The sequence below is a fragment of the Pseudenhygromyxa sp. WMMC2535 genome (genome assembly GCF_011083025.2).
Genome location: NZ_JABJWV010000001.1, coordinates 7138489 through 7599861, shown reverse-complemented (window position 1 = coordinate 7599861; position 461373 = coordinate 7138489). Strand labels below are relative to the sequence as shown.

At 70.4% G+C, this 461373-nt stretch carries 333 protein-coding genes and 10 tRNA genes (2 of these 343 cut by a window edge); 178 read left to right on the top strand and 165 right to left on the bottom strand.

The features are described 5' to 3' along the window. Positions 1–1031, top strand: partial view of a serine/threonine-protein kinase gene (locus tag G6O69_RS29495; RefSeq protein WP_172306812.1) — the 3' portion only. It extends 967 nt beyond the left edge of the window; the window shows 1031 of its 1998 coding nt (coding positions 968–1998); its start codon lies off the left edge, out of view; it ends in the stop codon at positions 1029–1031. A 62-nt stretch (positions 1032–1093) separates the two neighbouring features. Then, positions 1094–2209: a Holliday junction branch migration DNA helicase RuvB gene (gene ruvB, locus G6O69_RS29490; protein WP_172306811.1), complete on the top strand. Its 1116-nt coding sequence runs from the start codon at positions 1094–1096 to the stop codon at positions 2207–2209. 102 nt (positions 2210–2311) lie between these two features. Here the strand turns inward: ruvB and lipA are convergent, their stop codons facing one another. Together lipA and amrB are read right to left on the bottom strand one after the other, a co-directional pair. Continuing rightward, on the bottom strand, positions 2312–3274 hold the full coding sequence (gene lipA, locus G6O69_RS29485) for a lipoyl synthase (protein WP_172306810.1): 963 nt from the start codon (positions 3272–3274) through the stop codon (positions 2312–2314). 9 nt (positions 3275–3283) lie between these two features. Next, positions 3284–4540 carry an AmmeMemoRadiSam system protein B gene (gene amrB, locus G6O69_RS29480; RefSeq protein WP_217909937.1) on the bottom strand — a complete coding sequence of 419 codons (1257 nt, stop codon included), beginning with the start codon at positions 4538–4540 and terminating at the stop codon, positions 3284–3286. A gap of 46 nt (positions 4541–4586) precedes the next feature. Here amrB and G6O69_RS29475 point away from each other — a divergent pair, with 46 nt between their 5' ends. Continuing rightward, positions 4587–5840: a hypothetical protein gene (locus G6O69_RS29475; protein ID WP_172306808.1), complete on the top strand. Its 1254-nt coding sequence runs from the start codon at positions 4587–4589 to the stop codon at positions 5838–5840. A gap of 239 nt (positions 5841–6079) precedes the next feature. Here G6O69_RS29475 and G6O69_RS29470 read toward each other — a convergent pair whose 3' ends face one another. The 3 genes from G6O69_RS29470 to G6O69_RS29460 form a co-directional block, all read right to left on the bottom strand. After that, a complete protein-coding gene (locus tag G6O69_RS29470; RefSeq protein ID WP_176397149.1) occupies positions 6080–7606 on the bottom strand; it encodes a hypothetical protein in 1527 nt (508 codons plus the stop codon). A 201-nt stretch (positions 7607–7807) separates the two neighbouring features. Further along, positions 7808–8875 carry a hypothetical protein gene (locus G6O69_RS29465; RefSeq protein WP_176397148.1) on the bottom strand — a complete coding sequence of 356 codons (1068 nt, stop codon included), beginning with the start codon at positions 8873–8875 and terminating at the stop codon, positions 7808–7810. A gap of 531 nt (positions 8876–9406) precedes the next feature. Beyond that, positions 9407–11497, bottom strand: coding sequence for a serine/threonine-protein kinase (locus tag G6O69_RS29460; protein WP_172306805.1), 2091 nt, complete (start codon positions 11495–11497; stop codon positions 9407–9409). Between the two features lie 10 nt (positions 11498–11507). Here G6O69_RS29460 and G6O69_RS29455 point away from each other — a divergent pair, with 10 nt between their 5' ends. The 3 genes from G6O69_RS29455 (at position 11508) to G6O69_RS29445 (ending at position 15765) form a co-directional block, all read left to right on the top strand. Then, complete coding sequence (locus G6O69_RS29455) at positions 11508–13508, top strand: hypothetical protein (protein WP_172306804.1); 2001 nt, start codon at positions 11508–11510, stop codon at positions 13506–13508. Positions 13509–13565: 57 nt separating this feature from the next. Further along, complete coding sequence (gene queA / locus G6O69_RS29450) at positions 13566–14666, top strand: tRNA preQ1(34) S-adenosylmethionine ribosyltransferase-isomerase QueA (protein WP_172306803.1); 1101 nt, start codon at positions 13566–13568, stop codon at positions 14664–14666. A 109-nt stretch (positions 14667–14775) separates the two neighbouring features. Continuing rightward, positions 14776–15765 carry an Rpn family recombination-promoting nuclease/putative transposase gene (locus tag G6O69_RS29445; protein WP_172306802.1) on the top strand — a complete coding sequence of 330 codons (990 nt, stop codon included), beginning with the start codon at positions 14776–14778 and terminating at the stop codon, positions 15763–15765. 75 nt (positions 15766–15840) lie between these two features. On the opposite strand, the gene G6O69_RS29440 is transcribed toward G6O69_RS29445, so the two are convergent. After that, positions 15841–17124, bottom strand: a complete 1284-nt coding sequence (locus tag G6O69_RS29440) for an FG-GAP-like repeat-containing protein (RefSeq protein WP_172306801.1) — start codon at positions 17122–17124, stop codon at positions 15841–15843. A gap of 68 nt (positions 17125–17192) precedes the next feature. Between G6O69_RS29440 and G6O69_RS29435 the strand changes: the two genes are divergently transcribed. Next, a complete protein-coding gene (locus G6O69_RS29435) occupies positions 17193–17375 on the top strand; it encodes a hypothetical protein (RefSeq protein ID WP_172306800.1) in 183 nt (60 codons plus the stop codon). Between the two features lie 14 nt (positions 17376–17389). Here the strand turns inward: G6O69_RS29435 and G6O69_RS29430 are convergent, their stop codons facing one another. Beyond that, positions 17390–18100: a hypothetical protein gene (locus tag G6O69_RS29430; RefSeq protein ID WP_172306799.1), complete on the bottom strand. Its 711-nt coding sequence runs from the start codon at positions 18098–18100 to the stop codon at positions 17390–17392. Between the two features lie 78 nt (positions 18101–18178). On the opposite strand from G6O69_RS29430, the gene G6O69_RS29425 reads away from it, so the two are divergent. The 5 genes from G6O69_RS29425 to G6O69_RS42420 all read left to right on the top strand — a co-directional run bounded on the left by G6O69_RS29425 (position 18179) and on the right by G6O69_RS42420 (position 25913). Continuing rightward, positions 18179–19789 carry a hypothetical protein gene (locus G6O69_RS29425; RefSeq protein ID WP_172306798.1) on the top strand — a complete coding sequence of 537 codons (1611 nt, stop codon included), beginning with the start codon at positions 18179–18181 and terminating at the stop codon, positions 19787–19789. 173 nt (positions 19790–19962) lie between these two features. After that, a complete protein-coding gene (locus tag G6O69_RS29420; RefSeq protein ID WP_172306797.1) occupies positions 19963–21276 on the top strand; it encodes a hypothetical protein in 1314 nt (437 codons plus the stop codon). Next, positions 21273–22508: an AAA family ATPase gene (locus G6O69_RS29415; RefSeq protein WP_255215903.1), complete on the top strand. Its 1236-nt coding sequence runs from the start codon at positions 21273–21275 to the stop codon at positions 22506–22508. The genes G6O69_RS29420 and G6O69_RS29415 overlap by 4 nt, the downstream gene beginning before the upstream one ends. A gap of 16 nt (positions 22509–22524) precedes the next feature. After that, positions 22525–24060, top strand: a complete 1536-nt coding sequence (locus G6O69_RS29410) for a vWA domain-containing protein (protein WP_172306796.1) — start codon at positions 22525–22527, stop codon at positions 24058–24060. After that, a complete protein-coding gene (locus G6O69_RS42420; protein WP_172306795.1) occupies positions 24057–25913 on the top strand; it encodes a HEAT repeat domain-containing protein in 1857 nt (618 codons plus the stop codon). The genes G6O69_RS29410 and G6O69_RS42420 overlap by 4 nt, the downstream gene beginning before the upstream one ends. A 201-nt stretch (positions 25914–26114) precedes the next feature. On the opposite strand, the gene G6O69_RS29400 is transcribed toward G6O69_RS42420, so the two are convergent. Next, positions 26115–26891 carry a hypothetical protein gene (locus tag G6O69_RS29400; RefSeq protein WP_172306794.1) on the bottom strand — a complete coding sequence of 259 codons (777 nt, stop codon included), beginning with the start codon at positions 26889–26891 and terminating at the stop codon, positions 26115–26117. An 82-nt stretch (positions 26892–26973) separates the two neighbouring features. Between G6O69_RS29400 and G6O69_RS29395 the strand changes: the two genes are divergently transcribed. Beyond that, positions 26974–27732 carry a TIGR02996 domain-containing protein gene (locus G6O69_RS29395; protein WP_172306793.1) on the top strand — a complete coding sequence of 253 codons (759 nt, stop codon included), beginning with the start codon at positions 26974–26976 and terminating at the stop codon, positions 27730–27732. Here G6O69_RS29395 and G6O69_RS29390 read toward each other — a convergent pair. Both G6O69_RS29390 and G6O69_RS29385 read right to left on the bottom strand, forming a co-directional pair. Beyond that, on the bottom strand, positions 27723–29807 hold the full coding sequence (locus G6O69_RS29390; RefSeq protein WP_172306792.1) for a hypothetical protein: 2085 nt from the start codon (positions 29805–29807) through the stop codon (positions 27723–27725). The genes G6O69_RS29395 and G6O69_RS29390 overlap by 10 nt on opposite strands. A gap of 26 nt (positions 29808–29833) precedes the next feature. Next, positions 29834–30622, bottom strand: coding sequence for a hypothetical protein (locus G6O69_RS29385; RefSeq protein WP_172306791.1), 789 nt, complete (start codon positions 30620–30622; stop codon positions 29834–29836). A 29-nt stretch (positions 30623–30651) separates the two neighbouring features. Between G6O69_RS29385 and G6O69_RS29380 the strand changes: the two genes are divergently transcribed. Beyond that, positions 30652–31323, top strand: coding sequence for a peptidoglycan-binding protein (locus G6O69_RS29380; protein WP_172306790.1), 672 nt, complete (start codon positions 30652–30654; stop codon positions 31321–31323). Between the two features lie 23 nt (positions 31324–31346). Here the strand turns inward: G6O69_RS29380 and G6O69_RS42415 are convergent, their stop codons facing one another. After that, positions 31347–32006 carry a peptidoglycan-binding protein gene (locus tag G6O69_RS42415; protein WP_172306789.1) on the bottom strand — a complete coding sequence of 220 codons (660 nt, stop codon included), beginning with the start codon at positions 32004–32006 and terminating at the stop codon, positions 31347–31349. A 195-nt stretch (positions 32007–32201) separates the two neighbouring features. Here G6O69_RS42415 and tssI point away from each other — a divergent pair, with 195 nt between their 5' ends. Genes tssI through G6O69_RS29340 form a run of 7 tightly spaced genes read left to right on the top strand, consistent with a single transcriptional unit; the run spans position 32202 to position 40985 of the window. Continuing rightward, positions 32202–34472 (top strand): type VI secretion system tip protein TssI/VgrG, encoded by a 2271-nt coding sequence (gene tssI / locus G6O69_RS29370; protein ID WP_172306788.1) that lies wholly within the window; start codon positions 32202–32204, stop codon positions 34470–34472. Positions 34473–34493: 21 nt separating this feature from the next. Continuing rightward, entirely contained in the window at positions 34494–35471 is a 978-nt protein-coding gene (locus G6O69_RS40685; protein ID WP_255215902.1) for a DUF4150 domain-containing protein, read from the top strand. Next, a complete protein-coding gene (locus G6O69_RS29360) occupies positions 35461–36219 on the top strand; it encodes a hypothetical protein (RefSeq protein ID WP_172306787.1) in 759 nt (252 codons plus the stop codon). The genes G6O69_RS40685 and G6O69_RS29360 overlap by 11 nt, the downstream gene beginning before the upstream one ends. Before the next feature lie 15 nt (positions 36220–36234). Beyond that, on the top strand, positions 36235–37035 hold the full coding sequence (locus G6O69_RS29355; protein WP_172306786.1) for a hypothetical protein: 801 nt from the start codon (positions 36235–36237) through the stop codon (positions 37033–37035). A gap of 59 nt (positions 37036–37094) precedes the next feature. Beyond that, entirely contained in the window at positions 37095–37646 is a 552-nt protein-coding gene (locus G6O69_RS29350) for a DUF6484 domain-containing protein (protein ID WP_172306785.1), read from the top strand. 10 nt (positions 37647–37656) lie between these two features. Beyond that, positions 37657–39999: a hypothetical protein gene (locus tag G6O69_RS29345; protein ID WP_172306784.1), complete on the top strand. Its 2343-nt coding sequence runs from the start codon at positions 37657–37659 to the stop codon at positions 39997–39999. Beyond that, positions 39981–40985, top strand: a complete 1005-nt coding sequence (locus tag G6O69_RS29340; RefSeq protein WP_172306783.1) for a DUF2169 domain-containing protein — start codon at positions 39981–39983, stop codon at positions 40983–40985. The genes G6O69_RS29345 and G6O69_RS29340 overlap by 19 nt, the downstream gene beginning before the upstream one ends. 11 nt (positions 40986–40996) lie before the next feature. Here G6O69_RS29340 and G6O69_RS29335 read toward each other — a convergent pair whose 3' ends face one another. Further along, positions 40997–42004, bottom strand: a complete 1008-nt coding sequence (locus G6O69_RS29335) for a hypothetical protein (protein WP_172306782.1) — start codon at positions 42002–42004, stop codon at positions 40997–40999. Positions 42005–42326: 322 nt separating this feature from the next. Between G6O69_RS29335 and G6O69_RS29330 the strand changes: the two genes are divergently transcribed. The 3 genes from G6O69_RS29330 (at position 42327) to G6O69_RS29320 (ending at position 44870) form a co-directional block, all read left to right on the top strand. After that, positions 42327–43082, top strand: a complete 756-nt coding sequence (locus G6O69_RS29330) for an OmpA family protein (protein ID WP_172306781.1) — start codon at positions 42327–42329, stop codon at positions 43080–43082. Then, a complete protein-coding gene (locus tag G6O69_RS29325) occupies positions 43079–43495 on the top strand; it encodes an AgmX/PglI C-terminal domain-containing protein (RefSeq protein WP_172306780.1) in 417 nt (138 codons plus the stop codon). The genes G6O69_RS29330 and G6O69_RS29325 overlap by 4 nt, the downstream gene beginning before the upstream one ends. Before the next feature lie 406 nt (positions 43496–43901). Beyond that, the gene (locus G6O69_RS29320; RefSeq protein WP_172306779.1) at positions 43902–44870 is read left to right on the top strand and encodes a hypothetical protein; all 969 of its coding nucleotides are present in this window, start codon (positions 43902–43904) and stop codon (positions 44868–44870) included. 40 nt (positions 44871–44910) lie between these two features. On the opposite strand, the gene G6O69_RS29315 is transcribed toward G6O69_RS29320, so the two are convergent. Together G6O69_RS29315 and G6O69_RS29310 are read right to left on the bottom strand one after the other, a co-directional pair. Then, the gene (locus G6O69_RS29315; RefSeq protein ID WP_172306778.1) at positions 44911–46131 is read right to left on the bottom strand and encodes a hypothetical protein; all 1221 of its coding nucleotides are present in this window, start codon (positions 46129–46131) and stop codon (positions 44911–44913) included. Beyond that, the gene (locus G6O69_RS29310) at positions 46128–47366 is read right to left on the bottom strand and encodes a hypothetical protein (protein ID WP_172306777.1); all 1239 of its coding nucleotides are present in this window, start codon (positions 47364–47366) and stop codon (positions 46128–46130) included. The genes G6O69_RS29315 and G6O69_RS29310 overlap by 4 nt, the downstream gene beginning before the upstream one ends. Positions 47367–47545: 179 nt before the next feature. Between G6O69_RS29310 and G6O69_RS29305 the strand changes: the two genes are divergently transcribed. Continuing rightward, positions 47546–48841: a hypothetical protein gene (locus tag G6O69_RS29305; RefSeq protein WP_172306776.1), complete on the top strand. Its 1296-nt coding sequence runs from the start codon at positions 47546–47548 to the stop codon at positions 48839–48841. 68 nt (positions 48842–48909) lie between these two features. On the opposite strand, the gene G6O69_RS29300 is transcribed toward G6O69_RS29305, so the two are convergent. The 4 genes from G6O69_RS29300 to G6O69_RS29285 all read right to left on the bottom strand — a co-directional run bounded on the left by G6O69_RS29300 (position 48910) and on the right by G6O69_RS29285 (position 53624). Next, positions 48910–50091, bottom strand: a complete 1182-nt coding sequence (locus tag G6O69_RS29300; protein ID WP_172306775.1) for a cystathionine gamma-synthase — start codon at positions 50089–50091, stop codon at positions 48910–48912. After that, positions 50091–51578, bottom strand: a complete 1488-nt coding sequence (locus tag G6O69_RS29295; RefSeq protein ID WP_255215901.1) for a cystathionine beta-synthase — start codon at positions 51576–51578, stop codon at positions 50091–50093. The genes G6O69_RS29300 and G6O69_RS29295 overlap by 1 nt, the downstream gene beginning before the upstream one ends. A gap of 109 nt (positions 51579–51687) precedes the next feature. Then, on the bottom strand, positions 51688–52575 hold the full coding sequence (locus tag G6O69_RS29290; protein WP_172306774.1) for a hypothetical protein: 888 nt from the start codon (positions 52573–52575) through the stop codon (positions 51688–51690). Positions 52576–52685: 110 nt separating this feature from the next. After that, complete coding sequence (locus G6O69_RS29285) at positions 52686–53624, bottom strand: UbiA-like polyprenyltransferase (RefSeq protein WP_172306773.1); 939 nt, start codon at positions 53622–53624, stop codon at positions 52686–52688. A 360-nt stretch (positions 53625–53984) separates the two neighbouring features. Here G6O69_RS29285 and G6O69_RS29280 point away from each other — a divergent pair, with 360 nt between their 5' ends. Next, on the top strand, positions 53985–54842 hold the full coding sequence (locus G6O69_RS29280) for a class II glutamine amidotransferase (protein WP_172306772.1): 858 nt from the start codon (positions 53985–53987) through the stop codon (positions 54840–54842). A 24-nt stretch (positions 54843–54866) separates the two neighbouring features. Here the strand turns inward: G6O69_RS29280 and G6O69_RS29275 are convergent, their stop codons facing one another. The 5 genes from G6O69_RS29275 to G6O69_RS29255 all read right to left on the bottom strand — a co-directional run bounded on the left by G6O69_RS29275 (position 54867) and on the right by G6O69_RS29255 (position 60120). Then, entirely contained in the window at positions 54867–55154 is a 288-nt protein-coding gene (locus tag G6O69_RS29275; RefSeq protein ID WP_172306771.1) for a hypothetical protein, read from the bottom strand. Positions 55155–55274: 120 nt separating this feature from the next. Next, the gene (locus G6O69_RS29270; RefSeq protein WP_172306770.1) at positions 55275–58226 is read right to left on the bottom strand and encodes a serine/threonine-protein kinase; all 2952 of its coding nucleotides are present in this window, start codon (positions 58224–58226) and stop codon (positions 55275–55277) included. Between the two features lie 57 nt (positions 58227–58283). Further along, positions 58284–58862 (bottom strand): hypothetical protein, encoded by a 579-nt coding sequence (locus tag G6O69_RS29265; RefSeq protein ID WP_172306769.1) that lies wholly within the window; start codon positions 58860–58862, stop codon positions 58284–58286. Further along, complete coding sequence (locus tag G6O69_RS29260) at positions 58862–59413, bottom strand: hypothetical protein (RefSeq protein WP_172306768.1); 552 nt, start codon at positions 59411–59413, stop codon at positions 58862–58864. Before G6O69_RS29260 ends, G6O69_RS29265 begins: the two co-directional genes overlap by 1 nt. Before the next feature lie 80 nt (positions 59414–59493). Then, positions 59494–60120: a sigma-70 family RNA polymerase sigma factor gene (locus tag G6O69_RS29255; protein ID WP_172306767.1), complete on the bottom strand. Its 627-nt coding sequence runs from the start codon at positions 60118–60120 to the stop codon at positions 59494–59496. A 22-nt stretch (positions 60121–60142) separates the two neighbouring features. Here G6O69_RS29255 and G6O69_RS29250 point away from each other — a divergent pair, with 22 nt between their 5' ends. Continuing rightward, positions 60143–60736 (top strand): sigma-70 family RNA polymerase sigma factor, encoded by a 594-nt coding sequence (locus tag G6O69_RS29250; protein WP_346017099.1) that lies wholly within the window; start codon positions 60143–60145, stop codon positions 60734–60736. A gap of 35 nt (positions 60737–60771) precedes the next feature. After that, positions 60772–60851 (top strand) — tRNA-Leu (locus G6O69_RS29245). Between the two features lie 175 nt (positions 60852–61026). On the opposite strand, the gene G6O69_RS29240 is transcribed toward G6O69_RS29245, so the two are convergent. Further along, on the bottom strand, positions 61027–62259 hold the full coding sequence (locus G6O69_RS29240; RefSeq protein ID WP_172306766.1) for a lysophospholipid acyltransferase family protein: 1233 nt from the start codon (positions 62257–62259) through the stop codon (positions 61027–61029). Positions 62260–62354: 95 nt separating this feature from the next. Then, positions 62355–63974, bottom strand: coding sequence for a serine/threonine-protein kinase (locus G6O69_RS29235; protein ID WP_172306765.1), 1620 nt, complete (start codon positions 63972–63974; stop codon positions 62355–62357). 57 nt (positions 63975–64031) lie between these two features. On the opposite strand from G6O69_RS29235, the gene G6O69_RS29230 reads away from it, so the two are divergent. From G6O69_RS29230 to G6O69_RS29220, 3 genes are all read left to right on the top strand, one after another. Further along, on the top strand, positions 64032–64673 hold the full coding sequence (locus G6O69_RS29230) for a glutathione S-transferase family protein (RefSeq protein WP_172306764.1): 642 nt from the start codon (positions 64032–64034) through the stop codon (positions 64671–64673). Between the two features lie 187 nt (positions 64674–64860). Beyond that, positions 64861–66105 carry a hypothetical protein gene (locus G6O69_RS29225; RefSeq protein ID WP_217909936.1) on the top strand — a complete coding sequence of 415 codons (1245 nt, stop codon included), beginning with the start codon at positions 64861–64863 and terminating at the stop codon, positions 66103–66105. Between the two features lie 73 nt (positions 66106–66178). After that, positions 66179–68236 (top strand): methyl-accepting chemotaxis protein, encoded by a 2058-nt coding sequence (locus tag G6O69_RS29220; RefSeq protein WP_172306762.1) that lies wholly within the window; start codon positions 66179–66181, stop codon positions 68234–68236. 13 nt (positions 68237–68249) lie between these two features. Here the strand turns inward: G6O69_RS29220 and G6O69_RS29215 are convergent, their stop codons facing one another. After that, positions 68250–68564 carry a 2Fe-2S iron-sulfur cluster-binding protein gene (locus G6O69_RS29215; protein ID WP_172306761.1) on the bottom strand — a complete coding sequence of 105 codons (315 nt, stop codon included), beginning with the start codon at positions 68562–68564 and terminating at the stop codon, positions 68250–68252. A gap of 51 nt (positions 68565–68615) precedes the next feature. On the opposite strand from G6O69_RS29215, the gene G6O69_RS29210 reads away from it, so the two are divergent. Next, a complete protein-coding gene (locus G6O69_RS29210) occupies positions 68616–69524 on the top strand; it encodes a glycerophosphodiester phosphodiesterase family protein (protein WP_217909935.1) in 909 nt (302 codons plus the stop codon). A 77-nt stretch (positions 69525–69601) separates the two neighbouring features. Here the strand turns inward: G6O69_RS29210 and G6O69_RS29205 are convergent, their stop codons facing one another. The 3 genes from G6O69_RS29205 to G6O69_RS29195 form a co-directional block, all read right to left on the bottom strand. After that, positions 69602–70915, bottom strand: coding sequence for a hypothetical protein (locus G6O69_RS29205; protein WP_172306759.1), 1314 nt, complete (start codon positions 70913–70915; stop codon positions 69602–69604). A 502-nt stretch (positions 70916–71417) separates the two neighbouring features. After that, positions 71418–72212, bottom strand: a complete 795-nt coding sequence (locus G6O69_RS29200; protein WP_172306758.1) for a family 1 encapsulin nanocompartment shell protein — start codon at positions 72210–72212, stop codon at positions 71418–71420. A gap of 20 nt (positions 72213–72232) precedes the next feature. Next, positions 72233–72592, bottom strand: coding sequence for a ferritin-like domain-containing protein (locus G6O69_RS29195; RefSeq protein WP_172306757.1), 360 nt, complete (start codon positions 72590–72592; stop codon positions 72233–72235). 395 nt (positions 72593–72987) lie between these two features. On the opposite strand from G6O69_RS29195, the gene G6O69_RS29190 reads away from it, so the two are divergent. Together G6O69_RS29190 and G6O69_RS29185 are read left to right on the top strand one after the other, a co-directional pair. Next, the gene (locus G6O69_RS29190; RefSeq protein ID WP_172306756.1) at positions 72988–74394 is read left to right on the top strand and encodes an Ig-like domain-containing protein; all 1407 of its coding nucleotides are present in this window, start codon (positions 72988–72990) and stop codon (positions 74392–74394) included. A gap of 356 nt (positions 74395–74750) precedes the next feature. Beyond that, on the top strand, positions 74751–76286 hold the full coding sequence (locus G6O69_RS29185; RefSeq protein ID WP_172306755.1) for an IS66 family transposase: 1536 nt from the start codon (positions 74751–74753) through the stop codon (positions 76284–76286). Between the two features lie 6 nt (positions 76287–76292). On the opposite strand, the gene G6O69_RS29180 is transcribed toward G6O69_RS29185, so the two are convergent. Both G6O69_RS29180 and G6O69_RS29175 read right to left on the bottom strand, forming a co-directional pair. Next, on the bottom strand, positions 76293–76697 hold the full coding sequence (locus G6O69_RS29180) for a winged helix-turn-helix domain-containing protein (RefSeq protein ID WP_172306754.1): 405 nt from the start codon (positions 76695–76697) through the stop codon (positions 76293–76295). A gap of 69 nt (positions 76698–76766) precedes the next feature. After that, complete coding sequence (locus tag G6O69_RS29175; protein WP_172306753.1) at positions 76767–77420, bottom strand: Fic family protein; 654 nt, start codon at positions 77418–77420, stop codon at positions 76767–76769. A 694-nt stretch (positions 77421–78114) separates the two neighbouring features. Between G6O69_RS29175 and G6O69_RS29170 the strand changes: the two genes are divergently transcribed. Next, positions 78115–78188 (top strand) — tRNA-Met (locus G6O69_RS29170). A 14-nt stretch (positions 78189–78202) separates the two neighbouring features. Here G6O69_RS29170 and G6O69_RS29165 read toward each other — a convergent pair. From G6O69_RS29165 to G6O69_RS29155, 3 genes are read right to left on the bottom strand one after another with little or no spacing between them, the layout of a single operon-like run. Beyond that, complete coding sequence (locus tag G6O69_RS29165) at positions 78203–78595, bottom strand: hypothetical protein (protein ID WP_172306752.1); 393 nt, start codon at positions 78593–78595, stop codon at positions 78203–78205. Further along, on the bottom strand, positions 78592–79113 hold the full coding sequence (locus G6O69_RS29160) for a YkgJ family cysteine cluster protein (RefSeq protein WP_172306751.1): 522 nt from the start codon (positions 79111–79113) through the stop codon (positions 78592–78594). The genes G6O69_RS29165 and G6O69_RS29160 overlap by 4 nt, the downstream gene beginning before the upstream one ends. Continuing rightward, positions 79110–80078, bottom strand: a complete 969-nt coding sequence (locus G6O69_RS29155; protein WP_172306750.1) for a hypothetical protein — start codon at positions 80076–80078, stop codon at positions 79110–79112. The genes G6O69_RS29160 and G6O69_RS29155 overlap by 4 nt, the downstream gene beginning before the upstream one ends. A 220-nt stretch (positions 80079–80298) precedes the next feature. On the opposite strand from G6O69_RS29155, the gene G6O69_RS29150 reads away from it, so the two are divergent. From G6O69_RS29150 to G6O69_RS29120, 7 genes are all read left to right on the top strand, one after another. Next, entirely contained in the window at positions 80299–81210 is a 912-nt protein-coding gene (locus G6O69_RS29150; protein WP_176397147.1) for a tetratricopeptide repeat protein, read from the top strand. Positions 81211–81318: 108 nt separating this feature from the next. Further along, entirely contained in the window at positions 81319–81918 is a 600-nt protein-coding gene (locus G6O69_RS29145; RefSeq protein ID WP_217909934.1) for a helix-turn-helix domain-containing protein, read from the top strand. Positions 81919–81967: 49 nt separating this feature from the next. Further along, entirely contained in the window at positions 81968–83323 is a 1356-nt protein-coding gene (gene mgtE / locus G6O69_RS29140; RefSeq protein ID WP_172306747.1) for a magnesium transporter, read from the top strand. After that, positions 83320–84156: a DNA repair protein RecO gene (gene recO, locus G6O69_RS29135; protein WP_172306746.1), complete on the top strand. Its 837-nt coding sequence runs from the start codon at positions 83320–83322 to the stop codon at positions 84154–84156. The genes mgtE and recO overlap by 4 nt, the downstream gene beginning before the upstream one ends. A 14-nt stretch (positions 84157–84170) precedes the next feature. Further along, the gene (locus G6O69_RS29130; RefSeq protein ID WP_172306745.1) at positions 84171–85802 is read left to right on the top strand and encodes a hypothetical protein; all 1632 of its coding nucleotides are present in this window, start codon (positions 84171–84173) and stop codon (positions 85800–85802) included. Next, complete coding sequence (locus tag G6O69_RS29125) at positions 85799–89119, top strand: hypothetical protein (RefSeq protein WP_217909933.1); 3321 nt, start codon at positions 85799–85801, stop codon at positions 89117–89119. The genes G6O69_RS29130 and G6O69_RS29125 overlap by 4 nt, the downstream gene beginning before the upstream one ends. A 172-nt stretch (positions 89120–89291) precedes the next feature. Then, positions 89292–90008, top strand: a complete 717-nt coding sequence (locus G6O69_RS29120) for an FHA domain-containing protein (protein ID WP_172306743.1) — start codon at positions 89292–89294, stop codon at positions 90006–90008. Positions 90009–90012: 4 nt separating this feature from the next. Here G6O69_RS29120 and G6O69_RS29115 read toward each other — a convergent pair whose 3' ends face one another. From G6O69_RS29115 to G6O69_RS29105, 3 genes are read right to left on the bottom strand one after another with little or no spacing between them, the layout of a single operon-like run. Further along, the gene (locus G6O69_RS29115) at positions 90013–91545 is read right to left on the bottom strand and encodes a metallophosphoesterase (protein WP_172306742.1); all 1533 of its coding nucleotides are present in this window, start codon (positions 91543–91545) and stop codon (positions 90013–90015) included. An 18-nt stretch (positions 91546–91563) separates the two neighbouring features. Then, positions 91564–91896: a divalent-cation tolerance protein CutA gene (gene cutA, locus G6O69_RS29110; RefSeq protein WP_172306741.1), complete on the bottom strand. Its 333-nt coding sequence runs from the start codon at positions 91894–91896 to the stop codon at positions 91564–91566. A 50-nt stretch (positions 91897–91946) separates the two neighbouring features. Then, complete coding sequence (locus tag G6O69_RS29105; protein ID WP_172306740.1) at positions 91947–92537, bottom strand: NAD(P)H-dependent oxidoreductase; 591 nt, start codon at positions 92535–92537, stop codon at positions 91947–91949. Positions 92538–92789: 252 nt separating this feature from the next. Here G6O69_RS29105 and G6O69_RS29100 point away from each other — a divergent pair, with 252 nt between their 5' ends. The 7 genes from G6O69_RS29100 to G6O69_RS29070 all read left to right on the top strand — a co-directional run bounded on the left by G6O69_RS29100 (position 92790) and on the right by G6O69_RS29070 (position 100029). Beyond that, positions 92790–94196, top strand: a complete 1407-nt coding sequence (locus G6O69_RS29100; protein ID WP_255215899.1) for a lysine 2,3-aminomutase — start codon at positions 92790–92792, stop codon at positions 94194–94196. Between the two features lie 98 nt (positions 94197–94294). Then, positions 94295–95419, top strand: a complete 1125-nt coding sequence (locus G6O69_RS29095; RefSeq protein ID WP_172306739.1) for a mechanosensitive ion channel family protein — start codon at positions 94295–94297, stop codon at positions 95417–95419. 8 nt (positions 95420–95427) lie between these two features. Continuing rightward, a complete protein-coding gene (gene sigJ, locus G6O69_RS29090; RefSeq protein WP_172306738.1) occupies positions 95428–96357 on the top strand; it encodes an RNA polymerase sigma factor SigJ in 930 nt (309 codons plus the stop codon). Positions 96358–96402: 45 nt separating this feature from the next. Continuing rightward, a complete protein-coding gene (locus G6O69_RS29085; protein ID WP_172306737.1) occupies positions 96403–97104 on the top strand; it encodes a hypothetical protein in 702 nt (233 codons plus the stop codon). Between the two features lie 100 nt (positions 97105–97204). Further along, positions 97205–98620 carry an FAD-binding oxidoreductase gene (locus G6O69_RS29080; RefSeq protein ID WP_172306736.1) on the top strand — a complete coding sequence of 472 codons (1416 nt, stop codon included), beginning with the start codon at positions 97205–97207 and terminating at the stop codon, positions 98618–98620. Positions 98621–98659: 39 nt separating this feature from the next. Then, positions 98660–99400 (top strand): SDR family NAD(P)-dependent oxidoreductase, encoded by a 741-nt coding sequence (locus G6O69_RS29075; protein ID WP_172306735.1) that lies wholly within the window; start codon positions 98660–98662, stop codon positions 99398–99400. A gap of 35 nt (positions 99401–99435) precedes the next feature. Then, the gene (locus G6O69_RS29070) at positions 99436–100029 is read left to right on the top strand and encodes a hypothetical protein (protein WP_172306734.1); all 594 of its coding nucleotides are present in this window, start codon (positions 99436–99438) and stop codon (positions 100027–100029) included. Between the two features lie 360 nt (positions 100030–100389). Here the strand turns inward: G6O69_RS29070 and G6O69_RS29065 are convergent, their stop codons facing one another. Continuing rightward, entirely contained in the window at positions 100390–101574 is a 1185-nt protein-coding gene (locus tag G6O69_RS29065; protein ID WP_172306733.1) for a serine/threonine-protein kinase, read from the bottom strand. Between the two features lie 75 nt (positions 101575–101649). Here G6O69_RS29065 and G6O69_RS29060 point away from each other — a divergent pair, with 75 nt between their 5' ends. Continuing rightward, positions 101650–102273, top strand: coding sequence for a hypothetical protein (locus tag G6O69_RS29060; RefSeq protein WP_172301277.1), 624 nt, complete (start codon positions 101650–101652; stop codon positions 102271–102273). 15 nt (positions 102274–102288) lie between these two features. On the opposite strand, the gene G6O69_RS29055 is transcribed toward G6O69_RS29060, so the two are convergent. The 3 genes from G6O69_RS29055 to G6O69_RS29045 form a co-directional block, all read right to left on the bottom strand. Continuing rightward, the gene (locus G6O69_RS29055) at positions 102289–103293 is read right to left on the bottom strand and encodes a DUF1684 domain-containing protein (RefSeq protein WP_172306732.1); all 1005 of its coding nucleotides are present in this window, start codon (positions 103291–103293) and stop codon (positions 102289–102291) included. Next, positions 103293–103745 (bottom strand): D-aminoacyl-tRNA deacylase, encoded by a 453-nt coding sequence (dtd, locus tag G6O69_RS29050; RefSeq protein WP_172306731.1) that lies wholly within the window; start codon positions 103743–103745, stop codon positions 103293–103295. Before dtd ends, G6O69_RS29055 begins: the two co-directional genes overlap by 1 nt. 229 nt (positions 103746–103974) lie before the next feature. After that, the gene (locus tag G6O69_RS29045; protein ID WP_172306730.1) at positions 103975–104634 is read right to left on the bottom strand and encodes an AAA family ATPase; all 660 of its coding nucleotides are present in this window, start codon (positions 104632–104634) and stop codon (positions 103975–103977) included. 119 nt (positions 104635–104753) lie between these two features. Here G6O69_RS29045 and G6O69_RS29040 point away from each other — a divergent pair, with 119 nt between their 5' ends. The 4 genes from G6O69_RS29040 to G6O69_RS29025 are packed head-to-tail and all read left to right on the top strand — an operon-like array spanning position 104754 to position 109137. After that, on the top strand, positions 104754–106079 hold the full coding sequence (locus tag G6O69_RS29040) for a hypothetical protein (RefSeq protein ID WP_176397146.1): 1326 nt from the start codon (positions 104754–104756) through the stop codon (positions 106077–106079). A 24-nt stretch (positions 106080–106103) separates the two neighbouring features. Then, a complete protein-coding gene (locus G6O69_RS29035; RefSeq protein WP_172306728.1) occupies positions 106104–107003 on the top strand; it encodes a hypothetical protein in 900 nt (299 codons plus the stop codon). A 36-nt stretch (positions 107004–107039) separates the two neighbouring features. Next, positions 107040–108167 (top strand): ribonuclease H-like domain-containing protein, encoded by a 1128-nt coding sequence (locus tag G6O69_RS29030; RefSeq protein WP_172306727.1) that lies wholly within the window; start codon positions 107040–107042, stop codon positions 108165–108167. A gap of 19 nt (positions 108168–108186) precedes the next feature. Next, complete coding sequence (locus tag G6O69_RS29025; RefSeq protein ID WP_346017098.1) at positions 108187–109137, top strand: COX15/CtaA family protein; 951 nt, start codon at positions 108187–108189, stop codon at positions 109135–109137. A 135-nt stretch (positions 109138–109272) separates the two neighbouring features. Here G6O69_RS29025 and G6O69_RS29020 read toward each other — a convergent pair whose 3' ends face one another. Further along, a complete protein-coding gene (locus G6O69_RS29020) occupies positions 109273–109710 on the bottom strand; it encodes a hemerythrin domain-containing protein (protein WP_172306726.1) in 438 nt (145 codons plus the stop codon). A 177-nt stretch (positions 109711–109887) separates the two neighbouring features. Continuing rightward, complete coding sequence (locus tag G6O69_RS29015) at positions 109888–110745, bottom strand: hypothetical protein (RefSeq protein WP_172306725.1); 858 nt, start codon at positions 110743–110745, stop codon at positions 109888–109890. Between the two features lie 30 nt (positions 110746–110775). On the opposite strand from G6O69_RS29015, the gene G6O69_RS29010 reads away from it, so the two are divergent. After that, a complete protein-coding gene (locus G6O69_RS29010) occupies positions 110776–112113 on the top strand; it encodes a hypothetical protein (RefSeq protein WP_346017097.1) in 1338 nt (445 codons plus the stop codon). Positions 112114–112131: 18 nt separating this feature from the next. Here the strand turns inward: G6O69_RS29010 and G6O69_RS29005 are convergent, their stop codons facing one another. The 4 genes from G6O69_RS29005 to G6O69_RS28990 all read right to left on the bottom strand — a co-directional run bounded on the left by G6O69_RS29005 (position 112132) and on the right by G6O69_RS28990 (position 116347). Continuing rightward, complete coding sequence (locus G6O69_RS29005) at positions 112132–113097, bottom strand: hypothetical protein (RefSeq protein ID WP_172306724.1); 966 nt, start codon at positions 113095–113097, stop codon at positions 112132–112134. A 123-nt stretch (positions 113098–113220) separates the two neighbouring features. Continuing rightward, positions 113221–114987: an acetate--CoA ligase family protein gene (locus G6O69_RS29000; RefSeq protein ID WP_172306723.1), complete on the bottom strand. Its 1767-nt coding sequence runs from the start codon at positions 114985–114987 to the stop codon at positions 113221–113223. After that, on the bottom strand, positions 114966–115802 hold the full coding sequence (locus G6O69_RS28995) for a hypothetical protein (protein WP_172306722.1): 837 nt from the start codon (positions 115800–115802) through the stop codon (positions 114966–114968). The genes G6O69_RS29000 and G6O69_RS28995 overlap by 22 nt, the downstream gene beginning before the upstream one ends. Continuing rightward, positions 115802–116347: a DUF507 family protein gene (locus G6O69_RS28990; RefSeq protein ID WP_176397145.1), complete on the bottom strand. Its 546-nt coding sequence runs from the start codon at positions 116345–116347 to the stop codon at positions 115802–115804. The genes G6O69_RS28995 and G6O69_RS28990 overlap by 1 nt, the downstream gene beginning before the upstream one ends. A 29-nt stretch (positions 116348–116376) precedes the next feature. Between G6O69_RS28990 and G6O69_RS28985 the strand changes: the two genes are divergently transcribed. Beyond that, positions 116377–116859, top strand: coding sequence for an NUDIX domain-containing protein (locus G6O69_RS28985; RefSeq protein ID WP_172306720.1), 483 nt, complete (start codon positions 116377–116379; stop codon positions 116857–116859). Positions 116860–116884: 25 nt separating this feature from the next. On the opposite strand, the gene G6O69_RS28980 is transcribed toward G6O69_RS28985, so the two are convergent. Together G6O69_RS28980 and G6O69_RS28975 are read right to left on the bottom strand one after the other, a co-directional pair. After that, entirely contained in the window at positions 116885–117541 is a 657-nt protein-coding gene (locus tag G6O69_RS28980; RefSeq protein ID WP_172306719.1) for a DUF882 domain-containing protein, read from the bottom strand. Positions 117542–117553: 12 nt separating this feature from the next. Next, positions 117554–118606, bottom strand: coding sequence for a DUF1365 family protein (locus tag G6O69_RS28975; RefSeq protein ID WP_172306718.1), 1053 nt, complete (start codon positions 118604–118606; stop codon positions 117554–117556). Between the two features lie 140 nt (positions 118607–118746). Between G6O69_RS28975 and G6O69_RS28970 the strand changes: the two genes are divergently transcribed. The 4 genes from G6O69_RS28970 to G6O69_RS28955 are packed head-to-tail and all read left to right on the top strand — an operon-like array spanning position 118747 to position 125481. Next, positions 118747–122622, top strand: a complete 3876-nt coding sequence (locus G6O69_RS28970) for a serine/threonine-protein kinase (RefSeq protein ID WP_172306717.1) — start codon at positions 118747–118749, stop codon at positions 122620–122622. 8 nt (positions 122623–122630) lie between these two features. Continuing rightward, positions 122631–123395 carry a glutaredoxin domain-containing protein gene (locus G6O69_RS28965; RefSeq protein WP_172306716.1) on the top strand — a complete coding sequence of 255 codons (765 nt, stop codon included), beginning with the start codon at positions 122631–122633 and terminating at the stop codon, positions 123393–123395. After that, positions 123392–124243, top strand: a complete 852-nt coding sequence (locus G6O69_RS28960) for a hypothetical protein (RefSeq protein ID WP_172306715.1) — start codon at positions 123392–123394, stop codon at positions 124241–124243. Before G6O69_RS28965 ends, G6O69_RS28960 begins: the two co-directional genes overlap by 4 nt. A gap of 29 nt (positions 124244–124272) precedes the next feature. Beyond that, on the top strand, positions 124273–125481 hold the full coding sequence (locus G6O69_RS28955) for a hypothetical protein (RefSeq protein WP_172306714.1): 1209 nt from the start codon (positions 124273–124275) through the stop codon (positions 125479–125481). A 91-nt stretch (positions 125482–125572) separates the two neighbouring features. On the opposite strand, the gene G6O69_RS28950 is transcribed toward G6O69_RS28955, so the two are convergent. The 3 genes from G6O69_RS28950 to G6O69_RS28940 form a co-directional block, all read right to left on the bottom strand. Beyond that, positions 125573–126916: a cytochrome c biogenesis protein CcdA gene (locus G6O69_RS28950; protein WP_172306713.1), complete on the bottom strand. Its 1344-nt coding sequence runs from the start codon at positions 126914–126916 to the stop codon at positions 125573–125575. A gap of 119 nt (positions 126917–127035) precedes the next feature. Continuing rightward, on the bottom strand, positions 127036–127326 hold the full coding sequence (locus G6O69_RS28945; RefSeq protein ID WP_176397144.1) for a hypothetical protein: 291 nt from the start codon (positions 127324–127326) through the stop codon (positions 127036–127038). A gap of 16 nt (positions 127327–127342) precedes the next feature. Continuing rightward, a complete protein-coding gene (locus G6O69_RS28940) occupies positions 127343–129160 on the bottom strand; it encodes a TolC family protein (RefSeq protein ID WP_172306712.1) in 1818 nt (605 codons plus the stop codon). A gap of 81 nt (positions 129161–129241) precedes the next feature. Between G6O69_RS28940 and G6O69_RS28935 the strand changes: the two genes are divergently transcribed. Beyond that, on the top strand, positions 129242–130186 hold the full coding sequence (locus tag G6O69_RS28935) for a folate-binding protein YgfZ (RefSeq protein ID WP_172306711.1): 945 nt from the start codon (positions 129242–129244) through the stop codon (positions 130184–130186). Positions 130187–130199: 13 nt separating this feature from the next. On the opposite strand, the gene G6O69_RS28930 is transcribed toward G6O69_RS28935, so the two are convergent. Next, positions 130200–130712, bottom strand: a complete 513-nt coding sequence (locus G6O69_RS28930; protein ID WP_172306710.1) for a hypothetical protein — start codon at positions 130710–130712, stop codon at positions 130200–130202. 345 nt (positions 130713–131057) lie between these two features. Further along, complete coding sequence (locus G6O69_RS28925) at positions 131058–133124, bottom strand: enoyl-CoA hydratase-related protein (protein ID WP_172306709.1); 2067 nt, start codon at positions 133122–133124, stop codon at positions 131058–131060. Between the two features lie 116 nt (positions 133125–133240). On the opposite strand from G6O69_RS28925, the gene G6O69_RS28920 reads away from it, so the two are divergent. The 7 genes from G6O69_RS28920 to G6O69_RS28890 all read left to right on the top strand — a co-directional run bounded on the left by G6O69_RS28920 (position 133241) and on the right by G6O69_RS28890 (position 137496). After that, positions 133241–133783 carry a hypothetical protein gene (locus tag G6O69_RS28920; protein WP_172306708.1) on the top strand — a complete coding sequence of 181 codons (543 nt, stop codon included), beginning with the start codon at positions 133241–133243 and terminating at the stop codon, positions 133781–133783. 501 nt (positions 133784–134284) lie between these two features. Next, positions 134285–134554, top strand: a complete 270-nt coding sequence (locus tag G6O69_RS28915) for a hypothetical protein (protein ID WP_176397143.1) — start codon at positions 134285–134287, stop codon at positions 134552–134554. 82 nt (positions 134555–134636) lie between these two features. After that, a complete protein-coding gene (gene rph, locus G6O69_RS28910) occupies positions 134637–135392 on the top strand; it encodes a ribonuclease PH (protein ID WP_172306707.1) in 756 nt (251 codons plus the stop codon). Further along, positions 135389–136114, top strand: coding sequence for a non-canonical purine NTP pyrophosphatase (locus G6O69_RS28905; protein WP_172306706.1), 726 nt, complete (start codon positions 135389–135391; stop codon positions 136112–136114). Before rph ends, G6O69_RS28905 begins: the two co-directional genes overlap by 4 nt. 162 nt (positions 136115–136276) lie before the next feature. Further along, positions 136277–136350 (top strand) — tRNA-Pro (locus tag G6O69_RS28900). A gap of 36 nt (positions 136351–136386) precedes the next feature. Then, a tRNA-Arg gene (locus tag G6O69_RS28895) sits at positions 136387–136460 on the top strand. An 88-nt stretch (positions 136461–136548) separates the two neighbouring features. Beyond that, a complete protein-coding gene (locus G6O69_RS28890; protein WP_172306705.1) occupies positions 136549–137496 on the top strand; it encodes a hypothetical protein in 948 nt (315 codons plus the stop codon). On the opposite strand, the gene G6O69_RS28885 is transcribed toward G6O69_RS28890, so the two are convergent. After that, positions 137493–138521: a pyridoxal-phosphate dependent enzyme gene (locus tag G6O69_RS28885; protein ID WP_172306704.1), complete on the bottom strand. Its 1029-nt coding sequence runs from the start codon at positions 138519–138521 to the stop codon at positions 137493–137495. The two genes, G6O69_RS28890 and G6O69_RS28885, sit on opposite strands and share 4 nt — an antisense overlap. A 315-nt stretch (positions 138522–138836) precedes the next feature. Here G6O69_RS28885 and G6O69_RS28880 point away from each other — a divergent pair, with 315 nt between their 5' ends. The 9 genes from G6O69_RS28880 to G6O69_RS28840 all read left to right on the top strand — a co-directional run bounded on the left by G6O69_RS28880 (position 138837) and on the right by G6O69_RS28840 (position 149208). Beyond that, complete coding sequence (locus G6O69_RS28880; protein ID WP_172306703.1) at positions 138837–140222, top strand: Na(+)-translocating NADH-quinone reductase subunit A; 1386 nt, start codon at positions 138837–138839, stop codon at positions 140220–140222. After that, on the top strand, positions 140222–141478 hold the full coding sequence (locus G6O69_RS28875) for an NADH:ubiquinone reductase (Na(+)-transporting) subunit B (RefSeq protein WP_172306702.1): 1257 nt from the start codon (positions 140222–140224) through the stop codon (positions 141476–141478). The genes G6O69_RS28880 and G6O69_RS28875 overlap by 1 nt, the downstream gene beginning before the upstream one ends. Beyond that, complete coding sequence (locus G6O69_RS28870; RefSeq protein WP_172306701.1) at positions 141478–142293, top strand: Na(+)-translocating NADH-quinone reductase subunit C; 816 nt, start codon at positions 141478–141480, stop codon at positions 142291–142293. Before G6O69_RS28875 ends, G6O69_RS28870 begins: the two co-directional genes overlap by 1 nt. 15 nt (positions 142294–142308) lie before the next feature. Then, complete coding sequence (locus G6O69_RS28865) at positions 142309–142929, top strand: NADH:ubiquinone reductase (Na(+)-transporting) subunit D (RefSeq protein ID WP_172306700.1); 621 nt, start codon at positions 142309–142311, stop codon at positions 142927–142929. A gap of 3 nt (positions 142930–142932) precedes the next feature. After that, complete coding sequence (nqrE, locus tag G6O69_RS28860) at positions 142933–143529, top strand: NADH:ubiquinone reductase (Na(+)-transporting) subunit E (protein WP_172306699.1); 597 nt, start codon at positions 142933–142935, stop codon at positions 143527–143529. Positions 143530–143606: 77 nt separating this feature from the next. Further along, positions 143607–144824: an NADH:ubiquinone reductase (Na(+)-transporting) subunit F gene (gene nqrF / locus G6O69_RS28855; RefSeq protein WP_346017157.1), complete on the top strand. Its 1218-nt coding sequence runs from the start codon at positions 143607–143609 to the stop codon at positions 144822–144824. A 139-nt stretch (positions 144825–144963) separates the two neighbouring features. Beyond that, the gene (locus tag G6O69_RS28850) at positions 144964–145722 is read left to right on the top strand and encodes an ABC transporter ATP-binding protein (protein ID WP_172306697.1); all 759 of its coding nucleotides are present in this window, start codon (positions 144964–144966) and stop codon (positions 145720–145722) included. 4 nt (positions 145723–145726) lie between these two features. Continuing rightward, on the top strand, positions 145727–148384 hold the full coding sequence (gene bamA / locus G6O69_RS28845) for an outer membrane protein assembly factor BamA (protein WP_176397142.1): 2658 nt from the start codon (positions 145727–145729) through the stop codon (positions 148382–148384). Positions 148385–148467: 83 nt separating this feature from the next. Then, complete coding sequence (locus tag G6O69_RS28840; protein ID WP_172306695.1) at positions 148468–149208, top strand: pyridoxine 5'-phosphate synthase; 741 nt, start codon at positions 148468–148470, stop codon at positions 149206–149208. Positions 149209–149515: 307 nt separating this feature from the next. Here G6O69_RS28840 and G6O69_RS28835 read toward each other — a convergent pair whose 3' ends face one another. The 8 genes from G6O69_RS28835 to G6O69_RS28800 form a co-directional block, all read right to left on the bottom strand. Then, on the bottom strand, positions 149516–149854 hold the full coding sequence (locus tag G6O69_RS28835) for a DUF6188 family protein (RefSeq protein WP_172306694.1): 339 nt from the start codon (positions 149852–149854) through the stop codon (positions 149516–149518). A gap of 91 nt (positions 149855–149945) precedes the next feature. Beyond that, entirely contained in the window at positions 149946–151664 is a 1719-nt protein-coding gene (locus G6O69_RS28830; RefSeq protein WP_172306693.1) for a C45 family peptidase, read from the bottom strand. 80 nt (positions 151665–151744) lie between these two features. Further along, entirely contained in the window at positions 151745–152212 is a 468-nt protein-coding gene (locus G6O69_RS28825; RefSeq protein WP_172306692.1) for a Mov34/MPN/PAD-1 family protein, read from the bottom strand. Next, the gene (locus G6O69_RS28820; RefSeq protein WP_172306691.1) at positions 152202–153260 is read right to left on the bottom strand and encodes a cysteine synthase family protein; all 1059 of its coding nucleotides are present in this window, start codon (positions 153258–153260) and stop codon (positions 152202–152204) included. The genes G6O69_RS28825 and G6O69_RS28820 overlap by 11 nt, the downstream gene beginning before the upstream one ends. A 26-nt stretch (positions 153261–153286) precedes the next feature. Further along, positions 153287–153559 carry a MoaD/ThiS family protein gene (locus G6O69_RS28815; protein WP_172306690.1) on the bottom strand — a complete coding sequence of 91 codons (273 nt, stop codon included), beginning with the start codon at positions 153557–153559 and terminating at the stop codon, positions 153287–153289. 48 nt (positions 153560–153607) lie between these two features. After that, entirely contained in the window at positions 153608–154393 is a 786-nt protein-coding gene (locus G6O69_RS28810) for a ThiF family adenylyltransferase (RefSeq protein ID WP_172306689.1), read from the bottom strand. Positions 154394–154406: 13 nt separating this feature from the next. Continuing rightward, entirely contained in the window at positions 154407–155351 is a 945-nt protein-coding gene (cysK, locus tag G6O69_RS28805) for a cysteine synthase A (protein ID WP_172306688.1), read from the bottom strand. Between the two features lie 20 nt (positions 155352–155371). Then, positions 155372–155782, bottom strand: a complete 411-nt coding sequence (locus G6O69_RS28800) for an Rrf2 family transcriptional regulator (protein WP_172306687.1) — start codon at positions 155780–155782, stop codon at positions 155372–155374. 186 nt (positions 155783–155968) lie between these two features. On the opposite strand from G6O69_RS28800, the gene efp reads away from it, so the two are divergent. The 10 genes from efp to G6O69_RS28750 all read left to right on the top strand — a co-directional run bounded on the left by efp (position 155969) and on the right by G6O69_RS28750 (position 168244). Continuing rightward, positions 155969–156529, top strand: a complete 561-nt coding sequence (gene efp / locus G6O69_RS28795) for an elongation factor P (RefSeq protein WP_172306686.1) — start codon at positions 155969–155971, stop codon at positions 156527–156529. Continuing rightward, positions 156516–157577: an amino acid--tRNA ligase-related protein gene (locus G6O69_RS28790; protein ID WP_172306685.1), complete on the top strand. Its 1062-nt coding sequence runs from the start codon at positions 156516–156518 to the stop codon at positions 157575–157577. The genes efp and G6O69_RS28790 overlap by 14 nt, the downstream gene beginning before the upstream one ends. 96 nt (positions 157578–157673) lie before the next feature. Beyond that, positions 157674–158498, top strand: coding sequence for a TonB family protein (locus G6O69_RS28785; protein WP_172306684.1), 825 nt, complete (start codon positions 157674–157676; stop codon positions 158496–158498). Positions 158499–158698: 200 nt separating this feature from the next. Then, positions 158699–160285 (top strand): hypothetical protein, encoded by a 1587-nt coding sequence (locus G6O69_RS28780; protein WP_172306683.1) that lies wholly within the window; start codon positions 158699–158701, stop codon positions 160283–160285. Between the two features lie 99 nt (positions 160286–160384). Continuing rightward, positions 160385–161185, top strand: coding sequence for a TonB family protein (locus G6O69_RS28775; RefSeq protein WP_172306682.1), 801 nt, complete (start codon positions 160385–160387; stop codon positions 161183–161185). A 72-nt stretch (positions 161186–161257) separates the two neighbouring features. After that, on the top strand, positions 161258–161980 hold the full coding sequence (locus G6O69_RS28770) for a MotA/TolQ/ExbB proton channel family protein (protein ID WP_172306681.1): 723 nt from the start codon (positions 161258–161260) through the stop codon (positions 161978–161980). A 20-nt stretch (positions 161981–162000) separates the two neighbouring features. Beyond that, entirely contained in the window at positions 162001–162489 is a 489-nt protein-coding gene (locus G6O69_RS28765; protein ID WP_172306680.1) for a biopolymer transporter ExbD, read from the top strand. A gap of 240 nt (positions 162490–162729) precedes the next feature. Further along, positions 162730–163176, top strand: coding sequence for a biopolymer transporter ExbD (locus G6O69_RS28760; RefSeq protein WP_172306679.1), 447 nt, complete (start codon positions 162730–162732; stop codon positions 163174–163176). 29 nt (positions 163177–163205) lie between these two features. Further along, positions 163206–167213 carry a thrombospondin type 3 repeat-containing protein gene (locus G6O69_RS28755; protein ID WP_255215897.1) on the top strand — a complete coding sequence of 1336 codons (4008 nt, stop codon included), beginning with the start codon at positions 163206–163208 and terminating at the stop codon, positions 167211–167213. A gap of 122 nt (positions 167214–167335) precedes the next feature. Then, entirely contained in the window at positions 167336–168244 is a 909-nt protein-coding gene (locus G6O69_RS28750) for a sucrase ferredoxin (protein WP_172306678.1), read from the top strand. Between the two features lie 23 nt (positions 168245–168267). Here G6O69_RS28750 and G6O69_RS28745 read toward each other — a convergent pair whose 3' ends face one another. Next, a complete protein-coding gene (locus G6O69_RS28745; RefSeq protein ID WP_172306677.1) occupies positions 168268–169203 on the bottom strand; it encodes a GGDEF domain-containing protein in 936 nt (311 codons plus the stop codon). A gap of 121 nt (positions 169204–169324) precedes the next feature. Between G6O69_RS28745 and G6O69_RS28740 the strand changes: the two genes are divergently transcribed. Next, on the top strand, positions 169325–172414 hold the full coding sequence (locus tag G6O69_RS28740; RefSeq protein ID WP_172306676.1) for a serine/threonine-protein kinase: 3090 nt from the start codon (positions 169325–169327) through the stop codon (positions 172412–172414). A gap of 4 nt (positions 172415–172418) precedes the next feature. Here G6O69_RS28740 and G6O69_RS28735 read toward each other — a convergent pair whose 3' ends face one another. The 7 genes from G6O69_RS28735 to G6O69_RS28705 all read right to left on the bottom strand — a co-directional run bounded on the left by G6O69_RS28735 (position 172419) and on the right by G6O69_RS28705 (position 178670). Then, positions 172419–173405, bottom strand: a complete 987-nt coding sequence (locus G6O69_RS28735) for a helix-turn-helix domain-containing protein (RefSeq protein WP_172306675.1) — start codon at positions 173403–173405, stop codon at positions 172419–172421. A 193-nt stretch (positions 173406–173598) separates the two neighbouring features. Then, a complete protein-coding gene (gene secG, locus G6O69_RS28730; RefSeq protein ID WP_172306674.1) occupies positions 173599–174300 on the bottom strand; it encodes a preprotein translocase subunit SecG in 702 nt (233 codons plus the stop codon). Then, on the bottom strand, positions 174297–175100 hold the full coding sequence (gene tpiA / locus G6O69_RS28725) for a triose-phosphate isomerase (RefSeq protein ID WP_172306673.1): 804 nt from the start codon (positions 175098–175100) through the stop codon (positions 174297–174299). The genes secG and tpiA overlap by 4 nt, the downstream gene beginning before the upstream one ends. A 59-nt stretch (positions 175101–175159) precedes the next feature. Continuing rightward, a complete protein-coding gene (locus G6O69_RS28720; RefSeq protein ID WP_172306672.1) occupies positions 175160–176413 on the bottom strand; it encodes a phosphoglycerate kinase in 1254 nt (417 codons plus the stop codon). Positions 176414–176632: 219 nt separating this feature from the next. Next, positions 176633–176818 carry a hypothetical protein gene (locus G6O69_RS28715; protein ID WP_172306671.1) on the bottom strand — a complete coding sequence of 62 codons (186 nt, stop codon included), beginning with the start codon at positions 176816–176818 and terminating at the stop codon, positions 176633–176635. A gap of 209 nt (positions 176819–177027) precedes the next feature. After that, positions 177028–177756, bottom strand: coding sequence for a hypothetical protein (locus G6O69_RS28710; protein ID WP_172306670.1), 729 nt, complete (start codon positions 177754–177756; stop codon positions 177028–177030). Then, a complete protein-coding gene (locus G6O69_RS28705) occupies positions 177753–178670 on the bottom strand; it encodes a hypothetical protein (protein ID WP_172306669.1) in 918 nt (305 codons plus the stop codon). Before G6O69_RS28705 ends, G6O69_RS28710 begins: the two co-directional genes overlap by 4 nt. Before the next feature lie 97 nt (positions 178671–178767). Between G6O69_RS28705 and G6O69_RS28700 the strand changes: the two genes are divergently transcribed. The 6 genes from G6O69_RS28700 to G6O69_RS28675 all read left to right on the top strand — a co-directional run bounded on the left by G6O69_RS28700 (position 178768) and on the right by G6O69_RS28675 (position 185045). Next, on the top strand, positions 178768–179718 hold the full coding sequence (locus G6O69_RS28700) for an MBL fold metallo-hydrolase (RefSeq protein ID WP_172306668.1): 951 nt from the start codon (positions 178768–178770) through the stop codon (positions 179716–179718). Positions 179719–179797: 79 nt separating this feature from the next. Next, positions 179798–180457 (top strand): hypothetical protein, encoded by a 660-nt coding sequence (locus tag G6O69_RS28695; RefSeq protein ID WP_176397141.1) that lies wholly within the window; start codon positions 179798–179800, stop codon positions 180455–180457. A 24-nt stretch (positions 180458–180481) separates the two neighbouring features. Further along, positions 180482–181261, top strand: a complete 780-nt coding sequence (locus tag G6O69_RS28690) for an ABC transporter permease (RefSeq protein WP_172306666.1) — start codon at positions 180482–180484, stop codon at positions 181259–181261. Next, a complete protein-coding gene (locus tag G6O69_RS28685; protein ID WP_172306665.1) occupies positions 181261–182127 on the top strand; it encodes an ATP-binding cassette domain-containing protein in 867 nt (288 codons plus the stop codon). The genes G6O69_RS28690 and G6O69_RS28685 overlap by 1 nt, the downstream gene beginning before the upstream one ends. Further along, complete coding sequence (locus G6O69_RS28680) at positions 182127–183536, top strand: hypothetical protein (protein ID WP_172306664.1); 1410 nt, start codon at positions 182127–182129, stop codon at positions 183534–183536. Before G6O69_RS28685 ends, G6O69_RS28680 begins: the two co-directional genes overlap by 1 nt. A 9-nt stretch (positions 183537–183545) precedes the next feature. Then, positions 183546–185045, top strand: a complete 1500-nt coding sequence (locus G6O69_RS28675; RefSeq protein ID WP_172306663.1) for a hypothetical protein — start codon at positions 183546–183548, stop codon at positions 185043–185045. 16 nt (positions 185046–185061) lie between these two features. Here G6O69_RS28675 and G6O69_RS28670 read toward each other — a convergent pair whose 3' ends face one another. The 6 genes from G6O69_RS28670 to G6O69_RS28645 form a co-directional block, all read right to left on the bottom strand. Next, entirely contained in the window at positions 185062–186615 is a 1554-nt protein-coding gene (locus G6O69_RS28670) for a hypothetical protein (protein ID WP_172306662.1), read from the bottom strand. Positions 186616–186767: 152 nt separating this feature from the next. Continuing rightward, on the bottom strand, positions 186768–188237 hold the full coding sequence (locus G6O69_RS28665; RefSeq protein ID WP_172306661.1) for an ADP-ribosylation factor-like protein: 1470 nt from the start codon (positions 188235–188237) through the stop codon (positions 186768–186770). Positions 188238–188358: 121 nt separating this feature from the next. Beyond that, complete coding sequence (locus tag G6O69_RS28660; RefSeq protein ID WP_172306660.1) at positions 188359–189495, bottom strand: agmatine deiminase family protein; 1137 nt, start codon at positions 189493–189495, stop codon at positions 188359–188361. Positions 189496–189646: 151 nt separating this feature from the next. Continuing rightward, positions 189647–189720: transfer RNA gene (locus G6O69_RS28655), tRNA-Met, on the bottom strand. Between the two features lie 170 nt (positions 189721–189890). After that, positions 189891–190421, bottom strand: a complete 531-nt coding sequence (locus tag G6O69_RS28650) for a hypothetical protein (protein ID WP_172306659.1) — start codon at positions 190419–190421, stop codon at positions 189891–189893. A 48-nt stretch (positions 190422–190469) separates the two neighbouring features. Then, on the bottom strand, positions 190470–192449 hold the full coding sequence (locus G6O69_RS28645; protein WP_172306658.1) for a hypothetical protein: 1980 nt from the start codon (positions 192447–192449) through the stop codon (positions 190470–190472). A gap of 59 nt (positions 192450–192508) precedes the next feature. Between G6O69_RS28645 and G6O69_RS28640 the strand changes: the two genes are divergently transcribed. Both G6O69_RS28640 and G6O69_RS28635 read left to right on the top strand, forming a co-directional pair. Beyond that, on the top strand, positions 192509–194032 hold the full coding sequence (locus tag G6O69_RS28640; protein ID WP_217909928.1) for a hypothetical protein: 1524 nt from the start codon (positions 192509–192511) through the stop codon (positions 194030–194032). Beyond that, entirely contained in the window at positions 194029–195378 is a 1350-nt protein-coding gene (locus tag G6O69_RS28635) for a cytochrome c3 family protein (protein ID WP_176397140.1), read from the top strand. The genes G6O69_RS28640 and G6O69_RS28635 overlap by 4 nt, the downstream gene beginning before the upstream one ends. 27 nt (positions 195379–195405) lie before the next feature. Here the strand turns inward: G6O69_RS28635 and G6O69_RS28630 are convergent, their stop codons facing one another. The 4 genes from G6O69_RS28630 to G6O69_RS28615 form a co-directional block, all read right to left on the bottom strand. After that, a complete protein-coding gene (locus tag G6O69_RS28630) occupies positions 195406–196314 on the bottom strand; it encodes a hypothetical protein (protein ID WP_172306655.1) in 909 nt (302 codons plus the stop codon). Between the two features lie 26 nt (positions 196315–196340). Further along, entirely contained in the window at positions 196341–197873 is a 1533-nt protein-coding gene (locus G6O69_RS28625; RefSeq protein ID WP_172306654.1) for a hypothetical protein, read from the bottom strand. Between the two features lie 14 nt (positions 197874–197887). Further along, on the bottom strand, positions 197888–199003 hold the full coding sequence (gene purM, locus G6O69_RS28620; protein ID WP_172306653.1) for a phosphoribosylformylglycinamidine cyclo-ligase: 1116 nt from the start codon (positions 199001–199003) through the stop codon (positions 197888–197890). A 157-nt stretch (positions 199004–199160) separates the two neighbouring features. Then, entirely contained in the window at positions 199161–199790 is a 630-nt protein-coding gene (locus tag G6O69_RS28615; protein WP_176397139.1) for a hypothetical protein, read from the bottom strand. A gap of 117 nt (positions 199791–199907) precedes the next feature. Here G6O69_RS28615 and accD point away from each other — a divergent pair, with 117 nt between their 5' ends. The 3 genes from accD to G6O69_RS28600 all read left to right on the top strand — a co-directional run bounded on the left by accD (position 199908) and on the right by G6O69_RS28600 (position 203156). Then, complete coding sequence (accD, locus tag G6O69_RS28610) at positions 199908–200834, top strand: acetyl-CoA carboxylase, carboxyltransferase subunit beta (RefSeq protein WP_172306651.1); 927 nt, start codon at positions 199908–199910, stop codon at positions 200832–200834. Positions 200835–200976: 142 nt separating this feature from the next. Next, on the top strand, positions 200977–202227 hold the full coding sequence (locus G6O69_RS28605; protein ID WP_172306650.1) for a bifunctional folylpolyglutamate synthase/dihydrofolate synthase: 1251 nt from the start codon (positions 200977–200979) through the stop codon (positions 202225–202227). Between the two features lie 50 nt (positions 202228–202277). Then, positions 202278–203156 (top strand): hypothetical protein, encoded by an 879-nt coding sequence (locus tag G6O69_RS28600; RefSeq protein ID WP_172306649.1) that lies wholly within the window; start codon positions 202278–202280, stop codon positions 203154–203156. Positions 203157–203227: 71 nt separating this feature from the next. Here G6O69_RS28600 and G6O69_RS28595 read toward each other — a convergent pair whose 3' ends face one another. Next, a complete protein-coding gene (locus G6O69_RS28595; protein WP_172306648.1) occupies positions 203228–203833 on the bottom strand; it encodes a hypothetical protein in 606 nt (201 codons plus the stop codon). Positions 203834–204253: 420 nt separating this feature from the next. After that, positions 204254–205165 (bottom strand): nucleoside triphosphate pyrophosphohydrolase, encoded by a 912-nt coding sequence (gene mazG / locus G6O69_RS28590; RefSeq protein WP_255215896.1) that lies wholly within the window; start codon positions 205163–205165, stop codon positions 204254–204256. 84 nt (positions 205166–205249) lie between these two features. Between mazG and G6O69_RS28585 the strand changes: the two genes are divergently transcribed. From G6O69_RS28585 to ybeY, 6 genes are all read left to right on the top strand, one after another. Next, a complete protein-coding gene (locus G6O69_RS28585) occupies positions 205250–206263 on the top strand; it encodes a PhoH family protein (protein ID WP_172306647.1) in 1014 nt (337 codons plus the stop codon). Between the two features lie 283 nt (positions 206264–206546). Further along, the gene (locus tag G6O69_RS28580; RefSeq protein WP_172306646.1) at positions 206547–208250 is read left to right on the top strand and encodes a metallopeptidase TldD-related protein; all 1704 of its coding nucleotides are present in this window, start codon (positions 206547–206549) and stop codon (positions 208248–208250) included. Positions 208251–208466: 216 nt separating this feature from the next. Then, the gene (locus tag G6O69_RS28575) at positions 208467–210419 is read left to right on the top strand and encodes an HD family phosphohydrolase (RefSeq protein ID WP_172306645.1); all 1953 of its coding nucleotides are present in this window, start codon (positions 208467–208469) and stop codon (positions 210417–210419) included. Between the two features lie 46 nt (positions 210420–210465). After that, positions 210466–210891 carry an Rrf2 family transcriptional regulator gene (locus G6O69_RS28570; protein WP_172306644.1) on the top strand — a complete coding sequence of 142 codons (426 nt, stop codon included), beginning with the start codon at positions 210466–210468 and terminating at the stop codon, positions 210889–210891. A gap of 87 nt (positions 210892–210978) precedes the next feature. Further along, complete coding sequence (locus tag G6O69_RS28565) at positions 210979–211824, top strand: SDR family oxidoreductase (protein WP_172306643.1); 846 nt, start codon at positions 210979–210981, stop codon at positions 211822–211824. 102 nt (positions 211825–211926) lie between these two features. Beyond that, positions 211927–212439 carry an rRNA maturation RNase YbeY gene (gene ybeY / locus G6O69_RS28560; RefSeq protein ID WP_172306642.1) on the top strand — a complete coding sequence of 171 codons (513 nt, stop codon included), beginning with the start codon at positions 211927–211929 and terminating at the stop codon, positions 212437–212439. A gap of 1061 nt (positions 212440–213500) precedes the next feature. Here ybeY and G6O69_RS28555 read toward each other — a convergent pair. Both G6O69_RS28555 and G6O69_RS42410 read right to left on the bottom strand, forming a co-directional pair. Beyond that, a complete protein-coding gene (locus tag G6O69_RS28555) occupies positions 213501–213824 on the bottom strand; it encodes a BolA family protein (RefSeq protein WP_172306641.1) in 324 nt (107 codons plus the stop codon). Continuing rightward, the gene (locus G6O69_RS42410; protein WP_172306640.1) at positions 213821–216148 is read right to left on the bottom strand and encodes a (Fe-S)-binding protein; all 2328 of its coding nucleotides are present in this window, start codon (positions 216146–216148) and stop codon (positions 213821–213823) included. Before G6O69_RS42410 ends, G6O69_RS28555 begins: the two co-directional genes overlap by 4 nt. Positions 216149–216404: 256 nt before the next feature. Between G6O69_RS42410 and G6O69_RS28545 the strand changes: the two genes are divergently transcribed. From G6O69_RS28545 to G6O69_RS28520, 6 genes are all read left to right on the top strand, one after another. Continuing rightward, the gene (locus G6O69_RS28545) at positions 216405–220376 is read left to right on the top strand and encodes a serine/threonine-protein kinase (RefSeq protein ID WP_176397138.1); all 3972 of its coding nucleotides are present in this window, start codon (positions 216405–216407) and stop codon (positions 220374–220376) included. A 667-nt stretch (positions 220377–221043) separates the two neighbouring features. Further along, the gene (locus tag G6O69_RS28540; protein ID WP_172306638.1) at positions 221044–221562 is read left to right on the top strand and encodes a hypothetical protein; all 519 of its coding nucleotides are present in this window, start codon (positions 221044–221046) and stop codon (positions 221560–221562) included. A gap of 293 nt (positions 221563–221855) precedes the next feature. Beyond that, positions 221856–230906, top strand: a complete 9051-nt coding sequence (locus G6O69_RS28535) for a neuraminidase-like domain-containing protein (RefSeq protein WP_172306637.1) — start codon at positions 221856–221858, stop codon at positions 230904–230906. A gap of 32 nt (positions 230907–230938) precedes the next feature. Then, positions 230939–238549: a SpvB/TcaC N-terminal domain-containing protein gene (locus G6O69_RS28530; protein WP_172306636.1), complete on the top strand. Its 7611-nt coding sequence runs from the start codon at positions 230939–230941 to the stop codon at positions 238547–238549. Positions 238550–238579: 30 nt separating this feature from the next. Continuing rightward, entirely contained in the window at positions 238580–239038 is a 459-nt protein-coding gene (locus G6O69_RS28525) for a hypothetical protein (protein ID WP_172306635.1), read from the top strand. A 27-nt stretch (positions 239039–239065) separates the two neighbouring features. Further along, positions 239066–240058, top strand: a complete 993-nt coding sequence (locus G6O69_RS28520; RefSeq protein WP_172306634.1) for a hypothetical protein — start codon at positions 239066–239068, stop codon at positions 240056–240058. On the opposite strand, the gene G6O69_RS28515 is transcribed toward G6O69_RS28520, so the two are convergent. Together G6O69_RS28515 and G6O69_RS28510 are read right to left on the bottom strand one after the other, a co-directional pair. Further along, positions 240016–240324: a type II toxin-antitoxin system RelE/ParE family toxin gene (locus G6O69_RS28515; RefSeq protein ID WP_172306633.1), complete on the bottom strand. Its 309-nt coding sequence runs from the start codon at positions 240322–240324 to the stop codon at positions 240016–240018. The genes G6O69_RS28520 and G6O69_RS28515 overlap by 43 nt on opposite strands. After that, positions 240321–240557, bottom strand: coding sequence for an addiction module protein (locus G6O69_RS28510; protein WP_172306632.1), 237 nt, complete (start codon positions 240555–240557; stop codon positions 240321–240323). Before G6O69_RS28510 ends, G6O69_RS28515 begins: the two co-directional genes overlap by 4 nt. 269 nt (positions 240558–240826) lie before the next feature. Here G6O69_RS28510 and G6O69_RS28505 point away from each other — a divergent pair, with 269 nt between their 5' ends. From G6O69_RS28505 to G6O69_RS28495, 3 genes are all read left to right on the top strand, one after another. After that, positions 240827–241036, top strand: coding sequence for a hypothetical protein (locus tag G6O69_RS28505; protein ID WP_172306631.1), 210 nt, complete (start codon positions 240827–240829; stop codon positions 241034–241036). A 2-nt stretch (positions 241037–241038) separates the two neighbouring features. Beyond that, on the top strand, positions 241039–241422 hold the full coding sequence (locus G6O69_RS28500) for a hypothetical protein (protein ID WP_172306630.1): 384 nt from the start codon (positions 241039–241041) through the stop codon (positions 241420–241422). Between the two features lie 274 nt (positions 241423–241696). Beyond that, positions 241697–242011 (top strand): hypothetical protein, encoded by a 315-nt coding sequence (locus G6O69_RS28495; protein ID WP_172306629.1) that lies wholly within the window; start codon positions 241697–241699, stop codon positions 242009–242011. 726 nt (positions 242012–242737) lie between these two features. On the opposite strand, the gene istB is transcribed toward G6O69_RS28495, so the two are convergent. Together istB and istA are read right to left on the bottom strand one after the other, a co-directional pair. Further along, positions 242738–243496 (bottom strand): IS21-like element helper ATPase IstB, encoded by a 759-nt coding sequence (gene istB, locus G6O69_RS28490; RefSeq protein WP_172301660.1) that lies wholly within the window; start codon positions 243494–243496, stop codon positions 242738–242740. Next, positions 243493–244938 (bottom strand): IS21 family transposase, encoded by a 1446-nt coding sequence (gene istA, locus G6O69_RS28485; protein WP_172301650.1) that lies wholly within the window; start codon positions 244936–244938, stop codon positions 243493–243495. The genes istB and istA overlap by 4 nt, the downstream gene beginning before the upstream one ends. 293 nt (positions 244939–245231) lie before the next feature. On the opposite strand from istA, the gene G6O69_RS28480 reads away from it, so the two are divergent. The 4 genes from G6O69_RS28480 to G6O69_RS28465 all read left to right on the top strand — a co-directional run bounded on the left by G6O69_RS28480 (position 245232) and on the right by G6O69_RS28465 (position 246886). Beyond that, complete coding sequence (locus G6O69_RS28480; RefSeq protein WP_172306628.1) at positions 245232–246020, top strand: hypothetical protein; 789 nt, start codon at positions 245232–245234, stop codon at positions 246018–246020. 5 nt (positions 246021–246025) lie between these two features. Then, the gene (locus G6O69_RS28475; RefSeq protein WP_172306627.1) at positions 246026–246256 is read left to right on the top strand and encodes a hypothetical protein; all 231 of its coding nucleotides are present in this window, start codon (positions 246026–246028) and stop codon (positions 246254–246256) included. Between the two features lie 93 nt (positions 246257–246349). Further along, positions 246350–246706 carry a hypothetical protein gene (locus tag G6O69_RS28470; RefSeq protein WP_172306626.1) on the top strand — a complete coding sequence of 119 codons (357 nt, stop codon included), beginning with the start codon at positions 246350–246352 and terminating at the stop codon, positions 246704–246706. Positions 246707–246727: 21 nt separating this feature from the next. Further along, positions 246728–246886 carry a hypothetical protein gene (locus tag G6O69_RS28465; protein ID WP_176397137.1) on the top strand — a complete coding sequence of 53 codons (159 nt, stop codon included), beginning with the start codon at positions 246728–246730 and terminating at the stop codon, positions 246884–246886. Here G6O69_RS28465 and G6O69_RS28460 read toward each other — a convergent pair. From G6O69_RS28460 to G6O69_RS28415, 10 genes are all read right to left on the bottom strand, one after another. Next, positions 246858–247481, bottom strand: a complete 624-nt coding sequence (locus tag G6O69_RS28460; RefSeq protein WP_172301966.1) for an IS630 family transposase — start codon at positions 247479–247481, stop codon at positions 246858–246860. The two genes, G6O69_RS28465 and G6O69_RS28460, sit on opposite strands and share 29 nt — an antisense overlap. Then, complete coding sequence (locus G6O69_RS28455; protein WP_172301969.1) at positions 247429–247812, bottom strand: helix-turn-helix domain-containing protein; 384 nt, start codon at positions 247810–247812, stop codon at positions 247429–247431. The genes G6O69_RS28460 and G6O69_RS28455 overlap by 53 nt, the downstream gene beginning before the upstream one ends. A 308-nt stretch (positions 247813–248120) precedes the next feature. After that, positions 248121–250160, bottom strand: coding sequence for a cyclic dehypoxanthinyl futalosine synthase (gene mqnC, locus G6O69_RS28450; protein ID WP_172306625.1), 2040 nt, complete (start codon positions 250158–250160; stop codon positions 248121–248123). Between the two features lie 44 nt (positions 250161–250204). Next, the gene (gene mqnE, locus G6O69_RS28445) at positions 250205–251383 is read right to left on the bottom strand and encodes an aminofutalosine synthase MqnE (RefSeq protein ID WP_172306624.1); all 1179 of its coding nucleotides are present in this window, start codon (positions 251381–251383) and stop codon (positions 250205–250207) included. Further along, on the bottom strand, positions 251380–252114 hold the full coding sequence (locus G6O69_RS28440; RefSeq protein WP_172306623.1) for a hypothetical protein: 735 nt from the start codon (positions 252112–252114) through the stop codon (positions 251380–251382). The genes mqnE and G6O69_RS28440 overlap by 4 nt, the downstream gene beginning before the upstream one ends. Beyond that, on the bottom strand, positions 252111–252707 hold the full coding sequence (locus G6O69_RS28435) for a UbiX family flavin prenyltransferase (RefSeq protein WP_172306622.1): 597 nt from the start codon (positions 252705–252707) through the stop codon (positions 252111–252113). Before G6O69_RS28435 ends, G6O69_RS28440 begins: the two co-directional genes overlap by 4 nt. After that, positions 252704–253495, bottom strand: a complete 792-nt coding sequence (locus G6O69_RS28430) for a ubiquinone/menaquinone biosynthesis methyltransferase (RefSeq protein ID WP_172306621.1) — start codon at positions 253493–253495, stop codon at positions 252704–252706. The genes G6O69_RS28435 and G6O69_RS28430 overlap by 4 nt, the downstream gene beginning before the upstream one ends. After that, positions 253492–254580 carry a polyprenyl synthetase family protein gene (locus tag G6O69_RS28425; protein ID WP_176397136.1) on the bottom strand — a complete coding sequence of 363 codons (1089 nt, stop codon included), beginning with the start codon at positions 254578–254580 and terminating at the stop codon, positions 253492–253494. Before G6O69_RS28425 ends, G6O69_RS28430 begins: the two co-directional genes overlap by 4 nt. Beyond that, on the bottom strand, positions 254577–255206 hold the full coding sequence (locus G6O69_RS28420) for a hypothetical protein (RefSeq protein ID WP_172306619.1): 630 nt from the start codon (positions 255204–255206) through the stop codon (positions 254577–254579). Before G6O69_RS28420 ends, G6O69_RS28425 begins: the two co-directional genes overlap by 4 nt. A gap of 124 nt (positions 255207–255330) precedes the next feature. Next, a complete protein-coding gene (locus G6O69_RS28415; RefSeq protein ID WP_172306618.1) occupies positions 255331–257238 on the bottom strand; it encodes an IgGFc-binding protein in 1908 nt (635 codons plus the stop codon). A gap of 334 nt (positions 257239–257572) precedes the next feature. Between G6O69_RS28415 and G6O69_RS28410 the strand changes: the two genes are divergently transcribed. Continuing rightward, positions 257573–258346, top strand: a complete 774-nt coding sequence (locus G6O69_RS28410; protein ID WP_172306617.1) for a hypothetical protein — start codon at positions 257573–257575, stop codon at positions 258344–258346. Positions 258347–258449: 103 nt separating this feature from the next. Here the strand turns inward: G6O69_RS28410 and G6O69_RS28405 are convergent. Further along, a tRNA-Arg gene (locus tag G6O69_RS28405) sits at positions 258450–258523 on the bottom strand. 66 nt (positions 258524–258589) lie between these two features. Between G6O69_RS28405 and G6O69_RS28400 the strand changes: the two genes are divergently transcribed. The 3 genes from G6O69_RS28400 (at position 258590) to G6O69_RS28390 (ending at position 262493) form a co-directional block, all read left to right on the top strand. After that, positions 258590–259717, top strand: coding sequence for a hypothetical protein (locus tag G6O69_RS28400; RefSeq protein ID WP_172306616.1), 1128 nt, complete (start codon positions 258590–258592; stop codon positions 259715–259717). A gap of 226 nt (positions 259718–259943) precedes the next feature. After that, positions 259944–260573: an ABC transporter substrate-binding protein gene (locus tag G6O69_RS28395; RefSeq protein WP_172306615.1), complete on the top strand. Its 630-nt coding sequence runs from the start codon at positions 259944–259946 to the stop codon at positions 260571–260573. 105 nt (positions 260574–260678) lie between these two features. Then, a complete protein-coding gene (locus tag G6O69_RS28390) occupies positions 260679–262493 on the top strand; it encodes a hypothetical protein (protein WP_172306614.1) in 1815 nt (604 codons plus the stop codon). A 203-nt stretch (positions 262494–262696) separates the two neighbouring features. Here G6O69_RS28390 and G6O69_RS28385 read toward each other — a convergent pair whose 3' ends face one another. The 10 genes from G6O69_RS28385 to G6O69_RS28340 all read right to left on the bottom strand — a co-directional run bounded on the left by G6O69_RS28385 (position 262697) and on the right by G6O69_RS28340 (position 276022). Next, complete coding sequence (locus tag G6O69_RS28385; RefSeq protein ID WP_172306613.1) at positions 262697–263314, bottom strand: YqgE/AlgH family protein; 618 nt, start codon at positions 263312–263314, stop codon at positions 262697–262699. Positions 263315–263379: 65 nt separating this feature from the next. Continuing rightward, positions 263380–264963 carry a glutamine-hydrolyzing GMP synthase gene (gene guaA / locus G6O69_RS28380; RefSeq protein WP_172306612.1) on the bottom strand — a complete coding sequence of 528 codons (1584 nt, stop codon included), beginning with the start codon at positions 264961–264963 and terminating at the stop codon, positions 263380–263382. 5 nt (positions 264964–264968) lie between these two features. Next, positions 264969–266450: an IMP dehydrogenase gene (gene guaB / locus G6O69_RS28375; protein WP_172306611.1), complete on the bottom strand. Its 1482-nt coding sequence runs from the start codon at positions 266448–266450 to the stop codon at positions 264969–264971. Between the two features lie 277 nt (positions 266451–266727). Further along, positions 266728–267927, bottom strand: coding sequence for a tetratricopeptide repeat protein (locus tag G6O69_RS28370; RefSeq protein WP_172306610.1), 1200 nt, complete (start codon positions 267925–267927; stop codon positions 266728–266730). An 88-nt stretch (positions 267928–268015) separates the two neighbouring features. Further along, positions 268016–268543, bottom strand: a complete 528-nt coding sequence (locus G6O69_RS28365) for a hypothetical protein (protein ID WP_172306609.1) — start codon at positions 268541–268543, stop codon at positions 268016–268018. Positions 268544–268570: 27 nt separating this feature from the next. Then, positions 268571–271222, bottom strand: a complete 2652-nt coding sequence (locus G6O69_RS28360; protein WP_172306608.1) for a nucleotidyltransferase domain-containing protein — start codon at positions 271220–271222, stop codon at positions 268571–268573. A gap of 23 nt (positions 271223–271245) precedes the next feature. Next, positions 271246–272115, bottom strand: a complete 870-nt coding sequence (locus G6O69_RS28355) for a poly(ADP-ribose) glycohydrolase domain-containing protein (protein WP_172306607.1) — start codon at positions 272113–272115, stop codon at positions 271246–271248. Positions 272116–272144: 29 nt separating this feature from the next. After that, positions 272145–274190, bottom strand: a complete 2046-nt coding sequence (locus G6O69_RS28350; protein ID WP_172306606.1) for a serine/threonine-protein kinase — start codon at positions 274188–274190, stop codon at positions 272145–272147. 87 nt (positions 274191–274277) lie between these two features. Further along, the gene (locus G6O69_RS28345) at positions 274278–274901 is read right to left on the bottom strand and encodes a sigma-70 family RNA polymerase sigma factor (RefSeq protein ID WP_172306605.1); all 624 of its coding nucleotides are present in this window, start codon (positions 274899–274901) and stop codon (positions 274278–274280) included. A gap of 20 nt (positions 274902–274921) precedes the next feature. After that, positions 274922–276022, bottom strand: a complete 1101-nt coding sequence (locus tag G6O69_RS28340) for a hypothetical protein (RefSeq protein ID WP_172306604.1) — start codon at positions 276020–276022, stop codon at positions 274922–274924. Positions 276023–276173: 151 nt separating this feature from the next. Here G6O69_RS28340 and G6O69_RS28335 point away from each other — a divergent pair, with 151 nt between their 5' ends. The 7 genes from G6O69_RS28335 (at position 276174) to G6O69_RS28305 (ending at position 289849) form a co-directional block, all read left to right on the top strand. After that, positions 276174–277196, top strand: a complete 1023-nt coding sequence (locus G6O69_RS28335; protein ID WP_346017096.1) for an STAS domain-containing protein — start codon at positions 276174–276176, stop codon at positions 277194–277196. A 211-nt stretch (positions 277197–277407) separates the two neighbouring features. Beyond that, a complete protein-coding gene (locus tag G6O69_RS28330; protein WP_172306603.1) occupies positions 277408–285156 on the top strand; it encodes a tetratricopeptide repeat protein in 7749 nt (2582 codons plus the stop codon). Between the two features lie 162 nt (positions 285157–285318). Beyond that, positions 285319–286308 (top strand): DUF4150 domain-containing protein, encoded by a 990-nt coding sequence (locus G6O69_RS28325; RefSeq protein WP_172306602.1) that lies wholly within the window; start codon positions 285319–285321, stop codon positions 286306–286308. 1 nt (position 286309) lies between these two features. After that, a complete protein-coding gene (locus G6O69_RS28320; RefSeq protein ID WP_172306601.1) occupies positions 286310–287002 on the top strand; it encodes a hypothetical protein in 693 nt (230 codons plus the stop codon). Positions 287003–287077: 75 nt separating this feature from the next. Then, positions 287078–287779 (top strand): hypothetical protein, encoded by a 702-nt coding sequence (locus G6O69_RS28315; protein ID WP_172306600.1) that lies wholly within the window; start codon positions 287078–287080, stop codon positions 287777–287779. A gap of 34 nt (positions 287780–287813) precedes the next feature. Further along, entirely contained in the window at positions 287814–288848 is a 1035-nt protein-coding gene (locus G6O69_RS28310) for a DUF2169 domain-containing protein (protein ID WP_172306599.1), read from the top strand. Then, positions 288845–289849: a hypothetical protein gene (locus G6O69_RS28305; protein WP_172306598.1), complete on the top strand. Its 1005-nt coding sequence runs from the start codon at positions 288845–288847 to the stop codon at positions 289847–289849. Before G6O69_RS28310 ends, G6O69_RS28305 begins: the two co-directional genes overlap by 4 nt. Positions 289850–289865: 16 nt before the next feature. Here the strand turns inward: G6O69_RS28305 and G6O69_RS28300 are convergent, their stop codons facing one another. Continuing rightward, positions 289866–290768, bottom strand: coding sequence for a phosphatidylinositol-specific phospholipase C domain-containing protein (locus G6O69_RS28300; protein ID WP_346017156.1), 903 nt, complete (start codon positions 290766–290768; stop codon positions 289866–289868). Positions 290769–290992: 224 nt separating this feature from the next. Then, positions 290993–293488 carry a LuxR C-terminal-related transcriptional regulator gene (locus G6O69_RS42405; protein WP_172306596.1) on the bottom strand — a complete coding sequence of 832 codons (2496 nt, stop codon included), beginning with the start codon at positions 293486–293488 and terminating at the stop codon, positions 290993–290995. An 87-nt stretch (positions 293489–293575) separates the two neighbouring features. On the opposite strand from G6O69_RS42405, the gene G6O69_RS28290 reads away from it, so the two are divergent. Genes G6O69_RS28290 through G6O69_RS28280 form a run of 3 tightly spaced genes read left to right on the top strand, consistent with a single transcriptional unit; the run spans position 293576 to position 296573 of the window. After that, on the top strand, positions 293576–294442 hold the full coding sequence (locus G6O69_RS28290; protein ID WP_172306595.1) for an ABC transporter ATP-binding protein: 867 nt from the start codon (positions 293576–293578) through the stop codon (positions 294440–294442). Further along, positions 294439–295527, top strand: a complete 1089-nt coding sequence (locus tag G6O69_RS28285) for an ABC transporter permease (RefSeq protein WP_172306594.1) — start codon at positions 294439–294441, stop codon at positions 295525–295527. The genes G6O69_RS28290 and G6O69_RS28285 overlap by 4 nt, the downstream gene beginning before the upstream one ends. Next, positions 295527–296573 (top strand): ABC transporter permease, encoded by a 1047-nt coding sequence (locus G6O69_RS28280; RefSeq protein ID WP_172306593.1) that lies wholly within the window; start codon positions 295527–295529, stop codon positions 296571–296573. Before G6O69_RS28285 ends, G6O69_RS28280 begins: the two co-directional genes overlap by 1 nt. Here G6O69_RS28280 and G6O69_RS28275 read toward each other — a convergent pair. The 10 genes from G6O69_RS28275 to lepA all read right to left on the bottom strand — a co-directional run bounded on the left by G6O69_RS28275 (position 296552) and on the right by lepA (position 338113). Next, positions 296552–298339 carry an FAD-dependent monooxygenase gene (locus tag G6O69_RS28275; RefSeq protein WP_172306592.1) on the bottom strand — a complete coding sequence of 596 codons (1788 nt, stop codon included), beginning with the start codon at positions 298337–298339 and terminating at the stop codon, positions 296552–296554. The genes G6O69_RS28280 and G6O69_RS28275 overlap by 22 nt on opposite strands. Then, complete coding sequence (locus G6O69_RS28270) at positions 298336–299121, bottom strand: hypothetical protein (protein WP_172306591.1); 786 nt, start codon at positions 299119–299121, stop codon at positions 298336–298338. The genes G6O69_RS28275 and G6O69_RS28270 overlap by 4 nt, the downstream gene beginning before the upstream one ends. Before the next feature lie 21 nt (positions 299122–299142). Further along, entirely contained in the window at positions 299143–315063 is a 15921-nt protein-coding gene (locus tag G6O69_RS28265) for an SDR family NAD(P)-dependent oxidoreductase (RefSeq protein ID WP_172306590.1), read from the bottom strand. Positions 315064–315154: 91 nt separating this feature from the next. Beyond that, positions 315155–316375 carry a cytochrome P450 gene (locus tag G6O69_RS28260; protein WP_172306589.1) on the bottom strand — a complete coding sequence of 407 codons (1221 nt, stop codon included), beginning with the start codon at positions 316373–316375 and terminating at the stop codon, positions 315155–315157. Positions 316376–316404: 29 nt separating this feature from the next. Continuing rightward, positions 316405–327117 carry an SDR family NAD(P)-dependent oxidoreductase gene (locus G6O69_RS28255; protein ID WP_172306588.1) on the bottom strand — a complete coding sequence of 3571 codons (10713 nt, stop codon included), beginning with the start codon at positions 327115–327117 and terminating at the stop codon, positions 316405–316407. Positions 327118–327132: 15 nt separating this feature from the next. Beyond that, complete coding sequence (fabD, locus tag G6O69_RS28250; protein WP_172306587.1) at positions 327133–329469, bottom strand: ACP S-malonyltransferase; 2337 nt, start codon at positions 329467–329469, stop codon at positions 327133–327135. A 480-nt stretch (positions 329470–329949) separates the two neighbouring features. Then, entirely contained in the window at positions 329950–331938 is a 1989-nt protein-coding gene (locus G6O69_RS28245) for a methyl-accepting chemotaxis protein (RefSeq protein WP_172306586.1), read from the bottom strand. A 229-nt stretch (positions 331939–332167) separates the two neighbouring features. Then, positions 332168–333757: a trypsin-like peptidase domain-containing protein gene (locus G6O69_RS28240; RefSeq protein WP_172306585.1), complete on the bottom strand. Its 1590-nt coding sequence runs from the start codon at positions 333755–333757 to the stop codon at positions 332168–332170. 12 nt (positions 333758–333769) lie between these two features. Next, positions 333770–336253, bottom strand: a complete 2484-nt coding sequence (lepB, locus tag G6O69_RS39460; RefSeq protein ID WP_172306584.1) for a signal peptidase I — start codon at positions 336251–336253, stop codon at positions 333770–333772. An 18-nt stretch (positions 336254–336271) separates the two neighbouring features. After that, positions 336272–338113, bottom strand: a complete 1842-nt coding sequence (lepA, locus tag G6O69_RS28230) for a translation elongation factor 4 (protein ID WP_172306583.1) — start codon at positions 338111–338113, stop codon at positions 336272–336274. 197 nt (positions 338114–338310) lie between these two features. Between lepA and G6O69_RS28225 the strand changes: the two genes are divergently transcribed. Together G6O69_RS28225 and G6O69_RS28220 are read left to right on the top strand one after the other, a co-directional pair. Next, the gene (locus tag G6O69_RS28225) at positions 338311–339222 is read left to right on the top strand and encodes a hypothetical protein (protein ID WP_172306582.1); all 912 of its coding nucleotides are present in this window, start codon (positions 338311–338313) and stop codon (positions 339220–339222) included. Positions 339223–339308: 86 nt separating this feature from the next. Then, positions 339309–339701, top strand: a complete 393-nt coding sequence (locus tag G6O69_RS28220; protein WP_172306581.1) for a hypothetical protein — start codon at positions 339309–339311, stop codon at positions 339699–339701. On the opposite strand, the gene G6O69_RS28215 is transcribed toward G6O69_RS28220, so the two are convergent. Continuing rightward, positions 339677–340825 (bottom strand): anhydro-N-acetylmuramic acid kinase, encoded by a 1149-nt coding sequence (locus G6O69_RS28215; protein ID WP_217909927.1) that lies wholly within the window; start codon positions 340823–340825, stop codon positions 339677–339679. The two genes, G6O69_RS28220 and G6O69_RS28215, sit on opposite strands and share 25 nt — an antisense overlap. Positions 340826–340827: 2 nt before the next feature. After that, positions 340828–341394 (bottom strand): HAD hydrolase family protein, encoded by a 567-nt coding sequence (locus G6O69_RS28210; RefSeq protein ID WP_172306579.1) that lies wholly within the window; start codon positions 341392–341394, stop codon positions 340828–340830. A 194-nt stretch (positions 341395–341588) separates the two neighbouring features. On the opposite strand from G6O69_RS28210, the gene G6O69_RS28205 reads away from it, so the two are divergent. From G6O69_RS28205 to G6O69_RS28195, 3 genes are read left to right on the top strand one after another with little or no spacing between them, the layout of a single operon-like run. Continuing rightward, positions 341589–343949, top strand: coding sequence for an ATP-binding protein (locus tag G6O69_RS28205; RefSeq protein ID WP_172306578.1), 2361 nt, complete (start codon positions 341589–341591; stop codon positions 343947–343949). After that, positions 343946–344641, top strand: a complete 696-nt coding sequence (locus tag G6O69_RS28200) for a histidine kinase dimerization/phosphoacceptor domain -containing protein (protein WP_172306577.1) — start codon at positions 343946–343948, stop codon at positions 344639–344641. Before G6O69_RS28205 ends, G6O69_RS28200 begins: the two co-directional genes overlap by 4 nt. Further along, entirely contained in the window at positions 344638–345342 is a 705-nt protein-coding gene (locus tag G6O69_RS28195) for a response regulator (protein WP_172306576.1), read from the top strand. The genes G6O69_RS28200 and G6O69_RS28195 overlap by 4 nt, the downstream gene beginning before the upstream one ends. 54 nt (positions 345343–345396) lie before the next feature. On the opposite strand, the gene G6O69_RS28190 is transcribed toward G6O69_RS28195, so the two are convergent. The 3 genes from G6O69_RS28190 to G6O69_RS28180 form a co-directional block, all read right to left on the bottom strand. Continuing rightward, positions 345397–345765 (bottom strand): response regulator transcription factor, encoded by a 369-nt coding sequence (locus G6O69_RS28190; protein WP_172306575.1) that lies wholly within the window; start codon positions 345763–345765, stop codon positions 345397–345399. Between the two features lie 45 nt (positions 345766–345810). Next, positions 345811–347256, bottom strand: a complete 1446-nt coding sequence (locus tag G6O69_RS28185; RefSeq protein ID WP_172306574.1) for a metallophosphoesterase — start codon at positions 347254–347256, stop codon at positions 345811–345813. 79 nt (positions 347257–347335) lie between these two features. Beyond that, positions 347336–348013, bottom strand: coding sequence for a hypothetical protein (locus tag G6O69_RS28180; protein WP_172306573.1), 678 nt, complete (start codon positions 348011–348013; stop codon positions 347336–347338). Between G6O69_RS28180 and G6O69_RS28175 the strand changes: the two genes are divergently transcribed. The 6 genes from G6O69_RS28175 (at position 347982) to G6O69_RS28150 (ending at position 355718) form a co-directional block, all read left to right on the top strand. Beyond that, entirely contained in the window at positions 347982–349904 is a 1923-nt protein-coding gene (locus G6O69_RS28175; protein WP_176397135.1) for a hypothetical protein, read from the top strand. The two genes, G6O69_RS28180 and G6O69_RS28175, sit on opposite strands and share 32 nt — an antisense overlap. Before the next feature lie 240 nt (positions 349905–350144). After that, entirely contained in the window at positions 350145–352223 is a 2079-nt protein-coding gene (locus tag G6O69_RS28170) for an AgmX/PglI C-terminal domain-containing protein (protein WP_172306571.1), read from the top strand. Between the two features lie 83 nt (positions 352224–352306). Further along, on the top strand, positions 352307–353224 hold the full coding sequence (locus tag G6O69_RS28165; protein WP_172306570.1) for a hypothetical protein: 918 nt from the start codon (positions 352307–352309) through the stop codon (positions 353222–353224). Between the two features lie 427 nt (positions 353225–353651). Continuing rightward, positions 353652–353924 carry a hypothetical protein gene (locus G6O69_RS28160; RefSeq protein ID WP_172306569.1) on the top strand — a complete coding sequence of 91 codons (273 nt, stop codon included), beginning with the start codon at positions 353652–353654 and terminating at the stop codon, positions 353922–353924. A 181-nt stretch (positions 353925–354105) separates the two neighbouring features. Beyond that, positions 354106–354345 carry a hypothetical protein gene (locus G6O69_RS28155; protein WP_172306568.1) on the top strand — a complete coding sequence of 80 codons (240 nt, stop codon included), beginning with the start codon at positions 354106–354108 and terminating at the stop codon, positions 354343–354345. Between the two features lie 11 nt (positions 354346–354356). Next, a complete protein-coding gene (locus tag G6O69_RS28150; RefSeq protein ID WP_172306567.1) occupies positions 354357–355718 on the top strand; it encodes a zinc ribbon domain-containing protein in 1362 nt (453 codons plus the stop codon). A 57-nt stretch (positions 355719–355775) separates the two neighbouring features. Here G6O69_RS28150 and G6O69_RS28145 read toward each other — a convergent pair whose 3' ends face one another. The 4 genes from G6O69_RS28145 to G6O69_RS28130 all read right to left on the bottom strand — a co-directional run bounded on the left by G6O69_RS28145 (position 355776) and on the right by G6O69_RS28130 (position 361214). Then, on the bottom strand, positions 355776–355979 hold the full coding sequence (locus G6O69_RS28145; protein ID WP_176397134.1) for a hypothetical protein: 204 nt from the start codon (positions 355977–355979) through the stop codon (positions 355776–355778). Positions 355980–355991: 12 nt separating this feature from the next. Next, positions 355992–357413 (bottom strand): reverse transcriptase domain-containing protein, encoded by a 1422-nt coding sequence (locus tag G6O69_RS28140; RefSeq protein ID WP_172306566.1) that lies wholly within the window; start codon positions 357411–357413, stop codon positions 355992–355994. A gap of 289 nt (positions 357414–357702) precedes the next feature. Continuing rightward, on the bottom strand, positions 357703–360765 hold the full coding sequence (locus G6O69_RS28135; RefSeq protein WP_172306565.1) for an aldo/keto reductase: 3063 nt from the start codon (positions 360763–360765) through the stop codon (positions 357703–357705). Between the two features lie 26 nt (positions 360766–360791). Next, positions 360792–361214: a tetratricopeptide repeat protein gene (locus G6O69_RS28130; RefSeq protein WP_172306564.1), complete on the bottom strand. Its 423-nt coding sequence runs from the start codon at positions 361212–361214 to the stop codon at positions 360792–360794. Between G6O69_RS28130 and G6O69_RS41685 the strand changes: the two genes are divergently transcribed. Then, positions 361206–364829 (top strand): DEAD/DEAH box helicase, encoded by a 3624-nt coding sequence (locus tag G6O69_RS41685; RefSeq protein WP_176397133.1) that lies wholly within the window; start codon positions 361206–361208, stop codon positions 364827–364829. The two genes, G6O69_RS28130 and G6O69_RS41685, sit on opposite strands and share 9 nt — an antisense overlap. Before the next feature lie 20 nt (positions 364830–364849). Here the strand turns inward: G6O69_RS41685 and G6O69_RS28120 are convergent, their stop codons facing one another. The 5 genes from G6O69_RS28120 to G6O69_RS28100 all read right to left on the bottom strand — a co-directional run bounded on the left by G6O69_RS28120 (position 364850) and on the right by G6O69_RS28100 (position 371254). Next, positions 364850–366412, bottom strand: coding sequence for a carboxylesterase family protein (locus G6O69_RS28120; RefSeq protein WP_172306562.1), 1563 nt, complete (start codon positions 366410–366412; stop codon positions 364850–364852). Between the two features lie 294 nt (positions 366413–366706). Then, positions 366707–367492 carry a hypothetical protein gene (locus G6O69_RS28115; protein WP_172306561.1) on the bottom strand — a complete coding sequence of 262 codons (786 nt, stop codon included), beginning with the start codon at positions 367490–367492 and terminating at the stop codon, positions 366707–366709. An 89-nt stretch (positions 367493–367581) separates the two neighbouring features. Beyond that, the gene (locus G6O69_RS28110) at positions 367582–369690 is read right to left on the bottom strand and encodes a caspase family protein (RefSeq protein WP_172306560.1); all 2109 of its coding nucleotides are present in this window, start codon (positions 369688–369690) and stop codon (positions 367582–367584) included. Positions 369691–369791: 101 nt separating this feature from the next. Then, the gene (locus tag G6O69_RS28105) at positions 369792–370736 is read right to left on the bottom strand and encodes a hypothetical protein (RefSeq protein ID WP_172306559.1); all 945 of its coding nucleotides are present in this window, start codon (positions 370734–370736) and stop codon (positions 369792–369794) included. Next, entirely contained in the window at positions 370733–371254 is a 522-nt protein-coding gene (locus tag G6O69_RS28100) for a sigma-70 family RNA polymerase sigma factor (protein ID WP_172306558.1), read from the bottom strand. The genes G6O69_RS28105 and G6O69_RS28100 overlap by 4 nt, the downstream gene beginning before the upstream one ends. A 250-nt stretch (positions 371255–371504) precedes the next feature. Here G6O69_RS28100 and G6O69_RS28095 point away from each other — a divergent pair, with 250 nt between their 5' ends. Further along, entirely contained in the window at positions 371505–371867 is a 363-nt protein-coding gene (locus G6O69_RS28095) for a hypothetical protein (protein WP_172306557.1), read from the top strand. 1 nt (position 371868) lies between these two features. Then, positions 371869–373368, top strand: a complete 1500-nt coding sequence (locus G6O69_RS28090; protein ID WP_172306556.1) for a hypothetical protein — start codon at positions 371869–371871, stop codon at positions 373366–373368. 3 nt (positions 373369–373371) lie between these two features. On the opposite strand, the gene G6O69_RS28085 is transcribed toward G6O69_RS28090, so the two are convergent. Both G6O69_RS28085 and G6O69_RS28080 read right to left on the bottom strand, forming a co-directional pair. Further along, positions 373372–373986, bottom strand: a complete 615-nt coding sequence (locus G6O69_RS28085; protein ID WP_172306555.1) for a hypothetical protein — start codon at positions 373984–373986, stop codon at positions 373372–373374. 54 nt (positions 373987–374040) lie between these two features. After that, entirely contained in the window at positions 374041–375264 is a 1224-nt protein-coding gene (locus G6O69_RS28080) for a hypothetical protein (RefSeq protein WP_172306554.1), read from the bottom strand. Positions 375265–375345: 81 nt separating this feature from the next. Here G6O69_RS28080 and G6O69_RS28075 point away from each other — a divergent pair, with 81 nt between their 5' ends. Then, the gene (locus G6O69_RS28075; protein WP_176397132.1) at positions 375346–375855 is read left to right on the top strand and encodes a hypothetical protein; all 510 of its coding nucleotides are present in this window, start codon (positions 375346–375348) and stop codon (positions 375853–375855) included. Then, entirely contained in the window at positions 375842–376537 is a 696-nt protein-coding gene (locus G6O69_RS28070; RefSeq protein WP_172306552.1) for a hypothetical protein, read from the top strand. The genes G6O69_RS28075 and G6O69_RS28070 overlap by 14 nt, the downstream gene beginning before the upstream one ends. A 176-nt stretch (positions 376538–376713) precedes the next feature. Here G6O69_RS28070 and G6O69_RS28065 read toward each other — a convergent pair whose 3' ends face one another. Then, positions 376714–379833, bottom strand: a complete 3120-nt coding sequence (locus G6O69_RS28065) for a hypothetical protein (protein WP_172306551.1) — start codon at positions 379831–379833, stop codon at positions 376714–376716. Between the two features lie 400 nt (positions 379834–380233). On the opposite strand from G6O69_RS28065, the gene G6O69_RS28060 reads away from it, so the two are divergent. Then, entirely contained in the window at positions 380234–382591 is a 2358-nt protein-coding gene (locus tag G6O69_RS28060; RefSeq protein WP_176397131.1) for an OmpA family protein, read from the top strand. A gap of 105 nt (positions 382592–382696) precedes the next feature. Here G6O69_RS28060 and G6O69_RS28055 read toward each other — a convergent pair whose 3' ends face one another. The 4 genes from G6O69_RS28055 to G6O69_RS28040 all read right to left on the bottom strand — a co-directional run bounded on the left by G6O69_RS28055 (position 382697) and on the right by G6O69_RS28040 (position 387701). Further along, positions 382697–384964 (bottom strand): prolyl oligopeptidase family serine peptidase, encoded by a 2268-nt coding sequence (locus G6O69_RS28055; RefSeq protein ID WP_172306549.1) that lies wholly within the window; start codon positions 384962–384964, stop codon positions 382697–382699. 122 nt (positions 384965–385086) lie between these two features. Next, a complete protein-coding gene (locus tag G6O69_RS28050; RefSeq protein WP_172306548.1) occupies positions 385087–386076 on the bottom strand; it encodes a cation diffusion facilitator family transporter in 990 nt (329 codons plus the stop codon). A 117-nt stretch (positions 386077–386193) separates the two neighbouring features. Further along, positions 386194–387129: a tRNA glutamyl-Q(34) synthetase GluQRS gene (gene gluQRS / locus G6O69_RS28045; protein WP_346017095.1), complete on the bottom strand. Its 936-nt coding sequence runs from the start codon at positions 387127–387129 to the stop codon at positions 386194–386196. Positions 387130–387188: 59 nt separating this feature from the next. Next, a complete protein-coding gene (locus G6O69_RS28040) occupies positions 387189–387701 on the bottom strand; it encodes a hypothetical protein (RefSeq protein WP_172306546.1) in 513 nt (170 codons plus the stop codon). 179 nt (positions 387702–387880) lie between these two features. On the opposite strand from G6O69_RS28040, the gene fni reads away from it, so the two are divergent. The 9 genes from fni to hpnE all read left to right on the top strand — a co-directional run bounded on the left by fni (position 387881) and on the right by hpnE (position 399155). Then, positions 387881–388930 carry a type 2 isopentenyl-diphosphate Delta-isomerase gene (gene fni / locus G6O69_RS28035; RefSeq protein ID WP_255215895.1) on the top strand — a complete coding sequence of 350 codons (1050 nt, stop codon included), beginning with the start codon at positions 387881–387883 and terminating at the stop codon, positions 388928–388930. Next, positions 388927–389895 (top strand): mevalonate kinase, encoded by a 969-nt coding sequence (gene mvk / locus G6O69_RS28030; RefSeq protein ID WP_172306544.1) that lies wholly within the window; start codon positions 388927–388929, stop codon positions 389893–389895. Before fni ends, mvk begins: the two co-directional genes overlap by 4 nt. Beyond that, on the top strand, positions 389892–390962 hold the full coding sequence (mvaD, locus tag G6O69_RS28025) for a diphosphomevalonate decarboxylase (RefSeq protein ID WP_172306543.1): 1071 nt from the start codon (positions 389892–389894) through the stop codon (positions 390960–390962). Before mvk ends, mvaD begins: the two co-directional genes overlap by 4 nt. A gap of 76 nt (positions 390963–391038) precedes the next feature. Then, the gene (locus tag G6O69_RS28020) at positions 391039–393345 is read left to right on the top strand and encodes a hydroxymethylglutaryl-CoA reductase, degradative (protein WP_172306542.1); all 2307 of its coding nucleotides are present in this window, start codon (positions 391039–391041) and stop codon (positions 393343–393345) included. 48 nt (positions 393346–393393) lie between these two features. Beyond that, positions 393394–394371 carry a squalene synthase HpnC gene (gene hpnC, locus G6O69_RS28015; protein ID WP_172306541.1) on the top strand — a complete coding sequence of 326 codons (978 nt, stop codon included), beginning with the start codon at positions 393394–393396 and terminating at the stop codon, positions 394369–394371. A 2-nt stretch (positions 394372–394373) separates the two neighbouring features. Further along, entirely contained in the window at positions 394374–395333 is a 960-nt protein-coding gene (locus G6O69_RS28010; protein WP_172306540.1) for a squalene/phytoene synthase family protein, read from the top strand. Positions 395334–395404: 71 nt separating this feature from the next. Then, a complete protein-coding gene (locus G6O69_RS28005; protein WP_172306539.1) occupies positions 395405–396712 on the top strand; it encodes a VCBS repeat-containing protein in 1308 nt (435 codons plus the stop codon). Continuing rightward, positions 396712–397677 carry a hypothetical protein gene (locus tag G6O69_RS28000; protein ID WP_176397130.1) on the top strand — a complete coding sequence of 322 codons (966 nt, stop codon included), beginning with the start codon at positions 396712–396714 and terminating at the stop codon, positions 397675–397677. The genes G6O69_RS28005 and G6O69_RS28000 overlap by 1 nt, the downstream gene beginning before the upstream one ends. Before the next feature lie 113 nt (positions 397678–397790). Beyond that, positions 397791–399155: a hydroxysqualene dehydroxylase HpnE gene (hpnE, locus tag G6O69_RS27995; RefSeq protein WP_172306537.1), complete on the top strand. Its 1365-nt coding sequence runs from the start codon at positions 397791–397793 to the stop codon at positions 399153–399155. A 188-nt stretch (positions 399156–399343) separates the two neighbouring features. Here hpnE and G6O69_RS27990 read toward each other — a convergent pair whose 3' ends face one another. Further along, positions 399344–399895, bottom strand: a complete 552-nt coding sequence (locus G6O69_RS27990; RefSeq protein WP_172306536.1) for an adenine phosphoribosyltransferase — start codon at positions 399893–399895, stop codon at positions 399344–399346. After that, positions 399892–400680, bottom strand: coding sequence for a 5'/3'-nucleotidase SurE (gene surE / locus G6O69_RS27985; RefSeq protein WP_346017094.1), 789 nt, complete (start codon positions 400678–400680; stop codon positions 399892–399894). The genes G6O69_RS27990 and surE overlap by 4 nt, the downstream gene beginning before the upstream one ends. A gap of 90 nt (positions 400681–400770) precedes the next feature. On the opposite strand from surE, the gene G6O69_RS27980 reads away from it, so the two are divergent. Then, positions 400771–400844: transfer RNA gene (locus G6O69_RS27980), tRNA-Pro, on the top strand. A 195-nt stretch (positions 400845–401039) separates the two neighbouring features. Here the strand turns inward: G6O69_RS27980 and G6O69_RS39455 are convergent. From G6O69_RS39455 to G6O69_RS27930, 10 genes are all read right to left on the bottom strand, one after another. After that, positions 401040–401579: a MerR family transcriptional regulator gene (locus G6O69_RS39455; protein WP_217909926.1), complete on the bottom strand. Its 540-nt coding sequence runs from the start codon at positions 401577–401579 to the stop codon at positions 401040–401042. Between the two features lie 20 nt (positions 401580–401599). Beyond that, complete coding sequence (locus G6O69_RS27970; protein WP_172306534.1) at positions 401600–401884, bottom strand: integration host factor subunit alpha; 285 nt, start codon at positions 401882–401884, stop codon at positions 401600–401602. A gap of 115 nt (positions 401885–401999) precedes the next feature. Beyond that, entirely contained in the window at positions 402000–404570 is a 2571-nt protein-coding gene (gene pheT, locus G6O69_RS27965) for a phenylalanine--tRNA ligase subunit beta (protein ID WP_172306533.1), read from the bottom strand. Continuing rightward, complete coding sequence (pheS, locus tag G6O69_RS27960) at positions 404564–405694, bottom strand: phenylalanine--tRNA ligase subunit alpha (protein ID WP_172306532.1); 1131 nt, start codon at positions 405692–405694, stop codon at positions 404564–404566. Before pheS ends, pheT begins: the two co-directional genes overlap by 7 nt. A gap of 103 nt (positions 405695–405797) precedes the next feature. Next, a complete protein-coding gene (gene rplT, locus G6O69_RS27955; RefSeq protein ID WP_172306531.1) occupies positions 405798–406151 on the bottom strand; it encodes a 50S ribosomal protein L20 in 354 nt (117 codons plus the stop codon). A 3-nt stretch (positions 406152–406154) separates the two neighbouring features. Further along, positions 406155–406358 carry a 50S ribosomal protein L35 gene (gene rpmI, locus G6O69_RS27950; RefSeq protein WP_172306530.1) on the bottom strand — a complete coding sequence of 68 codons (204 nt, stop codon included), beginning with the start codon at positions 406356–406358 and terminating at the stop codon, positions 406155–406157. A gap of 184 nt (positions 406359–406542) precedes the next feature. Further along, the gene (gene infC, locus G6O69_RS27945) at positions 406543–407292 is read right to left on the bottom strand and encodes a translation initiation factor IF-3 (RefSeq protein ID WP_172308346.1); all 750 of its coding nucleotides are present in this window, start codon (positions 407290–407292) and stop codon (positions 406543–406545) included. Positions 407293–407683: 391 nt separating this feature from the next. Beyond that, positions 407684–409456 (bottom strand): threonine--tRNA ligase, encoded by a 1773-nt coding sequence (gene thrS, locus G6O69_RS27940; protein WP_172306529.1) that lies wholly within the window; start codon positions 409454–409456, stop codon positions 407684–407686. Between the two features lie 221 nt (positions 409457–409677). Next, a tRNA-Val gene (locus tag G6O69_RS27935) sits at positions 409678–409749 on the bottom strand. 119 nt (positions 409750–409868) lie between these two features. Beyond that, complete coding sequence (locus tag G6O69_RS27930; RefSeq protein ID WP_172306528.1) at positions 409869–411770, bottom strand: long-chain fatty acid--CoA ligase; 1902 nt, start codon at positions 411768–411770, stop codon at positions 409869–409871. 177 nt (positions 411771–411947) lie between these two features. On the opposite strand from G6O69_RS27930, the gene G6O69_RS27925 reads away from it, so the two are divergent. From G6O69_RS27925 to G6O69_RS27885, 9 genes are all read left to right on the top strand, one after another. Continuing rightward, positions 411948–413834 carry a serine/threonine-protein kinase gene (locus G6O69_RS27925; protein ID WP_172306527.1) on the top strand — a complete coding sequence of 629 codons (1887 nt, stop codon included), beginning with the start codon at positions 411948–411950 and terminating at the stop codon, positions 413832–413834. A gap of 234 nt (positions 413835–414068) precedes the next feature. Continuing rightward, a complete protein-coding gene (locus G6O69_RS27920) occupies positions 414069–415343 on the top strand; it encodes a hypothetical protein (protein WP_172306526.1) in 1275 nt (424 codons plus the stop codon). After that, positions 415249–417270, top strand: coding sequence for a sigma 54-interacting transcriptional regulator (locus G6O69_RS27915; protein ID WP_346017093.1), 2022 nt, complete (start codon positions 415249–415251; stop codon positions 417268–417270). Before G6O69_RS27920 ends, G6O69_RS27915 begins: the two co-directional genes overlap by 95 nt. Continuing rightward, positions 417267–418091: a hypothetical protein gene (locus G6O69_RS27910; protein WP_172306524.1), complete on the top strand. Its 825-nt coding sequence runs from the start codon at positions 417267–417269 to the stop codon at positions 418089–418091. The genes G6O69_RS27915 and G6O69_RS27910 overlap by 4 nt, the downstream gene beginning before the upstream one ends. 26 nt (positions 418092–418117) lie before the next feature. Beyond that, the gene (locus tag G6O69_RS27905; protein WP_172306523.1) at positions 418118–420385 is read left to right on the top strand and encodes a hypothetical protein; all 2268 of its coding nucleotides are present in this window, start codon (positions 418118–418120) and stop codon (positions 420383–420385) included. Positions 420386–420678: 293 nt separating this feature from the next. Further along, on the top strand, positions 420679–421041 hold the full coding sequence (locus G6O69_RS27900) for a hypothetical protein (RefSeq protein ID WP_172306522.1): 363 nt from the start codon (positions 420679–420681) through the stop codon (positions 421039–421041). Beyond that, positions 421038–425717, top strand: a complete 4680-nt coding sequence (locus tag G6O69_RS27895; protein WP_172306521.1) for a DEAD/DEAH box helicase — start codon at positions 421038–421040, stop codon at positions 425715–425717. The genes G6O69_RS27900 and G6O69_RS27895 overlap by 4 nt, the downstream gene beginning before the upstream one ends. Before the next feature lie 3 nt (positions 425718–425720). Then, the gene (locus G6O69_RS27890) at positions 425721–426674 is read left to right on the top strand and encodes a M14 family metallopeptidase (RefSeq protein WP_172306520.1); all 954 of its coding nucleotides are present in this window, start codon (positions 425721–425723) and stop codon (positions 426672–426674) included. Positions 426675–426709: 35 nt separating this feature from the next. Then, on the top strand, positions 426710–427606 hold the full coding sequence (locus G6O69_RS27885; RefSeq protein WP_172306519.1) for a hypothetical protein: 897 nt from the start codon (positions 426710–426712) through the stop codon (positions 427604–427606). Here the strand turns inward: G6O69_RS27885 and G6O69_RS27880 are convergent. From G6O69_RS27880 to G6O69_RS27870, 3 genes are all read right to left on the bottom strand, one after another. Further along, positions 427545–429389: an RCC1 domain-containing protein gene (locus G6O69_RS27880; RefSeq protein WP_172306518.1), complete on the bottom strand. Its 1845-nt coding sequence runs from the start codon at positions 429387–429389 to the stop codon at positions 427545–427547. The genes G6O69_RS27885 and G6O69_RS27880 overlap by 62 nt on opposite strands. A 141-nt stretch (positions 429390–429530) precedes the next feature. Then, entirely contained in the window at positions 429531–431414 is a 1884-nt protein-coding gene (locus G6O69_RS27875) for a serine/threonine-protein kinase (RefSeq protein WP_172306517.1), read from the bottom strand. A gap of 150 nt (positions 431415–431564) precedes the next feature. Beyond that, positions 431565–433178, bottom strand: a complete 1614-nt coding sequence (locus G6O69_RS27870) for a serine/threonine-protein kinase (RefSeq protein ID WP_172306516.1) — start codon at positions 433176–433178, stop codon at positions 431565–431567. Positions 433179–433370: 192 nt separating this feature from the next. Here G6O69_RS27870 and hutH point away from each other — a divergent pair, with 192 nt between their 5' ends. Continuing rightward, a complete protein-coding gene (gene hutH, locus G6O69_RS27865; RefSeq protein WP_172306515.1) occupies positions 433371–434936 on the top strand; it encodes a histidine ammonia-lyase in 1566 nt (521 codons plus the stop codon). 104 nt (positions 434937–435040) lie between these two features. Here hutH and G6O69_RS27860 read toward each other — a convergent pair whose 3' ends face one another. Beyond that, entirely contained in the window at positions 435041–436687 is a 1647-nt protein-coding gene (locus G6O69_RS27860) for a hypothetical protein (protein WP_172306514.1), read from the bottom strand. 71 nt (positions 436688–436758) lie between these two features. Here G6O69_RS27860 and G6O69_RS27855 point away from each other — a divergent pair, with 71 nt between their 5' ends. Further along, positions 436759–437856, top strand: a complete 1098-nt coding sequence (locus G6O69_RS27855) for an FAD-dependent oxidoreductase (protein ID WP_172306513.1) — start codon at positions 436759–436761, stop codon at positions 437854–437856. Here the strand turns inward: G6O69_RS27855 and ggt are convergent. Beyond that, positions 437850–439733, bottom strand: a complete 1884-nt coding sequence (ggt, locus tag G6O69_RS27850) for a gamma-glutamyltransferase (protein WP_255215894.1) — start codon at positions 439731–439733, stop codon at positions 437850–437852. The genes G6O69_RS27855 and ggt overlap by 7 nt on opposite strands. 198 nt (positions 439734–439931) lie before the next feature. On the opposite strand from ggt, the gene G6O69_RS27845 reads away from it, so the two are divergent. The 6 genes from G6O69_RS27845 (at position 439932) to G6O69_RS27820 (ending at position 444902) form a co-directional block, all read left to right on the top strand. After that, a tRNA-Gln gene (locus G6O69_RS27845) sits at positions 439932–440002 on the top strand. A 41-nt stretch (positions 440003–440043) separates the two neighbouring features. Further along, positions 440044–440115: transfer RNA gene (locus tag G6O69_RS27840), tRNA-Glu, on the top strand. Between the two features lie 106 nt (positions 440116–440221). After that, on the top strand, positions 440222–441289 hold the full coding sequence (locus G6O69_RS27835) for an N-formylglutamate amidohydrolase (protein WP_172306512.1): 1068 nt from the start codon (positions 440222–440224) through the stop codon (positions 441287–441289). 295 nt (positions 441290–441584) lie between these two features. Then, positions 441585–442247: a hypothetical protein gene (locus G6O69_RS27830; protein ID WP_172306511.1), complete on the top strand. Its 663-nt coding sequence runs from the start codon at positions 441585–441587 to the stop codon at positions 442245–442247. Between the two features lie 40 nt (positions 442248–442287). Then, positions 442288–443301 (top strand): hypothetical protein, encoded by a 1014-nt coding sequence (locus G6O69_RS27825; RefSeq protein ID WP_172306510.1) that lies wholly within the window; start codon positions 442288–442290, stop codon positions 443299–443301. Further along, positions 443301–444902 (top strand): radical SAM protein, encoded by a 1602-nt coding sequence (locus tag G6O69_RS27820; protein ID WP_172306509.1) that lies wholly within the window; start codon positions 443301–443303, stop codon positions 444900–444902. Before G6O69_RS27825 ends, G6O69_RS27820 begins: the two co-directional genes overlap by 1 nt. 599 nt (positions 444903–445501) lie before the next feature. Here G6O69_RS27820 and G6O69_RS27815 read toward each other — a convergent pair. Then, on the bottom strand, positions 445502–448525 hold the full coding sequence (locus G6O69_RS27815) for a TIGR03960 family B12-binding radical SAM protein (RefSeq protein ID WP_176397129.1): 3024 nt from the start codon (positions 448523–448525) through the stop codon (positions 445502–445504). A 125-nt stretch (positions 448526–448650) separates the two neighbouring features. Here G6O69_RS27815 and G6O69_RS27810 point away from each other — a divergent pair, with 125 nt between their 5' ends. Further along, positions 448651–449649, top strand: coding sequence for a J domain-containing protein (locus G6O69_RS27810; protein WP_172306507.1), 999 nt, complete (start codon positions 448651–448653; stop codon positions 449647–449649). 249 nt (positions 449650–449898) lie between these two features. Here G6O69_RS27810 and G6O69_RS27805 read toward each other — a convergent pair whose 3' ends face one another. Genes G6O69_RS27805 through G6O69_RS27790 form a run of 4 tightly spaced genes read right to left on the bottom strand, consistent with a single transcriptional unit; the run spans position 449899 to position 457512 of the window. Beyond that, positions 449899–450918: a mechanosensitive ion channel domain-containing protein gene (locus G6O69_RS27805; protein ID WP_172306506.1), complete on the bottom strand. Its 1020-nt coding sequence runs from the start codon at positions 450916–450918 to the stop codon at positions 449899–449901. Positions 450919–450934: 16 nt separating this feature from the next. Further along, positions 450935–454945 (bottom strand): AAA family ATPase, encoded by a 4011-nt coding sequence (locus G6O69_RS42400; RefSeq protein WP_176397128.1) that lies wholly within the window; start codon positions 454943–454945, stop codon positions 450935–450937. Between the two features lie 42 nt (positions 454946–454987). After that, entirely contained in the window at positions 454988–455998 is a 1011-nt protein-coding gene (locus tag G6O69_RS27795) for a succinylglutamate desuccinylase/aspartoacylase family protein (RefSeq protein WP_255215893.1), read from the bottom strand. Beyond that, entirely contained in the window at positions 455998–457512 is a 1515-nt protein-coding gene (locus G6O69_RS27790; protein WP_217909925.1) for a hypothetical protein, read from the bottom strand. Before G6O69_RS27790 ends, G6O69_RS27795 begins: the two co-directional genes overlap by 1 nt. A gap of 98 nt (positions 457513–457610) precedes the next feature. On the opposite strand from G6O69_RS27790, the gene G6O69_RS27785 reads away from it, so the two are divergent. Further along, a protein-coding gene (locus G6O69_RS27785; protein WP_172306504.1) for a translocation/assembly module TamB domain-containing protein crosses the window boundary here: on the top strand, positions 457611–461373 show its 5' portion. Its footprint extends 2615 nt past the window's final position; the window shows 3763 of its 6378 coding nt (coding positions 1–3763); the start codon lies at positions 457611–457613; its stop codon lies off the right edge, out of view.

The window sequence follows — 461373 nt, the reverse complement described above, 5'->3', positions numbered from 1 at the left end:
GCGTGGCGGCTGCGCCAGGCGTGACGTCACCGCTCCCGGCTCGGGATGTGGTCGCCACCGGGCCACTGCGCACGGGCGGCTTCGCCACCGCGGGGATGAGCGAGCAGGGCAGCGCCGGCGCCCGCTGGGAGCCCGCGGGCTCGGGGCAGGGGGCGACTGGTCCGCTGCTTCCGGGGAGTCCGGAGGCCGACGCCAGCGCGGCGGTGACTCGCCCCGACATGCTCATGCCCCCGAGTGGTTCGGCCACGGGCAGGGTGGCCGAGCCGTCGGCGTCGACGCGGCCCGACATGCAATTTCGCCCCGGCGCCTCGAACCCGGGGATGACCGACCCGGCCGCGCTGACGCGCCCCGACATGTTCTTTCGCGCGAGCGGATCGGGCTCGGGCGGGCAGGTGGATCCGGCCGCGCTGACGCGCCCCGACATGCCGATCGCCGCGCGCTCGTCCACGCCGGGCGCGCCCATGATCGACCTCCACGCGGCCGTGACTCGGCCGGACATGCCGCGCAACCCCGACGCGCCCACGGGCGCCGCCGCCGAGTCCAGCTCCAAGCTGGTCCCGCGCGCGGGCACGGGCGCCGTGATGGTCGCCGGCGATCTCGGCGCGCAGCCGCAGGCGCGCGAGAAAGACCGCCCCTTTCCGGCCTGGCTGCCCTGGGTGTTTGGCGGCGCCGTGTTCATGATGCTCCTCGTGGTGATCCTCGGGGTCCTGGCCGCGGAGGGCCCCGGCGAGGAGCTTGGCGCAGACGAGGCCGGCGAGGAGCTCGAGCAGGGCAGCGAGGACACCGAGGTCTCCGTCTTCGCCGGTGAAGGCGACCTGCCCCTGGCCGAGGTGGGCGGGGAGGAGGGCGGGGGAGATGCGCAGGAGGATCCCGCGTCCTCCGAGTTCGCCTCGCCCGAGTCCGAAGAGGACGCCAAGGCGCGCGAGGAGGCGGCCAAGCACGAGGCGAAGAAGCGCAAGAAGGCCCACAAAAAAGGGCACAAGAAGGACGATAAAAAAGACGACAAGAAGAACGACAAGAAGGGCGGCTGAGGGCGCCGCGCCCGATTGTCGGGCCTCGCTCGGATTTTGCGGGGCTGCTATGGTCCCGACCCATGGCGCGGGTCCGCCACGACGACGACGACGAGATTGACGCGCGGGGCGCGGTCCAACGGGCCTCCGTGGGCCTCGTCGATCGGGGTCAGCGCGACGAGGACCTCGGCGCCAACTTGGCCCTGCGTCCGCGCAGCTTCGACGAGTACATTGGCCAGCGCGCCCTGGTCGGAAAGCTGCGGATCTACGTGCAGGCGGCCAAGCAGCGCGCCGAGCCCCTGGATCACGTGCTGCTCCACGGCCCCCCTGGCCTGGGCAAGACCACCCTCGCGCAGATCATCGCCCACGAGATGGGCGTGGTCCTGCACACCACCTCGGGCCCGGCGATCGAGCACAAGGGCGTGCTCGCCGGGCTGCTCACCGGCCTGGGCGATGGCGAGCTCCTGTTCATCGACGAGGTTCACCGCATGAGCCCGACCGTGGAGGAGAGCCTCTACTCGGCCATGGAAGACCGACGGATCGACATCCCCGTGGGCGAGGGCAGCGCGGCGATCACCCACTCGATCACCCTGGCGCCCTTCACCCTGGTCGGGGCGACCACGCGCACGGCCCTGCTCTCGGCCCCGCTGCGCGATCGCTTCCACATCGTCGAGGGTCTCGACTTCTACGCTGACGAGGACCTCGCGGCGATCGTCGAGCGCAGCGCGGCGCTGCTCGGGCTGCCGGCCAGCCCCGAGGGCGCCCTGGAGATCGGCCGACGCAGCCGCGGGACCCCGCGCATCGCCAACCGCCTCACCCGCCGCGTCCGCGACTTCTCCCAGGTCGAGGGCCACGAGCGCATCTCTCGTGAGGACGCCGCGCGCTTCCTGGGCGCGCTCGAGGTCGACGAGCAGGGCCTCAACGCCGTGGACAGGCGGATCATCGAGACCATGTTCGATCTGTTCGAGGGCGGCCCCGTCGGGGTCGAGGCCCTCGCGGCCAGCGTGGGCATGCCTCGGGACACGATCGAGGACGTCCACGAGCCCTTCTTGCTGCAGCGCGGCTTCTTGGTCCGCACGCCGCGTGGGCGGATGACCACGGCCAAGGCGGCCAAGCACCTCGGGATCGCGGACCCCCACGTCCGGGGGCGCAGGCGCGGGCGCAAGCTCGACGACGAGGGCGGCCCGAGCCTGTTTTGAGGGCGGCCCGAGCAGCTGCGAGCGCGAGCCGAGCAGCCGCGAGAGCAGGTCGGGTCGTCTCGAAGGCCTCGCTGCCGAGGCGAGCTCGAAGCTTGGCCGCGCTCAGCTCAAGCTTGCGAAGCCCACGCGCCCGTAGTCGTCGAGGGCCTGCATGCGCTGGATGAGCTCGGCCTGGCCCTCGGCGTGGTAGCTGCTGCGGACCAGCGGCCCGGCCTCGATGTGGACCACGCCCGCCTCGCGGGCGAACTCGGCGAGGGCCGCGAACTCGTCGGGGTGGACGTAGCGCGCGACGCCGAGGTGCTTCTTGCTGGGCTGGAGGTACTGGCCCAAAGTCAGGATCGTCAGCCCGAGCTCGCCGAGCTGAGAGATGACCTCGCGGACCTCGTCGAGGGTCTCGCCGAGGCCGAGCATCAGCCCGGTCTTGGTCAGGGCACCGGCCGCGCGGGCGTGGCGGAGCACGTCGTAGCTGCGGTCGTAGCGGGCCTGGACGCGGACCTCGCGGCTGAGCCGGGGCACGGTCTCGAGGTTGTGGGCGAAGACGTCGGGGTTGGCGGCGAGGACCGTGTCGACGTCGGCGAGCTTGCCCTTGAAGTCGGGGACGAGCACCTCGATGGTCATCCACGGGGCGAGGCGGTGGCAGGCCTCGAGGGTCGCCGCCCAGACCCCGGCGCCGCCGTCTTTGAGATCGTCACGATCGACGCTGGTGATCACCGTGTGGTTGAGCTCGAGCTCCGCGAGGATCGTGGCCACGCGGTTGGGCTCTTCTTCGTCGACGGGCAGCGGGCGCCCGGTGGCGACGTCGCAGAAGCGACACGAGCGCGTGCAGATGTCGCCGAGGATCATGATCGTCAGCGCCTTGTTGTTCCAACACTCGCCGATGTTGGGGCAGCTGGCGCTCTGGCAGACGGTGTGCAGCTTCAGCTCGCCCACGCGCCGGCGCAGCTCGGCGTAGTCCTTTCCGCCGGGCATGGGCACCCGCAGCCAGTCCGGGTGACGTCGACGACGCGGAGACTCGGCGCTCGCGGGGGCGCCCTCGGCACCGAGGATCGGGAGGCGAGTGGTCACGGGGCCTAGTTAGCACACCTGCTGGGCCCGCACGGCGAGCGCGGCCGCGCCGATCCAGCCTGGGCGGTCCCCTGGCGCCTCGAGGACCTGGTAGTCGATCAAGGACGCGCGGGCGTCGAGGGGCAGGAGCTCGGCCAAGGTGGCGAGGGCCGCGGCGCCGCTGGGCCAGCGCGCCGAGGGGCGCTCCATGCAGCGGCGGACCAGCTCCCCGGGGCGGCCGTCCAGCAAGGGCGCGAGGATCGCTCGATCCTCGGCTTCGACGGCCTCGCGCGCAGGCAGCTCCGGGTGGCCAAAAGCCGGCCCGATGTGGCTGAGCTCCGCCGCCGTCCACCACAGCACCTCGCCGGCTGCGGTCGCCGGGCCGAGCAGGGTCTCCAGCGCGCCGACGAGCTCGTCGGCCTGGTCCCGCCCATCGCGGGTGGTCAGCCGGGTCTGGCCGCAGGCGATCGGCAACACGGGCGGGCAGCGCTCGCCCCACAGCGCGCGCAGCAGCAGGGTCGTCCACTCGAGGGGGTCGCTGGCGCGCAGGCGGATCTGCTCGCGGAGCAGCCAGGGCACGCGCTCGTCGAGGGCCGCGAGCAGCTCGAGGTCGGCCGGCACGAGGCCGAGGGGCGTGACCCAGTCCTTGTCGGCGCTGGCGTAGGGCAGCAGCCCTGGGCTGTGGTCGGTGGCGAGGATCACCACCCGGCGGTAGCGCGCGGGATCTGGGAGCAGGCCGAGCAGGCGACGCAGGCCGTCGGCGACCAGGGGGGGAGGCTGGTGGGGCGTGACGATCGCCAGGGGGGGTGCATCAGCCGAAGCCTCGGCGCTCGGTGCCTCCTGTCCGGGCAAGGCGGGCGCGAGCCAGCGCGCGAGGGCCCCGGGATCCTCGGGGTAGAGCAGCCCCGCGCGCCTGGGCAGGCGCTGCTCCTGATCCAGGAAGTCGTCGTGGGCCACGGACCAGCGCGCCCGGAAGTGCTCGTCGTCGAGCAGCCCGGCCTCGGCGAGGTCCTCGACGAAGAGCTGGAGATCCTCGGCGTCGACCTCGAGCACACCGCGCATCATCAGTGACTGGCGGATCTGCGCCAGGCTCCGCTGGCCGTCGAGGGCGTCGAGCACCGGCGTGAACTCGGCGTCCACGGCAAAGGGCTCGCACAGCTCCAGGGGATCGCGGAGCACGAGCAGCTGCTCGTCGTCACGATCGAGGCGATAGCGCTCGAGGCGGCGCAGCTTGGGCCGGTCCATCCCCATGCCGCCACGATGCCAGGGCCGTCTCGCGGCGTCCACTGGCAGCGGACCCACAGACACAGGCGAGGGCGGGGAGGAACGACGTATGATGTCGCCGGTGCTCGTCGGCCTCGGCACGATCTTGCTCTTCTTCTGGTCGCCGCCGGGAGGGTCCCAGGGATCGGAAACCAACGAGGCGATCGCCGGGCCGATCGCCGTGGAGTGGCGGGGAGCCGAGCCGGTAGATCCTGACCTTCGTGCCGATCTTCGTCAGGCCATCGCGTCGGTCGACGGCCGCCCGCCGGCGGCGGTCTCGGATCAGGCCGTGCGCCGCGCTCGGGTCGCGGTCTCGCGCGAGCTACCCGCGACGGTCCGCGACCGGGCGAGGGCCCTGCGCGAGCGCCTGGATCTCGCCCATGAGGACTATCTGGCGGGGCGCTACGCCGCGGCCCGGGCTGCGCTGGCCGAGGCGCGCGTGGAGGTCGATGCCCACCCGGAGCTCCCCGGCGCGGCCGCCTCGGCCCGGGAGGCCGCGCTGCTCGAGGCCCTGGTCGGGCGGGCGCTGGGCGACGAGGCCCTGGTCGACGCCGGGCTCTCGGCGGCGTTGCGCCTGGATCCACAGGCCCAGCTCTCGTCGCGGCGGGCGCCCCCGGTGATCGTCGAGCGCTACGCGAGCTTGCAGCAGGCGCTGCTCGAGGCCCGGGCGCGAGGCGAGTGGAGCGAGGCCGACGCGGCGCTGGCCGAGGCCGTGGCCAGCCAGGCGATCGAGGTCGAGATCGACGGGGTGGCGGGCCTGCGACCGGTGCCGCCCGGGGAGCACTTCGTGCTCGTGCTCCGCGAGGGTCACGTGCCCGTGGCCGAGCTGCGCGAGCTCGACGCGCCGTGGACCCCCGTGGACTCGCCAGAGCGGGTTTTGGCGAAGGATCCCGAGGGCTTGGGGGAATTCGAGGGGCTGTGCGAGATCCTCGAGCTCTCGCTCTTGGTGGTCGCCGAACAACGCGATGGCCGCGTTGGGCTCCAGGGCTACCGCTGCGGGCAGGGCTTTGGGGCGCGCTGGATCGGGGCGCGGGTGCAGCTCGGCGAGGGCGCGGAGGCGGTGCTGGGCGGGCCCTTCGAGGAGGGGGAGGCGAGCCTGGGGGAGGTCTGGCCGAGCCCGGTGGCGGCGGTGATCGAGGTGCCTGCGCCGGTCGTGCCGGATCAGCCGCAGGAGCCGCGACCGTGGTACCGCAAGGGGTGGATCTGGGGCGCCGGGGTGGGGGCGGCGGCGTTGATCGCTGGAGGGATCGCCGCGGGGGTACTGCTGGGCGGCGCGGGGCGGAGCGGGCCGCCGGTGGAGATCGACGCTGGCGACTTTTTGTGAGCCGCGCGGCCCGGGTTGTCCACATTGGTGGATAGCCGAGGGGGCCAGGGCGGTGGAAGGCCGGGGAATGCGGTTTGGTGGGGTTTTGCGGGGGGATGGCGGGGATTGGGGCTGTGGATAAGCTGGCGTGGGATGGGGAAGGGGTAAAGATGTCCACAGCTGTGGATAGCGAAGCGGCGAGCTGGCGCGGCCTGGGGGCCGGGCGCCTGCTCGCCGCTGGGGGTGCCGGGGCGGGAGGGTTAGTTGGCTACGTCGGCGCCGACGAAGGTGGGCTGGCCGTCGATGTTGACGCGGAGGTCGCCGTCGATGTCGGTGAGCGGGTCGCCGGTGGTCCAGGTGGCGAAGGTGGAGATGGCGTCGAAGACCTCGGTGGGGGTGCCGGTGAGGTGTAGGTCGCCGGTTGTGGTGTTCACGAACCACGTCGAGTCCTCGCCGAAAGCTTCGGGGGCGTTGGCTTCGAGGAAGAGCCCTTCGGTCTCGACGTTGGCGCAGTCGAGTTCGGGGGCGGAACCTTCGGTGAGGATGATGGAGTTGCGGACCGAGCCGGAGGATCCTCCATCACAGTCGATGCCGATGGAGTCGATACTGGGGCCGGTGACGATGGTCGAGTAGCCGATGTCGAGAGTGCCACCGGCGACGTCGATGGCGGAGAGACTTTCATTTTGGCTGACGAAAGTGTTCCGCAGCATGAGGTGACCCTGGTTCGCCAGGATTGCAATGTCACCAGTATTGGAGATGATGGAGTTCGTCACGTAAGCCTCTCCGCTGAGGGCGACGGAGAGCGCAGAGGTCGTCGACGAACGGAAGTCGATGCCGTGGGCATAGACGATGCTGCTGTCGGTCGCCCGCAGAGAGGACGTCGAGGCGTTGCGCCACTCGGGGGTCTCTTCTGGAGCTGCGATGAAGGCGATCCTGGCTCCAGTGTCGATGGTGATTGACTCGTTGTATGGACCTGCCGCGTGCAGGATGACGACTCCCTCGCCGCCACCGAGCTGGTCTGCAGCCTCCTCGAGGGTGCAAAAGGGGGTGTCCTCGCTCCCATCCCCGCTGACACAAGCCGCGTCCCCATCGACATGGAGCGCATCCCCAGCAAAGCACGTCCCCGCGTCGTCCCCCTCGAGCCGACAAGCGCTCCCCGGGCACTGCTCGTGCATGGAGCAGGGCACACAGGTGTTGTCCACGCAGGCAGGGGTGGACTCGTCGCAAGCGCTGGCATCAGCCTCGGTGCACACCATACAAGCCCCGCTGTCGGCATCACAGGCCGGCGTATCGGGGAATTCGTCCGCGCAAGAGCTGGCCTCCGCCACATCGCAAGCCACACAGACACCGTCCTCACAAAAGGGCGTCCCTGCGTCACACTCGCTGCTATCCACGCACGAGGGACCCGTGGTGTCGGTCTCGCCCGTGGTGTCGGTCTCACCAGTGGTGTCGGTCTCACCCGTGGTGTCGGTGTCGGTGTCGGTGTCGTCGTCGCTGGTGGTGTCGTCTTCGCCGTCACACAGGCCGCCGGCCTCGCCCTCGCAGTACCAGCACTCGTTGGGGGGCTGCTCTTGCATGCAGCCATCCTCTTCGGTGACGGTGTCCGCGCAGGAGCCGTCCGTACAAAAGGCGGTCTCCCAGTCGGGGTGCCTGGCCTGGCAAAAGGCGTCGCCGTCGTTGTTGTAGCAGTGGTCCGGGTTGGGCTCGACGCAGCCCGAGGTCGTGCTGGAGAGCATCACCCCGGAGGCAAAACCAAGGCTCAAGATTGCGAGTCTCTGCGGACGCATGGTTCGATTCTCGGCTTAGGTTCGGCGAGCGTCAAGCATTGGCGCGCGCTCGAGGCCGGCCGGGGGGAGGGTTATCGCAGGGTATCGCGGCGTACATGCGGCTGACGGCCAGGTTTGGGGCGTAGGTCACTCGACGGTGCCGTTCCGGGTTTCTTCGGGGGCCGCGTCGAGGGCGATCTTTGCTGTAGGGCCTCGAGGTCGCTAGTCGGCTACGTCGGCGCCGACGAAGGTGGGCTGGCCGTCGACGTTGACGCGGAGGTCGCCGTCGATGTCGGTGAGCGGGTCGCCGGTGGTCCAGGTGGCGAAGGTGGAGATGGCGTCGAAGACCTCGGTGGGGTTGCCGGTGAGGTGTAGGTCGCCGATTGTGGTGTTCACGAACCACGTCGAGTCTTCGCCGAAGGCCTCGGGAGCGTTGGCTTCGAGGAAGAGCCCTTCGGTCTCGACGTTGGCGCAGTCGAGTTCGGGGGCGGAGCCTGCGGTGAGGATGATGGAGTTGCGGACCGAGCCCGAGGACCCTCCATCACAATCGATACCGATGGCGTTGATGCTGAGGCCGGTGACGATGGTCGAGTAGCCGATGTCGAGAGTTCCACCGGCGACGTCGATGGCGGAGAGACTTTCATTTTGGCTGACGAAAGTGTTCCGCAGCATGAGGTGACCCTGGTTCGCCAGGATTGCAATGTCACCAGTATTGGAGATGATGGAGTTCGTCACGTAAGCCTCTCCGCTGAGGGCTGCGGAGAGCGCAGAGGTCGTCGACGAACGGAAGTCGATGCCGTGGGCGTAGACGATGCTGCTGTCGGTCGCCCGAAGAGAGGACGTCGAGGCGTTGCGCCACTCTGGAGCCTCACCAGAAGCCGCGATGAAGGCGATCCTGGCTCCAGTGTCGATGGTGATTGACTCGTTGTATGGACCTGCCGCGTGCAGGATGACGACTCCCTCACCGCCACCGATCTGGTCGGCAGCCTCCTCGAGGGTGCAAAAGGGGGTGTCCTCGCTCCCATCCCCGCTCACACAAGCCGCGTCCCCATCGACATGGAGGGCGTCCCCGGCAAAGCACGTCCCCGTGTCGTCCCCCTCGAGCTGACAGGCGCTCCCCGGGCACTGCTCATGCATGGAACAGGGCACGCAGGTGTTGTCCACGCAGGCAGGCGTCGACCCACCGCAAGCACTTGCATCAGCCTCGGTGCACACCAGACAAGCCCCGCTGTCGGCATCGCAGGCCGGCGTATCGGGGAATTCGTCTGCGCAGGAGCTGGCAACAGCCACATCACAACCCACACAGACACCGTCTTCGCAGAAGGGTGTCCCCACGTCACACCCACTACTATCCACACAAGACGGCCCCGTCTCGCTCTCCTCCGTCTCCGTCTCCACCCCCGTCTCCGTCCCAGTCTCCTCACTACCCCCAACCCCCGTCTCCGTCTCCGTCCCCATCCCCTCCGACTCACAAGACCCATCGAGCCCATCCTCGCAGTACCCACACCCAGCCGGAGGCAGCCCATCCAAGCAACCATCCTCGCTATGCGTGAAGCAAGACCCCTTCAGACAGCGCGCCTGCTCCCAATCGGGATGCTGCGCGCGACAAAACCCATCCCCGCCGCGCTCATCACAGCGAGGGAGCTTGCGATACGAACAGCCCAAGGGCGCGCTCGAAGACAGACCGATGACAAAGCCGAGCGAGAGGAGGGCGACTCTGGGATTGGACATGCGCCCACTCTCCAGCCTCCACACCCGAGGAGCAAGGACCAGAAAAGCCCGCCAGAGCGCGAGAAGGGACGCTCTGGCGGCCCGCAGACGCTACTCGACGACGACCTTGCGCGTCCGCCCGGCCTTGATCAGGACCGTCTGCGAGTACAGCCGGCGCGCCTCCCCGCAGACGTCGGCCAGGCAGCGGACCTCGAGCTTGTGCTTGCCCTCGCGGACGGCCAGATCGCTCAGCGGCGTGGCGCCGAGCTGCTCGCCGTCGACCCAGACCTCGGCCCAGGCCACCCCGGGCGCGAGGACCGTCAGCCGTCCGTCTTCGAGGGGATCGAGGGTCAGGGCGAGGCTGCGCTGCCCCGGATCGAGGGCGTCGAGATCGAGGGAGAAGGTCTCGTCGCGGTAGTCCGCGTGGCGTAGCTCCAGGCGCAGCGCGGGCGCGTCGGGGCGCAGCTGGACCACATAGGGCGGGCCCTCGATGGGGCGGCCGTCGAGCGAGAGCGCCGCGTCCTCGGGGGTGGGCTCGATGCTCAGGTCGATGGCCGCGGGGGCTGCCGTGGGCTCGGGCTCGTCGAGGGGCGCGTCTTCTTCGGCGAAGGGCGCTGTGCTGCGCTCGGGATCCGTGGCTTGCGCGGTGCTGCGCTCGGGCGCGGCGGGATCGACCTTCGTGGGCCGATCACCCGAGCGCAGGGCGAAGGCGAGGGCGATCAGGCCGGCGACGAGGATCGCGACAATGACGAGCGGCGCCTTGGTCTTGCCGCCGGGTGCAGAGCGCCTGGCCGCTGGCGTGGGCGCGCTGTCCTCGAGCGGCCCGGCGGCGTCGAGGACCGCGTCGATGGGCGCCTCGGCGGAGGGCAGCGTGCCCACGGCGGGGAAGGAGCCAGTGGCGACCTCGAGATCCGGCTGCGTCGATCCGCGGCCCTCCGGGGGCTCGGAAAAAGCTCGTGGCGCTGGCCCAGAGAGGGACGTCTTGGAGCTCGCTGCGCGAGATGGCTGACCCGCTTCATCGGATCCGTCGTGGCTGCCGGACTGGGCGCTGCCGGATTGGGCGCTGCCGGACTCGGAGTTGGACTGGGCGCTACCGGACTGAGGGCTATCGGGTTCGGAGCTGTTGGATTGGGCGCTGCCAGATTGGGCGCTTCCGGGCAGGGGCGCGTCTTCTTCGGCGCCAGGCAGCAGGCGCGTGGCGAAGGTCTGGAGCGTCTGCTTGGTCGCCGGCGTGTCTTGCCCGTCGCCCCCGAGCCCCGGCTCGTCCCAGCCATCGGGGAAGCGCTCGCGGAGCATGGCCGCGAGGTCCAAGGTGCCGAAGGCGGGGGCGTGCTCGGCGAGGATCGGCGCGAGCGCCCGCAAGAACGCGCCGGCGTCGGGGAAGCGGTCCTCCGGCGAGAGGGCCAGGGCGCGCTCGATGGCCGCGCGCAGGTCCGCCGGCAGCCCCGGTCGGGCGTCCAGGGTCGGGCGCATCCACACGCCCTCGCTGGGGAAGGCCCGGCGGTTGGTGAGCAGCTCGTAGAGCACGCAGCCCACGCTGAACACGTCGGCCCGGGGATCCACGGCGCCGCCGCGGGCCTGCTCGGGGGCCATGTAGCCCACGGATCCAGCCGCCCCGCGGACCTCGGCGTCGACGGCCTTGGCGATGCCGAAGTCGACGATCTGCACGCGCCCGCTGCGGTCGAGGAGCACGTTGCGCGGGGTGATGTCGCGGTGCACCAGGGGCGCGCGGCCGTGCTCGCGGCTGTGGGCGTAGGCCAGGCCGTCGAGGATCTCGCGGGTGATGTAGAGGGCCGCGCCCAGGCCGAGGAAGTCCCCCGCGCGCAGCATGGCGTCGACGAGGACGGCCACGGACGGCCCGTCGACCCAGCCCATGGCGGTGTAGAGGCTGCCGTCCTCGGCCCGGCCGAGCTCGTAGATCGGCGCGATGTTGGGGTGGCTCAGGGCCACGGCGGTCTTGGCCTCCGCGGCGAAGAGCTCGACGAAGTGGGGATCGTCGGCGAGTTCGCTGCGAATCGTCTTGAGCACCAGGCGCTTTTCGAAGCCCAGCTCCCCCGGCAAGCGCGCGAGGAACACCTCACCCATGCCACCGCGGCCCAACAGCCGGATGAGCTCGTACTTGCCTAGCTGGCGGTCCAGCTGTCGAGGTGGTCGCGTCTGCACCAACCCGGTCATGGAGGCGCCCAGGAGCGATGATACCATGGGGCCTCGGATGCCCCGCCCGCAGGCCGCGCTGCTCTCGCTCCCCGTGATTGCGGCGCTCGTCGTGGCGTTGGCATCATGTGCCGAGGAGCTCCCGGTCCGCGTGCTGGCGCTGCGGGGCTGCGAGCTCGATCAAACCTTCAGCGGGCTCCGAGTCCAGGTCGTGGGCGACTTCCCGGCGGGTGGGGGGCAGGCGCTCCTGCTCGGCCCAGACGAGGCCGGCAGCCTGGCCGAACTGCGGGAGGACGCCCAGGGGCTGACGGTCGAGGGTCTCTTTGGGGCCTCGGTGAGCGCTGTCGGTCGCAGCTACGGCGTGGACGTGGGGCTGGCGCGCGGCCGGGCGGACGCGCTCGAGGACGGGCAGGCGGCCCTGGTCGTCTACTTCTCGCCCCCGGATACGGCCTGCGCTGCCGAGGGCGCGCCCACGGGGCGCAGCGAGGTGGCCATCGCCGAGGGCAGGCGAGGGGACGTCTTGCTCGCCGGCGGTCGGGCGGGGCTCGACGGCCCGGCCATCGACGAGCTGGTGCACGTGGATCTGCTCACCGGCGAGGTCCGCGTGCTCGAGCAGCGCCTGCCGGCCGCGCGTGTGGGCGCGGCTCTGCTCCCCCTCGTTGGCCGGCGCTTCGCGTTGATCAGCGGCGCCGAGTCGGGGGCCGTGTTCTCGTCGTGGACGCCGATCGAGGTCGCGGGCGAGGGGCAGGTGGGCGAGGCGCGGGGGCTGGCGATCCACGGCGAGCCCATGGCCACGGCCTACGCGGCCTCGGCGACGTCTCCGGTGGACGGCCGCACTCTCCTCGTCGGCGGCTGCACCAGCGTGACCGGAGACGATCGCTGCGTGCCCGCGAGCGCGCTGCTCTCGACGGCCTGGGTCGACGTCGAGGACGGCGAGCTCGCCCTCGATCACGGCCCGGCTCTGGCCGCGCCCCGCTTTGGCGCCACGCTGCGCTTCTCGGCCGACGGCGTGGCCTACCTGGTCGGTGGCTACGACGCCGAGGGGGCGCCCGCGCTGGGCCTGGAGCGCGTGGTCCCGGGCGGCGCCTGGGAGACGGTCCACACCCTGCCCGAGGACCTCGAGCCCGAGGGCCTGGCCGTGCTCGCGGGGGAGCTGGTGCTGATCAGCACCCTCGAGGGGACGCTGCGCTACTGGTCGCCTGGGGGATCCGGGGTGCTGTCGAGCGACGCGTGGGCGCCGGCGCTCGGCCCCAGCGTCGCGCCGCGGCCGATGCTCGCGCTGCCTGGAGAGCGGGTGATCGCCGACGGCTGGCTGTTCGCGCCCGGATCGGCCGCCGCGGATCCCAGCGACGAGCGCGTGCGCTTCGAGCTGCCCGGCCGCGCCGACGCGGCGCTGCTGCCTCTGCTGGATGGCAGCGTGCTGATCGCGGGCGGCGTCCATGGATCGGGCGAGGCCGTGGGCGAGGTGGTCGAGCCGAGCTTGCTGCGCCTGCGCCCAGCCCTGGACGGACCCGACGAGGGGCACCCGGATCTCGGCTCGGGCGCGGCCTTCGTGGTCAGTCCGCCGGGCGCGGGGCTCATGGGCGCCGACGGCCTGCGCCTCGACGGCCTGGCCCAGCCCAGCGGCGGCCTGCCCCTGGTCCATGGCCACCTGCGAGGTTTTCGCAGCGCCGGCGTGCGCCTCGATTTTTCGCTCTCCACCGAGGGCGCGGGCACGCGGGCGTGGCTGCTCGTCTCCCAGGGCAGCCTCGCGAGCGTGGGCGTGTCGCTCCTGGGCGAGCTCGTCGTCCGCCAGCGCCTCGCCGACGGCTCCCTGCGGGACCTCGACTGCGCCGCGGCCCAGAGCTCGAGCGCGTCCTCGCTGGTGCTCGAGATCGACGACGAAGGGCGCAGGTTGATCGTCAGCACCGAGGATGGACGAGGCGAGCTCCAGCGCCTGGTCGACTGCGAGCTCGGCGAGGACGCCTGGCCGCAGCCCGAGGCGGGGCTGGCCCTGGGCTTTGGCGCGCAGGGGACGGGGAGCGTGCGCGTCTCGAACCTGCGCTTGGCGCGGCTTTGACGATGCGTGCGCCGCTCGCGGCTTTCGAGCGCCCCCGACGGTTGTAGAGTCCCCCGGATGTTCTCCCCCGAGGACTACGACTTCGAGCTCCCCGCCGCTCAGATCGCCCAAGAGCCCGCCGCGCGCCGCCGCGACGCGCGTCTGCTCGGGCTCACGGACGCGTCGCCTCGGCACCTGCGGATCGATGCGCTGCCCGAGCTCCTGGCCGAGCACGAAGCCGCCGGTCGCGGCCGGCCGCTGGTGGTGATCAACGACTCGCGGGTGGTCCCCGCGCGGGTGCACCTGCGCCGCCTCGTGCCGGCGGACGCCCTCGAGCCGGGGAGGCGCTTCGAGCTGTTGATCGTCGCGCCCGCGCCGATCGGGCCAGGGGGGCGGGTGAGCGCGTGGGTGCGCGGCGCCAAGAAGCTGCGCGTGGATGATCGTCTGGGCCTGAGGGGCGCGGACGGGCAGCCGAGCTTGATCGTGCGCTACCTCGGCCGTGATGAAGACGGCCCGGACTCCCGGGCGTGCCTGTTCGAGGTCGAGGCGGGCGAGCTGATCGCGGCCCTCGAGGACGCGGGGGAGCTGCCTTTGCCGCCCTATATCGCCCGCCCCGAGGGACCCACGCCGGCGGATCGCCAGCGCTACCAGACCGTCTTTGCCCGGGCCAAGGGATCTGTCGCCGCGCCCACGGCTGGGCTGCACCTCGATGAAGCGCTGCTCGCGTCCTTGGACCTCGCGCCGATCACCTTGCACGTGGGCCCGGGGACCTTCCTGCCCATGGACGCCGCCGATGTCCGGGATCACCGGGTTGGCGCCGAGCGCTATGAGATCTCGGCGGCCAGCGCGGCCAAGATCGAGGATGCGCGCGCGCAGGGGCGGCCGATCCTCGCGGTTGGAACCACGGCCACGCGCACCCTCGAGTCCGTGGCTGCGCGCCACGAGGGCAGGATCGTCGCGGAGCAGGGGATTACGCAGCTGGTGATCACGCCTGGTCATCGCTTTGCCGTGGTCGACTTGTTGCTGACGAATTTTCACCTGCCGCGCTCGAGCTTGCTGATGTTGGTGTGCAGCTTTGCGGGTCGCGAGCGGGTGCTCGCGGCCTATGCCGAAGCTGTGGCGCAGGGCTATCGTTTCTATAGCTACGGCGACTGCATGCTGGCCAGTCGGGCCCAGTAACCCTGCGCAGCGCGGAGGCGCTGATCCGCGTGGTGGCCCACTGACGGGCCAAGCCCGCTCTTCGACCGCCCTCGACTGGCCACGGCTGCGCGTGTCAGCTTGGTCGGCGGTGACACGCACGCCCCACGACGCTCTGTTCAAGGCCGCGTTCCAAGACCCCGATCACGCGGCCGGGCTGTTGCAGCGCATGCTCCCTGGGGGCGTCGCGTCGGCGATCTCCTGGCCGTCGCTGAAGCCCGAGGCTGGATCCTTCGTGGACCGGTCCCTCGCAGACAGCCACAGCGATCTGCTCTTCTCCGCGCAGCTTCGAGACGGGGCTCAGGCGCTGCTCTACCTGCTCGTGGAGCACCAGAGCGCCAACGACCCAGACATGCCCCGGCGGATGCTCGGGTACCTGATGCGCATCTGGGAACGCTTTCGTGCGAAGGGATCGAATGACCTACCGGTGACCATCCCCTTCGTGCTCAGCCACGCGCCCGAAGGCTGGACCGCACCGCGTGCGCTGGAGGAGATGTTCACGCCGCGGCCCGACACGATCGCGGACTTGGCAAAACATGTCCCTCGATTGACACTACTGGTCGAGGACCTGCGAGAGATCGATGACGAGTCACTGCACGCGAGGGCGCTGGAGGCTTTCCCCAAGCTCGCGCTGTGGCTGCTGCGAGACGGTCGAGACGCAGAGCGACTCAGGCGGGGGCTGGCGGACTGGGCGGACGCGTTTCGAGAGGCGCTGCGAGCTCCCAGGGGAGTTGAGGCGGTCGCCAAATTATTGCGCTACGTGGCGTTGGTCGCGGGGGACCTCCACCACGATGATTTCCATGCGACGATCGTCGCGCAGATCCCCGAGGCAGAGGAGGTCGTGATGACAGTTGCAGAGCAGTTGCGTGCCGAAGGCCGAGAAGAGGGCAAGGCCGAAGGCCGAGAAGAAGGCAAGGCCGAAGGCCTGACAAAGGCGCTGAATCGGCTACTACGAGAACGCTTCGGCACCGTACCCACTGAATACAGCGAGCGGCTCGATGGTGCGGCGGTGCAACTCTTGGATCGCTACTTCGAGCGAGCCATGAGTGCGCGAACCCTCGATGCGGTGTTCTCAGACTAACTATTGAACGAGGAACGCTGGACTCTCAGTTCATGAGACGGGACACAAAAAGACGCCGAGCCCGGCGCGAGGGCGTCAGCCCCCAGAGAGCCACAGCCCGAGCTCGCCAGGGAGCGAGCCGTGCATCACCGCGAGGTCCGGGCGCCCGTCGCCGTCGAAGTCCCCGCTACCCACGATCCGGCCAGGATCGTCGAGTAGTTCCGTGCTCAGCGCGCTCAGGTCCTCGTTGGGGGTCAGCAGCGCGGCGCTGGGATCCGAGTCGTAGGGCTCGGCGCCGAGGACGAAGGCGAGGGCGCCAGGGGAGCCGAGCTCGAGGACCTCGAGGCGCCGGGGGTAGTCGGCGTAGGTGTGGGCGAGGACCTCCGGTGGATCGGCGAAGGTGCCTCCGCCGGTGTCGCGGATGACATAGACCCCGAGGGTGGTGGGGGTGAGCAGATCGAGATCGCCGTCGGCGTCGACGTCGGCGAAGACCACGTCGGCTCCCTCGAGGACCGGCCCGAGCTCGCCCCAGAGCGACTGCGCGACGTCGAGGGCCCCGCCTTCACCGACGTGGCGGTAGATCGTCAGCGGCAAGAAGTCGGGGACGGCGTTGCAGCTGCCGGTCCCTGCCACGTCGTCGAGGCCGTCGCCGTCGACGTCTGCCACGGCGGTGGCGGAGAAGTAGCAGCCTGCGCCCATGAGGGTGAGCGCTTCGCTGAATTCCCCGGCGCCGGTGGCCACGGCCAGGAGCGCGCCCTCGGAGTGGCCCTGGGGGATGAAGAGGTCGTGCAGCTCGTCGTCGTTGGCGTGCAGGGGGATCACGCCAAAGCCAAAGAAGCCCTCGATGGGGATGATCAGCGGCTCGCCAAAGGCGCCCGCGCCGTCGTTGAGGGTCACCTGAAAGTCGTCGTTCGAGTACTCGTCGAAGACGGCCACGTCGAGGTCGCCGTCGCCGTCGAAGTCGCCTGCGCGCATGAAGTCGGCCGGCCACCCGAGCTCGACGTCGGCGACGGCCTCGAAGCTCCCGGTGCCATCGCCGAGATGGGTGCGACCCGGCCCGCCCAGAGTCTTGGCGAAGACGTCGTCGATGCCGTCGCCGTCGAAGTCGCCAAAGCCGACCCACTCGGCGCTGATGCCCGTGGGCACCCAGGCAAAGCCCAGGGCGCTCAGGCCCGCGGGAGGATCCCCGGTGTCGGAGTCGGTGTCGGAGCCGCCCTCGGTGGCGTCGGAGCCGGTGTCCGAGCTGGAGTCGGTGTCGCCGCCCGTGCTCGAGCCCGAGCCGTCCTCGGTCCCGGTGGCGTCGGTGTCGGCACCGCCGTCCTCGCCGGGCTGGGGACAGGCGAGGAGAGGCAAGAGCAGGGCAGGGGCGAGCTTGCGCATGTGACGCATCGTGCCACGCATGGGCGCGCACGGCCAAACTCCTGCCAAGGGGGTGCTAGCATCGAGTCATGGCCACCGTGGGATTGATGTTCGCCTGGATCGGAATCATCGCGCTCAACGTGGCCGCCGTGCTCGGCCCGCTGGTCGCTGGGCGCATGCTCTCGGAGCGCGAGCGCGAGCTCGAGGAGGAGGAGCGCGAGGCGATCGACGCCGAGGCCTTGGCGCTCCTCGCCGGTCAGCCGCTGCGCTGAGACGCCCGCGGGGATCAGCGCGTGGTCTTGCGGTGGCGATGGAGCGGGACCACGGCCTCTCCCTGCTCGTGGAGCAGGCGCTCCATGTCCTCCCAGGCCACGCGCGCGTCCCCACCTCGACCCCAGCTCGGCCCCCAGGAGTTGTGGAGGACGAAGTAGCGCTCGTCGACGTTGACGGCCTTGCACAAGATCGCGTGGTCGCCCCCGACCTCGCCGGTCACGTGGAGGTAGCCGCAGGAGTGGGCGTCGTCCATGCCCTCGTACCAGGACAGGCCGAGGATCGCCGGGCCCTTGTAGGCCACCGCCATGATCAGGTCGTCGAGGCCGAAGGCCCAGCGATATTCGTCGAAGTAGCCGAGGCGCTGGGCGACCTTGATCCCCTCGATGATCGCCGTCCCGTCGTACTTGGGCTCGGCGCCGGGGTAGGAGCCCCCGGGCCACTCGTCGGCCTCTTGGGCTGCCCAGTAGATCTTCTTGGTGGCGAAGCTCGACCCGAGGCGCGTCGAGGGGGCCGGCGTGGAGAGCAGGCCGTGGGTGATCGAGAAGCCGACGCAGGCTCCCTCCTCGCCCTGGTTGAGGTACTTGGGGCAGGTCCAGGCCCGGTTGCGAGGCTTCTCGGCGCGGATGAGTTCGCGGATCGGGTAGTCCCGGGAGCGCGCGTCGAACTTGCGCATGCGAGCCAGGCGGCGGTCGCGGACCTCGGAGCCGTCTCGGAGCTTGGCCATGCGAGATACGATAGACAGGGTTTGGGCGGCCAGGGGGGACAATCGACGCGCGGCCGCCCAGGGTGTACCTTCCCCGCCATGGCCCGGGCCTTGCTCGAGCCGGTCGCCGCCGGCCAGACACGATTTCGGATGCAGGGGCTCAGCCCCGACGCGCGGGGGATCGCCGTGGGCCGCGAGGCGCTGGTGGTCTTCGAGTCCATCGATCGCCTGGTGTCCTTCCTGGGCGCCTACAGCGAAGAGGGCAGCCTCGACGATCTCCTGCCCAGCACCACCTTGGAGCGGGGTCGCCGGGGCAGCGTGGGCTCGGCGCTGTTGCTGCGCTGCGAGGCCAGCGACGGCTACGCCCTGGATCGCCTGGCCCGGCTGGCGGGGGCGACCCGCAGCCAGCTCTATGTCGGGGCCGGCTCGGTCTTCGCCCGCTACCGCGAGTCCCGGGCGCCCTTCGGCTACGACCTGGCCGTGCCGCTCACCGAGCTCCTCGCCGAGGCGGGGCAGGGGGCCGACCCGCAGCGCGGCACGGGGCTGACCGCCGAGGAGGTCGCCGTCGTCGACGTCGACTTCGTCTCGGTGTTTCGCTCCGTCGACCGGATCGATCCCGTCGACTTGATCCAGCGTCTCGAGCTGCGCAGCGTGGCCTTGCCCCTCGAGGGCATCGCCGTCGACCCGGAGCTGTGTGGCCTGCGCGACATGGCCCTCGTGCTCGTGGCTCCGGGCGTGGCCGATCGCGTGCTCGGCTACCTGTGGCGCAAGAACGTGGCCATGGCCGGGATCCGCGTGACCTTGTCGGAGGACCGCCAGGCCAGCTTGCTGCTGCGCCTGCGCTCGCCCCAGGGGCGGCTCCTCGACGTGCTGCGGCCCATCCCCGGGGTCGAGCTCCTCGCCCCGGTGTCGCCGCGGGCCGCCGTCGAGATCGGCTACGCCCACCCCATCCACCTGGCCTCGGCCAGCTCCTGCCTGCCCGGCGACGAGATGTACCTGTTCCGCGGCCGCGCCGGCCGAGTCGAGCGCATCGACGGGGCGCCGCGCTTCGTCGACGGCCGCTTCTTGGTGCACACCGAGGTCCACCTGCGCGAGGCCGAGTTCGAGGTCGAGGCCGTCGAGCTGCGCGACCCCGGGCGCCTCGAGGTCCAGCTCCAGCTGCGCCCCTCCTCGCGTCCGCGCGAGCCCAGGGCCACGCTCGTGGCCTGGAAGGACGTCGAGCTGCTGCGCAAGCTGATCTATCTGATCCCGCCCAGCGCCCTGGCGGCGGCGCGCCTGGTCCCGCTGAGCGCGGGCTTGCTCGTGCTCGCCGGCGCGGCTCGCCGCGCGGAGGGCAGCTCCCTGGCCGTGGGCACCCTGGTCCCGCTGGGCGCCCGCCTGGTCGAGGTCGCGCCCGGTGTCCTGGTCCCCGACGGCTACGAGCTGTGGCCGCGCCTGCGCCCCAAGCTGATCCGCGAGCTCCTCGAGCTCGGGGGGGAAGATCGCGCGGTCTTCCTGACCCCGGAGGACGACCCCATTCACATCCCCGCCGCCCGCATGACGCCCCTCGACGCGGCCGCCGTGGGCACGCTGGACTCGAGCGAGGCCGAGCTCGTCGAGCCCGCGCAGCCGGCCCTCGAGCCCGGGGTGATCGAAAACCAACGCCTGGGACGCTTCGCGCTGTGGGGCTTTCGCAGCGGGGAAGAGCCCGACCCCCCCGCGCGCTCCTGACCTGCCGCCCTCGTCCTCGGTCCCGCTTCGTCTCGACCCAACCGTCTCGATCTCCCCGTGCTCTCGTCATCAAACGCTCGCCTCGATCCAGCGCTGGCTCGGCGTTTTCAGTCCTTGGCCTCGGCGCCCTGCGACGCACTCGGGACCGCGTCGGGTTCCCCCACGGACTCCTAGTGGACGCGCCGCCCTTCGAGACCACGGCCGGCTTCCTGGCCCGCTTCGTCCGCCCGCTGCTCGGCGGCGGGGTGGTCGAGGTTCACGCGCCGCTGTCCGCCGCCGACCGCGATCGCATGCTCGCCGACGCCTCGGCGCTGCTCGATCCCGAGCTCCTGCACCTGCGCACGCGCGCGGCTCAGCGCCTGGTCGCGGACCCGCTGCTCCCGGACCCCGGCGCCGACGAGCTCTCGCTGTGGCTGGGGCTGCACGACGTCCTGGCCCTCGATCATCCAGACACGGAGCGGGTCTGGACGCGGGACCGGACGTGGCGAAAGGTCGAAAACGAGACCCGGGCGCTGCTGGCCTTCGCCCACCCCTCGGGGATCGCCGAGGCCCTCGCCCGGCACATCGCCGTGGGCGCCTTCTTGGCCCTGTGCCGCGAGGATCACATCGTCTCCGGCCCCGAGGGAGAGCACCGCTTCATCGGCCAGGAGCCGCCGCGGCGCCGCTTCGCGCTCTTTGGCCCCGACCTCCGGGACGTCCGCCGCGAGCGGGTCGCGTGGATCGACCAGACCCACCGCCCGCCGGCCCAGCGCCTGCTCCCGGACATCATGTGGGTCAGCCCGCTGACCTCGCTGCTGCGCCCGGGCTGGTCGCCGCCTGGGTGGTCGCCGCTGATGGCCGCGGGCTTCCTGCGCAGCCGCGGCTACGCCAGGGCGGTCTGTCACACGTGGGCGCGAGAGCGCGAGTGGCTGCGCATTGGCGGGGTGGTCGCCGGTAGCCTGCTGCGCTCCTTGTCCCTGGTCGACGAGATCTTCGGCTCGCGCAAGGATCCGGCCATCCCGGGGACGGCCGCGGCCATGCAGCAGGCCGCGGGCCTCGTCGACCTCGGCGAGGACGAGCTCGACCTCCTCGATGACACCGATGAGGGGGGAGGCGCGAGCGCGGGCTTTGGCTCGGTTCGGGCGAGCTCGGCCGCGATCGCGGCCCTGCCGGCCCCAGCCCTCGAGATCGACCCCCTCGACGTCGGCGCCGTGCTCGGCGCGCTCATCCACCTGCACCTGCTCAAGGTCCTCGAGTTCGACGCGCGCATCGGCATCGGCTTTGGCGCGCGCGACTGGGCCGTGCAGACATTTTTGGCCCTCCCGCTCCTGGTCACGGCCCTCGAGCCGGTCCTGGGCTGGCCGCTGGATGTCGAGGGGCCCGATCGTGCCCTCGGCCGGCGCTGGGAGGAGTATCGCGAGCACCTCGCGGGCCTCGTCCCGCGCCCGGTGGTCGACAACCTGCTGGCGACCCTCGTCCGCCGAGTAGTAGAAAGGCAGCCCGCATGACGCAATCGCCCCTGCTTCCGCCCTCCGCCCCCGCGGGCGCCGGCTCGCGCAAGGCGCCGGCGATCCCCGAGCTCGCCCGTCGCCTGCAAGACGGCGCCCGGGCCCTCGAGGCCCAGTTCCTGGGCAAGGAGGAGATGATCCGGCTGCTCTTCGTGTCCGCCGTGGCCGGCGAGCACATGGTCATGGTCGGCCCGCCCGGCACGGCCAAGAGCGCCCTGGTCCGCGCCTTCGCAGACACCATCGACGCCCACTACTACGACTACCTGCTGACCCGCTTCACGGAGCCCAACGAGATCTTCGGCCCCGTGGACATCCAGGCCTTTCGCCAGGGCTCCTACCGCCGGCGCATCGAGGGCATGCTGCCCGAGGCCGAGATCGCCTTCCTCGACGAGATCTTCAAGGCCAACAGCGCCATCCTCAACAGCCTGCTCGGGGTGCTCAACTCGCGGCGCTTCTCCCACGGCAACACGACCGTCGAGGTGCCGCTGATCTCGCTGTTCGCGGCCAGCAACGAGGTCCCCAACGACGACGCGCTCTCGGCCCTCTTCGACCGCTTCTTGCTCCGGGTCCGCGTCGACTACCTCGACAGCTATCAATTCCGCGGGCTGCTGCAAAAGGGCGCCGCGCTCGAGTCCCGCGCCTTCGAGGGCAGCGCGCACGCCAAGCCCAAGCCGGCGGTCTCCGCCGCAGACCTCGTGGCCGTGCAGCGCGAGTTCGGGCGGCTGCTCGAGACCATGGACGAGGAGTTCCTGGCCACCTACAAGGGCCTGGTCTTCCAGATCCGCTCCGAGGGCATCAACCTCTCGGACCGCCGCGTGGTCAAGCTGCTCAAGCTCTTCGTGGCCTCGGCGGTCTTCGACGGCCGCGAGCGGGTCAACGACGCCGACTTCTTCGTGCTCCGCCACGTGTGGAACACCCCGGAGCAGCAGGACATCCTGCAAGAGATCGTCGGCCCGGTGCTCGACCGCTGGTACGAGCAGCACCCCGACAAGCAGCGCATCGGGGCCACGCCCACCAGCCTGCAGGACCTGCTCGAGGAGCTGCGGATCATCCGCGAGACCCTGGCCGGGGCCGAGGTGCTCTCCGACATGCAGCTGTTCAGCCAGCTGCGCAACCTCGGCGACATCAAGGCCGCGCTACAGCGCATGAAGGACAACCCCGCGGCCGAGCGGATGATCGGCGAGGTCGACAAGCTGCTCGAGACCATGTTCTCGAGCAGCCGCTTCGTCTAGCAGCTGGCAGGAGCCTGTGGCCACGGACACACGAGAGCCGCGCGAGGCCGAGGAGGCCTGGGAGGGCAAGGCGGGGGAGGGGGGCGAGGACCCGCTGGCCCGCGGCCGCGGCGAGATCATGCCGATCCTCGAGCGCCAGGTCGGCAGCCTCGCGCTCAGCGAGCTCGAGGGGGTGGGCTCCATGGCGCTGATGCGCGCGGTCGCCTGGCACAACGTGCTCGCGCGCCTGGGCATCGCCGTGCCCCTGGTCGTGGTCCACGACGTCGGCTGTCTGCTCTGTGGCTTGGGTCGACCGGCGCAGGTCGTGCAGGGGATCGGCGACTCGCGCCTGGGCGAGGCCTGGCGCCAGCTGCTGATCGAGCTCGCCGAGACCGAGCTCGTGCGCCACGCCGCCGCCTGGAAGCACCGCGATCCCATGGTCGGGGTCGTGCTCGCGCGGATCCTCCACAGCGTGGCCCCGCAGCTGCCCGAGGAGGCCCGGGTCGCGCGGCCGCGAGAGCTGCCCGTGGACGTGGTCCAGTACGCCCGCGTCGACCCGCGCTCGGCCTACACGCGCTACGACCAGGAGCTCGCCCTGGCCTGGCTGCGGACGATGTGCACCCATCGCCTGCTGCCCCTGCTGGAGACCGAGCAGATCGACGTCGACGCCCTGCGCCTGCTCGGGCTGTTTCGCAGCGGGGGCACGGGGGTCGCGGGCGTCGACCTGGCCGACCTCTACAACGTGATCTTGTCGCCGCAGCTCGCCGACGTGATCGACTTCTCCCTCGAGCTGCTGCCCTCGCTGCTCGAGGTCCGCCGCGAGATGGGCCAGCAGACCTTTGGCGTCGACGGCTACGCGTCGATCGAGCGCATCGGGCACATCGACAACATGGTGCTCTCCCAGCTCGCCTACGACGACGAGATCTTCGAGCAGAAGTTCGTCGACCGCGAGCTCTTCTACTACACGCACCAAAAGCAGTACGACAACGAGCGCCGCCAGCACTGGGTGCTGGTCGACGGCAGCGCGTCGATGCGCGGGGTCCGTGAGGTCTTCGCCCGCGGCCTGGCCCTGGCGCTGTGCAAGCGCCTGTCGCTGCTCGGCGAGGAGGTCTCGCTGCGCTTCTTCGACAGCCGGCTCTACGAGGGCGTCAAGGTCGGCAACGCCGGCGTCGAGGTGCCCTATGTGTTGCAGTTCCGGGCCGAGCGCGGCCGTGACTACGCCGCGGTGATCCGCCAGCTCAACGCCGAGCTCGCCGCCCCCAGGCGCGAGTCCGTGCAGACCCTCGTCTACCTGCTGACCCACGGCGAGGCCCAGTTCCCCACGGCAGAGGTCCAGCTCCTCGCCAGCCGGGCGCCGATCTACGGCGTCTACATCCTGCCCCGCGGGCCCCTCGAGCTCGGCTATCTCGACGCCCTGCACCGGGTCCACGTGATCGACGACGAGGCCATCGCCTATGGGCGGCGGGCCAGCCGGGCGCGGCAGATCATCTCGCAGGTCGAGAGCGACCTCGACGAGGCGGCGCGCAGCCAGGTGGGCGCGCGCAGTCACCTGGGCGGGGGAGGCAAGCGGTGATCGACACCGCGGTGACCTGGGTGCGGGCGGAGGCCTCGCTTCACGCCGGGCGTTGGCACGACGCCCTCGCGCACCTGCGCAAGCTGATCGAGGTCGTCGATCGCATCGACTTCGAGTACGACGAGTGGCTGCGGGCCATGGCCGAGGCTCTGCGCGCCGTCGGCCAGTATCGTGACGCCGCGGCCTGCTGGGCCTATCTGGGCTCGACCGAGCCGCCGGGAGGGGCCGCCCTCGAGCGGCTGAGGACGGAGCTCGAGGAGGGCGACGAGGACGCGCTCGCGGGCGCGCGGGCCTTTGGCATCTACCTGTCCCGGGCCGGGCACCACCGCGAGGCCGCGATGTGGTTCGAGGCCGCCGGCATGGCGGTGCACCGGGCCATCGAGCTCGAGCGCGCGGGCCTCGACGCCGAGGCGGCCGAGCTGTGGAGCCAGCTGATCAACCGCCAGGGCGCGCGCAGCGACGCGCTGGTCGACCGCCCCTACGAGCAGGCGCTGATCCGCATCAACTACGGCCTGTGCCTGCACCGCATCGAGTCCGAACGCGCCCGCCAGGCCCTGGCCGAGGCGACCACCGCCATCGAGGAGGTCGCCGATCGCTTCGAGACCGAGGGCCTGCGCGAGCGGGCCTTCGACTGCTACCAGCTGCTCGCGCGCATCGGCCTCGAGACCGGCGCGTTCGAGAACGTCGCCGAGGGCTACCTCAACAGCGTCCGCATCCTCCGCGACGACGCCCTCAAGCTCGACGCCCTGCGCCTCTACGAGGCCTTCGTGACCCTCGCGCGCCGCTCCGGGGAGCACCACGCCGTCGCCGGGGTGCTGCGCGAGGCCGCCGACTACTGCGGTCGCGCGGGCCTGCCCTACGGCGACGACCTGCGCCTGCGCGCCGGCGAGGCCTGGGTGCGCGCGGCCGAGGACGCCGCTGCCCACGGCCACCCCACGCAGATCGTCGAGAACGCCTACCTCGCCGCGGCCGAGTGCTACGTGTCCGTGCGGGCCTTTCGTCAGGCCGCCGAGGTCTACCGCCGCGTCGCCGGCCTCGAGATCAAGGGCCGCGAGCGCTACCACCGGCTGCTCACGCGCCTGGGCAAGAACCCCGAGGACGCCCCGCGCCCGGTGCCCGTGCCCGAATTCCTCAAGCGCCTGCCAGACTACGAAGAGGTCTGGTACGTCGATCTGGCCGAGTGGGAGCTCGACGGTGATCCTCAGCTGATCGCCGCCGGGGTCATGGCCGACCGCCGCCACCCCGACTACGTGCGCCGCCACGCGCTGCTCTTGGTCCTCGACCTCGGGCGCTCGGCGGCGGAGGCCCGCGCCAAGCGTGGTCAGAGCGACCCCGACCCCAAGGCGATCGTCGCGCGCCTCCAGGACGTGCGCGCCTATCCGGTGATCGCCGCCCTCGAGCGCATGTACGAGCGCGGCGACGCCCAGGTCCAGGTCCAGGTCGCCAAGGCCCTCGGGGCGCTGCGCTTCAAGCGGAGCTTCTCGACCCTGACCCAGGCCCTGCGCGCCGAGGACCCCGAGGTCCGCCATCGCGCGGCCAAGTCCCTGACCAACCTCTACTTCCCCCACGCCTTCGATCGCCTGCGGCGGATCTTCGAGTCGCGGGACCTCCCCGACGCCGACTCGGCCCGGGTCTCGGTGATCCAGGCGATCGGGCGGATCAACACCGTGGAGGCCCTGGACTTCTTGTGCGACCGCCTGCGCGAGGGCGACCCGCGCTACGTCGACTACGTGATCGCGGCCATCGCCGATCTCACGAATACGGATCTGGGGCCCTATATCCGCCAGCAGATCGACCTCGTCCCGCCGGCCTATCGCTCGGTGCTCGAGGACGCTGCCACGCGCCTGGGCTGAGCGTCGCTCTAGGAGCCCGTGGTGAAGCCCAGCGGGGCTCCTAGTGTGCGCGGCAGAGGACTTGAAGGGTCCCAGGCGCCGGACCGCCAGTTGCTGACGAGGCGCGAGGAGGGAGTTTGTCGGGCACAAATGACTGACGAGCAACGAAGTCAGCGGCTGGTGCTCCAAGCCTGGGGCCCTTCAAGTCCTCTGCCGCGCACACTAGCTCAGGGCAGCGACGACGTCGGCGTCGAGGTCCGGGAAGTAGATCTCGCACTCACCGGACACGCAGCGCTCGACCCGGACCACGCCCTTGCGATCGCTGCGCGCGGCGACCTCGCGGCCATCGGGCATCACGATCCGGCAGCGCTCACCGATGACCGGCTGATCGTCGTCATCGAGGAGCGCGAGCTCGATCCAGTCGTCGTAGGCGACGAGGGGCGCGACGGCGTCGTGGTCGAGGTCCGGGAAGTAGACCTGGCACATGCCGGCGACGGTGGGATCGATGCGGATCAGCCCGTCTCGATCGGTCTGCGTGTAGACCTCGCGCTCGTCGGGCAGCACGACCCGGCAGCGCTCGCCGACCACCGGCTGGTCCTCGTCGTCGAGCAGCTCGATCTCGATCCAGTGCCCGGTGTCCGCGAGCGCGGGCCGCTCGTCGGGGACGCTCGCCGGGGCCACGACCTCGACGGGGTGCGAGGCCATCGGCTCGTAGGCGTGCACGCGCACGCGCAGACGCCCGCGCTCGATCGCGTCGAGCACCCGATCGCACAGGGCGTCGTCGTCGAGCTCCGCGATCGCGGAGAAGCTCGCGAGCTCGCCGAAGCCCGACATCGCGGCCCGCAGCGAGGCGGCGACGCTGGGCTCGTCGGCGATCGCGGCGCGGAGCTCGAAGCGAGTGAGCGTCGGCGCGTCAGCGCTGAACATCCCCGCGGACTCGGGCTCGCCCCAGGCCACCAACTCGAGGGTTCGCCGCCACCCGCGGAGCTTGACCGGCACGCCTCAGGATAACACACACCGGGATCCGGGCGCGCGGTGGGGGAGCCACCCGACCGCACGCTTGTGCTATGACCGATGAACGATGAGCGATGAGCCCACCTTGCGCCAGGCCGTGCTCGATGACCCCGACGCCGACGCTCCGCGCCTCGACTACGCCGACTGGTGCGCCCAGCAGCCCGACCCGGTCACCCAGGCGCGGGCCGAGCTGATCCGCGCCCAGATCCGCCTCACGACGATGTCGATCGGTGCAGCCTCGGGTTTGCTCAGCTCGATCCAGGCCCTGCTCCAGGCCCACGCCGCCGCGTGGGCGGCCCCGATCGCGCCCTTCGTGAGCGCGCATCACTTCGTCCGCGGGTTCATCGAGCACGTCGAGCTCAGCGCCCGCCAGCTCCTCGATCATGGGGCCGCGCTGTTCGCCCACGCGCCGATCCGCCACGTCGATCTGCTCGCCATCCGCGACGTCGACGAGGGTCTGTTCACGTGCCCGCAGCTCGCCAAGGTCCGGACCCTCGGGCTCGACCGGCTCGGGCTCTACGACATCCACCTGAAGCTGCTCGCCGCGAGCGGGCTGTTTGGCGAGCTGCGCTGGCTGTCGGGCGTCGACAACAACTTCGGCTTCGACGCCTACGTCGCCCTGGCGAAGTCGGCCTCGCTGGCCAAGCTCGAGTACGCCGACTTCGGCCGCAACCCGGTCGACCCCGTCGAGACGCTGGGCTTCGACGGGGCCGAGGTCGTCGCGGCCGAGATGCCGAGCGCCGGCCAGGCGCTCGAGCAGCGCTTCGGTCACCTCGAGTGGCTGCACCGCGAGCACAAGCCCGGCGGGCGCTACGCTTACGGGTAGCCGTAGCGGAACACCGCGAACGGGGCCGCGTCTGCGAGCAATAGCGGAGGGTTGAGGGCCGGGACCGGACCGTCGTTGGGCCCTGGCTGCCAGTTCGCCGGCGGGTTGACGGTCAACGGCGGGATCTGGGCCTGGCCCGCGTTGACGACGTTCATCAGCGCGGCGAAGTTCGCGTAGCCGTTGGCGCGGTGGCGGCAGGCGACGATCTGGTGGGCGACGGCCTGGGAATTCGCGGGGTAGTTGGCCAGCGCCGGAAGCATGGCCTGAATCTCATCCACGGTCATCGTGTTGATGTTGATGTTGTGCTTCTGGGCGAAGAACTGGTTGGCGTTCGCGATGTTGATCCCGCTGAGGATGAAGCCGTCCGGGACCGCAGACACGGCGAGCGTCGAGTGGTAGCTCCACATCCGATCGCGCGGGGTGGCCCCTCCACGGTTCCACGACGCGAGCGCGTACTGATTATAGACCTGACAGGCCGCGCCGAGCATGCGCACCCTCTGATCGTTGCTCTGAAGTGCGGCCATGCGACCGTCGGCGAGCGTGAGCGGACCGATCCCCTGGATCTCGGTGAAGCGGATCGGCTGCCCGAGCGCTTGGGAATCTTGCCCGTTGGGGATCACGAGTCGGTCGTAGTTTAGCGACGGCCACCCGGACGCGTGCCCGAGGAGCCGCTCGGCGGCTTGGAGGTAGCCCACGCTGCAATTCAACATGAGCTTGCCCGCCCCGATGTTGAGCAGCAGGTTGAGCGCGTTGGTGGGATCGGGCGGGTCGATGAGTCCGAGGCGCACCCTGGTCGAGTCGATGATCACGGCGTTGCGATTGTCCCCGTCCAGCGAGACCGCGACCATGTTCCCCGCGTTGCCCGCCACGATCTCGAGTTTGTCGAGCTTGAGCTTGCGACCGAAGCGCTGGCGCTGGTCCGGGGGTTCGGGGATGTATCGCGCTCGAGGGTCGTGAAAGGGGGCGACCTGGTCGAGTTCGTAGACCGCCATCGGTCCCCCGTTGGGGGACCTCAAGAACGTGTGGTTGCGCGGGTTGGCGAAGGTGTCGTTGAGCGTGTTGCGGGCGATCCAGTCGAGGAAGCAACGCACGTTGCGGGCCTTCTCTGCGGCGTTGAGCCCGACGCCGCCGCCCGCGGTCACCATGATCCGCTCGTTCGCGTTCCACTGAACCTGATCGACGATCGCGTCGACGCCGTTGAGCACGCGCCGATTTCGCAGATCGGCGCTCCAGGCCTCGGGCGGGAGCCACGGGGCCGTGCGCGCCTCTTCGATCAGCGCCGTCGTCGCGGCGTCTGGGCCTCCGGGCATGAACACGTTGGGTCGGCCCGGCCCCGTGCAAAAGTCGATGTACGCCGCGTACACGGCCCTGAGCTGGGGAATGCGGTTTTGGTTGAGGCCGACGACGATGAGCCGGTAGACGGCCTCGTCGTCGTCCGGCCACTCGTTGCGCGCGTTGAGCAGGTTGATGTAGTTGACGATCGCCGTGTGCAGCTCCGTGCCGCCTTGCCTCTCCGCGTTGAAGTCGGCGAGAGGCGGCGTCACCTGCTGGCGGTCGCGGTGCTGAACCCACGCGACCCAGCCGCGGCACTCCTCGATGTCGTTGCCGTGCGCCCCCTTCAAGGCGGCGAATTGAGCGTTGATCGCGTTGCCAAAGTCGCGGGAGTGGAGGCCACCGTCGATGACCCGGCCGCCGACGTTGGGTTGGACCGCGAACCCGGGCATCGTCAGCAAGAAGGGCACCTGGCCCATGCCGTGCTCGACATACTGCGGCCAGGGGTTGTTGAACCCGATATGCATGACCCTGAGGTTGCCGATCCGCCTCCGGCCAAAGTTCGCGCCGCGCAGCGTCGTGTGGTTCATGACCGCCGCTGGGCCGAAGCCGACGATCACGTAGTAGATTGGCGGCGGGGGAAGGTCGAGGGTGTTGACGCGGGGGTTGTCGCCGCCCCCGCTCGGCGCCACCGACACGCGGGCGACCGCGGCCTTCAGCTGGGCGACCTGGGCCGAGGTGTCGGTCCTCATCAGCTGTGATTCGTCCTCGAGCTTGGCCTGACTGAAGTCGCAACAACCCATGTCCAATCGTCTCCTTCGTCGCGGGCTCAGACGTCGCGATCGATCCGATCGAGGATCAAGAACCGCTCGAGCTCGCGGACCGCGGCTGTGTGCAGCAGGCCGGCGGCGTCGTTCGGGTGTTCGGCGGCCCTGGCGAGCGCGGGGCCGACCCAGGGGTGAAAGGGATCGAGCGCGAACGCGCTGCCGAGCAGCAGCATCAAGCTCGAGTAGACCATGATCCACTCGTTCGTGAGCGGCGCCTGGGCGCCGTCCTCGAAGTGGGCGATCGACCTTGCCCGCGCGTCGGCGAGCAGCTCGGCGACCCCGGCCTCGCCGAGGGCGTCGACCTTTTGCTCCCAGGTCGCGCGGAGCATGGCCTGCAGCCCGGGCTCTCCGCGCTGCGCGTAGTTCACGTAGAGCGCGTCGAAGCGCTTCGAGCGGGCCCACAGCAGGGCGCGCCGGTAGTGCTGGCCCTCGGCCCCGGCGATCGCTCCGAGCTCGACGGCGGCCCGCGAGCTCAGCTCGGCGATCGACTTGCTGTGGCCCAGCTGGGCGGCGACCCAGGGGAGCTGCGGGTCCTCGTCGAAGCGGCTGCCCATGAACAGCATCAGGTTCGCGTAGCTGCGCAGGCCGGCGAGCGAGGTCGAGCCGTGGGCCTGGCCGCGCTCGATGATGTGTTCGACGCAGGCTTTGGCCTGGGCCTCGCCGAGGGTGACGCAGTGCAGCGGGAACGCGGTCCACAAATGGTGCAGCAGGTCGCGGCGCAGCTGGGCCGCGGCCGACTTGCGTTGGGCCGCGCGCCGGCGCATCGCTGGGGTCGGCTTCGTCGGGCTCACGCCGCGACCTCCGGGTGTATATTGGGCGAGTGGCGACTGTGCATGTCGTGAAATCGGGGGACAGCGTGACCAGCTTGGCCGAGCACTACGGGCTCTACGAGCTGACGATCTGGAACGCGCCGGAGAACGCGGCGCTCCGGGCCGCGCGCCCAGACATGAACACCCTGATGCCCGGGGATCAGCTGTTCATCCCCGAGCGGCGCATGAAGCCCGAGCACGTGATGACGGACGCCCGCCACACCTTCCGGCGCAAGGGCGTCCCGGCCAGCTTCCGCCTGCAGCTGTTCGACTTTGGCGAGCCGCGCGCGAACCAGGCCTTCACCCTGATCGTCGACGGCGAGACCACGATCGAGGGCAGCGCCGACGCCGACGGGGTCGTCGAGGTCAAGCTGCCCCCGCGCTCGCGCACCGGCGAGCTGACGATCGGCGAGGACGAGTTCGTGGTCCAGCTGATGTTCGGCCACCTCGATCCGATCGACGAGCTGTCCGGCGTCCAGCAGCGCCTGACCAACCTCGGCTACGACTGCGGCCCCGCCAATGGCACGCTCGGGACCAAGACCCGCGAGGCCCTGCGCGCGTTTCAGCTGTCGCAGCGCCCCGATCTCGAGGTCAGCGGCGAGCTCGACGAGACCACGCGTGCGCGGCTCGCCGAGCTTCACGACGACGTCTCCGACCAGAGCTCGGGCGCGTCGGGCGAGTGAGCGAGCGCGCCGCGCTGCTCCGCTCATGACGCCCCCGTGGGGATCGAGTCGACCACGCCGTCGTGAAGCTCGATGAGCCGCGCGCGCGTGTCGTCGTCGAGCTCGCCGCTGACCTCGAGGTCGTGGGTGCGCTGGAACGCGCGCAACGCCTCCTGGGTCGACTCGCCGAGCTCGCCCGCGGGATCGTGACAGGTGTAGCCGAGGTTGACGAGACGCTGCTGGACGCCCGAGAGCTCGGTCGCGGGATCGAGGTGCCCGAACATCAGGCCGATGCTGTGACCATCCTCGCCGATGACCAGCAGGCCCTCGGTAGCGAGCACGGGGACCTTGACGTCGAGGATCCCCTTGGCGTCGGTCGTGCCTTTGATGACGCGCTCGCCGATCGTCAGCACGAAGTCCTGGCTCGCGCGTGGCTCACCGAAGTCGCAGACCTGCATGCGCAGCGTCGCCAGCGTGCCCTTGACGCGGATCCGGTGCGCGCGCCCGGTCGAGCGCTTGATCGCGGCCGCGCGCTTGTCGGGGATCACGAGCACATCTCCGGGCAACAGCGTGTTCATGTCCTCCCTGCGCTCGCGCAGCTCGCCGTTCTCGGGCGCGTCCCAGATCGTCTCGGGCATGAGCCCGTAGCGTCGCGCCAGGCTCGACACGCTGTCACCAGCCGCGATGCGGTGATGGATCGGCACGGCCGAAACGTATCACGCTGTGGGTGGCGACCGCCGCCGACTCGCGGATGGGGTCGATCGCAGGCGGCTGATGCAGACCTCCGGTCGCGGTCGCTCGGACTGTCGGCGGATCGATGGATCGATGGTTGGTGCTACCGGCTGCCATGATTTTTTTCCGTCAAAGCCGTGGCATGATGACCGGAGATGGCTGACGAGATGTCCGAGGTCCGACTCGAGCCGGTCTTCTATAGGCTTTCTTCAAAAGACGTACCCGCGGTCGACGACTGGCGAATTCAACGCTTTCGCATGCACGAGGCGATCAGCGAGCCCTATCAGATCACGCTCGAGGTCGCGTCCGAGGAGCACGATATCGAGGTCGACGAGCTGCTCGGCGCCAGCGTGGAGATCGCGCTGACCCGAGGCACAGCCCCGGAGACCTCGGTCATGGGCGTGGTCGCAGGCATCGACTGGCTGGGCGTGTCCCTCGATCGCCACACCCGCCTGCGCCTCGACATCCGCCCGGCTTTCGCGCTGCTCGAGCAGCGCGTCCACTCGCGCCTGTGGCAGGACGCGAGCCCGATCCAGATCATCGAGGAGATCCTCGGCGAGCTGTCGGAGTACGGGCGCGAGGTCGCGACCAGTGACGTGGCGCGGGGTCGTGACCTGCGCAGCTACTGCGTGCAGTTTCGCGAGTCGGACTTCGCGTTCGTGTGTCGCCTGCTCGAGGAGGAAGGCATCGGCTACTACTTCGCTCACGACGAGGGCGCGGGCCACGAGATCCTGACGCTGTTCGACAACAACAAGGCCTTGCCCTGGGCGGCCAACGTCGACGCCAGCCCGCAGTTTCCGGTCATCATCCACAACCCCGACGAAGTCGAGGTCGAGTCGGTCCAGGCCGTCGAGTGGCGTCGGCGTCTGCGCAGCACGGGCGCGCTGCGCCGCGACTTCGACTGGATGATGCCCACCAACCTGCTGTCGAGCGAGGTCGGTGAGCCCGACGAGCGCGGGCGTACGCGCCGGGTCTACGTTCACGGCCACCGCCAGCTCGAGACCGACGACGGCGCGACGCGGGCCCAGGATCTGGTCGCGGCCGAGGCAGTCGCGGGCATGCGCGGGCATGGGCGCGGCAACGCGACGGGCTTTCGCGCCGGCCACGTCATCGACATCGAGGGCCACGATCTCATCGAGCTCGACGACGAGCTCGTGCTCGTGCGGGTCGAGCACGAGGGCGAGAACGTTTGGAACGGGTCGAGCCTCGAGGGCGTCGGCTACCGCAACTACTTCGAGTGCGTGCCCCGAACCAAGGACCTGCGCCCCGCCCAGCGCACGCCCAAGCCGCGGGTCCACGGGCCCCAGACCGCGATCGTATGCGGCAGCGAGGGCGAAGAGATCGACGTCGACAAGCACGGGCGCATCCGCGTGCAGTTTTATTGGCAAGAAGACCCGACCTACGACGTGCGCTCGTCGTGCTGGGTCCGCGTAGCCCAATCCTGGGCGGGCCCGGGCTGGGGCGCGCAGTTCATCCCGCGCATCGGCATGGAGGTCGTCGTCGAGTTCCTCGAGGGCAACCCCGACCGCCCCCTGGTCACCGGTTGCGTCTACAACGGCGACAACCCCCCGCCCTTCGCGCTGCCCGGAGACAAGACCCAGTCGGGGATCCGCACGAGCTCGTCGCCGGGCGGGGGCGGCAGCAACGAGCTGCGCTTCGAGGACAGCGCGGGCGCCGAGGAGATCTACCTCCACGCGCAAAAAGACTGGACCATCGAGACCCTCCACGACAAGAACCAGAGCGTCGGCAACGACGAGAGCCACAGCGTCGGCCACGACCGCAGCAAGACCGTCGGCCACGACGAGACCATCAGCGTCGGCAACGACCAGACCATCAGCGTCGGCAAGGACGAGACCGAGACCGTCGGCAACAACCTCACGCTCACGGTCGCCAAGGATCAGAGGGTGACGATCGGCAACAACCAGACGGTGACCATCGCCAGCAACCGCGCGGAGACGATCGGCGCCAGCGCGACCGAGACCGTAGCGATCACCAAGGTCGTCACGGTCGGCGCGGCCATGCAGGTCAGCGTCGGCGCGGCGCTCAACCAATCGGTCGGCGCGGCCTCGGCCGAGGAGGTCGGCGCGATCAAGTCCGTGACTGTCGGCGCGGACCACAAGGACGAGGCCGGAGGCAGCCGGACCATCGAGGCTGGCAAGGACTTCATCGTCAAGGCCGCCAAGAAGGGCACGCTGCAGACGGGCGAGGCTCTGGGTATCATGACCTCGGACAAGCTGTCGATGAACGCCGACAAGGACATGATGATCGGGTCCAACGCCAAGGGTATGTTCGAGTTCAAGGACGAGCTCAGGCTCAAGTGCGGCAAGGCCCAGATCGTCCTGGCCAAGAGCGGCGACGTCACCATCACCGGCGCGACGATCACGGTCAAAGGCTCGAAGAATGTCGTGGTCAAGGGCTCGAAGGTCCAATCCAACTGAGCCCGGTCGAGGACAGAGCCCATGCCCACGGTATTCGCAAACGGTCGCTCGATTCTTCACAAGGGAGACGGCGGCGTGCAGACCTGCCCGATCCCCGACGTGTGCAAGACCCCGTCGCCGGGCGGGCCGGTGCCGATCCCCTACGTCAACGTCGCCAAGGACAGCGACCTGGCCAAGGGCGCCAAGCAGGTCACCTGCGACGGCGAGATGCCGGCGATCAAGGGCGCCGAGCTGTGCATGAGCGCCGGCGACGAGGCTGGCTCGGCTGGCGGCGGCGTCGTGTCGAGCAAGATCAAGGGCAAGCTGACCTGGGCGATGTGCAGCACGGACGTCAAGTTCGAGGCCAAGGGCGTGATCCGCTTCCTCGAGATCTGCCTGCACAACGGCAACAACAGCAACACCGGGGGCAACGCCGCCCTCGGGACCCCGAGCCCCGGCCTCGCCTATGGCGACGACAGCGACTGTCCGCTGTGCGGCAAGCAGGGCGGGCACCCGCTCCCCGCCGTCAAAGAGGGCAAGAAGCGCGCCGACTCCCAGAACAAGGCCAAGGTCGCGTACAGCCACTCGCCCGAGGAACGCAACGGGCGCGGCTACATGATCGGCGTGCTCATGGCCCAGGACAAGCAGGGCCGACGTCGGACCCTGCGCGCGTGCTCGGGTCGACCGCCGACCGGCTTTTTGCCGATCCCCGAGCCCCAGCCGAGCCCAGTCGGCCAGCCGATGCGAACGGTGGGCGGGCGCAAGGTGGTGTTCCGCCCGGCCCCGACCGACAGCACCGCCCCGGGCAACTGCGCTGCGCCCAAGCTGATCCAGGCGGCGATCGCCGAAGGCCTGACCCCGCTGTCGATGACCGAGTTCTGGCGCGGGCCCAAGGCGGGGCCCTATAGTGACGGCAACCACGCGGCCTCGTGCACGACCTGCCAGCGGATCTTGCCCGCGCTGCTGTGCCCCGAGCCGCCCAACTCCAGCAACCCCGATCAGATCCACTATGTCGACTGAGTCATCGCCCCGTGTCGCCGAGGAGCTCGAGCGTGTCCGCGCGCTCCCGGCCGCCCTCGTCGAGCTCGATCCCGAGTTTGAGCCCGAGGGCTGCCCGGCCAAGCTGATCGACAAGCTCGAGCGCGCCCACGCCGAGGCGCTCCCGGGCTGGTACCGCGCCTACCTCGAGACCCTCGGGCGCAGCTTCGCCCAGCTGCGCTGCTACGCCGACATGGACCTGCGGCCCAAGACCCTGATCAAGTGGCTGAAGCAGGTCGCGTGGCGCTCGCCTCGCTACCTGCAGATCGGCCTCGCTGACGCCGACTCGGAGTTTCACCTGTTCGTCGATCGCGGCATCGAGGGCGACGGCGTCGGCCTCGTCTCGTTCGAGTCGCCGCCCGGGCCCGAGGGGGTCGGCTACGTCCGCCCCTTCGCCAGCCGGTTCTCGACCTACCTGCTGTCGGCGCACGCGACCCGGCTGATCGGCGACATGCCGGCGGCGGGGACGATCAGCGCGCGCGGGTCCGAGACGGGCAAGCTCGCGCAGGTCGCCAAGCATCTGCGCCAAGCCGGCGCCGAGCTTCACCCGCTCTCCGGGTCCTGGGACCAGGTGTTCGTCGGTCCGCGGGCGCTCGCGCTGGTCACCGAGCTCGGCGGTCAGGAGTCCGTGGCCGTCTACCTCGGGTGCACGACCCGCGACGAGTGGTGGGCGATCGCCGGCAAGCTCGAGCACGAGGTCGGCCTGAAGATCGGGCGGGGCCCAGCCTAGGCCAGGGGAGCGGCCATGCTCACGATCGCCCAGCTCCTCGAGTCCCTCGAGTCCCTCGAGCCCGGCCTGTGCGGCCGGATCCGCGGGGCCTCGCCCGAGCTCATCGCCAGGCTCGAGCGAGTCGCTGAGCGCCGCCTGCCCGAGGTCCAGCGTCAGCTGCTCGAGCGCATGGGCGAAGACCTCGGGGGGATCTGTGCCGGGTTCGTCGGCGCGGACATGCGCGCGGCGAGCTTGGTCGAGCGCTTCGAGGCCAGGGGCTGGATCCCGCCCGCGCCCTTCGTGCTCGTCGGGGTCGACGACGCAGGCGCGCCGATGGACTCGTTCCTGCGCTGCGCCCCGGACCTCGCCGAGCCCGAGCTCGTGCAGTTCGCGATGCCCGGCGGGGTCCAGGCGCTGGTCGCCTCGGGGCCCGACAACTACCGGGTGATGGCGCCCTCGCTGCCGGCCTGGCTGTTTCGCTGCGCGTTCACAAATTTCGTCGGCGGACGCTACCGCTGGGTCGCGACCGCCGAGGTCTTCGAGGCCCAGCCCGATCACGGGGCGCGCTTCGACGCGCTCTTGAGCGCGCGCGGGTTCTTCCGTCAGCACGGCTCCGATCACATGACCGGGGCCCTCTGGACCCAAGAAGCCGCCGTACTGTGGACCCGCAACGCCCTCGACGATCCGGTGTTCGTGGCGATCTACGCCGACGAGCCCGCGCGGGTCGACGAGCTCGCGTTCACGCTCGCGGGGGTGACGGCGATGAGGCGCTACTCGACGGTGGCGAACGATGCAGATGCAGATGCAGATGAAGATGAGGAGGACGAGCTTGGCTGACCTGCCGAACGACCACACGCTCTCGGGCACCCCCCGTCCCCACGCCGGAGGCCGGGCCCATGCCTGACGGGAGCAAGCGGCTGACTTGGGCCCCCGCGCAGGCGACTGGGCTGCACCCGCGCTTGGGGCGAATCGTCGGGCTCGACGCCCAGGGGCGCGCGCTCGTCGAATTTTCCGGGGCCTCGCCCCGGCCGGCGGCGACCCTCGGGCCCGTGCCTCGGGCCGAGCTCGAGCGCGCTGCTAGCGAGCGGCGCGAGGTCGTGCTCGCGTTCCTCGACGGCCGGGCCGACGCCCCCGTGTTGCTCAGCCTCCACGGCCCGAGCGCGCCCGAGCCCGAGCTACCCGAGGCCGAGCTTTCCGAGCCCGAGCTACCCGAGGCCGAGCTTTCCGAGCCCGAGCTACCCGAGGCCGAGCTTTCCGAGCCCGAACTCGAGATCGAGCTCGACGGCGAGCGCGAGGTCATCGAGGCCAGCCGCGAGCTCGTGCTGCGCTGCGGCGACGCCTCGATCACCCTGCGCAGCGACGGCTCCGTGCAGATCCGCGGCCGCGACGTGACCAGCTGGGCCCGGCGACGCCAGCGGATCCGCGGCGGCTCGGTCAACATCAACTAGTGAGGTCCGGGTGACTCGCCCCTTGCACGTGCTGGCCTGCGGTCTGTGTTCGCCTCTCGGGATCGAGCGCGGCTCGACGATCCTCGAGCTCGCGTCTGGATCCGACGTGTTCGAGGAGACCGGCGAGCTCGACGAGCGCGGGCTGCCGATCCGCGCGAGCCGGCTCGAGCTGCTCCCCCCGCGCATGAGTCGGACCGTGCGCATGGCCGAGCTCGCGGATCAGGCGATCGGCGAGCTGCTCTCCGTCGCCCGCGCGCTCGGGCTCGACCGGCTCCCGATCATGCTCGCGCTCCCGGAGAACGACGGCGGCGGCGACTGGCACCTGGGCCCGCTGTGGGCCCAGCTCGAGCAGCGTGCGGCGCGGACGGGGATCCGCCTCGAGCTCTTGCGCGTGCCCGGAGCGCTCCCCGAGGGGGTCCGACTCAGCGGGGCCGCGGGCTTGTTTCAGCTGATGAGCGTCGCCGATCAGCTGCTCGACGCGGGCCGCGATCCCCTGGTCCTCGGGGCGATCGACTCGCGCTGCGACCCCGCCTCGCTGACCCAGCTCGCCGCGGCCGAGCGGCTGATCGACGGCGGCGTCGAAGGCTACCTCCCCGGCGAGGGCGCGGGCTTCTTGCTCCTGACGAGGACCGGCGCGAGCCGGGACGGGTTTGAGATCATCGCCCACACCCACGACCACGAGCCGCTCGGCTTCGCCCAGGGTCGGCCGAGCGAGGCGAGCGGGCTGACCCGCGCGTTTCGTCGCCTGCGCCTCGGGCCTCCGCAGCTCGGCAGGGTCGACCGCGTGCTCTCGTGCCAGTGGGACGCGGGCTACTGGGGGCGCGAGTTCGTGTCCGCCTACCTGCGCAACGCCGGGCTGTTGCCCGAGCCCCTGCGCGTCGACTTGGTCGCCGAGACCCTCGGCAACCCCGGGGCCGCGGCGCCGATTCTCCAGCTCGCGCACGCGTTCGCAATCGGCGGCGCCGAGGCCCGGGCCGGCCAGCGACGCGCGCGCGTGCTCGTCTACGGCTGCGCCGAAAGCGGGGAGCTCGGCGCTTGCGTGGTCGAGGCCAAGCCCGACAGCCGACTCCTGACCCAGCCCCTGGCCGCGAAATTCTCCCCGCGCACGCGCGAGTTCGACACCGGTCGCCTGCGCGACCACCTCGAGCAGATCGGATCGCTGATGGTCAGCCGCCACGACGACCTGCGCGAGTCGAACTACCCGTGGCCCGAGGTCGCCGAGCTCGATCGCCGGATCTACGATCGCCTGTGGATCGGGGCCGAGCGCGGCCGTCGCCTCGGCGGGGCAGCCGACGAGATGCTCACGCACCCCGACCCGGACGTCGCGCGCGGCTACGCCTACCTGCTGTGCGCGGCCGGCAGCGCGACCCACCGGGCCACGGCCGTCGCGCGCATGCGCGACCTCGCCGACGATCCCGAGGAGCTCTCGCTGTGGGCGAGCGCCCTGACTCACGCGCTCCACGGCCGGGACGCGAGCACGCTGGCCGACGCCCTCGAGGGCGCTCCGGTCCCGCTCGCGGTCGCGCTCCTCGACATGCTCGACGAGCTCGACCATCGCCCGCCAGCCCTCGCCCGCGCCCTGCTCGAGACCCCGGACCTCGACCCCGAGCTGCGCTGGCGTGCGCTCGGGCTCTTGACCCACGCGGGGGCCGAGGCCGCGCTCGCGACCATCGAGGGAGCCTGGCGCGAGGCCCCGGACGACCCGCGGCTGATCGAGCTGATGCTCGACCTCGGGCGCCTCGACGTCCTCGACGAGCTCCGCCTCGCGTGCGTGCAGGGCCGCGAGCTCGGGGCCGCGCACTACGAGGTCTGGGCCCTCGCGCCGGCTGCCCGCGACGCCGGGGTGTTCGCCGAGCTCGCCGAGCGGACCACGCTCGAGCCCGGGCACCTGTGGGCGCTGTCGAGCCACGGCTCGCCGACGGCGGTCCCGGCCTTGATCCGCGCCCTCGACCAGCCCGGACTCGCGCTCGACGCTGGCATCGCGCTCGAGCGGATCCTCGGCCCGGGCTGGATCGAGTCGACCTGGGTCCCGGACCCCGACGCCGCCGACCCCGAGCGCGAGGGCCAGCCTCGCCTGCGGCCCGTGCTCGATGCCCAGCGCTGGCGCGACCTGTGGGCCGCGCGTGGCTCCCAGCTCGCTCTCGGGGGGCGCTACCGTTTTGGCCGCCCCGTCGACAACCACGCGCGCGTCGACGAGATCGCCCGCCCAACCTCGCTGTGGTCCATGCGCGAGCGGGCCCTGCGTGAGCTCGACGCGACCACCGGCGTCCCCCTGTACATCAGCTTCAGCTGGCCCGTCTCCGTGCAACACAACGCGATCGTCAAGCTGCGCGCGTGGCTGGAGGGCGCGTGAGGGTCCGCGGGATCGGCCTCGGGGCCATGGGCATGCCGGGGATCGACCGCGACGGCGGCGACCTGCTGCTGATCTGGGCCGCGCTGCACTTCGAGCTCCCGGCTCCCGGCGCGTCCAGGCCGCTGGTGGCCTGCGCGGACCAGCCCCCGCCGAGCCCGGCCCCGCGCTGGTACGGGGAGTCGGGCCTGTCGAGCGCGCTGTGGGAGGCGCCGATCGCCTACGAGCGCACGACCACGGAGGTCCACGTGCGCGCGGATGCCTGCGCGCCCGCGGGCAAGACCTGCACCGAGCGGGCCGTCGGCGCGCGCGTCGGATCGTGCATTCAGGAGGCCGTGGTCTTCGGGGAGCGGCGCTGGACCAGGCTGCGCGAGATCAGCCGGCCCCTGCCTTTCGATCGCGTCCCGCTGGTCTGGGAGCGCGCCTTCGGGGGCAGCTCGGTCGTCGACCCGCGCGTGATCGAGACGCGCAACCCGATCGGCGCGGGGATCTACGCGAGCGCAGAGGAAGCCGTGGGCCAGCCCCTGCCGCAGATCGAGCACCCCCGCCAGCGGATCACCGGGGTCGGTGATCGCCCCCCGCCCGTCGGCTTCCTGCCCCGGGGCACCGGCTGGGAGCCGCGCGTGCGCTTCGCCGGGACCTACGACGAGGCCTGGGCCGAGACCCGCTGCCCGCTGTGGCCGCGCGACTTCGACGAGCGCTTCTTCCTCGCCGCTCCGCCGGCGCTCGTCGCCACGCGGCGCTTCGTCGGCGGCGAGCCGGTCGCGCTGGTCGGAATGGATCCGCGCGGCGACCTGGCCTTCGCTCTGCCCTCGGCGCGGGTGATCGCCGAGGTCGGGTTTCGTGGCCGCAGCGAGATCCGCGAGCTCGAGCTCGACATCGTCTCGATCGACGTGATCGCGGGCAAGCTCAGCCTGATCTTCCGCGAGACCGTGCCGGCTCACCGCCAGCTCGAGACCCACGTCGAGACCGTCGTGCGCCTCGGCTGATCCCGCGCACACTAGCCAAAGAAGTAGTTCAGCCCCACGGTGAAGCTGTTGACGATCGGGTAGTCCGCCGCGAGCGAGTGGAACAGCCCCTGGTAGCCGATCGTCGCCCCGAAGCCGTGGCGAAAGCGGCGGCGCTCCGAGTCGAAGAAGAGCAGGCCGACGTCGACCTGGGCCTTGGGTCCGTGGGGGGCGGCGTCCGGGGGATCGCTGAGATCCGATCGCGTCGAGCTGATCGGCGCGTAGAAGAAGTTGTAGCCCACGCGGAAGTCGAGGTAGCCGCGGCCGAGCAGGCCGAGGCGGCCCAGGCCGAGGCTCGGCCCGCCGCCGATCAGCATGCCGCCGTACTTGGCGACGCCGTCCTCGCCAAAGGTCAAGTCGCCGGCGAAGAGGGTGGGGCCGATGGCGTAGCCGATGTTGTTCCAGGTCTGGCCAATCTCGGCGTTGATGAAGCCCATGCGCCCGCCGCCGCCGGTCTCGTTGGTGCTGGCCAGGGCGTAGGCGGCTCGGGTCGAGAAGTAGAGCCGCGAGGGGTTGTGGTCGGGGCGGTAGACGGACTTGTAGTAGTTGCGCAGGCGTTCATTACGGTCGACCGTCTTGGGTCGCTCCGAGCTGGAGATGCGCACGCGCGAGGTCTCTTGCTCGTCACTGGCGAGCAGGTTGGACATGTCCTGCTCCTCCGCCTCGGGGGCTGGCTCGCGAGTGGGCTCGGCCGCAGGCTCGACGGCGCTGGCGGGGTCCACCTCGGCCGTCGTGGGGGTCACTTCATCGGGGCTCGCTCCGTTGGGGTCCTGTGCGGCGGCTGCCTCGTCGGCCGTTGTCGGCTCGGTGGTCGGGCTCACCGATGCTGCGTCCGTGTCCTGTTCCGGGGCAGCGGTCGGCGTTTGAACCTCGGGGCCGGTCGCCTCGCCGGTGGCCTCGCCCGGCTGCTGAACCGCGGAGGAGTCCGCGGCCGGGGCCGCAAGCGCGAGGGAGGGGGCGAAGACGGCGGTGAGCAGAGCCGAGGCAGCGCGAAAGGCCATGGCGAAAGGCTACTCTCGATGCCCCAGGGGAGCGAGCGCGGGAGAATTGATGGCTCCAGCGGGGTACCAGCGTTGTGCTGTGGTGTCGGCTTTTCCGCGCTTTTTGTGCCAGGCGGGGCGCGATGCCCCAGGTTCAAAGCTACGAAATCCGCTCTCTACGCGTCAGTCGTGGATGGTGGATCACGAAGCTGGCAAGAGGCCTCGTGAATTGCTGGCAAAGGGGAAAGCGGCCGTTGGGCCAGGCTTGCCAAAGCCGCAGGCGGCTTCGATGATGGCACCCCCGTCGCCGTCGAAGGGCGGTGACCGACGAGGGAGTCCCCCAATGCGACAAAAACGAAGCACCAAGCCACCCGTCGGAATTACGCTGGCTGCGGCGTTGATGGCCCTGCCCATGCTGGCATGCGGCCCAACGATCTTCGCGGACACCAACGCCTTGACCATCGTTGGTGAACCCCCCGCGCCGCCGCCGCCCGAGCCCGAGCCCGAGCCCGAGCCCGAGCCGCCCAAGCGCGTCGAGGTCACCGCTGACGCGATCGTGATCAAAGAGAAGATCATGTTCGAGTACGACAAAGCGGTGATCCGGCCCGAGTCCTTCGACCTGATGAACGAGATCACCTCGGTCGTTCAGGAGAACCCCCGCATCAAGAAGATCTCGATCGAGGGTCACACGGACAGCGACGGCTCGAACAGGTACAACAAGAAGCTCTCGCAAAAGCGCGCTGACTCGGTGAAGGCCTACCTCGTCGAGCACGGCGTCGACGAGGCCCGCCTGGTCGCCGTCGGCCACGGTGAGGACAAGCCGATCGCCGACAACGAGACCGACGAGGGCAAGGAGAAGAACCGCCGCGTCGAGTTCATCATCCTCGAGCAGGACGAGATCACGAACGTGGTCGAGATCGACCCCGAGACCGGCGAGAAGAAGGTCGTCGACAGCAAGAAGACCGGGACGGTCCGCGAGGAGTCCGAGGCCGCCGAGGAGGCCGAGGCCGCCGAAGAGGCCGAGACTGACGGCAAGACCAAGCCCCGCAGCGGCAAGCGCGTCTCGCCCAAGGCCGCCAAGAAGGGAGAAGCCAAGTGAAGTCCATCGCCAAGCTCCTTTTGGTCGCCCCGCTGCTCGTCAGCGCGGGCTGCTCCTTCATGGCCCGCAGCGCCGACGATTACCGTCAGGTCACCCGCGAGCTCGTCGGCACGCGCACGCCGGACATCAAGGACTGCTACGACGTCGCCCTGCAGACCAACGAGACCGTCGGTGGTCAGGTGGTCGTGAACTTCACCGTCGAGAAGAAGACCGGGAAGATCATGAACCCCGCCGTCGACCAGTCGCAGACCACGGCCCCGGCCGAGCTCGGTGAGTGTGTCGTCGACGCGATCGGCGGCCTGCAGCTCGATCCGGCCGACGCCCGCGACGGCGTGGCCTCCTTCACCTGGGACTTCGAAGCAGGCGCCCCGGCTGCCCCCGCCGACGCCGAACTCGAGCCCGCCGAAGGCTGAGCGCATAGCGCATACGTTGGGTCCAAGAGGGAGGCGCTCGAGCGCCTCCCTCTTTCTTTTCCCACCAGACCCACGGGACACGTGGGGTCGATGGTTTCGCGGTCGAGGCGCGTGGGTGATCGCGCCAGCCGAGGGTGGGGGAGTCCACAGGATCATCGCGAAGATTGATCGAGGTATGCAGATTGTTTCGAGGCGGTGGGGCGGGGCGGCGCGCGGGCGACGTGGCTCGCCTCGTAGACCGCAGAAAGTGGCCACAGACCACGATGTGGGGCCCGGGTCAGGCGCGGCGCGATTGCGAGCCGCGTCCCCGGGGCGGAGCTGTGTGTCGACAAAAACCATCCACTTGGGCGCAATAAATGTGGTCTTTTAGAAGAGGCGAGGACACTAACTAGAGTCACTGGAGATCATGATGCGCACATTCGCCCCCCTCGCCATACTCTCACTTTGTCTCTCCCTCACCGCCGGCGGCTATGGAGGCGTCGAGGTCGTCGAGGCCTACGCCCCCGGTGAGCTCCCCGAGGGGGTGGCGGTCAAGCCGATGGGCCCGCACAAGGGCGACATCTACGTCAGCATCGCCTCCACGGGGGAGCTGCGGCGGATCGACGGCAAGACCTACGCAGGGGAGACCCTGGCCAACTTCGACGTCGGGGAGGGCTTCTTGCTCGGCATGGCCTTCGACCGCGACGAGCTCTACGTGGCCCTGGCCTCCTTCGAGGAGGAGACCTCGGGGATCTGGCGGGTCGAGGACGACGGCGAGACCGAGCGGGTCGTCGACATCCAGGGCTTCCCCAACGACCTGACCTTCGACGCCGAGGGCAACATGTTCATCACCGAGTCGATCTCCGGCTCCGTGTATCGCGTCGCGGCGGGCTCGACCACGCCGCAGCTGTGGATCCAAGACCCCCTGCTGGTCGGTGACATCGACATGTCGCCGACGCCCTTCCCGATCGGGGCCAACGGCGTGACCTACGACGACCACACCCACAGCGTGATCGTGGCCAACTCGCAGGTCCCCGCGGTCCTCGAGATCGAGGACCAGGGCGGTCAGGCTGGCGCGATCTCGGTGATCGCCGCCGGGGAGCACCTGCGCGGGGCGGACGGCGTGATCATCGGGCGCAGCGGCGACCTGTTCGTGATCTCGAACTACAACTCCACGCTCAACCGCGTCGATCGCCAGACCGGCGCGGCCACGGTGCTCGCCGACGGCGACGACGGCCTGGTGTTCCCCGCGACCTTGGCCTTTGGCCAGCGCGGCTGCGACAAGCGGGCGGTGTTCGTGACCAACTTCGGCTTTGGCGCGGGCGACGACGCGCCGGTCAGCCTGCTGCGGATCGAGGTCGGCGAGAAGAGCGAGCTCTACCCCGCGGGGACCTGATCCAGACGACGAGGGCCGCTGACGAGGTGGCCCTCGTCGGTCAGCGGCGACCGAGGAGCTTGTCGGTCTGGTAGCGAGTCAGGCCGCGGCCGTTGTGTCGCCAGGCGCGTTGCGCCTTGACGGTGCTGTAGATGGCGAACACGCCGACGGCCATGAAGCACAGCCCGAAAACGCCCAAGAACAGGCTTTCGTGCATCGCACAGGCCGCGAACAAGCTGACGAAGATGGTCCACGTGACGACGACCCCGACCGGGGTCGGCCTGGACTTTTGGTAGACCTCGGGATCGTAGCGCTTGGCGACGTGACCGCTGCCCTCGAGCTGCGCTGCGCATCGGCTGACGGCCGCGCACATGGCATCGAAGCGCTCGTTGCGTAGAAATTTGGCCTGCGAGAGGTCGCGGCGCAGGTCGATCTCGACGACGGCCTCGAAGCCGACGAGCGAGGTCGGGACCGAGAGCTGCTCGACGTGCCAGCCGTTGCACAGCACGTGGAGCACGGGGGTCTTGTAGGCGGTGAGCTTCAGGATCGTCCCGACGCCGATCGTCTGCCCGTCCTCGCCGTGGATCGGCGCCGGCTCGACGAGGGCGAGGCTCTCCCCGTCGACGTCGAGGAAGGCGGCCGCGGGTCCTCGTGAGATGCGCTCGGAGCCGATGTAGATCGGGAAATTCGACCACTCGCAGCGCTGGCGGAGCTGCTCGACGCCAGGCGGGTCCGAGCTGCGCAGCCGCGGGGGGAAGCGGACGCTGATGGTGTTGACGTCGGTGGTCCGCGCCTTCGCGTCGATGCTCCAGCGCTCCTCGCCCTCGTCTTCGCCCGCGTCGATCTTCAGCGCGCGCTCGCTCGGCGGCGAGCGCAGCTCGATCGTCCTCGCGCCGAGGCCGAGCGCGGCCTGGGTGGCGAGGGACAAGATCTGCAGGGCCCGCCGCCGCCGCCGCTCGGTCTCGTCGAGCTCGGCCGGGATGTCGACGAAGGGGGCCTCGCTGAGCCACTCGAGCTCGCTCGCGTCGAAGCCGGCGCCGCCGAAGCGGGCCGTGAGCCCGTCGGGTACGAGCTCGAAGTCGATCCGCTCGGCGCCGGCGAGCACGGCGACCTCGACGAGCAGGCAGGTGTAGAGCGCAGGAACCGACAGGCTGTAGGCGCGGAGCTTCTCGCGCGCGCGCTCGAGGTCGAGGCGAAAGCGGCCTTCGTCGACGAGCTCACCGCCACCGGCGAGCGCGTCGATCAGGGCAGAGGTGGCGTCGGTCTCGGGCGTCTCGGTCATGGCGAAGGGCGTCCGAACACCTCGTGGTATTGATGGCGAGGTAGGCCTGGGGCCTTGGGGGTCTGGTCATGCTTGATCATGGCGCGGGTCGCAAAGACGCCGATTACTACGAATATAAGCCCGAAGATGACGAAGAACGTGGCCTGGTCCAGGTATGCGAAAAATGTGATTATGCAGGCGCCCAGGGTCCAGAGTATGAGGATCAGTATCCCACACCCATTCGAACTCGGCTCGACGTGTGTCTGCGGATTGAAGCGCTCGCCTGCGCGGTCGAGGCTCTCCAGCTCTCGCGCGCAGCGAGTGACGGCCGCGCACATGGCCTCGAAGGCCTCGTCGCGCAAGAAGCTGGCCTGGGCGATGTCACGGCGAAGATCGAGCTCGACGACGGCCTCGAAGCCGACGATCGTGGTTGGCACGGTGAGCCGCTCGACGTACCAACCGTTGCAGAGCACGTGTACCAGCGCGGAGTCGTAGGTGGTGACTCGGATGATCGTTCCTTGGCCGATCTCCTCTCCGCTCTCGGTGGTGATCGGCCGGTGGGATGCGATCACGACGCTCTTCTCGTTGATGTCGAGGAACGCGGCCGCGTGTCCACGAGAGATGCGTTCGTCGCCGATGTAGATCGGGAACTTCGACCACTCACAGCGCCGGCGTAGCTGCTCGACGCCGGGGAGCTCCGCGGCGCGGGTCCGCCAGGGGAAGCCCACGCGCACGCAGTTGAGCCTGCTGGTGACCTCGTGTGTGTCGAGGGCCCAGCGCTCTTCGCCGTCCTCGTCGATGTCGATCTTCAGCGCGCGCTCGGCTGGCGGCGAGCGCAGCTCGATCGTGTGCGCACCGAGTCCGCTCACCGCCTGGATGGCGATCGAGAGCATCTGCAGCGCTCGCCATCGCCGCTGCTCGGCTTCGTCGGCGTCGGCCGCGAGATCGATGAAGAGAGCCTCGCTCAGGTGCTCGAGCTCGGTCGCGTCGAAGCCGGCGCCGCTGAAGCGAGCTTCGAGCTTGCCGCGTTCGAGCGCGAAGTCGATCCGCTCGGCGCCCACGAGCACGGCGACCTCGACGAGCAGGCAGGTGTAGATCTCTGGCTCGGACAGGCGGTAGTCGTGGAGCTTCTCGCGGGCGCGGGCGAGATCGAGCCGAAAACGACCCTCGTCGACGAACTCGCCGCCGCCAGCGAGATCGTCGATCAAGGCCGAGGTGGCGTCGGTCTCGTGTTGGACCTTGGGTGTCTCGTTCATGAGCCGGCGGGGGCGTCCTTTGCGATCAAAGGCAAAGCGCGCAGGTGAGTCAACCGCGAGGATTGCCAGCAGACACCGCGTGAAGCCTCGTTCGAGCAGGCGTGGACCAATTCGGTTCAAAGGAGAAAAATGACCCTGGGTGCGATCGCTTCACCCCTCCCGTGCTACGTGCCTAGAGCATGCGTACGCAGCCCTCGCGTTCTCTCCTCGCTCATGCCTGTGGCGTGCTGCTCCCGCTGGTGTTTGGGCTCTCGGCGTGCGCCGACCCTGGCGCCGAGGAGGACGGCGAGAGCGGCGACGAGACGGAGGAGAGCGGGGGAGAGTGGGACGGTCGCTGCCTGGACGTGGGCTCGCCGCTCGTCGATCGGGCCAAGGAGATCACGCCGCTCAGCGAGGCGACTGCGGAGCTGATGGGGGTGGTCTGCTCGACGGGCTGGGCCAGCGATGCGCCCATGCTGGAGGCGAGCTGGTCCCTGGACCTGGGCCTGATCTCCAGCCCCTATGGCTCGTCGAGCACGCAAATGGCGCTGCACCCCGACGGTGGGGTGGTCGTCTTTGGCGTGGGCGTGCTCGCGCGGGTCGACGCTCAGGGGCAGGCGCTGTGGTCGCGGCCGGAGCTGACGGCGAATGGCTGGATCGCCATGGGCGTGGTCGAGGCCGATGGGACGCTGCTCGTGCCGAGCTACGAGGAGCAGGGCCTGAACCAGAGGGTCTTGCGCCTGGACGCCGAGGGCAACGAGATCGACGAGTTCGTGGTCCCCCTCAACGATCCCAGCGCCGAGATCTCGGCGATGGTCCGCTGGGGGAGCGACGTCGTCATGGGCCTCTATGACCTGAGCGCCAGCGACCAGTGGTTCGAGGCGACCTTCTTGCGGGTCTCGAGCGATGGCGAGGAGCTGCTGCGCAAGTCGAACGAGCAGCTCTTTCAGGCCAACCTGCTCGCTGTCACCGACGCTGGCAACGCGTTCTTCAGCGGGTCGCTGCTGGCGGCCGAAAACGGCGCGGTGCTCGGGACGATCGTGCCCAGCGCTGGAGGCGTGCGCGCCATCGTCGGCGGAGGCCCGGGAGACGACGCCTTCTACGTGGCCGGGAGCTCCGGCGATCTGACCGTGAGCAGCTTCTCCAGCTTCGGCGTCGAGCGCTGGCTGCAGCGCTACGATCGCGCTGGAGGCTCCGACGTCGGGCTGGGCATCGCCTCGACCGGGGACGGTGGGGCGGTGGTCGTCGGCTCCGAGCGCCTCCTCGGATCGCTGAGCGAGGGCGGCTGGTGGTTCTTCGGGCAGCCCACGGTGATCGCCGTCGGCAGCGAGGGCGAGGCGCTGTGGCGCGACCGCATCGCGGCGCTCGGAGAGGCTCACGCCGCGGTCGTCGACGAGTCGGGGGCGGTCTACGTGGCCGGCGTGGCCGAGAGCACGGAGATCGACGACGAAGACTACCCCGAGCGGCTGTACTGGCTGCGTCGCTATGATCCCTGAGCCCCGTCAAAGATTGAAGCCGCGACACCAGCAGGTGCCGCGGCTTCGGTCTTTGGGGCGAGCGGCGCTCAGACCTTGGCCAGGGCCTGGTCGAGGTCGGCGATCAGGTCGTCGACGTGCTCGATGCCCACGCTGGCGCGCACGAAGCCGTCGGTGATCCCGAGCTTCTCGCGGTTCTCCTTGGGCACCGAGGCGTGGGTCATGATCGCTGGGTGCTCGATCAGGCTCTCGACGCCGCCGAGGCTCTCGGCCAGGGTGAACACGCGCACGGCCTCGAGGAAGCGGGCGGCGCCCTGGAGGTCGCTGGCGAGGTGGAAGCTGATCATCCCGCCGAAGCCCTTCATCTGCTTCTTGGCGAGCTCGTGCTGCGGGTGGCTGGCCAGCCCGGGGTAGATGACGCGCTCGACCTTGGCGTGGCCCTCGAGATACTCGGCCACGCGCTGGGCGTTCTCGGCGTGACGTTGCATGCGCAGCGCCAGGGTCTTGAGCCCGCGCAGGGTCAGGTAGCAGTCCTGGGGCCCCGGCACGGCGCCGCAGGAGTTTTGCAGGAAGTGCAGCTGCTCGTGGAGCTCGGCGCTGCGCGTGGCCACGGCCCCGCCGACGACGTCGGAGTGCCCGCCCATGTACTTGGTGGTCGAGTGCACGACCAGGTCCGCGCCGAGCTCGAGCGGGCGCTGGAAGACCGGGGTCATGAAGGTGTTGTCGACGGCCAGCAAGACCCCGCGCTGCTTGCACATCGCGGCGATCGCCTGGATGTCGCCGAGCTTGAGCATGGGGTTGGTCGGGGTCTCGAGCCAGACCAGCTTGGTCTTGGCCTCGAAGGCCGCCTCGACGGCGCCGAGGTCCCGGGGATCGACGAAGGTGAAGCGCTGGCCACGGCGGCGCATGACCTTGTCGAAGAGCCGGAAGGTGCCGCCGTAGATGTCGTCACCGGCGATCACGTGGTCGCCCGCGTCGAGCAGCTGGATGACCGTGGTCGTGGCCGCGCAGCCCGAGGCGAAGGCGAGGCCGTGGCTGCCGCCCTCGAGGGCCGCCACCGCCCGCTCGAGGGCGAAGCGCGTGGGGTTTTGCGTGCGGCTGTACTCGAAGCCGGTGTGCTTGCCGGGCGAGGGCTGGGCGTAGGTCGAGGTCTGGAAGATCGGCGTCATCACGGCCCCGGTCACGGACTCGGGGTGCTGCCCGCCGTGGATCGCCAGGGTCTCGATGTGCGTCGTGTCGACGTGGTCGGACTTGGGATCGTACTCGGCCATCACTGCTCTCCTTCGGGGGTGGTGGGCTTGGCGGACTTGGCGGGCGCAGCCTTGGCGGCGGGCGCAGCCGCGCCGGGGGGAGGCGAGGGGTGCTTGGAGCCCGGGGCCGCGTCGCGGGTCAGGTAGTCGATCAGGTCGATCTTGGTCAGCAGCCCGCGCAGCTGGTCGTTCTCGGTCACGAGCACCAGCTTGGCGTCGTTGAAGATCCGCTTGAGCAAGGTGATGCGCGTGTTCGGGGTGACCGTGGCGTAGTCGCTCTCGGTCAGCTCGTGGACCGGCGTGTCGAGGGCGCCCTCGTGCTCGATCAAGAAGTTGAGCAGGTCGATCTCGGCCACGATGCCGCAGTGCCGGCCCTTGTCGTCGATCACCGGGAGCTGGCTGATGCCGTGCTGCTTGAGGGTCGCCACGGCCTCGCGGATCGTCGCGCTCGCGTTGATGGTGATCAGCTTGTGGGGCTTGCCCTTGAGGATGTGGGCGACGGTGCCCTCGTCGGCGATCTCCTCGAGGAAGCCGTTGCTGCGCATCCAGTCGTCGTTGAAGACCTTCGAGAGGTACTTTTGGGCGTTGTCGGGCAGCAGCACCAAGATCCGCTTGGGCTCGCTGAGGCTGCGCGCGTACTTGATCGCGCCCATGACCGCGGCGCCGCAGGACCCGCCGCAGAAGATGCCCTCACGGCGGACGAGCTCGCGGGTCATGATGAAGCACTCGCGGTCGTCGACCTGGACGACGTCGTCGAGGATGTCGAGGTTCATGGTCGAGGGCAGGAAGTCCTCGCCGATGCCCTCGACGTAGTAGGAGAAGGCCTTGGTCAGGCGCCCGGTCTTGACGTACTCGTAGTAGAGCGAGCCGACCGGGTCGACGCCGACGAGCTGGATGTCGGGGTTCTTCTCCTTGAAGTAGCGCCCGCAGCCCGAGAGCGTGCCGCCGGTGCCCATGCCGGACACGAACACGTCGAACTCGCCTTGGGTCTGCTCCCAGATCTCCGGCGCGGTGCTCAGGTAGTGAGCCTCGGGGTTGGCGGGGTTGTGATACTGGTTGGCGTAGAAGGCACCGGGGGTCTCTTCGACCAGGCGCCGGGCGACCGAGTAGTAGGAGCGAGGATCGCTGGGCTCGACGGCGGTCGGGCAGATCACGACCTTGGCCCCGTAGGCCCGCAGCGCGTCGATCTTCTCTTGCGACATCTTGTCGGGCATCACGAAGATGCACTTGTAGCCACGGATCGCCGCGACCATGGCCAGGCCGGCGCCCGTGTTGCCCGAGGTCGCCTCGATGATGGTGCCGCCGGGGCCGAGCATGCCGCGTTCTTCGGCATCACGGATGATGTTGAGGCCGACGCGGTCTTTCATGGACCCGGCTGGGTTCATGTACTCGACCTTGACGTAGATCTCGGACTCGAGGTCGCCGACGACGGAGTTGAGCTTGACGATGGGGGTGCGCCCGATCGCGTCGACGATCGTGGGCACTGCGCCGTGCATGAGCTTGGCCATGGGCGGGACCATAGACCGCGCAGCACGCCGGGAAAACGGCCGCGTTGCCGCGAAAGCGTGAGCTAGGGCAAGCGCGCGTGGGTGGGCGCTTTACCGCACAGGGCGCGGATCAGCGTCCCTCGGCCGCGGCCTGTTTGCGGGCTTTTTTCTCGCGGCGGATGGTGCCGTCGAAGAAGGCCCCGGCGTGCAGGCCCAGATAGAACCGGAAGCGGTTGTTGGCCTCGTTGAAGTGGGTCAGCTGGGACTTCATCCCGCCCAGGGCCAGGGCGAAGGTCAGCGCCACGCGGTCGACGCGGCTGGTCACCGAGAGCTCGCCCATCACCACATGGTTGCGGCGGATCACCGGCTGGGGGAGGGCGAAGCTCGAGCTGGCGGTGGCGCCGTCGGTGGGCGGGATGGTCCAGTCGAAGCCGTAGCCGAAGGCCGCGCCAAAGAGCTTGCCCTGGTAGCCCGCGTAGGCCTGGGGGAAGACCGAGGCGGGCATGGCGTTGCGGGTGTTGGCCACGTTGCCGCCGAGGCCCACGGCGACGCGGACCATCACGTATTTCAAGAACTGAGCCTGGTAGCCCAGGTCGATGTGCATGGGCGCGTAGTGAAAGCGCTCGGACTCACCGGTGTCGGGGTTTTGGACGCGGGTGAGCCGGACCCAGTGCGACTGGATGGCGAGGCGGAAGCGGTGCGTGCGGGGGCGATCGTGCGTGCGGGGATCGACCTCGCCCATGGAGGTGTCGAAGCTGCGCTCTTTCTTCTCGCGGGCGGCGAGCACCGGCACGGGCAGGCCAAAGCTCGCCGGCAGCGCGGGCAGGGCCGTGAGCGTGGGTTGGGGCAGGGCGGGCGCGAGCATGGGCGCGAGCGCGAGCGGTCGCTCGCTCGTGCCTGCTTCGCTCGCTGGCGAAGACGGCTCGTCGGCCGCGGCGCTCGCTGGCGCGCCCAGCAAGCAGGCGAGGGCGACGATCACGGCGCTCGTCCAGGTCGTGGCCCGATGGCGGCGACTCACCGAACCAGGATCCGGGCGTTCGCGGGCCGTGTCAAACCATCCGCGCGCCTTTCATCCAGGCCCCAGGAAGCGTGAAGGGGAGGGCCCTTCGCGGCCATGCACCAGCCCCCTCAGCGCACCAGCACGTCGACCATCAGCGCCGCGAAGTAGGCGATGCTGATCCAGCCGTTGAGGTCGAAGAAGGCCTTGTCGATGCGGCTGAGGTCGCTGGGCCGGACGATCCAGTGCTCGTAGACCAGGATCGCGGCGACGGCGAGCATCCCCACGAGGTGGGCCCAGCCGAGCCCCGCGAGCAGGTGGACGCTGACCAGCGCGGCGACCGTGATCGCGTGCAGGCTGCCCGAGATCCACAGCGAGCCGCGCACGCCGAAGGCCACGGGGATCGAGTGCAGCCCCTCGCCAACGTCGAACTCGCGGTCTTGCAGGCTGTAGATCACGTCGAAGCCCGCGACCCAGGTGGCGACCGCCACCATCATCGCCAGCGGCAGCCAAAAGCCCTCGAGCCCGCCCGTGATCGCCACCCACGCCCCGCCGGGCCCGAGCGCGAGCGCGACCCCCAAGATCAGGTGCGCCGACCAGGAGAAGCGCTTGAACAGGCTGTACCCGCCGACGATCACCAGGCAGATCGGCGAGAGCAGCAGCGCGACCTCGCCCAGGGCCGCCGCCGCCCCCACGAACACCCCCGCGGCCAGCACGGTCAGCGCCCACGCCGGCGCCAGCCCAATCTTCCCGGCGGGGAGCTCGCGCCCCGCCGTGCGCGGGTTCTTGGCGTCGATCTTGCGGTCGACGATGCGGTTGAAGCCCATCGCCGCCGTCCGGGCCCCGGTGAACGCGAGCACGACCCAGACCAGCTTGATCCAGGTGATGCCCTCGCCATCTCCGAGCCCCGTGGTCGTCGCCGCGCGATGGGCAAGCAACGCCGACGCCAGGGTGAAGGGCAGCCCAAAGATCGTGTGGCTCAGCCGCACCAAGCTGGCGTAGTGAACCAGCGTCATCCACAGCCCCCGCGGGCTGTTCTCGGCGTCGGCGTTGGCGTGGAGCTCGGACATGGGCGCGAGGAGGGTAGCCCATGCAAAGAGCGCCGCCATCGGGCGCTCTCCCCACCGCCGACAGCACCGCCCAAAGCACCGCCCAAAGCACCGCCCCCCCGCAAAAGACCGCCTCCAAACCGATCTCGACCGGAGACCTCCCCGCGAGGACCAGCATGCTCCTCGCCAATGTAGAGCAGGCCGCTCGAGCGGAAGGGGCCCGCGCCGAGCACCGAGCCGGCTAGGTTGTTACGTCATGTTGGTCGCTCGCCACCCGGCGAGAGCGCAGGTGTGGGAAGGCTTCCGCCGAACAGGCCGCGGTGCACCGCCCGAAGCAAAGACCCCCGCAAAAGACTCTCCACGAAGAGATACCCTCCCTCCATGTGCCGCTTCGCTTACTACCTCGGCCCCCCCATCCGCCTCAGCGCCCTGGTCACCGAGCCCGAAAACTCTCTGATCCACCAGAGCTACGACGCCAAGGAGCGCGAAGAGCCGCTCAACGGCGACGGCTTCGGCATCGGCTGGTACGTCCCCGAGCTGCGCAACGAGCCCGCGATCTTCCGCTCGATCAGCCCGGCCTGGAACGACGTCAACCTGCTCAACCTCGCCGCCGTCACCACCAGCCCCTGCATGCTCGCCCACGTGCGCGCGGCCACACCGGGGCTGCCCGTCACCTTGCTCAATTGCCACCCCTTCGCCCGCGGACGCCTGGCCTTCATGCACAACGGCGCCATCGGCAGCTTCGATCGCATGCGTCGGCCGCTACAGGCCGGGCTCAGCGACGCCGGCTTTGCCGCGCTATCGGGCAGCACCGACTCGGAGCTGATCTTCTCGGTGGTCGTCGACGCCTACGCGCAGATCGAGGCCGATCAGCCGCTCGAGCGCATGGCCGACGCGCTGGTGGTGGGGATCGAGCGGGTCGAGGCGCTGCGCAGCGAGCTCGCCATCGACGAGCCTGCCTACCTGAACCTGGTGCTCACTGACGGGGAGCGGGCCGTGGTCAGCCGATATCTCAGCCCAGACGCCGAGCCCGAGCTCGAGGCGCACTCGCTCTATCGCGCGAAGGGGCGGCTGGTCGTCGAGGACGGCCGCGGACACCTTCGCGCTCCCAAAGCGGCCGACGATCCGGCGGTGGTGATCGCTTCGGAGCCGCTGGGCGACCGCGAGCGCTGGGAGGCGATCCCGACCAACCACCTGGCGCTGGTGGAGGACGGCGCCGTGGCGCTGCGGGCGATTTGAGCGTGGATGGGCTGCGCGCGGGGCTCAAGCGCACTCGGCCTCGGCGGTGGTGAAGGGCGCGGCGTCGGGCTCGAAGGCGGGGAGATTGAGGCCCATGGCCAGCCCGCGCAGGGTGGGCGTCCACTGCTGCGCCCGCTCGGACCAGGCGATCAGCTGATCGCCCTCGAGGGCGGCGAGCTCGGCGGCGAGCTGCTCGGGATCGCGCTCACCGACGGTACCCAGCCAAAAGTCGTCAGAGGGGATGTCTGCGCTGCGCAGCTCGATGATCAGGCGAAGCAAGTGCAGGGCGTGGGGCTGTGCGAGTCCGTTCATGGCTGTAGGTTCGAACAGGACTGAGCGTCTGTCCAAAAATCTGCAATTTCGTTCAGACTGTCCGCTTGGATCCTGGACGAAAGGACAAAATGCCCCATTTAATCGCCCAGCGGCCGCTGATCACGGTTTTCGGGGCAGGCCGAGGGCCCTGCGCTCGCCGGGGTCGAGGGCCAGCTCCTCGTACCAGGCCTCGAGCTGGACCGCGGTGAAGGGGGTGGAGGCGAGGGCGGCGTGGACGGCCTCGCGCCGGGCTGGGCTGAGCTCGCCCCGGCGCAGCTCGAGGAGGGCGCGGAGCAGGGCCGCGCTGAGCTCGTGGGCGCCCAGCGAGGGCAGGGCGAGGGCCTCGACGGCGTCCAGGGCCTCTTCGGCGGCGTCCAGGGCCCCCTGGCGCAGCTCGAGCTCGGCCAGGCCCAGGTGGATCGGCAAGGCCGCGGCGGGGGAGAGCGCCGACTCGGCGAGGAGCAGGCGATCGATGGCCGCGGCCTCATCGAGGCGGCCCACGGCCATGAGGTGGGCCGCGCTCTCCGTGCGCAGATGGATCAGCCGGGGATCCGAGGCGGGCACGCTGGGCGCGAGCAGGGCGATGGCGCGCTCGCAGTGAGCCAGGGCCTCGGCGCGACGGGAGCGGACCCCGGCCAAGGTTGCGCGCAGGGTCTCCACGCTGGCGCGCATGGGATCGTCTTCGGGCAGCTCGCGAAGGGCCTGGTCGAGGGCCTCGATCTCCGCCTCGGCCTCTTCGAAGGACCCGGCCCGGAGGGCGAGCTCGAAGCGCATGGACCGGGCGTTGGCGAGGTTTGGGTGGGGGTGCTCGAGGGACTGGGCCCAGATGTCCGCGGCGCGCTCGAGCAGATCTTCGGCGCGCTGAGGGTGGCCGGCGCGGAGCTGCTCGAGCGCGAAGTTGTAGACGTGGGGCGCGGTCTCGGGGTGGCTGGGGCCCCAGATGCGCTCGGCGTCCTCGAGGGCGCGCTCGAGCTCGCTCAGGGCGGCCTCGGGATCGCTGGCGCGCAGGGCCTCGGCCAGCAGCGCGTGGATCGCTGGGCGCTCGAGGGAGTCGCGCTCTTCGAGCTCGGCCAGGGCCTCGCGCAGGTGGAGCGCGGCGGTCTCGGGGTCGTCGAGGGCGACGGCCAGCTGCCCGCGGGCGAAGGCCAGGCGGGCGCGCTCTTCGGGCGGGGCCTCGACGCGCGCCCAGGCGGCGCTGGCACGGCGCAGGTGATCGGCCGCGCGCGCGGGATCCAGGGTCTGGCCGGCGCCCGCGTGCATGGCCATGGAGGTCCACAGCGAGGCGGCCAGGCGATCGTGGCGGCTGGCCTCGGCGAGGTCGACGGCGTCGTGGAGCCGGGCCTGGGCGCGCAGGGGCTCGCCCGCGCTGAACTCGTAGAACGCGAGCTCGGCGGTGGCCTCGGCGCGGGTCGGCGCGTAGCCGAGGGCGTCGGCGCGGGCGAGGGCGGTCGCGATGGTCTCTCGCCCGCGCTCGAGCTGGCCGAGCAGGCGCAGCTCGGTGGCCGCGTCGATCGTCTCGTCGAGGGCGGCGACCTCGTCGGCGATGGCGGCGGGCGGGGGATCGAAGCCCATGGCGACCATGGCCGCGTCACAGCGCGAGGGGGAGGGCAGCTCGGCGGTCGCGACCACGGCCGCCGCGAGCGTGGCGGCCGTGCGATTGGCGGGGTCGAGCAGCTCGTCGACCAGGCCGCCGACGCGGGCGCGCTGGCGCAGCAGGCAGGCCGTGCGCTGGCGGGCAAAGACCTCTGTCTCGACGCGCTGGGCTCGGGCGTCGTGGCAGAGGTCTGTGCGCGCCGCGACCCACTCGTCGGACCAGGCGTCGAGGGCCGCGAGCACGCGCGTGCGGCTGTCGCTGGCGTGGCTGAGGGCCGAGCGCGAGTAGAGCTCGGTGAGCGCCGCCCGCCGCGGCGCGTCCCAGGTCCCGTCGAGCTCGCTGGCGATCTCGGCGCAGGGCTCGATCGCGTCCTCGGGCCACAGCGCGACGGCGCCGACGACGATCCCAAAGCTCGCGGCCAGGCCCGCGCCCATGGCCCAGCGCTGGCGTCGGCGAGGGAGGGCGGCGAGGGCCTCGAGCAGCGCCGCCATGCTCGGCCAGCGGGCCCGAGGATCCCGCGAGAGGCCGCGGCGGACGGCTCGCCACAGGCCCGCGGGCGCCTTCCCCTTGGGCGGCGGGCGTGGGGCGTCGGCCTCGAGGGCCGCGAGGTGCTCGCTGGTCGAGCGCGGTGGAAAGGGCGGCCGCCCCCACAGGCCCTCGTAGAGCGCGACGCAGAAGCTGAACTGATCGCTGCGCGCGTCGACCTCCTCGCCGCGCAGCTGCTCGAGGGGCATGTAGCGGATCGTCCCCACGACGGCCCCGGCGGCGCTGAGCCGGCCGAGCGGCGCCTCGCTCGTCGCCTGCGGGGAGGCCACGGGATCCTGGCCGTCGAGGGGGGCGCGCTCGCTGCCCACGGCCAGGCCAAAGTCGACCACGCGCACGCCCCCGTCCTTGCCGAGGAGCACGTTGTCGGGCTTGAAGTCGCGGTGGATCACCCCGGCGTGGTGGGCGGCCGCGAGCCCGCGGCCGGCGGCCAAGAAGCGGTCGAGGACCGCCCGCCAGCGCCGGCGGCCGCCCTCGAGCGCGTCGAGCCAGCGCGAGAGCGGCTGGCCGTCGATGAACTCCATGGCCAGGTAGGTGCGCCGCTCGTGCTCACCGATCTCGTAGACCTGGACGACGTTGGGGTGGGAGAGCTTGGCCAGCGCCCGGGCCTCTCGGCGCAGGCGCTCCTGGGCGAGGGCGTCGCCGATCTCGGCGCGCACGCGCTTGAGGGCGACCTTGCGCCCGAGCTCGGCGTCGTGGCCGAGGTAGACCTCTCCCATGCCGCCGGCGCCCAGGCGGGCGTCGACGCGGTAGCGCCCGATGTGCAGCTGCGGCCCGCCGCCAAAGAGCCGCGCGCGGGCACTGGCGATGGCCCGGCGATGCTCGAAGCCGGCGACGGGGGGCGCGGGCGGGGGCGTGGCGTCGGTGTCCGCGTCCAAGGTGACGCCGAAGGGGTCCTCGCCCGCGCCCGCGGGCACGGAGTCGATCTCAGTCACCGCGGTCATGGTAGCGCAGGCGGGCGCAGCGAGTCCTGGGCCGGGGCTGCGTCTGGATCAGCCCTTGTTGCCCTTACCCTCGTCGATGGGCCCGTCGGCGGTCCCGGGGCAGGTCGGCACCGGCTGAATCACCACGTCGGGGACCGTGGGCAGGGCCACGCCGGGGGAGGTGTAGAACACCTCGATGGCCGGGAAGTTGCTGTCGTCGGTGGGCGCGGAGAGGGTGAAAGAGACCTCTCCGGTCGGGTTGGTGTCGAGGACCACCCACTCGATGTTGTCGGCCGAGTGATGGATCTTCAGGTGGACCTCCCAGCCAGAGCTGCGCCCGATCAGCCCAAAACTGACCGGCACGCTCTGCACGGTCTCGATGCCGACGCTCAGGTAGTGATCCTCGATCTCGAACCACTCGCCGTTGCGGTTGAGATAGATCGCGCCGGTGGTGGGATCCGTGACCAGGGAGACGGACTCGTCGCAGGTGTCGGCGTCGATGACGACCTCGACGAGGTCGTCTTCCCCGGGGCCCTCGGCGGCGAAGATCGGGCTCGGGGTGAGGGCGAAGGTCGCGGCAAAAGAGGTGGCCGCGGCGAGGGAGAGGGCGCCGAGGCGGCGGCCGAGAGCGCTCGATTGACCAGACATCAGCTCAGATCTCCCGTGTTGGTGACGCCGGTGCTGGGGCAGCCGCTGACCGGCTCGATGACGACATCGGGGACCGTGGGCAGCTCGGTGTCGGGTTGCAGGAAGGACACGTCGACGAGGGCGGCGGCGTCGGCGGGAGGGACGTCGACGGTGAAGCTCGTCATCCGAATCTTGTCGAAGTCGTAGTGCTCGCTGGCGAAGGCGTCATCGACGTAGGTGTCGACGGCCGCGCTCCAGCCCGTGGCGTCCTCGAGGAGTCCGAGCTGGACCTCGATGGATGTCCTCGCTCCGAAGCGAAGGCGCAAAAGGTCATTCACGCTCCACCACGAGCCGTCGTTGTAGATCATCACCGCGCCCGACATGGGATCGTGGACCAGCAAGATGCTGTCCATGCCACAGGCGATATCGGTGGTCAGGCTCTCCATGGTCGCCAGCTCCTCGTCGGTGGGGACGAGGGCCGCGGACGCGTCCATGGGCGAGAGCAGGGCAGACAGGGCGCAGAGCGCCGCGAAGGTGGAGGTGAGCTTGGCGTGCCGGGTTCGGAAGTTCATGGCGGTCTGTCATGGAGGTGACCGCTGCCCGCCGAGGTGTCCAAGCAAAACCAAAGAAAGTCGTCGCTGCGCGCAATCGCTCAGCTGCCACCGAGCTGGCCGCGGAGCTGGGCGGCCCAGCCGTCGAGGCCGTCGACGGTGCTCTCGAGCAGCTCGCGGGACTCGGCGATCTCGGCCATGGCCGCGCGCAGGAGCTCGCGGGCGCGGGTCATGCGGCTGCGCATCGCCGAGTGCGAGATGCCGAGCAGATCCGCGATCTGGTTGGCGTTGAGCCCCTCCCAATAAAACAGCTCGAGGGCGATCTGATGGCTGACGGGGAGGCGGCGCAGGCCCTCGAGGAGCAGGCGGTGCTCCCGACAGCGGCCGACGACGGTGGTCGGCCCCGGCGCGAGGGCGGCCATGGACTCGACCTCGGGGTCGACCTCTCGGCCCCTGGCGAGCTTGCGCAGGTGCTCGCGCAGGATGTTTCGAGCCACGCCGAGCACGAAGGCGCGGACGGCCACGCCCTCGCGGATCCGCGCGCGACCTTCGATCAGCCGCAGGAAGGTCTGCTGGATCAGATCGTCGGTGCCCTCGCGGACCTTGTTTTCGAAGAACCGGGCGACGGCGTCGCTGTGGCGATCGAAGAGCGCGGCGCCAGCCTCGGTGTCCCCGTCGCGCCAAGCCTCCAGCAAGGACGCGTCGACCTGCCAGTCGTCTCGGGTCATGAGGCGTTGATGGTAGCAGCGCGTGGACACTTCATCGCCAGGGCACACCTGGGGATCCGTGATGGATGGTCATGCGTCGAACACCCCGGCCTTCGAGGATCTCTACCGACGCGAGCGCGCCTTCGTGTTGCGGACCTTGGCGCGCTTCGGCATCGACGAGGCGCAGCGCGAGGACGCGGCTCAGGAGGTGTTCCTGGTCGTGCACAGGCGCTGGGGAGATTGGACGCTGGAGCGCGCGCCGGCGCGATCCTGGCTGTACGGAATCGCGCGCCGCGTGGCGGCGACGCGGCGACGAGGCACTCGGCGTCGGGAGCAATACCTGCGCCTGCTCCCGCTCTCCGCCGAGGCCGAGGCGTTCCAGCGCGGGCCGGCGGATCCCGACGAGGCCCTGACCCGGGAGCGGGGCAAGCAGGCGCTGTGCCTGGCCTTCGAGCGCCTCGACGAGGGCAAGCGCGAGGTCTTCGAGCTGGCGACTCTCGACGGGCGCAGCGGCCCAGAGATCGCCGCCAAGCTCGGTCTGGAGGTCAACACCGTGTACTCGCGCCTCCGCCTGGCCCGGGCCCAGCTCGTCGACGAGGCCAGGCGCCTGCATGGGCGGTGTGGCGTCGGCGCTTGACGAAGGTGCGCCGAGGCCGGAAGACTGCCGGTCCTGCCCGGGTGGCGAAATCGGTAGACGCGGGGGACTTAAAATCCCTTTCTTCGGAGTGCGGGTTCGAGTCCCGCCCCGGGCATGGTTCGACTCGAACTAGTGTGCGCGCCAGAGGACTTGAAGGGTCTCAGGCGCCGGACCGCCGGTCGCTGACGAGGCGCGAGGAGGGAGTTTGTCGGGCACAAATGACTGACGAGCAACGAAGTCAGCGGCCGGTGCTCCAAGCCTGGGGCCCTTCAAGTCCTCTGGCGCGCACACTAGCCCTGCGCAGCGCGGCGCTGGGCCGGGGCTGTCCGGAAGTGCCGAAGGTGGCGATCGATGAACAGCTTCCACATGTTCGGCGAGTGCAGCGTCGGCCGGATCTGAAAGTTGTCGTTGGCGGTCCGGACCTGCAGGCGGTTGCCGACCTGCATCTGGACCGTGGCGATCTCGGCGAAGGGGATCTCGACGACCGCCCCCTCGGCGCCGGTGAAGCGCAAGAAGTCGTCGTGGAGCTCGAGCAAGCCGAGGCCGAGGCGCTCGGGCTCGACCTGGCCAAAGTGGATGCGGTCGATCTTGGCCTCGCCCTCGAGGACCACGCCGGTGTCCTGATGGCGCGCGGCCGAGGCCACGGGGAGCTCGCCAAAGTGGTCGAGGACGCGGTTGTAGGCCCGCTCGACGTGCATGTCCTCGGCGCCGGGGCTCTCGCCGCGCAGCCAGCAGGCCAGGTCGACGCGCCACTGGGCGTCGCACTCGCGGCAGCGCACGCGGTCGCCGTCTCCAGGATCGAGCTCGAGGCCGTCGAGGGCGAAGCAGGACGGGCACGACCACAAGAAGTCGGGCAGCCCGTGGGCGAGGCGCGTGCCCCATGAACGCTTGGGGACCTCGATCTGCTCGGGGTCGACGCTGATCCGCGCCTGGATGTACGCGGTGATCTCCTCGACGGTGGCGTCCTCGGAGAACTGCTCGACCTCGACGACGCGCAGGCGGATCGGCACGGCGCGCGGATACTTGGCCCAGCGCGGCCAGTGCAGGTGCCCGGTCTCGACGCGGATCATCGCCACGGGCACGCCCAGGCGCTTGACCATGCGCCCGATCCCCGGCTTGACGGGCAGCGAGCGCCCGGTCCAGCTGCGGTCACCCTCGGCGAAGATCAGCGCGGCGTCGCCGTTGTCGACTCGACGCTGGAGCTCGGCCAGGGCCTCTGGATCCCGCATGCCCTTCTTGAAGGGGATCATCGAGAAGTAGGGCATCATCCACCCGAAGTAGGGCACGCGCAGGAGCTGGTCGGTGCCCAGGTTGTGGACCTGGCGGATGCTCGACCACGGGACCAAGATCGGATCCCAGGGCGAGGGGTGGTTGGCGACCAGCAAGATGCCGCCGCGCCGGGGGACCTTCCCGTAGTTGACCACGCGCGTCCTGGTCATGGGGACGACCACCGTCGTGGCGATGCTCCACAGGACCTTCCAGACCGCTTTGCGGATGTAGTCGTCGCGGGTGAGCTCAGCCATGGCGTCGGGATTTTAACCCCGAGGGCGGACTCAGTTTCCAGGCGCAGGTGCTCTGGCGATCCGTGCGAAGGCTCCGTGAGCGGACGAGGCCGCGATCACTCGCTGGGCTCGAGCTTCAGCTGGAAGCTGCGATCGCGATCGGGGACGGTCTCGAGCGGATGATCCGCGAAACCCTCTGCGCGCAGGATCAGGTGAAGCGCAGCGTCGCTCTGGGGCACGATCAGCTCCCCGTGCGCATCGGTCAGGCCGACGCGCTCGCCCTCGGCGTCGAGCACCTCGATCGGGCCGCCTGCGGGGGTCAAGAAGCGCAACACCACGTGATCGACCTCGACGCTGCTGGTGGGCGCGGTGGCGTCCTCGGCCGCGTCTGGCGGAGGATCAGCGACGAGCTTCGCGGTGGCCGCCGCGTTCGTCGAGGTCGCTGTGGGCGGCGCCGCAGACTCGCGTCGGCGCATGCCATCGATGACCAGCGCGGCGACGATGGCCGCAATGGCCAGGGCCGCGCCGCCGAGGATCATGAGCAGGGCGGGGGAGAGGCCGCGCGAGTCGGGCTCGGCGTCGATGTCGAGGCCCGCGCTGAGCCGAGTCGAGAGGCTCGCGCTGCCCGAGCTCGCGCTGGTCTCGGAGCCCGAGAGCTTGCGCCCGATCAGCGACGACTCCGCGAGCCCGCCGAGCTGCAAGGTGGGGTTCTCGATCAGAACGACGGGGCCCTTGCCCGTGCCCACGTCCTCGATCGCCGCGGCCATCTCGGTCATCGAGGCGAAGCGGTGCGCGGGGTCTTTGGCCAGGGCCCGGAGCACGATCGCGTCGGCCTCCTCGGAGATCGGGAGCACGTCGGTGCGGGCCGAGGGCGGCTGGGGCGGCGTCAGCAGGTGCTTGTTGCGCATGCCCACGAAGCTCTTGGACTTGAAGGGCACCGTCCCGCACAGCAGCTCGTACATCACGATGCCCGCGGAGTAGACGTCGGTGAGGTGGTCCGTGGCGAGGCCGCGGGCCTGCTCCGGGGCCATGTACTCCGGCGTACCGATGACCATGCCCGTCCGGGTCAGGCGCAGGCCACCGCCCTGGAGCTTGGCGAGGCCAAAGTCGAGGACCTTGATGAAGTCCGGGTCGTCGCCGTGGCTCAGGCGCAGGATGTTGTCGGGCTTGATATCGCGGTGGATCACCGCCGCGTCGTGGGCGGCCTGCAGCGCGTCGCAGATCTGGAGCATGATGTGGCGGACCCGCGGCCAGGGCAGGGGCGCCTCGCGCTTGCACAGGGCGGCGAGGGACTCGCCTTGGAGGTGCTCCATGACCAGGAAGGTCGTGCCGTCCTCGAGCCGGCCGAAGTCGGTGATGCTGACGACGTTGGGGTGATCGATGCGCGAGACCGCCTGGGCCTCCTGGATGAAGCGATCCGCGATGTCGCCACGCTCGAGGTAGCGCTCGTTGAGCAGCTTGATGGCGAAGGTCTCGTGGTTGTCGGTGCGCTCGGCCAGGTAGACCGTGCCCATGCCGCCGCGACCGAGCTCGCGCAGCAGGTGGTAGCGGCCCTGGACCAGCTCGCCGCTGCGATCGCCTCGTCGCCCGGAGTGGCTGATCTGCGGCTCGCTGCCGCCGGGCATGGTCGGCGCCGTCCCAAAGAGATCCGCGCTGGGGTCCCCCGAGATGACCTCGGACTCGAGGACCTCGCGCTCCTTGGTGGAGAGGGACCGGTCCTGTGGCTCACTCGCCATGGGCGCGCTCTTTATAGGCCGTGATGGCGGTGGCCGCGAGCGTGATAACGTAGCGCCATGAGCTACGTCATCTACGGGGCCAGGGGCTCGGGTTCGGCCATCGTCGAGCTGGCCTGCGCCGCGATCGGGGTCGAGTACGAGCTGCGCGACCTCGACATGCGTGGCAAAGAGCAGCGCAGCGACGGTTACACGGCGATCAACCCGCGCCAGAAGATCCCGACGCTGGCGCTCGACGCTGGTGAATACATCACCGAGTCCATGGCGATTGTGATCACCCTCGACGAGCGCCACCGCGAGGCCGGGCTGCTGCCTGCGCCGGGCTCGAAGGCGCGGGCCCAGGCGCTGCGCTGGATGGCCGTCATGGCGACGGAGGTCTATCCGATCGTCGAGATCATCGACTACCCGCAGCGCTTCTTGCCCGCGGACGCGGCGAGCGAGGTGGTCACCGCCCTCGGCGGGCGAGCCAAGGAGATCTGGGCACAGCGCTGGTTGACCATCGAGGCCGCGGTGGCGGGGGAGCCCTACCTGCTCGAGGAGGGCTTCTCGGCCGCGGATCTGTACATCGCGGTGCTCAGCCGCTGGGATCTGGAGCCGGCCTGGCGCAGCGAGCATCTGCCCCGGGTCGAGGCGCTGACCGCTGCGTTGCGAGCTCGGCCGGCCCTCGCCGAGACCTGGGCGCGGCACTTTGGCCAGCGATGAGGGGGGAGGCGCTGACTCCGCCTCCTGTCGTGGGCCGTCGCTGATCGTTTCTGCCGCTCACCGTGGGCGGGGGGACTTTTAGCGGGGCGTCATTCGTCGGAAGATGGTGCGCGTGATGTCCACGGGAACCACGGGGAGCGCGACGACGTTGGCGGTCTTGGCGACGGCGTTGGCGACCGCTTGCACGGTGGTACCCGATGCCGAGGGCTTGCCCGAGGGGGAGCTCAGCGAGCAGCCGGTCTACAGCTACCGCGCTGCCCCAGCGGCCCCGAGCGCGGCGCCAAGGCCCGAGGCCGAGGCCGAGGCCGAGCTCGAAGCCGAAGCCGAGTTAGAGCGGGAGCCGGACTCGCCGGATCCCGCTCCAGAGCCCGAAGCCGAGCCCGATCCGGATGACTACGTCGAGGGCGACGAGTACGTCCCAGGTGAGGAGGACGGCCCGCCTGCTGTCCTGCTCTCGGCCAGCAAAGCCAGCGCTGCGCCGATCTGGGCGGCCTCGGATCACCGCCGCCTGTGGGTCGGTCGTGGCGACGCGACGCTGGCCGTCGCGCGCGAGGGCGCGGACGAGATCGTCACCTTGGACGTCGACGCTGCCGGTCAGCTGTGGATCATCGAGGCTGGAGGGCGCGTCCTCGCGGGCACCCCTGCGCTCGCAACGAGCGGCGCGGACACCCTCGAGCTGAAGCTCGAGCCTCGCGGCGAGCTCCCCCTGAAGCACCCGCGGGCCTTCGAGGCCATCGGCGCGGGCGCAGATCTGCGCCTGGTGGTCCTCGGGGTCGCCGAGCAGCCGCTGGGTGAGCACGACTGGTCGCGCAGGGGCCTGGCGATCTCCAGCGATGGGCGCGGCTGGACGCTGCGCGCGACCCCGGACGATGGCAACATGCGCGACGGCTTCAGCGTCAGCCCGGACGGCGTGGTGCAGATCTTCGATGGGCAGGAGTCGGGCTGCGGTGGCGGCTATCAGTCGCGGTGGGTGGTGGACCTCGCCAAGCTCGACACGCCAGAGGGCGCCGCGGCCAAGTGGTCCGAGCTGGCCTGGCCGTTCGACACCCCCTTTGGCCGTCATCCGGGCGTGGGGAGCTGGTCCTACGGCTACGACCACTGCCCGGACTGGGAGGGCGAGGTGCAACTTTGTGCCGTCGACGGGGACGGGCAGGGGCACCCCCTGCCCGTGGGAGCGGGGAAGTATGCCCTGGCCGCGGACCACGGCGCGGTCATGGTCATGACCGCCGCGGGGCTGTGGGAGGTCTCGGGGGCGAAGGGCGAGCGGATCGCCGATGGCCAGGAGGCGCTGCTCGAGCGCGGCTACGAGGCCGTCGCGCTCGATGGCGGGGGGCGGATGCTGCTGCTCGTCGGCGGGCGGCTGCACATTGGATCGAGCGCGGGGTGGACCAGCGTCGGGTTGCCTGGTTTCGACGGCGCCGACCCGGCCTGAGTCCGCACAAGTTGCTCGCGCCAGACACACGCGCGTGGTACCCCCAATTGCGAGGAATGCCTCGATTGGAGTGATGGCGTCGAAAGATCTGACTACGCGCACGATCTCGCGCGTCGGCGGGCACGACCTGCCGATCGCCGTGCTCGCGGTCGTGTTCTTCGGCCCGATCATGGGCGTGGTCGACTGGCGGCTGTTCGCGGTGCTCGTGCTCGTGCGCGCGCTGGTTTGGGTGCTCCACGCGCGGGCGCTGCTGAGCCCCGTGCGGGCCTACGAGCGCGCTGGAGAGCGGCCCGCCGACGCGCTGCTGCTCGCGGCCGACGGCGCGCTCCAGCGCTTTCCTTCGCGCTTCTTGGCGGGCTACGCCGGCGGGTGGGGGGCGAGCGTCGCCCTCGGGCTGATCCTCGGCGCGCAGGGCTTCCCCGAGGCGCTCCAGGTCGGTCGCTCGGAGCGGGCCCTGGGCTGGCTCCTGGTCGGGGTGCTGGTGCTCACCGAGATCGTGGCGACGATGCCGATCATCGTGCGGGTGCACGAGCGCTTTCATACCGAGCTGACCCGCGCGCTGCTCGAGCGCCGGCTTCGGGCGCGCCGCCCCGTGACCAAGGTTTGGCGGCGGCTGCTGGTGGTCTTCGTGGGCTTGATCCTGGCCGTGATGACGCTGGTCGCCGCGATCTTCGGCAAGCGGCAGATCGATGACGAGCGCGTCCGCGTGCTCGAGCGCGAGCAGGCCCTGGTCGCCGGCGCGGCCCTGGTCCTGCGTCGCAGCCCGGGTGAGGGTGAGGGGGAGGGGGAGGCGTCGCAGGCAGCGCTCGAGGCGATGCTCGGGGAGGCCCTCGATCCCTCCTTGCGGGTCGTCTCGGCGGCCGAGCTCGAGCGCCGGCTGGGCGCGGAGCGCTGGCTGAGCGCCGAGGATCATGGGTATGGACTGGCCCTGGGGCCGAGGTCGGAGGAGGCGGTGTCGCGCGAGCAGCTGGCCGTCCTGGACGCGCCCGGCGGCCGCGTGCTCGCGGCGGCCGCCGTCGGCGACGGGCGCTGGGTCCTGGGCGAGGTCGAGCTGGACGAAGACCTCGGGATGCTGCTGATCGTCTTGTTCGGTCTCGGGGGCTTTGCGACGATCCCCGTCACGATCACGCTGCTGCCGCTGATCCGCTCGGTCACCGAGCCGCTGGAGGCGATCGACACGGTCACGCGGCGGGTCGTCGAGGCGGGGGAGCTCGGCACCCTCGAGCGGGTCGTCGCCTTGCGCAACGACGAGGTCGGCCGCCTCGCCGAGGGCTTCAACGGCATGCTCGACGTCCTCGAGGCGCTGACGGCCGCCGCCGTGCGCGTCGCCAAGGGCGATCTGCGCGTGGACTTCGAGCACCCCGGAGAGCTCTATGACGCCTTCCGCGGCATGGTCGAGCGGCTGCGCGAGGTCGTCTCGCAGATCCGCGAGACGGCCCTCGAGCTCGCGTCGGCGGCCGCGGAGATCCAGGCGATCACGCAGGAGCAGGAGGCCGCCGCGGAGCAGCAGTCGACGCGGATGAAGGAGATCAGCGCGACCGTCGATGGCCTGGCCGAGTCCGCCGTCGACATCAGCGAGCGCGCGGCGGGGGTGCTCACCGACGCGGATCAGGCCGCCGGGGCCACGCAGGCCGCCGAGGCCAGGATCGTGGCCCTGGGCGAGCAGGCCGCTGGCATCGGCGAGCTGCTCTTGCGGATCCGCGACATCGCCGACCGCAGCGACCTGCTCGCGCTCAACGGCTCGCTCGAGGCCACGCGCGCCGGCGAGGCCGGGCGGGGCTTCGCCCTCGTCGCCGCCGAGACGCGGCGCCTGGCCGAGCGGGTCTCGGCCACGGTCAACGACGTCCGCGGCATGCTCGGCGACATCGAGGGCGCGAGCGCGGCCGCGGTCACGGCCACGGCCGACAGCCTCAGCCGCTCGCAGAGCACCGCCGATGGGGCGCGCTCGATCTCCGGTGTCACCCAGCAGCAGGGGGAGGACACGCGGACCGTGTCGCGCGCGCTGGTGCGCGTCACCGAGGGGGTCTCGAGCAGCGCGGTGGCGACCTCGCAGACCCGCGCCGCCGCCGAGGGCCTGCGCGCCCAGGCAGAGGCCCTCGAGGCGATCACGCGGCAATTCGAGGTCGACTGAGCGCGCTCGCAGCTCAGCTTGCGAGCGCGAGCTCGTCGGGATCGCCGCCCCAGTGCGGCGTCCACAGGAGCACGCGCCCGGCTCCACGCACGTGGGTCTGGCAGGCCATGCGCCACGGCGCCTCGAGGGCGAAGCGACGCTCGAGCGCGCCGGCCTCGTCGAGGAGCTCGGCGCCAGCGAGCACGAGCACGGCGCAGGCCCGGCACACGCCTCGGGCTCGGCAGGCGTTGCCCAAGGGCGCGCCGGCGCGGGCGGCCGCGGCCATCAAGGTCGTGCCGCGGGGGACCTCGATGGCGCCGAAGTCACGGCCAAAACGGATCTCGGTCACGACCTGGATGATGACTGGTCGCGGGCCATGTGGGGAGGCATCATCGCCGCGATGTCGTCGCCACGCCGACTCGAGGAAGGGGGCCCGTGGGCGCCCGCGCTCGCGCTCCTGGTCGCCCTGACGGCTGCCTGCCACCAGGGCGGCCGCGGCCCCGCGCCGGTGTTCTCTGGTGAGACCATCGACGCCCCCGGCCTCGACGTCGAGGGCCACCGCGGAGACCGCGGGAACCACCCGCCGGGCAACACCTTGCCCGCCTACGCCGCGGGTCTGGCCGTGGGCGTCGACACCATCGAGGCCGACATGCAGATCAGCGCCGATGGCCAGGTGTTCATGGGTCACGACGACGACCTGCACGACACCGGCTGCGCGTGGACGGGGGAGGGCAGGGCCCCGAGCACGCGCATCTCCTCGCTCGCGTCGGCTGACATCGCCCGCTTCGACTGCCACGCCGAGCTCGAGGGCGTCCAGGCCCCGCCGAGTCTGGTCGCCTTCCTCGACGCTTTCTTCGCTGAGGCCGGCCCCGAGGTCGCGCTCAACCTCGAGCTCAAGCGCCCGAGCAGGGCAGACGCCGACCTCTACCTCGAGGCGCTGATCGCCTATGACGCAGGCTGTAGCGGCTGTTTTGGCGAGCGGCTGATCCTCCAGAGCTTCGAGTGGTCGGCCCTGCGGCACGCGCGGGAGCGCTACGGCGATCGCCTCGAGTTTCGCGCGGCGATCCTCGACAAGCGCGGGCGCTACGAAGAGATCGCAAAGGCGCGGGCCTACGCCGAGATCTGGTCGCCCAGGCACCCCCTCGTCGACGCCGAGCGCGTCGAGCAGGTCCACGCCCTCGACATGCAGATCATCCCGTGGACGGTCAACGACGAGGCGCGCATGCGTGCGCTGATCGAGCTGGGGGTCGACGGGATCATCACCGACTACCCGGACCTCCTGCTGCGCCTCGTCGGCCGCCTGCGCTGAGCGGGTCGAGCCCAAAACAAAAAGGGGCAGCCTCGCGGCCGCCCCCTTCGCGTCGAGCGGGGCCCGATCAGGCTGGATCAGGGCAGGACGCCACCTTCGGTGGTGATGTCGTCGACCCACACGGTGTCGGAGTTGCTGCTGACGCTGATGTCCTTGTAGTAGGTCCAGGTCAGGGTGTGCTGACCCGTGGTGATCGGGTAGCTGATCTCGCTCCAGGCGACCACGCCGGACCACTCGTTTTGGAGGGTGCCGTCGATGTAGAAGCGGAGGTAATCGTAGTTGACCTCGGTGCTGACCCGGTACCAGAAGGTCACGTCGCCGTCCTGGGTGAAGTCGAGGGTGACCGCCATGGTCGAGGTCTGGCTGTTGCCGATGTCGCCGTTCTCGCCGGTGTAGGTGCCGTTGTTGGGCGAGGTCGTGCTCGCATACCAGTCGGCGTTGCCGCTGAGCACCCACTCGGCGCTCATGTCGCCCGACTCGAAGTCATAACCCCACCAGCCATCGCCCTCGACGCAGGCGTCGGTCACGAAGGCGTCGCAGGTCTCGTTGCAGGCGAGGTCGCCGCTCTCGAAGCCCTCGGACTCGCAGGTCGCGTCGCCGAGCGCCTCGCCGTCGCAGAGCTCGCCCTCGTCGATCACGCCGTTGCCGCAGGGATCACAGAGCTCGACGTTGAAGGTGCAGTCCTCGTTGCAGCCGAGTTCGCCGCTGCCGTAGCCGGCGTCGACGCAGGTCAGCTCGCCGACGTCGCCGTCGCACTGCTCGTCGCCCTCGATCTCACCGTTGCCACAATCGGCGATGAAGCACTCGGCCTCGTCGTAGGCCGAGCAGTCCTCGGCGCAGGTCAAGGTGCCGCCGGTGTAACCGAGGCTCTCACAGCTGACGTCGCCGAAGTCCTCGAGGTCGCAGGCCTCGAAGCCCGCCTGCATCCCGTCGCCGCAGACCGTCTCGTTGCAGCCCGAGTAGTCGAACATGCAGTCGTCGGCGCAGGCGAGGTCACCGTCCATGAAGCCGACGTCGGCGCAGGTCAGGCCGTTGAAGTCTTCGCCCTCGCACTCCTCGCCGTCCTCGATCACCATGTCGCCGCAGATGGCGGTGGAGCCGGTGTCGGTCTCCTCGGTGCCGGTGTCGGTCTCCTCGGTGCCCGAGTCGGTCTCCTCGGTGGAGCCGGTGTCGGTGTCGGTCCCGTCGGTGTCCGTGGTGCCGACGTCGTCGTCGGTGTCGGTGTCGGTGTCCGTGTCCGTGGTGGTACCGACGTCGTCGTCGGTGCTCGTGTCGCCGCTCTCGTCGATGACGCCGTCATCGCTGGTCGAGTCGTCGCTACAGCCAGTCGAGAGGAGCAAGGAGAGGGAGCAGAGGCCAGTAAAGAGGTGAAGGTTGTATTGCTTCATCATCGAAAAGATCCTCGAAAGGTATGGATACTTTCTCCCTCGCTGGGGCGACTGTCCATGGAAGAAAACCCTGTTCGAGGAGCAAAAGTGCGCGAAGGCCAAGAAAATGGGGTCCCTGGAGAGATCTCAGTATCATAGCGGTTTGCGTGAAATGCGCATACGGTAATTGCGCCTTCTTTCGCCACGCGAGTGACGGTGTGGTCAAAATTCTCGGCGCAGGAGGGGACGACTGGATCCATCCCGCCGGACTCGGTGGTGTCCGTGGACTCGGTCGACTCCGTGTCTTCATGGTTCGTTTTATCCAGAAAAGACAATTGTATGATTTTATGAATCATATCAATCCATTCAAAGGTGCATGGATAAACATGCGAATTCGTGTCTAGATGTAGATTCTTCGTCGAATGTCATGCGCTGGACGTCACGGCAGCTGCGCGAACCAAAAGCAAAGACCCCACCGGCCGTGGCCAGCGGGGTCTCTCGCGGTCGTGGAGGCTGGGAGCGCGGCTCAGCCGAGCTTGACGATGGCCTCGGGCCCGAGCACGCGGAAGGTCAGGGTCTCGGTGATGAACAGCTCGACCGAGTCGCCCTGGTGGCTGCTGTAGCCGATGGACATGTCCTGGCCCAAGGTCAGCTCGAAGTCGCCGCCGCGGGTCGAGAGCAGCAGGCCGACACCGTCGAGCTCCGGCGAGTAGATCGGCGGCTGGCCGAGGAGCTTGGTGAGCTGTTGGCGCAGGGGGTAGGCCGAGTTGTCGCTGAGCACCCGCTCGTAGAGCTTGGGGCCGAGGACCAGGGTGTGCGGCCCGACCACGCCAGCGTCGTGGAAGACCACGAGGCCGCGGGTGACGGCGTCGAGTAGCTCCGCGGGCTCGCCCGCGCCGATGGTCACGGTCTCGTGCTCGCTCGACTCGCGCAGCCCACGGATGTTGGCGCCGGCGAAGCCCTCGTAGATCGCGCGCTCCTCGAAGCGGGCGGCTCGCATGGCGGCCTCGCTGACGGGGCCCAGCTCGACCGGGTCTGCGCCGCGGGCGAGGTTATCGAGCTCGCTGAGCGAGACCGAAAAGGGCACGCGGAGCTCGACGAGGGGCTGGACCTGGCGGACGCCCCAGGACAGGCCGTCGCTGCTCTCCCCCTTGGACAGGCGGCCGAGGTTGATGGCCGAGAGCGACCAGCCCTCGGGTCCGCGCAGGTCGACGACGCGGCGCCCGGACAGGTTGGTGGTGAGGATGGAGCGCGCTTCGTCGTCGATGGCCGCCCAGGCCGAGTCGATCAGGGGCGCGAGTTCTCGTCGCAGGAAGTCCATGGTGCCTCTCCTTTGCCTTTCTACTTGGACTTGGGCTTGCCGATGCCCAGATCGCTGCCCAGATCGCTGCCGCCGGAGGCCTCGCCATCCGCGCCATCTTCGATCTCGGTGATGTCACCCTCGGTGAACAGGTAAGTGCGCAGGTTCTCGTCCCACTTGGGCATGTTGCGCCGCAGCCACTCGAGGGTCATCACCGCGTGCTCGATCTCCTCGTCGCGGTTGTGCTCGAGGATCTTCTTGAGTTGAGGATCCGTGCACATGACCACGCGCTGGTGATACCAGTCGACAGCCTCGACCTCTTCTTTGAGGCTCGTGATCGCTCGATGGATGTCACGCGCCTCCGGAGGGAGGGCTTCCCAAGCTTCGTGGTAGTCGGTCATCTATCGGGAAGTTGACCCATGGGGGAGGATTGTCAACCAAAGCGGCCCGGCTGGACGGTTGGGCGCGGAACGTTGGATTGGGGCGTTCTCCTGCGCACGAGGGAGGTTGAGGGGCGCCGGGGAGCGCCGCGGGGAACACCTGTCTAGTGTCTCGGATCGAGCAGGCTGCCCCTCGCGCGGATCCGTGGCTTCAGGGCGCGTCCGATCTCGGGTGGAACACGGCGAAGGGGGAGAGCCTCGGATCCTCGCCTTTCTCTCGGGCGTGAATACCGGACGTTGATTCGAATTGGACCCACCCCGGAGGGCGGAGATGGATTCGAATTGGACCCTCGATGCGCCGAAACGGTGCGTAGTGGCGTTTCTACGCTGGCATGCCGGTTGCTCATAGGGCGGGCATGAACAACACCAGCATCATCAGCCCCACGCTCTTCTTTGCCCTGGCTGCCTCGATGGCCGTGGCCGTGGCCGGGTGCGCGGGCGAGGGCGAATTCATTGGCGAGGAGACGAGCGAGGAGACCGGCGAAGACACGGGCAGCGAGGACGTCTCGCTCATCTCACTCACGATCAACGGCTCGAGCGAGCGCGTGGTGATCGACGAGGCCATGGTGGTCAGCCTTCAGGCCGAGGTCTCTGGCGCCGTCGAGCGCGTCGACTTCTTCGACCTCGAGGACGGGACGCTGCTCGCCAGCGACATGGAGTCGCCTTACGAGGCGTTCTGGATCGCGGATGGTGAGGACGACAATGGGCTGAGGACCTTCGAGGCCGTGGTCGTGGGCGTGGAGGGCTCGGAGGACTCCGGGACGGTGAGGGCGGAGATCGAGCTTCCAGGCGCAGGAGACCCGCGCTGGACCCTCGATCTCCCCTTGCTCCCGAAGCACTCCGGCCTGGTCACGGTCCCCAGCGGCGCGATCATGTTCGCGGACGAGATGTTGGGGGCCGTCGACACCGACGGGGGGATCACCTGGGAGGTGCTCCCCTTTGAAGGTCAGGCCATCGCCTTCGATGGCTCCTCGGGGGAGGTCCTTGTCATGGGAGCCGATGATGGCGATCTGAACTTCGCGGGGGTCTCGAGCTCTGGAGAGCTGCGCTGGACCTCGACGCTGGATGCGGGCTGGACCGTGGACCTCGAGGGCATGGTGATCCGTGGGCGCCGGATGGCGGTGGTGGCAACTTGGGGAGGCAACGGCAACCCCGTGCTCTTCGTGATCGACCGGGGCGACAACGGGCAGGTCTTCGAGCCGCTGTGGTTCTCCGACCCCGGTGAGAACGGGGACGAGGAGACCACCCTCGGGAACATCGTCTTCCGCGAGGACGGCTCGCTGCTCGTGCCGCTCTTCCAGGACCTCGGCGCGGACGGGGTCAGCAACAAGCTCCTCGCCTACGACGAGGCGGGTGGCATGTCGACGGTCTACGAGAGCACGGACCTGGGCCTTCGCCTCTCCACGGTGGCCGTCGCCGACGGGCAGGTCTTTCTCGGGGGCGAGGAGGATGGCAAGGGGGTGCTGATGCGCCTCGACGCTGACGGCGAGGTGCTCTCGAGCGCCACGGTGGGGGACGAGGTCAGCGGGCTTCGGGCCGACAGGGGAGGGGTGGTCTTTGCCGCGCCCATCATCCAGCCGATCGGGGCCGACCTGTTCGCGGGTCGAGTCGACGACCTCGGCGAGCTCGACTGGGTGAACGCCTTCGTCGACAACGAGATCGAGGGTGAGGTGGTCAGCGCGATCGACGTGAACGACCTCGGCTACACCTACTTGCTGACGCTGGCGGGAGAGGGCCTGCGCCTGCGCAGCATCCACCCCTGAGCTAATGCCGAGAAGAGAGGGGCCGCCTTCGCAGGGGCCCCTCTCGGGGGGGCTGCTCTGACCCGTCCAGAGGGGCGCGGCGCTCGAAGCCTTCTACGAGAGTCGCGGCGCCATAGCGCCATCAAGATCTCGCTGCGTACGTTGGACGCCAACCGACGAAGCGAAGCTGAAGAAAGGCGCGAAGAACCACTCAACGACTGCCCGCATGGCCCGAGAGCTCGGTCGAACCGCACCCCCCCAAGAAGCGCTAGCCTCGTCGCCCCCAACGTAACCGTTCAGACCCCAAAAAAGTCGGTGTGATCGATCTCGCGACCGCAGGGATCGACATGCGACGACGGTCGTGATCAAACGGTCATGTGGGGGCTGATGAGAACGCGGAGCTGCCGGACGCCGAGGTCCGGGACGCAACGCTCTCGGCCGCCGAGTTCGAGACCAAGCTCGCCGAGAAGGACGCCCGGATCGCCGAGCTCGAGGGCGAGGTCGCCCGGATCGCCGAGCTCGAGGGCGAGGTCGCCCGGATCGCCGAGCTCGAGGACAAGGTCGCCAAGCTCGAAGCCAAGATCGAGCAGCTGCTCGAGAAGCTCGGCCAAAACTCGAGCAACTCGCACCTGCCCCCGTCGAGCGACGGCCCCGGGGCCGGCAAGAACGAGCGCAAGCCCAAGTCGAAGGGCAAGCGCAAGCGCGGCGGTCAGAAGGGCCACCGCGGCGCGCACCGGGAGCTGCTGCCGCCCGAGCGCGTCGACGAGGTCATCGACCTGTTCCCCGAGGTCTGTCTGGGCTGCGGTGTGACGCTGCCGCAGCTCGTCGACGACGAGCCGCGCCGTCATCAGCTGCTCGAGCTCGAGCCGAGCGGCCCCCACGTCACCGAGTTTCGTCGGCACGAAGTGGCGTGCAGCCGCTGCGGCGGCCGGACTCGCGTGTCGTGCCGCGAAGCGAAGATCCCCGCGTCGTCGTTCGGGCCGCGCCTGGTCGCCGTCGTGGTGATGCTGACCGGCGTCTACCACCTCGGCCGGCGCAAGGTGCAGCGCTTGCTCGGCGAGCTGTTCCACATTCAGATCTCGCTCGGAGCGTTGAGCGCGATGGAGGCCCGCGCGAGCGCGGCGCTGAAGCCCGCGTTCGACGAAGCCAAGGCCGAGGCCGAGCGCGCCGAGGTCAAGCACACCGACGCCACGCCGTGGATCCGCGCCGGCTCGTTGATGTCGCTGTGGGTCCTCGCGTCGACGCTGGTGACGGTCTATCGCATCCTCGACGACGGGCGCCGGGAGACGATCCGACCGCTCTACGGCCCGCCCAAGGGCATCCTGGTCAGCGACCGCGCGACGGTCTTCTTGTTCTGGGAGATGGCGTCGCGGCAGATCTGCTGGGCCCACCTGCTGCGCAAGTTCGTGTCGTTCTCCGAGCGCGACGGCCCCGTGGGCGCGCGCGGCCGCGAGCTGCTCGAGCGCACGTCGCTGGTCTTCGAGTACTGGCGCGGCTTCGTCGACGGCGCGCTCGACCGCGCGCAGCTCGAGCGCCTGCTCGAGCCGGTGAAGCGACAATTCGAGGCCGTGCTCGCGCGCGCGGTCGCGGACCAAGAAGCGCGGCTGTCGGGGTCGTGCGCGGACATCCTCGCGCACGCCGACGCGCTGTGGACCTTCGTGACTCACGAGGGCGTCGAGCCGACCAACAACCATGCCGAGCGCGAGCTGCGGGCCTTCGTGCTGTGGCGCAAGCGCTCGTTCGGGAGCCAGAGTGAACGCGGCGAGCGCTTCGCCGAGCGGGTGATGACCGTCGCGCACACGGCCCGCAAGCTCGGCAAGGACGTGCTCGACTTCATCGTCGGCTGCGTGCGCGCGCAGCTCGAGGCCACGACGGCGCCGCGGTTGCTCGAGGGCTCCGCGTCCGCGACCTGATCACGCTCACGCGCGAGCGCGACCGGCCTTGCCGTTGACCGCGGGGAAGTAGCGCGTCCAGTTTCGCTGGCCGACGGTGCGGACGCGACCGGCTCGCTTCAACGCCGTCATCGGCCGCTGCAGCTCCCGGACCGAGACGCCGAGCGCGGCGGCGAACACGATCATCGACTCACCGGGCTGCTCGTGGACCAGTGAGCACAACGCGTCGGCGAGCTCGGCGAGCTGTTGCTGCGACCGCCGCTTGCCCGGCGTCCGCGTCGCTTTCTTGCTCGGCTTGGTCGGCGGGCTCGCTGTCGCGCAGAACGCCCGCTCCACGGCCCGCTGCGCCGCCTGGCGGCCCTCATCGACGTATCCGGCGATGAGGGCCTCGATCTGCGTGGCGAGCTCTTGCGTGCTCTTCGGCGTGTCCATCGTCCGCGATTCCCACGCGACGCTCTGGACCTCAACACCCCACGTGAACAGTTACCCCCCAACTGGGGCTCAGGTTGAGCCACCCGCCGCTGCGACAACACTGAGCAACTGCGCGGCGAGGTAACCCTCGAGCAAACTCTCCATCGCGCTCACGTCTAGGCTGTCTTGCTTCCAGCTTGCATCTGCGGCGTCCAGAGCGTCGTAGTACGAGGACTTGTTGTCGGCGATCATCTCCGGGATCGTCTTTTCTCCTGGCAAGACGAACCCTGTCTTGACACACAAGACCAGGTAGGAGGCGACCCGTGACGTCCTGCCGTTTCCGTCCCCCCACGGATGGATCCAGTTGAGCCTCCACATCACGTACGACGCCAAGTGAAGGGCGGTCGCCTCTTCCCAGTGGTCGTTCACGTAGTCACAGAGCTCCTCAAGAAGCTCCTGGACGTCAGATGCTTCGGGAGGCTGGTGCTGTGTGTTCGAGATGGATACTGGGTGGTTTCGAACGTGGCCGGCGCTGGGTTCGAGTCCCTGGACCGCCTCACGATTCAAATTCTGCAGCGTCGACACGCGCAATCTGAACCGACTGCCTTGGAGACCCGCTTCGATTATCTCCATCATCCGGTCGAACTGCCGGACACCGTTCTCCGCCTCCAACTGGGCTCTCTCTTCTGGAGAGAGCTGAGGTAGAGGAGCCGACTGCTCGGGAACGCTCTCACGGTCGCTCATCAGAGAGCCTCTGAGCAGCGTCGTCGATGTGTTCGCGTGTAATGCGCTCGTTCTCGATATGTGTGTTCCCGAACGCAAAACTCCGACGCTGGGACTCGCGCTGAGAGTTGGTCATCGTCACCGCTCGCGCCTTCTGGATGAGCGCCTCAAACTCGGGATTCATAATGTTGGGTTACACCTAACAGAACAGGAACGCAACAGACCTATCAGGACCACTCGCGACCAGCCAGAACCCGCAGAGAGAGCTCCATCAAGAGCCAGTTCCGGCGACTGGCAGAGACGCCCGTGTCGTCCGACCGCGCCGGACCACCCGATCCACAGTTTGGCAGCCGCGATGCTCGGCGTCCCGCTCGACCGACTGAACACGTGGTAGCGAGCCCCAAGTGGTCGTGCAGCGCAGCTTCACCGACGGCCACTTCGGCGCGCCCAAGTCGGGGAAGACGCGCTCGGTTCCGATGACGCCGCGAAGCGCGGCTGCCCTCGAGGCTCTCCCTCGGGGCCTCGGCGTCCCTCTGCCCAGACGATGATCCCCCGCCATGCGAGGGACGAGTTGGAAAATCTGGGTCGCTGTGATGACGCTTAGCCTGCTCCAGGTGGCGATCGCAGGCTAAAACGACATTCGTTGGAAAAAGCCCTTGACCCAATCCGGGCTTGGGCCTACAACCCTGCTCCCCACGGAACTGACCGTGACTGGTGCGGGGTGGAGCAGCCAGGTAGCTCGCCGGGCTCATAACCCGGAGGCCACAGGTTCAAATCCTGTCCCCGCTACTCAAAAACGAGGTTTAAATCCCTCCCACCGCCCGATCTGGCTCACGCCGATCGGGCGGTGGCGCTATGGTGGCGCGACTCTCGTAGAAGGCTTCGAGCGCCGCCACCCCTTCCTCGCGCGCACCGGAAACCAAGTGCATGTACCGCTGCGTCACCCCCAGTGACTGGTGACCGGCGAGTTCCATGAACTCCCTCACTGGTCGCCCCACAGCGGCGAGGCTCGTGACGAAGGTGCCGAAGCTGGTGCACCCGACCGTCGGTCCCAGCCTTCCCGAGGCCGGCAGCGCCCTCGACCCGCGAAACGCGTAGGAGATCGATTTCATGCTGCGATGGATCAACTCCCCCTTCCTCTTGCGCCAGACGACCCACGGCCGCGCTTTCACCTCGATCGCCTGGAAAGAGATCACTTGGCCAGGTCAGAGATCTCCACTCGTGGCGCGCGAGGGGCACGAAGCTCGGCGAGGACCGCGAGCGGGCGGTTGATGGCGTCGAGGACGAGGATGCTCTGTCGCGGGATGTCCGCTCCGGGCTCGCTGAAGTTGAGGGGGCAGTGGTCCAGGCGCAGGGCCTCGGGATCCTGCTCGTCGGCGACGGCGATGGGCAGGCCGTGGGAGCGACAGATCAGCGGGCGCTGCTCGTAGACCGCGCAGCGTCCATCGATGAGCAGGGCGCAGTGGGGGAGGGCCTCGTCCACGGCTTGCGCGCGGATCCGCTGGCGGAGCGCGGGGTCGTGCGCTTCGAGGGTGGTGAGGGCGTCGCGCAGCGGGGCGGCCTCGACCTCGAAGACCGAGAAGCGCTGGTGGCAGCAGCGGTCGCAGCCGAGGCGGCAGGTGAAGGCCTCGGGGCTGCGGTCCACGGCGGCACCAAAGTGCTGGTCGACGCGGGCGCGGAGCTGGACGAGGTGGGGATCGACTGGATGTGTCACGAGCTGGCTCCCAAGGTGGCGGCGATCTCCGCGAGGGCTGCGCGGAGCTGATCCGTGGCGCTCGCGGGGAAGCTGGCCCCGGCGACGTAGGGGTGTCCGCCGCCGCCGTGGCGCTCGCACAGCGCGCCGAGATCGTGGCGTCGCGTGTCGCGGTCGTGCCAGGGGTTGAAGCCCACGGACAGGCGCAGCTCGCCGTCGACGTGGGTGTAGGCGCCCACGCAGTACGAGATCTCGGGGGCAATATAGTAAGGAATGAAGTGGCTCAGCACCCGGGGTGGATCGTCGAGGAGGTCGTAGACGAACACGCCCTCGTGGATGTGGCCGCGGGCGCGGACCAGGGCGATGTCCTCGCGGTGGGCGGCCAGGCGCGGCTCGACCTTGGCGCGGATCGCCTCCGTCTCGGCCAAGGTGGCGAGGGGGGTGGTCAGCAGGGCCTCGATGAAAGCCGCGATCTCGTCGGGGTCGTCGGCGATCTGGATCCACGCGGCGAGGCGCATGGCCGGCTGCTCGTAGAGCACGGCCTCCTCGGGGCTGGCGAAGGCGGCCGAGTCGATGCGCTCGGCCCAGGCGATCAGCTCGGCGTGGGCCGAGAGGTCGACGCCAAAGCGCGCGCGGACGATGCGGGCGAGGTATCCGGTGCAGCTCGGGGCGCTGGGATCGTGAAACTTCTGGCCGCTGCGGTCCGCGTCGAAGTGCGCGCGATCACCTTCGAGCTGAAAGGCTGAGCGGTGATGATCGAAGTACCAGGTCAGGCCCTCGCGCTGGGTGTAGCGGAAGTCGAGGATCGCGGCCTCGTCGGCGCCGGCGAAGTCGGCGTCCTCGAAGGGGTCGCCGCGGCGGTGAGCCTTGGGGAGGTAGCGCAGCTCGATGCCCTCGCCGTGGCGAGCGCGCATGAAGGCCGCGAACAGGGCCGCAGAGGCGGCGCCGTCGAAGCAGCGACCGTGGTGGAGCACGTGGACGCGCATGAGTCGGCGCAGGGTAGGGGGCCCGGGCGGCCGAGGTCCAGCGCGCCGGGGGGTCGTTCGCTCGGGAAAGTTGTATCGTTCCAAGTTGCTGGGATTGCTTGGTTAATTCCTCCGTTGTAAAGGCCGAGTCTCAGGCCTCCCCGGCGGCGCGGGGATCCAGGTACCGACGCCCGCGCGCCGCTTTTTTGGGCTCCTCGGGCAGCGTTGCTATCGCAGGAGCATGCCCGCTTCGCGATCTCGCGCGCCTCGTCTCCTGGGACTCGTGGGGGCCCTCGGCCTGCTGGCCGTGGCGCCGGGGCTGGGCGCTTGCGCCCACGACACGGTCAGCCCCGAGGAGCAACTCGAGTCGGCGGACAACCACTACGACATCGCCCTGGGCTCGGCGCAGGTCGGCGGCTTCGACGACGCGAAGAAGCAGCTCGAGCTGGCCCTGGAGATCGTGCCGGAGCACGCGAACTCCCACTACCTCATGGGGCTGATCTTGCTGCACGAGGGGCGGACCATCGTCGAGTTCATCGAGGCCGAGATGTGCCTGACGGACGCGGCCGCGGACGCCCAGCGCCAGCGCGCCGACGAGCTCCACCGTGCGGCCCACGAGTCGTTCTCGAGCGCCGCGCAGAGCTACCCGGAGAACGATCCTGGCCTCGGCCGGGCGCTCAACTCCATGGCCGTGATCTCGCTGTACTTTCACGACTACGCGCGCGCCCAGGAGGAGCTCGAGCGGGCCCTGGAGACGCGCTTTTACACGGAGAAGTACTCGGCCCTGGCCAACCTCGGCTGGGCCTACTACGAGCAGGGCGATCTGGTCTCGGCGATGACCGAGCTGCGCCAGGCCGTGCTGATGAACCCGGACTTTTGCGTGGCCCGCTATCGCCTGGCGCAGGTCTACCTCGACTATCAGATGACCGAGGAGGCGCTCGAGGAGGCCACGCGCGTGCTCGCGGACGATCGCTGCCCGATCCAGGACGCGCACCGCGTCGCTGGCGTGGCCCAGATGCGCTTGGGCGAGATTGACGCCGCGAGCGGATCCTTCCAGAGCTGTCTGGAGATGGCACCGCGCAGTTGCCTCGCGCGGGACTGTCAGCGCTTCCAATCCCTGGCAGCGGCCGATGCGCTGCCTGGGCGCGATTAGGCCCACTGCCTCGCCTTGGCCAGCCAGCGCCCCGCTGGGCCGCCGTGAGCTCTCCCGACACCGCGCGCCCTTGCCCGCCCCGTGGGGCTGCCTGCACACTTGCGCCCGATGCGAGTCGACACGGGTCGCCTGCGGGTCGTGGCTGCAGAGCCAATCGAGCCCCCCGAGCTGAGCGCAGGCCCCCGAGGGGCCGACGCAGGGATCGAGGATCCCAAGACGCCTGGGGCGTACATCCGCGTGCACCGTCAGCGTCAGGGCATCAGCCTCGATCAGCTGGCCGCGAGCACCAAGATCCCTCGCCGGCAGCTCGAGCTGCTCGAGGCCGATCGCTTCGAGGAGCTCCCGGGGGTGGTGTTCACCAAGGGCTTCTTGCGCTGCTGCGCCCGCGCCTTGGATCTCGATCCCGACGCCGTCATGGCGCTGCTCTACGAGCGCGAGCGCGAGCAGCTGCGGGCGAGGCGGCGCGAGGCCGTTGCCAGCGCGGGGCCTTCGTCGGTCATCCGCCCCGACGACAGCCGCCGGGCGTCCGCGCACCAGCCGAACCTGGCCTATCAGGTCCGCGCGTGGGTGGTCGAGCGTCTCGATCATCTGCCGAGCGCGCGGATCTTGATGTGGCTGGTGGTCGCTATCTTGGTCGCCATCGTGGTGCTCATCGCGTTCACCCTGGCCAGCGGCCAGAGCCAGCAGATCGGCGTCGGCGGCCTCTAATTGAGCTGCGCGGACGCGCTGACGTACCATCGCGCCCCCGAGAGCTCCCTTGGCGCGGACCAACAAGATCGACCTGACCCGACTGGTCCGGCGCGACGAGCCCCGTCGCCTGGCCCGGGCGCTCCAGCGCCTCGACCAGGTGCAGATCGCCGCGCAGGTCGACAACCTGCCTGCGGGCGACCAGGAGCGCATCCTCAAGATGCTCCCGGTCGAGCGTCGGGCGGCGGTCTTTGGTGAGCTGCGCTACGAGACAGCGGCCGAGATCGTCCGCCGCCTGGCCCCCGAGGAGGTCGCGGTGCTCCTCGACGACCTCGAGTCCGACGACCTCGCGGACATCCTCGGGCGCGTCGAAGAGCAGCAGCTGCGCCAGATCCTCCAGCGCCTCGATCCCGAGGACGCCGACGAGGTCGAGCAGCTGCTCGGCTACGACGACGAGAGCGCCGGCGGCATCATGTCGCTGGACTTCATCAAGGTCGACGACAACGTCACCGTCGCCGAGGCCGTGCGCGCGATTCAGGAGGTCGAGGACCCGCCGGATCAGGCTTTTTATGTCTACGTCGTCGACGAGGACGAGCGCCTTGTCGGGGTCGTGTCCCTGCGCAAGCTGCTGACCAGCCGGCGCGACGACCCGATCCGCCAGGTGATGCTCAGCGAGATCCAGTACGTGGACCGCGAGGCCGACCAGGAGGACGTGGTCGAGACGGCCTCGCGCTACGACCTGGTCGCGGTGCCCGTGGTCGACGAGCAGCGCCGACTCGTGGGCGTGGTCACCATCGACGACATCGTCGACGTCATCCGCGAGGAGGCCACGGAGGACATCCTCAAGATGGCCGGCGCCGGCGAGGAGCTGTTCGAGACCCGGGCGTTTTGGTCGAGCTTCAAGGCGCGCATGCCCTGGCTGGCGGCCGCGGCGCTCGGCGGGGTGCTGGTCGCTGCCGCGCTCTCGGGCTTCGAGGTCGCGCTCCAGACCGTCCCTGCGCTGGCCCTGTTCATGCCGGTGATCGCTGGCATGGGCGGAAACGTGGGCACCCAGAGCTCGACCATCGTCGTCCGCGGCCTGGCCGTGGGCTACGTCGAGAGCAGCCAGATCGGCAAGCTGGTGCTGCGCGAGATGGGCCTGGGCATGGCCCTGGGCGGGCTCTACGGCGTGCTGATCGCCGTGGCGGCGCCCCATGTCGGGGCCGAGGTCAGCGATCCGCTGGCCCTCGGCGGCGTGCTGACCCTGGGCATGATGGGCTCGATGACGATCGCGGCCACGGTCGGGACCTCGATCCCCCTGGTCATGCACAGGCTGAAGATCGACCCGGCGGTGTCGACCGGCCCCTTCGTGACCACGGCCGTCGATATCCTCGGGCTGATGTTCTACTTTTGGCTGGCCACGGTGATGCTCGGGGTCTCGCTTTGAGCGGGCGCCGGTCCGAGCCCGGCGACGGCACCCGCGAGCTGACCCCGGCGGTGGTCCTGCGCACCCGCTCCTTGCGCGAGGCCGACCTGGTCGTGATCTTGCTGACCCCCGGCAACGGCAAGCTCGACTGCATCGCCCGCGGGGCCCGGCGCAGCCGCCGACGCTTCCCCGGCGGCCTGCCGGTGGGCGCTCGCGGCGAGGCGGCGCTCGGCCGGGGCAGGGGATCCCTGGTCCCCCTCGAGCACTTCGCCGCGGGCTTCGATCACTCGGGCCTCGGCCGAGATCTCGAGGGCTTCGCCTACGTCAACTACCTATGCGAGCTCACAGATCGCCTGGTCGAGGGCAGCGGCGCAGATCCTGCGAGCTTCGCGTTGCTGTGTGAGGCCATCGAAACCGTGATCAGCGGGGGTGCGTGCGAGGGGGGAGGGAGCACGCGGCCCGCGATCCTCCGGCGCTTCGAACTCGGCCTGCTCGAGGGCCTCGGCCTGCTCCCTGCGCTGGACCGCTGCGGCGTGTGTGGATCGCCGGTGCTCGCGTCGATCGGGGTCGACGGTCGCGGCGTGCCCTTCTCCGTCTCCCGCGGCGGGGCGCTGTGCCTGGCTCACTCGCGCGCCGCAGGGGGGATCCCGGCGCCCGTGCTGGCCCTCGCCAGGGTCTTGCTCCACGAGGACGAGGACGGCCGGCGGGCGGCATACGAGGCCGCCTCTGCGCAGACTCGGCGCGGCTTGCGAGACCTGTGCCGCGAGCTGATTGCTCCACATCTGCGCGCGCCGCTGCGCTCCCTGGCCTTTTTCACCCAGCTCCCACGGTCTGGAATTCCCTCGGGTTCTTGATAGCTTTCGGCTTCATGCCGCTCTCGCTCAGCCAGGCAGCCCGTGGCCTCTCGCGCCGTGCCATGGCGCTCGCGCTGACCTTGGCCCCGCTGACCATGATCAGCTGCGGCGAGGGCAACCCGGGCACGGATCCGCCCGCGGACAGCTTCATCTTCCCCTCGGGGCTGCTCATCGACCCGCGGGTCTCGACCGCGGCCACGGGGACCTGTGAGAGCGACGCCGACTGCGGCGCCGACGAGGCTTGCGGGGCCAACCAGTGCCGGGCCAAGGCGCGCTGGCTGCTGGTCACCAACGCCAACAGCGACCAGCGCTACAACGCCGGCTCGATGCTCCCGGTCGACCTCGACGCCTACTGGGAGGCGGCCTTCGACGACCCCACGGCGATCCTCTCGGCCGGGTCCAGCCTCGACCGCGAGACGCCTTGCCGGCGCATCGCCCAGCGCCCGCAGGCGGTCGAGTGCACCGAGGAGCCCTTCGTCCTCGACGAGGCCACCGTCCACTTTGGCAAGTTCCCCGGGCCCGCGGCGGCCTGGGACGAGGATCCGAGCGACGACGAGGCCATGGTGCTGATCCCCGTGCGCGGAGATCCGAGCATCACCTATGTCGAGCTCTCGGGCGGCCTGAGCGGGGACGACCTGCACCTCGAGTGTGGCCAGGCCAGCGACGAGGACGGGGGGCGCTACTGCGGCGACGCGCACCGGCTCCGCTTCTTGCGCAACGACCCCGACGCCGATCGCATCTCCCGTGAGCCCTTCCGCATCCAGGTCAGCACCGATCCCGAGCCGCTCGCCTTCGTCACGCACCAGGGCGACGCCGACTTGAGCCTGCTGGCCCTCGAGGGCCTCCAGGTCGGCGGCGACGGGCGCCCGGCGATCGTCCACCAGACCAACATGTTCTCGGAGACGGGGACCTACGCCGGGGGCTTTGGCATCGCCCAGCGCCCCTGCGACCCCGAGACCAACGCGCCGGCGAGCACGCTGGAGTGCACGCGCCCGCTGCTCTACGCCTCGCTGCGCTGGCAGGATCCTCTCGCGATCCAGGTGTTCACCGCCGTCGACTTCGAGCCGCTGCCCGAGAGCGAGCAGGTCTGCGTGGGCCCCGACGAGCTCGACACCCCGGGCGGGATCATCTGCGAGCCGCAGTCCGTGCCCCTGCTGCGCTTTGGCGCCGGCGGCCTGTCGACCCTCCAGGTCTCCTCCGCCGCGCTCGCGCGCCTTGCCGACGTGGCCTTCTCGGCCAGCGGCGACGAGCTCTACGTGCTCCAGGTCAACCCGGGGGCGCTGATCCGCGTCGACACCTCCCTGGGCGAGGACCAAAACCCGATCAACTACCCGGTCTCGACCGTCGAGGTGTGCGCTCGGCCCACGACCTTGAGGATCTACGACGACGGGATCAACGACTACGCGCTGGTCTCCTGCTACCGCAGCGCCGAGCTGTTCATCGTCGACCTCAGCAACCTCAGTGTGGCCGGGCTGACCCGCGCGGGCATCGGCCCCGACCAGCTCGAGATCGACTACGCCCGCGAGGCCGTCTACGTCGCCAACAGCCTCGACGCCACGGTCAGCGTGATCGACATGGCCCGCGACAGCGCCACGCGCTTCACCGAGATCGGCCGCATCGGCCTGTCGGAGCCCTACGTGCAATGACCCGACCCCGACCCGGCCCCATGCTCAAGCTCAAGCCCACGCTCACGCTCACGCCCGCGCTGCTGGCCGCGTTCACCCTCGCCGCTTGTAGCGAGGACGAGACCGAGGACACGCCCAACCGCGTGCTCGACCGGCCCACGGACGTGGTGCTGATCTGCGCCGACCGGGTGTGCGAGACCGACGAGGACGACGTCGAGACCTGCGAGGCGGTCATGCAGCCGCTCGAGGTCTGCGACCAGGAGACGGGCTCGTGCACCTCGGACAACCCGCACCTGATCGGCTTCGTCGCCAACTCCGAGCGCAACGAGGTTGCGATGTTCACCACCTGCGGCAACCGCCTGGTGGACATGAGCGCCGAGGTCCCCGGCTACAATTTCATCCCCGCGGGGATCTTGCCCACGGAGCTCACGGCGAGCAGCAACGGCTGCCGGGTGTACTCCGCGAACGTCGGCAGCTGCGATCTCTCGCTCCTCGACGGCGAGGGCCTGTCCTACTACGCGCTACAGATCGACAACCCGGCCATCGAGCAGCCGAGCACCCTGGTCTCGCAGCTGCTGCCCCAGCGCTTCGACGAGGAGGCCGGGGAGTGGCTGGCGATCGGCGCGCGGCCCGGAGAGATCGTCGCCGTCCCCAGCGCGCTGACCACCGCGACGACCTTCGACACGGGCACGCCGCTCGACTCGAGCTGTGATCCGCGGTCCGCGGGCAGCGTCTACGTCAGCTTCCCAACCTGCAACCTGGTCGCCGAGATCGACGCGCAGACCGGGCACGTGCTCCAGAGCCGCCAGTTCGTCAGCGACGGGGAGGGCGGCGTCGACGTCGTGGACACCGGCCTCTCGCCGATCTGTCCGGTCGAGTGCCCCTCGCAGTTCGAGGACGGCCTGCCTTCGGGGCTGCCCGCCGTCGACGCGGATGGACCCTTTCCCCAGGCCCTCGAGCTGCTGACCCCAACCGACGCGCCGGTCGACACCGAGGACACCGACTACGACGAGGCCGACGCGATGGTCGACTCGCGCAGCCTCTTCGTGGGCGGCCTGGGCTCGGACACGCTCTTCGAGCTGCGCATCGCCGAGGACGGCGTGTGGGAGAGCGAGTCCAACGCGCTGACCCTCACGGACGCCGGGGGCATCAAGCGCATCCGCGTGAGCCCGGCGGTCAACGTCGAGTTCGAGGAGTCGAACTTCGCCCAGTTCCTCTACGTGATCGCTGGCGACGGCTCGACCCGGGTGGTCGGCCGCGGCCTGCCCGTGCCCGACGACGAGCTGGGGACGGAGTGCGAGACCCAGCTCGACCCCAACGCGATCCCGGCGGGGGCCAAGCTGGCCTGCGTGCCGGTCAGTCAGGTGCCGGCGGGGACGATCCCGGCGGAGCGCCGCGGCACGGCCCGCGGCCCGGGGATCCGCGCCTCGAGCGGTGGCGAGATCACCGACTGGATGTTCCGCAAGACCTACGGCGAGGAGGAGGGCTCCGCGCCCTTCGACGAGCCCGGGGTGGTCGCCGTCGGCGTGTCCACCGACGCCGAGGCCATCTACGTGGTCATCGACCAGGAGGGCTTCAGCGACGGCACCGCGCAGGTCACCGACTTCAGCGGGGTGCCGGCGGGCTACGACCCCTCCCACGTGATGGACGCGCGGCTCTTCCCGCACGCGCAGTGGCCCGACCCCTCCTACGACGGGCCGTTGGCGCTGCCCTCGGTGGCCGACGAGGACACCACGCGGCTGATCCCCAGCGACGGTGGCCCGACCCGCGACCTCGCCCCGAGCCTGCGCCTGATCGACGGTGCCTACCTCGACAAGACCTACGCCGACAACCTCAACGTCGACACGGACTTCGATCTGCTCGCCTCGCTCGAGCTCGAGAGCTCCGACGGCGAGACCGGCATCCTCTACAGCGAGGACGTCCCCAAGGTCGTGGTCCACGACTACCGCAGCTGGTTCGAGTCGAGCTGGACCCTGGCCTGGGAGGGGACCTTGGTCTCGACAGCCTCGACCGGGCGGATCGCCTGCGACGAGCCCGGCTGGGAGGGGGGCACCTGCCTGATGTCGGAGGCCGGCGTGTCTCGCCTGCACGACGACTCGGCCAGCTTCTGCGACACGGGCGTGCTGCCCGGCGACAAGCTGGTGCTGATCGGCTGCTACGACGACGACGACTGCGGCGACGGGCGCAGCTGCCTGCGCGAGAGCGCCGCGGGCGGCGAGAGCTCGGGCATCTGCATCTCCGAGCAGGCCTACGACGAGCGCGCGGCCGAGCTGCGCCAGGTCTGCGCGGACTTCATCGCCGATCCCTGCGGCGAGGCCCACCGCGAGTTCACGATCACCCGCGCCTTCCAGGACTCCTTGTGGCTTCAGTCCATGGACCGCCGGCCGATGCCCTACGTCAGCGCGGTCGAGGGTGAGGACGGACTGACCATCAGCGAGACCGTCGACCGCTTCGTCTGCGCCGACGAGCAGCCCGGTGACGGCTGCGACAGCGACCAGGAGTGCGTCGACTACCTCACCGAGATCAACGACGGCGTTGCGCCCGAGGAGGACTGGGTCTGCGTCGACCAGCGCTGCCGGCGGCCGTGTGAGAACGAGGACGAGTGCGTGCTCCGGCGCCTGCCTGGGCCGGCCTGCTTCGCCGAGTTCGTGCGCTACCAGATCGACCTCCGTGACGCCTTCTTGCTCTCGGGTCCGATCAACTATCGCGACGAGCTCGTCGACGTGGACCCCGACACCGGTGAGTGCGTGGCGACCACCGACACGCAGATCTCCCGGCTGCTGACCAGCCGGATCCCGCTGCCTGCGACCGACGACCCCGAAGACCCCGACTGGGCAGATTTCCCCATCTGCCCCTCGGACACCGTCGAGCCCAGCGATCCGAACCCCTGCCGGATCGACACTGCACGCAACGCCAGCTCGCCCTTCCACAACCTCACCTATGTCGGTGAGACCGTCAGCGCGATCCGCTTCTCGAACCCGATCTTCAGCCTGATCATCGACCTGACGAGCGTCGACAGCCTCTCGGCGCCGGTGCCCGGCTACGAGGACTACCCCTGGCCGGTCGACTTCGCGGGCTTCCAGCGCGCACGGATCGGCCGCGACTACCAGGAGTCCTTCGACATCGCGTCGGGCTACAGGCCGTTCGCGGACATAGTCACCCTCGGCGGCTACCCGATGACCTACCCGGTGCGGATCATTCCGGCCCCCGAGCTGGACCAGGCCTTCATCGTCGACGGGTCTGGGCCCGGGACGACCTCGTCGATTCGCGGGCAGGTGCTGCAGGTGGAGCTCACCGGGACGGTCGACGCGGTCGAGGAGTTCGACGGGGTGCGCTAGAGCGGCGACCGGTCGCCGCTCTAGGAGCTCCTCGTGTGTCGCTCGGGTCCGCGCGTCACAAACGCGCGCGGCGGCGACGTCCAGGCACTCTCCGTCGCGGCCCCATCCGTGGATTTGCGGTATCGTAGGGCGAGTGGGCACAGAGTACCGACTCAAGATCGGGGGCCGTACCATGAAGCTGCCCCAGGGCACGCTGGACGTCGGGCGCATGGCCGACTGTTGGCTGACCCTCGACGACGATCTGACCAGCCGCTACCACGCCCGCTTTCACGTCGGCGCGGCTGGCGTCGAGCTCGAGGACCTCGGCAGTCGCAACGGGACCTTCGTCAACGGCCAGCAGATCGAGGGCCGGCGGCGCCTCGCCCATGGCGACGAGCTGCGCATCGGCCGAGAGACCATCGCCGTGCTCGGTGACGAGGAGGAGGACGAGGCCAACGGCGCGCTGCGGCGGACCATTGGCCCCGGTGAGGACTCCAAGTTCCCCACGCTGATCGGCCAGCTGGTCGAGAAGAGCCTCAACATGGGCAAGCTCAAGGAGGCCGAGCGCTACGCCCTGGCTCTGACCAACCAGCTGACTACCACCCGGGTGGCGGTGGATCACCCGACCTCGCTCTCGGCCGTGCGCTGTCTGGTCGCCCTCGCCGAGAAGACGGCCTCTGGAGTGTGGATCGATCGCCTGTTCAAGCTCCACGCCGTCAACCGCTGGATCATCCGACCCGAGATCCTCGAGCGCGTGCGTGGAGCCCTCGACCGCATTCCACGGGTGCCCGGCAATGGGATGCAGGACTACGAGGCGGCGCTGCGCCAGATGAGCCGGGAGGGCGAGGACGTCGACGGTCGGCTGACGGCGACCATCGCCGAGCTGACGGACGCCTACACCAAGAACTGAGCCCTCAGCGCGGCTGCACGCCGCCTTGGCGGCGCGGCTCGGCCTGGGGGTTGCGCTCGTCGAGCAAGATCACCGGCGCGGCCGCCTGGCGCCCGGGGCTCCAGTAGAGCAGCTCGGCCTCGTTCTCGCGCATGCGCAGGAAGGTGAACTGGACGCGCTCCCGGGGCATGAGCACGTCGTGGGTGAACACGGCCAGCCAGGTCCCGGTGTTGTAGTACCAGGCCGGCTGCCCCCCGGGGCGCTCGAGCCGCCACAGGACCTCGTCGTGGGTGTGGCCAAAGGCCACCACGGGCACGTCGAGGATGTTGACGATCTTCTGGGCCGCGCGGCGCAGGGGCGAGGAGTTTTGCCGCGGGCTGCGGAACAGGCCCCAGCCGATGCCGAAGATCGCGGCGACCAAGAAGGTGAAGTCGAGGGCCATGAAGAGCATGGCCTTGACCATGAAGCCGCCCTTGAGCTGGGCGATGGCGTGGAAGCCCGCGAACCACAGGCCAAAGACCAGGGCCGCGAGGGCGACGATGCCGAGCAGGGCGGTCAGGACCTGGCGGGTGAGGGTGCTGACCGCCTCGACCACGCTGGCTCCGCGCTCCTTGAGCGCGTCGACTTCGCGCAGCTTGTCACCCAGGGCCCCGGCCGTGGGCAGCTCGGCGAGCTCGTCGAGGGCGCGCTTGTGGGCCTCGCGGTAGGCGGCGCGAGCCCGCGACTGGTTTTGGGCGATGCGCCGGATGGCCTGGGGCCAAAAGCGCAGGTGGCTGATCAGCACGCGCCAGATCAGGTGCGGGGTGTTGCTCAGCAGCCACTTGGCGTAGCGGGTGTGCGCCCGGGTGCTGGGCACGATGAAGGTGATCGCGCCGAAGCCGTTGAAGAGGTAGCGCTGGAAGAAGTTGCCCAGCGGCATGTCGTACTCGGACTCGTGGACCTCCCGCGGGGCCTCGGCCAGAGCGCCGCGCAGCTGGTAGGTGAACGCGTTCTCGGGGTCGTACTGGCAGCCGTGCTCGATCCAGATCCGCCCGGGCTCGTACCAAAACCACGGCGGGAAGCGCAGGCGGTCGCCGGCGTCGGCGACCTCGCGCTCGGCCGTGGCCCGCTCGCGGACGCGGCCGAGCACGTATTTTTCGATCTGCCGGCGGACCGGCGCCCACTGGATCTCGATGTCGTGGTTGCCCGGGAGGATCACGACCTCGTGGCCGGCGACGAGCAGGCGAGCGAGGCCGTCGACGAAGCCGGGGTGGCCGTCGAGGATGTCGGCCATGTCCCGGGCCGCGCGATCGGGGGTCATGAACGGCCCGAACTGGCGCTCGACCATGGTCGCCTCGGGGGTCTGCGGCGGACGATCGATGCGCAGCATGTCGAAGGCGTCGCCGTTGATGATGAAGCGCAAGCTCGCGTTGCGCTTGGTCGCGTCATCGATCAGCCACTGACAAAAGGCGCGGAAGTCCTCGTCGTAGAAGAAGGCCTCGAGCTCGTGGTAGCGGCCCGTGAACGCGTTCTTTCCCCGGCCGAGGTGAAAGTCGCTGACGATGACGAGGTCGTGCATCGGCGGGGGAGAAGCCTATCAGCCCGCGCTGGCCCGCGTCACTGTGCGCAGCCACTCGAGGTAGGGACCGTTGACCGCGTGGGGGTCCAGGCCGAGGATCTTGGGGACCTCGTAGGGGTGGGCCTGCTCGAGGGCCGCGATGGCCTCGGCGGCTCGCTCGCTGGGGGTCTCCATCAGCATCAGGACCTCCTCCTCGTCCTGGAGCTCGCCCTCCCACCAGTACAGGGCGCGCGCGCCGGGGAGCAGGTTCGCGCAGGCGATCAGCCGGGCCTCGAGCAGTTGTCGGGCCAGGGTGGGGGCCACCTCGGCGGGGGCCGTACACAGCAACACTCGCAGGCCGGGCTCGCTCACGCCCCGAGTATGCCCCCGGGGCCGCGCGCGCCCAACAGATCGGCGCGCACTCAATGCAGCCCGGCGAAGCCAGCGGCCACGCCCTCGCGGGAGCGGCCGTCCTCGAAGGCCGCGCGCAGCACCGGCGCGTAGCGGGCCACGTCGTGGCCGATGCGACGGACGCGGTCGATGACCCGGGCGTCGCGGAGCTCTCCGGCCTCGTAGGCGGTCGCGGTCGCGGCCGCGTGGAAGGGGAGCACGAAGCCGTGGCACCACTGAAAGCAGTTCTTGACCGCGGTGATCGACATGTCTCCAGTGCCACCGCCGGTCGAGGCGACCACGCCCGCGAACTTGCCGGCGAGCTCCGGGTAGAGGAAGTCGAACCAGTTCTTGAGCGCGCCGCTCATGCTGCCGTGATACTCGGGCGTGCCGAGGATGAAGCCGTCCGCCCAGGCCGCAGACTCGCGGACCTCGATGACGGCGGGGTCTTTGGCCTGGTCCGCGTCACCCCAGACCATGACGGGCAGGGGGGTGCGTTCGAGGGAGAGCTCGCGGACCTCGGCCCCCGCCTGGCGGGCGGAGTTGGCGGCGAGCGCCGTCAGTTGTTCGAGCTTTCCATCGACGCGGCTCGAACCGCAGACCACGAGGATCTTGGGCGTCATGGACGCTGTTTAGACCGGCTGTGTCGAAGGGGCAACGAAGGCCGTGTCAGCTTGCATGTTCGCGGGAATTCTGGCATAGCCAAAGCACCGTTGAAGCTCGTCGAGGTCGTGACTCATGTCATGGCGCGATGGGTTCCGGGCGCGCTCGCGCTCGCTTTTTGACACTCCAATCCGCGCCGGAAGCCTCACGAGGCCCCGGTGGCGAAGGCCAGACCGCGCGCCCATAGCGTCCACGGTCCCCGTTGTTGAAGCATGCAACATCCTGCCCCCGACGTATTGCCTCGATATCGTGCCATCACCCGCGCCAACGTCCACGAGACCCCACAATGGGCCTGGTTGACGGAGGATCAGCGAGAGGCCCTGCGCGTGGTCTCTACGGTCTTGCCCTTCAAGACCAACCAATACGTGATGCGCGAGCTGATCGACTGGCGGCGCGTCCCGGACGACCCGATCTTTCAGCTGACCTTCGTGCAGCCGGAGATGCTCGACACCGAGGACTACGCGACCATGGCGAGGCTGCTGCGCGCGGGCGCAGACAAGGCGGAGGTCGACGCTGCGGCCAACCAGATCCGGGCGCGGCTCAACCCCCATCCCGCAGGCCAGCTGACCCACAACGTGCCGGTGCTCGACGGCCAGCGCCTCGACGGGATGCAGCACAAGTATCGCGAGACGCTGCTCTTCTTCCCCAGCCAGGGGCAGACCTGCCACGCCTACTGCACCTTTTGCTTCCGCTGGGCGCAGTTCGTGGGGCTCTCGGATCTCAAGTTCGCCTCGCGGGAGACGGGCGCGCTGATCGCCTACCTCCAGGCCCACCCCGAGATCAGTGATCTGCTGGTCACGGGCGGCGACCCCATGGTGATGCGCACCAAGGCGCTGCGTCGGACCCTCGAGCCGCTGCTCGATCCTCGCCTCGAGCTCGAGCACCTCGACAACATCCGCATTGGCACCAAGTCCGTGGCCTACTGGCCGCAGCGCTACGTCCACGACAAGGACGCCGACGACCTGCTGCGCTTCTTCGAGCAGATCGTCGCCTCGGGCCGTCACCTGACGATCATGGCCCACTACAACCACCCGCGGGAGCTGAGCACCGAGGTCGCCCGCAAGGCGATCGCACGGATCCGCAGCACGGGGGCGCAGATCCGCATGCAGTCGCCGCTGATCCGCCGGATCAACGACAGCGCGGACGCCTGGGCCGAGCTGTGGCGCACGGGCGTGAGCTTGGGCTGCGTGCCCTACTACATGTTCATCGAGCGTGACACGGGGCCCAAGGGCTACTTCGAGGTCCCGCTGGTGCGCGCCTGGGAGATCTTCCGTGACGCCTACAGCCAGGTCTCCGGCCTGGCGCGGACCGTCCGTGGCCCGTCCATGTCCGCCTTCCCGGGCAAGGTCGCCATCGACGGCGTGACCGAGGTCGCGGGCGAGAAGGTGTTCGCGCTGCAGTTCCTCCAGGCGCGCGACCCGAGCTGGGTGCGCAGGCCCTTCTTCGCCGCCTACGACCCCGAGGCGTCGTGGCTGGGCGATCTGCGCCCCGCCTTTGGGCGCGAGCGTTTCTTCTTCGAGGAGGAGGGCTTCGAGGAGGAGGGCGACGCGCCCAAGCGCGCGCCCAGGCGCTCCCTGCCCACCCTTCAGAATTTCTCCGAACAGTCGCTGGGGAGCTGAGGCGGGGTTCGAGTCCCGCTTTGGCTGAGAGCCGTGGCCTGGTGGCCACGGCTTTCATTTTGTCAGTGGATGCGATAGGAGCCCGCGAGGGGCGATAGATGAAGAACCTTCTCGACTACGAGCTCTTCGCGGGGACCAACCCCAGCGGTGAGGCCTACATCGTCACGGTGGAGGACCTCGGGATCGCGCTGTTGGTCGTCATCGTCGGCCTGGCGCTGTCCTGGACGATCAAGCGGGTGTTCTCGGCGCTGGCCAAGCGGGCCCGACCCGGGTCCACGCGCGAGGCGGTGTTCAGCGCCTTCGACGGCCCGCTGCGCTGGATCTTCCTCGTCGCGGCCCTGTGGGTCAGCTACCTGCTGGCCACCCACCAGCCGATCCGCGCGGGCCTGCTCTCGCCGATCTTCCTGGCCACCGAGCTGCCCTTCTTGATCTGGTTCGCCAACCAGCTGATCAACAACTTCACGGCGATCTGGGGCGAGAAGGCCGAGAACACCGAGGGGACCTTCGACGACCAGCTCGTCCCGGTGGTCAGCACCCTAGCCAAGGTGCTGATCGTCGTCGTCGGCGTGCTCTTGGTGTTCCAAAACCTCGGCTACCAGGTCGGCTCGCTGCTCGCTGGCCTCGGCCTGGGTGGCGCGGCCATCGCCTTGGCCTCGAAGGACACCATCGCCAACTTGTTCGGCTCGATCGTGATCTTCGTCGACCGCCCGTTTCAGGTCGGCGACTGGGTCGAGATCGGCGAGCACGAGGGGACCATCGAGGAGGTCGGGCTGCGGGTCACGCGGATCCGCACCTTTGCGAACAGCCTGATCACCATCCCCAACTCCACGCTCACGACCACGGCGATCAACAACTGGTCGCGGATGCAAAAGCGGCGCATCAAGCTGACCATCGGCGTGACCTACGACGCCACCCCGGACCAGCTCAAGGCGGCCGTCGACGGCATCCTCGAGGCCCTGCATGGCGATCGGCGCATCGCCCAGGACTTCATGCTGGTCAACTTCACGAACTTCGGGGCGAGCAGCCTCGAGATCTTCGTGTACTGCTTCACGCTGACCACGCGCTGGGACGAGTACATGCAGATCCGCGAAGAGGTGCTGTTCGAGTTCATGCGCCGGCTCCACGACCTCGGCCTGAGCTTCGCCTTCCCGAGCCAGAGCCTGTACATCGAGTCCATGCCGCCGGGGGCGCCCCAGGCCATGGATCGCCAGCTGCCGCACTGACGCGGACCATGAGCGCGAGCACGCCTGATCCCTCGGAGACCTTCGAGGCCCTGCGTCCTCGGCTCTTTGGCGTGGCCTACCGCATGACCGGCTCGGTCGCGGACAGCGAGGACATCCTCCAGGAGGTCTACCTGTCCTGGGCCCAAAAGGCGGGCGCTGGCGTCGAGGTCGACAGGCCGGCGGCCTACCTGACCCGCAGCGTGGTCAACCGCGCCCGGGATCTGGCGCGCTCGGCGGCTCGGCGGCGCGAGCACTATGTCGGCCCATGGCTGCCGGAGCCCTGCACCGAGGCGCGCTGCGTGGGCTGGCCGGGGACAGGGCAGGGGCGCGACGCCGAGGCCGGCTTGGAGCTGGCCGACTCGCTGCGCATGGCCTTCATGCTCGTCCTCGATCGCCTCGAGCCCGACGAGCGCGCGGTGTTCATCCTCAAGGACGTGTTTGGCCAGCCCTTCGCCGAGATCGCCGAGATCGTGGGGAAGAGCGAGGTCGCCTGCCGCAAGATCGCCGAGCGCGCGCGCAAGCGGGTCCGGGCCGAGCGGCCGCAGCTCGATCTCGACCGCGAGCGCACGCAGCGGGCCATGTTCACATTCTTGGCGGCGGTCGAGAGCGGGGAGATTGGGCCGCTCACGGCGATGCTGCGCGAGGACGCGGTCTTCCTCAGCGACAGCGGGGGCAAGGCCTCGGCGGCGCGCAAGCCGGTCCACGGCGGGGAGAACATCGCCCGGTTGATGCTCGGCCTGCGCCGCCTGCAGCCCGCCGACGGGCGGGTGGAGCCGGTGTGGATCAACGACGCGCCCGGGCTGATCATGCGCACGCCGGCGGGGATCGAGACCTGCCTGACCGTGGATATCGACGCCCAGGGGCAGATCACCGCGATCTACGCGATCCGCAACCCGGACAAGCTGACCAAGCTCGACGCCGGCCCGACAAAAAAATAGCCGCGGCTGTCACGAAGCGCGGCGGCGCCTCGTCGTGGTGGCGAGATGCCAAAGGACACGACTGACGCTCGCGCGCGCGCCAAGCTGCTGCGCGCGCTGATCCGCCTCCAGGCCGGGAGCGGCCTGGTCTTCACCCTCTTTTTGGCCGCGCACCTGCTGATGGCGGTCTCGGCCGTGTTCGGGCAGGGGCCCTTCGACGCGATCCTCGGGGGGATGCGCGCGGTCTACGATCTCCCGGTGGTCGGTCTCGGCCTGCTGGCCACGCTCGCGGTCCACGTGCTCGCGGGGTGGTGGCGCTGGGCGGCCTTCGGGCGCAGCAAGCCCAAGCCCAAGCAGGAGGTCACCCGCGCGCACCGGCTGGTGGGGCGGGTGCTCTCCTTCGTGGTCGTCGGCCACATCCTGGGCGCCCGCGGGCCGGTGTGGTTCGGAGGCCTCGAGACCGACATGTCCTTGGTGACCTACACCCTCGATCACGCGGGATGGTTCTATTATCCCTACTATGCGGCGCTCTTCGCCGCCGGGGCCTTTCACATGATCCGCGGGGTGCAGGTCGCCGGGGGCTCGCTGCGCCTGGGTCTGCCCGCCAAGGCCCTGCGCATGTCTCAGACGAGCTGGCGGCGCCTGGCCGTGGTCACCCTGGGCCTCGGCGCGCTGATCACGGTGGCGATCGGCGGGAGCTACTACGCCGTCGATCGCTCGAGCTACGCGGCGCTGACCGCCTACATGGAAAAAATCACCCCTTGGTGAGCAGCACCCCAGCTGGGGGCTGTGCAGGGCGGGAGGATTTTTCGTGCAGGTGGGCCAGGGCGCTTGGCGAGGGCCGCTCGGGCCGCCTAGGCTCCACGCCATGAGCGAGCAGGCCGAGCATCAGCCGGGCGGGGTGGTCGCCCTGCGTGACCCCGAGACGACCCTGGTGCCGGGCCCCACGCTGGCCGCGGGCGAGGTGCCCACGCTGGCCGGCTGGGGCGGCCTGGCGCGCCCCGGGGTCGAGGTCCGCGGCGAGGACCTCGAGCGGCTCACGGCCGGGCGGGTGCTCTCTCGCGGCCTCGGCCGGGCCTACGGCGACTCGGCCCTGCCGCCGCCGGGGGTGCTCGAGGTCGCCAGCACGGTCCTCGCCGATCGCATCTTGGCCTTCGACCCGGCCACGGGGCTGCTCCGCGCCGAGGCCGGGCTGAGCCTCTTCGCCCTCAACCGGATCATGCTGCCCCAGGGCTTCTTCCCACCGGTCACCCCGGGCACGCAGTTCGTGACCCTCGGCGGGGCCGTGGCCTCGGACGTCCACGGCAAGAACCACCACGTCTCGGGCTGCTTTGGCGAGCACGTCACCCGCCTGCGCATGCGCGTGGCCGACGGCCGGGTGCTGTGGTGCTCGCGGGAGGCGCACGCCGATCTCTTCTGGGCGACGATCGGCGGCATGGGCCTCACGGGCCACATCCTCGAGGTCGAGGTCCGCCTCGAGCGGGTGCCGAGCTCGTGGATCTGGCAGCAGGCGTTTCGGATCCCCGACATCGACGCCTTCGTCGAGCGGCTCACGGGCTCGGCCAGCGAGTGGCCGATGACCGTGGGCTGGATCGACTGCGTGTCGCGCGGGCGCGAGCTCGGGCGGGGGACCTTGTTTTGCGGGCGCTGGGCCACGGCCGCGGAGGCGCCCGATCGCTTCGCCAAGCCCAAGCCGCGGATCTTCGTGCCCTTTCGCCTGCCGAGCTGGACCCTCAACCAGCTCACGGTCAAGGCCGCGAACACGGTGCTCTACTACAAGCAGCCCAAGCGCAGCGAGGGCGTCGTCCACTGGGAGAGCTACTTCTACCCGCTCGACATGATCCGCCACTGGAACCGGATCTACGGCAAGGCCGGGTTCACCCAGTACCAGTGCGTGCTGCCGCGCTCGGCGGGCAATGGCGCGGCGCGGCGCTTCCTCGAGGTGTTGAGCAAGCAAAGCGGGGGGACCTCGTTTTTGTGCGTGATCAAGGACTGCGGGCCGCAGAGCCAGGCGATGCTGTCCTTCCCGATGCCGGGGATCTCCATCGCCCTGGACATCCCGGTGCGCAAGGACACCCAGGCGCTGATCGACGCCCTCGATCGCCAGACCCTCGAGGAGGGCGGGCGCATCTACCTGACCAAGGACGCCTTCACCCGCGCCGAGCACTTTCGGGCCATGGACGGCGAGCGCCTCGACGCCTTCATGGCCGTGCGCCGACGCTGGGACCCCCAGCTGCGCCTGCGCAGCGCGCAGTCCGTGCGCCTGCTCGGGGATCCCGCCTGAGCTGGCTGGCTGTGGCCAAACGCGCTAACAACCCCGGCCATGCACGTCGCCATCATGGGGGCCACCAAGGGCATGGGCCGCGCGCTGGCGCGGCTGATGGCGGCGCGGGGCGATCAGCTCGCGCTGCTCGGCCGTGACCCGGAGGCGCTCGACGGCTCGGCCCGCGACCTCGAGGTCCGCGGCGGGGGCAAGCATCAGGTCCACACGCTCGCCTGCGACCTCGGGGATCCGGCGAGCTTCGGCCCGGCGCTGGCGGCCGCCGAGCAGGCCTTGGGCAAGCTCGACTGCGTGGTCGTGACCGCCGGGATGTTCGCCACCCAGGAGGCCCTCGAGGCCGATCCCGAGCAGGCCCTGAAGCTCGTGACCCTCGACTTCGCCAACACCGTGGGCTTTTGCGAGCACGCCCGGGCCCGGCTGCTGGCCGGGGGCGGGGGCAAGCTGTGCGTGTTCAGTTCGGTCGCCGGGGATCGTGGGCGCAAGCCCGTGGTCATCTATGGCGCCGCCAAGGCGGGGCTCTCGGCCTACCTCGAGGGCCTCGACCACAAGTACCGCGCGCAGGGGCTGGAGACGATCTGCGTCAAGCCGGGCTTCGTGAAGACCGGGATGACCGCCAACTTGAAGCCGCCGCCCTTCGCCGGCGAGCCCGAGGGCGTGGCCAGGCGGGTGCTGGCGGCCATCGATCGCGGCAAGCCGGTGGTCTACGCGCCGTGGATCTGGCGCTACATCATGCTGGTGATCCGCTGGCTGCCGCGCTTCGTGATGCGCCGGATCGGGTTTTGAGCGCCGCCGCGCGCGGCCTTGTATGATGGTGGCCCATGCGTCCCTTGCTTCGCCAGCGCTGCCGCGCCTGCGGCTCGGAGGTGCTCGAGGGGCTGTTCTCGGGGATGCAGGCCTGGGAGTGTCGCAACTGCGGCCTGGGCGGGGGGCGTGAGCTGGCCGCGGCGCGCTGGCGCCAGCTCGAGGAGCAGGCGAGCGCCTCGCAGGTCGACGCGGTGACGATGAGCGCCGAGGCCAAGCGGGCGGCCGACGCGATGCGCTGGAAGACCGCCCTCAACGCTCTGCGCCGGGCCCAGATGTTGCTCTTGATGCTGCGCTGGGGCCTGGACCTCCAGGCGGACGACGACCCGCGGATCGGGCACGTCCGCCTGAGCGTGCTGGTGTGGAGCAGCAAGTGCCTGCGCGAGGCCGGGCGCCTGGTCGGCGGGTGGCTCTACGTGTCCGCCGACGAGCGCTGGGACCTGTTCGAGTTCGAGGCCAGCCTCGACCGAGACCTGCGGGTGCTGACCGGCGAGGTCACCAACGTGTTCGCCTCGAACGCGAGCTTCCTCGAGGCCCTGGTCGAGCGCCACCTGTCGAGCATGCAGCTGCTGGTGGATCGCAGCGAGCATCTCGACGTGGCTATCACTTGAAAGGGGGCTTTCACAAAGCCCCCTCACTGCGGACGGCAAGCCGCCCTCCGTTCACCCCAAACGCTCGCCTCTTGGCGAGTGGCTGGTTTTGAAAGGGGGCTTTCACAAAGCCCCCTCACTGCGGACGGCAAGCCGCCCTCCGTTCACCCCAAACGCTCGCCTCTTGGCGAGTGGCTGGTTTTGAAAGGGGGCTTTCACAAAGCCCCCTCACTGCGGACGGCAAGCCGCCCTCCGTTCACCCCAAACGCTCGCCTCTTGGCGAGTGGCTGGTTTTGAAAGGGGCTTTCACAAAGCCCCCTCACTGCGGACGGCAAGCCGCCCTCCGTTCACCCCAAACGCTCGCCTCTTGGCGAGTGCGATCTAGTGGCGGTCGCGGGGATCGGGGGGCAGGGCCGGCGGGTCGTCGCGCATCGGCGAGGTCGAGTGCAGCACGTGCTGCATCAGCAGGCGGTTGCGGCTCATGTTGCGGCGCATGGCCTTGAGCGAGCTGATGTTGGCCTCGTCGTGGTCGGCGGTCCGGCCCTTGCGGCGCTTGTCGTCGGCCACGGCGCGCATGACCAGATAGATGATCGGTAAGAGCGCGTACTCGAACACCAGCAGGCCCAAGGTCCCCGCGAGGGCGCCGAGCCACACGAGGATCGACATGGGCTTGGGGACCTCGGCGAGCTCCTGAACGAACTCGGGGACGGCCAGGGCGGCGCCGGTGCTCGGCTGGGCGCCGGTGTTCGCGTGCGCGCCGGTGCTTCGATGGGCGCCGGTGCGAGGGTTGGCGCGGCCTGCGATGAGCGCCCGGGCCTCGGCGACGCTCTGGGGACGGTCGCGGGGGTCGGGCTGAAGCAGGGCCTCGAGCACCTCGCGCAGGCTCGCGGGCACGCTGAGCGCGTCGAGGTCGATGGCCAGGCCCTGGTGGGGGAGCTCGTCGGCGGGGCGCCCGGCCGCGAGGGCGGTGACCGTGGCCCCGAGGGCGTAGAGGTCGACGGCGGGGCCAGCGTCGCCGTGGAGCTGCTCCGGGGCCATGTAGCCGAAGGTGCCGATCATCGTCGAGCCGCCCTCGGGACGGATCGCCACGCGCACGCCGCCAAAGTCGACCAGGTGCAGCTGACCGTCGGCGCTGCGCAGCAAGTTGGCGGGCTTGATGTCGCGGTGGATCACCGGGGGGCTGCGCGAGTGCAGGTAGTCGAGGATGTCCAGGGTGTCGAGGAGCACGCGGCGCAGGTCGGCCGCCTCGAAGCTGCCCGGCTTCTTCATCAGCTCGGCCAGGGTCTGGCCCTCGACCAGCTCCATGACCAGGAAGTAGTCGCCGCTCTGCTCGCTGGCGAAGCTGTCACGAAAACGCGGGATGCCGCGGTGTTTCAGCGAGCGGAGCACCTCGACCTCGCGCTCGAACAGCTCGAAGGCCTTCCAGTCGTGCTGGCCGCCGAGGGTGAACACCTTGACGGCGACCTCGTCCCCGCGCGAACGATCGATGGCGCGGTAGGTGTGCCCTTGGCTGCCGCCACCGAGCAGGTCCATGATCTGGTAGCGCTGGAGACCTTCGAGGGCCACGGGTCACTTTCGATACTGCGCGGCTCAAATGCAAGCGCGCTGGTCGAGAGGGGAGGATCGGGCGAGAATCAGGTCATGCGCGGAAACAGTGGACTGACTTTGATCTTGGCGCTCGGTCTCGTGGGCTCGGCTTGCGGTGACGACTCCGGTGACGGCGCGGCAGACGAACTCGGCTCGGAGAGCACCGAGGAGACGGAGAGCACCGGGGAGACGGAGAGCACCGGGGAGACGGAGAGCACCGGGGAGACGGAGAGCACCGGGGAGACGGAGAGCACCGGGGAGACGGAGAGCACCGGGGAGACGGAGAGCACCGGGGAGACGGAGAGCACCGGGGAGACGGAGAGCACCGGGGAGACGGAGAGCACCGGGGAGACGGAGAGCGCCGAGGAGACGGAGACCGGCGGCGAGGCCTGCGAGGACGCGAGCTTCGTGGGCGTGGGCGCGTCCACGGACGACTGGGGCGTCGGAGACCTCTGTGACGCAGTCTGGGTGTGTGCGAGCGCCGAGCAGGCCGAGTCGTTCGAGGAGTCGCTCGGCCTGAACTGCGCGCCTGGGGGCAGCCTCGGGGACACCTGCCCGGATCAGGCCTGCTACGTCGTCGAGAGCACGACCTTCATCGATGACGAGGACATGGCGCTCGTGTGCGCCGCCCTGGCCGAACCCGGGGTCGACGCGGCCATTTGCCTGGTCCTCGCCTGATCCGAGTCGAGCGCGTCAGTGTGCCGGCGCCCTGGCGCCGGCCAAGACGGGGATCGCCAGGGCGTTGAAGCGCGGTGGGAAGGGGCAGTTGTAGTGCTCGCTGTAGGCACAAAGCGGGTTGGTGGCGCGGTTGAAGTCCAGCAGCGTGGTCTGGCCCGCGGGGGTGAGCAGTTCGATGTAGCGGCCCGCGGCGTAGCTCTGCCGGCCGGTGGTCGCGTCGGTGAAGGGGAGCAGCAGCGGCTCGCCGGGGCCGGTGGCCTCGGCGGCGAAGGCGAAGGCTGTGAGCGCGAGTTCGCCGGGGTGATCGGGGAGCTCGAAGCGCAGGATCACGGCGGCGTAGAGGGTCTTGGTCTCGCCGCGGGAGGTCTGGAGCACCCGTGGCGAGCGATCCTGGACATGCTCGACGCGGGCCGTGACGGCCAGCTGGGGGTCGATGGGGAACCAGTCGACGCCGACGAAGTCGCGACGGCGCGGGGCGTCGCGGTCGTGGATCAGCACCCGCCACTGATCCCCTTGGCGGCCGAGCTCGACGCGCCAGCGGGGATCGTCGCCGACCTGCGCCTCGCCCTCGGGGGCGGGGAGGGCAATTTCGACGTGCTCGGTGATCGTCTGCGTCTGTCCGCCGAGGATCAGGCTCAGGCTGTCGGTGGCAGCCTCGATGTGCACGGTGTTGGGAGAGGGGGAATCGGGCGAGTTCGCGGCGCTGTCTCGCGCCCGCCAGGCGTCTGTCTCGGCGTCGCGCTCGAGGTCCAAGCTGGCGCCTGGGTCGAGGTAGTGGGCGGCGACGGCGGTGAGCACGGAGCTCGTATCGTCGCGGAGCTCCGCGTCGTAGCGGCGCTGGAATTCGGCGGCGGCGGCCTGGCGCTGGCCTGGGTCGAGGGCGGCCGTGCTCGCGCCCGACTCGGGCGTTGGCTGGGAAAGCCCAGCTGTCTGACTGTGGGTCTGGGTTTGAGTCTGGCCGCAGCCGAGGCCCGGGAGCAGGGCGAGGCCGCAGGCGAGCAGCCCGATCGCGCGGCTCATCAGAGGATGACCCCACCCTCGCTGAAGATCATCAAGGTCACCGGCCCGTCGTTGATCAGCTCCACGTCCATGTGCGCGCCAAAGCGGCCGGTCTGCGTGGGCAGGCCGCGGCTGCGCAGCTCCTCGACCACGGCCATGTAGAGCGGCTCGGCGCGGGCCGGGTCCTCGGCGCGATCGAAGCTCGGCCGCCGGCCCTTGCGGATGTTGCCGGCGAGGGTGAACTGGCTGATCACCAGCACGCCGCCCTCGACGTCGGCGAGCGTGCGATCCATGGGCTTTTGACCGGGGAAGATGCGCAGCCCGGCGATCTTGCGCGCGGTCATGTGGGCGTCGGCGATCCCGTCTCCACGCTCGACCCCGACCAGGGCCAAGATACCGCGACCGATCTCGCCGACGACCTCTCCGTCGACGCGAACGCTCGCCCGGCTGACTCGCTGAATGACCGTCTTCATGGCTCGCCTCCAGACATAGCGCGAAGGCTCGCGCAGGTCGAAGCGGCGGACAGCTGGCGAAGCTGGTCGGGCCCCCGAGCGGAGCGCTCTGGCCCGAGCGGAGCGCTCTGCCCCGAGCGGAGCGCTCTGCCCCGAGCGGAGCGATCTGGCCCGAGCGGAGCGCTCTGCCCCGAGCGGAGCGCTCTGCCCCGAGCGGAGCGCTCTGCCCCGAGCGGAGCGCTCTGGCAGCTCAGTGGTAGAGCCGAGCCGTGGTGCAGTGGGCCTGGAGGGCCTCCACGGCGTCGAAGAGCTCGGCCACGTCCTGGCCGGCGGCGCTGCCTGGGGCGTCGAGGCTGGCCGTGCTGCCGTGGGCCATGGCCTCGGCGTGGGCGACGCGACGGGCGATGGCGACGTCGAGCACCGGCAGGCCCATGGTCCGCAGATCTCGGGGCAGGGCCGCGCTCAAGGTGGTGCGCGCGTCCACGGCGTTCGGGACCATCGCAAACTGCAGGCGCGGGTTGAGGCGCCGGGCGTCGAGGCAGGCCTGGGCGACGTCGACGGCGGCCCAGACGTCGAGGGGGCTGGGCCGACAGGGGATCAGGGCGAGCTCGGCGACCTCGAGCACGGCGGCGAGGATCTCCGGGTCGCTGGGCGTGTCGACCACGGTCAGGTCATGGCCAAAGGAGAGGGCGCGCAGGCGCTCGGCCTGACCCGGGGCGGAGCCGGGCAGAGCCAGGGCCGGCGGGGTCGGGTTCTCGGCGGCCGAACGCGACCACGCGTGGGCGTCGCCACGAGGGTCGAGATCGACGAGTAGGGTCCGGCGACCTCGCGCGTGGGCCTCTGCGGCGAGGGCCACGGCCAAGGTCGTGCGTCCGGTCCCACCCTTTAGGCCTGCGAGCGCGAGCAGCATGAAGGCACGTTAGCGGGGCGAGCGGTGCAGTCCATTTTCTTGCGTATTCGAGGCACGACTGCAACGACTTCCAACAAAGGGGGATCGCGTCGCGGCGAGCCTGCGCTACGATCGCCAACATGGCTCAGGGACCGACTGACGCGCCAGCCAAGGGCCGATCATCGTCCGCGCTCGCAGACGCTGCGAGCGGCGATGTGATCGGCGAAGTGCACAAAGGCGTGGATCGTTCGCGCGATCCCTCGGGCGATCCCGATTCTTCGCCAGGAGCCAGGCTCGACGCTCTGCGTGGGCGAAATACGGATCTCTCGAGGGATCTACCGTGGCCTGCACAGCGAGGGCAGGAGCAGGATCTCGAGGGCGATCTGCGAGGCGATCACGAGGGCGAGCGAGGGGGGGAAGAGGACGAGGTGTGGTTCGAGGCCGATGCCCTCGCCGCGGCCTCGCAGGTGGAGCTCGGCGACGTCCCCTCTGGGCCGGACGCTGAATCCGGAGCAGGGCCAGGGCGAGCCGCGGGCCTCGACGCGCTGCGGCGCTCGGTGTCACGGCGAGGTGTCTCGCTGGCCGAGCTGCCGGGGTGGCCGGGCTCCGCGGCCACCGGCCAGGGCCTCGGCGCGGGCGTGGACGCGCTCTTGGGCACGCTGCACCCCGGGGACCTCGGGCTGATCACGGCGGGGCGGCGGGGGGCAGGGCGGACGAGCTTGCTGGCGCAGCTGGCCGACGGCCTGGCTCTGCGCGGGGGCGAGGGCGGGGGTAGGGGCGAGGGCGAGGGCCAGGGTCAGACGAAGGGAGACGAGCTCGCCGCTCCGCTCACGCCGGTGCTCGTCGTCTCCGACGAGGCGCCCGCGCTGTGGCGAGCGCGGAGCTTGGCGCGTTGGTCCGGGCGGGACGTCCGACACTTCACGGGGGCGCGGGCACACCCCGAGGCCGCGTCGACCCTCGAAGACTTCGCTCGCGGGGCGTGGGCGGCCCTCGACGCGCGCCAGCGCTTCATCGCGCCGGGTGAGCTGGCTGCGGCGCAGGCCCGGAGCGAGCTGCTCGAGAGCCTGCGACGCTGGCAGAGGCAGCTGGCCGCGGCCAGCGAGCGCGCGCCGGAGCAGGTCTGGCCGGTGCTCATCCTCGATCCTCTCGAGGCCCTGGCCCCCGATCTGCACGAGACCCTCGCGTGGCTGTCTCGCGTGGCCGAGGACGAGTCCCTGGTGATCCTCGCCAGCGCCGACGCGCCGGCGAGCGAGGACATGGCGACGAGCCGGGCGCTCGATCGCCACCTGAGCGCCCGGCTGCACCTCTCGGGCGCCGGCGAGCTCGGGGAGGGCGAGCTCGGGGAGGGCGAGGGCGCGCGCCTCGAGCTCAGCTTGCGTCACCGTCGCCTCGGCCCCCGAGGTCGCGCCCACCTGCGCTGGGACCCGTCCTGCGGGCGCTTCGAGGCGCTCGCGCTGGACGAGTGAGCCAAGCGGGCGAATACTGAGTCGGTGCGCCGCGAACTCGTCCTGGCCGTGGCTGCTCTCTTGCTCGCCCCGGCCTGCAAGCGCGAGCGCAGCCGGTCCCCCGAGGGCGCAGCTGGACGCGAGGCGGGGTCGGGGGCCGGACCCACGGGGCTACAGGAGCCGGGCTCGGGCGCCGACGAGTACGTCCTGCCCTACGGCGAGCGCAGGGTCTACGCCTACGCCGACCCAGGCCTCGCCGGAGAGATCGATCGCCTGTTCTTGCTGCTCGAGGACCTGCGCGCCGAGTCCGTGGAGATCAGCGCACGCACGCACCTGCCGATCGGCTGGACGACGCTGACCTTCAGCGTCGAGGGCTCCCACGGCGAGCGGCTGATCGTCCACGAGCCCGACTACGACGCCAACCCGGAGGCCCAGACGCGCACGGACATCTCGGTCTCGCTGGCGACCTTGGCTCGCCAGCGTCGGGTGCTCGAGGAGGTCGGCGTCGCGGGGGAGGCCATCGACTTCGACGAGCACGTGCTGGCCATCGCCGGCGCGATCGATCTCGACGACGTGCTGCTGCTGCGGGTGGCCAGCCCCGGGGGGCGGATGACCGGCTGGCGGCTGGTCCCGGCCGCGGGCATCGCCGAGGCCGACGAGCTCGAGTCTTTGCCGGTCCACGAGATCCTCCTGCGGCGGCCGGCCCTGCTCGACGCGATGCTCCTGCCCTCGGGCTACATGGTCTACTACTCGGGTGAGGCGATCACGGCGGTGGTCAACGAGCGCGACGAGCTGGTCTGGGACGGAGCGGGTGAGGCCCGTCGAGACACGCGCGGCCTCGATGATCAGCTCGGCCGCGCGCTCGAGGCCGCCGGCCAAAGCGATCGCGCGCCCCCCGAGCCAGGTGATGGCGCGCTGCTGCCACCCCTGCGCGGCGAGGAGTGAGCGCCCCGGGGAGAAAGCTGGTATCCACGGCCTCCGATGGTCTCGCCCCCGCCTCGACTCGCGCGCCTCGCTGAGGTCCACGACCTGCCGATCGGCACCGCCTGTACCGCCCACGCTGCGATCCGTCAGCTCCGCCACGGCCTCGATCGCAACGGCGAGGGCTACTACGACCTCGTCGTCGGTGACGCCAGCGCCCGGATCCCCGCGAAGATCTGGGGAGACTCGCGGGCCTACGGCGAGCTCGCCCGCTCGGGCCTCGAGACCGGCGCCGTGGTCAAGCTGATGTTCAGCGTGGGGGAGTACCGCGACGCGATCCAGCTGACCGTCAGCCGGATCCGCGGCGTGGTCGAGGGCGACGAGTGGTCCTCCGAGGCGATCTGGGGCCGGGGTTGGGAGCTGATCCAGGACCTGCGCTGCAAGACCTTGGTGTTCGACATCGAGACCGTCCCCGGCGTGGTCCTCGACGCCGAGGACACGCCCGAGTCCGTGCGCAAGGCCGTGGCCCGGGCCGCCGAGCGCAGCGCCGGCGAGCTCGACGCCCTCGAGGCTCAGACCAAGGCCATGAGCCTCTCGCCCTACTTCGGCAAGATCGTCTCGCTCGCCGTCGGCGAGGGGGAGCTCGATGAAGATGAAGATGAAGATGACGATGGGGATGAGGGCGAGGGGAGGGAGGGCGCGGTCACGGCGCTGGTCGTCCCGCCGCCGGGGCGCGAGGACGAAGAGTACCCGCCGTGGATCCGCCCGATGAGCGAGGCCGATCTCCTGCGCTGCTTTTGGCACCTGGCCGACGCCGCGGAGCTCGTCGTCTCCTACAACGGCCGCGGCTTCGACGTGCCCTTCTTGCAGGCCCGCAGCCTGATCCACGGCGTCCCGGCCCGGGTCGACCTGCTCTCGAGCCCCTACTCGCTGCGCCCCCACCTCGACCTCTTCCGCCTGCTCTCCCCGGGCCGCGGGGGCACCGCGTCGACCTCCCTCGACGTGATCTGCTGGTCCCTGGGCATCACCAGCCCCAAGGGCGAGATGGACGGCTCGCTGGTCGCGCCAACCTACGCGCGCGGCGAGATCGAGACCATCGCCGAGTACAACGTCGGCGACGTGCGGGCGACCGCGCGGGTCTATCGCCACCTGCGCGAGCACCTGCTGCCCTTTCGCAACGACTGGTAGTTGGTAGTACCTTCCGGGCGTGTCCGAGACGCAGCGCTCCGATCGCTTCACGCCCTTCGCCTGGGGGGTGCTGGCCTTCACCTTCATGGTGATCGTATTCGGCGCCTGGGTGCGCATCACCGGCTCGGGGGCGGGCTGCGGCCAGCACTGGCCGACCTGTCACGGCGAGGTCATCCACCGCCCGCAGAGCGTCGAGACGGTGATCGAGCTGACCCACCGGGTGACCTCGGGGCTGAGCATGCTCTTGGCGGTCGCGCTCCTGGTCTGGGGGATGGTCCGCTTCGAACGCGGCCACCCGGCGCGGCGCGGCGTCGCCCTGGCCATGCTCTTCATGATCTTCGAGGCGCTGCTCGGCGCGGGCTTGGTCTTGCTCGAGCTCGTCGGGCGCAACGACTCGATCTCGCGGGCCGTGATGATGGCGATCCACCTGTCGAACACCTGTCTGCTGACCGGGGCGATGGCCGCGGCGGCCTGGTGCGCGCGCCCGGATCGCCGGCCGCGGACCCGCTGGCGCGACGCCGGGCGCGGGCCGTGGCTGCTCGTCGCGGGGCTCTTCGCGGTGATCTTGGTGTCGATGAGCGGGGCCGTCACGGCCCTGGGCGACACGCTCTATCCGGTGGTCGAGGCCGGCAGCGTGGGCGATCGGCTGGCGGCGGATCAGGGCGTGACGGCGCACTTCCTCCAGCGCATGCGGGTCGTGCATCCGCTGCTCGCGGTGCTCGTGGGGCTCTATCTGCTGTGGCTGTCGATCTCGCTCCCGGGGCTCGACGGGCATGGGGCCGTGCGGAGCCTGGGGAACGTGGTGGCTGGGCTGGTGCTGGCGCAGCTTTGTGCTGGGGTCGTCAACATCATGCTCTCGGCGCCTGGGTGGATGCAGTTGGTGCACCTCGGGCTTGCGACGGGGCTCTGGGTTGGGCTGGTCTTGTTGGCTCTGGCGGCGCTTCGGGCGGATGCTGAGCTTCAATTGTGAAAGCCCCGACCGAGGGACGGTCGGGGCTTTGGCGTCGGCATCACAGGCTCGTGCGTGATGCATGAGCATGGACGGGGTTTCAGGGGATGGAGCGTCGGTCTGAGCTCCGTCCGTGCTCATCTATCGGGTTGCTAGCTAGCCTTCGCCGTGGAGTCCGAGGGTCGGGGTGGGGTGCTCGTGGCCGGTGTGCGCGAGCCAGGGGAGGAAGCTCGTGCGCTCGTGGCTGTCGTGCTCGCGCATGCGCAGCTCGATGGCGCCGACGGCCTCGTAGTCGAGCTCGCGGCGGCGGAGGCCAGCGAGGAGGCGGCCGACGGCGCGGCGGATGCGAGTGTGCTCGAGGAGGAACTCTTCGACTTCGACGGCGGCGATCTCCGAGCGGGCTGCGTAGCGAGGGAAGTAGATGTTCTCTTCGTGGCGCAGGTGGACGTCGAGGGCGATCGCAAAGGTGTCGCTGAACTCGTCGCAGGTGAGCCAGTCACCGGCGTGGGCGGAGCGAACCATGGCTGCGAAGAGCTCATCGAGGGTGTCGTGAGTGGTGGCGTAGAGGGAGACGTTCTCGACTGCTTGCAGCATTGATGGGCACCATAGCGGGCTGACGGATTGGTCACATCAGCAGCTTTTGCGTCGGAACGAGGGTCTAACGGCAAAAACGCCGCAGTTCGCGGCGACGGAAAATCTCGCGGGGCCAATTCGGCCAAATGCGTTTTGCATGCACAGTATTCGCGAACAATAAAAAATAGGGTTCGATTTTTAGCGGAGAAAATAGTGCCAGAGCGTCAGGCCGAGGACGAGAATAGCCAAAGTGGCGTGGAGCCAAGTGAAGCGTCGCTTGGGCCCGTCCATCTGGGGGCCCTCGTCCACGGAGGCGCCGCTGGCAGCTTCGTGGGCCGTGCGGGCATGATCGAAGGCAGCGACGAGCTCGCTGGCGTCACGGGTACCCTGGTCGGGGTCTGCGGTGTCCTCTGCGGTGCTTTGGGCGGCGTCATGGGCGGCGATTAGCCGCTTGGCGAGCTCGAGGTGCTCCGGGTGCTCGGCGGACAGGACCCGAGCGCGCAGCTGGGGGCCGGCGTGGGCCAGCATCGCCACCCGAAAGACCCGCTCGGCCGGGGAGGGCGGGGTGCTGCGCAGGGCCGCGTCTAGGGGGTCGCTGCACGCCAAGAGGGGGCTGGCGTCGGCCTGGGCGCGGGCGCGCTCGCCGAGGGCGACGAGCTCTCCCCAAGCGGCGCCCTCGCGGTCCAGATCGAGCATCCGCTCGCACAGCTCCACGGCCGGGGCGAGGGCGGCCGCGGCCTCGGGGTCCTCATCGATGGCCGCGATGGCCATGCCGAGGGTGGCCGCGCTGGGCTCGGGCAACACGCGGGCGGCCGCGAGGAGCTGCCTGGCGTTGAGCTCGAGCATGTCCACGAGCCCGGCGCGGACTCGCTCGGCGGCGGCGAAGACCTCCGCGGGGTCCTCGACCAGGGGGTGCTCGGCGAGGGCGGCCTCGAGCTGCGCGCGGGTGCGGGGGTCGTCTTGGCTGCGCGCCGCGGCCCATAGTCGCCCGAGCTCGAGCTCGTCGAGGCGATCGAGGGCCGCGTGGGTGTCATCGTCGAGGCTCGCGGTGGACATCGCTGCGACCCCATCTACCATGACCGTCCCGTGAGCGAGCGAGAACAGCGACTGTCGCCGCCTGCCGACCTGGAAGAGGCGCGCGCGCGCATGGCCGCGGCGCCGATCCCTCCCGCGATCATGGCGGTCCTCCAGACCCTCGACAAAGCCGGCTTCCACGGCGTGGTCGTCGGCGGGGCCGTCCGCGACGCGCTCTTGGGCCAGGGCGAGGGCGACTGGGACGTGGCCAGCAACGCGACCCCCGAGGAGGTCACGCAGCTGTTCCCGCGCACCATCCCCACGGGCATCGAGCACGGCACGGTCACCGTGCTCTCCGGCCGCGGCGACGAGCGCCACGCCGTCGAGCTGACCACCTTTCGGGGCGAGGGCGCCTACCACGACGGGCGTCGGCCGAGCGAGGTCCGCTTCCTGCGGGAGCTCACCGAGGACCTCGCCCGCCGCGATCTGACCATCAACGCCTTCGCCTGGGATCCCGTCAAGGGCGTGTTCACGGACGCCTTCGGCGGCCTCGAGGACCTGCGCGCGCGGCTGATCCGGGCCGTCGGCGATCCCGTGCAGCGCTTCGCCGAGGACGGGCTGCGGACCATGCGAGCGGTGCGCTTCGCCGCGAGCATGGGCTTTCGCCTGGCGCCCGAGACCGAGGCCGCCATCGCCGGCGCGCTCGAGGTCTTCGACAAGGTCAGCCGCGAGCGCGTGCGCGTCGAGCTGGTCAAGCTCCTGGCGACGGCGCGCCCCTCCTTGGGCCTGCGACCCATGGCGGTCACGGGCCTGTGGTCGCGGGTCCTCGCGCCGCTGGCCGAGCCGGTCCTCGAGGAGGCCATCGCCGCCGTCGATCGCCTCCCGCGGCGGCCGACGCTGCGCCTGGCTCGGCTGCTGTGGCCGATCCGCGCCGAGCGGGCCGAGGTCGAGGCGATCATCGAGGCGCTCCGGCCCAGCCGCGAGGAGCGGGCGCGGGTGCTCGGGCTGACCGCCGAGGGCGTCGACGAGCTCGCGGCTGCCCTCGATGCGCAGGGCGAGGACGATGCGGGGACCGACGCCGATGCAGATGCAGATGATGGACGCGGCGCGGCGCTGCGCCGGGCGGCGGCCGAGCTCGGGCGTGGGCTCCTCGACGACGCCCAGGACCTGCTCGAGCTCGACGCCGCGGCTCGAGCCGAGCTGGCGGCGGCCCTCGAGGGGGCCGCGCTGAGCCCCAAGGAGCTCGCGCTCAAGGGCCGGGACCTGATCTCGGCGGGCGTCGCCGCGCCGGGGCCGGCCTTGGGGGAGCTGCTCGAGCAGCTCTTCGACTGGGTCCTCGAGGCGCCCGAGCGCAACACGAGCGAGGCGCTGCTCGCTCGCGCGCGGGCGATGATGGCGGGCGAGGGCTGAGGCGAGCCCGCGCGCGGATCAATTGCTGTCAGTGAGGACCGCAGTCCAAGACAGGACGCCGGCCTCGATGTCCGCGCAGGCGTCGGCGTCGGAGCTCAGCTTCCAAGACGGCCAGGCCGCGATCTTGTACTCGAGGTCGTATTGGGCGCTGCTCGTGGAGAGCGTCCCTTGCTCACCGTAGGCTAGATTTTCGCTCTGTCCGTAGAGATCGAAGTCGAGATCGAAAAACTCCCAGGTACCGCAGTCATCGCTGCATTCGTGGTTCTCGTCTGCGAAGGCGACCACCACGCTGTCTTTGTCCGTATCGCCTTCGGTCGACCCCGTGCTGTAGACGATTTTATTGCCGAGCATGGGGTAGGACACGTCCAGCCGGCTGTAGCGACAGGTGTCTTCGGCGATCTCTCGAGTCTCGAATTTGAAGCGATAGCAGCGGTTTTGCTCGAGAACTTCGTCTGGGGTCCAGCCTGATTCGGGCTGGACGATGTCGATCTCCAGGTCTGATGGCCCCATGCAGAGATCGCCGCACTGACACTCCACAAACTCGATATGACCGCCGTTGATACTATTGATCTTGCCCTGAATGTCGTATGTGGTGCACGGATCATCATTGGGCTTTGGATCGGTGAATTCGATGGTCACGGGGAGCTCTCCGTCATGGCAGGCTGGCGTGCCAGTGTCGGACTCGGTCTCCTCACCGGTATCCTCAACATCCGCAGTGTCGGACCCGTCATCGCTGCTCTCCGTGTCCCCAGCGCTCTCCCCCTCGCCACTGTCGGTGGTGCCCTCCTCCGAGCTCCCGGCGCTCTCGCCCTCCGCTCCGCTCGCGCTCTCATCGTCGGCCTCGTCGCTGGCGTTGTCGTCGCCGCCGTCACCGAGGCCGAGGGTGCTGGGGGAACAAGCCGTCAGCGAGATCACAGAGAGAAGCGACGAGATCACCAGCGACAGGCGCGGCGAGAACAGCCCGGAGGAGCGCATCGAGTCCATGGGCGAATCTTAGATCACGTCGCGGCCGGCTTTACCGGAACGACGACCGGGACGGATTTGCGCCAGCTCAGCCGTGCCAGGGCCGTAAAAAACCCCGCCGCGGTGTCTGAATACCAGCGCGCCTCAGAGCCCCTCGAGGTGGGGCCGCTGGACGATCCGCGCATCCAGCGTCACATACTCCCGGTCATCGCCGGGGGTCAGGAGGCGGACGGGGTCGAGGTCGACGAGGAGCAGTCGCTCGCCCGTGTGCCGAAACAGGCTGTCGAGGTGGAGGAGCAGGCGGGCGAGGACGCGGGCGTCGGGGTCGCTGGCCCGGCGGCGCGCGGGCAGGGGGGCGGCCGAGAGCACGCCTTCGGCCATGAGCAGGGCGTCGCGGGCGTCGAGGGGGGAGCGGGCCAGGAGCGGCTCCGTGGGCAGCTCGTGCTGGACCTGGGCGAAGATCGCCACGTCGCCGCTGCGCGTGCGCAGGCCACCGCAGCGCAGGTCGAGGCCGGGGTCGATCATCTCGGCGACCACGACCCCGTCGAGCCGGGCCATGGGCGCGCGCTCCTCGACGTTGGCGACGATCTGGGCGTAGGCCCGCTTGGTCGCCGCCGCGTTGGCGACGTCGAGCTCGATGGCCCCGACCTCGCGCTTGCGCCGGAGGTCGGGGCTGAGGGCTTTGAGGGCCACGGGGTAGCCGATCTTGTCGGCGAAGCTGGCCGCGCCGCTGGCCGAGGTGGCGAAGGCCTGGCGGGTGACCTCGATGCCGTGACCGCGGAGGACCACCTTGCTCTCCTGATCCGAGAGCACCTCGGTCGCGCTCTCGAGCACGACGTCGGCGCGGGCGATCATCTCGGGGTTGCGCGCCTCGAGATCGAGGTCGCCGCTGGGATCGCGGCCAGGGGGGCAGACATCCACGCGGCGACGCAGCTGCGCCAGGGGGCGCTGGGCCAAGAACGCGGCCGTGGGGATGCGCAGGGTCAGGGCGGGATCGGGCCGGGCCATGGCCAGGGTCTCGGCGAAGTGGGGCAGGGCGCGGCGGGCCTGCTGCCACATGGCCAGGTCGGCGGCCTGGGGGGTCTCGTCCGGGCCGCGCTCGTGATCCCCGAGGAGGTTGGCGGTGGCGCGATGCAGGAGGGCGAGGACCCGCGGCGCGGGGTAGACCGGCCCGGTCCAGCGCTCGAGGGCGTGGGCGACCATGGCCTGCTCGAGGCCGGGGCTGCGCGGCTCGAGGGCGGCCTCGGGTGTGCCCAGGGGGATCAGCACCTGCTTGGTCTCGCGCTCCTCGAGCGCGCGCAGCCAGTCGATCCAGGCCAGGGAGAGCGCCTCGGCCGGGACGTAGCCGACGAGGTCGTGGGCGGCGAGCCAGGGGTGGACGAGCCAGCGGTGCAGCCAGGGCGGGGTCGGGGCGATGGCGAGGGCGACGGCGCCCAGGGCCTCGTGCAGGCGGACGAGCTCGTCGAGTTCGGCGGCCACGGCGATCGGCGGCGGGCGGCTCTCCTCGCTAGCGCTAGCGCGAGCGGGAGCGGGCTCGGGGCGGCGCAGGGCGGCGTTGGGCCCGAGCAGGGCCATGGCCCGGCGGGAGCCGGGGTCCTTGCCGACGCGCTCGAGGTCGGCGAGCAGCTCGGGGCTCCCCGCTCCGGTGAGGATCAGCAGGGCCGGGGGCTGATCGAGGATCGCCCGCAGCAGGCTCGGGTCGACCTCGCGGGTGACGACCACACGGGCGCGCTCGCCCAGCTCTCGCAGCGCGCGTCCGAGCTGAGCGCGGCCCACCACGCGCCCGGGCAGCCCCGACCAGCGCGCCTCGTCGTTGGCGACCTCGGCCGAGACCAGGATCGTGTCAGCGAGCGAGCGCTTGGGATCGAGCAGGGCTTCGAGGGCCTCGCTCAGGCGAACATGAGCTTCCATGCCTGCCCGTTGAACTCGCGCACGGTCTGGGCCAGGGGGCCGTGGAGCACGAAGTCGGCCAGGGCCCAGCTGGGGTCGGGGGCGCTGGACAGCTCGCGCTCTCCGGCGAGCAGGATCACGCGCACGCTGGCCTGGCGCTCGGACAGGCTCTGGGGGAGGCCCTCGCCCTTGGCGTCGAGCCACAGCACCGTGGCCGCGTCGACCTCGGCGACCGCGGCGGCGTCGCTGGCGTAGGCGCCGAGGGCCTCGAGGGCGGCCAGGGTCTGGGCGTCGGGGGTCTCGCTGCTCACGTAGAGCAGCGGGGGCTGCTCGACGGTGCGGGTCAGATCGGTGGCGGCCGCGCTCGCGGCGTCGAGCCACTCGGGCAGCTTCACCTGGGTCACGTCGGCCTCGTACTCGGGCTCGACCTGGAGGGGCGTCTGATGCCAGGGCAGGCTGCCTGCGATCACGGCGATGGCGTGGGCGAGGCGGTCGCTGTCGAGCGGGCCGTCGACCCAGCAGGGCGAGAGCGAGCCGGTGAGCTGGCCGAGGAGGGCCTCGGCGTCCGGGGTGAGCGGGGCGAGCACGTGCCGCGGGGCGATGCGACGAAAGAGCTTGTCGATGCCCTCGGGGCCCATGAACACGAGCTGGTCTGCGCCGGCGCGGCTGGCCTCGACGACCACGCGATCGTCGAATGCCCCAGCGTCTCCGAGGCACAGGCCGAGCACCGAGGCGCCGCGCTCGTTGGCGATGTCGCGGGCGAGGCACAGCCCGACCAGGCTGCCGGGGTGGAGCCCGCGGGGCGTTCGCTGGAGGTAGACGACGATGTGGGCCATCAGGTCAGACCGTGCTTGCGCTTCACCATCTCGAGCTGCTTTTGATACTCGATCTCGAAGGTGTCGGTGCCCTGCTGGAGATGCTTGAGGTGGCGCTTGACCTCGCGGTCGAGGTCGTCGTCGTGCTGCATGTTGCGGCGGAGGATGTCCTTGAGCTTGCGCCGCAGGGCCGAGTCCTCGACGTAGATCTCCTCGACCCAGTGCGAGCGCATGAACAGCTCGAGCAGCTGGTTCGAGATCCAGGTGATGGCCTCTTCGCCGATGCCGAAGTCGAGCTGGTCGGCCTGCTGACGGCGGATGCGGTGGAGCTCCGAGTAGGGGAGGCCGCGGGCCTCGAGGATGTCCTTGGAGCGCTCCGTGATCTCGCGGTTCGTCCGCAGGTACTCGCGCAGCACCGACTCGACGTCGCTGGAGAACTCCTCCTTGTTGCTGGTCTCGAGGTCGCCGCTGTCGACGAGGGCGCGGATGACGGAGTCGACGATCGCCGGGATTTTGCTCGCGTAGAGACGCATGGCCTGCGAGCGAGCATAGGCGCTGGCTTGCATCGCGTCTAGGCTGGTGCAAGAACGAGGCGATGCGCGCGAATGGTACGGCCCAAGCGGCCCTGGGCCAGCGTTTGCTGGTCGCCGCGGGGCTCGTCTGGCTGGGGGAGGAGCGGCTCTTGGTCCACCGCCGGCCCGCCACGGCGAGCCACGGCGCGGGGATGCTGGAGCTCCCTGGAGGAAAAGTCGAGCGCGGGGAGGCGCCGCGGGCCGGCCTCGTCCGCGAGCTGCGGGAGGAGTGGGGCCCCGATACGGCGGCCTTTCAGGTGGGGCCGGTGGCCGAGGTCCTGCACCACGTCTACCCCGCGCCGGGGCCAGAGGTCGTGCTCGTCGTCTATCACGTCGACGGCCGGGCCTGGGCGCCGGCGCGCTGGCGCGAGCGCGCCGAGGTCGAGGCGGGCGTCGAGCTCGCGGCCTTCGACACCGCGGCGCTGCCCCTCGCGCAATTCCTGGCCGCCGATCGCCCCTTCCTCGCGGCCCTACAGACAGGCGCGATCCGGGCGCCCTGGATCTGAAGCAGCGCTGGGCGGGCCCGAGCGCTCAGGTCCCTTTCCAGGTCCGCTTGCGGCCGAGATCGACGTGGACGAATTCGCTGATCGGGTAGAAGCCGACGCCGCCCTCGTGCACGTCGAGGAGCCAGTCGTAGAGCGCCCGGATGGGGACGCCAGGCAGGTAGAAGTCGATGGCCATGCCCTCGGTGTGCTGGCTCTTGGCCGCGACCTCGTTGCCCTTCTTGCGCAGCAAGAGGTTGTACTTGGGGTGGCGAAAGCCCGAGATGACGCGGACCTCGCGGACCTCGAAGTGCTCGGCCGCGGAGATCACCCGGGCGACGAGCGCCTCGGGGATCGGCCCGTGCTCGTGAGTGAACCAGCAGCGAAAAAAATCGCTGCGCTCGCGTTGGCTGTCGATCCCCGCCGGCCCGGTGAGCGCGCGAATCTCGTGCGTGCGTAGGTTGTTTGCCCAGACCGGTCGGTCTGCGCGCTGCCCTCGGCGAGCCGGGCGACCGGCGTGGGTCTTGGCGCCAGCCTCGGTCTTGGCCGCGATGTAGGCGTCCTTCTTGGAAGTGGGCGGGGCCGAAGGAGGCGAGGTGGGCGGGGCCGAAGGAGGCGAGGTGGGCGGGGCCGAAGGAGGCGAGGTGGGCGGCGCGGGTTCCTGAGCGAAGGTCAGGGCACACAGGAGCAGGGCGAGGGTCGGCATGGGGCAGTCGGCTCAGGGGGACCAGCCACACTCCGAGTAGCCGCGGTTGGTCCCGCGCTGCGGTGGCTCGGAGAACCACTCGAGGGTGGTGCGGGCCAGCTGACCAAGGCCCCACTCCCACAATTCGAGATTACAGCCCATGCCTTGGGCAATGGCGAATACACGCATCGCGGCTTGGATTTGCACGGTGATCGGCCAAATCACCGGGCCCGGCTGGACGACCTCGTAACTCGCGCTCAGATTCATGTATTCACGGTCACGATCATCTCCGAGGCAAATGGAGATCGAGACCATGCTCGGCTCGGTCCGCGCGCGATTCATGATCAGCTTGCCGCGATAGGTGTTTTCGAGTCGCGCGAAAGGAGTGAAGCGAAAACCCGCGCTTTCGGTGATCAGATAGTCGAGGTCCCGGCCCCAGTAGAGCTTGGCGGGCTCGCCCTGTGCGCTCCCGCTCTCGTAGACATAAAAGCAGGGGATGGTGTCGTCCTCGCGCGTGTAGGCGAGGAACACCGAGATGGGGGAGAATCGATCGAGATCGTAGTGGCGGGCGCCCGTGATCAGATCGACGCGCGCGATCTCGGGGCGGGCGCCAAATGCGGCTGCGTAGCCGTCCGCGATCTCCTGCACGGAGAAGGCGAGGTGATCGGTCTGCTTGACCACGCCCAGGTAGGTCCAGATGGGTTCGGCGTTCTCGGGCGTGGCCGGCAAGCTGACGCGCACCGCCTGGCAGCGGCCGGTCCAGTCGGTGTCGAAGGGCTTGAGGCGATGATGCCTGGCCGTAATCGCATATAGAGTGTGCTTGCCCCGGGCCTCCTCCTGGATGAGGGCGGCCTCCTTCTCGTGCTCGGGGGCTTCGAGGGCGTTGGTGTGCACACGCTCGAGGCCGGGCTCGACCTGCGCGCGGCGGAGCTTGTCGCGCCGTGCCCGGACCTCCTCTTCGGCTGGCGATGAGCCAGGGAAGGCACGATCGAGCATTTTTTTTACGCGCTCGACATCGTCAAAGAGGTTCTCGACGAGATCGCCGAGATCGCCAACTTCCTGGTTCATGTCCCGGTCGTCCGACACGCCGCGGAAAGTAGCACGAACGCAGTCCTGTGGCGTCTGCTGCGCGAGAATGGCGGATTCGGCCAGGTGCTCAATCGCGGCTTGTCCGCGAGGCCGGGGGCAGGCTGGAATTATCTGTCACCGTGCTAATGTCCCGGGCGATGGCGCCTAACAGAGGCCCAGGACCCAGCGAGGGTCCGGACCCGAGCGAGTCGGACGATCCCAACGGTCGGGAGACGCTGACGATTAGTCGCGGTCTGCTCGGCAACAACACCGTGTCCTTCGCGTCGTCGTCGAGCGAGGTGATGGCGACGCTCGCGGCGCCGGGGCTCTCCGATGAACCGGCGCTCAACTCGGGTGACCGCCTGGGTCGCTTCGAGATCGATCGCCAGCTCGGCGTGGGTGGCATGGGGCAGGTGTTCGCGGCTCAGGACCTCGAGTCTGGGGAGGTGGTCGCCCTCAAGTACCTCGAGCGGACCAGCGCCTCGCTGCTCTACCGCTTCAAGCAGGAGTTTCGCGCGCTCGCGGGGGTGACCCACGAGAACCTCGTCGCCCTCGGCGAGCTGGTGGTGCTCCCGGATCAGGCGACCTTCTTCACCATGGAGCTCGTCGACGGGGTGCCCTTCGACGAGTACGTGCGCGGGCGCAGCAAGGAGGGCGTGCTGCCCAACATCGCCCGGCTCAAGCGAGCCCTGCGGCAGCTGGTTTCGGGGGTCCGCCACCTCCACCTCAACGATTGCATCCACCGCGACCTCAAGCCCTCCAACGTGCTGGTCACGCCCGAGGGGCGCGTGGTCGTGCTCGACTTTGGCCTGGTCCAGGACGCCTCGGACGCGGCCCTCGAGGACGAGCCCGACGACCAGATCATGGGGACGCCGGCCTATATGTCGCCGGAGCAGGCGGGGCTCGAGCGCGCCGGGCCGCCGGCCGACTACTACGCCGTCGGCGTGATGCTCTACGAGTGCCTGTGCGGCAAGCGGCCGTTTCGCGGCACCGTCGCGCGCCTGCTCTTCGCCAAGCGCGAGTTCGAGGCCCCCGACGTGCGCGAGCAGGTCGAGGAGGTCCCCGAGGACCTCGCCGAGCTGTGCCGCCGGCTGCTCTCCCGCGACCCCGGCGAGCGCCCCTCCGGCCGCGAGATCCTGACCACCCTCGGCGGCGCCGATGGCTTCATCGACCCGGGCGCCAGCTTGACCGGGAGCACGATCTCCGGGCGCGCGCCCTTCGTGGGCCGTCGCCGCGAGCTCGGGGTGCTCGAGGACGCCTGGCGGGTGATGCTCGCGGGCCGCCCGGTCACGGTCCACGTGCGTGGGCGCAGCGGCTACGGCAAGTCGGCGCTGGTCCGCGAGTTCCTGTCGAGCCTGCGCGAGCAGACCTCCGCGGTGGTCCTGCGCGGGCGCTGCCTCGAGCGCGAGTCGGTGCCCTACAAGGGCCTCGACGCCGTGGTCGACTCGCTCTCGGTCCACCTGCGGGCGCTGCCCCGCGAGCGCCTGATCGAGATCCAGCCCGATCACCCCGCGGCGCTGGTCCGGCTCTTCCCCGTGCTCGGGGATCTGTGGGCCGCCGACCGCACGCGGACCAGCGGCCTCGACGTCTACGAGCTGCGCCAGCGGGCCTTCACCGCGCTGCGTCAGCTCTTCTCGGCCCTCGGTCAGGAGCGCCCGCTGGTCGTGTTCATCGACGACTTTCAGTGGGCCAACGTCGACAGCGCGCGGCTGCTCAACGAGCTTTTGCGCCCGCCCGAGGCCCCGCAGATGCTCTTCGTGGTCGCCTACCGCGACGAGGTCGCGGACAACGAGACGCTGCAGGCGCTGACGGCCGCGGGCGCGCTCGTTCAGCGCGACATCCGTGAGGTCTTCATCGGCCCGCTCTCGCAGGAGGACACCCGCGACCTCGCCCTGGTGCTGATGGAGGAGCGCGACGAGGAGATCGCGGCCACCTACGCCGCCGGGGCCGAGGGCAGCCCCTTCTACGTCGGGCAGATGGTCCGCGGCGCCTCGGCCGAGGGCGCCACGCCGGGCAAGCTCGATCAGCTGGTCGTCCGCCGCATCCTCCAGCTCGACCAGGACAGCCGCCGGCTGCTCGAGGTCGTCGCCGTGGCCGGCGGCCCGGTCAGCCGCCAGGCGGTGATCGAGGCCTCGGGCCTGAGCCAGACCCAGGGGCTGATCTCGCCGCTGCGCGAGGCCGAGCTGCTGCGCGTGCGCGGGAGCAATTCGACCTCGGCCACCCTCGAGGCCGCCCACGACCGCATCCGCGAGGTCACCGTCGGCGAGCTCGCCCCCGACGATCTGCGCGAGACTCACCTGCGCCTCGCCGAGGCCCTCGAGCGCCTGGGCAGCGACCCCGAGTCGCTGGCGGTGCACTACGAGCGCGGCGGCGATCGCTGCAAGGCGGCCGACTACTTCGAGCGCGCGGCCGAGCACGCCGCCAACTCGCTGGCCTTCCAGCGCTCCGTGGCCCTGTTCCGGCGCACCCTCGAGCTCCTCGAGCAGGCCGGCGACGTCGAGCCGGCGCGGTTGATGGACCTGCGCACGGGCCTGGCCGATCAGCTGATCAACGTTGGCCGCGGCCACGAGGCCGCGCAGCTGCTGCTCAGCCTCGCCGAGGACACGGAGCAGGCCGAGGTCGCGCGCAGCCGAGAGTTCCGCCGCCGGGCCGCCGACCAGCTGATCAAGACCGGGCACGTGGACGAGGGCCTGGCCGAGCTCGACGCGCTGCTGCGTAGCGTGGGCATGAGCCTGCCCAAGGGGAAGACGGCCTCGCTCGTCGCGTTGCTGCGCGAACAGGCGCGGCTGAAGCTGCGCGGCTTCGGCTTCACCAAGCGCGACGTCGCGGACATCGATCCCGCGCTCCTCGATCAGGTCGACACCTGCTGGGCCGTGGTCAACGGCCTGTCCACGCAGGAGGTCCTGCTCAGCGTCACCTTCCACCTGCGCAACCTTCGGCTCTCGCTCGGCGCGGGCGAGCCGCGACGGATCGCCCGCGCGATCGCCTATCAGTGCGTCATCGAGGTCGCCGGCCGCGACTGGTCGCGGGTCGACGAGCACCTCCGCATCGCCCGCGAGCTGGCCAGCGAGATCGACGACCCGGGGCTCAACGCCTTCATCGACGTCTGCGAGGCCAGCTTGCACTGGTTCGAGCGCCGCTACACGGTCAGCACGCGCATGCACACCAAGGTGCTCGAGAGCAGCGAGGGCATGCCGGGGACCGCCTGGGAGCTGCGCACCGCCCGGGTCCACCACCTGTGGACCCTGGCCAACAAGGGCAACTTTGGCGAGTTCATGACCCGCGCCCAGGGCACCATCGCCCGGGCCCGCGAGCGCGGCGACATGCAGGAGGTCATCGAGGTCTCCTCCTTCGAGGCGATGGTCCGCGTGCTGACCGGCGACGTCGTCGGGGCCGAGCAGCTCATCGCCCAGGCCCTCGCCGACTGGAACCCCGGCCGCTACCTCTTCGGCGACGTGTGGTGCTACTACGCCAAGGTCCGCATCCTGCTGTGGAATGACGAGCCCGAGCAGGCCGTGGCCCTGTCGAAGGAGACCCAGGCGCAGATGAGCCGGACCTTCCTCGACCAAAACGCCCTGGCTAGCGGCAACGTGCTCGAGATGCTCGCGCGCAGCTACCTGATCGCGGCGATCTTGCGCGACAACCAGGGCTACGCGCGGCGAGCCAAGCGGCTCTCGACAAAGGTCCGGGCGATCAAGAACCCCGTGCTCACGGGCCTCGCCGAGATCATCGACGCCGGCCTCGCCAGCCTCGCGGGCGACCGCCGGCGGGCGCTGAAGGCATGGACCCGGGCCGAGAAGATCTTCTTGGCCAACGAGATGGCCAAGAACGTCGCCGCGGTGCGCATGCGCCAGGCGCAGGTGCTCGGTGACGAGGGCGAGGGTCCGCGCTTGATGGAGGACGCGCAGATCTACCTCGAGAGCGAGGGCATCACCGACCCGGCGGCGGTCGACGGCTTCATGCGCCTGGTCGCGCCGGCCCGCATCGATCGCTTTGGCGGTGGCGGCGGCGAGTCTGGGACGATCCGGCTATAATCGCGGCCATGCGATTGCCCAGGGCTTTGGCCACGGTCTCGGGGGAATCCCGCGGCCAGCGCTCGCAGGCTGTGGTGTTGGCCGCGAGCGCGCTCTCTCTCGCGCTCTTCACCGGCTGCGGCGAGGAGAAGCCGCCTCGCCCCGATACCCGCTCGGGTCCGGCCCAGGCCGCGGAGGTCGCTGGCGACGCGGAAGCAGGGCAGGGCAGGGCGAGCTTCTCGCCGAGCGAGGACCAGTTCGTGCTCACCTACGCCGGTGATCGCGGGGTCTTTGCCGACTGTCAGAGCATCGACGACGTGCCCGAGGCGGCCCGTGGTCTCGTCGGGGTCAACCTCTTTGGCCGCCGGCCTCCGCCTGGCGAGGTCTGGGTCTGCAACCTCGACAAGCCCGGCGCAGACGGCCGCTACGCGCTCCAGACCGTGCCCCGAGCGGACTTTGAAGAGATCGTCCTCGGTCAGGGACGCAGCTCGAGCGTGGCGCTACCGCCTGGCCTCGAGCTGCCCGATGTGCAGCCCGCGGCCAAGGACGGACCGATCATCGTGTACAAGACTGCATGGTGCGGCGTGTGCAAGCAGCTGGAAAACTACCTGAAACGCAAGGGTGTCGAGTACGTGACGAAGGACATCGAGGCCGACCGCGAGGCCGCGGCCGAGCTGGCGGCGAAGGCCAAGCAGGCCGGGGTGCCGATGGGCTCGGTGCCGATGATCGATGTCGGCGGGGAGCTCTTGCGTGGCTTCGATCGCGCTCGCCTCGAGCAGCTGCTGGACGCTTGAGCTGGGCGTGCCTGCGCGCCGCGGCGCCGCTGGCCCTCGCGCTCGTGCTGGGCTCGGCCTGCGTCGACCCTGATCGTCGCGCGGGGCTCTATGTCGAGCACCCAGGCCTGTGGGGCGCCGACATGGTGGCGCTCCACCACGGGACCTTCTCCGACGGCGATCGCAACATCCGCATGCGCACGGAGCTGATCGTCGAGGGAGGGCTGCTCGCGGTGCACCTCGAGTACCCGACCTCGGGCAAGCGAAACCGCGACCTCGAGGGGGTGATCGAGGAGCACGCCGCCTTCATCCAGCGCTACATGCTGCAAAACCCCGCGGCGAAGGTGACCTTGGTGGGCTTCTCGCAAGGGGGCTGTGTCCAGCTGGACATGCTCACCCGCCTGGCGACGCGCGAACCCAGCTTGCTCGCGCGCATGTACGTGGCCCTGATCGCGCCGGCGCGATCGGTGAAGCTCGGCAAGGGCTTGGGCCTGAGCAAGCGCATGAGCACGCGCTGCGCCGAGGCCGAGGCCGCGCTCGAGGCGATGATGGTGGCCGAGCCCGAGGGCGCCGTCGCCGAGCTCTTTGGCGAGCGTGCGGTGCTGACGTGGAGCTGCAACGACAAGGTCGTGGGTCACGACAGCTTCGACACCCTCCAGGCGCGCATTCCCGCGCAGCGGGTGCTCTACCGCCGGCGTCATGGCCACGTCCCCTGGGCCAGCAAGGCGCAGACAGCCAGCGACTCTAGCGCGGCCATCTATGGCGAGTCCGTGGAGCTGGCCTCGGCCATCGCGCGGGCCATGGCCGAGGGACGGGACCCCCGCACCGCGGTCGGGGTCTACGGCGGCTTCGAGGATGGCTGCGGCTGAGCGGGAGCGGTCTACAATCGACCCCCGCCATGACCAAGACGCCACGCCACGAACACGCCGCATTCGCCCTCGCGGGCCTGCTCTCGCTTTGCCTCTCGCCCGCGCTGGGCTGCTCCGACGACGGGGGCTCGAGCGAGGACGAGATCGGTGACAGCGGGACCGCGTCCGAGAGCGAGAGCGAGTCGGCGTCCGAGGACGAGTCGGCGTCCGCGGGCGAGTCGGGCTCGTCGAGCAGCGAGTCGGACTCCGGGGACACGACATCGAGCGGCGAGTCGGACTCCGGGGACACGGCGTCGAGCGGCGAGTCGGACTCCGAGGACACGGCGTCCGGCAGCGAGTCGAGCGGCGAGGGGGAGACGGACTCGGGAGACACGGACTCCAGCAGCGAGACCACCGGCGGCAGCCAAAACCCGCTGTGGAACAGCGCCCACCTCTGGTACTCCATCGACGATCAGCTGATCTACATCGAGATCGATCCCAGCGACGGATCAGTGGTCAACCTGAGCGCGAGCACGATCACCGCCGATCCGCCGCTCGTCCAGGGCCAGAGCGGGATCACGATCCTGCTCGACGATCAGGACGAGATCGACCTCCTGCTCACCCGGGTCAGCGGGAGCAGCGACTCCACGGCCGTGCACCACATCCACGCCCCGCCCACGGACGGATCGCCGGTCGCGGCCAGCTACCTCGGCGACGTGCCCGACGACCTGCTCATCGAGGCGCTCTATACCGACTGTCAGGGCCTGGTCTACCTGATGGACACGGGCCCCGACGTGACCTCCTCCGAGGGCAACCGGCTGATCCGCTTCACCGGCGACTACCTCGGCGGCGACCTGTCCTACGAGGTGATCACCGACCTCGAGAACGCCAGCGTCGCCGACATCGACGACATGGGCCCGGGCATCGACGCCATGGGCGAGATCACCGACGGCCAGGGCTTCGCCATCGACTCGGGCAGCGTCTACGACTTCGACTACAACACCGGCACGGGCAGCTTGCTCGGCCAGGCCGGGACCTACGGCGTCCACGCCCTGGGCGGCCCGCTCTTCGACGATCTCACGGCGCGGCTCTACGTCCTCGACATCGACGGCAACCTCTACGAGGCGGATCCGGTCAGCTTGAGCTTGTCGCCGGTGCTGATCACCGGGCCGAACCCCGACCCCGTTGGTGTCGCGGGCTGGAGCGGTCTGGCGGGGCCGCTGACCGAGTGCGAGACGACGCTGCCCGAGCCCCAGTGAGCCAGTGCTGCTCGATGGACACGAAAAAAAGCGCGGAGCGATCGCTCCGCGCTTTTTTTGAACCGGCTCCTCGCGCTCGAAGGTGCCCCGCTCAGCCGCGGCTACAGATGCTGGCGTTGGCCTGGACCCCGCTGCCCGCCAGGCGCGAGAGGAACTCGTCCGGGGGCACGAAGGTGGTCACGTGGACGCTGGGCTCGGGCAGCGGCTCGCCGGCGCGCAGGGTGTCGACGTGCTCGCTGATCTTGGCGTCGGAGGCGTAGACGACCACGCTGGGCAGCTCCTTGGCGTCGAGGGCGGCCTGCATGGCCTCCTGGTCCTCGCTGGGGTCGCTGACGTCGATCTTGATGAGCTCGTACTTGGCGAGCTCGGCCTCGACCTCGGGGTTGGAGAAGGTCTGGGACTCGAGCTCGTGGCAGGGGTTGCACCAGCTGGCCCCGAAGTCGATGAGGATCGGCTTGCCGGCCTCCTCGGCCCTGGCGATGGCGGCCTCGAGCTCGTCGAGGGTCTCGACCTGCTTCCAGTCGGCGGTGAGCTCGACGTACATGAAGTTGTTGAGCGCCAAGATCGCGCCGAAGCTGGCCACGGCCACGGCCGCGCCCTTGGTCAGCTTCTCGCTCATCGGGCCGTGGAAGCTGCGATGGACGGCGCCGGCGGCCACGCCCACGACGAAGATCCCCACGCCCAGCCACAGGCCCCACTGCGGGTTGATGACGAAGCCGCTGAGCGCCGGGCTGAGCGGGCGCATGAAGTAGAAGGCCATGACGATCAGCGCGATGCCGAACACGCTCTTGATGTGGTCCATCCACGGCCCGGGCTTGAACAAGCTCGCGCCCAGGGCGACGGCGAAGAACAAGGTGCCCATGCCCAGGGCGTAGGTGAAGAGCAGCGAGCCGCCGAAGAAGAGCCCGCCGGGCTGATCGGCCGAGGCCGCGATGAAGGCCAGGAGGTTGAGGAGCACCGGGCCCGTGCACGGGGCGCTGACAAGGCCGCTGACCAGGCCCATCAAGAACGCGCCCATCGGCCCGGCTCCGCCGACGGAGCTGAGCTTGGTCTCGAGGCTGCTGGGCAGCTGGAGTTCGAAGGCCCCGAACATGCTGGCCGCGAGGGCGAGGAGGATCAGCACGAGGGGGACGACCACCACCGGGTTGGCCAGCCAGGTACCGAAGCCGGCGCCGCCAGCGAGCAGGGCCACGCCCAGGCCCAAGCTCGTGTAGAGCGTGGCCATGCCGAGCACGTAGGCCGTGGCCAGGAAGAGCGCCTTGGCCTTGCTGACCCCCTTGGCCCCGAAGATGGCGACGGTGACGGGGATCAGCGGGTAGACGCAGGGGGTGAGGTCGACGAGCACGCCCTGGCCAAAGGCCCAGGCGTAGGTGCCGATGCCGCCGCAGCTAGCGGCGCTCTCGGCGAGGGGCAAGATCGGGGCGGTCCACGTCATCGCTGCGAAGCATACGCTGGTGCATGCGCGAGTGTTAGCCAGCCCGCGCTAGCGGCGCGTACGCATCGCCAGCGCGGGCTGCGAGCCGCGCTCGGGCGGCGAATCCGGGGTCGCAGCGCTCAGCAGTCGTCGTCGACGAGGCGATCGATGAGCTCGAGCATGATCGGCTCGAAGTCCTCGTCGCACACGGAGCGCAGGGGATCGCTGCTCAGCTGTTCGGCGACCTCGCGGATGCGCACCGGCGGGAGCCCTCGGATGGTATCGGAGCCCTCCGCGCGCGCGCAGCCCGGGCCGATGCCCCAGTCGATCTGGAAGTCGGGGTCGGTGGTCCGGATTGCTCCAGAACGTCCTCTCGTCGTCCTGATCGAAGATCGAAGCGGCGTGGCTGGCGTAGGAACAGTCGACCTCATCGCTGACGAGGAGGCCTCAGGGGGCCGTCAGCGGGACACCGACTGCCCGGCTGAGCTCGGCGAGGGCAATGTTGCGGTTCATGACCGCCTCGAAGTGCAGGAACTCGAACTCGGCCCACTTGGTCAGGGCCTTGCGCAGATCCTCGAAGTTGCTGGCGCCGATGCTGCTGCTGGTCTGCTCGGAGATCACCAGCTTCCAGCTCTTGTCGCGGGCGTTGGCAGAAAAACGCATTTGCTGCTCTGCGTCGAGCACCGCGCGGTAGGCCTCCTCGACCTCGAGGGAGAGCATCGCCCGGGCGGCCTCGCGCTGATACTCGGTCTCGCGGCGCTCGGCCCGGGCCTTTTGCAGGGCGAAGGCGTCGTTGTGAAAGTCGAGGTTCCAGCTCAGCGCCAGGCCGAAGTAGATGTTCGAGTAGTTGAGCCGGCCCGTGTAGTAGAGCGTCCGCATGTCGCGGGTGGCCGCGCTGCCGTAGCCGAAGCCCATGCGGACCACGGCGCCGAGGTCGGGCAGGAAGTTGCTGCGCGCGAGCTTCTCTTGGACCTCGCGGGCGCGGACGCCCGCGTCGGCGAGCTTGGCCTCGGGGCGACTTTGCAGGGCCAGAGACTGGTAGTGGTCGAGGTCCGCGAGCCCGCCTTCGATCTCGTCGGGGACCAGGGCCTGCTCGGCGATGTCGAAGCCCTTGGGCGCGGCCGAGCCGGCGATCGCCCACAGCGTGGCCAGGGCCTTGGACTCGATCAGCCGAGCCTCGCGCATGCGCGTGGCCATCTCGATCTCGCCGACCTCGAGGCGGATCAGATCGTCGGGGTCGCGGTCTGGATCGAGCTCGCTGGGGTCGGCGTCGAAGCTCGGCTTGCCGTCGGGCCCGAGGCCGAGCTCGACCTCGATCTTGGCGCGCTCTTGCTCGACGATCCCCCAGGCCTGCTCGAGGATCGCCACGCTCTCGCGGGCGAGGAGCAGGGCGGCGTGGGCCTGATAGATGCGCAGGATCGTCTCCTGGCGCGTGGACAGGCTCTGGAGCTCGGCGAGCTCGACCCCGATGGTGGCCAGGCGGCGGGCGTTGAGGATCTTGCCCGAGGTGGTGATCGGGACGACGAACTCTGCGTCGAGGCGCAGGGAGACGCCGGCGTCGGCGATGCGCTGGAAGTAGCCCTTGACCGTCTGGAGGTCGACGGCGTCGGTGCCGTCCGAGGGGTCCCCGGTGGCCCGGCAGTACTGAAACGAGAACGGCCCGTCTTCGCCCTCGAGCTGGACGTCGTCGCACTCGATGGCCACGCCGGGGGTGATCACCGCGCTTGTCTTGATCACCGGCACCCAGGCGAACTTGGCCCGGCGCAGCGTGGCCTCCATGGACTCGATGTGCTGATCGGCGGCCTTGATATAGGGGTTCTCGAGGCCGTAGCGGACGAGCTGCTCGCGGTCGATGACGGGGACGCCGGCGGGGCGCGGGCCGTAGGCGTCCTCGCGCGAGGCCGGCGACATCTCGAAGAGCGCGCGCACGGGGTCCTCGGCGGTCAGCAGGGCCTCTTGGTTGCCGGTGGCCGTGAACCCGGGGCCGAGGTGGTGGCGCAGCGCGGCCGCGTCGGGGTTGGTCGCGGGCGCCGGACCCTCGAGGCCGTCGAGATCGGGCGCCGGGACCTCTTCTTCGAGGGCCGGATCCGCAGGCGGGATGTCGGCGGGGGCCGGCTCCACGGGCTCGGGCTCGGCGGGGGCCGACTCGGGCGGGGCAGCGTGGGAAGCGTGCGCGAGAGCGACGAGCGAGCCGAGGCCGATCAGACCCGAGGCCAGCACGCGCCACACTCGACGGGGACGTCGGCGCTCTCGCGGCGAATTCATCGAGGCACAGCCCTACACTGGCCCCGGCACAGCGGCAAGCGCCTCGTTGCAGTGTGGCGCACACCTTGCCATGGTGTGGCCGTGACCACGAACGTACGCTGGGTTCACCTCGATGATCTCCCCCACCAGGGGAGGGTTTTGGTCCGTGTCAGCGGCGAGGACGCGACCCGCTTCCTTCAGGGCCTGCTGACGGCGGACGTAGGCGAGCTCACGCCGGGCCAGGCGACCCCCGCGGCCCTGCTCACCGTGAAGGGCAAGATCGTCAGCGAGCTGTGGGTCCTGGCCGTCGACGAGGACGAGCCGTGGCTGGCGATCCCCCAGGAGACCGCGGAGGCGGTGGTCACCTCCCTCGACGATCACGTGATCATGGACGACGTCGAGCTCGAGGTCCTCGAGGACCAGCGCTGCGCGTTGATCTGGGGCGAGGGCGGGGAGGCGCTGCGCTTCGAACCCGAGGATCCGGCGCTCAAAGCCTTCGCCTGCACGCACCCGCTCCCGGGGACCCTGGTCGTGGGGCCGCGGGCGGTGCTCGCGGCGAGGCTGGAGGGGCGAGGGGAGAACGCCGACGCGCAGGCCTTCGATCGTGCCCGCATCGCCCACGCGCGCCCGGCTTGGGGCTACGAGCTCGTCGCCGATCGCTTCCCCCCGGAGGTCGGCTTCGTCGACGCCGTGTCCTACGAGAAGGGCTGCTACATGGGCCAAGAGCCGCTCTCGCGCATCCACAACCGCGGCCAGGTCAACCGGGTGATGGTCCGGCTCGCGGGCGAGGGCGAGGGCTGGGAGCCGCTGCCGCTGACCCTCACCCTCGACGGCGCCGAGGTCGGCCAGTGGACGAGCGCGGCGCGGGCCAGCGGGGACGGCCAGAAGCTGCTGGGGCTGGGGATCATCAAGCGCGCCCACGCCAAGGTCGGCGTCGAGCTCTACGCCGGCACGCAGCGCGTGGAGGTCTGCTCGGGGCCGCTGGGCGACGACCCGGGCATCGGCGGCCGCAAGCAGAGCGCGACGGTCAGTCTCGGCGGACGCTGAGGGCTGGGCGGGATCACGAGCCCATCACCGCCTCGAGGCGCGTGGGCATCAGCTCGTAGCTGGGCTCGTCCTCCTCGGTGTCCACGAAGAGCACGTAGTCGAACTGCGCGGTGATGGCCGCCTCGCCCTGGACGCCGGGCTCGAGGCGGATCGTCAGCTCGCCCTCGGCGCCCTCGTGGCGGTCGTCGATATGCCAGGGGCGGTCGCTGCTGCGCCCACACTGGCCCTGGTAGACGTTGCTCCCGGTCACCCAGCGCAGGGTCAGGCGATCGTCGGGGAGGGTGTAGTGGGCCTCGACGACGCCGCCGTGCGCCGCGAGCTCGGCGGCGAGGCCGTCTTCGATACCCAGGAACAGCGCCTCGGATCCATCGGGGCTCGCCGCGACCACGGTGACGTCGCCGCAGGCGAAGCGCTCGTCGAGGACCTCGAGGTCGAGGGCGCGCAGCTCGTCGTCCTCGAGGTCGCAGCCAAGGGTGGAGAGGCCGGCGAAGAGCGCGAGTCCAAGCAGGGGTAGGCGGGGAGCCATGACCTCAAGCTAACGCGCTCTCGAGTTCGGGCAATTTTGCCGTCGAGGCCGGCGCACGAGGGGGTAGGGCAGGGATGTCAGTGTTCGCCTCGCGCGGCTGTCGTGGTCCCCCAAAGCCCGGGCGAGGGCTCTCGCTGGCCGCTGGGAGGTCAGGACAGGGAAGTCATGGGCTTCGCACACGCCCGCCCACGGCCGAGGTGGAGCCAGCAGATCGGCGCGCGATGGTGGCGGGCGTGCGCAGGTCGCACCGTCTCCGGGGCGCCTCGCTGGGGCCAAACGCAAAGCGGCCGCGCGACCACGGAGGGTCGCCCGGCCGCGGACGCTCGCGTCGTGATCAGCAGGCGATCACAGCGGCTTTTCGAACTGCGGGGGCTTCCCGCGCAGCATGGCTTTGACGCCGATGGCGGCGCTGCTCATGGTCAGGCTCTTGGCGCCGCGCTCGGACTCGAGGGCGGCCGCCTCGGCGTAGGGGAGCATGTTGATCGCCTCGACCGTCGAGGCGATCAGCTCGCGGAGATCGGCGTCCAGGGGCACGCCGGCCGCGTTGGTCGTCGCCACGTCACGCGAGACCTTCAGCGCTTCGGCGGCCGGGCCGTCGCGGAAGGCGGGCTTGTCGATGCTGCCGTCGGCGAGGCCGGCCGCGAAGGCCATGCTCGCCTTGGGGAGCTCGGGGATCGGGACGATCTCGCTGACGTAGCCCCACTCGGCGGCCTCCTCGGCCGAGAAGCTGTGGCCCGTGAGCAACAGCTCGTTGATGCGCGCGTAGGCGGCGGGGTCGCTCGCGCGGTGGATGTGGTGACAGCCGCCGAGGGCAGCGAGCACGCCGACCGTGGGCTCGGGCTGGCCGATCATCGTGCGCGCCCCGGCGACGCGGGCGTGGCAGGCGGAGGCGAGCTCGTTGCTGCCACCGAGCACGCGGCCGACGAGGGCGGCGACGGTCGGCTTTTGGCTGGTCCGCAGCTTGGTGGTGACGCCCTTCCAGCGCTGGATGAGCTCGAGGGCCGCGTCGGCCTTGCCGAGCACGGGCACGAAGCAGTTCGGGTCGGCGCCGTGGCCAAACTCGCGGCTGAGCTGGCCGTCGGGGGCGACGACGATGGCGCGCACGGCCGGGTCGGCGGCCATGGCCGCGTAGGCCGCGTCGAGCTCGGCGATGAACTGATGGTTGATGGTCAGGCGCTTGAGGGAGATCAGGCCGACGCCGCTGTGGACGCTGGTCCCGACGTAGATCTCGCGCAGCATCTCGTCCGTCAGCGCGTCGACGGGGGCGACCTCGTCGGCCTTGGTGATCTTCTGGTTGGCGACGAACTCCGTGATGATCGCCCGGCTGGCCGCGAGGCCGCGCTCGGCCATGAGCGCGGGCACGCCGACGCGGAAGGCGAGGGCGTTCTCGCACAGGAAGTTGAGCTGGTCGGCGCGGCAGACCCCGTGCTCGAGCATGTAGGTGGACAGCGAGAAGAGCATGCCGAGCATGCGCGCCTCGACCACCTTGGCGCCCTCGGGCGGGCAGAGCTGGCCGCGCTCGTAGGGCCACTGCTTGGTGGGCTCCTTGGTGTAGGGCTCCCAGATCTCGGGGATGGCGTAGAGCGTGGAGTCGACCTCCTCGCTCAGCAGCTGCATGCAGTGGGCCGAGAGGTAGTTGGCGCCGGGGATCAGGTTGTGGACGTAGAAGGGCGAGGTGCCCAGGAGCTTGCGGCAGGCGCCGTCGATCTGCGCCGGGCTCAGGCCGGTCTCGGCGTGGATGCGCACGGCCTCGAGCATCATCCCGCAGAAGATCCGGTCGGCCGCGAAGGCCGGGACGTCGGCGGTCTCGAGCAGGTTCATGCCCAGGCCGCCGAGGAACTTGCGGATCAGCTTCAGCGTGTCCTTGGAGGTGGTGCAGCCGCGGGTCGGGACCTCGAAGAGCTTGTTTGTCAGGTGGGGGAAGAAGGGGTGCATGACCCCGGAGCGGTCGGCCCCGGGCAGGCCCTCGAAGAGGTGCCGGGTGGTCAGGCCAGAGGTCGCCGAGAACACGTAGCAGCCGGGGTCGCGGGCGCGGATCGCCTCGTAGAAGGGCCGCTTGATGTCTAGGCGCTCGGGGATGGCTTCGAACACGAAGCCCAGGCCGAGCTCGGCGGGGACGTCGGCCAAGGTGCCCTGGACCACGGTGATGTTGTCGAGGATGGCGTCGACCTGGGCGGCCTCGAAGCGCCCGCCGAAGGCCTTGCGGAGCTTGTCCTCGACGCCCTGGACCGCGTCCGAGAGGTCGAGGGCGATCACCGGGACGCCGTGCTTGGCGAGCAGGCGGCCAAACTGACCGAGCTTACCGAAGCCCACGTTCCCGCAGGCGCCAGCCACCAGCAGGGCCTTGGGTGCCTCGCCCTCGTTGGGCTGGAAGATCGCTCGGACGTTGGGATCGCTGATCGACGTTGGCATGTGCTGGTGATGGTAGGGAAGCACCCCGGGGCTGTTGACAGGCTGGGGAACGCGCAGGATTGAGCTTTTTCACGGTCCCTCGGCGCAGTGTTCGGAAATTGTTAGAGTCCGCGGCGATGACACGCTCCTCGATCGCCGCGCTCATGATGGTTGCTCTGTGCTCCTTCGCCTGTGGGGGCTCCAAGTCCGAGCCCGCGCCGAAAGAGGCCGAAGGGGGGGAGGCCGCCGCGGAGGCTGCGACGCCCGTGGCGAGCGATCCCGCCGCAGAGGCGGGCGCCACCGCAGAGGCGCCCGCGGACGCAGCCGAAGCGGGCGCAGACGCGGCTGAGGCTGGCGCAGACGCGGCTGAGGCTGGCGCAGACGCGGCTGAAGACGATGACGACTCGGGCGAAGCCGCGCCCGCCTTGCCGGCGAGCTTCGAGGCCCTGGGCGTCGAGCTGTGCGACCAGTATGTGGCGGACTACAGCACCTGCATCGAAGACAAGGCCCCCGAGGCCGAGCGCGAGGCCCAGCGGCGGATCATCTTCGAGAACCTCCAGTCCTGGAAGCAGATCAAGGATGGCGGCTCGCCTGCGGCCGAGAAGAGCCTGCAGACGGGCTGCAAGATCGCGCGAGAGCAGGCCAAGCGGGCGACCGCCGACTGGGGCTGCGAGTGGTGACGAGCGATCTCATATCGCGTGTTTGAGTCTTCGCACCCCGTGAAATTTTATTCGCGTGACATTTTTGTCCCGTCGAGAGGGCGCTGGTGACGGCTCGAATTGAGCGTTTTTGGTGGCTGCGCCTCTCTGCGCACCAAGGTGGTCACAGGGGGCTCTCCAGGGTCTCCCAGGCCCTGTCTCAAGTGCTCGAAAACAAAGATGATTTTGATGGCCTGCGCGACCTCCGGGGGCGCGCGAGGGCGCGCGAAGTGTACGCCTCGTCGCGTCGGCTGAAGCTCTCGAAGCGCGCGTCTGTGCGTCAAAACGAGGTTGCGTAGCCGACGCATCCGACCGGGAGTTCAGTCACTGGACGACTGGTAGGGGCTGCGACCGCCGAGAACACGTGGTACTAATCGAAATCCCGGCGCATGCGCCGCTTGCCCCGCGAACGATCGAGCACACGCGCACGACTCACCACGGGGCACCCCAACCGACTCGAACGACACACGGAGAGACCGAAACATGAAGTTCAACAGCACCCTCATGGTCGCCGCCCTCACCGCCCTCACCTTCGTGGCCCCCGCCTGCGACAAGAAGGAAGACAAGGCCGAGGACAAGAAGGAAGACAAGAAGGAAGACAAGAAGGACGACGCGGCCAAGGAAGAGGCCAAGAAGGAAGAGGAGAAGAAGGAAGAGGTCGAGGCTCCCGCCGAGGCCGCTCCTGCTGCCGAGGCTGCCCCCGCCGCCGAGGGCGAGGCCGCTCCGGCTGCCGAGGCTGCTCCCGCCGAGTAATCTCCCCCCTTTCCTCGAAGAAGGTCGGAGCAGCTGCTCCGACCTTCTTTTTTTGTGTTCGCGTTTTGATACCTTCCCGGCCGTGCGTATCGACGGACGCTCCGTGGATGGCCTTCGGCCGCTCTCCCTCACGCCTGGCTTCACCAAGCAGGCGCTCGGATCCGTGCTCATCGCCACTGGCGAGACCCGGGTCCTGTGCACCGCCTCCGTGGAGTCGCGGACGCCCCCGTGGCTTCAGTCGGGCGGGTGGATCACGGCGGAGTACGCGATGCTCCCCGGCGCGACGAGCCCCCGTGGCAACCGCAAGAGCGGCGGCCGAGACAAGGAGATCCAGCGGCTGATCGGGCGCTCGCTCCGGGCCGCGGTCGATCTCGAGCGCCTGGTCGGGCCGGACGGCGGCCTGTCGATCGTCTGCGACTGTGACGTGATCGAGGCCGACGGTGGGACGCGGACGGCGTCGATCACTGGCGCCTGGGTCGCGCTGGAGATCGCCCTGCGCAAGCTGGTCGCGGCTGGGCGGCTGAGCGAGCACCCCGGGATCGCTCCGATCGCGGCGGTCTCCGTGGGCGTGGTCGAGGTCGAGGGCAAGCCCGAGGTGCTCTTGGACCTGTGCTACCAGGAGGACAGCCGGGCCGTGGTCGACCTCAACGTGGTCATGCGCGGCAACGAAGGCGGCGCGGGCCTGGTCGAGATCCAGGGCACGGGCGAGCGCGGAGACTTCAGTCGGCCGACCCTCGACCGCATGCTCGACTTCGCCGAGGCCGGGATCGCGCAGCTGCTCACGGCCCAGCGCGAAGCCCTGGCCGCCGCGCTCGCGGCCGAGGAGCGCCGGGCGTGACGCGTCGCCTGATCATTGCGAGCAACAACGCGCACAAGGTCCGTGAGCTGGCGCAGATGGTGGCCGCCTCGAGCGTGCCGGCCGTCCGCGAGCTCGAGGTCATGCGGGTCGCGGATCTGCCCTACGGTGCCTCGCCGGAGATCGAAGAGAGCGAGCAGAGCTTCGCCGGCAACGCGCTGCTCAAGGTCAACGGCATCGCCGCGTGGCTGCGCATGCACGACGCGCCCAAGGACGATCTCGTGCTCGCCGACGACTCGGGGCTGTGCGTCGACGCCTTCGACGGTGGCCCCGGCGTGCGCTCGGCTCGCTTCGCCATGGACGCCAGGGACGGGGGAGAGCAGGGCGCCGTCGAGGGGGACGCCGCGGCCAACAACGCCAGGCTCGTCCGCGAGCTCGAGGCCCGGGAGCTGGGTGGGTCCGCGGCCGAGTACGTGTGCGTGCTCGCCCTGCGCCGGGTCGGCCAGCGCCCCTTCGACTTCACCTTGCCCGACTCCGGGGCGCTGTTCATGCGCGACGGCTGCCTGTGCATCGAGGGCCGGGCCGTGGGCGAGGTTCGGGTCGCCAGGCGCGGGGAGGGGGGCTTTGGCTACGACCCCCACTTTTGGATCGACGGCGGCTCGCGGACCTACGCGGAGCTGACCATGGTCGAGAAATCGCGGCGATCTCACCGAGGCGCCGCGATGCGGCGGCTGATCGCCGAGCTCCCGCTCGTGCTCGACTGAGTCTGAGCGCTCCGTACTCGACCGAGAGGTCGAGAATGTGGACGCGCTGAGGTCGGGTGTAGGTCCGGGCGAGAACCGGGCGTGACTAGCGCGTGCCACTTTGAACTTGGTTCAATGCGGCGCTGGACCCGGCCGGGGCCCTCGGCTAGCCTCCCTGCTCTTCGGGGCGTGGCGCAGTCTGGTAGCGCGCCTGCTTTGGGTGCAGGAAGCCGAAGGTTCGAATCCTTTCGCCCCGACTCTTCACCCCCTCAACCTGGTCAACCAGCCTTCGGGCGTTCATAGCTCAGGCGGATAGAGCGTCGGCCTTCTAAGCCGAAAGTCCCAGGTTCGAATCCTGGTGGACGCACCGAGACCCCGCGCCGCGGGGTCTTCACTTTGTTGCTGTAAGTGTGGCCTGGCGAGGCGGCGTTGGGAGCCCGTCCACGAGGCCTCCCATGTCCGCAACAACGTCCCGCTTCGACCGCCCCCTCTCGCGCGCCTGTTTTGCCCTCTGCCTGCTCGGGGTCGCGCCCGGCTGCAACAAGGCCCCCGCCGACACGGCGACGCCGCTGGGCACGGGGAGCTCGACCACGGCGCAGCGAAGGGCGCCGGGGCCTCGAGGGACGGCCGACGCCGATACCGGCGCGGGGACGCGCTGGCGGGGGAGCGCCGAGGCGCCGGAGTCGGCCGCGCCCCGCTCGGAGGAGGCCCTGGGTACCGGCTGGGGGGCGGGCGACTTCGAGGCCGATCGCATCGTCGAGCCCGAGCGCCCGGGGTTGGGCACGGCCTACGGTGAGTCGCGGCGCTCGAGCATCCAGAGCGTCGGCTTTCGTCGGGCCGATCCGCTGCGCCCCGAGGTGGTCTTCACCATTCACTACGACGACGCCGCGGGCGTGCGCGCGGCCGCCCGCGGCAGGCGGACGCGGGCCTGGTCCGACGAGGCGATGCAGTCCCACGAGGGCCTGAGCTTCGCGCTCCTCGACGAGCGCGATCGCGTGCTGCCGGCGGCGAGCGTCGACACGCAGCTCTACGCCGTCGGCGCCCCCGGGGCGCGCTACAGCCTGGCCGTGGCCAACGACACCGGCAGCGCCTTCGAGCTGGTCGCCTCCGTGGACGGCCTCGACGTCATCGACGGCGCCCCGGCGAGCTTCGACAAGCGCGGCTACGTCATCGATCCCTTCAGCTCGATGGTCATCGAGGGCTGGCGGACCAGCGAGGACGCGGTCGCGGCCTTTCGCTTCTCTTCGCTCGAGGACAGCTACGCCGAGCGCACGGGGGAAGGGCGCAACGTCGGGGTGATCGGCGCGGCGCTGTTCCGCGAGGCGCCGCGGGCCTGGGAGGAGTGGCGCGCCCCTGACGAGAGCTGGCGCCGGGGCACGGCCGATCCCTTCCCTGGGAACTAGAGCGGCGTGTCGCCGGTGAGCAGGGCGTCGGTCGTTGGCCCGCGCTGGGCGAGCAGCGTGGTGAAGCTGGCGACGTCGATGTTGCTGCCGCAGACGATCAGCGCGACCCGCTGACCCGCGAGGCGCTCCCGCAGCGGGCCGAGGAGGGCGGCCGTGCTCGCGGCCGCGGCCGGCTCGACGGCGAGCTTGGCGTCCTGAAAGAGGGCGGCCATGGCCGCGCGCAGCTGATCGTCGTCGACGTGGACCAGCTCGTCGACGTGGGCGCGGCACAGGTCGAAGCTGTAGGGCGCGGCGTGGGGAGCCCCGAGGCTGTCGGCGATGGAGCGGACCGAGGGGATCGCCTGGGGAGAGCCGGCGGCGAAGCTGAGGTGCATGCTGTCGGCGCCGACTGGCTCGATCCCGAAAATTTTGCAGTCTGGGCGCGCAAGCTTGATCGCAGCCGCTGCGCCAGCGCAGAGCCCTCCACCGCCGATCGGGATGAGCACCGCGTCGAGCGCCCCGTCGAGCTGCTCGCTGAGCTCGAGGCCCAAGGTCGCGGTGGCCAGGGCGATCTGCGGGCCCTCGAAGGGGTGGACGAAGGTCCGCCCTTCGTCCGCGGCGATCTGCTCGACGGCCACGAAGCCCGCGTGGATGTCGTCGACCAGCACGACCTCGGCGCCGTGGCGGCGACAGGCGGCGACCCGACCGGGGTTGGCGCTGCGTGGCATCACGACCTTGGCCGAGGTCCCGAGGGCGCTGGCGGCGTAGGCCACGGCGATGGCGTGGTTGCCCGCGCTGATCGCCGTGACCCCGCGCGAGCGCGCGTCAGCGTCGAGCTGGCGCATGACCGCGAGGGCGCCGCGGGCCTTGAAGCTGCCCGTGCGCTGGAGCAGCTCGAGCTTGAGCCAGACGGCGCCCGGCCGGGCCCAGCCGAGGCGCTCGCGCAGCAGGGGCGTGTCCCAGCGCCAGACCGGGGTCTCGATGATCCACGGCGCGATGGCCTCCCGGGCGGCTCGGATGGCGGAGATCGACTCGGGTCCGTTCACGCGACATGAGTACCTCGGCGCGATCGGATCCACGCTGCCAGGGTGGGAGAGGGCGGTGAGCTTGCTCAACGTCGGCCCCACGGTGATGGCGCGGAGTCGCACGACCTCGCGCTCTCGCCAAATCGAGGGCGAAGCGCCGCGACATCAACTCGGCGCCGCGTAGCCTGCGCTGGTCGCATTCGAGCGCGTCTCGGCGCCCGATCCCGCTTCCGTTGACGCTTGCGAGCGGGTACAAAGCCGGCGCCAGCTGGACCCAGCAGCCCCCACCTTCACCGGGTCCAGCGGTGAGCCTCTTCGAGGGGAGAAGGCCAAAACATGGCCGTACATACCATCAAAAATGGCCTCAACCTGCCCATCACTGGGGCACCGAAGCAGTCCATCGAAGCCGCGCCCGCGGTGACGCGTGTGGCGATCGTCGCCGACGACTACCCCGGCATGAAGCCGCGGTTGCTCGTCAAGGTCGGCGAGCTCGTCAAGCGCGGCCAGGTCCTGTTCGAGGACCGAAAGGCCCCGGGCGTGATGTTCACGGCCCCTGGTGCCGGGACGGTGGTCGCCATCAACCGTGGCGAGTTTCGGGTGCTTCAGAGCGTCGTCATCGAGCTGAGCTCGAGCGAGCGCGAGGGCAAGCCGGCGCCGGACGAGTTCCAGACCTTCGAGCACTACAGCGACACGGACACCGCCAAACTCTCGCGCGAGCAGGTCGTCAACCTGCTGCAAGAGTCTGGGCTGTGGACGGCCCTGCGCGCGCGCCCCTATGGCCGCGTGCCGCAGCCCAGCGCCGACGCGCCGCACTCGATCTTCGTGACGGTGACCGACACCAACCCCCTCGCCGCCGACGTCGAGGTGGCCATGAAGGGCCGCGAGCAGGACTTCCAGCGCGGCCTCGAGGTGGTGTCCAAGCTGACCGAGGGCACCGTCTACGTGTGCAAGGGCGCGGGCACCAAGCTGTCCACCGGCAAGAACGCTCGCCTCCAGGTCGAGGAGTTCCACGGGCCGCACCCCTCGGGCACCGTCGGTGTTCACATCCACACCCTCGACCCGGTCAGCCGGGCCAAGACCGTGTGGCACCTGAACTACCAGGACGTGATCCTGATCGGTCGGCTCTTCGCCACGGGCAAGCTCGACGTCGAGCGCGTCATCAGCCTGGCCGGCCCCACGGTCGAGAAGCCGCGCCTGATGACCACGCGCCTGGGCGCGAGCATCGAGGAGATCGTCGACGGCGAGCTGGCCGCGGACGTCGAGAACCGAGTGATCTCGGGCTCGGTGCTCTCCGGTCGCAAGGCCATGGGCGAGCTCTTCGGCTACCTCGGCCGCTATCACTTGCAGATCTCGGCCCTGCGTGAGGGCCGGGAGCGCGAACTGCTCGGCTGGCTCAAGCCCGGCTTCGACAAGTACTCGACCTCGTCGGCCTTCGCCTCGGCGTTGACCCCGTCGAAGACCTTCGACTTCTCCACCGCGCTCAATGGCTCGCACCGCCACATGGTGCCGATCGGCATGTACGAGCGCGTGTTCCCCTTCGACATCCTCCCCACCTTCTTGCTGCGGGCGATCCTGGTCAAGGACGTCGGCCGCGCGGAGGAGCTCGGTGTGCTCGAGCTCGACGAGGAGGACGTGGCCCTGTGTACGTTCGTGTGCCCGGGCAAGCAGGACTATGGTCCGGTCCTGCGTGAGAACCTCGAGACCATCTGGAAGGAAGGCTGATGGACTTCCTGCGTCAACAGCTCGACAAGATCGCGCCGCTGTTCGAGAAGGGGGGCAAGTACGAGGCCCTCCACCCCCTCTACGAGGCCCCCGACACGATCCTCTACACGCCCGGGACGGTGACCAAGGCCGCCTCGCACGTGCGGGATCAGCTCGACCAAAAGCGCATGATGATCACCGTGGTGCTCGCGCTTTTGCCGATCTGCCTGTTCGCCTGCTGGAACACCGGCCACCAGGCGGCCCTGGCGATCGGCAACGGCGCCGCGCCCCTCGGCAACTGGCAAAGCTGGCTCTTCGAGGCCCTGGGCTTCGGCTATGACGCCGGCAACGTCGTCACCTGCTTCATCTACGGTGCGCTCTACTTCATCCCGGTCTGGCTGACGGTGGGCATCATCGGCGGTCACGCCGAGGTCATCTTCTCCATCGTCCGCGGCCACGAGATCACCGAGGGCTTCCTCGTCACCTGGTTCCTGTTCGCGCTCACGCTGCCCCCCACCATCCCGCTGTGGATGGTCGCCGTCGGCGTCGCCTTCGGCGTGGTCCTCGGCAAGGAGGTCTTCGGCGGCGTCGGCATGAACGTGATGAACCCGGCGCTGGTCTCGCGCGCGTTCTTGTTCTTCGCCTACCCGGCGGCCATGTCTGGCGACGCGGTCTGGGTCGCGGCGGAGAACACGGACAGCTTCACGGGCGCCAGCTGGCTGGCCATCGCCGCCGACAACACCCAGGGCATGACCGCCCTCGAGGCGCAGCCCGACCTGTGGATGGACGCCTTTCTCGGCGTCATCCCCGGGTCCATGGGTGAGACCTCGGCGCTGCTCTGCCTCGTCGGCGCGCTCATCCTGATCGCCACGCAGATCGGCTCGTGGCGGACCATGGCGGGCGTCACCGTCGGCACCGTGCTGATGGCGCTGACCCTCAACGCCATCGGCTCCGAGACCAACTCGATGTTCGCCATGGGCCCGCAGTGGCACATGGTCCTCGGCGGCTGGGCCTTTGGCATGGTGTTCATGGCCACGGACCCCGTGTCCTCGGCCTTCACCGACCTCGGCAAGCTGATCTACGGCTTCTTCATCGGGGTGTTCGTGGTCCTCGTCCGCGTGGTGAACCCCGGCTACCCCGAGGGCATGATGCTGGCGATCTTGTTCATGAACATGTTCGCGCCGCTCATCGACCATTACGTGGTCCAGGCCAACGTCAAGCGTCGCAAGGCGCGCTACGCCGCTGGCCTGCCCAGCGCCGCCGAGGAGGCCCACTGATGGCTGGCAAGAAAGACAGCCCCGTCTACATCGCGGGCTTCGCGGTCGCGGTCTGCCTGGTCTGCTCGCTGGGCGTCTCCGGCGCGGCGATCTTCCTCAAGTCCAGGCAAGAGGAGAACGCCACGGTCGCGCGGCAAAAGAAGGTCCTCGACGTCGCGGGCCTGCTGCGCCCCGGTCAGGAGCTCGGCAACGACGACGTCCAGGCGCTCTTCGAGGAGCGCCTGGTCCCCGCGCTGGTCGACCGTGAGACCGGCGAGCTGGTCGCGGACGTCGACGGTGTCGGCCCTGCGGACTACGAGCCCATGGAGGCCGCCAAGGCCAACAACCTCGTGGCCCCGGCGAACGCCGCCAAGGTCCGCTTCCAGCCCTCCGTCGCCAAGGTCTACTTCCTCATCGACGAGAAGGGCGCGGTCAAGAAGGTCATCCTGCCCATCGAGGGCTACGGCCTGTGGGGCTTCCTCTACGGCTACCTGGCCATGGAGGCCGACGGCGTGACGATCGCCGGCATCACCTACTACGAGCACGCCGAGACCCCCGGTCTCGGCGGCGAGGTCGACAACCCCAACTGGAAGGGCTCCTGGAAGGGCAAGAAGGCCTTCCAGGAGGGCAGCGACGAGGTCGCCATCGAGGTGGTCAAGAACGCCCGCGGTGAGTTCCAGGTCGACGCCCTGACGGGCGCCACCATCACCAGCCGCGGCGTGACCAACATGATGGACTTTTGGCTGGGCCAAAACGGCTACGGTCCCTTCCTGAACAAGATCCGGCAGTCCGGACCGCCGCAGCTCGACGCTGCTCCGGCCGAGGAACAGTCCTGACGAGGAGCTCCGGCAATGGCAAAGAAAAAGGAAGTCCTCTTCGATCCTCTGCTGAACACCAACCCGATCGCGGTTCAGGTGCTCGGCGTGTGCTCGGCGCTGGCAGTGACCAGCAAGCTCGAGACGGCGATCGTCATGTCGATCGCCCTGACCGTGGTCGTGGCCCTGTCCAACTTCTCGGTCAGCCTGATCCGCGAGCGGATCCCCTCGAGCATCCGCATCATCGTTCAGCTGACGATCATCGCCTCACTGGTGATCATCACCGATCAGGTGCTCAAGGCCTTCGTCTACGACGTGGCCACGCAGCTGTCGGTCTACGTCGGCCTGATCATCACCAACTGCATCGTCATGGGCCGGGCCGAGGCCTTCGCCATGGCCAACCCGCCGTGGGAGAGCTTCATCGACGGCGTGGGTAACGGCCTCGGCTACAGCCTGATCCTGATCTCCGTCGGCTTCTTCCGCGAGCTCCTGGGCTCCGGCAAGGTGTTCGGCGTCTCGGTCATGCCCCTGGTCAGCGAGGGCGGCTGGTACACCCCCAACGGCCTCATGGTCCTCGCACCTGCGGCCTTCTTCCTGATCGGCATTGCGATCTGGATCATGCGCACCGCCAACCCCGAGTTGGTCGAGGAGCACTGAGCCATGGAGCACTATCTCAGCCTCTTGGTAAAGGCCACGTTCGTCGAGAACATGGCCCTGGCCTTCTTCTTGGGCATGTGCTCGTTCTTGGCCGTCTCGCAGAAGGTCAAGACGGCGACGGGCCTCGGCGCAGCGGTGGTCTTCGTGCTCACGCTGACCTGCCCGCTCAACTCGGCGCTCTATCACTACGTCCTCAAGGAGGACGCGCTGATCCAGGGCGTCGACCTGTCCTTCCTCAACTTCCTGACCTTCATCGGGACCATCGCCGCCGCCGTGCAGGTGGTCGAGATGGCGCTCGAGAAGTACGCCCCGGACCTGCACGCGGCGCTTGGCGTGTTCCTCCCGCTGATCGCCGTGAACTGCGCCATCCTCGGCGCCTCGCTGTTCATGGTCGACCGCGACTACCACGTCGCGGACTCCCTGGTCTTCGGCTTCGGCTCGGGCCTGGGCTTCGCCCTGGCGATCATCGCCCTGGCCGCGATCCGCGAGAAGATGCGCTACTCCGACGTCCCGCCGGCCCTGCGCGGCCTGGGCATCACCTTCATCGTCACCGGGCTCATGGCCATCGGCTTCATGATGTTCGGCGGCATCTCCTTGTGAGCCACTAGCGAGGAAAAACACAAACCATGCTCGCTACCATGACAACTCTGCTCGCCGCCGAGCTCAGCGAGGTCCAGATGCTGGGCCTCTCGGTCGGCATGTTCGTGGTCATGATCCTGGTCCTGGTCGGGGTCCTGCTGCTCGCGCGCGGGCAGCTGGTCAACACCGCGGACGTGACGATCCTGATCAACGAGGACGCCGACAAGGCCCTCCAGGTCCCGGCCGGCTCCACGCTGCTCAACACCCTCGCCAACAACAAGATCTTCATCCCCTCCGCCTGCGGTGGCATGGGATCTTGTGGCGTCTGCAAGGTCCACGTCCACGAGGGCGGGGGCGCGCCGCTGCCCACCGAAGAAGGCTGGCTCAGCCGCGGTGAGATGCGCGAAGGCTGCCGCCTGGCCTGCCAGGTCAAGGTCAAGCAGGACATGAAGATCGAGGTCGAGCCCGAGGTCTTCAGCGTCCGCAAGTGGCAGTGCAAGGTCCGCAGCAACGACAACGTGGCGACCTTCATCAAGGAGTTCGTGCTCGAGCTCCCCGAGGGGGAGGCCGTGCCGTTCCGGGCTGGCGGCTACATCCAGATCGAGTGTCCGCCGCACACGGTCCACTACAAGGACTTCGTCATCGACAAGGAGTACCGGGAGGACTGGGATCGCTTCGACATGTGGCGCTTCACCTCGGTCGTCGAAGAGGACGTGACCCGGGCCTACTCCATGGCCAACTACCCCGAGGAGTACGGGATCATCATGCTCAACGTGCGCATCGCGTCGCCGCCCCCGCGGCAGCCCGACGTGCCGCCCGGGCAGATGAGCTCGTACATCTTCAGCCTCAAGCCCGGCGACGAGGTCACGATCTCTGGCCCCTACGGCGAGTTCTTCGCCCGCGACACCGACGCGGAGATGATCTTCATCGGTGGTGGCGCCGGCATGGCGCCGATGCGCTCGCACATCTTCGACCAGTTCAAGCGGCTCAAGACCACCCGCAAGGTCTCGTTCTGGTACGGCGCACGGTCTTTGCGCGAGGCCTTCTACGTCGATCACTTCGACTCGATCGCCGAGGAGTTCCCCAACTTCACCTGGACGCTGGCGCTGTCCGATCCGCTCCCGGAGGACAACTGGACTGGGCCCAAGGGCTTCATCCACCAGGTCTGTCGTGAGCTCTACCTGGACAATCACCCTGCGCCAGAGGACTGCGAGTTCTACATCTGTGGGCCACCAATGATGAACCAGGCCGTGATTCGCATGGCCCTGGAGCTCGGCGTGGAGCCCGAGAACGTGATGTTCGACGACTTCGGCTAGGGCTTTTGACCCACGAGAGCAAAAGGGAGGAGCGCCGCTCCTCCCTTTTTCTTTGTCCAGTAAAGCCCCGCAAACACACCCCCACCTCGTTGACAGGCCTCGGGGGCGGTTCTAGGGTTGGCCCGTTTCGCGCCCGCTGATGCCTTCTTCCATTTCAGAAGCTCCCGCGCTCGTGCAGGTCCGCGACATGTGGAAGAGCTTCCGCCACGGATCGCGCAAGCTCGACGTCCTGCGCGGTGTCAACCTCGATCTGCGGGCGGGCGAGATGGTCACGATCATCGGCGCCTCCGGTGCGGGCAAGTCCACGCTGCTGCACTGCCTGGGCACCCTCGACCTGCCAACGAGCGGGGAGATCCTGTTCTACCCGCCCGGCGGCGGCACGCCCACGGACATCACCCGGCTCTCGCCCCCGGACCTCGCGGACTTCCGCAACCGCACCATCGGCTTCGTGTTTCAGTTCCACCACCTGCTGCCCGAGTTCTCCGCCCTCGAGAACGCGATGATGCCCGCGTTGATAGCGCGGATCTCCACGCGCCAGGCCCGGGAGCAGGCCGAGGCGATGCTCGACGCCGTCGGCATGAGCCACCGCCTCGACCACCGCCCGGGTGAGCTCTCGGGCGGCGAGCAGCAGCGGGTGGCGATCGCGCGGGCCCTGGCCATGCAGCCGCGCCTGCTCCTCGCCGACGAGCCCACGGGCAACCTCGACACCAAGACCAGCGAAGAAGTCCACGAGCTGCTCTTTCGCCTCAACGAAGAGCACGACCTCACCATGTTGGTGGTGACCCACAACATGGAGCTCGCCCAGAAGATGCCCCGCGTCGTCCGCATGGCCGACGGTCGCATCCTCGAGCAGGGCCTGGGCTCCAGCGACGACCCCGATCGGGTGCCGGCCGAGTAGCGCCGTGGAGTCACGCAATCGTTCCAGGCGGCCGAAGGGGCCGCGTCGTCGCTCACTGCGAGCCTTCGCCCTGGTCCTCCTGGCCGTGTTCCTGGTCGGCGTCATGGGCCTGGCCCCGAGCTTCGCCGAGGCGGGGCAGCCCGAGCGCCCCGGGGCCAAGAAGCGGCTGATCGCGGGCTTCGGCTCCCCCGAGCTGATCACCCCGCGCTACCGCCCCAACATCTACGAGTTCGCAGGCGTCGAGGACGAGGTCTGGAACGAGCCGATCACCGACATCCGCTTCCAGGGCAACCGCCGCGTCGAGTCCGAGGCCATGTTGCTCGAGCTCGACAGCAACATCGGCGAGCTCGTGACCCGCGAGAAGCTGGCCCGCGACCTCAAGGCCCTGTGGGCCCTCGGCTTCTTCGAGGACGTCTACGTCCAGGGCGAGCTGACCTCGGCCGGCGCGGTCTTGACCTTCGTGGTCGTCGAGCGCCCGACGATCCGCAAGATCATCGTCGAGGGCAACGCCAAGGTGAAGCTCGACGACATCAACGAGATCCTCGACATCCAGGGCAACAGCGTGCTCGACCTCGGCAAGGTCAAGGGCAACGTCGAGAAGATCCAGGCGCTCTACACCGAGAACGGCTTCTTCCTCGCCGAGGTCGACTACGCCGTGCGCCCGGTGGACGACCAGCCCGGCAAGGTCGACGTGGTCTTCGTGATCAACGAGGCCGAAGAGGTCATCGTCCGCAGCATCACCTTCGTCGGGAACTCCGCGATCAGCGACGACGAGCTGCGCAAGGCCATGCTCACCCGGGTGGGCGGCTACATGACGATCATCAGCAAGAAGTCCGGCGGCGTGTTCAACCGCGAGGCCTTCGTCGCTGACTACTCCAACCTCCGCGCCTACTACGCCGACAAGGGCTACTTCGACGCCGACTTCGAGGACGTCGAGCTCGCCCTGAGCCCCGACCGGCGCTTCGTCCACCTGACGATCGCCGTCACCGAGGGCCCCGAGTACGAGATCGGCGCGGTCTCGGCCCGCGAGCTGACCCGCGCCGGCGAGGACGCGCTGCTGCCTCCGGGGCTGCTCGCCGAGTCCATCGACCCCGTGCTCGCCCCCGGCGACGTGGCCAGCGCGGGCAAGCTCCAGCTGATCCAGCAGGACCTCGAGCGCCGCTACAAGGACAAGGGCTACGCCTACGTCAACGTGGTCCCCAACTACCAGCAGGACCGCGAGAAGCTGCTGCTCTACGTCGACTACCAGATCGACAAGGGCCCGCTGGTCTACATCGAGCGCGTCAACATCTTCGGCAACGACCGCACGGCCGACAAGGTCATCCGCCGCGAGATCGTCCTGCGCGAGGGCGACCTCTACTCCGAGAGCGGCAAGGAGGCCACGCGGCTGAGGGTCCTGCGCCTGGGCTACTTCGAGGACGTGCAGGTCTCGACCTCGCGCGGCAGCGCCGACGATCGCATCGTCGTCAACGTCGAGGTCGCCGAGAAGCTGACCGGCACCTTCCAGATCGGCGCCGGGTTCTCGACGATCGAGAACTTCGTCCTCCAGGCGCAGATCCAGTACGACAACTTCCTGGGCCGGGGCACCACGGTCACCCTGGTCGCCCAGCTGTCGAGCCTGCGCCGGCTGTTCAACTTCAGCTACACCACGCGCTACTTCCTCGACAGCAACTGGTGGTTCATCTTCAACGTCTTCAACACGCAAAACGTGTACACGGACTTCACCCGAGCGAGCACGGGCTTCTCGGTGTCGTGGGGGTATCCGATCCCCAAGATCCGTGGGCTGACGGCCTTCGTCGGCTACAACTTGGAGTACGTCCAGGTCCAGCTCGGGGCCGTCGGCGCCCTCGGGGGCATCTTCGCTCCGGGTGCCCAGAGCGCCGTGCCGGAGCAGGCGCTGATCAACAACCTGTTCGCCAACGGCATCACCTCGGCGATCACGGCGCGCCTGGTCTACGACACCCGCGACAACGTGCTCTTCCCGACCTCGGGCATGTACCACCAGATCGCGGGTAAGTTCGCCAGCCGCTACTTCGGCTCGGAGAACGAGTACAACCGCTACACGCTGGACACGCGCTTTTACGTGCCGGTGATCAAGACCGACCGCCCCTTCAGGGCCTGGGTCGTGTTCCGGACAAACTTCCAGATCGGCTTCATCCACAGCCCCACGCGCTCGGGTGTGCCGGTCTACGAGCGCTACTTCCCCGGCGGCATCTACGGCGACGGCTCGATCCGCGGCTACAACCTGCGCTCCTTGGGCCCGCGCATCCTCGTACAGGGCTCGCCGGATCCCTCGTCCACGCTCTCGGCCTTCGTGATCGGCGGCAACCTGCTCACCGCGCTCAACCTCGAGCTCGAGTTCATGCTCGTGCCCCCGGCCAACATCAAGGGCGTGCTCTTCGCCGACTTCGGCAACGCCTTCAACACCGAAAAGCAGTTCTGCTCGGAGCCCAACCCCGACCAGCTGCCCAAGGCCGACCCCTGCGTGCCCTTCAGCTTCGAGGACCTGCGCGTGAGCCTCGGCTTCGGCTTCCGCTGGCAGTCGCCGATCGGCCCGCTACGCTTCGAGTGGGGCATCCCCCTCGACCGCAACGAGGGCACCGACCTGCTCAGCAGCGAGGACCCGGTGGTGTTCGAGTTCAACGTCGGCACCGGCTTCTAGAGCCGGCCTGGTCGACGCCCCGAGGTAGCGCCCGTCGGGCGGGCAGCTGCCCGCCCAGCAGCATTGGAAGGGAGCGAGTGTCGATGGTTCGTCTCAGCGTCAACGTCAACAAGGTTGCGACCCTGCGCAACGCCCGAGGGGGCGCCGTCCCCAGCCTGGTCGATGCTTGCCGGGTCTGCGTCGAGGCCGGCGCGCCGGGCATCACGATCCACCCGCGCGAGGACGAGCGCCACATCACCGCCGCCGACATCGGCGTCGTCCATGAATTCCTCGCGCCATACCGCGATCGCGTCGAGTTCAACATCGAGGGTGACCCTCGCCCCGCGCTCATGGATCGCGTCGTCGAGCTGTGCCCCGATCAGTGCACCTTGGTCCCCGTGCGACCCGGCGAGATCACCAGCGAGGCCGGCTGGCGCCCCCAGCAAGACCGCGATCGCCTCGTGCCAGTGATCGAGCGCCTCGCGGCCGCGGGGATCCGCGTGAGCCTCTTCGTCGAGGCCGAGGTCGCCGCCATCGAGTGGGCCGCGGCGCTCGGGGCCGACCGCGTCGAGCTCTACACCGAGCCCTACGCCCGCGCCTGGGCCCAGGGAGAAGCTGAAGGAAGGCGCAGCTTCGAGGTCTACGCCGCCGCGGCCGAGCGCGCCCACGCCCTCGGCTTGGGCATCAACGCCGGCCACGACCTCGACCTCGACAACCTGCGCCTGTTCGCATCGCTGCCGCACCTCGACGAGGTCTCGATCGGCCACGCGCTGATGTCCCGGGCGCTCTTCGTCGGCCTCGAGACCGTCGTCCACGAGTACCTGGCGCTCCTCCAGGAGTCCTAGCGCCCCCACACGACCCTTCCGAGCTCCCACGGTGTCAGTGAAGGCGTCTTGCGGACGTGCCGAGCTTCGAACTCCCACAACCAAGCACTCGGATCTGGCTCCGACGGCATCGGCGGCACGCAGAAATCAGTCCTCGTCCCCCAACCAGAGGATGCCGACACGCTCATCGTCGGCGGCAAGGATTCCCATGTCGAAGCTGTTGTCTAGCAGGGCCGCGCCGCTGGACGTGTACGTGGCGTTGGTCTGGTTCCTGGATGGACACCTCTGTCGTGAGCCATCGGGAGATCGCCGGCGGGGCTGCCCATTGTCAGACGACGATAGTGCCACCCTTCCAGGAGATGTTGTACGACTCGAACTCCTTGTTCGCGTCTAGCAGAGTCAGCTCCCCGAGACGATCAAACACGAGGCGAACACTCCCGTCGCCGCCATGCTCGTGACTGCGTATCGAGCATCCTACAAAGGGTGACAGCGCTTGTGCTTGCGCGGGCAGGGGAGTCCGAGTGCCGTCAATCTCGCAGTCGCACTCCAATGTGATCTCCACCCCCTCGTCGAAGACGAGACGCATCTGATAGTCGTCCCCCGCAATTGCTTGAAGGTTCCGGCCAACCAGGAAGGCAAGGTCAGTGTCGATACTCAGGCCGTGCATGTTCAGGACTTCATGGCTCCGCGACAAAGCCGGACGGGACCACGGGCTCACGTCGTCGAAGCGATCGAGTGCGTCGGGTGTGTCCGGGTTCTCAGCCCCCGAGCTCTTCGATGATCCCCTTGACCCGCTCCTGGTCGCGCTGGCGCCCAGGCACGAGCTCGAGGTAGCGCCGGTAGTGCACCTTGGCCTCATCGGGGTCGTCGAGTTCGCGCTCGATGTCGCCGAGCAGGCGGTGAAGTTCGCCGACGTCGGGGGCGAGAGCGAGGGCGACCTTGGCCGCGGCCAGGGCCTCGCGCGGGCGGCCGAGGCCGAGGAGCTCACGGGCGTAGTCGATGCCCTCGAGAGCTTCTTCGTAGTCGCGGTACTCCTCGGAGTAGAGCAAGCGATCGGCGCTGAACTCCGCCAGGGCGGCGGGGCGCTTGCCCTGGCGCGCGAGCAGGTGGCGCAGGTCGAAGGCGCGGTAGCGGCCGAGGGTGGAGGGGCCCTCGGCGACCCACAGGACCATGGAGGTCGCGTCGATGACGACCGAGGAGGTGGTGTGCAGGTTCTCGAGGGCGTTGCGGTTGCCGAGGCCGAGCTCGACGTTGTCGAGGCCGCGACGGTCGCGGAGGATGGCGACGGCGTCCTCTGGCTGGAAGTTGCCGGGGCTGGCGAGCAGCTCTCCGAGGCGGTCGAAGCGATAGCCGCTCGAGGTGGTCCTGCGGATGCGCTCGTTGTGGGCGTCGGCCTCGAAGACCTCGCGGATCATGTGATCGGTGGCCCACACGGCCTGCTCGTCGTCGCCGCGCAGGACTCGGGCGTCCTCGGTGCCGGCGCGCGGCCCGGCCTCGAGGATCACGGCCTTGCGCTGGACGCCGTCGCCGATCAGCACGACGCCGGCGGTGCGCAGCTCGGCCTCCTCGATGATCTCGACGGCCTGCTCGAGGGTGTCGGCCTCCTCGAGCACGGTGCGCAGGACCAGGGGCAAGGGCAGGGCGTTGGCCTCGCGGGGATCGTCGGTGCGCGCGGGGTTGGCCGCGACGACGATCCCGCGGGCGTTGATCCCCGTGACCACGCCGATCAGCCCCGCCCAGCCGACCGAGACGAAGGGGTACTTGCCGTCGGGGTAGTAGAAGCTGACGGTGCGATCGACCTCGAAGTCCGGGCCGAAGTCGACGCTCAAGGTCCGCCCGACGATCAGGTTACCGGCCTCGACCCCCGAGGCGCTGGCCCGCGGGGTGACGGCGAACATGCTGCCCTCGATGAACACGTCTTGCAGGCGCTGGGTGAGGTCGAAGAAGCACTGGTAGAGCAGCAGGCGGTGGTAGGGCTCGAGCTCGCCGGTGTCGTCGCTGGGCAGGGCCGCGGCCAGGGCCGAGAGCTCGTGGCGCGCGGGGGAGGGCAGGGCCGCGTCGGCGCCGCGATAGTCCCAGCGCAGCAGCATCAGCTCGGCCCAGCTCTCGATCACGCCGCGGTAGCGCCCGTCGAGGGTCGCGTCGACGCGGCGATCGATGTTGCGAAACAGGCGGCCGGCGAGGCGACCATGAGCGTCGCCGATCTCCTCGGGGGAGCCCTCGAGGTGGAGCACCCACAGGCCGCCGCGGCGCGCCAGCCACGAGCGCCCATAGCTGACCTGGCGCCCGGTCTCGTCGACCTCGAGGTCGTGCTCGCGGACGTCGAGCTCGAGGGGATCGAGGTCCGTGTAGCCGACGTAGCCCGAGTAGAGCAGGGCCAGGAGCACGGCGAAGGTCCCGCCGACGATCGCCAGCACGCGAAAGAGCGCGAACACGCTGCGGGCTTCTCGCTCCTGGCTGTGATAGAGCCGAGGCACGGCGCAAAGGTATACAGCAGCCGAGCGCCAGCGCCCACGGCCCAGTCATCACCCCAGAGCTCATCGCTGCCCGGCGCGTGTCAGTCGCCGGAGAAGCGGGCGATCTGCTGGAATTGATCGCCGACGCGGCGAAAGAGCAGGGCCTCGACCACGCGATCGTCCTGGGCGTCGACCACGAGGTAGTCCACGGGCCAGCCGGCGCTGAGCGCCGCGCGGGCGTCCTCGTCGGAGAAGTAGGCGCCGACGCGCGGGTGCGAGTGGTAGACGATGGTCGTCGGCCGCGGCGAGTCGAAGCTCTCGGCCATGCGGCGCAGGTCCTTGCCGCCAAAGGTGTAGGCGGTCTCGGCGGTGCGCGGGTAGGTCTCGGGATCGACGCCGTGGTAGCGGTCCTGCCAGTTCTCGCAGGCGACGAGCTGTGTGTCCTCGCCCTGGCCGATCAAGAAGCCGCAGCACTCCTTGGGGAACTCGTCCCGGGCCTGGCGATAGATCGCCTCGAGGATGGCCCGGGGGATCTCGACCTCGGCAGACTCGGCGGACTCACCAGACATAATGCTTCTCCCACTCCAGCGGCACGAAGTAGCGGTCGCCGCGGTCACACAGCGTGGTGACCACGACCCCGGGCTCGCCGGCCTCGGCGAGCTGCTTGCCCACGCGCAAGGCCGCGGCGACGTTGCCCCCGGAGGAGTGACCGACGAACAGGCCCTCGACCTCGGCGAGGCGCTCGGCCATGTCCCAGCCCTCCTCGGTGGGCATCCAGATCGTCTCGTCGAGCACCGACGCGTCGTAGATCTCGGGGACCAGGCTGCTCGGCAGGTGCTTGAGGCCCTCGAGGCCGTGCATGCCGTCGTCGGGTTGCATGGCGATGCAGCGCACGGGCTGACCGTTGGTCGCGTTGGGGCCGACGCTGCGCAGGCGCCTGGAGGTGCCGACGACGGTGCCGCTGGTCCCGATGCCGGTCACGAAGTGCGTGATGCGGCCCTGGGTCTGCTTCCAGATCTCGACCCCCGTGCCGTGAAAGTGCGCCGCCGGGTTGCTGAGGTTCGCGTACTGGTTTGGGTAGTAGTAGCGATCGGGATCGGCCTCGACGAGCTCGCGGGCGAGGACGATCGCGCCGTCGCTGCCCTCCATGGGATCCGAGAAGATCAGCTCCGTGCCGTAGGCCCGGGTGATCTGCTTGCGCGGGGCCGAGACGTTCTCGGGCATCACCAAGGTCACCGGCACCCCGAGGGCGGCGCCGACCATGGAGTAGGCGATGCCGGTGTTCCCGCTGGTGCTGTCGATCAGCCGCTTGCCCGCGAGGTCACCGCGGGCGAGGGCGTCACGGATGATCCGCAAGGCGGGGCGATCCTTGACGGAGCCGGCCGGGTTGCAAAACTCGCACTTGGCCCACAGCTCGACGCCGGGGCAGTCGCGCTCGATGTGGTGCAGCCGGACCAGCGGCGTGTTGCCGACGAGATCGGTGATCTGGTCGACACGCGTGGGTCGCTCGCCGAGCGCGAGGCTCAGCTGCTCGTCTGCGCGCGGGCCTGATTCGCTCGCTCCGCCGGCTCCGCCCGAGCCAAGCGCTGCGCCGATTGGTGGTAGCTGCGCCGCCATGCTGATCAGTCTTGGCTCGATCAGGCTCAGCCGCCAGCGATCGCCGGGATGATGCTGATCTCGTCCGAGTCTTTGACCGCGGTGTCGAGGCCCTGAAGGAAGCGGATGTCCTCGTCGGCGACGAAGATGTTGACGAAGCGGCGGACCTCGCCCTTGTCGTCGCGGATGCGCTCGCCGATGCCGCTGTGGGCCGCGTCGAGGTTGTCGAGGAGCTCGCGGACGTTCGCGCCGGCGATCGCTACCTCCTCCTTGCCCTCGGTGTACTTGCGTAGGGGAGTGGGAATGCGGACGGTTGCCATGGTTGCTGATGTCTCCTGAGTGTGGGGTCGAGCGGGTTGTGGAGCCGACTACGACGGTCTGCGCTGCGGCGTTGCGGCCTTGCAGCCAGGGCAGTCGTCGCGCGCCTCGGGAGCGAGGCGGCGCACGCGGCCGGTGAGAAGGTCGAGATCATGCAGGGCGCCGGCGGGGCTGTCTCCTGCCTCATCGAGCAGGCCGACGGCCAGGCTGGCCATGAGGTGACCGATGGCCCCCGCGGCGGCGCCGATCACCCCGACCGTGGCGCAGGCCGGGGCCAGCTCGCGGGGCGGCGGCGCTTCGAAGAGGCAGCGGTAGCAGGCCCGGCCGCCCGCGCCTGTGGTGCGGGGATCCACGGCCATGGCCTGGCCGCGCCAGGCGATCACCCCGCCGATCACCACGGGCAGCTGGGCGGCGAGGCAGGCGTCGTGGACGGCGAACTTGAGGGCGGGGCTGTCGCTGCACTCGAGCACCACGGCGCGCTCGCTGGCGATGGCCTCGGCCACGGGTTGGTTGGCGGTGTTCGGGCTCGGCTCGCCCGCAGCGGCCGCGCGCAGCTGGGCGCGCAGGCGCTGGGGATCGCTGGGATCGAGGCGCGCGCGCCAGCCCACGAAGTCTTCGCGGCTCGCGGACGCGCCCGCGGCCCAGCGCGCGGCGTCGACCTTGGCCACGCCGAGATCGGGGACGCCGTAGAGGACCTGGCGCTGGAGGTTGCTGAGCTCGACGAGGTCGTGATCGATCACCGTCAGCCGGCGAGCTCCGGCCGCGCGCAGACCGAGCAGGGCAGGGCAGCCGAGGCCACCCGCACCGACGATCACGAAGCGCACGTCCTCGAGCATCTCAGCGGCCCTCTCAGGGATCTTCGAAGTAGGCGTCGAGGCTGAAGTAGCGCTCGCCGGTGTCGCAGAGCACCGTGACCACGTTCTTGCCGGGCCCGAGCTCGCGCGCGAGTTCGACCGCCGCGCACATCGAGGCGCCGGCGGAGATGCCGACGAGCAGCCCCTCTTCTTGGGCGAGGCGCTGGCGCATCACCCAGGCGTCGCGGTCGTAGATCCGCGCCACGCGATCGAAGATCTCGGTGTCGAGGACCTTGGGCACGAAGCCCGCGCCGATGCCCTGGATCTTGTGCGGGCCGGGGTCTTCACCGGAGAGCACGGCGCTCGAGTCGGGCTCGACGGCGACGATGGTGATCTCGGGGTTGTACTCGCGCAGGACCTTGCCCACGCCGGAGACCGTGCCGCCGGTGCCGACCCCGGCGACGAAGCCGTCGATGCTCAGCCCGGCCATCTGCTCGAGGATCTCGGGCCCGGTGCTGGCCACGTGGGTCGCGGGGTTGGCCGGGTTCTCGAACTGCTGAAGCATGAAGTGGTCTGGCTTGCGACACAGCTCGCGGGCCAGGGACACCGCGCCCTCCATGGTCCGATCTTCGGGGGTCAGCACGATCTCGGCGCCGTAGGCCTTGAGCAGGTTGCGGCGCTCGAGGCTCATGCTCTCGGGCATGGTCAGGAGCAGGCGGTAGCCCTTGACCGCGCACACGAGGGCGAGGCCGATGCCCGTGTTGCCGGAGGTGGGCTCGACGAGGGTGCTGCGTCCAGGGATGATCGTGCCCGCGCGCTCGGCCGCCTCGATCATCGCCAGGGCGATGCGGTCCTTGACCGAGCCGCCGGGGTTCATCATTTCGCACTTCCCCCAGATCGCCGCAGCGCGCTCGCGGTCGGGGGCGACGCGGTTGATGCGGACCAGCGGGGTCTTGCCGATCAGTCCGAGGATGTCGTCGACGAGGTGGGGGCGCTGCATGGTGGGACGGTAGCCGAAGCTCAGATCACATAGTCGGCGGCTTGCCGGCGGTAGCGCTCACGCGCCTCGCCGATCAGCTGCTCCAGGTTGAGCGCGCCGACTGCGGATTCGAAGCGCTTGTCCACGGAGCGCTCGACCAGACGCGTGATCTCGTCACGGGGTTCCCCCGTGTTGCTGTTGTTGGTCGTGGACAAGACGTCGATGACATCGGCGATGGCGATCTCTTCTGCGGGCTTTGCGAGCCTGTAGCCGCCTCGCGGCCCCCTTTTCCCCACGACGAACCCGGCTTTTCGGAGCTCACCAATTATTTCTTCGAGATATCGCGAAGGAATTGCCTGCTGCTCGGCGATCACGTGGGCACTCGCATAGCCCCTGTACGCTACATGACACAGTGCTCGCAGGCCATATCGGACTTTCGTGGATAGACGCATCTTTACCCGGCCACCTTCGCTAGAAAGATAGCCAGACCATGCCACGAGACTGGGTCGATTGCGACACTTTTTGACCGTTACGGCCAAAAAAATCCTGTTCCGCCCAGAAAAATGCATGGAGGCGCAGGGGGCGTGAGGATCGACCGCTTGACACCCCTTGGGGGCGAGGGATACGAGCGGGCGCCGATGGACGTCTCCGACCTCAAGAAGAACGTCAAGCTGGAGATCGACGGTCAGCCCTGGGTGGTGACCGAGTACCAGTTCGTCAAACCCGGTAAGGGCCAGGGCCTCTACAAGTGCAAGATCAAGAACATGATCACCGGCGCCGTGGTCGATCGGACCTGGCGCTCTGGTGAGAAGCTCGAGTCGGCCAACGTCGAGTCTCGCACTTACCAGTACCTGTACCCCGCCGCGGACGCCTTCACCTTCATGGACAGCGCGACCTACGAGCAGGTCGAGCTCCAGGCTGACCTGGTGGGAGACGACGCCCGCTTTTTGATGGACAACCTCGAGGTCGACATCCTGTTTTACAACGGGCGGCCCGTGGGCGTGACCCTGCCGAGCCACGTGGTCATGGAAGTCGCGGCGTGCGAGCCCGGGGTCAAGGGCGACACCGCGACTGGCGCGACCAAGGGCGCGACCATGCAGACCGGCTACGAGGTCCAGGTCCCGCTCTTCATCAAGGTTGGCGACACGCTCAAGATCGACACGCGCACCGGCGCCTACGTCGAGCGTGTCAACCAGTAGCCAGACCGCTGGTGACGACCCGCGCGCGCTGCCCTGGGCGCTGCGGGTCGCGCTCTGGGACGCGGCCCTGGCGGCCGTGCGTACCCAGCTCCGGGGGGGAGGGCTGCTCGAGGTGAGCACGCCCTGTCGCGTGCGCGCCGTCGCCCTCGAGCCGTGGATCGAGCCGATCCCGGCGGGGCGCGACGCACGGGGTGGACAGCGCTGGTTGGCGACGAGCCCCGAGCTGTCGATGAAGCAGCTCCTCGCTCGCGGGGCGCCCTCGATCTTTCAGATCGCCCACGTGTTCCGGGCGGCCGAGGTTGGAGCGCGCCACAGCGAAGAGTTCCATCTGATCGAGTGGTACCGGGTGTCCGCCGATCTCCCGGCGATCATGGCCGATGTCGAGGCCGTGGTCGCTGCGGTGTTTGCGGCCGTCGAGCCGATCCTGGCGCGCGCAGGCCTCGCGCCGGGGCTCGCTCCCAAACGCTGGCGCGAGGTCAGCCTGGTCGAGCGCATGGGGGAGTCCCTCGGCTGCCAGCTGCGCGGCGACGAAGCTGCGGAGGCTCTCCTCCCGCACCTGCGCCGTGTAAGGGCTGACCTGGGTATGCGGTTGGCCGAGGGTGACGGCGCTCCTGGCGATGACGAACTCGGCCCCCTCGAGGCTTGGACGGAGCTGTTCAGCCTGTTGTCGGCCCGCGACCTCGATCCTTGGCTGGCGCAGCTCGGCGCGCAGGGGGAGGGCGTCCATGTCGTCGCGTTCCCGGCGGCGCTCGCGGCTTTGTCGGAGCGAGAGGGGGCGACGGCCGCTCGTTTCGAAAGCCACGCCTTGGGCGTGGAGCTGGCCAATGGCTACCGCGAGCTACGCGAGGCCGGAGAGCAGCGCCGGCGCTTCGAGGCCGTCGCCGAGCTCCGGGCGCGCCACGATCTCGCGCCGCTCCCGATGCCAGAGGCCTTCCTCGCCGAGGTCGACGCGCTCCCGCCCTGCGCAGGGGTGGCCTTGGGCCTCGATCGTCTGCTCGCCCTCGCGTGCGGGCGAGCTCGCCTCGATCAGGTCTCGATCTCGAGCTGATCAGGCTCGAGCTGATCGGGCTCGAGCTGATCGGGCCGCTCGTCACCTTCGGCCTGCTCGCCGCGCTCGCGTGGTCACGCTTGGGAGGGCGCGCTGATGTTCGCCGCGAACCTCGACCTCGACGCTGGGGCCAGGGAACGAGCGCAGCGCTTGGTGCTCTCGGGTCTGGCCGTCGTCGCAGCGAGCATGGGGACGCTCGCGGGGATCTGGAGCCTCGAGCAGCTCGCCATCGATCGCGTGGGTCCGCCCGAGCGGCGCATCGAGATCGCGCAGCTCAGCTTCTTGCCGCCGCCCCCGACGAAGGAGGCGCCAGCTGCCCCCGCGCACGAGCCCCGAGCCGACACCCCGGCGCCCGCAGCTGCCCCCGCGCCGCGTCGGGTCGATGAGGAGGAACCTCGCAGCGAACCCGTGGCCAGCGACTCGACTGCGGCGCTCGGCGCCTCTTCGCCAGAGGCGGAGCGATCTTCGGGGATCCCCGACGCTCTCGGCGGCGTGGGGCAGGGTTGTCCAGGGGGCGTTTGTTCACCGATCGATCGCGGGATCTCGCCGCCGAGGGGCACCTGCGTGGGCCCCAACTGCGCGCGAGCGCCAGGGGGGGAGCGCAAGGGTCCAGGCGCGCCCCTGGCCGTGGGCTTTTCGGCCCTGAACTGTCTCAGCTGCCCCGATCCGAGCGAGTCGGCGCTACGCAAGACCGCCGCAGGTGTTCGGCGCCGAGGGGGGCGGATCGTCACGCACTTTTGCGTCGATCCGCGTGGGCGAGTGGAGCCCGAGAGCGTGCGGATCGAGCGGAGCTTCGGGGAGGACGAGGTCGATCGCATCGTCACGAAGACGGTCTCTGGCTGGCGTTTTTCTCCAATGCGCGTCGATGCAGCGCCGCGGCGCGCGTGCAGCGAGACCACCTTCGAGATCCGTTTTCGATGACCAAGGTGACGTCGATTCGACCAAGGCGGGCTGCGAAGGCGCCCGCACGGACGGCGCCCCGCGCCTCGCAAAGCCGCAGCTTTCTCCAGTGGATCGCGTCCCTAGGCTATCTGGAGCCGATCTGTCGGGTGAGGCAGGGTAGTCTCGGGGCGCAGGTTCGTCTTGATTCCTGGGGCCATACCGGTACACTGGCGCCCTCCATGCGTCGCCAGCTCGCTCTCCTCGCCGCGATCTCCATGGCCCTGGGCCTGACCGCGTGTACGAAGATCAAGTCGCGCGATCTCATCCGCGAGGGCAACCAGCTGTATCGGGACGCCCAGTTCGAGGACGCCATCGCCAAATACAACGAGTCTCTCGAGCTCGAGCCCGGCGGGGTCACGGTTCAATGGAACCGGGCGATGGCCGCCGAGAGCATCGTCCTCGCGCTCAAGGACGCCACCAACGAAGAGGCCATCGCCAAGCGCAAGGAGTACGCAACCTTGGCGCTCGAGGCCCTCGACGCGTGGAACGAGACCCGCGACAAGCCGGTCGGCGTCGATGAGCAGCCGGCCTGCGCCAAGCCCAAGGTCGAAGAAGAAGAGGCGCCCGCCGAGGGTGAGGACGCCGAGGGTGAGGCCGCCGAAGGCGAGGCCGAGAAGCCCAATACCGACCCCGAAGCCGCCGCCTACCGTGAGCACCGCCTGGCGCTCCTGGGCGCCGACGCGCGCTGCGACGATCTGATCGAGCACTGGCGCCAGATGCATCTGGCCTGCCCGCAAAACGAAGATCTGTACATGACGATCGCGCAGACCTTCGACGACATCTGCGGCAAGCCAGAGAAGGCCGAGGAGTGGTACGTCAAGCGCACCGAGGACTTCCCGGAGAGCGCGAAGGCCTGGTACACCCTCGCAACACGGCGCTTCTCGCCGCTCTTTCCGGACGCCGAGTCGGGCATGCCCTTCAACGCGGCCGTCGACGCCGACAGGCGCATCGAGATCGCCGACGAGGTCATCAAGATGCTCGAGAAGGCCACGGCCCTCGAGCCCAAGTACCGCGACCCCTACGTGTGGCGGTCCATGGCCTACACGCAGAAGTCTCTCGCGCGCGAGTACATCGAGCCGCCCGAGACCACCGAGGACGCGATCCTGGCGATCCTCGCCCGCCGTGATCTGATGCTCGCGTGGCGCGAGACCAAGGCGGTCTGCGACATCGACAAGATCCCCGAGTGCCCGGCGAACCCCGAACCCGGCGCGCTCTTCCAGGAGCTCGAGGCGGATCCGACCTCGTGGATGGAACGCGAGCTCACGATCATCGGCCACGTGATCGACGAGACCGTCAAAGAGGTCGACGCCGACAACCACGTCTGGGACCTCGACATCGAGGTCGAGTACGAGCCGCCGCTTCCCGATGGCGAGGAGCCGCCGCCTCCTCCTCCGACCGAGGTCGAGGGCGAAGAGCCCCCGCCGCTCCCCAAGAAGATCGTCTCCATCCGCTACACCTTCCTCAAGCCCGCCGTGGCCGAAGGGGAGGAGGCCCCGGACATCAGCGAGGCCGTACTCGCGCAGGTCGATCTGTGGAAGCGCATGAAGTACACGACCTTCACGGGCTTCATCAGCGTCGACGGTGATGATCTCGTGTTGAAGTCGGACCAGAAGCAGGTGGTTGCCTGCTGTCCTGAGGCGCCGCTGACGCCTGAGGCGGAGAAGTCCGACGCAGATCACCTCGAGGAGCTCTACGCCCAGAAGAAGGCCGAGGAGGACGCCGCGTCCGCCGAGGGCGACAAGGGCAAGAAGGGGAAGCGCAAGTGAAGGTGACCGGACTTCACGCGCCGTGCGGAGTGAAAGCCGCTGCCCGCGCTCAGTCGTTGCTCACCGTGCACGGCTGAGCCGCAGCGAAAGGACTTACCGATGGCGTTCGAGCACTACCTGTCGACAACCGAGATCAACCCACGGCGCATCAAGCTGCTCATGGCTGCGGCAGTCGTGGCAGTCACGGGCACCTTCGCCATGATCTTCTTCATGTGGGTCGCGGGGAAGATGAGCATCGCCCGGGTCGATCCGCCGACCATCGATTTCATCATCGTCCAGATGACGGCCGAAGAGCCGCCTCCGCCACCTCCTCCTCCGCCGCCCCCCGCTGGCAACCAGATGGAAGATGACGTGGAAGAGGAAGAGGACATCCCCGAGGAGGAAGAGGTCCTCGAGGAGATCGTCCAGCCGGACGACAAGCCCAAGGACATCCCCGACAAGAAAACGGGTGGGGGAGGCGTGCCCAAGGGCGTGCCCGGCGGTGTCCCTGGCGGCGTGCCCGGCGGTGTCCCTGGTGGCGTGCCCGGTGGTGTCCCCGGCGGAATCCCCGGCGGCGCGGGCATCTCGACCAAGCCGACCGAGAGCAAGTCGGTCGCCAAGAAGCCTCTGGCTGCGGTCATGTCGCAGGCGGTTTACTCGCCCGACCCCGACCAAAAGCAGCTCCAGCAGACCAAGGCCGCGCGCTTCGACAAGCGCGATGGCACCAACAAGACTTCGTTTTGCGTCGACACCTCAGGCAAGGTCGTGGACGTCAAGACCAAGAAAAAATTCCCCGGTGACCCTCAGGTCGACCAGATCATCCGCGACACCATCAAGAAGTGGCGCTTCAAGCCCTTCGTTGTCGGTGGTAAGCCGGTGAAGACCTGCACCGAGCGTACCTTCAGCATCAAGTTCAAGTGATCGGCGAGGGGCCGTCGCCAAGCGACGAGCCCCTGCCTTGAACAACCGGAACGAACCCCGAGAGAGACCCCGATGGAAACCCTGCTCCTGCTCGCCGAAGAGGCCCCGACCTTCACCCTGTCCGGCATGTGGGCCCAGATGGGCATATTCGCCAAGCTGGTCCTGATCTTCTTGTTGGTCCAGTTTGTCATCACGTCGATCATGGCCGTCGAACGGGGCGTCGTGTTCGCCATCGCCAAGCGCCAGAGCATCAACTACATCATGTTGCTGCGGAACTTCCTCAACGAGCGCAAGCTCGATGACTCGGTCGCGGCGGTCAAGCAACACCACTACAGCCCCATCGCCAAGGTCGTGGGATCGGGCATGGACGAGTACCTCCAGGGTCTCGAGGCGCTCCAGGAAGAGGGCCCCGACGACGTCGGCGACTTCGACCTCGTCGACGCCGTCAACCGTCAGATGGAGCGCTCCAAGGAGCGCGAGACGGCCAACCTCAAGCGCGGGTTGGCGCTGATCGCCACCACGGGTTCGACCGCCCCCTTCGTCGGCCTCCTCGGCACCGTCGTCGGTATCATCAACTCCTTCCAGGGCTTGTCCTCCGATGGCGGCGGCGGGCTCTCCTCGGTCGCCGGCGGCATCTCCGAGGCCCTCGTGGCCACGGCGGTCGGCCTCCTGGTCGCCATCCCCGCGGTCATGGCCTTCAACTACTTCAACGCGCGGGTCGAGGGCTTCCAGATCGACATGAACGATGTCGCCAGCGAAGTCATCAACTACGTGCTCAAGGAAGGCCGGTACTGAGCTAATCGCTGGGTGAACTCATGAGTACCCAAGCCCACACCGGCCGGCGGACCCGCCGGATCCCGTACAAGAGCGACCACGGGGGCGTCCACGCCTCCGGGCCCCAGAGCAGCATCAACGTCACCCCGCTGGTCGACGTCTGTCTGGTGCTGCTGATCATCTTCATGGTCGTCACGCCGATGCTGGGCCGCGGAAAAGACGTTCAGCTCCCGACGCTGGTCGAGGCGGACCAGCACAAGGAAGGCGACCAGGTCTTCATCTCGGTCGACGACGAGGGTGTCTGGGTCAACCAAGACCCCTACACGCAGCGCAAGGACTTCATCGAGGCCCTGCAAAGCGAGATCTCGATGGCCGAGGGCAAGGCCGCGGCCAGCGGCTACACTGGCCCGATCCTGTTCCTGAAGGGCGACAAGAGCACGAACTACGGTCGTGTGAGGGTCGTCATGGAGTGGATTCAGGAGGCCAACGTCCAGAACATCGCCCTCGTGGTCGATGTTGGCGAGGGCTGAGCTTCGGCCTCGAAGTCCAGCCCCATCGTTCCAGTCCTCGAACGGCGCCGCGGGGGTCCTCGGCGCCGTTTACGTAAAAAATCGAGCACCCACCCCGGGACCAGGCCGGGCGCGCTCGGGACCCCATCCAAGCACCCCACCTCGGGGCTCGTAAGCCTGGCCGAATTCCGTTATTCTGCGCCCTCGAATCGGGCGTAAGCTCAGCACCCACGGCGCGTTGCGCCTCAGGAGACCAAGCCAATGGGCATGGACGCAGGCGGGTCGAAAGGCGGCCCAAGCAGTGAAATCAACGTGACCCCACTGGTCGACGTTTGCCTGGTGTTGCTCATCATCTTCATGGTGATGACGCCGAAGACCGTGCCAGAGATCTCCGTGCGGGTGCCGCCGGAGAGCAAGAAGAAGCAGCCCAAGTCGAACAACAAGGACACCTTGGTGATCGGCCTGGACACGAACGGTGCGCTGTCACTCAACGGCACCCAGATCAACAGCGAAGACGAGCTCGGTGACTTGATCTCCAGCCGCCTCCAGGGGCGGGAGGAGAAGGTCGTCTTCATCGACTTCAACGACGACGCCAACTACGGCAAGGCGGTCGAGATCCTCGACCTCGCCAAGCGCAACGGCGCCGTCGTCCTTGGCATCATGAAAAAGAGGAACCAGCCAATCCCGGATACCCTGATCGGGATCTGAGATCGGCTGGTCATAGAGGAATGCAGAACATGTCCAACCTCGAATCGCGCAAGCTCGTGAACGCCCCCATTGGCTCGCTCGCATCTACAGCGGCCCTGGGCGCCGTGGTTGCCGCCGCGTTGATGTCGACCGGGTGCATCTCGGACACCGACTGTGGCATCTGCGATCCCGACAAACTGGTGCTCGAGAGCATCAGCGGGGTCAACTACGCCAACACGAAGGTGCACCGCCTCACCGACGGGGTCAGCTCTGGCAAGTACTTCATCGAGGACATCGTCGACTGTCCCGAGACGGAGGAGGCCCAGGAGTCCGACCGCGGCGCGGAGGAGTACTGCAAGATCTCGCCGCTCGTCGCCTGGAGCGGGCTCGAGTTCGTGTTCAACAACCTGCTCGACGCGACCAGCGTCGAGCTGGTGCGCAAGGATCCGAGCAGCCCGCAGCTCTTCGAGGTCTACGACTGGCGCTCGCAGATCGCCCACATCGAGGGGCCGATCACCCGCTACAACGGCGACTACCTGGCGGAGTCCGGTGACGACCCCGACGAGGTCAACCGGCTGATCAACCTGACCTGCGTCGAGAACCTGCGCGCCCAGGGCACGGACTTCAACCACGAGGTCCTCGACGACGATCCGCTGATCTGCAACGGCTTCCAGGACGTCGGCGGCGAGACCTTGCCCCTGCGCATGCAGGCCGAGGGCATCACCAAGTCCTACACCGGCGAGACCGACTGGCGCACGGCCAGCTGCGCGGCCCCGGACGAAGGCCCCGACACCTGCTGCACCGTCTGCGACTACGAGCTCTCGGTCAACGTCGCCAAGTACGGCGTCGACGCCAACGGCTCGAAGCTGACCCCGGTCAACGCGCTGACCTGCGACCCCAGCGGCAACATCTACGAGGAGTGCGCGGGCTTCGTCACCGACGTCAACCGCGACATGGAGCCGCTGCGCTACCTCTACGACTTCGGCGGTGAGATCATCGAGCGGCGCCTGCCGCTGGCCGACAAGGTCCGCGAGACGCACCCGGACCTCCGCCCCGCGGGCATCGAGCCCGATGGGCTGCCCTGTCAGAGCAACTCCGACTGCGAGGGCAGCACCGGCATCGGCGACGACCCGGGCGCGGTCTGCATCGGCACCAACGCCGAGGGCAACTCCTGTGACGCCGACACCGCTGGCTGCATGGATCTGCACTGCAAGTCCGAGTGGTTCGTGACCTGCAACGCCGAGGATAACCTCGGCGGGGGCGGGTACTGCGTCGACAAGCGCTTCAAGGACAAGGGCGCCGGCGCGTGCTACCGCGCCACCGCGCCCTTCCTGTCTTGCGACCCCGAGGACGGCAGCTGCGTCGAGTGGGGCGCTGGCGACCGCCTCGCCCAGTGCGACGCCGGCGAGAACCCCAACGGGACGCTGACCGCGGAAGAGTGCTGCCAGGAGAGCCTGGGGAGCACCGACGGCGGCCCCTGTGACCCGCTCTTCCAGCCCAACGTCACGCCCATCGGTCGCTTCGACCGTGACCGCACGCTGCCCGAGGAGACCCGCAGCTGCTACTGCGGCGACCCGGCCGGCCAGGCCGACTACTGCGCCGACCAGATCGAGCAGTTCTGCACCGCGCCCTGGGGCAACCTGACGCGCCACGACGGGACCAGCAACGAGGACGCCTACATCACGCGCTTCGTGACCAAGGCCGGCGGCGTGGTCTACGACCCCGCGCTCAAGGGCGTGCTCTACCTCCCCGCGGACCGCGGCAACCAGACCCGCGCGCTCGTCGAGGAGTGCGCGGACACGGCGAGCAGCCCCAACCTGATCGGCGGGCTCAACGTCCAGGACGGCTGGCGCATGCACGACGGCCGCTTCAACGAGACCTACGAGAACTTCGACCGCGGCATGTGCTCCGGCTCGGAGTACCGCGTGGTGTTCTCCTCCGAGGGCCAGCGTCTGCGCGACAAGGTCGGCAACTACCTCGCCGACGACAAGCTCAGCTACGTGTTCGAGACGCCGGAGTTCCACGTCATCCCGGGCACCGGCTTCCCCACGGACAACCTGCGCATCGGCGCCTGCGACGACTTCGAGATCCAGCTCTCGAACAAGTACGACCTCTCGCCCGAGAACACGCAGAAGATCGCGCTGGTCCAGATCGGTCGCAAGGCCGGCGGCGAGGACTCCGTGGGTGAGTCCTGCGAGACCAGCATGCTCCCCGAGTGCTGGGAGGAGCAGCACGTCGTGGCTGGTGGCCCCAACTGCACCACCGATCCGCTCGAGGTCGACGAGTCCACGCCGCCGTGCATGGAGGTCGACGTCAGCGAGCAGCGCCAAGGTGAGGTCCGGGTCGTCGTCGACTCGGTCCGCTTCGGCACCCAGCTGGTCTCGACGGACACCGAGTTCGACTCGCTCGGCCGCGAGGCGACCGGGCGCTACCGCTTCAGGGTCCCCGGCCTCGAGGACGTCGAGCGCTTCGAGGATCTCGACCTCAGCAACCCCGAGGATCTGGCCAAGTACAACGCGGCCTTCCACGACGTCTGCGGCATGCCGCTGATCACCTCCGGTGGTCAGGGCTACACGGACTTCTACTACGACTTCAACATCGACCCTCCCAAGTGCAAGGAGGACACCGATGGTGACGGGGTCCAGCTGTCCTGCGACAACGCGCGGGACTTCTACAACCCCTACCAGGAGGACCAGGACCTCGACGGCTTCGGCGACGTCATGGACCTGTGCCCGCTGACCTCGGGCTCGAGCAACACCTCCGACTCCGACAAGGACGGCGTCGGCAACAACTGCGACACCTGTCGTCAGACGTCCGACAAGTACAACCTGGAGTCGGCGATGGTCGACGATCCGCGGCTGTGGGTGCGCAACATCCCCTCGCAGGCGGACTTCGACCAGGACGGCATCGGCGACGTCTGCGACAACTGCATCGTCGACGCCAACTGTGGCGTGTTCGGCCCCGAGAACCCGCACAGCGTGGGTGTCGAGACCGAGTGGGAGAACTCCAGCGTCTGCCAGCAGGACGCCAACTCCGACATGATCGGTGACTCCTGCGTCAACCCGGACGACCCCGACGGCAAGTTCTTCGAGCACGCGGCCGGCCCCGTCGGCTTCGCGCCCGAGGACGACTTCGACCAGGACGGCCTCGCCAACGTGGACGACTTCTGTCCGCGTCAGCCGGTCTCGGCCACGCCCACGGCGTGCACCGACGACACCGAGTGTGGTGACGGCTCGACCTGCGCCGACTCTGGCTACTGCAACCACGTCGACTCCGACGGCGACCAGGTCGGTGACATCTGCGACACCTGCCCCTTCGACGCCAATCCCATGCAGGTGACCGACGGCGGCATGCAGGTCGACGACGAGGACGGCGACTTCGTCGGTGCCTCCTGTGAGACCAACAGCGCCTGTGAAGACCTCAAGGACCCGCGGCCCTTCGCTTTCATGGAGGTCTCGGTCAACGGTCTGTGCTGCGTCAACGCCTACCCCGGCGATGGCCAGTACGTGATGGGCGAGGACGGCAGCTGGGACTGCGAGGGTCTGTGTGACCCCGACGGCTTCCCGGTTCAGATCGACTGCGCCGACGAGGCGGAGATCGGCGAGGACGTCCCCGACGGGAGCAAGTGCCGCTCGCTGCCCAACGCCGTGGCTTCGGAGCCCGGCATCGTGGACCTCCCCCCCGGCTGCGAGGACGCGCTCGCCGACGCTGGGCTGTGCGCCCCGCAGGGCGAGGATGACCCCAACTGCACGCCCGACATGGCCAACCAGCGCCTGGGCCTGACCGACATCGACGACCCGGACGAGCTGTGGGGCAAGATGTGCTTCTTGCCGCAGTGGGACCAGGACTTCGACGGTATCGGCGACGCCTGCGACCTGTGCCCCTTCAACTACGACCCCTTCAACGAGACCTACGTGGACGAGAACACGGGCAAGCGCTGGGATAACGTTGGCAAGTACTGCGCCGGCGTCTACGCCCCCGACGCTGTCTGCGCGGCCGAGGAAGAGGAAGAGTCGACGGACACCGGCACGGACACCGGCGACACCACGGACGGCTGAGCGACGCGCCCCGAGGGGCACGCTCACCTCCGAGAGGCCCGCCCTGGCTCGCGCCAGCGGCGGGCTTCTTCTTTTGGGGGCGCTTGCTTGCGTCCGGCGAGGGGTCTCGACATGCTGCCCCCATGACGCGAGCGCTCCCCTTGGCCGAACAGGGCTACTGCCGGAACCTCGCCCTCGACGAGGCGCTGGCCGGGACGGCGCCAGCGGGCGTCCGGCGGTGGATCCTGATCGAGGATGGGCGCCCCTGGGGGGCCCGCCCGCCGGCCGACAGCCAGCTCCCTGCGGCGGTGCAGGCGTGGATCCTCGAGCGCAGCGCGCGTCCGGGGACCCGCGTGGTGTTGATCCGCAAGCCCGGCCAGAGCACGGGCGCGCGGCGCAAGGTCTTCCTTGTCGAGGCTGGGGAGGACCCCGCCGCGCGCAGCCTCCTGAGCGCCGAGCTCGAGCTCGGCGAGCTGGCCAGCCTCGACGACGAGCAGCTGCTCGCGCGCATGCGCCCTCTAGACGGCCTGCTGTGGCTGGTCTGCACCCACGGCGCGCGCGATCGCTGCTGCGCCAAGTGGGGGCTGCCGCTGTGGTCGGCCATGGCCGCCCAGGATCCCGAAAATGTCTGGCAAAGCGCCCACCTCGGCGGCCACCGCTTCGCGCCCATGGCCCTCGCGCTGCCCTTGGGGGCGCTATGGGGACGACTCGAGCTCGACGAGGTCCCGGGCCTGATGGCTGGCGTGGCCGCGGGATCCCTGGCCCCGCTCGAGCGGCTCCGGGGACGCTGCGTGCACTCGACCCCCGCCCAGGCTGCGGAGTGCCTGCTGCGTCTCGCCGAGGGCCTGGATGGAGACGCGCAGCTGCGTCTGCGCGAGCAGCTCGCGGCCGACGAGGACGGCCGACACCTGGTCCGCTTCAGCGACGCGAGCGGTGCGGAGCGCTCGATCCGTATCGTCCAGCGCGAGGATCCGACGCTCGTCACCCCAGGTAGCTGCGGCGACGAGCCAGCGATCCGCTCGCGCTGGATTGTCGACTCGTGCGCGATGTAGTCGCGCGAGAGCGGCTGCCGAGCTCACTCGGCGACGATCTGATTGCGCCCGGCGTGCTTGGCTCGATACAGGCGCTGGTCCGCGAGCTCGATCAGCTGAGCAGGCGACTGCATCGCAGGATCCCAATAGGCCACCCCAGCGGAGATCGTCACGGGGATGTGGTGGCCCTCGAATTCGAAGCGCTGGGCCTGGATCACGCCGCGCAGGTGCTCGGCGAAGCGAGCCGGCCCGGGCGGGGAGAGCCGGCGGATGATCAGCGCGAACTCTTCGCCGCCATAGCGGGCGACGAAGTCCCCATCGCGGAGGTTGTCGCCGAGCACGGTGCCGACCTGCTTGAGCACGTAGTCCCCGGCTCGGTGGCCATAGGTGTCGTTGCAGCGCTTGAAGTGGTCGATGTCGAGGAGCATCAACGCGAGCGGCTCCGCGACCCGGGCGGCCTTGGCGATCGACGAGGAGATCGAGCTGTCGAAGGTCGGCCGGTTGTGGACGCCGGTCAGGGCGTCGAAGTGGGTCATCGAGTAGAGGTGCTCGTGGTAGACGGCCTCGATGTTGTCGCGGCTGATGAACTTGAACAGCGTGTTGCCGATGGCGATCTTGTCGCCATCGTCGAGATACTTGCTGGTGACGGCGCTGTCGTTGACGAAGGTCCCGTTGGTCGAGCAGAGATCGAAGATCCGCACACCGGCGCCGTCGGGGCTGATCTTGGCGTGGCTGCGCGAGACCAGGCCGTCGTCGAGGAACACGCCCGCCTGAGGGTCTCGGCCGACGATCAGCTCCTGTTCGAGATCGAACTTGTGCCCGAAGAGCGGGCCCTTGATGACGACCAGGCAAGCCGCCCGCGCCCGCATCGGCGCGATGGCTCCGTCGCCGGCGTCGGGCACCGTCTTGTTGAGGCTGGGGGCGGTGGTGCGGTGCCCTGGATCGCGCTTGTCGAGCGAGTCTGGTGGACCGCCACTCATCGCGGCAACAGTACCAGGATGGCCACCTCGCGCGTGCACAGGCCCTCGAGAATTCACCACGAAGGCGGCAGGGGTGCCGTGCCACGCGCTCGCGCGGTGCCCGTGCTACCGTCGGCCGGCGATGGCCGACGAGTCCAGCGAGGCCACCTGGCCGGGCGGGCAGGCAAAGGGGCGCGTTCCGCCGGCGAACTCGCTAGCCCTCGACCAGACTCGGGCGGCAGGGGAGGCCTCGCACCTCGCGGATCCGCTGGGCGCGACGCAAGACTCGGAGGCGGGACGAGGGATCGGGGGGATCGGGGAGGTTCGTGAGGGCAGGGGCGGCGCGCTCGGGGAGGAGCGGCCGGGCGACTTGAGCCTGAGCATCCCGCCGAAGATCGGTCGTTACGTGATCCTGCGCCGGCTGGGCGCGGGGGCCATGGGGGTGGTGCTCGTCGCCTACGACCCCGAGCTCGACCGCAAGCTGGCGATCAAGCTGATCCACCCCAAGGTCTCGAGCCGCGAGCAGGCCCGCGTCCGCATGCTCCGCGAGGCCAAGGGGCTGGCCCGGGTCTCGCACCCCAACGTGGTCCAGGTCTACGACGCAGGCACGGTGGACGGCCAGCTCTTCATCGCCATGGAGCTCATCGACGGCCGGCCGCTCTCGCGCTGGCAGGCCGCTGACGGCCGCAGCGTCGACGAGCTCCTCGCGGCCTACATCGAGGCGGGGGAGGGCCTCGTGGCGGCCCACGCCGCGGGCCTGGTCCACCGTGACTTCAAGCCGGACAATGTGCTGATCGACGGCCAGGGGCGCGCGCGCGTCCTCGACTTTGGCCTGGTCCGGGCGATCGGCAAGCTGATCGAGGGGGCCCCGCCAGGCGCCGAGCCGAGCATCGAGCTCGACCTCGAGGGCGTCGGTCTCGAGCTCGCTCTCGATACTCCGCGGGGCGGAGCGGCGCAGGGCGACGCGCTGACCGTGGACTCCGCGCTCACGCACGGCGGGGCGATCATGGGGACGCCCGCCTACATGTCTCCCGAGCAGTGGCGCGGCGAGGAGGTCGACGCGCGCAGCGATCAGTTCAGCTTCTGCGTCGCCCTGTGGGAGGCGCTCTTTGGCGAGCGGCCCTTTGCTGGGCGCGGCCCCATGGAGCTGGCCACGGCGGTCTGCACCGGACAGCGCCGGGATCCGGTCGACGCCCGGCAGGTCCCGCGAGCGCTGCGGGCGGCCCTCGAGCGCGGGCTGAGCGTCGATCCGGGAGAGCGCTTCTCGAGCATGGATGCGCTCATCGCCGCGCTCTCCCGCGACGACTGGACCAAGCGCAGCACGCCCCTGGCGATCGCCGCCGTGTTGGTCTTTGGCCTGCTGGCCTGGGGGCGGAGCGGGGGATCGGCCACGATGGGGGTGCAAGCGCCGATCTGCCCCGACGCCGGGGCCAGCGTCGGGGTGGTCTGGGGCGCGAGTCAGCGCGAGGCGGTGCGCGAGCGCTTCGCCGCCAGCGGCCTGCCCAACGCGGCCCCGGCCGGCGCGCGGGTCGAGGCTGGCCTCGACGACTACGCGCAGCGCTGGCGGGCCGCGGCCGAGGAGGCCTGCGCGGCCACGCGGATCCGCGGCGAGCAGTCGGAGGAGATCTACGCCGCGCAGTGGCGCTGCCTCCAGCACAGGCGCATGGAGCTGGGCGCGCTCGCCGAGGCGCTCGGACATGCCCAGACCGAGGGCGCGCAGGGCCTCGAGCGGGCGCTCTCGGCGGTCGAGGGCCTGCCGAGCTTGCAGACCTGCGACGCAGAGCAGGTCCTCGATGGCGGCCTCTCGGTGCCTGACGACGAGGCCCTCGCGCACCGCGTCGAGGCTGCCAGGGCCGAGCTCGCGCGGGCCCGAGCCTTGCTCGACACGGGTCGCTACGCCGAGGCCGAGGCCAAGCTCGAGGCCCTGCGCACCGAGCTCGAGGCCCTCGGCTTCGCGCCTGCGCTCGTCGAGGTCGAGGTCGTTCATGGCCTGCTGCAGCTGCGCCTGGATCACCTCGACGACGCCGATCTCGAGCTGCGCGAGGTCTTCTTCACCGCGCTCGCCCTCGGCGAGGACATCCAGGCCCTGCGCGCCGCGGTCTCGCTGGCGAAGCTCGAGGGCAGCCGCGGGCGCCCCGAGTTCGCCGAGCTGTGGGCGGAGCAGGCCAGGTCGCTGCTCGAGCGTCATGGCCAGCACGATGGTGGCCTGGCTGCGGACATCGCCGACATCATGAGCTGGAACGCCTTCGTCCGTCGGGACTTCGCGGGCGCCGAGGTCCTGGCGACGCGCGGCCTCGCGGAGCTCGACGCGGCGGGCCTCGACGCGCCCATGCGGCGCCTGGATCTCCACCTCGACGTCGGCGTGGCGGCCTACGAGCGCGGCGACCTCGGCCTGGCCGAGCGCAGCTTCGAGCGCGCCCTCGAGCTGGCCAGCGAGACCGTCGGCCGCGACAACGCCAGGGCGACGGGCCCGATGAACAACCTGGCCTTCACCCGCCTGGCCCAAGGCGAGGCCGAGCGCGCCCGAGACCTGCTGCGCGAGGCCGTGGGCGCCCGTGAGCGGGAGCTCGGCCCACGCCACGCGCTCGTCGGCATCGCGCTGAGCAACCTCGCCGACGTGGAGATCGAGCTGGGGGAGGGGGAGGCGGCCCTGTCGGCGGCGGCTCGCGGCGCGCGGATCCTCGCCGAGAGCCGCGGGCCGGACAGCGACGTCGCCTTGCTCGCGCGCCAGCGCGTCGGCCAGGCTCAGGGCCTGATCGGCGCCCACGCCGAGGCCGCGGTGACCTTGCTCGAGGTCCGCGAGCGGACCGGCCTCGACCCCGCGGCCGATCCCGCGCTGATCGCCGAGCTCGACGCCCTGCTGGCGGTGAGCTTCGCCAACGCGGGGGAGCAGGCGCGCTCGCAGGCCGCCCTGGCGCGGGCCCTCTCGGCCTGTGGGGCGCGGGAGCTCGGCCTCGTCGCTGGCTACGCCAGGCAGGCCGGGCAGCCCGAGCTCGCCGAGGCCCTGCTCGCCCGCCTCGAAGCGCTCGTCGTGACTCCCGAGGGCGCGCCCGAGGACAACTTCTCGCGCCGCCGCCTGGCTCGCGCCCGCATGCTCCACGCCGAGCTGATCGCCAGCCGCGATCCTGCGGCCGCGCGCGCCCTCCTGGACGCCGTCGACGCGGCCGACTTCGCCGGGGCCCCGGCGCTCTCGCGCGACCTCGAGCGGCTGCGCGCGAGCGTCCGAGACTGAGCGCTCAGCTGGCGCGTAGATCCGTGAGCCCGAACTTCTCGAGCTTGCGGCGCAGGGCGTGGCGGGTGATGCCGAGCAGCTCGGCCGCGCGGACGACTCGGCCCTCGGACAGGGCCAGGGCCATGCGCAGCGCCTCGATCTCGATCTCGCGCAGCGAGGAGCCGGGCAGGCGGACGACGAGCTCGCCCTTGCGGGCCTCGCTGATCGGGCTCGCGCTGTGCAGCGAGGGGAAGTCCGCGGCCGTGACCCAGTCTCCGCTGGCGCGGAGCACCGCCTGCTCGACGAGCAGCCCGAGCTCGCGGACGTTGCCCGGGAAGTCGTGCTCTTCGAGCTTCGACAGCGCCTGGCTGGACAGACCGCGGATCCCCTTGTCGTAGCGACGCGAGGCCTCGGCCGCGAACTCGCGGGCGAGGGCGGCGATGTCGTCCCCGCGCACGCGCAGGGGAGGGACCTGGAGCGTGGCCGAGGCCGCGCGGCCGAGGAGCTTGGCGTGGCCAGGGGAGCTGCCGCGCAGCTCCTCCGGCGTGCGTCGGCTGATGAGGATCAGCGCGCAGACCAGCTCGATGCCCTGGGCCGCGAGCAGCTCCGTGAGCACCTCGAGGGTCGCCGCGTCAGCGCGCTCGGCGTGGCGCAGCACGATCGTCCCGGGGATCGTCGCCCGCGGCTCCCGCTCGCGCAGGGCAGCGCGGACGACCTCGAGCTGCGCGCCGACGCGGGCGTCGAGGGCGTCGAGAACGAGCAAAGGCCGGCCGGAGCGCGCGCCGCACTCGTGCATCCAGCGGGCCAGGCGGAGGCGCCCGGTCCCCGTCTCTCCGTGGATCAAGGCGACAGCCGCTCCCTCGTGGCCGAGCCGAGTCGCCCGCGCGCGCAGGCGATCGATGGCAGCCGAGCGGCCGGTGAACCAGTCTTTGGCCGCTTCATTCGAAGGCTCGCCACGGACCGGCTGGAAAGCCGTGGATTCGAATTCAATCTGCGCTAGCTCAATACTCATGTCCTTGCCTCCTCCCGCGCGGTGGCAGGTCTATATTCGTATCAATAAATCATGACCAAAGTACGGCGAATTTGGGCAATGTAGCCCGATTGATCCAATGAACATATTTGGGTGCTTCGAAACGCGAGAGGGGACGGCCCAAAGACCGTCCCCTCTCGCGTTTCGATGCCCGTTTGGGGCACCTTTTGATCGATCAGCCAGTGACCTCGGCAGGCGAGTCCTCGGCGTCCTCATCGACCTTTTCTGGAGTATTCTTTAGGCTTGAATCGCCACCTTGGGGCGAATCACCACGATCGGATTCGGGAGAATCGCCACGCGAAGCCGGCTCGCCGGCTTCCTCGCTGGCGGGCGTGGGCGCGGGGGCGTCCATGGCCGGGTCGAGATCGCCTGCCTGCTCGGCGGGGGCCTCCCCCTCGACCGCCTCGGCGCCCTCGACCGCGTCGGCTTGCTCGACGGCCGCCGCACCCTCGACCGCCTCGACCGCTGCGGGGTCGAGCTCGCTCTGGGCGGGGACCGACACGCTCGCGGCGGCTTGGAGCTGACGGCCCTCCTCCGGTGTGGGGAGCGAGAGGGGGGACGGCCCGAGGCGCTCGGGATCGATCTCCTGGTCGTCCTCGAAGGCGCCCTCGCTGCCCTGGTCCTCCCCCTCGAGGAAGTCCGAGCCGGCGTGGGCGCTGTCGTAGGCCAGGTACATCGCGGTGATCATGAAGGCCGCCGCGAAGCCCTGGGTGGCCTTGGCCATGAAGTCGGCCCCGCCACCGCCACCGAAGACGCCCTGGCTGGCGCCGCCACCGAGGGCCGAGCCGAGCCCGCCGCCCTTGCCGGACTGCAGGAGGATCGACAGCACCATGACGAGTGCGACGATCACGAAGATGATGGTGATGAAAGTGGTCATGAGCCGGAGTTCGCCGCAGCATGCGCTGCAGCGGCGGAGACGATATCCAGGAGGGAGCGCGCGTCAAGCGAGGCGCCCCCGACGAGGAAGCCGTCGATGTCGCCAGCGGCGAGCAGATCGGCGGCGTTGTTGGGCTTGACGCTACCACCGTAGAGCACGGACCTGTCAGCGCCGAGGCCGGCCGAGGCCAGCCAGGAGCGGATGACGCCGTGCATCGCGCTGGCCTGCTCGGGGGTGGCGGTGCGGCCGGTGCCGATGGCCCAGATGGGCTCGTAGGCGACGACGACGCGGGCGCGCATGGCGGGGTCCTGGATGCCCCCGAGCGCGGCAGAAAGCTGTGAAATTACAACGGCTTCATGCTCACCTTCGTCGCGCTGGGCGAGGGTTTCGCCGACGCACAGGACGACGTCGAGGTCGCCCGCGAGGGCCGCGTGGACCTTGGCGGCGACCAGCGTATCGTGATCGCCGAAATGGGCGCGGCGCTCGGAGTGACCGATGATCGCGGCGCGGACCCCGGCCTCACGGAGCATGGCCGGGCCGACCTCGCCGGTGAACGCGCCGCTCTCCTGGGCGGCCACGTCCTGGGCGAGCAGGCGCAGCTGGATGGCGGCCTCGCCGGTGTAGGGGGCGACCGTGTCGAGGGTCAAAAAGGTCGGCGCGACGCCCACGCGCAGGCGCTCGTCCTGAACCTCCCCGCGGGCCGCGCTCAGCCCCTCGGCGATCGCCGCCGCGAGGTTGCGCGCCGGCTCGCGCAGCAGGTTTTGCTTCCAGTTTCCCAACACCCAGGTCGTTCGTGCCATCGCGTCTCGTCTCGCTTTTCGTCTGTCTCGTGGAGTCTCGTCTTGGTGGTCGCCGGCGCTCAGTCGGCGTCGGGATCGAAGTCGGGATCGAAGTCGGGATCCGGCTCGGGCTCCGGCTCGTCGATCAGGGCGACCACGCCGGGGAGCTCGCGGCCCTCCACGAACTCCAGCGAGGCCCCGCCGCCGGTCGACACGTGATCGATGTCGGCCTCGCGGCCCGAGGCGTTGAGGGCCGCGACCGAGTCTCCGCCGCCGACCACGGTGAAGCCCGGGCAGGCGGCGACGGCCTCGGCCACCGCCATCGTGCCCTCGGCGAAGGCCTCGTTCTCGAACACGCCCATCGGCCCGTTCCAAAACAGGGTCTTGGCCGCGGCGATCGCCGAGGCGAAGGCCGCCGCGCTGCGCGGGCCGATGTCGAGGGCGAGCTGACCCTCGGCGACCCCCTCTTCGGCGTCGACGATCGTGGCCTTGGTCGCGTCGAGGCTGGCGGCGCAGCGCAGATCCACGGGCAGGAGCACGCGGACGTCGCGGGCCGCGGCCTTGTCGATCACGCGCTTGCAGTCGTTGATGCGCTCGCGCTCGACGAGCGAGGCTCCCAGCTCTCCGCCGCGGGCGAGCAGGAAGGTGTTGGCCATGGCCCCGCCGATGATCACGGCGTCGCCCGCCTGGAGGCGCTCGGTCAGGGCGACGAGCACGCCGAGCTTGTCGCTGACCTTGGCGCCGCCGACGACGGCCACGAAGGGGCGCTCGGGCTGGTCGACGAGGCGGCGCAAGGCGTTGAGCTCGCGGCCCATGAGCAGCCCGGGGGCGTGGGCGCGGACGAGGCCGGGCACGCCGACGACCGAGGCGTGGGCGCGGTGCGAAGCCCCGAAGGCGTCGTTGACGTAGGCGTCGCAGAGCTTGGCCAGGGCGCGGGCGAAGTCGAGGTCGTTGCTCTCCTCGCCCGGATGAAAGCGCAGGTTCTCGAGCAGCACGACCTCGCCGGCGCGGCTGTCGTTGACCAGCTTGGTGACCCCGTCACCGACGACCTCGTCGGGCAGCGAGACCGGGCGCTTCAAGAGCTCGGCGAGGCGGGCCGCGACGGGCTCGAGGGAGAGCTTGGGGACGAACTTGCCCTTGGGTCGACCGAGGTGGGAGCAGACGATCAGCCGCGCGCCGCGGCGGATGAGCGCCTCGAGGGTGGGCAGCGCGGCGACGATGCGGGTGTCGTCCGCGACCTGCACGCGGCCGTCTTCTTCGCGCAGGGGCACGTTGAAGTCGACACGGACGAGGACGCGGCGGTTGTCGACGTCGAGGGTCTCGAAGCTGGGCATCGGCGGACCCATAGCGCATTTCGAGCGCGACTAGAATGCGCGAGCCCCCGCTGGCTGCTGCCTGGCGGGGGCTCGTCTCCTGCGAGCGCTCACTTTGTCGGGAAGTCGTCGAGAAGTGGGGGCTCGCTGGTGCCGCGTCGGATCTGCTCGAATGCAGGCAGATCTTGGCGCGCTGTGTCTGATCTTCGACTCGTGAAGAAACTCGCGCGTCGAATTGGCTCAGTCGACCTGGCGGGGCACCTCTTCGCCCTCGATGTCGTTGTGGAGCAGGCTGAGGAGCTCCGTGGACACGCCGATGATCTGCTCGCGGGTGTAGCCCTGGTCCTGCAAGTGCCGGAAGAGCGTGCGGGTGAACAGGGGCACCCGGCGGGCGTCGTGATTGGAGGTCTGTTGCAGCGCAGTCATTTGCGGTCTCCGCAGCGGACGAAGTGCAACCCATGGGCCGTCGCCACGGCTGTCTCCGAGGCGGCGTGAAAATCGGCCTGATTTCCAGCGCTTGGATCGACGCTGGCACGCCACAGCGGCGCTAAAACCGCCTCTTTGGCTAGGAAAAGGCGCAGTCCTCTGCACACTTTTTGGGCGATCTTCTGCGCAGACAGCTGCACATTTTGGGATCATCGACGCGCCCCCTGGGCGGAGGGATCGCGATCGAAGTCGAGCCCCGTGAGCGCCGAGAGCAGCCCCTCGAGCTCGCGCAGGCGAAGCGCGATCTCCATGGCGGTCTGGAGATCTCCAGGAGCGGCCAGCGAACGCTCGAGCAGCAGCCGCTGGCGCTCGAAGTAGAGCTTGGTGACCTCGACGAGCACCCGGGTGCGCCAGTCGTCGAGATCGAGGGCCGAGCGCGCGACCCGGAGCTCGTCGGGGGAGTAGATCAGGCGGTCCAGCTCCCATGTCGCACGGGCCCTGACGACGCTCTGATACTCGCCATCGTTGCGCAGCGCGTCTGCGCTGCCCGCCTCCTGGTCCAGGGTCCAGCCCTGGCCGAGGCGGTGGTCGTACTGGAGGGTGAGCGTGGGCAGGGCCGCGGCCGCGCGGACGCGTCGGCGCCAGCGGATCGGCGCGGCAGCGTCGACGCCGGCCGATCGCAAGGCCGCGCGCTGGACCTCGGCGAGGGTAGGGGTGCTCGGGAGGGCGGCCAGGGCGGCCTCGAGGGCGGCCAAGTCGGGGGCCGGTGCGGGGTCGGGTGTGGGCTCGGGATCGGCTGGTGACGCCTGGCCAGGGTCCGCGCCTGCTGTGGTGGCTGGCGCTTCGGGAGGGCTCGCCTGGCTGGGGGGCGCGTCGAGGTGCGGCGCGCGGGCGAAGGCGAGGCTGAGGGCGAGGCGCATCACGGTCGCGGTGCTCATCGTCCGATCTCCAGGCAGCGCAGCTCGGCGAGGGCCGCAGCCTCGGCGGCGGCGAGCGGCCCGGAGGCGACGCTCGGGCTGGCGATGACCCGCGGCCTGTGCCCGGCCTGGGCGAGGCGAGCGGCCCTCGCCCGCACCCCCGGCTCGACGCCGAGCTCGACGATGAAGAGCAGCTCGTGGCCGCCGGCCGTCCGCAGCCCGTCCGGGCCTGCGTGGACGCCCGCGCCTCGCCACCCGATCGAGCGAGCGAACTCGACGCCCGCGCGCAGGGTCAGCCCCGTCGGTCGCCGCTGCCTGACGCGCCGCGACCCCGGGCAGGCCAGGCGCAGGGCCGCGTGCGCGCAAGTTGGCGAGGACCGCCAGGCGGGGCGGCCATCCACGATCGCAGGGATCGACGCGTGCGGGCTGCAGCTGGGCAGGCGAGGGCGCTCGAGGGGGACCGTGGCTTGGGCGTCGACGAGGCGGGCGCGGGTTCGGCCGCGCTCGACTCGCCAGCGTCGCGCGTCGGCGTCCGTGCCCGCGTCGAGCTCGATCCACAGCGTGCGCTCGTCGGCGAAGGCCATGCGCAGCCCGGCGTGGTCCGCCGTGGGATCCGCAGCGCGCTCGCTGACGAGGGCGGAGCTGCCGAGCTCGAGGGCCTCGAGGCCGAGGCTGTCGAGCTCGTCATCGGCCGTGAGCGCGCTCGAGGCCGAGGGCCGCTCGAGCTCGACGCGGCGCCAGCAGTCGGCCGCGGCCGACCAGCACACCCACAGCTCGCCGGCGTGGAGCAGCGCCCAGGCCCGGGGCGCTCGCGGACCGCCCGAGAGCGCTGGCGTGGCGACGCGCGAGCCGACCGCGAGCTCGGCAGGCGGGGCGCTGGCGAGGGCCTGGGTGAACGCGAGGGGGATGAGAAGGAGCGAAAGCGGTGGGCTCATGACCTGGCTTCGGCCCGGGCCGCCGACGCGTGCATGTTTTTTTTCAGCTCGGGTCGAACTTCGTGCACGCGCGGACCGTGGCGGCCGAAGACCAGGCATGAACACCGCCATCACAACCTTCGCCCTCGCATCGGGGCTCGCCTCGGGTCTCCTCGCCAACCTCGCCCAGGTCGACGCGCCCCCGGGGCCGGGCCTGCACTTCGTCGACGTCGGCCAGGGCTCGGCCGTGGTCATTCACGGCTCGGGCGGCGAGGTCGTGATCGTCGACTCCGGCCCCCCCGCCGGGGCGGAGGCGCTGCGCGCTGCCCTCGAGCGCCGCGCCATCGATCGCGTCTCGCTGTGGATCCACAGCCACTACGACGCCGATCACCTCGGCGGCTTCCCGGCGGTCGTGGCTGGCCGCGATCGCCTGTGGCCGTCGGAGGACGACCTCGTCGTCGAGGCCCTGTGGGATCGAGGCCTCGACGCCCCGCTGCCGGAGACCGACGCGATGTCGCTCTACCTCGAGCTCGCCGGTGATCGCCGGGCTCGACCCGCGCCGGGGGCCGTGTTCTCGGCGCCCGGCTTGCGCGTCGAGGCGCTCGCTGCCGATCCGCCCGCCGTCGACGCCGAGGAGAACGCCCGCGGCCTGACGATCTGTCTCGAGCTCGAGGGCCTGCGCGTGCTGCTCCCGGGGGATCAGCCGGCGGCCGCGGTGGAGGCGGCCGCCGCCGCCTGCGGACCGGTGGATCTCTTGTGGCTGAGCCATCACGGCGCCCTGGGTGGGACTTCGGTCGCCGCGCTGGCCATGGCGGATCCCCGCGCGGTGGTGATCTCGGCCGGCCACGAGAACGGCTACTGCCACCCCGCGACGCCCGTCCTCGCGCGACTCGGGGAGATCCCGACGTGGATCCTGGATGGAGCGGGGATCGATCCCAGAGGCTCTTGCGAACCAATGGCCGCGTCACTGGCGGCGTCACAGCGACTGATCGGGGGGGATCTCTGGGTTGGGCCGGGGCTCGAGGCTTGGATCGCCCTCCCAGGCGCGGGCTTCGTGCCTTCGTCCTGAGCCGACCACAGCCCACGATCGCGCAGCTTCGGGCCGATGACGGGCCCTGGCTCCCCAACACTGTTAGACTCCCGGCCCAGTGACCTCCCAACACCAGGAGCAGGCCCGCCGGACAGGTCGAGACCCAGGCCGGAGTTCGGGTCGGCGTTCAGGCCGGATCTGGATCTCGGCCCTCGGCTTGTCCGCCTCGCTCGCGCTCCTCACGGCCTGCCCCGACCGCGTCGGTCAGGGGCTCTACGTCGCCAAGTGGGAGCCAGGCTGGACGCAGTCCAAGGAGGCGACCTACCGCTTTGGCCTGCCAGGCCCGGCCTGGGAGCAGCTCGTCCAAAAGGACACGCAGGTCGCGTGGCACCACTCCACGGACCCCGCCGTCATTCAGATCTACAGTGAGTGTGGTGACCACGGCGACAGCGACCTCGAAGACTTCACGGATCACCAGCGCATCGACTACGCGACCTGGGAGATCCTCGAAGAGCCCACGGGAGAGCTCGACGCCGAGGGTCAGCCGCGCATGCGCAGCAAGCAGTACTACACGACGATCGCCGAGCGAGAGGCCCTGCGGACCACGGTCCAGGCCAACCTCGACGGCGTCGACGTGTTGATCGAGTACGTCGTCCTCAAGAAGAACGGCTGCCTCTTCGACCTCACCTACATCGCCATGCCCGAGATCTTCGACGCCCACGCCCCGGAATTTCAGCGCGTCATCGACGGCTTCCGCTTCCCCGTGCGTCGGCGCTGAGCGCCGCGAAGAAAGCCCACGATCGTGTTTCGAGACTGGACGGAGAACATCGGCAAGACCATCACCTCGGTGGTCTCGTGGAGCGGTGGAATGGCCGCGATGTTTGGCCAGGCGATGATCCGCGGGCCACGGCGGCCCTTTGGGCTGTTCGACATCTCGTACCAGATCGTCCAGCTCGGGATCCGCTCGATCCCGGTGACCACGATGATGTCCGTGTTCGTGGGCATGATCTTGGCCTGGCAGTTCGGCGAGGCCCTGGCCGACTTCGGAGCGACAAACTCGATCGGCTACGTGACCTCGCTGGCCCTGGTCCGCGAGCTCGTGCCCACGCTGCTCGCGGTCACCGTGGGCACCAAGATGGCCACGGGCATGACCGCCGAGCTCGGCTCGATGAAGGTCACCGAGCAGATCGACGCGATCGCCGCTCTGGGTGCAGACCCGATCAAGAAGCTGGTCTGGCCGCGCCTCGTCGCCGCCTCGGTCGCCATGCCCCTGCTCGTGGCCTGGGGCAACGTGATCGCCATGTTCGGCGGCATGGTCATCTCGGACGTCGTCTTCGACATCCCGGCCGGCTACTTCTACAACACCTATATCGACGAGCTCGAGCCCATCCACTACATCATGAGCCAGACCAAGGCCCTGGTGTTCGGAGCGCTGGCCGGGATCATCGGCTGCTACCAGGGCTTCTCGACCAAATTCGGCACGGAGGCCGTGGGCATGTCGACGACCGAGACCGTGATCGCCGTCTCGGTCATGGTCCTGCTCGCGGACTTTGCCCTCACGGCGCTGTTCATCCCGATCTGATGGGGGGCAAGCGCAAGCACGGGAAGGACGCGGCGCCGAAGATCTCGGCCTCGGGGATCCGCGCGGCTCTCGGCACGACGATCGGCGAGTTCCACGGCGAAAGCTGTGCTCCCGGTGACGTGTTGATCTCCTTCGAGGGCGTCCACAAATCATTCGGCGACAACACGGTCTACGAGGACATGAACCTCGACGTCCGCCTGGGCGAGACCCTGACGATCATCGGCGGCAGCGGCCAGGGCAAGAGCGTGTGCCTCAAGCTGATGATCGGCCTGCTGCGCGCCGACGCCGGGCGCGTGCTCTACTACGGCCACGACGTCGCCGACATGGGCGCCGAGCAGCTCCGCGAGCTGCGGACCCGCGTGTCGATGGTGTTTCAGGGCGGGGCGCTCTTCGACTCGATGAACATCGGCCAAAATGTCGGCTACGCCCTGCGCGAGCACACCGACATGAGCGACGACGAGATCGAGCAGCGCTCGATCGAGAGCCTCGAGCTCGTCGGCCTGGGCCCCTCGACCCACTCGGGCATTATGGAACAATTCCCCGCGGCCTTGTCCGGCGGGATGGTCAAGCGTGTCGCTTTGGCACGCTCGATCGCGCTGCGGCCCGAGGTTATCCTCTACGACGAGCCGACCACCGGGCTCGACCCCAGCAACTGCAACCGTATCGCCCGCATGATCCGCAAGCTCCAAGGAGAACTCGGCGTGACCAGCATCGTCGTCACCCATGACATGACGACGGCGTGGTACGTCGCCGACCGCGTGGCGATGCTCTACGAGCGCAACTTCCCCTTCGTCGACGAGGTCGAGGCCTTCCGCGAGATCGAGAACCCCGCGGTCCGTGACTTCATCGAAGGGCGGACCTCCTGATGGCCGACAAAAAGAAGAAGCAGCGCCGCGACGAGCAGAGGACAAACTTCGTCGTCGGCTTGTTCGTGATCGGCTTCGGCGGCCTGCTGATCGCCTCGTTGCTGCTGATCGCCATCAGCGAGGGCGTGCTCACCGAGAAGACCACGCTGCGCGCCCACTTCCGCACGGTCTCGGGCCTGACCAAGAGCTCCAAGGTCCAGCTCGCCGGCAAGGAGATCGGCGTGGTCGAGGAGGTCTCGTTCATCTCGCCGACCTACGCCTGCAACCCGGTCAGCGAGGACCTCGGGCGCTTCGGCGAGACTCGCAGCGACGACTGCGAGCCCTCGCTCTTTTGCGCGCCGATGCCCGGCGGCGGGGGACTTTGCGCCGAGCTCGAAGACTTCAATGGCGACAGCACCAGCTACGCAGGTTGTGCCGACGACAGCTCCTGCACCGAGGGCCAGGTCTGCGTGACCCGGCAATTTCGCATGCGCTACAAGCGCTTGCGCTGGGAGGGGAGCGAGGGTGTGTGCGTGCCCTTCGACACCGAGCATCGCCGGGTCGAGGTCTCGATGCGCATCGACGCCGACAAGCTCGAGTACCTGCGCGCCGACAGCCGGGCCACGGTCGCCAGCAACGGCGTCCTCGGTGACCAGCTGATCAACATCAGCGTCGGGACCAGCGAGCTGCGCATCGAGCCCGGGGGGCGCGTCCAGTCCACGCCCTCGCTCATGGAGGAGCTCAACACCTTCAAGGACCAGATCGGCGGGATCATCGACAAGGTCGACACCAGCCTCGCCGGGATCTCGGGCCTGTTCACCTCGCTCAACAACGAGAACACCAAGCGCGACCTCCAGGGGATCTTGGCCAACACCAACGAGATCACCCGCCAGGTGGCGGACGGCGAGGGCCTCGTCGGCGCGCTCTTCAGCGAGCCCGAGTACAAGGACGACTTCGGTCGCACGCTCAAGTCCGTGCGCCACAGCGCCGGCCAGCTCGACCAGACCCTGTCGACGATCAACAGCGAGGCCGGCCCGGCCCTGCGCAACGTCTCACGGGCGGCCGACAACGTCAGCGGAATCCTCGAGGATCTCGAGAACCCAGACAACAAGTCGGTCCTCGGCCGCGCCCTGCACGACCCGCAGATGGGTCAGGACGCCGCCGACGCCGTCAAGAACGCAGCCGACGCTGCCGGCTCGGCCCGCGAGGCCATCGACGATCTCCAGGTCGTCGTCGCCGAGGTCCGCCACTCGGTCACCGCCGGCGAGGGCACCATCGGCAAGCTGCTCAAGGACCCCAAGGCCTACGACGACCTCGTCAAGCTGCTCGGCAACATCGAGCGGGTCAACGTGGTCAAGAAGCTCGTCCGCTTCGTCATCGAGCAAGAAGAGGCCAAGGACACGGCGCGGCCTACGGCCTCCACGGACTGACAGGCAGCCATGGCCACGCGCGAGCAGCAGCGCCGCGTCAACGCGATGGTCGCGCTCTTCCTCCTCAGCTTTGGGGGGTTGATGGTCTTCTCGCTGATCTACATTGCGATCAGCGAGGGCCTGCTCGTGCCCAAGAGCACGATCGCGGCCGACTTCCGCGACGTGGGCAGCATCGGCGAGGGCAGCGAGGTCCAGCTCGCGGGCACGCTGATCGGCAAGGTGGTCGAGGTCCAGTTCGTGACCGAGCGCTACGCTTGCAACCCGGAGACCGAGGACTTTGGCCGCAACGCTCGCAGCGACGACTGCGAGCCGTGGATGTTCTGCGCCCAGACCGGCGAGGACCCCAGCGTGGGCAGCTGCGCCGAGCTCGAAGAGTTCAGCGGCTACGACTCGGACTACGAGGGCTGCCAGGGCCCCGGGACCTGCGAGGCCGCCGAGCACGTGTGCGTGACCCGGTCCTTTCGCCAGCGCTACCGCGGGGTGCGGTGGTGGGGCCAGGCCGGCTGGTGCGTGCGCTACGACGTCGACAGCCAGCGGATCCGCGTGTCCATGGAGGTCGACGAGGACTCGCTCGAGTCCATGCGCGAGGACAGCCGGGCGAGCATCGTGCTCAACGGCCCGCTGAGCAGCCCGCGGGTCAATGTCTCCGTGGGCAGCCAGGGCGCGTACATCCAAGACGGGGATCGCCTACAGACGGCCAGCTCCCTGATCGAGGACGCGCTCGCGCTCAAAGAAGAGATCGATCGCATCGCCGTCGAGGTCGAGCGCGGGCTGATCGGCCTGACGGCGCTGACCGACGCGCTCAGCGACGAGAAGGCCAAGCTCGACATCGACGGGATCGCGGAGAACGTCGCGGCGATCAAGAGCCAGCTGCGCGGGGCCCAGGGCCTGATCGGCGCGGTGCTCAACGACCCCGACACCCGCTCGGACCTCAGCAAGACCCTGCGTGACGTCCGGCGCGAGGTCGGGGACGCCCAGGCCGAGTACGCCACCCTCGAGCGCCGGGTCAAGCGCACCCTTCGGGACGTGGAGAGGGCGGCCGATGGCGTGGAGACCCTCGTCGATGGGGTCCTCGATCCGCAAAAGACCAGCTTGGCCTCCGTGCTCACCAACGAAGAGCACGGCCTCGAGCGTGCGGGCAACCGCCTGGCGGAGAACACCGAGGAGGCGATCGGATCCGGGCGAGAGGCGATCGCCGATGTCGACGCGGCCCTGGCCGAGGTCATGCGCTCCCTCGAGGCCCGCCAGGGCACCCTGGGCAGGCTGTTCTACGATCCCAAGCCGCTCTATCACCTCAAGAGCCCCGCCGCGATGAGCCGGGTGAACACGGTCAAGCGGCTGGTCCGCTGGGTCACCATGGACGAGGCCGGGCACGCTCGTGAGCCCGAAGACGAAAAAGAGGGCGAGGAGAGTGCGGGGGCGGGCGAGAGCGAAAAAGAAAATGCCGAGTCTGACGAGGACTCGTCAGACTCGGCTGCCCCGGCCACAGAGCGCGCCGCGGGCGAGTAGCGCGGACCTTCGCGGGTCAGAATATCGAGACAGGGTCCACGTCCACGGGGAGCTCGTCGTCGCCGATGGTGTCGGTGTGGCCGAGGCCGAGCTCGCCGGAGGCGTTGGCGCCCCAACAGCGCACGTCCTGGTCCTCGAGCAGGGCGCAGGTGTGATAGGCGCCAGCCGCGATGGCGATCGCGCTCCCGCCGAGTTCGACGAGGCCTCCGTCCGTGGGGAGTTCATCGTCGCCAATGGTGTCGGTGTGGCCGAGGCCGAGCTGGCCGGAGTCATTTCGGCCCCAGCACATGAGTTCTCCACCGGTGAGCAGGGCGCAGGTGTGCCCGGTGCCCAGCGCGAGCTGCTCGACGGCGCCAGGCAAGCTCAGAGCGGGCTGGGTCGAGGGGAGCTCGTCGTCGCCGATGGTGTCGGTGTGGCCGAGACCGAGCTGGCCATCGTCATTGCTGCCCCAGCACATGACACCGCCGTCGCTGAGCAGGGCGCAGGAGTGGGCGTAGCCGAGTTCGAGGTCGACGACCTCGGTGTCAGGCGGCAACGCCAGCGAGACGGGGTCCACGTCCACGGGGAGCTCGTCGTCGCCGATGTCGTTGGTGTGGCCGAGACCGAGCTCGCCGGAGGCGTTGGCGCCCCAACAGCGCAGGTCGTGGTTCTCGAGCAAGACGCAGGCGTGGCGTTCACCGGCGGCGAGCTCGACTGCCGCCCCTCCGAGCGAAAGGCTCCCTCCGGGCGAGGTGAGCTTGGTGGCGTTGCCGTAGCCGAGCTGGCCGCGGAGGTTGGCGCCCCAGCAGCTCACCGTGCCATCCTCGAGCAAGGCGCAGGTGTAGAAGTCGCCCAGCTGGACATCAATGACCGAGGAGAGGCCGAGGCCCTCCAGGTCGGCGAGGGTCTCGTCATCGCCATAGCTGTCGGTGCCGCCGTTTCCGAGTTGGCCGTTGTGGTTGTGGCCCCAGCAACCCACGTCGCTGCTGTCGAGCATGGCACAAGCATGGGCCCCGCCGAGGCTGATGGCCGTTGGGGGCCCTGGGAGCAGCAGGTCACCAGCATCGCTGGGGAGTTCGTCGTCTCCGATGTCGCTGGTGTGGCCGAGGCCGAGCTGGCCTGCGTTGTTGGATCCCCAGCAGCGCACGCGGCCGCCCTCAATCAGCGCACAGGCCTGTGACCCGCCGAGGCGGAGCGCGGAAAGGGTGGTGAAGGTGCAGTCGTTGTCGCAGCCGTCGCCATCGATGGCGTTGCCGTCGTCGCACGCTTCACCATCCTGGACCTCGCCGTCGCCGCAGACCAACGGAGGCCCGGTGTCCTCTTCGCCGGTCTCTTCAGTGCTCGTGTCTCCCTCGCTCTCGGTGGTTTCGGTGCTCGTCTCGGTCTCGTCGGCGCCCGTGGACTCGGCGCCATCTGTCCCGATCTCATCCTCTGCGCCATCCGTCCCCGTCCCGCTCTCATCCTCGGCGACGCACTGGTCAGGCATCGCCTCGCAGGGGTCCTCCCCCGAGCACGCCAGCGACGGCGCGCCGAGGGCCGCGAGCAGAAGAGGGAGGCCGAGCTGGGCCGCCTGGTTCTTGCGTGGTTTCATTGCGCCATCCTGCCCCGAGCGATCGCAGCGGCGAGCAACAATCCGCGCTGCGCGTTGCACCCATGCGGCACCAAGCGACTCGAGCGATGGGGACGCTGTGGTCGCCGCCCTCGGGAACGCGCCCGCAAGCGGCTGCCGTGGCAAGGCGGGGATCAGTCGACCTGCACGGCAGGGCGCGCGAGGATCGAGCGAGCGGCTTCACCGATGCGCGCCGCTTGCTTACCTGCGACGGCGGGGGCAGCGAAGGCCTCGCGCAGGGCCGCGCGAGCCTCCTCGCCGAGGGGAGCGTGGCGCAGGCCGATGCACAGGGTCTCGACGAAGTCCGCGAGCGCGCCCTCGTCCTCGCCAAAGCGCGCGACGATGGCGAACACGGCCGCGCTGACGGCCTGGGGATCGTCGCCCGAGCCGAGCGCGTCGCCGATGTAGCGGGTCGTCGCGCGGTCGCCTTCCTGGATGGCGAAGTGCTCGGGCTCGAGGTCCACGCGCAGCTGCTCGCGCTCAGCGAGGGCCGCCGCGCCCACGCAGGCCTCGGCGTAGCGGGCGATCGCGGCCCGGCGCAGGTCGGGGTCGCGGCTGGTCAGGGCCTGCTCGAGGCTGTCGAGGCTCGGCGCGATGTGCCACAGCCACGCCCCGCGGCCGCCTGCGTCGGGCTGAAGGGCGAGGGCGCTGGGCTCGGGCAGCCATGACCCGAGCGCGGTCTTGCGTCGGGTCAGCTGGGTCATCGCTGCGCGGGCCGTGGCCTCGTCCTCGAAGTAGAGCGCGGCGCGGGTCGCCACGCGCCAGCCCGAGCCGACGAGCACGAGCTCGTCGAGCTTGGCGGGGTCCGAGACGCGGCTGAGCTCGGCCCGCGCGATGCGGGCGAGGAGCTCGCGGGCGCTGGCCGGCGGCCACAGGTTCTCCGAAGGCAGGGAGGCGGTTGGAAGGGTCGGCCGAGGTGGGCGCTCGAGGCCCTTGGCCTTGGCGTCGTCGAGCTGCTCGAGGGCGGCGAGGGTGCTGCGGGCGTCGCCGATCGCATCGCGGTCGTCGTCGACGCGCTCCCAGTCGCCGCGCAGCTGCTTGGAGGCGAGGCGCAGGGCCTGGCTGAGGGTCTGCTTCACGCCCTTGTCGGTGCTCGCCACGGCCGCGCGCACGTGGTCGGGCTTGCGCAGGTCGGCGCACACGAGACGGACGAGCCTGGCCGGGGAGAGGGCGCCGGGGAGGTCTTGCTTGTTGGCCTGGAAGATCAGCGGCACGGGCACCGCCGCGGCCGCGAGCTGCTCGCAAAGCTCGGCGTAGAAGCTGCGCGCCTCGTCGACGGACTCGGGCTGGCTGTCGGCGACGAAGACCACCGCGTCGGCGCGCTCGAGCACGAACATCCGCCGGAGGGTCAGCTCGCGCTGGCCGGGGACCGTGAGCAGCTGAGCGCGGATCGGGTAGCCGCGCAGCAGCCCGCCGTCGACCTCGAGCCAGTCGAAGTACTGCGTGCGCTCGCCGAGGGTGTTGGGCGAGACCATCTCGCTGCGGCGCCAAGACGCGAAGCTCTTGCACAGCCGCCGCAAGTTGGTGGTCTTCCCGGCGAAGCCGGGGCCGTCATAGACCACGCGGATGACGACGCGCTTGCGTTCGGAGTCGAAGATGGCCATGTCCGCTGGTGGATCCTACATCCACAGGCAGGCGCGGGTCGACGCCCGCCTGTGCTCTTGGCCCGCCTGTGCTCTTGGAGAGAGGCGAGCGAGCGGGCGCGGATGGACGCGCGCTGGTGCTTCAGTTCAGGAACACGCCCAGCGCCAGGCAGTGCAGGGCCCCGCCCGAGTCCAGGGGGAGGCTGGCGTCGACGCTGACGACGGGCTTGTCTCCGCCGAGGGCGCTGGCGATCACCGACGCGGCGGCGGACTCGCGCGCCGCGTCGACCTTGGTGTAGCTGGGCATGAGGTAGCGATCGCCCAGGTGCAGGCCGTTGACGAAGCTGAACACCGGCCCGTCGACGCTCGCGGGCGTGGGCACGCGGACAATCTCGAGATCCATGTCCAGGCGCTGGGCCGCGAGGGCGATGCCGCGGGCGGCCGTGTCCAGGCGCAGGGACTCCTCCCAGCTGCCTTCGATGTCGTCATCGGCCTCGATCTGCGCGACGAGCACCCGGGTGGGGCTGATGAACTGCGCGATCATGTCCGCGTGCTTGGTGTCCTCCATCGGCAAGGTGGGGACCACAGCCGTCGCACGGCAGCCGAGGTTTGCGAGCATCTGCTGGAGGTCGTCGTCCTCGCTGCAGATCCCCTCGAGCTCGAGGTACTCGAGGGTCATCACGCACAGCCCCGCGCCGTTGCTGATGAACGCGCCGCCGTCGAGCGGCCAGTCGAAGGCGCGGACCTCGGCGCCGAGCTGCTCGCCCATGGCCGCGGGCGCGACATCGTCCCGGACGCGCTCGTCGTCGTCGTAGCCTGCGTCGAGCCACAGCGGGCGGTGGGGGCTGCTGAGCTGGAGCGGGCCCCAGTCCCGGACCCAGGCGCTGTCGACCTCGATGGGCAGCTGCTCGACGCGCTCCCCGTGGGTCCGGGCGAGGGTCTGGAAGACCTTGGCGGTGTCGCGCCGGGGGGTCTCGAACTCCGAGAGCAAGGTGACCTTCGTCCCGCTCTGGAGCACCTGATCCGCGAGGGCCATGGTCGTCCGCGGCCAGAACTCGTTGACGACCAGGACCACGCGATCCGGGGTCTCCCAGTCGCCGCGCAAGATCCGCCCGTCCGCGGGCAGGCTCTCGACGATCAGCGGGCGGGGGACCAGCTCGGGGATCTCGTCTGCGGCTGCCCAGGGGTCGAATTGCGGCGTTCGCTCCGCCAGGAAGGGGTCTTCGGCGACGCCCGAGAGGGCGAGGGCGGGGAGCAGCAGGCTCGCAGCGAAGCTCACGGGCGCTTGGAGCCACGCGCCGGGGAAAGGGTGCAGTCTCGAGGCGAGGATCGGAAAGTGCGATCGATAGGACGCACTTTCCGGGTCGAGATCCCGCGCGGACTCGAAACCACGAAAAGAGCCGCCAGGGGGGTCCTGGCGGCTCTCGATGTGCCGGGGGGCAGACTTGAACTGCCGACCTGAGGGTTATGAATCCTCCGCTCTAACCAGCTGAGCTACCTCGGCACGAGGCCCGTCGTCGTGGACGGGGCGCGTTTCTTAAGCCAGTTGCGGAGGCACGTCAAGCTCGGATCGCGGCGGGGTGGTCTGGCACTCTGGGCGCCCCGGAGGGCCTCGCTGGGGACGATTGCCTCAGCCTCGAGGTGCGCGCGGAGGGTGCGCGTGAGCAGCCTCGCTCACTGGTGACGGGATCCCCAGCTCAGCCACCGCCGCAGCCGTGACCACCATGACCTCTTCTGTGGAAGGGGGGCGGCCGGCGTGGGGGCGATCTCGGATCCGCCCGAGGGACGAATCACCAGGAGGCTGACGAGCAGGTCGGCCGCACGGGCGACGCTGCGCTCCGCGGCCTGCTCGTTGCGCGAGGACAGCTCGATGCCCAGGGCGAGCTGACCGGCGATGGCGGCCGCAGACTCGGCCAGTTCAGCGTTCTGACGGTCGTGCTTGGCCCACGCGCTGGCGGCCGATAGCAGGGCCGCGTCGCGGACGACCTTGAGCCGGATCAGCAGCTCCATGTCGTCGACGTTGGGCTTGAGCAGTAAGTGGACGCAGCGGCTGGCGACCCCGACCCGACGCAGGAGCATGGGCAGCCAGCGATGCGCGAGCTGCCGGAGCTTGGCGCTCGGGGCGTCCTTGGGGGTGGAAGCGGGGATATCGCGGATCGCCGAGCCGGGCATTGATAGCTGGGAGTGCAAAGCCAATGCCGACATTGCGGGCGAAGTATTACGAATTGTCCCGCCTGATGTACTTGGAAAAGATCACTCTTTGGCGGTCAAACGAAGGGTAATCCCACTCTCATCTGGGGTCTGGGAGAGGTGGAAACCGAGCAGCCGGTCTTGGGCGCAGGCCTCGAGGTGTTCGATTTGTGAGGCGCGATTACGCGCCAGCCGAGCGTCTCGCCGCGGGAGCTGAAGTTCGACCGTTGCCAATTGGCCGGCTTCGAAGTGGAGATTGAGGGGGAGGCCGCCGGCTGGGAGCGCGGCCTCGAGCTCCGGGACACAGGCGAGGGTCGCGTCGGCGGCTTGCTCCACCCGGGCGAGGTCGTCTGCGGGGAGGCCGTCCGGGGCCTCGATGGCGATCTCGAGCCTGGCGCGACCGAGGGCCGCGCGGCTGTCGAGCAGGGCGTCGGCCTCGGGCTGCTGCGCGGCGATCGTCGGCTGCGCCGGGACGTCGGGCGTCCAGCCGACCGCGAGGAAAGCCGGACTGACGCCGCCGCTGAGCGCGGCGAGGAGATCGACGAGCTGCCGCGGCTGGACGTCGCCGGCGAGGGACAGGCTCAGGGCGCGCTCGCGGGGGTAGGCCGCGCGCAGCGTCTGGGCCAGGGCCTCGATGTCGCTGGGCAGGGGCGAGCTGGCCGAGAGCCAGCGCCCGTCGATGGCGAAGCGAGGGCCGCGGCCGCTGAGCTGGACGTGGATCCGGCTCTCACGCAGGGCCCGGACGCCGCGGGCGAGATCGTCCGGGCGGGCGACGTGGAGGGGGAGGGCGACGACCACGGGCTCGGCCCCCTCGCCGATGCGCGGCTCGTGGACGGCGAGCTCGATCGTGCTCGTTCGCGCCTCGGCGAGGGCGCTGAGGGCCGCCTCGAGCTCCGGCGCGGGCAGCTGGGGATCGGCGGCGAAGAGCAGCACCCCCCGGCCGTCCCGGGCCAGCAGCCCCTCGAGGCCGGCGCGCAGGGCCTCGGGATCTTCTGCGGATGCAGACGCGGGCAGGCTGCGCGGCTCGACGCCGCTGGGCTCGAGCACGAGCTCGCCGGGGCGAGCGAGGACGACGGGCGCCAGGCTCTCGCGCACGCCCGTCCCCTGGGGAAGCTCGGGCAGGACCCAGGCGGGATCGCGGGGCTGGGGCAGCAGGGCCAGGGTCGTCTCGCGCAGCTCGGCCTCGGCGGCGGCCCGCGACGCGACCACGCCCTGCCAGCGGGGGATCTCGGCCAGGGCGTCGCGGTGGCGCGCGAGCACGGTCCACAGCGCGGCGGGCTCGGGCAGGGGCGGCTGGGCGTGGGGGGCTCGATCCTCGAGCCAGGCCGAGATGTCCTCGCGCTCGGCGTAGAGCGCGTGCACGGCGATCTCGTCGCGCAGCTGCGGGCCGATGTCCACGGCGCCCTCGAGCACCCCGCGGACGTGGTCGTAGAGGCGCCAGTGGGCGTTGTCGGCGATCCGGGGGTGGCCCTGCTCCGTGAGTACGCGGTAGGCCAGGGTCTGGGTGATCAGCGCCTCGGCCGAGTCCGGCAAGAACATGTCGGTGCTCAGCAGCATGATCGCGTCGGCGACGAAGCTGCGGGCGTCATCGTCGAGGGCCGCGGGGTCGCTCGCGGCGAGGTCGTCGAGGCGGTAGGCCTCGTCGAGCAGGCGGAGCACGACCTCGCGGCTGGCGTCGATGCCCCGGGTGCTGGTGTTGCCGCCCAGGGCGATCCACAGGCTCTCGCGGGCCTCGCGGTCCTCGGCGAAGCGGGCGGCGTCGTAGAGATCCAAGAGCCGATCCAGGCGAATGACGCGGCCCTGGGGCCCGGCCTCGGCCAGCGCCGCGAGGCGATCCGGGTCGGCGAGGGTCGCCTCGCCCATGGTCGATGCGTCGATCCACCCGTCCGCGACCAGCTTCGCTCCAGGGACCTCGCTGCGGCCTCCGCCGCGGACGCAGCCGGCCGTGGCCGCCGCGAGCGTGGTGGTGGTGGCCAAGAGCGAGGCGAGCAGGGAGACGCGGACACGCAGGCGGCGGGGCACGGGGGTAGGTGACAGAGCCATGTCGTCGAGGTTCCCGCGCCGAAGCGGGCGCTAACCAGCTAGCATGGCGGCCGCGGATGATGCCACTCGCGCCACGGCTCGCGCAGCCACGGACCCGCCGCCGCGCCTGGCCGGCGCTGGTCTGCGCGGGCGCGTTCGGCCTGTGCGGGCGCGCCGAGGCCTCGGAGGTGCGGGTCGGCGCCCGGACCATCGGCGAGGCCTACGTGATCGTGGCCCCGGGGACCGACGAGCCCCGGCTGCTGCGCCGCCGTCGCTTGGTGCAGTACGTCAACCTGGGCGTCTACGAGCTGCTCCCGCCCAAGCAGGCCGACCAGTGGACCCGCGAGCCCGAGGACGGGCAGCTCGAGCTGGTCGCGTCGATGCGCCTGCGCCACGACTTCGGCGACTACCGTAGCGGCGCGGGCAGCGACTCCTCGGCGCTCCTCGAGAGCGTCGATGGTCGGCAGATCGATGTGCTCTACGGATACCTCCAGGGCCGGCAGATCGGCGGCTTCGTCGATTTTCGGGTCGGGCGGCAGTTCGAGACCAGCGGCCTGGACTGGTACGCCTTCGACGGCGGATGGATCCGCGCGGACACGCCGGCCCACCTGGCCATCGAGGTCTTCGGCGGGCTCCAGGTCAACGGCAACCAGCTCTTTGGCTGGCCGACCGTGACCCTCGACGGCACCTCGGGGAGCGACGCCGACGACCAAGCGACCTCGCCGATGGTCGGCGCGGCGCTCTCGCTCTCGGGGATCCAGTGGGCCCACGCGCGCGTGGCCTACCGGCGGACCTTCACCCCCGCGGCCCTCAACACCAAGCTCGTCGAGTCCACGGGCCTGAGCGACGGCTCGACCCAGTCCCTGGCTTCGGGCGTGGATCAGGAGCTGATCTCCGCGACCGTGGACTTCAACTTCTTCGACGGCGTGTTCGTGCCCTCCGCCGCCATGCGCTTCAACCTGGGGACCTTGCGCGTCGACGACCTCTCGGTGAGCGCGGCCCTGGCCGTGTCGGACCAGCACCTGATCCGCGCCCAGTACCTGCGCACGCAGCCGAGCTTCGACCTCGACTCGATCTTCAACCTGTTCACGATCCAGCCGCTCGAGGACCTGCGCCTGAGCTACCAGGTCCGCGCCGGGAGCGACTGGACGCTGCTCGGGCGCGGGAGCCTGCGGATCTTTCGCAACGAGCAGACCGAGCGCCTCGGGGTCGAGCCGGAGAGCCCGCTGGCCTTTGGCTGGGGGGCCGCGTTCGCGGCGCTGTGGCAGCGCCATCGCTTTGCCCTGCGCAGCGACGCCTTCGTCCAGGGGGGCGAGGGCGGGACCCAGGCGGGGGGCGGCCTCGACGGCCAGGTCCGCGTGGCCTGGGATCGCGTGGGCATCGATCTGCGCAGCTACTTCACCTCCTACGAGGACGACCAGGTCGAAGACCGCCGCGGCTACGGTCTGAGCCTCCAGGCCGGGACCGACGTGCAGCTGTGGAAGGGCATCCACCTGACCTTGCTCGCCGAGGAGCTGTTCACCTCCTACCTGGTCCACGCCTTTCGCGGGCTGGCGATCTTCAGCGCGGACTGGAGCTTTCGCGCGGGGAGGCGGGGCTCGTGAGGCAGGTGAGGCAGGGCAGGGCAGGACAGCAGGCGGCGCAGCGCTGGGCGCAGCGCTGGGCGCCGCGTTGGGCCCCGTGTTGGGCGGTGGCGACGCTGTTCTCGGTGGTGTTCGTGGCGGGGCTGCTGAGCCCGCTCTTTGGCGCAGCCCCGGCGATCGTGACAGCGGCCGTGGCCGCGCCCGAGCGCCCGCTGAGCGAGCCGCCCGCGACCCTGGCCCGCGCCGAGGGGCCCAAGCGCCCCGGCGGCCCGGTCTATCCGCCCCAGGAGCTGCGCGTGCGCATGGATCACGGCCTCCACCTGCGCGAGGGCGTGCAGTGCAAGCAGTGCCACCAGCGCATCGAGACCAGCGCGCTCTCCTCTCAAAACGACCTCCCGACCGGCGAGGCCTGCGACACCTGCCACGGGGATCAGCACCCGTGGACGGCGCAGACCGAGGGTCCGGCACACTGCGCCGACTGCCACACCCACGTCGACGGCCAGCGCGTCACGGCGACCTCGATCATCCCCAAGCCGCGGCTGCTCTTCTCGCACGAGGCCCACATCGCCCGCGGCAGCGACTGCGCGACCTGTCACGGCGACATGAAGAAGGTCGGCCTGGCGACCCTGGCCCAGCTCCCCAAAGAGGCGGACTGCCTCGGCTGTCACGACGGCCAGCAGGCCAGCGATCGCTGCTCGACCTGCCATCCCAGCGGCAAGGACGGGCGCCTGCTGACCACCGTGGGCGACGACGCGACGGCGCCCAAGCTCCTGCCGCGGGGCAAGGGCGCCCGCGGAGCCGAGCACGATCTGGCCTTCGTCCAGGATCACGCGGCCGTGGCCAAGGCCAACTCGGAGCTGTGCGCGGCCTGCCACGACGACGAGTTTTGTATGGACTGCCACGCCGGGCCGATCCGTCCGATGCGCCTGCACGCCGCGGACTATCTGACCAGCCACGCCGTCGACGCGCGCGCGGCCACCCAGGATTGCTCGTCTTGCCACCGCGCCCAGACCGAGTGCCGCGGCTGCCACCTGCGCGCGGGCGTGACGGACAGCAGCGAAGAGGGGCAATTCGGCGTGGGCTCGCCGCTGAGCTTCCACCCGAGCGGCTGGAGCGGCCCGCCGGGGACGCCCCAGGGCCACGCGCTCCCGGCTCAGCGCAACATCTCGACCTGCGTCAGCTGCCACGGCGAGGACACCTGCCTGGCTTGCCACGCGACCACCGACGCCGCGAGCCCGGGCCTCGACGTCAGCCCGCACGGGGGCGGCTTCGCCAACTCGAAGCGCTGCACCTCCCTCGAGGCCCGCAACCGTCGGGTCTGTCTCAAGTGCCACGCGCCGGGGGACATGGCGCTGGACTGCCTGTGATGGGGTTCACCACGGCCGCACCCAGCTTTACTGGGCGGTGGCCGGCGCCTTGGCGTCGCTGGGTTCGGGCTTGCCGGGTGAGGACGTCTCGCTCTCGCCCGTCTCGCTCCCGTCCGTCCCGGTGTCCTCGTCACCGGTCGGTTCGGGGGCCGCGTTGAGGGCGAGCTCCGCGGAGCGGCGGTCTTCGAAGCGCTGCGCCGGCAGGGCGCGGGCCTTCTCGTCCAGCCACAGGCCATCTGCGAGCAGGGTGAGCGTGTGGCCGTCGATCTCCCACGCGTCGCGCCCGGGGACGCAGCGCTCGGCATCGACGACGTTCTCGCGCCAGATCCCGAGCATCTCGTTGTGGTCGACGCACTCGCCGGTGGGCTTGCGCTCGTAGACATGGTGTCCGACGCAGGCGAGCACGCCCTGCGCCTCGCCTTCGCCCGTGGTGATGGCCACGGCCCCGCCAGCGCTGACGTAGAGCTGATCACCGTCGGCGGCGATCAACCGCGAGGAGGTGCGCCCATACTCGTCGGTGACGCGCAGCGTGCAGGGGGTCATGGCGACCAGGCCGTTGATCCGCTCGCGCCCGTGGCGATCGACGATGAGCAGCTTCTCGTCGCTCGAGTCGAAGATCCACAGCTCGCGCTGGCCGGGGATGTCACTGGCCACGACCCAGTGCCCGTCGAGCTTGCTGAGGTCCGGCTGCGTGAAGCGAGCCATGCTCGCGGGCGTCCGCGCGGGGCCGCGCCGCCACAGCTCGGGATCGGGCGGGGGCGGCGGCTCCTTTTGGAGCAGCTCGCGGTCGCCCTCGTCGTGGACCCGCTGGGGGGTGCTGTCGTCGCTGATCTTGCCGCAGCCTTCGAGGGCGCCGAGCCCCAGCCCGGCGGCGATCCCGATCCCGAGGAGACGAAAGGCGGCGACGGCCGCGGTGCGCTCGAGCGAGGTCACCATGGCCGGGAGGATAACGAAGCGCAGGCTCAGCCGCGACCCAGGAAGAGGTTGCGCCCGAGGCCCGAGCGACCGGCCCCCGCGACCGCGCCGGCGGCCGCCCAGCCCGCGATGAGCTCGCCCTCGAGGCCGAGGCCCGGATAGGTCAGGCGCGAGGCGAAGGTCAGGTTCTTGATCCCCGAGGAGTGGGGCATCAGCCCGACACCGAGGCTCGGCTCGCCACCTCGCAGTGTCACCAGGGGATCGAGGCGCAGCTGCATGGCCGAGTCCTGGCCGACCCCTTCGACCGGGCGACCGCGGCCGTCGCTGGCCTCGCGGCCGTCGTGGGGCGAGTGCATCATGGTGATCCAGTCGCGGGCGAAGGGCAGCACGCCGCGGCGCTCGAGCTCGTCGAGGAGCTGCTCGCGCTGGTCGGCGAGGGGCTCCTCGGGGCCCACGATGCGCACGAGGGTCAGCTTGCGAACACCGGCCTCGGACGGGCCGAGGCGCAGGTAGGTGGAGCCCACGCCCTCGCGGGCCAAGAAGGTGCTGGTGTGGCCCGGCGACTCGGGCAGGCACAAGGTCATGCCGTCGAGGGCCGGGCTGAGGCCGCGCTCGTCGATCTCGATGTGCAGCAGGTAGCGGCGGGCCGCGTCGACGACGTTGCTCAAGCTGACGAGCAGGGGCTTTGGCAAGGTGTCGGGCAGCAGGGTGCCGTCGCCCAGCAGGCGGGGATCGGAGGCGACGAGGAGGTGCTCGCAGCCGTAGCGGTCGCGCTTGCCGAGCAGGCTGATGCCGGTCACCCGCCCGCGCTTGATGAGGATCTCGGCCACGCGGAGGTTGGGCTTGACCTCGCCGGACTTGAGCTCGATGCGCTGGACCAGCTGCTCGCGCAGGCTGCCGAGGCCGCCGGCGCGGTCGCGGGGGCCCCGGGCCCACAGCCCGGCGATGCGCAGGCTCGCCGCCTTGCCGAGGGCGCTGGGGGCCAGGTGCTGCACCCAGGGCTCCGCGGCGCGGGCTCGGGCGCGCATGGGGTGGCCGCCCACGAGGGGCTCGAGGTCGTCGAGCTCGGCGCTCGGCAGCCTGTTGGACACGCGATTGAGGAAGCGCCGGCCCCAGAAGCCGTCGGTGCTCAGGGCGTTGTCCGAGGCCAGGAGCTCGTCGAGGAGCTCGTCCGTGGCCGTGGTCCAGCGCTGGCGCAGCTCCCAGGCCTCGGCGACCGGATCCTCGGGCCACTCGCGGCCGACCTCGCGGGCGAAGTTGCGGCCGTCGGGCTCCTCGTCGAGGCGGTTTTGGGGCAGGACCCAGTGCACCGGCTCCTCGAGCAGGCGATGCTCCCGACGGATCTGCGTCCACAGCCCGAGCTCTTCGAACACCTTGCGGCCCGCAGGGCAGTCCAGGTGGATCAGCGGCGCGCTGTCGAGGGCGAGGTTGCGCCGGCCGAGGCGGTAGGTGCCATCGATGGCGCCCTGGGGGACGAGCAGGACCCGCTTGCCTCGGCGCGCGGCCAGGGCAGCAGCGACCAGGCCGGCGACGTCGGTGCCGAGCACGATCAGGTCGTAGTGGTTGGTCGTGCTCGCCACGTGTCTCGACGATCCTACAGCCCCAGGGCCCGGTCCACGCCCCGCACACGGACCGCGGGATCTTCGGCGCTCGCGCGCTCGACGAGCTCGCCGACGGGGGTGGCGGGCTGGCCCGCCGCGTCGCAGGCGGCGCAGACCTCATCGGCGCGCTCGCGCGGGACGAAGAGGAGCATGCCCACGCCGCAGTTGAAGGTCCGCAGCATCTCGGCCTGGGGGACGCCGCAAGCGGCGACGGCGCGAATGATCGCCGGCACCTCGAGGGCGCCGAGATCGATCTCGGCGGCCAGCGACGAGTCATAGGCGCGGGGCGGGTTCTCGATCAGCCCGCCGCCGGTGATGTGCGCGGCGGCGTGGACGGGATCGCCGTCGAGAGCTCGCAGCGCGGCGAAGGCAGGCTCGTAGATCCGCGTGGGCTCGAGCAGGGCCTCGCCCACGCTCTGGGGGGTCGCCCGCGCGCCGGGTAGGGGATCGCCGAGATCGAGCCCGGCGTGCTCGGGCGAGAGCAGGGCCTTGCGGGCGAGGGAGTAGCCGTTGCTGTGCAGGCCCGAAGACTGGAGGGCGAGCACGCGGTCTCCCGCGCGGCTGCGCTGCGCGCCCCAGATCGAGGCGCGCTCGACCACGCCCACGGCCGTGGCCGCGAGGTCGTAGTGGCCGTCGGCGTACATGCCCGGGAGCTCGGCGGTCTCGCCCCCGAGCAGGGCGCAGCTGGCCTGGCGGCAGCCCGCGACCACGCCGGCGACGATCTGCTCGATCTTGCCGGGCTCGAGGCGGCCGGTGGCCACGTAGTCGAGGACGAAGAGCGGCCGCGCGCCGGTGCACAGCAGATCGTTGACGTTCATCGCCACGAGGTCGACGCCGACGCTGTCGTGGCGGTCCATGGCGATGGCGACGAGCAGCTTGGTGCCCACGCCGTCGGTGCACGAGACCAGCACCGGCTCGCGCATGCCCGTGGGTAGGGCCATCAGCCCGGCGAAGCCACCGAGACCCTCGAGGCCCTGCTGCTCGGGCTGGCGCGTGGTCCCGACCATGGCGGTGATGCGGCGCACGGCCTCGTTGCCGGCCGCGATGTCCACTCCCGCGCTCGCATAGGTGAGCGCTGCGCCTGGATCGGCGGGCTGGTCTCGCTTCATGGCCGCCGGCCATACCAGCTGGACCCCCCCGCGGGCAATCGCGCCAGGGGAGAGTCGCCCCTGCCAGGCCAAATGGGGCGGGTGAGCCGCGAGCTCACGCCGCATGTTCACGCTGGGCGGGGGGGAGCCCGTGAGTCAGCTTTCAACCGGCCAGAGATCAGCCAAAGAGGTGCTCGAGCACCGCCAACATGCCGCGCCGAGCGGGCAGGGGGCAGTCACTGGCCAGCCAGCGCTCGAAGGTCTCCATCAGCTCGATGGTGATCGAGGGGCGATCGACGAGCTCGTCGTCGACCTTGCCGCCGCGGGCGGCCTCGAGGATGGGGCGCAGGCGCTCGGCGTACTCCTCGAGCAGGCCCATGTACTCGCGCTTGAGGTGGCTGAGCAGCTGCTGGCGCGCCCAGTGGGCCACGCTCGTGAGGATCCGATCGACGAGGGCGTCGACGTCCGCCGGGGGCACCTGCATGTAGGTGGTGCTCGGCAGCATGGCGAAGTCGTGCATCAGCCGGCTGGCGAGCTCGAGGGCGTTGCGGTCTTCGCTGCGCATCGCTGGCCAGGCGGTGCGCTCGCGGATCACCATGACCGCGACGTAGAGCCCGTCCACGCCGTACTCGTCGGCGGTGCCCACGGTCCGGCGCATGACCGTCCCGCTGTAGCGCTCGAGGATGTTCTGAAACGCGCGGGCCACGGAGGCGAGGTCGTCCTCGGGTACCGCCCAGCGCCCGCACGAGTCCTCTGCGCGGCCCGCCGGCCACGCACGCTCCTGCCTTTGATTGCTGGCTACACTCACCGGGCTTCACCGCGCGCCACCCGAACGGGTGCGCTTCACCGGACGCCCTTGCCAGCAAGGTGCGTCCGGTGGAATCATAGCGCGCCTCGACGGGGGAAAGGACCCCAATTACAGCCCATGGCCTGGTGGCGACGCAAAAAACCCGCACTCGAGCAGCCCAACAAACCTGGCACCAAGACCTCGGTCCCGCCCGGCCTGTGGAGTAAGTGCGAGTCCTGTGGCGAAATTACCTACACGGAGGAGCTCGTTCAGAACCTCCGCGTGTGTCCGGTCTGCGCGCATCACCACGTGATGCCCACCGACGAGCGCATCGCCTCGCTCATCGACGAGGACAGCTGGACCGAGCACGACATCGATCTGACCTCGGGTGACCCCCTGGGCTTCGAGGACTCCAAGCGCTACAGCGACCGGATCGCGGCCGCCAAGCACAAGAGCGGCCGCCTCGACGCCTTCGTCTCGGGGACCGGGACCATCGACGGCGTGCCCGTGTCCGCGGGCTTCTTCGCCTTCGAGTTCATGGGCGGCTCCATGGGCTCGGTCGTCGGTGAAAAGTGCGCCCGAGTGTTCGAGCGCGCCGTCGAGCAAAACCGCGCCGCGCTGGTGTTCTCGGCCTCCGGCGGCGCCCGCATGCAAGAGGGCATCTTGTCGCTGATGCAGATGGCCAAGACCTCGGCGGCCCGCGCCCGCCTCCGCGAGGCGGGGCTGCCCTATATCTCGGTGCTGCTCCACCCCACGACCGGCGGTGTGGCGGCGAGCTTCGCCTTCTTGGGTGACCTGATCCTCGCCGAGCCCAGGGCGCTGATCGGCTTCGCCGGCCCGCGGGTGATCCAGCAGACCATCGGTCAGGAGCTGCCCGAGGGCTTCCAGCGCAGCGAGTTTCTGATCGAGCACGGGATGATCGACCGCATCGTCAGCCGCCTCGAGATGCGCGAGCAGCTGGCCGCGCTGCTGCGTCTGCTCGGCTCCCCCGGAGCTGGCGACGCCGCCCCTCAGCCACGGACGAGCCCAGCGACGAGCGGGGTGTTCCGCGGTGTCGGCAACTGAGCGCGACACCTCGCGCCACTACTGTGCGCCACGAGTGTGCACCACGAGTGCACACCACGAGCTCGCGTCATGAGTCCCCTCGCGTTGGCTTCGACGCGAGCGCTCGCTCGGACTCCACGCGACCTGTGACACAGTGACGCCGATGCGCACCGACTGGCGCGACACGCTCTTCGCCAAGCGCAAGCTCGGGATCCGCTTCGACCTGGCCTACCTCGGGCAGGTGCTCGATGCGATGCGCCCAGGTCTGCGCGCGCGCCCCCCCTTCGTCGTCGCGCAGGTCGTGGGCACCAACGGCAAGGGCTCGACCTCGGCGATGCTGGCCCACGGCCTGCGCGGACGAGTCGAGGGCCGCGTCGGGCTGTTCACCAGCCCGCACCTGCACCGCGTCGGTGAGCGCGTGCGCGTCGATGGGCGGGCCGTGGACGACGAGGCGATCCGCCTCGGCATCGAGCGAGTCGCCGTGGCCGAGGCCGACGCCGGCGTATCCCTGAGCTTCTTCGAGATCCTCACCGCCGTCGCCCTCGAGCGCTTCGTGGACGCGGGCTGCTCCCACGTCGTGCTCGAGGCCGGCCTCGGCGGGCGCCTCGACGCGACCTCGGTGCTCCCGGCCGCGCTCACGCTGATCACCCGCATCGGCCTCGATCACCAGGAGCTCCTCGGCCCGGACATCGCCTCCATCGCCGCGGAGAAGGCCGCGGTGATCCGTCCGGGCGTGCCGGTGTTCAGCGTCGAGCAGCGCCCGGCAGCCGCGGCCGTGATCGCAGCCTTCGCGGCCGAGAGAGGGGCGCCCCTGCACATCGTCGAGCCGCTCGCGCGCGCCCCCGCAGGGCTGCCGGGAGCACACCAGCGCCACAACGCAGGGCTAGCCTGGGCTGGCCTCGAGTGGTTGCTGGCCGCGGGGGGGGGATCCCCGGCCGAGCTCTCGCCGCGCTACTTCGACGAGCTGCGCTGGCCGGGGCGGCTCGAGCTCGTCGACGCGCTGATCTTCGACGTCGCGCACAACATCGACGGTGTCGATGCGCTGGTAGCGGCGATGCTCGCGCTCGAGCTCAGGCCGCACGCGATCGTGTTTGGTACGCAGATCGGCAAGGCGACGGCACAGATGGCCGCGCGGCTGCGGACGCTCGCGCCGCTGTGGCACGTCCCGCCAGCGGGGCAGGGGATGACCGCGGCGGACAATGAGTTCGGCGCGCAGCGAGCTGGCGAGCGCAAATTTTCCGGCGTCGATGACCCCGAGCTGCTCGCGGCCGTGGCCGCGGCCCGGGAGCGCGGCCAAAAGCTGCTGATCTGCGGCTCCCACTCCCTCGTCGGCCCGCTGCGCGCCTGGGCGCTGGGCCTCGATCCGGCGGGCCAGGACGCCCCAGAGCTCTCGGATCCCCGCGTGCGCGGGTAAAAGGGTCACGAACTTGGAAAACTGGGCCCAGCCTGGCTAGGATCCCGGAGATGGACCGTCGACGCCTCGTGGTCACCTCCGGCAGCGTCGCCCTGATGTTGGCCTCGGCCACCGCCTGGGCCAGCCCGCCTCCGCCCCCTCCGCCCCAGCGGGGCGACAGCGCGAGCGCCAGCACGGGCAGCAGCGGCAGCTCGGCCGCGAGCACCCGCGCCAGCAGCGGGTCGACGACCCTGCGGAGCAGCAGCGCCCCGCCGCCCCCGAGCGCCAACACCGACAGCGGGGGCGTGTCCGATCCTCTGACCATCGATCAGCGCACGCCGGACACGGACCTCACGGGGACGTGGACGTTCAGCCGCGGCGCCGTGTCTCGCTCGCCCAACTACATCGCCAGCGTCGACGAAGATCCATTCTTCACCGTCAACCCCGTCGGCTACTACCAGGGCGTGAGCCTCGACGGCGGCAACACGCCGCCCTTCGCTCCCACCGAGGTCGGCGGTCAGTCGGCGGTCTTGACCTGGACGGGCTTCGAGCGCGGCGAGGCCAGCTCGCGGGTGTTCTTCCAGCTCAGCACCGGTGTCGAGCCCGAGGTCGTCGTCGAGGACGGGCGCGTGCGCGTCAAGCTGCCGCGGACCTCCGTCACCGTCCGCAACAACCGGCGCAAGCTGATCACGCGCTACTTCAACACCCCCGTCGAAGAGGTGCTGGTCTCGCGCAAGGGCAAGGATCTTCAGGTCGACCTCGTCTTGCGTTGGGCCGCCACGCCGACCTGGGACACCAAGCCCGGACCCAACGGTTATCAGCTGCTGGTCTTCGAGTTCCCCGACACCTTGGACGCACCGCTGCCGCCGAGCGCGACCACCCCGACCACGCCGAGTGGGGGGGAGTCGGCCTCCGATGATGGCGGGGACGCGTTCTTGCCCACGGACTGAGGCGCGGGCACACACACGAAGAAGGGGACCCTGCGGGGCCCCCTTTTTTTGATCCGACTTTGATCCGACGATCAGGCGGGGAGCACGGGCGGCGCCGCCCCGCGGGCGAGCTCGACACCAGCCATGATCGCGCTGGCGAGGGCGAGCAGGAACAGGCCAAAGCCCAGGGCAGGGGCGAGGACGCTGCACAAGGCCGCGCCCACGAGCCACTTGAAGCGCATCGCTCGGTCGAGGCGGGCCTGGGCGTTGAGGTTGCCGACCACCGCCGCGAGCTGGGCCTCGTCCTCGGGGGTCAGCGGCTGGGCCTGACGCTGGGCTGGGAGCACGCTGTGGTTGTGCCACAGCAGCGTGGTGGCGAGCTCGTGGAGGCGGAGGAGCTCGCGGTCGATCTCGCGCTCGCCGGTGGTGACGACGCTGACCGTGTAGGTGCGGACCCCCGGGACGAACACGCGGGCGCGGGCCAGGCTGGTCACGGCCTCCGCGAGCAGCCGGCGGGCCGTCGCAGCGCGGGCCTGCTTGGCCTCTCGGTGCTCGTCTTCGGAGCCATCGAGGGTCAGCAGGGCCATGTTGAGGGCGTCGTCGGCGTTGTGCAGGTGATGGCGCGCGGCATCGACCTGGGCAGGATCGAGGTGCCTGTAGCTGCGCTGCAGGGCCAAGCTAGTGGGGGTCGACGCCATCTCGATGCTCCTTCGATCATGGACCGGGGCCTGCCGGTCGGCCAGTGTTCCGCTCGTCCGCTGGCAAACTTTGCAAGCCAGAGGCCACGCGCGCCGGGGGAGGTTCCAGCGTGGCCCCCCATGTCGGGCAGGAGGGGCAGGTGGGGCAGGCCGGGCTCGTCCGACGTCGCATGTGGGCCAGGCCTTCACACGCACGAGCGCGCGAGCGAACTCGCCCCTGCGCGCGATGGTGCTCCAGGAGCGGCATCGCGCCGCGACATCGCAGGCCTGCGCCGTCGTGCCGCACGACTGCGGCGTCGCGCCCGGACACGCGCGGGGGCGAGCACCACCCCGGTTTTGCGCCGAGTCAGCGGTTGATCTGGGCGCGGATCTGCGTGTTGAATTGACCGCTGATCCGCGTGTCGCGGTCGGGCCCAGCTGTCACGCCCCCGAGCCGCGCTCGATCGCCTTGGCCTCGTCCCAAAACCCATCGAGGACCTCGAGGCCTGCGGCCTGCGGATCCAGGCCCTGCTCGTGGCAGCGCGCCATGACGTGGGCGAAGCGGCGCTCGAATTTTTCGTTGGTCCGGCGCAGCGCGGTCTCGGCCTCGACGCCGAGCTTTTGACCGAGGCGGACGAGGACGAACAGGAGATCTCCAAACTCCTCCTCGATGTGGTCGAGCTCGCCAGCCTCGATGGCCGCGTCGAGCTCGGCCAGCTCCTCGCGGACCTTGGCGCGGGGACCCTCGAGATCGGGCCAGTCGAAGCCGACGCCGGCGGCCTTGTTCTGGAGCCGCCAGGCGCGCTGGAGCCCGGGGAGCGAGCGGGGGACGCCGGCCAGGGGGTTGGCGGCCACGCGCTCGGGCGCGCCGCGGGCAGCCTTGGCCCGGTGCCGGGCCTGGCGCTCGGCCTCCTTGATCTGGGCCCAGTTGGCGTCGACCTCCTCGGCGCTGACCCTCGGCGCCGCGCCCCCTGGGCCGAACACGTGGGGGTGGCGGCGGATCATCTTGGAGCGGATCGCCTCGACCACGCCGTCGAGATCGAAGTGCCCTTCGCGCTCGCGCAGCGCCGACTGAAACACGATCTGAAACAGTAGATCCCCGAGCTCCCGGCGGTGCTCCTCGGGGTCGTCGCCGTCGAGGGCCTCGAGGACCTCGTGGGCCTCCTCGATCAGGTAGGGCCGCAGGCTGTCGAGGGTCTGGACGCGGTCCCAGGGGCAGCCCTGGTCACCGAGGAGGCGGTTCATCAGATCGCGCATGCCCGCGAGGCCATCGCGCAGCCCGTGGACATGGTGGTCGATGACCTCGTCTGGGCCATGCTCGAGGGGCAGGGGAGGATCGTGTTCGTCGCTCATGGGACTCGCGGACGTTGACCATGGACCGAGCCGTGGTAGCTTCCGGCCTCCGCGCCCCTGCCATACCACCATTTCGACCCCGCAGTGTCCGCCACCCGAAAGCTCGCCTTCAACGATCAGCGCGCGCTCCAGCTCGTGCTGGGCTCGCCGCGCGACGCCAAGCGCGTGGCGGTGGAGCTCGAGCGGGCCACGGGCGTCAGCCTGCACGTGCGCGGCAGCGAGCTGACCCTCGAGGGCGACGAGGACCACTTCGACCTCGTCCAGCGCCTGCTCGAGCAGATGTTTCGCCTCGCGCGCAAGGGCCGGCCGATGATCCCCTCGGACGTCGCCCGCGGCCTCGAGATCCTGCGCGAGGACCCCGAGGCCGAGCTCGACGCCGTCTACGAAGACGTCGTCATCACCAAGAGCAGCGGCAAGACCATCGCGCCGCGCAGCCTCGCGCAAAAGCGCTACGTCGAGGCCATGCGCCGCAACCACCTGGTCTTTGGCGTGGGCCCCGCTGGCACCGGCAAGACCTTCCTCGCGGTCGCCATGGCCGTGCGCCGCCTCCAGGACAAGCAGGTCCGGCGGATCATCCTCAGCCGCCCGGCGATCGAGGCCGGCGAGAACCTCGGCTTCTTGCCGGGGACGCTCGAGGAGAAGGTCAGCCCCTACATGCGCCCGCTCTACGACGGGCTCTACGACATGCTCGACGGGCCCAAGGTCCAGCGCATGATGGAGCAGGGCGTGATCGAGGTCGCGCCCCTGGCCTACATGCGCGGGCGGACGCTCAACGACGCCTTCGTGATCCTCGACGAGGCCCAAAACACCACCCGCGAGCAGATGAAGATGATGCTCACGCGCATCGGCATGGGCACGTGGACCGTGGTCACGGGGGACCCCTCGCAGCGGGACCTCGGCGGGCGCGAGAAGAGCGGCCTCAACCACGCGCTGCGCGTGCTCTCGGGTGTGCCCTCGATCAGCGTGTGTCGGTTCACGGGCAACGACGTGATGCGTCACCCCCTGGTCCAGGACATCGTCCGGGCCTACGAGCACGACGAGCGCGAGCGAGCCGAGCGCCGCGAGGAGCGGCGCAACGACGACCGCCGCTCGCACTAGTGTGCGCGGCAGAGGACTTGAAGGGTCCCAGGCGCCGGACCGCCGGTTGCTGACGAGGCGCGAGGAGGGAGTTTGTCGGGCACAAATGACTGACGAGCAACGAAGTCAGCGGCCGGTGCTCCAAGCCTGGGGCCCTTCAAGTTCTCTGCCGCGCACACTAGCCCCAGGTCCGCCCCCCAGACCCGGGCCCCCAGCGGCCTCCGCTCTAGCAGCCTGTGGCGAAAGCTCGCCCGGCCTGCTAAGGCCGTCCGTCCTTCGTGCCCTCAGCGGCCAGCGGCGATACATGACCCGAGACCCCGATCCGATCCTCGACGCCCTGCGGGCGGAGCAGCGCCGCTCCCTCGAGGGCCTGCGCGTGCCCGGCAGCCCCCGGCCTTACTACGTCCTCTACGCCCTGCGACGCCGGCGACAGCTGCTCTTGCAGGCCGCCCACGGCTCGTTGCTGCGTCGGCGCGAGCGCAGCAGCAACGACCTCTTCGTCGACGTCCGCGTGGGCTCCCACGAGTTCGACAACGTCATGGACGGCGGCCTCGACCCGGAGGCCGCCGCCGAGGAGCGCGAGAGCGCCGACTGGCTGACGGCCCCCGACGACCTCGACCCCACGGGCCTGCGCTGCGCGCTGTGGAAGCTGACCCAGCTCAAGTTCGACGAGGCCCTGTCGGACTACTACGACCACCGCAAGGCCATGGTCGCGGAGTTCCTGCGCGACGAGGTCGCCAGCTTCACCCGCGAGCGCGCCGTGGTCCACCTCGAGGACATCGACGACGCCCCGCTGCCGGTCTCGGACTGGTCCGACACCCTGGTCGAGCTCTCGCGGGTGTTCTTGGAGCACCCCGAGGTCTACGACCCCGCGCTGACGATCCGCGGCGAGCGTCTGCACCGCTGGCAGGTCGACAGCGAGGGCGCGCGGATCAGGACCTCCGACCTCTGGCTCGAGTTCGAGGTCTCGGGCTGGGTGCTCACGGAGGACGGCGTCTACGTCGAGGCGACCCGCTCGATCCCCGGCCGGCGCCCCGAAGAGCTCCCCGACGCCGAGCAGATGCGCGCGCTGCTCGACGAGGTCCTCGCCGAGCTCGCCGAGCTGCGCGCGGCCGAGAGCCCGGGCGCCTTCATCGGGCCGGCGCTGCTCTCTGGCCAGGCCGCGAGCACGATCTTTCACGAGGCCCTGGGCCACCGCCTCGAGGGCAACCGCCTGGTCGCCCGCGGCGAGACCAGGACCTTCGCGCACATGCTCGGCGAGCGCGTGCTCCCCCGCGGGCTGCACGTCTACGACGACCCCTCGCTCGAGCAATTCGAGGGCCGCTCGCTGTGGGGGAGCTACCGCGTCGACGACGAGGGCGTCGCGGCCCAGCGCGCGGCGTTGATCCGCGACGGTGAGCTGGTCGGCTTCCTGCGCAGCCGCGCGGCCCTGCCCAGCGATCACCCCCAGCGCTCCAACGGCCACGGCCGCAGCGCGGGGCTCGAGCGGCCGATGGCGCGCATGGGCAACCTCGTGGTCGAGGCCGAGCCCGAGGCGGCGATGGACGCCGCGGCCCTCGAGGCCGAGCTCCTGCGCCTGGCCAAGGCCGCCGGGCGCCGCGAAGTCGCGGTGATCCACCACATCCGCGCCGGCGAGACCTCGACCGACAGCTACGACTTTCAGGTCTTCAAGGGCGAGCTGGCCCACGTCGAGCTGATCGACGTCGAGACCGGCGCGCGCCGGCGGGTCCGCGACCTCGAGCTGATCGGCACGCCCCTGTCCGCGCTCCAGAAGATCGTGGCCTTTGGTGGGCGCGCGGGGGTCGACCACGGCCACTGCTGGGCCGAGAGCGGCTCGCTCCCCGTGGCCGGCGTCGCCCCGCAGATGCTGCTCGGCGAGGTCGAGCTCCAGCAGGCCAGCCGCACCGGCTACCACGAGCCCCTGTTGCCGCCGCCCTTCGCCGACGACGGCTCGCGCGGGCGACGGGGCAAGCTGCGCGAGCGAGGGCGCCGTCGCAAGCGGGGCTGAGGCCGCGCTGGGCCACCCGCGGCCGGCGTTGGAGGCCTGTCGAAGTCGACACCCCGCGAGCGGCGGGTGACCGCGCCGTCCTTGGTCGCCGTCATTCGTTGAACGCAGCTCGAACCATGGGCTCCTGGGGCCAGGGCCGCGATGGCACCGCGTGCGCGGCCCCATGACGCGGCGTCGAGCCCCGGCGCACGCCCAGCCTTATACTCAGCGCAGCTCATGTCGAAGCACCAACCCGAGGCCGAGAGCGCCGTCGCCGACTTTGCGGGGGTCGTCGCTCGCGTCGAGGCGGGCTTCGACCCGGCGCAGCTCGAGCGCGTCTCTCATGGCTGCCTGATCGTCCGCGATCGCGGCGCCGAGCTGGCCGTGCTCGAGGCGGGGGCCCGGCCGCCGATCGGCTTCGACGTCGCGTTGATCGCCGGCGCCGGCGAGGAGCTGGCCCAGGCCCTCTCGCGCCTCGACGGCGAGCGCCTGCGCCTGCTCCCGCTGCCCATCGACCCCGCGGTGGTCGACGCGGCCCTGCACGCGGCCCTCGACAACGCCCGCCTGCGCCACCGCGCGCAGATGGCCGACGAGCTCCTCGACGTCGGCGTGGCCCTGGTCGCCGAGCGCGATCCCAGCCGAGTGCTGGAGCTGATCTTGAGCAAGGCCCGGCAGCTCTCGGGCGCCGACGCCGGCTCGATCTACGTGGTCGAGGGCCCGAGCGGGGCGGCCCTCGAGGACAAGAACCTGCGCTTTCGCTTCGCCGAGAACGCGTCGATCGAGGCCGACTTCGCCGAGTTCAACCTGCCGATCACCGAGGGCTCGGTGGTCGGCGCCTGCGTGCTCTATGGCACGCCGATCAACCTCGCGGACCTCTACAGCAACGACGAGAGCTCGCGCAGCGGTCGCGGCCGGATCTTCACCCACGACCGCAGCTTCGACGAGCGCTTTGGCTACCAGACCCGCTCGATGCTGACCGTGCCCATGCGCCCCCCGGACGGCGAGGTGCTCGGGGTCATCCAGCTGATCAACGCGCGCCGCGACGTCCACGACATCCGAGCGCTGCGCGAGCCCGAGGACTTCGAGCAGCGCGTCGTGCCCTTCGACGACGACGCCCGGCGCCTGTGCGAGGCGCTCGCGGCCCAGGGCGCGGTCGCGCTCGAGAACGCCCGGCTCTACGCCGAGATCGAGGCGCTCTTCGAGGGCTTCGTGCGTGCCAGCGTCAAGGCCATCGAGCAGCGCGACCCGACGACCAGCGGCCACAGCGAGCGCGTCGCCGATCTCACCGTCGGCCTGGCCGAGGTCGTCGATCGTGCCCACGCGGGCGTGCTCTCCGGCGTCCACTTCAGCCGCGCGGAGCTGCGCGAGCTCGAGTACGCCGCGCTGCTCCACGACTTTGGCAAGGTCGGCGTGCGCGAGCAGGTCCTGGTCAAGGCCAAGAAGCTCTACCCCAACCAGTACGAGCGGATCATGGGCCGCTTCGCCCACATGCGCACGGCCGTGCGTCTGCAGGCCCTCGAGCGCATGCTGCACAGCGAAGACTCGGAGGTCGTGGCCATCAACCGCGAGGAGCTGGCCGAGGAGATCAACCGCAAGCTCGCCGAGGTCGACGCCCTCCAGGAGCTGGTCGAGCTCGCCAACGAGCCCTCGGTGCTCGGCGAAGACCGCTCGGCCTCGCTGCGGATCCTCGCCGAGGAGAGCTTCATCGACGGGACGGGCGCGCGGATCAAGCTGCTGGACGCCGCGGACTTCGAGTCCCTGCGCATCCCTCGGGGCAGCCTCACCGCCGAAGATCGCCGGCAGATCCAGGACCACGTCGAGAACACCTGGATCTTCTTGCGCCAGATCCCCTGGGGCCGCGAGCTCTCCCAGGTCCCCGAGATCGCCCTCAAGCACCACCGCTACCTCAACGGCAGCGGCTACCCGGAGCGGGTCTGCTTTGGCGCCGAGACCCCGCGCACCCTGTCCGACGAGCCGATCCCGGTGCAGGCGCAGATCATGACCATCGCCGATATCTTCGACGCGCTGACCGCCGCGGACCGGCCCTACAAAAAGGCCGTGCCCCTCGACCGCGCCCTGGCGATCCTCGAGATGGAGGTGCGCGCGGGCAAGCTCGACGGCGAGCTCTTCTCCGCCTTCGTCGAGGGCCGGGTCTACGAGCGCATCGAGCTCGCGCGCGACAAGCCCTAGGAGCCCGGTTGGACGCGCCCGGTTTACGTGACTAAGATGGTTACAGATGAACACGCAGCTGGCGGTCGCGGTGCACATCCTGACCCTGCTCGACGCGCAGGCGGGTGAGCCGACCTCGTCGGAGTGGATCGCGGGCAGCGTCAACACCAACCCCGCGCTGATCCGCCGGCTGCTCTCGCGCCTCAACAAGGCCGGGCTGACCCGCTCCCAGCGCGGGGCAGGGGGGGGCTCCTCGCTGGCCCGGCCGGCCGCGGAGATCAGCCTGGCCGACGTCTACGCCGCCGTCGCGGACGACGCCGAGGTCATCCCCATGCACGGCGCGACCAACCCCAAGTGCCCCGTGGGCCACCACATCCAAGGCGTGCTCCAGCGCCGCTTCGACGCCGCCGAGCAGGCCCTGCGCGACGCCCTCGGCCAGACCTCCATCGCCGACCTCACCCGGGACATCGGCACGCAGGCGGCCAGCGGCTGAGGCCCGTGGACGCCACGATATTTTTTTGCAGATAAATGTAACTGCATCAGTTTCAGTTCGAACGATAGGCCCACGAGGACAACCCACATGACCATCGCCATCGCAGGATCCACAGGCCAGCTCGGCCGCATCGTCGTTTCCAAGCTCGTCGAGAAGATCGGCCCCGACGACGTCATCGCCCTCGCGCGCACCCCCGAGAAGGCCAGCGACCTCGGCGTGACCGTGCGCGAGGCCGACTATGATCGCCCCGACACGCTGCCCACCGCGCTCGCCGGCGTGGACACGCTCTTGCTGATCTCGGCCAACGACTTCGCCAAGCGCGCCCAGCAGCACCGCGACGTGATCGCGGCCGCCAAACAGGCCGGGGTCGGGCGCATCGTCTACACGAGCTTGCTGCGCGCCGACAGCTCGCCGATGAGCCTCGCCGTCGACCACCGGGCGACCGAGGAGGCGCTGCGCGAGTCCGGCGTCTCGATCACGGTGCTGCGCAACGGCTGGTACATCGAGAACCACACCATGTCGATGGCCGCCATCCTCGAGCACGGCGCCGTATTTGGCAGCGCCAAGCAGGGCCGCTTCTCTGCGGCCACGCGCGAGGACTTTGCCGAGGCCGCGGTCGCCGTGCTCACGGGCGAGGGCCACGCGGGCAAGACCTACGAGCTCTCGGGCGACCAGGCCTACACCCTGACGGACTTCGCGGCCGAGGTCGCGCGCCAGACCGGGAAAGACATCCACTACGTCGACCTCTCGGCGGAGGACTACACCGCCGCGCTCGAGAAGGCCGGTCTGCCCGCTGGCGTGGCCGGATCGCTCGCGTCGTGGGACGTCGACGCCGCGGGGGGCTCGCTCTACGACGGGGGCACCGCGCTCTCCCAGCTGATCGGGCGGCCGACGACCCCGCTGTCCGAGGCCGTGAAGGCCAGCCTCGGCTGAGCGCCTGATCGCTCGGGTGCGCGCGCCTGGCAGCCCGTTGACAGGTCGATCGCCGAGCTGTCATCGTCGCGCGAGCCCGCTTCGAGCGGCTCGCGTGACGCCATGCCCCTGTATCCGACCCCCCAGATCCTCGTCAGCGAGCCAATCGCGGCCCGCGTCTCCTCGCGCTGCGTCCGCGAGCTCGGTCGCCGCGTCCGCGCGGCCGCCCGGCGCATGGGGATCGAGCCCGAGGCCCTGGCCAGCTTGGCGCTGCGCATCGTCAACGACGAGGAGATGGCCGCGCTGCACCTGCGCTTCATGGGTGAGGCGGGGCCGACCGACGTGCTCTCATTCGAGAGCGCTGGGGGCTTTGGCGCGGGCCTGGGAGACCTGGCCATCGACTGGCAGGCCGTCGAGCGCCAGGCCGCCGGGTCCTCGGAGCGGGCGCTGTTCGACGAGGCCACGGTGCTCGCCGTTCACGGCCTGGCCCACCTGCTGGGCCACGATCACCGCGAGCGCGCCGAAGGCCGGCGGATGCATCGGCTCGAGCGCCGCGGGCTGCGGGCCGTCGCGGTCGCCGATCCGCCGCGCCCCTACGTGCCCAGGCTGATCGCGCCTGCGATTGACGACGAATGACATGACACCAACGCGTTCGTTGGTGCCACTCGTCGTCATGTGACGCGCTGTTCGGGACAATGCCGAGCTTTGCGCCCCTCGGCGCCGTGGGCGAGAATTCGCTGGAAACACGCGAAGAACACGCCAATTGACCAATCTGTATTTTCGCCCAACAAATATGGTCGTATTTATGAGCCCTGGCCCACTTCGAGGAACACTTGATGACGTGGCTACTCATGTTGCCGGAATCCGCATCGCGCACACCCACGAGCACCGGGAGGTCAGGGTGAACCGGCGCAGCTCTGGCGGTGCTCCCGCGCTTGGCGCCATCGCGTGGTCTCCGGTCGGCCGCGTGGGAGAGATGACCGTCCGCGAGGGGCGGGGGGAGTCTGGCCTCAACTATCGACTGGTGCGACGGCGAGGGTGGCAGGTGGTCGTGTTGGGGGGGAGCCGGCAGGTGATCGAGGTGGGGAGCGCGAGGATGCAGGACCACGCCATGGCGTTGGCGGCGATGTGGGAGCAGGGGGTGCTTTCGGGGCGGATCGATGTTTCTTGAGGGGCTTTGTAGATTGGGGAGACCGCTTGGTTTTTGGACGAGGTGTTCGTGCTCGACGGACACGCGCACGGGACAGCAGGGGACCCTCTGCGCTCGGACAGGCTTGCTGACTCCGACGGGAGGCTCGTTGGAGTCATGGTGTCCTTCTCGTGGGTGATCGCTCCGAAGGTCCGCTTCGTACGCAAAACTCGCTCAGAGGGTCCCCTGCTGTCCCTTTTGTGCGCGTCTTTGGCGAGGGGGGTCTCCGTCGCCAACAACGATGAGGTGGTCTTTTGTGGGGAGCTTTGCTTCGAGGGTAGTGAGCGACCAACAAAGCGCAGGCCGCTCGAGCGGAAGGGGCCCGCGTCGAGCACCGAGCCGGCGATGCTGCGTCCTTCATTTGCGAAGAGAATGCTGGTCCTCGCGGGCAGGTTTGCTTCGGGAGTCTGCCTGAAGATTTAACGAGAGCGCGCCGCGCCCAGGGACCGCGAGCTTGGCTCGGCGGGGCTGGGGCGGCGCTTTGTGAGGGTGAGCGCTGGAGGGAGGCTCAGCCGGCTTTTGAGCCGCCCAGGCAGGGCGGAGAGGCGGGGATCTGGCCGCCGCGGGATGCCCACTGATCTGGCGTCAGGGCCTGGATCGACAGGGCGTGGAGGCCCGCGGCGAGCTCGGCTCCCAGGGCTCGGTTGACGGCGCGGTGGCGGGCGACGAGGCCCTGGCCGTCGAAGCTTGCGGCGACGACGACGACCTTGAAGTGGGTCTCGGAGCCGGGCGGGACGCTGTGGTTGCCCGACTCGTTGATCACCTCGAGGACGCTGGGCGCGAAGCTGCGAACCAGGGCGTCGTGGATCGCCTGCTCCCGGGGGCCGCTCACTCGGCGCTCGCTTCCTCCGAGGCGGGGGCAGGGGCTTCGGGCAGGGTCGAGGCGATGACCTGGGCGATGTCGAGGACCTCGATGTCCTCGTCCTTGTCGAAGTGCTTCATGCCGTCGGAGATCATCGTCTTGCAGAAGGGACAGCCGACGGCGACGGCGTCGACGCCCGCCTCGACGATCTCCTGAGAGCGGTTGACGTTGACCCGCTTCTCTTTTTCCTCCTCGACCCACATGCGGCCACCGCCGGCGCCACAGCAAAAGCCGTGCTCGCGGTTGCGGTCGAGCTCGACGAAGCGCCCCTTGGCGCCCAGGGCCCCCTCGATGGAGGCGCGCGGGCCGTCGTAGACCTTGTTCCAGCGCCCGAGGTAGCAGCTGTCGTGGTAGGTCATGGTCTTGCTCAGGGGGTTCTCGACCTTGAGCTTGCCCTCCTGCAGGAGCCTGGCGATCAGGTCGGCGTGGTGGACGACCTCGTAGTCCCCGCCGAACTGCGGGTACTCGTTTTTGATCACGTGGAAGCAGTGCGGGCAGGTGGCGATCACCTTGGTGACGCCGTGCTCGTTGAAGGTCTCGACCTGCTCGGCGGCGAGCTCCTGGAACTTGTCCTCGGCGCCGAGGCGGCGCAGCGTGTCGCCGGTGCACTTCTCCTGCTTGCCGAGCACGGCGAAGTCGACGCCGGCGGCATGGAGCACGCGGACCAGGGCCTGACTGGTCTTCTTGGCCCCGTCGTCGAGGGCGCCGGCGCAGCCGACGAAGAGCAGCCACTCGGCGTTGGGCTTGTCCTCGATGGTCGGGACCTCGAGGCCCTCGGCCCAGGCCATGCGGTCGCTGTTGTCGTTCCAGGGGTTGCCCTGGCCGTCGGCGATGTTGCCGATCACGCGGGTGACGTCACCGGGGGTCCGCCCCTCCTCGTCGTTGAGGACGATGCGCGTGCGCATCTGGAGGATCTTCAGGGGGTGCTCGATGAACACCGGGCAGACCTCCTGGCAGGCGCCGCAGGTGGTGCAGGCCCACAGGGTCTCGTCCTTCACGCGGCCGCCGACGAGGGGCGGGAGCTCCTCGAGCATCTGCTTGATCTGCGTGATCTTGTCCTTGTTGGCGTCGGCCGGGAGCTCGCGGTGGGCGGGGGAGTCCTCGTCGAAGTCCTCCGGGAAGCCCTCGACGCCGGTGTCGGGCTCGTACATGGGCAGGTTGCCCTTGGCCTCCTCGAGCTCGACCAGCAGGGCACCGCGCGCCTTCATCTCGTCCTTGAGGTCGTGGATGAGGTGCATCGGCGAGAGCGGCTTTTGCGTGGCAAAGGCCGGGCAGTAGCTGGTGCAGCGCGCGCACTCGGTGCAGGCGTAGTTGTCGACCAGCGACTTCCAGTCGAAGTCCTCGATGCGTCCGACGCCCCAGTTTTGCCAGGGGATCGGCGGCTCCTCCTCTTCCTCGTCCTCGTCGATCTCGGCGTCCTCGTCGGGCTCCGGCGGCATCAGCTGGAGCTTGGGCATGATCCCGCGCTGGCCCTGGCGACGCAGCAAGATGTTGGGACCCGAGCCGAGCACGTGGATGTGCTTGGAGAAGGGCAGGTAATTGAGGAAGGCCAGGACCACGCACATGTGGCCCCACCAGTGGATCTCCGCGATCGTGTGGGCGGTGTGGCGGTCGACGTCGACGAGCAGCCCGCTGCTGCCGCCGCCGGGGAAGGACGCCGCCCACTCGGGGCCGGAGTACATGCCCAGCCACGAGCCAAAGGCGTAGGAGACCATCACGCCGTCCTCCATCTGACCCGAGTAGACCATCTCGAACATGTGATGGCCGAAGTGGGTGAGCACGATCAGCGAGATCGCGCTGAGGATCAGCATCGCGTCGAGGTTGACCGGCACGAAGGTCGGGCGGATGACGATGCGGCGGAAGAAGGCGTAGATCAGGGCCACGGCGACGACCGCGTTGCCCCAGTCGACGAAGAACTTGAGCCAGGCGTGGCCGGTGTCGCCCAGGATCGTGCCCAGGGTGAAGCCGAACTTGCCGAACAGGCCGGTGATCAGCATGTCGAGCAGGCCGACCTGCAAGATCAAAAAGCCCCAGTAGAGCGCGAGGTGGTGCCAGCTACGCTTCTCCTCGACGACCTTTCGCTGGCCGAAGAAGAAGGTCATCAAGCTGGCGATGCGCTCGCCCCAGGTCTCTTCGAGATTCGCTGGGCGACCGAGGGCCGCGATCTTGACGAATTTGGACAGGTTCTTGATGAACAGGCCGACGGCGAGGGCGACGACGACCACGAAGGCGAAGAGCTTGATCATCTCGGGCTCCGAAAGGGGGGTGGTGGCCCCGCTGACGCGGGGGGTCACGACAGCGCGCTATACCACAGCGAGCGGGAGGATCCGCCATGCTATGCCGCCAAAACACTGTTATTCGCGCTGGATCACGATGTCAAGTTCGGCTTTGGGCGGCGAATTGGGGATCGCTTCGGGCGTGCGCGAGCGCGGGCGGGGGAGCACGCGCGACAGCGGGCTCGAGGGAGAGACGACCCACCCGTCGTCTCCCAGGCGCTGGCTCTCCCGCGCCATATTGACCAGATTGGCCCAGTGAAGGGCTGGTCGACTCGTGTTGATCGGAACAGTCGCTCGCGGGAACATCGCTACAGCGGTGGAGGAGGACATCGATCTGCACGCCGACACCGTGTCGGTGAACGTCCCAGGTGGTCAGGCCGAGCCCGAAGCTCGCGCCGTCAAGAATCGCCAGGGCATGCAGGTCGGCGGCTACGCGCTCGAGCGCTTGCTGGGCGCGGGCGGTATGGGCGAAGTCTGGGCAGTGAGCGCCATTGGCGGGGGCCCGCCGCTGGCGCTCAAGCTCCTCAGCGGGACCTCGCCGACGCGGCTCTATCGCTTCAAGCGCGAATTTCGAGCCCTCGCGGACGTCGAGCACCCCAACCTCATCCGCCTGCACGAGCTCGTGGTCCCGGCCGACGGCCAGCCCTACTTCACCATGGAGCTCGTCGACGGCGAGAGCTTCGTGGCCTGGATCCGCGGCGGCGCGCCCGAGGGCAGCCTCCCGGATCTCGAGCGCCTCAGCGCCGCCTTCACCCAGCTCGTCGCCGCCCTCGACAGCCTCCACCGCCAGGGCTTCGTGCACCGCGACGTCAAGCCCTCCAACGTCCTGGTCGACGAGAGCGGGCGCGTCGTCGTGCTCGACTTTGGCCTGGTCTTCGATCTCGACGAGCCCGAGCACGGCTTCACCCGCGACGGACAGCTGCTGGGCACGCCGGCTTATATGGCCCCCGAGCAGGTCGAGGGCGAGCGCGCCGGGCCGGCGGCGGACCTCTACGCCGTCGGGGTGATGCTCTTCGAGTCCCTGACCGGCCGCGCGCCCTTCGAGGGCTCGGTCCTCGCCATGCTCGCGCACAAGTCCGGCGACCATGTGCCCGATCCGAGCGCCATCGTCCCCGACATCCCCGCGCGCCTGCGCTACCTGTGCCTCGGCCTGCTCGCCTCGCACGGTGACGACCGGCCCTCGGCGCGGACCGTGCTCGCGCAGCTGGCAGGAGAGGGCGACGCGCTCGGCCTCGAGGTCTCACCGCGCAGCCCCAAGCCGCGGACGATCGAGCGCGTCGACTCGGGCCTGCGCGCGACGGGCCCCTTCATCGGCCGCGCGCGCGAGCTCGAGGTCCTGCGCGAGGCCCTCGACGCGTCCTTCGCCGAGCAGCGCCTGAGCCTGGTCCACCTGCTCGGCGCAAGCGGTCTGGGCAAGACGGCGCTGATGCGGCGCCTGCGAGCCAAGCTCGACGAGACCGTCATGGTCCTGCACGGGCGCTGCCGCGAGCGCGAGTCGATGCCCTACAAGGGGGTCGACGCGGTCATCGACGCGCTCTCGGCTCAGCTGCGCCGCCTCGAGCCCGCGCGCATCGAAGCGCTCACGCCCCCAGATCTCGACGCCCTCGTCCGCGTCTTCCCCGTGCTCGCCGAGCTGTGGCCCGAGCCCCCGATGCAGATCCTCGATCTCGGTGAGCTGCGCAGCTTGGCCTGGAACGCCCTGCGCTCGCTGCTCGTCGAGCTCGGGACGCAGCAGCCCGTGCTCGTGCACATCGACGACTTTCAGTGGACCGACGCCGACAGCGTGGAGCTGCTGCGCGCGCTGATCCGCGGCCCGCAGCAGCCCGCCATGACCCTCGTGCTCGGCTACCGCGGCGACGCCTCCGGGCGGATCACCAGCTTGCGACCCGAGTCGGGCGAGTCGAGCGCGACCTTCGATCTGGTGCTCGGGCCGCTGCTCGACGACGAGGCCCTCTCGCTCGCGCGCTCGCTCCTCCTCGAGCGCGGCGAGCAATCGGCGACCCTCGAGCGCCGCGCGCAAGCCCTGGCCCTGCGCGCGGGCGGCAACCCGCTGTTCATCTCGCAGATGGTGCTCGCCGACGATCACGGGGAGGATCAGCTCGATCTCGACGCGCTCTTGACCCGACGCCTCGACGCCCTCGCGCCGGCGGCCCGTGAGGCCGTCGAGGTCGTCGCCCTCGCCGGCGCGCCGGTGTCTCGCAAGGCCGTCTTGGCGCTCAGCCATCCCGACGCCGCCGCCGAGCTCGACGGCCTCGTGCGCGCAGAGCTGCTCGTTGGCCAGGGCGTCCTCGAGCTCGCCCACGAGCGCCTGCGTGGGCTGCTCCTCGACGGGCTCCCGGCGTCGCGGCGGGCGGCCTTGCACCGCGCCTATGGAGAACGCCTGCTCGCCGAGCACGGCCCCGACGCCCCGGGCGAGCTGCTGTTCTCGATCGTCGATCACCTCGACGAAGGCGAGGGCCTCGGCCAGAGCCCGACTCGGCACGGCGCGGAGGACCCCCCCGAGGACACACAAAGCGGCGCAGGCCTCGAGCCTGGAGAGGTCCCGGGGGAGCGCGAGAGCGTGGGCCAGCGCAGCTCGGGGCGGTGGGCCGTGGCCCTCGACGCGCTCGAGCCCGCGCGCCGCCTGGAGCTCGCGCGCCTCAACTGTCACGCGGGAGAGCGCGCCCTCTCGGCCACCGCCTGGGACGCCGCCAAGCGCTACTTTGGCTACGCCCTGGCCCTCGCCGAGCCGTGGCTGGACGCCGCCAGGCAGGGCGCCGGGGATGCGCGCGAGCTGTGCTTCGAGATCAGCTTGGGCCACGCGCAAGCCTGGGCCATGTGCGCAGGGGCGGCCGCCGACGGGGCCTTCGACGCCCTCGCAGCCTGGGCGCTGTCATCGGCCGAATTTGGCGAGGTCGCGGCGCGGCGCCTGGCCATGCTCTCCTTGCAGGATCGACCCGTCGAGCTGATCGCCCAGGCCCGGGCGGCGCTCGGGCGCTTGGGGATCCCGATCCCCGAGCGCCCGCGGCTGAAGGTCGCCAAGCGCGAGGTCTCGCGGGCCTGGCGGGTCCTCGGCCGCGCCTCCCTCGAAGAGCTGCGGGCGCTCCAGCCCGTCGAAGACGCCCACGTCAAGGCGCAGATGGACCTCCTGGCCCTCGCCTTGCCGGTCGCGGTGCTCGTCAGCCGCGAGCTCTACATGGTGCTCGCCGCTCGATACGTGCAGCTGCTCGCCCGCCACGGCCTGCACGAGCGCGCCACCTACGTGTTGATGGCGCTGGCCTACTGCGTGTGCGTCCTCGGCCGGGCGCGGGACGCCGGCGGCCTCTCCGACCGCGCCCTGGCCCTCGCCGACCACGGCCTCGCCCCGGCCGAGTCGCTGTTCTCCGCCAAGGTCGTCGACCTGCTCTTCGTCCACCCGCGCTGCCGACCCCTGCGCGACTCCCTGGCCCACTTCGCGCCGACCCACGCCCGGGCCTGCGAGCTCGGTCAGTGGCGCGCGGCCAGCTACCTCGCCGTGGTCGGGACGGGCTTCTTGCTCGACGTCGGCGACTCCCTGGACGCGGGCCTGGCCTACCTCGACCACGCCCAGGCGCGCCAGCCCGAGCTCGGCGGCGAGGAGTACCGCAAGATCGCCGTCGTCCACCGCAGCTACGCCCGCAGCCTCCGCGAGGGCGTGCCCGTGATCGAAGCCGAGGTCCTCGACCCGCTCTATCGCCTCACGCAGCTCAACTGCGTGGTCGTCGAGGTCTGCGCGGCGATCTTGCTGGGCGACCTCGAGCGCGCCCACGCCCGCGCGCAGACCATCTACGCCGACTACGACAGCCAGCTGCGCGGGAGCTGGAACCTCCCGCGCTTCGCCATGCTCCACGCGATCTTGCTCGGTGACCGCCTGCGCGCGACCAAGGGCCTCGAGCGCCTGGGGCTCTACCGCGAGCTGCGTCGCTGCCGGTTGATCACCCGCGAATACGAGCGTGACTGCCCCGAGAACTACACGGCGATGCGGGCGATCGTCGACGCGGAGATCGCCGTGGGTCGCGGTCGTGACGACGCCGCCGCGCAGGCCTACGAGCTCGCCCGGAGGCGCGCGGAGGCGCAGTCGATGCACTGCGTCGCCGGGCTCGCCTCGGAGCGGCTCGCGGCGCTCTATCGTCGCCGCGGGCATGGGCTCGCCGAACAGGCGGCGCGAGAGGCTGCGGTTGCGACCTATCGGGGCTGGGGGGCGCTGGCCGTGGTCGCGCGGCTCGAGGGGGAGAGGTCGGTGGGATAATCGTGACGCCAGACGAGGTCAGGCGCATCTCATTCGGAGGGGCGGAGGATGACAAGCTCAAAAATCAGCACAGAAGAGCGCCGTTTCATGTGGGCCGTGCAGGCGCTTGCACGACCGGCCGATGATCAGGAGCAGCTATTTCCGGATTTTACCGTGATCGCAGACGAACTAGCTCTCGAGCACGAAGAGACTCAGGGGCCGTTTCTCGGCGGCTCATGTGGCACTGAACTCTTCTCTGCTCAACGAGAAGCGATCACGGCGCTCGATGCTCAACTCGAGAAGATGAGCTGCCCCGACAATGCTCATCTTTGGACTCCTGAAGCTCTCAGGACGGCATTGGAGTGGGAACGGGTACGAGAGCTTGCAAGTCGAGTTCTATCGAAAATGAACTGGAGAGCCGAGGCCCCTCCCCGTGATCGTGGGGCGATATATGTCGGGCCGCCTGATATGCGTTAGTTGACGCCACACAGACCAAAGACCACGATGTGTGAGCCTGCCCCAGTTTGGAGGACACCCCAGCACCGCCGACTCGAGCGGCTCTTCTTGGTGAACGACGCGGGGAAACGACTTCGAGGGCCTGCCGGTGGCGGAAGAGCTCTAGCTCCCGCTGGATCCAAGCGCGAAAAATGACTGGGCAGGGAGCGCAGATCAGACGACGATCAGCGAGATGGCGACGGCGGCGGCAGTGCTGACAGATCTACTCGTATCTCTGTATGCGATCGTGGACTCCGAGTTATGGGACGCCGAGGCTCTGAGAGCTTGGGCCGACTCTCGAATCTCGGAGCTCGATCGACCCTCCGAATGGATCTTGAACCTGAGCATGTGTGGGTCGGGAGAAGCCGCGCAGGCCAGCTTGAGCGCGGCTCTCGAAGAAACTGGGGTGGTACTGCCGGAGAACTACGGCGATCTTCTCGCCGGGTGCATCATTCTCCGGTCCGAAAGAACTGGCTCCACAAAGCAAGAGCTGCTCGTGCGGCTCTTCGATGCATGTGATGCGTATGCCATCAACGGACTCGAGGTGTCTCGACTTGGAGAACTTGCAAGTGCTGATACGGAAGCTTTGGCGCGCGCTTGGCCAGAACTCGAAGCGTCGATGGCTCCCTTGCTTCGAACCGCGCGAAATGAGGAGGATCGGATCCGCTCTGAAAAATGGGGCGCCTGCGGGGCGACAAGCCTGGCGCAGTGAGAATTTTGCGCTCCTTGGTGTCAGTATCGATGGTGTGCGTCGTGGGCACCAACCTCGGGGAGGAAGCCGACCACACAGACGGGGCCCAGGCCTGCGTGTCGCTCGAGCCTGAAACCGTCATGAAAATTGGATTGCGTTCGCTCATGAAATTTTGTCTTCAAAAAATGTGCATATTAATTTCTTGAACGCCAGTTGGATCCTGATAGCTTCAACCGACATCAATCGAAAATCGTCGTATCTCCGGCTCCGCGGCCGGGACGGCGAGCTTCGCTATCTGGAGAAGAAGAGACACCATGGCCACTTTCACCTTCCAAGGGACCGTCGTCGACACTGCTGGAGAGCCCCAGAGCGGCCGCCTGGTCACGATCTATCGCAAGACCACCCTGCGCGACAATGACGCGCGCCAGCCGACTGCGACGACCGACACCAGAGGAAGCTATACGGTCGGGTTTACCTGGAGTGATGTCGAGAGCGGAGACTTCGAAGTCGTCGTCACCGATGTCTCGACCTCCGAGGAGCTCGGCCGCTCCGTGGTGCTCTTCGAGCTTGGTGAAGGGGAGCACCGCGTGGACATCGTCACGGGCGGCCAGAGCTACCGCGGTCGCTCCGAGTTCCGTAGAGTCGATGTCGCGGTCGAGCCCCTCGCATGGGAGGGGGCTTCGAAGATCGACTATGCAGATCTGGCCCTCGACGATATCGAATACCTGGCCAGCAAGGCGGGCTTCCCTGCCTCGGTCATCGCGCTGTTCATCCACGCCCATCGCCTCGCGGACTTGAGTGAGCGGGCGGTTGGTGCCCAGGCCTTCTACGGCATGCTGCGCGAGGGTCTGTCTCCGACCCTCGCCGAGCTGCTGGCGCAGGGTCCAGAGGTTCAGCGAGCGGCTCTGGAGCGCGCTGTCACCCGCAACCTCATCGATGAGATTGCTGACACCACGCTCGCTGCCTATATCACCGCGCTCGACTCTCTGGCCATCGACGTCGCGGTCTGGACCGATCAGCTGACGGGAGAGAGCTCCAAATTTCGCAAGATGATCGACTCTGCGGGGCGCGAGAGCGCCGAGGGGGCCGAGTCCGTGCAGCGGGCCTTCCTCGCCAAATATGCGGCTCACGATGGAGACCTCGACAGCTTTTGGAGCGCCGTCATCGCCGACCCCGAGCTCGGCCAGGACGTCCACGACACCTACAAGTGGAGCCTCCAGGTCCAGGCGGTCTGCAACGGGCACCAGGAGCTCATCGACGTGCTCCAGGCCAAGCGCAACGACGCCCAGGATCCAATCCTCGAATTCGGGGATCTCGCCACCATCGACGTCGAAGGCTGGAAGACGCTGATCAACGCGGGCGTCGGCGTGCCGACGTCGATCCCCGAGTCCTGGGACGAGAGCGATCGCGTCCAGCGCTACGCGGAGACCATCGCGCGTCTGGTCTCCGACACGGTCCCGACCCGGGTCGTCCACGAGCGGATCAAGCGTGACGCCGCCGAGCTCGGCGGGGCGACGGATCTCGACACCTTCTTCACCCAAAACCCCGACTTCGACCTGCGCGACGCGGTGGTCCAGCGCTACCTCGACGCGAACCCCACGGCCTTCGACGAGGTCCCGACGAGCGACGACCGGCGGGCGGCCTGCCTGGAGAACGTCAAGACGATCCAGCGCCTGAGCTACATGGCGCCCCGCGGCTCGACCTACGACACGCTCAAGCCGCTCTACGTGGCGGGGATCCGCTCGGCAGCCGACGTCGACGCCATGGGTCCGGTGGCCTTCGTGCGTCGCTTCGCCGCGAACTTCGGGGAAGGGGAGCTCGGCAAGATCCGCGCGCGGGCGGTCTACGATCGCGCTTCGCACGTCTACGGCATGACCCTCGCGCTGCTCAGCAAGCACGCGCCGAGCTTCAACGCCGTGAACATCGGGCCGGTGCTCCAGACCAGAGAGCTCCCGTCCTCGGCCCCCGACCTCGAGGCGCTGTTTGGCTCGATGGACTACTGCGGCTGTGAGCACTGCCGTTCGGTGTTCAGCCCGGCGGCCTACATGGTCGATCTCTTACAGTTCCTGCGTCAGCAGCCAGGCACGGGCAGCGACGCGCTCACCGACCTCCAGGCCCGGCGGCCAGACCTGACCAAGATCGATCTCTCCTGCGCCAACGGGTCGACCGCGCTGCCCTACATCGATCTGGTCAACGAGCTGCTCGAGACCCGGGTGTCTCAGGGCGAGGCGCCCGCGGCCAGCCACTGGCAGACCACCTGGACGGCCGAGGAGCTCGCGCTGCGCCCGGAGCACCGCGACGAAGGGGCCTACACCGAGCTGGTCGCCGCGGCCTACCCCTGGAACCTGCCCTTCGATCTCGATCGCACCGAAGCGGACCTCTACCTCGACGAGCTCGGCGTCTCCCGCCACGCGCTGCTCGAGACCTTCGACGTCTCTGCCGATGCCGACGCCCTTTCGCGGGCGCGCCTCGGTCTATCCGCGGCCATGGCAGCCGCGATCACCGGGGGCGAGGGCTTCTCCACCCTCGACTCGTGGAATGGCGAGAGCGCGGCCACTCTGACCAGCGTCGAGGCGGTGCTCGAGACCTCCGGGCAGGACTTCGACGCGCTCGAGGTGCTCCTGGAGACTTCCTTCGTAGGGGAGGGGCTTTCGATGAGCTTCGCGGCCTTCCCCGACGAGTGCGATCTTTCCCAGGCCAGCGTCGACGGGCTCAGCGACGCCCACCTCGAGCGCTGGCATCGCTTCGTTCGACTGCAAGGGGCGCTGGGCTGGACCGCCTACCAGCTCGACGCCGCCTTGCGGGCCTTCGCGCCCACTCCGGGCAGCCTCGATGCGGCCTTCCTCCAGCGCCTGGGCGCGGTCGCGGCGATCGGCGAGCGCCTCGAGCTCGACGGACTCGCGCTCTTCGAGCTGTGGGCGGGGATCGATCTTCGGACGCCGCCAGAGGACAGCGAAGCCCCCTCGCGCTACGCCAGCGCGTTCTTGCGCCGGACCTTGATCGCCGATCCCGAGGGCTCCAACTTCGCCCTCGACGGCGACGAGCTGAGCGCCACGGCGCTGGCGATGTCCGACGACGCGCGCATGAGCGTGGTCGCGGCGGCCCTCGGGGTGTCGAGCGCCGAGATCGGGCAGCTCGTGAGCTGGCTGAGCACTGCGGGCATGCCCGCGGACACGACCACGAACCTGGCGATCCTCTCGGCCGCGCGCCGCCGAGTCACGTTGGCGCGGGCGCTCGGGGTCACGCTGACCGAGCTGCGGCGACTGATCGCCTTGACGGGCATCGATCCTTTTCACGACGACGCAGCGAGCGTGGTCGACATGGCCGGCCTGCAGCGGACCGCCGACTTCCTCGACGCCGCGCAGCTCGTGCTCGACTCGCCCTTCTCGGCCCAGGCGCTCGGCTGGATCCTCCTGCACGAGGCGCCGACCACCGCTGGGATCGAGCCCGACTCGGACGCCACGATCGCCTTGCTGACGCTGCTCGACGAGCAGCTCGCGGGTGTGTCCGAGGGCTACGCCCTGGTCGCCGATCCCAGCGGTGCGCGCCTGCGTGACGCACTCGCCGAGTACCTGGCGCCGAGTGAGCCCGCCGACCTCGCGGCCGACGCGGTGCGCCTCGACGCGCTCATGGCGATCATCGCGGGGACCTCCAGCGAAGACGAGGCGACCCAGACCAGCACGATCGCGGCGGAGCTCGGCGGCTTCCTGGTCGATCTCGCGGCCTCGCAGGCGGCCCTGGTCGGGGCCGGAGAGCTCGACGATCGCAGCGCCCGCTACCAACACGTGCTCGATCAGCTGCTGCCCTGGCTCGAGGCGCGGGCGCGGCGAGCCGTGACCATCCAGACCCTGTCCGATGGCCTGGGCCTGGCCGTCGACCTCGGGGAGCAGCTCCTCGTCACGGTCATGCGAGGCGCCGAAGAGGCTGCCCTGGTCGAGAGCTTCGAGTCTGGGGGCAACGTCGACGCGCAGGGCGAGCCGACGAGCTCGGTGGCCGAAGCCTTCACGCGCCTGTACAAGGCCGGCGCGCTCGTCATGGCGCACGGCTTCGACGCCGATGACCTGACCTACCTCTACGGCGAGGGCGCCCCGGAGCCCTCGCCCTGGTTGCATGTCGACGATCTCGGCGCCAGCCAGGCCACGCAGACGGACTTCGCGGCGTGGTCGCGGATGGCCGCGGTCGCCCGCGCTCGAGCTCGATTCACCGAGATCGGGGACACCCTCGAGCAGCTGCGGGCCATCGCGCTCGTCGACGAGGTCGACGCCCTGCTCGCCGAGTGGGGCGGCTGGCGTACGGATGATGTCAGCGCGCTGCGTCAGCTCTACGGCCTGAGCGCGCCGGAGGACTTCGACGACGAGGCCGCGTTCATGACCCTGCTCGACGCCCTCGAGCTCGTCACTCGGGTGGGCGTGAGCGCGTCGATGATCGTCAGCCTGGCCGCGGGAGAGGCCAGCGCTGGCGAGGCCGACGCCCTGCGCCTGTCGCTGCGGGCGAGTCACGGCGACGCCTCCTGGGCGAGCACGGGCAAGGCCCTGCGTGATCATCTGCGCGAGCGCCAGCGCGACGCCCTGGTCGGCTATCTGCTCGCGCGCGGTGACGAGGGCGTGAGCTTCGCCAACGAGAACGCGCTCTACGCCCACTACTTGCTCGACGTGGAGATGAGCGCGTGCGCGAGCACCAGCCGGATCAAGCTCGCGCTGAGCTCGATCCAGCTGTTCATCCAGCGCGTGTTCCTCAACCTCGAGGCGGGGATCGAATTCGACGCCGACGCCGCCGTGCAGTACCGGTGGATGAAGAACTACCGGGTCTGGGAGGCCAACCGCAAGGTGTTCCTGTACCCCGAGAACTTCGTCGAGCCCGAGCTGCGCAGCGACAAGTCGCCGCTCTACGCAGAGCTCGAGGCGGTCCTGGCCCAGGACGAGCCGAGCGAGAAGCTGACCGAGCGGGCGTTCTTGGGCTACCTCGGGGGGCTGGAGAGCATCGCCAAGCCGGAGGTAATGGGGCTCGTGCGAGAGCGAGACGGCCAGACCGAGCTCGATCGCCTGCACGTCCTCGCGCGCACACGAGGTGAGCCGCATCGCTGGCTCTACCGAACGCGCGAAGACGGACGCGTATGGACGGCCTGGGTGGAGCTCCCCGTTGAGATCGAGGGCGACCACGCGTTGCCGGTGGTGTTCAATGGTCGTCTCTATGTCATGTGGCCAACTTTCCGTCTGACAATGGACGAGATCGAGAGTGTCAGCGAAGATGACCAGACTGCCGGGTCCCGCGGTAAGGGAGTAATGGAGATCTCCCTCAATTGGATGGAGCGCCGCTTCGACGAGTGGAGCGCCCCGCGGAACAGCGGGAGCTTTCGTGTCGCAGATCGGGCCTTCTCCGAGTTTCAAGCTGACGACTATGTGGCAAATGCTCGATTGGCCACTCGCAACGTGATCAACACCGCGACGGGACAGCCAACTCTCGAGGTCTGCGTTCGAAGCTATAAAGCACCTTCGGAAACAGAGTTCGGGATTCTAGAGGGAAACATCTACGCCTCGACTGTGGTGTACGCCGTCATTGGCCGCTTCCTCCTCGACGCGAGCCGAGGCGAGGTCGTGGCTCAAGCGCTCACGGAGATCGAGGAGCCCGAGACTCTGGAGAAGTGGTCCTACGAGTACAATAGCCACCGCAACGCCGCGCAAGCGCTGCGCTCGGCGTCAGACTCTCCCGATAAGCTGCGTCTGGAGACCACGGAGACCAAGTGGCCGTGGCGAACACAGTCGACGACCTTGATGAGTGCGCCGCCCACGGGATATCGGCTCGTCTTCGCACAGGATGATCGAGCCGCGCTCGTCGGTGATACGGGCTTTTTCTACCAAGATCGCTGGCGGAGCTTTTACTTGGAACCTCGGGACATCTACCTCGCGGGGAACTGGACCCTGGGGATGGTGGATCCCGGCGATATCGAGGGGGCGCCTTTCATGGAGCTGGGCGGGTTCAAAACGGAAACACCGAGCCTGAGCCTGGCGAGCAAAGACACGGACCCAAAGTACAGTCTCCTCGCAGCCGACTCGCTGGAGGTTCAGTCGAAATGGAGCGCAGGGTCAGGCCTGTTCTCACCGGACCATGTCGCAAATGGTCTTTGGGTGTCCACGCAACTCGAGGCTGTGACCGTCGTCGAGGATAACTTCGCTGCGGGTGTCTACAACACGCTGGCAACCAAGGAGGCCACAGGGAGCAGCCTTCCCTGGCAAGGTAAATATTTCTCGGCCGTGATGTTCGAACATCCGCACACAGCTCGCTTCATGGGGCAAGTACGTGCCCATGGCGTCGCGGGCTTGCTCTCGCCGACGGAAGATCAAGACCCTTCGGGCACTCTCGGGCGCCAGCTCCTGAGCGATGAGGTGTTCAGCGAGACCTACTACGACCCCAACAAAATCGACACTCCCTGGCCACTGGCAAATGTCGACTTCAGCCCTGGTGGTGCCTACAGCCTCTACAACTGGGAGATCTTCTTTCATGCGCCTTTGCTGCTCGCCAAGCGACTGAGCGCGAGTCAGCGCTTCGAGGAGGCCGACACATGGCTGCGGAGGATCTTTGATCCAACCGCGAGCTCGGGAGATGTGCCCGCCCGCTATTGGCAGATCAAGCCGTTCTTCGAGAGCGCTCAGCCATCGGATATCCACGAACTGCTCTTGCTGCTGCACTACGAGGGGAGCGATCAGGAGATTCTCGCGGCCCGCGAGGCCTTCGAGTATCAGATCTGGCGCTGGCGTCGAAACCCCTTCGACCCCCACCTGATCGCGGGCCTGCGTGATGGCGCCTATCAGCGCGCAGTAGTCATGGCTTACCTCGACAACCTGATAGCATGGGGGGACAGCCTGTTCGCACGGGATAGCATCGAGTCGATCAACGAGGCCACGCAGCTGTACATCATGGCCCAGAACATCCTCGGGCAGCGTCCCGTGCAGGTCGATCCTCAAGGAGGCCCTACCGTCCAAAACTTCGAGGAGCTGGAGTCAGGTAGCCTGGACGCGTTCAGCAATGCGGTGGTCGAACTCGAGAACTACACCCTGGGTTCTCTTGCGCACTCGAGCTCGATGCAGACCGATACAGACGGAGGAAGCGACTCGCTCACCTCCATGGCCCGGCTCCCACACACCTGGTATTTCTGTATTCCGCCAAATGCCGAACTCCTCGGCTACTGGGACACCGTCGACGATCGGCTCGACAAGATCCGTCGCTGTCAGAACCTCCAGGGGATCGAGCGCACGCTCGCGCTCTTCGAGCCGGCCATCGATCCCATGGCGCTGGTCTCCGCGGCTGCGCTCGCGGGGGACTTCAGCTCGGCGCTGTCGTCCTCGTCGGGTCGAGCGCCCACGCATCGCTTCCGGGTCTTGCTGGGCAAAGCGCTGGAGCTCGCGGGGGAGGTTCGCGGCCTCGGCTCGAACCTACTGCAGAACCTCGAGAAGAAGGACGCTGCGGCCCTGGCTCAGCTTCGAGCCGGGCAGGAGCCCGCCTTGCTCGGACGTGTTCGAGCGGTCCGTGAGCTTCAGCTGACTCACGCCGAGCTACTGATCGACGGCCTCGAGCGAGCGATGGCGACACACCAGGCGCGCCTCGATCACTATCAGGGTTTGATCGACAGCGGTGAGCTCGTGGAAGAGGCTTCTCAACGGTTTGCGTCGGGAGCTGCCCTCACCTCGACGAAGGCGGCCTTGAGTCACCTCGAGCTAGCCAAGAAGCTGAGCCTGATCCCTGATCTTCAGATCGGTATCCAAGGCTTTGCGAGCTCGCCCCAGCTGACCACGTCGATCGGCGGGACACTCTTTTCGCGCATGGAGAGCGAAAGCGCGGGGATCCTTCACGCTCAGTCCAGTATCGCCAGCATGGAGGCAGGGATGAGCGCGACGAGTGCGAGCTATATTCGGCGCGCGGAAGACTGGTCACTCCAGATCACCTTGGCCAGCCACGAGCTGGATCAACTCGAGGCCCAAAAGGTCGCCGCCCAGACCCAGGTGGAGGTCGCCAAGGCCGAGCTCGACGCCCATGACCAGCGGATCGCCGACGCCGAAGCCGTCGACGTGTTCATGCGCGGGCGCTACACCAACGACCAGCTCTACGATTGGATGGTCAAGCAGATCAAGCAGGTCTACAAGCAAGCCTACAACCTCGCGTTTCGCATGGCCCTGGGCGCGGAGCAGGCCTACCGCTTCGAGCTTCAGCGCGACGACAGCTTCATCGGCTACCAGTACTGGGATCAGGCCCACGCGGGGCTGCTCGCGGGCGACCTGCTCGTCCAGGATCTGCGGCGGATGGACGCGGCCTACATCGACAACTACGAGCGGGAGTACGAGCTGACCAAGGTCGTCTCGCTGGCCAAGGTCGATCCCTACGCCCTCGCGGTCCTGCGCGAGACGGGCAGCTGCTACTTCACGGTGCCCGAGTGGATCTACGACCTCGACCACCCCGGGCAGATCCGTCGACGGATCAAGTCGGTGAGCGTGGCGATGCCGGCCGTCGCGGGCCCGCACGTGGGCGGAGGCTGCACGCTGACCCTGGAGTCGAGCAGGATGCGCGTCGAGACGGGGGGCGCCTACGCGGAGGTCGAGAACGACAGCCGCTTCGTCTACCGCTACGGCCAAGTCGAGCGCATCGCCACGAGCTCGGGGCGCGACAGCACCGGCTTGTTCGAGCCGAGCTTGGAGGGTCCGCGCTACCTGCCCTTCGAGGGCGCCGGTGCGATCAGCACCTGGCACGTCGAGCTACCGGGAGAATTTCGTCAGTTCGACTACGAGTCGATCGGCGACGTGCTGCTGACGATCCGCTACACCGCCCGCGAGGGTGGATCTGCCCAGGCGCAGGCGGCTCAGGGCAGCCTGGCCACGGTCAGCGCGGCGCAGACCTACCTCGGTCAGCAAAGCGGGGGCGCGGGCGCGGCGATGATGCTGCGGGCCTCGGTCGACTTCGCTGACGCCTGGTACGCGTTCTTGCGCGAGGAGCACGGCGAGGCGACGCGCAGCTTCACCATGAGCCTGGACGCGAGCCGCTTCCCCTATGCCTTCGCCAAGCGCACCAACCTGGAGATCGCCGGACTTCGCCTGGTGCTCGCCACCGACGCGCCCGCGGCCATGCCCGCGAGCTTGACGGTGCCCAGCGCGGGGCAGGCGAGCCTCGGAGGCTTTGCGTCCAGCGCCGAGCTCGACGGCCACATGCTGGCGAGCTGGGACGGGGCCGAGGCGCCGGGGAGCTTCACGCTCTCGATCGACGAGGCCGAGGTCGCCAACGCCGGCCTGGGCGTGAGCTACGGCGACGCGCACACGCGCTTCGACGCGGACAAGGTGCGCGAGCTGGTGGTGGTGGTGTTCTTCCGCGACCAGGCCTGAACCTGCCCTCGAGCCAAGACAGGAGTGACGCAATGAACGATCGAGACGATTTTGGCGTGGGCTTTGGTGCAGGCGCGGGTGCGGGCAAGGGCACGGACGAGGGCAAGGGCGCAAAGGACGAGGAGGCGATCGAGGCGCCGCGGCCGGGCGCTCGCGGGGCGTCGATCCTCGGGGAGGTCGATGCCCCACGGGAGAGCCCCTTCGTGGACAAGAGCAGCTTCGCGCCGGAGCTGGCCGTGCCCAAGGGCGGCGGAGCGATCGCCGGCATGGGCGAGAAATTCTCCGCCGACATGTTCACGGGCTCGGCCGGGATGTCCGTGCCGATCGCCACCAGCCCTGGACGCGGGGGCTCTGGGCCCTCGCTGGCGCTGAGCTACAGCTCTGGGGCGGGCAACGGGCCGTTCGGTCAGGGCTGGACCCTGGGCTTGGCGACGATCACTCGCAAGACCGAGCGGGGCCTGCCGCGCTACGAGGACGACGCGGGCTCGGACGTGTTCATCCTCGCGGGTGCGGAGGACCTCGTGCCCGAGCGCGACGCCAACGGTGACGCCGTGGTGCTCGAGTCGGGGGACTTCGTCGTGCATCGCTATCGCCCGCGCACCGAGGGCGGCTTTCGCCGGATCGAGCGCTGGGTGGATCGGGTGCAAGGGCGCACGCACTGGCGGACGATCTCCCGCGAGAACGTGCACAGCTACTACGGTCGGACGGCGAGCCGCAACAGCACGATCCACGACCCCGAGGCGCCCGCGCACGTGTTTCGCTGGCTGCTCGACGAGACCCGAGACGACCACGGCAACGTGATCGTCTACGAGTACGCGGCCGAGGATCTCGAGGGCGTGGACGCTGGCGCGCCAGCCGAGGCCGAGCGCGAAGCGAGCACCGCCCAGCGCTACATCAAGCGGATCTGCTACGGCAACGGGACGCCCGAGCTCGCGGGGGACTGGCTCTTCGAGGTGGTGTTCGACTACGGCGAGCACGGGGTCGAGGTCGACGGCGAGCTCGACGTCTCCCCGGCGCAGGTGCGCCCGTGGCCAGCGCGGGCGGACGCCTTCTCGAGCTTCCGCGCGGGCTTTGATCTGCGCACGCGTCGGCTGTGTCGGCGGGTGCTGATGTTCCACCGCATCCCCGAGCTCGACGCGGCGCCCTACCTGGTCGCGGCCACGGTGTTTCGCCACGAGCTGGATCCCCGGGCGGCCCGGCTCGAGGGCGTCACCCAGATCGCCTACGAAAAGAGCGGGGAGACCGGCTACTTCGTCCCCGCCGCGATGCCGGAGCTGAGCTTTCGCTACACCGAAGCCGCGGCGGCGAGCGCTCCTAGAGCCCTGGACGCGTCTTCGCGCGAGGGCCTGCCCGCGGGCCTCGACGGCGGAGAGCTGCGCTTCGTGGACCTCCACGGCGAGGGGCTGCCGGGGATCCTCGCCGAGCACGGGGGCGCGTGGTTTTACAAGCGCAACCTCGGCGAGGGCCGCTTCGATCGCCCCGAGGCCGTGACCAAGCCGACGGCGGCGAGCCTGGCAGAGGGCGCGCAGCTGACCAGCCTCGAGGGCGCGGGACCCAAGTGTCTGGTGGTCGAGGCGCTCCCGCTGGCCGGCTTCTTCGATCGTGGCGAGCACGTGCCCGAGCGCGGCGCGGCGGTCTGGGGGCCCTTCGTGCCCTTCGAGCAGGTCCCCACGGTGGATCCCCGCGATCCAGACGCGCAGCGGATCGACCTCGCCGGTGACGGCCTCCCGGATCTCGTGGTCGCGCGGGGGGAGTACCTCGAGTGGTATCGCTCGGCTGGCCGGCGCGGCTTCGAAGCGGGTCGGCGGGTGCACTTGCCCGGCGACGAGCGCGAGAGCCCGCGGCTGATCTTTCGGGACGAGAGCCGGGCCGTGCTCTTCGCAGACATGACGGGGGACGGGCTCTCGGATCTGGTGTGCGTCGGGCGAGCGGGGGTGCACTACTGGCCCAACCGCGGCTACGGCCGCTTTGGGCGGCGGATCCCCATGGCCGGGGTAGGGGTCTTGGACTACCCGGACCAGTTCTCGCCGGCGCGGGTCAAGCTCGCGGACATCGACGGGACGGGGCCTGCGGATCTGCTCTACCTCGGGGCGAGAGGATGCAGCCTGCGTTACAACCAGGCGGGCAACGGCTTTGGGCCCGCGCAGCTGCTCGAGGGCGTGCCGGCGGCCCACGCCCTCGCCAACGTCGACGTCGTGGATCTCGAGGGCCGCGGGACGGCCTGCCTGGTCTGGTCCTCGGCGACCGAGGTCGAGCGCGGGCTACAGCTGCGCTACGTGGATCTGGTCGGCCCGAGCAAGCCCAACTTGCTGGTGGAGGTCGACAACAACCGCGGGCTGGTGACGCGCACGCGCTACGCCTCGTCGACGCGCTTTTACCTGCAAGACCGCCAGGCGGGCCGGCCGTGGGCGACCTGCCTGCCCTATCCAGTGCAGGTGGTGGATCGGGTGGAGAGCCACGACCAGATCAGCAAGCAAAAGGCGGTCCGCTACTACGCCTATCACCACGGCTACCACGACGCGAAGGAGCGGGAGTTTCGTGGCTTTGGGATGGTGGAGACCTGGGACACGGAGTCCTTCGAGGCGTTCTCGGACGCCGAAGGCAGCTTGTTCTCCTTTGCGTATGCGCCCTCGAACAGCGTGGAGGAGAAGCTCCATCAGCCGCCGGTGCATACGAAGACGTGGCTGCACACGGGGGCGTTCTCTGGCTGGGATCGGGTGACGGCGATCTACGCCGACGAGTTCTATGCGGGCGACGAGGAGGCGGTGGCGCTGCCGGATACGGCCTGGCCGGCGGGGCTCGACGGAGAGGCCCTGCGCGAGGCGGCCCGGGCGCTGCGAGGTCGGACCTTGCGCGCGGAGGTCTACGCCCTCGATGGCGATCCTGACAAGCAGGGCCACCCCTACACGGTCAGCGAAGCGAACTTTCAGATCCGGACCGTGCAGGGCGCGGGCCCGGGGGCGCACGACCACCCCGTATTTCTCGTCCACGCGAAGGAGTCGCTGAGCGCGACCTACGAGCGCGATCCGGTCGATCCCCGGGTTGGGCATGACTTCGTGCTGGAGGTCGATGACTACGGGACGGCGCTCTGCTCGGCCTCCCTGGTCTACCCACGGCGAGCCGCCACCTCGCACGTGGAGCAGACGACGCACCACATCCTCGCCAGCGAGGCGGTCGTCGTACACGATGACGAGGATCCAGAGCGCCTGCGGCTCGGCGTCCCGATCGCGTCGAAGTCCTTCGAGGTCAAGGGCGTGGCCCTGCCGGCCGCGGGCTTGTTGGGCTTCGACGCGCTGAAGGCTGCCTACGCGGGCGCGACCGAGGTCGCGTACACGGACGAGGACGCGCCCGCGGCGGGGACGGTCGAAAAGCGGCTGCTCGGGCACGCTCGGGTGCGCTACTACAGCGACGATCTCTCGGGGGTGCTGCCCGAGGGAGAGATCGGCGTTCGGGCGCTGACCTACGACCAACTCACCCGAGCCCTCGACGAGACCCAGCTCGACGCGGTCTTCGGGGGCCTCGCCCACGCGCCGAGCTCGAGCATGCTGCAAAGCGAGGGCGGCTATCTCTACGAGGCCGGCCAGTCGGCGGGGACGGGGAGCTTTTGGCTGCGCTCGGGCCGGGCGGTCCTCGATCCGAGCAGGTTCTACGCCGCGACGAGCTTCATCGATCCCTTTGGCGCGACTTATACGACGAGCTTCGACGCGCACACGCTGCTGACGACGGGGGCGACGGATCCGCTCGGGAACACGGTCAGCGTGGAGAACGACTACCGCGTGCTCGCGGCCTGGGCGGTCAGGGATCCAAACGGGAACCGGACGCAGGTGGCCTTCGACACGCGGGGCGTGGTCGTGAAGTCGGCGGTGATGGGGAAGGAGGGCGCGTCGGAGGGGGACACGCTCGCGGAGCCGACGGCGACCTTCGAGTACGACCCCTTCGCGTTTCGAGATCGCGGCGAGCCCGTGTTCAACCGGGGCCGGGTGCGGGAGACCCACGGCGATCCTGACACGCGCTGGTTCGAGCGTTACAGCTACTTTGGCGGCGCCGGGCAGACGCTGATGGTGAAGGCGCAGGCCGAGCCTGGGCTGGCGCCCCAGCGCGACGAGGCGGGGGCGCTGCTCCTCGACGAGGAGGGCCAGCCGATCCTCGCGGACACCGCCCCGAGCCTGCGCTGGATCGGCAACGGCCGGGTGGTGCGCGACAACAAGGGCAACGCCGTGCGGCAGTACGAGCCCTACTACTCGAGCACCCACGCCTACGAGGACGAGGCGGAGCTCGTCGAGCAGGGAGTGAGCGCGCTGCTGCACTACGATCCCCTGGGCCGGGTCGTGCGGACAGACCTCCCCGACGGGACACTCTCGAAGGTCGCGTTCTCGCCGTGGGCGTCGACGCACTGGGACGCAAACGACACCGTGGCCGACAGCGAGTGGTACGCGGCGCGCTTCGACTACGCGGGGACCGACGCATACTGGCAAAAGGAGCGACGCGCGGCGGAGCTGGCGTACGCGCACCGGGAGACCCCGAGCCAGATGATCTTCGACAGCCTCGGCCGGCCCTTCTTGGGGATCGAGGATCTGGGCGAGGGGACGACGCTCGAGACGAAGGTCGAGCTCGACGTGCGCGGCTTACCGATGCGGATCATCGACGCGCGCGGGAACGTCGCGGAGGCGCGGATCTACGGCCAGCTGGGTCAGCTGCTGGAGACGAAGAGCGTGGACGCGGGGGAGCGCCAGTCGCTGACGACGATCCTCGGGGAGGCGCTGCGCGGCTGGGACGCGAAGGCGCAGTGCTTTCGAGCGAGCTACGACCTGCTGCGCCGGCCCGTAGACGGCTATGTGCAGCCGGCCGTGGGCAGCGAGGTCTTGCTCTCGCGGGTGATCTATGGAGAGTCGCTGGCGAGCCCCGAGGCGACCAATCACCGCGGCCGAGTCTATCGAAGCTACGGCGGAGGCGGGGAGGCGACGACGCCAGCGTACGACTTCAAGGGCTTGCCGGTGGCGGGAGAGCTCAGGCTCCCGCTGGATCCAAGCGCGAAAAACGACTGGACAGGGATCGCAGATCAGACGACGATCGATGGGATGGCGACGGCGGCGGCAGGGATGCTCGAGACGACGGTCTACACGTCGTCGAGCACCCACGACGCCCTGGGCAGGGTGCTGACTGCGGTGTCCCCCGACGGCTCGGAGGTGGCCTACGGCTACGACGAGCGCGGCGGGCTGAAGACGGTGGACTGCAAGCACCGAGGCGCCGCGACGCCGACGCCCGTCGTCGCGCAGATCCGCTACGACGTCCGCGGCCGACGAGAGTCGGTGACCCACGCCGCGAACGCGACGACGACGACCTACGCGTACGACCCGCGCAGCTTCCGGCTGCGCTCGCTGTCGACGACGCGGACGAGCGATGGCAAGCAGCTGCAGGCCCTGCGCTACCACTACGACGCGGCCGGCAACGTCACGGACATCCGCGACGAGGCGCAGCAGACGGTCTACTTTCAAAACAGCGTCGTCGAGGCCGCGAACAGCTACACCTACGACGCGCTCGACCGGCTGGTCGAGGCCACGGGCCGCGAGCACGCGACGGCGGGCACGGACCAGCGCTCATCGACGCAGCTGGTCCCGGACAGCGCCGCGCTGCCGATGGCGAACGACCCGAACGCCCTGCGGCGGTACACGCAGACGTACAGCTACGACGCCGTCGGCAACCTCGAGGCGGTGGTGCACACGCCCTCGAGCGGGACGGGGTGGACGCGGCGCTACCAATACCGGACGGATGGCAACCGGCTGGTGGGCACCAGCGTGTCCGGTGACGCGGCGGGCCCGCTGTACACGGACACGGCGACTTACAGCCACAGTTACCCCCACGACGAGCACGGCAACGTCACGAGCATGCCGCACCTGGCGGCGATGACCTGGGACGAGCTCGACCAGCTGCATCACTGCACGGTGGGCTCGCAGGAGGTGTACTTCCAGTACGGGGCAGGCGTGCGCGTGCGCAAGTACGTGGAGCACTCCGGCGGGACGAGGGAGGAGCGGATCTACCTCGGATCCTTCGAGCTCTACCGCAGGCGAGTCAACGGTGTCCTGAAGGAGGAGTGGGAGTCGCTGCACATCAGCGACGACAGCGGGCGGATCGTGCTGGTGGAGACCCACACGGTCGACGATGGGACGGCGGTGGCGAGCCCGACGGGGATCTGGCGGTTTCAGCTGAGCAACCACCTGGGCTCGGCGACGACGGAGGTGACCGAGACGGGGGCGGTGATCTCCCACGAGGAGTACCACCCCTACGGGACGAGCGCGTACCGGCTGCAGAGCAGCGAGCTGGAGGTGCCAGCGAAGCGCTACCGGTACACGGGGATGGAGCGGGACGAGGAGACGGGGCTTGGGTATCACGGAGCGCGGTACTATGCGCCGTGGCTGGGGCGATGGACGGGGGCGGATCCGATCGGGCTGGGGGATGGGGTCAACCGGTATTCGTATGTCGGCAACAGTCCGACCTCGCTGGTGGATGTCAGCGGAACCCAGGGGGTGGAGGTCATTGAAGGAGGCTACATCGACTCAGAAGGCGATACCGTATATAGCTTTGAGGATGAGAATGTATCTGCAAGGGCACCCACAACACTCGCACCACTCCCCGATGGGCGAGGGGGGCGAACTGAGCAACCCCTATACGAAGGTGATGCAAACTTTGCAGGAACTCAAGCCAACAACGATGCCCGAAACCATCGGGGAGGAGACCTCCTTGCGATAGAGACAACGCCCGAACAAGAAGCCGCGAGGCACGCCAGAGATCTCCGGAATGCAGCTTGGGATCCGGCGAGCATTGACAATGCGATCCGCGAGGGGAAGTCAGCCAAAGCGTCTTTAAAACTCACAGGATTGACGCTTGGAGTCGGCGCTATTGTCGGGGTTGGATCGGTGTTCATAGCGAGCAGTGCCATCGTCGCGGGAGCACTGGAGGCGGGCGGACTTATCTCACTCGGCACCAATGTGAGCATTGGTGCGAGTCTGGGTTTCCTGCAGGGGGCTTCATTCTCGGGCGGATTTGAAATGATTCGTCAGCAGGAGGAGCAAGGCCAGGTTGACTGGAGAAGGACTGGGGGAGCAGCGCTAGAGGGAGGAGAGCAAGGGGCAATTTGGGGGGCGTTGTTTGGTGTTGCAGGCTATACTCTTTCACTCGGTGCGAGGGCTCCGGTGTTGGAGGGAGGGCCAGTTCCTCCTGCCGCAAAGGGGGGAGTTAGCGAGACCGCTGGAGCCGTCACGAATCTCGGCACCCGAACCGCAGCGGAGAACGCGGCAGTGTTCAACGACCCCGCGGTAGAGGGGCTGTCGGGAGCGTTCGACCACACGACCGGCCGGTTCGTACTTCGTCCGAGCACGAGTGCAACCCCCCGTCCCGAAGGCTGGGTAGCGCAGTTCGGTGGCCATCGGCAGGTGCTCAACGACCTTTCAGCAGCGGTGGGCGAGAATGTAGCGGGTGCACCGGGTCGGGTCAGCGGTTTCTACATCGTCAAGCAGCCCGGCGGCGGCGTACGCTTCGGATGGAACTCCGGTCAAATCAACCCCGGTTCGCACGGAGGACGCAGTGTTCCGCCGGGACTTCGGCAAGGCATCATGGATGCCGTGAACGCGGCCCTTGGACTCTGACCACTGCCGCTACAATCCAGAGACGACCGCATGAAATTCCCTCAGCAAGTGCAAGATGTTCTGTCCGCCGGCTCGTGGTCCGACCCCGGGCCGGAGGCGCTCAATAAGCTCCTTGGACTCGAAGAAGGCGATTCGGATCTCGTGCTGTTCGCTTCGCGGGAGATGATGGAGCGGATCAAGGACGACCTCGATGGCGGCGGCTATGTGGACGACCCCGAGTTCTGTATGGTTCGGAACCAGCGCGACCGTGCAGGCTCCGCCGACCCTCGCCTTGTCTACGCGGATACCGTGTTCGTTGGAGGGGCGAAGTTCCCCGGTGATGATGTGTTCTTGGCCATCGATACTTCCAAACCGGAGCACGACCAGCACGTTCTCTGGTTTGACTGGTCCCGCCCAGCTCCCGAACGCTGGACGCCACTCGTGTCGGTCGCCGTGTTTGTGAAGCGCCTTGCTGAGTTGATCGCGGAGAGGCAAGCGCCAAGTCGGTGATCTCCCGATACGTTCTCCCACAACGAGATGCCTCGCCTTTCGCTTGCCAAGCTCGTCGTCGCGTTCCTGACCCGCGACGCGAGGACGACCAGCCTCGACCTTCTCGCCCGCGTCTCGGTCCTCGAAGGCATCGCCGGCGTGAACCCGGGCGCCTGGATGCGCAACGTCGTGCCCGAGAAAGAGATCGTCGAGGTGTTCGGGCCGAGAGTGAAGGCGAACTGGTTGTCGCCCCGGGACTCCGGGTTGGTGACAGCCGTCAGGCGGTCGTTGGAACCGCTGCTCAAGAACACGACGACCACGGCCGACGACATTCTCCAGCCGGCCATCATTGGCCTGGGGGCATCGGGCGAGGTCAGCCGGCTGCCCCTGTTCTACGGCGTCGGCAAAGCGCCTGGGTTCACGGTCGAGAAGGTGGCGGCCGGTTCCCTCGTGCCCCGCGACGTGCTGGCGGTCGCCAATAGTTACGCTCGACGGCGGGCCATCGACGTGCTCCGAGCCCAGGCCCGGAAGCCCGGTATCGTTCGCGTCGATGGCGATGAGGTCGAGCCGATCAGGAAGCACGACGTGATCGACACCATCGTCGCCGTGCTCGCGGACCCGGGCCATCCAAAGCACGGGGTACTCCGCCGCAGCCTGTGGGCGGTGGTCGAACGTGAAGCCCGGCCATCCGACCGACGCATCTTCGAGGCGCTGGTCGGGGGCGCCCACAAGGGCATGAACGACGCCGCGGTGGCCCGTGCCCTGGGCATCAGCCGGGCCGCCGTATCCCAGGCCAAGAAGCGCGACGGCGTTGTCATCCGCGACGCCATCGCTCGGAACCCGAAGCTGATCGAGCCTGTACAGCACCAGCACGAGCTTGATCAGCTTGGCCTTGCACGTCGCGTCCGCCGTCAGGGATCGAACACGTCATCGGCGTCGGCGAGTTCCAGGCGACGACACGGAGAACCAGATCTCGGTCCGCCGCCACTGAGGCCGGGTTACTTCAAGCGGTCGCGCCAGTATCCGGGCTCGCGGTGTTGATGTGCGACCGCATAGACGACCGCCTCGTCGCCGTCGAAGTGGATCATGAGCGAATACCGAAACACCCGCAGGGGGAACGCCCTCAAGTTCACCTGTTCCGGATAACCCGGAACTTGAGCGCCGCTCCCCGGAAAGTCGAGTGCACGCTGGAGAGCGGCAAAGACCTCCGTCTCGAACTTCTCTCCGTAGCCGAGTCGGCGTTCTTCAAGGTGCGCGAGCGCCTCCACGTACTCGACGCGGGCGCCTGGATGGAAGCGCAACTTCATCGTTGGGCCAGAGTGTCGCGGCCAGCCTGACGGACTTCCTCCCACGACTCCAATTGGACCTCGCCGTTGCGGACCTGCTCCATGCGTCGGAGGATTTCGGTTCGCCAAGCCTCGTCGATCTTCGCCTGATCTTTCGCAGACAGGCTGTCGAACAGAGCCTCGGCAAGTTCCAGCCGGTCCCGCTCGGGGAGAGCCAGGGCGTCGTCAAAGACCTTCCTCGCGGCCTCGGTCATGGAATCAGTCTACTTCGGAGCCGCCAGCCCGGCCAATACGCCGTGGAGCCTCGTTTTCGCTCGTTTGAGGCCAGTTGAGTCACCTGCCCAAGGGTTGCGCCGCGACCGCCCCGAGCGCCCCCGCCCGCTCCCCCTAAGCCGCAAAGGGGGGAGGTGGTGGTGGTGTCACGTTCCTCCATGGCTCCGACGTTGCGACGGTCGAGTCGATCGCTGCGCGTGGCATCGATCGCTCTGCGGCGGCCAAGCTGGGCGGGGGCGATGTTTTCTGGATGACCAAGGACATCGCCACGGCGCGCGTGTTTGCACAGGTGAACCCCGCAGGCGGCAAGGCTGCGGTCGTCGGCACCCGGCTCGAGGGCCCAGTTGTGAACTCGCTTGTTGAACGCGGCGTCCTACGCGTGGACAAGGCGACCGGCGCCTGGCAGGTTGTAGGTTGGGAAGAGTTCAACGCGGTAGCGAAGTTCTTCAGGGTGGAGTAGCAATGACGATCAAGTTCCCAGCAAGGCGGGCCGACGGCACGCTCCTCCTGCGCCTCCGATTCCGATCAACGGAAGCGGTGAGTCGCGCGGCCGTCGAACGCTGGCTGGAAGAGTGGTCGGCCGCGAACGCAGTCTGGGAGCGAGAGTGGACCGGCGCGGAAGGTGCCGTCGTAGAGGCGGAGACTCTGAGGTGGAGCGGCGCGTACAGCTCTGCGCCGAAGCTGACCGATTTTGAAGCGAGTTCCTTCGCCATCGAGCTCAACGCGACCACGCGAGCGGAGAACTGGAAGGACTGGATGGCGCGTTTCGTCGACGCCTTGCAGCGGCACTTCCCCTCCGTCGCGTTCGCCGGGGCCGACTCCCATCCGAGGTTTGGGGGAACCTAAACCGCACCTAGACCTCAACGAAAGTGGCCAAAGTGCCCGGCCAGGGTACTTTGGAATCACAACCAACACGCTCTCCCCGTCGGTCGTGGCCATGTGGTCGCGGCCGGCGGGGTCTTGACCGACCATCACTACCAAGGCGACGAACGCCCTCGAAGACAAGATTTGCGTACTGTAGACCGTCAGCTGCTGCGCCGCTGGGTCCGGCGCAGGGAGTTCCCACCACCACGCTCGACATTGTTCGATGGTTGCGGTCGTTGTAGAAGGAGAAAACCGGATGGCGAACGAAACCCTACGCGCTCTGATTGCCAAGGTCCTGGAGAGAGCGGACCTGCCGCTGTCGCTCGCTCCGGCACTTGCAGACCTCTTGAAACTCGACGTGGAGTTCAACGAGGGCTTTCTCCGCCTCAAGGAAACCGCGAACTTGGAGGCTTTCGAGGCATCGCTCGAAGTGGGCGACGCGATCTACAAGGATGTGGCCGACGCGGTTGCAACGATTGAGGAACGGGGCGACTTCTCTGCCCTTGAACGTGCCGTTGCGGTTGCAAACCACAAGTACCAGCGCCTCCAGCGGAGCGAACGCGGCGTCTAGAACCGCACCGTTATCTCCGGCGCGGGACTCCGCGTGCTGCGCCGGGCGGCATCGACCTCGCGTCAATTTCTCGAGGCCGAATCTGAATTGGGTTCTGCATCGGCCTCGACGAGTGCGGCGCCGAGGTTTCGAAGTCCACCCCCAAGTCGAAAAACTGTCCCTGATGTGGCGCTGAATTTTGCGCTGCGCGACCCTCGCAGGAGGAGTGCTGGAAGCGTTAACACCGCGCGCGTTCCGGCTTCTCGCCTGGTAGCCAGTCCAAACTTGAAGGAGGTCGGGCTTATCCAAGGGGGTGGGTCCGTTTCTGAGGCGGAGGTGCTCATCCGCGGCACCATTCGCGGCATCGCGTGGGGAGTCCAATGAAGAAGATCCAGTCTCTAGATGGCGTGCCGACTGGCTCGGCGCTTCTCATCAGGGTGGACCCTGCAACGGGGGTTCTTCTGAACTATGAAGGCGACTGGGCAACCGGCGGCCAAAGGCATTATCTGTGCTTTCCGTCGGAGGCCCTCGCACGAGAACACGCGGCGGAACAACTTGCTCATGTGCCGCTAGCCGAGTGGTGGCTACTTGACGCCTCGGGGGTGATCAGCGTCAATTATTTTTTCCGATTGGCGACGATTATTCCTGCCGGTGCGAGACTTGCGCGTCCCCGTGCACGGCGACCTCGCGCGCGGGGTAGTTGTCGTTCGGGCAGTTGTCGCAGCCCGGTGTAGTTGTCGTCGGGCGTCAGCCCTTCTTGCGCCCCTTGGCCTTCTCGGTCCGGTAGCTGGACACGTTGAATTCCAGGATCACCGAGTGGTGCACGAGCCGGTCGATCGCGGCCGAGGTCGCCATCTTGTTGTTGAAGATCCGGTCCCACTCGCTGAAGACCAGGTTGCTCGTCAGCGCCGTCGAGCGTCGCTCGTAGCGCTCGGCCAGCAGGGTGAAGAGGACCTCGGCCTCCTCGGCCGACTGCTTGACGTAGCCGATGTCGTCGAGGATCACGAGCTCGAAGTTGTCGAGCCGACGCAGCTTCCGGGGCAGCTCCAGATCTCGCTTGGCCGCGAGCAGCTCCTGGATCAGCGAGTAGGTCGGCGTCCACAGCACCGAGCGGCCCTGCTCGACGAGGGCGTGGCCGAGGGCCGCGAGGGCGTGGCTCTTGCCGACGCCGGGCAGGCCGAAGGCCAGCACATTGATCGCCTCGTCGAGGAAGTCGCCGGCTTGCAGCTCGCGGAGCTTGCGGACCACCGGTCGCGGCAGCCGCTTGTCGTCGAGGGTCTCGAAGGTCTTGCCGACGCTGAGCTTCGAGGCCCGGCGCAGGCGAGCGACTCGGCGAGCGTGGCGGGCCTCGGCCTCGAGGTCCAGGACCTCGGCGATCGTCGCCAGCGCTGGCTCGTGGCCGTCGGTGACCAGGCGCGGGACCAGCTCCTCGGCCGCGGTCGTCAGCTTGAAGCTGCGCAGCAGCGTGGTGATCTGCTCGGCGTGGGCGGGGGGTCGAGGGTTCACGCCGCACCTCCGAGCAGCTCGTCGTAGACGCCCAGATCGGGCTCGCCGACCTCGAGCTGCGGGACCTCGGACTCCGTGGGCTGGACCCGCTGCTTGACCGTCGCGTAGTCGAAGGGCGCGCCGGCCTCGAGCAGCTGCGCGAGTTCGGCCTCGACCGTCGACTCCATCGTCATCGCCGCGAGGTGCAAGATCCTCACGTAGTCGACGTGGCCGCGCCCGGGTCGAGCGCGCTCGAGCGCGTCGTAGGCCCGGCGGAAGATCAGCGAGGGGTACAGCTCCTCGCGGAAGCAGTAGTTGGGGAAGGCCCCGGGCTTGCGCACCAAGGAGGCGATCACGTGGCGGTAGTCGATGCGGTGCGCGCCTTCGCCTCGCAGCCGCGGGAAGGTCTCGACCACCTCACCGCCGTAGCGCAGCTCGACCTCGTTGGCGTGCAGCCGGACCTCGACCTGGTGGCCGATCAGCTGCGAAGGCACCGAGTAGATCCGCCCCCGCACCTTGATCGTGCTCCAGCGCCGGACCTTCGGCGTCTCGGTCGTGTAGGTCGGCACCGGCTTGATCGGCAGCGGCCTCAGCAAGGGGCTCTCGAGCTCGAGCTTCGCCGTGACGTGCTGGTTGTGCTCGCGCTCGAGGGTCTGCTGGACGAAGCGCTCGTAATCCTCGACGCTGGCGAAGTCCCGGCTGCCCCGCAAGATCAGCGCCTGCTTCAGCAGCTTTTTGGTTCGCCGATGCCGGACCTCGACCGCGCCGTTTTCGTGCGACTTGCCCACGTTGATGCGCCGGACCGTCTCGATGCCCAGATGCGTGCACGCGTCCGCGAAGCGCTTGTTGAGGCTCCGGCCCCGCGCCTTCTTCAGCTCGTGCGTCGCCGCCGACATGTTGTCGAGGGTCAGCTTCCGCGGCACCCCGCCCAGGGCCCACAGTGCCCGCTGGAGCCCCTCGACCAGCGCCTCGTAGCTCTCCGACAGCGCCACGCAGGCCCAGGTCCACGCGCTCGCGACCAGGACCAGCTCGAAGAGCAGGTGGCGGAAGGGCTCGCCCGCGATCGTCACCTGCAGCTCGTTGCAGTTGGTGAAGTCCAGCGCCGCTTCCTCGCCGGGCGGGTGCTCTTGCTGGAAGTAGACCTCCTTGTCTGGTCCGTGCAGCGCTCGCCAGTCCCGGACCCGCCGCTGCATCGTCCGCAGCTGGCCCTGGTTGAAGCGCTCGGGCTTCTCCTCGATCAGCTGCTTCAGCAGCGTCTTGGCTTCGAGCTCGCCCTCCTTGTCCCGCTCGAGCAGCGGGACGATCTTCTCCTCCCACACCCCCTCGAAGGGATCCTTGCGCGTCCGCCAGTGCCGCGGCTCCTTGGTCTGCGAGGGCAGTGGCCCGCTCTGCCACTTCCGCGCCGACCTCACGCTCATTCCCGCCGCCGCTGCTGCGGCCTGCTGTGTCTTGCCTTGGTTCATCTTGCTCCGTAGCAGCCGTACTTGCTCGTCCGTGACCACGTGGGGGCTCCTGCTCCCCAGCGTCCCACGCGCGTTCTGGCTGGCTCGGACCGGCAGGTTTAGTTGTCGTCGACCGGCAAAAGTTATTGTCGTCGATCAGTCGAAGACCGAAGGAACGATGCCCCCCTCCGACTACCCGCGCGTTCGCGCAGCCTCGCGCCGAAACAGCCGCGACAACGTGACGGCCGACCAGGCCGAGTGTCGGGCGCGAATCTCCTGCTTGTCGCAGTACGCCGCCAACTCGCGCAGACTCCGTGTCCGTCGGAGAGGATCTCAGCGCGGCGGAGCTGGCGTACGCGCACCGGGAGACCCCGAGCCAGATGATCTTCGACAGCCTCGGGCGCCCCTTCTTGGGGATCGAGGATCTGGGCGAGGGGACGACGCTCGAGACGAAGGTCGAGCTCGACGTGCGCGGCTTACCGATGCGGATCATCGACGCGCGCGGGAACGTCGCGGAGGCGCGGATCTACGGCCAGCTGGGTCAGCTGCTGGAGACGAAGAGCGTGGACGCGGGGGAGCGCCAGTCGCTGACGACGATCCTCGGGGAGGCGCTGCGTGGCTGGGACGCGAAGGCGCAGTGCTTTCGAGCGAGCTACGACCTGCTGCGCCGGCCCGTAGACGGCTATGTGCAGCCGGCCGTGGGCAGCGAGGTCTTGCTCTCGCGGGTGATCTATGGAGAGTCGCTGGCGAGCCCCGAGGCGACCAATCACCGTGGCCGAGTCTATCGAAGCTACGGCGGAGGCGGGGAGGCGACGACGCCGGCGTACGACTTCAAGGGCCTGCCGGTGGCGGGAGAGCTCAGGCTCCCGCTGGATCCAAGCGCGAAAAACGACTGGACAGGGATCGCAGATCAGACGACGATCGACGGAATGGCGACGGCGGCGGCAGGGATGCTCGAGACGACGGTCTACACGTCGTCGAGCACCCACGACGCCCTGGGCAGGGTGCTGACAGCGGTGTCTCCCGACGGCTCGGAGGTGGCCTACGGCTACGTTGGTGATAGCTGGGTTGGCCGTTTCGTCGCAGGGGCGGTGTTCCGGTGAACAACATGAAGATTGAGAGCATCCACTATACTGGGGACGGATCGTGTGTGGTCACCGTCCTCGTCGATGGTCGCGCTCGCGAGTTAGTCTGCTCGATTGTGGAGGCAAGGGGGGTCAAGATGATCACGTCCGAGCCGGACGAACTCGATCGACTGGGAGCAGATCCTCGTCCGCTGGTCTCTGCCGTCCTCGCGTTCCTCGAAGCCGCCAAATCCTACAACATCGAGCAGGGCTAGTTCTGAGTCATCGAAGAGGGCGCGGATCGCTGCCTGAGCAGGAGGGCTTCAGGAATTCGGGTTGGTCGCAAGAGAGCTGGGATAGAGGTCGAGGTGCTCACCATCGTGGCCGACACCGAGGGTCGATTCTGCGACCTAGAGATGGTCTTCGACCAGTCGAAGGCGTCGGGCGACATTGCTTTGCACGGGGTCGGAGACGACCTTGAGCGCGGCCGGGCGTTCAGCATCGACACTTCGGCGCCTGTACGATGGCATCTGGATGACACGAGCGGGTACCTACGTATCCAGGTCGGAGACGAGCGTCCGACGAGTTGGTTGCGTGTCGGAGAGAACGACCTCTGGCTCGGCCTCGCACGCAACGACATGCTCGCGGTGATCGTCTACACCACCACGGTGTTGGACCCGGTGGGAGCGGAGGAAGCGCGTTGGCTGGATGAGATCGGCACGTGAACTTGGATCGGAGGCGAGTCCGTGGCGTCGCACCTCAAAAAAGCACAACACCGGAAGGGCTCCAAGACCCTCGCCAACTTCGCTGGCCACACCAACTCGGCCTGGTACAGGCAGTGGGCCGATCGCGGGATCGCTAGTGTACGGATCAGAATCACGGAAGGCGATATCCACAGTACTTGAGCCAGCCGAGTGCGTCCGAGGCTCGGATCCGACGCAGGGACCTACGCATCGCCTTCTTGAGCTCGCTGACGGTCGTGGGCATCGCTCGGCGTATCCAAGCTTTGACCTTCGCCCAAGCGGCCTCGATCGGGTTGAAGTCGGGACTGTACCGGGGCAAGCGGACGACCTTCGCACCCCTCTCGAGCACCGCAGCCACGACCTCTGCATTCTTGTGCATGTTGATGTTATCCCAGCAAACGATGTCGCCCGGCTCGAGCGTGGGAGCCAGGCGCTGTCGGACGAAGCGCAGAAAGTCAGCGGTCTTGACCCCGCCATCGGTCGTCATCAAGGCGCTGATGCCGTCGACGCGCAAGGCCGCGATCATCGAGACGTGGCGACCGCGGGAATAGGGCTCGTGCGGTCCGTAGAGCGGCTCGCCGCGTGGGGACCAGCCCCGGCGCGGACCAATCCCTGGATGCGTGCCCGATTCGTCCACGAAGACGAGACGTCCGATGTCGAGTCGCCGCTGTCGCAACCGAAACTGGGCGCGCTCCTCGGCGACGTCAGGTCGGTCCCGCTGGGGAGCGTAGGGAGTTTTTTTTGAAGCTGAGGCCAAGTTGGTGAAGCGCCCGGAGGATCGTCGAGCGATGGACCCGGTTCTTGGGAAATCGTCGATTGAAGCGCTCCGAGAGGTGGTAGGAGCCGAGGTAGGGGTCCTTCTCCATCTCGCCACGAATCCACAGGAGGTGGCGCTCCTTCAACTTGGGCGTCCGGCCAGGTGGACTCTTCGGCACCAAGCTCTCGCCTTGGCGCAGCTTCCGCGAGATGCGTTCGACGGTGGTGACCGAGACGGAGAAGCGCTCGGCGATGAGGGGCTGACTTTCTTCGCCAGCTTCGATGGCTTCGGCGATCCGGGCGCGGAGGTCGACGGAGATTGGCGTCGTCACCCGGCCAGTAGATCACCATGGGGACTCGATGTCGTTCCCCCTTCCGATCCTCTGGATCGTACACTAGACGAGTTGGTGTGGGGGAGTCCCGGTCCCAAGTATCTCTTCGGAACGAACAATCCTACGCCGGATGGTCAACCGACGCTCTCAGTTGTTGTCGAATACGATGGTGCCGATACGCTCTGGGCAACGAGCCCTTCGGTAGAAAGAGTGCGCTGAGCGAGTTCGGCAGACGCCACACGGGCCAAGTTGCAAGATATCGACGCGCCGGGAGCGACGTGGAGACGGGGACCGCCTCCACGAAGGCCTCACCCCGCCAGCGGCAGCAGCTCGTAGGCCATGGTCCGCCGCCGCGCCTCGAAGCCAGCCAGGCGAATGTGCCGCTCGATCTCCTCAGCCGTCATCATGAAGCGCGCCCCTGCCTGCGAGACCACGTTCTCCTCGATCATCACGGAGCCAAAGTCGTTCGCCCCAAAGCGCAGGGCGATCTCGCCGATCTCCGGGCCCAGCGTAGGCCACGAGACCTGGATGTTGGGGATGTTGTCGAGGTAGAGGCGGGCGAGGGCCTGGATCCGCAGGTAGCGGAAGGCCGAGGTGTCGTCGCGGAGCTTGAGCCGGGTGCCGTCGGCCTGGAACGGCCAGGTGATGAAGGCCGTGAACCCGCCGGTGTCGTCCTGCAAGCTGCGCAGGCGGTCGAGGTGCATGAGCAGGTGCTCGGCGGTCTCCTGGAAGCCAAACACCATGGTCGCGGTGCTGCGCATGCCGAGGCCGTGGGCGGCGCGCATGACCCCGAGCCACTCGTCGGTCGAGTTCTTGAACGGGCTGATCCGGTTGCGGACCTCGTCGTCGAGGATCTCCGCGCCGCCGCCGGGCAGCGAGTCCATGCCCGCGGCCAGCAGGCGCTCGAGCACCTGCGTGTAGCTCATGTCCTCGAGCTGGGCGATGTGGATGATCTCCGTGGGCGAGAGCGCGTGCAGCCGGAGGTCGAAGTTGGCCTTGGTCCAGCGGAACAGGTCTTCGTAGTAGTCGAGGCCCAAGCTGGGGTTGAGGCCGCCCTGGAGCAGGATCTGCACGCCTTCGAGGTCCTCCGTCTCGCGGAACTTGCGGGCGAGCTCGTCCTTGCTCAGCAGGTAGGCGCGGCCGGTCTTGTCCGTGGGCGGGACGTAGAAGTTGCAGAACTTGCAGCGCGTGACGCAGATGTTGGTGTAGTTGACGTTGCGATCGATGATGTAGGTGACGACGCCCTCGGGGTGGAGGGCGGCGCGGCGGCGATCGGCGGCGGCGCCCAGGGCCATGAGCGGGGCGTTGTCGAGCAGGTAGATGCCCTCGGCGAGGTCGAGGCGCTTGCCCTCGGCGGCGGCGCTCAGCAGGGCGGCGACGTCCATGGGCTTGCTGCGTCGGGCTCGCGCGGCGACGAGGCGCTCGGGGGCGGCGGCGCCGGCGAATTTGACGTGGATCGGGTCTTCGGGGTGCAGGCCCGGGATCTCGATCAGCCCGGCGTCACGGCAGCGGGTCAGGTACTCGACCAGGCCCTCGCGCTGCTTGGTCTCGAGGCCGTAGCGGATCGTCTTGCGTAGATAGCGGGCGTAGTGGGCCTCGCTCAGCAGCGGCTCCGCGGAGCCGCCCTCGATCCGCGCCTGGAGCTCCTCGCGGTACTGCTTGGCGATGGCCTCGGCGTACTTGCCGAGGCTGCGCTCGCGGGCGGCCTGGAGCGCGGCGACGTGCTCGGGGCCGACGAGGCCGGGGCGGGCGACCCAAAAGGCGAACACCATGGGCAGGCCCGTGGCCCGAAACCACTCGCCGCCCAGATCCCAGACGTGGGAGAAGCGATCGCGCATGCCAAAGGCGGCGTCGCCGATGATCAGTGCGGCGGCCTTACCCTCGGAGGCCCGGGCCAGGCCCTCGCCGCGGCCGTGCTCGACGCGGACGAGCTCGGGGTCGAGGCCGCGCTCGTGGAGGAGCAGGCGCAAGAGCAGGGCGGAGCTGCGCGAGGCGGCGTCGAGGTAGATGGTCTCGACCGTTTCGATCGGCGCGTTGGCGCAGCAGACCACGGTCTCCACCGGTCCGCGGCAACCGATCCCGATGCCCGGGACGACCTCCCACTCGGGGTGCTCGACGTAGGCGCCGACGGGGGCCAGGGCGAGGTCGCACTCGCCGGCCGCGAGGGCCTTGGCACAGTCCGCGGGCAGGGCCTCCTCGACGCTGAACATCGGGGTGCCGTCGGCGTGGCGCGGCATGTGCTTGGGGTCGACGAGGGTGTGGTAGAGCGGGCGCGCGTTGAGGAAGGTGACCACGCAGGCGCGCAGCGTCCGGGGTGGTGCGCTCGGGCTCGGGCTGGAATCGGTCATGGGGCCTCCTGAGGTCGGCTGATCTCGGCTGAGGGCGGCGCGGGTCAGAGCACGGGCAGGGACACGCGCTCGCGGCTCGAGTAGGGCAAGCTCGCGTCGATGCGCACGCCCTCGAGAGCCTCGCCGGCGTCGACCCAGCGCTCGTTGTAGAGAGTGTCGCGCTCCACGGCCACGCGCCCGGCCTCGCGGATCAGCCGCACGAGGTCGGCGCGGGTCATGGCCTGGGGCGTGTCGGCGCCGGCCATGTGATAAATTTTCTCTTCCTGCACGGTGCCGTCGAGGTCGTCCACGCCGAAGCTGAGGGCGATCTGGGCGGTCTCGAGGCCGATCATCACCCAGTAGGCCTTGATGTGCGGGATGTTGTGGAGCATCAGCCGGCCCACGGCGTAGGTCCGCAGGTGGTCGACGCCCGTGGGCGCGGGCAGCTTGCCGAGGTTGTTGTTCTCGGGGTGGAAGGCCAGGGGGATGAAGGTCTGAAAGCCCCCGGTCTCGGCCTGGAGGTCGCGCAGCCGCAGCATGTGATCGACGCGCTCCTCGAGGGTCTCCACGGTGCCGTAGAGCATGGTGCAGTTGGTCCGGATGCCCAGGCGGTGGGCGGTGCGGTGGACCTCGAGCCACTGATCGGCGTCGGCCTTGCCGCGGCACAGCTTGCGCCGCGCTCGCTCGGCGAAGATCTCGGCGCCGCCGCCCGGCATGCTGTCGAGGCCGGCCTCGCGCAGCTCGACGAGCACCTGCTCGTAGCTCAGGCCGTACTTCTCGGCGAAGTAGTGGATCTCGACGGCGGTGTAGGCCTTGAGGTGGATGTCCGGGCGCAGCTGCTTGAGCGCGCGCAGGCAGTCCTTGTAGTACTCGAAGTCGAGATCGTGGTGCAGGCCGTTGACGATGTGCACCTCGGTGACCGGCTGATCCATGCGCTCGACGAGCTTTTGCCGGACCTCGTCGATGCTCATGGTGAAGGCCGCGGGCGCGTCGGGCTCGAGCCGCGCGAACGAGCAGAACTTGCAGTCCGCGACGCAGACGTTGGTCGGGTTGATGTGGAAGTTGACGTTGAAGAAGGTCTTGTCGCCGTGCAGCGCCTCGCGGCGCTCGTTGGCGAGGGCTCCCACGGCCAGGAGATCGGGGTAGGTGTAGAGGAAGACCCCGTCGTCGAGGTCGAGGGGCTCGCCCTCGCGGACCTTGGCGGCGACGCGGTCGAAGCGGGCGGTGTCCTTGATGCGCTTCATGGCTGGGGATCCTCGCTGGAGGCGACCTGCATGGGTCGGGTGTGGTTCATGGCGTCGAGGCGCCTGGGGCTGCCCTCTTCGTAGAGGGCGCACTCGAGGCCGGCTTGCTCGACGAGGTTGCGCAGGCCAGTGATGCTGGCCTCGGTGGGCCGGGTGACGCCGGCCACGGGCAGCTTGCGCTCGTCGCCGAGCGGGCCCGAGAGGGTGTCTGCGCCGAAGCCGAGGGCGACCTGGGCGAGGCGGATGCCGATCAGGTCGTGGCGGGCCTCGACGCGGATCGCCGGAGGCAGGGCCAGGCGCGCGGCGGCGATCAGCCACAGGCGATGCGTGCCGCCAGCTCGGCGAGAGTAGGGGGCGAGGCCGCAGAGGTCGCCGATGGTCAGCCGCTCCGCGAGGGTGGGGGTCCGGGCCAGGGCGAGCAGCCAGTCGACGTAGCGCCGGGCGCCGGCCTCGTCCTCGGGCTCGAGGGCCAAGAGCATGCGATCCCCGGGCTGCCAGGCGTCGGGATCGGGCCAGTCGCCGAGCACGACGAGCTCCCCACGCCGCAGGACCGCGGCCTGAACCCCGGCAGCCGGGCGGTTGTCGGGGCTCGGGCGCAGCAGCACCCGCGAGCCGAACAGCGCGGCGCGGCGCTGCGCGGCCAGGCGACCCATGCGCGGTGGATCCTTGCGCAGGTCGAGCAAGGTGGCGGCGTCGAGTGGCTCGAGTGAGGGGTCGGACTTCGTGGTCATGCGCTCGCTCCCCATCGTCGCAGGAGCTCGGCGCCGAGGAGTTCGCTGACTCCGGCGCGGTCGAAGACACGGGCGACGACCGTGTCGACGGCCTGCTCGAGGGTGGACACCCCCGCGTAGAAGCTGGGCACGGCCGGCAAGATGATCGCCCCGGCCTCGGTGGCCGCGACCATGTTGCGCAGGTGCACGAGGCTCAAGGGGGTCTCGCGGACCACCAAGATCAACGTCTTGCGCTCCTTGAGCGCGACCTCGCAGGCCCGAGCGATGAGGTCGTCGCCGCCACCGTTGGCGACGCGGGCGAGGTTCGACATCGAGCAGGGCATCAGCACCACAGCATCCGGGGCGCTGGATCCCGAGGCGAAGGGAGCCTCGAAGTCGTGGCGATCCCAGCGCTGGAGGCCGGGGAAGGCGTCAGGGAGGGGCTCTTCGCGCTCGGCTGCCCAGACCTGGCCGGCGGTGGCCGAGGCCACCCAGTCCACGCGCAGGTCCGCGCCCTCGGTGATGGCCGCGGACAGCAGGCTCAGGGCCCGCTGGGCGTAGATCGCCCCGCTCGCGCCGGTCACGGCGAGGACCAGGCGCCGGGCCGTGCTCACGCCGCTCCTTCGTCGAGGCTCAGAGGCTTGCGCGCGCTGATGATCGACGCGACGCCCATGGTCATGGGCTGGATGCGGATCGAGGCGGCCTCGAAGCCGACCTCGGCGAGCAAGGAGGCGTAGTCCTCGGCCGAGCGCATCGCTCCGATGCTGCGCGGGAGGTAGAGGTAGGCGTCGAGGTTGCCGGTGCAGGCCCAGCCGACCACGGGCAGGACCGTGCGGTTGTAGATCGCGTGGAAGAGCCGGGTGGTCCAGGCCGTGGGCCGGAAGAACTCGAGCACGACCAGGCGCGCGCCCGGGGCGAGGACGCGCAGCTGCTCGCTGCTGGCCGCGCGCAGATCCGAGAGGTTACGGACCCCGAAGGCGCAGAAGATCGCGTCGACGCTGGTGTCGGCGAAGGGCAGGTCGTGGGCGTCGAGCTGCTGGGCGCGGATCTGCGTGCGCGGGGCCGGGTCGGCCATGGCCTCGAGGCGGCGCTCGCCGGCGGCGAGCATGCCGGCCGAGAAGTCCCCGCCGACGATCTGGGCCGCGGGGTAGCGGCGGTGGATCTCGAGGCTCGAGTCGAGCGTCCCGGCGCAGAGGTCCAAGATGGTCTTGCCGGCGCCATCGCCCGGCTCGAGCAGCTCGGCGACGGCGCGGCGACGCCAGCGGACGTCTGTGCCGGCGCTCATGATCCGGTTGGCCCGGTCGTAGCCCGGGGCGATGTCGCTGAACATCGCCTGGACGCGTGCCCCGTGCTCGTCGACGGTGGCGATCTCGGCGGCCGAGCCCGGCGCGGAGCTGCTCACGCCGTCCTCCGGACCACGTAGCGCGCGAGCTCCTCGAGGGCGTCGCGGGCAGGGGAGGAGGGGAGGGCGTGGAGGGCCGCGACGGCGGTCTCGACGTGGGCCGAGGCGCGCTCGCGGGCGCCCTCGAGACCCCCGGCGTCGCAGACCCCCTCGAGCAGCTCGGCGAGCTCGTCCTCGTCGGCGGGCGGGCCGGCGCGGAGCATGGCCTCGAGGCGCCCGCGCAGCGCGGCGTCGCGCTCGACGGCCAGGAGCAGGGGCAAGGTGACCTTGCCCTCGCGCAGGTCCTGACCGCGGACCTTGCCCGAGCGCTGGACGTCGAGGCTGTAGTCGATGATGTCGTCGGCGATCTGGAAGGCGTAGCCGAGCTCGCGGCCGTAGCGGGCCAGGGCGTCGGCCTGATCCGCGGGGATCAGCCGGGCCACGGAGGAGCACCAGGCGATCAGCGCCGCGGTCTTGCGGTCGATCACCATGTAGTAGCGCTCGGCGTCGAGGTCCCACTCGCCGGCCACGTAGAGCTGGGCGACCTCGCCCTCGGCCATGCGCGTGACGGCGTCGCCCATGCTCTGGACGGCCTCGCGCTCGCCGAGGTAGGCCACGGCCTGGAGCGCCCGGGCCAGGCAGTAGTCGCCGGTCAGCACGGCCAGGCCGTTGCCGTAGTGCAGGCGCGCGGCCGGGCGCCCGCGACGGTACTCGCCCTCGTCGATCACGTCGTCGTGGAGCAGGGTGGCCGTGTGCAGGAGCTCCGCGGCCGCGGCCACGGTGATGCGCTTGGGCGAGTCGTAGCCGGCGGCCTGGGCGGCCAGCAGGGTGACCATGGGCCGAAAGCGCTTGCCGCCGGCGAAGGTCAGGTGGCCACCGACGCTGGGGATGATCGCCACCGTCGAGTGCAGCAGCTCGCCGAGGGCCTCCTCGACCTCGCCGAGCTCGTCGGCGATCAGCGCCATGGCCGAGGCCACGGGGGTCAGCTGCGTGTCCTCGGGGACGCCCTCGGCGTCGCCCGTGCTGAGCGTGGGCTTCGCTGCCTCGGGGTCTGCGGGGAGCTCGGTGCTCCGGGCGCGCGCGAGTTCTGACATGGTCTGGCTCATGAAGGGATGGCTTCCTGATCGTGCTCGGCGGGCTCGTCTGGGTGCTCCAGACTTCGGCCGGGCAAAGGAGCGGGGCGCAGGCGCGAGGCCCTGCGGGCGAGGCCGTTGACGATGGCGCGGATCGGGCTGCGCTCGACGAAGGCCTCGAGGAAGGACTGGCCCATCTCGAAGAAGCCGAGCATGTGCTCGGCGCGCTGGAGGGCGAAGTCCAGGCGGGGGTCTTCGTGCCGCTCATGGGCGGCGCGGAGCTCGGCGACGATCTCGCGGGCTGCGTTGACTCCAGACTCGACACGGGCCGCCTCGCGCTGGCGAAGCACGGCCGTGATCAGCTGGAAGAAGTTGGTCTCGGACACGTAGAGGCGCCCCTCACGGTGGAGCACTCCCCAGTCCAAGAGGGCGGTCATGGTCGTGCTCGCGGAGCCCGCGCTGATCCCCAGGCGGGTGCGGACCGTGCTCTGATCCATGGCCTCGGGGGACATGTAGAGCAGGCCGAAGATGCGGCCCATGGTCCGGGTGAAGCCCCAGAACTCGGCGATATCGCCCATGACGTCGGACACGCGGTCCTGCGCCGCCTCGAGGGTGGCCTCGGGCGGGTCGGGCTCTTCGCGCTGTGAATTCCGACCCATGGCGCTGTCTGGATCGCAAACTGAGCGCTGTTCACGGTCAGTTGCTCCAGTCTCCTTTCATTTCAATCTGAAATGAAAAGTGACTCCATGCCGGATTTAGCCCGAAGGTTGGTCGCAGTCAAGCTCAGCCGACCGGAACGATGACGTCGTTGATGGTCCCGAGGTTGCCGCCGGCGGGGTAGCCGTAGGAGGCGTAGGCGTCCTGGCCCCAGACGACGATACCGAAGGGCGCGTCGCTCCAGGCGTCCTGCTGACTCTGGGCGCAGTCACCGACGCCGTTGCGGTAGAGCTCGACGTGGGCGACCTCGTAGGTGTCGCCCAGGCCGACGCTCTGCCAGCCCTCGATCGGCCCATAGCAGTCGATCTCGACGGGGGCGAAGCCGTTGGAGCCCTTGGCGCGGACGACCGCCAAGGTGGTGACCCCGTAGGTCGGGTCGACGAAGAAGGCGTAGCGGTTGAGATACTGGGCAGGGGGGACGAGGGTGATCCACTCCTCGTCGCCGAGGCCACAGCCAAAGTCGGGGGTCACGCAGCCACCGAGGCTGTCGCCCGAGAGCACGCCCGCCATGTACTGCGTGAAGGCGAAGGGGTGATCGCCGTCCTGGCTGCTGACGGTGAAGAAGTCGCGGGTCTCGAACTCGACGTACTGGCCGCTGTCGAGCGTGCTCGGGGCACCTGCGGGGGGCGCGGGATCGTACGCGAGGGTGGTCCCATCGACGACGCCGACGATCCGGTACAGGACGCTCTCGTTCGTCAGATCGGCGCGCCGCGTGGGCAAGCCCAGGCCCACGTACTCGCTGGCGAGGGCCTGGACGTGGGGGACCTGCTGGTGAGCGGCGTCTTGACCGCCGCCGTTGGAGTCCGCCGTGGATACGCGCAGGTAGGTGTTGCCGGTGTACACGCCAATCGGCTTGTCCGACGAGATCACCGATCCGGCGATCTCCGTGGTCGCCGACCACTGCACGAATTGTCCGGCATCGAGGGCGTAGTCCGTGGGCGTGTCGATCGCTGGCACGGGGACGTTTCCGCCAGCGATCGTGCCGTTGGTGTTGATGGTCACCGTGGTCCCGTCCTCGCGGGCCACGGCCAGGGCCCAGGTCCGCCCGGTGGCGTAGTGCGGCGTGGGCAGCACGTAGTTGTTGCCCCAGGCCGTGCGCGGGAGGAGCAGCGAAGCCGAGGGCAGGAAGCTCGTGGCGCCGCCGTAGGGCAGGATGTCGTAGAGGGTGATCGGGTGATCCGAGATGAACTCGAAGGCGTCGCCCATGTCCGTGGCGATCGCGGCCTCGTTGCCGACGACCACCGGCTCCACGGGGCAAGCCAGCGAAAACCCGAAGTTTTGCGCGTCGGGCTGGTGCGAGAGGAAGAGAATGGCGACCTCGCCGACGGGGATGCCATCGGCCGGGACGGGGTCGTAGGTGACCGCGTCGCCGATGCCGTTGGGGATCCGCGCGTGCGCCGTGGCGTCGTAGCTCTGGCCCTTGTAGTTGACGGTGATGTTGGCCGGCGCGCCCCAGTTGTTGGCGATCATCAGGGCGTGGCAGCTACCGTCGAAGCTCGTGTCGCCGAGGTGGTTGAGATAGAAGGGCGAGTAGGGCGCCCAGTACTCGCAGCCGATCGATCCCTGGCTCAGGGCCGCGGCCTCGCAGGCCTCGATGCACGCGCCTTCGTAGCAGCCCTCATCGGGCCCGCACTGCTCCACGATTTGCCCCTGATCGTCGACCACGGACTGGAGGTCCGCCGTGCACGCCACGCCAGCCGAGCCAAAGTCGCCCGTTGGATCGATATCGAACTTCACGCCGCCGTCGTCGGCGCTGGTGTCACTCGAGTCATCATCGGTGCCATCGCTCTGCGTGTCGTTGGCACCGTCGCTCGTCGGCGCCTCGGTGTCCGAGCCGTCGACGCTGTCGATGCCGTCGTTGGCCTCATCGGCTCCGTCGTCGCTGGGCCGGCCGCCGTCGTCGGAGCAGCCGGCGGCTGACAGCAGCAAGACGAGTGCGCTCGCGGATGAGGCATGATGCAAGGCGTTCGGCATGGCCGAGACGCTACCAGCCCGGAGGTGGGTCGCTGGTACGGGGGACGCTGGTGCCCACGTGCGGACGCGCCAGATAAAAGACCGATAAGGTATGTTATGTAAAGTTGAGGATGGCAGCCCGTGGATACCCATGGAAGCCCCCTGGAGCTGGCTCCGCTGCGAATCGCGGCGCTCTGGCGGCCCTGGCAGGCGCTCTCGATGCACGCCTGTAAGCCCCGCGGTGCCCGGGCTCGTTGGCGCGGACACCTGCGGGTGCTCCCGGGATAAACTCCGAGGAACCTCTCCCCCGCCGGTGTAGTCAGCCCCGAGCCGACCCAAAGAAGCGAGAACGATCATGAGCAGCGGCCTCCACCTCCCGATCCACGATCCTTGCCACGAAGACTGGGACGCGATGCACGATGAAGGCGCTCGCCGCTTCTGCGACATGTGCAGCAAGCACGTCCACGACCTCTCGTCGATGACCGAGCGTGAAGCACGCGGAGTCCTGGCCGAGGAGAGTCGCAAGGGTCGAGTCTGCGTGCGCTACCGGATGGGCGGCGACGGCCAGATTCGCTTCCGCCGAGAGACAACCGAGGCGCCGAGTTTGTGGCGGATGTCGCTGGCCGCCGCAGGCCTGGCCGTCACGATGCTGACTGGCTGTACAGACTCGCTCCCCACGGAGATCCACGACGACAAGTGCACCTACGAGGTCGGCCCGTGGAGCTTCGAGGCTGCGCGCGGTGAAGGCACCTGTCCCGCCGTCGACGAAGAGCCCGCGTACATGGGCCAGATCGAGATGCCCGCGACCACCGAGCCGCTCGAGCAGATCCAGCAGATCGAGCAAGTCGAGCCACAGGAGCCGGACGAGGTCGTCGAGATGGGCGAAGCCCCGATGGTCGAAGCGCCGCCCGAGCCGGACCACGCCGTCATGGGCAAGCTCGACCGTGGACCGCTCGAGCGTCAGCCCGCGATCGAGACGGCTCCCGAGCCCGTGCTCATGGGCGACGTCGCCATCGACCCCAACATCGGCGACGAAGAGCCCTGCGACGGCGCCAAGACGGGTGTTCAGCCCGAGGCGCAGGTCGGCGAGGCCCCGGCCCCGACCGAGTCCGGGCCCCGGCGGCTCTGATCGGCGACTTGGACACACCGACGCCGCTCCGGCCCGACCTCGAATCCCTCCAGATTCCTCTCGAATGGGACGGGTCGGCCGTGAGCGACGGCTGAGTTGAAAGTGCGCCCGGCAGGATTCGAACCTGCGGCCCCAGGTTTAGGAAACCTGTGCTCTATCCTGCTGAGCTACGAGCGCGGCGTGTGAGCGCCGGGAGTATGCCGGCTCTTCGCGTTGACGCAAGCGTCGACATAGAGTCTCCCGGTGCGCCTCCCCGAACCGGGATCACGACCTGCGGGCCTGCTCGCGCCTGCGCTGGCCGCTGCTGCGTGGTGGGCCGTGCTCGCCAGCGTGGCCGACGAGCCGCTGGCGACACAGCGCAGCATGGTGTTCATCGGCGGCCCCCTGCTGCTCTTGTCCGGGATCCACGCGCGCAGCTTCACCTTCTTGCACGCGCCCGAGCGCCTGCGCCTGCTGCCGCTGCCGATCGCAGCCCAGGCGCACTGGGCCACGGCGCGGCGCAGCCACGCGTGGGCCCTGGCCTGCTCGCTGGTCCTCGGTGGGCTGGCCGTGATCGCGGCCAATCCCCGCGAAAATTGGTCGCTGCTCGGTGAATTCGCCTGCCTCGGGGTGATCGCGTGGCTGCTCGAGCCAGCCCTGGCGGCAGCGGCGGCCCACTTTGGCCGGCGCTTTCCCCAAGACAGCCGCGCAGGAGAGCTCCAGCGCAGCTTTGGCGGCGGCTGGACCACCCCCGAAGCCGTCGTTCATCTCTATGCGCCGGCCCTGGGCATCGGCGCAGCGACGGCCCTGGCCATGCCTGCGCAGCTCAGCCTCGAGCGCTGGGTGGATCGTGGCGGGCTGGAGACCAACCATGTCCTGCTCGCGCTCGCGCCATTGGCGCTCGCGCTCGGAATCCGAGCGATCGCTCGCCCGATCTACTGCGGCGGCATGTGGGAGGCGATCCCCTGGCTCGCGGAGGCGTCTCGAACCGTGGCCGGTCCACCTCAGCCCGAGCCGACGCCCCGCTGGCTGGAGCGCCTCCCGGATCCCTGGCTGCGCCTCCAGGTCGCCCAGTTCCTGCGTCTGACCCCCCTGCCCGCGCTGCGCTTGGCCGCCGTGGCCGCCTGCGCCCTGATCATCGGACTGCGCGAGGCAGATCCCTCGGGGCCGGCCTGGGCGACCGCCTTGGCGCTGTGCGGGCTATGGCTGGCCCCAGCGCAGCGTGTCCGAGGAGATCGCGCCGCCCGAGCGCGAATGGCGGGTGCCCTCCCCCTCGCCCCCAGTCGGCGTCAGGGACGCGCCGGCGCGGCCGCGACCCTCCTACTTTGGTTGCCGGCCGCGCTGCTCTTGGCCGCCACATTTTGCCGCCAGCTCCTCGCCCGAGCCTCATGAGCTGCTTCGCGAGTCAAACACAAGTTCACGAGATCATTTTATTTTATCGTCATCGAGGTGAGCCCCGGCCAACGCCGGCGCCGAGCCCCCGCGCTCGCGCTGTTGCAGACCGCGACGCTCGTCCTCACGACCCCAACCTGGCCCCTGAAGCTGAATACTGGTAGGCGTCGCAGCGTCTGCCGAGCCTCCAGTGACCTCGCGTCGCTGCCACCGCAAAGAACGCACGATGAACCGACTTCGCGCCCGAGTGTTTACCGCCTTCCTGACCGGCCTGGTTGGCGCCGGACTGACCTTCACCACGCTGCTCAGCGCCCCACTCGCGCAGGCGGAAGACAGCGCCATCGAGGCCTTCAAGGCCAAGCACGAGACGGTCGTGAAGCTCGTCAAGGAGCGGGCGAGCGACGACAAGATCCAGGCCAAGGTCGACGGTCTCCTCGACTACGACTGGCTGGCCAAGGCCGCCCTCGGCGGCCCCGACAACTTCAGCAAGGTCTGCGGCGAGCGCTGTGACGAGTTCGAGGAGCTGCTCACCAAGCTGATCCGCGAGAACTACCTGCGGATGATCCGCAAGGCCGAGAAGCACCCCGTCGAGTACGTCGGCCAGGTCGCCGGCCGCAACGGCCTCTACAAGGTCACGACTCGGGTCAAGATCCAAAAGAACGGCCGCGAGCAGACCGTGACCGTGGACTATGTGATGCACAAGGTCGACGGGACCTGGCACGTCCGCGACATCATCACGGACGACGTCAGCCTCGCGCGCACCTACCAGTACGAGTTCAACAAGATCGCCAAGGCCGAGGGGATCGGCGGGATCATCTCCAAGCTCGAAGAGAAGCTGGCCAAGCTCGGCGCCTGATCCCCGCCACCATCGAGCGAGAAAGAGGGACGCCGCGGGCTTCGCGGGGTCCCTCTCGCTTTGGTTCCAGATCCCCTCACTCCTGGCTTCGGCTATGCTGCGCCGGTGCCCCAGCCAGGCAACCCCGAGGCGCCGCGGCCTCGCCGAGTAGGCCGCCCCCGAGGCGCCACGCTCGGCAGGGTGCTCGCGGTGTCGCTGGGCGTGGCGGCGGGCTGCTCCGAGGCCCAGGTCATCGGCGAGGGCCAATTCAGCCGCGCCATCGACCTCGCCTCCTCGGCCAGCGCTCCCCTGCCCCGGCTGGCGTGGTCGCCCGGGGCGGCCTGCCCGGGCACGGAGGGCGGCTGCACCAGCTTCTGCGCCGGGCCGCCCGACAGCTGCGGCGAGGACGAGTGCATGCCCTTGCTGATCGACAGCGGGACGCCGCTCTCGATCCTCCCTGACACGGAGGGCGGCTGGGGCGTGAGCCTCGAGTGCCTCGAGGTCCGGGCCGCGGGCGGCCTCCTCGACAGCCCCGACGACGCCGACACCCTGGCCGCGTCGACGGCGGCCTTTCGCTTTCGGGACGCGCCCATGGTCCGCGCGCCTGGGGACGACGCTGGCGGCTGGACCTGGGACGCAGGCGACGATCTCGATCCGATCACCGTCGGTGGCGTGATCGGCGGCAACATCTTGCGCGACTTCGCCACGGAGTTTCGCCACCGCGTCGGCGAGACCCCGAGCGTGGCCTTCTTCTCCAACTACCCGGGCAGCGAGGCCGTGCTCGCGGATCAGGGCCGGGCCTACCTGCGCTTGCAGTACCCGGGGCGCCTGCTGGGCCGCCTGCTCAACGATCAATGCGAGATCGGGCCGGGCATCGACTGCGCCATCGAGACCTTCACCCTCGACTCGGACAACCGCGATCAGGCCTTCGAGACCTCGCGGGCGCTGCTCGACGCCTGCGTGGCGCCGCCGCCTTGCGCCGCGCTGTGGGACGAGGACGAGGAGAGCTGCCCCCTGTCCCGCGGCGGCCCCGACTTCGCCGCCTGCGACGACGACCTCGGCCAGAGCGCGACCTTGGTGGTCGCCACCGGGGTGCCGGGGCTGGTGCTCTTCGAGGACAGCGCGACGGCGATGTTTGGAGAGATTGCCTCGCTCCCCGAGTGCGCGGCGATCGACGCCGAGAGCGAGAGCGGCGCGTGCATGGAGGACAGCACCGGCAGCTTGAGCCTGCCCGGCTGGCCGACCCTCGAGTCGCTCGCGCGGGTCCGGGTGCGGGCGCTCGGCGTGGTCGAGGGCCTGGAGCAGGCCTCGGGGCGCGCCCCCTGTCAGCGCCTGCGTCGACGCCTCGAGGGTCTACAGCACCAGTGCGAGGGCTTCCTCTACGAGGGCCGTCCCCTGCGACCCAGCCCCGACAGCGACGAGTCCGTGTCCGACTCCGCGCTGCTCATGGGCGAGGTCGCCTGGGACGATGAGCAGAGCGCCCCCGATCCCGACGCGTGGATCGACACCTTGATCGTGCCCGCCGCGGCCGCGCCGGTGATCGCCCTGCGCCGCGAGGTCACCCCCGAAGGTGCGCAGCCCGACGGCCTGATCGGCGGCGCGCTCTTGCGTCAGACCGAGACGGTCCTCGACTACACCGAGTCCACCACGAGCCCCGGGGTGCGCGTGCGTTGCCTCGATCCTGGCGAGAGCTGCCTGGCCGTGCCCGCTTGCAGCGTGGACGAGGGCGCGGCCACGCCCGAGTTCGAGGACGCCTCCGGCGGCCGCACGAGCTGCTGCTTTGGCCTGCCCAGCGACCTGCTCGCGCACGTCGTCTTGTCTGGTGAGGGCAAGCCGACCCCGCGGATCGAGGACGGGTGCTGCTCGGCGCTGTCGCGGGCGGCCCTCGCCGACCTCCAGTCGCCGGGCCTCGATCTATGCACGGGCGTCGACCTACCTTGAGGCTTTGCGAAAGCCCCCTTCTGAAACCAGTCACGAGCCGGAAGGCGAGCGTTTGGGGTGAACGGAGGGGGATCTGCCCCCGCAGTGAGGCTTTGCGAAAGCCCCCTTCTGAAACCAGTCACGAGCCGGAAGGCGAGCGTTTGGGGTGAACGGAGGGGGCTCTGCCCCCGCAGTGAGGGGGCTTTGCGAAAGCCCCCTTCTAACTAGTGCAGGCTGAAGTTGCCCTGCATCCCGACGAGGCGCTGGGGGTCGACGCCGATCGCCTGCAGCGCCTCGGCCCACATGCGCTCCGGGTCGGTCTCGAACAAGAAGTCGACGTTGACGCCCGCGCGGGGGTCGTCGTCTTCGAGCACGGGAACGAGCACCCAGCTGCCCGCGGCGATCTCGGACTCGAGCTGTCCCCCACCCCAGCCGGCGTAGCCGAGCAGGAACAAGAAGCGCGCGTCCTCGCCGCCAAAGCTTGTCTGTTCGTCGCGGAGGATCGACTCGAGCGAAGTCGTCAGCCACAGGCCCGAGAGCAGGCGCTTGGCCTCGGCGTCCCAGCCGGACTGGTCGTGGAGGAACCACCCACGGATCTGCTCCACAGGGCCACCCAAGCGGATCTGCGCGTCGGGATCGCCGTGCCATTCGAGTTCGAGTGACTCGGCGACCTCACCCACCCTGGTGCTCATCGGGCTGTTGAGAACCAGGCCCAGGGCGCCCTGCTCGCCATGGTCGAGCATCAGCACCACCGAGCGGTGAAAGTTTGGATCGAGCAGCTGCGGGACCGCGCACAGCAAGTGCCTGGCCAAGCTGGTCGTCTCTTGCTGCGGCTCGCTCACCCGGGGAGGTTAGCGCAAGCGGGGCACGCCGGCACCCCCGCCGGCGGCCCACGCCCGTGGCTCGCTCACTCCCACTCGATGGTCGCGGGCGGCTTGCTCGAGATGTCGTAGCAGACCCGGTTGATCCCCCGGACCTCGTTGATGACCCGGTTGCTGATGTTCCCCAGCACTTCATAGGGCAGGTGCGCCCAGTCGGCCGTCATCGCGTCCACGCTCTCGACGGCGCGCACCGCCAGGACGTTCTCGTAGGTGCGCGCGTCGCCCATCACCCCGACGGACTGGACCGGCAAGAGCACGCCGAAGACCTGCCACAGATCGCGGTACAGGCCGGCCTTGCGAATCTCCTCGAGGATGATCGCGTCGGCCTCGCGCAGCACGTCACAGCGGGCCTTGGTGACCTCGCCGAGCACGCGCACGGCCAGCCCCGGCCCCGGGAAGGGGTGGCGCCAGACCATCTCCTCGGGCAGGCCGAGGTGTAGGCCGAGGACCCGGACCTCGTCCTTGAAGAGCTCGCGCAGCGGCTCGACCACCCGCATGTTCATCTTCTCGGGCAGGCCGCCCACGTTGTGGTGGGTCTTGATCGTGGCCGAGGGTCCGCGCGCGCTGACCGACTCGATCACGTCGGGGTAGAGCGTGCCCTGGACCAGGAAGTCGGCGCCGCCGAGGGACTTGGCCTCGGCGTCGAAGACGTCGATGAAGGTCGCCCCGATGCGCTTGCGCTTGACCTCGGGGTCGGTGACCTCCGCGAGGCGCTCGAGGAAGAGCTCGCCCGAGTCGGCGACGACCAGGGGGTTGTGCAGGCGGGCGTTGAACATCGCCTCGACCTGCGCGCGCTCGTCTTTTCGCAGCAGGCCGTTGTCGACGAAGATGCAGTGCAGGCGCTCGCCGATGGCCCGCTCGACCAGGGCCGCGGCCACGGAGGAGTCGACCCCACCGGACAGGCCGCAGATCACCCGGCCCTGCGGCCCGACCTGCTCGCGGATGCGCTCGACGGCCTCCTCGACGAAGGCGCCCATGCTCCAGTCGCGGCGAAAGCCGCACAGATCGAGGAAGCGGCCGAGCAGCTGCGTGCCCCGGCGAGTGTGGCTGACCTCGGGGTGGAACTGCACGCCCCACATCCGCCGCGCCTCGCTGGCGATGGCCGCGTGGGCGCAAGAGCGCGAGTGGGCCACGGTCACGAAGCCCTCGGGCAGAGACTCGACCTCGTCGCCGTGGGACATCCACACCGGCTCCTCGTGGCCGCGCTCCGTGGGCCCCTGGGCCGCGATCTCGCCCATGGGTCCGGCGGGCTCGTCGACGATGATCATCGCGTGGCCGTACTCGCGCTCGACGGCCGGGCGGACCTTGCCGCCGAGGCCCGAGACCATGGCGAACATCCCGTAGCAGATGCCGAGCACGGGCAGGCCCTGACCCTCGCACCAGCGCAGCACGGCCGGATCGAGCTGCGGCGCGCCCTCGTCGTAGATCGACGAGGGGCCGCCCGAGAGCACCACGCCCTTGGGCCGCTTGGCGATCAGCTCGTCGAGGGGATGGTCGAAGGGCAGGATCTCCGCGTAGACGCCGAGCTCGCGCACGCGCCGGGCGATCAGCTGGGTGACCTGGGATCCGAAGTCGAGGACGATCAGGGTCTCGTGGGTGCTCACGCTCATCCCGGTTACTCCATGCGGTAGTTGGGGGCTTCTTTGGTGATGATCACGTCGTGGACGTGGCTCTCGCGCAGGCCCTGGCTGGAGATCCGCCGGAACACCGCGCGCTCGGCCAGCTGCGGGATGCTGGCCGCGCCGACATAGCCCATGCCCGAGCGCAGGCCGCCGAGCAGCTGGTAGATGCTGTCGCCGAGGCGCCCGCGGTAGGGCACGCGGCCCTCGATGCCCTCGGGCACGAGCTTGCGCTCCTCCTCGACGCCCGACTGGAAGTAGCGGTCCTTGGAGCCGGACTTCATGGCGCCGATCGAACCCATGCCGCGGTAGACCTTGTAGGAGCGGCCCTGGTAGAGCACGAGCTCGCCGGGGGCCTCGTCCGTGCCCGCGAGCAGGCTGCCGATCATCACGGCGTCGGCGCCCGCGGCGAGGGCCTTGACCACGTCACCCGAGTACTTCACGCCGCCGTCGGCGATGATCGGAGCGCCGTGCTTCTTGGCCGCCGCGGCGACGTCCATGATCGCGCTGATCTGGGGCACGCCGACGCCCGCGACGACGCGGGTCGTGCAGATCGAGCCCGGCCCGATGCCGACCTTGACGCCGTCGGCTCCAGCCGCGACGAGGGCCTCGTAGGCGGCCGGGGTGGCGATGTTGCCGGCGATGATCTGGAGGTCCGGGTGCTCGGCGCGCACGGCCTCGACCACGTCGAGCACGCCCTTGCTGTGGCCGTGGGCGGTGTCGACGACGATCACGTCGACCTCCTGCTCGACCAGGGCCGCGACGCGCTGCATGGTGTCCGCCGAGGTCCCCACGGCCGCGCCCACGCGCAGGCGCCCGTCGGCGTCCTTGTTGGCGTTGGGGTAGCTGTCGGACTTGAGGATGTCCTTGACCGTGATCAGCCCGATCAGGTGGCCGCTCTTGTCGACGACGAGCAGCTTCTCGATCCGGTTTTGGTGGAGGATCAGCCGGGCCTTGCCGGGCGCGATGCCCTGGGGAACGGTGATCACCTGCTTGGTCATGACGTCCTCGACCTTTTGGTCGAAGTTGGTCTCGAAGCGCAGGTCACGGCTGGTCAGGATGCCCAGCGGCTTGCCCGGCTGACCGGGGTTTTGGACGACCGGGAGCCCCGAGAAGCCGTGGGTCTCCATCAGCCGCAGGGCCTCGCGCAGCGTGGCCTCCGGGGCGATCGTCAGCGGATCGGCGACCATGCCGGTCTCCGACTTCTTGACCCGGCGGATCTCCCGGGCCTGGCCGTCGATGCTGAGGTTCTTGTGGACGATGCCGATGCCGCCCATGCGGGCCATGACGATCGCCGTCTCGGCCTCGGTCACCGTGTCCATGGCCGCCGAGATCAGCGGGGACTTGAGGGTGATGCCGCGGGTCAGCCGGGTCGAGATGTCGACGTCCCGCGGGAGCACCTCGGAGTAGCCGGGCTCGAGCAGAACATCGTCAAAGGTGAGGGCTTCGCGGATCTCGTCTCGTGAAAAGCTGGCCATGGTCGCCTCGTCACCCCGACGACCGAGCCGAGACAGCGGCCCCGAGGAATTCCGGGGAGTATAGGGAGCCGCGTGCGGATGCAACAGGGCGCGGGCCCGAGACGGCGCGCGCGCGAAGCCAGGCCCAGGTGGCCGCGCCAGGCTCCCTGCGCCGACGTCACCGACGCGTCACCTCCGCCAGCGCTCGATCTCACCGCGGGCGCGCGAGGGATCACTCGTGAGTCGAATCCCTGCGATCCGGGGGAGCCGAGGCGGGCGGGATGGACGCAGCCGCGCCTCACTTGCAGCGCGGATAGACCCAGGCCTTGGCCTTCTCGACCGCGCGGTGTTGCTTGCCCAGAGCTTCGCTCAGCTGCGCGAGGGCGTCGCGGGCGTCCTTGCAGCGCTTGGCCGCGACCAGAGCCTCGATGCGGTAGGTCTTGGCGGCGCGGGACTCGGGATCGAGCTTCAGCGCCTCGTCAAACTGCGCGAGAGCGTCCTTGGCGGCGCCCTGGGCCACGAGCAGGCGGCCGTAGTTGACGCGCACCGGGGCCTGATCGGGGACCGCGTCGACGAGCCAGCGCATGTGGACCTCGGACTGCTCGAGCTTGCCGAGCTCGAGCAAACCACGCGCGACCTCGAGGCGCAGCGGCGGCGAGTCTGGGACCAGCTTGGCCACTTGCTCGAACTCGGCGGCGGCCTCGTCGGCGCGCGCGGCCTTCATCAGCAGCCGGGCGTAGAGCAGGCGGATGTCCACGCCTGCCGCCCCCGGCTCGCCCTCGATGGCGCTGTGAGCGTGCTCGAGCGCGCGGGCGTCGTCGCCCAGGCGCGCGTAGACCTGCGCGAGGGTGTAGGAGGTGTCCACGCTCGGCGCGAGGCGAGCCGCGGTCTCGAGGGCCTGGGCCGCGTCCTCGAGGCGGCCGAGATCGAGGAGCACGACGCCGAGGGCGAGGTGGGCGTCGGCGAGGCTGGGGTCGCGCTCGAGGGCAGCCTGGAGGTGGCCGATGGCGGCCTTCTTGTCGGCATCCGTGGCCGTGAAGCGCAGGCCGACGAGGTTGCCCAGGGCCGCGTGGGGCAAGGCGTCGTCGGGGTCGAGGGCGATGGCGCGCTCGTAGGCGGCCATCGCCTCGTCGTCGCGGTCGAGGTGGCTCAGGGCGTTGCCGCGGACGTAGTGAAAGCGGGCGTGATCGGGGCGCTCGACGATCGCCGCGTCCATCAGCTCGAGCGCGCGCGCCGGCTCGCCCTTGGCGATCAGCGCCTCGGCGTCGACGATCGCAGGATCCGCGCTGGCCATGCCCGCGGTGACCTCGGCGATCCCGCCGGGGCCGCCGCCCGAGAGCGAGGCGTCGCCGAGGTCCTCGTCTTCGCCGTCCTCGCCGCCATCTTTGGGGTGCTCGGTCTCCCCTCCCCCGCGCTCACAGGCGCTCGTGGTCAGCGAGGCGACCATGACCAGGGCCAGCGACAGGGATCGGGACCAAGTGGAGATGGCGCGCCGCATGCCCCGCGGTGTACCACGGCCGCGCGCGCTCGTGCGCCTCTCCTGTGCCCGCCCTCGCCCTCGCCCTCGCCCTCGCCCTCGCCCGGTGCTACCCGGCGCCCTCGCGGCTCATCGCCTCGGCTTCGCCCTCCTCCTCCTCCATCCCCGCCCCATCTTCGACCACCCTCAGCACTGGCGCCGAGTGGCTCGCGCTCGCGCTCGCGTCCAGGAACTCGAAACGCGCGACGGCGTCTTCGCACGCGGCGAGGGCCTCTTCGTAGTTCGAGAAGTGCATCTGCTGGTTGCGAATCTGCGGGCTCATCTCGAGAAAGAAGCCGAGCAGCGAGCCGAGACGCGAGGGCATGTAGTACGCGGTGAAGGTCGGGATCGGCTCGAGGACGTCTTCGTAGTTGGCACGAAAGCGCCTGCGGAGGTCTTGCGTCCAGCGCAGGATCTCCATGATCACCTGGCGCTCGGGGAGCTCGACCTCGGCGATGTCGTAGAGCAGCACGTGAGCCTTTGGATGATCGACGAGGTCGTCGATGTCCGCCTCGAAGCGCGCGATGTCTTCTGCGCTCAGCCGCCCGCGCAGGCGCGCGACGACGAGCGGCCGGCGGCTATCGTCGAAGTCGTACACGACTCATTGTAGGACGGGTTTGGCCGGTCACCCACGTCGTGTCCGCAAGTTTGCACGGATCGACTTGGCGAGCGCATCGCGCTGCTCGTCATCGAGCTTGCTGACGTAGAACACGGCGTCGACGCGCCCCATCTCCGTGTTGATCCGCGCGATCTCGATGTCGAGGTCGAGGGCGGCGAAGGAGCGCGAGATGCGAGCGGCGACCCCGGCGTTGGCGAAGGTCTCGACGTCGACGATCGTCCGGCTGCCGCCGGGATCCTGGGAGAAGCGGACCTTGGTCGAGCGCCGCCTCGTCTTGCTGCGCCGCCTCCCCGGGAGCGGCGGCATGGGCTCCGCCAGGGCCTCCGCGCCGGGGGCGTGGACCAGCGCGTCGACCAGCGCGCGCTCGAGCTGCACGACCCACTCCGAGGACGGGCGCCCGTTGGCCCCGAGGGCGGCCAGGGTCGCCCCCGTGTCGCGCGGGACCACGCGAAACACGTCGAGGGCGATGCGCGGGTAAAAGGGCACGGAGAACACGTCGGCGGCCATGACCTCGAGGCCGCGCTCGGCCATGCACGAGGTCAACACGGCGAGCAGGCCGCGATGGTCGGGGGTGACCACCGTCAGGCGCAGCGCTCCGGAGCCCTCGGCGACGTCGATCAGCACGCGGCGCTGAGGGCTCTCGCGCAGGCGATCGAGGAGCTGGCGGTGCTCGCGGCGCAGGTCCTGATCGAAGAGGCTGTAGTAGCGCAGCGGCAGGCCCTCGGGCTCGTCCTCGCGCGGGCGCCTCGCCGTGGTCTCGCGCCGCCGCGAGCTCGCAAATTCGGCCGCCGTGCGCAGGTAGAGCTCGTCGAGCAAGGTCAGCTTCCAGCTCGTCAGGTACTCGGGCGAGACGTTGGCCATGTCCGCGAGGCTGACGAGGTAGAGCTCGTCGAGGGTCCGGCGATCCCCGACCAGCTCGGCGAACTCGCGGATCTGCAGCTCGTCGGTGAGGTCGCGCTTTTGGCTGAGCATCGGCATGGTCTGGTGCTGCTCGACCAAGAACGCGCAGCGCGTGACCGCGTCCTCGTCGAGGCGGGCGCGCTGGGCCGCGAGGCCGGCGATCCGCGCCCCTTCGGCGCACTGATCCCCAAACGGCTTGCCCGCGTCGTGGAGCAGCGTGGCCATGTAGAGCGGGCGGGGATCGTCGACGCTCAGGTGCACCGCCGTGGCCATGGGGAAGTCCTTGCGGTGGTCGCCGCGGGCGATGGACTTGAGGAATTCGACGGCGTAGAGGCTGTGCTGATCGACGGTATAGACGTGCAGGCCCTCGTGCTGCATGCGCCCGCGGGAGGCGGCGAACTCGGGGACCAGGCGCTGGAGCAGGCCGACCTCGTGGCACAGCTCCAGGGGCGTCGGCGAGCCGACATCGGCCGGGTCGATCAGCAGGTCCACGAAGCGCGCCTGGGCCTCGGGGTCGTTGGCCAGGCGCTCGTCCCCGGCGGGGATCGCCATCACGGCCTCGACGATCACGTCGAAGGTCGGACCCGAGAGCCCGAGGTTGTGATCGCGGGCGAGGGCCAGGGCCTCGAGGCAGAGCACCGGGGACTCGGCGAAGCGACCCTTGCCGTAGTGGCGCAGGCGCCCGTCGAGGGCGTGGAAGCGCTCGTCGATGCGCTGGTCGATGTCTGCGCGGATCCGCGGCGGCTGGCAGCGCGCGACCACCCGGCCGCCGTGGCGCTGGATATCCCGAGCCGCCTGGTAATAGTCCTGCATGCAGGCCTCGATCGCCTCGACGAGTTCGCGGTGATCCGCGCTCAGCGGCTCGCCCGGGCGCACGCGGCCGAGCAGCTCGGGGACGCCCTCTTGGTACTGAAAATTGAGCCGATCCTGGGTCCGCCCGGCGACCAGGTGCAGGGCCGCGCGCAGGCGCAAGATGGTGTCGCGGGCCTCGGTCAGCAGCCGCGCGACACGACGCGGGACCCCGCTGGCGCGGATCGCCGACTCGACCTTGGCGGGATCCCAGGGCTCGGCGCGGCTGCGCCGGGCCATCAGCGCCCACTCGAACACCGAGATGTCGCGGGTGCCCCCGGGGCCAAATTTGAGATCGGGCTCGACCTGGTAGACCGTCGTGCCAAAGCGGCGCTCTCGCAGGCCCTGCTCGTCGAGCAGGCGCTGGAGGAAGCTCGCGCGCTGCGGGCCAAAGAAGCGCCGGTGGGCCTCGTCGCCGACCTCGTCGTAGAGCTGGCGATCCCCAGCCAAAAAGCGCATGTCGAGCAGCGCCGTGCACGAGGACAGATCCTCGGCGGCGGCCTCGAGCCAGCCCTCGGGGTGCTGCACGGTGGTCCGCAGGCGCAGGCCCGCGTCCCACAGCGGATGGGTGAACTCGCGGATCCACTCGCCGAAGGCCTCGTCGCCCTCTTGCCCGGGCTCGGTGCACAGGACCGTGAGATCGATGTCGCTGTAGGGGCAGTGCTCGCCGCGGGCGAGGCCGCCGAACACGACGATCGCCAGCTTGCCAAAGCGGCTGCCGGCGCGGCCCACGGCCAGGGCGCAGGCAGGGGTGATGCGCTCGACGATCCGCTCGCCAAAGCGGTGCAAGAGCGCGCCACCGCGGGGATCCTCGGGCAGCGCGCTGCCCACTGCCTCGCGCGCGGCGATGAACTCCTCGCGCAAGGAGAGCCGCGGCGCGACCGGTTCGTGCTCGAGGACGGTCGACATCGCCCCGAGTGTAGCGCCCTCCCCTATGGGTCGGCGAAGGCCGCGGCGAAGGGCGTGTAGTTGTCGGGTCCGTAGCCAGGATCGAAGATCCCGAAGGCCACGCAGTCGAAGGCCCCCGCGCGGGCGGCGAGGGCGTCGCGGTAGAGCGCGGCGACGATCCCCGCCGGGTTGCCGAAGGCCCCGCAGCCGAAGGCGCTGAGCACCGCGTGGCGCAGGCCCGCGGCGATCAGCGTGTCGAGCTGAGCCGCGATCTTGGCCTGGGCGATCCCGCGGTCGAAGGGCCGGCCGTCGCGGAGGTCGAGGGCCGCGGCGCGCAGCTCGTAGAAGGGAAAGATCGCCTCGGGCTCGAGCCAGGCGTAGCCGAGGTCCTCGCGCTCGCGGATCTCCGGGCCGCGCACGCAGACCCGCGGGCGCTCGGCGTCGAGGAGCACGCGGCCGTCGACGCCGTTGATCAGCCGGGTGTACGCGGGCAGGTAGCGCTCCGTCTGCGGGTCCATCTCGTCGCGGCCGAGGGCGAAGTGGCAGTCGCTGCGGCGAAACAGGTTCTCCTCCTGGGCGGCGGTCCCCTCGACGTAGGCCCCGCCGGGGCGGTAGGCGTTGGCCATGTTGAGCACGGCGAAGGTCTGGCCCCAGGCCTTGGTGAGCCCGGCGCAGACCTCTCCCCAGTCACCGGCGATCACCTGCACGCCGGGCGAGGGCGGACCGCCCGCGGCCGCCCTCGCCTCGCGCCAGCGCGCGAGGTTGGCCGCGGCCTGGCGGTGAAAGCGGTCCGGGGGATCCGCCTCGTCGAAGGCCGCCACGGTCTCGCGCAACACGGCGCGGCGCCGGGCGAGCACCGGATCTGCGTAGCGCCCTCGGGCGAAGGCTTGCTCGGGGGGGATGCTGCGACCCACGCCCCGAACTTAGCCGAGCTTTGCCGAGCTTAGTAGGCCCCCGGCAACTCGCAGAGCGCAGGATCGAGCGCCGCGTCCTCGACCTTGGCGCGGCAGTAGTCGAGGGCCTCCTCGGCGCGCTCGAGCATCGGGGCGGTCTGGGTCTCGAGGGCCTCGCAGTAGGCGTCGCGCTGCTTGTCCGTCGTCTGGCTCTCACTGAGGGGGAGGCCGAGCAGCGCGTCGGAGAAGCCCCGGTAGGTCAGGGCCGAGCGCGCCGAGGCCAGGGCGATCCAGCGCGGGCTGCCGGAGGTCTTGACCGCCTCGTAGGCCGCGGTGATCGCCTGGGCCTTCTCGAGCTTCTGGCGGAAGAAGGCCGCGAAGGCGTCCTTGGACAGGGCGGTGCGTCCGGGCGACTCGGCGAAGTCGAGGCCCCGGGGGCCACGCAGCGCGAGGTAGTCCTCGAGCTGCGCGTCGGCGAGTAGGGTCTTGGCCTCGCCGATGGCCGCGGCCAGGGCCTCCTGCTCGGCCGCCGACTCGAGGGGCGAGGCCGTCGCGGCGAGCTGCGTGGCCAGGCGCAAGTGCTCGATGGCCTGCTCGGCGTTCGCGTCGCGTGGGCGCTCGGTGTAGAGCGTCGCCGTCGCGCAGCTCACCGCTATCTGCGGCGCCGCTCCCGACCCTTCCCCCGACCCCTCCCCCGACTCTGAAGCGCGCTCGATGCTCAGGCACAGGCCATCGGTGGCCTCCGGGCAGGAGCGGCGCCAGAGCACCGCGCCGACGCTCGCCTCGGCGATCAGCCGGCGCGAGACGCCTCCGCTGTCCTCGAACTCGCTGAGATAGGCTTCCGCGATGGCCAGGCGGGCGGTGTCGTCCTCGGCCGCGATCAGCTTGGCGAGCTGTTCGCGGGCCGCCTCCAAGGTGTCGCCCGCCTCGTCGTCCTCGGGCGCCGGCGCGGCCACGCCCTCGCCCTCGCCCTCGCCCTCGCCCGGGTCCCCGCCGCCCTCGTCTTTCATCAGCAACATGCCGCCCAGGACGATCAGCATCGAGGCCGCCGCCGCGCCGATGATCCGCACCCGCCTGCGCGCGCGCCCAGGCCGACGGAGCTCGCCGAGTTCGCCGAGGACCGCCTGCATGTCGGGGAAGCGCGCCTTGGGATCGCGGGCGATCCCCTGGCTGATGGCGCTGCGCAGCCCCCCGGGCAGCCCGCGGACCCGCAGCTCGCGGGAGTCCCCGTCCAACACCGCGCGCATGGTCTGCTCCACGGTCGCCCCGTTGAACGGCCGCTCGCGGGCCAGGGCCTCGTAGAGCGCCACGAAGAACGAGAACTGATCGCTGGCGGGCGTCGGCGTCTCGCCGAGGAACTGCTCCGGCGCCATATAGGCCGGCGTGCCCATGATCTCGCCGGTCTCGGTCAGCGCGACCTCGGTCAGCGGGGCGTCGCCCTGGGCCGAGAGCGCGGCGACGCGATCGTCCTCGCTGCCCGTGGCCACCAGGCCAAAGTCGACCACGCGCACGCGGCCATCCTTGCCGACGATCACGTTGTCGGGCTTGAAGTCGCGGTGGACGAGGCCCGCGGCGTGGGCCGCCGCGAGGCCCTGGGCGGCCTGCTCGAAGACCGCGACGATCGCCTCCCAGGCCCGCGGCTCGGCGTCCAGCCAGGCCCGCAGGCTCTGGCCTTCGATATACTCCATGGCCACGAAGAGCAGCCCCTCGTGCTCGCCGACCTCGAACACCTGGACCACGTTGGGGTGGGCGAGCTTGGCCAGGGCCTTGGCCTCGCGGCGCAGGCGGGCCTGGGCCGCGGTCGAGATCCGGTCGTAGCGGACGAGCTTGAGGGCGACGAGGCGGCCGAGCTCCTCGTCCTCGGCCAGGTAGACGGTGCCCATGCCCCCGCTGCCCAGGGGGTGCTGAATGACGAAGCGGCCGACGCGGCGCGGTCCAGCCCCGCCAAAGAGGAAGTCGCGGATCCGGGCCTTGAGCCCGCCGGCGCCCGGGTGCACGCCGCTGGCTTGGGTGCTCGGCGCGTCCGCGTTGGCTTCGCCGGGCGCGATCGGCTTGGAGGAGATGGTCTCGAGGTGGGTTTCGTGTCGCACGTTCATGGGGGCCTTCGCTCCCTGAGTGTCGGGGTCCTCCTTCGTGATCACGGCGAGCAGATTTTTTTCGAGGTCGGTCGAGACCAGTCGAGTTCAGGGCGCAGGCTCGCCGACGAGGCGCTCGCGGAGCGCTCGGGCCCAATCGTCGAGCTTGGTCAGGGTCTCGTCGAGCGCGACCCCCGAGTCGGCCATGGCCTCCAGGGCCTGAACCAGGCGCTGCCTGCCGATCCGCAGCCGGCTGCGCGCCGTGCCGTGGGGGATGTCGAGGGCCGCGGCGATCGCCTTGCCGTCCATCTCCTCCCAGTAGTGCAGCTCGAGCACGACCTGATAGTCCAGGGGGATGCTGCGCAGGGCCTGGAGCAGCCGGGCCTGCTGCTCCTCGCCGCGCAGCATGGTGCTCGCGCCGGGGGCCAGGTCGGCCACGGAGTGGTGGCCAAAGTCGAGGCGATCACGCTCGCGCCGCTTCGCCCGGTAGTGGTTGCGCAGCACGTTGTAGGCCACGCCAAACAGATAGGTGCGATAGGACGACGCCCCGCGGAAGCGATCGCGGCCCTCGAGGGCGATCAAGAAGGTGCGCTGGAGCAGGTCCTCGAGGCCCGAGTCGACCTTGTTGCGAAAGAAGCACTCGATCGAGTCGTAGTGGCGCTCGAAGAGGATGCTGCCCGCGCGATCGTCTCCGTCACGCCAGCGCTGGGCGAGCTCGAGATCGTCGACCATCGCGCCCACGATAGCAGCCGCTACTCGCCCTCGAGGCGCCCAGAAAAGTACAGGCGTGCGCCGTTTGGCCGCGTCTCACTGCGCGCCAGCTCCCAGCCCGGCGCGAGGTCCAGCTCGAGCTCGACGCGGCTCTCGTCGCGGCGGACCTCGAGCACGACGAGCGCGGCCTCATCCCGCGGCCGCGCGCCCGTGAAGGTGGGCATCGCCCCTGCGCCGTCGATCCACAGCAGCAAGCGCTGGCTGGCGAGGACGCGGCTGTGGACGGTGACCGGGGCGGCGCCGGTCAAGACGAGCTCGACGCCTCCCTCGCTGGCCTCGCCCTCGAGGCTCAAGCCGGTGAGGATGACGAGGCCGCGAGCCAAGCTTGGATCGCGGTGGGGCGCGAGCTCGTCGGGCGCCTCGGACAGGCTCGGCGCCGGCGGGAGCTGAGCGAGGAGCAGCTGCGCTTCACCGCGCAGAGGCCCCCACAGCTCGCTGGGGTCGCCGGCGCTCTCGGCGTCCCCGCTGACCTCGGCCTCGATCGCCGCGAGCGCCAGCCGGTCGCCATAGAACTGACGGATCGAGGAGCCCTCGGGCAGGCGCTCGAGGTCCCAGCTCTGCGGCTCGAGCTCGGGCTCGTCCGACGCCTCGCCTCGCGCGGGGACGGGCTCGCGGGGATCTCCCGCTGTCGCGTCGGCCCCCTCCCCTGCCGGAGCCTTCGCACCGATCTCCTCTGTAGACTCCGCAAATTCGGCGCCCTGTGCCCGCTGCCCCGGCTGTGGAGGGAGAGCAGGCATGACTGCTGGCCCACTGGGGGCTCGCGGCGCGCCCACTCCCCGGCGCTCGAGCGTCTCGCTGGGGGCCTCGCCCGCCACGGCCTGGAGCAGCCGAGCGGCCCGGCGGTGCTCGGGGTCCGTGGACGCGAGCAGCTCTCGACGCAGTGCTGCGGGGACCTCACCGCCATATATCGCGGCCCGAGCCCGGGCCAGGAGCGGGTCCCCCTCGGGCGTGGTCGGCTCGGGCTCGGCCGGGGTCTCGGACTCGGCGCGCGCCTCCTGCCCGCCCACGGGCGCCTCGCCCATGGGCTCCGCGCAGCCGAGGAGCTCGACCAGCGCAATGCACGCGAAGGGACGACGAGGCACGAGCAAGGAGACTAGGACCTGCTCAGACAGCGCTCAAGAGGTGCGAAAACTGCCGGACGCGCAGAATGTCTACAGTACCTAAAGACGGCGTGGTCAGCGACAATGGCACATAATGACAAAACGTCCGCTCGAATCTGAAATTTCCGTAGAAGTGAACGGGATCGAGATCCGCTGGAACCTCGAGCCCGACACCAGCTTGATGTACGCCGCCGAGCACCCCTCGATGATGCTCTGGGTCGAGACCACCATCGCGGGGCTGATGCAAGGCATGCAGCGCATGGTTGGCACGGAGCGCTTCAACCTGAGCATGTTCGGCGGAGGCCGCGAAAGCGTCGAAGGCGACTGGGCGCTGATCCAGAAGGCGAAGAGCTTCGAACAGGGCTTCGTCGAGCTGGCCGAGATCGCCGTGGCCTGCGGCTGGGGGTCCTGGACGCTTCAGTCCGTCAGCCGAGACTCCAAGCGGGCGGTGTTCCGCATCTTCAATTGCTGGGAGGCCCTCTACCAGCGCGCCCTCGGGGTCACCTGGGGCTCCAACTTCACCTCGGGCAAGTTCGCCGGGCTGTGCTCGCGGCTCTTCGGGGTCAATTGCTGGGCCACGCAGACCCAGTTTCAGGCCCAGGGCGCGGCCTACGACGAGTTCGAGGTCTACGCCTCGGACATCTCCCTCGAGGACGAGCACGACAAGCTCCTGGCCACGGACAATGCCACGCGAGCAGACCTCGCGGTGGCCCTCAAGCGCCTGGAAGAGGAGAACACCGAGCGCCGGCGAGCCGAGCAGGAGGCCCAGGAGCGCCTGACCATGATCGAGACCCTCTCGGCGCCGATCCTCGAGGTCTGGGACGGGGTCTTGGCCCTGCCGATCCTCGGGAGCCTGACAGCGGAGCGCAGCACCGAGCTGATGGAGCGCCTGCTCGCGGAGATCCAGCGCACCCGATCCGTGTTTGCGATCCTCGACCTCACGGGGGTCGACGTGGTCGATACCTATACCGCGGACCACCTGCTGCGGATGGTCCGCGCCGTCGAGCTGCTGGGAACTCAGTGCATCATCACGGGGATCCAGCCCGCGGTGGCCCAGACCATGGTGAACATTCAGGCAAACTTTGGGGACATCGTGACCCGCGCGACCCTGCGCGGTGGACTCGAGTACTGCATGTCCCGCCCTCGGGACCTCTGAGGATCCGCCCTCGCAGGTGCCCGCAGGCGCCGTCTCGGGGGTGGGGAGAGCGGCGGTGTGCTCCTTTGTGCCACCTGCCCGGCCTTGCAGGGGGAACGGCCTTGCACGGCACTTTCGCAGGGAATTCACCGCCGGTGCACTCGCCGCCCCTGATACACTTTCGCTCCATTTCGGTCCCCAGACCGACCGAAGTGCACGGAGCTGGCACCCCATGACCTCGAAGACCGAGCAGTCCTTTGCCGCGGCCCTGCGCGCCGCTGAAAACGCGCCCGATAGTGATGACGCCTGGGACCACCTCGAAGAGCTCGCCGAGAGCCTTCAAAAGCCCGAAGAGGTGGCCAACCTCTACCGCGAGCTCCTCGGCCGCGGCCTGGGCAAGGAGGTCTTCGGTCCACTCTCCGAGCGAGCCGTCAACTTCCACGAAGAGTGGTTCGGCGAGGAGCCCGAGGTCATCACCGACCTGCTCACGGACATCATCACCCGTGACCCCGAGGCCACCTGGGCCTTCGATCGCCTCACGGTCACGCTGACCGCCGCCGAGCAGTGGGACCAGCTGCTCGGCGTCTACGACCGCACGCTCGCGGTGACCTCCGACGAGGAGATCCGCAAGCGCTTGCTCGACGACGCCTCGCACGTCGCCAAGGACTTCGCGGATCAGCAAGAGCGCGCCGCCGACTACATGGTCAAGCTGCTCGAGCTCGACCGCGGCAACAGCAAGCTCGAGGCCAACCTCGCCCGCCTGCTCGAGCGACAGGAGCGCTGGCTCGACCTCATCGATCTCTGGCGCGGGCGCCTGCCCCAGCTCTCCGCCGTCGAGGCTCGCTCGCTGCGGGTCGAGATCGCCGCGTGCTATCTCGACAAGCTCGGCGACTCGCAAAAGGCGATCGACGAGCTCGAGGCGCTGCTCGAGGAGAGCGCCGGCCACGAAGAAGCCTGCACCCAGCTCGAGCGCCTGCTCGAACACGACAGCGCCGCCCTGCCCCTGCGCCGTCGCGCCCTGTCCTTGCTGCGCCGCAACTACGACGCGGCCGAGCGCCCCGAGGACGTGATCCGCGTGCTCGAGCGAGCGCTGCGCTTCGTCGACGACGACGAGAAGTCGACGCTCTACCGCGAGCTCGGCAGCCGGCTGAGCATCGCCGGCGACGACGGCCGGGCGATGCAGCACTACGCCGCGCTGCTGACCATCGATCCCAGCGACGCCGACGCGCGCAAGCAGCTCGGGACGCTGGCCGAGCGCTCCGGCCAGCACGACCTCCACGCGATCTCGCTGGTCGCCGCCGCCGAGGCCAGCGAGGGCGGCCAGCAGATCACCTTGCTGCTCGAGGCCGCCCACGCCTACCGCGATCTGATCGACGACGCCGAGCAGGCCGCCGAGCTCTACGGGCGCGTGCTCGAGTCGGACCAGGTCGACAAGAGCGCCGCCCTCGAGGCCGCGCACAGCCTCGCCGAGCTGCTCGCCGAGGCCGGCGAGGACGCCCGCCGCCTCGACGTGCTCGAGACCCTCGCCGGGCTCGAGCGCGTCGCCGCCGTGCGCAAGTCGATCCTCGGCGACGCCGCCCGCCTGGCCGAGGGCCTGAGCCAGGCCGATCGCGCGCTGTCGATCTGGCAGCGCCGCCTGGCCCTCGAGGCCGAGGACGTCGAGGCCCGCGACGCGGTCATCGAGCTGCTCGCGGCCAACGAGCGCTGGGACCAGCTGGTCTCCGCGCTGCGCGAGCGCGCCGCCTCCCCCACCCTCGAGCAGCAGCGCCGCGCCGACCTCGTCCGCGCCGCGCAGATCCTCGCCGATCGTCTCGAGCGCCTGCCCGAGGCCGTGAGCGTGTGGCTCGAGGTCCGCGAGTCCTTTGGCGACGAGCCCGAGACCCTCGACGCGCTCGACGCTCTGATGGCCCAGACCGATCGCTGGCAGGAGCTCGCCGAGCTGCTCTCGGGCTCGGCCGGTGCCGGCCGCGAGCGCGCCGCCCAGACCCTGACCCGCCTCGGCGACATCCACCGCGAGCACCTCGGCGATCCCGAGACCGCGGCCCGCTACTACGCCCAGGCCCTGGGCGTGGACGCCTCCAACGAGCGGGCGATCACCGGCCTGCGCGTGCTCCTGGACGTCGAGGCCTGCCGCCACGTGGCCGGCGAGGCCCTCGCCCAGGCCTTCCGCAGCGCCGGCGACTGGGAGGCTGGCCTCGAGATCCTCGACGAGCGCATCGACGGCGCCCCCGATCCGGGCGAGAAGGCCCGGCTGCTGCGCGAGGCGGCCATGCTCTACGAGCGCCGCGCCGACGACCTGGTCAAGGCCCACGCGGTCCTGGTCCGCGCCCTGCCCTTCGCCCCCGAGGACGTCGCCCTCGAGCACGACCTGCTGCGCCTCGCCAAGGAGACCGCGGCCTGGTCCGAGACCGCCGTGGCCTTCGACCTCGCCGCCGACGCGGCCGAGTCCAAGGCCCGCGCCGCCCAGCTGCTCTTCGAGTCCGGGCGGATCCAGGAGCACCACCTCGACGCCCCGGCCGCGGCCACCGACGCCTACGCGCGAGCGGCCGAGCTCGATCCTCAGCGGGTCGAGAGCCAAGAGGCGGTCTCGCGCTGCGCCGCCCGGGCCGGACGCTGGACCGAGTGCGCCGCCGCGGCCCTGCGGGCGATCGTCGCCCGCGAGCGCCCCGAGGGCACGCTGATCGCCGACCTCGAGTCGGCGGCCGAGGGCGCCGACGCCTTCGCCGAGCTCGCCGCGGCCTTCGAGCAGGCCGTCGACGAGCAGCGCGCGCAGCTGCGCACGACCTTGGCCCGCGCCCTCGAGCAGCTGATCGCTAGCTGGTGGGAGAAGACCGGCGACCTCGAGCGGGCGACCGCCGCGGCGCGCCGGGCCGTGGATCTCGAGCCGACCCACGGCGAGGCCCTCGCCGGCCTGGCCGCGCTCCAGCGCCAGACCCCGAGCCCCGCGCTCGTCGACACCTTGCTGCGCATCGACGCCCTCGGTGAGCGCGACCTCGATCACCTGCGCGAGGCGGCCAAGACCGCCCTCGCCCTGCGCGACGCCGCCGACGGCGACGACGATGGCCTCAGCCGCCAGACCCTCGTCCGCCTCTACCGCAAGGCCGCGCGCATGTGGTCCCGCGCCGACGAGGGCGCGGGCGAGCTCGGCCCCGACGAGGCCTGCCGCTGGGCCCTCGAGCAGCTCGTCGAGCAGTGGCAGGCCGCCGGCGATCTCGATCAGGCGGTCCGCCTGCTCCTCGACGGCGCGACCTTGCCGGTGGACGCCGAGACCTCCCGCGACATGCGGCGGCGCGCCGCCGAGATGCTCGCCGAAGACGGCGAGTACGGCCGGGCCATCGACCTCTACACCGGCGTGCTCGCCGAGGACGAGCCGCGCCTCGAGGACATCGCCCGGGTCGCCTCGCTGTGCGAGGAGGAAGATCGGGTGTCCGAGCTCATCGGCCTGCGCCTGCGCGAGCTCGAGATGACCGAGGACGTCGAGCGCCGGCTGGAGCTGCGCCTCGAGCTCTCGCGCCTGACCGGCGTGCTCGAGGATCGCGGCGGTCGCATCGAGACCCTGCGCGCCAACCTCGAGGAGCACCCCGGTCACCAGGACTCGATCGCGGCGCTCTCGGAGCTCCTCGATCATCGCGGGCGCTACGACGAGCTCGCCAACATGCTCGAGGCCCAGGCCGCCAAGGTCCGCGAGAACGGTGACGACGACACCGCGGCCTCGCTCTACCTGCGCACGGCCCAGCTGGCCGAGAAGCGCCTCGACGACCCGGAGCAGGCGATCCGCGCGTACATGCGCGTGGTCGACTTCGCCCCGAGCAACGGGGCCCGCGACGCCCTCGCCCGGCTCTACCGCAGCCTCGATCGCCCCGACGAGGCCGCCCGCCAGCTCGAGCTGCGCCTCGAGACCACCCCCGAGAGCGAGCGCGTGGCGATCATGCTCAAGCTCGCCCGCGCGCGGATCGCCGCCGAGCAGCGCGAGAAGGCCGTGCAGGTGCTCGAGAACGCGTTCTCCGAGGCGCCGCGCAACGGCGAGGTCCGCAAGCTGTTGATCCGCCTGCACCGCGAGCGCGGCGATCAGGAGGCCCTCGCCCGGACCCTGGCCACGGCCGCGACCGCCGTCGGCGATCCCAACACCGTGGTCGCCTACGCCCGCGAGGCCGCGGAGCTCTACGAGGAGCTCGGCACCCCCGAGGTCGCCGTGCCCGTGCTCGAGCGCGCCCACGAGTACGCCCCCGACGACCGCCGGCTCAAGCAGATGCTCGCCGACGGCCTGCGCGGGGCCGGTCGCCTCGACGAGGCCCGCGCCCTGCTCGAGGCCTTGATCGAGAGCTTCGGCCGCCGCCGCTCGGCCCAGCGCGCCGAGGTCCACGTCCGCCTCGGCCGGGTCGCCCACGCTCAGGGCAACATCGAGGAGGCCATCGACGAGCTCGAGAAGGCGTCCAAGATGGCCGCCGGCAACGTCTCGATCCTCCGCGACCTCGCCAAGACGGCCCAGGCCGCGGGCGAGCTCGATCGCGCCGAGCGAGCCTACCGCACGCTGCTGCTCAGCCTGCGCCGCGGCGGCGAGGAGACCCCGCCGATCACCGCCGCCGAGGTCTACCTCGAGCTCGCGACCATCGCCCGCGAGCGTGGCGACGCGGACAAGGCCGCCGAGCTGCAAGAGTCGGTGCTCGAGGCCATCGCCGAGGACGACGCCCAGGCGCCCAAGCTGCAAAAGGCGCTGCGCAAGCGCGGCGACTTCGAGTTCCTGCGCCGGGTCCTCGACACCCGCCTGGCCAACGTCCAGGGTCGCCGACGCGCGCGGATCCTCAACCAGCTCGCCGACGTCCTCGCCCAGGATCTCGGCGACGAGCAAGCCGCGCTCGAGGCCCGACTCGAGGCCGTCGAGACCGACCCCAGCTCCCCGCCCCTGCACGACGCCGCGAGCGAGCTGGCCGGGCGCCTGGGAGCCACGCAGCGCTACGCCACGCTGCTGCGCGATCGCCTGGCGACCATGCGCCGCGGCGACGAGGCCCTGGTCCGCTGCGAGCTGCTCTTGCGCCTCGCCGAGGTCGAGGTCGCCGCGGAGAACTTCTCCGCGGCCGCCGAGTTCGTGGCTCAGGCCGAGCAGACCGGCGTGCGCCAGGTCGACGTGTGGCGGGCCCAGGCCCGCATCGCCGGAGCCCGCGGCGACAACGAGCTGCAAGTCGAGCTCCTCGGTCGCCTCGCCAACCTCGGCGCGGACCAGGCCGAGACCCGCGCGGACGCCCGCTTCCGCATGGCCGAGGTCCACCTCGCCGACGCCGAGACCATCGAGGAGGGCATGTCCGATCTCAACGCCGCCCTCGAGGACGACCCGCGCTGGGGCCGGGCCGCGCTGATCCTCAGCAAGGCCTGCGAGCGCCACGGCGGCGACAACGAGGCCCTGCTCGAGCTCTACGAGAAGGTCGCGCGGCGCTGCGAGGACAAGACCACCTTGCTGCACTGCCTGTCCGCGCGGATCCAGCAGCCCGACGCCGGCCTCGAGCGCGCCCGCGAGGCCGTGGACCTCGCCCTCGAGCTCGAGGACTGGGAGCAGGCCGAGGCCCTGATGCTCCGCGCGGTCGAGCTCGCCGAGAGCGTCATCGACGGCGCGGCCCAGGTCGACTGGGCGCTGATCGGCCTGGCCGAGCGCCGCCGCGAGGCCAACGACCTGCCCGGCGCGGTCAAGTGGCTGACCGAGGCCGCCGAGGTCGCCGACCTCGACAAGGTCCTGCCCGAGGCCCAGAAGCTCGCCGAGGTCGCCAGCGACCCCGAGGGCGACCTGACCTTGGCGGTCAAGCTCTACGAGAGCCTGTTCGAGCGCGACACCACGATCCGCGCGGCCTGGGAGCCCCTCGCCCGGCTCTACGTCCAGCTCGGTGAGGTCGAGCGCCTCGAGCGACTGGTAGAAGAGACCCTCGACGGCATCCAGGACGCCAAGGACCGCAACGTGCTGCGCCTGCAGCTCGCCCGCCTGCTGCTGCGCACCGAGGGGCGGGCCGACGACGCCGTGCCGATCCTCAACGACGTGCTGCTCGAGGATCCCGAGGCCAGCGAGGCCAACTTGCTGCTCGCCGAGCACCTCGAGCGTTCGGGCAAGACCGAGGAGCTGATCGAGCTGCTCCGCAACCAGCTGATGGCCGCCCAGGGCCGCGGCGACGCCGAGGGCATCAAGACCATGAGCCTCGAGCTCGGCCGTCGGCTCAAGGCCGAGAGCGTCCAGGACGCCCTCGACGTGATCCGCTCGGCGCTGGTCAACGCCCCCGAGGATCCCGATCTGATCGGGACCTTGCTCGAGTGGGGTGACGGCGAGCTCGACGAAGAGGAGCGCGCCGGGCTGATGGAGCGCCGCCTGGCGGCGACCGAGGACACCGCCGAGATCGCCGCGCAGGCCCTCGAGCTCGCCGAGCTGCGCGCCGCCATGGGCGACGCCGACGGCGAGCTGCGGGCGCTCGAGACCGCCTACGAGCGGGTCCCCGGCGAGGACAGCCTGCGCAAGCGCCTCGAGGCCGCCTACCGCGAGAGCGAGGACTGGGCCGGGCTCGTGGCCATGCTTCAGGGCGTGGCCGAGCGCGCCGAGGATCCGGTGGTCCGCATCGCCTTGCTGCGCGAGGCGGCCGCGGTCCAGAGCGACCAGCTCGAGGATCCCGGCGCGGCCATCGAGTCGCTGCGCAAGGCCAGCGAGATCGATCCCGACGACGTCGGCTTGCGCATCGACCTGGCCGCCGTCCAGGGCGTCGGCGGCCAGGCCGAGGCCGCGATCGAGACCCTCAGCCAGACCCTCGAGGGCATCGACGACGACAAGCTGCGCCTGCAGCTGCTCAGCGCCCGGGCCAAGGTCCTGCGCAGCGTCGACCGCCTCGCCGAGGCCATCGACGACCTCGAGCGCGCCTACACCATCGAGCCCGATGGCGTGCGCGCCCCCCTCGAGCAGGCCCTCGAGATCGCCCGCGAGGCCGCAGCCGAGGCCGGGGACATCGACGCCGAGCGCGGTCCCCTGTTCCGCCTCGTGACCCTCTATCAGGGTCGCGCGGCCAACGACCAGGCCCGCGAGCTGCTCGCCGACTGGGTCGACCGCGCCCGCAAGGACGTCGAGGCCCTGCACCTGCTGCGCGAGCTCGAGTTCGCCGCCGAGAACTGGGAGGGCCTGACCAAGGTCGCCAGCCGCCTCGTCGCCCTCGAGGCTGGTGAAGCCCAGGTCGACGCGGCCCTGCTCCTCGCCCGGGCCTGCCGCGAGCTCGGTCAGCCCGGCGAGGCGCGCAAGGGCCTCGAGTTCGCCCGTCGCAAGCAGCCCGACGCGCCAGCGCTGCGCGCCGAGCTCCAGACCATCTACGGCGAGACCGGAGCCCAGCGCGAGCTCGCCGACCTGCTCATCGAGGAGGCAGGCGCGACCGAGAACCAGGAGGTCCGCCTCGATCTCCTGCGCCGGGCGGCCAAGCTCTACCTGGCCCTCGAGGACGCGGCCTCGGCCGCCGTCCCCCTCCAGGCGATCTTGGAGATCGAGCCCGGAGACTCGGAGACCGTCGGCCTGCTCGCCGACGCCTACACCCAAAGCGGCCAGTACGACGCCGCCGAGGCGATCATCGACGCGGCCATCGAGGCCGCGCCCGCCGGGCGCTCGCCCGAGCTCGCGGGTCTGCAGCTGCGCAAGGCCAAGCTCGCCGAGGCCCGTGGCGACCGCGAGACCCAGCTCGCCATGCTCCAGGCCGCCTTCGCCAACGACAAGCAAAACGGCTTCATCGCCGCGGAGCTCGCCGACCTCGCGGAGGTGCTCGAGAACTGGGAGCTGGCGACCAAGGTCCTGCGCCAGATCGCCCTGATGGAGGGCGAGTGCCCGATCTCGCGGGCGATGTCCTTCGTCCGCCAGGGACGAATCTCGCTGATCCAAGGCGACGCCAAGCGGGCCGTGTTCTGGGCCCGGCGCGCGACCAAGGAGGACCCCGAGCTGCCCGAGGCTGCGGCCTTGCTCGAGGAGGTTCAGGGCTAGCGTCCGCGCGCCGCGAGCTCGGACCGAGGCGGCCCTCGCGCTCGCCGTCTCGACGACGGCGGGTTCGGGGGCGTCGCTACATCTGCGGCGCCGAGACCGAGGCCGAGGCGCGGGGCGTGAAATCGTTGTTGGCTCCAAGCGCGCCCGGGTAGAGTCCCCCTCGTGCCCGACGCAAAGGTATACGCCAACGCTAGAAGCATCCTCCACGCTGGAGACGGGCTCTCGCAGGCCAGCGCGACGCCCGACGTCTGCAAGACGCCCTCGCCGGGCGGACCGGCGCCCGTGCCCTACCCCAACGTCGCCCAAGACCGCGACCTCGCCAAGGGGACGAGGCGGGTCAAGATCGGGGGGAAGTCCGTGGCCATCGCCGGGGCGAACCTGCGCACGAGCACCGGGGACGAGGCCGGCAGCGCGGGCGGCGGGGTGGTCTCGGGCAAGATCAAGGGCAAGGTGACGTGGATCGGCGGGAGCCCGAACGTCTACTTCGAGGGCAAGAAGGTCATTCGCTTCGGGGATACGGCGCTGCACAACGGCAACGCGAGCAACGCGGGCGGGCAGCCGAACGCGGGGACGCTGTCGCCGGCGAAGAACTGCCCGCACGCGAATCTGAAGCGCGTGCCCGAGGCGGGGGTCTTTCGCCATCACGATGAACTGCGGCCTGGGGATGGGGATCTGCGGGCGATGGAAAAGGGCATGGCGAAGAAGCGGCGGCGGGTCGAGCGAGCGCAGCAGAAGCTCGATGCAGTGCGGGCTGCGGGGGCGAGCGATCGAGACCTGGAGAATTGTCGGCGGCAACTTGCAGCCAGCGCCAACGACTCCGCAGGGATGGAGTGGGAGTACCTCGTTGGACACGACGTCGACGCCGAGGAGATGAGCGTGAAGATCTGGTGCACCGACTGCAAGATGCTCCTGACCGAGCTTGATGTCCTCATGGACAACGGTGTCGTCAAGGAGTGCAAAACCTCCTGGGATGCGATCAAGCCCAGTCAAGTCGCGCTCCAAATCGAGCTGATCGAAGTTCGCCAGGTCCTCGGCCCAGGTCGTACAGCTCACCTGGCGATCCCAAAGGGCCAGCGCGGCCGCATCGACAAGAAGTTCGAGCACAGCACCCTGACCAAGGACGACATGCGCGGACGGATCCAGGAACACTGACATGTCTGGCTACCAAACACACGAACTGTGCCTGACGACCTTCGCCGAGAAACCTTCGGCCGTCCTCGCGCGGGCTCGCGCGTTCCTGCGGCGGGGCTACGCCCTGATCGAAGACCCCAACTGGTGCGGCCTCATCGAGTTCGAAGGTGTGGACAGCGACGAGTACTTCGTCACCGAGTCCATCGACCCCACCAATGACGAGGCGATCGACGAAGCCCTCGCCATGGGCTATGGCGTGCAGATCTGCCAGAAGGTCAAGCTTCTGATTCACCACTATACGATGATGCTCATGATCGTCCCGGGAGATCGGGTCGGGTTCATCTGGAAGATCGAGTCGCTGACCTTTCGTGAGCTATTTGAACGAAATGGGCCTGCGGGCTGGAATCAAGCCCTGAAAAACGAGCTGGCGGGCTGCGTCTTCGGCTTGGTCGCAGCGTGTGGCGCGGATGGTTTTGTCATGAAGTTTGACCGTGACGAACTCCGCACCTACACGCCGGAGGAACTGACCCATTCAATGCAGCACTACGAACATGACAGCCCGTTGGCAGGAGCCACGTTCAAGGGTGTCAAGAGCGAGCGGCTCTCGCTCGAGCAGGTCTGGCGTGTCGCTTGCCGTGGCCGTCGCTCCAAGTCCTACTACAGCGTTCACGGCTACACCGTTAGTGACTTCCTGCGCCCCGTCGACGATCCATGACCCCTCGAGTCACGCGAACTCCCCCAGGCACCCTGACCAAGGACGACATGCGCGGACGGATCCAGGAACACTGACATGTCTGGCTACCAAACACACGAACTGTGCCTGACGACCTTCGCCGAGAAACCTTCGGCCGTCCTCGCGCGGGCTCGCGCGTTCCTGCGGCGGGGCTACGCCCTGATCGAAGACCCCAACTGGTGCGGCCTCATCGAGTTCGAAGGTGTGGACAGCGACGAGTACTTCGTCACCGAGTCCATCGACCCCACCAATGACGAGGCGATCGACGAAGCCCTCGCCATGGGCTATGGCGTGCAGATCTGCCAGAAGGTCAAGCTTCTGATTCACCACTATACGATGATGCTCATGATCGTCCCGGGAGATCGGGTCGGGTTCATCTGGAAGATCGAGTCGCTGACCTTTCGTGAGCTATTTGAACGAAATGGGCCTGCGGGCTGGAATCAAGCCCTGAAAAACGAGCTGGCGGGCTGCGTCTTCGGCTTGGTCGCAGCGTGTGGCGCGGATGGTTTTGTCATGAAGTTTGACCGTGACGAACTCCGCACCTACACGCCGGAGGAACTGACCCATGCAATGCAGCACTACGAACATGACAGCCCCCTGGCGGGGCCCACTTTCATTGGCGCCAAGAGCGAGCGGCTCTCGCTCGAGCAGGTCTGGCGTGTCGCTTGCCGTGGCCGTCGCTCCAAGTCCTACTACAGCGCTCACGGCTACACCGTTGGCGACTTCCTGTACCCCCTCGACGATCCACCACCCTCCTAGAGCGTAGCGAGCACGGCGACCCTCCACCAACCTCATGTCCTCTCTCTACCGCATCTACAACCAGACGACGCTCCCCGATCTGAGCTTCCCCTCGCTCTCCCGCGAGGACCACAACCTCGCCGTCGTCACCTTGACCGCGCGCTACCGCCTCCCCGCCCCTGGTCGCGTCTACGAGGGTCGACTCGAGCTCGCGGCCGAGCAGCACCCCGCCCCTCTCGCCGATGTCTGGTCCGGCGAGCCAGGGCACTCGTCGCTGCGCTGGGAGGGTCAGGCCGTCTACTGCCGCCCCGGCACGGACATCCATGTCCACGGCCACGCCTGCCCTCCCGGGGGTCGCCCCGCGAAGGCCGTCTGCGTCGGGGTCCGTGTGGGCCGCTGCCAGGTGCGTCTGCGTGCGGTCGGCGAGCGCCGGTGGATCCGCGCGACCGGAGAACTCCACGCCACGCCGGCGCTCCCCTTCGATCGCATGCCGCTGTGCTGGGAGCGCGCCTATGGTGGCACCACCCCAGGCGGCAAGATCGTCGCCCAAAATCCGGTCGGCGTCGGGCTCTACGACAGCGCCAAAGCAGCCACCGACGCCGCCTTGCCAAACCTGCTCCCCCTCGATGAGGACCTCCGCTCGTGGCGGTCGGCGATTCGCCCCGTGGGCTTGGGCCCGATCGCGCGCCACTGGCAGCCTCGGGTGCGCTACGCGGGCACCTATGACCAAGCCTGGCAAGACCACCGCGCGCCGCTGTGGCCAGCAGACATGGATCTGCGCCTGTTCTCGGCGGCGGCTCCCGGCCTGCGCGCCGAGTCCCCCCTGCGCGGCGGCGAGGAGGTCATCCTCGAGGGCATGCACCCCGACGGCGCCTGGGCCTTTCGTCTGCCCACCCACGACTTCATCCTCCTGGAGGGAGCGTCGCGGCATCGGGCGCTCGCGCTCGACGTCGTCGACATCGACACCGAGGCGCGCGCGCTGACGATGGTCTGGCGCGGCGCAGCGCCCCTCGAGCGACTCGGGGTGACGGAGCTGCGCGTGCGCGATGCCCTGCCCTGGGAAGCCCACGCGGGAGAGGCCCTCCAATGAGCGTCGCCATCATCGGGGTCGGGCTGGCCTGCCCGCTCGGCCTGCGCTCGCTGCCGACCCTGGCGGCGATTCGCGGCGGTATTCACCAATTCGAACTGCTCGATGGCTCCGAGCGCCTCGTGTGCAAGATCGAGCCCGAGGACGGTCGACGCGATCCGGGGACCAGCCGGAGCCAGAGAGCGGCGTTCTACGCCGCAGCGGCCCTGTCGGAGCTGTTCGAGTTCTGCGACTGGACGGACCCCCCCGCCGTCCACCTCGCTACCCCCGAACCGGGCGTATTCGCGGGCCTCGACCTCGCCAGCGTCTGGGCACCGATCGTCGCGGGCAGCCCTCGAGCGCTGCCACAGGCGCCGCGGCTATTCGCCAGCGGCCGCGCGGGCGCCTTCGAAGCCCTGGCGGCCGCCCGCGATCGCCTCGAGTCCGGCGAGGTCCAGCTCGTGATCCTCGGCGGCTTCGACTCGCTCACCAGCGCCGACTGCTTGGCACAGCTCGGCGCCGACCCGCGGATCCCGGGCGAAGGCGCGGCCTTCTTGCTGCTCACCCGCGCGCAGCTGCTGGGCCCGCGCACGCCCCAAGCCCTGGCCTACCTCGAGGCGCTGGCCATGACCGTCGATCCCCAGCCCTTCGCCAGCGGGGAGCCTGCCCGGGCCAGCGGGCTCGGGGCCGCGTTTCGTGAGCTTCGCAGCCGCGGCGCAGGGCGAGTCGACATCGCCCATGGCGTCGCCCCGAGCGAAGGCTGGTGGGCGCAAGACTTCACCTACGCCTATCTGCGCAACGCGGCCTTGCTGCCCGAGCCGCTGACGGTGACCACGCTCCACGACAGCCTCGGCGAGATGGGCCCGGCCGGTGGTGCGGCTGCGCTGGTGCGAGGTGTCCGGGGCGTGCGGCCGTGGTTCTCGGGCAGCCACGCGCCCATCCACCGGCGCGCGCTGGTGTACGCCAGCGCAGACGCGGGCCTCGTCGGCGCCTGCACGATCGTCGACGCGCCGAGCGAGGGCTAGCTGCGCCTGCGCACCCTTATTTCTTGATGGCTTTCCGGTTCCATTTGAGGATATGATTGACCGTCGCCTGATCAGCGTCGTCGATCATCAATACGCCATGAGTACTCAGGGTGCTCATGCGCAGCATGGTATTGACCTCCCTCCCCGACTCCCAAGGTTGATATCGGAGATTTGAGTAACTCATATGATTAATTCGCAGGAGCCTCCCCTGGGGTTCGTCTGGCACGAAACGCGCGGCCTGCCGGACGAGCGCGAACTTCCTACGATTGTCGTCGTTTCGCGATTTATATTTATCCGAGACACCGCTATACTTATCCTGGAGATAGATCCTCAATCGCTGACCAGCACGAATAACCATTCCAGGCGTACTGCCGGCGTCCTTCCACTCGCGAACGTTGCAGAAGTCTGTCACATCCGAGCGCAGACGGCCCATCATCATGGCATTTCCGCGCAGCTCCCCGACAGTCGGCCAGGTCGTTCGGGTCTGATCGAATTGATAGAACCTTGTACCAAATATCCTGACCACCATGGCGCGGACTTCTGCTGAAAGATCCCGATTCAGTTTTTCCTTATAGTCTTTACCTTGCTGCTGAAAAATTAGAATTACAAACTCATCACTATTATTAGTTAGCCATGTATTGATCTCACTCAGGACATCTTCCAGGGCAAGACTGAGAAAGATCGGACCATGATACATCCCGATATAGGTCCTAAATGTCCACCCAATGGTGAGCCCGATTCTCAAGTCCAATACTCGAACCCCCAAGTCGAGCTGCTCGGTTATGCTCTTTCGCTGCGCCCAGGTGCCCTTAATCCCCGGGATATCCCAGTGGTGCGTCCACGCGGCCGCGTCGTGCGTGCCCGGAATCGAGAGTTGATTGATCGGGACATCATCCTTGATCTCCGAGACCCAATCCATGCTCACGGTTCAACTCCTCTTTTCACGGAGACAGTGAATCGCTTCGCGGTGGAAGCGCTCGGACTCGGGGCTCACTGTGCTCATGCTCCTCCCAGTCTCGTACAGCCACGGCTCTCATGACAAAAACACGCTAAAGCGCCCTGACTGCACAGGGGTGCAGAAACCTCGAGGGTCCCAGGTGCAGGATCGCCGGTCGCTGACGATCGCGAGGAGAGAGGCGCGTCTCAGCCGAGCCCCCGAGGACCCCCCAGCAGCCCCGCCTCGCGGGCGCGGTGGACCGCCTGGGTCCGGTTGGGCGCGCCTAGCTTGGCGAGGATCCGGTGCACGTGGGTCTTGACCGTGCCCACCGAGATGAACAGCCGCTTGGCGAGCTCGCGGTTGGACAGGCCGATGGCCAGGAGATCGAGGACCTCGCGCTCGCGCTCGGTCAGCGCCTCGAGCATGACTGCGGGTGCCCGGGAGTCCGGCGACGCGGCGTCCTGTACGTCCTCCCCGCCTCGCGGGGCTGACGCGGGCTGATCGCCGAGCCCCGTGGCGCGCAGCGCTTGCATGCGCGCCACCGCGGGGCGCATGTCCGTGCCCTCGAGCACGATCAAGAACTCGTCGAGGGCATCGACGGCCGCGTCCACGGCCCCAGTGGCCGCGCGCGCCCGAGCCAGGAGCTCGGCGCCGCGCACGAGGTAGGCGACGTCACGCAGGATCTTCAGACGCTCGACCCCGGCCTCGGCCTCGGCCAGCGCCTGGGCTGCGTGGCCGCGATCGAGGGCGATCCAGCCGAGGGCGACGCGAGCGAGGCCCGCTGGTGAGCGCTCGCTCTCGCCGCTGCGCTCGGCGTAGACCAGGGCGCGCCGGGCCAGGCGCTCGGCCTCGTCGAGGGCCCCCTGGCGCCGGCGGACCTCGGCGAGGTGAGCGAGGACGATGACATCGGCCGCCTCGTCGACGCGCATCAGGGCCTCGCCCTGCTCGAGCCGCTCGGCGGCACGCTCGAGGGCCGCCGTCGCCACGGCGCCCGGGCCCGCCGCCAGCGCGCGCTCGAGTTCGGCGAGACCCTCGTGCATCCAGTGGGCGGCGTGGGTCATGCGAAGCCCGCGATCGTGGCCGGGCTCCGGGAGCGCGGCGCGGACGGCCTGGGCGAGCTCGATGGCCGCGTCGAGGCGACCCGCGCGGAGCAGCGCGGCGCCGCGCAGGAGCGGCGCCATGCCAGCGAAGACGGCGCGAAGGCCCTCGCCGTCTTCACTGCGCGGCGCTCGGGCGAGGATCGCCGCGGCGCGAAGGCCCTCGCCGTCGTCACTGCACGGCGCTCGGGCGAGGATCGCCGCGGCGCGAAGGCCCTCGCCGTCGTCACTGCACGGCGCTCGGGCGAGGATCGCCGCGGCGCGATCGATCTTGTCGACTCCGCGGTGGAGCTGACCCACGATCACGTCGCACCAGCCATCCAAGAAGAGCGGCGCGGCCCGGCGCTCGCTCAGCGCCGCGGGCAGCCGCGCCAGCCAGGCGCGCACGGTCCCCGTGCGGCTGGCCGCGAGCGCCTCCATCGACCAGGTCTCGAAGTAGCCGGCGATCAGCGCCTCGTCGGCGCTGACCAGAGCGTGCTCGAAGGCCTCGTCGCGCAGCTCCCGAGCGGCGAACCAGCGCGCGGCTCGGCGGTGGCGCTCGGCCAGCCATGCGGGCCCCCGGGCGGCCGCGCGCTGGCGCAGGAAGTCGCGGAAGAGGTGGTGATAGCGAAACCACCGCCCGTGGATGTCCAGGGGGAGCAAGAACAAGTCGGCGCGCTCGATCTCGGCGAGGCCGACGGGCTCCCCTTCCACCACATCGACGAGGGCCGCGGCCAGGGGCGCGCAGACGCGCTCGGGCAAGGCTGTCGCCAGCAGCAGCTCGCGCACCGCCGGGGAGCAGCCCGCGAGGACCTCGCCGAGCAGGTATTCGGCGATCAGGCGATCGCCCCCCCGCGGGAGCGCGTCGGCGCCCCGTGGGAGCGCGTCGGTCTTGCCCGAGCGCAGGGACAAGGCAGCCAGCTGCGCTCCCGCCGGCCAGCCCTCGGTGAGCGCCTCGAGGGCGCTGAGGCCCTCGGCGGACAGCGCCAGGCCCATGATCTCGGCGTAGAAGCGCCCCGCCTCCGCCGACGAGAAGCGCAGCGCCTCGCTCCCGAGCTCGGCGACGCTGCCGGCCGCCCGGCGGCGCGGCAGATCGAGGGCCGGCTCCCCCCGACTGATCACGATCAGCTTGAGGCAGGGCGGCTGGTGATCGAGGAGCCAGGACATCGCCCGGTGCACGCGCGCGTCGGTGATCACGTGGTAGTCGTCGAGGACCAGCATGACCGCCGCGTCCGCGGGGCGCTCCCCCAGAGGGATCACCAGGTGCTCGGCCAAGAGCAGCTCGAGTTCGTCTTGTGCTGGCGAGGCGAGGACCTCGCCGGACTCGCCGCCGATCCCCGGCGCGACGGTGTGCAGGGCCGCCAACAGGTAGGCCAGGAAGCGCATCGGGCTGTCGTCGCTGGGATCGAGGGACAGCCAGGCCGCCGGCAGGCGCGTGTGCTCGAGCCAAGCGACCACCGCCGTCGACTTCCCTGCTCCAGCTGGACCGTTGACGATCACCAGCGGGGCGGCGACGAGCGCGTCGAGGGTCTCGACCAGGCGCGGACGCTCGACGATCCGCGGGCGGGTCTGACGAGCGTGGAGCTTGGTCGGCAGCAAGCCGCGGATCGGGGCTGCCTCGGCCACGGCGTCATCCTAACAGGGGGGTAGACCGACAAAATCTATCTTTGGGTGGACGCGAGCGCCGCCCCGAGGTCCTAGGCTCGATGGGCGATGATCGAGGTCGAGCAGCTCACCTTCACCTATCCAGGCGCGCAGGGCCCAGCCGTCCACGACGTCCAGTTCACGGTCCAAAGCGGCGAGATCTTTGGCTTTCTCGGGCCGAGCGGGGCTGGCAAGTCCACGGTCCAGAAGATCATGACGCGCCTTTTGCCCCTCCAGTCCGGGGAGGTCCGCTATGACGGTCGCTCGCTCCGAACGCTCGACCGGGACTTCTTCGCCGAGGTCGGCGTGTCCTTCGAGCACCCAAACTTGTTCCCGCGCCTGACCGGGCGCGAGAACCTCGAAGCCTTCTTGGGCCTCTACCCGGCCAGGGACGGCGGCCACGAGGATCCGCTGGCCGTGCTCGAGCGCCTCGGCCTCGGTCAGGCCGCCGACAAGAAGGCCGAGGACTACTCCAAAGGCATGAAGCAGCGCCTGGTGTTCGCGCGCTCGCTGCTCCACCGCCCGGCCTACCTGTTCCTGGACGAGCCGACCTCGGGGCTGGATCCCGCGACCGCGCGGGTGGTGATGGCGATCATCCGCGAGCACAAAGAGCGCGGGGCGGCGATCTTGCTGACCTCCCACGACATGCTGGTGGTCGACGGGCTGTGCGATCACCTGGCCTTCCTCCACGACGGGACGATCGCCGCTTGCGACACGCCGCGAGCCCTCAAGCTGCGCCACGGCGAGCGCTCGGTCCGGGTCGAGCACCGCCAAAATGGGGTGCTGACCAGCGAGACATTGTTCTTGGACGACGCCGAGGACCGCCGCTACCTCGGCTCGCTGACGGCCAGCGGCGAGATCGAGACCATGCACTCACAAGAGGCGACCTTGGACACGATCTTCGTCAAGCTCACCGGTCGGGAGCTGGCGGCGTGAGCGGCTCAAACATCCGCGAGCATGGTCGGGAGCGTGGCCGTGGTCGGGCGAGCGCGCTGCGGCGTCTGGCCACGCTGATCCGCCTGGACGCCAAGCACGCCCTGCGCCACAAGCTGGTCCACGTGACCGTGGCCCTCGCCCTGCTCTTTGGGGCGCTGATCGCCTTCGTGCTGCCCGAGCAGCTCGAGCACCAGAGCCACGATCTCCTGCTCGACGCGAGCGAGGGCGGGCGCTTCGCCGCGCTGCTCGACGCGGTCGATCCCAGCCAGGTGTTCACGCAGCGCGAGGCCCTGCGCGAGGCCGTCGCCGAGGAGCCGAGCGCCCTCGGGATCGTGTTCGAGGGCAGCTCGGAGGCCCCGCGGGCCACGGTCTACGTCCAGGGCAACGAGAGCCCCGAGCGCCTCGCGCTGATCGACACCGGCGTGGACGCGATGTGGCGAGGTGCGGCGGGCTCCCCTCCCCTGCCCGCGCCGACGGTCCTCGATCCGGGCGCCCAAAAGCCGGCTTTCGATCTCATGTTCCTGCCGATCCTCTTCGCCGTCGATCTGTGCCTGCTCGGCTTCATGTTCGGCGCGGTGATGGTCCTCCAGGACAAGCAAAGCGGGATCGTGGCGCTCTATCGCGTCAGCCCCGGGCGCGCCCTCGACTACCTGCTCGCCAAGCTGACCGTCAACTTGGGCCTGTCCGCGCTCAACTTGCTGATCTTGGTGGGCGTGGCCGCCCCCGCCCTGCTGCTCGAGCCGCGGCTATACGCGATCGTCTTGCCCTGCTGCGCCGGGATGACGGCCCTGGGCATGGGTCTGGCCGCGTTCTTCCGCGACATCGCCCAGTTCTTCTACCCCATGGCCGCCGTCGGCCTGCTCGCGGCCACGCCGATGTACGTGGTCTTCTCGCCCTCGCCCGGCCTCGCGTGGACGCGCTGGCTGCCCAGCTACCACGCGCTCTTTGGCGCCGAGGCGGTGTTCTTCACCAAGGACGCGGCGGTGATCGCCGCGTCGACGACCTACAGCCTGCTCTTCGCCGCCGCGATGATCTCGCTGTCTGCCCTGGCGCTGCACCGGCGCCTGCTCTCGGAGGCCCCCTGATGTTCGCGCGCATACTCTCCCGCGTTCTGAGCCTGATCGCCAAGGATCTGCGCACCGGCAGCCGCGACCAGCTCATGACCTACATGTTGCTCTCGCCCTTCGTCCTCGGCCTGGGTTTTGCGCTGCTGATGCCGATCCTCGAGGGCGCGGGCCCGCACTTCGTCGTCAGCGAGAGGCTCGACGCGACCTGGGTGGACGCGCTCGCGGCCCACGGCGAGATCGAGCGCGTGGCCGACCGCGAGGCCGTGGTCGCCCGGGTGCTGGACCGCGACGACGCGCTGGGCGTCGCTCAGGTCGATCATCCCGGCGCCTTGCCCGAGGTGATCGTCGAGGGCGACGAAGCCGAGGCTCTGCGCGGGCTGCCCGCGGCGATCCTCGACCACGCCGCCCGAACCCGGGCTGGCGAGGTCCTCACGGCCGTCGAGCGCGTGCCCGTGGACCCCGAGGGCGCCCGGGCCCGCTCCCAGCTCCGGCTGATTACCGCCGCGCTGCTGACCTACGCCGTCAGTGTCGTCGTCGGCGTGATGCTCGGGTTCACGATCCTCGAGGAGAAGACCTCCGGGGTGATCCGCACCTACCTGGTCTCGCCGCTGCGCTTTTGGGAGTACCTCGCGGCCAAGCTCGGCCTCGCGGCGGTGCTCGCCCTCGCCATGGTCGTCCCCGCCGTCGCCCTGCCCCTGGGCCTCTCGGTCGACTGGCTGGCCATCGAGCTCTCGACCCTGGCCGGCCTGCCCTTCGCCCTGTCCATGGGGCTGATCGTCGGCGTGGTCGCCAAGGATCAGCTCGCGGCCATCGCCGCGCTCAAGGCCCTGCTGCCGCTGTGGACCAGCCTGCCGATCCTCGGCTTCGTGCTGCCCCAGCGCTGGCTGTGGACGCAGTGGGCGTTCGCCAACCACTGGACGGTCCAGGCCCTGTTCGCGGCCATGGGCGAGCGCACGGATCCCTGGACGAGCGCCGCCCTGGCCGCGACCACCGGCGTGCCGGTGCTGCTCGCCGTGGCCTGGTGGCTGCGCGGGCGCCTGGGCTACGCGCAGGCCTCCGCCTGATCGGGCTCGCGCTCGCGCGCGTGCTTGGGGACGGCCGGCCTGCGAACACCCAGCCGCGCCAGGTAGGCGTCGAGGGCCCGCTCGTCGCCGATGGCAACCCGCGCCGCCACGAAGGCGTCCGGGCGGACCAGCGCCGCCCCACGACCGACCACGCCATAGGCCGCCGCGATCTCGCCACCGGCGTCACGCCACACGCCCTGCTCGGGGCCCTCGTTGGCCAGCGGCCGCCGAGCGAGGCGGCGCACGCTCAGCCATCCGGCGTGGTGAGCCGCGACTGCATCGGCCCACTTCGCAACCTCGGGGTGACCGTCGTCGAAGACCAGCAAGGTGTGCGCGCGACCCGAGAGCAGCTCGTAGACATGGCCACGCGGCGCCCCCTTGCGATCGCGCAGCGGACAGCAAGGCGCCCGATCTCCGAGCCTCGCGGCCGAGCTCGCCGCGCCCGCGAGCGCGCGATCCAGGCGCTGCGCGAGGGTCGGGCCAATGACCGATGCGTGGTCGTCCTCGGGGGCGAGCGCGGGGCTGCCAGCGTAGCTCAGCGAGAGCTGGGCGCTGTCCGCCGTGTGCCGCAGGTTCAGCGCGCCCAGCTCGAGGCTGCGCAGCTTGGCCCGGGCGAGCTTGCGCAGCGCGGCGTTTCGACCAAAGACCATGCGGGTCAGGCGATCGTTGCCGCGGAACATGCTCAGCACCGCCGGGTGGCGCTCGGCGTGGTAGCTGTCGAGGAGCAGCTCGCTCGTGCAGCCCGATCCCTCCCGCGCCTCGCCCACGGCCATGGCCAGCTTCCAGCCCAGGTTGAGCGCGTCCATGACCCCCGTGTTGAGGCCCTGGGCGCCGATCGGCGTGTTGACGTGGGCGGCGTCGCCAACGAGGAGCACCCGGCCGTGGCGAAAGCGATCGGCGATGCGCTGGCTCGGGTTGTAGCGGGTCAGCCACAGGGGATCGTGCAGGCGCCAGCGAAAGCCCAGGCTCGACGCGATGGCGTCGAACTCGACGAGGCTGGGGGGATCGCCACGCAGCGGCGAGTCGGCGCTGCGCGCCGCGATCACCCGGTAGTAGCCGTCCGTCATCGGCAAGATCACGAATGGGTAGTCCTCGAGCATGAAGGCGTGGCGCTCGTCGGGGGCGAGCTCGAAGCCCTCGATGCGCGCGTCGGCCATGATCCAGTCGTCGCGGTGGCGCTCGCCCACAAAGTCCACCCCCGTACACTTGCGGACCTGGCTGTGGCCGCCGTCGCAGCCAGCCAGATAGGCGCAGCGCACATCGACGAGGCTGCCGTCGGCGCGGCGCAGCTGGGCCTCGACCGCGGCGCCCCGCTGGCGGTAGTCGACCAGCCCCAAGCCGCGCTCGACCACCACCCCGCGCGCGGCCAGGGCCTCGGCGAGCAGGGCCTCGGTCTGGCCCTGATGCAGGTGCAGGTAGAAGGGATAGGCCGTCGGGAGCTTGTCGTAGCGCAGCGTGGTCAGGTGATCCCGACCCACGTGCATGTGCATGACCCCCGCGACCACGCCGGCCGCGACCAGCTCCTCGGCCACGCCGAGCAGATGCAGGACCTCGAGGGTCCGCGGCTGGATGGTGATCGCCTTGGAGGCCCCGGACAGCCCCTCGGCGACGTCGATGATGCGCACGTCCACGCCAGCGCGGCGCAGGGCCAGCGCCAGAACCAGGCCGACCGGGCCGGCGCCGGCGATCAGCACCTCACAGCTGCGCGCGTCGACGGCCGTGCTCGCGGTGGTTGTCGCGGACGTCGTTGTCGTGGACGCGCTCACTGTGCACCTCCGTCCTTGGGCACCCCGACCATCACCGTCAGCTTCGAGCCCAGGGCCCCGGGCAGCGCGTCGAAGCGCCAGTCGAAGCGCCCGTCCACGTCGACCGCCGCTGCCATCGCTCGCCACTCCTCGAGGGTGTAGGCGCGCAGGTGCGAGACCACGCCGTCGAAGACCAGGGCCATGGTGCCCACGGGGGCCAGGGCGCCCAGGGCCACGCGGCGGGCGGTCAGCGGGCGGATGCCGCCCAGGCTCATGCCCACGCATAGCGCCGGAGCGGCGGCGCAAAAGCGCAGGGTCGCCAGCAGCTCGCGCTGGACCGGCTCGATGAACACCAGCGCCTGGGACTTGGCCACGGCGTCGGCGATCACGGCGCGAACATCTGCGGGCTCGAGGTGGTGGATCGCGTTGACGATCACCCGCACGCCAGCCATGGACTCGGGCACGGCGCGGACGTCGACGGGGTCGGCTACGTAGTCGATGCGCGGATCTTCGGCGGCGAGCTCGGCGTAGCGCGAAGGGTTGGGGAAGCGATCGGAGAGCACCAGCTTGGCGTCGCGGTCGAGCTCGCGGACGAGCTGCTGCGCGCCGCCCCCTCCCCCGGCGCAGAGCAGCTGCACCCGATCCGCGCCGATGTCCTCGACGAGATCGGCGACCAGGCGAAAGCCCGGACCATACATGTCGAGGCTCAGGGCCATGTGGTGGAGAAATTCGACCACGGTCTCGCGCAAGGGCGCGGGGGTCCATGGGGCGTCGTTGAATTCGAATAGCTGCAGGCGTGACATGTCGGGTTCTCGCAGTCGGTCTCAGGCCCCGCGTCGGGTGGGGATCCGCGGCGCGCGGCCAGGCTCGAGGGCCGCGCCCAGGGCCGCCGTGATCGCGGCTGCGACGTGGGGCAAGGATTGGGGGTCGTCGATGAAGAAGTGGTCGCCGGGGACCTCGAGCTGCTCGCAGCCCACGGCGCTGTACTCGGGCCAGGTGCGCAGCGAGGCCGGCGGGACGCGGTCGTCGTCGCGGCCGTGGAGCACGGTGATCGGCAGCTCGAGGGGCGGACCACCGCGGCCGCCATCGCTGGACACCAAGGCGAGGTCGGCGAGCACCGCGGGCAACACCGGGCGCAGGTGTTCGAAGCCCCGCTTTCGCTGGTCCGAGAATTCGTCGAGCTCGCGAAAGACCTGCCAAAAGGCGTCGGGGACCTCGCGGCTGCCCGGCGGCGGGATGTCGGGGACGCCGGCGGCCCGCAGCCGCGCGCGCAGGCTGTCGAGGTAGGGGTTGGGCTGGACGTCGGGGGCGGAGAGGCCTCCGATGAACAGGTGCAGCGGCGGGCGCCCCTGAGCCTGGAGGCGACGCGCCAAGGCCAGGGCGATCAGCCCGCCCATGCTCTGGCCATAGAGCGCCAGGGGCAGCCCGTCGGCGTCGGCTCCGATCAGTCCCTGGTCTTCGAGGGCCGGGACGAGGGCGTCGAGGAGCGCGTCGAGATCGGACAGGGGGCCCTCGCCGATGCGAGCCTCGCGGCCAGGGAGCTGCACCGGCCAGACCTCGATGGCCGGATCCAGGCAGGACCAGCGCCGGTAGGCCGAGGCCCCGCCGGCGCCGTAGGGCAGGCACACGAGGCGCGCCCGCGGAGCCTCGCGGCGGGTGACGAAGGCGAACCAGGGGCTGAGTCCACGGCGCGCGTCGGCGCTGAGATTCGAGGTTGGCTGTGCACGCGCCTCGCTCGCGTCCACGCCCGCCAGCGCGAGCAGCTCGTCGACGCTCGGGCCGGGGAGCAGCACCTCCATGGAGAGCTCGCGGCCGAGCTCGGCGCGCAGCGGCGCCAGCAAGCTGGTGGCGACGATCGAGTCCATGCCCAAGGTCCGCAGGGGCTGCCCGGGATCGAGGCTCGCGGGGCTCGTCCCCAGGGCCTCGGCGACCTGCGCGAGGACGCGGGCGCGAACCTGCGCGAACGAGCGCCCTGCCCCATGATCCGACCCCGACCCCGACCCCGACTCCGACTCCGAGCCCGACCCCGCGCGAGCGTCGAGCGTCGGATCCGGCTCATGGGGCGCGTCGAGCAAGCGCAGCGCCCGGGCGCCGAGGCGACGCAGACGCATGTCCCCGACCTCGAGCACGAGCGCCCCGCCAGCGTCGAAGAGCTGGAGTTCGACGCCCAGCAGGTCCTCCCCCGGGCGCTCGGGCAGCGCCCGCAGCCGAGCCGACGCCACGGGGCCATCAGTCGAATCTGCCGTCGGCGTCGATGCTGGGCGACGCCAAAGCCGGACGCCGTCCATGGCCACCACCATGAAGCGCATGCCCGGCTCGAGGCGATCGGCGGCCGCCAGCGCGACGAGCTGGGCGCAGGCATCGAGGATCCCCGGGTGAAAGCCCAGCCCGGCGGCCGCGCGAGGATCCCAGGCCGTGAGCGCGCCGGCCTGGGGATCCGCGGCGAAGCTCGCCTCCACGACCCCGCCGCCGCTGCGCGCCGACTCGACCCAGCGAACGCTCGGCCCGAGGTCGAAGCTCAGCGACTCGAGCGCGGCGTAGAAGGCCGCGCGGGGCCATGTCTGCGCGCCGGCGAGGGTCGGCGTTGCATCGGCCGCGAAGCTCCGGGCTGCGGGGGCGTAGCGACCCTCGACGTGGAGGGCCCGCGGCGCCTCACCGACCGGGCCGCTGCGCAGCGACCAGCGGCCGCGAGCGTTCCCCTCGCCCCCCTCGCCCCCCTCGCCCCCCTCGCCCCCCTCGCCCTCGAGTACGACCTCGACGATTCGCGCCTCCCCCTCCCGCAGACGCAGCGCCTGCGTGAAGCGCAGCTCGTCCAGACACAGGCTGTCGGTCCCCGTCCACTCGCGGATCACCCGGGTGACGAGCTCGAGGTGATGTCCGATGTGCGCGACGCCATGGTTGTCACCCAGCTCGGGCAGCGCCGCGTGGGACAGGCGATGGCGCGAGCGGGCCGTCCGCGCGCCGGCCTCGAGCCCGCCCAGCTCGAAGTAGGGCCAGTCGAGGGACGCAGGCTCCTCGGCCGAGACCGCGGCCGGAGCCGCGGCGATCCAGTGGCGCTGGTGCTGAAAGGGATAGCCAGGCAGCCCCTCGCAGGCGCCGGTGTCCGCGCTGAAGCAGCCCGCCAGCGCCCTCGTCGGCCGCAGCCCCAGGACATAGAGCTCAGCGAAGAGCGCGACGAGTTCACAGGGATCGTCGAGGCCGTCGATGACCACGCGCAGGACCCCGTCGACGCGCTCGACCCTCGCGCCGCGGTGACCGATCCCCGCGGCCCTCGCTTTGGACGGCGCGCCACAGCCCGTCAGCCCCCAGGCCGCCAGCTGCGTCGACAGCCGCTGATCCGGGCCGAGGGCGAGGGCCTCGGTCAGCGTCCGGACCTCACCGAGCACCAGCTCGACCTCACCGAGGCCGTCGACGCCAGCGCGCGGGCTGGTCCACAGCCGCGGCTCGACACGCTCGTCGATCAGCGCGCGAAGCCCCGCGATCAGCGCCTCGCGGCGCGTGCCGACGATCGCCGCGCGGTGGCGCAAGTGGGCGCGCGCGACCATGTTGGCGGCGCACAGCAAGGCCAGCTCGCCCTCGTCTCGGACCCGCTCGAGCCGGTCGAGCCAGCGCCGGGCGAGCTCGCGCAGCGCCTCCTTGCTGGCGGCCGAGAGGCACAGCAGCGGGCGCGCGGCCATGGCTCGAGATCCCCCAGAGGTGAGGACGGGCGCGGGCGCCTTCGTGTCGGCCGCCACGACCACGTGGACGTTGGTGCCCGAGAAGCCAAAGGCGCTGACCCCCGCGATCCGCCGCTCGGCGCTCGCCCATGGCCGGGTGCGCCTGGGGATCTCGAGGCCGGCGGCGTCGAGGTCGATCCGCGGGTTGAGCTCGCCCAGCGCCGGCTGGCCGAGGACCTCTCCCCGCTCCACACACAGCGTGGCCTTGATCAGCCCAGCGATCCCGGCGGCGGCCTCGAGGTGGCCGAGGTTGGTCTTGATCGCGCCCACGGCCGCGCCCTGATAGACCTCGGCGATCGCCCGCAGCTCGATGGGATCGCCCAGCGGCGTGCCGGTCCCGTGGGCCTCGACGTAGCCGACAGCCGCCGGATCCACGCCAGCGCTGCGCGCCGCCTCCTGCAAGAGCGCCCGCTGAGCCTGGCCATTGGGCACGGTCAGGCCGCCGCTGCTACCGTCGTGGTTCGCGGCCGAGCCCAGCAAGAGCGCCCGCACCGGGTGGCCGAGGCGCCGCGCGTCGGCGAGGCGCTCGAGCACCACCACCCCGCAGCCCTCGCCGCGGCCGTAGCCATCGGCGGCGGCCGAGAAGCTCTTGCAGCGCCCGTCGGGGGCCAGCGCGCCCATGCGCGAGAGCGCCACGAAGGTCGCCGGCGAGAGCATCATGTTGGCCCCGCCGACCACGGCGAGCTCGATCTCCCCGCAGGCGAGGCTCTGGCGGGCGAGGTGCACGGCCATCAGCGAGGACGAGCAGGCCGTGTCCACGGTCAGCGCGGGGCCGTGGAGGCCGAGCACGTGGGCTACCCGACCCGCCGCCACGTTGGTCGCGGTCCCCGTGGCCGTGTAGGCCCCGAGCTGATCGGCGCGCCGGGGGAGCTGGGCGTACTCGGAGCCCGTCAGCCCGACGTAGACGCCCACGTCGCGGCCGCCGAGGCTGTCTGCGGCCACCCCCGCGGACTCGAGGGCCCGCCACGAGACCTCGAGGAGCATGCGCTGCTGGGGATCCATCTCGGCCGCCTCCCGCGGGGAGATGCCGAACAAGCTCGCGTCGAAGTCGGCGGGGTCCTCGGTCAAAAAGGCCGCCGCCTGGGCGTAGTAGCGACCGGCCTGGTCACGCTGCGGGCTGTAGTAGCGCTCGTGATCCCAGCGCGCCGCGGGGACCGGACCGCTGACGACGCGACCATCGGCGAGCAGGCGCCACAGCGCCTCGGGAGTGTCGCAGCCGCCGGGGAAGCGGCAGGCCAGGCCGACGATGGCGATGGCGTCCTCGGGGTCCTCGACGCGGATGTCGGTGTCGGTATTGGTGCCAGTATCGGTAGCGGTAGCGCCAGCTGGGGGTCCCTCGGACACGGGCGGCGCATCCAGGAGCCGCCTGGCGATGCGCTCGCGGTGGCCAAAGAGCACGCAGGTCTGGGCGTGGCGCGGGCCTGAAGCGCCCGCCATCGTGGCCTCGAGCAGATCGAGACCCACCGCGCTCGGCATCGGCACGAGTCCGCCGCGGTGAGCCATGAACGCCAGGATCTCCTCGCTGACCTGCATCCCGCCTTCGGCCCACAACGGCCAGTCGATCGCCAGGCTCCGCCCCGCGCGATCGCCCGCGGCCACGGCCTGGGCCCGCGCGCGCACGAAGCCGTCGAGGTAGGCGTTGGCGAAGGCGTAGTCGCTCTGCCCCGCGTTGCCGAACACCCCCGCCGTCGACGCGAAGCAGACGAAGTGCGTGAGCGGATCGTCGGCCGTGGCCTCGTCGAGGTTGTGGACGCCCGCCAGCTTGGGCTCGAGCACGGCGCGGGCTCCCTCTGGCGTCTTGGTCTGGATCAACCCATCGCGCAGGCAGCCAGCGGCGTGGATGACAACCGCGACGCCACCGAGGCGCGCCCTGATCTCTGCCAAGGCCGCGTCCAGTCGCGCGCGCTCGCCCACGTCCGCCTGGACCACGAGGACCTCTGTCCCCACGGCGCGCAAGGCCGCGATCCGCTGGCTGGCGGCCGCGCTGGGGGCCGAGCGGGCGAGCAGCGCCAGGCGAGCGCCGCGGCTGGCCAGGCGCTCGCCGACGAGCAGCCCGAGCTTGCCGGTGCCCCCCGAGATCAACACCACGGCGCCGGGCTCGAGCACGGGCAGCGCGGGGACCTCGAGCTGGTCGCCAGCCAAGAGCGCGCGACGGCGACGCTGTCCACCCACGAGGCACAGCTCGTGGGTGACCTGCGCCGTGCAGGCCTCCGCGAGGATCGCCTCGGCGAGGCCCGGCAGGTCGCCTCGCGTAGCCGCGTCGACGCCGAATGCCCGCCAGCGCAGGCGGGGGCTCTCCATCGCTGCCGCCCGGGCAAACCCCGCGAGCGCGGCGGCCGTGGGTCCAGGCTCGCCCGACTCGTCGAGCGCATGCAAGACGACCAGCTCCACGCGGCGATCCGCGGCGAGGATGACCCGCGCCTGGGCGAGGGAGGCCTCGAAGCGGGCCTGCGCGGGCAAGGAGCGCGCGTCGATGAGGACCAGCGCCGCCTGGGTATCCGAGGCGAGGCGGCGCTCGAGTTCAGCTGGCGCGAGGTCTTGGAGGTGCTCGACCCGGCGGCTGCTAGCGGCGTCCGAGAGCGCCCGACACAGGGCCTCGCTGCCGCCAACGAGGACACAGTCGAGCTCGCGGCGCTCGCCGCCTTCACCCTCGGGCTCCAGCGCCGCGGGGACCCAGCGCGAAGCCGCGAGCAGGAGCTCGGGCGCCCCATCGCTGCGCTCGCCGCCGTCTTGGCCGGGCAGCTCGGCTCCCGGCGCCCCCTCGCCCGAGCGCGCGTCGAGCTGCTCGGCCAGGTGCTCCGCGAGCGCGCGGATCGAAGGATGATCGAACACCAAGGTGGCGTGCAGGCTCAGATCCAGGAGCTGCTCGAGACGCACGACCAGGGCCGTGCTCTGCACGGACTCCATGCCCATGGCGAACAGGCCGCGGCGCGGGTCCGGGGTCTGCCCGGGCTCGAAGGCCAGGATCTCGGCGACGACCGCGGACACGAGGCGCTCGCAGGCCGCCGCTCGCTGACCCGGTGCAGCTCGCAGGGCTCGCCGCGTTGCGTCCGCGATCGAGGCGCCCCCTGCCTCCCCTGCGTCACCGGCCGCGCGGGTCGAGCTCGACTCGGGCTTCGACTTCGGCTTTGGCTTCGGCGGTGCTTCGGCCAGCCAGTAGCGCTCGCGCACGAAGGCGCGGACCGGCAGGTGAACCCGCCGTCGGGGCCCGGCGAAGTAACGCTCGACCAGGGGCTCGGCGAGCGGGCCGCCGGCGAGCCAGCCCTGCACGAGGCGACCTCGCTCGCTCGTGTCGGCGATCTCGGGCAGCTCACCGCCGGCGACGAGCTCGTCCAGGCCCGCGAGCAGCTCGTCGAGGTCTGCGACGCACAGCGCCGCGCGGCGCTCGTGGGCGACACGCCCGACCGCCAGGGTGTAGGCGAGGTCTGCGAGCAGCTCGCGGGCGCTCCCTTGCCCCGGCAGCTCCCGCAGCTCCCGCAGCTCCCGCAGCTCCCGGACTTTGGTCGCAAGCGCGCCGGCATAGGCACGCAAGTCGGCTTGGCTGCGCGCGGAGATCAGCACGAGCGCATCGCCGCTGGCCGCCCCCTCCCCCGCACGTCGCGGCCGCTCGGGGGCCTCCTCGACCACCAGGTGCACGTTGACTCCGCCCGCGCCAAAGCTGCTCACCCCCGCGCGCCGCGGCTGATCCACGACGCGGCGCGTCCACGGCGCGAGGCTGCGCTGAAGCGCCAGCGGCGTGGCCGCGAAGTCGATCTCCGGGTTGACCCGATCTGCGTGGAGCAGGCTCGGCGCGAGGGTCTGGTGCTCCAGCTGGAGCATGACCTTGTGCAGCGCGGCGATGCCCGCGGCGGCCTCGAGGTGGCCAATGTTGGCCTTGATCGAGCCCAGCGCGCAGCGCCCTGGCGAGCCCGAACCCGAGCCGCTCACGCGCGCCGTGACAAAGGCGTCGTCGAGGCCAGCGACCTCGATGGGATCGCCGAGGCTCGTGCCCGTGCCGTGGGCCTCGATATAGCCGAGGCTGTCCGCCTCGATCCCTGCTCGCTCCCAGGCCGCGAGGATCACCTCGGTCTGCGCCACGGGGTTGGGCACGGTGTAGCCGAAGGTCTTGCCGTCGCAGTTCACCGCCCCGCCCTTGATCACCGCATGGATCGCGTCGCCGTCGCGCAGCGCCGCGGCCAGGGGCTTGAGCAGCACGGCGCCCACGCCCTCGCCGGGCACGTAGCCGGTGCCCCCCTCGCCAAAGCTGCGGCAGCGCCCGTCGGCCGCGGCGAAGCGGTTGGCGCAGAGCATCAAGTACTTGTTGGGATGCAGCGAGAGGTTGACCCCGCCAGCGATGGCCAGCTCGCAGGCGCCGCTGCGCAGGCTCTCGCAGGCCATGTGCACGGCGTTGAGCGCCGCCGAGCAGGCCGTGTCGATGGTCATCGACGGCCCGCCGAGGCCCAGGCTGTAGGACACCCGGTTGGCGATCGAGAAGGTCTGCGTGTTGTAGGGCGTGCGCTCGCCGCGGGCGAGGTTGGCCTCGGCCGCGAGGCTCGCGTACTCGTTGTAGCTCGCGCCCACGAACACGCCGACCTTGGCCCGGCGCTCCCCCGTGCGTCCGCTCGCGCCCTTCACCGCGTTCGCCTCGGCCAGCCCCTGGGGCGTGTAGCCGGCGTCCTCGAGGCAGGCCCAGGCTTGCTCGAGGAAGAGCCGCTCTTGCGGATCCATGTAGCGCGCGAGCCAGGGCGCGACCTCGAAGAGCGCCGCGTCGAAGCGGTCGACCTCGGGCAGGAAGCCGCCCCACTTGCAGTAGATCCGCCCGGGCTTGGGCTCGGGATCGTAGTAGTCGGCCATGTCCCAGCGCGTGGCGGGGACCTCGGTGATCGCGTGGCGACCGGCGGCGATCAGCGTCCACAGGGCGTCGAGGTCTTCCGCGCCGGGGTAGCGGCCGCTCGCGCCGACAATCGCGATGTCCTGCGGACGGACGGCCGCCTCGGCGAACGCCGACCCCTCGGGCACGGCCGCCCCCTCCTCGCTCGCCGCGGGCAACGAGCGGCCCCGCGCCACGAGGTAGTCCGCCAGCGCCGAGAGGGTCTTGTACTTGTAGAACAAGGTCGCCGGGAGCGCCCCGTAGCGCGCTCGCAGGGCGTAGTTGAGCTCGAGGATCAGCACCGACTCGAGGCCGTAGCGATCGAAGTCCGCGTCGAGCTCGATGCGCGCGCGCGGGACCTTGGCCACGCGCTCGAGCAGCGCGCACAGCTCGTCGATCACGGTCGCGCGGGTCAGCCCCTGGCCGGCCTGTGTCTCACGCACTCCGGGGCGCGCCTCGGGGCCCTGCGCGACCACGGGAATGGGCGCGGGCGCTGCTGGTGCGAGCCCAGCCAGCCAGTAGCGCGTCGCCTCGAAGCGCGGCTCGGGCAAGCTCTCGCGCCGCGCACGGTAGCCCGCGGGCGCCTCCTCGAGCACGACGTGGGCGTTGACGCCACCAAAGCCAAAGGAGCTGACGCCCGCGCGCCGGGGGCCCCCGCAGGTCGGCGCCGGCCAGGGCCCAGTGCGCTCGGCCACCCGCAGCGCCGAGCCACGGCGCAGCTGCGCGGCGATCTGGGGGTTGAGCGCGTCGAGCTGGGCCTGGCCGGGGATGGTCTGGTGCTCCAGGCACAACACCGCCTTGATCAGCCCAGCGATGCCCGCGGCCGTCTCGAGGTGACCGATGTTGGCCTTGACCGATCCGAGGGCGCAGTGGCCCTCGGGCGCGGCCTCGCGCCCTCGCTCGCCGTGCAGGCTGGCAAAGGCCTCGTGCAGGCCGCGGATCTCGATCGGGTCGCCCAGCGGGGTCCCGGTGCCGTGCGCCTCGATGTAGCCGACGCTGATCGGATCGACCTCGGCGTCGCGGTAGGCCGAGATCAGCAGCTGCGCCTGGGAGCGCGGGTTTGGGGCCGTGAGCGCGTTGGCAAGGCCGCCGTGGTTGACCGCCCCGCCCTTGATCACCGCGCGGATCGGATCGCCGTCGCGCATCGCCTGGCTCAGGGTCTTGAGCACCAGCGCGCCCACCCCCTCGCCGCGCACGTAGCCGTCGGCGCCCGCGTCGAAGCTGCGGCAGCGACCCCGGGGCGAGAGCATGCCCGCGCGGTCGAAGCTCACGCTGAGATAGGGGTCGAGGATCAAGTTGACGCCGCCGACCATGGCCAGCTCGCAGCGGCCGCTGCGGAGGCTCTGCGCGGCCTGGAGCACCGCCACGAGGCTGCTCGAGCAGGCCGTCTCGACCGCGAGGCTCGGGCCGTGGAGATCGAGCAGGTAGGAGACGCGGCTGGGGAGCACCGAGTGCGCGCGGCCGAGGATCGACTGGGCCTCGGCGGGGATGCCCAGGGCCCGGGCGCGATCGTGGTAGTCGCTCGTGCCCACGCCGATGAACACGCCGGCCTCGCTGCCGCGCAGGGACTCGGGGGCGACCCCAGCGTCGGCCAGGGCCTGCCACAGGACCTCGAGCATCAGGCGGTGCTGGGGATCCATCCACTCGGCTTGCTTGGGCGAGATCCCGAAGCGCGCGGCGTCGAAGCGGTCGACGTCGGTGATGAAGCCGCCCCAGCGCGCGCGGGTCTTGTTGGGCGCCGCGAGGGCGTCACCGTCGAGCGCCCGCCAGTCCCAGCGCGCCGCCGGGACCTCGGTGATCAGGTCGCGGGCCGCGGCCAAATTATCCCAGTAGTCGCCCAGGCTCGGCGAGCCGGGGAAGCGGCCGCTCATGCCGATGATCGCCAGGTCCTCGGCGCGCCCGCTCGGCCCTCGCTCGAGCGCCGCGCTGCCCTCGATCCGGACCGACGCCGACGCGGGCCGGGGATCCGGCGAAGGCGTGGGCCGGGCCCCGCCGAGCGCGGTGATCATCTCGACGACCTCGAGGATCTCGCCCACGCCAAACAGGGCCGCCGGGGCCAGCTCGACACCAAAGGCCGCGCCGAGGCGCTCGGCGAGTTCGACCACGGAGATCGAGTCCACGCCGTACTCGCGCAGGGCCGCCTTGGGGTCGATCTCGTCGGCGCGCATGCCCAGCACCGACGCGGTGATCTCCCGGACGCGCGCGATGGCCTCGCCGGCGTCATCTCCCCCTACCTCGGGCTGCACCGCGACGACGCCGCGCGCCCCCACCTCGGTGAGCTGGCGGGTCGGTCCCAGCCGCGACGCGCCCAGCAGCGACGCCAGCTCCCCGAGGCTGCCGAGTTCGGCGATGCGCAGGGCGGTGAGCGGCCCCTCGCACTCGTCTTCCAAGGCGGCCGCGAGGCGATCGAGGGCGGGCGCGTCCAGGCCCAGGCCCTCGGCGTCGCTCTCGAGGTCGACCTCCCGCGGCGCGACCTCCAAGATCGCAGCCAGGGCCGCCTGCACCCGATCCGCCCGCGGGTCTACGGCGCCAACGACGGGCCCCTCTCCCGCGTGGCTCGCCGGGTCGTCTCCCGAGTGACTTGCCGCGCTCGTAGCCCGTCCGCGCGCGGGCGCCTGCGACTGCGGATCCCCATCGCGTGTCGAGACCGCCCCCTCGCGCAGCTCCAGGGCCGCGTCGATGCGCTGGCGCTCCCCCGCCATGTAAGCGACGACCGGCGCCGGCGCGACCAAGGCCGCGGCCATGCATGCCAGGCCCTCGTCGCGCGCCAGCGGCCGCATGCCCAGGCTCCGCGCGAGCATGGCCTCGACCTGCGCGTCGACCCGCATGCCGCCCTCGCGCCACAGCGGCCAGGCGATCGACAGGCTGAGGCCCCGGGCCTCGCCCTGGCGGGCCTCCATGAGACGATCGAGGTAGCGGTTGGCGCAGGCGTAGGCGGCCTGGCCGGGGTTGCCGATCATCCCGGCGATCGACGAGAAGCACACGAAGGCGCGCAGGGGCAGGCTGCGCGTCGCTCGGTCGAGCCAGCGCGCGCCGAGCAGCTTGGGCGCGAGGACGGCCGCGAAGGCCGCGCGATCGCTCCCGTTGAGCAGGCCGTCGCGCAGCACCCCGGCGGCGTGGATCACCGCGTCGAGGCGCCCGTGGCTGGCGAGCAGCTCGGCGACGAGGGCCTCGACCGCCTCGGCCCGGGCGATGTCGACGCGGCGATAGATCAGCCCGGGCACGTCCTCGCGCAGCTCGGCCAGCGCGTCGGCGATGGCGAGGGGATCACGGCGACCCACGAGCACGATCGTGGCCGCCTGCCCGCGGACATCGGGGCGGCCGAGGGCGCGGGCGAAGAGCCGACCCAGGCCGCCCATGCCGCCGGTGATCAGGCAGACCTGGGCCCCGCGCTCGCGCCCAAGCGTGCGCTCGGCCAGCTCGTCTGCCGCGCGCGGATCGATGGGCGCGGCGGCGATCGCCAGCCGCCGCAGGCGCTCGCGGCGATCGCCAAGCCAGCGCAGCGGGGCGGGATCGGGGGCGACGGCGAGCTCGGCGAGGATCCGCGCCGGGGCCTGCGGATCGCCGAGCTCCATGGCCAGGGTCGAGGCCCCGCGCAGGCCGTGGTGCTCTCGACCGGCCGTGCGCAGCAGCCCCTCCACGGCCGCGTGCACGGCCTCGCCCACGGGGTGCAGGTAGCAAAGCCGCAGCTGCGAGGGCGCGCGCGCAAGCCAGGCCTGGATCAGCGCGAAGACGCTGTAGACCCCGGCCTCGAGCTCACCCGCGAGGCTGCTCTCGCGCTCGGGTCGGGCCCAGGCGAAGAGCGCCGCGACCGGGCGGGCGTCGGCGCGGTCGAGGGCGTCGAGCAGCGCGCCGAAGTCCTCGCCAGCGCCCGGGCGCAGGGCGTAGCGATCGCGGCCGTGGGCGGCGAAGCTCGGCCCGGGGACCACCGAGATCAGAGGCCCCGAAAGCGCGCCGGCGAGCCGCGTCGAGAGCGGGCGGTCGCCGGCCTCGAACACCAGCACGGGCCCCTCGGGGAGCGGGGCTTTGGCCTCGCTGGCGAGGGCCGCGGGCAGCCAGCGCTCGCAGACCTGACGGACATCCCCGCCCTCGAAGACCGCGCCCTCCCCCGAGCTCGCCTGGGCCTGGGCCGGGGCCGGGGCCGGAACCGGCCGCAGCGCCGCGCGAGTGAAGGTCTGCCGCGCGCGGGGCAACGCCTCGCTCAGCTGAGGGCGCAGCTCCACGCCACGCAGGCGCGCCCAGACCTGCCCGCTCTCGTCGAAGAGCTCGCCGTCGAAGCAGATCCGCGCCGACTCGTGTGAGCACACGCGAAGGTGCACCCACGCGTGGCTCGGGAGCGCGACGCGCTGAGCCGCGCCGGCGAGGCTCAGCGCGGCGACGCCCTGGGGCAGCCAGCGCGCCCGATCTGCGCGGACCTCCGCGAGGGCGCCGCTGACCTGCAAGACGCCATCGAGGGCGACGCACAACGCCAACGCGCGGCCCTGTGGATCCCGGCTGGCGTCGGTCGAGCCCGCGCTGAGGTCGAGGCGCGCGAGGGCCTGCCCAGGACCTGCCCAGGCCGCGGCGACGACCCGCAGGCGCCCGCCGTGCTCGAGCCCGCTCGCCTCGAGGGCGGCGTAGCAGTCGGCGACCGAGACGGGCTCGGCGCAGCGCTGGCGCAGCACATCCAGCTCGGGGACGGCCGATGTCTGCGCCTCCTCCGGCGCCTGGGGTCCCCCCTCGAGCCGCGCCTCGGCGCAGCGCGTCGAGCCCGAGCGCACCGACGCGCGCCCGCCTGCGAGCTCGATCTCGACGCTCGCGCAGCCGTCGTCGTCGGCGACGATCGGCCGAGTCCAGCGCAGCTCGCCGAGCTGGACGGCTCCCCGGCGCTCGCCTGCGGGCTTCGCCAGCGACGCCGCGGCGAGCATCATGGCGGCGCTCACCACCCCCGGGAGCACCGGCCTGCCCCCGACGCGGTGCGCGGTCAGCAACCAGTCTCGCGCGTCGAAGTTGGTCTCGAAGCGCGAGCCGCTGCCGAGGCGGCGATGCACCAGCGGGTGCAGGCGCGCCTCGGGCAGCCAACAGCGGCGGTGAATGAACGGCCAGCTCGGCAGCGAGCAGCGCCGCGGCGGGTCCGGCCACGAGATCGCAGGATCGACCTTCGCCCCCGCCACGAAGGCGCGCGCGAGCGCGTCGAGGGCCGCCCGATCCCCGCTCGCGGCGAGGCTCTGGACGCGACGCTCGGGGCCCGCGACCTCCCGACGCCCGGGCGATCCCCATCGCCAGCGCGGATCCTGGAGATCCGCCAAAGCCGCCCGCAGCTCGGTGAGCGTCTCGACGACGATCGCCGCGCGCACGCCCGCCTGGCTGCGGCCCGCGGCCAAGGTGAAGGCGACCTGCGTCAACGAGGGCGCGTCGCCACCCGCGGCGAGGGCCTCCAGCCGCGCGGCGAGCCGGGCCAGGCCGGCGCGCAGCTGATCGTCGCTGCGCGCCGACGCGATCACCAGCTGTGGCGTGGCCGCGCCGAGGCGCCGCGCCTTCGCGTCGACATACTCCTCGATCACGAGGTGGGCGTTGCTGCCCCCGGCCCCAAAGGAGCTCAGGCCCGCCCGCCGCGGAACGCCCGGACGCGCCGGCCAGGGCGCGAGGGTCCGCTGGACGGCGAAGGGCGAGCGCTCGAAGTCGATGTGCGGGTTGAGGGTCCCCGCGTGCAGCGAAGGCGCGAGCTGCCCGTGGCGCAGCTGCAAGATCAGCTTGGTCAGCCCGGCGATCCCGGCCGCGGCCTCGAGGTGGCCGAGGTTGGTCTTGATCGATCCGATCGCGCAGCGCGAGGCTGCGCCCGCCCGCTCGGGCCGGCGCTCGAGCGCCTTTTCGAGGCCGCGCAGCTCGATGGGATCGCCGAGGCTCGTGCCCGTGCCGTGGGCCTCGACGTAGCTCACGCTGTCGAGCTCGACGCCCGCGTCGGCGACAGCGGCCGCCACGACTTGGGCCTGGGCGTCGGGATCGGGCACGGTGTAGCCGTTGGCGCGCCCGCCATGGTTGAGGGCGCTCCCGCGGATCACCGCGAGGATCGAGTCGCCGTCGCGCTGCGCGGCAGCGAGCGGCTTGAGCAGCACCGCCCCGGCCCCCTCGCCGGGGACGTAGCCGTCGCCGCCCTCACCAAAGGCCCGACAGCGCCCGTCCGTGGCCAGCATGTTGTTGCGGGTCAAGAACTCGTACTTGCTCGGGTGGATGATGAGGTTGACCCCGCCGGCCAGGGCGAGCTCGGCCTGTCCCCGACGCAGGCTCTCGCAGGCCAGGTGTAGGGCGGTCAGCGAGGACGAGCACATCGTGTCCACGGCCAGGCTCGGGCCGCGAAGATCGAAGTGATGCGACACGCGGTTGGCCACGGAGGAGGCGAAGGACATGGGCGTCAGCGAGCCCTCGCCCCGCGCGCGACGCAGCGCGTCCCCTTCGATGCCCAGGGCCTCGTACTGGCCCCACATCACCCCCACGAACACCCCGACCGCGGCGCCCGCCAGGGCCTCGCCGCCGTAGCCCGCGTCGACCAGGGTCTCGGCGGCGACCTCGAGGAAGACCCGCTCCTGGGGATCCATGAGCTCGGCCTCGCGCGGGGCGATCTGAAAGGCCACGGGGTCGAAGCGATCGATCCGCGCCAGGAAGCTCCCCCACTTGGCCCGGGCGAGCTTGCCCTGGGGGTCCGCTTCGCAGCGGGCGGCGTGGTCCCAGCGCGAGGCCGGAATCTCCTCGATGCAGTCGCGCCCCGGGGCGAGGACCTCCCGCCACAGCGCCTCGACGTCGTCGGCGTGGGCGTAGCGGCCGGCGAGGCCGATGATTGCGATGGGGCCACCAGGCGCCTCGCCTGCGGTGGCTCGCAGGGGAGCGCCCTGCTCGTTGGCCGCTCCCCTGGCTTGGACGGGAGCAGTATCGGTAGCAGCCCCCTCGGCGCGGAGCCGCTCGGCGTGGGCCGAAGCCACGAACGCCGCCAGCGCGGCCACGCTGCTGTGCTCGAAGAGCAGCGTGGGATAGAGCTGTACGCCCAGCGCCTCTCCCAGGGCCACGCTGACGCTCAGCAGGGCCGAGGAGTCCAGGCCCAGGTCATAAAAGTTGGTCTTCGCGTCGAGCCTCGCGGGCTGCTGCTCGCCGAGCTCGGCAGCCAGCAGCCCGCGGATCAGCGCCTCGGCCCGCGCGCGCGGGTCAGCGTCCCCCTCGCTGGCATGTGCGACGCTGCGGCCACGGCCGGCGGCCGCCTGCGTCGCGGTCGAGACATCGGCATCCGCGGCGACCCCGGGCGCCGGCGAGAGCTCGGCATGAACCAGGCGCTCGAGCAGCTGCGGCGAGCGGATCCGCTTGGTCGTGAGCCCATCGAAGCGCGCGAGCAGGCGTCCGCCCCGAGGCTCGCGCAGCTCGATGTCGCAGACGAATACGTCCTCCCCCAGGACGCAGCGCTCGCGCGCGACAAACACCTCCACCGGCCCACGAACGGGCGCCCAGGCGCGAAAGCGCCGGACATGGATCGGGATGAAGGGCCGCAGGCCGTCCTCGTGGCCGCGCATCACCGCCAAGAAGGGGATCAAGGTCGCGCTGTCGAGGCACGCGGGGTGCAGCGCGAAGCTCTCGGCGTGGGCCCGCGCCCTGGCGCTGGGGTGGATCTGGGCGACGAGGGCGTGTTCGTGGACGGCCACGCTGCCCTCCCCCTTCATGAACTCGAAGTGCTCGATGGACACGGCCCGCGCGTAGGCGTAGGCCGCGTCGAGATCGAGCTCTTCGACCAGGGCGCCGAGCTTCGACGTGGCCGGCTCGGCGCCCGCGTCATCGACCTGCGCGCACAGGCGGGCGACACAGCGGAAGTTCTCCCGCGTGTGCTCGTCGCTGTCCGCGGTCCGTGGCGACGGCCAGCTCAGGCCCTCGACCGCCCAGCCGCCCTCGCCCTCGCCCGCGAGCGCCGAGAAGCGCAGCTCGATCGTCCGCCCCTGCTCCCGCGACACCGCCACCGGCTCGGAGAAGAGCACCTCGGACAGGGCGACCTCGCCCACGCTCACGCCTCGCCCGGCCAGCGCCCGGTGGACGAGATCGAAGAACACCACCCCCGGGAGCACCCGGACGCCGTGGACGCGGTGATCTCGAACGATCAGATCATCGAAGTCGACGCTGACGCGGCAGTGAAAAGAGGCCAGAGGAACGAGCGAGGAGGTTGTCATGAGCGCGAGGAGAGCGGCGAGAGAAGAGAGCGTTCGCAGCGGCCTGGGCGAGCGCCCGAGACCGCTGCCAGATCGGAGCTGCCAGGTGGGGTCAGCCCCAGGCCACCGGCAGGCTGGTCAGCCCGCGGAAGCTCAGGTTCATGTTCCAGTCCGCGGGCGCGTCGGGATCCTTGCGGCGAATCCCCGGGATGCGCTCGAGCAGCACCTTGTAGGCCACGGGGATCTCGGCGCGAGCCAAGAACGCCCCCGGGCAGGTGTGGATGCCCCCGCCGTAGGCCAGGTGGGGGTTCTTGGCGCGGTGGAAGTCGAGGCGGTCCGGGTTCTCGAACACCTCGGGGTCGCGGTTGGCCGCGGCGATGAAGGGCATCACCCCCTCGCCCTTGGCGATCTGGCGCCCGCGCAGCTCCATGTCGCAGGCGGCGATCCGCGTGGGGCACTGCGCCGGCGAGGTGAAGCGGGCGATCTCCTCGACGGCCTGCTTCATGATCTCCGGGTTGGCCGCGAGCTCCTCGAGGCGCTCGGGCTGCTCGAAGAGCGCGAGCATCCCGTGACCCATGACGTTTTGCGTGGTCGTGTGCCCGCCCGCGAGCAGCAGCACGAGCTGGGCGATGACCTCCTCGAGGCTGAGCTTGCCGCCCTCGCGCCATTCCTTGACCAGATAGGACACGAAGTCGTCCTTGGGCTGCTTGGTGCGGTCGTCGATGACCTGCTCGAGGTGCGCGGCCATGGACCGGCAGGCCTCCTGTCCGGCGAGCATCACGTCGAGGTCGTCGACGCGGCCGGCGGACAAGGCGATGTGTACGCCCCAGGCCTTGAAGGTCGGCAGCTCCGCGCGATCCATGCCCAGGATCTCGGCGAAGATGATCGCCGGCAGCGCGAAGGCGTAGTCGTTCATGAAGTCCATCTCGCCCTGGTCGTGGACGCGATCGATCAGCCAGTTGGCGGTCTCGTGCGCGCGGGCGTGGATGTCCCCGAGGCTGTCGGGGTGGAAGGCCCGGTTGATCAGCCCGCGCAGGCGCTTGTGCTCGGGGTTGTCCTTCATCACCGCCCACATCGAGAACATGCGCACGAGGTCGTCGAGGTGCTCGCGGAAGTCGGGGCGGACCACGAAGGTCTCGCTGCTCTGGTTGGAGAAGCGCGAGGCGTCGCGCAGGCCCGCGCTGACGTCGTCGTAGCGAGTCAGGACCCAGTGGCGGGTCTCCTCGCTCCAGTAGACCGGCGAGCTCTCGCGGATCTGCGCGAGCAAGGGGAAGGGATCGCGGTGGAATTCCTCGCTGAGGATGTTGACGTGGATGTTCTGCTGCTTGGACATGGTCTGGGTTGCTGGTCTGGGGGTTTGGTTCAGGCGCTGAACTCGATCCCGCCGATGGGGCGACCGAGGGCAGCGAAGGGAGCGGGGCTGGGTTCGGCGTCGAGCGCCGGCGGCACTGGCTCGCGGTCGTGCTCGGGCGCGGGCCGCTCGAGCCAGTAACGGCGACGATCGAAGCGCGGCGGCTCGAGGGGCGCGCGCGTGGCCGTGTGCGCGGGCGCGGCCGCCAAGATCGCGTGGACGTTGGTCCCCCCGAAGCCGAAGCTGCTGATCCCCGCGCGCAGCGGGCCCGTCCACGGCTGGGCGCGGGTGCAGGGGAAGAAGGGCGAGCTCGCGAAGTCGAAGCGCGGGTTGGGGCGCGCGCAGTGCAGCGTGGGCGGGAGCTCGCGCTCGCCCAGCGCGAGCGCGACCTTGAGCACGCTGGCGATGCCCGCGGCGCTGAGCAAATGCCCGAGGTTGCTCTTGACGCTGCCCACCGGGCAGGCGCCCTGGGTCACGCCGTCGGCCGCGAACAGCTCGGTCAGCGCGCGCAGCTCGATGGGATCCCCCAACGCCGTGCCCGTGCCGTGGGCCTCGATGTAGCCGATGTCCCGGGCGTCGCGACCGGCCTTGCGCAGGGCCTCGCGGATCACCGCGCGCTGGGCCGCCGGATTGGGCGTGGTCACTCCCATGGTCCGCCCGTCGTTGTTGACCGCGGTCGCCTCGATCACCGCGTAGATGCGGTCACCGCTGGCGAGGGCCTGGGACAGGGGCCTGAGCAGCACGGCCCCGGCCCCCTCCCCCGGCACGAAGCCGTCGGCGGCCTCGTCGAACACCCGGCAGCGGCCCCCGGGCGAGAGCACCCTGGCCTCGGACAGGCGCTGATAGACGACCTCGTCGAGGAGGATGTCGACGCCGCCGGCCAGGGCGAGCTCGCACTCGCCGGCGCGCAAGCTGGCGATCGCCAGGTGCAGGGCCGTCAGCGAGGACGAGCAGGCCGTGTCGACGACAAGGGCCGGCCCGCGCAGGTCGTAGAAGTGCGCGAGGTGGGCGGCGATGAAGTTCTGCCCGACCCCGAGCAGCGCCCGGCGGCCCGGGTCGCGCACGCGCTCGCCGTAGTTGCTGACCCGCGATCCGGCGAACACCCCGACCGATCGGCCCGAGAGCTCGGCCCGGGTGTAGCCCGCGTGGTGGAAGCAGCCGACCCCGACCTCCATGAACTGGCGCGCGCAGGGATCGAGCTCGGGGGCGTCGGACTCGGGGATCTCGAAGTAGGTCGGGTCGAAGCGATCGATGTCCGCGATGAATCCCCCGCGCTTGCTGATCGACTTGCCCTTGGCGTAGCGCGGGGCGTAGAGCTCGGCGATCGACCAGCGCAGCGCCGGGACGTCCGAGGTGCAGTCTCGGCCGCTGCGCAGCGCCTGCCAGTAGGCGTCGAGATCGGGGGCGGCCGGGAGGTTGCAGGCCATGCCGACGATCGCGATGGGCTCGCCTTCGCGCAGGCCGTGCGCGGCCTCTGAGCCCACCTCGACGGCCCAACGGGGATCTGGTTCGGGCTCGGGTTCGGGTTCGGGCTCGGGCGCCGGGGCCTCGAGCCTGCCGAGGGCCGCGTCGACCAGCTCCCCCTGGGTCGCCGCGAGCTGCCTGGCCAGCGCCTCGAGGCTGGGGTGCTCGATGGGCAGGGCCGGATCGAGGCGGCGCCCCAGCCAGTCTTCGATGGCGGCCACGAACTCGACGATCAGGATCGAGTCGATGCCCAGATCAGCGAACGCGACGTCGGCCTCGATCCGCGCCTCGGAGAGCTTGAGGGTCTGACTCAGCAGCCTGCGCAGCACGGGCACGAGATCGAGGCGGCGCTGTGCCTGGCGGTCGCCCCCACGCGCCGGCTGCCGAGCCGAGGGCAGCGCTGCGCCGGTCGAGCCCCCGAGCCCAGCGGCGCTCGCCGTGTTCGCCCTGATCTCCCTGTTCGCCCTGATCTCCCTGATCTCCCTGATCGCCCTGACCCCTGCCTGGCTCGGCGCCGGCCAGCGCGTGAGCGCCCCGGGGTCGAAGCGCGCGGGGTCGACCTCCAGCGGCATGACCACGGCCGAGCTCGAAGCCAGGGCCCGCTCGAGCAGCTCGAGGCCGCGCTCGACACCGTGCAGCTCGAGGCCGAGCTCGGCGTAGGTCCGCCCCGCGACCTCGCCCATGGATCCCGCGCGCCAGTTCCCCCAGGCCAGCGACCACACTGGCGCCCCGGCGGCGCGGCGGTGCTGCGCCCAGCGGTTGAGGACCGCGTTCGCGCTGGCGTAGTCGAGCATCCCGGCTGCCAGGCGCGGGGCCAGGCTCGACACCGAGGAGAAGGCGAGCGCGAAGTCGAGGGGGCCGCGGGCGAGGAGCGCGTCGATGAGCTGAACCCCCGCGAGCTTGGGCGCGAAGACCTCGGCCATGGCCTCGGCCGACTTGGCCGTGAACATCGGCTGGTCGAGGCGCACGGCGCCGGCGCAGTGGACCACCCCGCGGATCGGCCCGAGCGCGGCCTGGGCAGCGTCGAGCGCGGTCATGATCGCGCGGGTGTCCTCGAGCGGCCCGGTGACCACGCGCAGCTCGACGCCCGCCGAGACCAGCGCCTGGAGCGGCTCGAGGACCTCGCGCTCGTCCCCAGTCGCGGCGCCTGCGAGGCGGGCTGGCCACGCGTCGACCGGCGGCAAGGCGCGGCGACCCAAGAGGATCAGCTTGCGGGCCCCTCGGCGGACCAACAGGCGCGCGACCTCGAGGCCAAGGCCGCGCACGCCACCGGTGATCAGGTAGGTGCCCTCGGCGCTCGGGCACAGGCCCCCCGGGCCGCCCTCGCGCGTGGCCGGCAGCGCGCGCACATCCGGTCGCAGGTAACGACCTCCGCGCTGCGCCAGCTCCGGCTGCGCGGCGGCGCCACGCAGGACCTCGAGGATCACCGCCGCGCGCTCGCCCACGCTCAGCGCCTCACCGTCGAGGTCCAGGGTGCTCGCGGCGACCTGGCGATGCTCGGCGCGCAGGCGGACGAAGAGCTCGGCCATCACCGCGGCCTGGGGATCGAAGCGCCCCGGGGCCTCGGCCGCGGCCAGGCGATCGCTGACATGCAGCAGGCGCATGGGCGAGAGGCGCTGGCCGGCGATCAGCCCCTGGATCAGGCCCACGCGGCCACGCAAGACGCGATCGAGGGTCCGGTGGAGCGCGCTCCCGGACTCGGCATCCGCGAGGTCGATGAGCGTGCCCACGCGGCCCTCGGCCAGGCACTGGTCAGCCTGCGCGCGGCCGTCGAGGGCGAGGCTCGTGCTGGCGTCGGTGCTGGCGTCGACGTCGAGGATCTTCGCCGTGGGCAAGGCGGCTGCGAGGGCCTCGGCCAGGGCGCGGGTGCGCTCGCAGCCGAGGATCAAGATCCTGCCTTCGGGCAGGCGAGCCGGCTCGAGCGCCGACCAGGGCTCCCAGGACGCGGCCAGCAGCCGCGCGCTCCCCTGCCCTGCGCGAGGCAGCGTCGAGGCGTGGTCGAGCTCGACGCAGCCTCGCGCCTCGGGCCACAGCCGCTCCCCCGCGAAGGGGTAGGTCGGCAGCGGGACGATGCGCCGCTCCGCGCCGGCGTAGACCCGCAGCCAGTCGATCTCGACGCCCTGGCGATAGGCGTCGGCGAGGGCCTCGAGCAGCTCCTCGCGCGCGCCCTCGTCCCCCTCGTCCCCTGGCACGAAGCTGGCGAGCTCGTCGGCCAGGCCCGCGACGAAGCGCCGCATCAGGGCGCCATGCTGCCCCTGGGCGCGCCCGCTAGCGCCGAGGCCGGCGACCTCGAGCTCGCCGGCCTCGGCGGAGAAGGCCGCGAGCTGCTCCGCGAGCGCGGCGTGGGAGCTGGCCACGAAGGCCGCCCGCCAGCGCTCGTGGCTGCGCCCTGCGGCGAGGCTGTAGGCGACGTCGGCGAGCTCGATCGTGCTCGCGTCGAGCAGGTGCGCGCGCAGCTCCTCGACGCGCCGCGCGAGGGCCTGCGGGGTCTTGGCGGAGAGCACGAAGAGCGCCGGGGTCTGGGCGCGCGCCCGAGCTCGGGCATCCGGCCGCGCTGGCGCCTCCTCGAGCAAGACGTGCGCGTTCGTCCCGCTGAACCCAAAGGCGCTCACCCCCGCGCGCCGCGGCCCCGAGGGGCTGCGCCAGGGCTCACGGCGCGTGACCACCCGAAAGGGCGTGCGCGCGAGATCGATGTGCGCGTTGATCTGCTCGCAGTGCAGCGAAGGCGGGAGCTCGCGATGGCGCATGGCGAGCAGCACCTTGAGCACCCCCGCGACCCCGGCGGCCGTGATCGTGTGCCCGAGGTTGGTCTTGATCGAGCCCAGAGCGCAGCGCCCCGGCGAGACCTCGGCCCCCGGGTTCGCGCCGGCAAAGGCCACGCGCAGGCCCTCGACCTCGATGGGGTCGCCCAGGCGCGTGCCCGTGCCGTGGGCCTCGACGTAGCTGACCGTCGCCGGGTCCACGCCGGCCTGGCGGTGGACCTTGGCGATCAGCCGCGCCTGCGACTGGGCGCTGGGCGCCATGATCCCGTTGGTCCGCCCGTCTTGGTTGATCGCGCTGGCGGTGATCACCCCGTAGATGTGATCGCCCTGGGCCACGGCGCGCTCGAGGGGGGCGAGGAGCAGCACGCCCACGCCCTCCCCCGGCACGAAGCCTTCGGCGCCATCGTCGAAGGTCCGGCAGCGTCCCCCGGGCGCCAGCATGTTCGCGGCGCTGGCCATCACGTGGAAGCTCGGGGTGTTCATCACGAACACGCCCCCCGCCAGGGCGAGCTCGAGCTCGCCGCTGCGCAGGTGCTGGCAGGCCTCATGGATCGCCACCAGCGAGGACGAGCAAGCCGTGTCGATCGCCATGGTCGGGCCGTCGGCGTCGAGGTAGTAGGCCAGCCGAGCGGCGATCATCGACAGGTCCGTGCCCGTGAAGGTCGCCGCGTCCATGTCGGCGCCCAGGCGGCGCAGCTCGTCGAGGTAGTCCCCCGGCCGCGCGCCCACGAACACCCCCAGCGACTGACCCCGAGCTCGCCGCGCGCCGGCGTAGCCGCCGTCTTCGAGGGCCCGCCAGGCCTCCTCCAGGAACAGGCGCTGCTGCGGGGCCATGCGCTCGGCCTCGCGCGGTGAGATCTTGAAGAAGGGCGCGTCGAAGCGATCGACGCCGTCGAGGAAGGCGCCGTAGCGACAGCTCGAGGTGTTGGGGCGGCGCGCGGCGCCGTCGTAGACCGCGTCGCCGTCGTAGACCGCGTCGATCGACCAGCGCGAGCTGGGGACCTCGGTGACCGCGTCGCGGCCCTCGGCGAGCAGCGACCACAGCTCGTCGAGGTTGTTCGCCCCCGGGAAGCGACCCGAGACGCCGATGATGGCGATCTTCTCCACGCGGGGTCGATCCGAGCGGAGGCTGGGCGCAGGGACGGGCGCAGCTGTGGCCGCGAGCGCGGGCTTCGCCATGGGGACGGGGCGCGGTCGCGGGGCTGCTGGGGGAGGCCACGAAGCCATCTCCTCCGCGGGCACGCGCGGCTCGGGCTCGGCTGCACGCTCAGCGCCAGCTTCGGGCCCAGCAGAGCCAGAGCCAGAGCCGGAGCCAGACGCGGGCGCGAGGCCGGCGATGTGCTCGGCGAGCGCGGCGATGCTCGGGTGGTCGTAGACAATCGTGGGCTCGAGCTCGATCCCAAAGCGCGCGTTGATCTGCGTGACGAGCTCGACGCCGAGGATCGAGTCCACCCCCAGATCGGAGAAGTTGTCGTCCATGTCGAGCTCCTCGGGCTCGACCTCGAGGCGCGCGGCGGCGAGTTTCGTGAGGGTGATGGCCAGGTTTTCGACGGTCATGGCGGAGTCTCGGCGCGGCGCGGTCGGGGTTTGCGAGGGCGAGGCGGTGGGCGTGGGTGCGGGCGCGGGGCAGGTCATGGCGGCCCGGCGCTCGCCGCTGATGTGGGCGACGACGACCCGCGGACGCCCGCTGGCGAGGGCCGCCGCGAAGCCAGCGGCGCCCTCGGCCGCGCTCAGCGGGCCCAGGCCCTGGGCTTCGAGGAGCGCGGCGTAGCGCGCATCGGCGACGAAGCCGACCTCGCCCCAGTAGCCCCAATCGATGGCCAGCACGGGTCGCCCCTCGGCTCGCGCCGCGATCGCCAGGGCGTCCTGGTAGGCGCTCGCGGCCACGTAGTTGGCCTGGCCCGCGTTGCCCTGCAGGCTCAGCACGGAGGAGAACAGGACCAGGAAGTCCAGCGGGTCCTCGGCGGTGAGCTCGACGAGCCAACGCGAGGCCGCGGCCTTGAGGGTGAAGGTGGGGTCGAAGTGCGCCGGGCTCATGTGCGCGATGGCCCGATCGGCCATGTTCACGGCCGAGTGGACGACGCCATGCAGCGCACCGAAGCGCGCGCGCGCAGACGCCAGCGCGGCGCCCAGGGATCCGCGATCGCTGGCGTCTGCCTGCACGTAGACCGCCTCGCCGCCGAGGGCCGCGAGCGCGTCGAGCTTGGCCTGCCCGGCCGCGTCCACGGCTCGCCGGCCGACGATCACCAAGCGCGCCGCGTGGGTCTCGGCGAGCCAGCTGGCGATGCGGTGACCGAGGCCGCCGAGCCCACCCAGGACGAGGTAGACCCCGCGGTGACGCGGACGAAGCCCCCCCGCCACCGGCGCGTCGAGAGCCAGCGACTCGAGGCTGAGCACCCAGCGCGCCGCGCCGCGATAGGCCAGCTCGCCCAGGGGCGCCGGCCCATCTTCGCCGAGCGCCGCGGCGAGCTGACGGGGGTCGAAGGCGCCTGCGTCGAGATCGAGGGCGCAGACCCGAAGGCCATCGATCTCCCGGGCCGCCGACTGCAGCATGCCGATCACGGCCGCCCGCGCGAGCGCAGCCGACTGTCGGCCCGCGTCGAGCTGCGGGGCACAGCGCCCCTTCGCGTCGACGCTGGCCAGGCCACGGCTGATCAGCGCGAGGGTGATCGGCTGGGTGGTCCGCAGGCGCGCGAGGGCGCGACACAGGTGGAGCAGCGCGTGGCGCTCGCGCTCGGCCGCCGCGTCGCTCTCCGCCGAGATCACCACGTCCACGCGGCGCGGCAGCGCTCCTGCGAAGCTGGCCCGCGCCCCGCGAAAGTCTGCGAAGGCGCCGAGCTCGAGGACCCGAGCCTGGGGCGCGAGGGCGACGAGGGCCTCGCGCAGCGCACTGGGGGCGCCGAGGATCCAGCGCGGGCCGTCCAGATCGAGATCGACGACGCGCCCGGGCGCCGACTCGATCCGACCGTGCGCGACCCAGGCGGGGACGTGGCCGAGGCCCTCGAGGGAGGGCGCGGGGGCGGAGGGGGCTCGCGCGGGGGCGGAGGGGGCTCGCGCGGGGGCAGAGATGGGCTCACTGGGCGCCGCGAGCGTCCGCAGGGCGACGCCGGCGAGGTGGAGGACCACCCTCCCCGACCCATCACAGACAGAGGCGTCCGCGCGCACGCCCCAGGCGGTCCGCTCGACGCTCTCCGCGATGACGATGACCTGGCGAGCGCCCGCGATCGCGCCGCGATCGGCGGCCACGGACTCGACCGAAAAGGGCACGGCGAGGGTGTCCAGAGCGCCCCCGGCCTCGGGCCCACGCAGCCGCGCGGCGACGAGCGCGGCCTGAAAGCCAGCCTCGACGCAGGTTGCGACGCTCGGCAGCCCCGCGGGGGTCTGGGCGAGCTCGAAGCGCCAGCTCGACGCCCCGCGCTGACCGTGGCCGAGGACGCGCAGCCGCGGCCCGTAGTCGAAACCGAGGGCCGACAAGCTCGCGTAGGCCTGCGCCGCGCTCAGCTGGCGGTCGGCGTCGCCCTGATCCGGAGTCGCCCTGACCTCCGCGCCGAGACGGGCGGCGTCGAGGCGACGCTGGGCGAGCGCGAGGGCCTCGCGGGCGGCCGCCTCGGAGACCTTCGCGCGGGCGCGCAGGTGCACCTGCTCACCGTGCAGGACCTCGACGCTGCCGGCCTCGCCGCTGGGGCCCTCGCGCTCGCGGAGGGCCAGGGCGCCGCGCTCCTGGGGCGCGGCCTGGGGATCGATCACCGCCGGCCGGAGCAGCGTGACCCCTCGCAGCGCGGCCAGGCTCGAGTGTTCGCCGAGCGCCTCGGCGATCATCCACGCTCCCGGGACGAGGCAGCGCCCCTGCACGCGGTGGTCGGACGCGAGCTCGGTGAGCTCCTCGCCCGGGGATCCAGGCGACTCGGGCCAGTCCACCCACGCGCGCCGGCCCTCGAAGGGGTAGCCCGGCGAGTCGACGATCTCGAAGCTCCCCAGCGGGTAGAAGGCGTCGCCCTCGAGCTCGACCCCGGCCTGCCACAGCCGCGCCCCGAGGCGCCGCCAGGCCCCCTCGTCGAGCTCGGTCAGCGCGAGGTCGGCCCAGGACGCCGAGCTGTCCCCGCCCAGCTCGATCCAGCGCAGGGGCTCCGCGAGGGGCCCCGGCGGGAGCGCCTGATCGGCGGTCCCGCGAGAGCAGGCCGCGGCGATCCACGCCTCGGCCTCTCCCAGCGCCGAGAGGTCGCGGCCGAGGCGGCGCAGGCCCGCGTAGGGACGACGGACGTCCGCGCGCGCGAGGCCCTCGGCCAGCGCCCTACGCAGGCCCTCGATCGCGTCCGCCCGACCCTCACCATGGATCGCCGCACAGGCCACCGAACGCGGCAGCGCCCCATCGAGGACGAGGTCGACGATCTCGGCCGCAGACTCCTCGCACGCGCTCGCTCCCCCGCCCAGCTGCCAGCGCGCGTCGAGCTGGCGCAGCGCCGCCGTCGCGGCCAGGCGCAAGGCCGCGTGGTCCTCTCCCCGCTCCATCGCCGCGTCGAGCTCGATCCCACAGCTGGCCAGCGCCGGCGCCCACTCGCGCAGGAGCTTGGTGAAGGTGAACTGCCGCTGCCACAAGATCCGCGCGTGCGCCAGCGAGGTGGCCGCGCCCTCGCCCCAGCCCGCGACCAGCCACTCGAGGTAGGCCGCGCTGAGCTCGAAGGGCCGCAGGTAGCCGCCCTGGCAGGGATCCCACAGCGGCCGCAGCGGTCGCGCGAGGATCCCCGCCTCGACCTCCAGGCCTGCGCGCGCGCCAGCGAGGGCCAGCGCGACCCGGCAGCCTGGACCGCGGAAGGCGACGCAGTCGGGCTCGAGGCCCGCGGCCAGCAGCCGGCGCCCCGCGTCGAGCCACGCCTGTCCGTCGCCTGCCACGAGCAGGCCCCAGCCCTTCGCTGCCGGCTCTTTTGTCTCGGCCGCGACCGGTTCGGGCGCCCCCAGGGCGTCCGCGAGGGCCTCCACCGAGTCCACACAGACCGCGAAGCGCCGCGCCATCGCGCTGCGCTGCGCCGCGACCCCGCACAGGCTACGCAGCAGCGCCTGACCGTCGCCCTGCTCGCCCGCGCTCGCGGCGAGCACCCGGCGTCGCCACGCCCGGCGTGCCCCGGCCAGCGCCGTGCTCGTCCGCGCCGACAGCAAGAAGAGCGCCGGGTTTGCGTCCACGCTGGCGCGAGTGCTGGAAGGGGCGCGCTGCGGGGCCTCCTCGACGATGACGTGGGCGTTCGCCCCGCCAAAGCCAAAGGAGCTCACCCCGGCGCGCAGCGGGATCCCTGGCCGGCGAGGCCACGGCGCCCGCTCGCGGACCAGGCGAAAACACGAGCGTTCGAGGGCGAGCAGCGGGTTTTGCTGCGCCGGACCCAAGGACGGCGCCAGGGTCTGGTGGCGCATCATCAACGCGACCTTGAGCAGCCCCGCCATGCCCGCGGCGGCCTCGAGGTGGCCGAGGTTGGTCTTGATCGATCCCAGACCGCAGGCCCCGGTCTGGGCCCCCGCGGCGCGAAAGGCCTGGTCGAGGGCGGAGACCTCGATGGGGTCCCCCAGCGAGGTGCCCGTGCCGTGGGCCTCGATGTAACCGAGGCTGTCGAGGCTCACGCCCGCGTCCGCGGCCGCGGCGGTGATCAGCTCGCGCTGCGCGGCCACGCTCGGCGCGGTGATCGAGCGCCCCCCGCCGACGTGGTTCACGGCGGAGCCGCGGACCAGCGCGTGGATCCGGTGACCGTGGGCCTGGGCCCGCTCGAGGCTGGTCAGCAAGATCGCCGCGACGCCGTCCCCGGGGACGTAGCCCTGGGCGTCGACGTCGAAGGTCTGGCAGCGCCCCGCGGGGCTGAGCATGCCCGCCTGGGAGAAGGAGACGTACTTCCAGGGGTGCAAGTTGAGGTTGGCCGCGCCGACCAGGGCGTAGTCGCAGTCGCCCGCGGCCAGGGCTCGGCGCGCGAGGTGGAGGGCGACGAGCGAGCCCGCGCAGGCGGCGTTGATCGACAGGCTCGGCCCCGAGAGCCCGAGCACGTGGCTGAGGCGGTTGGCGAGGATGCACTCGTAGTTGCCCAGGGCCGCGAAGCCGTCGGCGTCGAGGCCGGCCTCGATCAGCCGCTGCTGGTAGTCGTCGGCCATCACGGCCACGAACACCCCTGCCCTGCCCCGGGCCAGGCGCGCCGGCGTGACCGCGGCGTCCTCGAGGCAGTGCCAGGCCTCCTCCAAGAGCAGGCGCTGCTGGGGATCCATGACCTTGGCCTCGCGCGGCGAGATCTTGAAGAAGCGCGCGTCGAACTCGGCGACACCCTCGATCGCCCCACACCAGCGGCTGCGGGTGCGCCCCGCCACGCCGCGGCGCGGGTCGTAGCAGCCCTCGCTCTCCCAGCGCTCGCTGGGGACCTCGACGATCGCGTCGCGGCCAGCCGCGAGCAGCCGCCACAGGGCTCGCAGGTCCCTCGCCCCGGGCAGCCGGCAGGCCGCCCCGATGATCGCCGTCATCTCGCCGTCCATGGCCGAAGCTCTCTCTCAGCCGAGCGCGGCCGCGCGGACCGGCTGCGCGGCGAGCAGCTGACTGTTGGCGGCGAGCAGCCAGCCGAGGCGCTGGCGGAGCAAGGCCGCGGTCTCTTCCAGCAGCAAGCTCGCCAGGGCGTCGACCCGCCGCGCCCGCCAGGGCGCCAGAGCGGTCCCGGCCAGCCAGCGGTTGCACGCACCCAGGGCTGGGCCGCAGTGGATCTGATAGTCGCGGCGCTTGCTCGGATCCCCGCTCAGCGCCAGGCGAGTGCTGTGCACGAAGTACCAGCGGAAGATCAGCGCCATGCGCTTCTTGGCCGATCGCTCGGCGCGAGCGAGCACCTCGGGGTCGACGCGCCCGTAGTAGCGCGCGGTCTCGGCCCAGACCTCGTCGATGCTGCGCCCGAAGTACTTGTCCTCGAGCTGGCGCAGCTGCGCCGAAGATAGCTCGTTCACCGACTCGTAGTGCTGGTAGAGCGAGTAGAGCCGGTTGGCGCGGGCCGGAAAGAGCGTGCCCTTGCGGACGACCTGGACCTTGGCCCCGAGCTCGAACATGTCGCCAGAGGGGGCGCAGGTCACGTCCTGGACGTCGATGGTCTCGAGGATGTCCTTGACCGCGTCGCTGGTCCCGGCCTCGACCGTGCACTGGTTGATCGAGCCCGTGACGATGAAGTCGGCCCCCATGATGAAGGCGGCCGCGGCGGCCTCGGGCGTCCCGATCCCGCCGGCCAGACCAACGCCGACCTGCGTGGCGTAGCCGTGCTCGGCCCGTAGCTCGTCGCGCAGCCGGAGCATGCGTGGCAAGAGCACCCCCGCGACCCCCTGATCCGTGTGTCCGCCGGAGTCGGCCTCGACGCACAGATCGTCGGCCATGGGCACCCGCGCGGCGAGCTGGGCCTGGGCGGGGGTGATCGACCCGGCGGCGACGAGGGCGTCGACGAGGGCCGCGGGCGGGGGCGACAAGAAGGCGCGCGCGACCTCGGGTCGCGAGATCTTGGCGACCACACGGTTCCCGATCTCGACGCCACCGTCGCCGCGCGCCCGCAGCCCGCTGACCCGGTAGCGGACCAGCGCCGGGCTCATGCGCATGAAGGCGGCGGCCTCGATCAGATCGACGCCTGCGCGCAAGAAGAGGTCGACCGTGCGCGCCTCGTGCTCCGGGCGCTCGACCGAGGCCAGCAAGTTCGCGCCCCAGCAGCGACAGCCTGGCCCGAGCGCCGCGCGGATCGCCTCGAGGTCGTCCGCGACCGCCTCGAGGGACATGCCCCCGGTCCCCAGGAAGGCCATCATGCCCGCGCGGGCCAGGCGGATGACCAGCGCCTTGGAGGCGATGCCCTTGTACATGGCCCCGGCCGCGTAGGCGAAGCGCAGGCCGTGGCGGGCGCGGAACTGAGCGCTGCCGAGCTGATCGGGCGCGAGGGCCAGGGCGGGCGCGGGCGCGACCTCGGCCGAGCGCTCCCAGGCCCGCTCCTGCCCCCGATCCCCCTCCCCCGGGGCCGCCGCGACGCCCTCGCGCTGCGGCCTCGCGCTGCGGATCTCGGCGATCATCTTGGTCAAAATCTGCCGCTCGCCGAGCTCCTCGAACGCGTCCTCTCCCTGCTCGAGCATGTAGCGCACGGACTCGGTCCAGCGGACCGGGGCGGCGATCTGCGCCGCGAGCAGCTCGGCGACGCGGCCGTGCTCGTGCGGCCGCGCCTCGACGTTCGAGATCACCGGGAAGCGCGGCGGATGAAAGTCGACCCGCGCCAGGGTCTGGGCGAAGGCCTCGCTCGCGCCTCGCATGTGCCGCGAGTGAAAGGGCGAACGTACGCGCAGCTCGATCACCTTCGCGCCCATGCGGGTGAGGCCCTCCGCGGCCCGCTCGATCGCCTCGCCAGGGCCCGAGATGACCTGCTGCGTGGGCGAATTGTCGTTGGCGAGGTCGACCTCGTCGGCGCCCAGCTCAGCCAGCGCCGCGCGCACCTGCGTGGCCGACCAGCCGAGCACGGCGGCCATCTTGCCCGCGCCCGCCCGCGCCATCAGCCGGCCACGCTCGGCGACCAGCCACACCCCGACCTCGAAGTCGAACACCCCGGCCGCGTACAGGGCGTTGTACTCGCCCAGGCTGTGCCCCGCGGCGAAGCGCGGCGCCGGCCTGACGTCGCGCCACTCCATCGTGCGCAGGGCGTTGACCACGAAGAGCGCCGGCTGGGTGAAGGCCGTGCGATCGAGATCGGGGCCGTCGACGAGGGCATGCAGGGAGTAGCCGAGGACCTCCTCCGCCTCGCGGACGCGCTCGGGGTGTCGTGAAAACAGATCGACACCCATGCCGCGAAATTGCGACCCCTGACCAGGAAATATGATAGTTGCCATTGCCTCGATCTCGTCCGTGAGCGCGGCGCAAAACAGCCCCGCACAGGCTCCCTGGCGCTCTGAGCGCAGCCCTCGTTCGTCGGCCTCGGCCGACGGGCAGGAGCACCGGGCCCCGGCTCAAAGCCGGTCTATCGCCTCGCACTCCCCCATTGTTCGCGGGGTCCAGGTATCTAACGAAGATTTCTGATCTTCATGATGAACCACTGGCAGCAGCGTCGTTGCACTAATTTCAGTGGCCCAGGAACGATCTTCTTGAGCAGACTCACCAGTCAAAAACGATTAAAATGACGCGCGCATCAAGCGCCAAACTGTTCATTTCGAATCCTGACACCATGCTCACCTATCAAATGGAAGTGTGGTGATTCGCTCTCCCCGCTTCCGCGCACGTTGCGATCCCGGCGGCGCTGTTGGGCGAGCCCCAAGCCTGACCCGAGAGATCCTCGAGGTCGCGCGTCGAGGCCTCGCCAGCCTGCGCGGCGATCAGCTCTCGAGATCGAAGCGGTGGGTGAGCTGCTCGAGGCGATGCGCCTGCTCGGCCAACCCCGCCGCCGTCGCGCGGATCTGCGTGCTCGAGGTCGCCGTGGTCGTCACCGACATCGCCACCTCGTGGATCGAGCGAGCCGCCTGCTCCGTCGCCGCGCTCTGCTGCTCGATCACCTGGGAGATGTGCCGCGCCGCGGCGGCCGTCCCCTCGGCCAGGGCTCGGCTGCGCTGCGTGCCCTCGATGGTGCCCGCGCTCGAGGTCTCGATCTCGCCGACGCGCGCGCGGACGTCTCCCAAGATCCCCGTGACCCGCTCGGCGAGGCGGCGCATCTCGGCAGCCACGAGCGCGAAGCCACGCCCGGCCTCCCCCGCGCGGGTCGCCTCGAGGGCGCCGTTGAGGGCGAGCAGGTCGCTGCGATCGGCGATCTCGTGGATGACCCCGAGGAGCTCGCCAATCCCGGCGGTGTGCCGGCCCAGCGCCCCGATCCGCCCGACGACGGCGTCCATCGCATCGAAGGCCGTGTCGGCGTTGGTCTGGACCTCGGCGGCCTCGCGCAGGATGTCCTCGGCCGCGACCGCCAGCGAGGACATGGTCTCGCCCACGGCGATCACGTTTTGGGACTGGCGCTCGCCAACGACCTCCTGCTCCTGAGTCGCCGCGTGAATCTCGCTGGCGGCCGTCGCCAGGTCGATGGCCGTCTCGCGGATCTGGACGACGGCCTCGCTCAGCTGCGTGAGCATGCCGCGGAAGGCGTCGTGGAGCTCGCCCGGGTGGTCGAGGCTGACCCGCAGATCGCCGCCAGCGACGTTGGTCGCGGCCTCGACGAGGCCGTCGAGCATGTCGAGGAGGTGGTTGAAGTTCTGGGCGAGGCGGCCGCACTCGTCGTTGTAGAGCGGGGTCAGGCGCTCGAGCGCACGGATCTCGCCTTCGCTCGCCATGCGCCGCGTCGCCCCGTCGAGCTCGGCGAGGAGGTCGCGCTGGACGCCCCAGGAGGTCAGGCTGATCAGCGCCCCGGGGACCGCCCCCAGGATCGAAGATACCAGCACCACGGCGATCAGCAGCCCGAGCTGCTCGTCGAGCTCGGCGACACCCAGCAGCCAGCGCCCTTCCTCGAGCTCGACCGCGGCCATCGCCTGCTGCGCCCGAGGATCGTAGCCTCGCAGGGCATCGGCGCCGAAGCGAGCCGACGCCAGGGTCAAGGGCGCGGGGAGCTGGGCGGCGTCGACGATGCGCAGCGCGACGTCCTCGACTGGCGCCTGCTCGCCCGTATCCACCCCGCCCGTCCCCATCTCCGTCGCGTCCAGCTCGTGAGCCGCCGCCTGGACGCGCACGAGCGTCACCGCGCTCGCCTCCGCCCGCAGTCCGCGGACCCGTATCAGGCCACCGATCGCCAGCAGACACATCGACGCCGCGACCACGATCGTCAGCAGGATCCTGACCTGATCCGCGCCCGCCGAGCTGCGCTGCCGCTCGACCGCGAGGCCGCGGCGAAGCAAGGCCGCGGCCAGCTCCCGGTGGTGCGGGATCAACAACACCCGGACGAGGTCACGGATCAGCAGCGAGCCGATCAGCGCCCCCATGAGCACGAAGCCCGCCGTGAGCAGCTCGGCGTCTCCGAGGCGCTCCGCGGCGCTACCGAGCAGCCCAGCGGCCAGCAGCGCGCCCATCGTCAGCAACCAAGACGAGGTGTAGACCAGGCTGAAACGCCAATCTGCGTGCTGGAAGGCGAGGTCTGCGGCGAGCAGCTCCCTGTCTTCCGCGGCCTCGCCCTTCTCCGACCAACGCCGCGCGGGCGCGACGATCCGCCACAGCCCGAGCAGCCCACCGACGCCGCGAATCAGGAGCAAGGCGATCATGGCGCCGACGCTCGTCACCTCGAGCATCCCCAGCCAAAACACCATCAGTGAGCCCGTGACGACGACATCGAAGAGCCCCGCCAACATCACCAGCCTGGCGAAGACATCCTTGTCTTGCGTCCGCTTCATCTCATGGAGTCTGCCCCGAGTCCGCCTCGGCGAGGCGCGAGCCCGAGTATGACAGCGAAGCTACACTCGATGCCGGTCTTCTTGGGCGTTCAGCCCCAGCTAGCCCACCACACGCCTCGGCTCACGCTCGGATCGGCGCGAGCTCGTCTCCCCCCTCGCCGCGCTGCGCGGGACGCAAACGGTCCACGGCGCGGGCGAAGGCGCTCATCGAGCGCGCTGGCGAGCCTCCTCAGCGGCGAGTGACCGGATAAGCGCTGGTCGACAGGAGCTCGCCCTTGGCGGTGCGAAAGGCGATAGCGATCGAGCGCCGGCCGCCGCTGGCGGTCCACTCGCGCAGCAGCGCCAGCTGCTCGCCGAGGGCTGGCAAGGCCGCGACGGGGCGCTGGAGGATCGACACGATGGTCGCGCCCTCGAGGGCCGCCACGCCCGGCCAGCGGGTGATCGGGGCACCTGGGACCAGCCCGGCGATCACCGGCGCGCCGCCCTCCTCGCTCGGCTCGAGGCGAAGCCCGAGGAGCTCCTCGGCGTCGATCCGCGCCTGCTCGTCGACGCTCGCGGCCTCGACCCTGAGCTCGAGCTCGTGCAGCGTGGGCAGGCCGAGCTCCCCCTGCCTGACCACGGAGATGGCGATCACCTCACCCGGGAGCAGGCCGCGGATCGACTCGCCAAAGATCCGCGCGAAGTCGATGCGGCCGCCGAGATCGGCGTCGAGGTCGTCGTAGCGCCGGCCACGGATGGCCACGATCACGTCCCCCGGCTCCAAGCCCGCGCGCTGTGCCGGGCGACCGGGGGTGACCTCGTCGACGCGCACGCCGCTGTGAAAGCCCAGGGGCGCGATGATCTCGGCGATCTCGGCGCGCAGATCGAGGCTCACGCCGATCATCCCCGAGCGCCCGCGGGTGCCGTCTTCGAGGGCCTGGAGGAAGAGGCGGATGCGATCGATGGGGATAGCGAAGCCGATGCCCTCCCCCCGGCTCGAGCGCGCCGTGGTGATCCCGACAAGCTCGCCGCGGAGGTTGAAGAGCGGGCCGCCGGAGTTGCCAAAGTTGATCGCCGCGTCGAGCTGGATCACCGGGAGCTGGCGGTTGGCCAGGACCTGGGTGCGCTCGAGGGCCGAGACGATGCCGGTGGCCACGGTCGCCTCGAAGCCCACGGGGGAGCCGATTGCGAACACCTGCTCGCCGAGGCGCAGGCGCGAGGACTCGCCCACGGACGCCGCCGCGAAGCGCTCGGGCTGCTCGCCCCGGAGCTGACGCTCGAGCTGGAGCACGGCCACGTCCTCGTCGGGGTCGGCGGCGATCACCCGCGCCGCGCGGGCGCGGCCGTCGGCGAAGCGGGCCGTGACCTGGGCGTCGGCGGCCTCGGGCCCGAGCACCGCCTGGGCCCGGAGCACCGGCTCGATCACGTGATAGTTGCTGAGCAGCACGCCCTGCTCGTCGTAGACGACCCCCGCCCCTCGCACGCCGCCGGCGAACTCGATGCTGACCACGCTGTCGCGGGTCGCCGCGATGGCGCGGACCAGCGGGCTGTCGCCAGGATCGCTGGCCTCGAGCGCGGCGCCCTCCCCCGCGTCCCCCCTGCCCGCGCGCCTGTCCGCGGTGCGATCGCCGGCTGATGCGTCTGGTTCCGCGTCCGTGTCCGCGCTCGCGTCGAGGCTGAGGGGGTCTCCCGCGGCGCTGTCAGAGCTGGGCTTCGCCGGGCGCCCGGCGAGGCCCAGCCACACCGCGGCGCCACCGAGCAGCGTGCCCACGAAGGCGGCCCCCATGGCCGCCCAGATCGGATAGGCGTCGCGCTCGCGCTTGCTGCCCTCGCCGCTCATCTCGCCGGGCTCTTATTCGATCTTCTTCCAGAACCGACTCGTCGGCCACCAGATGACCTCTGCGCGACCCTTGACGTTGCCCCGCGGGACGAAGGGGCGCGGCCGGCTGACGTCTTTTTGCAGGAAGTTCTCGGGGTCGAGGCCCTTCTCGTAGGCACGATCGGCGAGCTCGCGGGCGTCGGCGCGCTCGGGGCACATCGTGCTCCGGCAGGTCAGCGAGACGACCAGCTCGGTCTCGGCGATCACGAACAAGAAGGTGTGGCCGTTGGCGCTGTGGCCGTACCAGGCGCTCGGCCCGAGGCCGTCGACCTGCTCGTCCCCCTCGGTGCTCAGGCCGCTGTCGACGATGGCCTGCTTGCGGGCCGCGAAGGCGGCCTGGAGGCCCTGCTCGGGCTGGCGCTCGACGTCGAGGTAGACCGAGTTGCCGTCGTCGAGGACGGCGCCCTCGAACACCAGGTGATCCCAGTAGTAGCTCCCGGGCGTCGACGCTGCCTCGGACTCGGGCAGCCCGCCGAGGTCGCTCGAGCTCAGCAGCTCGGGCAGGCGCTCGGCCTCCTTGATCGCGATCTCGTAGCGCGAGGCGACCAGCGCGGCCAGGCGCACGGCGTCGTCTTGGGACTTGCAGCGCCGCGGGCCGCACTCGAGCACCGAGACCATCTCGCGTTCGCTGTCGGCGTCGACCACCGTCCAGCTCTTGCCCTCGCTCCCGGGCACCACCCAGGCGTCCTCGCCGAGCTGGCCGCCGTCGTCGCTGACGGCCACGGCCTCGCGGACCGGACGATCGAGGCGCTCGGCCAGCGCCGGCGCCAACGGCCCCGCGCCGAGCTCGGCCAGCGCCGCGTCGCGGAGCACGGCCACGCCCTCGTAGGGCTTGCGCCACGCTCGCAGGTGCACGCCCTGGCCCTCGGGGCCGAAGCGGCGGTCCAAGAAGCGCTCCTGGACCTTGCCCCGGCCGGGGTAGCTGTCCGGGCGCCCGGCCTCGCGGATCAGCAGCTCGCGGGCGTCGTAGTCGGGGTTGGCCTCGTAGGCCTCGAGGATCCGGGCGACCCGCGAGGCGAGCTCGCTGCGCCGCAGGCAGCGCTTGCGCCCGCAGTGCAGGCGAAACAGCGCGTCGCCCTCGGGCGCGCGGAAGATCAGCTCCGAGGTCGCGTCGTGGAGCCCATAGCGCAGCGCGCCGATGTCCTCGCCAAAGGACTCGAGGCGCTCGCGCTCGTGCTCGCGCAGGCCACGATCCTCGCGCAGCAGGTCGGCCATCGCTAGCGTCTCGTCGGCCGCGTAGTGGCTGACCAGCGACTCGAAGGTGGCCTCGAGATCGATCGGCGCGGACCGCCAGACCTCGAGCTCGAGCTCGTGCGCCGGCGACGGCCGCTCGGCCAGGTAGCGCAGCTCGTCGACGTTGGCCTCGTCGTTGGCGTCGATGTAGCTGTGATCCTCGCGGGTCTCGATTCGACCCTTTTGCCCGGTCAGATCGCGGACGTCGATGCGCGTGAGCAGGCCCGAGGCGCTCACGGCGTCGGTGGTCACGGTCCACGCCAGCGAGTCGTGGGAGGCGTTGCGGTTGTCGCCCATGACCAGCAGGTGGCCCTCGGGCACCTCGAAGATCCGGCTGCTCGCGTCCATGGCCCGCTGATCGTCGCGGTAGCGGACCTCGTAGACGTGGTCGTCGAGGGTCTCGCGGTAGACCGTGCAGTTGTCGATGGGCTGGTTCGAGTTCTCGGCCAGGCAGCGCGTCGAGGCCAGGCGCTCGCGCTCGATCAGCTCGAAGCTGTCCTCGCCGGCGCGCTTGATCTCGAGGCGACGGCGGTCGAGGTTGACGCGGATCTGGTCCCCGGGCAGGCCGATGACCCGCTTGATGAAGTCGTCGGACTCGTCGAGGGGGTAGCGAAAGACGATGACCTCACCCCGGGAGATCGAGCCGATCATGTCCTCGCCGACGATCGTCGAGGTCAGCGGGATCTGGACGCCGTAGAGGAACTTGTTGACGAAGATGTGATCGCCGGCGCGCAGCGTCGGCATCATGCTCCCGCTGGGGATCTTGAACGGCTCGTAGACGCAGCTGCGCACGGCCAGGGCCACGCCGATGGCGATCGCTATGTTCTCCAGCGAGTCACGCAGCGCGCTCTTGCGGGCGAAGGAGGCGTGCTGGTGGAGCAGCTCGTCGAGGTGCTCGGCCTCGACCTCGAGCGCGACCAGGTCCTCCTTGGGCTTTTGGGCCCGCAGCGCCAGGATCGTGGCCACCGTCTGCTCGATCTCGCTGACCACCGCCTCGGGGATCCGCGCCCGGTGGCGGTGGAGGATCTTGTCGGCCTCGCGCACGAGCATGCGCGCGGCGGAGCGCACGTGCCCGGCCGAGCGGGTGGGCTGGGCCTCGTCCCCCTGCTGGGCGTGGCTGGCCGTGGGGCGCTTGCGGTTGGCGCGGGCCCGGCTACCCGCGGGCGTCGGCCCTTGCTTGGGGTCGGCGGCGCCGCTCTCGTCGGAGCTGGTTCGATCGGGCATGGACCTAGGGGTGGGGACTCAGCTGTCCAGCTTCAGGATGGCATGAAAAGCACCCTGCGGGATCTCGACGTTGCCGACGGCCTTGAGACGCTTCTTGCCCTTCTTTTGTTTCTCGAGCAGCTTGCGTTTGCGGCTGGCGTCGCCGCCGTAGCACTTGGCGAGCACGTTCTTGCGCAGGGCCTTGACCGTGGTCCGAGCGATGATCCGCGAGCCCACGGCCGCCTGGATGGCGACCTCGAACTGCTGGCGCGGGATCTCCTCTTTCATCTTCACACACAGGTCGCGGCCGCGGTTGAAGGCCTTGTCCCGGTGGGTGATCAGCGAGAGCGCGTCGACCTTCTCGCCGTTGACCAGCAGGTCGAGGCGGACGAGGTCGGCGCGGCGGTACTCGCCGTGCTCGTAGTCGAGGCTGGCGTAGCCGCGCGAGATCGACTTGAGCTGGTCGTAGAAGCCGAACACGACCTCGGCCAGGGGCAGCTCGTAGGTCAGCTGCACCCGCGAGGTGGTCATATAGGACAGGTCGCGCTGGATGCCGCGGCGCTCCTGGCAGAGCTTCATGACCGGGCCGAGGTGCTCCTCGGGCAGCTGGATGCGCCCGAGGATCATCGGCTCCTCGATCATCTCGATGTCGCCGGCGTCGGCGAAGTGCGCCGGGTTGTCGATGATCGCGACCTCGCCGGTCTTGTCGGTGACCCGATACTTCACGCTCGGGGCCGTGGTGATCAGGTCGAGGTTGTACTCGCGCTCGAGCCGCTCCTGGATGATCTCCATGTGCAGCAGGCCCAGGAAGCCCAGGCGAAAGCCGAAGCCCAGGGCCTCGGAGGTCTCGGGCTCCCAGGTCACGCTGGCGTCGTTGAGGGTCAGCTTGCCCAGGGCGTCGCGGAGGTCGGCGTACTGGGCGCTGTCCGTGGGGAACACGCCCGCGAAGACCATCTGCTGGACCTCCTTGAAGCCCGGCAGCGCCTCGGCGTCGCGGTCCTCGGCGAGGACCACGGTGTCACCGACCTTGGAGTCGACGACCTCCTTGACGTTGCAGATCATGAACCCGACCTCGCCGGCCTCGAGCTTGTCGAGCTTGAGCGGCTCGGGGGAGAACACCCCGACCTCGAGGACGTCGTAGCGCTTGTTGGTGGCCACGAAGCGCACCTCTTGCTTGGGCAGCAAGGTCCCCGACATCACCCGGACCAAGGAGATGACCCCGCGGTAGGTGTCCCACCACGAGTCGATGATCAGCGCGCGCAGGGGCCCCTTGGGGTCCAGGCGAGGCGGCGGCAGGTAGGTGACGATGGCCTCGAGCAGCTCGTCGATGCCCACCCCCGTCTTGGCGCTCACGCAGATCGCCTGGCTGGCGTCGAGGCCGACCATCTCCTCGATCTGCTCCTTGGCGGCCTCGATGTCGGCGCTCGGCAGGTCGATCTTGTTGATCACCGGGATGATCTCGAGGTCGGCGTCGAGGGCCAGGTAGACGTTGGCGAGGGTCTGGGCCTCGACACCCTGGGCCGCGTCGACGACCAGCAGGGCCCCGTCACAGGCCGCCAGCGAGCGCGAGACCTCGTAGTTGAAGTCGACGTGCCCGGGGGTGTCGATCAGGTCGAGCTGGTACTCGCGGCCGTCGTCGGCCTGGTAGCGCATGCGCACGGCCTGGGCCTTGATGGTGATGCCCCGCTCGCGCTCGATGTCCATGCGATCGAGGTACTGCGCGGCCTTGTCGCGCTCGCCGAGCAGGCCGGTGTGCTCCATCAGCCGGTCGGCGAGCGTGCTCTTGCCGTGATCGATGTGCGCGATGATGCAGAAGCTGCGGATGTGTTCCCGGGGCGGGATCGTGCCGGTCTCGCCGGCGGATTGAACAGGGGCGCTCATGGCGTAGCTGCGCGGCGGTCTACCACATCGGCTTGGCGCCATCGACCGCCCGGAGCTCTAGCGCAGGCGGCGCGCGGCGGCTTCATGGCCACGCCCCCGCGGAGCCTTCACCATCCCCTCGAGGGGTGAAATCACCGCGCGGACCGGGCCCCCGCGCCCTTGCCGGACTTCCGGCGCCGGCCTACCCTTCGACGACGGTGCTCGCATCTCCTCGCTACGCCCCCGCCCTCCTCGGGTTGGCCCTGGTGCTCTCGCCGGGCTGCAAGAACCGCGGCAAGAAAGGCGACGCCGACGCCCCCGACGAGTCGAGCGAAGACGCCCTCGCCGAGGGAGAGGCCAAGGACGCCGACGATCCCGAGGGGGACGGCCCCGGGGTCCGCGGCCGCAACCGCAACGCTCGCGATCTCGAGTATCTCAGCGTCAACGGCGAGCGCTGCGATCGCGCCGGCAAGCGCGAGAACCAGGTCGACACCAATCAGGACGGCTACGCCGATCTGATCACCTTGTTCACCGCCGAGGGCTCGCTGAGCTGCAAGCAGGCCGACCTCAACTTCGACGGCAAGCTCGACGCCTTCGTCTACTACGCCGCCGACGGGAGCGTCGAGCGCGAGCAGTACGACCAGGACTTCGACGGCCGCATCGACATGGGCCGCTACTACAAAGAGGGCAAGCTCGCCCGCGACGAGCTCGACCTCAACCAGGACGGCTTCGCCGACTCGTGGCGGATCTACGACGAGGGCCGGCTGATCCGCGTCGAGACCGACCGCGACGCCGACGGCCGCGCGGACATGTTCACCTACTACCTCGGCAAGCAGATCGACCGCATCGGCTACGACGTCAACGGCGACGGCAAGGTCGACAGCTGGGATCACGACGCGGCCCGCCGCGCGCGGCTGGCCGCCCAGGCTCGCCGCGCGCCCGAGGCCAGCGAGGCGGCCGAAGAGGACGCCTACGTCGACGAAGACGCGGCTGGCGAGGGCGCCGAGGGCTCGGAAGAGGGCGGCGACACCGAGGGCGCGGGCGCGGCCCAAAAGCCCAAGCCCGCGGCCAAGAAGCCCAAGCCCGCGGCCAAGAAGCCAAAGTCGGCCGGCGCGGGCGAGTCCAAGTAGGCCCGAGGGGGCCGACCCACCCCGGAGAGGGTCGACCCACGACTCGACCCATGGACGCCGCGCATATCTGTTAGAGTCAGCCCGGCATGAGCAAGGACGAGCCCGAAGCCGAGCCCGAGCTGGCAGCCTCCGAAGAGGACGAGCACGACGACCAGGACGACTTCGCGGCGCCCTTCGAGGCGCGCTCCTTTGGTGGCGAGTTCGTGTGGGCCGAGGGCGCCCGCTACACCTGCAAGGTCCTGCGCGTGCGCGCCGGCGAGAAGGTGCTGATCTCCACCCGCGGGCGCAGCGACATGACCGTGATGCTGACCGGCGGCCGCGCCGTGCTCGAGGTCGTCGAGGCCGACAACGCCGAGATCGATCGCGTCGAGCTCCTGCCCGCGGCGCCGGTCCAGATCAGCCCCGAGCGCGAGCACCGGCTGGTCGCGCTCACCGAGGTCGAGCTCTACACGGTCTACTCGCCGCTCGAGAGCGAGTAGCCCGTCGGGAAGGCCACGTGCCCGAGCACGGCCGCCTGTGAGGCGCCCGTGACCTTGGGCAGCGAGCTCTCGAGGCCCGCCATGGTCCGCGCGGCGATCAGCGCGATCGCGGCGGGCTCGTGGTGCGAGGCGGCGAACACCCCCTGATCGGCGGTCTGCACGGGCAGCGAGCAGTACTCGCCAACCAGCCGGCGCAGGGTCGGGTTGAGGGCCCCGCCGCCGGTCAGCAGCAGCGAGCGCACGCCCTCGAGATCCGCGTGGGCCGTCTGGGCGATCATCCGCGCGGTCACGGCGATCACCGAGGTCAGGAGGTCGCGCTCGTCGATGTCGGTGAAGCGCTCGAGCAAGCGCGTGGTGTAGCCGTGGCCAAAGTCCTCGCGCCCCGTGGAGCGCGGCGGCGGCTTGGCGAAGAAGGGGTGGGCGAACACGTGGTCGACCACGCCGGCGTCCGCCCTGCCCCCGCGGCTGAGCAGGCCGTCGCGGTCGTACTCGAGATCCCCAGAGCTGATCTGCCGGGCCAGGTAGTCGGCGATCATCATGCCCGGGCCGATGTCGTAGCCGACGACGTCGGCGAGGGACTCGGTCACGTGGGTGACGTTGGCGATGCCCCCGATGTTGACGACCAGGCGCCCGGACTCGCTCGCCGGCGTGAAGAACCAGTGGGCGAAGGGCACGATCGGCGCCCCCTCCCCGCCAAAGACCATGTCGGCGGCGCGCATGTCCCCGACCACCGGCTTGCCCAGGGCCTCGGCGAGCACGCTGCTGCTGCCGATCTGCAAGGTGTTGGGCGTGGCGTGACCGAGGCTCCCGCGGGCCGAGGGCGGGCCGTGCCACACGGTCTGGCCGTGCATCCCGATCACCTTGGCGTGGCGCCAGCCGTCGAGGCGGCGGACGGCCTCGGCGTAGCGCCGGGGGAGCTCGGCGTGGAGCTCCGACAGCCGCGGCACCCTGAGCTTGGTCGGATCGGTGAGCTCCGCCTGGAGCTCGGGCTCGAAGGGCACGTGGGCGTGGTCGACGACCCGCGGGGTGTGGCGCTCGTGGAGCGACTCGAGCTCGAGCAAGAGCGCGTCGACGCCATCGCCCGAGGTCCCGCTCATGATCCCGACGGCGAGCTGCCGCGCCACGCTCACGCCTTCACCTCGCTGATCCCCGTCGTGCCCATCAGGACTCGATTTTGCGCGCGGCGGAGCCCGAATTCGAGGACCTCCATCACACGCTCGCCGCCGCGGGCCGCCAACACCCAGGCCGCGGCCTCGCGGGCACCCGGGTGCGCGTCGGCGACCGCCACCCCCACGCCAACCGCCTCGAACACCGGCGCGTCGTCGATGCCGTCGCCGATGTGCAGCACCCTCCCCGCCTCGACGCCACCGTGGCGCGCACGGATCTCCTCGAGCGCCGCGATCTTGTCGCTGACGCCGAGCCAGTCGGTCGCGCAGCGCAGGTGCTCCATCCGCACCCGCGCGGCTGTGGTCTTGTTGCGCGACAGCGGGACGACCTTCAGCCCCGCTCGAGCCATGCGCAAGATGGCCTCGCCGTCGCGCACGCTGTAACGCTGAACCCAGCCGACGCCCTCGCCGGCCCACCAGGTCGTCGCGTCGGTCAAGGTGCCGTCGATGTCGAAGGTGAGCAGCTCGACGTCGGCGAGGCGCGACTCGAGAGCTTCGGAGACCGGATCAGTGTCGGGCGAGAGCATGGCGGCGCGTCTCCCTCACCCTGCAACAGGCCGACAGCCCTGGGCGAATTTGTGGCGAAGCGCGCTCGTCGCCGTCTGTCTCCCTGACAAATGCCAGAGATAGATGGCACTCAGACCCGGTCCAGGCACGAATTTGAAGCGCGCCCACAGCGCAAAAACGCCACACCCCGAACCCATGTTTTACTCGGCCGTCGATGCGCGACGCCAGCACGCCGCTCACGGTCGCCCAAGCCACGGCAGCCGTGGCAAGAGCCCAGGACCTCCCAGCGCTCCTCGAGGCCCTGCTCGCTTTGTGCGTCGCGCTGCCGGGCATCGACGCCGACGCGACATGCGTCATCACCGAGCACGACGCGGCCAGCCTTCACGCGGCCCCGGCGAGCCCGCGCTGGTTGCAGACCGGACTGATCGCGGACCGCTCGGCCTACCGCGTGGAGCTGCGCGAGGGCGTGGCCGAGACGCTCTTGGCCGTGATGCTCATCGCCCCTCTCGATAGCGGCCATCGCTCGCATGTCGAGGTCGCCGGACAGCTCGTCCACGCCCTGGGCAGCAAGGCCGCGACCGAGCTCCTGGCCAGGCATCGCGGCGAGCGGCACCTCGACGGCCTACGCGACGCGCCCTCGCTCGAGCTCCTGGCCAGCGGACCGCAGCTAGAGATCGAGTTTTTAACCCATGAGACCAGCCGCCTGCTCGACACGAGCGAGGGCCACGGCCTCAGCGAGTCCCTGCCCACCTCCGAGGCCCAGGGGCTGCTCTCCCTGGCCGAGCACGTGACCCGCACCGGGCGGCCGTTTTTGGGGACGCAGGTGCGGATCCACGGGCTCCCGGGCAACGGGGGCGAGCTCGCCTACTACAACCTCGCGGTCAAGCCCTGGCTCGATCTCCGCGGCGGCTCGGGCGAGCAGCTCGGGCTGCTGATCCAGGGCGTGAACGTCACCGAGCTCGTCCAGGCGCGCCAGGCCTACGAGGCGATGAACGCCCGCCTGCGCGAGCTGGTCGACACCGTCGACGCCGTGGTCTGGGAGCTCGATCCGCAGCGCCGCAGCTTCAACTTCGTCGCGGGCTGGAGCCACCGCTACGGCCGCGGCTGGACGCACAACCTCGAGCCCGAGCTGGCCCTCGAGGTCGCCCACCCCGAGGACCGCGACAAGCTGCGCCAGGCGGTCGAGCGCGCCGCGTTTTGCGATGAGTCCGTCGAGATCAGCGTCCGCGTCCAGGTCGCGCCTCGCCGCGGGGCGCCCATCGAGCAGCGCTGGTTTCATGTCCGCATGCACCGGATCGACGCCAGCGCCGAGGGGGCCGGGGTCGTCATCCGCGGGGTGACCGTGGACATCACCGAGCGCGTCCAGGCCGAGCGCATGGTCGCCCGCGCGCGCCAGCAGCAGAGCCTGTCGATGCTCGCGCGCGGGGCCGCCCACGACTTCAACAACATGCTCGGCGCCGCCGCCCTGCACATCGACGAGGCCATGCGCCTCGCCACCCAGGCGCCCAGCCTCGAGGGGGCCGCCCGCGAGCAGGTCCGCGAGCAGGCCCACCACCACATGCAGGTGGTCTCGGCCTCGCTCGGACGCGCGACTCAGCTGACCCGCCGGCTGCAGGTCTTCGCCGGCGACGCCAAGCCCGAGCGCGTCGAGATCGTGCTCGCGGACGAGCTCGCCGCGATGCAGGCGATGCTCGCCAGCTTGCTGCCCCCCGACGTCAGCCTCGAGCTCGAGTTTGGCGAGGCCGGCACGATCACGGTGCTCGCCGATCCCTCGCAGCTCCAGCAGGTGCTGATGAACCTGGTGATCAACGCCGGCCAGGCCAGCAAGGAGCGCGGCGGCGTGGTCCGCCTGCGACTGCGCACGGCCAGCCAGGAGCAGGCCGTGGGAGCCTGCGCCGCCGGCGGCCACCCCGAGGGCCCGCTGGTCTGCATCGAGGTCCAAGACGAGGGCGAGGGCTTCGCCGCCGGCAACGTCGAGCGCGCCTTCGATCCCTTCTGGAGCACGCGTGGACCCGGGCGCGGCCTCGGCCTGGCGATCGTCGCCGGCGTGCTGCGATCGCACGCCTGGAGCGTGCTCGTCGACAGCGCTCCTGGCCGCGGGACCTGCTTTCGCATCTTCGCGCCGATCCACGGCCGGCGCGTCCTCGCTCACCCCGAGCAGCGCGGCCCCGCCCCTGTCCCAGGACCGGCGACACCTCGCCTGCTCCTGGTCGAAGATGAGGCCGTGATCCGTTTCTTGCTCACGGACGAACTCGAGGCCGCCGGCTTCGCCGTGACCGAGACCGATCGCGCCAGCTTGGCCCTCGCCGAGTTCGAGCGTGCCCCCTGCCCGCGCGAGACCTGGGCGGGGGCCTTCGTGGATCTCCAGCTCCCGGACGAGCCTGGCGAGCTGGTGATCCAGGCCCTGCGCCGGCGTGATCCCGAGCTGCCGATCGTGATCATGACCGGGCGCTGTGACGACGATGTCCACGCCATGGCTGCGCGCCTTGGTGCCGAGGTGCTCTGCAAGCCCTTCGGCACCGAACAGATCCCTCCCCTCCTCCGAGGCCTCCGCTACACCAAGGAGTCGCAATGAGCTCGCTGTCCGAGTCCACGACAGAGTCGACCGAGTCCATCATCGAGCAGCTGCACGCAGCCCTCGAGGCCTCCGAGGCCTCCGAGGCCAACTTGCGCCGGTCCAGGCACGAGCTGCGCAACGACCTCCAGCTGATCAACAGCCTGACCGCGATCCAGCTGCGCCAGGTCAGCGACCCGCGGGCCCGGGCCGAGCTGCTGCGCTGTTACCAGCGGATCGGTTCGTTGGGCGTGGTCTACCAGCAGAGCGCCAGCGCCTCCGGGGTGGTCGCCGCCGATCGCTGCCTGCTCGCGCTGACCGACTTCTACGCGGCCAGCATCCGCGCCCACGCGGGCGGGAAGCAGCTCGAATTCGTCGTCGACGCCGACTCGCTGTGCTGGTCACGCGCGCAGGCCGTGCGGATCGCCCTGATCCTCGATGACCTGCTGTTTTGCGTCCATCGTCACGTACAGCCGCCCACGCCGGACCAGGCGCGGGTCGAGCTCGAGCTGCACGCCATGCCAGGAAGCTCGGGCGAGGCCGAGATTGCTCGCCTCGTGCTGCGTGGCTGGGCCGGGCTCAACCCCGACTGTGCCATGGCGCGCGCGGTCGCCGAGCAGCTCGGGGGTAGCCTCGAGATTCGAGCTTCCCCTGGCGGCGCGAGTCAGGCCGTGTTGTGCTTGCCACTGGCCGCCGAAGGTCCAACGCAATGAGCGAGCAGCAAGAGCAGCAGCAGCAGCAAGCGTCACGAGGGCGGGCGATCATCGTCGAGGACGAGTGGATCGTCGCGCGAGATCTGCAACAGCTCCTCGAAGAGATCGGCATCGAGGTCGTGCGCCTGGTCCGACGCCCCGAGGACCTCGAGCCGCTCCTCACCGAGCAGCGCCCCGACCTCCTGCTCCTCGACATCGATCTCGACGCAGAGATCGACGGCATCCAGCTGGCCTCGCAGATCCAGCGCCGCCACGACTGCCCGGTGCTCTTCGTGTCCGGCCACGCCGAGCCCACGACCCTCGCTCGCCTGCGCAAGGTCGCGGCCAGCGGCTTCGTGGTCAAACCCTTCACTCGCGTGCAGCTCGAGGCCGCCATCGAGGTCGCGCTCTCGCGGCCGCGCGCGGCCAAGACCGAGGAGGCTCAGACGGCGCTACGCGAGATCGCCAGGGTCCTCGCCGACGTCGGGGCGCTGCCCAACGCGACCGCGAGCCACGACTGGCGCCGGGTCCCGGGCCTCGAGGACCTGTCTCCGCGCGAGGCAGAGGTCCTCGACGCCCTGCTCGCCCACCGCCGTCCGCCGCAGATCGCCAAGGATCTCGGCATCAGCCCGCACACGGTCCGCAACCACCTCAAGTCGATCTACGCCAAGTGCGGCGTGCGATCGCAGACCGAGCTGCTCCAGCTGATCGTCGAGGGCTGAGCCCGCTCGGCGCCCAACTCGGCGCCCAGCTCGGCCCTCAGTCCAGCTCGGCCCTCAGTCCAGCGCCTTTTCGATCTTCGAGAGCAGCTCGTCGAGGGCGAAGGGCTTGGTCACGTAGTACTTGGCCCCGACGTTGATGCCCTCGACCACGCTGCGCGGGTCGTTCTTGGCCGTCAAGAAGATCACCGGGACCGCGCGGGTGCCCTGGTTGCGCTTGATGGCCTTGACGAAGGTCATGCCGTCGAGGCGCGGCATCATCACGTCCGCGATGATCAGATCGGGCTGCTCCTGCTCGAGGGCGGTCAGCCCGAGCAGGCCGTCGTAGGCCTGCGTGACGCGGTACCCCTGGGCCGTCAGCGCCTTGCCGAGGAGAGTCTGAACTGCAGGGTCGTCTTCGACGATGAGGATGTGCTCGCCCGCCACGCGCGAGACGCTAGCACAAGTTGTGCCCCCGCGTTCACCGCGAGATCACTGTGCGGCCGACTCCGTCGCCAGCCGCGACGGCAAGCCCCCAGCGGCCGGCGAGGCCCCCGAGACACCCCGGGCACGCCCGCAGACCTCGGCCTCGACCGGCTCGGCCGACATCCGGTCGAGGATCGTGACCCCGCCGTTTCGCCAGCAGCGAAGCTCGACCTCGACGAGCTCCTCGCGGCGACCCTCTCGCGCCCGGCGGACCACCAGGTGCGAGCCGTCGAGCCAGCTGCCGCTGTTGCCGTAGACCACCTGGCCGCGGCGTTCGAGGCTCCCGCGGTGGCTGTGGCCCATCAGCACGATCCGCGTCCCGGTGACCTCGCCGACGCTGGACGCGACCTCGAGCATGTCCCGGGCGATGTTGCGAGGCGAGCGCCGTCGCTTGACGCCCAGGGCCGCCAGCGCGCCGACACCCAGACCCAAGCCCAGGCCGAGGAACACCGACCAGTCGAGGGCGAAGAAGATCAGCGGTGTCAGCAGTGTGGGGCCGAGCACGCTCAGAGCGAGGTCGAGGGCCGTCACCGAGAGCACCCCGCCCACGCTCGCGGAGCTCGGCGGCGGGGCCATGCTCTGCAGGGTCGTCAGCGCGCCCATCTGCAGCCCGGCGTTTTGGGCGATCTTCTCGAGGCGCGCGTCGTGGGCGGCCCGCCCGGCCTTGTCCACGCGACCGCTGCTAGCCCACAGCGCGAGCATCGAGCCGACCATGCGCAGGTACAAGAAGAGCACCCGGACCATGAAGCGCCAGCCTCGAGCGATGGCCCAGCGCAGGTAGTCCATGGTCGTGAACTTGTCCGCCGCGTCGTAGTCGATCTCCGGCATGCGGTTGGTGAAGCGCCGGGTGGCGACCTCGGCGACGCTCTTGACCAGGCGCCCGCCCCGGGTCGGCGAGAGCTGAGCGTGGGTCGAGCAGGCCGGGTCGAAGAAGTGCCCGTGCTCGATCCACGCCCCACCGTCGCGCAGGAACCAGGACACGAAGCGCACGCTCCCCGCCCCGACCTCCTCGAGGTTGGCGACCCCCGTGGACGTGATCTCGCGGCTGCCCTGCTCCGTGGGCGCGCCCTCGAGGCGGCCGGCGAGGGCCTCGCGGACCGCCGGGTAGAGCAGCTCGGCGTCATGGTTGCCGACCACGAAGATGATCGAGTTGCCCTCCTCGAGGAAGGAGCACAGCGCGTCTTCGACCCGCGGATAGGCGTCGAGCACCGCGTCGAGGCGCTGGACCGCGACCTGCTCGGGGTCATCCCCCGGGTCGCCGATCTCGATGTTCCAAAAGTCGATGAAGTCGCCGTTGACGACGAGCTGCCACGGCCCCTCGCGGGCGTAGTGATCGAGGAACTGTGGCAGCGACTCCTCGAGGCGCGTGGCCAGGTGCACGAACTCTCCGCGGGTCCTCGGCTTGAGGTGCGATCCCAGGTGGAGATCACTCATCAACAAGAGGTCGCGCACGCCCGGGTTGTAGCAGCTTCCCTGGGCGGGGGCACCACGACTGACGGGCAGCGGCCAGCCGGCAGCGGACAGCCGGCTGCTAGCCGTCGGCTGCGGGCAGCTCGAGGCTCATGCGGCCGAGCTCGCGCTCGATCTGGGCGCGGAGCTTGGCCTCGCTCATCCCCAGGCGCTTGGCCGCTTTGCGCAGAGAGTAGCGGCTGTTACCGACGCGCAGCTTGGTGTCGGGGAGCAGCGCGACCTTGCCCTCGGCGTCCTTGCCGGCGCCCTCGAGGCCGACGTAGACGTCCCGCCCGGTCAGCGCCGGAAAGGCCTCGACGAGGCGCCGGTAGGCTTTTTGCTCTTTGGCCGAGAGTTCGTCGACGTCGAGCTCCCCGAGGTTGAGGACCGCGCCACCGTCGAGCTGGCCGTCGACGTAGGTGGCCCGCGAGGCGCGGATCGCCGGCGCGACGGCGCTCGGTGCGGCCGACCTCTTGGCGGTCCCCTGGCGACGCAGGTGCGGGTTGCGGACCTGATAGGCGTCGGCGGCCTGATCCCCGTCCTCGCCCCGCTTCTTCACCATGCTCCGCTGGCGCGGGGGGAGCTCCGCGAGGGGGACGCGCACCCAGCCCTGGTCGACCTGCGGAGCGCCCTCTTCCGAGAGCATCTCGGGGCTCTCGTACCACTGCGGCAGCGCGGTGAGACGCTGCCACATCACGCCCAGGACAAGCGCGGCCGCGAGCGCGACGATGAGCAGGGCGACGGCGATCTTCTTGCCCATGAGCCGCGAGTGTAGCGCGAGCGCTGGACGCCTGCCGGCTGTGGTGAAATACCCAGCTCACCCGCCGATGGCCGTGTTCAAGACCCGCCCCAGGCTTCGCTTGCTCCTGGTCAGGCCACTCGTCGCCGGCGAGACCGGCGAATTCATCGCCGAACTCGAGTGCCCCAAGGCGGTCCCCGTCAGCGCCGTGAACCTGACCTTTTTTGGAGACGTGGTCTGGAGTCACAAGGGCCGCCACGCCTGGGGTCAGCGAGGCACCCTCGCGCGCTCGCGCTTCATCGAGCACGAGCAGACGCTGATCCCCCCAGATCGAGCTCGCGTGCTCGAGGCGGGCCTGCACCGGCTGCGCGCGCAGCTGCGCCTCGACGCGGCCTCCCCCGGATCGTGGTCCGGCGAGCATCTGGGGATCGAGTACGGGGTCCTGCTTCACGCCGAGATCCCCTGGTGGCCGGACGCCCGCGCCGACTTCTCGGTGCAGGTCCTCGCCGCCCCGCGCAGCGAAGCCGAGGGCGCGCCCAAGGTCTACGTCAGCCACAGCGGCGGGCCGCCGGCGAAGGGCGCCTACGTCGAGGTCTCCCTGGGCCAGCAGCTCGTGCGCCCGGGCGGCGTGCTGCGGGCCTCCGTGGCCCTGGGCAACGTCGCCAGCTGCGAGTACCGCAAGCTCCTCGTCTCGGTCCTCGCCCACGAGACCCTGCCCGCGCCCCTGGGCGGCAGCGTCCACTTCGAGCACTCGATCGCGCGCTGGACCGTCCCGATCGCCCCTGGCGTGGGCGAGCTCCAGCCGATCCCCTTTCGGCTGCTGCTCCCCGAGGGCATCGCCCCGGGCTTTCAGATCTACGGCCACCAGATGCAGTGGCTGCTCAAGGTCCACGCCGAGGCCTCGTGGATGGCGGACGCCAGCTTGCGCGTGCCCATCGAGGTCGGGACGCTCTCCCCCGACGCGAGCGAGAGCGCCGACCCCGAGGCCCTCCCCCTCGCCGTGGGCGCGGATCGCCTGGTCCTGATCTGGACCGCCGTCGCCCGGGAGAACGACCTCAGCGTCGTCAACGCGCGGCTGCGCGGCCAGCGGGGCGACGCGAAGATCGAGATCGTCCGTGGTCAAAGCGCCAGCGGTGCCCAGGTCATCGCCCACATCACCCTCCCCAGCCTCGGCGTCGGCCTGACCCATGTCGAGATCGGGCACGGCCTGCTCGGCCTCGATCGCCACGTCACCCTGGTCGCCCGCGATCGCCGGCAGAGCCAGGCCATCATCGCCAAGCTCGGGCCGCTGCTCGACGAGGTCCAGGCCAGGGACTACGCGCTGCTCTTCGCCCGCGACGATCAGCTGCGCCTGGCCATGCCCGGCGCGGGCCTCGAGCTCGCTCCGCTCTCGGCCTTCGCTCGCTTCGTGCTGCGCTTCGCCGCGGCCATCGACGGCGCGCGAGAGGACCTCCCCCCGCCAGCGGTCGCCGCCCCCCTCGTCGAGCCGTGGCAGCAGGCAGCCCGCAGCTTGCGGGGGCGGCTGCGGCTGAGCGACCTCGACCTCGAGATCGAGCGCGAGGGCGATCGGGTGGTCATCGCCTGCGTGTTCGGCCCGATCCCCTTCGAGGCCGACGCCCCCCTGCAGGCGACCCGCCTCGAGCTCCGGGTCGAGGCCGCGATCCCCTCCCGCCTCCACCTCCAGTGGAGCTCCGACGTCGCCCTGCCCGAGCACGAGTGGCCGCTGGCCGAGCTCGTCGCGCCGCCGACCTGGGCGCGACCAGGCGCCAAGGTCGGCCTGCTGATCGACGCCCAGAGCGTGCGCGTGTTCTTGCCCGCGCCGCTCGTGGATCCGCGGGCCGAGTTCGAGCGCGTCGAGCAGCTCTTCGCCATCGGACGCCGGCTCAGGGGCGAACAAGGGCCCTATCGCTAGTCCGCCCCCAGGCCGCCCTGAAGCCGGCCTCAGGCCCGGGCGCGAGAAAATCTCTCGGCCACGGGAACCTCGGGGGGAGGTCGCGGTCTGAGTGCCCGGCAACGACGCAACGGCCCCGCCACCTGCGAGCGCGCAGCACCGAGCTCCCTTCGCAGGCGACCACACGACGGCCGCGACCCAGGACGAGTGCGCCTGGTCATCGAGCACCTGCACCTTCGACCTTCGACAAGGACCTCCATCATGGCCACCAAGACCCTCCGCTTCCGTATCTTCCGCGACGGCCAGCTCGTCGACACCCGCAGCTTCGATCAGGACATCATCAAGCTCGGGCGCCTCGCCAGCAGCCACCTGCAGCTCGACGGCGAGGGGGTCGGCCGCATGCACGCGGTCATCGAGGTCAGCCAGGCCGGCGAGCTGCGGCTGATCGATCTCGGGAGCGCGATCGGGACCGCGGTCAACGGCGTGGCCGTCGATCGCAACACGGTGCTCGGCGACGGCGACGTGCTCGAGTGCGGCCCCTTCCGCCTCGAGCTCAGCCTCGCGGCGCCCTCCTCCGTGGCGGCTCGCCCGGCTCGCCCTTCGCTGCCCAGCGAGCGCGCGATCGCAACGCCCCCGAGCGCCGCGGCGCGGGTCGACCTCTCCCAGGTCGAAGACGCCAGCGAGCAGGTCGCCGAGGTCGTGACCAGCTACCAGCGCTCGATCCTCGACGTCTCCCACGTCGGTCAGAGCCGCAGCCGCAAGCGCAGCGCCCTGCCCTTGCTGGGCCTCGGCGGCGTGCTCATGGCGGGCGGCCTGGGCCTGTTCGCCTACGAGGTCAGCCAACCCTGGGAGAGCTACAGCCGCGAGCTCGCCGAGGCCACGCAGCAGCACGCCGAGGCCCCCGAGGCCCCCGGCCTGGGCACCGGCGCCCTCGGCCTCGGGCTCGCGCTCCTCGGCCTCGTGCCCTTCGTGGCCGGGTCCATGCGCCGGCGCGAACAGGGCCTCGACTGCTTCGCCATCGGTGAGAGCCCCGCTGCCAACTTCAAGGTCAGCGGCCACGGCCTGCCCGACCCCGGCGCGACCGCGCTGGTCAGCCGCGTCCCCGGTGGCTACGCCCTGTCGTTCACCGATCAGATGCGCGGCAGCGTCGAGATCGCCGGCCAGCGCCTGGGCCTCGACGAGCTCGTGCACAGCGGCCGCACCCAGCCGAGCGCCGGCCTGCACACCTACGCCCTGCCCAAGGGCGCCCGCGCCCGGGTCGATCACGGCGACGTGCACTTCGACGTCAGCCTCGTCAATCGCGGCGCCGTGGTGGCTGGCCGCGGCGAGATCGACTGGCCGTTTTGGGGCTACTTCGGCGGCACGGCGACCATCGCCACCGCCTTCTACCTGCTGATGCGCTCGATCCCCGACGACGCCATGGCCATGCAGCTCGACGACGAGCAGGCCGCGAACCGCTTCGCGTCCTTCTTCCACCAGGCCGACATGGAGCCCGAGCAAGAGGAGGCCCAAGTCGAGCCCGAGCAGGTCGAGAGCAACGAGGCCTCGGGCGGCGACACGGGCAAGCGCGCCGCCGGACCCGAAGGCCGGATGGGCGACCGCACGGCCAAGGCCGCCAACAAGTCCTACGCCATGGCCGGCTCGCCCAACAGCATCCCGCAGATCTCGCGGACCTTCGACCCCAGCCAAGAGGCGCGCACGGCCGGCTTGCTCGGGCTGATCGCCCAGCAAAACGGTCACTTCCTGGCCTCGGCCGACGGCGGCGCGTTCTCGGTCGGCAAGGACGACCAGGACGTGTGGGGCAACCTCGTGGGCACGGAGATCGGCGCGGCCTATGGCCCCGGCGGCCTCGGCCTCGCGGGCACCGGTCGTCAGGGCGGCGGGACCTCCGAGGGCCTGATCGGCATGGGCAACACCGGGCTCATCGGCCACGGCACCGGCACCAACGGGACCGGCTTCGGCACCGAAGGCGGCGGCAGCGTCACCGGCTTCACCGACAGGAAGAAGCGCACCCCCGTGGCGCAGATCGGCAAGTCCAAGGTCGTCGGCGCCATCGACAAGGACACGATCCGCCGCATCGTCCGCGCGCACCTCAACGAGGTCCGCGGCTGCTACAACTCGGGGCTGACCCGCGATCCCAACCTCGAGGGCCGGGTGCTCGTGCACTTCTCCATCGTCGGCACCGGCAAGGTCGGCAGCGCGATCGTCCAGGAGAACACCACCCACGACAAGGCGGTGGGCGACTGCATCGCCAAGGCGGTCAAGCGCTGGAAGTTCCCGCCCACGCGCAACGGCGGGACCGCCATGGTCACCTACCCCTTCCGGCTCAACGCTCGCTGAGCGAGTCGAAACCCAACCCCCGCGGGCGCGTCCAGGTGGCGCGCCCGCTTCAATTTTTTCCGCCAAAGGCCGACAATGCTTCGGTGCAGACCACCGAGCACCCCGCGATCGAAGCCGCCGCCTTCGCGGACTTCGAAGATCTCGACAGCTGGCAGGTCTACGCCGACTGGCTGACGAGCCGCGGGGATCCTCGCGCCGAGCTCGTCAGCCTCTCGCTGCGCCGCGAGACCAGCTACCGCAGCGAGCGCGCGGCCATGCGCCCGCAGCTGGCCAAGCTCGAGACCGAGCAGGCCGAGCGCGTCGCCGATCGACTCACCGCGCTCGGCTGCGCCGAGATTCGCCTCCACCTCCAGCGCGGCTTCGTCACCGGCATCACCGCCAGCCTCGCGGCCCTCACCCCAGGCTTCACCGCGCTCATGCGCGCCGAGCCCGTGCACCGGCTGACCATCCAGGACTGCGCGGCCGAGGCCCTCGCCAGCTTGCTCGACGCGAACCCCGAGTGCCTCACGCAGCTGCGCTACCTCAAGCTCCAGGGGACCCTCGGCGAAGACGGCTGCGCCGCGCTCGCGCGCCAGCCCTTGCCCAGGCTGCGCCGCCTCAACCTGCTCGACGCGGGGATCGACGACGAGGCCTGCCTGGCCGTGAGCCAGCTGGACACGGTCGCCCTCGAGTCCGTGACCTTGACCGCCAACGAGATCGGCGACGAGGGCATCGAGCACCTGATCACCGGCGAAAGCTGCCCGCAGTGGCGCGAGCTCTACCTCTCGTACAACCCGATCTCGGCCCAGGGCGTCGCCGCCCTCGCCCGCGCGCAGTCCCTCGCGGGCCTCGAGCGCCTGGCCATGCGCGAGATCGAGGCGAGCTTCGCCGATCTGGCGCCCCTGGCCGAAGGTCTGCCGGGTCTGCGTCGGCTCGAGGCAGACGGCTACGGTCACTGGCAAAACCGCGAGCTCGATCAGCGCCTGTCCTCGCGCTTTGGCAAGCGCTACCGCCTGCGCTGAGGTGGCCGCGCAGATCCGTGGGCGGGCAGGTGATCTCGGTCTCGAGGACCCGAAGGTCGACGCCGCGTTGTCGCGCGCTGGCGCGAGGCCCATGACCTCGACCTCGTGGCCAAGAGGCGTTCAGCTCTTCGAGCACCGGCGGCACGCTGTTCCACCTTCGCCGCTGACACCGAGTGCGAGCCAATTATTTTCATGCCAGGAGAAGACAGGCAGACTGACGCAGTCTTCCTGTACGGGGGCAGGTGCCCCCCGCAGCCTCGCAACGACACGCAACTACACACTATGGAACACTGGAATTGGCGACCAAGGATGGGATTTCGAACGATTGACCAGGACCAACGAGTGGGCCCAGAAGAATCGCAATGCGACAACATAAATCTACTACATAAGCGTAAACGCCTCCACACTCCGCAAGTATGCTGCCGCAATGAACAAATTCACGTCGACGATGACAAAATACTCAGCATTCCGCACCAACACCCCATTTAAAGATTCGTATTATCACAATTGCACAAGCCATGCCCAAGTGCTCATGAGCGAGATTGGATTGAGTTGGTTCGCCCAAAAGAAAGGATGGTGGTCGCCATCGCTGAGCGGATGGTTTGACTGCATCAAGAGCTTCACTCCCATGCCCGTCAACGGATTCTACTGGAAATATCACAAGTACAACAGCGTGAATACGGTAACATGGCCCCTATGAAGGTCCAGCACCGCTCATCGACCCCCAGCTTGCAGCGCCGCGTCGCGCAGCCTCGCTCCTACCGGGTGACGAGCGTCCGAGAAAAGCTGTCTGCGATCGAGGCAATCCGCCCGCTCAAACATACATTGACAGCGCACCGCCAAAGGCGCAGCCTTCGGATCGACAATGTCTCGGATCGACAATGTCTCGCATCGACCATGAAGAACACATCGATGACATCGCCGAGGACCTGCGCGAGCACATCTACCGGCTCCCCTACTCGCAGGCCGGCGTCAACGGCCGCCATCGCTGCCCGGTCTGCGCCTATCGCCGCGGCATCGAGGACGCAGTCGCGGCCATGCGCGCCGGCAGACTCGACGACTTCCTCGCCCGCGCCGGCGTGATCGAGGCCGGCCCGGGGCGCTGCGACCCGGGACGCTGAGGGTGCACGCCATGAACTGCCCCAACTGCGCCACCGCCCTCGATCCCTCCTGGCGGCTGTGCCCCTTCTGCGGCCGCCCCCTGCCCCGCGCCACCAGAGTCGCCGACGAGGCCACGCACTGGGCCCTGTGGACCGCCTATCACCGCGCCCTGGGCCAGGGCATGCGCCCCTTCCTGCGCAACCTGGTCGCCGCCCAGCGCGAGGAGCTGGCGGTGCGGGTTCAGGCCAGCCACCCCCAGCAGGTGGTCGCGGCCGTGGCCGCGGCCGTGCGCGGCCTCGACTCGATCGCCGACGACCGCCGCCTCGATCGGACATTTCGCCTGGCCGTGCGCGAGCTGGCCCGCGACCCCGAGCACGAGGGCAAGATCGCCCAGGCCCTGGGTTTCGAGATCCTCGCCCTGCGCCAGGCGATCCAGGCCCTCGTCGACGCCGGGGACATCGACGCCGGCGTGTTGCAGGCCGTCGGCGCCTGGCTCGAGCGCCGCGACCGGGCCGCGTCGATCGCCGGCTTGATGACCGTGGTCGGCTTCAACGCCGGCGCCATCGACCCCATCAGTCGTCTCCTCGCCCGCTTGATGGAGAAGGCCGCCGCCAACGGCCGCGAGGCTCAGTGGCAGCAGGCGCAGCAGGCCCTGCTGGCCGCGGTGGATCGGCTGCTCGAGCGGGTCTGGGACCACCTCGCCGGCCGCAGCCGCGACCGCGGCCTGGCCCTGCTCGACGCCGCCACGCTGAAGGTGCCGGAGCAGGAGGCCAGCGCCCTGTGGCAGGCGCTGGCCGAGGTCCAAGACAGCCGCGACGGCGCCTTCGAGCGGCAGCACGCGGCCGTCCACGCCCTGGTCCAGGCCCGGCCCCTCGCCCCCGCGGCGCAGCGGCTGCGGATCCACGCCGACCGCCTGGCCGCGGTGCGGGCCCCCTTGCTGAACGACTGGGGCACGCGGCTGTGGATCGGCATCACCCAAGGCACGCTGAGCCGGGCCCAGCAGGAGTTCCTGCGCTTGCTCCCCGGCGACGGCGTCCTGGCCTTCATTCCCACGACAGTCTTTGGCCAAGGCAAGGCCGGCCTGGCGTTCACGACCTCCTCGGTCCAGTGGCAGTGCGGCGAGGGCCCGGCCGTGCGCCTGGGCTACGCCGCCCTGCGCGAGCTGCCGATCAGCGCCAGCCCCGAGGCCCTGTTCATCGCTGGCCTGCGCGTCGACAACCTCGACGGCGACTGTGCCATCCCCTGCGCCGAGGCCCTGCGCGCTTGCATGCAGCTGTGCATCGCCGACCCGGGCCCGGCCGATTGCCGCTGCGGAGCGCCGGGCTGCTGGCTGGAGTTCGGCGACGAGCGAGCCCGCTGCCGCGGCTGCGGCAGGCATGTCGAGTACGCGTGAGCGGGCCAAGCCGACGCGCCATCACGATCCCCGGACCCTACACCGCGAGCCCTCGCGCTACGGTGGACCCATGTTTGCCCCGGTGCCGACGCACGCCAAGTACCGCCCGCTCAGGTAGTCGAGGAAGCCGAGCGCGCCGGGGCGCTGCGCCACCTCGAGCGCCTGGAGCTCACGGACATCACCGGCCGCCACAGCTGGGTCGGTGACGAGCTGCGTCGGCTGCCTCCCAACCTCTTCGTTCGGGCCAGCTGAGCGGGCCACTGAGGGCGCACACTAGCGACCAGCGAGCAGCGCTTCGACCTCGGCGACCCAGCGCTGTCCCAGCTGCGGCTGGACCATCTGGACGTAGGCCGCGAAGCCGCGCAGGTAGTCGGCGAAGTCGTCGCGGCCGTGGGCCTGGCTGGCCAGGCCGTCGCGCTTGCAGTTGTGGAGGATCGCTCGAAAGCGCCGCCGCACCGGCCGGGGCACGCTCTGGCGCTCGTTGACGACGATCCCCGTGACCAGCTGGCGCCCGCCGGGGCGCAGCACCTGGCGCTTGCCCGCGTGCTCGGCGAAGCCCTCTTGCTGGAGGATCTGATCGATCCACCAAAACACCCGACCGACCGCCACGCCCGGCTCGCCGCCGCCATCGGAGCCATGAAAGGAGAAGGTCAGGTCGTCGGCGTAGCGGGTGTAGCGAGCGTCGAGACGCTCGGCCAAGCCCTGCAAGCGAGCGTCGAGGCGGCGACAGACCAGGTTGGCGATGGCCGGTGAGGTGGGCGCGCCCTGGGGCAGGACGCCGGGCCACACCACCATGCGCTGGCCGTTGCGCTCGACGACGGGCCGCCGCGTGCACAAGGCCGCGAGCTCGCCGGCCACGGATCCGAGGCCCAGCCAGCGAAACAGCCCGCGCACCCGCCAGTAGTGGACCGTGGGGAAGAACTCGCGGATGTCGGTCTTGAGCACGAGGCGCGCGCCCACGTGCGGGGCGGCGTTGCTGACCGTGGACCGCCCAGCGATGAAGCCATGGGCGGCGTCGTGGTTGGCGATCGCTGCGAGCAGCTCCGCGTAGATCTTGCGCTGAATGGCCCGCAGCGGCGCTCGCGGGGCGGAGATGACCCGCACGCCGCCCTTGGCCTTGGGGATCTCGAAGTCGATATAGGGCGAGCCCGTGTCGCTGCCTGGCCGCATGAAGCGGCGCAGCTCCGCGGGATCGTCGATGTTCAGCCAGCTCGCCAGGGCCGCGACGTCGGGCAGGCTGGGGAGCGCGGCGCGGACGGCTTGGGGGGCGAGCCCGGGCCTGCGCCAGTCGCCGGTGCCGAAGTACCAGCCCCCCAGGTTCCACCGCTGGTGGCGCGGGTTGAAGTCCGCGTTGGGCAGCGCGACCTCGTCGAAGCCCAGGGAGCTCACGGCCTCGCGGGCCGCCCCGCGCACGGAGAGGTTGGCGTCCTTGACCAGGTGGCGCAGGAGCTTGGCCGCGGCCGAGCGCGAGAAGCACTGGCGCACCGCAACGATGGCCTGCACGCGGACCTGCGGATCCGGGTCGTCGAGGCGCTCGCGGATCAGGCCCTCGATGGCGGGCACCACATACTGGCGGGCGACCTCGTACTCGGCGAGATCGTCGTGGGCGGCCAGGCGATCGATGATCACCTCGAAGTTTGCCCGTGGGTCGACGAGGAGCTCGCGCAGTTCGAGGATCAGGTCGGCGAGGAGCATGTCGTTCCAGCGGACGATCGAAGAGTAGAGAGCCCCGGGCCGACGGGGCTACTTGCTCGGCACGGCTTGCGCCGGGGGCGAAGAAGCCGCGAAGCGGCCCCCGGAGCAAGAGTTCTTCAGTGTTGGTCGTTTGCAGCCACGACGTAGCATCGCGGACGAAAGGCTAGCTCGGTCGGCCCGGGCGTCGTGAGCATCTCATGCACGGCCCGCACTCGTAAACCGCAAAACCCGAGCGCCCGAAACCAGCGCGAGTCCGCGAGGCCCCTCGTTCTCTCGCTACGAAAGCCTGCTAGTGCGTAGCGCTCGACTTGGGGCTGTCGCGCTCGGACGCGGCGGGCTCCGGGCTCCCGCCGCGTTCGAAGAGCGCCAGGATTGCCTCGCGCAGGGGCGCTCCGCCGCGACGCAGGAGCCGGCCGAAGCGGGCGTTGTCGGCGTAGATCTCCCGCCCGTGCGCCCGCAGGGCCTCGAGTTGCTCGTCCCCGAGTTCGGGGCGCTCGAGCACCGCGAGGTTCTCGGCGAGCTCGCGGTGGCGCCGGGGAGCGCTGACGCAGGCCGCCACGGCGGGCTGGGCGAGGGAGTAGCGGTAGCAGTCCGGCGGCGCAGGGCCGCGCGCGTAGACCGAGGACGGCCGGAGCATGCGGCCGTAGCACAGCGCCGAGAACCCGAGCATGCCCACGCCAGCCTCGGCCGCCGCGCCCAGGAGTTCGGCCTCGGCCCCGCGGTGGGCCGCGCTGTGCCGCGTCATGATCACCGGCCAGTCGCCCGTGGCCACCGCCTCGCAGGCCGTGGCGCGATCGTGGGTCGAGAACCCGTAGCTGCGGATCCACCCCCGGGCCTGGCACTCGCGCAAGGTCGCCAGGGCCTCGGCGCTCAGCCGGGCCGGCGAGCGCACCCAAAAGAGCATGAAGAGATCGATGCACCCTCGCCCCAGGCGACGGCGGGCGGTCTCGAGGTCGCGCAGCAGGCCGTCGCGCTCGGCGTGGAAGCTGCCGGCGATCACCTGGATCCCGCGCCGCTTGGGCTGACGCAAGAAGGCGCTCATGCTCGCGTAGCGCGGCTCCCAGAACATCGTGTCGACCCCGCGCTCGACGGCGAAGGCCAGCGACGCGGGGCTGAGCGAGTAGGCCCCGGAGATCACCAGGGGCGCGAGGCTCAGGCCGCTGTGACCCAGCGGCCTGCGCTGACGAAGCGCGTCCGCTCGCGCGGCTTCGGGGGTCGGCGCGGGGGCCGACGTGGGAGTCGGCGCGGGGGTCGACGCGGACGTAGCGACGCGCGGCGACTCGCTATCGACGGGGACAGGGCGACCCAGGGTCAGGCCGATGACCGTCAGCAGCTCGCGGATCGCAGCGTCCTCCTCGCTCGCCAGGGCGGCGTCGAGGCGCTCGGCGGCCGCCTCGGGCTCGAGCCCCGCGCCCATCAGGAGCCGCGGCCAGGCAGCCATGCGCAGCGGCAGATCCCCCGCGCCGTCGCGCTTGGCGAGCACGGCCTCGATCCGCCCAGAGAGGTCATCGAGGCCGGCCAGGCGCTCGTCCGCCGCGCCTCGGACCATCGCTTCACGATCGCGCAGCGCCAGCAAGAGCGCGGGCAGCTGCGTCTCGGGGTCGAGCAGCGCCAGGCCGCGCACGCGCAGCACGGGGTCCTCGGCCCGCAGCAGGTGCTCGATCAAGCCAAGGCGCGCCTCGGCCGTGATCGCGGGCCACGGCAGGCGCTCGAGCAAGGCCGCGCTGGCCCGGCGGACGCTGGCGTCTGGCTCGTCTGCGAGCTCGACGGCCGCGGCCGGATCGAGCACGACCTCGCGCACGCGGGGATCGGGGTCTCGCCGCAGCGCGCGGCGCTGCGCGTCGAACCTCGCCGCCTCGGCCGGACGCAGGCGCGTATCCAGCGAGCGCAGGGCCGACGCCCGGACACGACCGTCGCGGTCCTCGAGCCCCGCCCACGAGAGCGCCTCGTCGAGCGTCGGATCTTCGAGCACCAGGGCGCGGACGCGGGGGTCCTCGAAGCTGCGCCAGCGCGAGAGATCGATGTGCGGCCCCCCTCGCCGCGCCCTCGCCAGGGCGCAGGCGGCCGCGCCTCGGACCTGCGCGTCGGCGTCGTCGAGACCAGCGACCACGGCCGCCTCCATGGCCGTCGCCCTCCCCCGCTCCCGAACCAAGATCGCCCCGCAGGCGCCCATCAGCGCCCGGCGCAGCCCCGGCGTGGTTCGCCGCGGATCCTCGAGCAGCGCCAGCAGGCGCGGGTGCAGGGCCTCCGCGGGGTGCTCCGCGACCCAGCCGGCGGCCCAGGTGGCCGCGCCTCCCCAGCTCTCGGTGTCGGCGAGGGCCGCCTCGGCCAGGGGCCGCGCCCGCGCGCCGAGCTTGGCGAGCAGCTTGCGCGTGGCCGCCGGGGCGTTGGGGAAGCGCGGGTCCTCGAGCCAGGCCAGGGCTGGGCGCAGGCATTCGGGGTCGTCCTCGGCGGCCACGGCGAGACGCCGCGCCGCCTCGCCGCGCAGCGCCGCGTGGGACTCGGCGAGCAGCGCGATCAGCTCTCGCGTCGGGACTTCGTCGGGCCCGGCGGCCAGCAGGCGCGCCGTGACCACGGCGGGATCGGGATCGGCGAGGCCCGCCCGTGAGGTCTTGGGGGCGACGCCGTCGTGGCCGATCGCCGGCGCCTCCACCAGCGCGTCCTCGCCCTCGGGCCAGGCCCCGGCGAGGTAGGCCAAGGCGGCGCGGCCGGGCGCCTCGAGCTGCTCGCCGGCCGCGAGCAGCCGTGTCCGCAGAGCCTCGCGCTCGTCTTCGCCGCCGGGGGCGTGGGCGACGATCATCGCCAGCGCCTGGACGACGCCGTAGCGCACCCGCCAGAAGGGATCGTCGAGGCAGGTGAGCAGCGGCGCCAGGACCAGGGCCTCGTCGGCACCGCCGACGGCGGCCAGCGCCCGGCAGGCGCTGCGTCGAACCCACCAGATCGGCTCTTCGCCGATCAGCCTGACCAGGCGCGCGCAGACCTGCCGGCCCCCTGGGGCGTCGAGGCGAGCGACCCTGGCCAGCGCCTGGCAGGCGGCCTCGCGCACGCTCGGCGACGGATCGTCGAGGGCCTCGCGCAGCCACCCACAGATCTGGCGGCCGTCATCGCCGAGCGAGCGCGAGCGCGCCTCGGCGGCCTCCAGCTCGAGGCGAGCCAGGCTGGCGGCCGCGGCCACGCGGACCGCAGCGGCCCGGTCTTCGAGCAGCGCCGCGCGCAGGGCGAAGCGCCCCACCTCGTCGAGGCTCGGGGCGGCCGCCGCGAAGCGCCGCACCAGGGGATCATGGTGGAGAAGATCGACCAGGGGATCGCCCGATCCCTGATCCAGGCGTGAGCGTCGGTCCGAGGTAGCCATGTGTCGAGAGTTGGGGGCGAGAGACTTCAGCGAGCCGGCGGGCCGAGACGGGCCAATAGCCGCGCTTCGATGCCCTCCCGCAGGCCGCGGTGATCCGCGAGCTCGCGCGGCGCCCAAAAATAGAGCACGCGCCCGCGAGCCACGGCGAAGCGGCGCACGAAGGCCATGGGCGGGTCGCCTGCTTCGGCCGTGGCAAGCCCCGGCTGAAGGCAGCGCTTGCAAAGGCAGGGCAGCGTCGGCCCGTCGTGGTCGGTGAGGTTGATGAACCCGGCGCCGAGCACCGCCACGGCCTGCTCGTGGCGCCCGGCCGCGGTCAGGGCCGTGGCCAGCTGGGCGCGCAGTCGCTGGTCCTCCGGCGCGTCCGCGAGCGCAGCCGCGAGGGCGACCCAGTCGGCGCCGACCGCCGCGTCCGCGTTGGAGATCGGCTCGGATCGATTGGCGTGACCCACGGCGACCACGATAGCAAAGCCCGCCTGGACAGCGCTGGTACTGTGGACGGGCCGTGGCGTCTGGCCTATGACCGCCAGGTGTCCGAGCACGGCGATCGCCCCGCGCCAGCGCGCCTCGACCTGCCCCGGGTCCGCGCGCTGATGCGTTGGATGTCTCCGGGCGGGGCCTATATCCCCGACGAGCTGCTCGCCCCCGTTCCCGAGCTGATCCAGGCCGCCCGCCGCGTCCAAACTGGACGCGCAGCGCGGGTTCATTTTCCAGACGGCCGCTCGTGCAGCACCGAGCTCGACGCGCTGAGCTGCGACTGCCCCCACTACTACCGCCACCGCATGTGTGAGCACGCCGCGGCGGCGCTGCTGCTCGGGCTGTGGGAGCAGCCGCGCTTTCGTGAGCTCTTCGAGCTCCCGCTGTGGTCCCTCGAGCTCGACTACCTGCGCCGCGACGCCAAGGCTGGCGGCGGGAGCCCCGGTCAGGCCGCCGGCCGCGAGCCCACGGCCAGCGCCGATCGTCCGTGTCGCTTCCTGGTCGAGGTCCTGCCCACCGGCGGCTACCTCCAGGGCTTCGACGTCGAGATGCAGCTGATCCGCGCCAACAAGCGCGGGGACGGCTGGCTCAAGCCGATCAAGATGCCGCGCAGCCGCGAGAACTTGCTCGCCAAGGCCAGCCCGAGCCAGGCCCAGCTGCGCGTCCACGAGCTCGAGCTGTCCTTGGCCGAGCTGCGCAAGCTCGACAATTTTTCGCGCCGGGCCCCGCGGATCCGCGCCCGCCTGGCCCACGATCTGCTCGCCGCTCTCGCCCAGGCCCAGGCCCAGGACGAGCTCGAGCTGATCTACGCCGACCTCCCGATCAGCGCCACCACCCAGCCCTGGCAGCCAGCCCTGCGCCTGAGCCCCGCCCCGGCCCAGGTCGACGGCGAAGGCCCCCCGCGCGGGCAGCTGAGCGTGGCCTGGAACGACGCCCTGCTCGATCGCTGGCTGCTCGAGCCGGCCATCGTCCTGCGCCGCGCCGGCGTGCTCTCCCCCCTGGCCGAGGGCGTCCCCGAGGCCATCCTCCGCCGCGTCGGCGAGCCCCCGGTGATCGTCGACGCGGCCAGCTTCGACGCCCTCGCCCGCGGCGTGCTGGCCGACGCGGCCGTGCCCGTGGAGATCCCCGAGCCCGAGCAGATCGGCGCCACGGCGGTCGCCCGCCGCGAGCCGCGGGTCTACCTCGAGGAGCGCCGCGAGGTCCTGCGCGTCCGCGGCAAGCTGGCCTACGAGCTCAGCGACGGGCGCTGCGTGGAGATCGACGGCGAGGACCGCTCGACCCTGACCCTGGGCGAGGCCCTGACCCTCGTCCGCGAGCGCCGCTGGGAGCAGGCCCGCTGGGCCGAGCTCGAGGCCGAGGTCGGCGCGAGCCGGGCCGCGAACGCCACGGGCGTCGAGCTCGTCGGCGAGGAGGCCTGGCAATTTTTGTGCGGCGGCCTGGCGAGCCTGCGCGAGGCCGGGTGGAGCGTGTTCGGGGAGGCCAACTTGGCCCACAACCGCGTGGCCTCCGAGCCGCTCACGCCGCGTCCGCGCCTCGGCCCGAGCACCGACTGGTTCGAGCTCGAGGTCGACTTCGAGACCGAGGGCCAGCGCCTCCCGGGGGCCGAGGTCATCGCCAGCTGGCTCGCCGGCGAGCGCTTCGTTCGCATCGCCGACGAGCGCGTGGCCGCCCTGCCCCAGCGCTGGCTGACCCGCCACGGCCCCGCCCTCGCCGAGCTCCTCGAGCTCCAGCGCAGCGCCGGCGAGCAAGGTCTGGGCGCCCACGCTCTGCCCCTGGCCGCCGAGCTCCTCGGCGAGCTCGACCTCGACGCGGATCCCGAGCAGCAGGCCCGGGCCAGCCACTGGCGCCGGCGCGCCCGCGAGCTGCTCGACTTCGAGGGCGTGGCCGACCGCCCGCCGCCCGCCGCCCTCCAGGCCGAGCTGCGTCCCTATCAGCGCCGCGGCCTGGCCTGGCTGTGCTTCTTGCGCGACCGCGGCCTCGGGGGCTGCCTGGCCGACGACATGGGCCTCGGCAAGACCCTCCAGGCCCTCGCTCTCGTCCTCGACACCCACGCGTCGACGCCCGCGGGCCCGCCCTCGCTGGTCGTCTGCCCGACCTCGGTGCTGCCCAACTGGCGCGAGCAGGCCGCCCGCTTCGCCCCCCAGCTGCGCGTGCACCTGCACCACGGCGCCCGCCGGGGGGAGCTGCCCGCCGAGGGCGAGGTCGACCTGATCCTCACGAGCTACGCCCTGCTCCGCCAGGACATCGAGCTGCTCCAGGCCCGCCGCTTTCGCCACGGGATCTTCGACGAGGCCCAGGCCCTCAAGAACCCCGACAGCCAGCTCGCCCGCGCCGCCCGGACCCTCGAGCTCGCCCACCCCCTCGCGCTCACGGGCACCCCGCTCGAGAATGATCTGCTCGAGCTGTGGAGCCTCTTCGAGCTGCTCATGCCCGGCTTCTTCGGCCCCCGGGCGCGCTTTCGTCGGCGCTGGGTCGAGCCGATCCACAAGCGCGAGGACGCGGCCACCTTGGCCCGGCTGCGCCGGCGCCTGCGACCCTTCATGCTCCGCCGGCTCAAGCGCGAGGTCGCCCACGAGCTCCCGCCCAAGCAGACCCAGGTGCTGCGCTGCCGCCTGAGCAAGGACCAGCGGGCGATCTACGAGCGCGTGCGCCAGACCTACCGCAGCTCCGTGCTCGGGGCCGTCGACCAAAAGGGCCTCGGCGGCGCCAGCTTGCACATCCTCGAGGCCCTCACCCGCCTGCGCCAGGCCTGCTGCCACCCCGCGCTCCTGCCCTTCCCCGAGATCCAGGCCGAGGCCGGGGCCGTGCGCTCGGCCAAGATCGATCTGCTCGTGCTGCTCCTGCGCGAGGCCATCACCGGCGGCCACCGCAGCTTGGTGTTCTCGCAGTGGCCGAGCTTCCTCGACCACGTGGCCCGGGCCCTCGACGACGCCAAGCTGGCCTACCTGCGCCTCGACGGCCGGACCCGCGACCGCGCCGCGGTGCTCGAGCGCTGGCGCGGCGAGGCCGGGCCGCCGGTGTTCTTGATCAGCACCAAGGCCGGCGGCCTCGGCCTCAACCTCAGCGAGGCCGACCACGTGTTTCACCTCGATCCCTGGTGGAACCCCGCCGCCGAGGACCAGGCCAGCGACCGCGCCCACCGCATCGGCCAGACCCGCCCGGTGATGGTCTACAAGCTCGTCGCCGCCGACACCCTCGAGGACAAGATCCTCGAGCTCCAGGCCCGCAAGCGCCGGCTCTTTCGCGCGACCGTCGACGCCGATCGCCTGCAGGTGGACGCGCTCAGCCGCGAGGATCTCGAGGCCGTGTTCGCCGACAACCCGCTCGGATCGACCAGCCCTGGCGAAGTCGGCGAGCTCGACGACTTCGACGAGCTCGCCGAGCGCGAGGGCTTCACGCTCGACGACGACGCGCTCGCCGATCCGATCCAGCCCGGGGTGCGCCCGGCCGAGTTCATCCCCCTCGCCCGGGAGCAGCTCGCTCGACGGACGCGCGAGCTCTCTGCCGAAGACGGGGATGATGACGAGGACGAGGACCAGGACGAGGACGAGGACGCCGTCGTCCTCGAGCTCTTCCCCAAGCGCCGCTGAGCCTGCTCAGGACACCACGCTCAGGGCACCACGCCCAGCTCCGAGAGCTGCGCGCAGCGATCTTGGCCGAGGTCCGTGGTCATCGCAGGCGCCACCTGAATGTCCAGGGCCCCCTGCCCCGCAGACCACGGCGCCCAGTCCTCGCCCGGCGCGCCCTCGCGGACGAAGCGTCCCCAGGCGTCGAGCATGACGGCCGACACCGCCTCGTCGTCCGCCGTCGCCTCGGCGTCGTAGGCCAGCGTGTCGAGGTTGCCGAACTCGTAGGGCAGCTCGATCGCGTGAAAGGCCCCGTACTGGCCGCCTTCACCGGTCAGCGTGTGCGAGAAGCGATAGACGTAGCGCGGCGCAGGGGCGGCGTCGGCCATGGCCAGCGCGCCACAGACGAAGGTCTGGTCGCCCAGGAGCGCCGCCATGGCGCGGCTCGGATCGCCAAATTCCTCGACCGAATAGATCGCCATGATCGCCTCGCTCAGGCCCGGATAGATCGCCTCGAGCAGGACGGCGTAGACGGCCTCGCTCTCGATCGGGATGTACTCGGGCAAGGTCCCGGCCTCCTCGGCCGTGAAGCCGATCATCAGCGGCACGGCCGGGCTCTCGCCGTTGGCGATGCGCTCGAAGGGCTGCTCGGGGATCAGCTCGCCGTCGAGGAAGGGTCCGCCAGCGGAGAGATCACCGAGCCCCGCGATCGCCCCCTGCGCCGAGATGATCGCCTCGGACGTGACGCCACGCAGGCACGCCAGCGGCTCTTCGGCCGCGCCACAGCCCAGCGTCTCGAGCAGGTCCGCCCCCAGGGCCAGAGGATCCATGTCTGGGTTGGCGTCCCCCGGGCTCACACGATCGCGGGCGTCACCACCACTTTGGATGATCGCCCCCTGGTAGAGGCCGTCGGCCCGCGGGGAGCCGAGCAGATTGAGCACGGACTCCCCGCCCGCCGACTGACCCGCGATCGTCACGCGCCCCGGATCACCGCCGAACGCCGCGATGTTGGCCTGCACCCACTCGAGCGCCGCGATCTGATCGAGCATGCCAAAGTTCCCCGTCCCCGACTCGGCGAGCAGCTCGGGCGTCGCCAGGAAGCCCAACGAGCCGAGTCGATAGTTGATCGTGACCACGACGACATCTTGGGTCTTGGCCAAGGTCGCGCCGTCGTAAATCGGATCGCTCCCTGCACCGATCAGGAACGCCCCGCCGTGGATCCAGACCATGACCGGCAGGTCTTCTCCGCCCTCGGGGGCCCACACGTTGAGATAGAGGCAATCCTCGTCACCCACGAAGACCTCCGTGTCCCCGCTCGTGTCCAGCTGTGGACAGACCGAAGCGAAGGTCTTGGCGACCAGCGGGTCGCTCCAGCCCGGGTGCGCCTCGGTCGGGGCGAAGCGCAGCGCTCCGACCGGCGCGGCCGCGTAGGGGATGCCCAAGAAGGTGCGCACGCCATCGATGACCTCGCCGCGCACCGGCCCCGACGCCGTCTCGGCCAGCTCGGGCTCGCTATCTTGGCCGTCCCCCGCGCAACCAGTCGCGGAGAGGATGGCCGCCGAAAAGACGACAGTTTGGGATATTATTGTAAATGGGCCCACTTTCATGCTGGAGCATGAAGCACGCTTTCATTGCTCGTGCCAGTGACCTGCACACAATGAGCCCATCTTGCGTTCGTGCTCACAAAGATGCGCCCTCAGTGGCACACGGTAGCCACCTGGCGACCATTGACCTGTATCGACACCAATCTACGGGTTGCGAGCAATTCCCTGCCCTGGTGCCAGAATCGACTCCATCCATTCAACGCACGAATACGGAGACTCACTCGCCGCATCACGATTGTCTGAAACCATGCACAAACAATGAGAGTGGCGCGGAGATTGTTCGCTGCACCCGGGGGCTCAGTGTTCGCGGCGCATGCGCCTGCAACAGTCGGCCAGCGGCATCAGCCCCGCGTTGACGCGGTCGCAGCTGTCCTGACTCCAGCGATCCGCGACCTGACCGAGCTCGTGGGCGTAGTGTGCGATGGCCCAGCGCATGGTCGCGCGGTAGTCCCCGAGGCTGCACGACTCGTCGCGGGTCCGCAGGTGCTCCCCCGTCTCTCGCTCGAAGTCGTGGCGCAGCGGCTCGATCAGCGAAGACAGGGGCTCCTGCACGAGCGCGCGGATATCGACCCCGAGGTCGTCGGCGCACAAGGTCCGCAGCATGGCGACGACAGCACGCGCACGGTCCGGGTAGACCATGCGAAAGAGCTCGCGCCCGTCCTCACCAAAGAGGCCGTCGAGCACCGCCTTGGCCTGGTGCGCCATCTCGTTGTTGGCCTCGAGCTCGAGCTCTCGCTGCTGCTCGGCGTCGAAGAGCTCGAGGAAGCTCGGGTCGCGGAACATTGTCCAGTAGCTGATGCTCCCGTAGATCAGCGAGGCCAGCGAGTCCGTGCGCGCCTCGAAGGCGACCTCAATGGCCTCTTCTTCCAGCGAGAGCGCCCCGTGATACTCGAGCGCATCGATTCGCGCATCGAGCGCAAAGAGCACCTTCTCGAGGCCGATGACCGCCCGCTCGACGGTCTTGGGGACGGCCTGGAGCCTGACCCGCAGCAGCTCGCGGACGAGCTCGACGTACTCGATCCCCGTCATGTGCGGGATGTCGTAGTAGTAGTGCACCGGAAATCGTGGCTCGAGGTCGTCCACAGCACACCTAGCCTAGGCCCCAACTCTGGCTCGCGCACGCTTGTCTCCCAATGTCGCTCGCTGACGCCGTCCTGCCTGGGCACGCGGCGTCAAAATTCGAAGCCGGCGGTAAAACCTGGCCAGATCCTGATCTGCGCGCCGGCCTGACTCTCGTCGAGGAGCGCTTGCGACCAGCCGTAGCCCGGGCGAAAGCCCGCCTCGCGGCCCACGGGATCGATGAGCATGTTGGCGGTCACGCCTCCCCACAGCGAGAAGTGACGCGCGGGACGATAGGCGACCGACAGGCGCAGCGTGTCCCACAGATAGGGGCGCGAGTCGGTCGACCCAAAGCCCGCGCTGACCATGGACACGGCGTTGTCGAGCTCCAGCGAGAAGCGGCGCCGCCAGACCAGCGGGCCGCCGAGGCCCATGCCAGCGCTCCACGAGGCCGAGTCGTCGCCGCCGAAGGGGTGGATGCCGGCCGTCAAGAAGGTGTAGCTCCGCCGCGCGCGAAAGCGCAGGGCCAAGTTGAGCAGCTGCACGTCGCTGGTCCACAGGTCGAACCACACCCCGCCCTGACGCGTGTAGGGGATCAGCCCGATGGACACGTCGGCCTCGTCGGCGACGTTGATCAGGCCGAACTGAAGGCCTGCGAGCTCGCCCTTTGTCACGTTGATGACCCCAAACTGCACGCCCCGGCCCGCATCGGCCACGCTGACCACCCCGGCTTGCACCCCGCCGAAGCCCTCGAGGGCCACGGCGACGACGCCGAACTGGATCCCCTGGAGGCCGGCCTGAGCGAGGGCGAGGCCGACGCTCGTCTGCAGCCCGTAGACCGGCCCGCGCGAGGACACGAAGCCGGCCGCGGCCTGGATCCCGCGCACGCGGTCTCGCGTCCAGGCGGCGGCGACCCCCGCCTGGATGCCATCGACGGCCGCGGCGCTCGTCGCCAGCACACCAAAGGAGAGGTTGTTGAGCACCGGGCCGCGGGCGCCGGCGTTGAGCTCGGCGCCCGGGGTCACGCCGATGTTGAAGGGCACCCGCGTGTAGCCACCGGGCGGCGGCGAGGGCATCGCCAAACCGCGCGGCTCGTCCTTGGGCGGGCCGCCGCGCAGGCGCGTGGACTCGAGGGGGATGTCCTCGAGGCCCTCGAGCTCCAAGGTCGCCGTCTTGCCGCTGCGCACCGCGACCTCCGCCCGGTGCAGGGCGCGGCCGTCGTCGATGGTCACCGTGTAGTTGCCCGGCTCGAGGGCCAAGCTGACCGCCGCCGTGCCCTTGGGCTTGAGCAGCTCGGCGGCGAGCTGCCCGCGACGGTCGCGAACATAGACCCGCCCGCTGAGCCCGGCCGCGAGCGCCAAGCTGGCCGAGGTCTTGCGCAGATCCGTCATCACGAGGTCGCCGGTCCCCGCCAGGTGGATGTCGTAGGCGGCGTGCTGCGGGCCGCCGAGGCTGGCCTGCGTGCTCGCCAGGGTCTCGTCGAAGGCGAAGCGATAGGCCTCGTCGAGGGTGACCAGGCGATCACCGTCGGCGTCGGCGGCCCCGCGCAGGCCGGTGACGAAGAAGTGGGTGAAGAACGAGCCACCCACGCGATCGCTCTCCTGCGCGGCCTCGTCGGCGGAGCTCGAGGTCAAGAAGGCGTGACCGCGGACCTCGGCCGCGCTGCCCGCCAAAAAGGGCGCCTGCTTGCGACCGCCCTTTTGTCGGGTGAAGGCGCCGCTCGAGCACGAGTCGAGGATCGCAATGCGGACGTCGGCGGGCACGCGATCGATGGCCGCGCGCAGCGACTTGTAGTCGAGGTGCACGCCGCCGAGGAGCAGGCCGGTCTCGTCGCTGTGGCCCGAGTAGTAAAAGACGAACTGCACGCGCTCACCGGCCGCGCTGGCCTGGCGCACGATCTTGGCGACCTCCGCGAAGGCGCGCTCGAGGTCCGCGGGGCCGGGCTCCTCGAGGACCAGGCGGTCGCTCGAGCGCAGGCCGCCGAGATCCCCGAGCACCTTGGCGAGGCTCTGGGCGTCGCTGGCCGCGTAGAGCAGGCGATCGCGCTCGCCTCCGCCGTCGTTGGCGGACACGAGCAGCGCGACGCGACGGACCTTGGTGGGCTCCCCTGCCCGCGCCGGGCCTGCGCCGAGCCCGATCAGAGCGACGACGACGAGGCCGACGAGCCCGACGAGGACGGTCATCGAACTGGCGAAGAAGCTGACGAAGGCGCGCGGGGCCACGCGCCGATCGACGCCTCCACCAGCACGCCCACCGGCACCCCCCCCGGCACCCCCCCCGGCACAGCGACGCTCCCACGCCGCGTGCCCGGGCGTCCTGCCCGTCAACGCGCCGCCCCTTCGCCCTCGGCGGGCACGGGCTCCAGCTGCCCGCCGACCTGCTCCTGCGCGGCCTTGCGCAAGACCAGCGAAGACTGACGCCAACCCGCACCGGCCAGGGGCAGCGGCTCGCTCCGCGCACGCCGAGGATCACCCGCGATGCGCTCGGCCGCCGCGATCACCTCGTCGGCGCTGAGCTTGCGATCGCCCTCGCGGGTGACGAGGACGAAGCGCTCGTAGCCCGGGGCGTCGTCGAGGAGATAGGACTCGCCCAGGGGAATCTCGCGGCCCGCCTGCAGGCGCGTGTCTCCGCTGGCGACGCTGGGGTGATGCAAGGTCACCACGCCCGCGCCGTCGATGGAGAGGATCACGCCTCGGCGCGCCCCCGCGGGGACATAGCTGAGCTGGAGCAGGTCGCCCGCGCGCACCGCCTCGCCCTCGCCGAGGCGCTCGTGCCCCGCCTCGGTCTTGCGATCGACGACCAGGTGGGCCGAGGCCCCGCCCTTGATCCGGGTGGTCTCCCCTTCCGCGCCGGCCCCCACGTCCTCGGCGACCGCGATCAGCTGGCCGCTCGCATCGTCACCGGCGTCACCGCCCCAGTCGGGGACGAGCCACAAGAGCAGCGCGGCCGCAGCCAGGGCGGGCGTGAGGGTCGCGCCGATCCACAGCCCTCGCCGGGACGATCCACGCCCGCGGCTTCGGCCAGATTCGGACTCGGACTCGGCAAGCCGGGCCAGGCGTCGCTCGATCTCCGCGGCCACGCGCTCGGGCGGATGCTCCCCGAGGATCTCGGCGTCCTCGGCCGCCAGCGCAGCGAGGGTCTCGTCCGCGCCCTCGGAGCCCGCGTCGAGGCGCGCGCGCACGGCCGCCGCCTGGGCCTCGTCGAGCTCCCCCAAGGCCAGCTGCTCGACGAGCAGCGCCGGCACCTCGCGGCGGTCCGCGTCGCTCACGACGGCTCCTGTGTCTGCGAGCCCGACGCTGCGATCGGCTCGGCGATCGCCTCGAGGTTGGCCTTGACCTTGCGCAGGCGCTTGCGGACCCCGGAGACCGACAGGCCCACGGCGTCCGCGACCTCCTGCAAGGTCATGCCGTCGTGGAGGTGGAGCACCGCGATGGTCGCGGTGCTCACCGGCTCCCGGCCCAGCGCGCGATCCAGCAGCGAGCGCGCGGCGATGCGCTCTTCTTGCGCGCCCCCCGTGGCGTCGACGATCTGCCCGAGGAGATCGCTGCTCGCGTCCTCGGGCCGGCGCCTGCGCGAGCGCAGGCGGTTGAGGCAGATGTTGGTCGCCATGCGGTACAGCAAGCTCGACATCCCGCGATCCTCGAGGCGGTCCTGGCTGCGCAGCAGCTGGACGAACACGTCCTGCATCGCGTCGGTGGCCTGTTGTTCGTCGCGCAACATGGATCGGCAGCGTCGTAGGACCATCGGTCCGTAGCGTCGGTAGGCGGCTTCGACGTTGATTGCCATTCGCCTCGGACGCGCACGGGGTCGAACACCGCAGCGCACCGGGAGTGTCACCCGAATTCCCGCTGGGGCCGACCCCCAATCCTCAGCGCTGCATGCGCACGTCACACATTCACCTCCCCAGAGGCCCGTGGTGGGTTTCACGACGAGCGCCCAGCCTGCCCAGGAATGTGCTTTTCGTGGGAACCTTTCCCTGGCGCCAATCGTCAGCATGCGGGCCGCCACCGCGGCCCCCTCCCCAAGAGCCTCGCCCGTGACCCGCGAAGCCCGCATGAGAATGCTCGACAACCCCTTCTACGTGCTCGAGCTCGATCCCGAGTGTGCCCGCGCCGAGGTCGAGCGGGCCGGCCAGCGGATCTTGGCCATGCTCGAGCTCGGCCTCTCGGGCGCCCAGCGCTACCCCACCCCGGCGGGGCCACAGCCGCGGGACCACGCCAAGGTCCGCGCCGCCATGGCCGAGCTCCGCGATCCCCAGCGACGCCTGCTCCACGAGCTGTGGCTGTGCGCGCCGACCCTCGAGGCCGCGCCGACCCAGCCCCTCGAGCATGATTGCGGCGACCCTCAGGAGAATCCGGGCTTCGCCGACGCACCGCGGGCCCTGGGCTGGAGGCGCTGACGTGGCCATCTTTCCGCTCGTCTTCACCACCATCGCCATCGTCCTCCCCACGATCCTGCACCGCTGGGAGCACGTCGGCGTCTCGCCGCACCTGCCCGCGCGCGAGTGGGCCAAGGGCCTGTGGTCGGTGGTCCTGGCGATCATCCTCAGCTTCGTCGCAGCCCTGTTCGCGCTCTCCGTGGCCCGCGGCAAGCTCGAGCACCTGATCCCCCTGGCGGCGATCACCGTGCTGCTCTTCCCCTGGCCGCTGACCCGCTACGTGCTGATCCCCCTGGGCTGGTGGCGCGCCGCCTCCGGCCTGGCTCAGCTCGCGGGCTGGGTGTGGCGCGGCGACGTGGCCAGCGGCCAGCTCGTCGCGGGGGCCTGGGCCGTGCTGCGCCAGCGCACCCCCGACGTCGCCGCCATCGCCCAGCTCAGCGCCCAGCGTGACGCCCTCGAGCCGCTCGGGGCCACGGGGATCCTCGCCAGCGCCCTGCTCCAGGACGCCGTCGGCGACCGCGAGGCTGCCCGCCAGCTCATGCGCATGGTCGCCAGCTTCGACGACGCCCACCGCCCACCGCTCACGCGCCTGCTCGCCGACGAGTGGCTGATCGCCGACGCGGCCGCGCGCGGAGCCTGGGCCGAGGTCGAGCAGCTCGCCCGCGTCCCCCTGCGCCGCTCTCGGGGCGCCCGGCTGCTCGGGGCCATCGCCGCTCGGCTGATCGGCTACCCGCCCGTGCCCAGCGACGCCGAGCTGATCCTCCGCTGGCTGATCGCCCCCTCGCGGACAAAGACCCTGGCCTCGCTGCGCCAGGCCCTCGCCCAGCCGCGCGCCGAGATCGTGCCCGAGACCCGCCAGCAGCTCACCGCCCCGATCCCCGCCCTCGACGGCCCCGCCCTGCTCGCGGCCCACCGCCGCGCGATCAGCCAGGGCAGCGTGCCCCTCGAGCAGCTCGTCGGCCTGGCCCACGGCTGGGAGCGCATGCTCTGCGACCCTGGCCTGCGCTCGCGCACCGCCAAGCGAGCGCTGGCCCTGCGCGGGGGCGACCCCGACGAGGCCATCGCCCGCCTCGGCCGCGAGATCGAGCTCGATCTCTTCGGCCTGGCCCGCGCCGCCGATCTCCCCCTGGCGCCCCTCGAGCAGGGCCACGCGACCTTGCGCAAGGTCGCCCGCGAGCTTCGCCACGAGCTCCTCGACGACCTCGCGATGCGCTGCGAGGGCGTCGAGGCCCGCGTCGCCGCCCGCCGCCCGCTCCCGCCCCTCGACGAGCTGCGCGAATTCCTGGCCGTGCGCGCCCAGTACGAGCGAACCTGTCGCCTGGGCGGCCCCGAGCTCGTCCGCGTCGCCTTCGCCCAGGTCCACGATCCCCTGTGCACCCTGGCGGTGTGGCTGTGGGACGAGCGGGGCGAGAGCGCCATCGCCAACGCCATGTTCCGCTGGCTCGCCCACGAGGCGACCATCGCGGGCGACGAGGAGGCCGCGGAGCTCCAGCGCCGCAACATGGCCTGCATCGCCAGCTGAGCGCTATTGGGGACAGGGAATGTCGATGCGTGGATCGAGCTCGGGGAACACCCCCGGGCGCGCCGCCGCGAAGTCGTCGGTGACCCACCAGGCCCCGATGTCGGCCAGGGCGTTGCCCGCCAGATCCACCACGCGCGGCGACTGGCCCTCGCTGTAGTGCAGGTGGATCGCCGCCGGGATGTCCAGCGCGGCCGCCTCGGCCAGGCCCGCGCACAGATCCGCCTCCACCGGATAGCTCAAGATCAGCCGCAGCTCGTCTTCGCCCTCGCCACGCTCGATCGCCGCGACCGTCGTGTCCACGTGCCGCGGCAGCCGCTGACTGATCAGCGCGTCCTGGGCCGGCAAGCCCTCGGGGAAGTGGTGCGAGACGTCGTAGTAGACCGACAGCGTCTCACCTTGATAGTCCACGACGAGGCCCGCCCCCAGGCGAAAGTGCGACGCAGGGTCGACATCGGCGACTGGACCGATCGGCTCCGAAAAGCGCAGCAAGAGCGTGCTGGTGTCCTCGAAGTAGGCGTCCTCGAGCGTCGGCGGCGTGGCCTCTGCGGCCTCGCAGCTCCCGAGCAGGGGTGAGAGGCCGCAGCACGCGACGAGGCCTGCGTGGAGCGGCTTGGGCACGTGGGGAGTAGAGCACAGCTCGCCGACCCGAGTCTCGGATTTTGAAATGAGGGCTCAGCGCGAGCGGAAGCCGCTGCAGGAGCTGGTGATCTCGATCGAGCGGTTCCCCGAAGACGCCGAGTAGCTCGAGATCCCGTTGCCGCTGCCGTCGACGATCCACAGCATGTCGCCCTCGCGCATCGAGTAGTTCGTGCGGCTGTTGGCGCTCAGCGAGGTGCTCTTGCCGCTCCCAAAGCGCGGGTTGTCGCCAAAGAAGAGCCGCACGGTCTGCGAGCAGCCGTTGTAGAGAGACACGGAGATCGGCCCGGAGGGCGCCGAGCTGCCGCCGCTGCTCGAGCCGCCTCCCCCGCCCCAGCTGTCGCCGCTGCTCCCCCAGCTGCCGCCGCTGCTCCCGTAGCCGTCGTCGTACTCGCCGGCCTCGATCGCCGCCGCGCGAGCCTCCGCCGCCGCGGCACGGGCTGCCGCGCGCTCCTCCTCCAGCTTCGCCCACTCCTCGGGGTAGTGGTCCTTGAACCACGTCGTGGCGATGGCGATGAAATTGGCATGAAGCGCCTGCTCCTCTTCGGTGCTCCAGCCATCGACGATGTTGCAATTATCGATATAGGCCACGCGCAGCGAGGGCTCTGGGGCCTTGTCGCCGTCCAGATCGGCGTACTCGGGCTCCTCGAGGTCACTGAGCAGATCCGCCCCGGCCCGACAGGCGTTGGCGAACAAGGCCCCGGCCTGCTTGGAGCCGAGGGTCTGGCCGCACTCTGCGACGAGGACGGCGAACTCCTCCGAGAACGCTTCTTCAGTATATTCGACGCCGTAGGTCTCCGTCATGCTGACCAACACCCGACCCAGAGCCCGCTCGCTCTCGCGGCACCCGCCGCCAAGCGCGGTCGCGTAGAAGTCGGCCTTGACCACGAGCGGGCGGCTCTCGTCCTCGGGCAGCGCGACCGGGCGCATGTCCGCCCAGGCCGCGAGCGCCTCGTCGATCCGCTCGCGGCGGGAGAAGCCGTCGAGTTCGTCTGGGAGCTTCTTGGGCGCCTTGCCGACCTCCTGGCGCGCCAGGTAGTCGCGGTACTCCCAGTCGAAACGCCACAGATCGCGCAGATAGGCGGTCATGGCCGCCACGTCGCCACCCGACAGGGCGACCTGGCGCTCGGCGTCGAGCTCTCTACGCTTCGCCGTTGGGGTCTGGGTCGTGTTGAAGTCGGCCCAATTGTCTTTGTGCAGACAGCCACCGAAGAACAATAGGCCGGTCACCGCCGCGGCGGTCATGGTCGCGCTACGCATGGACGCACGCTAGCAATCGCGCCTCGACCTGACAATCACTTTGCTTTGACGTCGGCCTGGCGACTGTGCGACGGTCCGCTCGTGAGCACCATCTTTAGAACAGTCGCCACCTTGGCGAGCACGGGACTCGCCCTGCTGACGGGCTGCGGGTCACCGGATTGCTCGGTCGAGATGCCCCTGTCTGGCTCGATCGAAGGCGTCGTCGCCTATGCGTCCAGAGGCGACGATTTTTGCCAGCAGACTCGCTTCTCCGCTGACGGCATCATCGCCTTGGAGCTCTACCGCGAGCTGTCGGTGGGCTTCACCGGCGTCGAGTCGCTGCAGGTCAACCTCATGGCCAGCGAGCTGTCCAAGGGCGTCTTTCCGGCCCTGGTCAGCTTCCCCGAGGGCTCGCGGACCTTCACCACGCCGGGCTACGACTGCACGTTGACGGTCACCGAATTCGAGACCGAGAACTGGACAGTGACCGACTTCGTGGTCTTCACGGGCGTGCTCCAATGCCCCGATCCGGTGCCGATGGTCGCCGGCTCCGCCGAGGTCACCCTGGCGCCGACGCTGGTGGAAGGACGGATGCTCGATGAAGAGGCGTGAGCGGCGTGAGCGGCAACCCAAGGCCGCGGGCCTGGTCGCGCTGACGGTGGCGGCATCGCTCGTGGCGCTGCCCGCCCGCGCGGCACCAGGGAGCGCCGCCACACAGACCGACGACATCGACGACGCCGACGACCTCGAAGCCGAAGCCGGCTCCGACACCGACGAGGGCGCGGGCGCTGGCGGTCCGGGCGGCGTCTACGACGAGCCCGTCGACTACGGTTGGGACGGCAGCAAGGATCCCCAGCCCCCCGACAGCGGCCCCGTGGTCGACATCGAGGTCTACAACAGCCTGCGGCCGGTGTTCTTGGTCCGCGAAGACGGCGAGAGCACGGAGGTCTGCGAGGCCCCCTGCGGACGGCGGATCGGCGATCCCAGCGGCCAATTCGTGCTCCAGGGGCCAGGCCGCAGGACCTCCAAGCCCTTCAGCCTGGGCGCCGAGGACTCCCTGCACCTCGATGTGCGCGGCGGAAACCCCAAACATCGCAGCTTGGGCATCGCGCTCTTCCCCATCGCCGGGGTCGCGGCGATCATCTTGGTCGTCGTCCCCTTCCGCGTGAACATGCCGATCGGCGCCGGCGTCGCGATGTGGTCGACGGCGGGCCTGGTCGCGCTCGGCGGCGTGGCCGGAGGCATGACCTTGCTGCGCTTCAGCACCACCCAAGTCGCGGTCGGACCCAGCTAGTGTGCGCGGCAGAGGACTTGAAGGGTCTCAGGCGCCGGACCGCCGGTTGCTGACGAGGCGCGAGGAGGGAGTTTGTCGGGCACAAATGACTGACGAGCAACGAAGTCAGCGGCCGGTGCTCCAAGCCTGGGGCCCTTCAAGTCCTCTGCCGCGCACACTAGTAAGAGCCCAGCCGCTCAAAAGGGCTGGTTGAAGGTCACGTTGATGCTGAAGGGCGGCAGCAGCTTCTCCGCGTCCTCGGCGGGCCGCCCCTGCGAGGTCGCCAGGTAGTCGGGGAAGGTCTCGCCGAGGCAGACCTGCCCCGTGCGCCGACCGATCGGCACCGAGGCGTCGACGCGGAAGAACTGCGGGGTCACGCCGAGGATCTGCATGCGCGCGCTCAGGCCGTAGCCCACGTAGCCGTACCAGCTCCCCCGCCCAAACCAGCCGTCGAGGCCCTCGCAGCTCGACAGCGTGGCCGTCCCGCCAAAGAGCGCGCCGCCGATGGTCCGCAGCCACAGCAAGTTGAGCAGCGGCAGGCGCAGGTCGTCGACGATCACGTGGCGATACTCGACGGCGGCGAGGGCCACCCCCTGACCAAAGAGCTCGTTGCCGGTGAAGCCGGTCAGCCCGCCGATGCCGCCGGCGCGGTTGAGGGTGCGAAACTCGGGGTCCGAGAACAGCGGGATGACGATCGAGGTGTCGAGGCGGGTGGCGAGGACGTGGTGGTGCGCCAGCGGCCACAGCTGCGTCCAGCCGGCGTCGAGGTCCAGGGAGTAGCGGTGGTCCGAGGCCCCGCCGGTGCGGATGGTCTGTGAGCTCGAGATCCCGGCGGTCAGCACGTGGCCGCGCTCGGGCCACAGCGTGAAGCGCCGCGTGTCCTTGGTCAGGCGCACGGTCTCGGTCAGGCGCACGCCGCCCTCGGTGTCGAGGCCGCTGCGGTTGAGCCACGAGACGCTGGCCGAGGTCCGCAGGCGCAGCTGTCGGCGCTGACGGTTGCGCTTCTTGCCAAAGTAGTAGTTGAGCGAGGCGCTCCCGCCGACGTTGGTCTCGCGATCCGTGAAGATCAGGAAGTTGGCGGTCTTGCGCAGGTCTCGCTGCAAGCTGGCCTCGAAGGCCAGGAACGCGGTCACGGCGTTGATCCGCGTCTGCGGCGGGGTGCCCTGGGCGAAGAACTCCGAGGCGGCCAGGGACAGGCCCACGCCGGTGTACAAAAAGCGCGACTTGGCCGGGGTCCGGTCGTTGAACAGCGGGTCGTTGTTGTCGCCACGATTGTTGCGACCCACGGGGCTGCGCGAGCTCTGACGCAGGCGCCGGCGCGGATCGAGGCGGACGACCTCGACCCGCTGCTGAGTCTCGATCACGAAGGTGTGGCGGTGCCAGCGGGGCTGCTCGAGCAGGCCCTCGCCGGGCTCGGCCTCGCCGTTCCAGACCAGGTAGTGGTCCTGGCCGCCGCGCTCGACGAGGTAGACCTGCACGGGCTCGACGAGCGGCCGGTCGGCGTCGCGGATGATGTCGATCTCGGTGCGCCAGCGCCCCGTGGGCAGCTCGATGTGGCGGACGTCGCCGATCGCGTAGTCGACCTCCGGGTAGGGCCCGAGCCACTGGTCGAAGAACCACCCCAGCTCGCGGCCCCAGGCCCGCTCGGCGACGCGCTCGTAGTCGTCCTCTGGCGCGGCGACGAGGTCGGCGTAGAAGCGGGCGATGGCGCCCTCGCCCGCGAGGTCGAGGAATTTCTCGTGGATCCGCCGGCCCGTGGGCAGCTCGTTGGCGAAGTAGAGCGGGTGGTAGCGCACCGGCATCTCGTCTTCGCTGCCGCGGAAGTAGGCCGAGGAGAACGCGGCCTGGCCGGTGTACAAGAAGCGATCGATGGCCGGGACGAAGGTGAAGGAAGCCAGCAGATCGGCGGCGTACTCGTCCCGGAGGTCGCGCTGGCGCTGCCACAGCTGGGCGAGCGCGACCCCGAGGGCGCTGGGCAGCCAGACCTCGGTGGACGCGCCCTGGCGCCCGGCGAAGTGGCCGTAGGCGAGCAGGTCACCGACGCTGCGCGCGACCATCAGATCGTGGAACTTGGCCAGGCGCTTGGTGGCGAGCAGCTCGAGGTACTGATCGCTGACCGTGACCACGGTCGGGTGGAATTGGGCCACGTCGGTGCGCACCGGACCCTGAACGACGACGAGCTCGCTGCCCGGGGGCGGCTCGATGCCCAGGGCCCCGGCCAGGTCGATGTTCTCCTGGGCGATCGCCAGCACGTGGCCGGCGACGTCGCGGATCGGGTTGAGCAGGGCCTCGTCGGGGTAGCGGTCGCCGGGTCGGCGCTCGAGGTGGAGCACGCGGATCCGGACCCCGCGATGCCACAGCTCGTCGTGCTTCCAGTTTGGGCCCCAGAACACCGAGGGGTAGGCGATCGCCGCCCGCGGATCCGTGGCCTCGCCGGCGGCGAAGAGCTCCTGGCCGCCGAGGCCGTCGCGCTGCTCCTTGGTGGGCGTGGTCCCCGGGACCCAGTCCGGCACGGCGCCAAAGCGCAGCGACTCGATCTCCCAGCGGGCCGGCGCGATCACCCTCCCCTCCGCCGGGAGCCACACGCCGCCCTGCGCCGCCTCGCTGGGCAAGGGCGCGAGGGCCCCCGACAAGCTACAGTGGCGCCACACGCAGCCCAGCGGCCAGTAGCGGTGGGGGACCTCCACGCTGTACTCCAAGGTGATCGCGTGGGCGCCCGCGGGCAGCTCGACCACGAGGTCGCGGCGCGAGCCCTCGCGGCGATAGCTCAGCGTCTGACCGTCGCCGTCGACGGCCCGATGCACGCGGGTCCGCGCGCGCTCTGCAGGGCCGGCGATGTAGGTCGACAGCGCGATCTCGTCGACGTCCTTCGGCGCCCCCGACATGAACTCGGCGAAGTCGAGGAGCACCAGGCGATCACCGGCCCGCGCCGGCTCGCGCAGCTCGTAGGTCACGCGGCCGTCGACCTCGGCGCGCCGCCGGGGGATCCGCCTGCGCTCGGGGGGTCGATCGCCGCCGCGCCAGACCTCGAGGGCGAGCTTGACCGCCGCGACCTCGACCTCGCGGCCGCCCTCGGCTCGCGCCCTCGGTGACACGGCGGTGTCGCGACCCGCGTGCGCGTCGGCTTCGGACCCCGCTTCGGCCTGATCGACCTCTCCCGGCGCGGCCGAGACCGGCGCGCTCATCAGCACGAGCGCGGCCACGATGGCGCGCCACAGCGCCGACGCCCAAGCCTTCGCGCGGGACTCGTCGAGGCACGCCAAGCGGCCGGGATGGGGCGAGTGCTCGAGACCCGCGCTGCGCTCGTCGATGCTCAAGGTGAGGCTCGCCCGCAGAGCTTAACGCGGGTGTCGCTTCGCGTCGCCTCCGCCGAGTGCGCGAGCTCGAGAAACACAGGGCTGGGTTCGCGGCGCCTGTCCTCGTGGCATCGATGACCACCCCCCTGTGATCCTTCAAAAAAAATGCGACCCCGCATAAATCCCCGAATTCGTGGCTTCAAGGCGAATTTGGAGGCTCCCCCGTCGACTCGCCGGGTGCCCGGCGAGGCGCCCGAGGCCCTCGCTGGGCACTTGCCCAGGCTGAGCACCGGAGCAATTTTTCAGGCCGCTCGCGGGCTTCGTTCGCGGGCGTCCGCCCCCGGTCCCCGGGGCCGGACGCGCCAACGAAATTCGACACCATTGGTTTGACAGCACCATCGCTACGTAAGACGCTATTTACATGCGCCGTCTGTCCGTGCACTTGCTGGCTCCGAGCATTGCCGCTAGCGCTCTGTCGCTGTTGCCGGCCTCGAGCTTCGCCGCTCCGCCCTCGCTGCCTGCGGGCGGAGAGGAGGACGCGGGGGTCGAAGATGAAGCCGGCGGCGACGAGATGTTGACCGCCGACGGTCAGCCCATGCCCACGGGCACCGAGCCCGCCGGACCCGGCGAGGACGTGGTCAGCGACGACGCGGGCGACGAGCTCGGTGCGGAGGCCGACGCGGACGCAGACTTCGACGCGGGCTTCGACGCGAGCGCCGACGGTGAGCTCGCGGCGAGCTTCGACGATGGTGCAGATGCGGATGCCGATGCAGGTGCCGACGCGAGCGGCGAGATCAGCATGGGGGCCATGGGCGCGGGCTCGAGCGACAACGGCCCCGGCATGGTCATGGGCCGCCGCGAGCCGACGATGAACTCGCTGCGCGGCCCCATCGGCCTGGCCTACACCTCGCTGGCCGACGTCGGCGAGAAGTACAGCGTCCGCATCCGCCTGCACACGGACTTCTTCGTCAAGAACAATTTCTTTTGCTGCGAGGGCAGCGAAGACGGCGATCGCCACGCTCGCATGCGCGGCGCGGTCAACCTCGGCTTCACCTTCACCGAGTGGACCGAGGTCTACTTCGCGATCAACAGCTCCTCGAACCGCAACACCCGCGACCAGGGCGGCCGCGAGGATCCGCCCACGGTCTTCGCCCTCGGCGACATGCAGTTCGGCGTCAAGGGGGCCTACCGCTTCCTCAACGGCGGCGTCGGCCTCGGCGGCCAGGTCGGCATGGGGCTGATCGCCGGCAGCGAGCGCCTGCGGACCTCGCGGGTCAACTTCGACATCGCGATGATCCTCAGCGCCGACCTGCGCTACCTGACCGAAAAAGAGATCCCGCTGCGCTTCACGGGCAACGTCGGCTGGACCCTCGACAACTCGATCAAGCTCACCGACTGGGGTGCGATCGACGACGAGCTGTCCCGCGAGGTCCTGCGCTTCTCGAGCGGCGCCAACCAAAGCCGGGTCAACACCAAGCTGGCCATCGACGCGCCGATCCGCCTGGGCAAGGACAAGCAGTACGGCATCGATCCCTTCCTCGAGTACAACTGGGACATCGCCACCTACAAAGAGGAGGACTTCGTCGAGCTCACCGAGCAGTACGGCGCCTCCCCGCTCCAGCGCTCCCAGGCGTGGCTGACCATCGGCCTGCGCGCCAACGTCTACAGCGGCCTGTTCCTCGACGCGGCCGTCGACGTCGGCACGACCTCGCCGAGCTACGAGTTCGGGCCGCCGGTCCCGCCCTACCAGGTCATCCTCGGCCTCGGCTGGAGCATCGATCCCAAGCCGCGCGTCAAGGAGGTCCCGGTCCCCGTCGAGGACCCCAACGCCGTGGGCGATCCGGTGCTCGAGGGTCGGATCCTCGGCCGCGTCGCCGACCTCGAGGGCAACGCGATCGCCGGGGCCAAGGTCAGCTTCCCGGGCCTGGCCAGCAACGTGATCCTCACCGACGCGGCCGGCATGTTCACCAGCTACCGCTTCCCCGAGGGGCCGGTGACGATCAGCGTCGAGCTCCCCGACGGCAGCGTGGTCGAGCAGACCGCCGACGTACGCACCGGCGAGGACGCCCAGGTCGACGTGCTCGTCGACGCCTCGGCGGCCGCCGGCGAGGACCCGGTGTTCTACGGGACCTTCACCAAGGCCGACGGCAGCGCGCAGCTGGTCAGCGTGGCCGTCGACGGCATGGGCATCCAGGAGTCCTTCTCCTCCGACGAGGCCGGCCAGATCGCCCTGGCGCTGCCCGAGGGCGAGTACACCCTCACCATCAGCGGCGAGGGCCTCGAGCCCCAGACCTTCAGCTTCACGCAGACCGCCGAGGGCCACACCATGACCCAGACCCTCGCGGCCGGTGGCGCGGCCGCGGGCGCTGAGGCCGTCGCGCCGGCCGCCGAGACCCCGCTGGTCTCGGGCAACAAGTACCGGCTGCGCCTCAAGAAGTCGATCCGCTACAACGGCAACGACCTCAACGAGGAGAAGAGCGCCGAGGTCCTCGACCAGCTCGCCGCCTACATGCTCGGGCACCCCGAGTACGGCAAGATCGAGATCCGCGTGCACACCGACGACCGCGGCAACCCCAACTCGCGCAGCCAATCGCGCGCCGACGCGGTGGTCGACTACCTGACCAAGAAGGGCGTGCCCGCGAGCCGCCTCGAGGCCAAGGGCTGGGGCGCCAAGGACCCCGTCGCCGTCAACATCACCTCCGACGGGCGGCGCAAGAACAACCGCACCGAGGTCAAGGTCCGCGACTACGACGAGAGCAAGGCGCCGGCCGGCGAGTAGCGCTCTCCCCTGCCCTTGCGGCAAGCAAAAAGCGGCGGCCCTCCGAGGACCGCCGCTTTTCTTTTTACTGGCGCCGCGTTTCGTTGGCGGGGCCCTGCCCCGGGCTCAGTAGCCCTCGGGCAGCGTCATGCCCAGCTGATCGACCAAGAAGCCCCACAGGTCCGCCCACTCCTCGATCATCTTGGCGGTGGGCTTGCCCGCGCCGTGGCCAGCCTTGGTGTCGATGCGGATCATGACGGGGTCCTCGCCAGCGTGGGCGGCCTGGAGGCGCGCGGCGAACTTGAAGCTGTGCGAGGGCACCACGCGGTCGTCGTGGTCGGCGGTGTAGACCAGCGTGGCCGGGTAGTCCGTGCCGTCGACGAGGTTGTGATAGGGCGAGTAGGCGTGCAGGGCCTGGAACTGCTCGGGATCGTCGGCGCTGCCGTAGTCGCTGACCCAGGCCCAGCCGATCGTGAACTCGTGGAAGCGCAGCATGTCCATGACCCCGACGCCGGCCAGGGCCGCGCCGAAGAGGTCGGGGCGCTGGGTGATCGCCGCGCCCACGAGCAGGCCGCCGTTGCTGCGCCCGCCCACGGCGAGCTTCTCGGGCTTGGTCCAGCCCTCGGCGATCAGGAACTCGCCCGCGGCGATGAAGTCGTCGAACACGTTTTGCTTGTCGAGCTTGGTCCCGGCCTCGTGCCAGGCCTCGCCGTACTCCCCGCCGCCGCGCAGGTTGGGCTGGGCGTAGAGCCCCCCCATGTCCATCCACACGAGATCCGGCACCGAGAAGCGCGGGGTCAAGGAGATGTTGAAGCCGCCGTAGCCGTAGAGGTAGGTCGGCGTCTCGCCCGTGGGCTCGAGGCCCTTTTTGTGGACCAGGAACATCGGGACCTTGGTCCCGTCCTTGCTGGTGTAGAACACCTGGCTGGTCTCGTAGTCGGCCGGATCGAAGGCCAGCTCGGGCTCGCGCCACAGCTCGCTCTTGCCGCTGGCGATGTCGTAGCGGTAGATGGTGTAGGGCCGGGTGAAGCTCATCAGCCCAAAGAAGGTCTGCTTGGCGTCGGCCTTGCCGCCGAAGCCGTAGACCGTGGCGATCGCCTCGGGCAGCGCGATGGTCGTCTCGAGCTTGCCCGCGAGGTCGTGGACGCGGATCTCGTTCTTGGCGTCGACCATGTACTTGGCGAACAGCTTGCCGCCGGTGTAGCGCACGTTCTCGAGCGTGTGCTCGCTTTGCGGGATGAGCTCGACGACCTCGGGGCGCAGGTCCGCGTCGCCCTTGGCCGCCTTGCGCCGCTTTTCGTACTCGGCGACGTCGATGGTCACGACCCGCCCGCGGGGCGCGTCGGCGTTGGTGAAGAAGTAGAACTTGCTGCCGACGTTGCCCACGTAGCTGTAGGTGGCCTCGAGGTCGTCGATCAGCTTGATGACCTCGCCCTTGCGCTTGCCGCCCTTCCCCGCCAGCGGCACGTAATAGAACATGTTGCGCACGTCGGTGCCCACGGACACGTCGATCAGCAGGTAGCCGCCGTCCTCGCTGACCCAGCCGTCGAACTGCCAGTCGGGGTGCTCGGTGTCCGCGTAGACCAGCTCGTCGCGGCGCTGCGCGTCGCCCAGGCGGTGGTAGTAGAGCTTTTGGTTCTTGTTGACCTGCTCGAACTCCTGGCCGGTCTTGGGCGCGTCGTAGGCCCCGTAGAAGAAGCCCTTGTTGTCCTTCGACCACGACAGGCCGGTGAACTTGCTCCACTCGATGCGATCGTCGAGCTGCTTGCCGCTCTCGATGTCCTTGACCAGCCAGCGCTTCCAGTCGGAGCCGGCGTCGGACAGGGCGTAGGCCAGGCGCTTGCCGTCGTGGCTGACCTCGATCCCCGAGACCGCCGTGGTCCCGTCCTCGCTCAGCGAGTTGGGATCGAGGAGCACCTTGGGCTCTGCGCTCAGGTCGTCGGTCCAGTAGTAGACAGACTGGTTTTGCAGGCCGTCGTTCTTGCTGAAGAACCACCGCCCGTCCTCTTCCCAGGGGGTGGCGTAGCGCTCGTAGTTCCACAGCGTCTCGAGGCGCTTGGCGATCGCGGCCCGGGACGCGATGGTCTCGAGGTAGGAGAAGGTCACCTCGTTCTCGGCCTCGACCCAGGCGCGGGTCTCCTCGGAGTCGAGGTCCTCCATCCAGCGGTAGGGATCGGCGACGCCCACCCCGTGCAGGTCGTCGACCTGGGGCGAGACGCGGGCTGTGGGGTAGTTCCAGGGCGAGGTCTTGGTCACGGGCGCTTCGCTCGCGTCACCCGTAGCTGGCGCGGCCGGCTCGGGGCATTGGCTCACGTCGCCGCGGTCACACGCGCCGACGAGGCCGAGGGTCAACAGGGGGAGCAGCAGGAGGGTCGACGAGGGCTTGGCAGACATGACGATCGCGGACCCCTGGCTTGTATCGTCCGGTCAAGGAGCGAGCAAGGGCGCGAATCCGCGCAGCTCCCAATCGTGGGCCCCAGCGGCCCAGCCAATCCTGGGCACACTTGTCCGGGCGCTCAATCGGCCTCGAGCTCGACATGGATGAGCTCGGGGTAGCGGCGGCGCAGCTCGGCCTCCATGGCGTCGACCTCATCGGCCACGGCCTGGACCACGCGCTCGCCGAATTCCTCGGCGAACTCGCGCTGCGCCCCGGCGTCCTCGAGCTTGGCGGCGCTCGAGGACACCAAGTCGAGCTGCTTGGCACCGAGGTAGCGCCCGTTGAAGTCGATCTCGGCGGCGAAGCGAAACTCCCCTGCCCCGACCACGCGGCTCTTGGGCTTGCGCACGCGATCGACGGCCGGGTGGGCCTCGAGGTATTCGAGCACCCCCTTCCAGACCTCCTCGGGGATCGCCGGGCCGAGCAACAGCTGGCGGTTCTTGAAGCCCAGCCACACGGCCACCAGGCCGAGCATGGCACCGACGATCAGCGCGCCGATGGCGTCGTAGACCGGGTTTTGGGTGAACTCGGTCAGCCAGATCGCCAGGCCGGCGACGAGCACACCAGCGGTGGCCACGGAGTCCTCGAGCAGCACCGCGGCCGCCGTGGGGTCGCTGGTCGTGCGCAGATATTGAAACAGGCTGTGCTCGCCCTTTTTCTTCCAGATCACCCGCAGCGCCCCGAGCAGCACGAAGCCGTCGGTGAAGAAGGACAGGGCGAGCACGGCGTAGGATAGCCAGCCGGGCTCGACCATGGCCGGGTGCAGCAGCGCGTGGATCCCGTGATAGATGGTCACGCCGCAGCCGAACACGAAGATGCCCACGGCCGAGAGCAGCGAGAACAGGTAGCGGTCGTAGCCGTAGCCGTAGTGAAAGGCGTGGTCGGCCGGGCGCTCGCTCGAGCGGATGCCGATGAAGAGCAGGCCCTGGTTGAAGGCGTCGGCGGCCGAGTGCACGGCCTCGGAGAACATCGCGCCCGAGCCCGACAAGAAGAAGGCGGTGAACTTGACCACCGTGAGGATCGAGTTGCCGATCAGCGCGCCAAAGACTGCGCCCTTCGAAGAGGCCATGGCAGCGAGTGAACAACCTGTAGCCATGGCGCGCAAGTCGAGGGCCGGCGGCCCCCGCCGCCACCAGACCGCCGGTCTTGCCTGTCCCTCGGCCAAGACGGCCCAGCGCGAGCCGGATCAGCCCAGCGCCGAGACGTCGAGGACCCCGGGCTCGCGGGGGATCTGCGACAGCTCGAAGCTCGCGCGCAGCTCCTCGGCGGTGCAGCGGGGGAGCCCGGGGTGATCGCCGAGCAGCCCGGCCGAGCGCGCGAGCGCAGCGACCACCAGGCGCGGGTCCACGCCGCGCTCGCGCAGCGCCGAGAGGTCCGGGGCGCCGTGACGCTTGGACAGCTTGTCCCCGTCCGGGCCGACGATCAGCGGGGCGTGGGCGTAGCGAGGGGTCGCCAGGCCGAGGCTGCGCTGAAGCAGGATCTGCCGCGGCGTGCTGTCCAGGAGGTCGGCCCCGCGCAGCACCTCGCTCACGCCCATGGCCGCGTCGTCGACGACCACGGCCAGCTGGTAGGCCCAGGCTCCCCCGTCGCCGTGGTCGGCCCGGCGCAGCACGAAGTCGCCGACCTCGCGGGCGATGTCCTGGCAGCGCTCGCCCAGGATGCGATCGACGAAGCAGACCGGCGCGCTCGCGGGGATCCGCCAGCGCGACGAGGCCGGGCGCTCGGGGTGCGTGGGGCCCTCGCGGCAGGTGCCGGCGTAGACCGGCTCGACGCCGTGCGGGGCGTCGACCTCGATCTGCGCGCGCAGCTCTCGGCGCGTGCAGGTGCAGGGGTAGGTGTCGAGGCGCTCGAGCGCGGCGACGTAGAGCGCGTGGCGCTCGGACTGGCGGTAGGGCCCGCGCGGGCCGCCCACGTCGGGGCCCTCGTCCCAGTCGAGGCCGAGCCAGCGCAGGTCCGCGAGCTGGCGCTGCTCGTGCTCGGCCTTGCTGCGCTGGGGATCGAGGTCCTCGACGCGCATCACGTAGCGGCCACCGGCGGCGCGGATCTGCAGCCACGAGAGCAGCGCGGTGCGGGCGTTGCCGAGGTGCAGCCGCCCCGAGGGGCTGGGCGCGAAGCGACCCACGGGCGGTGAAGTCGGGGGTGAAATCGGGGGTGAGGTCGAGGCGCCCTTCGCAGCCCCGCTCATGTGGCCCGCGGCAAGTAGCGGACCGGCAGCGGCCCCTCGTCGGTCTCGTCGGTCCACGACAGCGAGACGATCCGCCAGCGGTCGCCGTCCTTGGCCATGGCCAGCGAGTTGATGCCCCGGCGCAGCTCCTCGGAGTTGGGCGTGCTGCGCTCGTAGGTGCTGAACACCTGGGCGACGTCGGCGAACACCTCCGTGCGCCGGGTCAGCTCGCGCTCCACGAAGGCCGTGAGCGCGCCCGAGTCGATCGCCGCGGTCGTGCGCGCGACGTACTCGTCGATCGAGCTCGCGCGGATCGGCTCGCCCTCGCGCTCGGTCGGCGGCCGCGCCGTCTGTCGCGGATCCACGCGCACCATCAACGCGCGCGGATCGAAGAGACTGCGAAAGCGATCCCAGTTCGGGCGGGTGCCCTCGGCGAAGGACACCGAGTCATAGAGCGCGTTGACGATGCCGTCGATGGAGTCGACATCGAAAGGATCGGCTGGTGGTGGCTTGCTGGGCGGCTCGTCCATTGTTCGGGGACGTCCGAGGTTAGCACGGCGCGCGCGGCTCCTCGCTCGTGTTCCGCCCTCGGCGCGCGCGAAGCCACGTGCACAGGCGAATGTGCACCAGGCCACAGCGCCGCCTTCGCGTGAGCCCACCGCACGATCAGGGGATTGTCGCTCACCTTGAAAGGTGGCATTTGCCGCCCATGGCGGACCGGCTCGACATCTCGCAACGCAAGAAGGACCACCTGGCGCTGTGCGCCGGAGACAAGGTCGGCTTCCGCGAGAAGACCCCCCTCTTCGAGCAAGTCGACCTGGTGCACTGCGCCCTGCCGGAGATGCACGCCGACGAGGTCGACTCCAGCGTCGAGCTGCTCGGCAAGACCTTGCGTGCCCCGGTGGTGATCTCGGCGATGACCGGCGGCACCGACGAGGCCGCGAAGATCAACCAGGATCTCGCCCAGGTCGCCGATGAGCTCGGCCTGGCCATCGGCCTGGGCAGCCAGCGCGCGATGTTCGAGCGCCCCGAGACGGCGTGGACCTTCGAGGTCCGCGAGCGCGCGCCCAACGTGCTGCTCTTCGGCAACCTCGGCCTGGTCCAGGCCCGCAAGATGAGCACCGCGGAGATCCGCAAGCTGTGTGACGACGTCGGCGCCGACGCGCTTTGCATCCACCTCAACCCGGCCATGGAGATCGTCCAGCCCGGGGGCGACCGCGACTTCTCTGGGGGCCTCGACGTGTTCCGTCGCCTGGTCGCCGAGCTCGGCGTGCCGGTGATCGCCAAGGAGACCGGCTGCGGCATCTCGCGCGCGGTCGCCCAGGCGATCCGCGACACGGGCGTCGAGCACTTCGACGTGTCCGGGGCCGGCGGGACCAGCTGGGTAGCCGTCGAGGCCCACCGCGCCGCAGACGATCAAAAGGCCCTCGCCGAGGAGCTGTGGGACTGGGGCCTGCCCACGGCGGCCTCGCTGCTCCAGCTGCGCGGCCTGGGCGTGAAGGCCATCGCCACCGGCGGCCTGCGCACGGGCTCCCACGTGGCCAAGGCCGTGGCCCTCGGCGCCTACGCCGGCGGCCTCGCGGCCCCGGTGCTCAAGGCCCACCGCGCCGGGGGCATCGAGGGCGCCCGCGAGTTCCTCCAGCGCGTGGTCACCACGGTCCGCGCGCTCATGCTGCTGACCGGCTCGCGCACCGTGGCCGAGCTCCAGCGCGCGCCCATGATCCTCGGCCCCGACCTCGCCCGCTGGCAGCCGCGATGACCCTCGCGCTGCGCGACCAAGCCTCGGCCTGCGGCAAGATCATCTTGCTGGGCGAGCACTCGGTGGTCTACGGCCACCCTGCCCTGGCCGCCGGCCTGCGCCGCGGCCTGATCTTGCGCGCGCGCCCCCTGGCGGATCGCCACGCGCCCATGGAGCTGGCGATCCCCGGCTGGAACCTGGATCTGCGCCTGCTCGCGAGCTCCGATCACCCGGTCGTCCGCGCCTGCCTCGAGGTCCTCGCCCACTGCGACGCGCCGGTGACCGGCTGGCGCATCGAGGGCGATGTCGGCCTGCCCTCGGGCGCCGGGCTCGGCTCCTCGGCGGCCCTGTCCGTGGCCCTCGCCCGCCTGGCCATCGATCCCGAGGGCCCCGAGCCCGACACCGACGCGGTCGTCGAGGCCTCGATGGTCGGCGAGCGCATCTTTCATGGCACGCCCTCGGGTCTCGACAGCGAGGTCGCGGCCCGCGGGGGCGTCAACGCCTTCGCCCGCGGCCAGGGCTGCGAGCCCGTGCGCCTCGCCGCGCCCCTGCACCTGGTGGTGATGCCCAGCGGCGTGCCGCGGCAGACCGGGACCTTGGTCGCCGGCGTCCGGGCCCGCCGCGACCGCTACCCGCGGGTCATCGATCCGGTCCTCGACGCCTGCGGCGCCCTGGTCGTGCGCGCCCGCGCGGCCATCGAGAGCGGCGACTTTGGGACCGTGGCCGAGCTCGCCAACGTCGCCCAGGAGCTGCTCTCGGCCCTCGGCGTCTCGCACCCGGTCCTCGATGATCTCTGCGCCCTCGCCCTGCGCCACGGCGCGGCCGCGGCCAAGCTGACCGGCGCCGGCGGGGGCGGCTGCGCCTTCGCCCTGTGCGAGACCCCGGCGGACGCCGCCAAGGTCCTCGCCGGCCTCGCCCGCGAGCGCCCCGAGCTCGCCGCCGACCCCCGCACCGCGCCCTTCGCCGTGGAGATCGACGCCACATGACGACCCCAGCCTACCCCCCCGCGCGCGCCGCCCAGGCCGTCGCCCACTCGAACATCGCCCTGGTCAAGTATTGGGGCAAGCGCCCGGTCGAGGACCCCATGGCCCTGGGCCTCAACCTCCCGGCAGTGGGCTCCTTGTCCATGACCCTCGACGAGCTGCGCACGGTCACCAAGCTCGTCCCGGCCGCCGAGGACAGCTTCGAGCTCGACGGGCAGACGCTCACCGGCGCGAGCGCGGACAAGGTCTTCGCCCACCTCGATCGTCTGTGGATCCTCGCCAACCGCGTGCCCCCGCGGCCGCGCTTCGCCGTGATCTCCACCAACCACCTGCCCACGGCCGCCGGCCTGGCGAGCTCGGCCTCGGGCTTCGCGGCGCTGACCGTGGCCGCCGCCGGAGCCATGAGCTTGCTCGGCGAGTCCGGCAGCCTCGACGCCGCCGCGCGCACGCGCCTGTCGGACTGGGCCCGCCAGGGCTCGGGCAGCGCCGCGCGCTCGCTGTGGGGCGGCTTCGTGCGCCTCGACGCGGGCACCCGCGACGACGGCCAGGACTGCGTCGCCCGCCCGCTCTTCGCTCCGGATCACTGGGACCTGCGCCTGCTGGTGGTTCACACCGCCCGCGGGGCCAAGGCCATCGGCTCGACCGGCGGCATGGAGTCCTCGCGGCTGACCTCGCCCTACTACCCGGCCTGGGTCTCGAGCCACGCCGCCGATCTCGACGCCGCCGAGCAGGCCCTGGGCGCCCGCGACTTCGCGGCCCTGGGCACGGTCATGGAGCACTCTTGCTTCAAGATGCACGCCTGCATGCTCGCTACCCAGCCGCCGCTGATGTACTGGAACGGCGCGACCCTCGAGGTCATCCGCGAGGTCTGGCGCCTGCGCATGGCCACCAACCCCGATGGCGGCGAGCCCCTGCGCGGCTTCGTGACCTCCGACGCCGGCCCCCACGTCAAGGTGCTGTGCCGCGCGAACCAGGCCGAGGCCCTCGCCGCTGCCCTCGCCGCTGTCCCCGGCGTCCACGAGGTCCAGGCCGTCGCCCCGGGCCCCGACGCCAGCCTCGAGCTGCTCTGAGTCAGGCCTGCCCGGCCGCCCGCGCCTTCCTCTCTTCTTCGCCTCTCTCCCCTCCAGCACCCCCCTCCGAGACCCGATGAGCGAATCCCCCGCCAAGCCCGCCCCCTTCGGCGCCGTCTCGGCGCCCGGAAAGTCCTTCCTCATCGGCGAGTACGCCGTGCTCGAGGGGCACACCGCCGTCGTCACGGCCGTCGACGTCCGCGCCCACGCGCACTCGCCCCGGCCGCAGCACGACGAGCGCCCCAGCCCCGACAGCCCCTTCGTGGCCGCCGCCGTCGAGCTCGTCAGCGGCTGGCTGCGCGGCCACGACTACGAGGTCCCCGCCCCGGAGGCGCTCCCGGTGATCACCACCGTCGGCTTCACCGCGGGCAACCGCAAGCTCGGCCTGGGCTCGAGCGCCGCCGTCACGGCGGCCACCGTCGGCTGGTACCTCGCCTCCGCCGGCCTCGACGTGTCCTCGCCGGAGATCCGCGAGATCGCCCTGAGCATCGCCCGCGCGGCCCACTCCATGGCCCAGGAGGGCCGGGGCAGCGGCGCCGACGTGGCCACCGCCGTGCTCGGCGGGACCGTGCGCTTCTCCAGGGAAGGCATCGAGCCGATCACCACGCCGAGCTGGCTGGCGATCGGCTTCTTCGACGCCGGCGCCCCCGCGCGCACCGGATCGCTGCTCGAGTCCCTCGAGGCCGGCGCCGCCGGGTCCCGCGAGGCCTACGACGCCGCCATCGCCGGCATCGGCGCGGCCAGCCAGCGCTTCCAGGCCGCCCTCGATCCCGCGCTCGCCATGGACGACGCCTTCGCGGCCATCCAGGACGCCTGCCGCCGGCACAACGAGGGCCTGCGCCAGCTCCAGGACATCGCCAGCGCGCACATCCTGACCGCGCGCATCGAGACGATCATCGGCGCCGCCGAGTGGGCGGGACTCGCCGCCAAGCCCTCCGGGGCCGGCGGCGGCGACCTCGTCGTGGTCTTCGCCCGCTCCGGCGCGGCCCTCGATCGCCTGGCCGTCGAGCTCTATCACCAGCACCGCGTGGCCCTGGTCCGCAAGCTCGAGACCAACGCCGAGGGCCTGCGCGCCGAGCCTCGCCCGCCGGTCAACTCGCGGATCAAGGGCCTGTTCAAGCGCAGCATCGACGCCCGCCGCGAGGCCCTCGCCCTCGCCACCGGCGTCCCCCTCGCCCGCCTCGCCGACGCCGACGCCGGCGCCCTCGCCCCCGAGGCCGCCGACCACATGATCGAGAACGTGATCGGCGTGATGTCGATGCCCATGGGCATCGGCACAAACTTCACGCTCAACGGCCGCGACTACCTCGTGCCGATGTGCGTCGAGGAGGCCTCGGTCGTCGCCGCGGCCTCGAACGCGGCCAAGATGATCCGCGCCGGCGGAGGCTTCGCCGGGTTCTCCGATCCGCCGTGGATGATCGCCCAGGTCCAGCTGGTCCGTGACGACCGCAGCCCCTCGGCGGAGATCGTCGCGCGCATCGAGGGCGCCCGCGATCGCCTGCTCGAGCTCGCCGACGAGGCCCACCCTCGCCTCGTCGAGCGCGGCGGCGGTGCCCGGGACATCGAGGTCCGCAACCTCGACGTCGACAACATCGTCGTCCACGTGCTCGTCGACTGCCGCGACGCCATGGGCGCCAACTTGCTCAACACCGTGGCCGAGACCCTCGCCCCCGAGCTGGCCCAGATCAGCGGCTGGCGCCCGGTGCTGCGCATCCTCAGCAACCTCGCCGATCGCCGGGCCTCGCACGTCAGCGTGCGCGTGCCGGCGCACATGCTCGCCAGCAAGCAGCTCGACGGCGGCGACGTTGCCCAGCGCATCGAGGAGGCCTCGCGCTTCGCCGAGCTCGACCCCTACCGCGCGACCACGCACAACAAGGGGATCATGAACGGCGTCGACGCCGTGGTGATCGCCACGGGCAACGACTGGCGAGCGATGGAGGCCTCGGCCCACGCCTACGCCGTCCGCGGCGGGCGCTATGGACCGCTGGCCACCTGGCGCGTGGAGCGAGACGCGGACGACGCGATCGCGGCCCTGCGCGGAAAGCTCAGCATCCCCACCGCCGTGGGCGTGGTCGGTGGCGCCACGCGATCGCACCCCACCGCGCGCATGGCCCTCGAGATCCTCGGCAACCCCTCGGGCGTCGAGCTCGGGCTGATCATGGCCGCCGCCGGCCTGGCCTCGAACCTCGCGGCTCTGCGCGCGCTGGCGACCGAGGGCATTCAGCGCGGACACATGACCTTGCACGCGCGCGCGGTCGCCATGGCAGCCGGCGCACGAGGCGCGGAGGTCGAGGCGCTCGCCCGGCGCCTCGTCGATGTGGGCGAGATCAAACCCGAGCGGGCCCAGGCTCTGCTAGGTGAGCTACGCGAGGGTGGCCGCTGAAGGCAGGCCGCCCCGAGTGCTCTAGAATTACGACTCGAGGTCTCGCCGATGGTCAACGCAACACGCTCACCCAAGCTCTTCGCCGTCCCCACCGTCGACGAGCACGAGGATCTCGATCAGCTCCCGCCCGCGCCCGACGGCGCGCCTCCGGGGCCGTGGACCAAGGACGCCGCCTACCGCTTTTGCGAGCGCATGGCGACCAGCCACTACGAGAACTTCCCGGTCGCCTCGCGCTTCGTGCCCGCGCCCCTTCGCCCCCACGTCTGGGCGATCTACGCGTTCTCGCGCACGGCCGACGACTTCTCCGACGAGCCGCGCTTCGAGGGCCGCCGCCGCGAGGCCCTCGACGCCTGGGAGCACTACCTCGAGGTCGCCTACCACCGCGACGTCGACCACCCGATCTTCTTGGCCCTGCGCGACTCGGTGCGTCGCCACAACATCCCCATCGGTCCCTTCAAGGCCCTGCTCACGGCCTTCCGCATGGACCTGACAAAGCACCGCTACGCCTCCTTCTCGGAGCTGCGCAACTACTGCACGCACTCGGCCAACCCCGTGGGCCAGCTCGTGCTCTACGTCCACGGCCACCGCCAGCCGGAGCTGCACCGCTTCTCCGACGAGATCTGCTCGGGCCTGCAGATCGCCAACTTCCTCCAGGACCTCAGCGTCGATATCCCCCGCGGGCGCTGCTACATCCCGCAAGAAGACCTGATCCACTTCGGGGTGACCTGGGATCAGCTCCAGGCCGGGCGCCACAGCGTCGAGTTCAAGGAGCTGATGCGCTTCGAGATCGCCCGGGTGCGGACCATGTTCCTGCGCGGGCAGCCGCTGATCCGCAAGGTCTCGCCGGGGCTGAGCCTCGAGCTCGAGGCCACCTGGCGCGGCGGCATGAAGGTCCTCGACCTGATCGAGGCCCGGGACTACGAGGTCCTCGACTACCGCCCGACCCTCGACAAGCGCGACGTCGTCGACGTCGCCGGGCGCTCGCTGGTCGCCTTTGGCCAGCGCTTCTTCCGGGGAGAGGTATGAACATGGCCGCCCCTGGACCCCTCGCCCGCCTGCGTGAAGCCGGAGAGACCGCCCTGCGCCGCCTGGGCTCGCGCTCGGGCTCGAATTTCAAGTTCGCGTTCTTGTTCCTCGGCCCCAGTCAGCGCCGCGGACTGGAGACCGTCTATGGCTTTTGCCGCGTCGTCGACGACATCGTCGACGATCGCCCGCCCGGCCCCGAGGGCCGCGCCCAGGCCGAGGCCGAGCTCGACACGTGGATGACCGAGATCGAGCGCATCTACTCTTCTGGTGGGTCCGATGGGTCCGGTGAGCGCCCCGAGGGCGAGCTCGCCATGGCCCTGGCCGAGACCGTGCGGCTCTTCGAGCTCCCGCGCTTCGCCCTCGAGGAGATCGTGGCCGGCTGCGCCATGGACCTCGACATCACCACCTACGCGGATCTCGAGGCCCTCGAGCTCTACTGCTACCGCGTGGCCTCGTGCGTGGGCATCCTCTGCCTGGGCATCTTCGGCGACCAGTCGCCGACCGCTCAGCGCTACGCCAAGCACCTCGGCCTGGCCCTGCAATACACCAACATCTTGCGCGACATCGGCGAGGACGCGGCCCGCGGGCGCGTCTACCTGCCCCTCGATCTGCTCGCGCGCCACGGCCTGGGCGAGCAGGACATGCTCGCCTGCCGCTACGACGAGCGCTTCTTGGCCATGGCCGAGGAGTTCGCCGACATCGCCGAGCGCGAGTATCAGCTGGCGTGGGCCGAGCTCGCGAAGATCGAGGATCGCCGCCCGCTGCTCCCGGCCGAGATCATGGGTCGGACCTACTACGAGCTGCTCGCGGAGATCCGCGCCCACCGCTACAACGTGTTCACCTACCGGGCTTCGCTGCGGCGCCGCGACAAGCTCAAGGTCGCGGGCATCTCCTTGGCGCTGACAGCCCTCCCACACGATCTCCCGGGGCCGCTGGCGGCCGTGCGCGGGTCATTGTCGTAGCGATCCCGCACCCGAGAGTCCGCGCGCAAAAGCCCCGCGAAAGCCGCTACACTCGGGCGGCTGTGATCCGCATGAGCTCGAAAACGTTCTGCGCGCTGCTCAGCGCCGCAGCTGGCCTGACGCTGGCCTGCTTCTCTGGCGAGGGCAGCATCGGCGCCATCTGTGACAACGACAGCCAGTGCGGCAACGGCCAGGCCTGCGTCAATCGGGTCTGCGGGATGTGCAACGACCAGATCGCCCAGCCCGGCGAGCTTTGCTTCGGGGACGCCTCGGAGGAGTCCGTGTTCGGCCAAGTCGTCGATCTCGAGCGCATCGCGGTGCCCCAGGCGCCCGAGATCGACCTGATCGGCGCGGTCGTCAACGGGGAGTGCACCTCGGATACGGAGTCCGACGAGGCCTGCTGGGCGCTCTACGCCGTGCTCCCCGACGAAGACGGCGACTTCGAGCCGGACCCCGGCCTCAGCCGAGTCAACAACCCCGGCCAGATCTACGCCTTCGCCAGCGGGGACTTCGACAACGACGGCCAGACCGACGTGGTCTACGTGATCGACCGCCCCGACTTCCCCGATCAAACCGCGGTCGAGGTCACCTACGAGTTCCTCGGCGTCCAATTCTCCCGCGGCTACATCGACATCAACATCACGGCCGACGCGGCCGTGGTCGCGGACTTCAACGCCGACGGCTACGACGATCTCCTGCTCGCCGATCACGAGGGCAACCTGCTCAACACCCTGATCGCCTCGCCCGGATCGGACACCGCCTTCGAGGCCGTCGCCACCAACGTCACCGTGATCCAGCCGCGACTGTCGAACCCCGCGGACATCGACGGCGACGGCGACCTCGACCTCATCGTCGCCAGCGCGAGCATGCGCGTCATCCAGACCCTGCTCAACGACGGCGCGGGCAACTTCACGCCGGGCGTGGAGATCGACCTCGATCTCGAGGCCAAGCCGACCGCCGTGGTGCTCGGCGATCTCAACCGCGACGAGGACGTCGACGCGGTCGTGCTCGTCAGCCCGGTCAGCGGCTCGGGCCCGCTGCCCGACGTCGACGGCGAGGCGCTGGTCCTCGTCTTCGTCGGCGACGGCCAGGGGGGCTTCACCCTCGAAGGTGAGCTGCCCGGCGGCGAGGACCCCGTGCAGGCCATCCTCTTCGACATCAACTACGACGAATGGCCCGACATCGTGGTCGCCGACCGCGGAGAGGACAAGCTCCCGGTCTACATCAGCCGCGAGGGCGGCTTCCCCGACAGCGTGCTGATCGACGTCGCCGCCGCGCCAAACAACCTGCTCCCTGGCGACCTCGACAACGACGGCTTCGACGACCTCGCGGTCGCCAACGCCAACGGCGTGCTCGCCGTTGTCCCCGCGGAGAACTGATGACGCAGCCCATCGCGCCACACCTCAGGCGACTCGCCACCGTGCTCTGCTCTGCGCTCACCGCCGCGACGCTCACGCTCGCGCCGCTCACGAGCCTGGCTGCGCCGCCCACCCCATCCGCCGACGACGACGACGCCCCGGCTGTCCCGCCCGCCGAGGCACCCGCCAGGACCACCGACGTCACCGAGGCCAAGCGGCTCTTCGACGCGGGCGTCGCCCGCTACAGCGCCGCGGACTACGGGGCCGCCATCGACTACTGGCTCGAGGCCAACACCTTGCTGCCCCCGACCGCCGAGTTCTCGCTGGTCAAGGCCGAGCTCATCTACAACGTCGCCCGCGCCCAGCAGAAGTGGTTCGAGATCGACGACGACGTCAAACACCTGCGCCAGGCCAGGGAGATCCTGTCGAGCTACCTCGGCGATCTCGACTCGCTCTACGATCCGGCCCAGGCCACCCTCGAGCGCGAGAAGCTCGAGGAGCAGATCGCCGATCTCGACGCGAAGATCGCCGCCTGGGAGGAGGATCGGCGCCGCCGAGAGGCCGAGCTCGCCGAGCGCATGCGCCCGAGCTTCGACTTCGCCGCCGACGCCCGCGAGGCCAAGCGCAACAAGGCGATGCTCAGCGCCGGCGCCACACTCACGGCCTTCGGGCTCGCCGGCGTCGGCATGTTCAGCGCGGGCGTGGCCCTCGCGAGTAGCGCCGACCGCCAGCTCGGGGACCTCCCCCTAGAGGCGAACATCGAGACCCGCGAGCAGGTGATCCTCCGCGGCCAGGGCGGCACGGCCCTGATCGTCGTCGGCAGCATCTCGGGCCTGATCTTCCTGTCCTGCGGTGTGCCGCTGGTCGCGGTGGCGGCCAAGGCCGAGCGCGGCCGAAAAAAGCGGCGCGCCGAAGCCGGAGTCGAGGCCGCGGCCCCCTTGCTGCTCCCTGGCGGCGGCGGAGTCGGCTTCGTCGGGCGGTTCTGATGCGCCCATGACCGAGCGCGGCTGCGCGCGCAACGGGCTGTGATCTGGGGCAAGGCTCCAGGCCTGGCCTCGGGCCGCGGGCGCTGTACCCTGCGCCCGATCAGCCCGCGCCCATGACCAGCTCCACTCCCATCGTCATCATCGGAGGCGGCTTCGCCGGTCTGGCCGCGGCCGTCCGCCTGGTCGATTCCGGCCGCAAGGTCCTGGTCCTCGAAGCCACCAAGGCAGGCGGGGGCCGCTCGCGCTCCTTCCACGACAAGGTCACCGGCCGCGAGATCGACAACGGTCAGCACCTGATGATGGGCTGCTACCACGAGACGCTGAGCTTCCTGAAGGCGATCGGGACGCCCATCGACCAGGCGATCCACTTTCAGCGCAACCTCGGGCTGACCATGATCAAGCCGGGCGGCGGCCGCATCGAGCTCGCCTGCCCGCCCCTGCCCGCGCCCTTGCACCTGGCCGCGGGCCTGCTGGGCATGCGCGGCCTGGGGGTGCTCCATCGGACCGCGGCCCTGCGCGCCGGGCTGATGCTCCAGGGCGAGATCATGCGCCCCGATGACAACGAGACCTGCGACGCCTGGCTGCGCCGCCTCGGCCAGACCCAGGCCGTGCGCGGGGCTTTTTGGGAGCCGCTGATCTGGGCGGTGCTCAACGACGATCCCCTGGTCGCCTCGGCGGCCATGCTGCTCACGGTGATCGAGCGCGCGTTCATGTCGACCCGCGACGCCTCGCGCCTGGCGATCCCCCGGCTCCCGCTCTCGGAGCTCTACGTCGACCGCTCCGTCGCGCTGATCCGCGAGCGCGGCAGCGAGGTCCGCTTCGCCAGCCCCGCCCGGCAGATCGAGCTCGACAGCGACGGCCGCGTGTCCGGCGTGATCCTCAAGTCCGGCGAGACCATCGCCACCACCGAGGTGATCAGCGCGGTCCCTCCCCACGCCATGCTCGAGCTGTTGCCCGCGCCCGCCCGCGAGGATCTGGTGTTCCGCGACGTCGCCCGCCTCGAGAGCTCGCCGATCGTGAACCTGTGGGTCAGCCTCGACCGCCCGATCCTGGATCGCGCCTTCGTCGGGCTGATCGCCAGCCCGCTGCACTGGCTGTGGGACCGCGATCGCGTCGAGGCCGGCGTCGACGCGGGCTCCCGCGCGGCCCCCAGCCGCGGCCCCAGCCTGCTCTCGGTCACCATCTCGGGCGCCCGCAGCTTCGTCAACGACCAGCCCGAGGCGCTGCGCGAGCTCTTCGTGGGTGAGCTCGGCCGCTTCTTCCCCCAGGGCCCCACGCCGGAGATCCTCGGCTTTCGCGTGGTCAAGGAGAAGCGCGCGACCATCAGCCACGCCGCGGGGACCTACCGCCGCCGGCCCGAGACCCGCAGCCCGATCCCCGGCCTGCTGCTCGCCGGCGACTGGGTCCGCACGGGGCTGCCGGCGACCATCGAGAGCGCCGTGCAAAGTGGCCACGACGCCGCCGCGGTGCTCCGCTAGGAGCCCGTGGTGGAACCCAGCGCGGCTCCTGGCGCCGGGATTTTCGTCGAGGGCGCGAAGCCAAAACGCCGCTGTACCGGGCGTACTGCAAGTTTTGGCGACAAAGCCCTCGGCGAAAAGACCAAGCCAGGTGTCGTGTTGGGTTTCACCACGGGCTCCTGGGGCGCCTCAGCGAGCACCGAGCGCGCTCAAAAGCGCAGCAGCGCCTCGACCCGCGCGTCCCCGAGGGCGCGCCGGCCCGCGAGGGCCTCGAGCTCGATCAGGAACAGGTAGCCGGCCACCTCGCCGCCGAGGCGCTCCACCAGCCGCCCGGTCGCCGCCGCCGTGCCCCCCGTGGCCAGGAGATCGTCGACGATCAGCACCCGCGCCCCCTTCTCGAAGGCGTCGGCGTGTAGCTGGAGCGCGTTGGTCCCGTACTCGAGCTCGTAGCGCTCCTCGATGGTCGCGGCCGGGAGCTTGCCGGGCTTGCGCGCGGGCACGAAGGCCAGGCCCAGGCGGTGGGCCAAGATCGGCCCGAACAAGAAGCCGCGGGACTCCATGCCGACGATCACGTCGAGCTCGCCAGCCATGTCCTGGATCTGGCGCTGGTGCAGCTCGACGGCCGCGGCGAAGGCCTGCGGATCGGCGAGGATCGGCGTGATGTCCCGGAACAAGATCCCCGGGCTCGGGAAGTCCGGGATGTTGCGGATCTTGTCGCGCAAGCCCAGGCGGAGGCGCTCGTCTTCGCTGCTCGTGCTCATGGTGTCTTCGTCGTCCCTGCGTGGTCGGCCAGCGCCCGCGACCACTCGTCGATCTCGGGCGCGGTGATGTCGAGCTCCAGCGGGGTCAAGGCGGCGTAGCCGGCCAAGACCGCCCCCGTGTCCTCGAGCTCGCTCTCGTCGCCGGCCAGCGAGGGCGGGCCGCCGATCCAAAAGTAGCTGCGGCCCATGGGGTCCTCGCGGCGATCGACCCGCTCGACGTAGCGGCGCTGACCGAGGCGAGCGACCCGAGGGCCGCGCACGGGGCCGCCGTCGGGTCCGTGGCCCGGCACGTTGAGGTTGAGCAGGTGCCGCTCCCCCGCCGCGCCGCGCTCGAGCAGCATGGGGATCAGCAGGCGCACGAAGGGCGCCGCGAGCTCCGGCTTGGCCCCCGCGTCCACGGACACGGCCAGGGCCGGGCAGCCGCGGATCAGCCCCTCTCGGGCGGCGCCGACGGTGCCCGAGTAGAACACGTCGGCGCCCAGGTTGTAGCCGGGGTTGATGCCCGAGAGCACCAGATCCGGGAGGCGATCGCACAGGTGCAGGGCCCCGAGGTAGACGCAGTCCACCGGCGTGCCCGAGACCGCGTACCAGCCACGGCCGAACTCCGGCGCGGCCTCGCTACGCAGCGAGGCCCTCAAGCTGATCGCGTGGGAGAAGCCGCTGCGCTCCTCCGTGGGCGCGCAGACGACCACGTCCGCGAATTCGGCAGCGATGTCCGCCAGCACGCGCAGCCCCGGCGCGCGGACGCCGTCATCGTTGGACACGAGGATCAACGGTCGGCTCACGGGCCTCGTCATAGCCTCCCCAGCCGCGACGAAAAAGCCCCACCACCCCCTTGCCCCCTCGCCGGTGAGCTGTTATCTACCCGCTCCCGTCGGGGCGTAGCGCAGTCTGGTAGCGCACTTGACTGGGGGTCAAGGGGTCGAAGGTTCGAATCCTTTCGCCCCGATACGACGGGGAGAGCGGTCCAAACGGACCGCTCTCTTTTTTTGTCTCGCGCACGACCCTCGCACACACGCATGTTGCGCGACAGCAGCGTGACCCGCGGTGACCCGCGCCCGCGCTTGGCGAGCGGCCCAGCTCGAGCGCGTCGCGGTGGCCGTGCCCAGCGGCACCACGCTGCGCTCGTCCCCGAGACTCGGGCTCAGCCGCGTTCGCGGTCGGGCCGCGCGAGCAGGGTCTGGTCGGCCAGGAGCGCCTCGGCCCCGCCGACCTCTCGCACGAAGGTGGAGGGGTCCGCGTGCTCCATGGCCTCGGAGCGCACGGCCACCGCGAGCAGGTCGAGCTGCTCGCGCACGCGGCCCAGAGACTGGCGGGCCTTGTAGATCCCGTTGACGGCGGCCGGCTCGATCTTCGCGGATCCCCCGCGCAGCTCCTGCCGCGCCCCGGCCAGGGTGAACTTGCGCTCGTAGAGCAGGTGCTTGATCCGCAGCAGGTTCTCGACGTCCTTGCGGCGGTAGACCCGCTGCTGAGAGCGCGACTTCTGCGGCTTGATGATCGCGAACTCGCCCTCCCAGTAGCGCAGCACGTGGGCGGCCACCCCGACGATCTCCGCGACCTCGCCGATCTTGAAGTAGAGCTTGTCGGTGCCGAGATCGAGCTCGTCACCGTCCGCCGCGGGCTTCGCCGCACCAGCTTTCCTGGCGCCGCGCTTTCGCGCGACCTTCTTCTTCGATGCCCCCATGAAGCGAAGCGATCGCGCGCTCAGCTCTCGCCGTTGATGGCGGACTTGAGCACGTTGCTGGGCTTGAAGGTCAGCACCCGCCGGGCCTCGATGGTGATCTCTTCACCGGTCTGCGGGTTTCGCCCCGGGCGCGGCTTCTTCTCGCGCACGACGAAATTCCCGAAGCCGCTGATTTTGATCTTCTCTCCGGTCTCGAGCACCGACTTCATGGTGTCGAAGACCTGATCGACGAGGTCCGCGGCCTCCTTCTTGGAGAAGCCCCCGACCCGCTCGCAAACGCGCTCGACGATGTCGGCTTTCGTCATCCAGTTCCTCCGTGAACGCCCATCCTCGCCTGCTTCGAGCGCCGACACAAGCCCCCGTCATCATTGAATATTTTGGGGGCAAGAGGAGACATCGGTCTAAGCTCGAGGTGACCCGCTAGCGGACCCGGAGGGCTCCGTCCTGGGCACGCAAGCGATCACAGGCGGCGGTGACGATGGCGTCGTGGAGCGCCTGAACCTCCGCGTCGGTCACGCTGCGCTCCCCTGCACGGTAGTGCAAGCGCAGCAGCAGCGCGTGACGCCCAGGCTCCACGCCTTTGCCGCGGTAGTCCTCGATGGCCTCGACGGCGTGGTGGGTACCTGACTCCGCAGACCAGCCCAGACACAGGGGGTCATCGGGGTGCTCGCTGGAGATCTCGTTGGCGAGCGCGTCCGCAGCCTCGCGTATCGCGCGACTGACATCGTGCGCAGAGATACCGTCGGCGAGATCCAAGGAGAGATCCCGAGCGCTCGAGGGGAAGCGAGGCGTGAGCGCGAACTGCACGGGTCCGAGCACGGGCAGCGCCTCGAACCACAGCTCGCCATAGGCCAGCTGGGCGCCGTCGAAGCCGTGGGCGTCGCGCAGGTCCGGGTGCAGCTCGCCGGCGACGCCGACCTGGCGGCCGCCGATCCACAGGCCGATCTGCACGCCGGGGTGCAGCCAGGGCACGATCGCCGCGGCGGCGGGCTCCGCCCACAGACCGATGGCCTCGAGGACCCCGAGGAGGTCGGCGATCACCGCCCGCGCCCCCTCTGCGGCCGCCCTTGCGGCCGCGCTCTCATCAGCCGGGCGCCCGCGATCCATGCGCAGGATGCCCACGCGGCGGTGCTCCTCGGGCAGGCGACGATCGACCGCGGCGGTCGGACCCTCGCCCGCGGCCCGCTCGCCCTCGGGCCAGCTGTAGATCCGCCCGTGCTCGAAGATCGCCAGATCGCGATCGTGGCGGGCGTGGTTGAAGGCCGCAGCGTCGAGCAGCCCCGGGAGCATGTGCGTGCGCATCACCGCCAGCTGGCTGCGCAGGGGGTTGCTGACGCGGACCATGCGCTCGGCCGGGATCTCGGTGAAGGGCGCCATGGCCTCCTCGGCGCCAAAGGCCAGGGACAGGTGCTCGACCAGCCCGCGGGCGGCGAGCAGCCCCGAGAGGTGCTCCACCCGGGCGCGCTGGGGGTCCTCGGGGATCGGCTCGGCGCGCTGGCTGCCCGCGCAGTGCACGGCCGGGATCGCGTCGAGGCCGTGGTGGCGCATGATCTCCTCGATCAGATCGGCCTCGCGCACGAGGTCCGGGCGGAAGCTCGGAGGCGTGCACCGCCAGGCATCCCCTTCGCGCACGAGCTCGACGCCGAGACCACGCAGGATCTCCTCGCAGCGCGCCTCGGGGATCTTCAGGCCGAGCAGGCCCGCGACCCGCTCGGGGCGCAGGACGATCGTCGGCGCCTCGGGCCGCTCACCCACGGCCTCGTGCCAGGCCACGCACGTCGCCCCGCACCAGGCGGCGAGCAGCGCGAGCGCCCGACCGAGGGCCATCTCGAGCTTCTCGCCGTGGTCGACCCCGCGCTCGAAGCGGTGGCTGGAGTCGGTGTGGAAGCCGTAGCGCTTGGCGCTGCGGCGGATCCCCGGCGGCGCGAAGTAGGCGACCTCGAGCAGCAACGCGCCGCTCCCAGCCGCGACCATGGAGTCCTCGCCGCCCATGACCCCGGCCAGGGCCTGGGGCCGCTCGCCGTCGGCGATCACCAGATCGTCCGCGCCGAGCTCGATCTCGGTGCCGTCGAGGGTGGTCATCGCCTCCCCTTCCCCGGCCATGCGCACCACCACCTTGCCCCCGGCCAGCTTGTCGCGGTCGAAGGCGTGCAGCGGCTGCCCGGTCTCCATCAGCACGTAGTTGGTGACGTCGACGACGTCGTTGATGGCGCGCAGGCCCACGCGGTGCAGGCGGACGCGGGCGTCGAGGGGCGCGCGCCCGACCGTGGCCCCCTCGAGGCCGACGGCGAAGTAACGCGGGCAGCGATCCCCCGCGCGCAGCTCGACCAGGCCCGGCTCCCGGGGGAGCTCGGCCGGCGCGCGCCAGGGCGCGGGGGCCTTCAGCTCGGCCCCGAGCTTGGCCGCGAGATCCCAGGCCACGCCGAGGTGCCCGAGGGCGTCGGGGCGATTGGGGGTCACGGCGATCTCGATGACCGCGTCGCGGATCCCCGGGACGCAGTCGCGCAGCAAGCTGCCCGCGGCCCAGTCCTCGGGGAGCACCAAGATCCCCTCGTCGTCACCGCCGATGTCGAGCTCGGCCTCGGAGCAGATCATCCCGCTCGAGTCGACGCCACGCAGGGTCCGCGCGCCGATCTCCAGGCCGCCGGGGAGCGTGGTCCCGAGCGGCGCGAAGGCGACCTTGCCCCCGATCGCCGGGAGGTTCGAGGCGCCGCAGACCACCTGGACGTCGGCGGCGCCGTCGAAGAGGCGAACGACGTTGAGCTTGTCGGCCTTGGGGTGCGGCGTGATCTCGCGGATCTCACCGACGATCACCTTGGGGAGATCGAAGTAGTGCAGGCCCTCGACCTCGAGGCCGAGGCCGGTCAGCGTATCGGCCAGGGCGGCCGCCGCATGGGGCGAGGCGCCCGCGGGGGTGCTGGGATCCACGTCGACGCGCGCGCCCCCGGGGAGGGTGAGCAGCTCGTCGAGCCAGGTGCAGGAGATCAACATGGGAACTGCTCCAGGACCCGAAGGTCGCCCTCGAAGAAGTGCTTGAGGTTGGGGACGCCGTAGCGAAGCATCGCCATGCGGTCGATGCCGAAGCCGAAGGCCCAGCCGGTGTAGACCTCGGGGTCGAGGCCGCAGCGCTCGAACACGGCGGGGTGGACCATCCCCGAGCCGCCGAGCTCGATCCAGCCGGTGTGCTTGCACAGCCCGCAGCCGGCGTTTGGCTGCTCGCCCTCACCGGGCGCGCGGCAGAAGGGACACTGCATGTCGAACTCGGCGCCGGGCTCGACGAAGGGGAAGAAGCTCGGGCGCAGCCGGACCATCAGGCCCGGGCCAAAGAAGGCGCGCACGAAGCCGTAGAGCGTGGCCTTGAGGTCGGCCATGGTCACCCCGCGATCGACGTAGAGCCCCTCGATCTGGTTGAACATCGGCGAGTGCGTGGGGTCGTCGTCGCGGCGAAAGACCGTGCCCGGGGCGACGATGCGGATCGGCGGGCGGTGGCTGAGCATGGTCCGCACCTGCACCGGCGAGGTGTGGGTGCGCAGCACGAAGCTCTTGGCCGGATCCCAAGCAGCCGCCCCTGCCCCACTGGCCGCCGCGCCCGCGGGCGGATCGACGAAGAAGGTGTCCTGCATGTCCCGGGCGGGGTGCTCGGGCTCGAAGTTGAGGCGATCGAAGTTGTAGTCCTCGACCTCGACGTGCGGGCCGTCGAGGACGTCGAAGCCCATGCGCCGGAAGATCACCTCGAGGGCGCGGCGCGTGGCGGTGATCGGGTGCACCGCCCCAGCCCGCGCGCGCTCGGGGACGAAGCCGAGGTCGACGCGGCGCGAGAGCTCGCGCTCGCGGGCCTGGGACTCGAGCTCCACGCGGCGACGCTCGAGGCCGCCCTCGATCGCCTGTTTGACCTCGTTGAAGGCCTTGCCCAGGGCCTTGCGCTGCTCCGGGGGCACCTTGCCCATGCGCTTGCGCAGCGCCGTGACCGAGCCCTTCTTGCCCAAAAAGCGCACCTGCAGCTCGTAGAGCCCGGCCTCGTCGGCGGCCGCTGGCAGGGCCGCCTCGAATGCCTCGAGCTCCGCGCGCAGGCGCTCGGAGGTGTCGTCTTCGGGTGTTTGTTTGGCGTCGGACATGGTCGGGTTCGGATCCGGCGGGATGCTATGCGCTGGGGGAGGTCAAACGCAAAGACCCGAGCCGTGAGGCCCGGGTCTTGCTGCGACGACGTCGAGGTGGAGTCTAGAGGGCGGCCCGGGCGGTCTCGACGACCTTGCCAAAACCGGCGGGGTCGACGATGGCGAGCTCGGCGAGGACCTTGCGGTCGAGGCCGATGTTGGCCTTGTTGCAGCCGTCCATCATGCGGCTGTAGCTCAGGCCCTCTTGGCGGGCGGCGGCGTTGATACGGACGATCCACAGACGCCGCATGGTCCGCTTTTTCTGCTTGCGGCCCGAGTAGGCGTGCATCCAGGCGTGGCGCACGGCCTCGGCGGCGCGGCGGTACATGGTGCGGCGACCGGCACGGAAGCCGCTGGCGGCCTTGAGCACGCGGTTGCGGCGGCGACGGGCTTTAAATCCTCGTTTAGCGCGGGGCATGGCTCACTTGGCTCCGTAGGGCAAAAGCGCGTGAATCCGGACCTCGTCGGGCTTGGAGGCCGTGGTCGTGCCACGGAGCCGACGGATGCGGTCGGGGTTCTTCTTGGTCAGGATGTGGTTCTTGTGCGAGTGCTTGCGCTTGACTTTGCCGGTCGCGGTGAACCGGAAGCGCTTTTTGGACCCGCTGTGGGATTTCATCTTGGGCATGGCGATGAACCTCTGTTCGACTCGTCGTCGCACCCCCGTGGCCGAACTGAACGGCCGCGCTGGGGGGTCGGCTGTTTACACTGAAGCGCCGGGACTCGCAAGGGCGCGCGCCGACGCTCGGGTTGGTGTCGCCCCCAGGCGCTCCTCGGCGGGAGCGCTGGGAGCGCCTGGTTTTCGTTGGCTGTCAGGCCCGGGACTCGGCGGCCGTGTCCTTGCTCTCGCCGCTCTCCTGAGCTGCGGGCTTCGACTCGGACTGCTCGCTCTCGGGCGCATCCTTGGTGTCGGTCTCGTCGGTCTCGGGCTCGTCGTCCGAGTCGGCCTTGCTCGCGCCGCCCGAGTCGGGCTTGCGCGCCGGCGGCTTGGGCTTGTTGCCGCCACCACCACCATCCCGGCGCGGCTTGGGCGCGAGGATCATGTTCATCCGGTTGCCCTCCATGGAGGGGATCTGGATGACGGTGGCGAGATCGGCGAGCGCCTTGACCACGCGGTTGAGCACGTCACGTCCGGTCTCGGGGTGGGTGATCTCGCGGCCGCGGAACTGCACCAGCAGCCGGACCTTGTTGCCGTCCTCGAGGAAGCGGCGCGCGTGCTTGACCTTGAAGTCGAAGTCGTGGTCGTGGGTCTTGGGCCGAAACTTGACCTCTTTGAGCTCCTGGCTCTTCTTGTTCTTCTTGGTCTCTCGTTCGCGCTTCGCCGTTTCGTACTTGAACTTGCCGTAGTCCATGATCTTGCAGACCGGCGGCGAGGTCTTGGGGTTGACCTCGACGAGCTGCAAGCTCTGTTCTTCGGCGCGTTGCATGGCGTCCTGCGTGGGCAAGATCCCCAGCTGTGACCCGTCGGCGTCGATCACTCGAACTTCGCGAACTCGAATGCGACGACCGACACGATGAGTTTCCCGCTTTCGCGGCGCGGGCCTAGAGCGTTTGCGTCCTATCTTTTTGCTCTCCTGAAAATCTTCGCAGCCTGAAGCGCAGCCATCTGCGTGAGCAGCGCGACAAGCCTATGCCAAGTTCCCCCGTCGCGCAGCGTTCGTCAAGAGCCCCCGAGATCCGGCATGGAGCCCCGGCCACCCGCCCAGCGGCTGGCGAGCCCACGAGCCACCCACCCCGCGACACCTCCCTGACACCGGCTCCACGCCCGGGCGGCCGGCCACGGCGGACGAGCGCAAGTTGGCCCAGGCTCGCGCGCAGCGGGCCCAGGGGCAGGTTGGGCGGGGTCGACGCCAACGCCCTCCCCCCCCTGACCCACGCGCGACTCGGCCCCGGAGGCCGACCCGAGGTCGACTGCCGGGGCCGAGCAGGCCGGCAGATCCAGGCGAGGGGAGCTCAGGCCGGGACGCGGCCCTCGGCAGAGATCCGCTCGACGAAGTCGGCGAGCGCCTCGGCCGGGCCGGTCTTGCCGTCGCGGCTGCGCGGAGCCACGGCCCGGGCCTCGACCTCCTTGTCACCGAGCACCAGCATGTAGGGCACGCGCATCAGCGTGGCCTCGCGGATCTTCAGGCCCAGCTTCTCGCTGCGGCGATCGGTCTCCACGCGCAGGCCCGCGGCCCGGCAGGCGGCCTCGACCTCGTCGGCCCAACCCTGGTGGGCGTCGGTGATCGGCAAGATGGCGATCTGCACCGGGGCCAGCCAGGTCGGGAACTTGCCCGCCGTGTGCTCGAGGTAGACGCCAAAGAAGCGCTCGAGGCTGCCGAGCATGGCCCGGTGGATCATCACGGGCCGGCTGCGGGCGTCGTCGCTGTCGACGTACTCGAGGCCAAAGCGCTCCGGCAGCTGGAAGTCGAGCTGGCAGGTGCCCAGCTGCCACGGCCGGCGCAGGGCGTCGCGCACACCAAAGTCGATCTTCGGCCCGTAGAAGGCCCCGTCGCCCGCGTTGATCTTGTAGTCGATGTTCTGGCGCTCGAGCGCCCCGGCGAGGGCCTGCTCGGCCCGCTCCCAGGTCTCGAGCTCACCGAGGTAGCTCTCGGGGCGCGTGGAGATCTCGATCTCCACGTCCTCGAAGCCGAAGACCTCGTAGGTCTCGAGGATCATCTTGGTCACGGCCTCGATCTCGTCCTCGAGCTGGTCGACGCGGCAAAACACGTGGGCGTCGTCCTGGCAGAAGGTCCGCACCCGCGTCAGCCCGTGGGTCACGCCCGCGCGCTCGTAGCGGTGCAGGCGGCCGAAGTCGGCCATGCGGATCGGCAGCTCGCGGTAGCTGTGCCGGGACTGGCGGTAGAGCACGCAGTGCGCGGGGCAGTTCATCGGCTTGACCCCGAACTCGCGCTCGTCGATCTCGCACGCGAACATGTTGTCCTTGTAGTGATCGTAGTGCCCGCTCGTGCGGAACAGATCCATGTCGAAGATCTGCGGGGTGATCACCTCGCCGTAGTCGTACTTGCGGTAGAGCCCGCGCACGTACTCCTGGAGCAGGTTGTAGATCGTCGCGCCGCGCTGCGTGAAGAAGGGGCTGGCCGGGGCGATGGGGTCGAAGTGAAACAGCCCGAGCTCGACGCCGAGCTTGCGGTGGTCTCGCTTCTTGGCCTCCTCGAGGTCCGCCAGGTACTTCTTGAGCTGCTTTTTGTCGGGGAAGGCCGTGCCGTAGAGGCGCTGGAGCATCGGCCCCTTCTCGTCGCCCCGCCAGTAGGCCCCGGCGACGCGCAGCAGCTTGAAGGCGCGGATCTGCCCGGTGTTCTCGACGTGGGGGCCGCGGCAGAGATCGACGAAGTCCCCGCTGCGATAGAGGGTCAGCGGCGCGCCCTCGGGGATCGAGGAGATGGCCTCGACCTTGAACGTCTCGTTGGCGGCCTGGAACAGCTCGACCGCCGCGTCACGCTCGACCGCCTCGCACACGAAGGGGTGCTTGCCCTTGACGATCTCCTGCATCTTCTCCTCGATGGCCGGGAAGTCGTCGGGCGAGAGCCGGTGGCTCATCTCGATGTCGTAATAAAAGCCGTCCTCGGTGTGCGGACCGAAGGCCAGCTTGGCCGCGGGCCACAGCTGCTTGATGGCGTCGGCCATCACGTGCGCGGCGCTGTGGCGCATGGTCTCGAGCTTGGACAGCTCGGGAACCGTGGGGTCGATCATGTGGGCGATTTCTTGGTCGTGTTCGGAAGACATGGCTTTGGGCCCTCGTTCGCTTCGGCCCCCGGCAGGGGCCGAGCGAGCAGGCTCGGGACCACGCCGGGGGTGCGCTCACCGGGTGGTAGTCGTCGTAGTGTCCGCCCCGTACAGCCGGGCAAAATTCGTGCTGGGCGCGCGGGGGGACATCGGTCCTCAAAGCTTGGCAACCGCTCCGCGCGGGCGCAAGGAAAAACCCCGGGAGCGAACTCCCGGGGTTTTAGGGCTGGGCGGCTTTGAACCGCCGACCTCTACCGTGTCAAGGTAGCGCTCTACCCCTGAGCTACAGCCCTTCAGGGGTCCCTGACGCCTCGGCATCGGGGACCGGGTAGGTATCGCGGCCCGCCTTCGAGGTCAAGGCACTGGCCCACCCCCGCGGTCGAAAACAACGCGACTGGACTCACATGGTCCCTCACATGGTCGCGGCCGGCCACTTGGGCCCCGGCCGCCGCCCGCGGTAGAGGCCGTCGATCAGCTCGGCGTAGTGGGCCTCCACGGCCCTGCGCTTGAGCTTGCCCGTGGGCGTGACGAGCTCGGCCTCGAAGGGGCGCGCGGGGATCGCAAAGCGCTTGATGGTCTCGTAGCCAGGGAGCTCGCGGTTGAGGGCGTCGACCTCGGCGGCGATCTCCTCGCGGATCCTCGGGTGCCGAGCGAGGTCCGCGTAGTCGCGGCAGCCCAGGCCCTCGCGCTCGGCCACGGCCAACATGTCGTCGAGGTCGAGGCCGATGAGCGCGACCAGGTGCGGGCGGCGATCTCCCGTGACCAGCACGTGGGCGATGCCCGGCCGGGCCCGCAGGCGGTTCTCGAGCTTCTGCGGGGCGATGTTCTTGCCCCCGGCCGTGATGATGATGTCCTTGAGGCGATCCGTGATCCGCAAGAAGCCCTCGTCGAGCTCGCCGACGTCGCCCGTGTGCAGCCAGCCGTCGGCGTCGATGGCCGCGGCCGTGGCCGTGGGCAGGCCGTGGTAGCCGTGCATCACGTTGTGCCCGCGCAAGAGGATCTCCCCTCCCTCGGCGATCAGCACCTCGCAGCCGGGCAAGGCCGGGCCCACGGTGCCAAAGCGAAAGCGGTCCGGGCGGTTGACGTGGGTCGCGCCCGTGGTCTCCGTCAGGCCGTAGCCCTCGAGCACGAGCAGGCCCATGGCGTGGAAGAACTCGGCCGTCTCCCGGGACAGGGGCGCGGCGCCCGAGATGAAGAAGCGCAGCTTGCCGCCGAAGCGCGCGCGGATGCTCTCGAAGAGCAACTTGTCGGCGGCGCGGTAGCGGCCCGCGAGCAGCGGAGGCAGCGCGCGGCCGCGCTGGCGGCAATCGCTGACCTCGCGGCCGGTCTCGAAGGCCAGCTCGATCAGCTTGCGCTCGGGGCGGCTGCGCCTGGCCAGCTCGGCCTCGATGCTCAGCTGGAGCTTCTCGTAGAAGCGGGGCACCGCGCCGACATAGGTGGGGGCGACCTCGGCCATGTCCGTGACCGCCGAGCTCAGCCCGCGCTCGGCGAAGGCCGTGACCGCCCCGCTCTCGACTCCGGCCCACAGCAGGTGGCGGGCGAAGATGTGCGCCAGGGGCAAGGTCAGCAGGTGCTGATCGGTGCGGTCGACGGCGACGCTGTTCTTGATCGCCCAGGCCTCGTAGACCAGGTTGCGGTGGCTGAGCACCGCGCCCTTTGGCCGCCCCGTGGTCCCGGAGGTGTAGACGATGGTGAAGGGATCCTCGAGGCCGCGGGCCGCGACCGCCCCCTCGATGTCCGCGGCCGCGGCGACGAGATCGCCCGCGGCGCGGAGATCGTCGAGGCTCATGCGCCCCACCTCCTCGGGGGCCGGATCGAGCGACTCCAGGGTCACCGCGGCCTTCCGACCCAGCGGGCGCGGATCCATGACGATCTCATGGCGCAGACACGGTGGCCGCCCGTGCGCGATGAGGCGCCTCAGTTGCTCGGCGTGTTCGAAAAGTGCGACCTCGCAGCCCGCGTCACGCAGCACGAACTCGATCTCCGCCCCCGTCGAGGTCGCGTAGATCGGCACGCTGACCGCCCCACACAGGGCGACGGCGACATCGCAGAGCGCCCACTCCACGCGCGTCCCAGCCATGATCGCCACGCGCTCGCCGGGCCGCACGCCGAGCGGTGCGATGAGCCCCGCCGCGATCTCGCGGGCGGCGTGCTCCCAGGCGCGCCAGCTCATGGGGCGCCAGACGCCGTCGAGCTTGTGGCGCAGCGCCGTCTGTTCCGGGTTCTTGCGGGCGCGCGCGAGGAACAGGCGCGCCATGTTGGGATAGTTGAGCCCCTCGGCGGGCCGCGGCTCGAAACGGGGCGTACTGCTCACTGGCGCCGAGGATAACGAAAGCGCGGGCCGAGGGGGCCACTCCGCCGGGGCTGACAAACCCCGCAAACCGCGCCATGCTCACGCGCGGCCCATCGCCCGCGTTCAGTGGACGCGAGCGTCATTTCAGCCGAACATCGTCGGGTCGGCCCGCGCCTGCGAGCCCCACGCCTCCGTCTCATGCCTAGCCTCGCCGGGCACAAGCTCGACAAGTACGACATGCTCGAGGAGGTCGGGCATGGTGGCATGGCCGTGGTTTATCGCGGCCGCGACACGATCTTGGATCGCGAGGTCGCGGTGAAGGTCCTGCACACCCACCTGGCCGACCGCGAGGAGTCTCGCCGGCGGCTCCAGCGTGAGGCCAAGACCGTCGCCAAGCTCCGCCACGACAACATCGTCGAGATCTTCGACAGCTCCGACCCGGCGAGCGGGGCCGAGAGCTACATCGTGTGCGAGTTCATCCACGGGGTCACGCTCCGGGACTGGCTCGACGAGCGCTGGAGCCCCCGCCCGGCGCTCGCGGCGATGATCGCCCACCGCCTGTGCCTGCCCCTCGAGCACGCCCACTCCATGGGCATCGTGCACCGCGACATCAAGCCCGAGAACGTGATGATCCGCGACGACGGCTGCCTGAAGCTGATGGACTTCGGCATCGCGCAGATCCTCGATACGCAGCGGTTGACGACCACGGGGCAGCTCCTGGGCAGCCCGGCCTACATGGCCCCGGAGCTGATCAGCGGCAAGCCCGTCGACAAACGCATCGATATCTTCGCCCTCGGGGTGATGCTCTATCAGCTCGCCACCAACGAGCTGCCCTTCTCCGGGCGCAACCCCGCCCAGGTGCTCAACCGCATCCTCGAGGGCGACTTCAAGCGGCCCTCGCTGGTCGATCCCAAGGTCGACGAGGACCTCGAGGCGATCATCGCCAAGGCCCTGGCCCGCGAGGCGGCGGACCGCTACCAGAGCGCCAAGAGCCTGGCCGCGGACCTCGAGGCCTACCTCGCCGGCCTGGAGCTCGAGCCCAGCCCGGCCGAGCTCGCCGGCTACTTTGGCGACCCCGACACCTACCTGCCCAAGCTCGACGAGCGCGTGTGTCGGGCGCTCACCCGCCGGGCGACCCAGGCCATGCGCGCCGGCAACGGGGCCCGGGCCCTCAAGCTCCTCGGCCGCGTGCTCGAGATCGATCCCCGAGATCAGCGCGCCGCGGCGATGCTCGACAAGGTCCGCGCTCGCGGCCAGCGCATGCGCCAGGCCGCGGCGGTCGCGGGCGGCCTGGCGGCCATGGGCATCATCGCCGCCGGCGTGCTCCTGCTGCGCCCCGATCCCCCCAAGCCCGGCAGCCTCGAGAGCGAGGACACCATGCTCGCCGGCCCGGGCGGGGCCTACCAGCACATCCCCGCGCAGAACCCCGACCGCCCGCCCCTGCCCTTTGGCGTCGCGGACACGGAGGAGACCGAGACCGGCGAGGACGAGGCCGATGGCGGCTCGACCACGGGCTTCGCGGGATCGGCCGGCGCGGGCCAGGACGAGGTCGGAGACGGCGGCCGGCCGTCCGGGGGCGGGCGCCCGCCCCCCGAGGGCGCGCTCTCCTTCCCCTGCACCCTCGAGATCGAGGGGCTCCCCGCCGCCGTGCTCGCGGGCGGCGACTACCGCCTGTCCGTCGCCGGCACCGGCAAGAACCTCCCCGCCAGGGCCAGCGTCGAGCTCGAGGTCGCCCCGCGCACCCGCGTCTCCCTCGTCGGCGAGAGCTACGAGGGCGCCGTGATCCTCGACCAGAGCAGCTGCTCCGCCGGGCCGGTGATCCTGCGCGCCCGCAGCAAGCCGGCGGTGCTCAGCTTCCAGTCGGCCGAGATCCCCCTCAAGGAGCTCAGCGTCAGCTGCAAGAAGGGCTGCTCCGTCAAAGATCGCCGGGCCAGCAACTTCCCCTCCCTGCCCTTCTCGCGCAACGAGACCGAGATGTTCGTGACCTTGGTCTTCAAGGCCAAGAGCTACCGCGAGGAGACCCAGGAGCTGCGCCTGACGCCCGGGACGAACACGGTCGTCGTCTCCCTCGAGAAGCTCGAGTAGATCTCCAGGGGCGATCGCGCAGCGTTTTCGCGCGTCGATCTGCTCACCAGCGCAGGCGGCCCTCGGCGCCAGGGCTCCGGCAAAGGCGCATGATGATTCTCTCACGATGACCGGGCTCTTGGGCCGGCCAGCGCTCGCCTGCCCGCCTGCCCGACCGCTGCGCCGGGTCCGTGCCGGCACGCCAACCCAGGCGTGAGCCGCGTTTTTCCGGTACCCTCCGCTCGCACGGCACGGATGCTGCGAGAGAGGCTCAGCGCGCTGCGCGTCAATTCCAAGGCGCTCGAGGCGACCACGGCGATCACGGCGACCAAGGCGCTCGTGACGGCTGTGACGACCGTGACGCTCATGGCGGCGATCGCCACGACCCCCGTGGCATCCCAGGCCGCGCCGCCCTCGGGCCGCACGCCCGCGGCCGACACCGACGCGCCGCGCATGGAGCAAGACACCCACGAGGTCGTCGAGGCGGCCATCGAGGCCTGGCGCAACGGCCAGTGGACCGAGGTCCGCGATCTCCTCGAGCCGCTCGTCCGCGAAGGCGACGGGATCCACGATCCCCTGCTGCGCGAGCAGGCTCTGCGCTACCTCGCCGAGGCCACGCTCTACGACGAGGGCCTGGTGCTCGAGGACCGCGAGGCCCTCGCCCGCGGCTACATCGAGCGCATGCTCGACGACTCGAGCGCCTGGGCCCCGCCCAGCGGCCTGCACGGCCGCGCCTTTTACGATATCGCGGCCAAGGTCCGCGCCGAGCGCGACTCCCACGCGGCCGAGGCCTGCCAGGGCAAGCTGCTGACCTGCGAGGCCGATCTGGCCGAGCTCGAGGCCGACTACGACGCCGCCATCGAGCGCTACGACCAGCTCCAGGCCGACTTCGACGCCCAGCTCGTCGAGCGCACCCAGGTGATCCAGCGAAACCGCGGCCTGGCGCTGATCCCCGGCGGCGTCGGCCACTTCACCAACGGCCGCTACGCCCTCGGCGGCTCCTTTTTGGGCCTCGAGCTGATCTCGGGCGTCGCCGGCCTGAGCCTGCTGCTCGTCCGCAGCGCCGTCTACGGCTGCACGCGCACCGCCGGCTTTCGCCCGGAGTCGCTGGTCTGCTCCGTCGACGTCCCCGCCGAGGAAGAGGACGCGGTCCGCGATGACATCGAGCGCATCCGCAACGCCGAGGCCGTCATGGGCTTCGTCTTCCTCGGCGCGGTGGTCGTCGACATCACCCTCGCTCAGGTGCTCTTCAAGCGCTTCGAGATCGTCAGCGTCGGCGAGGTCCCGCGCAGCGAGCTGACCACCGCCGATCCCTCCCCTCGACGCCGGCGCCAGGAGCCCGCGGGCTCGGGGGACGACCCCGAAGCCGAGGACGGGACCGCACCAAAACCCGACCCCGCGGCTCGGCCCGCACCCAATGGCCCGGTCGAGCCCAGTGCTAAGCTCCGCATGCGCCCGAGCACGATCCTCCTGCCCGGCCCCGGTGGCCTGCCCGGCGGCGCCGGCCTCGGCCTGCGCCTGGACTTCTGAGCGCGATCCCCTGCGCTCGAGCACCCTCTCCCTCCCCTCCTTCACGCCCATGCCTCACCTCCAGTATTCGGGCCCCGGCGGCAAGATCGAGCGCTTCATGCTCGTCCGTCGCCTGATCACCCTGGGCTCCTCGCCCGACTCGGACCTGCGCATCGAGGACCCCGACGTGGCCTCGGCCCACGCGACCTTGACCCATGAGCCAGGGCGCTTCCGGCTCGAGTCCACGGCCCGCTCCAACCCCTTCTTCGTCAACGGCAAGAAGACCCGCAGCCTCGATCTCAGCCACGGCGACATGTTCGTGATCGGCGGCCTCGAGCTGACCTTCTCGACCATCGACGAGGACGAGACCGAGTCCGACGGGCGCAGCCTCGAGGACGAAGAGAAGATCCGCCTGGCCGCCATGCAGCGCCTGCAGACCTTCTCGCGCCTGCTGACCGAGCCCGCCGACCTCGACGGCCTGCTCGACGAGCTCATCGATCAGGTCGTCAGCCTGACCCGGGCCAGCAAGGGCTTCCTGGTCCTCGCCGGGGGCACGGTGCCCGCCCAGGTCGGCCAGAGCCCCGAGGACGCCGCGCAAAACTACGAGATCCGCGTGGCCCGCAACCTCGAGCGCCAGCCCGTCGACGATCCCGCGGCGCTGCTCTCCGACGACATCATCCGCGAGGTCATCACCGCCAAAAAGCCGCACATCATCTCCGACGCGCTCCACGACACGCGCTTCCAAAACAGCCTCTCGGTCATCAACCTGGCCCTGAGCTCGGTGATGTGCGTGCCTCTGCTGGCCCGCGGCAAGCTCCTGGGGCTGATCTACGTCGGCAACAACGACGTCATCGACCTGTTCACCGCCGAGCAGCTCGAGACCCTCGAGATCTTCGCGGCCCAGGCCGCGCTCTTCCTCGAGAACGCCAAGCTGCTCAACGAGCTGCGCAGCGAGAAGACCGAGCTCGCCGACCGCCTCGAGAGCTTCCGCTTCGGCTCGATCATCGGCGCCTGCCCGCAGATGATCGAGGTCTACAAGCGGGTCGAGAAGGTCGCCAGCACCGACATCACCGTGCTGATCACCGGCGAGACGGGCACCGGCAAGGAGCTGATCGCCCACGAGATCCACAACCGCTCGCCGCGGGCCAAGGGCCCCTTCGTCACGGTCAACTGCGGGGCGATCCCCGAGAACCTGATCGAGTCGGAGCTCTTCGGCCACGTCAAGGGCGCGTTCACGGGCGCGATCGCCAACCAGATCGGCAAGTTCCAGGCCGCCGACAAGGGCACGATCTTCCTCGACGAGATCGGTGAGATGCCGCTGGCCCTCCAGGTCAAGCTGCTGCGCGTGCTCCAGGAGCGGCAGATCCAGCGGGTCGGCGACGCCAAGACCGTGCCCGTGGACGTGCGCGTGGTCGCGGCGACCAACCGAGACCTGCGCAAGGAGGTCTCCGAGGGCAACTTCCGCGAGGACCTCTACTTTCGCCTCAACGTGATCGGCATCGAGCTGCCCCCGTTGCGCGAGCGCGGCAACGACGTGCTGCTGATCGCCCGCTACCTCGTCAGCCGCTTCAGCCCCGAGTTCGGCGGGCGCTTCGACGCCCAGACCTGCTTCGACGAGGGCGCCGGCCGGGCGATGCTCAACTTCGCGTGGCCGGGCAACATTCGCCAGCTCGAGAACCACATCAAGAAGGCCATGGTCCTCGCCGAGGGCCCCAAGATCACCGCGGCGGACCTCGATCTCACGGCCCCCGAGGGCTCCGAGTCCATCGACCAGATCATCCCGCTGACCGAGGCCCGCGAGCGCTGGCAGCGGGACTATATCAACAAGGTCCTCGCGCTCAACGACGGCAACCGGACCAAGACCGCTCGGGACCTCGGCGTCGACCCGCGGACCATCTTCCGCCACCTCGAGAAGATCGAGAAAGAGCGGGCCGAGAAGCAGTCATGAGCGCGCGCTCGCGGGGATACGCGCGGCTGCTCGCCGTGGCGGGGCTGACCGCCTTCGTCGGACTGGTCGGCCACGCCTGCATCATCCCCGACACCTACATCCAGGTCCGGACCACCGACGAGAACAGCAACGCGGTCCGCCTGGTCGAGGGCATCCCCCTGGACGAGGAGGCCGGCGCGGCCTGTGACGCCGATACCCAGTCGTGCCCCATGGCCCCGCTGACCGCCCTGCCCTCCTATCTCGATCCCAGCCAGAGCTCGTTTCAGTTCTGCATCTGCGGCGAGGACAAGCTCGACGACAACCGCCTCGGCGGCGTGCTGCTCTTCGCCGAGGACGCCGACGAGGAGGAGGGCGAGGCCCGCGACTCGCTCTACGCCGCGCTGCTCCTCGACTGGAACCCCACCTTGGGCGAGTCGGCCTTCGACTACGTCGCCTACCGCAGCTACCTCGATCCGCGCTTCCCCCTCGATCTCTATGTGAGCTCCTACGAGTTCGCGGTCATCAAGCGCCCGCGCCCCTTCGTCCGCTCGATCACCTTGCAGGGCGAGTCGGGGCGCTTCGACCTATGTAACGAGGCCGGCCGCGACATCAGCCCGGGCATGCACACGCTCACGGTCATGGTCACGGACCGCTATTGGTTCCAGACCGAGCCGACGATCATCGACAACACCGACGTCGACGTGGAGACCATGCCCGTGGTCCTCGAGGGCGTCCCCGACATCGCCGCTGGCGCGACCTACGACATCGAGACATACGTATTTCAGTGCCTCGAAGAGGGCGACGAGGGCTGCAATTGCGTCGAGACCGAGGCTTCGCCCTAGCACCCCTGGACACAATGTCCCCGTCCATGCACACCCGCTCCACGCTGGCGCGCAGGCCCAAGCAGGTCGGGTCTGCCCTGTGCTGGGCCGCGAGCTGGCTGCTGGCCGCCCTCGCCGGCGCGCAGCTCGGATGCAGCACCGTCGACCGCGACCCGACCGCCGAGTGCCAGGACGACGCCGACTGCGGGACCGGGGCGGTGTGCTCCGTGGAGCAAGGCATCTGCGTCCCCGAGGAGCTCCCGCCCCGGGCCGCCCTCGGTTTCGACATCCGCGAGGGCGACGCGCGCATCGAGCTGCTCGGCTGCGATCCCGAGGTCGGCACCGAGCTCGGCAGCTCGGAGCTGCGCATCCTCGACAGCGCCTCGATCCTCGACAAGATGAGCCTCAGCGCGACCCTCACCCGGGCCGTGAGCGCCTGCCCCGGGGACTGCACCGGCGAGTGTGACGAGGACGCGCTGACCTGCATCGAGCCCGTCAGCGCCAACTTGGATCTCAGCGCCAGCTCCCGCCTCGGCCTGACCCCGCTGGCCTCGAGCTCGGAGCTCTACGACACCAACCCGGATCCCCCCCTGTCCGAGGGCGAGCTCCCGACCCCCGTGGACCTCGACTGGCCGCGCTATCAGAGCGCCGCGCTCGAGGCCCACGCCGTCGCCCTGCTCGAGGTCGCGCCGGCAGAGAGCGGCAGCCGCGGATCGATGTACCGCGCCATCGCGGATCCCCTCGGCGACGAGGTCGAACTCGACGCCCTGGCCGAGCAGCGCTGCCACCGGGGGATCATCGGCGATCAGGGCGCCGTCCAGGTCATCGGCGGCGATCCGGTGGGTGGGGCGACCATCGAATTCGTCCACGAAGAGGCGATCGCCAGCCTGTCCACGGTGCTCGGCGGATCCGGCCCGGCCTGCGACGCCGAGACCGAGTGCCCGACCGGCTGGGCCTGCAACCTGGGCGCCGGAAGCTGCGCCCTCGACCTCGAGGGGGTCACCGCGGGCTCGACCACCTCGATCACCGCCGAGGAGGACCCCGACGCCGTGGGGGGCTTCGCGCCGGCGTGGCTCTACACCTACTGCGAGGGCATCGACGCCAGCGAGGAGGCGCTCAACCGCCAGTTCCTGGTCCGCGTCACCACCCCCGCGGACACCGGCCTGCCCAACGCCGTCTTCTCCCTCGATCAGCCCTTCTTCGATCCCGGCTCCCCCGGCGCCGATCGCCGCGTGCCCATCGACAAGCTGCTGTGCCTGCCCGACTGGCGCTCCCCGCAGACCGTCACCTTCGAGATCACTGGCGATCCCGTCGAGCTGCTGACCAACGATCTCGGCGTCTACAGCTGCTGCTCCACGGACTGCCTGCCCGCGGAGGAGAGCGACGTCGATCCCACGCCGCCGCCCAGCATCAGCAGCTGCGAGGCCTTCACCCAGGTCCGCTTCGAGACGCCCTGGGAGCCCCCGGATCAGTTCGAGTGGGCCCTGGCCGGCTGCACGCCCACGGCCACGAACAGCGACGGCTCGGCCGGCCGCTACGTCCGCGAGGTCAACGAGTGCCCCGCGGACGAGCCGTGCAGCGTGTCCTTGACCCCCGGCCACGTCGACGCCGAGTCCATCGCCTATACCGTGACCATCGAGCAGCCCCAGGGCTCGGTGTTCCGCTCGTCCAGCCAGACCATCCAGCTGGACGCGGAGACCGCGGATCTCGGCACCTTCGAGCTCCAGCCGCGGGTGCTCCTGCGCGGGCGCATCGTCTGCGCAGACGGCAGCGTGGACTGCTCGGTGACCAACGCCGTGTTCGCCGCCGAGCGCCTGCGCGACGAGGACGAAGACGGCGATCCCCCGGGGCCCTACTACTACCAGAGCCGCGTCGACGAGAACGGGCAGTTCCTGATGCCCGTCGATCCCGGCCTCTACGTGGTCACGGCCTACTCCGCCGTCGGCCAGCCCGGTGGGCCCGCGCCCTTCGAGATCCTCGATCTCCGCGAGGGATCGGCCATCGTCGAGACCACAGACGGCGTGCCCACGGCCACCATCGCCAAGGCCTTCGAACTCGACGACGGCGTGCTCGTGCGCGTGCTCCTGCGCGACTTCGACGCCTCGACCACGGTCACGCCCCTCGATCGCGGCTCCTGGATGGAGCAGAGCGACTTCGCCTACGATCTCAACGACCCGGACACTTGCTACAGCGGCGAGGGCAAGCGCGGCTGCCTGATCCGCCGGCTACGGCCGAGCGACGCGCCCTTCCCCCTGCTGCTGTCCAAGCTCTTCCAGTTCACGACCCGCAGCCGCGGGTCCGACCAATGTGGCTGATTTAGCCGGCTTGCGCTGGCCATGCGCGAGTTTGCGCGCTGTCCGCCTGATCCGGATGATCCGGATGCTCCGGATGATCCGGACGACGTCAGCGCTTGGCGCGCAAGGCGATCTTCGGCGATGGGGCGCGCCCCACTTCCGGGCTTCGCGCCCCCGAGATCTCCACTGACCCCCGAGACCCCTCTCCTTGACCGGGGCGCGGCTTCCTGAAACACTTCGGCGCACTGAACCAGCCTCAATCAGCGAGCCGCAATCGCGTTTTTACGTGGATTCGCATCGCCGGTACGGTGGTCTTGATCGTCTTCGCCCTCTGGGGAGTAGCGATCGGGCTGTGGCAACAGCTCCCGGGCCTCCCTGCCGACAAAATCGACTGCGAACTCCGTGTGGAGCTCATGCAGGAGCGGCTCTTGGCTCTGATGGATCGACCTCAGCCACGCAATTGGCTGGGCTCGCCAACCGGGGGAGCCGACCCCGAGGCTCACGACGACTTCGCCAACCTTCTCCGCGAGACCCACGCTGCCTGTCACGATGCGAGCCCCGACGTGGCGCACGAACTCGAACGAATCGATGAATTCTTCGTTCGAGAGCGCAACCGACGGAAGGACGCGAGCGCAGCACGTGAGGAGCTCAGCGCGCTCCAAGGTTCTTCTCGATGACCGAGACCACGGGATCCGACCAATCACCGGACCAAACGAAACAAGCCCAGCCTGACAACCCCGAGACCTCCGTCGAGCCCAGCAAGGCTGCGGCCGACGAGGTAGAGGACACCGCCGCTCCGGATCCCGATCCCGACACGAGCGCGGCTGCACCTTCCCCGGAGGCGTCCACCGACTCGAGCGTCGCAGCTGCGGCGAGCGAGATCTCGACGAGCGAGGACTCGGCCGACGGCGCCAGCGATGGCGACGGCTCCAACGGCGACGACTCCGACAGCGGCGACGGCTCCGACAGCGGCGACGACTCCGACAGCGGCGACGACTCCGACAGCGGCGACGACTCCGACAGCGGCGACGGCTCCAACGGCGACGACTCCGACAGCGGCGACGACTCCGACAGCGGCGACGACTCCGACAGCGGCGACGCCAGCGGCAGCTCGGACGAGAGCGACGACGACAGCGACGACGCGCCCGAGCCGGTGCCCGCGACCTGGGACGAGCTCGCGCTCCCGCCCTGGCTGCGCAGCGCCGTCGACTCCATCGGCTGGCCGGCGCCCACCAAGGTCCAGGCCCGCACCTTCAAGACCATGATCAGCGGCGCCGACGTGCTCGTGCAGTCGCACACCGGCAGCGGCAAGACCGGGGCGTTTTGCATGCCCTGGCTGGCCAAGGGCTTCAAGGCCGGCCCCGCCAAGGAGACCGGCGTCCAGCTGATCGTCCTGCTGCCCACGCGCGAGCTCGCCAAGCAGGTCTGCGTCGAGCTCACGCGCCTGGCCGTCGACTCCCCCGTCGAGGTGCTCCCGGTCTACGGCGGCACCGCCATGGCCCCGCAGCTCGACGCCCTCGCCCGGGGCGTCCACGCCGTCGTCGGCACCCCCGGCCGCGTCCTCGACCACATCCGTCGGCGCTCCTTGGACCTGTCCAAGGTCCGCACCGCGGTGCTCGACGAGTGCGACGAGATGCTCTCCATGGGCTTCCTGGAGGACATCCGCTCGATCCTCGGGGCGTGCCCGCGCGAGCGCCAGACCTGGCTGTTCTCGGCCACGGTCCCCCGGGACATCGAGCGCATCGCTCGGCGCAACATGAAGGACCCGGTGCGGATCGAGCTGTCCGGCGACGAGATCGCCGCGGCCGAGATCGATCACGCCTACTACTCGACCTCGGGCACCATCAAGACCCGCGACCTGCTCGACATCCTGATCGTCGAGGACCCCTCCTCCGCGATCGTGTTCTGCAACACCCGCGAGGAGACCCGGCTGGTCGCCAACGTGCTGTCGAAGGCCGGCTACTCGGCCGCGGCCCTGTCCAGCGACCTTACCCAGATCGCCCGCGAGAAGGTCATGGGCCGCTTCCGCGACCGCAAGCTGCGCTTCTTGGTCGCCACCGACGTCGCCGCCCGCGGCATCGACATCAGCCACGTCAGCCACGTCATCAACTACTCCTTCCCGGAGAACGCCGAGTCCTACGTGCACCGCACCGGGCGCACGGGCCGAGCGGGGCGCACGGGCATCGCCCTGAGCATCGTCTCGCCGCTCGAGATCGGCAACTTCTACACGCTGACCAAGAGCTACAAGAGCATCCAGTTCCACGAGCGCAAGCTCCCGTCCAAGGAGCAGCTCACCGCCACGCGCACCGAGGTCAAGCTCGACCGCATCAGCCACGACCTCTCGCAGCCGGTCTCCCCGGAGTGGCTGCTGCTCGCGCGCAAGCTGGTCGCCGATCCCCGCGGTGAGCGGGTCGTCGCCTACCTGCTCAACGAGGCCATCGAGGGCAAGCGCCTCGCCCGTCGCCGCGACGACGCGGCGGAGGACAACGCCGAAGACAGCGGCGAGGACGAGCGAGACGAGCGCGACAGCGAGGAGCGCGGCCGTGACCGCGACTACGGCCGCGATGACCGTCGGCGTGGCCGTGGGCACGACCGTAATCGTGGACGCGAGCGCGGCCGTGGACGTGACCGCGATCGTGACCGTGACCGGGACCGGGACCGCGAGCGCGGCCGTGGGCGCGACCGCTACCGTGACGGAGACAGCGGCGACGCCCGCAGCGAGGAGCGCAGCCGCCCCCGCAACGAGGCCCGTAACGAGGCCCGCAACGAGGCCCGCAACGAGGAGCGCAGCCGCGAGCGCGATCCCGAGGCCCCGAGCGAGGACGAGGGCAGCCGCGAGCGCGGCCGTCGTCGCAGCCGCAGCCGGGACCGCGACCAAGACCGCGACCAAGACCAGGATCGGGAGCGCAGCCGCGAGCGTGGCGATCGCAGCCGTCGCCGGACCCGGCGCAGCCGCGAAGAGGAGCCCTCCCCCGCAGAGGCTGAGACCGCCGACACCACGGCCGCCGAGGCGTCCCCGGAGCAGGCCGACGCCCAGCCGGTGACGAGCGACGCCGGGACCGACGAGACCGTCGCAGCCGTGACCGCCGCCGCCCTCACGGACGCCGCCGATCGCCCCGACGCCAGCGAAGACCAGGATCAGATCCAGGATCAGATCGAAGGTCAGGCGCAGGATCGGGACCAAGATCCCGAGCAGGATCAGGAGCCCAGGCGCAAGCGTCGTCGCCGTCGTCGCCGTCGCAGCGAAGACAGCGCGGACGCCGAGAGCCAGGCCCGCGGCGATCGTGACGAAGACGAGAGCGCCGACGAGGGCTCCGAGAGCGCCGACGATGATTCCGAGGACTCCGAGGACGCCAAGGGCGAGGGTGACGAGGGCGACGATCGCCCCAAGCGCAAGCGCCGTCGCCGTCGCCGTCGCTCTCGCAGGGGCAAGTCCAAGGACGATCGCGCCAGCGATGGCGACGATGAGGACTCCGAGGGCTCCGACCGCGAGAGCGGAGACGACGATGGTTCCGAGGGCTCCGACGAGGGCGATGAGGCGCAGGGCGCCCAGAGCTCCGGTCGCCGTCGCCGTCGCCGTCGCCGTCGCCGTCGCCCAGAGGACGCGCCCGCCGTCCCCGAGGAGGTCCGCGTCTCCCAAGACGAGATCGTCATCGACATCGACGAGCAGGAGCTCGACGCCGTCCGCGATCAGTTTGGCGAGATCAACGAATTCGACGAGCTCACCCTCAAGGGCCGACGTCGCGCCGTCTTCGACGAGATCAACGAGGACATGGAGGTCGAGGACCTCACCGAGAGCGACGCCGAGGACCAGGACCAGGACCAGGACCAGGTCGACGACGCTGACGAGGACACCGAGGACGAGGACACCGAGGGCAGCGACGACGAGCCGACGCAGGCGCCCGAGGACGCCAGCGCCGAAGCCACCGCGGCGGTCCCCGCAGCCGCGGACGCCTCTGCCGAGGGCTCCGAATCCGAGGGCGCCGCGGCGAGCGACGACAGCGCTGCGCCGAGCGACGAAGGCTCCGACGCCTCGGCAGACACCAGCGAGGACGACGACGACGACTCTGCCGACGACGACGACGATCAGCCGCGCAAGAAGAAGCGCCGCCGCCGTCGCCGCCGCAAGAAGGCGCCCCCTCCCCCGCCCGAGCTCACCTGCCCGCCCCATAAGGACTTCTGGGAAGTCTGGGCGGCCAAGTACTCGGCAGCCGACTTCGAGCGCGAGGACGACAAGCGCGACGACTCGGCCGATGACGACAGCAGCGGCAGCGGCAGCAGCAGCAGCAACGACAAGCCGTCCAGGGCGCCCCGGCGCGAGGCGGCCGCAGAGGTCGCTGCCGAGGTCGAGGACGGCGTCGAGCTGATCTCCGCCCACGCCGAGGAAGACCAGCTGATCCGCGTCAGCCTCAACCTCGGCCGGCGCCACGGCCAGAAGTCCTCTGGCATCCGCTCCTTGTTGCGCCGGGTCACCGGCCTACACGGCAAGGCCGTCAAGGACCTCACCGTCCGCGAGGCGAGCAGCCTGTTCCGCATGGACGTCCAGCACTACGAGACGGTGACCACCCGCCTCGACGGCTCGGTCCACGAGGGCGTCAGCCTCACCCTCCTCCAGGTCGAGGAGGTCGACGCTCCGGCGCTGCGTGTCGATGACACGCGAGACCCCTCGAGCGAGGAGACGGACGCTGGGGACGACGCGCCCAAGGCCGACGCTGACGCCCCGAAGGCCGACGCTGACGCCCCGAAGGCCGACGCTGACGCTCCCATGGCCGACGCTGACGCTCCCAAGGCCGACGCTGACGCTCCCATGGCCGACGCTGACGCTCCCATGGCCGACGCTGACGCTCCCAAGGCCGACGCTGACGCTCCCAAGGCCGACGCTGACGCTCCCAAGGCCGACGCTGACGCCCCCAAGGCCGACGCTGACGCCCCGAAGGCCGACGCTGACGCCCCGAAGGCCGACGCCCCCAGGAAGACGAGCGCTCCCAAGAAGGCGAGCGCTCCCAAGAAGGCGAGCGCCTCCAAGAAGGCGAGCGCTCCCAAGAAGGCGAGCGCCTCCAAGAAGGCGAGCGCCTCCAAGAAGGCGAGCGCCTCCAAGAAGGCCGACGCCGAGCAGGCAGACGCGGACGCCGAGCAGGCCGACGCGGACACCGAGCAGGCCGACGCTGCCAAGCCCAAGGCGAAACCCAAGGCCAAGGCCCCCGCGAAGACCACCAAGGCCAAGACCACGGCGAAAGCCAAGCCCAAGGCAAAGGCCAAGCCGGCCCCCGAGGCCGAGGCCCCCGCGGCCGACGAGCCCGAGCCGGCCGCCGAGGTCGAGCGGGCCGAACCCGAGCCCGTCCCAGAGGGCTGAGTCGTGACCTCGGCGGCTCTCGATCCCTATCCGAGCCCCGAGCAGCGCGAGCGCGAAGCCGACGAGCGAGCAGCCAAGCTGGTCGCCGCCGGCTTCGCTTGTGAGCGCGTCGAGTACGGTCAGAGCGTGGAGGGGCGGCCCTTGCGAGCCATCGCCCTGCGCGCCCCTGGCGTGGGCGACTCGGCTCCCAAGGTCCTGGTCTGCGCCAACATCCACGGCCCGGAGTTCATCGGCAACCGCATCGCCCACGGGCTGCTCGCGGCCGCCCTCGCGCCCACCGCCCCGGCGCCCCTGACGGCCCTGCTGGCGCGGGCGCAGCTGTGGATCGCCCCCTGCCTCAACCCCGACGGCTACGCGCGCACCTGGGCGCGGGCCGGACGGGGCGCCCTGCCCGAGCTGCGCCACAACGCCCGCGGCGTGGATCTCAACCGCAACTGGCCGCTGCCGGCGGGCGCCCGCCGGCTCCCGCTCCCCGGGGCCGGCAGCGACCGCCCCGGAGACGCGACCTACCGCGGCGCGGCCCCCCTCTCGGAGCCCGAGACCGCGAGCCTGGACGCCCTGCTCGCGGCCCAGGGCTTCCACGCCAGCGCCAACCTGCACAGCTTCATGGGCACGCTCTTCCCGGCCCGGGTCTGCGATCGCCCGAGCTTCGTCGCCTACCGCCAGCTGTGCCGCGCGCTCCGGGCCAACCAGGCAAAGACCCGCTACCTCCGCCTGGCCAGCCGGCTCTTCGACACCTTCACGGGGGAGCAGGAAGACCACCAGCACCACACCCGCGGCTGCTGGTCGGTCTGCGTCGAGTCCTTCCCCCTGCTCGCCAGCTTTCGCCAGCATCTGCGGGCGCCCGCCTTGTTTTGGCGCTTCAACCCCCACGATCCCCGGCCCTGGGTCGACAACGATCTGCCGGGGGTGGCGGCCTTCTTGCTGGCGAGCCTCGATCGCCCTGCGCCGCGCTGACGCCCAGCGCTCCGAGAGTGCGTATACTCGCGCCCATGTCTGCCCTCAGCCCACTCCTGCGTAGAACCAGCAAGACTGGCATCTACGCGACCGCGGTCCTCGTCCTCGTCTCCCTGCTCGGCCTGTGGCTGGCCTCCGTCTACGCCGACCGCGGCCCCTGGTATGCCGAGTACGGCGCGCTTCGACGGGTCTTCGCCTTCGTGGTCGGCGCCGGCCTCGGTCTGGCCATCATCGCCGGCGAGCTGATCGACTCACGCGAGGTGAGAAATTTTCGCCGTGTCCGGCTCATGGGCGCCTGGTGTCTCGCGTGCCTCGCTGGTCTCGCGCTGACCTGGCTCTTCCCGCGCCCGACCATCGCAGGCGCCCAGGCGGCCTTCACCGCCAAGGACTTCGACCACGCCTCGACCGAGCTCCTCGCCGCCGAGGCGAGAGGCGCCGATCCCTCCGAGGTCGCGCGCCTGCGAGAGGCCCTCGCGGCCGACCGGGAGAGGCGAGCCGCGTCCGCGCCACCGCCCAAGACCCGCGACGATCACCTCCTCGACCGCATCGGCGACGACTCCCTGCGCGTCGACACCACCTTGGTCTTGCGCAGAGAGTGGCGAGACCCGGACAAGCAGGCCGTCGCGCGCAAGCGCGTGCTCGACCGGGCGCAGGCCATCGCCGACGCGGCGTGGGAAGCCGAAGACGGCGCCAAGCTGGCCCGCATCGCCAGAGACACCGCCGGCATCGATGAGGCCTTCACCGCCGAGTGTGAGCAGCGGGCGGCCATCGCCACCGCGCAGCGCTGCCTCGAGCGCCAGCAGTCCCAGTGCGCGCGCGAGAGCCTGCGCCCCCTCGACGCCCTCCCGGAGGGCGAGCTGCCCCCTGCCCTCACCAAGCGCCTCGAGGTCCTCCACGCCGAGCTCGGTGAAGCCCCCGAGGCTGAAGGTTGACGCCTCGCCACTCGTGGCGCTCGAGCTCGACGAGGTAGCCGTCGAGCTGCCACAGCGCCTCCCAGCGCCGCGGCTCACAGCCGCGCGGATCGACGAGCGAGTCGCACTCGACCCGGCCTCGTGTCCGCAGGCGAGCGCCCCGGCCCGCGTCCCGCTCGAGCTCGGTCCAGGTCACCCCGGCCTCGGCGTCGTGCTCGAACACCAGCCAGTCCGCCGCGACCTCGCTCATGCGGCCGTCCCAGGCCCAGACATCGAGCATGATCCGGTCGCGGCCCGCGAGCGCGCGGAGCAGCAGCGCCTCGCGCCCGTCATCGAAGAGCTCGCTAGCCTCGATCGTGACCGGGTCCGGAGCTGAGATACCGGCGCCGTCGAGCTCCGCCCGAGCCCGATCCGTGAGCGCGTCGTGACCATCGAACGCGAGGTGGATCATGGTCCCGGGCTCGATGCACCAGCGATCGTCGCGGGCGAAGAGCGGACGCACGAACACGTGGCGCGCGTGCGGGTCGTCGAGCCGCGCGATGACGAGCTGCTCGCGGGGCGCCCGGCCGTCGAGCTCGACGCTGCGCAGCTCGACCGCGCGCGCGACCGCTTGGGTCCAAAACAGCTCCGCGTCGTGGCGCGCGAGGCCGAGCTCAGCGAGGTGGCGGCTGAGGTCGAGGCCGGCGTCGACGGTCGTGAACGCGGCAGCCCAGCGGTCGAGGTCGACAGCGACGCAGCGCGGCTCGACGGGCTCGGGCAGGCGCGAGGGACCCGGCTCGGTCGTGGTCCCGACCGCCAGCGAGCGCGCCCAGCTCGTCGGGAGCCGCCCCCAACAGCGGACATCCGCGAGCGTCGTCGCGTCGCGCTCGAGCCCGCAGCTGTGGTCGCCCTCGACCCACAGCGCGCGGGCCTCGATCTGCGGCCAGACAGGCACCGCGACCACGGACGAGCCGACGGGCAGGCCCTGAGCGAGCTGGCCGTCATCGCCGTGGCCCCAACACCAGACCCCGCCGTGTTCGTCGCGCGCGCAGGCGTGGGCCCGGCCGACGTCGAGCTCGACGGCCACGGGCAGCCCCGCGATGACCACGGGCGGCCGCGGATCGACGTGGCGATCGAAGCGCGGCCCGCCGAGCGCCTCGCCCCAGCACCGCACGGTGCCCTCGCGCTCGCGCACGCAGATCAACTCGCCCTCCGCGGCGACCTCGACGGCCTCGGGCAGCCGCGAGGGCTCGGCGTCGGGCACCGCCACGGGGACGCAGCGCAGCCCGAGCTCGGCGAAGCGCCCGCACAGGCCGAGCTCCCCCGCGACCCAGATTCCTTCGGCGGCCGCGAACTCGGGGTGCGTGGCTTCGTAGCCCGGGACCGCGCCAAAGTTCCACCTGCAGGTCGCGCCGACGTCACGATCGAGCGTGCACAGCACGTCGCCGTCGAGCGCGAACGCGTCGACGCCCTCGAACGCGTAGCGCCGCAGCTCGCTCAGATCGCAGACCAAGCGGCCGTCGCGGTAGAGGACGCAGAGCCTGTCCTCCCCGCGCTGGAGATCGACGACGTCCCGCTGACCGTTGGCGATCGCGTCGGCTCTGTCGCACTCGACGCGGCCCCGACGGACCAGGCACGGACCCGGCAGCAGCGCCGGGCTCGCGGCCGGGGCCGAGCTCGAGCGGACGGGGTCGGCCGGGGACGGGTCGAGGCGCCCGACCGTGCAGGCCATGGACGTCGCCGCGGCCAGGGTTGCGAGGCGCCATCCGAGCGCGACCGACGACGGCCCCGGCTCGCAGCGCTGACAGATCTCGCAGGCCCCCATCTTCAGGGTTTGTACGCTTTTTTGCGCCGCTTCGCGTCCTGCTTGCAGCCGCCCAATGTCCCGCCCGATGTCCTGCCAGTAGAGCGCACTCGGCTGGCTCGAGTACTGCGGGTATCGCCTTGCGTGACTGTGATCCCTACATTAGCGCCCGGCGCCAAAGGGATCCTTGAGCTCCGGGTTCACCCGCCGCGGCGGGTCGTCCTTGGTCCGCGAGGGCTTGGTCTCCTCGGGCTCGGGCTCGGGCTCCGTCTCTTCGGGCTTGGTCGTCTTCTTTGTCGACTTCTTGGTCGACTTCTTGGTCGAAGACGTGGTCTTGACCGCCTCGAGCACGTACTCGTAGCGCTTGTCCCGGACCGGGATGATCTCGATCTCCTTGACCTCGTAGCCCTTGGCCTTGAGCGCGAGCTTGATCGGCTCCTCGGACTTCTCGACCGGCACGCCCTCGTCGCTGTTGGTCATGCCGTAGATGGCGTTGTCGAGGGGATCGAGGATCTTGGCCGCGACCGGGTTGCCCTCGCTGTCGTTGGTCGAGATGTGATAGGTGACCGTCTCGGCGCCGACGGCGATCTCCTTGACCTTCTCGGGCTCCTCCGGCTCCTCGACCTCCTCGGGCTCGGGCGCCTCGGGCTCGTCCTGGCCGGCGACGACGGCGGGGTCTTGCTTGGTGTCCTCGGCGGCCGTCTTGGGCTCCTCCTTGCCACCGATGAGCAAGAAGGCGGCCACGGCCCCCGCGATCAGGACACCGCCGCCGAGGCCGATCCACAGCCCGGCCTTGGACTTGCGCTCGGGCTCGCCGTAGGCGGCGGCCATGGGCGGCATCGTGGCCGGGGCCATGCCGGTGAAGGTCATCTCGCCGGTCGAGGGCCGGGCGATGTTCTCGGCGACCACCGCGACCGCGCCGGTGCCCGTGCCCACGGCCTCGATCGCCGCGGAGAATTCGGCCATGGACGCGAAGCGCAGCTCCTTGTCCTTTTGCATCGCCTTGAGAATGATCGCCTCGACCTCGGGGGGGATGCCCGCGTCCGGGGCCACGGCCGAGGGCGCCTCGGGGACCTCGAACATGTGCTTGGTCAGGATCCCCATGAAGGTGTCGGCCGTGAACGGGACCCTGCCGGTGAGCAGCTCGTACATGATCACGCCGAGGGCGTAGACGTCGACGCGATAGTCCGGCGGCGCGCCCTGGGCCTGCTCGGGCGACATGTACTCCGGGGTCCCAAAGATCATCCCCGTGCGCGTGAGGCCCTTGCCGCCCTCGCCCGGCTCGTCGGAGGTGACCTTGGCGATGCCGAAGTCGAGGACCTTGATGAAGTCCTCGTTCTTGCCCCGCTTGATGCGGTAGCAGTTCTCCGGCTTCATGTCGCGGTGGATGATCCCGGCCTCGTGGGCGGCGCCCAGGGCCCGGCAGATCTGGAGCATGATCGGCTTGACCCGCGCCCAGGGGATCCGGCCCTCGCGCTTGACCGTGTCCGAGAGGTCCTCGCCCTGGAGATACTCCATGACGAAGAACACCGAGCCGTCCGGCGTGTCGCCGAAGTCGGTGATCTCGACGACGTTCTCCTGGCTGATCATCGAGGCCGCCCGGGCCTCCTGCAAGAAGCGCTCGCGCAGGTCCTCTTTGTGGGCGTACTCGTGGCTGAGCACCTTGACCGCGAACTTCTTTTTGATGGTCGCGTGCTCGCCGAGGTAGACGGTGCCCATGCCGCCCTCGCCGAGGCGGCTCATGATGGTGTAGCGGCCGAGCAGGGTCTGGCCGGAGAGGTCCTGGACGGTGGGCCCGCTCGGCGTGGGCGCCACGACCGGGGGCGCCGCCTCTGCGCCGACGGCGAGCATCGTCCCGCCGCCGCCGTCACCTTGGGCCTCCCCCTGGGCCTGGGCGGGGCTCTGGCCGACAGCGGGCGGCTGGCCGCTGGCGGCGATCGTCCGCGCCGGCGGACGGGACGGGGTCGGAGGAGGCCCCGCGGCTGGCGGACCCTCGTTGGAGGCGATCATCGTCCCGCCGTTGGTGTTTGCTTTCGAATCAGCCATGAAGTCGCTCGTCGGATCGGGGGCCAGGGCTAGCGTACCGCATTTTCAGGCGCGTCGACCGGCCCGCGAGCGTCTTCGACCGCCCGTGGCGGGCGGGTATTCGCCCCTGCCCCCGCTCGCGCGTGGGCCCCGGTGAGCGGGATGCGGCTTTCATCCAACAAAGTGAACGGCGATCAGGGTGAGCATCGCGGCGACCATGGCCGTGCCGGCGACCAGGAGCACGAGCTGGAGCTGGCGCTGGCGAGCCCGGCGACTGCGCTTTCGGCGTTTCGTGGGTATGGGCGTCGGCGTCGGAGTCGCCCGCGGCCCAACGTCGACATGGGGCGGCGTACCGAGGATCCGCGCAGGGCGGTTCCCTCGCGTGACCCCCTCGTCGCCAGCGCGGATGATGATGCTCGGCCGCCGCGGCCGGCCAGTCTCGAGCTCCTCGTCGCTCGCCCGCTTGGCGGAGAAGCTGCCCGTAGCCGGGCCGTCGTCGTCCTCCGCGGTCTTGTGCGCGCCGGCCACCGCCCCCGAGCCGAGCATGATGGTCGCCCGCCTGCGCTGGCCGGCCGCGATCTCGGAGAAGCTGTCGAGATCTGCCTTGGCGGCCTCCTCGAGCAGGCGCACGACCTCGAGGGCCGATCCCGGCCGCTCACTGCGAGGCTTGGCCAGGAGCCGCGCGAGCACGGCCTCGATGTGCGGCGCCGCGGCGAAGCTGGGATCGATCTCGCGCAGCGGCGGCGGCAGGTCGTAGACCTGCTTGGTCATGGTTCCGACCTGAGTGTCGCCTTCCAGCGGCAGGCGCCCGGTCAGGGCCTCGTAGAGGATGATGCCGAGGGAGTAGAGATCTGCGCGAAGATCGACCTCTTCCCCGCGAGCCTGCTCCGGCGACATGTACTCGGGGGTGCCGACGACCGAGCCGGTCACCGTCAGCCGAATGTCCCGGCCGATGTCCCGCGCGATGCCAAAGTCGAGGACCTTGACCTGCTCCGGCGCCTCGGCCGTGGCCGGGACCAAGAACACGTTGTCGGGCTTGAGGTCGCGGTGGACGATACCGGCCGCGTGCGCCGCAGCGAGCCCACGGGCGATGGTGCAGACCAGGCGGACCGCTCGCTCGGGCTCGAGGGCGCCGAGCTGCCGGATCTCGCTTGCCAGCGAGTGACCCGGGAGCAGCTCCATCACGTAGAAGGGCGAGCCCGTGGCCGTGGTCCCGTAGTCGCTGATGTCGACGATGTTCGGGTGCTTGATGCTGGAGGCCACCCGCGCCTCCTGGGCGAAGCGCGTGGCGATCTCTCGCTGCTTGGCGTGACGCGGGCGCAACACTTTGACCGCCACGGCCTTGCCGATCATCACGTGGGTCGCCCGGTAGACCACCCCCATGCCGCCGACGCCAATGCGCTCGTCCACGCGGTAGCGCTCGCTGAGCACCTGGCCGACGAGGGCCTCCTCCTGGTCGGCCGTCTCGGCGCGCCCGAACGCCTGCACCTGCGCGCCCGATCCAGGCCGCAGCTTCGGCTTCGACATCGGATCGACCTGCCCGCTGCCAGCGAGCATCGGTGCCTGGATCCCGGGGCAGGTGTCTTCGTCTGCCTCGCGCACGGGCACCCCAGGCGCCGGCTCGGCGGCCGGCTCCCAGCTGCTCCCACCACCAGGTGTTCCGCTCGCGGTGGCAGGCTCCCAGCGCGAAGACCCCGAGGACGAACCCGCAGCCGCGGGCTCGGCGGCGCTTTCGACTTGCGCCTCGGGTCGCTCGCGCTCGGTGACGAGCCGAGACCCGTCCATCGGGCAAAACCCGGCTTCGTCCGCGAAGCGAGCCCCACATTCGGGGCAAACGCGCATCCTGGGCAGCCTAGACGGCCCCTGACGACCGGTCAACGTGAACTAGACGCCACGCGCTCTCCCCGATCCGATGTGAGCTCACCCGGCCTCGGGGGCCCAGGTCCCCCGGCCAGCGACCGTGCTATTTCGCTCCTCATGTCGCCCAAACAGGTGATCGTTGGTCGAAGGATCGACCTCGAAGAGGTCCATCGTGTCGCCCGCCTGCGCGCCAAGGCGGTGCTCAACGAGCATGCTGAAGCAGCGCTGTCACATACCCGTGGCCTGCTGGAGGCGTCGCTGGCCGATGGATCCACGATCTATGGGGTGAACACGGGCTTTGGCGCCCTCTCGGAGACCCGCATCCCGCCCGAGAAGCTCGCCCAGCTCCAGCGGAACCTGCTGCGTAGCCACGCCGTGGGCGTCGGCCCGGCCTTCGCCGAAGATGTCGTCCGCGCCCTGATGATGCTCCGCGCCCACACCCTCGCACTTGGCGCCTCGGGTGTTCGCCCGCTCCTCCCCCAGCGCCTCCTCGCGCTCCTCGACGCGGGGATCGTCCCCCTCGTCCCACGCCAGGGTAGCGTCGGCGCCAGTGGTGATCTCGCCCCCCTCGCCCACCTCGCCCTCGCGGTGATCGGCGAGGGCGAGGTCTGGCTCCATGGCGATCGCATGCCCGCCGATCGAGCGCTGGCCCGCGTCGGCCTCGAGCCGATCGAGCTCGCCCCCAAGGAGGGGCTGAGCCTGATCAACGGCACCCAGGTGACCACGGCCGTCACCGCGCTGGCGATCCACGACGCCCGCGAGCTGCTGATGGCGGCCGACATCATCGGCGCCATCAGCCTCGACGCCATGCTCGGCAGCGTGCGGATCTGCGATCCGCGGATCCACGCCGGCAAGCCGCACCCCGGCCAGCGGCGCAGCGCCGAGCTGATCGCCGAACTGATCGCCGACTCGCCCCTCAACCGCTCCCACGCCAACTGCGGGCGGGTCCAGGACGCCTACTCGCTGCGCTGCATGCCCCAGGTCCACGGCGCCGCCCGGGCGGCGCTCCAGTACGTCGCCGATGCCGTGGAGATCGAGCTCAACAGCTTCACCGACAACCCCCTGGTGCTGCTCCGCGAGCCCAGCGACGATCCCGAGGATCCCGGCTTCGACGTGCTCAGCGGCGGCAATTTCCACGCCGGCACCGTGGCCCTGCCCGCCGACCACGCGAGCGCGGCGCTGACCACCCTGGCGACGATCAGCGAGCGCCGCCTCGATCGCTTCTGCGCCCCCGAGAGCTCCCGCGGCCTGCCGGCCTTCCTGTCCAACGACCCCGGCCTCGAGAGCGGCTTCATGATGGCCCAGGTCACCGCTGCGGCCCTGGCCAGCGAGTGCAAGACCCTGAGCACCCCCGCCTGCGTCGACACCATCCCGACCTCGGCGGGCAAGGAGGACCACGTCAGCATGGGCCCGATCGCCGCGCGCAAGCTCGGGGCCGTGGTCGCCAACCTCGCCCGCGTCCTCGCCATCGAGGCCGCCGTCGCGGCCCGGGCCGTGGACTTGCGCGAGCACCCGAGCAGCGAGCGACTGATGGCCGTGCACGCGGCGATCCGCCGGCACCTCGGGCCATTCGAGGGCGATCGCAGCCTCAGCGCCGAGCTCGAGGCGCTGGCCGGGGCGATCGTCCGAGGCGAGCTGCGCGAAGCCGCCGGGCTGGCAGCGGAGGGCTCCCAGCCCAGCTGAGCCCAGCTGAGCCCAGCCGAGCCGAACCGGTCCGATCGGGCTGGTCCGCGCGAGCGAACTCGACGGCGGCTGGGCCGGCCTCGCGTGTGCCCGAGCGGGCTGGTTCAGCCGCCCTTGCGCCGCCAAAACTCGACCCGCCCGATCCGCGGCGCCCTCGGATCGCGGCGGTAGTTCGCGCGCAAGAAGGCTCGCAGCTCGCGGAATTCTCGAGCGGGTACGGTCGAGCCGAGGACGACATAGATCGGGCGCTGGGCGTCGAGATCGGCGATCAGCTGCGCGGCGTAGTCGGAGTCGACGAAGCGCGCGGGCGAGCTCCCGCGGCGCCAGGTGTCGTCGTTGGGCTGGGTGAGGATGCCCCAGGACTTGTAGATCCGGCTGGCGCTGCGCATCCCGGTGAGCGGGTAGACGTCCCACAGGTGCCAGCCCCACACCCAGATGCGCTCGTCGGCCGCGCTGTTGGCGAGCAGGTGCGCGGCGATGGCCCGGCCGCCGAGGTCGTGGGCGCGGGCGCGGTCGGCCCGGGCGTAGTCGAGGAGCAGTGACTGCCGCAGGATCAGTCCGGCGACGAGGATCCAGGCCGGCACGCGTGCCAGCCAGCGCGGGCGGGTGCGTCGGCCGAGCAGGCCCCAGGGCGCCGCCGCCATCAGGCACAGCGGCGCGGCGCAGGCCAGGAAGTAGCCCTTGTAAAAGCGCAGGCCGAGGCTGGCCGCGAGCAGCGTGGCCGCAAACCACAGGCCGAGGAAGGCGAACTCCCGCCGGCTTCGCGGATCGAGCAGCGGATCCGCGGCCCTGAGCGCCCCTGCATCGGCCCCATCTCCGGTCTGCACGCGGGCGCGGCGAGCCGCCAGCGCGACCGCCCCGGCGAAGGCCGCCAAGAGCAGCGGCAGCGCCAGGAAGTGCGCCGTGGCCAGGGCCCCCTCCGAAAGCTCGGCGAGCAGCGAGCCCTCGCGCGCGCCGAGGTAACGCAGCCCCCACTTGCTGAGCACGTAGCCGTCGACGAGCGCGCCCAGGGCTCCGCGGCTCAGGTAGATGGCGGCGATCGGCAGGTGCGCGAGCACGAAGCCCGCGAGCACCCAGGCGACCGCGATCGCCCGCGCGCGCGCGCCTTCTCCAGCCGTCACCCAGGCCATGATCATCAGGACCACGAGCACGATCCCGTCGGGTCGCTTGCACAGCGCCGCGAAGCCGGCCGCGAGCCCTGCGACCACCCACCAGGTGGCCCGGGGGCGCCCCGCCCGAGCACGCGTCGCCTCGATCCCCAGGGCGAAGGCGGCGATCTGCGGCAGGTTCGCCCAGGTCACGTAGTTGGCGTCCATGGAGTCGAGGTGGGCGTCATGCAGAGCGTAGAGCCCTGCGCCAACGACGGCGCCCAGCCGCCCCCACAGCCGCCAGCCCAGACCCGCGACCACGATCAACCCAGCGAGCGCCCAGACGTTGGCCCAGATCTGAAAGCAGGCGATGTCTCGGCCGCCGCCCGCCAGGACCCGGGCCAGGTAGAAGCTCCCCGGCGCCTTGAGCTCGAGGGTGTCGACATAAGGCAGGCCGCCGTCGACGAGGACCATGGCGTTGTAGAGAATCCCCGCCACGTCGTGGGAGGCGAAGCCGCCCTGGCGAAAGCCCGGCCAGCGCAGCCACGCGGACGCGGCGACGATCGTCACGAGGGCGATCACGCTCACCCAGTCGAGGGTCGTCCTCACGCCAAAGGTGGCCGCGGCAGGATCGCTAGCTGTCCCCTGGCTCGGGCTCGTCATCGGGCTTTGCCAGCCTCGCAGCTGAAAGCTCGGGCTGTCAACGCGGGAGCTGCTATGCAGCCCGAGCCACCATGCTCATCGCCCCTCCCAAGCCCATCGGCAGCGTCGCCATCGTCGGCGCCGGCATCAGCGGCCTCGCCTGCGCCCGAGAGCTCGCCGCGGCGGGCCGCCAGGTCGCCCTCTTCGACAAGTCCCGCGGGCTCGGCGGGCGTAGCTCCACGCGGCGCGCGAGCACGAAGCAAGGCGCGCGCACGAGCTTCGATCACGGCGCCCAGTACTTCACGGTCCGCGACCAGGGCTTCGCCGAGCTCGTCGCGCGCTGGCGCGACGCGGGCAAGGTCCAGCCCTGGCATCCGCGGCTGTGGCGCATCGACGGCGGTGGCGGTGGCGGTGGCGGCGGCAGCCTGCGCAGCCCCGGCGCCCAGCCGGTCGAGGACGATGTCGAGCGCCTCGTCGCGGTCCCCGGCATGAGCACCCTGGGCCACGCCCTGCTCGCGGAGATCGACCCCCGCACCCTCACACACCACCCGCGCACGCGCATCACCGAGGTCCGCCGCGAGAAGTTCGACTGGGAGCTCTTCGACGAGGACGGCCGCAGGCACTCCGGCTTCTCCATGGTGGTCCTCGCCCTCCCCGCGGGGCAGATCCCGCCTCTGCTGGGCACCGGCGTCCCCAGCCTCGCAGGCCCGGCCAGCGCCTGTCGCTTCGATCCCTGCTGGACCGTGATGATCTCCCCCACCCGCCCCCTCGGCCTCGACTTCGACGCGGCCTTCGTCTCGGGCTCGCCGCTCGCCTGGATCGCCAACAACGCCAGCAAGCCCGGGCGACCTGACACGCCAGCGTGGGTGCTCCAAGCCAGCGGCGCGTGGACCCGCGACAACCTCGAGCGAGACCGGGCCGAGGTCGGCGAAGACCTGCTCGCGGCCTTTCGCGCCCTCGTGGATCGCCGCGTCGAGGCCGAGATCACCGGCGTCCATCATTGGCGCTACGCCAAGCCCGATCCGCTGCCCGAGCCCTTCTTGCTCCACGCGCCGGGCAGTGGCATCGGCGCTCTCGGCATCGGCGCATGTGGAGACTGGTGCGGAGGCCCCCGCGTGGAGGGAGCCTTCGTGTCCGGGCGCAGCCTCGCCCGAGCGATCCTCGCCCGCGGCGCAGACCCGACTCAGTAGGCCGCCGCCGAGCCGCCGTCACGGGTGACGTCGGCCACGGCCTCGATCTCGCCGCTCTCGGGGTCGACCGCGATGCAGTTCGCGTGGCCGATCCGCCAGCCGCGAGTCCCCAACTCGTGGCCCTTCTTCTCGAGCGCCTTGGCGAGCTTGGGATCGAGGCCCTCCTCGTGCCAGACCGTGTCGGGCTTCCACTGGTGGTGGATCCGCAGCTCGCGGACGGCCTCGAGCAGCGGGCGGTCGTAGTCGATCAGCTGCATGATGATCTGCGCGACGGTCGTGGTGATCGTCGGCCCGCCGGGCGATCCGACCACGGCGCGGAGCTTGCCGTCCTTGGTGATGATCGTCGGGGTCATGCTGCTGAGCATGCGCTTGCCCGGGGCGATGGCGTTTTGCGGGCCCTGGATCAGGCCGAACATGTTGGGCGCCCCGACCTTGGCCGTGAAGTCGTCCATCTCGTTGTTGAGGATCACCCCGGTGTCGGGGATCACGACCTTGGACCCAAAGCCACCGTTGAGGGTGTAGGTGTTGGCCACGGCCATACCGGAGCCATCGACGACGGAGAAGTGGGTGGTCTGCTCCGACTCTTTGATCTCGACCCCCGCGCCGACCTGATCCGAGGGCGTCGCCTTCTTGGGATCGATGTCGGCGACGCGATCGTCGATGTAGCTGACGTCGAGCAGGGTCTCCATCGGGATCTTCACGAAGTCCGGATCCCCGAGCAGAAGGTTGCGATCGGCGTAGGTCCGGCGGAGGATCTCGACGTAGGTGTGGACCTGGGCCGGCGAGTGCCACGGCTTGGCGCGCAGGTTCAGGACCTCGCTGGCCGCGAGGATCTGACGCAGCACGACGCCGCCTGCCGAAGGCGGGGGCATCGCGATGATCTCGTGGCCGTGGTAGTCGAAGCGCAGCGGATCACGCTCGACGGCCTCGTAGTTGGCGAGGTCCTCGGCCGTCCAGATCCCCCCGCGGGCGCGGACCTCCTCGGCCAGGTGCGCGGCGAAGGGTCCGGCGTAGAAGCCGTCGCGGCCGTCTTCGGCGATGCGCTGCAGCGTGGCCGCCAGGGCCGGCTGACGCCACACCTCGCCGGCCTCGTAGTCCACGCCCCCCGGCTTGCGAAAGTAGGCCGCGCTCTCGTCGAAGCCGGCCTTGTCCATGCGCTTGGCGGCGTAGGCCAGGTCCTCGGCGTGGAACTCGTCGAGCGTCCAGCCGTCGCGGGCGAGGGCCACGGCCGGGGCCACGACCTGCGACCACTCGAGCTCGCCCCAGTGCTGGTGGGCGTACCAAAAGCCGGCCACGTCGCCAGGGATGCCCGCGGCCTTGGCCCCGAGGGTGCTCTGATTGGTGAGCTCGCCCTTTTCGTCGAGGTACATGTCGGCCGTCGCCGCCCCCGGGGCGACCTCGCGGTAGTCCACCGCCGTCGCCTCGCCCTCGGGGAAGCGCACGACCATGAAGCCGCCGCCGCCGATGTTCCCGGCCGAGGGGTGCGTGACCGAGAGCGCGAAGCCCACGGCGACGGCCGCGTCGACGGCGTTGCCCCCGGCCTCGAGGATCTCGAGGCCGACCAAGGTGGCGTTGGCCTCGGCGCTGGCCACCGCCCCATGGCTGCCCTCGGCGTGCTCGACGAGGGTCCGCGCGGGCGCGGGCTCCCCGACCGGATCGAGGTGCATGACCAGCGGCGCCTCGGCCTCCGCGCCTTCGCCCCCCGCGACCTCCGTCGCCGGATCGGCGGCGGGCTGGGGCTCCTCCGTCGGCGCCGAGTCCTTGCAGGCGCCCACCGACGCCACGACTCCACAAGCCATGGCGAGCGCGCAGGCGCGCGCGAGACCGAGACCGAGACCGAGACCGAGATCGATAACCAGCTCCCCGAGTGGTCGCATGGCCGCAGGGTACGAGCACGCGCGCGGGCAATCCATCACCCCCCATTCCCCAAAAGTGCGCGCAAAACACAAAGCGCGGACACTCACGAACAATATTCGACTCTGCTCGCTGAGAACCTTGACAGCTCGGTGTCGCTAGTTCACATTCCCCCCCGCCTCGCAAGGGGCTCCTACCGCCTCCCCACTCGTGGGAACCGTTCGGGCATCGTCTAATGGTAGGACGGCGGATTCTGGTTCCGCTAATCAAGGTTCGAATCCTTGTGCCCGAGCTCCCCTGACCGCTTCCTTCTTCGAAGCAAACACCCCGCATGGCCCTGTGGTCTAGCGGTTAGGACGGCGGCCTCTCACGCCGCAATCCCGGGTTCGATTCCCGGCAGGGTCAGCACAAAGCCCCCGCCCATCTTGGGCGGGGGCTTTTCTTTTGTCTCGACGCCCTCAGCTGCGGATCTCCTCGGGCGACCTTTCCTGTAACCTGCGAACGAGTGAGCGTGGTCGACGAGAGGGAGCGCCTCGAGGCCGAGTCCGTCGGGCTCGCGGCCGGTGCGGAGCTCCCCTTCGAGTTTCGGCCCGGGTCGCGCGTCAGCCCCCTGGTGGTCAGCTTCCCCCACGTGGGCCTCGAGTGGCCCGCGGAGCTGGGCCCGCGACCCCAGGTCAGCTTCCCGCGAAACGCGGACTACGCGGTCGATCGCCTCTATCCGCGCGCGGAGCAGCTCGGCGCCGCCACGATCCGGGCCCGTTACTCCAGGCTCGTCGTCGACCTCAACCGCGCAGGCGATGACATCGGCCTGGAGGTCGTCCCCGATCACCCTGCGCCACGACCGAGGGCGAGCCTCGGGGCGTCGATCCAGGTCGGCGAGAGCCGCCGGAAGATCCGCAACCGCGGCGTCGTCTGGCGCACCGCCGTGGGTGGCACCCCTTTGTTCGCCACCCTCTCCTACCGCGACTTTCACCGCCGCATCGAGCGCTACCACGCGCCCTATCACCGCGCCCTCGCCAAGCTGCTCGAGCGTCGACGCCAGCGCTTCGGCTACGCCATCTTGCTCGACGCGCACAGCATGCCTGGCAGCGTCGGTGGAGATCTGGTCCTCGGCACACGCGGCGGACGCAGCTGCGGCGAGGCGGTCCGCGAGTTGGCCATCGCAGCCCTCGATGGCCGCAGCCTCCGCACCTGCAATGGCCGACGTGGCACCTGGCCGCTGCGCCTCGCCGTCGACGACCCCTACCAAGGCGGCGAGATTGTCGCGGCCTTGGGCCAGCCGCAGGCGCAGATCCACGCGATCCAGCTCGAGGTCAGCCGCGCGCTCTACCTCGACGAGTACGACCTGGAGCTCGCGCCAGTGCCCCCCCCCTACACGGATGGACCTGCCCGGCCCAGGGGTCGGGTCGCCAGCGGCTCGCGAGCCGCGCAAGCCCGCCTGGCACGTCGCCGCCTCGAGGCCCTGGTCGACACCATCGACCACCTCGTCCGCGAGCTCTCCCGCGAGCGCCCCTCGCTGGCGGAGCCCGGCGTGGATCCCGAGTCGGGGTCGGAGCGCGGCCCGCTCTGCGCCGAGTGAGCCCACCCGCGGGTGACGCGTGGCGCCACGAGCGGGCGGCGGCCAACGCTCGAGGCGCCGATCTGGTTCGGCACAGATCGCTATCGGTTCACAATTTCAGGGGTGAACACCAGGGCGTGTTCTTGCATGAACAGTCCCTTGTGTGAGCTGGCCGTGGGACGCTACACTGGCGACGCATCGTCGAGGCGGACGTCGACAGCCACCGCCTCACCCGAACGCACCCGTCAATTATGCAGCTCCGTGGGCCAAGGCGTGCGGATCGGGTCGAAGGACGATGACGAAAGGACTCGCGGTCGTGAACCAAGCCAACAAAGAAGCCGACGCCTTTGATGACCTCCTCGGACAGCTCGTCGACGAGCTGGCGATGACGCCGGCTGCCGAGCCCGAGCCTGAACCCGAGCCCGAGCCCGAGCCCGCCCCCGCGGCCAACCAGGCCCCCGCCGACACGGCCTCGGTCGAGATCGCCGCGCCCCCGCCCAAGAGCAGCGGCCTCGCCATCGCTGGCATCATCGGTGGTGCGATCGTCGTCGTCGGCATCGCGGCTGTCGTCATCCTCGGTGGCAAGAAGGAAGACCCCGTCGCCCAAAACGACGAGGCTGCCGCTGCCGCCAAGCCGGACGAGGCCAAGACCGACACCGAGAAGGCCGACGAGCCGCTTCCCCAGCCGCCCGGCGCCACGCCTCCGGCCACGGGTCAGCCCGGCGATCCCAACGCTGCCGACCCCAACGCGCCCGTCGACCCCAACGCGCCCGTCGACCCCAACGCCCCGGTCGATCCCAACGCCGATCCCAACGCCGCCGCCGATCCGGCCGCGGCGGCTGCCGCTGCGGCGGCCGAGGAAGAGGCCAAGAAGGCCGAGGAAGCCAAGAAGAAGAAGCGTCGCCGGAAGAAGAAGAAGAAGAAGTCCGGCGGCACGACGACCAAAAAGAAGGCCGCCGACGCCTTCGAGGATCTCTAGTCGGCCGCGCCCTCACCGGCCTCTCTCAGGTAGCTCGTTCATGCGTCGCCTCCACTTGCCCGTCGCGCTCCTCACCGCGCTCGCAGTCTCCTCTTCGACCTCTGGACTCGCCCTCGCCGCGGTCCCCCCTGCGCCCTCGCAGCCCGCAGCCGAGCCCGCTCCGGCACCTGCGCCCACGCAGAACCTCAGCGAAGACGAGAAGATCGAGCTCGCCAAGCAAAAGTACATGGAGGCCGAGGGTCTCGCCGCCCAAGACCGCTGGGTCGAGGCCGTGGTCCTCTACGAAGAGGCCTACTACCTGGTCCCGGGCAAGCACGGCTTCGCCCACAAGGTCGGCGTCGCGGCCTTCAGGGCCGGGGACTGCGACAAGGCCAACACCTACCTCAAGCACTTCCTCACCTACGGCGACGCCGACAAGCACGGCGACAAGATCGACGAGGCCAAGCAGATACTCGGTGAGATCTCGGTCTCTGGCTGCGCCAGCGACAGCAGCGGCGGGACTAGCCTCGGCGGAGGCGGCAGCACGGCCGACCCCCAGGACGATGAAGATCCCCTGGGCGACAGCAGCCGTGAGACGCGGCAAAAGGACGCCGCGCAAGCCCGCAAGGACAAGAAGGACGAGAAGCGCGGCCTGCTCATCGGCGGCGCCGTGCTCACGGCCATCGGCGCCTCCGGGATCATCCTCGGCGTCACCGGCCTGGGCATCGCCAACAGCTCGGCCAACACGCTCCAGCAGCTGTCCTCCAACTCGACCAACACGGGCTTCCCGACCGGCGACTACGCCTGCCGCGACGTGAGCAGCTCCGAGTGCCCCTTCGATCTCGAGAGTCGGCTGCGCGCCGGCAACGGCCTCGGCTACGCTGGCTTCATCATCGGTGGCGTCGGCCTTGCCGCGGGCGTGGCCCTGCTCGCCATCTACGCGACCAAGAAGAAGAAGAGCGGCGGCGGCATGGAAGAGAACCCCGACGCTGGCGCCGGCGTGGCGATCAGCGGGCTCGGGCCGATGATGCTCCCCGGTGGTGGCGGCGGCGCGGCCGTCGAGCTTCGCTTCTAGTGGCCAGGAGCCGCTCCAAGGCCCGGCGCTCGACGTCAGGCGCAGATGAGCACGAGCTCATCCAACGCCGGCGCGGTCGCGAGCGCGGGACCTTGGGTCTCGATCGCCAGGGCACCCCCGTCGCCCTCGCCTACCCCAGCCCCTACCACGTGGGCATGTCGAGCCTGGGTTTTCAGACCCTCTATCGGCTGCTCAACGCCCCGGGTGCCGTGGGCTGCCACCGCGTGTTCCTGCCCGAGGCCTGGGAGCGCATGGCCCTGCCCTGGCCGCCTCGCAAGCGCCCCGCACTGCTCAGCTACGAGGCCGAGCGCCCGCTCTCGAGCTACGCGATCATCGGCGTCTCGGTCGCCTACGAGCTCGAGATCGCCGGGCTGATCCGGCTGCTCGAGGGCGCGGGCATCCCCCTGCTAGCCGCCGATCGTGGCCCGCGAGATCCGATCATCATCGGCGGCGGGCCGCTGACCAACAGCAACCCGAGCGTGATCCTCCCCTTCGTCGATCTGCTGATCGCCGGAGAGGCCGAAGCGCTGCTGCCCGAGGCCGTGGCCACGATCCTCGACACCCCCGGCCGACGCCAGGCGATCGACGCGGTCGCCCGGCTGCCCCACACGATCCGCGGCGAGATCGAGCCGGGCCTGTTCGAGCCGCTCCCCGACATGGCCAACGCCCCGCGCGAGGCCCTTCCGGCATACTCGGCGATCGTCACCCCGGACACCGAGCTCTCGAACATGTTCTTGGTCGAGCCCGAGCGCGGCTGCTCGCGGCGCTGCACCTTTTGTGTGATGCGCGGGGCGACCACCGGGGGCATGCGCCTGCTCGACATGGCGCTCCCGCTCTCGCTCGTCCCCGAGTACGCGCCCAAGGTCGGGCTGGTCGGGGCCGCGGTCACCGATCACCCCCAGCTCGAGGAGCTCGTCGCGCGCATCGCCGAGCAGGGCAAGGGCGTGGGGATCTCGAGCCTGCGCGCGGATCGTCTGACCCCGACCTTGCTGAAGAACCTCGCCGCCGGCGGCTACCGGACGATCACCGTGGCCTCCGATGGGATCAGCGAGCGCATGCGCCTGGTGCTGGATCGCAAGATCCACGAGCGCGACCTGCTGCGCGCGGCCGAGCTCATCGCGGCCGGCGGCTTCCACCGCATGAAGGTCTACGAGATGATGGGGGCGCCGGGGGAGACGGACGAGGACGCCGACGAGCTGGTCCGCTTCGCCCTCGAGCTGTCCAAGATCGTCCGCCTGACCCTGACCTTCTCGACCTTCGTCGCCAAGCGCAACACGCCCCTCGACGGCCGGCCCTTCATGGGGGTCAAGGCCGCGGAGGCCCGGCTGGATCGCATCCGCCGGGGGCTCAAGGGCAAGGTCGAGCTGCGCCCGCAGCCGCCCAAGTGGGCCTATGTCGAGCACTTGCTGGCGCAGCGGGGGCCCGAGGTGGGGCACGCTGCGATCGCGGCGGTGCATGCTGGGGCGAGCTATCGGGACTGGCTGCAGGCGATCGAGCCGCTGCCGGAGAGCGGTCGGGCGCTGCGCTTTGGGGATGAGCGGCGGGTGGCGTTGCGCAAGGGGTTTGCGGCGGCGCGGGGGCGGCTGCCTGTCGTCGATTGAATCGCTCTGGGGGGGGGGGGCGGTTTGCGGGGGTCTTGCTTTCTGGCGGTGCACCGCGGCCTGTTCGGCGGAAGCCTTCCCACACCTGCGCTCTCGCCGGGTGGCGGGCGACCAACATGACGTAGCAGCCTAGCCGGCTCGGTGCTCGGCGCGGGCCCCTTCCGCTCGAGCGGCCTGCTCTACGTTGGCGAGGAGCATGCTGGTCCTCGTGGGGAGGTCCCCGTGAGCATGGAGGTGCTGGGGGGACGCGGTTTGCGGGGGTTCTTGCTTTCTAGCGGTGCACCGCGGCCTGTTCGGCGGAAGCCTTCCCACACCTGCGCTCTCGCCGGGTGGCGGGCGACCAACATGACGTAGCAGCCTAGCCGGCTCGGTGCTCGGCGCGGGCCCCTTCCGCTCGAGCGGCCTGCTCTACGTTGGCGAGGAGCATGCTGGTCCTCGTGGGGAGGTCCCCGTGAGCTTGGGGGTGCGGGGGGGGATGCGGTTTGCGGGGGGTCTTACTCTGGCGGTGCACCGCGGCCTGTTGGCGGAAGCCTTTTCCAAATTGGAGACGCGGGCGAGGCTCTTTGGCGCTCGCCCGCGTGCAGAGGGGTCGGGGCGAGTCAGAGGGTCGCGCTCTCGCCCTCTTGCTCGAGCGCTTCGCGGGCGGCTCGGGCGGCGTCGCGGAGGGCTCGGGCGCCGGCGTCGTGGCGGCGCTCGAGGGCGCGCCAGGCTCCGCCCAGTTCGCGCAGGCTGATCAGGGTGTCGGGCTCGGCGTCTTTTTGGGGACGGGCGAGGAGCCTCAGGCGGCGCATGTGGTGGTCTTCGACGGTCTCGCCTGCGAGCAGCGCGGCGATCTCTCGGGGGCGGGCGTTGACGCCCTCGAGGTCCGTGCGCAGGCGAAAGCGCAGGAGGTCGGCCTGTTCGTCGATCTCGACGGCGAGCAGGCGCGGGCCGAGGTCGACGGTCACGGTCTTGCTGCCGACTTGCTTGCGTCGGCCGCGACGCTTCTTTTTGACCCGCTGTTCGCGGGTGATGGTCAGGCCTTCGCTGGCGAGGAGCTCGTCCACGCGGGCGCGCAGGCCGGTTCGGGCCGCGTCGGACAGGCCCTCGAGGGCCACGCCGAAGTCGGCGCCAGCGACGAGCTCGCCCAGGGTCTTCTCGCCCGAGGGGACGAGGCGGGCGCCGAGCAGGACCATGCCGGGCGGGGCGACCGGGCGCAGGCGCTCGAGCAAGACGTCGGCCATGGCCTCGCGCTCGTCGTCGCTCAGCAGCCCGGCCATGTCCTCGGCGGAGCGCTCGAGCAGCACGTCGCAGTCGACGACTTCTTCGTCTCCGCCCATGCCCAGGGCGATGGCCGGGCCGAAGCTCATGCGCGGCTGAGGCGAGAAGCCGCGCGAGAAGCCGAGCTCGACGCCGGCGCGGCGGAACATGCGAGGGATGATCCGCACGAGGTCGAGCTGGCTCATGAAGCGCAGCGTGCCGACCTTGGCGAAGAACAGCCGGACCTTGCTGAAGGGGGCCTCGGCGTTGTGCTTGAAGGCGCTGTCGTCGGCGAGGTTGCTCGCGGCCACGCGCCCGCGCAGGCGCTCGAGGGGGACGAGCGCGCTCGCGGGGCCCTCGCTGGCCTGGGCCTGGGCCCGCTGCTCCTCGGCGGCCTGGTCGGCGAGGACCCGCTCGGCGCGATCGGAGAGCGCGCGCAGGGCCACGATCCGCTCCTCTCGCATCTCACCGAGATCACAGGCCACGCCGCAGTCGTAGCAGACCAGGCGCCGGCGCTCGGCCTCGGCCGCGGCCTCGGTGGTGTGGTGGACCTTGGCCCCGGCCGGCTTGCCGCAAGGCGGCGAGAGCCGGCTGCCCAGGGCCTTGCGATACTCGCCCTCCAAGAAGCCGGCCTCGAAGCCCATGTCGAGGTGCGACCAGGGCAAGGGCGCGCCCACGGGCAAGGTCCGGGTGTAGACCTCGGGGCGCACGCCTTCGGCCTCGAGGGCGTCGAGCCACAGCTGGAAGTCGAAGCGCTCCTTCCAGCCGTCGAAGCGCGCCCCCGCTCGATAGGCGCGCTCGAGCACCCGGCCGAGGCGACGATCCCCGCGGGCGAACAGGCACTCGAGCCAGCTCTCGCGCACGTCGTGGGTCTTGAGCCCGAGCTTGGCCCGCTTGGCGAGGTCGCGGAGCATGCGGACCTTGCCGTCGAGGTCCTCCATGCTGTCCATGGCCGCCCACTGAAAGGGCGTGTGCGGCTTGGGGACGTGCTGCGAGACCGAGATCGTGACCTGGGGGAGCTCGGTGATCACCCCCTCGCGGACCTGGGTGCGGGCCTCTTCTCGCACGGCTCGCCCGGTCTCGACGATCCCGACAACATCGACCTCGGTCTCCGTGGGCAGGCCCATGATGAAGTACATCTTCATGCGCCCGTAGCCGCGCTCGAAGATCCGCCGGGCCGAGGTCAGGATGTCCTCGTCGCTGACGTTCTTGTTGATCACGTCGCGCATGCGCGCCGTGCCGGCCTCCGGGGCGAAGGTCAGGCCGTCGATGCCGACGGTCTTGATCTCGTCGAGCAGGCTCTCATTGAGGCCGTAGGCGCGCAGCGAGGCGATGCCCAGGGAGACCTTGCGCTTGGCGAGCTCCGGGACCAAAGCCTTGATCAGCGGATCGATGCACGACACGTCGGCGGTGCTCAGCGCCGTCAGGCTGGCCTCGTCGAAGCCGCCGGCGTCGGTGCCCGCGAGCACGGCGTCGACGATGTCCTCGGGCCTGCGCTCGCGCACCGGGCGATAGATCATCCCGGCCTGGCAAAAGCGGCAGCCCTCGGTGCAGCCGCGGGTGATCTCGACGCTGGCGCGATCGAAGATGGCCTCGGCGTAGGGCACCGGGAAGCGCGTCGGGAAGGGGTAGGCGTCGAGGTCACGGACGTAGATTCGCTCGACCCGCTCCGGGGCGCCGGCCGCCACGCCTGCGGGCGTGCGCCCGACGACGACCTCGAGCCCGGTGCGCGGATCCTCGGCCACGGCGTAGAAGCTCGGCACGTAGATCCCCGGCATCTTCGCGGCCGCGGCCAGGATCGCCGCGCGACCGGCCTTGGCCGCGCGCATGCGGCCGATCGTCCGCAGGAGATCGGGCAGCACGTCCTCGGCCTCGCCGACCAAGAAGAGATCGATGAAGGGCGCCAGCGGCTCGCCGTGGGTGGCCGTCGGCCCGCCCGCGAGGACGATCGGCTCGTCGTCCCCGCGCTCGTCCGCGCGCAGGCTCAGCCCGCCGAGCTCGAGGTTGAGCAGCGCGTTGCTGTAGCTGAGCTCGTACTGCAAGGACAGGCCGACGACGTCGAAGTCACGCAGCGGCGTGTGGCTCTCGAGGCTGATCAGCGGCAGCCCGCGGGCGCGCAGCTCCGCCTCCATGTCGGCCCAGGGCGAGAAGGCCCGCTCACAGCACAGGTCCTCGGACTTGTTGATCAGATCGTAGAGGATCCGCGTGCCCAGGTGGCTCATGCCGATCTCGTAGAGATCGGGGAAGGCCAGCACGAAGCGGCAGCTCAGCGCGGCGTGATCTTTGACGATCGACTGCTCCTCGCCTCCGAGGTAGCGCCCGGGCTTTTGCATCCGGGCCAGGAAATCGGCGTAGGGGTGGCTCGCCATGGTCTGCGCTGGCATACCATGGGCTCGAGCACGAACCAGCCCCGGCTCCGCTCACTACGCGGACGTGACGGATCCCCGGGCCCGGAGGGGGTTGCGCCCTCCCCCTCGGCTCTTAAGATCGCGCCTCGAAGACCCAGCCCATGAAAGACCTCTACGCATCGCTCGGCGTCGAGCGGACGGCCTCCCAAGACGAGATCAAGAAGACCTACCGCAAGCTCACGCGCCAATTTCACCCCGACAAGAACCCCGGGGACAAGGCCGCGGAGGAGCGCTTCAAGGAGGTCTCCCAGGCCTACGAGGTGCTCGGCGACAAGGAAAAGCGCGAGCTCTACGACGAGTTCGGCGAGATGTCCCTGACCCAAGGCTTCGACGCCGAACGCGCGCGAGCCTACAAGCAAGCCCGCTCCCAGGGCTTCGGCGGAGGCTACGGCGGCTCCCCCGGCTTCGGCGGCGGCGGCTTCGGCCCAGGCGGCTTCAGCTACAACTTCAACGACTTCGGCGACGCCCGCGAGACCAGCTTCGACGACCTCCTCTCCCGCCTCTTCGGCGGCGGCCGGGTCCACGCCGGCGCCGACGCCTTCGGTCGCGGCGCCCCGCGCTCACGTCGCGGCCAGGACGTCCACGGCGAGATCAGCGTGACCTTGATGGACTCCCTGCTCGGCGTCACCGTCCCCCTCCGCGTCGAGACCAACGGCGACAGCGCACGCACCCTCGACGTCAAGGTCCCCGAGGGCATCACCGACGGCGGCAAGCTCCGCCTGCGCGGCCAGGGCGGCCAGGGCGACCCCGCCGGCGACATCATCCTCACCGTCCGCGTCCTCCCCGGCAAGAACCTCCAGCGCGACGGCACCAACTTGCGCTCCAAGCTGCCCGTCACCGCCCTCGAAGCCTATCGCGGCGGCCCCGTCGACGTCCCCACCCCCTGGGGCCCCGTCACCATGCGCCTCCCCGCCGGCGTCCAAAACGGCCAAACCATGCGCCTACGCGACAAGGGCGTCCGCCTCCGCGGAGAACCCCGCGGAGACCTCTTCGTGACCCTCGACGTCCGCCTCCCCCCACCCGGCGACGAAGAGCTCCTCGCGGTCCTCGAACGCCTCCAAGGCGAAGAAGAGCTCCGCCGCGAAGACGCCCTCGACTGAGCAACTCGCTCCCTGAAAGACACCCCCTCGCTCACGGGGACCTCCCCACGAGGACCAGCATGCTCCTCGCAAATGAAGAGCAGGCCGCTCGAGCGGAAGGGGCCCGCGCCGAGCACCGAGCCGGCTATGCTGCCACGTCATGTTGGTCGCCCGCCCCCCGGCGAGAGCGCAGGTGTGGGAAGGCTTCCGCCGAACAGGCCGCGGTGCACCGCCAGAAAGCAAGACCCCCGCAAACCGCCCCCCAAGAGCTCACCCCTGCAAGTCCCCCCCAATCTGCCGATGCAACACCGCCGGCGGACTGATCCGCCGCTCCCCAAACGCCCCCAGCACCCGCAGATTCACGTCCGTCTCGAACGCCTTCTCATACTTCGTATCCAACACATAAGCCTTCAACCGCAGCCGCACCGACACATAGCTGTCCGCGATCACCTGGCTGACCAACACCACCACCGGCTTCGGAAGGTACACATAGCGGCTCGTCACCGCCGCCTCGTTGACGATCGCCCGCGCCGCGTTCACGTCCTGATCGACCCCGATGTGGAAGTCCATCACCACCTGCATGTCCAGCGCCCCGTAGTTCCCGCAGGATGTGATGTCGCTGATGAACTTGTTGTTCGGGATCGTCACCACGTTGTCGTCGAGGGTCACCATCCGCACCGAACGCAGCCCGATCGCCGTCACGTCCCCGTACTGCCCGCCAAAGCTGATGCGATCGCCGACCTGAAACGGCCGGTCGACCATGATCATGATGCCCGCGATGAAGGACGCGACCACGTCCTTGACCGCGAAGCCCACCGACACCGCCACGGTCCCGCCGATCACCGTCAGCACCTTCTCGTCGATGTGGAAGCTCAACAAGATCACGACCACCGCGGTGCTCGTGTAGACGATGAACTGGAAGATCGTGGCGATCTTGTGGAGCAGCAGGCGACGGTTGGCGAACTGCTTGCTGAAGCGCTCGACGAGGTCCCGGGTGAAGCGGATCGTCAGCCACGAGCCGACGATCACGACCACGGAGGTGGCGACCCCGCTCCAGCGGATCATCCCGGCGATCTGGCTGAGGACCTCGGCGTCCGGCGCCGCCCCGAGCGTCTCGTCGAGGGCCCAGGCGAGGGCCGGCGAGAGCAGGGTCAGCGCCGCGAGCGAGAGCGTGGCCAGCCTGGCCGCCGCGGCTCGCAGGCGCGTGAGCGGCCCCCTCCGCCCGGGCGCGCGCGCCCGCTGACGCAGCGAGGGCTTGGACGAGGGCAAGGGAGCGAGCGAGGCATGCATGGCGGACTCCATCGCGTCAGATGACCAGCAAGTGCTGGCGGCGAAGCATGTTGGTGATCGCCCGGTACCAGTGCCAGGTGACCCGGTAGTGCTCCCCGCGGACCTGGACGATCCAGCCGCGCGCCTGGGCGAAGCGCAGGGCGTCGGCGACGTCGGCCGGGGGCAGCTGGGTGCAGGCGACGAGGTCCGAGGGGCTGGCGACCTCGAGCTGGACGACCGCGCGGAGCACGAAGTGCAGCGTCGCACCAACGTCGTCGAGGGCGGCCGCGGAGGGCTCTTGAAACAGGCGGACCTTGATCTGGGCGGCGGGCGTGCCCGCGGCGTGGAGGACCAGAGACTCGCGCCAAAAGTGCAGCGCGACCGCGGGGTTGCCTTTGGCGTAGTCCCAGAGGATCCGATAAAAGCCGAGTTCGGCGCGCTCCGACTCGCTCGGCCGGCGGGTCAACTCGCCCTCCCCCACCGTCGCCACGTCGAACTGCCGGGGGATCACGATGTCGTCGAAGACCGGGACGACGCCGGCGCTGTCACAGCGCGCGCGGATCAGCGCGCCGATCTGTTTCTCGCTCCAGCGCTCGAGCTGGACGATCTGATCGAAGAACACCCGATCCCCCCGGGCCCGGGACACATACTGCCAGGCCGCGGCGCCGATGGTCGTGACCCAGGAGGCCTCGCCGCGGACTCGGCGAGCGAAGTCGGCGAAGTTGTCGAGGCCATCGAGCCCGCCGATCGCCGGGCGGACGAGGCGGTGGGCGTCGTCGATCAGGAAGATCAGCGGGGCCTGATCGGAGAGCACGTCAATGATCTCCTCGGCGCTCGCGTGGCGGTCGAGGCCCACGGACTCGGCGATCCGCCGCTGGAGCTGGCGAAAGCCGCCGGGCGGGCACTGGATGCGCCGAATCGTCAGCTTGCCGTACTCGTCGTGGCGCTCGCCCTCTCCGAGGGCCAAGACCGCGGCCGCCCTCGCCGCCTCCTCGCGCGCGTCCTCCTCGTCCGACACCTCGCCCACGCTATCGGCCACGCTCGGCTCCTCGTGGACGTAGCTCTTCGAGCGAGCCTCGAGCTCCTCGGCGAGGCGGGACAAGAAGGTGCTCTTGCCCGCGCCGCGCTCGCCGATGACCGCGCTGATCGTCCCGCGCTGGCTGACCTTGAGCGCGCTGACCTGATCGACCGCCAAGCGGGCGACCTTGGCCAGGGGATCGGGGAGCCCGTGCGTATCCTCGAGGGCGACGTTGGGGTCGAAGCGCGCGTAGACCTCGGCGGTGATCGGCTTCGCGGCCGCGTCGTCCTTGCGCGCGCCGGCCTGGCGGGCGACCTCGCGGCGGAACATCCACGCCAGCACCCGGCGCGTGGCCTCGAGGGCCGTAGCCCGGTGCAGCAGCCAGCGGGCCACGCCGCGGCCAAAGAGATAGGCGCCGGCCACCGTGGCCGCGGCGAAGCTGGCCCAGCCCTCCGTGTTGCCGCGGATCCACCGGGTCAGGGCGTTGTCGGGGATGTCCTCGTCGGCCTGAAAGCGCGCGAAGGCGTGGCCGCGCCACCAGTGGATCAGCACCAGCAAGATCGGCAGCGCGGCGATCCACATCAGGCTCCCGACCCAGCGGTGGATCGCGCCACGGCCGACGATCTCCTCGGTCAAGGACAGCACCAGGCCGGTGAACACCACGGTCATGCCGACCAGGCGCAAGGAGCGAATGCGCAGCTCCGCCGTCCCCGGCGTACCGCCGAATGTCTGGCTCTCCCGGGCCGCGATCGCGTCGACGAGCAGGATCACCGTGAGCCCGACGAGCACCCAGAGCACGACCAGCCACAGCGCCGCGACCTCGAGCACCCGCTCGCGCTCGAGGATCACCCGAAAGATCACGGCGAAGAGGGCCAGCAGCTCGAGCGGTCGACGGACGCGGCTCAGATACCAGACCCCCGTGGCCAGCACGCCGCCCAGCTGCGGGGAGCGATCGAAGCGCCGAAAATAGTCCCGCGCCTTGGCCAGGGTCACGTCGGCTCGGCGCCGCCAGGCGCGGAAGATCAGCAGCGCCAGGGCGAGCTGCATGACCGCGAAGATCACCGGCAGCGGCGAGGCCTCGAAGCGATCCATCAAGGTCCGGCCCAGGCGCGGCAGGCTGCGCACGCGAAAGCGCAGCTCGAGCACGATCTGCTCGATCTCGCGGCGGACCTGCTGAATCCCGTCGATGCCGAAGCCCGTCATCCGCCGGCGCAGCTCCGCGCTGCCCATGTCGAGCAGGCGCAGGCGGGCCTGGTTGAGCAGCACGATGTCGTCGCGCCCGCTCGCGGCCGCCGTCCAGTTGACCTCGTCCTCGAACGCGCGCAGCGCCTCGGCCTCGGCCTCGACCCGCGCGCGCAGCTCGGTGAGCTCGTCGAGGTCGACGTCCCGAGGCAGGCCCGCGAGCGGCTCGCCGACCTCGCTGACCTCGCTGGCGCCGAGGGCCTCGAGGGCCTCGCGCAGGCGGCCGCGGGCGTCCGCGAGCGCGTCGCGGACGTCACTGTGGAGCGCGTCGGCCTCGGTCTCGCGCGAGGCGTTGTCGACGCCCGAGCTCAGCGCGGTGACCTTGCGATCCCAGCCCAGCGCGACCTCGTGGGCCGAGCTCATGTCTTGCTTGCGCCGGTTGAGCCGGGCCTTGTAGCGCGCGTAGGCCTCCTGCAAGCCGAGCAGCCGCGCCTGCTCTTCGGCGATGCGGCGCGTGGCCTCGGTGCGGGCCGCAGCCGCGGCGCGCAGGGCCTCCTCGCGGGCGCGGGCGGCCTTGTCGGCCTCGTCCTCGGCCTCGTTGATCTCCTCCTCGACGGCCTCCTTGCGCGCCTCTTCGGCCTCGAGCAGGCGCTCGGCGGCCTCCTCGGCCTCGACCGCCTCGCGGTGGCGCCGGTGGGCGTCGAGCAGCGCCTGGCGCTCCTCGGACGTCAACCTCAAGATCCGCAGGCGCTGGGCGTCGAGGGCGTCCTCTGCGTCGACGAGCGCCTTGGCCAGCGCCGGATCCGGGCGCCAGCCTTCCCCTGCCGCGTCCGTCCCGGCCGCATCCGTCCCGGCAGCATCCGTCCCAGCAGCATCGACTTGGCCGCCCTCGCTCGTCTTCTCCCCGCCCTCGCCCGCGTTGGGATCGGCGCCCGAGGGCGCGCCGGGCTGCTCGGGCTCCCCAGCTTTCCCCTCCCCTGGCTCGGGCACCTCGAGCAGGCCCAGCGCCCGGCGCAGGCGCTGATCGTCCGCGAGCAGCTCCCCGGCCGACGCGAGGTCGAGCTGGAGCAGCGCCTTGGCGTCGACCTTGGGGTCGAGGGTGCCAGCGAAGAGCGCGTCGATCTGCTGCGCCAGGGTCTTCATGGTCGCGAGGCGCTCACGGGCGAGCATCTCGGCCGCGCGCGCGTCGACCTCGGCCGCCTGGCGACGACGGTGCGCGGCGATCAGCTCGGCGCGCTCGTCCGCCGGAAGGATGAACAGCCGCCAGTAGGCGCGATCGAGCTCGGCCTGGGCCCGCTCGAGGGCTGAAGCGTCCTTGCCCGCCTGCGGCGGCGCGACCTCTTCGGGCGCAGGTAGAGCCTCGGGATCGGGGGGCGTCGGTCCACCGCGGCGCTTGCCCATGGCGCGGATCCGCTCGGCCTCGGCCGTGGCGGCGGCCCGGGCCGCGAGCCGCTCCCGGCCGAGGGCGACCGCTCGCAGCACGGCCAACATGTCGCTCCCCTCGGGGCCGGCGAGGTCGACCTCGAGCAGCGCGTCGATGTCCACCGAGGGATCGAGGGTCCCGTCGATGAGCGCGTCGATCTGTGCGCGGCGCAGCTCCAGCGTAGCGACGACCGTGGCCGCGTCGGGCTGAGCGTCCCCCGCCTTCGCGGCCGAGTCTCCGGTCGCCGGGGTCGCCCCCTGTGCGTCAGCGCCAGCGGGGCCGCCCTCCCCCTGGCCGCCCTCCCCCTGCCCCCCCGCGGGCGGCGCCGCGAGGCTGCTCGTGGCCAGGAGCACGAGCAGCGCGAGCACAGCAAAGACCGGGAGCCTTCGCCTCCACCAGCGCCTCTGACGATCGTCGATCCCCACGCGGATTTCCTTGGCTCGGACCCTCGCTCACCTCGGCCTGGCTCAGACCGCGGCGGCGACCCCCCATCGCTTGAGCTGCGCGCGACTGGCCGGGTTGGCGATGTGGGCGACGCGGGCGCCCGTCTGACAGATCGGGTTGGTGCTCCGACCCACGATCACCCCGGAGATCGGCGACCTGTACTCGGCGATCACGTCGCCGAACACGTTGGTCACCGAGGCGATGACCTCGCCCTCCTCGACCTCGTCGGTGACGTCCGGGTAGACGCGCAGCAGGCCGCCGTGGTGAGCGTAGATCCAGCTCGATCCCGAGCAGAACACGGGCGGATCCCCGGGGGGATCGACGGCGTCGGGGATCATCTGGAGCTCCGAGAGCACGTTGCGGACCCCGGCCAGGGAGTCGCGGATCAGCCGGGCCTGAAAGCGCAGCGGGTTGCCGACCTCGACGGTGATCGCCGAGATCCCCAGCTCGCCTGCGGCCTCGCGCAAGGTCCCGTCCTTGGCCTCGTTGTGCACGACGATCTCCGGGTGCTGGAGCGCGGCCATCTTGGCCGTGTCGCGCTGCTCGAGGTTGGCCCGCACGTAGAGCGAGTTGATGCGCCCAAAGCTCGCCGTGTGCAAGTCGATCAGGTAGTTGAAGCGGCTGACGATCCGGTCGAGGAAGCGGTGGGCGTAGACCTCGGCCGAGTTGCCGCCCTCGCGCCCGGGCATGGTCCGGTTGAGGTCGAAGCCGTAGAAGGTCCGACTGTTGGCCAGGTAGGCCGGGAGGTTGACGATCGGCACGCCGACCACGGTCCCGCGCAGCTGCGTCGGCTCGAGGCCCGCGAACAGCTTTTGGATCACCCGGATGCCGTTGACCTCGTTGCCGTGGACCACGGCCGTGACCCCGAACACCGGGCCGTCCTCCTGGCCGCGGGCGACGATCACCGGCAGGTGCAGGGCGTTGCCCGAGCCGTCGTGGATCAGCTCGACGCCCAGGCGCGCGCTGGTCCCACGTGCGACCGCGTCGAGGTCGAGGGCCTCGCTGACCGTGACCTCTGACTGAAACAGGCGCATCAGGCCATGATCTCCTGGAGCAGGGCCGGATCGTCGTTGAGCGAGCGGAACAGCTTGGCGCGCAGCTGGCCCTTGCTCGTGAGCAGGCGCTGGGCCATCTGGTCGATCGCCGAGGTCGCGAGCACGGTCTGGATGTAGGCCTCGATGAGCTCGTCGATGCCGACCCCGAGGGCGTTGAAGTCCTTGCGGTCCATGAGCATCAGCCGCCCGGTGTCGCTGTCCCAGCCCGCGCCCTCGCGCTTGATCGACAAGTTGGTGCCGAGCATCTCCCAGCTGGTGTAGTCGTGACCGTCGAGGCTCGCCATCAAAGGGGCCCTGGCCTTGCGTGCGTAGATGACCAGGGGGCGAAACCCGCCGGCCCCGCCCATGACCATGACCCGGAGATCGGCGACGAAGATGTTGCCGCGCTTATTGGGCATGGTGCCCACGTGGTAGAGCCGCCCGGACTGGCCCAGGGAGCTCCAGCTCGCGTTGCCGATCAGGCTCTGGACGATGAAGCGGTCGTAGCGGTGCTCGCTGGCCATGAAGGCGTCGAGCTCCTCCTGGCGGGTGATCGTGTAGACGCCCTGGCCGGCGTTGGCGTAGGGCACCTTGATGACCGCGTGGCCGCCGAGGCGCTGAACCCACAGCGGGATCTCGCGCTTGGACACGTCCCAGGTGGTCTCGGGCGTGCGGATCGCCAGGCCCGAGCCCATCAGCGTGCCGTTGTAGAAGTCGTAGGCCTTGGCCGCGACCATCTTGTTGCGGCCGCCGGCGAGGCAGGCGATCACCGGGTTGAAGATCGCGGTCTTGCTGGCGACCGGCAGGCGGTTCCACGGCCGCTGGGTCACGTAGCGGAAGCAGGCGCGGATCGGGATCCACTCGTCCTTGGCGTCGCGGATCTCGAGCACCCCGGCGTCGAAGCGGGCGCGGGTCTCCTCGGCGCCGTCGGGGAACTCGACGAGGTGGACGGGCTCGTCGAGGATGTCCGCGAGGGCGGCCGCGTAGCCCGAGGCCTCCATGGGGTTTTTGTCCCAGAGCACCGCGACCTCGCCCGGGGGCAGGCGGCGACCCCGGAGCCAGGGCACGAAGGTGTGCTCGAGGTTGCGGCGATAACCGAGCTGCTCGTCGTGCTCCTCGTAGGAGGGCATGGATTTTTGGCCAGAGGGGCAGGAATTGGTCTCGACCACGACCATCTGCCGGCGCCCGGCCTCGGTCGTCACGTGGAGCAAGTCGGCCCCGGCCCAGCGGAAGAGCTTGGGCTCCGTCTCCAGGACCGCAGACAGCGCGGCGGCGTTGACCCGAGGGTGGAGGTGGCAGTAGCGGCTGACGATGCGCTCGTTGCTCAGGGCCAGGAAATAGCGCACCAGGGGGTGCAGCTGGGCGTTGAGCACTCGCGGGTAGAAGTGGCGCTCGGGCTCGAAGCTACCTGGCGGTACGCGCTCGTAGCTTGGCGCTCCGGGACCGCCATAGTTCGGCGGGGGGGCGATCTCGGGCTCCGGGGCGGACGCGGGGTCTTGCTCGGGGGCGGACATCTGGGCGCAAACTAACACGGTTGGCCGCCGCGGTGCTCGGCGCGCGCGCGTCGGGATCCCGCCGCGCGCCGGTGCTAATCTCCGGCCCGAGACCCCGCGTGAGCGACTCCCGAAAAGCGCAGGACGGCCCGGCGACCGCGGCGATCCACGAGCGATGGCAGGCCGAGGCGGACCTGCTCGCCGACGGCCGCGAGCGCCTCGAGGCGCTGTGCGCGACGACTCGCTACCGCCACCTCTTCCCGGGCGGCGCCAACATGGCGCTGCTCTTTCGCGCCTACCAGGACCTCGAGCGCTGGCGCATGGTCAGGCGCCACAATCGCGAAGACGCGATCATCCCCTGGAGCGAGCGTCGCTACTTCGCCCGCCGCCTCGCCGCGCTGGTCCGCGAGGACGCCCTGGCACGAGACCGCCGCCTGCTGTGGCGCTACCCCCTGCCCCGCCCCCGGCCGCTGAAGACCTCGCCCCCCGATCTCGTGCGCGAGGCCCTGACGGCGGTCGACAGCGACGCCTGGGGAGAGGTCATCGCCATCGTGCACGGCATGCCGAACAAGGGCGCCGGTGCCAGCGCCGGCGCGCCCCCGAGCCCGCCCAGCCGCGATCAGGCCGAGCAGCCAACCCAGACCGACCAGCCCGATCCGCTCGACCCGCTCGACCAGATCGACCAGATCGAGGCCGACAGCCGAGGTGGGGTCGCAGCCAGCGGCGAGGTCGGCACGGCGCGCACCACTGACGCGGACGCCCCCAAAGCCAGCGCCAGCGCGTCCTCCAGTCAGGGCGCCAGCGCGTCCTCCAGTCAGGGCGCCAGCGCGTCCTCCAATCAGGGCGCCAGCGCGTCCTCCAATCAGGGCGCCAGCGCGTCCACCAGTCGAGGCGCCAGCGCGTCCACCAGTCGAGGCGCCAGCGCCTCGGGGCAGCGCGCCGCCAGGGTCCACCGTGGCCTCCAGCAGTTTCGCGACGGGCTGATCAACGCCGCGCTCCAGCACCCCCAGCAGATCGGCCGGCTGCACCCGCAGTACCTCCAGTTCATGGCCTCGCCGCAGCCCACGCGGCGGCGCTACCCGGTCGCCAACATGCTCCTGGTCAAGCTGCCCTTGCAGCTGCTCATGACCCTGGTGCTGATCTTCAACCTCGCCTACCTCGGCGCCTACTACTTCTTCAACGACGAGCGCCTCGGCGAGTTCCTGTCCGACAAGATCGGCGGGCTGCTCGACGGCGATCTCGAGATCACCTACGCCCACTGGACCCCGATGCTGATCTTCGATCTGCTGACGGGTCGGCCCACGCACCTCGAGGCCCGCGAGGTCTCGGTCTGGGAGCCCTACAAGCTCGACGGCGGCGAGAAGAGCCGGCGCACGGCCTACGCCGAGCACGTCGAGCTCTCGCTCATCCTCCACGAGATCATCCCCTGGAACCGCCTCGGCGTGCCCAAGCTCGTCGAGATCCCGTGGTTCTTGCACTTCACGGAGGTCCGCAACCAAGGCGAGCTGTGGGTCGAGGTCCGCTCCTATCAAAACGAGCACCGCGACGGCGCGTGGATGCTCAGCTTGATCAACGCCTTCGATCCGATCGACGACCTCGAGGCCCCCGAGAACCTCAAGAAGCTGTCCTACCGCATCGACCACGGCGACCTCCACGGGCTCTCGCTGACCCTCGACCTCGAGGAGCGCTCGGGCTGGGCCACGCACATCGACTTCGAGGACATCGAGGTCGCCCTCGACTTCGAGAGCTGGGCGCCGGAGGACGGCCGCCCCGACACCTTGCCCCTGGCCTACGCCGTCGAGGCCAGCGGCGGCAGCGGCAGCTTCACCATCGCCCCGCTCCACGACGGGCCGATGCCGATCGCGGCCCTGTCCGAGCTCGAGCTGGCCTCGGGCATGAAGTATCGCCCCCTCGGCGACGTGTGGATCGCCGGCGAGGCCGAGTTCGCCGGCTCGCCCTCGGTGTTCAGCGGCCGGCTGCTCGACGCCTTCGGCGACATCGGCTTCGACTTTCGCCTGGCCACGACCGACGTCGGCCCCGTCGCCGAGGTCCTGTTCCCGCCCGAGCCCGACGACAGCGGGGTCATGCGCGCGATGATCGACGGGCACGGCTCGCCGGCCAACCTCGAGGTCATGGGCCCCGTCGACGAGGTCGTGCTCGACATCGTCGGCCAGGGCCTGACCCTCGATCTCTTCCCCGAGTCGGCCTGGGCCATCGACGACGTCGACGTGGCCATCAGCCTCGCCCAGGATCCCCTGCCCGACGTGTGGGCGTCCCTCGATCACCCGGCAAACGCCGCCGCCGAGGCCCGCGCCCGCGGCGAGTACCCGCCCCCGGATCCCAACGACCCCGACGGCGCCCCGCTGCCCGACGAGCGCCCCGACGAGCGCTGGATCGTCTACCTCGACACCTTCCGCGGCGCCGCCCTCGACGGCAGCGTGCGCCTGCACCGGCGCGGGCGCCAGGATCACATGGTCATCGCCCAGGAGGGCGAGCCGCTGCTGATCTCGGTGTTCGTCGACCTGCTCGGCGTCGACCTCGCCAAGCTCACCCCCGACGATCCGGAGCTCGGGGAGATGCTCGCGGGTCAGGCCCGCGGCGGCGTCCAGGTCCACCAGGTCGTGATCGGCGAGGACGGCCCCGATCACATCGAGGCCGAGCTCCAGCGCGTGATCGTCAACCGCGACAACGGCCCCGAGGACGACCACCTGCCGAGCACGATCAACGTCGACGGCGAGGTCATCTGGGACGCCGTCGAGGGCGTCGACATGCGAGGGCTCCGCGTGGGCGTGGACGGCGGCCAGCTGCGGGTCAGCGGGGGCATCGACGCCGACTTCGAGCAGCTCGAGCCGAGCTCGGCGAGCGTGCGCGTGGACGACGGCGAGGCCTTCCTGCGCGCCTTTGGCCTGCCGCGGTGGTTCGACCGCCTGGCCGTCGACTTCTCCTTGTCGGGGCCGCTGACCAACCCGCGCGGCTCGGGCAGCCTCGACGTCGTCGGGGCCGGCAGCGGTGCCCTGGCCGTCGACGACATCCAAGGCGCGTCCTTGCGCTTCGATCGCGGGACCTTGACCCTGCGCAGCAAGCAGGTCGAGATGCTCGGCGGGCACGGGCCGCTCGAGGCCGAGCTCGGGCTGCTGGCCAACGGCAAGGCGCTCAGCGATCCCCGCATCCGCCTGGCGCTGAGCCTCGAGGACATCAACCGCGGCGACATCCTGGGCAGCGGCATCGGGGCCTCGGACGCCAAGATCGAGCTCCAGATCGACGACGGCCTCGGCGGCCCCGTGCGCATGTCTCAGCTCCAGGCCCGCGGGGGCGCCTACGCCGACATCTTGAGCCTGGCCGGCGTCGATTACCACGACGCCGAGGCCAGCTTCGCCTTCACCCGCGACGGCCTGCAGATCGACCACCTGAGCCTGGCCTATCACCGCCCGGTCAGCCCCGCCCTGCGCCCCAAGGTCAGCGCACCGATCGGCAGCGTGACGGCCACGGGCACCGTGGGCTTCGACGACGACCCGGCCCTCAATCTCCAGGTCGAGGCCACCAACGTCCCGCTCTCGGGGCTCGCGTCCTCCTTTGGCGAGGACCTGCCGATCCGCGGCCAGGTCGCCCGGGGCAGCCGCCTGGCGGTCACCGGCAGCCTCCGCCGCCCCCAGGTCGAGGGCCAGCTGGTGCTCGCGGATCTCGGCGCCGCAGGGGTCCCCCTGGGCGGCGGGGTGCTCGAGTTCTCCAGCGACGACCAGCCCTACGTGCCCGGCGACCCCGAGCTCGAGCGGGCCGCGACGGCCGCCCACCGGCGCGTGCGCGTGCAGGGGGATCTCCAGGCCCCGAGCCCCGAGTTCAGCGACGAGGGCGACCTCGACTGGCACGTCGACGCGACCGTGG

Coding starts and splice junctions, on each gene's coding strand:
- ruvB (WP_172306811.1), top strand. CDS start 1,094: ATGGCGCGGGTCCGCCACGACGACGACGACGAGATTGACGCGCGGGGC.
- G6O69_RS29475 (WP_172306808.1), top strand. CDS start 4,587: ATGATGTCGCCGGTGCTCGTCGGCCTCGGCACGATCTTGCTCTTCTTC.
- G6O69_RS29470 (WP_176397149.1), bottom strand. CDS start 7,606: ATGCGTCCGCAGAGACTCGCAATCTTGAGCCTTGGTTTTGCCTCCGGG.
- G6O69_RS29460 (WP_172306805.1), bottom strand. CDS start 11,497: ATGGTATCATCGCTCCTGGGCGCCTCCATGACCGGGTTGGTGCAGACG.
- G6O69_RS29455 (WP_172306804.1), top strand. CDS start 11,508: ATGCCCCGCCCGCAGGCCGCGCTGCTCTCGCTCCCCGTGATTGCGGCG.
- queA (WP_172306803.1), top strand. CDS start 13,566: ATGTTCTCCCCCGAGGACTACGACTTCGAGCTCCCCGCCGCTCAGATC.
- G6O69_RS29440 (WP_172306801.1), bottom strand. CDS start 17,124: ATGCGCAAGCTCGCCCCTGCCCTGCTCTTGCCTCTCCTCGCCTGTCCC.
- G6O69_RS29435 (WP_172306800.1), top strand. CDS start 17,193: ATGGCCACCGTGGGATTGATGTTCGCCTGGATCGGAATCATCGCGCTC.
- G6O69_RS29430 (WP_172306799.1), bottom strand. CDS start 18,100: ATGGCCAAGCTCCGAGACGGCTCCGAGGTCCGCGACCGCCGCCTGGCT.
- G6O69_RS29425 (WP_172306798.1), top strand. CDS start 18,179: ATGGCCCGGGCCTTGCTCGAGCCGGTCGCCGCCGGCCAGACACGATTT.
- G6O69_RS29415 (WP_255215903.1), top strand. CDS start 21,273: ATGACGCAATCGCCCCTGCTTCCGCCCTCCGCCCCCGCGGGCGCCGGC.
- G6O69_RS29395 (WP_172306793.1), top strand. CDS start 26,974: ATGAGCGATGAGCCCACCTTGCGCCAGGCCGTGCTCGATGACCCCGAC.
- G6O69_RS29390 (WP_172306792.1), bottom strand. CDS start 29,807: ATGGGTTGTTGCGACTTCAGTCAGGCCAAGCTCGAGGACGAATCACAG.
- tssI (WP_172306788.1), top strand. CDS start 32,202: ATGTCCGAGGTCCGACTCGAGCCGGTCTTCTATAGGCTTTCTTCAAAA.
- G6O69_RS40685 (WP_255215902.1), top strand. CDS start 34,494: ATGCCCACGGTATTCGCAAACGGTCGCTCGATTCTTCACAAGGGAGAC.
- G6O69_RS29360 (WP_172306787.1), top strand. CDS start 35,461: ATGTCGACTGAGTCATCGCCCCGTGTCGCCGAGGAGCTCGAGCGTGTC.
- G6O69_RS29355 (WP_172306786.1), top strand. CDS start 36,235: ATGCTCACGATCGCCCAGCTCCTCGAGTCCCTCGAGTCCCTCGAGCCC.
- G6O69_RS29350 (WP_172306785.1), top strand. CDS start 37,095: ATGCCTGACGGGAGCAAGCGGCTGACTTGGGCCCCCGCGCAGGCGACT.
- G6O69_RS29335 (WP_172306782.1), bottom strand. CDS start 42,004: ATGGCCTTTCGCGCTGCCTCGGCTCTGCTCACCGCCGTCTTCGCCCCC.
- G6O69_RS29330 (WP_172306781.1), top strand. CDS start 42,327: ATGCGACAAAAACGAAGCACCAAGCCACCCGTCGGAATTACGCTGGCT.
- G6O69_RS29320 (WP_172306779.1), top strand. CDS start 43,902: ATGATGCGCACATTCGCCCCCCTCGCCATACTCTCACTTTGTCTCTCC.
- G6O69_RS29315 (WP_172306778.1), bottom strand. CDS start 46,131: ATGACCGAGACGCCCGAGACCGACGCCACCTCTGCCCTGATCGACGCG.
- G6O69_RS29310 (WP_172306777.1), bottom strand. CDS start 47,366: ATGAACGAGACACCCAAGGTCCAACACGAGACCGACGCCACCTCGGCC.
- G6O69_RS29305 (WP_172306776.1), top strand. CDS start 47,546: ATGCGTACGCAGCCCTCGCGTTCTCTCCTCGCTCATGCCTGTGGCGTG.
- G6O69_RS29300 (WP_172306775.1), bottom strand. CDS start 50,091: ATGGCCGAGTACGATCCCAAGTCCGACCACGTCGACACGACGCACATC.
- G6O69_RS29295 (WP_255215901.1), bottom strand. CDS start 51,578: ATGGCCAAGCTCATGCACGGCGCAGTGCCCACGATCGTCGACGCGATC.
- G6O69_RS29285 (WP_172306773.1), bottom strand. CDS start 53,624: ATGTCCGAGCTCCACGCCAACGCCGACGCCGAGAACAGCCCGCGGGGG.
- G6O69_RS29280 (WP_172306772.1), top strand. CDS start 53,985: ATGTGCCGCTTCGCTTACTACCTCGGCCCCCCCATCCGCCTCAGCGCC.
- G6O69_RS29275 (WP_172306771.1), bottom strand. CDS start 55,154: ATGAACGGACTCGCACAGCCCCACGCCCTGCACTTGCTTCGCCTGATC.
- G6O69_RS29265 (WP_172306769.1), bottom strand. CDS start 58,862: ATGTCTGGTCAATCGAGCGCTCTCGGCCGCCGCCTCGGCGCCCTCTCC.
- G6O69_RS29260 (WP_172306768.1), bottom strand. CDS start 59,413: ATGAACTTCCGAACCCGGCACGCCAAGCTCACCTCCACCTTCGCGGCG.
- G6O69_RS29255 (WP_172306767.1), bottom strand. CDS start 60,120: ATGACCCGAGACGACTGGCAGGTCGACGCGTCCTTGCTGGAGGCTTGG.
- G6O69_RS29240 (WP_172306766.1), bottom strand. CDS start 62,259: ATGGCTGAGCTCACCCGCGACGACTACATCCGCAAAGCGGTCTGGAAG.
- G6O69_RS29235 (WP_172306765.1), bottom strand. CDS start 63,974: ATGGCGAGTGAGCCACAGGACCGGTCCCTCTCCACCAAGGAGCGCGAG.
- G6O69_RS29230 (WP_172306764.1), top strand. CDS start 64,032: ATGAGCTACGTCATCTACGGGGCCAGGGGCTCGGGTTCGGCCATCGTC.
- G6O69_RS29220 (WP_172306762.1), top strand. CDS start 66,179: ATGGCGTCGAAAGATCTGACTACGCGCACGATCTCGCGCGTCGGCGGG.
- G6O69_RS29210 (WP_217909935.1), top strand. CDS start 68,616: ATGTCGTCGCCACGCCGACTCGAGGAAGGGGGCCCGTGGGCGCCCGCG.
- G6O69_RS29205 (WP_172306759.1), bottom strand. CDS start 70,915: ATGATGAAGCAATACAACCTTCACCTCTTTACTGGCCTCTGCTCCCTC.
- G6O69_RS29200 (WP_172306758.1), bottom strand. CDS start 72,212: ATGGACTTCCTGCGACGAGAACTCGCGCCCCTGATCGACTCGGCCTGG.
- G6O69_RS29195 (WP_172306757.1), bottom strand. CDS start 72,592: ATGACCGACTACCACGAAGCTTGGGAAGCCCTCCCTCCGGAGGCGCGT.
- G6O69_RS29190 (WP_172306756.1), top strand. CDS start 72,988: ATGAACAACACCAGCATCATCAGCCCCACGCTCTTCTTTGCCCTGGCT.
- G6O69_RS29180 (WP_172306754.1), bottom strand. CDS start 76,697: ATGGACACGCCGAAGAGCACGCAAGAGCTCGCCACGCAGATCGAGGCC.
- G6O69_RS29175 (WP_172306753.1), bottom strand. CDS start 77,420: ATGAGCGACCGTGAGAGCGTTCCCGAGCAGTCGGCTCCTCTACCTCAG.
- G6O69_RS29155 (WP_172306750.1), bottom strand. CDS start 80,078: ATGCGCGTCCACGTGCTCCACCACGGTCGCTGCTTCGACGGCGCCGCC.
- G6O69_RS29150 (WP_176397147.1), top strand. CDS start 80,299: ATGCCCGCTTCGCGATCTCGCGCGCCTCGTCTCCTGGGACTCGTGGGG.
- G6O69_RS29145 (WP_217909934.1), top strand. CDS start 81,319: ATGCGAGTCGACACGGGTCGCCTGCGGGTCGTGGCTGCAGAGCCAATC.
- G6O69_RS29130 (WP_172306745.1), top strand. CDS start 84,171: ATGCCGCTCTCGCTCAGCCAGGCAGCCCGTGGCCTCTCGCGCCGTGCC.
- G6O69_RS29125 (WP_217909933.1), top strand. CDS start 85,799: ATGACCCGACCCCGACCCGGCCCCATGCTCAAGCTCAAGCCCACGCTC.
- G6O69_RS29120 (WP_172306743.1), top strand. CDS start 89,292: ATGAAGCTGCCCCAGGGCACGCTGGACGTCGGGCGCATGGCCGACTGT.
- G6O69_RS29115 (WP_172306742.1), bottom strand. CDS start 91,545: ATGCACGACCTCGTCATCGTCAGCGACTTTCACCTCGGCCGGGGAAAG.
- G6O69_RS29105 (WP_172306740.1), bottom strand. CDS start 92,537: ATGACGCCCAAGATCCTCGTGGTCTGCGGTTCGAGCCGCGTCGATGGA.
- G6O69_RS29100 (WP_255215899.1), top strand. CDS start 92,790: ATGCAACATCCTGCCCCCGACGTATTGCCTCGATATCGTGCCATCACC.
- G6O69_RS29095 (WP_172306739.1), top strand. CDS start 94,295: ATGAAGAACCTTCTCGACTACGAGCTCTTCGCGGGGACCAACCCCAGC.
- sigJ (WP_172306738.1), top strand. CDS start 95,428: ATGAGCGCGAGCACGCCTGATCCCTCGGAGACCTTCGAGGCCCTGCGT.
- G6O69_RS29085 (WP_172306737.1), top strand. CDS start 96,403: ATGCCAAAGGACACGACTGACGCTCGCGCGCGCGCCAAGCTGCTGCGC.
- G6O69_RS29080 (WP_172306736.1), top strand. CDS start 97,205: ATGAGCGAGCAGGCCGAGCATCAGCCGGGCGGGGTGGTCGCCCTGCGT.
- G6O69_RS29075 (WP_172306735.1), top strand. CDS start 98,660: ATGCACGTCGCCATCATGGGGGCCACCAAGGGCATGGGCCGCGCGCTG.
- G6O69_RS29070 (WP_172306734.1), top strand. CDS start 99,436: ATGCGTCCCTTGCTTCGCCAGCGCTGCCGCGCCTGCGGCTCGGAGGTG.
- G6O69_RS29060 (WP_172301277.1), top strand. CDS start 101,650: ATGCGCGGAAACAGTGGACTGACTTTGATCTTGGCGCTCGGTCTCGTG.
- G6O69_RS29055 (WP_172306732.1), bottom strand. CDS start 103,293: ATGAGCCGCGCGATCGGGCTGCTCGCCTGCGGCCTCGCCCTGCTCCCG.
- dtd (WP_172306731.1), bottom strand. CDS start 103,745: ATGAAGACGGTCATTCAGCGAGTCAGCCGGGCGAGCGTTCGCGTCGAC.
- G6O69_RS29045 (WP_172306730.1), bottom strand. CDS start 104,634: ATGCTGCTCGCGCTCGCAGGCCTAAAGGGTGGGACCGGACGCACGACC.
- G6O69_RS29040 (WP_176397146.1), top strand. CDS start 104,754: ATGGCTCAGGGACCGACTGACGCGCCAGCCAAGGGCCGATCATCGTCC.
- G6O69_RS29030 (WP_172306727.1), top strand. CDS start 107,040: ATGGTCTCGCCCCCGCCTCGACTCGCGCGCCTCGCTGAGGTCCACGAC.
- G6O69_RS29020 (WP_172306726.1), bottom strand. CDS start 109,710: ATGCTGCAAGCAGTCGAGAACGTCTCCCTCTACGCCACCACTCACGAC.
- G6O69_RS29015 (WP_172306725.1), bottom strand. CDS start 110,745: ATGTCCACCGCGAGCCTCGACGATGACACCCACGCGGCCCTCGATCGC.
- G6O69_RS29005 (WP_172306724.1), bottom strand. CDS start 113,097: ATGGACTCGATGCGCTCCTCCGGGCTGTTCTCGCCGCGCCTGTCGCTG.
- G6O69_RS29000 (WP_172306723.1), bottom strand. CDS start 114,987: ATGGAAGCTCATGTTCGCCTGAGCGAGGCCCTCGAAGCCCTGCTCGAT.
- G6O69_RS28995 (WP_172306722.1), bottom strand. CDS start 115,802: ATGGCCCACATCGTCGTCTACCTCCAGCGAACGCCCCGCGGGCTCCAC.
- G6O69_RS28990 (WP_176397145.1), bottom strand. CDS start 116,347: ATGCAAGCCAGCGCCTATGCTCGCTCGCAGGCCATGCGTCTCTACGCG.
- G6O69_RS28985 (WP_172306720.1), top strand. CDS start 116,377: ATGCGCGCGAATGGTACGGCCCAAGCGGCCCTGGGCCAGCGTTTGCTG.
- G6O69_RS28980 (WP_172306719.1), bottom strand. CDS start 117,541: ATGCCGACCCTCGCCCTGCTCCTGTGTGCCCTGACCTTCGCTCAGGAA.
- G6O69_RS28970 (WP_172306717.1), top strand. CDS start 118,747: ATGGCGCCTAACAGAGGCCCAGGACCCAGCGAGGGTCCGGACCCGAGC.
- G6O69_RS28965 (WP_172306716.1), top strand. CDS start 122,631: ATGCGATTGCCCAGGGCTTTGGCCACGGTCTCGGGGGAATCCCGCGGC.
- G6O69_RS28955 (WP_172306714.1), top strand. CDS start 124,273: ATGACCAAGACGCCACGCCACGAACACGCCGCATTCGCCCTCGCGGGC.
- G6O69_RS28950 (WP_172306713.1), bottom strand. CDS start 126,916: ATGACGTGGACCGCCCCGATCTTGCCCCTCGCCGAGAGCGCCGCTAGC.
- G6O69_RS28945 (WP_176397144.1), bottom strand. CDS start 127,326: ATGAGGTCGACTGTTCCTACGCCAGCCACGCCGCTTCGATCTTCGATC.
- G6O69_RS28940 (WP_172306712.1), bottom strand. CDS start 129,160: ATGAATTCGCCGCGAGAGCGCCGACGTCCCCGTCGAGTGTGGCGCGTG.
- G6O69_RS28930 (WP_172306710.1), bottom strand. CDS start 130,712: ATGGCTCCCCGCCTACCCCTGCTTGGACTCGCGCTCTTCGCCGGCCTC.
- G6O69_RS28925 (WP_172306709.1), bottom strand. CDS start 133,124: ATGCCAACGTCGATCAGCGATCCCAACGTCCGAGCGATCTTCCAGCCC.
- G6O69_RS28920 (WP_172306708.1), top strand. CDS start 133,241: ATGACACGCTCCTCGATCGCCGCGCTCATGATGGTTGCTCTGTGCTCC.
- G6O69_RS28915 (WP_176397143.1), top strand. CDS start 134,285: ATGAAGTTCAACAGCACCCTCATGGTCGCCGCCCTCACCGCCCTCACC.
- G6O69_RS28890 (WP_172306705.1), top strand. CDS start 136,549: ATGTCCGCAACAACGTCCCGCTTCGACCGCCCCCTCTCGCGCGCCTGT.
- G6O69_RS28880 (WP_172306703.1), top strand. CDS start 138,837: ATGGCCGTACATACCATCAAAAATGGCCTCAACCTGCCCATCACTGGG.
- G6O69_RS28875 (WP_172306702.1), top strand. CDS start 140,222: ATGGACTTCCTGCGTCAACAGCTCGACAAGATCGCGCCGCTGTTCGAG.
- G6O69_RS28870 (WP_172306701.1), top strand. CDS start 141,478: ATGGCTGGCAAGAAAGACAGCCCCGTCTACATCGCGGGCTTCGCGGTC.
- G6O69_RS28865 (WP_172306700.1), top strand. CDS start 142,309: ATGGCAAAGAAAAAGGAAGTCCTCTTCGATCCTCTGCTGAACACCAAC.
- nqrE (WP_172306699.1), top strand. CDS start 142,933: ATGGAGCACTATCTCAGCCTCTTGGTAAAGGCCACGTTCGTCGAGAAC.
- nqrF (WP_346017157.1), top strand. CDS start 143,607: ATGCTGGGCCTCTCGGTCGGCATGTTCGTGGTCATGATCCTGGTCCTG.
- G6O69_RS28850 (WP_172306697.1), top strand. CDS start 144,964: ATGCCTTCTTCCATTTCAGAAGCTCCCGCGCTCGTGCAGGTCCGCGAC.
- G6O69_RS28840 (WP_172306695.1), top strand. CDS start 148,468: ATGGTTCGTCTCAGCGTCAACGTCAACAAGGTTGCGACCCTGCGCAAC.
- G6O69_RS28835 (WP_172306694.1), bottom strand. CDS start 149,854: ATGCACGGCCTGAGTATCGACACTGACCTTGCCTTCCTGGTTGGCCGG.
- G6O69_RS28825 (WP_172306692.1), bottom strand. CDS start 152,212: ATGTCTGGTGAGTCCGCCGAGTCTGCCGAGGTCGAGATCCCCCGGGCC.
- G6O69_RS28820 (WP_172306691.1), bottom strand. CDS start 153,260: ATGGCGGCGCAGCTACCACCAATCGGCGCAGCGCTTGGCTCGGGCGGA.
- G6O69_RS28815 (WP_172306690.1), bottom strand. CDS start 153,559: ATGGCAACCGTCCGCATTCCCACTCCCCTACGCAAGTACACCGAGGGC.
- G6O69_RS28810 (WP_172306689.1), bottom strand. CDS start 154,393: ATGCTCGAGGACGTGCGCTTCGTGATCGTCGGTGCGGGTGGCCTCGGC.
- cysK (WP_172306688.1), bottom strand. CDS start 155,351: ATGCAGCGCCCCCACCTCGTCGACGACATCCTCGGACTGATCGGCAAG.
- G6O69_RS28800 (WP_172306687.1), bottom strand. CDS start 155,782: ATGCGTCTATCCACGAAAGTCCGATATGGCCTGCGAGCACTGTGTCAT.
- efp (WP_172306686.1), top strand. CDS start 155,969: ATGGACGTCTCCGACCTCAAGAAGAACGTCAAGCTGGAGATCGACGGT.
- G6O69_RS28785 (WP_172306684.1), top strand. CDS start 157,674: ATGTTCGCCGCGAACCTCGACCTCGACGCTGGGGCCAGGGAACGAGCG.
- G6O69_RS28780 (WP_172306683.1), top strand. CDS start 158,699: ATGCGTCGCCAGCTCGCTCTCCTCGCCGCGATCTCCATGGCCCTGGGC.
- G6O69_RS28775 (WP_172306682.1), top strand. CDS start 160,385: ATGGCGTTCGAGCACTACCTGTCGACAACCGAGATCAACCCACGGCGC.
- G6O69_RS28770 (WP_172306681.1), top strand. CDS start 161,258: ATGGAAACCCTGCTCCTGCTCGCCGAAGAGGCCCCGACCTTCACCCTG.
- G6O69_RS28765 (WP_172306680.1), top strand. CDS start 162,001: ATGAGTACCCAAGCCCACACCGGCCGGCGGACCCGCCGGATCCCGTAC.
- G6O69_RS28760 (WP_172306679.1), top strand. CDS start 162,730: ATGGGCATGGACGCAGGCGGGTCGAAAGGCGGCCCAAGCAGTGAAATC.
- G6O69_RS28755 (WP_255215897.1), top strand. CDS start 163,206: ATGTCCAACCTCGAATCGCGCAAGCTCGTGAACGCCCCCATTGGCTCG.
- G6O69_RS28750 (WP_172306678.1), top strand. CDS start 167,336: ATGACGCGAGCGCTCCCCTTGGCCGAACAGGGCTACTGCCGGAACCTC.
- G6O69_RS28745 (WP_172306677.1), bottom strand. CDS start 169,203: ATGAGTGGCGGTCCACCAGACTCGCTCGACAAGCGCGATCCAGGGCAC.
- G6O69_RS28740 (WP_172306676.1), top strand. CDS start 169,325: ATGGCCGACGAGTCCAGCGAGGCCACCTGGCCGGGCGGGCAGGCAAAG.
- G6O69_RS28735 (WP_172306675.1), bottom strand. CDS start 173,405: ATGAGTATTGAGCTAGCGCAGATTGAATTCGAATCCACGGCTTTCCAG.
- secG (WP_172306674.1), bottom strand. CDS start 174,300: ATGACCACTTTCATCACCATCATCTTCGTGATCGTCGCACTCGTCATG.
- tpiA (WP_172306673.1), bottom strand. CDS start 175,100: ATGGCACGAACGACCTGGGTGTTGGGAAACTGGAAGCAAAACCTGCTG.
- G6O69_RS28720 (WP_172306672.1), bottom strand. CDS start 176,413: ATGCCCAGCTTCGAGACCCTCGACGTCGACAACCGCCGCGTCCTCGTC.
- G6O69_RS28715 (WP_172306671.1), bottom strand. CDS start 176,818: ATGACTGCGCTGCAACAGACCTCCAATCACGACGCCCGCCGGGTGCCC.
- G6O69_RS28710 (WP_172306670.1), bottom strand. CDS start 177,756: ATGAGCACCGCGACCGTGATGCGCCTCGCCCTCAGCCTCGCCTTCGCC.
- G6O69_RS28705 (WP_172306669.1), bottom strand. CDS start 178,670: ATGAGCCCACCGCTTTCGCTCCTTCTCATCCCCCTCGCGTTCACCCAG.
- G6O69_RS28700 (WP_172306668.1), top strand. CDS start 178,768: ATGAACACCGCCATCACAACCTTCGCCCTCGCATCGGGGCTCGCCTCG.
- G6O69_RS28685 (WP_172306665.1), top strand. CDS start 181,261: ATGGGGGGCAAGCGCAAGCACGGGAAGGACGCGGCGCCGAAGATCTCG.
- G6O69_RS28680 (WP_172306664.1), top strand. CDS start 182,127: ATGGCCGACAAAAAGAAGAAGCAGCGCCGCGACGAGCAGAGGACAAAC.
- G6O69_RS28675 (WP_172306663.1), top strand. CDS start 183,546: ATGGCCACGCGCGAGCAGCAGCGCCGCGTCAACGCGATGGTCGCGCTC.
- G6O69_RS28670 (WP_172306662.1), bottom strand. CDS start 186,615: ATGAAACCACGCAAGAACCAGGCGGCCCAGCTCGGCCTCCCTCTTCTG.
- G6O69_RS28665 (WP_172306661.1), bottom strand. CDS start 188,237: ATGGCCATCTTCGACTCCGAACGCAAGCGCGTCGTCATCCGCGTGGTC.
- G6O69_RS28650 (WP_172306659.1), bottom strand. CDS start 190,421: ATGTCGGCATTGGCTTTGCACTCCCAGCTATCAATGCCCGGCTCGGCG.
- G6O69_RS28645 (WP_172306658.1), bottom strand. CDS start 192,449: ATGGCTCTGTCACCTACCCCCGTGCCCCGCCGCCTGCGTGTCCGCGTC.
- G6O69_RS28640 (WP_217909928.1), top strand. CDS start 192,509: ATGCCACTCGCGCCACGGCTCGCGCAGCCACGGACCCGCCGCCGCGCC.
- G6O69_RS28630 (WP_172306655.1), bottom strand. CDS start 196,314: ATGGTGACCTCGCTCGAGCGCACCGCGGCCGTCGCCGCCTTTCGTCTC.
- purM (WP_172306653.1), bottom strand. CDS start 199,003: ATGAAGCGAGACCAGCCCGCCGATCCAGGCGCAGCGCTCACCTATGCG.
- accD (WP_172306651.1), top strand. CDS start 199,908: ATGGCCTGGTGGCGACGCAAAAAACCCGCACTCGAGCAGCCCAACAAA.
- G6O69_RS28605 (WP_172306650.1), top strand. CDS start 200,977: ATGCGCACCGACTGGCGCGACACGCTCTTCGCCAAGCGCAAGCTCGGG.
- G6O69_RS28600 (WP_172306649.1), top strand. CDS start 202,278: ATGGACCGTCGACGCCTCGTGGTCACCTCCGGCAGCGTCGCCCTGATG.
- G6O69_RS28595 (WP_172306648.1), bottom strand. CDS start 203,833: ATGGCGTCGACCCCCACTAGCTTGGCCCTGCAGCGCAGCTACAGGCAC.
- mazG (WP_255215896.1), bottom strand. CDS start 205,165: ATGAGCGACGAACACGATCCTCCCCTGCCCCTCGAGCATGGCCCAGAC.
- G6O69_RS28580 (WP_172306646.1), top strand. CDS start 206,547: ATGACCCGAGACCCCGATCCGATCCTCGACGCCCTGCGGGCGGAGCAG.
- G6O69_RS28575 (WP_172306645.1), top strand. CDS start 208,467: ATGTCGAAGCACCAACCCGAGGCCGAGAGCGCCGTCGCCGACTTTGCG.
- G6O69_RS28570 (WP_172306644.1), top strand. CDS start 210,466: ATGAACACGCAGCTGGCGGTCGCGGTGCACATCCTGACCCTGCTCGAC.
- G6O69_RS28565 (WP_172306643.1), top strand. CDS start 210,979: ATGACCATCGCCATCGCAGGATCCACAGGCCAGCTCGGCCGCATCGTC.
- ybeY (WP_172306642.1), top strand. CDS start 211,927: ATGCCCCTGTATCCGACCCCCCAGATCCTCGTCAGCGAGCCAATCGCG.
- G6O69_RS28540 (WP_172306638.1), top strand. CDS start 221,044: ATGGCGACGGCGGCGGCAGTGCTGACAGATCTACTCGTATCTCTGTAT.
- G6O69_RS28535 (WP_172306637.1), top strand. CDS start 221,856: ATGGCCACTTTCACCTTCCAAGGGACCGTCGTCGACACTGCTGGAGAG.
- G6O69_RS28530 (WP_172306636.1), top strand. CDS start 230,939: ATGAACGATCGAGACGATTTTGGCGTGGGCTTTGGTGCAGGCGCGGGT.
- G6O69_RS28525 (WP_172306635.1), top strand. CDS start 238,580: ATGAAATTCCCTCAGCAAGTGCAAGATGTTCTGTCCGCCGGCTCGTGG.
- G6O69_RS28520 (WP_172306634.1), top strand. CDS start 239,066: ATGCCTCGCCTTTCGCTTGCCAAGCTCGTCGTCGCGTTCCTGACCCGC.
- G6O69_RS28515 (WP_172306633.1), bottom strand. CDS start 240,324: ATGAAGTTGCGCTTCCATCCAGGCGCCCGCGTCGAGTACGTGGAGGCG.
- G6O69_RS28510 (WP_172306632.1), bottom strand. CDS start 240,557: ATGACCGAGGCCGCGAGGAAGGTCTTTGACGACGCCCTGGCTCTCCCC.
- G6O69_RS28505 (WP_172306631.1), top strand. CDS start 240,827: ATGACCAAGGACATCGCCACGGCGCGCGTGTTTGCACAGGTGAACCCC.
- G6O69_RS28500 (WP_172306630.1), top strand. CDS start 241,039: ATGACGATCAAGTTCCCAGCAAGGCGGGCCGACGGCACGCTCCTCCTG.
- G6O69_RS28495 (WP_172306629.1), top strand. CDS start 241,697: ATGGCGAACGAAACCCTACGCGCTCTGATTGCCAAGGTCCTGGAGAGA.
- istA (WP_172301650.1), bottom strand. CDS start 244,938: ATGAACCAAGGCAAGACACAGCAGGCCGCAGCAGCGGCGGCGGGAATG.
- G6O69_RS28475 (WP_172306627.1), top strand. CDS start 246,026: ATGAAGATTGAGAGCATCCACTATACTGGGGACGGATCGTGTGTGGTC.
- mqnC (WP_172306625.1), bottom strand. CDS start 250,160: ATGACCGATTCCAGCCCGAGCCCGAGCGCACCACCCCGGACGCTGCGC.
- mqnE (WP_172306624.1), bottom strand. CDS start 251,383: ATGAAGCGCATCAAGGACACCGCCCGCTTCGACCGCGTCGCCGCCAAG.
- G6O69_RS28440 (WP_172306623.1), bottom strand. CDS start 252,114: ATGACCACGAAGTCCGACCCCTCACTCGAGCCACTCGACGCCGCCACC.
- G6O69_RS28425 (WP_176397136.1), bottom strand. CDS start 254,580: ATGAGCCAGACCATGTCAGAACTCGCGCGCGCCCGGAGCACCGAGCTC.
- G6O69_RS28420 (WP_172306619.1), bottom strand. CDS start 255,206: ATGGGTCGGAATTCACAGCGCGAAGAGCCCGACCCGCCCGAGGCCACC.
- G6O69_RS28415 (WP_172306618.1), bottom strand. CDS start 257,238: ATGCCGAACGCCTTGCATCATGCCTCATCCGCGAGCGCACTCGTCTTG.
- G6O69_RS28410 (WP_172306617.1), top strand. CDS start 257,573: ATGAGCAGCGGCCTCCACCTCCCGATCCACGATCCTTGCCACGAAGAC.
- G6O69_RS28395 (WP_172306615.1), top strand. CDS start 259,944: ATGAACCGACTTCGCGCCCGAGTGTTTACCGCCTTCCTGACCGGCCTG.
- guaA (WP_172306612.1), bottom strand. CDS start 264,963: ATGAGCGTGAGCACCCACGAGACCCTGATCGTCCTCGACTTCGGATCC.
- guaB (WP_172306611.1), bottom strand. CDS start 266,450: ATGGCCAGCTTTTCACGAGACGAGATCCGCGAAGCCCTCACCTTTGAC.
- G6O69_RS28370 (WP_172306610.1), bottom strand. CDS start 267,927: ATGCGGCGCGCCATCTCCACTTGGTCCCGATCCCTGTCGCTGGCCCTG.
- G6O69_RS28360 (WP_172306608.1), bottom strand. CDS start 271,222: ATGTCGACCGTCCTCGAGCACGAACCGGTCGCGCCGCGGCTCTCCTTG.
- G6O69_RS28350 (WP_172306606.1), bottom strand. CDS start 274,190: ATGAACGTGCGACACGAAACCCACCTCGAGACCATCTCCTCCAAGCCG.
- G6O69_RS28345 (WP_172306605.1), bottom strand. CDS start 274,901: ATGGTCGACGATCTCGAGCTCGCCCAGCGCTGGCGTGACGGAGACGAT.
- G6O69_RS28330 (WP_172306603.1), top strand. CDS start 277,408: ATGACCTCGAAGACCGAGCAGTCCTTTGCCGCGGCCCTGCGCGCCGCT.
- G6O69_RS28320 (WP_172306601.1), top strand. CDS start 286,310: ATGTCTGGCTACCAAACACACGAACTGTGCCTGACGACCTTCGCCGAG.
- G6O69_RS28315 (WP_172306600.1), top strand. CDS start 287,078: ATGTCTGGCTACCAAACACACGAACTGTGCCTGACGACCTTCGCCGAG.
- G6O69_RS28310 (WP_172306599.1), top strand. CDS start 287,814: ATGTCCTCTCTCTACCGCATCTACAACCAGACGACGCTCCCCGATCTG.
- G6O69_RS28305 (WP_172306598.1), top strand. CDS start 288,845: ATGAGCGTCGCCATCATCGGGGTCGGGCTGGCCTGCCCGCTCGGCCTG.
- G6O69_RS28300 (WP_346017156.1), bottom strand. CDS start 290,768: ATGGATTGGGTCTCGGAGATCAAGGATGATGTCCCGATCAATCAACTC.
- G6O69_RS28290 (WP_172306595.1), top strand. CDS start 293,576: ATGATCGAGGTCGAGCAGCTCACCTTCACCTATCCAGGCGCGCAGGGC.
- G6O69_RS28280 (WP_172306593.1), top strand. CDS start 295,527: ATGTTCGCGCGCATACTCTCCCGCGTTCTGAGCCTGATCGCCAAGGAT.
- G6O69_RS28270 (WP_172306591.1), bottom strand. CDS start 299,121: ATGTCACGCCTGCAGCTATTCGAATTCAACGACGCCCCATGGACCCCC.
- G6O69_RS28265 (WP_172306590.1), bottom strand. CDS start 315,063: ATGACAACCTCCTCGCTCGTTCCTCTGGCCTCTTTTCACTGCCGCGTC.
- G6O69_RS28260 (WP_172306589.1), bottom strand. CDS start 316,375: ATGTCCAAGCAGCAGAACATCCACGTCAACATCCTCAGCGAGGAATTC.
- G6O69_RS28255 (WP_172306588.1), bottom strand. CDS start 327,117: ATGGACGGCGAGATGACGGCGATCATCGGGGCGGCCTGCCGGCTGCCC.
- fabD (WP_172306587.1), bottom strand. CDS start 329,469: ATGGCAACTATCATATTTCCTGGTCAGGGGTCGCAATTTCGCGGCATG.
- G6O69_RS28245 (WP_172306586.1), bottom strand. CDS start 331,938: ATGAAGCGGACGCAAGACAAGGATGTCTTCGCCAGGCTGGTGATGTTG.
- G6O69_RS28240 (WP_172306585.1), bottom strand. CDS start 333,757: ATGAGCGGCGAGGGCAGCAAGCGCGAGCGCGACGCCTATCCGATCTGG.
- lepB (WP_172306584.1), bottom strand. CDS start 336,253: ATGCCCGATCGAACCAGCTCCGACGAGAGCGGCGCCGCCGACCCCAAG.
- lepA (WP_172306583.1), bottom strand. CDS start 338,113: ATGAGCGCCCCTGTTCAATCCGCCGGCGAGACCGGCACGATCCCGCCC.
- G6O69_RS28220 (WP_172306581.1), top strand. CDS start 339,309: ATGAGCAAGGACGAGCCCGAAGCCGAGCCCGAGCTGGCAGCCTCCGAA.
- G6O69_RS28210 (WP_172306579.1), bottom strand. CDS start 341,394: ATGCTCTCGCCCGACACTGATCCGGTCTCCGAAGCTCTCGAGTCGCGC.
- G6O69_RS28205 (WP_172306578.1), top strand. CDS start 341,589: ATGCGCGACGCCAGCACGCCGCTCACGGTCGCCCAAGCCACGGCAGCC.
- G6O69_RS28200 (WP_172306577.1), top strand. CDS start 343,946: ATGAGCTCGCTGTCCGAGTCCACGACAGAGTCGACCGAGTCCATCATC.
- G6O69_RS28195 (WP_172306576.1), top strand. CDS start 344,638: ATGAGCGAGCAGCAAGAGCAGCAGCAGCAGCAAGCGTCACGAGGGCGG.
- G6O69_RS28175 (WP_176397135.1), top strand. CDS start 347,982: ATGAGCAGGGCGACGGCGATCTTCTTGCCCATGAGCCGCGAGTGTAGC.
- G6O69_RS28180 (WP_172306573.1), bottom strand. CDS start 348,013: ATGGGCAAGAAGATCGCCGTCGCCCTGCTCATCGTCGCGCTCGCGGCC.
- G6O69_RS28170 (WP_172306571.1), top strand. CDS start 350,145: ATGGCCACCAAGACCCTCCGCTTCCGTATCTTCCGCGACGGCCAGCTC.
- G6O69_RS28160 (WP_172306569.1), top strand. CDS start 353,652: ATGAACAAATTCACGTCGACGATGACAAAATACTCAGCATTCCGCACC.
- G6O69_RS28155 (WP_172306568.1), top strand. CDS start 354,106: ATGTCTCGCATCGACCATGAAGAACACATCGATGACATCGCCGAGGAC.
- G6O69_RS28150 (WP_172306567.1), top strand. CDS start 354,357: ATGAACTGCCCCAACTGCGCCACCGCCCTCGATCCCTCCTGGCGGCTG.
- G6O69_RS28140 (WP_172306566.1), bottom strand. CDS start 357,413: ATGCTCCTCGCCGACCTGATCCTCGAACTGCGCGAGCTCCTCGTCGAC.
- G6O69_RS28135 (WP_172306565.1), bottom strand. CDS start 360,765: ATGGCTACCTCGGACCGACGCTCACGCCTGGATCAGGGATCGGGCGAT.
- G6O69_RS28120 (WP_172306562.1), bottom strand. CDS start 366,412: ATGAAAGTGGGCCCATTTACAATAATATCCCAAACTGTCGTCTTTTCG.
- G6O69_RS28100 (WP_172306558.1), bottom strand. CDS start 371,254: ATGGCAATCAACGTCGAAGCCGCCTACCGACGCTACGGACCGATGGTC.
- G6O69_RS28080 (WP_172306554.1), bottom strand. CDS start 375,264: ATGCGTAGCGCGACCATGACCGCCGCGGCGGTGACCGGCCTATTGTTC.
- G6O69_RS28070 (WP_172306552.1), top strand. CDS start 375,842: ATGAAGAGGCGTGAGCGGCGTGAGCGGCAACCCAAGGCCGCGGGCCTG.
- G6O69_RS28060 (WP_176397131.1), top strand. CDS start 380,234: ATGCGCCGTCTGTCCGTGCACTTGCTGGCTCCGAGCATTGCCGCTAGC.
- G6O69_RS28055 (WP_172306549.1), bottom strand. CDS start 384,964: ATGTCTGCCAAGCCCTCGTCGACCCTCCTGCTGCTCCCCCTGTTGACC.
- G6O69_RS28050 (WP_172306548.1), bottom strand. CDS start 386,076: ATGGCCTCTTCGAAGGGCGCAGTCTTTGGCGCGCTGATCGGCAACTCG.
- G6O69_RS28040 (WP_172306546.1), bottom strand. CDS start 387,701: ATGGACGAGCCGCCCAGCAAGCCACCACCAGCCGATCCTTTCGATGTC.
- fni (WP_255215895.1), top strand. CDS start 387,881: ATGGCGGACCGGCTCGACATCTCGCAACGCAAGAAGGACCACCTGGCG.
- mvk (WP_172306544.1), top strand. CDS start 388,927: ATGACCCTCGCGCTGCGCGACCAAGCCTCGGCCTGCGGCAAGATCATC.
- mvaD (WP_172306543.1), top strand. CDS start 389,892: ATGACGACCCCAGCCTACCCCCCCGCGCGCGCCGCCCAGGCCGTCGCC.
- G6O69_RS28020 (WP_172306542.1), top strand. CDS start 391,039: ATGAGCGAATCCCCCGCCAAGCCCGCCCCCTTCGGCGCCGTCTCGGCG.
- hpnC (WP_172306541.1), top strand. CDS start 393,394: ATGGTCAACGCAACACGCTCACCCAAGCTCTTCGCCGTCCCCACCGTC.
- G6O69_RS28010 (WP_172306540.1), top strand. CDS start 394,374: ATGGCCGCCCCTGGACCCCTCGCCCGCCTGCGTGAAGCCGGAGAGACC.
- G6O69_RS28005 (WP_172306539.1), top strand. CDS start 395,405: ATGAGCTCGAAAACGTTCTGCGCGCTGCTCAGCGCCGCAGCTGGCCTG.
- G6O69_RS28000 (WP_176397130.1), top strand. CDS start 396,712: ATGACGCAGCCCATCGCGCCACACCTCAGGCGACTCGCCACCGTGCTC.
- hpnE (WP_172306537.1), top strand. CDS start 397,791: ATGACCAGCTCCACTCCCATCGTCATCATCGGAGGCGGCTTCGCCGGT.
- G6O69_RS27990 (WP_172306536.1), bottom strand. CDS start 399,895: ATGAGCACGAGCAGCGAAGACGAGCGCCTCCGCCTGGGCTTGCGCGAC.
- G6O69_RS39455 (WP_217909926.1), bottom strand. CDS start 401,579: ATGGGGGCATCGAAGAAGAAGGTCGCGCGAAAGCGCGGCGCCAGGAAA.
- G6O69_RS27970 (WP_172306534.1), bottom strand. CDS start 401,884: ATGACGAAAGCCGACATCGTCGAGCGCGTTTGCGAGCGGGTCGGGGGC.
- pheT (WP_172306533.1), bottom strand. CDS start 404,570: ATGTTGATCTCCTGCACCTGGCTCGACGAGCTGCTCACCCTCCCCGGG.
- pheS (WP_172306532.1), bottom strand. CDS start 405,694: ATGTCCGACGCCAAACAAACACCCGAAGACGACACCTCCGAGCGCCTG.
- rplT (WP_172306531.1), bottom strand. CDS start 406,151: ATGCCCCGCGCTAAACGAGGATTTAAAGCCCGTCGCCGCCGCAACCGC.
- rpmI (WP_172306530.1), bottom strand. CDS start 406,358: ATGCCCAAGATGAAATCCCACAGCGGGTCCAAAAAGCGCTTCCGGTTC.
- thrS (WP_172306529.1), bottom strand. CDS start 409,456: ATGTCTTCCGAACACGACCAAGAAATCGCCCACATGATCGACCCCACG.
- G6O69_RS27925 (WP_172306527.1), top strand. CDS start 411,948: ATGCCTAGCCTCGCCGGGCACAAGCTCGACAAGTACGACATGCTCGAG.
- G6O69_RS27920 (WP_172306526.1), top strand. CDS start 414,069: ATGCTGCGAGAGAGGCTCAGCGCGCTGCGCGTCAATTCCAAGGCGCTC.
- G6O69_RS27910 (WP_172306524.1), top strand. CDS start 417,267: ATGAGCGCGCGCTCGCGGGGATACGCGCGGCTGCTCGCCGTGGCGGGG.
- G6O69_RS27905 (WP_172306523.1), top strand. CDS start 418,118: ATGCACACCCGCTCCACGCTGGCGCGCAGGCCCAAGCAGGTCGGGTCT.
- G6O69_RS27895 (WP_172306521.1), top strand. CDS start 421,038: ATGACCGAGACCACGGGATCCGACCAATCACCGGACCAAACGAAACAA.
- G6O69_RS27885 (WP_172306519.1), top strand. CDS start 426,710: ATGTCTGCCCTCAGCCCACTCCTGCGTAGAACCAGCAAGACTGGCATC.
- G6O69_RS27880 (WP_172306518.1), bottom strand. CDS start 429,389: ATGGGGGCCTGCGAGATCTGTCAGCGCTGCGAGCCGGGGCCGTCGTCG.
- G6O69_RS27875 (WP_172306517.1), bottom strand. CDS start 431,414: ATGGCTGATTCGAAAGCAAACACCAACGGCGGGACGATGATCGCCTCC.
- G6O69_RS27870 (WP_172306516.1), bottom strand. CDS start 433,178: ATGGACGGGTCTCGGCTCGTCACCGAGCGCGAGCGACCCGAGGCGCAA.
- hutH (WP_172306515.1), top strand. CDS start 433,371: ATGTCGCCCAAACAGGTGATCGTTGGTCGAAGGATCGACCTCGAAGAG.
- G6O69_RS27860 (WP_172306514.1), bottom strand. CDS start 436,687: ATGACGAGCCCGAGCCAGGGGACAGCTAGCGATCCTGCCGCGGCCACC.
- G6O69_RS27855 (WP_172306513.1), top strand. CDS start 436,759: ATGCTCATCGCCCCTCCCAAGCCCATCGGCAGCGTCGCCATCGTCGGC.
- ggt (WP_255215894.1), bottom strand. CDS start 439,733: ATGCGACCACTCGGGGAGCTGGTTATCGATCTCGGTCTCGGTCTCGGT.
- G6O69_RS27825 (WP_172306510.1), top strand. CDS start 442,288: ATGCGTCGCCTCCACTTGCCCGTCGCGCTCCTCACCGCGCTCGCAGTC.
- G6O69_RS27815 (WP_176397129.1), bottom strand. CDS start 448,525: ATGCCAGCGCAGACCATGGCGAGCCACCCCTACGCCGATTTCCTGGCC.
- G6O69_RS27810 (WP_172306507.1), top strand. CDS start 448,651: ATGAAAGACCTCTACGCATCGCTCGGCGTCGAGCGGACGGCCTCCCAA.
- G6O69_RS27805 (WP_172306506.1), bottom strand. CDS start 450,918: ATGCATGCCTCGCTCGCTCCCTTGCCCTCGTCCAAGCCCTCGCTGCGT.
- G6O69_RS27795 (WP_255215893.1), bottom strand. CDS start 455,998: ATGCGCCTGTTTCAGTCAGAGGTCACGGTCAGCGAGGCCCTCGACCTC.
- G6O69_RS27790 (WP_217909925.1), bottom strand. CDS start 457,512: ATGTCCGCCCCCGAGCAAGACCCCGCGTCCGCCCCGGAGCCCGAGATC.